The organism is Peptoniphilus harei, assembly GCF_900454685.1.
In the GTDB taxonomy this organism is placed as follows: Bacteria; Bacillota; Clostridia; order Tissierellales; family Peptoniphilaceae; genus Peptoniphilus_A; species Peptoniphilus_A harei.
In genome coordinates this window covers 865071-1326443 of the sequence record NZ_UATM01000032.1, presented here as the reverse complement: position 1 = coordinate 1326443, position 461373 = coordinate 865071, and the positions used below count along the sequence as shown (strand labels likewise).

The 461373-nt window shown below is 33.8% G+C and carries 434 protein-coding genes, 16 tRNA genes, 3 rRNA genes, 1 other RNA gene, 3 pseudogenes, 2 riboswitches and 6 other annotated features (2 of these 465 running past the window's edge); of the genes and pseudogenes, 116 read left to right on the top strand and 341 right to left on the bottom strand.

Going from position 1 to position 461373, the window contains the following annotated elements; all coding sequences use genetic code 11:
- The 27 genes from frr to DRZ96_RS07625 all read left to right on the top strand — a co-directional run.
- On the top strand, positions 1 to 51 hold the 3' end of the coding sequence (frr, locus tag DRZ96_RS07755; RefSeq protein WP_070701221.1) for a ribosome recycling factor. Its footprint begins 507 nt before the window's first position; the window shows 51 of its 558 coding nt (coding positions 508-558); its start codon lies beyond the left edge, outside the window; it ends in the stop codon at positions 49 to 51.
- Positions 52 to 96: 45 nt separating this feature from the next.
- Positions 97 to 822: an isoprenyl transferase gene (locus DRZ96_RS07750; protein ID WP_112890222.1), complete on the top strand. Its 726-nt coding sequence runs from the start codon at positions 97 to 99 to the stop codon at positions 820 to 822.
- Between the two features lie 2 nt (positions 823 to 824).
- The gene (locus DRZ96_RS07745; protein WP_112890221.1) at positions 825 to 1607 is read left to right on the top strand and encodes a phosphatidate cytidylyltransferase; all 783 of its coding nucleotides are present in this window, start codon (positions 825 to 827) and stop codon (positions 1605 to 1607) included.
- Between the two features lie 9 nt (positions 1608 to 1616).
- Positions 1617 to 2627, top strand: a complete 1011-nt coding sequence (rseP, locus tag DRZ96_RS07740; protein ID WP_112890220.1) for an RIP metalloprotease RseP — start codon at positions 1617 to 1619, stop codon at positions 2625 to 2627.
- The gene (gene ispG / locus DRZ96_RS07735; RefSeq protein WP_112890219.1) at positions 2624 to 3679 is read left to right on the top strand and encodes a flavodoxin-dependent (E)-4-hydroxy-3-methylbut-2-enyl-diphosphate synthase; all 1056 of its coding nucleotides are present in this window, start codon (positions 2624 to 2626) and stop codon (positions 3677 to 3679) included. Before rseP ends, ispG begins: the two co-directional genes overlap by 4 nt.
- A 4-nt stretch (positions 3680 to 3683) precedes the next feature.
- Positions 3684 to 7934, top strand: coding sequence for a PolC-type DNA polymerase III (locus DRZ96_RS07730; protein WP_112890218.1), 4251 nt, complete (start codon positions 3684 to 3686; stop codon positions 7932 to 7934).
- 104 nt (positions 7935 to 8038) lie between these two features.
- Positions 8039 to 8500, top strand: coding sequence for a ribosome maturation factor RimP (locus tag DRZ96_RS07725; protein ID WP_070701213.1), 462 nt, complete (start codon positions 8039 to 8041; stop codon positions 8498 to 8500).
- 11 nt (positions 8501 to 8511) lie between these two features.
- Complete coding sequence (gene nusA, locus DRZ96_RS07720) at positions 8512 to 9792, top strand: transcription termination factor NusA (RefSeq protein ID WP_112890217.1); 1281 nt, start codon at positions 8512 to 8514, stop codon at positions 9790 to 9792.
- A gap of 25 nt (positions 9793 to 9817) precedes the next feature.
- Positions 9818 to 10081 (top strand): RNase P modulator RnpM, encoded by a 264-nt coding sequence (gene rnpM, locus DRZ96_RS07715; protein ID WP_070701209.1) that lies wholly within the window; start codon positions 9818 to 9820, stop codon positions 10079 to 10081.
- Between the two features lie 24 nt (positions 10082 to 10105).
- Positions 10106 to 12367, top strand: a complete 2262-nt coding sequence (infB, locus tag DRZ96_RS07710; RefSeq protein ID WP_112890216.1) for a translation initiation factor IF-2 — start codon at positions 10106 to 10108, stop codon at positions 12365 to 12367.
- Complete coding sequence (gene rbfA, locus DRZ96_RS07705) at positions 12367 to 12720, top strand: 30S ribosome-binding factor RbfA (protein ID WP_070701205.1); 354 nt, start codon at positions 12367 to 12369, stop codon at positions 12718 to 12720. The genes infB and rbfA overlap by 1 nt, the downstream gene beginning before the upstream one ends.
- The gene (locus DRZ96_RS07700; protein ID WP_070701203.1) at positions 12713 to 13687 is read left to right on the top strand and encodes a DHH family phosphoesterase; all 975 of its coding nucleotides are present in this window, start codon (positions 12713 to 12715) and stop codon (positions 13685 to 13687) included. Before rbfA ends, DRZ96_RS07700 begins: the two co-directional genes overlap by 8 nt.
- The gene (gene truB / locus DRZ96_RS07695; protein WP_070701201.1) at positions 13684 to 14574 is read left to right on the top strand and encodes a tRNA pseudouridine(55) synthase TruB; all 891 of its coding nucleotides are present in this window, start codon (positions 13684 to 13686) and stop codon (positions 14572 to 14574) included. The genes DRZ96_RS07700 and truB overlap by 4 nt, the downstream gene beginning before the upstream one ends.
- Positions 14571 to 15479 carry a bifunctional riboflavin kinase/FAD synthetase gene (locus tag DRZ96_RS07690; protein WP_070701199.1) on the top strand — a complete coding sequence of 303 codons (909 nt, stop codon included), beginning with the start codon at positions 14571 to 14573 and terminating at the stop codon, positions 15477 to 15479. Before truB ends, DRZ96_RS07690 begins: the two co-directional genes overlap by 4 nt.
- A 115-nt stretch (positions 15480 to 15594) precedes the next feature.
- Complete coding sequence (gene rpsO / locus DRZ96_RS07685) at positions 15595 to 15861, top strand: 30S ribosomal protein S15 (RefSeq protein WP_070701196.1); 267 nt, start codon at positions 15595 to 15597, stop codon at positions 15859 to 15861.
- A 43-nt stretch (positions 15862 to 15904) separates the two neighbouring features.
- Positions 15905 to 18016, top strand: a complete 2112-nt coding sequence (locus DRZ96_RS07680) for a polyribonucleotide nucleotidyltransferase (RefSeq protein WP_112890215.1) — start codon at positions 15905 to 15907, stop codon at positions 18014 to 18016.
- A 55-nt stretch (positions 18017 to 18071) separates the two neighbouring features.
- On the top strand, positions 18072 to 18503 hold the full coding sequence (gene dut, locus DRZ96_RS07675; RefSeq protein ID WP_112890214.1) for a dUTP diphosphatase: 432 nt from the start codon (positions 18072 to 18074) through the stop codon (positions 18501 to 18503).
- 38 nt (positions 18504 to 18541) lie between these two features.
- Entirely contained in the window at positions 18542 to 20908 is a 2367-nt protein-coding gene (locus DRZ96_RS07670; protein ID WP_112890213.1) for an FtsK/SpoIIIE family DNA translocase, read from the top strand.
- On the top strand, positions 20901 to 22217 hold the full coding sequence (gene rimO, locus DRZ96_RS07665; protein WP_112890212.1) for a 30S ribosomal protein S12 methylthiotransferase RimO: 1317 nt from the start codon (positions 20901 to 20903) through the stop codon (positions 22215 to 22217). Before DRZ96_RS07670 ends, rimO begins: the two co-directional genes overlap by 8 nt.
- Complete coding sequence (gene pgsA, locus DRZ96_RS07660; RefSeq protein WP_112890211.1) at positions 22214 to 22747, top strand: CDP-diacylglycerol--glycerol-3-phosphate 3-phosphatidyltransferase; 534 nt, start codon at positions 22214 to 22216, stop codon at positions 22745 to 22747. Before rimO ends, pgsA begins: the two co-directional genes overlap by 4 nt.
- A gap of 8 nt (positions 22748 to 22755) precedes the next feature.
- Positions 22756 to 23991, top strand: coding sequence for a competence/damage-inducible protein A (locus tag DRZ96_RS07655; protein ID WP_112890210.1), 1236 nt, complete (start codon positions 22756 to 22758; stop codon positions 23989 to 23991).
- Positions 23992 to 23993: 2 nt separating this feature from the next.
- Positions 23994 to 25052, top strand: coding sequence for a recombinase RecA (gene recA / locus DRZ96_RS07650; RefSeq protein WP_256584825.1), 1059 nt, complete (start codon positions 23994 to 23996; stop codon positions 25050 to 25052).
- Between the two features lie 4 nt (positions 25053 to 25056).
- Positions 25057 to 26037 (top strand): metallophosphoesterase family protein, encoded by a 981-nt coding sequence (locus DRZ96_RS07645; RefSeq protein WP_112890209.1) that lies wholly within the window; start codon positions 25057 to 25059, stop codon positions 26035 to 26037.
- Positions 26034 to 27485, top strand: a complete 1452-nt coding sequence (locus DRZ96_RS07640) for an AAA family ATPase (RefSeq protein ID WP_112890208.1) — start codon at positions 26034 to 26036, stop codon at positions 27483 to 27485. Before DRZ96_RS07645 ends, DRZ96_RS07640 begins: the two co-directional genes overlap by 4 nt.
- Positions 27486 to 27719, top strand: coding sequence for a hypothetical protein (locus DRZ96_RS07635; protein WP_070701178.1), 234 nt, complete (start codon positions 27486 to 27488; stop codon positions 27717 to 27719).
- Between the two features lie 4 nt (positions 27720 to 27723).
- Positions 27724 to 28374, top strand: coding sequence for an OLD family protein (locus tag DRZ96_RS07630; RefSeq protein ID WP_112890207.1), 651 nt, complete (start codon positions 27724 to 27726; stop codon positions 28372 to 28374).
- 101 nt (positions 28375 to 28475) lie between these two features.
- Entirely contained in the window at positions 28476 to 28793 is a 318-nt protein-coding gene (locus DRZ96_RS07625; RefSeq protein ID WP_112889259.1) for a YerC/YecD family TrpR-related protein, read from the top strand.
- A 19-nt stretch (positions 28794 to 28812) separates the two neighbouring features.
- Here DRZ96_RS07625 and DRZ96_RS07620 read toward each other — a convergent pair whose 3' ends face one another.
- From DRZ96_RS07620 to DRZ96_RS07600, 5 genes are all read right to left on the bottom strand, one after another.
- Positions 28813 to 30534: an Rqc2 family fibronectin-binding protein gene (locus DRZ96_RS07620; protein ID WP_112890206.1), complete on the bottom strand. Its 1722-nt coding sequence runs from the start codon at positions 30532 to 30534 to the stop codon at positions 28813 to 28815.
- Between the two features lie 661 nt (positions 30535 to 31195).
- Positions 31196 to 31849 (bottom strand): copper amine oxidase N-terminal domain-containing protein, encoded by a 654-nt coding sequence (locus DRZ96_RS07615; protein WP_112890205.1) that lies wholly within the window; start codon positions 31847 to 31849, stop codon positions 31196 to 31198.
- A gap of 12 nt (positions 31850 to 31861) precedes the next feature.
- Positions 31862 to 32860 (bottom strand): tyrosine recombinase XerC, encoded by a 999-nt coding sequence (locus DRZ96_RS07610; protein WP_112890204.1) that lies wholly within the window; start codon positions 32858 to 32860, stop codon positions 31862 to 31864.
- A 49-nt stretch (positions 32861 to 32909) separates the two neighbouring features.
- On the bottom strand, positions 32910 to 34445 hold the full coding sequence (rny, locus tag DRZ96_RS07605) for a ribonuclease Y (protein ID WP_112890203.1): 1536 nt from the start codon (positions 34443 to 34445) through the stop codon (positions 32910 to 32912).
- Between the two features lie 128 nt (positions 34446 to 34573).
- Entirely contained in the window at positions 34574 to 34870 is a 297-nt protein-coding gene (locus DRZ96_RS07600; RefSeq protein ID WP_070701164.1) for a LysM peptidoglycan-binding domain-containing protein, read from the bottom strand.
- Positions 34871 to 35063: 193 nt separating this feature from the next.
- On the opposite strand from DRZ96_RS07600, the gene lexA reads away from it, so the two are divergent.
- Entirely contained in the window at positions 35064 to 35684 is a 621-nt protein-coding gene (lexA, locus tag DRZ96_RS07595) for a transcriptional repressor LexA (protein ID WP_070701162.1), read from the top strand.
- 106 nt (positions 35685 to 35790) lie between these two features.
- Here lexA and DRZ96_RS07590 read toward each other — a convergent pair whose 3' ends face one another.
- From DRZ96_RS07590 to der, 16 genes and pseudogenes are all read right to left on the bottom strand, one after another.
- Positions 35791 to 37047 (bottom strand): amidohydrolase family protein, encoded by a 1257-nt coding sequence (locus tag DRZ96_RS07590; RefSeq protein ID WP_112890202.1) that lies wholly within the window; start codon positions 37045 to 37047, stop codon positions 35791 to 35793.
- A 369-nt stretch (positions 37048 to 37416) separates the two neighbouring features.
- The gene (locus tag DRZ96_RS07585) at positions 37417 to 38703 is read right to left on the bottom strand and encodes a methionine gamma-lyase family protein (protein ID WP_112890201.1); all 1287 of its coding nucleotides are present in this window, start codon (positions 38701 to 38703) and stop codon (positions 37417 to 37419) included.
- Between the two features lie 16 nt (positions 38704 to 38719).
- Positions 38720 to 39628, bottom strand: a complete 909-nt coding sequence (gene miaA, locus DRZ96_RS07580) for a tRNA (adenosine(37)-N6)-dimethylallyltransferase MiaA (protein WP_112890200.1) — start codon at positions 39626 to 39628, stop codon at positions 38720 to 38722.
- The gene (gene mutL / locus DRZ96_RS07575; RefSeq protein WP_112890199.1) at positions 39629 to 41500 is read right to left on the bottom strand and encodes a DNA mismatch repair endonuclease MutL; all 1872 of its coding nucleotides are present in this window, start codon (positions 41498 to 41500) and stop codon (positions 39629 to 39631) included.
- Positions 41497 to 44118, bottom strand: coding sequence for a DNA mismatch repair protein MutS (mutS, locus tag DRZ96_RS07570; RefSeq protein WP_456107185.1), 2622 nt, complete (start codon positions 44116 to 44118; stop codon positions 41497 to 41499). Before mutS ends, mutL begins: the two co-directional genes overlap by 4 nt.
- Positions 44099 to 45500, bottom strand: a pseudogene (gene miaB / locus DRZ96_RS07565) (tRNA (N6-isopentenyl adenosine(37)-C2)-methylthiotransferase MiaB). Before miaB ends, mutS begins: the two are co-directional and overlap by 20 nt.
- 80 nt (positions 45501 to 45580) lie before the next feature.
- Entirely contained in the window at positions 45581 to 46957 is a 1377-nt protein-coding gene (locus DRZ96_RS07560) for an NAD(P)/FAD-dependent oxidoreductase (RefSeq protein ID WP_112890197.1), read from the bottom strand.
- 10 nt (positions 46958 to 46967) lie between these two features.
- Positions 46968 to 47861, bottom strand: a complete 894-nt coding sequence (locus DRZ96_RS07555; RefSeq protein WP_112890196.1) for an RluA family pseudouridine synthase — start codon at positions 47859 to 47861, stop codon at positions 46968 to 46970.
- Between the two features lie 3 nt (positions 47862 to 47864).
- Positions 47865 to 48320 carry a signal peptidase II gene (gene lspA, locus DRZ96_RS07550; RefSeq protein WP_112890195.1) on the bottom strand — a complete coding sequence of 152 codons (456 nt, stop codon included), beginning with the start codon at positions 48318 to 48320 and terminating at the stop codon, positions 47865 to 47867.
- Positions 48321 to 48331: 11 nt separating this feature from the next.
- Positions 48332 to 49114, bottom strand: a complete 783-nt coding sequence (locus DRZ96_RS07545; protein WP_112890194.1) for a YlmH family RNA-binding protein — start codon at positions 49112 to 49114, stop codon at positions 48332 to 48334.
- Positions 49108 to 49563: a cell division protein SepF gene (locus DRZ96_RS07540; protein ID WP_070701140.1), complete on the bottom strand. Its 456-nt coding sequence runs from the start codon at positions 49561 to 49563 to the stop codon at positions 49108 to 49110. The genes DRZ96_RS07545 and DRZ96_RS07540 overlap by 7 nt, the downstream gene beginning before the upstream one ends.
- A gap of 9 nt (positions 49564 to 49572) precedes the next feature.
- Positions 49573 to 50283, bottom strand: coding sequence for a YggS family pyridoxal phosphate-dependent enzyme (locus tag DRZ96_RS07535; protein WP_112890193.1), 711 nt, complete (start codon positions 50281 to 50283; stop codon positions 49573 to 49575).
- 9 nt (positions 50284 to 50292) lie between these two features.
- A complete protein-coding gene (locus DRZ96_RS07530; RefSeq protein WP_112890192.1) occupies positions 50293 to 51540 on the bottom strand; it encodes an HlyD family efflux transporter periplasmic adaptor subunit in 1248 nt (415 codons plus the stop codon).
- Positions 51541 to 51591: 51 nt separating this feature from the next.
- On the bottom strand, positions 51592 to 52599 hold the full coding sequence (locus DRZ96_RS07525; RefSeq protein WP_112890191.1) for an NAD(P)H-dependent glycerol-3-phosphate dehydrogenase: 1008 nt from the start codon (positions 52597 to 52599) through the stop codon (positions 51592 to 51594).
- Complete coding sequence (gene plsY / locus DRZ96_RS07520; protein WP_112890190.1) at positions 52596 to 53186, bottom strand: glycerol-3-phosphate 1-O-acyltransferase PlsY; 591 nt, start codon at positions 53184 to 53186, stop codon at positions 52596 to 52598. The genes DRZ96_RS07525 and plsY overlap by 4 nt, the downstream gene beginning before the upstream one ends.
- On the bottom strand, positions 53183 to 54523 hold the full coding sequence (der, locus tag DRZ96_RS07515) for a ribosome biogenesis GTPase Der (RefSeq protein WP_112890189.1): 1341 nt from the start codon (positions 54521 to 54523) through the stop codon (positions 53183 to 53185). The genes plsY and der overlap by 4 nt, the downstream gene beginning before the upstream one ends.
- 107 nt (positions 54524 to 54630) lie before the next feature.
- Here der and DRZ96_RS07510 point away from each other — a divergent pair, with 107 nt between their 5' ends.
- Both DRZ96_RS07510 and DRZ96_RS07505 read left to right on the top strand, forming a co-directional pair.
- Positions 54631 to 55410, top strand: a complete 780-nt coding sequence (locus DRZ96_RS07510) for a threonine/serine exporter family protein (protein WP_112890188.1) — start codon at positions 54631 to 54633, stop codon at positions 55408 to 55410.
- Positions 55407 to 55886 (top strand): threonine/serine exporter family protein, encoded by a 480-nt coding sequence (locus DRZ96_RS07505; protein WP_112890187.1) that lies wholly within the window; start codon positions 55407 to 55409, stop codon positions 55884 to 55886. The genes DRZ96_RS07510 and DRZ96_RS07505 overlap by 4 nt, the downstream gene beginning before the upstream one ends.
- 68 nt (positions 55887 to 55954) lie before the next feature.
- Here the strand turns inward: DRZ96_RS07505 and gatB are convergent, their stop codons facing one another.
- The 8 genes from gatB to DRZ96_RS07465 all read right to left on the bottom strand — a co-directional run bounded on the left by gatB (position 55955) and on the right by DRZ96_RS07465 (position 67336).
- Positions 55955 to 57385, bottom strand: a complete 1431-nt coding sequence (gatB, locus tag DRZ96_RS07500) for an Asp-tRNA(Asn)/Glu-tRNA(Gln) amidotransferase subunit GatB (protein ID WP_112890186.1) — start codon at positions 57383 to 57385, stop codon at positions 55955 to 55957.
- Complete coding sequence (gatA, locus tag DRZ96_RS07495; RefSeq protein WP_112890185.1) at positions 57382 to 58833, bottom strand: Asp-tRNA(Asn)/Glu-tRNA(Gln) amidotransferase subunit GatA; 1452 nt, start codon at positions 58831 to 58833, stop codon at positions 57382 to 57384. The genes gatB and gatA overlap by 4 nt, the downstream gene beginning before the upstream one ends.
- 9 nt (positions 58834 to 58842) lie before the next feature.
- The gene (gene gatC / locus DRZ96_RS07490) at positions 58843 to 59124 is read right to left on the bottom strand and encodes an Asp-tRNA(Asn)/Glu-tRNA(Gln) amidotransferase subunit GatC (RefSeq protein ID WP_070701122.1); all 282 of its coding nucleotides are present in this window, start codon (positions 59122 to 59124) and stop codon (positions 58843 to 58845) included.
- Positions 59117 to 61114 (bottom strand): NAD-dependent DNA ligase LigA, encoded by a 1998-nt coding sequence (ligA, locus tag DRZ96_RS07485; protein ID WP_112890184.1) that lies wholly within the window; start codon positions 61112 to 61114, stop codon positions 59117 to 59119. Before ligA ends, gatC begins: the two co-directional genes overlap by 8 nt.
- 10 nt (positions 61115 to 61124) lie before the next feature.
- Positions 61125 to 63329 (bottom strand): ATP-dependent helicase, encoded by a 2205-nt coding sequence (locus DRZ96_RS07480; RefSeq protein ID WP_112890183.1) that lies wholly within the window; start codon positions 63327 to 63329, stop codon positions 61125 to 61127.
- 46 nt (positions 63330 to 63375) lie between these two features.
- Positions 63376 to 64056: a tRNA threonylcarbamoyladenosine dehydratase gene (locus DRZ96_RS07475; RefSeq protein ID WP_112890182.1), complete on the bottom strand. Its 681-nt coding sequence runs from the start codon at positions 64054 to 64056 to the stop codon at positions 63376 to 63378.
- 46 nt (positions 64057 to 64102) lie between these two features.
- Positions 64103 to 65185 carry an S-layer homology domain-containing protein gene (locus tag DRZ96_RS07470; protein WP_112890181.1) on the bottom strand — a complete coding sequence of 361 codons (1083 nt, stop codon included), beginning with the start codon at positions 65183 to 65185 and terminating at the stop codon, positions 64103 to 64105.
- 108 nt (positions 65186 to 65293) lie between these two features.
- The gene (locus DRZ96_RS07465; protein WP_112890180.1) at positions 65294 to 67336 is read right to left on the bottom strand and encodes an S-layer homology domain-containing protein; all 2043 of its coding nucleotides are present in this window, start codon (positions 67334 to 67336) and stop codon (positions 65294 to 65296) included.
- A 211-nt stretch (positions 67337 to 67547) separates the two neighbouring features.
- Between DRZ96_RS07465 and DRZ96_RS07460 the strand changes: the two genes are divergently transcribed.
- Genes DRZ96_RS07460 through DRZ96_RS07450 form a run of 3 tightly spaced genes read left to right on the top strand, consistent with a single transcriptional unit; the run spans position 67548 to position 68977 of the window.
- Positions 67548 to 68360, top strand: coding sequence for a precorrin-2 dehydrogenase/sirohydrochlorin ferrochelatase family protein (locus DRZ96_RS07460; protein WP_112890179.1), 813 nt, complete (start codon positions 67548 to 67550; stop codon positions 68358 to 68360).
- Positions 68361 to 68385: 25 nt separating this feature from the next.
- The gene (locus DRZ96_RS07455) at positions 68386 to 68673 is read left to right on the top strand and encodes a cupin domain-containing protein (RefSeq protein WP_112890178.1); all 288 of its coding nucleotides are present in this window, start codon (positions 68386 to 68388) and stop codon (positions 68671 to 68673) included.
- Positions 68666 to 68977: a CC/Se motif family (seleno)protein gene (locus DRZ96_RS07450; RefSeq protein ID WP_112890177.1), complete on the top strand. Its 312-nt coding sequence runs from the start codon at positions 68666 to 68668 to the stop codon at positions 68975 to 68977. Before DRZ96_RS07455 ends, DRZ96_RS07450 begins: the two co-directional genes overlap by 8 nt.
- Before the next feature lie 68 nt (positions 68978 to 69045).
- Here DRZ96_RS07450 and ppsA read toward each other — a convergent pair whose 3' ends face one another.
- The 20 genes from ppsA to DRZ96_RS07350 all read right to left on the bottom strand — a co-directional run bounded on the left by ppsA (position 69046) and on the right by DRZ96_RS07350 (position 91176).
- Positions 69046 to 71388, bottom strand: coding sequence for a phosphoenolpyruvate synthase (gene ppsA, locus DRZ96_RS07445; protein WP_112890176.1), 2343 nt, complete (start codon positions 71386 to 71388; stop codon positions 69046 to 69048).
- Positions 71389 to 71597: 209 nt separating this feature from the next.
- Positions 71598 to 71975 carry a CYTH domain-containing protein gene (locus DRZ96_RS07440; protein ID WP_236587179.1) on the bottom strand — a complete coding sequence of 126 codons (378 nt, stop codon included), beginning with the start codon at positions 71973 to 71975 and terminating at the stop codon, positions 71598 to 71600.
- A complete protein-coding gene (locus DRZ96_RS07435; protein WP_070701100.1) occupies positions 71975 to 72658 on the bottom strand; it encodes a metallophosphoesterase in 684 nt (227 codons plus the stop codon). Before DRZ96_RS07435 ends, DRZ96_RS07440 begins: the two co-directional genes overlap by 1 nt.
- A gap of 7 nt (positions 72659 to 72665) precedes the next feature.
- Entirely contained in the window at positions 72666 to 74909 is a 2244-nt protein-coding gene (locus tag DRZ96_RS07430; protein ID WP_112890175.1) for an ATP-binding protein, read from the bottom strand.
- The gene (locus tag DRZ96_RS07425) at positions 74899 to 75918 is read right to left on the bottom strand and encodes a metallophosphoesterase family protein (RefSeq protein WP_070701096.1); all 1020 of its coding nucleotides are present in this window, start codon (positions 75916 to 75918) and stop codon (positions 74899 to 74901) included. Before DRZ96_RS07425 ends, DRZ96_RS07430 begins: the two co-directional genes overlap by 11 nt.
- Positions 75919 to 75992: 74 nt before the next feature.
- Entirely contained in the window at positions 75993 to 76544 is a 552-nt protein-coding gene (locus DRZ96_RS07420) for an isochorismatase family protein (RefSeq protein WP_112890174.1), read from the bottom strand.
- A 13-nt stretch (positions 76545 to 76557) separates the two neighbouring features.
- Positions 76558 to 77469: a 1-phosphofructokinase family hexose kinase gene (locus DRZ96_RS07415; RefSeq protein WP_112890173.1), complete on the bottom strand. Its 912-nt coding sequence runs from the start codon at positions 77467 to 77469 to the stop codon at positions 76558 to 76560.
- A 4-nt stretch (positions 77470 to 77473) separates the two neighbouring features.
- Entirely contained in the window at positions 77474 to 79138 is a 1665-nt protein-coding gene (locus DRZ96_RS07410; protein WP_112890172.1) for a phospho-sugar mutase, read from the bottom strand.
- Between the two features lie 2 nt (positions 79139 to 79140).
- Positions 79141 to 79611 (bottom strand): Cys-tRNA(Pro) deacylase, encoded by a 471-nt coding sequence (ybaK, locus tag DRZ96_RS07405; RefSeq protein WP_070701087.1) that lies wholly within the window; start codon positions 79609 to 79611, stop codon positions 79141 to 79143.
- Positions 79612 to 79744: 133 nt separating this feature from the next.
- Entirely contained in the window at positions 79745 to 80458 is a 714-nt protein-coding gene (locus tag DRZ96_RS07400; protein WP_112890171.1) for an aminotransferase class IV, read from the bottom strand.
- Complete coding sequence (aroF, locus tag DRZ96_RS07395) at positions 80442 to 81230, bottom strand: 3-deoxy-7-phosphoheptulonate synthase (RefSeq protein WP_112890584.1); 789 nt, start codon at positions 81228 to 81230, stop codon at positions 80442 to 80444. The genes DRZ96_RS07400 and aroF overlap by 17 nt, the downstream gene beginning before the upstream one ends.
- 1 nt (position 81231) lies before the next feature.
- Positions 81232 to 83247, bottom strand: coding sequence for an aminodeoxychorismate synthase component I (gene pabB / locus DRZ96_RS07390; RefSeq protein WP_112890170.1), 2016 nt, complete (start codon positions 83245 to 83247; stop codon positions 81232 to 81234).
- On the bottom strand, positions 83244 to 83684 hold the full coding sequence (gene aroQ, locus DRZ96_RS07385; RefSeq protein ID WP_112890169.1) for a type II 3-dehydroquinate dehydratase: 441 nt from the start codon (positions 83682 to 83684) through the stop codon (positions 83244 to 83246). The genes pabB and aroQ overlap by 4 nt, the downstream gene beginning before the upstream one ends.
- A complete protein-coding gene (locus DRZ96_RS07380) occupies positions 83665 to 85176 on the bottom strand; it encodes a shikimate kinase (RefSeq protein WP_112890168.1) in 1512 nt (503 codons plus the stop codon). Before DRZ96_RS07380 ends, aroQ begins: the two co-directional genes overlap by 20 nt.
- Positions 85173 to 86258, bottom strand: coding sequence for a chorismate synthase (gene aroC, locus DRZ96_RS07375; protein WP_112890167.1), 1086 nt, complete (start codon positions 86256 to 86258; stop codon positions 85173 to 85175). Before aroC ends, DRZ96_RS07380 begins: the two co-directional genes overlap by 4 nt.
- A complete protein-coding gene (locus tag DRZ96_RS07370) occupies positions 86248 to 87483 on the bottom strand; it encodes a 3-phosphoshikimate 1-carboxyvinyltransferase (RefSeq protein WP_112890585.1) in 1236 nt (411 codons plus the stop codon). The genes aroC and DRZ96_RS07370 overlap by 11 nt, the downstream gene beginning before the upstream one ends.
- A complete protein-coding gene (aroB, locus tag DRZ96_RS07365) occupies positions 87476 to 88519 on the bottom strand; it encodes a 3-dehydroquinate synthase (RefSeq protein ID WP_112890166.1) in 1044 nt (347 codons plus the stop codon). Before aroB ends, DRZ96_RS07370 begins: the two co-directional genes overlap by 8 nt.
- Before the next feature lie 133 nt (positions 88520 to 88652).
- Positions 88653 to 89444 (bottom strand): metal ABC transporter permease, encoded by a 792-nt coding sequence (locus DRZ96_RS07360; protein ID WP_112890165.1) that lies wholly within the window; start codon positions 89442 to 89444, stop codon positions 88653 to 88655.
- The gene (locus DRZ96_RS07355; RefSeq protein WP_112890164.1) at positions 89444 to 90103 is read right to left on the bottom strand and encodes a metal ABC transporter ATP-binding protein; all 660 of its coding nucleotides are present in this window, start codon (positions 90101 to 90103) and stop codon (positions 89444 to 89446) included. Before DRZ96_RS07355 ends, DRZ96_RS07360 begins: the two co-directional genes overlap by 1 nt.
- Entirely contained in the window at positions 90103 to 91176 is a 1074-nt protein-coding gene (locus DRZ96_RS07350; RefSeq protein ID WP_112890163.1) for a metal ABC transporter substrate-binding protein, read from the bottom strand. The genes DRZ96_RS07355 and DRZ96_RS07350 overlap by 1 nt, the downstream gene beginning before the upstream one ends.
- Before the next feature lie 122 nt (positions 91177 to 91298).
- Between DRZ96_RS07350 and DRZ96_RS07345 the strand changes: the two genes are divergently transcribed.
- Both DRZ96_RS07345 and tnpA (DRZ96_RS07340) read left to right on the top strand, forming a co-directional pair.
- Entirely contained in the window at positions 91299 to 91712 is a 414-nt protein-coding gene (locus tag DRZ96_RS07345; RefSeq protein WP_112890162.1) for a Fur family transcriptional regulator, read from the top strand.
- Between the two features lie 312 nt (positions 91713 to 92024).
- On the top strand, positions 92025 to 92498 hold the full coding sequence (gene tnpA / locus DRZ96_RS07340) for an IS200/IS605 family transposase (RefSeq protein ID WP_005955379.1): 474 nt from the start codon (positions 92025 to 92027) through the stop codon (positions 92496 to 92498).
- A 131-nt stretch (positions 92499 to 92629) separates the two neighbouring features.
- On the opposite strand, the gene DRZ96_RS07335 is transcribed toward tnpA (DRZ96_RS07340), so the two are convergent.
- The 5 genes from DRZ96_RS07335 to dnaX all read right to left on the bottom strand — a co-directional run bounded on the left by DRZ96_RS07335 (position 92630) and on the right by dnaX (position 98728).
- Complete coding sequence (locus DRZ96_RS07335; RefSeq protein WP_112890161.1) at positions 92630 to 93928, bottom strand: Na+/H+ antiporter family protein; 1299 nt, start codon at positions 93926 to 93928, stop codon at positions 92630 to 92632.
- 155 nt (positions 93929 to 94083) lie between these two features.
- Entirely contained in the window at positions 94084 to 95988 is a 1905-nt protein-coding gene (ftsH, locus tag DRZ96_RS07330; RefSeq protein ID WP_112890160.1) for an ATP-dependent zinc metalloprotease FtsH, read from the bottom strand.
- A gap of 55 nt (positions 95989 to 96043) precedes the next feature.
- Positions 96044 to 96646 (bottom strand): recombination mediator RecR, encoded by a 603-nt coding sequence (gene recR / locus DRZ96_RS07325; protein ID WP_070701062.1) that lies wholly within the window; start codon positions 96644 to 96646, stop codon positions 96044 to 96046.
- 1 nt (position 96647) lies between these two features.
- On the bottom strand, positions 96648 to 96989 hold the full coding sequence (locus tag DRZ96_RS07320; protein WP_070701061.1) for a YbaB/EbfC family nucleoid-associated protein: 342 nt from the start codon (positions 96987 to 96989) through the stop codon (positions 96648 to 96650).
- 8 nt (positions 96990 to 96997) lie between these two features.
- Positions 96998 to 98728, bottom strand: coding sequence for a DNA polymerase III subunit gamma/tau (dnaX, locus tag DRZ96_RS07315; RefSeq protein WP_112890159.1), 1731 nt, complete (start codon positions 98726 to 98728; stop codon positions 96998 to 97000).
- A gap of 190 nt (positions 98729 to 98918) precedes the next feature.
- Between dnaX and DRZ96_RS07310 the strand changes: the two genes are divergently transcribed.
- Together DRZ96_RS07310 and DRZ96_RS07305 are read left to right on the top strand one after the other, a co-directional pair.
- On the top strand, positions 98919 to 99200 hold the full coding sequence (locus DRZ96_RS07310) for a hypothetical protein (protein ID WP_112890158.1): 282 nt from the start codon (positions 98919 to 98921) through the stop codon (positions 99198 to 99200).
- A 166-nt stretch (positions 99201 to 99366) separates the two neighbouring features.
- The gene (locus DRZ96_RS07305; RefSeq protein ID WP_112890157.1) at positions 99367 to 101061 is read left to right on the top strand and encodes a zinc-ribbon domain-containing protein; all 1695 of its coding nucleotides are present in this window, start codon (positions 99367 to 99369) and stop codon (positions 101059 to 101061) included.
- Positions 101062 to 101146: 85 nt separating this feature from the next.
- Here the strand turns inward: DRZ96_RS07305 and DRZ96_RS07300 are convergent, their stop codons facing one another.
- From DRZ96_RS07300 to DRZ96_RS07290, 3 genes are all read right to left on the bottom strand, one after another.
- The gene (locus tag DRZ96_RS07300; protein WP_112890156.1) at positions 101147 to 101812 is read right to left on the bottom strand and encodes a GNAT family N-acetyltransferase; all 666 of its coding nucleotides are present in this window, start codon (positions 101810 to 101812) and stop codon (positions 101147 to 101149) included.
- Positions 101813 to 101997: 185 nt separating this feature from the next.
- On the bottom strand, positions 101998 to 102585 hold the full coding sequence (locus tag DRZ96_RS07295) for a DUF3793 family protein (protein WP_112890155.1): 588 nt from the start codon (positions 102583 to 102585) through the stop codon (positions 101998 to 102000).
- Positions 102585 to 103013, bottom strand: coding sequence for a flavodoxin (locus DRZ96_RS07290; protein WP_112890154.1), 429 nt, complete (start codon positions 103011 to 103013; stop codon positions 102585 to 102587). Before DRZ96_RS07290 ends, DRZ96_RS07295 begins: the two co-directional genes overlap by 1 nt.
- A 229-nt stretch (positions 103014 to 103242) precedes the next feature.
- Between DRZ96_RS07290 and gltS the strand changes: the two genes are divergently transcribed.
- Together gltS and DRZ96_RS07280 are read left to right on the top strand one after the other, a co-directional pair.
- Positions 103243 to 104472, top strand: a complete 1230-nt coding sequence (gene gltS, locus DRZ96_RS07285) for a sodium/glutamate symporter (RefSeq protein ID WP_112890153.1) — start codon at positions 103243 to 103245, stop codon at positions 104470 to 104472.
- A 158-nt stretch (positions 104473 to 104630) separates the two neighbouring features.
- Positions 104631 to 106085: an IS1182 family transposase gene (locus tag DRZ96_RS07280; protein ID WP_112890062.1), complete on the top strand. Its 1455-nt coding sequence runs from the start codon at positions 104631 to 104633 to the stop codon at positions 106083 to 106085.
- A gap of 33 nt (positions 106086 to 106118) precedes the next feature.
- Here DRZ96_RS07280 and DRZ96_RS07275 read toward each other — a convergent pair whose 3' ends face one another.
- Positions 106119 to 107351, bottom strand: coding sequence for a dicarboxylate/amino acid:cation symporter (locus DRZ96_RS07275; protein ID WP_236587178.1), 1233 nt, complete (start codon positions 107349 to 107351; stop codon positions 106119 to 106121).
- A 285-nt stretch (positions 107352 to 107636) separates the two neighbouring features.
- Between DRZ96_RS07275 and amaP the strand changes: the two genes are divergently transcribed.
- From amaP to DRZ96_RS07255, 4 genes are all read left to right on the top strand, one after another.
- Positions 107637 to 108182, top strand: coding sequence for an alkaline shock response membrane anchor protein AmaP (gene amaP / locus DRZ96_RS07270; RefSeq protein WP_172605473.1), 546 nt, complete (start codon positions 107637 to 107639; stop codon positions 108180 to 108182).
- A gap of 9 nt (positions 108183 to 108191) precedes the next feature.
- Positions 108192 to 108527, top strand: coding sequence for a DUF2273 domain-containing protein (locus tag DRZ96_RS07265; protein ID WP_083315510.1), 336 nt, complete (start codon positions 108192 to 108194; stop codon positions 108525 to 108527).
- Between the two features lie 31 nt (positions 108528 to 108558).
- Positions 108559 to 109122, top strand: coding sequence for an Asp23/Gls24 family envelope stress response protein (locus tag DRZ96_RS07260; RefSeq protein WP_112890151.1), 564 nt, complete (start codon positions 108559 to 108561; stop codon positions 109120 to 109122).
- Between the two features lie 82 nt (positions 109123 to 109204).
- Positions 109205 to 110095 carry a radical SAM protein gene (locus DRZ96_RS07255; RefSeq protein ID WP_112890150.1) on the top strand — a complete coding sequence of 297 codons (891 nt, stop codon included), beginning with the start codon at positions 109205 to 109207 and terminating at the stop codon, positions 110093 to 110095.
- Between the two features lie 135 nt (positions 110096 to 110230).
- Here the strand turns inward: DRZ96_RS07255 and DRZ96_RS07250 are convergent, their stop codons facing one another.
- The 34 genes from DRZ96_RS07250 to hrcA form a co-directional block, all read right to left on the bottom strand.
- Entirely contained in the window at positions 110231 to 111361 is a 1131-nt protein-coding gene (locus DRZ96_RS07250; RefSeq protein ID WP_112890149.1) for a C40 family peptidase, read from the bottom strand.
- A 169-nt stretch (positions 111362 to 111530) separates the two neighbouring features.
- Positions 111531 to 111856: RNase P RNA component class A (gene rnpB, locus DRZ96_RS07245), an RNA gene on the bottom strand.
- A 25-nt stretch (positions 111857 to 111881) separates the two neighbouring features.
- The gene (locus DRZ96_RS07240; RefSeq protein ID WP_112890148.1) at positions 111882 to 112658 is read right to left on the bottom strand and encodes a Nif3-like dinuclear metal center hexameric protein; all 777 of its coding nucleotides are present in this window, start codon (positions 112656 to 112658) and stop codon (positions 111882 to 111884) included.
- Positions 112642 to 113334, bottom strand: coding sequence for a tRNA (adenine(22)-N(1))-methyltransferase (locus DRZ96_RS07235; protein WP_112890147.1), 693 nt, complete (start codon positions 113332 to 113334; stop codon positions 112642 to 112644). The genes DRZ96_RS07240 and DRZ96_RS07235 overlap by 17 nt, the downstream gene beginning before the upstream one ends.
- Positions 113331 to 114419 carry an RNA polymerase sigma factor RpoD gene (gene rpoD / locus DRZ96_RS07230; protein WP_112890146.1) on the bottom strand — a complete coding sequence of 363 codons (1089 nt, stop codon included), beginning with the start codon at positions 114417 to 114419 and terminating at the stop codon, positions 113331 to 113333. Before rpoD ends, DRZ96_RS07235 begins: the two co-directional genes overlap by 4 nt.
- Positions 114412 to 116202, bottom strand: coding sequence for a DNA primase (gene dnaG, locus DRZ96_RS07225; RefSeq protein WP_112890145.1), 1791 nt, complete (start codon positions 116200 to 116202; stop codon positions 114412 to 114414). Before dnaG ends, rpoD begins: the two co-directional genes overlap by 8 nt.
- Entirely contained in the window at positions 116203 to 117216 is a 1014-nt protein-coding gene (locus DRZ96_RS07220; RefSeq protein WP_112890144.1) for a deoxyguanosinetriphosphate triphosphohydrolase, read from the bottom strand.
- A gap of 4 nt (positions 117217 to 117220) precedes the next feature.
- Positions 117221 to 118042 carry a pyruvate, water dikinase regulatory protein gene (locus tag DRZ96_RS07215; RefSeq protein WP_112890143.1) on the bottom strand — a complete coding sequence of 274 codons (822 nt, stop codon included), beginning with the start codon at positions 118040 to 118042 and terminating at the stop codon, positions 117221 to 117223.
- Between the two features lie 8 nt (positions 118043 to 118050).
- Positions 118051 to 118680: a CBS domain-containing protein gene (locus DRZ96_RS07210; protein WP_070701023.1), complete on the bottom strand. Its 630-nt coding sequence runs from the start codon at positions 118678 to 118680 to the stop codon at positions 118051 to 118053.
- 12 nt (positions 118681 to 118692) lie between these two features.
- Positions 118693 to 120762: a glycine--tRNA ligase subunit beta gene (gene glyS / locus DRZ96_RS07205; protein ID WP_112890142.1), complete on the bottom strand. Its 2070-nt coding sequence runs from the start codon at positions 120760 to 120762 to the stop codon at positions 118693 to 118695.
- On the bottom strand, positions 120755 to 121639 hold the full coding sequence (locus DRZ96_RS07200) for a glycine--tRNA ligase subunit alpha (protein WP_070701019.1): 885 nt from the start codon (positions 121637 to 121639) through the stop codon (positions 120755 to 120757). The genes glyS and DRZ96_RS07200 overlap by 8 nt, the downstream gene beginning before the upstream one ends.
- Before the next feature lie 10 nt (positions 121640 to 121649).
- Positions 121650 to 122354, bottom strand: a complete 705-nt coding sequence (gene recO / locus DRZ96_RS07195; protein ID WP_083315509.1) for a DNA repair protein RecO — start codon at positions 122352 to 122354, stop codon at positions 121650 to 121652.
- Positions 122338 to 123243, bottom strand: coding sequence for a GTPase Era (era, locus tag DRZ96_RS07190; protein ID WP_112890141.1), 906 nt, complete (start codon positions 123241 to 123243; stop codon positions 122338 to 122340). Before era ends, recO begins: the two co-directional genes overlap by 17 nt.
- Complete coding sequence (locus DRZ96_RS07185; RefSeq protein WP_112890140.1) at positions 123230 to 123643, bottom strand: cytidine deaminase; 414 nt, start codon at positions 123641 to 123643, stop codon at positions 123230 to 123232. Before DRZ96_RS07185 ends, era begins: the two co-directional genes overlap by 14 nt.
- Complete coding sequence (locus tag DRZ96_RS07180; RefSeq protein WP_112890139.1) at positions 123644 to 124351, bottom strand: diacylglycerol kinase; 708 nt, start codon at positions 124349 to 124351, stop codon at positions 123644 to 123646.
- Between the two features lie 4 nt (positions 124352 to 124355).
- The gene (ybeY, locus tag DRZ96_RS07175; RefSeq protein ID WP_112890138.1) at positions 124356 to 124802 is read right to left on the bottom strand and encodes an rRNA maturation RNase YbeY; all 447 of its coding nucleotides are present in this window, start codon (positions 124800 to 124802) and stop codon (positions 124356 to 124358) included.
- Complete coding sequence (locus DRZ96_RS07170; protein ID WP_112890137.1) at positions 124802 to 125815, bottom strand: PhoH family protein; 1014 nt, start codon at positions 125813 to 125815, stop codon at positions 124802 to 124804. The genes ybeY and DRZ96_RS07170 overlap by 1 nt, the downstream gene beginning before the upstream one ends.
- An 81-nt stretch (positions 125816 to 125896) precedes the next feature.
- Positions 125897 to 126577 carry a hypothetical protein gene (locus DRZ96_RS07165; RefSeq protein ID WP_112890136.1) on the bottom strand — a complete coding sequence of 227 codons (681 nt, stop codon included), beginning with the start codon at positions 126575 to 126577 and terminating at the stop codon, positions 125897 to 125899.
- On the bottom strand, positions 126577 to 127569 hold the full coding sequence (gene floA / locus DRZ96_RS07160) for a flotillin-like protein FloA (RefSeq protein ID WP_112890135.1): 993 nt from the start codon (positions 127567 to 127569) through the stop codon (positions 126577 to 126579). Before floA ends, DRZ96_RS07165 begins: the two co-directional genes overlap by 1 nt.
- A gap of 8 nt (positions 127570 to 127577) precedes the next feature.
- Positions 127578 to 128300, bottom strand: coding sequence for an NfeD family protein (locus tag DRZ96_RS07155; RefSeq protein WP_112890134.1), 723 nt, complete (start codon positions 128298 to 128300; stop codon positions 127578 to 127580).
- Positions 128301 to 128453: 153 nt separating this feature from the next.
- Positions 128454 to 129365 (bottom strand): HAD family hydrolase, encoded by a 912-nt coding sequence (locus tag DRZ96_RS07150; RefSeq protein ID WP_112890133.1) that lies wholly within the window; start codon positions 129363 to 129365, stop codon positions 128454 to 128456.
- A 104-nt stretch (positions 129366 to 129469) separates the two neighbouring features.
- Positions 129470 to 129913, bottom strand: a complete 444-nt coding sequence (locus DRZ96_RS07145) for a GatB/YqeY domain-containing protein (RefSeq protein ID WP_070701002.1) — start codon at positions 129911 to 129913, stop codon at positions 129470 to 129472.
- Positions 129914 to 129926: 13 nt separating this feature from the next.
- On the bottom strand, positions 129927 to 130106 hold the full coding sequence (gene rpsU, locus DRZ96_RS07140) for a 30S ribosomal protein S21 (protein ID WP_005957648.1): 180 nt from the start codon (positions 130104 to 130106) through the stop codon (positions 129927 to 129929).
- 135 nt (positions 130107 to 130241) lie between these two features.
- Positions 130242 to 131000: a TVP38/TMEM64 family protein gene (locus DRZ96_RS07135; RefSeq protein ID WP_112890132.1), complete on the bottom strand. Its 759-nt coding sequence runs from the start codon at positions 130998 to 131000 to the stop codon at positions 130242 to 130244.
- Between the two features lie 15 nt (positions 131001 to 131015).
- A complete protein-coding gene (locus DRZ96_RS07130; protein WP_112890131.1) occupies positions 131016 to 131855 on the bottom strand; it encodes a patatin-like phospholipase family protein in 840 nt (279 codons plus the stop codon).
- Between the two features lie 194 nt (positions 131856 to 132049).
- Complete coding sequence (locus tag DRZ96_RS07125; RefSeq protein ID WP_112890130.1) at positions 132050 to 132388, bottom strand: histidine triad nucleotide-binding protein; 339 nt, start codon at positions 132386 to 132388, stop codon at positions 132050 to 132052.
- A 2-nt stretch (positions 132389 to 132390) separates the two neighbouring features.
- On the bottom strand, positions 132391 to 132774 hold the full coding sequence (locus DRZ96_RS07120; protein ID WP_070700994.1) for a DUF1284 domain-containing protein: 384 nt from the start codon (positions 132772 to 132774) through the stop codon (positions 132391 to 132393).
- Positions 132775 to 134073 carry a tRNA (N(6)-L-threonylcarbamoyladenosine(37)-C(2))-methylthiotransferase MtaB gene (gene mtaB / locus DRZ96_RS07115; protein WP_112890129.1) on the bottom strand — a complete coding sequence of 433 codons (1299 nt, stop codon included), beginning with the start codon at positions 134071 to 134073 and terminating at the stop codon, positions 132775 to 132777. It lies immediately after the preceding gene.
- Positions 134073 to 134762 (bottom strand): RsmE family RNA methyltransferase, encoded by a 690-nt coding sequence (locus tag DRZ96_RS07110; RefSeq protein WP_112890128.1) that lies wholly within the window; start codon positions 134760 to 134762, stop codon positions 134073 to 134075. Before DRZ96_RS07110 ends, mtaB begins: the two co-directional genes overlap by 1 nt.
- Positions 134755 to 135660: a 50S ribosomal protein L11 methyltransferase gene (gene prmA / locus DRZ96_RS07105; RefSeq protein WP_070700989.1), complete on the bottom strand. Its 906-nt coding sequence runs from the start codon at positions 135658 to 135660 to the stop codon at positions 134755 to 134757. Before prmA ends, DRZ96_RS07110 begins: the two co-directional genes overlap by 8 nt.
- A 73-nt stretch (positions 135661 to 135733) precedes the next feature.
- Positions 135734 to 136864 (bottom strand): molecular chaperone DnaJ, encoded by a 1131-nt coding sequence (gene dnaJ, locus DRZ96_RS07100; RefSeq protein WP_112890127.1) that lies wholly within the window; start codon positions 136862 to 136864, stop codon positions 135734 to 135736.
- Between the two features lie 169 nt (positions 136865 to 137033).
- Complete coding sequence (dnaK, locus tag DRZ96_RS07095) at positions 137034 to 138854, bottom strand: molecular chaperone DnaK (RefSeq protein WP_112890126.1); 1821 nt, start codon at positions 138852 to 138854, stop codon at positions 137034 to 137036.
- A gap of 21 nt (positions 138855 to 138875) precedes the next feature.
- On the bottom strand, positions 138876 to 139403 hold the full coding sequence (grpE, locus tag DRZ96_RS07090) for a nucleotide exchange factor GrpE (protein ID WP_112890125.1): 528 nt from the start codon (positions 139401 to 139403) through the stop codon (positions 138876 to 138878).
- Positions 139404 to 139411: 8 nt separating this feature from the next.
- Positions 139412 to 140434, bottom strand: coding sequence for a heat-inducible transcriptional repressor HrcA (gene hrcA, locus DRZ96_RS07085; protein ID WP_112890124.1), 1023 nt, complete (start codon positions 140432 to 140434; stop codon positions 139412 to 139414).
- 246 nt (positions 140435 to 140680) lie between these two features.
- On the opposite strand from hrcA, the gene lepB (DRZ96_RS07080) reads away from it, so the two are divergent.
- The 3 genes from lepB (DRZ96_RS07080) to hemW are packed head-to-tail and all read left to right on the top strand — an operon-like array spanning position 140681 to position 144175.
- Positions 140681 to 141199, top strand: a complete 519-nt coding sequence (lepB, locus tag DRZ96_RS07080) for a signal peptidase I (RefSeq protein ID WP_236587177.1) — start codon at positions 140681 to 140683, stop codon at positions 141197 to 141199.
- Positions 141200 to 141234: 35 nt separating this feature from the next.
- On the top strand, positions 141235 to 143046 hold the full coding sequence (lepA, locus tag DRZ96_RS07075; protein WP_112890122.1) for a translation elongation factor 4: 1812 nt from the start codon (positions 141235 to 141237) through the stop codon (positions 143044 to 143046).
- Entirely contained in the window at positions 143033 to 144175 is a 1143-nt protein-coding gene (gene hemW / locus DRZ96_RS07070) for a radical SAM family heme chaperone HemW (RefSeq protein WP_112890121.1), read from the top strand. Before lepA ends, hemW begins: the two co-directional genes overlap by 14 nt.
- 117 nt (positions 144176 to 144292) lie before the next feature.
- Here the strand turns inward: hemW and rpsT are convergent, their stop codons facing one another.
- From rpsT to DRZ96_RS07055, 3 genes are all read right to left on the bottom strand, one after another.
- A complete protein-coding gene (gene rpsT, locus DRZ96_RS07065) occupies positions 144293 to 144562 on the bottom strand; it encodes a 30S ribosomal protein S20 (protein ID WP_112890120.1) in 270 nt (89 codons plus the stop codon).
- An 85-nt stretch (positions 144563 to 144647) separates the two neighbouring features.
- Positions 144648 to 145658 (bottom strand): DNA polymerase III subunit delta, encoded by a 1011-nt coding sequence (holA, locus tag DRZ96_RS07060; protein WP_112890119.1) that lies wholly within the window; start codon positions 145656 to 145658, stop codon positions 144648 to 144650.
- Positions 145630 to 147903 carry a DNA internalization-related competence protein ComEC/Rec2 gene (locus DRZ96_RS07055; RefSeq protein WP_112890118.1) on the bottom strand — a complete coding sequence of 758 codons (2274 nt, stop codon included), beginning with the start codon at positions 147901 to 147903 and terminating at the stop codon, positions 145630 to 145632. Before DRZ96_RS07055 ends, holA begins: the two co-directional genes overlap by 29 nt.
- Positions 147904 to 147978: 75 nt before the next feature.
- Here DRZ96_RS07055 and DRZ96_RS07050 point away from each other — a divergent pair, with 75 nt between their 5' ends.
- Positions 147979 to 149787: an alanyl-tRNS synthetase gene (locus DRZ96_RS07050; protein ID WP_112890117.1), complete on the top strand. Its 1809-nt coding sequence runs from the start codon at positions 147979 to 147981 to the stop codon at positions 149785 to 149787.
- A gap of 122 nt (positions 149788 to 149909) precedes the next feature.
- On the opposite strand, the gene DRZ96_RS07045 is transcribed toward DRZ96_RS07050, so the two are convergent.
- From DRZ96_RS07045 to DRZ96_RS07010, 8 genes are all read right to left on the bottom strand, one after another.
- Complete coding sequence (locus tag DRZ96_RS07045; protein ID WP_070700964.1) at positions 149910 to 150464, bottom strand: DUF6648 family protein; 555 nt, start codon at positions 150462 to 150464, stop codon at positions 149910 to 149912.
- Positions 150465 to 150567: 103 nt separating this feature from the next.
- On the bottom strand, positions 150568 to 150993 hold the full coding sequence (locus tag DRZ96_RS07040; protein WP_070700962.1) for a hypothetical protein: 426 nt from the start codon (positions 150991 to 150993) through the stop codon (positions 150568 to 150570).
- Entirely contained in the window at positions 150990 to 151898 is a 909-nt protein-coding gene (locus tag DRZ96_RS07035; RefSeq protein WP_112890116.1) for a TIGR01212 family radical SAM protein, read from the bottom strand. The genes DRZ96_RS07040 and DRZ96_RS07035 overlap by 4 nt, the downstream gene beginning before the upstream one ends.
- Positions 151899 to 151906: 8 nt before the next feature.
- A complete protein-coding gene (locus DRZ96_RS07030) occupies positions 151907 to 152251 on the bottom strand; it encodes a DUF1292 domain-containing protein (protein WP_112890115.1) in 345 nt (114 codons plus the stop codon).
- 13 nt (positions 152252 to 152264) lie between these two features.
- A complete protein-coding gene (locus DRZ96_RS07025) occupies positions 152265 to 153719 on the bottom strand; it encodes an aminoacyl-histidine dipeptidase (RefSeq protein WP_112890114.1) in 1455 nt (484 codons plus the stop codon).
- Positions 153720 to 153767: 48 nt separating this feature from the next.
- Positions 153768 to 155099 carry a GTP pyrophosphokinase gene (locus DRZ96_RS07020; protein WP_112890113.1) on the bottom strand — a complete coding sequence of 444 codons (1332 nt, stop codon included), beginning with the start codon at positions 155097 to 155099 and terminating at the stop codon, positions 153768 to 153770.
- A gap of 7 nt (positions 155100 to 155106) precedes the next feature.
- Positions 155107 to 155856, bottom strand: coding sequence for a peptidylprolyl isomerase (locus DRZ96_RS07015; RefSeq protein WP_112890112.1), 750 nt, complete (start codon positions 155854 to 155856; stop codon positions 155107 to 155109).
- Positions 155857 to 155929: 73 nt separating this feature from the next.
- Complete coding sequence (locus tag DRZ96_RS07010; RefSeq protein WP_112890111.1) at positions 155930 to 156661, bottom strand: acyl-[acyl-carrier-protein] thioesterase; 732 nt, start codon at positions 156659 to 156661, stop codon at positions 155930 to 155932.
- A 280-nt stretch (positions 156662 to 156941) separates the two neighbouring features.
- Between DRZ96_RS07010 and glmS the strand changes: the two genes are divergently transcribed.
- Both glmS and DRZ96_RS07000 read left to right on the top strand, forming a co-directional pair.
- The gene (gene glmS / locus DRZ96_RS07005; protein WP_112890110.1) at positions 156942 to 158768 is read left to right on the top strand and encodes a glutamine--fructose-6-phosphate transaminase (isomerizing); all 1827 of its coding nucleotides are present in this window, start codon (positions 156942 to 156944) and stop codon (positions 158766 to 158768) included.
- Between the two features lie 81 nt (positions 158769 to 158849).
- Positions 158850 to 160106, top strand: a complete 1257-nt coding sequence (locus tag DRZ96_RS07000) for a hemolysin family protein (RefSeq protein WP_112890109.1) — start codon at positions 158850 to 158852, stop codon at positions 160104 to 160106.
- A gap of 57 nt (positions 160107 to 160163) precedes the next feature.
- On the opposite strand, the gene DRZ96_RS06995 is transcribed toward DRZ96_RS07000, so the two are convergent.
- From DRZ96_RS06995 to DRZ96_RS06980, 4 genes are all read right to left on the bottom strand, one after another.
- Positions 160164 to 160514 carry a hypothetical protein gene (locus DRZ96_RS06995; RefSeq protein WP_070700944.1) on the bottom strand — a complete coding sequence of 117 codons (351 nt, stop codon included), beginning with the start codon at positions 160512 to 160514 and terminating at the stop codon, positions 160164 to 160166.
- Between the two features lie 73 nt (positions 160515 to 160587).
- On the bottom strand, positions 160588 to 161454 hold the full coding sequence (locus tag DRZ96_RS06990) for an S-layer homology domain-containing protein (protein ID WP_112890108.1): 867 nt from the start codon (positions 161452 to 161454) through the stop codon (positions 160588 to 160590).
- Between the two features lie 139 nt (positions 161455 to 161593).
- Positions 161594 to 162145, bottom strand: a complete 552-nt coding sequence (locus tag DRZ96_RS06985) for a hemerythrin domain-containing protein (protein ID WP_112890107.1) — start codon at positions 162143 to 162145, stop codon at positions 161594 to 161596.
- 4 nt (positions 162146 to 162149) lie between these two features.
- A complete protein-coding gene (locus DRZ96_RS06980; RefSeq protein ID WP_112890106.1) occupies positions 162150 to 162731 on the bottom strand; it encodes a hypothetical protein in 582 nt (193 codons plus the stop codon).
- 151 nt (positions 162732 to 162882) lie between these two features.
- Between DRZ96_RS06980 and DRZ96_RS11740 the strand changes: the two genes are divergently transcribed.
- Both DRZ96_RS11740 and DRZ96_RS11735 read left to right on the top strand, forming a co-directional pair.
- The gene (locus DRZ96_RS11740) at positions 162883 to 163005 is read left to right on the top strand and encodes a hypothetical protein (RefSeq protein ID WP_256373652.1); all 123 of its coding nucleotides are present in this window, start codon (positions 162883 to 162885) and stop codon (positions 163003 to 163005) included.
- 4 nt (positions 163006 to 163009) lie between these two features.
- Complete coding sequence (locus DRZ96_RS11735; RefSeq protein ID WP_256584819.1) at positions 163010 to 163132, top strand: hypothetical protein; 123 nt, start codon at positions 163010 to 163012, stop codon at positions 163130 to 163132.
- A gap of 100 nt (positions 163133 to 163232) precedes the next feature.
- Here the strand turns inward: DRZ96_RS11735 and rpmF are convergent, their stop codons facing one another.
- The 3 genes from rpmF to DRZ96_RS06965 form a co-directional block, all read right to left on the bottom strand.
- Entirely contained in the window at positions 163233 to 163415 is a 183-nt protein-coding gene (gene rpmF / locus DRZ96_RS06975) for a 50S ribosomal protein L32 (RefSeq protein WP_112890105.1), read from the bottom strand.
- A gap of 2 nt (positions 163416 to 163417) precedes the next feature.
- On the bottom strand, positions 163418 to 163948 hold the full coding sequence (locus DRZ96_RS06970) for a YceD family protein (protein WP_112890104.1): 531 nt from the start codon (positions 163946 to 163948) through the stop codon (positions 163418 to 163420).
- 77 nt (positions 163949 to 164025) lie between these two features.
- A complete protein-coding gene (locus DRZ96_RS06965) occupies positions 164026 to 165216 on the bottom strand; it encodes an acetate/propionate family kinase (RefSeq protein ID WP_070700934.1) in 1191 nt (396 codons plus the stop codon).
- 100 nt (positions 165217 to 165316) lie between these two features.
- On the opposite strand from DRZ96_RS06965, the gene DRZ96_RS06960 reads away from it, so the two are divergent.
- The gene (locus DRZ96_RS06960) at positions 165317 to 166459 is read left to right on the top strand and encodes a nucleotidyltransferase (protein WP_112890103.1); all 1143 of its coding nucleotides are present in this window, start codon (positions 165317 to 165319) and stop codon (positions 166457 to 166459) included.
- Between the two features lie 80 nt (positions 166460 to 166539).
- Here DRZ96_RS06960 and DRZ96_RS06955 read toward each other — a convergent pair whose 3' ends face one another.
- Positions 166540 to 167292 (bottom strand): YfjL-like protein, encoded by a 753-nt coding sequence (locus DRZ96_RS06955; RefSeq protein ID WP_112890102.1) that lies wholly within the window; start codon positions 167290 to 167292, stop codon positions 166540 to 166542.
- 75 nt (positions 167293 to 167367) lie between these two features.
- Entirely contained in the window at positions 167368 to 169923 is a 2556-nt protein-coding gene (locus DRZ96_RS06950) for a DUF4268 domain-containing protein (protein WP_070700926.1), read from the bottom strand.
- A 375-nt stretch (positions 169924 to 170298) separates the two neighbouring features.
- Between DRZ96_RS06950 and DRZ96_RS12320 the strand changes: the two genes are divergently transcribed.
- From DRZ96_RS12320 to DRZ96_RS06935, 3 genes are read left to right on the top strand one after another with little or no spacing between them, the layout of a single operon-like run.
- Entirely contained in the window at positions 170299 to 171711 is a 1413-nt protein-coding gene (locus tag DRZ96_RS12320; protein ID WP_112890101.1) for a Y-family DNA polymerase, read from the top strand.
- Positions 171712 to 171727: 16 nt separating this feature from the next.
- The gene (locus DRZ96_RS06940) at positions 171728 to 172072 is read left to right on the top strand and encodes a hypothetical protein (protein ID WP_112890100.1); all 345 of its coding nucleotides are present in this window, start codon (positions 171728 to 171730) and stop codon (positions 172070 to 172072) included.
- Positions 172069 to 172383: a DUF5960 family protein gene (locus DRZ96_RS06935; RefSeq protein ID WP_112890099.1), complete on the top strand. Its 315-nt coding sequence runs from the start codon at positions 172069 to 172071 to the stop codon at positions 172381 to 172383. The genes DRZ96_RS06940 and DRZ96_RS06935 overlap by 4 nt, the downstream gene beginning before the upstream one ends.
- Before the next feature lie 225 nt (positions 172384 to 172608).
- Here the strand turns inward: DRZ96_RS06935 and DRZ96_RS06930 are convergent, their stop codons facing one another.
- Positions 172609 to 173853 (bottom strand): FprA family A-type flavoprotein, encoded by a 1245-nt coding sequence (locus tag DRZ96_RS06930; protein WP_112890098.1) that lies wholly within the window; start codon positions 173851 to 173853, stop codon positions 172609 to 172611.
- Positions 173854 to 173864: 11 nt separating this feature from the next.
- Complete coding sequence (locus DRZ96_RS06925; protein ID WP_112890097.1) at positions 173865 to 175802, bottom strand: acyl-CoA dehydrogenase family protein; 1938 nt, start codon at positions 175800 to 175802, stop codon at positions 173865 to 173867.
- 308 nt (positions 175803 to 176110) lie between these two features.
- On the opposite strand from DRZ96_RS06925, the gene DRZ96_RS06920 reads away from it, so the two are divergent.
- Both DRZ96_RS06920 and DRZ96_RS06915 read left to right on the top strand, forming a co-directional pair.
- Positions 176111 to 176692, top strand: coding sequence for a nitroreductase family protein (locus DRZ96_RS06920; RefSeq protein ID WP_112890096.1), 582 nt, complete (start codon positions 176111 to 176113; stop codon positions 176690 to 176692).
- Positions 176692 to 177717, top strand: a complete 1026-nt coding sequence (locus DRZ96_RS06915) for a PTS transporter subunit IIC (RefSeq protein ID WP_112890095.1) — start codon at positions 176692 to 176694, stop codon at positions 177715 to 177717. Before DRZ96_RS06920 ends, DRZ96_RS06915 begins: the two co-directional genes overlap by 1 nt.
- Before the next feature lie 62 nt (positions 177718 to 177779).
- Here the strand turns inward: DRZ96_RS06915 and DRZ96_RS06910 are convergent, their stop codons facing one another.
- The 4 genes from DRZ96_RS06910 to DRZ96_RS06895 form a co-directional block, all read right to left on the bottom strand.
- Positions 177780 to 178046, bottom strand: coding sequence for a GNAT family N-acetyltransferase (locus DRZ96_RS06910; protein ID WP_112890094.1), 267 nt, complete (start codon positions 178044 to 178046; stop codon positions 177780 to 177782).
- Between the two features lie 62 nt (positions 178047 to 178108).
- Positions 178109 to 180538 carry a methyl-accepting chemotaxis protein gene (locus DRZ96_RS06905; protein WP_112890093.1) on the bottom strand — a complete coding sequence of 810 codons (2430 nt, stop codon included), beginning with the start codon at positions 180536 to 180538 and terminating at the stop codon, positions 178109 to 178111.
- A gap of 20 nt (positions 180539 to 180558) precedes the next feature.
- Positions 180559 to 182613, bottom strand: a complete 2055-nt coding sequence (locus DRZ96_RS06900; protein ID WP_112890092.1) for an efflux RND transporter permease subunit — start codon at positions 182611 to 182613, stop codon at positions 180559 to 180561.
- Between the two features lie 9 nt (positions 182614 to 182622).
- Positions 182623 to 183207 carry a TetR/AcrR family transcriptional regulator gene (locus DRZ96_RS06895; RefSeq protein ID WP_112890091.1) on the bottom strand — a complete coding sequence of 195 codons (585 nt, stop codon included), beginning with the start codon at positions 183205 to 183207 and terminating at the stop codon, positions 182623 to 182625.
- 236 nt (positions 183208 to 183443) lie between these two features.
- Between DRZ96_RS06895 and DRZ96_RS06890 the strand changes: the two genes are divergently transcribed.
- Positions 183444 to 184319, top strand: coding sequence for a DUF4300 family protein (locus DRZ96_RS06890; RefSeq protein ID WP_112890090.1), 876 nt, complete (start codon positions 183444 to 183446; stop codon positions 184317 to 184319).
- A gap of 286 nt (positions 184320 to 184605) precedes the next feature.
- On the opposite strand, the gene DRZ96_RS06885 is transcribed toward DRZ96_RS06890, so the two are convergent.
- The 19 genes from DRZ96_RS06885 to DRZ96_RS06795 all read right to left on the bottom strand — a co-directional run bounded on the left by DRZ96_RS06885 (position 184606) and on the right by DRZ96_RS06795 (position 205115).
- Positions 184606 to 185748 (bottom strand): ABC transporter permease subunit, encoded by a 1143-nt coding sequence (locus tag DRZ96_RS06885; protein WP_112890089.1) that lies wholly within the window; start codon positions 185746 to 185748, stop codon positions 184606 to 184608.
- Positions 185741 to 186817: an ABC transporter permease subunit gene (locus tag DRZ96_RS06880; RefSeq protein WP_070700902.1), complete on the bottom strand. Its 1077-nt coding sequence runs from the start codon at positions 186815 to 186817 to the stop codon at positions 185741 to 185743. The genes DRZ96_RS06885 and DRZ96_RS06880 overlap by 8 nt, the downstream gene beginning before the upstream one ends.
- Positions 186810 to 188402, bottom strand: a complete 1593-nt coding sequence (locus tag DRZ96_RS06875) for a sugar ABC transporter ATP-binding protein (RefSeq protein WP_112890088.1) — start codon at positions 188400 to 188402, stop codon at positions 186810 to 186812. Before DRZ96_RS06875 ends, DRZ96_RS06880 begins: the two co-directional genes overlap by 8 nt.
- A 109-nt stretch (positions 188403 to 188511) precedes the next feature.
- Positions 188512 to 189849 carry a DUF3798 domain-containing protein gene (locus tag DRZ96_RS06870; RefSeq protein ID WP_112890087.1) on the bottom strand — a complete coding sequence of 446 codons (1338 nt, stop codon included), beginning with the start codon at positions 189847 to 189849 and terminating at the stop codon, positions 188512 to 188514.
- A gap of 390 nt (positions 189850 to 190239) precedes the next feature.
- Entirely contained in the window at positions 190240 to 190458 is a 219-nt protein-coding gene (locus DRZ96_RS12315; protein ID WP_112890086.1) for a gamma-glutamyl-gamma-aminobutyrate hydrolase family protein, read from the bottom strand.
- 112 nt (positions 190459 to 190570) lie between these two features.
- Positions 190571 to 191242 carry a YoaK family protein gene (locus DRZ96_RS06860; protein WP_112890085.1) on the bottom strand — a complete coding sequence of 224 codons (672 nt, stop codon included), beginning with the start codon at positions 191240 to 191242 and terminating at the stop codon, positions 190571 to 190573.
- A gap of 107 nt (positions 191243 to 191349) precedes the next feature.
- Positions 191350 to 192594: a phosphoribosylamine--glycine ligase gene (gene purD / locus DRZ96_RS06855; RefSeq protein WP_112890084.1), complete on the bottom strand. Its 1245-nt coding sequence runs from the start codon at positions 192592 to 192594 to the stop codon at positions 191350 to 191352.
- Between the two features lie 8 nt (positions 192595 to 192602).
- Positions 192603 to 194114, bottom strand: coding sequence for a bifunctional phosphoribosylaminoimidazolecarboxamide formyltransferase/IMP cyclohydrolase (gene purH, locus DRZ96_RS06850; protein WP_112890083.1), 1512 nt, complete (start codon positions 194112 to 194114; stop codon positions 192603 to 192605).
- 1 nt (position 194115) lies between these two features.
- Positions 194116 to 194718: a phosphoribosylglycinamide formyltransferase gene (purN, locus tag DRZ96_RS06845; protein ID WP_197720989.1), complete on the bottom strand. Its 603-nt coding sequence runs from the start codon at positions 194716 to 194718 to the stop codon at positions 194116 to 194118.
- Positions 194702 to 195733, bottom strand: a complete 1032-nt coding sequence (purM, locus tag DRZ96_RS06840) for a phosphoribosylformylglycinamidine cyclo-ligase (protein WP_112890081.1) — start codon at positions 195731 to 195733, stop codon at positions 194702 to 194704. Before purM ends, purN begins: the two co-directional genes overlap by 17 nt.
- 11 nt (positions 195734 to 195744) lie before the next feature.
- On the bottom strand, positions 195745 to 196221 hold the full coding sequence (gene purE / locus DRZ96_RS06835; RefSeq protein WP_070700886.1) for a 5-(carboxyamino)imidazole ribonucleotide mutase: 477 nt from the start codon (positions 196219 to 196221) through the stop codon (positions 195745 to 195747).
- A 10-nt stretch (positions 196222 to 196231) separates the two neighbouring features.
- On the bottom strand, positions 196232 to 196912 hold the full coding sequence (locus DRZ96_RS06830; protein WP_070700884.1) for a phosphoribosylaminoimidazolesuccinocarboxamide synthase: 681 nt from the start codon (positions 196910 to 196912) through the stop codon (positions 196232 to 196234).
- A 300-nt stretch (positions 196913 to 197212) separates the two neighbouring features.
- Positions 197213 to 199357, bottom strand: coding sequence for a polyphosphate kinase 1 (gene ppk1, locus DRZ96_RS06825; RefSeq protein WP_172605472.1), 2145 nt, complete (start codon positions 199355 to 199357; stop codon positions 197213 to 197215).
- A complete protein-coding gene (locus DRZ96_RS06820) occupies positions 199335 to 200264 on the bottom strand; it encodes a Ppx/GppA phosphatase family protein (RefSeq protein WP_236587176.1) in 930 nt (309 codons plus the stop codon). Before DRZ96_RS06820 ends, ppk1 begins: the two co-directional genes overlap by 23 nt.
- A gap of 192 nt (positions 200265 to 200456) precedes the next feature.
- Entirely contained in the window at positions 200457 to 201557 is a 1101-nt protein-coding gene (csaB, locus tag DRZ96_RS06815) for a polysaccharide pyruvyl transferase CsaB (protein WP_112890079.1), read from the bottom strand.
- 24 nt (positions 201558 to 201581) lie between these two features.
- Entirely contained in the window at positions 201582 to 202847 is a 1266-nt protein-coding gene (locus DRZ96_RS06810) for an O-antigen ligase family protein (protein ID WP_256584818.1), read from the bottom strand.
- A gap of 107 nt (positions 202848 to 202954) precedes the next feature.
- Positions 202955 to 203503, bottom strand: coding sequence for a hypothetical protein (locus DRZ96_RS06805; protein WP_112890077.1), 549 nt, complete (start codon positions 203501 to 203503; stop codon positions 202955 to 202957).
- A complete protein-coding gene (locus DRZ96_RS06800) occupies positions 203504 to 203992 on the bottom strand; it encodes a DUF4330 domain-containing protein (RefSeq protein WP_112890076.1) in 489 nt (162 codons plus the stop codon). It lies immediately after the preceding gene.
- Complete coding sequence (locus tag DRZ96_RS06795) at positions 203979 to 205115, bottom strand: glycosyltransferase family 4 protein (protein ID WP_112890075.1); 1137 nt, start codon at positions 205113 to 205115, stop codon at positions 203979 to 203981. Before DRZ96_RS06795 ends, DRZ96_RS06800 begins: the two co-directional genes overlap by 14 nt.
- A 661-nt stretch (positions 205116 to 205776) precedes the next feature.
- Between DRZ96_RS06795 and carB the strand changes: the two genes are divergently transcribed.
- Positions 205777 to 208980, top strand: a complete 3204-nt coding sequence (gene carB / locus DRZ96_RS06790; RefSeq protein WP_112890074.1) for a carbamoyl-phosphate synthase large subunit — start codon at positions 205777 to 205779, stop codon at positions 208978 to 208980.
- 208 nt (positions 208981 to 209188) lie between these two features.
- Here the strand turns inward: carB and DRZ96_RS06785 are convergent, their stop codons facing one another.
- The gene (locus DRZ96_RS06785) at positions 209189 to 209710 is read right to left on the bottom strand and encodes a DUF3783 domain-containing protein (RefSeq protein WP_112890073.1); all 522 of its coding nucleotides are present in this window, start codon (positions 209708 to 209710) and stop codon (positions 209189 to 209191) included.
- Positions 209711 to 209780: 70 nt separating this feature from the next.
- Here DRZ96_RS06785 and DRZ96_RS06780 point away from each other — a divergent pair, with 70 nt between their 5' ends.
- From DRZ96_RS06780 to DRZ96_RS06770, 3 genes are all read left to right on the top strand, one after another.
- A complete protein-coding gene (locus DRZ96_RS06780; protein ID WP_112890072.1) occupies positions 209781 to 210158 on the top strand; it encodes a hypothetical protein in 378 nt (125 codons plus the stop codon).
- Between the two features lie 118 nt (positions 210159 to 210276).
- A complete protein-coding gene (locus tag DRZ96_RS06775) occupies positions 210277 to 210717 on the top strand; it encodes a LytTR family DNA-binding domain-containing protein (protein WP_112890071.1) in 441 nt (146 codons plus the stop codon).
- Between the two features lie 9 nt (positions 210718 to 210726).
- Positions 210727 to 211179 carry a DUF3021 domain-containing protein gene (locus tag DRZ96_RS06770; protein WP_112890070.1) on the top strand — a complete coding sequence of 151 codons (453 nt, stop codon included), beginning with the start codon at positions 210727 to 210729 and terminating at the stop codon, positions 211177 to 211179.
- 49 nt (positions 211180 to 211228) lie between these two features.
- Here DRZ96_RS06770 and gloA read toward each other — a convergent pair whose 3' ends face one another.
- From gloA to DRZ96_RS06705, 13 genes are all read right to left on the bottom strand, one after another.
- Positions 211229 to 211603, bottom strand: a complete 375-nt coding sequence (gene gloA, locus DRZ96_RS06765; protein ID WP_112890069.1) for a lactoylglutathione lyase — start codon at positions 211601 to 211603, stop codon at positions 211229 to 211231.
- A 177-nt stretch (positions 211604 to 211780) separates the two neighbouring features.
- The gene (locus tag DRZ96_RS06760; protein WP_070700849.1) at positions 211781 to 212464 is read right to left on the bottom strand and encodes a V-type ATP synthase subunit D; all 684 of its coding nucleotides are present in this window, start codon (positions 212462 to 212464) and stop codon (positions 211781 to 211783) included.
- Entirely contained in the window at positions 212464 to 213888 is a 1425-nt protein-coding gene (locus tag DRZ96_RS06755; protein ID WP_070700846.1) for a V-type ATP synthase subunit B, read from the bottom strand. The genes DRZ96_RS06760 and DRZ96_RS06755 overlap by 1 nt, the downstream gene beginning before the upstream one ends.
- The gene (locus DRZ96_RS06750) at positions 213881 to 215650 is read right to left on the bottom strand and encodes a V-type ATP synthase subunit A (RefSeq protein WP_112890068.1); all 1770 of its coding nucleotides are present in this window, start codon (positions 215648 to 215650) and stop codon (positions 213881 to 213883) included. Before DRZ96_RS06750 ends, DRZ96_RS06755 begins: the two co-directional genes overlap by 8 nt.
- A 27-nt stretch (positions 215651 to 215677) precedes the next feature.
- The gene (locus DRZ96_RS06745; RefSeq protein ID WP_112890067.1) at positions 215678 to 215992 is read right to left on the bottom strand and encodes a V-type ATP synthase subunit F; all 315 of its coding nucleotides are present in this window, start codon (positions 215990 to 215992) and stop codon (positions 215678 to 215680) included.
- Complete coding sequence (locus DRZ96_RS06740) at positions 215985 to 216977, bottom strand: V-type ATP synthase subunit C (RefSeq protein WP_112890066.1); 993 nt, start codon at positions 216975 to 216977, stop codon at positions 215985 to 215987. The genes DRZ96_RS06745 and DRZ96_RS06740 overlap by 8 nt, the downstream gene beginning before the upstream one ends.
- A gap of 17 nt (positions 216978 to 216994) precedes the next feature.
- The gene (locus tag DRZ96_RS06735) at positions 216995 to 217543 is read right to left on the bottom strand and encodes a V-type ATP synthase subunit E (protein WP_112890065.1); all 549 of its coding nucleotides are present in this window, start codon (positions 217541 to 217543) and stop codon (positions 216995 to 216997) included.
- 8 nt (positions 217544 to 217551) lie between these two features.
- Positions 217552 to 218022, bottom strand: coding sequence for a V-type ATP synthase subunit K (locus DRZ96_RS06730; RefSeq protein WP_112890064.1), 471 nt, complete (start codon positions 218020 to 218022; stop codon positions 217552 to 217554).
- A 10-nt stretch (positions 218023 to 218032) separates the two neighbouring features.
- Complete coding sequence (locus DRZ96_RS06725; protein ID WP_112890063.1) at positions 218033 to 219982, bottom strand: V-type ATP synthase subunit I; 1950 nt, start codon at positions 219980 to 219982, stop codon at positions 218033 to 218035.
- Positions 219969 to 220292: a hypothetical protein gene (locus DRZ96_RS06720; RefSeq protein WP_070700826.1), complete on the bottom strand. Its 324-nt coding sequence runs from the start codon at positions 220290 to 220292 to the stop codon at positions 219969 to 219971. Before DRZ96_RS06720 ends, DRZ96_RS06725 begins: the two co-directional genes overlap by 14 nt.
- Before the next feature lie 252 nt (positions 220293 to 220544).
- Complete coding sequence (locus tag DRZ96_RS06715) at positions 220545 to 221999, bottom strand: IS1182 family transposase (protein ID WP_112890062.1); 1455 nt, start codon at positions 221997 to 221999, stop codon at positions 220545 to 220547.
- A 130-nt stretch (positions 222000 to 222129) separates the two neighbouring features.
- The gene (locus DRZ96_RS06710) at positions 222130 to 222675 is read right to left on the bottom strand and encodes an ECF transporter S component (protein ID WP_112890061.1); all 546 of its coding nucleotides are present in this window, start codon (positions 222673 to 222675) and stop codon (positions 222130 to 222132) included.
- Positions 222672 to 223619: a nucleoside hydrolase gene (locus DRZ96_RS06705; RefSeq protein ID WP_112890060.1), complete on the bottom strand. Its 948-nt coding sequence runs from the start codon at positions 223617 to 223619 to the stop codon at positions 222672 to 222674. Before DRZ96_RS06705 ends, DRZ96_RS06710 begins: the two co-directional genes overlap by 4 nt.
- A gap of 160 nt (positions 223620 to 223779) precedes the next feature.
- Between DRZ96_RS06705 and DRZ96_RS06700 the strand changes: the two genes are divergently transcribed.
- Positions 223780 to 224370: a TlpA family protein disulfide reductase gene (locus tag DRZ96_RS06700; protein WP_112890059.1), complete on the top strand. Its 591-nt coding sequence runs from the start codon at positions 223780 to 223782 to the stop codon at positions 224368 to 224370.
- Between the two features lie 306 nt (positions 224371 to 224676).
- The gene (locus tag DRZ96_RS06695; protein WP_112890058.1) at positions 224677 to 225216 is read left to right on the top strand and encodes a glutathione peroxidase; all 540 of its coding nucleotides are present in this window, start codon (positions 224677 to 224679) and stop codon (positions 225214 to 225216) included.
- Positions 225217 to 225430: 214 nt separating this feature from the next.
- On the opposite strand, the gene tuf is transcribed toward DRZ96_RS06695, so the two are convergent.
- The 18 genes from tuf to DRZ96_RS06605 form a co-directional block, all read right to left on the bottom strand.
- Positions 225431 to 226624 (bottom strand): elongation factor Tu, encoded by a 1194-nt coding sequence (gene tuf, locus DRZ96_RS06690; RefSeq protein WP_112890057.1) that lies wholly within the window; start codon positions 226622 to 226624, stop codon positions 225431 to 225433.
- Positions 226625 to 226642: 18 nt separating this feature from the next.
- Positions 226643 to 228718: an elongation factor G gene (fusA, locus tag DRZ96_RS06685; protein ID WP_112890056.1), complete on the bottom strand. Its 2076-nt coding sequence runs from the start codon at positions 228716 to 228718 to the stop codon at positions 226643 to 226645.
- A 15-nt stretch (positions 228719 to 228733) separates the two neighbouring features.
- The gene (gene rpsG / locus DRZ96_RS06680; protein ID WP_070700164.1) at positions 228734 to 229204 is read right to left on the bottom strand and encodes a 30S ribosomal protein S7; all 471 of its coding nucleotides are present in this window, start codon (positions 229202 to 229204) and stop codon (positions 228734 to 228736) included.
- Between the two features lie 93 nt (positions 229205 to 229297).
- Positions 229298 to 229711 (bottom strand): 30S ribosomal protein S12, encoded by a 414-nt coding sequence (rpsL, locus tag DRZ96_RS06675; protein WP_019124174.1) that lies wholly within the window; start codon positions 229709 to 229711, stop codon positions 229298 to 229300.
- Between the two features lie 194 nt (positions 229712 to 229905).
- On the bottom strand, positions 229906 to 230499 hold the full coding sequence (locus DRZ96_RS06670; protein ID WP_112890055.1) for a hypothetical protein: 594 nt from the start codon (positions 230497 to 230499) through the stop codon (positions 229906 to 229908).
- 33 nt (positions 230500 to 230532) lie between these two features.
- Complete coding sequence (locus tag DRZ96_RS06665; RefSeq protein ID WP_112890054.1) at positions 230533 to 231135, bottom strand: hypothetical protein; 603 nt, start codon at positions 231133 to 231135, stop codon at positions 230533 to 230535.
- The gene (locus DRZ96_RS06660; protein WP_112890053.1) at positions 231123 to 231767 is read right to left on the bottom strand and encodes a hypothetical protein; all 645 of its coding nucleotides are present in this window, start codon (positions 231765 to 231767) and stop codon (positions 231123 to 231125) included. The genes DRZ96_RS06665 and DRZ96_RS06660 overlap by 13 nt, the downstream gene beginning before the upstream one ends.
- Positions 231768 to 231888: 121 nt before the next feature.
- Entirely contained in the window at positions 231889 to 232917 is a 1029-nt protein-coding gene (locus tag DRZ96_RS06655) for a DmpA family aminopeptidase (RefSeq protein WP_112890052.1), read from the bottom strand.
- 100 nt (positions 232918 to 233017) lie between these two features.
- Complete coding sequence (locus DRZ96_RS06650; RefSeq protein WP_112890051.1) at positions 233018 to 233974, bottom strand: ABC transporter permease; 957 nt, start codon at positions 233972 to 233974, stop codon at positions 233018 to 233020.
- Positions 233967 to 235094, bottom strand: a complete 1128-nt coding sequence (locus DRZ96_RS06645) for an ABC transporter permease (protein WP_070700170.1) — start codon at positions 235092 to 235094, stop codon at positions 233967 to 233969. Before DRZ96_RS06645 ends, DRZ96_RS06650 begins: the two co-directional genes overlap by 8 nt.
- Positions 235081 to 236613, bottom strand: a complete 1533-nt coding sequence (locus tag DRZ96_RS06640) for an ABC transporter ATP-binding protein (protein WP_070700171.1) — start codon at positions 236611 to 236613, stop codon at positions 235081 to 235083. Before DRZ96_RS06640 ends, DRZ96_RS06645 begins: the two co-directional genes overlap by 14 nt.
- A 117-nt stretch (positions 236614 to 236730) precedes the next feature.
- Positions 236731 to 237822 carry a BMP family lipoprotein gene (locus tag DRZ96_RS06635; RefSeq protein WP_112890050.1) on the bottom strand — a complete coding sequence of 364 codons (1092 nt, stop codon included), beginning with the start codon at positions 237820 to 237822 and terminating at the stop codon, positions 236731 to 236733.
- Positions 237823 to 238150: 328 nt separating this feature from the next.
- The gene (locus DRZ96_RS06630) at positions 238151 to 239179 is read right to left on the bottom strand and encodes a hypothetical protein (protein ID WP_112890049.1); all 1029 of its coding nucleotides are present in this window, start codon (positions 239177 to 239179) and stop codon (positions 238151 to 238153) included.
- Between the two features lie 83 nt (positions 239180 to 239262).
- Positions 239263 to 240309 carry an ABC transporter substrate-binding protein gene (locus tag DRZ96_RS06625; protein ID WP_112890581.1) on the bottom strand — a complete coding sequence of 349 codons (1047 nt, stop codon included), beginning with the start codon at positions 240307 to 240309 and terminating at the stop codon, positions 239263 to 239265.
- Between the two features lie 5 nt (positions 240310 to 240314).
- Positions 240315 to 241100: an ABC transporter permease gene (locus DRZ96_RS06620; RefSeq protein WP_112890048.1), complete on the bottom strand. Its 786-nt coding sequence runs from the start codon at positions 241098 to 241100 to the stop codon at positions 240315 to 240317.
- Entirely contained in the window at positions 241100 to 241930 is an 831-nt protein-coding gene (locus DRZ96_RS06615; protein WP_112890047.1) for an ABC transporter permease, read from the bottom strand. The genes DRZ96_RS06620 and DRZ96_RS06615 overlap by 1 nt, the downstream gene beginning before the upstream one ends.
- Position 241931: 1 nt before the next feature.
- Positions 241932 to 242966, bottom strand: a complete 1035-nt coding sequence (locus DRZ96_RS06610) for an ABC transporter ATP-binding protein (RefSeq protein WP_112890046.1) — start codon at positions 242964 to 242966, stop codon at positions 241932 to 241934.
- 10 nt (positions 242967 to 242976) lie between these two features.
- Complete coding sequence (locus DRZ96_RS06605) at positions 242977 to 243516, bottom strand: helix-turn-helix domain-containing protein (RefSeq protein ID WP_112890045.1); 540 nt, start codon at positions 243514 to 243516, stop codon at positions 242977 to 242979.
- Between the two features lie 606 nt (positions 243517 to 244122).
- On the opposite strand from DRZ96_RS06605, the gene DRZ96_RS06600 reads away from it, so the two are divergent.
- The gene (locus DRZ96_RS06600) at positions 244123 to 244830 is read left to right on the top strand and encodes a heparan-alpha-glucosaminide N-acetyltransferase domain-containing protein (protein WP_112890044.1); all 708 of its coding nucleotides are present in this window, start codon (positions 244123 to 244125) and stop codon (positions 244828 to 244830) included.
- Here DRZ96_RS06600 and DRZ96_RS06595 read toward each other — a convergent pair whose 3' ends face one another.
- The 4 genes from DRZ96_RS06595 to DRZ96_RS06580 are packed head-to-tail and all read right to left on the bottom strand — an operon-like array spanning position 244831 to position 248592.
- A complete protein-coding gene (locus tag DRZ96_RS06595) occupies positions 244831 to 245685 on the bottom strand; it encodes a TPM domain-containing protein (RefSeq protein ID WP_112890043.1) in 855 nt (284 codons plus the stop codon).
- Between the two features lie 9 nt (positions 245686 to 245694).
- Positions 245695 to 246267, bottom strand: a complete 573-nt coding sequence (locus DRZ96_RS06590; RefSeq protein WP_070700179.1) for a LemA family protein — start codon at positions 246265 to 246267, stop codon at positions 245695 to 245697.
- On the bottom strand, positions 246257 to 247438 hold the full coding sequence (thiI, locus tag DRZ96_RS06585) for a tRNA uracil 4-sulfurtransferase ThiI (protein WP_112890042.1): 1182 nt from the start codon (positions 247436 to 247438) through the stop codon (positions 246257 to 246259). The genes DRZ96_RS06590 and thiI overlap by 11 nt, the downstream gene beginning before the upstream one ends.
- Positions 247439 to 247446: 8 nt before the next feature.
- Positions 247447 to 248592: a cysteine desulfurase family protein gene (locus DRZ96_RS06580; protein ID WP_112890041.1), complete on the bottom strand. Its 1146-nt coding sequence runs from the start codon at positions 248590 to 248592 to the stop codon at positions 247447 to 247449.
- A gap of 144 nt (positions 248593 to 248736) precedes the next feature.
- Between DRZ96_RS06580 and DRZ96_RS06575 the strand changes: the two genes are divergently transcribed.
- Entirely contained in the window at positions 248737 to 249705 is a 969-nt protein-coding gene (locus tag DRZ96_RS06575) for a ribonuclease H-like domain-containing protein (protein WP_112890040.1), read from the top strand.
- A 349-nt stretch (positions 249706 to 250054) separates the two neighbouring features.
- On the opposite strand, the gene DRZ96_RS06570 is transcribed toward DRZ96_RS06575, so the two are convergent.
- The 26 genes from DRZ96_RS06570 to DRZ96_RS06445 form a co-directional block, all read right to left on the bottom strand.
- A tRNA-Leu gene (locus tag DRZ96_RS06570) sits at positions 250055 to 250141 on the bottom strand.
- 41 nt (positions 250142 to 250182) lie between these two features.
- Positions 250183 to 250259, bottom strand: a tRNA-Arg gene (locus tag DRZ96_RS06565).
- Between the two features lie 9 nt (positions 250260 to 250268).
- Positions 250269 to 250343 (bottom strand) — tRNA-Gly (locus DRZ96_RS06560).
- Between the two features lie 24 nt (positions 250344 to 250367).
- Positions 250368 to 250453 (bottom strand) — tRNA-Tyr (locus DRZ96_RS06555).
- Between the two features lie 27 nt (positions 250454 to 250480).
- A tRNA-Thr gene (locus DRZ96_RS06550) sits at positions 250481 to 250556 on the bottom strand.
- A gap of 252 nt (positions 250557 to 250808) precedes the next feature.
- Positions 250809 to 250885 (bottom strand) — tRNA-Asp (locus DRZ96_RS06545).
- A 5-nt stretch (positions 250886 to 250890) separates the two neighbouring features.
- Positions 250891 to 250966, bottom strand: a tRNA-Val gene (locus tag DRZ96_RS06540).
- 3 nt (positions 250967 to 250969) lie between these two features.
- Positions 250970 to 251044, bottom strand: a tRNA-Glu gene (locus DRZ96_RS06535).
- A 10-nt stretch (positions 251045 to 251054) separates the two neighbouring features.
- Positions 251055 to 251131, bottom strand: a tRNA-Met gene (locus tag DRZ96_RS06530).
- A 27-nt stretch (positions 251132 to 251158) separates the two neighbouring features.
- Positions 251159 to 251247, bottom strand: a tRNA-Leu gene (locus tag DRZ96_RS06525).
- Between the two features lie 12 nt (positions 251248 to 251259).
- Positions 251260 to 251334 (bottom strand) — tRNA-Asn (locus tag DRZ96_RS06520).
- A gap of 21 nt (positions 251335 to 251355) precedes the next feature.
- A 5S ribosomal RNA gene (gene rrf, locus DRZ96_RS06515) occupies positions 251356 to 251472 on the bottom strand.
- Between the two features lie 31 nt (positions 251473 to 251503).
- Positions 251504 to 254355, bottom strand: a 23S ribosomal RNA gene (locus DRZ96_RS06510).
- A 124-nt stretch (positions 254356 to 254479) separates the two neighbouring features.
- Positions 254480 to 254555, bottom strand: a tRNA-Ala gene (locus DRZ96_RS06505).
- A gap of 40 nt (positions 254556 to 254595) precedes the next feature.
- A 16S ribosomal RNA gene (locus tag DRZ96_RS06500) occupies positions 254596 to 256120 on the bottom strand.
- The 16S, 23S and 5S rRNA genes sit together here with 12 tRNA genes alongside, the layout of an rRNA operon.
- A gap of 403 nt (positions 256121 to 256523) precedes the next feature.
- Complete coding sequence (locus tag DRZ96_RS06495) at positions 256524 to 257627, bottom strand: tetratricopeptide repeat protein (RefSeq protein ID WP_112890039.1); 1104 nt, start codon at positions 257625 to 257627, stop codon at positions 256524 to 256526.
- Positions 257628 to 257706: 79 nt separating this feature from the next.
- The gene (gene pgeF, locus DRZ96_RS06490; protein ID WP_070700186.1) at positions 257707 to 258429 is read right to left on the bottom strand and encodes a peptidoglycan editing factor PgeF; all 723 of its coding nucleotides are present in this window, start codon (positions 258427 to 258429) and stop codon (positions 257707 to 257709) included.
- Between the two features lie 9 nt (positions 258430 to 258438).
- The gene (locus DRZ96_RS06485; protein WP_112890038.1) at positions 258439 to 259272 is read right to left on the bottom strand and encodes an exodeoxyribonuclease III; all 834 of its coding nucleotides are present in this window, start codon (positions 259270 to 259272) and stop codon (positions 258439 to 258441) included.
- A gap of 246 nt (positions 259273 to 259518) precedes the next feature.
- Positions 259519 to 260292: a hypothetical protein gene (locus DRZ96_RS06480; protein WP_112890037.1), complete on the bottom strand. Its 774-nt coding sequence runs from the start codon at positions 260290 to 260292 to the stop codon at positions 259519 to 259521.
- Positions 260293 to 260296: 4 nt separating this feature from the next.
- Positions 260297 to 262006 carry an arginine--tRNA ligase gene (gene argS, locus DRZ96_RS06475; RefSeq protein WP_112890036.1) on the bottom strand — a complete coding sequence of 570 codons (1710 nt, stop codon included), beginning with the start codon at positions 262004 to 262006 and terminating at the stop codon, positions 260297 to 260299.
- Between the two features lie 9 nt (positions 262007 to 262015).
- Positions 262016 to 264391 carry an endonuclease MutS2 gene (locus tag DRZ96_RS06470; RefSeq protein WP_112890035.1) on the bottom strand — a complete coding sequence of 792 codons (2376 nt, stop codon included), beginning with the start codon at positions 264389 to 264391 and terminating at the stop codon, positions 262016 to 262018.
- Entirely contained in the window at positions 264384 to 266723 is a 2340-nt protein-coding gene (locus DRZ96_RS06465; protein WP_112890034.1) for a U32 family peptidase, read from the bottom strand. The genes DRZ96_RS06470 and DRZ96_RS06465 overlap by 8 nt, the downstream gene beginning before the upstream one ends.
- On the bottom strand, positions 266710 to 267261 hold the full coding sequence (zapA, locus tag DRZ96_RS06460; RefSeq protein ID WP_112890033.1) for a cell division protein ZapA: 552 nt from the start codon (positions 267259 to 267261) through the stop codon (positions 266710 to 266712). Before zapA ends, DRZ96_RS06465 begins: the two co-directional genes overlap by 14 nt.
- Before the next feature lie 10 nt (positions 267262 to 267271).
- Positions 267272 to 269647 carry a phenylalanine--tRNA ligase subunit beta gene (gene pheT, locus DRZ96_RS06455; protein ID WP_112890032.1) on the bottom strand — a complete coding sequence of 792 codons (2376 nt, stop codon included), beginning with the start codon at positions 269645 to 269647 and terminating at the stop codon, positions 267272 to 267274.
- A gap of 10 nt (positions 269648 to 269657) precedes the next feature.
- Positions 269658 to 270680, bottom strand: a complete 1023-nt coding sequence (gene pheS, locus DRZ96_RS06450) for a phenylalanine--tRNA ligase subunit alpha (protein ID WP_070700194.1) — start codon at positions 270678 to 270680, stop codon at positions 269658 to 269660.
- 183 nt (positions 270681 to 270863) lie between these two features.
- Positions 270864 to 272096 (bottom strand): Fic family protein, encoded by a 1233-nt coding sequence (locus tag DRZ96_RS06445; RefSeq protein ID WP_112890031.1) that lies wholly within the window; start codon positions 272094 to 272096, stop codon positions 270864 to 270866.
- A 272-nt stretch (positions 272097 to 272368) separates the two neighbouring features.
- Between DRZ96_RS06445 and DRZ96_RS06440 the strand changes: the two genes are divergently transcribed.
- Positions 272369 to 272444: transfer RNA gene (locus DRZ96_RS06440), tRNA-Trp, on the top strand.
- A gap of 100 nt (positions 272445 to 272544) precedes the next feature.
- On the opposite strand, the gene coaE is transcribed toward DRZ96_RS06440, so the two are convergent.
- The 18 genes from coaE to thrS form a co-directional block, all read right to left on the bottom strand.
- Complete coding sequence (coaE, locus tag DRZ96_RS06435) at positions 272545 to 273138, bottom strand: dephospho-CoA kinase (RefSeq protein ID WP_112890030.1); 594 nt, start codon at positions 273136 to 273138, stop codon at positions 272545 to 272547.
- The gene (polA, locus tag DRZ96_RS06430; RefSeq protein ID WP_112890029.1) at positions 273125 to 275782 is read right to left on the bottom strand and encodes a DNA polymerase I; all 2658 of its coding nucleotides are present in this window, start codon (positions 275780 to 275782) and stop codon (positions 273125 to 273127) included. Before polA ends, coaE begins: the two co-directional genes overlap by 14 nt.
- Before the next feature lie 100 nt (positions 275783 to 275882).
- Positions 275883 to 277523, bottom strand: a complete 1641-nt coding sequence (locus DRZ96_RS06425) for a DEAD/DEAH box helicase (RefSeq protein ID WP_112890028.1) — start codon at positions 277521 to 277523, stop codon at positions 275883 to 275885.
- A gap of 413 nt (positions 277524 to 277936) precedes the next feature.
- Positions 277937 to 278020, bottom strand: coding sequence for a putative holin-like toxin (locus tag DRZ96_RS12310; protein WP_409371952.1), 84 nt, complete (start codon positions 278018 to 278020; stop codon positions 277937 to 277939).
- 350 nt (positions 278021 to 278370) lie between these two features.
- Entirely contained in the window at positions 278371 to 284166 is a 5796-nt protein-coding gene (locus DRZ96_RS06420) for a Rib/alpha-like domain-containing protein (RefSeq protein WP_112890027.1), read from the bottom strand.
- Between the two features lie 243 nt (positions 284167 to 284409).
- Entirely contained in the window at positions 284410 to 284589 is a 180-nt protein-coding gene (locus DRZ96_RS06415; protein ID WP_112890026.1) for a hypothetical protein, read from the bottom strand.
- Between the two features lie 900 nt (positions 284590 to 285489).
- A complete protein-coding gene (locus tag DRZ96_RS06410; RefSeq protein WP_112890025.1) occupies positions 285490 to 285780 on the bottom strand; it encodes a rhodanese-like domain-containing protein in 291 nt (96 codons plus the stop codon).
- 53 nt (positions 285781 to 285833) lie between these two features.
- Positions 285834 to 286211 carry a RidA family protein gene (locus DRZ96_RS06405; RefSeq protein WP_112890024.1) on the bottom strand — a complete coding sequence of 126 codons (378 nt, stop codon included), beginning with the start codon at positions 286209 to 286211 and terminating at the stop codon, positions 285834 to 285836.
- Positions 286212 to 286215: 4 nt separating this feature from the next.
- Positions 286216 to 286560 (bottom strand): ribosome silencing factor, encoded by a 345-nt coding sequence (gene rsfS / locus DRZ96_RS06400; RefSeq protein ID WP_112890023.1) that lies wholly within the window; start codon positions 286558 to 286560, stop codon positions 286216 to 286218.
- Between the two features lie 8 nt (positions 286561 to 286568).
- A complete protein-coding gene (locus DRZ96_RS06395) occupies positions 286569 to 287447 on the bottom strand; it encodes an LCP family protein (protein WP_112890022.1) in 879 nt (292 codons plus the stop codon).
- On the bottom strand, positions 287444 to 288016 hold the full coding sequence (yqeK, locus tag DRZ96_RS06390; RefSeq protein ID WP_112890021.1) for a bis(5'-nucleosyl)-tetraphosphatase (symmetrical) YqeK: 573 nt from the start codon (positions 288014 to 288016) through the stop codon (positions 287444 to 287446). The genes DRZ96_RS06395 and yqeK overlap by 4 nt, the downstream gene beginning before the upstream one ends.
- Complete coding sequence (gene nadD, locus DRZ96_RS06385; protein ID WP_112890020.1) at positions 288006 to 288614, bottom strand: nicotinate-nucleotide adenylyltransferase; 609 nt, start codon at positions 288612 to 288614, stop codon at positions 288006 to 288008. Before nadD ends, yqeK begins: the two co-directional genes overlap by 11 nt.
- Entirely contained in the window at positions 288614 to 288901 is a 288-nt protein-coding gene (yhbY, locus tag DRZ96_RS06380) for a ribosome assembly RNA-binding protein YhbY (protein WP_070702600.1), read from the bottom strand. The genes nadD and yhbY overlap by 1 nt, the downstream gene beginning before the upstream one ends.
- 12 nt (positions 288902 to 288913) lie before the next feature.
- A complete protein-coding gene (gene obgE / locus DRZ96_RS06375) occupies positions 288914 to 290182 on the bottom strand; it encodes a GTPase ObgE (RefSeq protein WP_112890019.1) in 1269 nt (422 codons plus the stop codon).
- Positions 290183 to 290329: 147 nt separating this feature from the next.
- Positions 290330 to 290629, bottom strand: coding sequence for a 50S ribosomal protein L27 (rpmA, locus tag DRZ96_RS06370; protein ID WP_019138550.1), 300 nt, complete (start codon positions 290627 to 290629; stop codon positions 290330 to 290332).
- Complete coding sequence (locus DRZ96_RS06365; protein WP_112890018.1) at positions 290622 to 290960, bottom strand: ribosomal-processing cysteine protease Prp; 339 nt, start codon at positions 290958 to 290960, stop codon at positions 290622 to 290624. The genes rpmA and DRZ96_RS06365 overlap by 8 nt, the downstream gene beginning before the upstream one ends.
- Complete coding sequence (gene rplU, locus DRZ96_RS06360) at positions 290960 to 291265, bottom strand: 50S ribosomal protein L21 (protein ID WP_112890017.1); 306 nt, start codon at positions 291263 to 291265, stop codon at positions 290960 to 290962. The genes DRZ96_RS06365 and rplU overlap by 1 nt, the downstream gene beginning before the upstream one ends.
- A gap of 11 nt (positions 291266 to 291276) precedes the next feature.
- Positions 291277 to 291345: a sequence feature (ribosomal protein L21 leader region), on the bottom strand.
- Positions 291346 to 291808: 463 nt separating this feature from the next.
- Complete coding sequence (gene thrS / locus DRZ96_RS06355) at positions 291809 to 293719, bottom strand: threonine--tRNA ligase (RefSeq protein ID WP_112890016.1); 1911 nt, start codon at positions 293717 to 293719, stop codon at positions 291809 to 291811.
- A gap of 40 nt (positions 293720 to 293759) precedes the next feature.
- Positions 293760 to 293938, bottom strand: a binding site (T-box leader).
- A gap of 168 nt (positions 293939 to 294106) precedes the next feature.
- Here thrS and DRZ96_RS06350 point away from each other — a divergent pair.
- Both DRZ96_RS06350 and DRZ96_RS06340 read left to right on the top strand, forming a co-directional pair.
- Positions 294107 to 294361, top strand: a complete 255-nt coding sequence (locus DRZ96_RS06350) for a hypothetical protein (protein WP_112890015.1) — start codon at positions 294107 to 294109, stop codon at positions 294359 to 294361.
- A gap of 499 nt (positions 294362 to 294860) precedes the next feature.
- On the top strand, positions 294861 to 295364 hold the full coding sequence (locus tag DRZ96_RS06340) for a hypothetical protein (protein ID WP_112890013.1): 504 nt from the start codon (positions 294861 to 294863) through the stop codon (positions 295362 to 295364).
- Between the two features lie 111 nt (positions 295365 to 295475).
- Here the strand turns inward: DRZ96_RS06340 and DRZ96_RS06335 are convergent, their stop codons facing one another.
- The 31 genes from DRZ96_RS06335 to ychF all read right to left on the bottom strand — a co-directional run bounded on the left by DRZ96_RS06335 (position 295476) and on the right by ychF (position 322293).
- On the bottom strand, positions 295476 to 296162 hold the full coding sequence (locus tag DRZ96_RS06335; protein ID WP_112890012.1) for a DUF6873 family GME fold protein: 687 nt from the start codon (positions 296160 to 296162) through the stop codon (positions 295476 to 295478).
- A complete protein-coding gene (locus DRZ96_RS06330) occupies positions 296159 to 296905 on the bottom strand; it encodes a TrmH family RNA methyltransferase (protein ID WP_112890011.1) in 747 nt (248 codons plus the stop codon). The genes DRZ96_RS06335 and DRZ96_RS06330 overlap by 4 nt, the downstream gene beginning before the upstream one ends.
- Before the next feature lie 56 nt (positions 296906 to 296961).
- Positions 296962 to 297462: a DUF4342 domain-containing protein gene (locus DRZ96_RS06325; RefSeq protein ID WP_070702584.1), complete on the bottom strand. Its 501-nt coding sequence runs from the start codon at positions 297460 to 297462 to the stop codon at positions 296962 to 296964.
- Positions 297463 to 297508: 46 nt separating this feature from the next.
- Complete coding sequence (locus tag DRZ96_RS06320; protein WP_112890010.1) at positions 297509 to 298606, bottom strand: DUF3048 domain-containing protein; 1098 nt, start codon at positions 298604 to 298606, stop codon at positions 297509 to 297511.
- Positions 298607 to 298985: 379 nt separating this feature from the next.
- Positions 298986 to 299636, bottom strand: coding sequence for a potassium channel family protein (locus DRZ96_RS06315; protein ID WP_070702580.1), 651 nt, complete (start codon positions 299634 to 299636; stop codon positions 298986 to 298988).
- 3 nt (positions 299637 to 299639) lie between these two features.
- On the bottom strand, positions 299640 to 300968 hold the full coding sequence (locus tag DRZ96_RS06310; RefSeq protein ID WP_112890009.1) for a TrkH family potassium uptake protein: 1329 nt from the start codon (positions 300966 to 300968) through the stop codon (positions 299640 to 299642).
- Between the two features lie 68 nt (positions 300969 to 301036).
- Positions 301037 to 301387, bottom strand: a complete 351-nt coding sequence (gene rplT, locus DRZ96_RS06305; RefSeq protein ID WP_070702576.1) for a 50S ribosomal protein L20 — start codon at positions 301385 to 301387, stop codon at positions 301037 to 301039.
- A gap of 12 nt (positions 301388 to 301399) precedes the next feature.
- Positions 301400 to 301591 carry a 50S ribosomal protein L35 gene (gene rpmI, locus DRZ96_RS06300; RefSeq protein WP_070702574.1) on the bottom strand — a complete coding sequence of 64 codons (192 nt, stop codon included), beginning with the start codon at positions 301589 to 301591 and terminating at the stop codon, positions 301400 to 301402.
- Positions 301592 to 301602: 11 nt separating this feature from the next.
- Positions 301603 to 302223, bottom strand: coding sequence for a translation initiation factor IF-3 (infC, locus tag DRZ96_RS06295; RefSeq protein ID WP_236587174.1), 621 nt, complete (start codon positions 302221 to 302223; stop codon positions 301603 to 301605).
- A gap of 72 nt (positions 302224 to 302295) precedes the next feature.
- Positions 302296 to 302913, bottom strand: coding sequence for a uridine kinase (udk, locus tag DRZ96_RS06290; RefSeq protein WP_112890008.1), 618 nt, complete (start codon positions 302911 to 302913; stop codon positions 302296 to 302298).
- Positions 302903 to 304132, bottom strand: a complete 1230-nt coding sequence (locus tag DRZ96_RS06285) for a peptidase U32 family protein (RefSeq protein WP_112890007.1) — start codon at positions 304130 to 304132, stop codon at positions 302903 to 302905. Before DRZ96_RS06285 ends, udk begins: the two co-directional genes overlap by 11 nt.
- A complete protein-coding gene (locus DRZ96_RS06280) occupies positions 304119 to 304775 on the bottom strand; it encodes an O-methyltransferase (RefSeq protein WP_112890006.1) in 657 nt (218 codons plus the stop codon). The genes DRZ96_RS06285 and DRZ96_RS06280 overlap by 14 nt, the downstream gene beginning before the upstream one ends.
- A gap of 42 nt (positions 304776 to 304817) precedes the next feature.
- Complete coding sequence (locus tag DRZ96_RS06275) at positions 304818 to 306479, bottom strand: ribonuclease J (protein ID WP_112890005.1); 1662 nt, start codon at positions 306477 to 306479, stop codon at positions 304818 to 304820.
- Positions 306479 to 306937, bottom strand: a complete 459-nt coding sequence (locus DRZ96_RS06270; protein ID WP_112890004.1) for a Fur family transcriptional regulator — start codon at positions 306935 to 306937, stop codon at positions 306479 to 306481. The genes DRZ96_RS06275 and DRZ96_RS06270 overlap by 1 nt, the downstream gene beginning before the upstream one ends.
- A complete protein-coding gene (locus DRZ96_RS06265; protein WP_070702563.1) occupies positions 306938 to 307183 on the bottom strand; it encodes a DUF1292 domain-containing protein in 246 nt (81 codons plus the stop codon).
- 8 nt (positions 307184 to 307191) lie between these two features.
- On the bottom strand, positions 307192 to 307608 hold the full coding sequence (ruvX, locus tag DRZ96_RS06260) for a Holliday junction resolvase RuvX (protein ID WP_112890003.1): 417 nt from the start codon (positions 307606 to 307608) through the stop codon (positions 307192 to 307194).
- Positions 307609 to 307673: 65 nt separating this feature from the next.
- On the bottom strand, positions 307674 to 307928 hold the full coding sequence (locus tag DRZ96_RS06255; RefSeq protein WP_070702559.1) for an IreB family regulatory phosphoprotein: 255 nt from the start codon (positions 307926 to 307928) through the stop codon (positions 307674 to 307676).
- Positions 307929 to 307976: 48 nt separating this feature from the next.
- Positions 307977 to 310589 carry an alanine--tRNA ligase gene (gene alaS / locus DRZ96_RS06250; protein ID WP_112890002.1) on the bottom strand — a complete coding sequence of 871 codons (2613 nt, stop codon included), beginning with the start codon at positions 310587 to 310589 and terminating at the stop codon, positions 307977 to 307979.
- 78 nt (positions 310590 to 310667) lie between these two features.
- A complete protein-coding gene (locus DRZ96_RS06245; protein WP_070702555.1) occupies positions 310668 to 311951 on the bottom strand; it encodes an AI-2E family transporter in 1284 nt (427 codons plus the stop codon).
- 4 nt (positions 311952 to 311955) lie between these two features.
- The gene (locus tag DRZ96_RS06240; protein ID WP_172605469.1) at positions 311956 to 313083 is read right to left on the bottom strand and encodes a cysteine desulfurase family protein; all 1128 of its coding nucleotides are present in this window, start codon (positions 313081 to 313083) and stop codon (positions 311956 to 311958) included.
- 7 nt (positions 313084 to 313090) lie between these two features.
- Positions 313091 to 313486 carry an RrF2 family transcriptional regulator gene (locus tag DRZ96_RS06235; RefSeq protein ID WP_112890001.1) on the bottom strand — a complete coding sequence of 132 codons (396 nt, stop codon included), beginning with the start codon at positions 313484 to 313486 and terminating at the stop codon, positions 313091 to 313093.
- An 11-nt stretch (positions 313487 to 313497) separates the two neighbouring features.
- Complete coding sequence (gene sufU / locus DRZ96_RS06230; RefSeq protein WP_112890000.1) at positions 313498 to 313953, bottom strand: Fe-S cluster assembly sulfur transfer protein SufU; 456 nt, start codon at positions 313951 to 313953, stop codon at positions 313498 to 313500.
- Positions 313943 to 315184 (bottom strand): cysteine desulfurase, encoded by a 1242-nt coding sequence (locus DRZ96_RS06225; RefSeq protein WP_112889999.1) that lies wholly within the window; start codon positions 315182 to 315184, stop codon positions 313943 to 313945. The genes sufU and DRZ96_RS06225 overlap by 11 nt, the downstream gene beginning before the upstream one ends.
- Positions 315185 to 316234, bottom strand: a complete 1050-nt coding sequence (locus tag DRZ96_RS06220) for a SufB/SufD family protein (RefSeq protein WP_112889998.1) — start codon at positions 316232 to 316234, stop codon at positions 315185 to 315187.
- Positions 316235 to 316241: 7 nt separating this feature from the next.
- Positions 316242 to 317657, bottom strand: coding sequence for a Fe-S cluster assembly protein SufB (gene sufB / locus DRZ96_RS06215; RefSeq protein WP_201621235.1), 1416 nt, complete (start codon positions 317655 to 317657; stop codon positions 316242 to 316244).
- Position 317658: 1 nt separating this feature from the next.
- Entirely contained in the window at positions 317659 to 318405 is a 747-nt protein-coding gene (gene sufC, locus DRZ96_RS06210; RefSeq protein WP_112889997.1) for a Fe-S cluster assembly ATPase SufC, read from the bottom strand.
- Between the two features lie 128 nt (positions 318406 to 318533).
- Positions 318534 to 318893, bottom strand: a complete 360-nt coding sequence (locus tag DRZ96_RS06205; RefSeq protein ID WP_112889996.1) for a YraN family protein — start codon at positions 318891 to 318893, stop codon at positions 318534 to 318536.
- The gene (locus DRZ96_RS06200; RefSeq protein WP_112889995.1) at positions 318887 to 319504 is read right to left on the bottom strand and encodes a ribonuclease HII; all 618 of its coding nucleotides are present in this window, start codon (positions 319502 to 319504) and stop codon (positions 318887 to 318889) included. Before DRZ96_RS06200 ends, DRZ96_RS06205 begins: the two co-directional genes overlap by 7 nt.
- A complete protein-coding gene (gene ylqF, locus DRZ96_RS06195) occupies positions 319491 to 320342 on the bottom strand; it encodes a ribosome biogenesis GTPase YlqF (RefSeq protein ID WP_112889994.1) in 852 nt (283 codons plus the stop codon). Before ylqF ends, DRZ96_RS06200 begins: the two co-directional genes overlap by 14 nt.
- Positions 320343 to 321179 carry an HAD-IIB family hydrolase gene (locus tag DRZ96_RS06190; RefSeq protein ID WP_070702539.1) on the bottom strand — a complete coding sequence of 279 codons (837 nt, stop codon included), beginning with the start codon at positions 321177 to 321179 and terminating at the stop codon, positions 320343 to 320345.
- A gap of 25 nt (positions 321180 to 321204) precedes the next feature.
- A complete protein-coding gene (ychF, locus tag DRZ96_RS06185) occupies positions 321205 to 322293 on the bottom strand; it encodes a redox-regulated ATPase YchF (RefSeq protein WP_112889993.1) in 1089 nt (362 codons plus the stop codon).
- 399 nt (positions 322294 to 322692) lie between these two features.
- On the opposite strand from ychF, the gene DRZ96_RS06180 reads away from it, so the two are divergent.
- The 6 genes from DRZ96_RS06180 to DRZ96_RS06160 all read left to right on the top strand — a co-directional run bounded on the left by DRZ96_RS06180 (position 322693) and on the right by DRZ96_RS06160 (position 326917).
- Positions 322693 to 323967, top strand: coding sequence for an ATP-binding cassette domain-containing protein (locus DRZ96_RS06180; protein ID WP_112889992.1), 1275 nt, complete (start codon positions 322693 to 322695; stop codon positions 323965 to 323967).
- Positions 323957 to 324787 (top strand): ABC transporter permease subunit, encoded by an 831-nt coding sequence (locus DRZ96_RS06175; RefSeq protein WP_112889991.1) that lies wholly within the window; start codon positions 323957 to 323959, stop codon positions 324785 to 324787. Before DRZ96_RS06180 ends, DRZ96_RS06175 begins: the two co-directional genes overlap by 11 nt.
- Before the next feature lie 128 nt (positions 324788 to 324915).
- Positions 324916 to 325281, top strand: a complete 366-nt coding sequence (locus tag DRZ96_RS06170; protein WP_236587173.1) for a sigma factor — start codon at positions 324916 to 324918, stop codon at positions 325279 to 325281.
- Positions 325205 to 325438: an RNA polymerase sigma factor gene (locus tag DRZ96_RS11730; protein WP_236587172.1), complete on the top strand. Its 234-nt coding sequence runs from the start codon at positions 325205 to 325207 to the stop codon at positions 325436 to 325438. Before DRZ96_RS06170 ends, DRZ96_RS11730 begins: the two co-directional genes overlap by 77 nt.
- Positions 325428 to 326468: a DUF4179 domain-containing protein gene (locus DRZ96_RS06165; RefSeq protein ID WP_112889990.1), complete on the top strand. Its 1041-nt coding sequence runs from the start codon at positions 325428 to 325430 to the stop codon at positions 326466 to 326468. Before DRZ96_RS11730 ends, DRZ96_RS06165 begins: the two co-directional genes overlap by 11 nt.
- A 155-nt stretch (positions 326469 to 326623) precedes the next feature.
- On the top strand, positions 326624 to 326917 hold the full coding sequence (locus tag DRZ96_RS06160; protein ID WP_070702527.1) for a hypothetical protein: 294 nt from the start codon (positions 326624 to 326626) through the stop codon (positions 326915 to 326917).
- Positions 326918 to 327040: 123 nt separating this feature from the next.
- Here the strand turns inward: DRZ96_RS06160 and DRZ96_RS06155 are convergent, their stop codons facing one another.
- The 10 genes from DRZ96_RS06155 to hflX all read right to left on the bottom strand — a co-directional run bounded on the left by DRZ96_RS06155 (position 327041) and on the right by hflX (position 335379).
- A complete protein-coding gene (locus DRZ96_RS06155) occupies positions 327041 to 327853 on the bottom strand; it encodes an ABC transporter ATP-binding protein (protein ID WP_112889989.1) in 813 nt (270 codons plus the stop codon).
- Positions 327840 to 328724, bottom strand: coding sequence for an ABC transporter permease (locus tag DRZ96_RS06150; protein WP_112889988.1), 885 nt, complete (start codon positions 328722 to 328724; stop codon positions 327840 to 327842). Before DRZ96_RS06150 ends, DRZ96_RS06155 begins: the two co-directional genes overlap by 14 nt.
- Before the next feature lie 33 nt (positions 328725 to 328757).
- Positions 328758 to 329747 carry an ABC transporter substrate-binding protein gene (locus DRZ96_RS06145; protein ID WP_112889987.1) on the bottom strand — a complete coding sequence of 330 codons (990 nt, stop codon included), beginning with the start codon at positions 329745 to 329747 and terminating at the stop codon, positions 328758 to 328760.
- 37 nt (positions 329748 to 329784) lie between these two features.
- Positions 329785 to 330017 (bottom strand) — a binding site (T-box leader).
- A gap of 107 nt (positions 330018 to 330124) precedes the next feature.
- Positions 330125 to 331102 carry an ABC transporter substrate-binding protein gene (locus DRZ96_RS06140; protein ID WP_112889986.1) on the bottom strand — a complete coding sequence of 326 codons (978 nt, stop codon included), beginning with the start codon at positions 331100 to 331102 and terminating at the stop codon, positions 330125 to 330127.
- A 50-nt stretch (positions 331103 to 331152) separates the two neighbouring features.
- Positions 331153 to 331381 (bottom strand) — a binding site (T-box leader).
- 77 nt (positions 331382 to 331458) lie between these two features.
- Complete coding sequence (locus DRZ96_RS06135; RefSeq protein ID WP_112889985.1) at positions 331459 to 331896, bottom strand: hypothetical protein; 438 nt, start codon at positions 331894 to 331896, stop codon at positions 331459 to 331461.
- A 108-nt stretch (positions 331897 to 332004) separates the two neighbouring features.
- Positions 332005 to 332436: a hypothetical protein gene (locus DRZ96_RS06130; protein ID WP_070702515.1), complete on the bottom strand. Its 432-nt coding sequence runs from the start codon at positions 332434 to 332436 to the stop codon at positions 332005 to 332007.
- A gap of 102 nt (positions 332437 to 332538) precedes the next feature.
- Positions 332539 to 332721, bottom strand: coding sequence for a hypothetical protein (locus tag DRZ96_RS06125; protein WP_112889984.1), 183 nt, complete (start codon positions 332719 to 332721; stop codon positions 332539 to 332541).
- 12 nt (positions 332722 to 332733) lie between these two features.
- The gene (gene nadE / locus DRZ96_RS06120; protein WP_112889983.1) at positions 332734 to 333450 is read right to left on the bottom strand and encodes an NAD(+) synthase; all 717 of its coding nucleotides are present in this window, start codon (positions 333448 to 333450) and stop codon (positions 332734 to 332736) included.
- Between the two features lie 14 nt (positions 333451 to 333464).
- Positions 333465 to 334097, bottom strand: a complete 633-nt coding sequence (locus tag DRZ96_RS06115) for a YigZ family protein (protein WP_112889982.1) — start codon at positions 334095 to 334097, stop codon at positions 333465 to 333467.
- Positions 334090 to 335379 (bottom strand): GTPase HflX, encoded by a 1290-nt coding sequence (hflX, locus tag DRZ96_RS06110; protein ID WP_112889981.1) that lies wholly within the window; start codon positions 335377 to 335379, stop codon positions 334090 to 334092. The genes DRZ96_RS06115 and hflX overlap by 8 nt, the downstream gene beginning before the upstream one ends.
- A 90-nt stretch (positions 335380 to 335469) precedes the next feature.
- On the opposite strand from hflX, the gene DRZ96_RS06105 reads away from it, so the two are divergent.
- Both DRZ96_RS06105 and DRZ96_RS06100 read left to right on the top strand, forming a co-directional pair.
- Positions 335470 to 338355 (top strand): transglycosylase domain-containing protein, encoded by a 2886-nt coding sequence (locus DRZ96_RS06105; RefSeq protein WP_112889980.1) that lies wholly within the window; start codon positions 335470 to 335472, stop codon positions 338353 to 338355.
- 12 nt (positions 338356 to 338367) lie between these two features.
- On the top strand, positions 338368 to 338559 hold the full coding sequence (locus DRZ96_RS06100) for a hypothetical protein (RefSeq protein WP_112889979.1): 192 nt from the start codon (positions 338368 to 338370) through the stop codon (positions 338557 to 338559).
- Between the two features lie 138 nt (positions 338560 to 338697).
- Here DRZ96_RS06100 and DRZ96_RS06095 read toward each other — a convergent pair whose 3' ends face one another.
- From DRZ96_RS06095 to DRZ96_RS06085, 3 genes are all read right to left on the bottom strand, one after another.
- Positions 338698 to 339210, bottom strand: a complete 513-nt coding sequence (locus DRZ96_RS06095; RefSeq protein WP_112889978.1) for a macro domain-containing protein — start codon at positions 339208 to 339210, stop codon at positions 338698 to 338700.
- Between the two features lie 144 nt (positions 339211 to 339354).
- Positions 339355 to 340863: a Na+/H+ antiporter NhaC family protein gene (locus DRZ96_RS06090; RefSeq protein ID WP_112889977.1), complete on the bottom strand. Its 1509-nt coding sequence runs from the start codon at positions 340861 to 340863 to the stop codon at positions 339355 to 339357.
- A gap of 13 nt (positions 340864 to 340876) precedes the next feature.
- Positions 340877 to 341590: a hydrolase gene (locus DRZ96_RS06085; RefSeq protein WP_070702498.1), complete on the bottom strand. Its 714-nt coding sequence runs from the start codon at positions 341588 to 341590 to the stop codon at positions 340877 to 340879.
- Between the two features lie 135 nt (positions 341591 to 341725).
- Between DRZ96_RS06085 and DRZ96_RS06080 the strand changes: the two genes are divergently transcribed.
- Positions 341726 to 342631 (top strand): restriction endonuclease, encoded by a 906-nt coding sequence (locus DRZ96_RS06080; RefSeq protein ID WP_112889976.1) that lies wholly within the window; start codon positions 341726 to 341728, stop codon positions 342629 to 342631.
- 290 nt (positions 342632 to 342921) lie between these two features.
- Here the strand turns inward: DRZ96_RS06080 and DRZ96_RS06075 are convergent, their stop codons facing one another.
- The 13 genes from DRZ96_RS06075 to DRZ96_RS06015 all read right to left on the bottom strand — a co-directional run bounded on the left by DRZ96_RS06075 (position 342922) and on the right by DRZ96_RS06015 (position 353897).
- Complete coding sequence (locus DRZ96_RS06075; protein ID WP_112889975.1) at positions 342922 to 343167, bottom strand: DUF1294 domain-containing protein; 246 nt, start codon at positions 343165 to 343167, stop codon at positions 342922 to 342924.
- A gap of 81 nt (positions 343168 to 343248) precedes the next feature.
- Positions 343249 to 343731, bottom strand: a complete 483-nt coding sequence (locus DRZ96_RS06070; protein ID WP_112889974.1) for a hypothetical protein — start codon at positions 343729 to 343731, stop codon at positions 343249 to 343251.
- A 130-nt stretch (positions 343732 to 343861) separates the two neighbouring features.
- Positions 343862 to 344659, bottom strand: a complete 798-nt coding sequence (locus DRZ96_RS06065) for a putative hydro-lyase (protein WP_112889973.1) — start codon at positions 344657 to 344659, stop codon at positions 343862 to 343864.
- Positions 344656 to 345600, bottom strand: a complete 945-nt coding sequence (locus tag DRZ96_RS06060) for a 5-oxoprolinase subunit C family protein (RefSeq protein WP_112889972.1) — start codon at positions 345598 to 345600, stop codon at positions 344656 to 344658. The genes DRZ96_RS06065 and DRZ96_RS06060 overlap by 4 nt, the downstream gene beginning before the upstream one ends.
- Positions 345593 to 346339, bottom strand: coding sequence for a 5-oxoprolinase subunit PxpB (gene pxpB, locus DRZ96_RS06055; protein WP_112889971.1), 747 nt, complete (start codon positions 346337 to 346339; stop codon positions 345593 to 345595). Before pxpB ends, DRZ96_RS06060 begins: the two co-directional genes overlap by 8 nt.
- Positions 346340 to 346374: 35 nt before the next feature.
- Positions 346375 to 347580: an NRAMP family divalent metal transporter gene (locus tag DRZ96_RS06050; protein ID WP_112889970.1), complete on the bottom strand. Its 1206-nt coding sequence runs from the start codon at positions 347578 to 347580 to the stop codon at positions 346375 to 346377.
- A 13-nt stretch (positions 347581 to 347593) separates the two neighbouring features.
- Complete coding sequence (locus DRZ96_RS06045) at positions 347594 to 348364, bottom strand: LamB/YcsF family protein (RefSeq protein WP_112889969.1); 771 nt, start codon at positions 348362 to 348364, stop codon at positions 347594 to 347596.
- Positions 348365 to 348510: 146 nt separating this feature from the next.
- Complete coding sequence (locus DRZ96_RS06040; RefSeq protein ID WP_112889968.1) at positions 348511 to 349263, bottom strand: ABC transporter ATP-binding protein; 753 nt, start codon at positions 349261 to 349263, stop codon at positions 348511 to 348513.
- Complete coding sequence (locus DRZ96_RS06035) at positions 349260 to 350279, bottom strand: ABC transporter substrate-binding protein (RefSeq protein WP_112889967.1); 1020 nt, start codon at positions 350277 to 350279, stop codon at positions 349260 to 349262. Before DRZ96_RS06035 ends, DRZ96_RS06040 begins: the two co-directional genes overlap by 4 nt.
- Positions 350276 to 351040 carry an ABC transporter permease gene (locus DRZ96_RS06030; protein WP_112889966.1) on the bottom strand — a complete coding sequence of 255 codons (765 nt, stop codon included), beginning with the start codon at positions 351038 to 351040 and terminating at the stop codon, positions 350276 to 350278. The genes DRZ96_RS06035 and DRZ96_RS06030 overlap by 4 nt, the downstream gene beginning before the upstream one ends.
- Positions 351009 to 351308, bottom strand: a complete 300-nt coding sequence (locus tag DRZ96_RS06025; RefSeq protein WP_112889965.1) for a thiamine-binding protein — start codon at positions 351306 to 351308, stop codon at positions 351009 to 351011. The genes DRZ96_RS06030 and DRZ96_RS06025 overlap by 32 nt, the downstream gene beginning before the upstream one ends.
- Before the next feature lie 210 nt (positions 351309 to 351518).
- Positions 351519 to 352094, bottom strand: a complete 576-nt coding sequence (locus DRZ96_RS06020) for a nitroreductase family protein (protein WP_112889964.1) — start codon at positions 352092 to 352094, stop codon at positions 351519 to 351521.
- Between the two features lie 57 nt (positions 352095 to 352151).
- Positions 352152 to 353897 carry an ABC transporter ATP-binding protein gene (locus tag DRZ96_RS06015; protein WP_112889963.1) on the bottom strand — a complete coding sequence of 582 codons (1746 nt, stop codon included), beginning with the start codon at positions 353895 to 353897 and terminating at the stop codon, positions 352152 to 352154.
- 155 nt (positions 353898 to 354052) lie between these two features.
- Between DRZ96_RS06015 and murJ the strand changes: the two genes are divergently transcribed.
- From murJ to DRZ96_RS05995, 4 genes are all read left to right on the top strand, one after another.
- Complete coding sequence (gene murJ, locus DRZ96_RS06010) at positions 354053 to 355663, top strand: murein biosynthesis integral membrane protein MurJ (RefSeq protein WP_112889962.1); 1611 nt, start codon at positions 354053 to 354055, stop codon at positions 355661 to 355663.
- Between the two features lie 129 nt (positions 355664 to 355792).
- Positions 355793 to 357232, top strand: a complete 1440-nt coding sequence (locus DRZ96_RS06005) for a hypothetical protein (RefSeq protein ID WP_112889961.1) — start codon at positions 355793 to 355795, stop codon at positions 357230 to 357232.
- 139 nt (positions 357233 to 357371) lie between these two features.
- Positions 357372 to 357842 (top strand): HD domain-containing protein, encoded by a 471-nt coding sequence (locus tag DRZ96_RS06000; RefSeq protein WP_112889960.1) that lies wholly within the window; start codon positions 357372 to 357374, stop codon positions 357840 to 357842.
- Entirely contained in the window at positions 357839 to 358540 is a 702-nt protein-coding gene (locus tag DRZ96_RS05995; RefSeq protein WP_112889959.1) for a putative ABC transporter permease, read from the top strand. Before DRZ96_RS06000 ends, DRZ96_RS05995 begins: the two co-directional genes overlap by 4 nt.
- Before the next feature lie 193 nt (positions 358541 to 358733).
- Here the strand turns inward: DRZ96_RS05995 and pyk are convergent, their stop codons facing one another.
- From pyk to glmU, 10 genes are all read right to left on the bottom strand, one after another.
- Entirely contained in the window at positions 358734 to 360467 is a 1734-nt protein-coding gene (gene pyk, locus DRZ96_RS05990) for a pyruvate kinase (RefSeq protein ID WP_112889958.1), read from the bottom strand.
- A gap of 8 nt (positions 360468 to 360475) precedes the next feature.
- On the bottom strand, positions 360476 to 361429 hold the full coding sequence (locus DRZ96_RS05985; protein ID WP_112889957.1) for an ATP-dependent 6-phosphofructokinase: 954 nt from the start codon (positions 361427 to 361429) through the stop codon (positions 360476 to 360478).
- Positions 361430 to 361435: 6 nt separating this feature from the next.
- On the bottom strand, positions 361436 to 364861 hold the full coding sequence (locus DRZ96_RS05980) for a DNA polymerase III subunit alpha (RefSeq protein ID WP_112889956.1): 3426 nt from the start codon (positions 364859 to 364861) through the stop codon (positions 361436 to 361438).
- A 246-nt stretch (positions 364862 to 365107) separates the two neighbouring features.
- Positions 365108 to 365374: an HPr family phosphocarrier protein gene (locus DRZ96_RS05975; protein ID WP_112889955.1), complete on the bottom strand. Its 267-nt coding sequence runs from the start codon at positions 365372 to 365374 to the stop codon at positions 365108 to 365110.
- A gap of 1 nt (position 365375) precedes the next feature.
- A complete protein-coding gene (whiA, locus tag DRZ96_RS05970; protein WP_112889954.1) occupies positions 365376 to 366311 on the bottom strand; it encodes a DNA-binding protein WhiA in 936 nt (311 codons plus the stop codon).
- A gap of 174 nt (positions 366312 to 366485) precedes the next feature.
- Entirely contained in the window at positions 366486 to 367574 is a 1089-nt protein-coding gene (locus DRZ96_RS05965; protein ID WP_112889953.1) for a peptidylprolyl isomerase, read from the bottom strand.
- A gap of 52 nt (positions 367575 to 367626) precedes the next feature.
- Entirely contained in the window at positions 367627 to 371106 is a 3480-nt protein-coding gene (gene mfd, locus DRZ96_RS05960; protein WP_112889952.1) for a transcription-repair coupling factor, read from the bottom strand.
- A gap of 8 nt (positions 371107 to 371114) precedes the next feature.
- Positions 371115 to 371684 carry an aminoacyl-tRNA hydrolase gene (gene pth / locus DRZ96_RS05955; protein WP_112889951.1) on the bottom strand — a complete coding sequence of 190 codons (570 nt, stop codon included), beginning with the start codon at positions 371682 to 371684 and terminating at the stop codon, positions 371115 to 371117.
- A gap of 9 nt (positions 371685 to 371693) precedes the next feature.
- Complete coding sequence (locus DRZ96_RS05950; protein ID WP_112889950.1) at positions 371694 to 372644, bottom strand: ribose-phosphate diphosphokinase; 951 nt, start codon at positions 372642 to 372644, stop codon at positions 371694 to 371696.
- Between the two features lie 12 nt (positions 372645 to 372656).
- Entirely contained in the window at positions 372657 to 374036 is a 1380-nt protein-coding gene (glmU, locus tag DRZ96_RS05945) for a bifunctional UDP-N-acetylglucosamine diphosphorylase/glucosamine-1-phosphate N-acetyltransferase GlmU (protein WP_112889949.1), read from the bottom strand.
- An 835-nt stretch (positions 374037 to 374871) separates the two neighbouring features.
- On the opposite strand from glmU, the gene cysK reads away from it, so the two are divergent.
- The 3 genes from cysK to DRZ96_RS05930 all read left to right on the top strand — a co-directional run bounded on the left by cysK (position 374872) and on the right by DRZ96_RS05930 (position 377208).
- Positions 374872 to 375762, top strand: a complete 891-nt coding sequence (cysK, locus tag DRZ96_RS05940) for a cysteine synthase A (protein ID WP_112889948.1) — start codon at positions 374872 to 374874, stop codon at positions 375760 to 375762.
- Positions 375755 to 376306: a serine O-acetyltransferase EpsC gene (gene epsC, locus DRZ96_RS05935; protein WP_112889947.1), complete on the top strand. Its 552-nt coding sequence runs from the start codon at positions 375755 to 375757 to the stop codon at positions 376304 to 376306. Before cysK ends, epsC begins: the two co-directional genes overlap by 8 nt.
- A 71-nt stretch (positions 376307 to 376377) precedes the next feature.
- Positions 376378 to 377208 carry a deoxyribonuclease IV gene (locus DRZ96_RS05930; RefSeq protein ID WP_112889946.1) on the top strand — a complete coding sequence of 277 codons (831 nt, stop codon included), beginning with the start codon at positions 376378 to 376380 and terminating at the stop codon, positions 377206 to 377208.
- 91 nt (positions 377209 to 377299) lie between these two features.
- Here DRZ96_RS05930 and DRZ96_RS05925 read toward each other — a convergent pair whose 3' ends face one another.
- The 5 genes from DRZ96_RS05925 to rplJ all read right to left on the bottom strand — a co-directional run bounded on the left by DRZ96_RS05925 (position 377300) and on the right by rplJ (position 380705).
- The gene (locus DRZ96_RS05925) at positions 377300 to 378445 is read right to left on the bottom strand and encodes an aminotransferase class I/II-fold pyridoxal phosphate-dependent enzyme (protein ID WP_112889945.1); all 1146 of its coding nucleotides are present in this window, start codon (positions 378443 to 378445) and stop codon (positions 377300 to 377302) included.
- Positions 378438 to 379151 carry a 6-carboxyhexanoate--CoA ligase gene (locus DRZ96_RS05920; protein ID WP_112889944.1) on the bottom strand — a complete coding sequence of 238 codons (714 nt, stop codon included), beginning with the start codon at positions 379149 to 379151 and terminating at the stop codon, positions 378438 to 378440. The genes DRZ96_RS05925 and DRZ96_RS05920 overlap by 8 nt, the downstream gene beginning before the upstream one ends.
- Positions 379148 to 379630, bottom strand: coding sequence for a hypothetical protein (locus DRZ96_RS05915; RefSeq protein ID WP_112889943.1), 483 nt, complete (start codon positions 379628 to 379630; stop codon positions 379148 to 379150). The genes DRZ96_RS05920 and DRZ96_RS05915 overlap by 4 nt, the downstream gene beginning before the upstream one ends.
- A gap of 101 nt (positions 379631 to 379731) precedes the next feature.
- Positions 379732 to 380118, bottom strand: coding sequence for a 50S ribosomal protein L7/L12 (rplL, locus tag DRZ96_RS05910; protein ID WP_070702425.1), 387 nt, complete (start codon positions 380116 to 380118; stop codon positions 379732 to 379734).
- Positions 380119 to 380168: 50 nt separating this feature from the next.
- A complete protein-coding gene (gene rplJ / locus DRZ96_RS05905; protein ID WP_070702423.1) occupies positions 380169 to 380705 on the bottom strand; it encodes a 50S ribosomal protein L10 in 537 nt (178 codons plus the stop codon).
- A gap of 8 nt (positions 380706 to 380713) precedes the next feature.
- Positions 380714 to 380835, bottom strand: a sequence feature (ribosomal protein L10 leader region).
- A gap of 565 nt (positions 380836 to 381400) precedes the next feature.
- Positions 381401 to 381488: riboswitch (TPP riboswitch) on the top strand.
- 29 nt (positions 381489 to 381517) lie between these two features.
- On the opposite strand from rplJ, the gene thiT reads away from it, so the two are divergent.
- Complete coding sequence (thiT, locus tag DRZ96_RS05900; RefSeq protein ID WP_112889942.1) at positions 381518 to 382072, top strand: energy-coupled thiamine transporter ThiT; 555 nt, start codon at positions 381518 to 381520, stop codon at positions 382070 to 382072.
- Between the two features lie 417 nt (positions 382073 to 382489).
- Here the strand turns inward: thiT and DRZ96_RS05895 are convergent, their stop codons facing one another.
- The 10 genes from DRZ96_RS05895 to DRZ96_RS05845 form a co-directional block, all read right to left on the bottom strand.
- Positions 382490 to 383131: a YitT family protein gene (locus tag DRZ96_RS05895; RefSeq protein ID WP_112889941.1), complete on the bottom strand. Its 642-nt coding sequence runs from the start codon at positions 383129 to 383131 to the stop codon at positions 382490 to 382492.
- A gap of 455 nt (positions 383132 to 383586) precedes the next feature.
- Positions 383587 to 384288 (bottom strand): 50S ribosomal protein L1, encoded by a 702-nt coding sequence (gene rplA / locus DRZ96_RS05885; RefSeq protein WP_070702415.1) that lies wholly within the window; start codon positions 384286 to 384288, stop codon positions 383587 to 383589.
- Positions 384289 to 384327: 39 nt separating this feature from the next.
- Complete coding sequence (gene rplK, locus DRZ96_RS05880) at positions 384328 to 384753, bottom strand: 50S ribosomal protein L11 (RefSeq protein WP_070702413.1); 426 nt, start codon at positions 384751 to 384753, stop codon at positions 384328 to 384330.
- A 47-nt stretch (positions 384754 to 384800) separates the two neighbouring features.
- The gene (nusG, locus tag DRZ96_RS05875) at positions 384801 to 385343 is read right to left on the bottom strand and encodes a transcription termination/antitermination protein NusG (RefSeq protein WP_070702411.1); all 543 of its coding nucleotides are present in this window, start codon (positions 385341 to 385343) and stop codon (positions 384801 to 384803) included.
- A gap of 14 nt (positions 385344 to 385357) precedes the next feature.
- A complete protein-coding gene (gene secE / locus DRZ96_RS05870; RefSeq protein WP_005956279.1) occupies positions 385358 to 385573 on the bottom strand; it encodes a preprotein translocase subunit SecE in 216 nt (71 codons plus the stop codon).
- A 9-nt stretch (positions 385574 to 385582) separates the two neighbouring features.
- Positions 385583 to 385732 (bottom strand): 50S ribosomal protein L33, encoded by a 150-nt coding sequence (gene rpmG / locus DRZ96_RS05865; RefSeq protein WP_070702409.1) that lies wholly within the window; start codon positions 385730 to 385732, stop codon positions 385583 to 385585.
- A gap of 184 nt (positions 385733 to 385916) precedes the next feature.
- Positions 385917 to 386804: a CPBP family intramembrane glutamic endopeptidase gene (locus tag DRZ96_RS05860; protein ID WP_112889939.1), complete on the bottom strand. Its 888-nt coding sequence runs from the start codon at positions 386802 to 386804 to the stop codon at positions 385917 to 385919.
- 32 nt (positions 386805 to 386836) lie between these two features.
- The gene (locus DRZ96_RS05855; protein WP_112889938.1) at positions 386837 to 389137 is read right to left on the bottom strand and encodes an ATP-dependent DNA helicase; all 2301 of its coding nucleotides are present in this window, start codon (positions 389135 to 389137) and stop codon (positions 386837 to 386839) included.
- A 27-nt stretch (positions 389138 to 389164) separates the two neighbouring features.
- Positions 389165 to 389629, bottom strand: a complete 465-nt coding sequence (locus DRZ96_RS05850) for a tRNA (cytidine(34)-2'-O)-methyltransferase (protein ID WP_112889937.1) — start codon at positions 389627 to 389629, stop codon at positions 389165 to 389167.
- Positions 389623 to 391179, bottom strand: a complete 1557-nt coding sequence (locus DRZ96_RS05845) for an NAD(P)/FAD-dependent oxidoreductase (protein ID WP_112889936.1) — start codon at positions 391177 to 391179, stop codon at positions 389623 to 389625. The genes DRZ96_RS05850 and DRZ96_RS05845 overlap by 7 nt, the downstream gene beginning before the upstream one ends.
- A gap of 81 nt (positions 391180 to 391260) precedes the next feature.
- On the opposite strand from DRZ96_RS05845, the gene lepB (DRZ96_RS05840) reads away from it, so the two are divergent.
- Positions 391261 to 391779 (top strand): signal peptidase I, encoded by a 519-nt coding sequence (lepB, locus tag DRZ96_RS05840; protein WP_112889935.1) that lies wholly within the window; start codon positions 391261 to 391263, stop codon positions 391777 to 391779.
- A 10-nt stretch (positions 391780 to 391789) separates the two neighbouring features.
- Here lepB (DRZ96_RS05840) and DRZ96_RS05835 read toward each other — a convergent pair whose 3' ends face one another.
- The 3 genes from DRZ96_RS05835 to DRZ96_RS05825 are packed head-to-tail and all read right to left on the bottom strand — an operon-like array spanning position 391790 to position 394078.
- Positions 391790 to 392944, bottom strand: coding sequence for a sensor histidine kinase (locus DRZ96_RS05835; protein WP_112889934.1), 1155 nt, complete (start codon positions 392942 to 392944; stop codon positions 391790 to 391792).
- On the bottom strand, positions 392931 to 393605 hold the full coding sequence (locus tag DRZ96_RS05830) for a response regulator transcription factor (RefSeq protein WP_112889933.1): 675 nt from the start codon (positions 393603 to 393605) through the stop codon (positions 392931 to 392933). The genes DRZ96_RS05835 and DRZ96_RS05830 overlap by 14 nt, the downstream gene beginning before the upstream one ends.
- Positions 393602 to 394078: a dihydrofolate reductase gene (locus DRZ96_RS05825; RefSeq protein WP_112889932.1), complete on the bottom strand. Its 477-nt coding sequence runs from the start codon at positions 394076 to 394078 to the stop codon at positions 393602 to 393604. The genes DRZ96_RS05830 and DRZ96_RS05825 overlap by 4 nt, the downstream gene beginning before the upstream one ends.
- Positions 394079 to 394224: 146 nt before the next feature.
- Between DRZ96_RS05825 and DRZ96_RS05820 the strand changes: the two genes are divergently transcribed.
- A tRNA-Cys gene (locus DRZ96_RS05820) sits at positions 394225 to 394298 on the top strand.
- 122 nt (positions 394299 to 394420) lie between these two features.
- Here the strand turns inward: DRZ96_RS05820 and DRZ96_RS05815 are convergent.
- The 3 genes and pseudogenes from DRZ96_RS05815 to DRZ96_RS05805 all read right to left on the bottom strand — a co-directional run bounded on the left by DRZ96_RS05815 (position 394421) and on the right by DRZ96_RS05805 (position 397337).
- Positions 394421 to 394876, bottom strand: a complete 456-nt coding sequence (locus DRZ96_RS05815) for a VOC family protein (RefSeq protein WP_070702394.1) — start codon at positions 394874 to 394876, stop codon at positions 394421 to 394423.
- Positions 394877 to 395429: 553 nt separating this feature from the next.
- A pseudogene (gene tnpA, locus DRZ96_RS05810) lies at positions 395430 to 395886 on the bottom strand (IS200/IS605 family transposase).
- Positions 395887 to 396071: 185 nt separating this feature from the next.
- Entirely contained in the window at positions 396072 to 397337 is a 1266-nt protein-coding gene (locus DRZ96_RS05805) for a Glu/Leu/Phe/Val family dehydrogenase (RefSeq protein WP_112889931.1), read from the bottom strand.
- Between the two features lie 416 nt (positions 397338 to 397753).
- On the opposite strand from DRZ96_RS05805, the gene DRZ96_RS05800 reads away from it, so the two are divergent.
- Positions 397754 to 398638, top strand: coding sequence for a YitT family protein (locus DRZ96_RS05800; protein WP_112889930.1), 885 nt, complete (start codon positions 397754 to 397756; stop codon positions 398636 to 398638).
- 239 nt (positions 398639 to 398877) lie between these two features.
- On the opposite strand, the gene DRZ96_RS05795 is transcribed toward DRZ96_RS05800, so the two are convergent.
- The 4 genes from DRZ96_RS05795 to DRZ96_RS05780 are packed head-to-tail and all read right to left on the bottom strand — an operon-like array spanning position 398878 to position 403671.
- The gene (locus tag DRZ96_RS05795; protein WP_112890577.1) at positions 398878 to 399573 is read right to left on the bottom strand and encodes a CPBP family intramembrane glutamic endopeptidase; all 696 of its coding nucleotides are present in this window, start codon (positions 399571 to 399573) and stop codon (positions 398878 to 398880) included.
- Positions 399566 to 400105, bottom strand: coding sequence for a 5-formyltetrahydrofolate cyclo-ligase (locus tag DRZ96_RS05790; protein ID WP_112889929.1), 540 nt, complete (start codon positions 400103 to 400105; stop codon positions 399566 to 399568). Before DRZ96_RS05790 ends, DRZ96_RS05795 begins: the two co-directional genes overlap by 8 nt.
- Positions 400098 to 402701: a PD-(D/E)XK nuclease family protein gene (locus tag DRZ96_RS05785; protein WP_112889928.1), complete on the bottom strand. Its 2604-nt coding sequence runs from the start codon at positions 402699 to 402701 to the stop codon at positions 400098 to 400100. Before DRZ96_RS05785 ends, DRZ96_RS05790 begins: the two co-directional genes overlap by 8 nt.
- Positions 402682 to 403671, bottom strand: a complete 990-nt coding sequence (locus tag DRZ96_RS05780) for an RluA family pseudouridine synthase (RefSeq protein ID WP_112889927.1) — start codon at positions 403669 to 403671, stop codon at positions 402682 to 402684. The genes DRZ96_RS05785 and DRZ96_RS05780 overlap by 20 nt, the downstream gene beginning before the upstream one ends.
- 73 nt (positions 403672 to 403744) lie before the next feature.
- On the opposite strand from DRZ96_RS05780, the gene DRZ96_RS05775 reads away from it, so the two are divergent.
- On the top strand, positions 403745 to 404431 hold the full coding sequence (locus DRZ96_RS05775) for an endolytic transglycosylase MltG (protein ID WP_112889926.1): 687 nt from the start codon (positions 403745 to 403747) through the stop codon (positions 404429 to 404431).
- 126 nt (positions 404432 to 404557) lie between these two features.
- Here DRZ96_RS05775 and tnpA (DRZ96_RS05770) read toward each other — a convergent pair whose 3' ends face one another.
- Positions 404558 to 405031, bottom strand: coding sequence for an IS200/IS605 family transposase (tnpA, locus tag DRZ96_RS05770; RefSeq protein WP_112889581.1), 474 nt, complete (start codon positions 405029 to 405031; stop codon positions 404558 to 404560).
- 1446 nt (positions 405032 to 406477) lie between these two features.
- Here tnpA (DRZ96_RS05770) and DRZ96_RS05765 point away from each other — a divergent pair.
- The 4 genes from DRZ96_RS05765 (at position 406478) to DRZ96_RS05750 (ending at position 409491) form a co-directional block, all read left to right on the top strand.
- Positions 406478 to 407563, top strand: coding sequence for a M24 family metallopeptidase (locus tag DRZ96_RS05765; RefSeq protein WP_112890576.1), 1086 nt, complete (start codon positions 406478 to 406480; stop codon positions 407561 to 407563).
- Positions 407564 to 408169: 606 nt separating this feature from the next.
- Positions 408170 to 408421, top strand: coding sequence for a type II toxin-antitoxin system RelB/DinJ family antitoxin (locus DRZ96_RS05760; protein WP_112889925.1), 252 nt, complete (start codon positions 408170 to 408172; stop codon positions 408419 to 408421).
- Positions 408418 to 408795 carry a type II toxin-antitoxin system death-on-curing family toxin gene (locus DRZ96_RS05755; protein ID WP_112889924.1) on the top strand — a complete coding sequence of 126 codons (378 nt, stop codon included), beginning with the start codon at positions 408418 to 408420 and terminating at the stop codon, positions 408793 to 408795. The genes DRZ96_RS05760 and DRZ96_RS05755 overlap by 4 nt, the downstream gene beginning before the upstream one ends.
- A 420-nt stretch (positions 408796 to 409215) precedes the next feature.
- The gene (locus DRZ96_RS05750) at positions 409216 to 409491 is read left to right on the top strand and encodes a hypothetical protein (protein ID WP_112889923.1); all 276 of its coding nucleotides are present in this window, start codon (positions 409216 to 409218) and stop codon (positions 409489 to 409491) included.
- Between the two features lie 143 nt (positions 409492 to 409634).
- Here the strand turns inward: DRZ96_RS05750 and DRZ96_RS05745 are convergent, their stop codons facing one another.
- The 7 genes from DRZ96_RS05745 to DRZ96_RS05710 all read right to left on the bottom strand — a co-directional run bounded on the left by DRZ96_RS05745 (position 409635) and on the right by DRZ96_RS05710 (position 416689).
- Positions 409635 to 409781 carry a YvrJ family protein gene (locus DRZ96_RS05745; protein WP_083315543.1) on the bottom strand — a complete coding sequence of 49 codons (147 nt, stop codon included), beginning with the start codon at positions 409779 to 409781 and terminating at the stop codon, positions 409635 to 409637.
- Positions 409782 to 409792: 11 nt separating this feature from the next.
- The gene (locus tag DRZ96_RS05740) at positions 409793 to 410011 is read right to left on the bottom strand and encodes a DUF2922 domain-containing protein (RefSeq protein ID WP_112889922.1); all 219 of its coding nucleotides are present in this window, start codon (positions 410009 to 410011) and stop codon (positions 409793 to 409795) included.
- A gap of 73 nt (positions 410012 to 410084) precedes the next feature.
- Entirely contained in the window at positions 410085 to 410306 is a 222-nt protein-coding gene (locus DRZ96_RS05735) for a DUF1659 domain-containing protein (RefSeq protein WP_112889921.1), read from the bottom strand.
- An 84-nt stretch (positions 410307 to 410390) separates the two neighbouring features.
- Positions 410391 to 410867 (bottom strand): peptidoglycan recognition protein family protein, encoded by a 477-nt coding sequence (locus DRZ96_RS05730; protein ID WP_112889920.1) that lies wholly within the window; start codon positions 410865 to 410867, stop codon positions 410391 to 410393.
- A gap of 11 nt (positions 410868 to 410878) precedes the next feature.
- Positions 410879 to 411631: a sigma-70 family RNA polymerase sigma factor gene (locus DRZ96_RS05725; RefSeq protein ID WP_112889919.1), complete on the bottom strand. Its 753-nt coding sequence runs from the start codon at positions 411629 to 411631 to the stop codon at positions 410879 to 410881.
- Between the two features lie 1437 nt (positions 411632 to 413068).
- Entirely contained in the window at positions 413069 to 413560 is a 492-nt protein-coding gene (locus DRZ96_RS10410; protein ID WP_146740970.1) for a hypothetical protein, read from the bottom strand.
- Between the two features lie 375 nt (positions 413561 to 413935).
- Entirely contained in the window at positions 413936 to 416689 is a 2754-nt protein-coding gene (locus DRZ96_RS05710) for an S-layer homology domain-containing protein (protein WP_112889916.1), read from the bottom strand.
- Positions 416690 to 418295: 1606 nt separating this feature from the next.
- Between DRZ96_RS05710 and DRZ96_RS05705 the strand changes: the two genes are divergently transcribed.
- Positions 418296 to 418640, top strand: coding sequence for a type II toxin-antitoxin system RelE/ParE family toxin (locus tag DRZ96_RS05705; protein WP_085875734.1), 345 nt, complete (start codon positions 418296 to 418298; stop codon positions 418638 to 418640).
- On the top strand, positions 418637 to 418912 hold the full coding sequence (locus DRZ96_RS05700) for a helix-turn-helix domain-containing protein (protein ID WP_172605468.1): 276 nt from the start codon (positions 418637 to 418639) through the stop codon (positions 418910 to 418912). The genes DRZ96_RS05705 and DRZ96_RS05700 overlap by 4 nt, the downstream gene beginning before the upstream one ends.
- A gap of 49 nt (positions 418913 to 418961) precedes the next feature.
- Here the strand turns inward: DRZ96_RS05700 and DRZ96_RS05695 are convergent, their stop codons facing one another.
- The 7 genes from DRZ96_RS05695 to DRZ96_RS05660 form a co-directional block, all read right to left on the bottom strand.
- Positions 418962 to 419249 carry a hypothetical protein gene (locus DRZ96_RS05695; protein ID WP_070702372.1) on the bottom strand — a complete coding sequence of 96 codons (288 nt, stop codon included), beginning with the start codon at positions 419247 to 419249 and terminating at the stop codon, positions 418962 to 418964.
- Between the two features lie 21 nt (positions 419250 to 419270).
- Entirely contained in the window at positions 419271 to 419474 is a 204-nt protein-coding gene (locus DRZ96_RS05690; RefSeq protein ID WP_070702371.1) for a hypothetical protein, read from the bottom strand.
- A gap of 68 nt (positions 419475 to 419542) precedes the next feature.
- On the bottom strand, positions 419543 to 419749 hold the full coding sequence (locus DRZ96_RS05685; protein WP_070702370.1) for a hypothetical protein: 207 nt from the start codon (positions 419747 to 419749) through the stop codon (positions 419543 to 419545).
- A 500-nt stretch (positions 419750 to 420249) separates the two neighbouring features.
- On the bottom strand, positions 420250 to 421374 hold the full coding sequence (locus DRZ96_RS05680; RefSeq protein WP_112889915.1) for a pyridoxal-phosphate-dependent aminotransferase family protein: 1125 nt from the start codon (positions 421372 to 421374) through the stop codon (positions 420250 to 420252).
- 129 nt (positions 421375 to 421503) lie between these two features.
- Positions 421504 to 422109 (bottom strand): ECF transporter S component, encoded by a 606-nt coding sequence (locus DRZ96_RS05675; protein ID WP_112889914.1) that lies wholly within the window; start codon positions 422107 to 422109, stop codon positions 421504 to 421506.
- A gap of 52 nt (positions 422110 to 422161) precedes the next feature.
- Positions 422162 to 422274, bottom strand: a riboswitch (FMN riboswitch).
- A gap of 605 nt (positions 422275 to 422879) precedes the next feature.
- Complete coding sequence (locus DRZ96_RS05665) at positions 422880 to 424322, bottom strand: L,D-transpeptidase family protein (protein WP_112889912.1); 1443 nt, start codon at positions 424320 to 424322, stop codon at positions 422880 to 422882.
- Between the two features lie 150 nt (positions 424323 to 424472).
- A tRNA-Leu gene (locus tag DRZ96_RS05660) sits at positions 424473 to 424556 on the bottom strand.
- A gap of 295 nt (positions 424557 to 424851) precedes the next feature.
- On the opposite strand from DRZ96_RS05660, the gene DRZ96_RS05655 reads away from it, so the two are divergent.
- Positions 424852 to 425781 carry an L-lactate dehydrogenase gene (locus tag DRZ96_RS05655; RefSeq protein WP_112889911.1) on the top strand — a complete coding sequence of 310 codons (930 nt, stop codon included), beginning with the start codon at positions 424852 to 424854 and terminating at the stop codon, positions 425779 to 425781.
- A 28-nt stretch (positions 425782 to 425809) separates the two neighbouring features.
- Entirely contained in the window at positions 425810 to 426211 is a 402-nt protein-coding gene (locus DRZ96_RS05650) for a zinc ribbon domain-containing protein (RefSeq protein ID WP_112889910.1), read from the top strand.
- Between the two features lie 64 nt (positions 426212 to 426275).
- Here the strand turns inward: DRZ96_RS05650 and DRZ96_RS05645 are convergent, their stop codons facing one another.
- Both DRZ96_RS05645 and DRZ96_RS05640 read right to left on the bottom strand, forming a co-directional pair.
- Positions 426276 to 427439: a M20 family metallopeptidase gene (locus DRZ96_RS05645; RefSeq protein ID WP_112889909.1), complete on the bottom strand. Its 1164-nt coding sequence runs from the start codon at positions 427437 to 427439 to the stop codon at positions 426276 to 426278.
- A gap of 19 nt (positions 427440 to 427458) precedes the next feature.
- On the bottom strand, positions 427459 to 428847 hold the full coding sequence (locus tag DRZ96_RS05640) for a YfcC family protein (protein WP_112889908.1): 1389 nt from the start codon (positions 428845 to 428847) through the stop codon (positions 427459 to 427461).
- Between the two features lie 175 nt (positions 428848 to 429022).
- Here DRZ96_RS05640 and DRZ96_RS05635 point away from each other — a divergent pair, with 175 nt between their 5' ends.
- The 3 genes from DRZ96_RS05635 to DRZ96_RS05625 all read left to right on the top strand — a co-directional run bounded on the left by DRZ96_RS05635 (position 429023) and on the right by DRZ96_RS05625 (position 432174).
- A complete protein-coding gene (locus tag DRZ96_RS05635) occupies positions 429023 to 429910 on the top strand; it encodes a LysR family transcriptional regulator (RefSeq protein WP_112889907.1) in 888 nt (295 codons plus the stop codon).
- 133 nt (positions 429911 to 430043) lie between these two features.
- Entirely contained in the window at positions 430044 to 430937 is an 894-nt protein-coding gene (locus DRZ96_RS05630) for a copper amine oxidase N-terminal domain-containing protein (protein WP_112889906.1), read from the top strand.
- Between the two features lie 115 nt (positions 430938 to 431052).
- Positions 431053 to 432174: a hypothetical protein gene (locus DRZ96_RS05625; RefSeq protein ID WP_112889905.1), complete on the top strand. Its 1122-nt coding sequence runs from the start codon at positions 431053 to 431055 to the stop codon at positions 432172 to 432174.
- Positions 432175 to 432492: 318 nt separating this feature from the next.
- Here DRZ96_RS05625 and DRZ96_RS05620 read toward each other — a convergent pair whose 3' ends face one another.
- The 6 genes from DRZ96_RS05620 to DRZ96_RS05595 form a co-directional block, all read right to left on the bottom strand.
- On the bottom strand, positions 432493 to 433791 hold the full coding sequence (locus DRZ96_RS05620) for a bifunctional folylpolyglutamate synthase/dihydrofolate synthase (RefSeq protein ID WP_112889904.1): 1299 nt from the start codon (positions 433789 to 433791) through the stop codon (positions 432493 to 432495).
- On the bottom strand, positions 433788 to 436439 hold the full coding sequence (locus tag DRZ96_RS05615) for a valine--tRNA ligase (protein WP_112889903.1): 2652 nt from the start codon (positions 436437 to 436439) through the stop codon (positions 433788 to 433790). The genes DRZ96_RS05620 and DRZ96_RS05615 overlap by 4 nt, the downstream gene beginning before the upstream one ends.
- Positions 436440 to 436514: 75 nt before the next feature.
- Positions 436515 to 436717: a binding site (T-box leader), on the bottom strand.
- A complete protein-coding gene (locus tag DRZ96_RS05610; RefSeq protein ID WP_112889902.1) occupies positions 436716 to 437501 on the bottom strand; it encodes a hypothetical protein in 786 nt (261 codons plus the stop codon). (Overlaps the previous feature by 2 nt.)
- Before the next feature lie 63 nt (positions 437502 to 437564).
- Positions 437565 to 438557 (bottom strand): tryptophan--tRNA ligase, encoded by a 993-nt coding sequence (trpS, locus tag DRZ96_RS05605; protein ID WP_112889901.1) that lies wholly within the window; start codon positions 438555 to 438557, stop codon positions 437565 to 437567.
- On the bottom strand, positions 438539 to 439405 hold the full coding sequence (locus tag DRZ96_RS05600; protein WP_112889900.1) for a CPBP family intramembrane glutamic endopeptidase: 867 nt from the start codon (positions 439403 to 439405) through the stop codon (positions 438539 to 438541). The genes trpS and DRZ96_RS05600 overlap by 19 nt, the downstream gene beginning before the upstream one ends.
- Before the next feature lie 11 nt (positions 439406 to 439416).
- Complete coding sequence (locus DRZ96_RS05595) at positions 439417 to 440700, bottom strand: amidohydrolase (RefSeq protein ID WP_112889899.1); 1284 nt, start codon at positions 440698 to 440700, stop codon at positions 439417 to 439419.
- Between the two features lie 103 nt (positions 440701 to 440803).
- Here DRZ96_RS05595 and DRZ96_RS05590 point away from each other — a divergent pair, with 103 nt between their 5' ends.
- The 5 genes from DRZ96_RS05590 to DRZ96_RS05570 all read left to right on the top strand — a co-directional run bounded on the left by DRZ96_RS05590 (position 440804) and on the right by DRZ96_RS05570 (position 444563).
- A complete protein-coding gene (locus tag DRZ96_RS05590) occupies positions 440804 to 441451 on the top strand; it encodes a trimeric intracellular cation channel family protein (RefSeq protein ID WP_112889898.1) in 648 nt (215 codons plus the stop codon).
- 9 nt (positions 441452 to 441460) lie between these two features.
- Positions 441461 to 441772: an MTH1187 family thiamine-binding protein gene (locus tag DRZ96_RS05585; protein ID WP_112889897.1), complete on the top strand. Its 312-nt coding sequence runs from the start codon at positions 441461 to 441463 to the stop codon at positions 441770 to 441772.
- 245 nt (positions 441773 to 442017) lie between these two features.
- Positions 442018 to 442980 carry a P1 family peptidase gene (locus DRZ96_RS05580; RefSeq protein WP_112889896.1) on the top strand — a complete coding sequence of 321 codons (963 nt, stop codon included), beginning with the start codon at positions 442018 to 442020 and terminating at the stop codon, positions 442978 to 442980.
- Between the two features lie 49 nt (positions 442981 to 443029).
- Positions 443030 to 443779: an ECF transporter S component gene (locus DRZ96_RS05575; protein ID WP_112889895.1), complete on the top strand. Its 750-nt coding sequence runs from the start codon at positions 443030 to 443032 to the stop codon at positions 443777 to 443779.
- 1 nt (position 443780) lies between these two features.
- Positions 443781 to 444563, top strand: coding sequence for a type III pantothenate kinase (locus DRZ96_RS05570; protein WP_112889894.1), 783 nt, complete (start codon positions 443781 to 443783; stop codon positions 444561 to 444563).
- A gap of 18 nt (positions 444564 to 444581) precedes the next feature.
- On the opposite strand, the gene murI is transcribed toward DRZ96_RS05570, so the two are convergent.
- The 6 genes from murI to DRZ96_RS05540 all read right to left on the bottom strand — a co-directional run bounded on the left by murI (position 444582) and on the right by DRZ96_RS05540 (position 447668).
- The gene (gene murI / locus DRZ96_RS05565) at positions 444582 to 445412 is read right to left on the bottom strand and encodes a glutamate racemase (RefSeq protein WP_112889893.1); all 831 of its coding nucleotides are present in this window, start codon (positions 445410 to 445412) and stop codon (positions 444582 to 444584) included.
- A gap of 338 nt (positions 445413 to 445750) precedes the next feature.
- Positions 445751 to 446191, bottom strand: a complete 441-nt coding sequence (locus tag DRZ96_RS05560; protein ID WP_112889892.1) for a type II toxin-antitoxin system HicB family antitoxin — start codon at positions 446189 to 446191, stop codon at positions 445751 to 445753.
- A gap of 32 nt (positions 446192 to 446223) precedes the next feature.
- Positions 446224 to 446409 (bottom strand): type II toxin-antitoxin system HicA family toxin, encoded by a 186-nt coding sequence (locus DRZ96_RS05555; RefSeq protein WP_112889891.1) that lies wholly within the window; start codon positions 446407 to 446409, stop codon positions 446224 to 446226.
- Positions 446410 to 446553: 144 nt separating this feature from the next.
- A complete protein-coding gene (locus tag DRZ96_RS05550) occupies positions 446554 to 446730 on the bottom strand; it encodes a serine/threonine protein phosphatase (protein ID WP_232012771.1) in 177 nt (58 codons plus the stop codon).
- 99 nt (positions 446731 to 446829) lie between these two features.
- A tRNA-Lys gene (locus tag DRZ96_RS05545) sits at positions 446830 to 446905 on the bottom strand.
- An 85-nt stretch (positions 446906 to 446990) separates the two neighbouring features.
- A complete protein-coding gene (locus DRZ96_RS05540) occupies positions 446991 to 447668 on the bottom strand; it encodes a GntR family transcriptional regulator (RefSeq protein ID WP_236251343.1) in 678 nt (225 codons plus the stop codon).
- 186 nt (positions 447669 to 447854) lie between these two features.
- Here DRZ96_RS05540 and DRZ96_RS05535 point away from each other — a divergent pair, with 186 nt between their 5' ends.
- Complete coding sequence (locus DRZ96_RS05535) at positions 447855 to 448502, top strand: PepSY domain-containing protein (protein WP_112889890.1); 648 nt, start codon at positions 447855 to 447857, stop codon at positions 448500 to 448502.
- A gap of 144 nt (positions 448503 to 448646) precedes the next feature.
- Positions 448647 to 449936 (top strand): hypothetical protein, encoded by a 1290-nt coding sequence (locus DRZ96_RS05530; RefSeq protein ID WP_112889889.1) that lies wholly within the window; start codon positions 448647 to 448649, stop codon positions 449934 to 449936.
- 42 nt (positions 449937 to 449978) lie between these two features.
- Here the strand turns inward: DRZ96_RS05530 and DRZ96_RS10585 are convergent, their stop codons facing one another.
- Positions 449979 to 450149 carry a hypothetical protein gene (locus DRZ96_RS10585; protein ID WP_172605467.1) on the bottom strand — a complete coding sequence of 57 codons (171 nt, stop codon included), beginning with the start codon at positions 450147 to 450149 and terminating at the stop codon, positions 449979 to 449981.
- Positions 450150 to 450458: 309 nt separating this feature from the next.
- Positions 450459 to 453197, bottom strand: a complete 2739-nt coding sequence (gene secA, locus DRZ96_RS05525) for a preprotein translocase subunit SecA (protein ID WP_112889888.1) — start codon at positions 453195 to 453197, stop codon at positions 450459 to 450461.
- Positions 453198 to 453413: 216 nt separating this feature from the next.
- Here secA and guaA point away from each other — a divergent pair, with 216 nt between their 5' ends.
- The 8 genes from guaA (at position 453414) to DRZ96_RS05495 (ending at position 461142) form a co-directional block, all read left to right on the top strand.
- On the top strand, positions 453414 to 454934 hold the full coding sequence (gene guaA, locus DRZ96_RS05520) for a glutamine-hydrolyzing GMP synthase (RefSeq protein WP_112889887.1): 1521 nt from the start codon (positions 453414 to 453416) through the stop codon (positions 454932 to 454934).
- Between the two features lie 281 nt (positions 454935 to 455215).
- The gene (locus tag DRZ96_RS11725; protein ID WP_236587171.1) at positions 455216 to 455434 is read left to right on the top strand and encodes an AlbA family DNA-binding domain-containing protein; all 219 of its coding nucleotides are present in this window, start codon (positions 455216 to 455218) and stop codon (positions 455432 to 455434) included.
- 144 nt (positions 455435 to 455578) lie between these two features.
- Positions 455579 to 455860, top strand: a complete 282-nt coding sequence (locus tag DRZ96_RS11720) for a hypothetical protein (protein ID WP_236587170.1) — start codon at positions 455579 to 455581, stop codon at positions 455858 to 455860.
- A gap of 57 nt (positions 455861 to 455917) precedes the next feature.
- Entirely contained in the window at positions 455918 to 456535 is a 618-nt protein-coding gene (locus DRZ96_RS11715) for an ATP-binding protein (protein WP_236587169.1), read from the top strand.
- A 144-nt stretch (positions 456536 to 456679) separates the two neighbouring features.
- On the top strand, positions 456680 to 457057 hold the full coding sequence (locus DRZ96_RS05510; protein WP_146740969.1) for a hypothetical protein: 378 nt from the start codon (positions 456680 to 456682) through the stop codon (positions 457055 to 457057).
- 229 nt (positions 457058 to 457286) lie between these two features.
- The gene (locus DRZ96_RS05505) at positions 457287 to 457469 is read left to right on the top strand and encodes a hypothetical protein (protein ID WP_146740968.1); all 183 of its coding nucleotides are present in this window, start codon (positions 457287 to 457289) and stop codon (positions 457467 to 457469) included.
- A 37-nt stretch (positions 457470 to 457506) separates the two neighbouring features.
- Positions 457507 to 458511, top strand: coding sequence for an AAA family ATPase (locus tag DRZ96_RS05500; RefSeq protein ID WP_256584814.1), 1005 nt, complete (start codon positions 457507 to 457509; stop codon positions 458509 to 458511).
- A gap of 714 nt (positions 458512 to 459225) precedes the next feature.
- Positions 459226 to 461142, top strand: a complete 1917-nt coding sequence (locus DRZ96_RS05495; protein ID WP_070700492.1) for a hypothetical protein — start codon at positions 459226 to 459228, stop codon at positions 461140 to 461142.
- A 74-nt stretch (positions 461143 to 461216) separates the two neighbouring features.
- Here DRZ96_RS05495 and dcm read toward each other — a convergent pair.
- Positions 461217 to 461373 (bottom strand): annotated as a pseudogene (gene dcm / locus DRZ96_RS05490) (DNA (cytosine-5-)-methyltransferase) (it continues 1090 nt past the right edge of the window).

Genomic DNA, 461373 nt, shown 5'->3' with positions numbered 1-461373 from the left:
GACATCGATGGTGTAGCAGAAGAAAAAGAAAAAGAACTTATGGAAATTTAATTTTTAGCCTTAGATTATTCTAAGGCTCTTTTTTTAAGGAGTTTTATGAATTATTACGATAAATTAGATTTAGAAAATATTCCCAAACACGTAGGCATAATAATGGATGGAAATGGAAGATGGGCAAAGAAAAGAAAAATGCCAAGAACTTTTGGACATAGAGAAGGAACACAAAGGGTAATCGAAATTGTAGAAGCAGCCTATAAAATCAATATTAAATCTTTAACTCTTTATGCCTTCTCTACTGAAAACTGGAAGAGACCTGATGAAGAGATTTCTAAGTTAATGGATTTACTTGCCTACTATATTAAAAATCAACTTGAAAAAATTAAAAAAAATAATATTAGAATAAATGTCTTAGGAGATTATAAAGCCTTTCCTGATAAGATAGTTAGACTAATCGAGACTGCATTGCAGGAAACTAGATCAAATGATAAAATGATATTAAATATTGGTCTAAATTATGGGGGACAAAGTGAAATAGTTAGAGCTAGCAAAATGATTTGTGAAGATGTTATTGCTGGTAAGCTATCTCTTGAAGATATTGATACAGAATCTTTTAAGGATTATTTATATTCAAGAGATCAAGAAGATCTGGACCTACTTATAAGACCAAGTGGTGAGCTTAGAGTTTCTAATTTTTTATTATATCAACTAGCCTATAGCGAGTTTTATTTTTCTAATATATTGTGGCCAGACTTTCATGAAGAGGAATTCTATAAGGCCATTTATGATTTTCAAAAAAGAAATAGGAGATACGGAGGATTATAATCTTGACTGATTTACAAAAAAGAGTTTCAACAGGAATAGTGGGTATTGGTCTATTAATTTTAATTTTTTACTTAGGATTAAATGCTATAAAGTTTTCAATTTTTATTTTAACTCTTGAGGCAATAAGAGAGCTATACAACGCACTAATAAAAAAAGAAATCAAACTTTATTTGCCAAGTTTACTTTTAGGGGCTCTGGTAACTTTTTTGTGCTCAATTTTTGATAAAAACTTAACCTTTGCCCTTGTTTTTTATTTTATTTTTAATTCTTCTCTGTATGTAATTTTAGAAGACTATAATTTGAGCAATTATTCCTTTACAAATATGGCCTACTTCTATACAGTATTTTTCTTAAATTTACTAGGAAGTCTTGATGATATTTACATAATTATTTCTGCTTTTGTAATTGCCTTTACCACAGATACCTTTGCTTATTTTGTAGGTTCTACTTTTGGCAAGCACAAGTTAATTGAAAGAGTTAGTCCTAATAAATCGATAGAAGGTGCCGTTGGTGGAACTTTTTTTGCTCTTATATTAACAGCTGTGTATTTCACACTTTTAAATAAATATAATTTTATTTACGACCTTAATCTTGTTGTAATCATAATTATTTTCCTTACTTCCATTGCTGGACAGTTTGGAGATTTGTTTGCATCAAAGATTAAGAGATTCACAGGTATAAAAGATTATGCACAGATTTTACCTGGTCACGGTGGAATACTTGACAGGTTTGACAGTCTTATATTTATAAGCCCCTTCGTGTATATTCTGTACCATTTTATTTAAGGAGAATAAATGATTACTTTAATTAGCTCTTTACTTGTTTTTTTACTCGTTGTTATGCTTCATGAATTTGGTCACTTTGCTGTTGCCAAATTATCAGGAATTAAAGTTAATGAGTTTTCCATAGGTATGGGTCCAAAAATTTATCAGAAACAAAAAGGTGAAACCTTTTATAGTTTAAGAGCCCTTCCTGTTGGAGGCTATGTTGCTATGGAAGGCGAGGAAGATAACTCCCATGACCCAAGAGCCTTTAACAATGTTTTCATCGTAAAAAGAATGGCAGTTGTTTTAGCTGGAGCCTTTATGAATTTCGTATTGGCTTTTATTGCTTTTACCCTTATTTTTTCCATAGTAGGATATGGATCAAGTGAAATTGAAAAAGTTATTTCTAACTCACCTGCAGATAAGGCAGGAATACAATCAGGCGATTTAATTATAAAAATTAATGAAAATAAGGTTAAGGACATATACGATATAAATTCAATAATTTCCAAAAATCAAAAAGAAGAAATGGATTTTCAAATTAATAGAGAAGGAAATATATTAAATTTAAAGATAAAACCTGAGTATTCTGTAGAAAATCAGATGTATTTAATTGGTATCACTTCAAAGCTAGATCATTCACTATTAAAATCCATTAGTCTTGGGGCAAATAGAACTTTAGAAATGTCCAAATTGATTCTCAAAAGTATTAAAATGATGTTTTCTGGTTCTTTTAAAATGGAATACTTATCAGGCCCTGTTGGTGTTGTACAATTAATTGGTTCAGAGTCTTCAAAGGGATTTTTAAATTTTCTACAGATTTTAGGACTAATATCAGTCAATCTTGGTGTTTTTAACTTGCTCCCAATTCCTGCACTTGATGGAGGAAAGTTTTTATTTTTATTAATTGAAGCCCTTAGAGGTAAACCCATAGATGAAAAAATTGAGCAAGGACTCTCACTAATAGGTATAAGTCTTTTATTTTCTTTAATGATTTACGTAACTATTTTTAATGATATTGGAAGGTTGTTTAATAAATGATAAATAGAAAAAAAACAAAAAAAGTTTATGTTGGAAATGTCCCAGTTGGCGGAGATTCTTTCATCTCTATTCAATCTATGACTAACACAGATACTAAAGATATAAAGTCAACTGTCTCACAAACAAAAAATCTAGAAGAACTAGGTTGTGACATAATAAGGATGGCTGTTAATGATTTAGAAGATGCAGCCGCACTTAGAGAAATTAAAAAAGAGATTAATATTCCAATAATATCAGACATACAATTTGATTATAAGCTAGCACTTGCTGCTTGTGAAAATGAATCAGATGCAATAAGGCTTAACCCAGGAAATATTGGAGCTCCTTGGAAGATAAAGGAAGTTATTGAAGCTTGTAAGTTTCACAATATTCCAATAAGAGTAGGAGTTAACTCTGGTTCTGTAAAACAAGAATTTTTGGATAAATTTAAAGGAGTTAATGCATCCTCCATTTGTTATAGTGCTATGGAAGAAATCGAATTGTTAGAAAAAAATAATTTTCATGACATAGCAGTATCTCTAAAAGCTTCTAGTGTAAATCTAACAATAGAAAGTTATAGGAAGTTTTCTGAAATGTCAGACTATCCTCTTCACTTAGGAGTAACTGAAGCAGGAAGCCCTAAAAAAGGTATTGTAAAGTCTGCCATAGGTATAGGTACTCTTTTAGCTGAAGGTATTGGCGACACTATTAGGGTGTCTTTAACATCTGATCCTAGTGATGAGATAATTGCTGGAAAAGATATTTTAAAAGCACTTGACCTTAGAAGAGAGGGCATAGATTTAATTTCCTGTCCAACTTGTGCAAGAACTAAGGTAGATTTAATAGAAATAGTAAATCAGGCTGAAGAAAAACTTTATAAGATCGATAAAAATTTAAAGGTGGCAATTATGGGATGTCCTGTTAATGGACCTGGTGAGGCAAGAGAGGCCGATATAGGTATTGCATGTGGACATGGTGAAGGATTAATCTTCCGTAAGGGAGAAATAATAAAAAAAGTTCCAGAAGATAAACTACTAACAGAACTTTTATCTGAAATCGAAAAAATTGGGTGATAATTTGATTTTATTAAAAGATATTTTACAAAAATTAAATTCTTCTTATAATGATGTTCCAGATGACATTTATATAGAGTCAATTAGAAGAAACAAAAATAAAGGAGAAGTTTATTTTGTAATTAATTCAAAAAATGATTTAGAAATAAATTTTAAGAATGAAATTTCTAAAATTTTTTCTACAAGCTTAGAAGAATACAAGACTTATATTGACTTTAAATCATCTTCTCTTTATAAAAGTGAAGATGATTTAATTTATGCTGAAATTTTGAAGTACAATCCTTCATCACAAATATGGATTAAGGATGTTCTAATAAATAAAAATGATAAAATTGGTTTAATAAATATAAAACTACCTAGTGAAGAAGCATTTTATAGCTTAAGTCAAAATGGGTTTGCATCATATCTGGAAAAAGAATTAAAAGTTTTTGGTAACTTCAGTATAAAATTTGATTTTGATAAAAAAGATCTTGTAGAGGATAATATTGAAAACTTTATTTCTCAAATAGAAGAAGCTGAAGAAGTTATTTCTACTAAACATGAAATTGAAGTAAAGACAAAAATAGAAAATAAGTCTAAAGAAAAGAAAATTAAAAAATCTAACTCCTATGGAAAAAAAGATATAGGAATAATAGAAAAGCTAGTTGATGTTAATGTAAATTCACAAAAGGTAAGTGTTGAAGTCGATATATTTAATTTAGAAAGTAGAGAACTTAAAAACGGTAACTTTTTGATTTCCCTTTCTATTACAGACTACACATCATCAACTCTTGCAAAAATATTCTTAAAACCTGACAAGGCAGAAGAGTTCTTAGAAAGCTTCGGTGTAGGTGACCATGTTGTTATTACTGGAAATGTGTCCTATGATAATTTCTCAAAATGTGAAACTATTATGATTAGGTACATTGAAAAAAGAGATAAGGTCCTTAGGATGGATTATTCTGATGAAAAGAGAACAGAGTTAAGAATTCATTCCAAAATGTCTCAGATGTCTGGTGTTACATCTTTTACTGACTTTGCAAATAGAGCTAAACTTTGGGGACATGATGCAATTGGCATTACTGATACTAATGACGTTCAAGGTTTCCCAGAAGCAATGGAGGCCGGAGAAAAAACTGGACTTAAAATTCTTTATGGAACAGACATAAATTTTGTTGATGATAAGGAAAAAATTGTAACTAACTATATAGATGGAAAAACTTACGATACTTACGTAGTCTTTGATATAGAAACTACTGGTCTTTCATCTAGAAATGATAAAATTACAGAAATTGGTGCAGTAAAAATAAAAGACGGTATTATAACAGATAGATTTTCACAACTTATTAACCCTGAAAAAGAAATTCCTCAAGTTGTTGTTAATTTAACAGGGATTAGTAACTCCTTAGTTGAAAATGAACCTACAATAGAAGAGGTTATTCCTAAATTTTATGAATTTGCTAAAGATGCCGTACTAGTTGCCCACAATGCAAAATTTGATATTTCATTTATTAGGAGAGAGTATGCTAACAATGGCTTAGAATTTAACCATCCAATACTTGATACACTTGTAATGGCAAGAGCAACAATGACACATATGAAGAGATTCAATCTTGGAACTCTTTGTAAAAATCTTGGTGTGTCTCTTGTGGGAGCGCATAGAGCAGTTAATGATGCTGAAGCTACAGCAGAGGTTTTTATAAAGTTAATTGACAAAATTAAAAGAGAGGAAGAAGATTTCAATTTTGAAATTTTAAATCAACAAATAAAAAACACAGATTCTAAACGTTTATTCGAATCTTCTTTATTATTGTTAGTTAAAGATGAAGTTGGTTTGAAAAACTTATATATGTTAATTTCTGATTCGCATATGAAATACTTTAATTTTGTTGCAAAAGTTCCTAGAAGTTTATTAGATAAATATCGAGAAGGAATTCTTGTTGGATCTGGTAATGCCAATTCAGAATTGTTTGATGCTATATATAGGATGTGTCCTCATGAAGAATTAGTTAAAATTGCATCTTACTATGATTTTCTAGAAATCCAGCCAGCAAGTGACAACATTATGTCAATTGAAGATGGAAAATATACACTAGAAGATATAAGAGATATAAACAAAAAAATCTTAGAGCTTGGAGAAGAACTAAATATTCCTGTTGTTGCTGATTCAGACACATATTATATAGAGGAGTCCGAGGACCTCCTTAGAAAAATTGTCCTAAACGGCAAACCTGGTAGACCTGATCCAAGATCTAGTAGAAACCAAAAGTTTTATTTTAAGACAACAGAAGAAATGCTAGATGAATTTTCCTACTTAGGTCAAGACAAAGCCTATGAAGTTGTTGTAACTAATACAAATGAATTAAAAGATTTTATTAAGGATATAAAACCAATTCCAGATGGAACTTATCCACCAGTTATTGAAGGTTCTGATGAAAGTTTAAGGGATATGACTTACAAAAAGGCCCATGACATTTATGGAGAAGTTCTTCCTAAGATTGTTGAAGACAGGTTGGAGAAGGAACTAAAATCTATTATTTCAAATGGTTATTCAGTTCTATATATTATTGCACAAAAACTTGTGAAAAAATCAAATGATGATGGATTCCTAGTAGGTTCTAGAGGGTCTGTTGGATCTTCTTTTGTTGCAACAATGGCAGATATAACAGAAGTAAACCCCCTTCCACCACACTACATTTGTCCTAACTGCAAATATTCTGAATTTACTGAAGACTTAACTTATGGATCTGGGGTTGACATGCCAGATAAAGTATGCCCTAAATGTGGAACCCAACTCATAAAAGATGGGCACAATATTCCGTTTGAAGTTTTCTTAGGTTTTTATGGAGATAAGGAACCAGATATAGATTTAAACTTTGCTGGTGAGTATCAACCTAGAGCCCATAAATACACTGAAGAGTTATTTGGAGAAGGGTATGTATTTAGGGCAGGAACTATAGGAAAAATTGCTGAAAAAACTGCTTATGGTTATGTGAAAAAATATTTTGAAAATCAGCGTATCTCACCAATTGAAATTGACAGACTTTCAAGGGCGATCACTGATGGTAAAAGAACTAGTGGACAGCACCCTGGCGGTGTAATGATTGTTCCTAAAACAAATTCAATTTTCGACTTCACACCAATTCAATATCCAGCAGACGATCCAAGTTCAGGAGTTATAACAACTCATTTTGATTATAACTTTATTCATGGAAAAATCTTGAAATTGGATATACTAGGTCACGATGGTCCAACAATTATTAAAATGTTAGAGGACTTCACTGGAATAGACTCTAGTACAATTAGGCTTGATGATCAAAATACACTTTCTATATTTAATAGTGCGGAAGCCTTTCACATGGATGAAGATATTTTCTCTTGCAAGACTGGGACACTAGGAATACCAGAATTTGGAACTTCTTTTGTTATATCTATGTTACTAGAAACAAAACCAAAAAACTTTGCAGATCTTGTGAGAATATCTGGCCTATCCCATGGTACTGACGTTTGGATTTCTAATGCCCAAGAGTTAGTTGATTCTGGTAGAGCTGAATTAAAAGATGTTATCGCTACAAGGGAAGACATCATGGTATATCTAATAAATGCAGGTGCTGAAAATAAAATGGCCTTTGATACTATGGAAAAAGTAAGAAAGGGAAAAGGCCTAACTGAAGAACAAGAAAATATAATGAAAAACTTAGATTTGCCTGAGTGGTATATTGATTCTTGTAAGAAAATCAAGTACATGTTCCCTAAGGCTCACGCAGTTGCTTATGTAATGCTTTCTTTCAGAATTGCTTATTATAAGCTCAATCATCCTTTAGCCTTTTATGCAACTTTCTTTACTATTAAACTAAATGATTTTAATGGAGAGAATATTATTGAAGGTCCAGGCTTTCTCAAAAATAGAATTAAAATTTTAAGAGATATTGAAAAACCAACAGCTAAGGACAAGGGAGAGATAAGAGTATCTGAAGTAGCCCTTGAAATGTATGCGAGAGGATTTGAATTTTTAAGTCCTGATATCTATAAGTCAAAAGCATCTAAATTTACTATTGAAGATGGAAAAATTAGAATGCCACTTAGGGCAATACCTGGTGTAGGCGAAAACTGTGCTAACAAAATAGAAGAAGAATCAAAAAAATCTAATTATTTATCAATAGAAGATTTTTCCAAAAGAACAAAGGCTGGGAATTCTGTTATTACAATTTTACAAAAAAATGGAATATTAAAAGACCTTGATGAAACCAATCAAATTTCATTATTCAATTTTTGAAAAACTTGTATTTATAGCAATTTGTGTTATAATTTAATTAAGTAAGATATTTAGAGTAAAGAGTGGGGAAGCCCACTCTTTGTTTTTTAGTAGTGAGGTGTTAAGTGAATAAAAAAGAATTAAAAAGAGAAATCTACCCACTAGCTGAAGAGGTAGCAGAAGAACTTGGCTACGAAATTGTAGACATAGAATTTCAAAATGGATCAAAGCATGATCTTTTGTCAATTTTTATTTATAAAAAAGAAGGCATTGATTTAGATGACTGCACCGAAATGAGTAGAAGTTTAGAAAAGAAACTTGATAACTTAGAAGCTTTGAAAAATCCATACTATCTTGAGATTTCTTCTCCTGGACTTGATAGGCCTCTTAAAACAAAAGATGACTATAGAAGAAATGTTGGCAATGAAGTTGATGTAAAACTTTATGCTCCAATAGACGGACAGAAAGAATTTAGTTTTGTTTTGGATAAATATGATGACGAGAATATTTATTTTATGAAAGATGAGAAAGAATTGGCAATACCAATTAAATCAATTTCATCAATGAAACAAACTATAAAATTTTAATGGAGGAATAAATGAATCAAGAGTTTATTGACGCTTTAAATGAAATCGAAAAAGAAAAAGGGATTTCTAAAGAAATTGTCTTTGAAGCTTTGGAATCGGCCTTAGTCTCTAGTTATAGAAAAAATTATGGTACATCAGAAAATGTAATCGTAAATATGGATAGAGAAACTGGAGAAATCAAATTATACTCCTCTAAAGAAATTGTAGATGTTGTGGAAGACCCTCAACTACAAATATCTTTAGAAGAGGTAAAGAAATTAGACCCAAGTTATGAAATTGGAGACATATATAATCTAGAAATTCATCCTAAAAATTTTGGTAGAATTGCTGCACAAACAGCTAAACAAGTGGTAATCCAAAGAATAAAGGATGCTGAAAGAGATATTGTTTTCGATGAATACGTTGAAAGAGAAAAAGAAATTATAACTGGTCTTGTCCAAAGAAAAGCTTATAACAATGTTTATGTTGATTTAGGAACTACTGAGGCAATTCTTCCTTATAGTGAACAAATTAATGGTGAGTCCTATAATCACGGGGATAGATATAAGATGTTGATTCTATCAGTAGAAAAATCAACAAAAGGACCTCAAATAGTCCTTTCAAGATCTCATCCAGATTTAGTAAAGAGATTATTTGAATTAGAAATCCCTGAAGTAAGTGAAGGAATAGTTGAAATATACTCTATTTCTAGAGAAGCTGGTTCAAGGACAAAAATCGCTGTATTTTCAAGAGACCCAGAAGTAGATCCTCTAGGAGCTTGTGTTGGATACAAGGGTCAAAGAGTAAATGCAATAGTTGATGAAATTGATAATGAAAAAATAGATATTGTTATATTCGAGAAGGAAATAGACAAGTTTATTGCAAATTCCCTAAGCCCTTCAAAGGTTGAAAAAGTATTTGTTAATGAAGCAGAAAAATCTGCACTTGCAATAGTTCCTGACTACCAACTTTCTCTTGCTATTGGTAAGGAAGGTCAAAATGTTAGGCTTGCTGCAAAATTAACCGGATGGAAGATAGATATAAAATCAAATCTTCAGTTTGAAGAATACCTTGAAGAGAGAAATATAACAGAAGAAGAACTTAAAGAAGAATTTGAAAATGCTAAAAAAGAATTTTCTGATGAAGAAGTTGAGGAAATATCTGAAGACTTTGAAAAATCTGGAGAAAATTTAGAAACAACTGAAATACATCCTGAAGAATCAGATTCTCATATTGATGAAAACTCTGATATGAATATTGAGGATGAAGAAAGCATAGAAACAAATTCTATAGATGAAGATGTTAACATTTAAAATTCTTAATTTAATGGAGTAAGTAATGACTAAAATTAGGAAGGTACCTATGCGTACTTGCATAGGTTGTAGAGAACAAAAAGAAAAGAAAGATTTAATTAGAGTTGTAAAGAACAAAGACGATGAAATCTTTATAGATAAAACTGGAAAGGCAAATGGAAGAGGAGCTTACTTATGCAATGACAAAAGTTGTTTGGAAAAAGCGATAAAGTCAAAAGCTTTAAATAGGGCATTCACGACAGAGATTAGTGAGGAAGTTTATGAGAAACTAATTGAATCTGTAGATTAAGCTTCTTTTTAGGAGGTGTTCAATTTGTCAAAAATTAGAGTACACGCGTTGGCAAAGGAAATTGGTATTACAAGTAAGGAATTAATTGCAAAGTTAAATGAACTTGAAATATCTGTAAAAAATCATATGTCAACATTAGATAGCGCTGAAGAAGATAGAGTAAGAAATTTATATAACAAAAATTCTTCAAAGAATGACTCTCCTGTAGAAAAGAAAAACAATGATAAGCAGGGAGACAACAAGAAAAAAACTCATCCTAATAAGGAAAAACAAAACAATAACAATTCAGATAATAAAGAATTTAAAAAAGATAATAAAAACAAGACTTTTAATAAAGAAAATAAAAAAAATGATGATAAGAGCGAACATTCATCTAATCAAAAAAAGAAAAATAACAAAAAGAATAAGTCTAAAAACAAAGAAAATGATAATGATAAAAACCACTCCTTTAAGAGAGATTTGACTAAGAAAAAACCAAAGAAAAAAGTTAGATCAAAACATAAGGTTGAAGAGGAAGATAAGGGAGATGATTCTATAATAGTTATAGCACCTATAACAGTAAAGGATTTTGCTAACCAATTGGGAGTGTCTGTATCAACAGTTATTACAAAACTAATTGGACTTGGAGTTATGGCAAATCAAAACCAAAGTATTGATGAAGATACTTGTATATTACTAGCTGATGAACTTGGAATTGAAATTGAAATTGAAGCTCCAAATCTTGACCAATCGGTTGAAGAAGAATATGGGCTTCTAAGAGAAGATAGGGAAAGAGATCTTAAACCAAGACCACCTGTTGTAACAGTAATGGGTCACGTTGACCACGGAAAAACTTCTCTATTAGATTCTATTAAGAAAACTCATGTTACTCAATCTGAAGCTGGCGGTATTACTCAACATATAGGGGCTTACACTGTTAATTTATCTGGAAAGAAAATAACTTTCCTCGATACACCAGGTCACGAAGCTTTTACTTCCATGAGACTTAGGGGAGCTCAAACTACAGACATAGCAATACTTGTTGTAGCCGCAGACGATGGTGTAATGCCTCAAACAATTGAAGCAATTTCTCACGCAAGGTCCGCTGATGTTCCAATAATTGTAGCAATTACAAAAATTGATAAACCAGAAGGCAACCCTGAAAGAGTTAAACAAGAATTAATGAACGAAAATCTTGTTCCTGAAGAATGGGGCGGTGACACAATTGTTGTTGGAGTTTCATCAAAATCTGGCGAAGGCATTGATGAACTTCTAGAAATGATTCTATTAGTAGCTGAAATGAAAGAGTTAAAAGCAAATCCTAATAGACGTGCTATTGGTACTATAATCGAAGCCAATCTTGACAAGGCTAAGGGACCTATGGCAACTATTCTTATTAAGAACGGTACTTTAAGATTTGGAGATGCTATTGTATCTGGTACTTGCTCAGGAAGAATAAGAGCTATGGAAGATGATAAAGGCAAAAAAGTTAAAAAAGCTGGACCTTCTATGCCAGTTGTAATTTTAGGACTTAACGATGTTCCTAATGCTGGAGACACAATTTATGCAGTTAATGATGATAAGACTGCAAAAGCAATTGCCGATAAGAATACAGAAATTTCTAGAGAAAAGAGATTGAGTCAAACAACTAAGATTAGTCTTGACAACCTATTCGAAAAAATTTCTGAAGAAGATGTAAAAGAACTCAATGTTGTTGTAAAAGGTGATGTAAAAGGTTCTGTTGAAGCGCTTAACCAATCTTTACTAAAACTTTCCACTGAAGAAGTTAAGATTTCTGTAATTCACTCAGGCGTTGGTGGAATCAATGAATCTGACGTTACTCTAGCTTCTGCATCTAATGCAATTGTTATTGGATTTAATGTTAGACCTAATATTAATGCTATAGAACTTGCAAAAACTGAAGATGTTGAAATTAGGACATACAGAGTTATCTATGAAATTATTAACGATATAGAACAAGCAGCTAAGGGTATGCTAGATCCAGATATTGTAGAAGAAATCCTTGGAAGATGTGAAATAAGACAAACATTTAAACTTCCAAACAACCAAATGGTTGCTGGGGTTTATGTCCTAAACGGTAAAATCCTAAGAAACTCTAAGGTTAAAGTGCTAAGAAATGACGTTGTTATTCACGAAGGAGACATTGCTTCTCTAAAGAGATTTAAAGATGATGCTAGAGAGCTTGCAACAGGTTTTGAAGGCGGACTTGTTATTGATGGTTTTAATGATATTAAAGAAGGCGATCTTCTTGAATCTTACATCATGAAGGAAGTTGAAAGATCATAATGAACAATAAAAGAATTAACAGAATATCAGAAGAAGTAAGACGAACAATATCTAATATAGTTCAAAATGAGTTAAAAGATCCAAGGATACCTTCTATTACTAGTATTTCTCATGTTGAAGTTACAAATGATTTATCCTTCGCAAAAGTTTATGTTTCTGTCTTAGGAGATGACTATGATAGGGATGAAGCAGTTGAAGGACTTAATTCAGCTAAGGGATTTATAAAAAAAGAATTGGCTAATAGGGTTAAACTAAGGGCGATGCCAGAACTCATTTTTATTAAGGATGACTCTATTGAACGAGCTATGGAATTAGATAAACTTATAGATGAGGTAAATCACAAAAATGATTAATCTAAAGGAATTATCCTCTGAATTAAAAAATTTAATAGATAATAGCAATAGTATTGCAGTTGCATCTCACTTAAATCCTGATGGAGATAACTTAGGATCTGCTACTGCAATGCTTGGCATGCTTAATAAGCTTGGTAAAAATCCAGTCTTTATACTAGATGACAGTGTTCCATCCCATTTTAAATTTTTACCAAATCTTTCTTATTCAAAAAGTCCAGAAAATATTGATGAGGATTTCGATTTATTTATTGCTCTTGACTCTTCAGATGAAGATAGAATGGGAGATAGGGTGAAAGAAATATTTAACAAGTCTAAAAAAACTGTTAATATTGACCATCACTTTAGTAATAAGAATTATGCTGATTTGAATATTGTTGATGAAAATTCACCAGCAACTTGTGAAGTCCTTGCAAGAATTTTCAAATATCTTAATTTACAATTAGATAAAGAAATAGCGACTTCCTTATTTACAGGACTTTCAACAGATACAGGTTCTTTTAAATATAGTTCAGTTAGCTCAAAAACTTTTGAAATTGCATCAGACTTATTTAAGTATGACATCGATATAAATGAAGTTACGCAAAATGTTTACCAAAGTAGGTCTAGACAAAAGACTGATTTGTTAATTAGGGCCATGAACTCTATTGAGTATTTTGATAAAGATAAGATTGCTGTAGTTATAGTAACTAAAGAAGATATAGAAAAGACTAAAGCAGCAAAGTCAGATGCTGACGGAATAGTAGAATTTGTTAGAGATATTGATACTGTTGAACTTGCAGTTCTCCTTAAAGAAAAAGACGATTGTATTAGGCTATCTCTTAGGTCTAAATCTTATGTTGATTGTACGAAAATTGCGTCTAAGTTTAATGGCGGAGGACATATTAGGGCTTCAGGCGGTACAATAAACCACACCGATATCAAAAAGGCAAAAAAAGATTTAGTTGAAGTGGCGGAAGAAGAATTATGATTGATGGTCTCTTAGTATTTGACAAGGATAAAGGAATAACATCCCATGATTTAGTTTATAAGGTTAGGCGCAAATTAGGGATAAAAAAAGTAGGTCATACTGGTACTCTTGATCCTATGGCTACAGGAGTGCTAGTTATATCTATTGGAAAAGCAACTAAAACAAGCGAATATATTCTTTCAAGTGACAAGGAATACGAAGCTAAAATCAAACTAGGTATCTTGACCGATTCATATGATATTGCTGGTAATATTTTAAAAGAAGAAAAAGTTATCTTCAATGAAGAAGACATAAAAAAAGCTCTTCAAAATTTTACTGGTAAGTTGTCACAAAAGCCTCCTATTTACTCTGCTTTAAAAGTGGGTGGTAAGAAACTTTACGAGTATGCAAGAGAAGGTAAAGAGGTAGAAATAAAAGAAAGAAATATTGAGATTTATAAAAATGAACTTTTAGATTTTAACGGAAGTGATGAATTCCTAATAAGAGTTAAGGTATCTAAGGGAACTTATATAAGGTCTCTTGCAAATGATATTGGGAACTTTTTAGGCACTTATGGTACACTAACAGAGCTTAGAAGAATAAGAACTGGAAATTTTAAAATAGAGGATTCTATTAATAGCTCTGATTTTGAAAATATGTCTATTGATGAAATAAAGGAAAAAATTCTACCAATGGATTTAGCCTTAACTAATCTTAAAAAAATTGATTTAGACAAAAGATTTCTTAATAAATTTCTTAATGGACAATTTTACAGGCTTAATCACAAGCCAGAAGTTGATAATTACAGAGTGTATTGCGAAAATCTTTTTTTAGGAATTGGAGAAATTAGATTTATTGATGAAAAACCTTATCTTAAGATGAAGAAGAGATTAATAGGTGATTTATGAAAATAATTGAAATTGACTTAAATTATATAGCAGACGAAGATTCAGTTATTGCCCTAGGAAACTTTGATGGTGTTCATAAGGGCCATATGGAATTAATTAATAAAGCAGTTGCAAGAGCTGATGATTTAAATATTAAGTCTAGCATATTGTTATTTAATGAACACACTGACAACCTTATTAAGGTCGGTAAAAAGGACATTATAACAACAAATCAAACTAAATTTGAAATTCTAGAAAATCTAGGAGTTGATATAATTTATCTTATAAACTTTACAAGAGAATTTATGGCTTACACTCCTAAGATGTTCTTAAAAGATTTTCTAGCAGATAATCTTAAAATTAGAGGAGTTGTTGTAGGTTATGATTACACTTATGGATTTAAAAAATCTGGCGATGTGGATTTTTTATTAGAAAATAAAGATTTATTTGATACTATTGATGTTATTAATCAAATTTCATCTCATGGAGAGAAAATTTCATCGACCCTAATAAGAAACTTAATTGAAGAAGGTAGGATAAAAGAGGCTAATGATCTTTTATCAAGACCCTATAAGCTAATTGGGGAAATTATACATGCAAAAGGTCTTGGAAAAAAAATGGGATATCCAACTGCCAACTTAAAATTAGTAGATAATTTTGTAATTCCGAGATATGGAGTTTATGACACAGATATTATTATAAATGGAGAGAGGTTTAAAGCTTCAACTAACATTGGTACAAACCCAACTGTTGAGCATGATGGGATAAAAATTGAAGCTCATATACTTGATTTTGATAGAGATATTTATGGGGAAATTGTTGAGCTTGAACTTTTAGATTTTGTAAGACCTGAATTGAAATTTGATTCCATAGAAGAATTATTCGATCAGATTGCTAAAGATGTTTTAGTTACAAGGAATAGATGACTTTACAAGCCAGCCTTTATATGGTAAGATATTTAAGGTTAAATAGCTATTCACAGTTGGTCGCTCCTCGACGCCTACTTTGATTAGCTTTATCTAAAAAATTTAGGAGGAAAATATGTTAGAAACAAATATCAAACAAATTATTATTGACGAATTTAAAACACACGAAGGTGACACAGGATCACCAGAAGTTCAAATTGCAATTCTTACTAGAAGAATTAACGATTTAAACGAACATTTAAGAGTTCACAAAAAAGACCACCACTCAAGAAGAGGACTTCTTAAAATGGTAGGTAAAAGAAGAAACTTATTAAGATATTTAAAGAATAAGGATATAGAAAGATATCGTACACTTATTAAAAAACTACAAATCAGAGGATAATAGGAGCGGTAATTCCGCTCTTTCTTATTAGAAGGAGGAAATAATGGAAAAAACTTATACTATGGATCTTGCAGGTTCTCAGTTAAAAGTAACAATTGGAAAAGTTGCTGAGCAAGCAAATGGTGCTTGTTTAGTACAATATGGAGATACTGTTGTACTTGTTACAGCTACATCTTCTTCTAAGCCAAGAGAGGGAATCGACTTTTTTCCTCTAAGTGTAGACTATGAAGAAAAAATGTATGCAGTTGGTAAAATCCCTGGAGGATTTATCAAGAGAGAGGGAAGACCTAGCGAAAAGGCTACCCTATCCGCTAGACTAATTGATAGACCACTTAGACCTCTTTTCCCAGAAGGTTATAGAAATGATGTACACATAGTAGCAACTGTTTTAAGTGTTGATCAAGATCATTCACCTGAAATTGTTGCAATGATAGGTTCTTCTATTGCTCTTTCTATTTCTGATATTCCTTTTGATGGACCTACAGGTTCAGTTGAAGTTGGATATATTGACGGAAAATATATCATAAATCCTAACGAAGAAGAGAGAAACAATTCTAAAATAAACTTATCTCTTGCTGGAACAAAGACTGCAATTATGATGGTAGAGGCTGGTGCGCAAGAAGTAAGTGAATCTGAAATGCTTGAAGCTATTCTAGAAGGTCACGAAGTTATAAAAGATATTTGTGAGTTTGTAGAAGAAATTTCTAGTGAAGTTGGAAAAGAAAAAGCTGAATACGAAGTATTTAAAGCTGACGAAGAAATTGTAGCTAAGGTAAAAGATTTTGGTAAAGATTTACTAGTTAATGCTATTAGAGAAAAAGATAAGGTTGTAAGAGAAGAAAACACTGAAAAAGCTAAAGAAGCTATTAGAGAACACTTCGTGGACCTTATGGAAGAACACTCAAAAGATATTTCAGCTGCAATTGAAGAAATTGAAGTTACTGAAATTAGACGTGGCATTCTTGAAGAAGAAAGAAGGCCTGATGATAGAAAACTAGATGAAATTAGACATCTATCATCTGAAGTTAGTGTTCTACCAAGAACTCATGGTTCAGGCTTATTTACAAGAGGACAAACTCAAGTGCTTTCAATTGCCACTCTAGGTGCAATCTCTGAAGAGCAAGTTATTGATGGACTTGGAGATGACAAACCAAAGAGATATATTCACCACTATAATTTCCCAGGATTCTGTGTTGGAGATACAAAACCATCTAGGTCTCCTGGTAGACGTGAAATTGGTCACGGTGCTCTTGCAGAGAGAGCTCTACTTCCAGTAATTCCAGATTCAGAAGTCTTCCCATATACAATAAGGGTTGTTTCAGAAGTATTATCTTCTAATGGATCTTCTTCTCAAGCATCTATCTGTGGATCAACTCTTGCCCTAATGGATGCAGGTGTACCTATCAAGGCACCTGTTGCAGGTATAGCTATGGGTCTTATTGAAGAAGATGGAGTTATAAAAATACTGACTGATATCCAAGGTTTGGAAGACCACTTTGGAGATATGGACTTTAAGGTAGCAGGTACAAGAAAGGGTATCACAGCTATCCAAATGGATATTAAGGTTGAAGGTATTAAAAAAGAAATTCTTGAAACTGCTCTTGATAGAGCAAAAGATGCTAGATTTGAGATTTTAGATCATCTTGCTACAACAATTGAAAAACCAAGAGAAGAGCTTTCCAAGTATGCTCCAATAATCCACATGATTTCTATTGATCCAGAAAGAATTGGAGAAGTTATTGGTGCTGGTGGAAAGATAATAAATAAAATTATTGAACAAACTGGTGTAAAAATCGATATTGATGATGACGGAAAAATTTCTATCTTATCTGATAGTGATGAAAAAGCTAAAGAAGCTATTGCAATCATTGAAGATATAGTAAAAGAAATTGAAGTTGGAGAAGTTTATCTAGGAAAGGTTAAGAAAATTGTTAAGTTTGGAGCTTTCGTAGAAATTAAAAAAGGAACAGAAGGTCTCCTTCACATTTCTGAAATTGCTCATGAAAGAACTAACAATGTAGAAGATGTATTAAAAGTTGGCGATTCAGTTGAAGTTAAAGTAATTGACATAGCCAAAGATACAGGTAAGATTTCTCTATCAAGAAAAGCTCTTATTAAAAGAGAAGATAATTCCAAGAAAGAAGAAAATAAATAAGTAAAGTTAAGTCGCATTAGAATTTATTTTAATGCGATTTTTTAAAGGAGAATTTATGAAATTAAAAGTTATTAATAAAAGTAAGCATCCTCTGCCTAAGTATGAAACAGATGGCTCTTCAGGAATGGACTTAAGAGCTAATCTAGATGAAGATTTAGTTTTAAAACCTCTAGATAGAGTGCTAGTTCCAACAGGTCTTTATTTCGAATTCGAAAAAGGTTATGAAGCTCAAGTTAGAGCTAGATCAGGCTTAGCATTAAAAAAAGGCCTAGGACTTCCAAATGGTATTGGAACTATTGATTCTGATTATAGGGGAGAATTGAAGGTGATTCTAATTAATATGAGTATAGATGATGTTGTCATAGAAGATGGCGATAGGATTGCCCAAGTTGTTTTTATGAAAATTGAAATTCCCGATATAGTTGAAGTAGAGGAGATTAGTGATACCGAAAGAAGTGATGGAGGCTTCGGTCATACTGGTCTTTAAGGGCACAAATTGTTATAATATTAATGAGGTGCTAGCTCTTGAAAAGAAATATAAAAACAAATAAAAAAACTAAAAAGAAAAATAATAATAAAAAAATTAATAGGAGAAAAATATCTTCTGAAATAGATAATGGACGAGAAATTAAGGGACTATTTCTAATAGTTATTGGAATAGTCTTCTTTATATGCTTATATAGTCAAAGAATGGGAATCGTTGGGGCATTAGTATATAAACTATTTTCTGTTTTAGCAGGTTCTGCAAACTTTGCTATCCCCTTACTTTTTATTTTTTGGGGAATACTCTTTAACCTTCAAGCTACTAAAAATCGAATGTCTTCCTATATAGTTTATACTTTAATTATACTTCTTTGCACTTTAGTTTTCTTAGATGGATCTAAAGAAATGGACATGACTCTAATTGAAAGAATAGTAAAATCAACGGAGTACATGGATATAACTAGAAGTGGAGGTATAATTGGAGCAATCTTCGGATTCTTCTCTTATAAACTTTTGGGTTCACTTGGAACTTATATTATTCTCAGCCTAATTATAATTGCTTCAATTTACTTAATGTTAAGGCCTAATATGGAACAAATAATAATGGCTTTTGAAGACCTTGGAGAATACTTTAATGATAAAAAAATTGCTCGTGAAGAGAAAATAAAAGAGAAAAAATTAAAGGCTGAAGAGAAAGATAAGAAAAAAGCTCTAAAAGAAAATAAAAAAGTTGAAAAACAAAAACTTAAAGAAGAAACAAAATCTGAAAATTATGATAACTTTACTGAAGACTTAATTGTTAAAGACTATTCAGAGGATTCTTTAACTGAAAATAATGATTTTGAAGAAATTGATGAAAACATAAATTTAAAGGAAGATGAAGTAACTCCTCAAAAAGCTCAAGAAAAAATTGAAGACGAGGTAGTGGATACAATAAAGGATGATATTGAGCACAAAAAAGAAGAAGAATTTGTATATACTTATCCAGATACAGCACTTCTAGAGAGAATTCCTTCAAAAGGTAATTTTTCTAAAGATGAAGTACTTGAAAAAGGAAAAATAATTGAAAATACTATGAAAAACTTTGGTATTGATTCAAAGGTAGTGGCTATAAATCGTGGACCGGTTATTACATCCTATGAATTAAAGCCTGCACCAGGAATAAAACTATCTAGGATTGTTGGTTTAAGTGACAATATAGCTATGGCTCTGGCAAGTTCTGACTTGCGTATTGAAGCACCCATACCTGGTAAAACAGTGGTTGGCATTGAAGTTCCTAATAAGGAGAAAGATTCTGTTAGCCTCAAGGAACTAATTGAGTCCAAAGAATTTAAAAATAGTAAGTCTGATATTCCACTTGCCCTAGGTAAAGACGTTGAAGGCAACGTACTAATCTCTGGCATGGAAGACATGCCTCATCTTTTAATTGCTGGTGCTACTGGTTCAGGTAAATCAGTATGTATTAATTCAATAATTACAAGTGTTATTTATAAGTCATCTCCTAAAGATGTGAAGTTAATGCTTATAGACCCCAAAGTTGTTGAGCTTAGTGTATATAATGGCATACCTCATCTTTTAATAGATGTAGTGACTAACCCTAAGAAAGCAGCCTTTGCTCTTAACTGGGCTGTTGATGAAATGGAGAAAAGATATCAAGCTTTTGCTGAAAATCACGTAAGGGATTTAAAGGGATTTAATAAAAAGATGGTTGCTGAGGGAAGGGAAGATGAAAAACTTCCTAAGATATTAATAATTGTAGATGAGTTAGCAGATCTTATGATGGTTGCTTCAAAAGAGATTGAAGAATATATCGCAAGACTTGCTCAAAAGGCAAGAGCTGCAGGAATGCATTTAATACTTGCAACTCAAAGACCCTCTGTTGATGTAATCACAGGAACAATAAAGGCAAACGTACCATCTCGTATAGCCTTTGCCGTAGCATCTTCTGTAGACTCAAGAACTATTCTTGACATGGGTGGTGCTGAAAAACTACTTGGAAAAGGAGATATGTTATTCTATCCAAGTAAATATCCAAAAGCAAAAAGAATTCAAGGAGCTTTCATTAGTGATAGCGAAGTTGAAAGACTTGTTGATTTTGTAAAAAATAATAATGAAATTAAAAATACTGTTGAATCAAAGATAGAACAAGCAATTGAGGACAAAAAGGTAAAGATTGATAATGAAAAAGATCCACTTTTCAAAGAGGCCGTAGAGCTCGTTGTAAATGATGAGCAAGCCTCAATATCCTATATACAGAGAAAGCTAAAGGTCGGCTATTCAAGGGCTGGTAGGATCGTTGATCAAATGGAAGAACTGGGTATAATAGGACCTCACGAAGGTTCTAAACCTCGTAAGCTTTTAAAAACAAAGGAAGAATTAGAAATGATTTTAGGTGATGAAGATGAATAATGTCCACATAGTTACATTGGGTTGCTCAAAAAATGATGTAGACTCTTCTATGATGTACTCACTTTTAGATAAAGATAAATATAAAATGGTAGAGAATCCAAACGAAGCCGACATTTTAATCGTAAATACTTGCGGGTTTATTGATGCGGCTAAAGAAGAATCTATTGACACAATACTTGAGTCAGTAGAATATAAAAATGAGGGACGATGTAAAAAGGTTCTTCTATCAGGTTGTCTAGCTCAAAGATATCCTGAAGAGCTAATAAAAGAAATTCCTGAAATAGACGGTATACTTGGAACAGGTAATATTGAATATATAAATGAGCTATTAGATAGAAGTCTATCAGGTGATTTATTTGTAAAGACTGACAATTTAAACTCTGCTTATCTAGAAGGCATTAGAAAAGAAAAAGTTAATACAACAGAATATGTGAAAATCTCTGAAGGATGTAATAATAACTGTTCTTATTGCATTATTCCTTCATTACGTGGCAAAAATAGGTCTAGAAAAATAGAAGATGTATATAAGGAAGTTGAATATCTTGTAAGTAAAGGAGCAAGAGAAATAATTCTCATAGCTCAAAATACAACTGATTATGGAATAGACCTCTACTCAAAATATTCACTTGCCAATTTAATAAGAGAAATATCAAAAATAGAAGAATTAAAATGGATTAGAGTTTTATATCTTTATCCTGATCACTTTACAGATGATTTGATAGAGGAATTTAAAAACAACGATAAGCTTGTAAATTACGTAGATATGCCTCTTCAACACATATCTGATGATGTCTTAAAAAATATGAACAGGAAGACAAGTAAGGACCATATAATAAAAACTCTTAAGAACTTGAGAAAATCTGTAGCAGACATTGTTATTAGAACGACTTTTATTGTTGGTTTCCCAGGAGAAAATCAGGAAGATTTCGATCAACTAGTTGATTTTATTGAAGATATAAAATTTGATAAGCTAGGTGTTTTTGAATACTCTAGGGAAGAGGGGACTAGAGCTGCAAGCTTAGATGAACAAATCCCAGATAATATTAAAGAAGAAAGAAAGAACGAAATAATGGCTATCCAAAGTGACATTTCAGGTGAAATTCTATCCAAGAATTTAGGAAAAACTTTTGAAGTTTTAATTGAAGAAAAGATTGATGACAATAATTATGTGGGAAGAACATATATGGATTCTCCAGAAATAGATGGAGTAACTTATGTTCAATCAGATAAAGAGCTTGAGATAGGAGACTTTGTCCAAGTTGAAATAATTGATAGTCTTGATTATGACTTAGTAGGTGAATTAATATGAATACTCCAAATAAACTAACTTTAATGAGGACACTTCTAGTTCCCGTTTTTGTACTTTGCATGTACTTTAATTTTAATAATTCTAGACTAATAGCTACTGCAATATTTGCTATAGCTTCTTTTACTGATTTTTTAGATGGTCATATTGCAAGACGTGACAACTTAGTTACTAACTTCGGTAAATTTGCAGATCCTCTAGCTGATAAAATTTTAGTTTGTTCGGCTATGATTATGCTAGTTAGTACTGGTGAGATGCCAGCTTGGGGCGTAATCATTATTATAGCAAGAGAATTTACAATTACTGGTTTTAGAATTATTGCGGCATCAGAAAATATCACTATAGCTGCCAGTCCTTTAGGAAAATTTAAAACTGTTACACAGCTTATTTCAAATATTTTACTCTTAACAGGATTAGAAGATTTTAAAACTCCTGGAATGATAGTTTTTTACTTAGCTGTAATCTTTACTGTTATTTCTGGAGCGGATTATTTAATTAAAAATAAAAAAGTTTTAGACCTAGAAAACATTTAAGGAGATTTATGAAAGCAAGTATTCTTACAGTTGGTACAGAGATCTTAATTGGATCCATTACCAATACTAACTCAAAATACATATCAGAAAAACTAACTGATATGGGAATAGACGTTATTAGACAAGTATCTGTAGATGATGGATTAGATGACATTGTAGAAGAATTAAAATATCTTTCTAAAAAATCTGACCTAATTGTTATATGTGGTGGTCTAGGACCAACAGAAGATGATTTAACAAGAGATGCTGTTGCCAAGTTTTTAAATAGAAGAGTCTACATTGATGAAGATGAGAAACAAAAAATGGAAGATAGATTTAATAGACTTGGTAGAAATATGACACCTAATAACCTAAAGCAGGTTATGCTTATTGAAGGATCAGAAAAAATAGAAAACATGTGGGGAGTAGCCCTAGGTGAATACATTGAATTTGACAATAAAAAAATAATCTTACTTCCAGGACCTCCCAACGAAATGGAACCAATGCTAGACTATTATTTTTCAAACAAATCCTTTACAAAGGACAATATAATGGTTAAATCTATTGATATTATTGGACTTGGAGAATCCATAATCGAAGATAGAATAAGGAAGATGAATTTTCTTGACAAGAGTATTTCTATAAATACTTTTGCCCATGGAACACATACTGAAGTCAAGATTATTGGTAAAAGTCAAGAAAAATATATGTTACAATCTTCTATAGAACAGACTATAAATTCTCTATATAAGGAGTTTACAACTCATATATATTCTGAAAATAATGAGGATGTTTCAAAACAGATTGTGGATATTTTAAAGAAAAATAACTTAAAAATCTCTTTTGCCGAATCAATAACTGGTGGTATGATGGCATCTGCAATTACTGATGTAAGTGGTGCATCAAATGTTTTAGAGTCCTCTTTTGTAACTTATTCAAATAGTTCCAAAAATAAAAACTTAAATGTATCTAAAGAAACTTTAGATAAGTTTGGAGCAATAAGTGAAAATACTGCATATGAAATGGCTAAGGGTGTAAAAGAAAGAACTCAAGCTAATATTGGAGTTTCAACTACTGGTGAAGCAGGACCAAATTCATCTGAAACTGAAGTAGGAAATGTCTTCACATGTATATATTTTGGTGAAGATAATTATAATACTAAACATTATTTCTTCTCAGGAGATAGAAATAAAATTCGCAGAAGCACAGTAAATAGGACTTTATCACAAATTCTTTATTTACTAAGGAAAAATTTTAAGGAGTAATTATGAAAGAAAGCAATTTAAGTAAAGAAAAACAAGAAGCTCTTCACAATGTTTTATCAAAAATAGAAAAACAATATGGTGAAGGATCCGTAATGATTCTTGGAGACGATGTAAAGCTTGACATTGATGCTATTCCAACAGGATCACTTGCCCTGGATATTGCCCTTGGAATTGGCGGTATACCAAAGGGAAGAATTATTGAAGTTTATGGTCCTGAATCTTCAGGTAAAACTACTTTGGCGCTTCATATGTTAGCTGAAGCTCAAAAAATGGACGGTACAGGAGCTTTTATAGATGCAGAACACGCTCTTGACCCTGGATATGCAAAAAACCTTGGTGTCGACGTTGAAAATCTAATTATTTCTCAACCTGATACTGGTGAACAAGCCTTAGAAATAACAGAAGCCCTTGTAAGATCTAATGCAGTTGATTTAATAATAATAGATTCTGTTGCAGCTCTTGTTCCAAAAGCAGAAATAGATGGAGATATGGGAGCAGCACAAATAGGACTTCAAGCAAGACTTATGTCTCAAGCTCTAAGAAAATTAACAGGAGCAATTAATAAATCAAAGTGTACAGTTGTTTTTATTAACCAACTTAGAGAAAAGGTTGGAATAATGTTTGGTAACCCTGAAACTACTACTGGTGGTAGGGCCCTTAAATTTTACTCATCTGTAAGACTTGATATTAGAAAGTCTGAAAACATCAAAAAAGGTGATGAAATTATTGGTAATAGAGTAAGGGTTAAGGTTGTTAAAAATAAGATTGCTCCACCATTTAGGCAAGCAGAATTTGATATTATGTATGGTAAGGGAATTTCTAGTGTAGGAAATATTCTTGACGTTGCTGCCGAAGCTGATATTGTTAAAAAAGCTGGAGCTTGGTATTCTTATGGAGAGGAAAGACTAGGTCAAGGTAGAGAAAATGCTAAGGATTTCTTAGAAGAAAATCCAGATATATTAAAAGAAATCGATCATAAAGTAAGAGTTTACTATAACTACTTCCTGATGATGAAAAAAATGAAGAAGATACATCAACTACTAATGAAGAATAAGGCGTGATTTATTGAAATTACTTTATTTAACAGATACTCACATTAGGGGAACTAGTCCAAAGAACAGACTAGATGATTACTGTGAAACTTTAAAAGAAAAATTAAAAGAAATTTCAAGTATTATTCAAGAAGAAAAAATTGATTTTGTATTACATGGAGGCGATTTATTTGACAGACCTGATGTTTCTGTCTCCATCGTCTCCGATTTTGCAAAAATTTTTCAATCCTACGGTGTTCCTATATACATAATAAGTGGAAACCATGACATTTTCGGTCACAACCCTGACACCTTAGATAGAACCATGTTAGGGCTTCTATGCAATTTAGGAATTATGAATCTTGTAAATTACAAAAAGATTATCCTAGAAAAGGATAATCTACGAGTTCAATTAACTGGGTCTCCTTATATATATTCTATGGATGAAGTCTCCAATAGAAACAACTATATAGTCGACGAAGTTGATGACTCATGTAAGTATGCAATACATATGACACATGGTTTTTTAATTGACAAACCTTTTATTAAGGAGGTTTCTCATACACTTATAGATGATATTAGAGACACAAAAGCAGATATAACCTTAGGGGGACATTACCATTTTGGATTTAAAACTCAGGAGCTTGATGACAAATTTTTTGTAAATCCAGGTGCCTTAATTAGAATTTCAAACTCCAAAATAGAAATTAAAAGAAAGCCTAAGGTGGATATTATTACCTTAGACGACAAAATTGAAATAAAAGAAAGATATCTTAAATCTGCCAAGCCCGGTGAAGAAGTTCTTGATAGGTCAGAAATGGAAAGACATCAATTTAAGGGAATAAAAATGGCAGAATTTAAAGAAAGTATCGAAGCTTCCACAAATTATAAGAGTCTTGATATTTTCGAATTGCTTTTAAGGATTTCTAAAAGTGATAATATAAGTGAAGAAATAAAAAAAGAAGCCCTTAAAAGGGTAGAGGAAGCTCAAATTAATGAGGGTAGATACTCATGATTTATATAAAAAAAATTGAACTTATAAATTTTCAGTCTCACAGTCATACAGAGATTGAATTTGACAGAGGCCTAAACGTTATCTTGGGAAATTCTGATGCTGGAAAAACTGCTATCTTAAGGGCAATGAAATGGGCCCTTTATAATGAGCCCAGAGGAGACTATTTTATTAGACAAGGAGAGAAGGATGTCTCCGTTAAAATTGTTTTCTCCAATGGAGTAGTTGTAGAAAGATCTAGAACTCCTTCAAAAAATTCATATTATCTACTTGATGCTCAAGGTGAAGAAATGCGATTTGAGGGCTTTGGATTAGATGTACCAAAAGAAATAACAGATGCAACTCAGATGTACAAGGTCTCACTTGATAATTCCAATAACAAAAGCATTTTAAATATAGCTGAACAATTAGATGGGCCTTTTCTACTTAATGAACAAGCTTCATTGAGGGCTTCTGCAATAGGAAGGCTTATTGGAGTTAACTATGTCGATGATGCTCTTAGAACTGTTGTAAGAGATAATAAAAGAATTAATCAAGAAGTAGAAGATCTAAGATCCAATAGAGACAATATAAAAGACCAATTAAAAGAATATGACTATATAAAAAACTATAAAGAAAAATTCGAAAAGATCTCCGAAATTAGAGAAAAGATTGCAGTTCTAAATGACAAACTAAATTTAGCATCTAGCTTGAAAGAAAGATACGATATAAATAGTTTTGAGATAGAAAAAGTTAATGGCTTTATTGAAAAATTTAGCAATGTAGAAACTATTGAAAATACACTCCCAAAAATTGAAGCCAATTTAATTAAGTGTAATGCCTATGAATCTTATTTATCAAAGCTTAATAAAACTGATTCGGAAGCAAAAATTTTATCACAAAACTTAGAGAAGTTAAATGATATTGATATTTTATATAAAAAATCTAAAGAGATTGAATACAAGCAAGCTAAATTAAACTCATATACAAGCCTTTATAAGCAATATAAGTCTAACACTGATTTAATTAATAAAACTAAAAATAATCTAGATTTATTTAAGAATGAAGTAAGACTTACTGATATCGTTAGTTTTTTAGAAGATAAAATAAGCTTATATTTTAAACTTTATTCAGAAAAGGAAATCCTATCAAAAGTTACTGACAAATTAAATTATGGATATAATTACATTAAAGCTTTTGATAATAATACAAATATTGAAGAAATATCTAATGAGTTAAATGAAAAGATAAGGTCTTTCATGTTGTTAAAAGACTTTTCTAGTAATTTGGAAAGAATAAAAAATAATTATAAATTAGAAAATAATAATCTTAAAGATATTGAGAGTAGTATAAAAAATTATACTGAATCTTATGAAAATACTATTCTAGAGATTGGGGTTTGTCCTTTCTGCTATAGTGAAATAAATGATGAATCCATTGAGCATATAAAATACCACTTGAGGAATGATTAAATGAATTATGAAGAAAATTTAAAAAATTTAAAAGAAGAATTAGACAGACTAAAAAATATGAAGTATAAGTCTGAGGCGAGACTTGAACAATTAAATTCTCAAAAAAAAGATATTTTACTTGAAATTGAAAAACTAGGTATTAAACCAGAAGATCTAGAAAAGGAAATATCTAATTTAAAAAATGAAATTGATAAGCTTTTTAACGAAGCCAATGACTTAATGCCAAGGTTGTGATTTTTTGGACCTAAAGGAATTGGATTTAAATTTAAATAAATTAAATAATAAGATATTAAATGATGAGGGGAAAATTGAAATTTTAGAGGATCAATTAGAAAAAATCGAAAAAAGTCTTGAAGAAAAAGAGAAATATAGTGAAGTTTTAAGTCAAGTATCTCTATTATTTCAAAAAACCTCTGAATTTGCTCGAGAACAATCTAAAAGACAAATTGAAGATACTGTTACAAAATGTCTTCAATTTATTTTTGAAACAGATATTGAGTTTTTAATAGAACTATCTGAAGCAAGATCTGTACCCATAGCCGAATTCTTTGTGCAATCTAACTATTCTGAAGGTTATAGTATAAAAACCAAACCTGAGATAGCCCGAGGTGGTGGAGTTGTAGACATTATTTCACTTGCTCTTAGAATTGCTTTCTTACAACAAAATCAACCTAACTTATCAGGACCTTTAATATTAGACGAGCCTGGGAAGCACGTAAGTAATGATTATATTTTCAATCTTGGTGAATTTTTGAAACAGTCGTCAAATGTTTTTAACCGACAAATTATAATGGTAACACATAATCCTCATTTGTCACAAATTTCAGACAAATCATTTTATGTAAAGAATAAGGGCGGAATCAGTGAAGTTAGCCCTTATCAAGAGTAATATTTTCTTGACTTTAGCAAGTAAAATTGTTAATATATTAATGAACATAAAGGGTGTTTATGTATTAAATGCTAGAAAACTAAAAGTCAGGAGGAGATACAATGATTTACGACTCAAAGTTAAAAAATAAAGATGTAGATGGATTGTTTGAAGCTATTCTTTTACTTGAAAACTTAGAAGAATGTTATAGATTCTTTGAAGATATTTGTACAGTTAAAGAATTACAAGCAATTGCACAAAGACTTCAGGTTGTTAAACTATTAGTTAAAAATAAAACTTATCATGAAATTGAAACTGAAACTGGAGCTTCAACTGCTACTATATCTAGAATTAATAGATCTTTAAACTATGGATCTGATGGATATAAATTAGTTTTACAAAGACTAAACTTTATAGATGAAGATGAAGAAAAAGAATAAGGTATTCCTTATTCTTTTTTTATATATTTATATTTATTGTTTTGTAATTTGTATAAGATACTAAACCCGGTTTTTTTGCAGGATGTCTTTTTACATTTATCTTGAAGGTATAGTCTACCGGTATATTTTGAGATTTGGATAATGAGCTATACTTAGCAGCAAATTTTGCTGCAGTCATCATTGCACTATTTGAGAAATCCCTATTATCATTTTTTAAAATTACATGTGATCCTGGAGCATCTTTTACGTGGAACCATAGATCATTTTTTCTAGCTTTTTTTAGAGTCAAATAATCATTTTGTTTATTATTTTTCCCAATGTAAATATCAAATCCATCTTCTGTTTTAATTACAAGATAATTTTCTTGAGAGTCTTTTCTTTTCTTCTTTTTATTATTTTTTTTCTTCTTTAGATAACCTTCTTTTTCTAACTCTTCGTATAATTCATCAATCTCATCAGGAGTCTCTGCGAAGTCGATATTTAATAATATAGATTCTAAATATTCCACTTCAGACTTTCCAATTTCAATTTGTTCACTTAGAAAAACAGCTGCATTTTTCAGCTTTGAATATTTCTTATAATATTTAGAGGCATTAGAAGGCCCATCCAATTTAGGATCAAGAGGAATTTTCATTTCTTCCATTTCATTATAAAAATTTTCTACTGTGACAGAACTTGCACCTTTTTCAATTCTATGAAAATTTGAAGATAAAAGGTCAGCATAAACTTTAAACTTGTCTCTATTTAGGGCAGCATTGAGTTCATTTACTTGGTTTGATATCTTCCTATTAGTTTTTTCTATATGCTTCTTAACAGCCTTTCTAAGCTCTTTGCTCTTGGATCCTAAAGAATCCCTTAAAAATTTTGAATTATAAAACTCTTCTAGAAGGGGAGAGACCATTTCAACTTTTATTTTCTCATAATCACTTAATGATTCTAGATCAATTGAATAGAAGTCTTTAAAGACATCATCTCTAATGATTTTTATTGGAGAGAATTTATTGTCTCTAATATCCTTAAAGATACTAAGGAAATTCTTATTTAAGTTTTCCATCTCTTCTTCATTAAGTGAAGAAATATTTCTCTTAAAATCAATATCTGATCTATACTCCAGCTCGCTACACATTTGTGGACTTATACCTGTAAAATTCTTTAAAAAGAAAGATTTTAGATTAAGGTTCTCTTGAGAAATCTTAATCAAATCAATTATTGAGTCTGTATCACAGGGATTAAGTCCACTTGATATATCTTCTTCATTATAAGTTAGACCAGGTAGAACTTCTCTAACGCTTGAAAGATTAAAATTAACTCTTTTTAGGGAGTCTATAATTTTTTTGCTTTCATTATCAATAAGAATAACATTGGAGTGTTTACCCATAAGTTCAATTATAAGAGACTTTTCACTGTACATCCCTAGTTCATCACGAGATTTTACATGAATTTCAACTATCCTATCCATCTTATATTGATTAACAGCGAGTATTTGATTATTCTCAAGATGTTTTCTAAGAAGCATGCAAAATGCCGGTGGATTCTGCGGACTATCAAAGATTTCTTCACTAAAATACATTCTAGGGCTACCAGAAATGGAAATAAAGAGCCTTTCTCTTTTACCATTAGCTCTTATATTAATTAATAAATCGTTATTGTCATTTTGGTAAATTTTATCTATTCTACCACCATTAACACGATTATTTATTTCATATACTAAACTTTTTACTACTGTACCATCTAAGGACATAATTATCACCTGAGAGTAATTATAACATATTATAGCTAGTGAATAAAAAGAACGAATAATCTAAACATATGTATAGAAAAGGGTTTTATAGGTGGAGAAGTAAAATTGAAAGAAGATTATAAAAATAATGATAAAAGTATAAATTAGAAATTATTATCATTTAGTATTTAATAGGGTATCATTATTTACTTGATAAAATATAACGACTGGAAATGATATAATAAAGGAAGTTTATGTATAACTATAATATATTAAATAATCTTAATATTAAATGATTTCACAAGCTATAAAGCCTAATTTAATGAAAGATATAGTGCAAGTTTAAAAAGATATAGTATAAGACTAAAATAGATGCGAATATAATGAAAATAAATTTAAGTTAAGACTTTAGAATGCAAAATTAAAATGAATAATAACTTAAACAATAAAAACAAAATATAATTAAGAAGGATAAAAAATTATAGAAAGTAAGTAGTAAAATGGTGAAAATCAAAAAATAGTAAATTTAAGATTTTTCTAAAAAAAGAGGGCTAAAAGATAAAAATCTAAAAAAACATAAAAATTAGTCACAAAATTATTATTTTGTGACTAATTTCTATGTTTTTTTATATAAGATTTTTTAGCTTTTAATAGGTTCCCCTCTCACTCAATGGAATATATATTAAAAATCAAATAGTGATTTCTCATTATTAGACTTATTTAACCCAGCTTTTGTATTCTTTAGATCTTTTAAATCCTTAGGATCTTCCTTAGATAATTCTTTTAATTCATTATCTTTCTTATCTAGATCCTTATTATCCTCTTCATAATTATATCTCTTTCCCTTAGTTTTAAAATTTCCAGAAATATAAACTGAATCATTCTTCCAATCTACATTAAGGCCTAAAGTTTCAGAAATAAATCTTATAGGAACATAAGTCCTTCCATCATAAAGTATTGCAGGAGAATCTAAATTAACTATACTTTCATTTCCTCCATTATTTACCTTTGCCTTAGTTGAATTAATATCTAGTTCAACTAAAACATCTATGGCTCCTATTAATATACCACTAGTTTTAGTTTCCTTTCTTTGATAAAAGTTTATATTAGCGCCAAGGTTTTCTGTTATATATCTAACAGGCACCATTACCCTATCGTTAGTCTTGTCAAGATATGCACTACCCATATCTCCAGGTATATTTTGTATACTATCATTAATATAAATATTTATATCCTTATCAGCTGCTTCCTTGGGTAATTTACCAGCTGCAAAAACAGATGTACTTAAAACTGCGGACATAATTCCAATTCCTAATAATTTTTTAATATTTTTCATAAAATCTCCTTTTTATTGATTCTTCTCTTCATTGTCTTTTGAAGCATTAGTTTTTAAATCTAAATTTGAAAGAGGGTTTGATGCCACCATTTTTCGCAAAGCTTCTTTGTTAACATGGGTGTATATCTCAGTAGTGTTTACAGACTCATGTCCCAAAATTTCTTGAAGTGATCTAATATCAGCATTTCCATATTCATATAAAAGCGTAGCTGCAGTATGTCTAAGCTTATGGACAGAATACTTTTTAGTGTCCAGTCCAGAATTTCTCATATGCTTTTCTATCATATGTTGAATAGACCTATTACTCATTCTTTGTTGTCTCATTGACAAGAATAAAGCATCATCCTTAATTTGAGGACGTACTTTCAAATATTCTTCAATAGCATAAATAGATGCTTCATTTAAATAGATGACTCTTTCTTTATTACCCTTTCCAATAACTTTTAGAGTATTATCTTCTTGTAAATGAGAAATATTTATACCTGCTAGTTCCGAAAGTCTCATTCCACAGTTTAAAAACAAGGTAACTATAGCATAATCTCTTTTTTTATAGAGAGGCTTACTCTTAGATTTTTCAATTGTTCTTAATAAATTTAAACTTTGATCTAAGGTTAAATAAACTGGAAGAGTCTTCTCCACCTTGGGCATATCTATATCTATAACAGGATTAATTTTTATTATATCAATCTTTGCATGGAGATAGTTATAAAAACTCCTAATTGAAGAGATTTTTCTAAACTTGGACCTATTAGATATCTTCCTTTCTTTTTCCAAGAAAGCATTATAAGCATAGACATCTTGTTTTGTTACACTTTCCAAAAGTTCAGGACTAATGTCTTCAATAGTTATGTCGTCAAAATCAACCTTTGAGTCTACAAGACCCTTTCTTCTCTTTATAAACCTTACAAACATCCTAAGATCATAATAGTACTCTTTCACTGTATTATCAGAAGCTCCCTTAGTTGATTTCATGTAATCTAAAAAATCATCAATTAAGTTCGAATTTATCAAGCTATCACCTCCTATAAAATAAAAAACCTGACAAAAGTCAGGTTCTTAATTATTTAGCGTATTCAACAGCCCTAGTTTCTCTTATGACATTTACTTTAATTTGTCCTGGGAAATCTAGTTCTGCTTCTATTCTCTTAACAATCTCTCTAGCAGTGATAGTAATCTCTGCTTCAGATATTTTTTCAGGTTTTACAATTATACGAATTTCACGTCCAGCTTGAACAGCATAGGATTTTTCAATTCCATCAAATTCATTTGCAATTTCTTCAAGTTTTTCCAATCTTTGGATATAGGATTCTACTGTTTCACGTCTAGCACCTGGTCTTGCTGCAGATATTGCATCTGCTGCTTGAACTAATACTGATTCAACACAGTTAGGTTCAACATCACCATGGTGAGACTGAATTGCATTTATAACAAATTCTGACTCGTGATACTTTCTTGCAATTTCAACCCCAACATCAACATGTGGAGCATCGAGATTCCTATCAACAGACTTACCTAAGTCGTGAAGCAATCCTCCTCTTTTAGCAAGCTTAACGTCAGCGCCAATTTCACCTGCAAGAATACCAGCAATCTCAGAAACTTCAACTGAATGCTTAAGGTTATTTTGTCCATAACTAGTTCTATATTTAAGTCTACCTAAATATTTAATAATTTCTGGATGAAGACCATGAACCCCAGCATCATAAGCTGCCTGTTCACCAGATTCTTTGATGATAGTTTCTACTTCATTCTTAGCTTTTTCAACAGTTTCTTCAATCTTAGTTGGATGAATCCTACCATCGTTAACTAGCTTTTCAAGAGCTACTCTTGCAATCTCTCTTCTTATTGGATCAAAACAAGATAAAACTACGGCTTCTGGAGTATCGTCAATAATTAAATCAACTCCAGTTATTGATTCAATAGCTCTGATGTTTCTACCTTCACGTCCTATTATTCTTCCCTTCATTTCATCATTTGGAAGATTAACAACTGCTACAGTAGACTCTGCAACTTGATCAGCTGCACATCTTTGTATTGCTTGCGCAATAACATTTCTAGCGTATTTTCCTGATTCTTCTTTGATCCTATTTTCATTTTCTTTAATAATAAGTGCAGATTCATTAGTTATTTCTTTTTTAAGTTCATTTAAAAGAATTTCTTTACCCTCGTCCTTTGTAAGACCAGCAACCTTTTGAAGTTCCTCTTCTCTTTGCTTTACAGGTTCATCAGCTTGGTCTTCTTTTTCTCTTAGACCTTCTAATTTCTTGCTAAGTTTTTCATCTTTTCTTTCAACTTGAGAAGATTTCTTATCTAATTGGCGTTCTTTGGATAAAACTCTATCTTCTAATTCCTTAATTTCAGCTCTTCTTAATTTAGCTTCATTTTCTTGTTCAGATCTTAACTTTTGAATCTCTTCTTTAGCTTCAACAAGTAACATTTTCTTTTGTGTTTGTGCTTGATTTTCAGCATCGTATATTATCTTTTTAGATAATTCTTCAGCATTTTTAAGTTTACCTTCAGAAATATATTTTCTAATAGCATAGCCAACAGCTAAGCCAATAATACCGATTATAATAGATATTAAAGTACTAAAACCCATTCTACACACCTCCTATTTAGTTTTCATGTTTCAAGTTTTAAAATCATAATTAAGGCAGAAAGCCTTAAAATAATTGTATATCTTTTAAAAGCATAAGTCAAACAGAAAAGCGTGTCCAATGGCTCAATCTATTTACTTTTATAAATAGGAATTGCTAGCTTGTATCCTGGCTTTATATCATATGATGAAATACTATTTGCTTTCTCTATGTCCATTACAAATCTCATTTTATTTTTATATTCATAATTTTCGGATATAGTCCAAATAGTATCTCCCCTCTTTACTGTGTATACATCATAGACAATTTCTTTGTCTTTAAATTCCAATTCTGATTCGTTCTTTACTACTAATCCAGAATTAAAAATAAAAATTAGTAAAAGAAAGAAAAGAACTTTTTGTTTTTTAATTACTATAGTACGTCTCATATAATCACCTCATAAAATATTAACGATAGTTTAAACCTTTGTATCAAACACTTGTATTAAATATAAGTTCTAAACAAATGTTATATCATTCGTTCTTTTTTGTCAATATAAAAGAACAAAGTTTTTAAACCAAAGTTTGAAATGCTTGTTCAAATGTGATATTATATATTTATAAAAATTAGGAGGTAAATCCATGTACGATGATTTAAACCAAAGAGAACTTGAAATTTTATTTTTTATTAAAAGATTTATCGAATCAAAATCCTACCCACCTACTGTTCGTGAAATTTGTGCTGGCTGTAATATAAAATCAACTTCAACTGTTTACTACGCCCTTGAAAAATTAGAATCTACTAACTATATAAGAAAGGATGCATCAAAAACTAGAGCAATTGAAATTGTTCCACAAGACGATGATATCTTGATGCTAAAAAAGAAAACTGTTGATGTACCTGTAGTTGGCAAGGTTACTGCCGGTGCTCCAATACTTGCTGTTCAAAACATCGAAGATACTATGCCTTTACCTGTTGACTTTGTTTCTGATAAGGAACTTTTTATATTAAAGGTTTCTGGAGAAAGTATGATCAATGCAGGAATATTCGACGGCGATTATGTAATTATTGAAAAAACAAATTGTGCTTCTAATGGAGAAAAAGTTTTAGCTTTAATCGAAGATGAAGCAACAATAAAAACTTATTACAAAGAAGAAAATAGATTTAGACTACAACCTGAAAATGATACAATGGAACCTCTATACTTCGAAAATATTGATATACTAGGCAAAATAGTTGGACTTTATAGAAGATTTAATTAAATATACATCTAAAAATAACCCCTTCTTTCCAAATTAGGATAGAGGGGGTTTATTATGTTCTTATTAAAGTATGAAATTAAAATTAGTTAATAAGTCAAAAAATTTATTATAAATTTAGTGGAACTTCAAATTCTCTTTTAGCTTTTTTAAATAAGAATTCACCATTACGCACTGATGATAGGCATTCTGCCCTATTTCTTATGGCTTCAAACTCATTTGGTGCATCAAGAACAATAAAGTTTGCAGGTTTTCCTTCATCAAATCCATACTCATCTTGAATGCAAAGAGCCTTTGCTCCATTATAAGTTATTAAGTCTAGATTCTTTCCAAAATCTTTTTCTTCCATAAGTTGTGCAAGGTGGATCCCATTATCAAGAATATTCATAAGATTACCATTACCTGCTGGATACCAAAGATCAACAATGGAGTCTTGCCCAAAGCAAACATTAATATCATTATCCACGAATTCACGAACTCTAGTTAAGCCACGACGTTTTGGATAAGTATCTTGACGTCCTTGTAGAAAGGCATTTTCTGTTGGTAGGGATACAAAGTTTAGTTTAGATTTCCTAAAGAGTCCCATCATTCTAAATGCATAAGAATCATCAGAAGATCCAAAGGAACAAGTGTGACTTGCAGTAGTTTTTTTTGATATTCCCTTTATCATTGCTTCAGCATTGAGAACTTCTAAAAATCTTGCCATCACATCATCAGTTTCGTCACAGTGAACATCAATTAATTTATTGTGTTTTACTGCTAGGTCAACTATTTCTTTTATAGATTTTTCACCAATTTCACGGCTCCACTCATTGTGAGGAATTCCTCCAACAACTTCACAACCCAATTCAAGTGCTTCCTCAACAAGGTCTCTTCCGGTTTTACCTTCTTCCTTGTAAGAGTACATTCCATTTTGTGGGAAAGCAACAACTTGAATTGTAACCTTATCTTTTAATTCATCGCGAACTTCTAGAGCAGCCTTAATACCTGTTAGATTTGGATCAGTACAGTCAGTTTGTGCTCTGATATATTGAGTTCCATAAGAAACGCAATCTTCTACAGCCTGACGAATTCTCTTCTTCATTTCTTTCTTAGTTGATCCTTTTTTAAAATCATTCCAAAGGTCTATTGCTTCAAATAGTGTGCCTGATTCATTCTTAACTTCATCTGTCTTTCCTATCATGTAATAGTCTAGGTGAAGATGGGCATCGACATAAGGTGGGATAACAAGGTTTCCGTCTAGATTTATCACTTCATCTGCTTCTCCTAAGTCCTTTCCAAATTTTACAAACTTACCATCTTCAACTAAGATTTCTGTAGCATCTTTATAACCATAAATTTTTCCATTAATAAATTTCTTTTTCATTAAATCCTCCTAGTATTTTATGATAGTTTTTTTGTTGCTTCATCTTCGATTAAATATATTAGAAAATTATTTATCTTCTTTCACAAATAAAACTATTGTATATAAATTATACACACTTATATTATATTACTTAGCTGAAATAAAACAATTTGTAATAAATAAAACTAATTTTTCTCAATACAATTAAATCAGATTAATTACTCATAATAGGTTTATCTATTTAATTTCTAAAAAACTATTATTACTTCAACAAAGTCAGAATTATAAGTAATAAAAAAGAATAGGTAACTTACCTACTCTCTTTGAATCCTTTATTTTTTTTTATAAGCTATCAAGACCGATCTGTAAATTTTATAAACTTTAAGCTTATTAAATCTCTATTAAGCCTTCCTTGTATAGGGCATTTAATAAGTTTATAAGTGAAAATTTAATGTGATAGTAAGAGAGGCCTCCTTGGAAATATACATAATAAGGTTCTCTCATAGGTCCATCTGCCGATAATTCAATAGATGAGCCTTCTATAAAGTCGCCTGCTGCCATTATTACCTGATCATCATAGCCTGGCATATCCCAAGGGATTGGTGTGAACTCTGAGTCTACTGGAGAAGAAAATTGAATGTACTTGCAGAAAATTTCAAGAATTTCTGGTTTTTGTAATTCAATTGCCGTAACAATATCACTTCTTGGGTCTGTGCTAGAAGGTATTGTTTTAAAACCTAATTCTTCAAAAGATCTTGAAAACAATGTTGCACCCCTTATTGCATCTTCAACAATTTTTGGTGACATAAAAAGTCCCTGAAGTATTTGCCTTGTCATACCAAAAGTTAGCCCACAGTCTTTACCTATTCCAGGAGCTGTTAAAAAATTTGCTGCCCTTTCAATAAGTTCTTCCTTGCCGGCTACATATCCCCCTGTATAACAAATTCCTCCACCAGGATTTTTTATTAGAGATCCTGCCATAATATCAATCCCAATTTCACTTGGTTCAATTAATTCTGTAAATTCTCCATAACAATTATCTACGAATATTTTTATATCTTTGTTAATTTTTTTAACTTCATCTACGGCCTCTTTAAGTTCAGAAACTGTAAAAGCTCTTCTATTAGAATAACCAGTTGATCTTTGCATTATAACAAGGCTTGTGTTGTCCTGAATATAATCTTTTATACTATCAACATCTATCATATTATTAACTAGAGGCACTTCAGAGTATTGATATCCAGAATTGATTAAGGAGTCTGGACTATCACCTCGAAGTCCTATTACCTTTTGTAGAGTATCATAGGGTGTTGAAGTTACTGATAATAAGTGATCGCCTGGTTTTAATACAGATTTAATTGCAAGAGTAATGGCATGGGTTCCTGAGACTATATTTGACCTAACAAGACTGTCTTCAACATTAAAAATCCTAGTGTATATAGACTCCACTTTGTCTCTTCCAATGTCCCCGTATCCATATCCTGTAGTCCAATTGAAATCAGTTGCTTTTAATCCTTCTTCCTGCATAGCCTTCAGGATTTTTACTTGATTGTATTGAGCTATGTCACTAAACTCTTTAAATCTATCTTGAAGTTTTTCTTCTATATTATTTACAAATTCAATTATTTTTGAATCTATATTATATTTTTCTTTAAATAAGTTATCGTATACTGTCATCTTTTCTCCTAAATCATCAGTCTAATTTACTATCAATATAGCTTTCTATTTCTTCTAATAAATTATCTGATTCCCTATCAAACCATTTTATTCTTCCGTCTCTTCTAAACCAAGTTAATTGTCTCTTGGCATAGTGTCTGGAATTCTTTTTTATAAGATCAATCATCTCTGAATATTCAATTTCACCTTCAAGATATGAAATTACTTCTTTATATCCAATAGCCTTTAGTGATTGAGAGTTTTTGTCCAAGCCTTTGTCTAAGAGGGATCTAACCTCATCTACGAGGCCAAGCTCAATCATTTTATCAACCCTACTATTAATTATCTCATAAAGTCTTTCTCTATCCATGTTAAGGCCAATAAATATTAAATTATAATCTTCATTTTCTTGACGAAAATTATTTTCCTTTTCATTTCCACTTTTTAAAATTTCTAAAGCTCTTATTATCCTTTGACCATTGTTGGGATGAATCTTTGCAGCCATATCTTTGTTAAGATTAAAAAGTTTATTATAAAGAAATTCACTACCTTTTTCTTCTAATATTTTTCTTAACTCCTCTCTATACTCATAATCTGCCTTTGTTTCTGTAAAATCAAGATTATAAACTATGGAGTTAATATAAAGGCCAGTTCCTCCAACAAGAATTGGAAGACCTCCCCTCCTATTTATATCGCTAATTATTTCTTTAGCTTTAAATTTAAAGTCAGCTACAGAAAAATTTTCATGAGCTTCTAAGATATCAACCATATGATGGGGAATATCTGTCTTATCTAAGTCTACCTTTGCCGTTCCAATATCTAGTTTTTTATAAATCTGCATGGAGTCACTAGAAATAATTTCTCCCTTATACTTATTTGCAAGTTTAAGAGAAATTTCTGTCTTTCCTATTCCAGTTGGCCCAGTAATTATTAACAAATTTTCCATTTATTCCCTCAAAAATAATTTTGAAATAGTGTGCTTTGATACTTCTACTATTGTAGGTCTTCCATGAGGACAAGTATAAGGATTTTCACAATTTTTCAAATCTCTAATTAGAGCCTCTATCTCAATGTCTGATAGGTCATCTCCTGCTTTAACAGAAGCCTTACAAGCTTTTCTCATTATCTTATACATATCTGCTTCGTAATTTGATGATATATCTTTGTCTAAAGAGTCAATTATATCTCTAATAAAGTCCACATAGGTAGGAAGACCAAAGATCATTGGCACTTCTCTTAAAACAATAGACCTATCTCCAAAATCTTCAATTTTAAATCCAAGTTCATTAAATAAATCAAAGTAAGTTAAGATTTTATCGTACTCTATTTGATTTAATTCAATAATTTCAGGCTTAATTAAAATTTGTGAAGATATTTCGCTATTAAGATACATTTTTAAGAATTTTTCATAGTTTACTCTTTCGTGAGCAGCATGCTGATCAACAACAAAAACTTTTCCATCTCTTTGATTTTCTAAAAGAATATAAGTCTTGAAAAGAACTCCACTAATTCTAGTATTTAAAAGGTCTTCATCAATGCGGCTAGCCCCATCATCAAATAAGAAGTTCTTTTCTTCACCCTCTATCTTACTATCTGATGCATTATCTTTCGTTACATCTTCACTATATAATAGAGCTTCTTCATTAAAAGAATTATTATCTTGTGATTTTATATCTTCATCTTTTTCTATTTCCCATAGACTTTTAAGATTATTATTTCTAGAATCTTCTTTTTCAATTAAATCAGAAGTTTCTTCTGTATCATCTTCATCATCAAAAATATCAAATACATTTACGTTTTCTTTCTTATCTTCTAATTCAATTTCTCTTATAGACCTATTTGGATAAATTACTTCTTCAACAACTTCGGATAAAAGAGCTGTTAAAATATTTTCATTGGAAATTTTTATTTCATTTTTCTTTGGATGAATGTTCACATCAATTAATTTAGGGTCAATATCTATATAGAGAACAAAAACAGGATACCTATTAAGTGGTATTAAAGAATTGTAATTTTTTTCAATGGCTCTAGAAATATTTATGTCTCTTATAAATCTGCCATTTACAAAAATATACTGACTATCTCTGTTAGACCTGAAAAGTTTATTGTTGGAGAAAAATCCTCTTATTTTATAGTTTTCTGATTCAAATTTTCCTTCATTTAAGGATGAAGCTATTTCTGAACCAAGAATTGAAAATATCCTATTAATTGGATCCTTGTCACTTCCAGTATTCAAAATAGTCTTACCATCTCTAATTAAAGTGAACTTTATATTATTATTTGATAGGGCAATTTTTTGAACAATATCAATGATGTTATTAATCTCTGTAGAATCTTTCCTTAGGAATTTCTTCCTAACAGGAGTGTTGTAAAAGACATCATTAATTATAAAAGTCGTTCCCTTTGGCATTCCCACCTTATTCTTTTTAAGAATTTTGCCATTTTCTATAATTAGAGAATTTCCTGCCAAATCTTCTTCTCTTTTTGTCATTAGTTTTATCTTTGAAATGTTTGAGATACTTGCTAGGGCTTCTCCACGAAAACCTAGAGTCCTAATTTTTTCCAAATCTTCTATTACTTGAAGCTTGGAAGTAGAATGACGAAGGAAAGCAAGCTCAAGGTCGTCCTCAGAAAAACCTGAACCGTTATCTGATACCTTGATATAATTAGTGCTTTCGCCTCTCAACTCAATAAGAATATCATCAGTTCCTGCATCAATGGAATTTTCCACCAATTCTTTTACTATAGATGCAGAATTTTCAATTATTTCACCGGCTGCAATTTTTGATATTGTTTGTTCATCTAAAAGTTTTATCATTTTAACTCCTTAGATTGTTTAACTATTTCATCTAATAAATTAAAGGCTTCCATTGGACTTAGCTCAAGGATGTTTATTTCTCTCAATTTATTAATAAAATTTTCCAATTCTGGATTGGATTTCTCTTCTCTAATAAATTCTTTATTAAGGTCTATACTTATGCCTTCATTTTCTTTTTCAATAATAGCTAAAATATCTTTTGCCCTATTAATAATTCTATCATCAATACCTGCAAGCTTCGCTACATCAATTCCGTAAGAATTATTTGTAAATCCCTTTATTATTTTTCTCAAAAAGATAATATCATCTTCTTGTCTATCTACTGCTATAGTTAAGTTTTCTATAGAGTCATATTTCTCCTCGAGGTGGACTAATTCATGGTAGTGGGTAGCAAAAAGAGTTTTAGCCTTAATATTTTCTGCAATATATTCTATTATTGCATTGGCTATAGCAAGTCCATCAAAGGTACTTGTTCCCCTTCCAACTTCATCTAGTATCAAAAGTGAATTTGATGTCGCGTTTTGAATTATATCTGCAACCTCTTTCATCTCAACCATAAATGTCGATTGACCCATGGCCAAGTTATCACTAGCTCCAATTCTTGTAAAAATTCTATCTACTAAAGAAATATTACAAGAGTCGCAGGGTACGAAGCATCCAATGTGAGCCATTATAGTGATAAGAGCAACTTGTCTCATATAGGTTGACTTACCTGCCATATTAGGTCCTGTAATTATATGAATCATATTGTTTTTTGTATCAATATAGGTATCATTTGGAACAAAAAACTCATCTTTTATATATGATTCAACTATTGGATGTCTCCCTGCTTTTATTTCAATAAACCCTTCATTGTTAAAGCTTGGTCTTACGTAATTGTTTAAATTTGAAACTTTTGCTAAAGATAATAGAGAATCGAGATTCGAAAGTTTGTCTGCAAGTATTTGAATCCTATAAATTTCTTTACCAATAAAATCCTTTAAACCATTGTAAATTTCTGCCTGCATACTCAAGGCTCTTTCCTTAGATCCAAGCAACTTGCCTTCCATGTCCTTTAATTCCACGGAAAAGAATCTTTCGGATCCAACTAAAGTTTGTTTTCTAATATAATCTTCAGGTACTCGGTCTAAAAAAGATTTCGTAACTTCAATAAAATATCCTAAAATTTTATTGTGTTTAACTTTAAGTTTCTTAATTCCAGTTCTATTTCTTTCTCTTTCTTCAAATTCTAGTAACCAGTTTTTGCCTTCTGTCGCAATCTTGAAAAGTTCATCTAAATCCTTTGAATATCCTTCTTTAATAATCCTATTTTCCTCTATTACAACTGGTGGATTGTCAATTAGAACCCTATCTATTTCACTATATATATCAGACAAATCTATAAATTCTTTGGATAATAAATTCAAACATTCATTGTCTTGATCTTCTAAAATTTCTTTTATTTTCTTAGAATTTTCAATTGTTGACTTAAGCGAATAAAGCTCACGTGGATTTATACTTCCATTAGATATTTTTACTACAAGTCTTTCGATATCGTAGACTTCTTTCAAAATTTTTTCAATCTTATCTTGTAATAAGAGGTCCCTCGTAAAGGATTCAATAATGTCTTGTCTCTCTTGAATTTTATTTAAATCAACTAGTGGACTTTCCACCCATTTTTTTAATTTTCTAGATCCCATAGAAGTGCTACACTTGTCTAAAACATCTAAGAGAGATCCTTTTTTTGAGAAGGTATTTAGTCCCTTAACAACTTCAAGAGTTCTCTTGGAACTTTCATCTAAAAGTAAGAAATCATAGTTGTTGTAATAAGATATACTGTTGATATGTTTTAAATTAATTTTTTGTGTTACAACTATATACTGTAAAATTTTTTTAAGTGAAGTATAATCAGCAATTTTATTGTCAGATATAAAAGATTTTAAATTGTTTTTAAAGTTATCACTGAAATACTTTCCAAAATCTTTAAATATATTGCTGTCTTTGAGATTGCCAACTATATAAGGGTTAATAAAAATATTATCTTTTTTAATTTTATTTTTAAAGCTTTCTAATTCATCCTCATTTATTAAAATTTCGTTTGGACTAATCCTATCAATTTGATCTTGGAGAAATCTAAATAGCTCCTTCTTAGATAAAAAAGTCTTTTCAGTAAAATAAATTTCTCCTGTTGAATAGTCTGAATAAGTTAAATTTAGAGAATATCCTTGAATAAAAATTGATAAAAAATAGTTATTAGAATCACTTTTCAAATATTCTGTGTCTGTGAAGGTTCCTGGTGTAATAATTTGTGTAACTTCTCTCTTTACAATTCCTTTAGCGAGTTTGGGATCTTCGACTTGATCATAAATTGCAACCTTGTAACCCTTATCTATTAACTTTGAAATATAAGAAGAAGCTACGTGATATGGAACACCACACATAGGGGCCTTTTCTTCTAAACCAGCCTCTCTTCTTGTTAGAGTTATCTCAAGTTCTCTTGATGCCAAAAGTGCATCATCAAAAAACATTTCAAAAAAGTCACCAAGTCTAAAAAATAATATAGCATCTGGATTTTCATCCTTTACAGCAAGATATTGCTGCATCATTGGAGTTAATTTTTCACGATTCAACCTTCTCACCTACTAGAGAAAAACTATTAGCATCTTTAATCTTTACTTTAACAATATTTCCAACATCATTTGCATTTCCATCAAAATTAACTAATTTAAATTCGTCAGTTCTTCCACTAACTTTACTTTCATTCTTTTTAGAAATGTCTTCTACAAGAACATCTACTTCCCTACCAATAAAAGCCTTATTCTTCTTTTCTTGAATTGGATACAGTACATCAAGAAGCCTTTCAAATCTTTCATGCTTTATCTTGTCAGGAACCTGATCTGTCCTATTTGCAGCAGGGGTATTCTCCCTAACTGAATAAATAAAAGTAAAGGCTGTATCATACTCAACTTTTTTAATCAAATCGAGGGTATCCATAAAGTCTTCTTCCTCTTCTCCTGGAAAACCTACCATAATATCTGTTGAAAGTGCAATATTTGGATTTACATTTTTAACCTTATCAATTGTTCTTAGATAATCTTCCTTTGTGTACTTCCTATTCATCATCTTAAGAACTCTTGATGAACCTGCTTGGACTGGAAGGTGTAAAAAGTTAGATAATTTATCAAGATTCTTAAAAGAATAGATTAATTCATCAGAAATATCCTTAGGATGGGAAGTCATAAATCTTATCCTTTCAATGCCCTTGATATCATTTATTTCTTCTAAGAGATTAGAAAAAGTAAATTTTTCATCAAGAGTCTTTCCATAAGAATTGACATTTTGACCAAGAAGGGTAACTTCTTTGGTGCCATGTCTCGCTAAATCTTCAATTTCCCTAATAATTTCCCCAGGTCTTCTACTAGTTTCTCTTCCCCTAGTATAAGGAACTATACAGTAAGAACAGAAATTGTTACAACCATACATAATATTTACATAGGACTTAAAATTATAAAGTCTATTGGCTCCAAGCTTATCATCAATACTTAGGGCATTTTCTTCAATATCCATTGCAAGTTTTGTCCCATTATATGATTCTGTTAAAAGTTCAGGTAGTTTCCAAATATTGTTTGTTCCAAAAATTATATCTACATTAGGAAACTTTTCTATTACATAGTTCCTAGACTCATCCCTTTGCATCATACAACCACAAACTGCTATTTTTATATTTTTCTTTTTTTGATTTTAAGTTTTTTAAATTCCCCAATTGTCCGTAAACTTTATCTTCTGCAGAATGTCTTACTGAGCAAGTATTTACAATAATAAAGTCTGCTTCATCAATCTCATTTACAAAGCTATATCCCATTTTTTCAAGAAGCCAAGTTATCTTTTCTGAGTCATGTTCATTCATTTGGCAACCATGAGTTATAACTAAAGCTTTTTTCTCATCAATGTTTTCTTTTATGTTTCTTATATATTCATTTACATTATTATTTAAATCGTTAATTAATTCTTTATTTTCCATATACATCCTCATTTCATATCTTTATATTATAACTGAAAAATAGCCACTTTATCAAGAAAAGAGTATGCATATGCATACTCTTAAGATAGTATATTATTTAAATATCTAGCGACATAAACACCACATGCCGATGCTTGTGAAAGTGAGTGAGTGGCACCTCCGCCATCTCCTACAACAAACAATCCTTCAACTGAAGTCTCAAAATTATTATCTGTTTCAACTCTTGAATTATAGAACTTAACTTCAACACCATATAATAGAGTGTCGTCGTTGGCAGTTCCTGGTGCAATTTTATCAAGAGCATAAATCATCTCAATTATTGAGTCCAATTGTCTCTTAGGAATTACAAGAGATAAATCACCTGGAGTTGCCTTTAGAGTTGGCTCTGTGAAACACTTCTGCATCCTTCTTTCATCAGACCTTCTGCCTTTGACTAAATCTCCAAATCTTTGAAGGAGAACCCCTCCCCCTAACATATTAGATAATTTAGCTATGGATTCTCCATACTCATTGGAATCTTTAAAAGGTTCAGTGAATTTATTACTAACAAGAAGTGCAAAATTTGTGTTTTCTGATTGTAATTTAGGATCTGCGTAGGAATGACCATTAACAGTTATAATTCCATTGGTATTCTCAGCAACTACTTGACCATAAGGGTTCATGCAAAAGGTCCTAACAAGGTCATTATACATTTTTGTTTGATAAACTATTTTAGACTCATAAACTGCATCTGTTATATGTTTAAAAACTTCTGCAGGTAGTTCAACCCTTACACCAATATCAACTTGGTTGGAAAACAAATTAATGTCAAATTTTTTACAAATTTCTGAAATCCATTTAGATCCACTTCTTCCTGAAGCAAGTACTAATTTTTCACAGGAATAAGTTTCTCCCTTATCACTTGTTAGGATAAATTTATCTTTCTTTTCAACATCAACAATTGTCGTGTTAAATAACATTTCAACTTTATCCTTAGTCCATTCATAAACTTTTTCCAGGATTTTTATATTTCTATCAGTCCCAAAATGTCTCACCTTGGCGTCTAGAAGATGAAGATCATGCTTTAGAGCAAGTGTCTTTAAATTTGATGACTTTGTCTCGTATAATTTTGAATTCCCACCATCAAAGTCACAAAGAACTTTATCAACATATTCCATTAGCTCAATTGAGTCTTCCTTTCCAAGAAAATCATGCATTTGACCACCAAAATTAGTTGTAATGTTATATTTTCCATCAGAAAGGGTCCCTGCTCCACCATAACCATTCATAATATTGCAAGGATTACAAGAGATACAATTATCAACTTTTCCAGTTTTTATTGGACACTGTCTTTTGTATATTTCATTTCCCTTATCTATTACTAAAACCCTTAAGTCCGAATTCATCTTTTTAAATTCATAAGAAGCAAATACACCTGAAGCACCTGCTCCTACAATTATTACATCATAATCTTTCAATTTGTATCTCCTAATTAAATTTTTCCATAAAATTTTTAAATCTTTGAGGAAACTTATCTTCTATTTCTAATTCTTTCCCACTAATGGGGTGTTTAAATTTAAGTTTATAGGCATGTAAAAGCTGTTTATCAATTTTAAATTTATTTTTCACACCATATACATAATCTCCAACTATTGGATGGTTTACATAGGCCAAGTGAACCCTAATTTGATGAGTCCTACCCGTATGTAAATGAACATCTAGAAGAGTAAACTTGCTAAAATTTTTTAAAACCTTGAAACTAGTTGAAGCTTCTTTAGAATTTTCATAAATAACTTTCATTTTAATTCTATTGTTAGGATCTCTTCCAATGGGTTCGTTTAGATCAAAATCTTCATAGATATTTCCTTGGCATATAGCAAGATAGTGTTTATCTATTTGTCGATTTTTAAACATATCCACCAACTTATAATAGGCCTCATCTTTTTTTGCTATAATCATAAGACCTGAAGTATCCTTATCAAGTCTATGAACTATTCCAGGCCTATCTTTGTCAATTGGGTTTGAGAGTTCTTTAAAAGAATATAAAAGTCCATTTACTAAAGTTCCACTTTTATTTCCTGCTCCTGGATGAACAACAAGGTCTTGAGGTTTAGAAATGACTGCTAAATAGTCATCTTCATATAAAATATCAAAGTTAATTTTTTCTGGATAAAGTCTAAAGTCATCCTCATATTCAACGGAAATTTTATCACATTCTTTTAAACTATATCCAGCCTTTTCTATTTTGTTATTTACTAAAATATTACCTTCTTTTATATTTTTTTTAATTTGAGATCTGTTGATTTCAATTTTTCCATCTAAAAATTTATCTAGTCTTAATCCAACAGACTCCTTATCAACGATAAAATTGTTCTTATACATAGCTCACCTTTTGTTATCATGGAGAAGTATACCTATTGATATCAAAATTGTTCCAACTACTATAAAAACATCAGCAAAGTTAAAAATTGCAAAGTCGTATCCAAGAAATTTCATACTAATAAAATCAATTACATAATGAAGCCTGATTCTATCAATAAAGTTTCCAATAGTACCTCCAATTAATAAGCTAAAACTAAGAAGATAAATAAAAGGAACTTTGTTGTAGTTCTTGAATAAGAATATAATAAGTATTAATAAGACTGCTACTGTGATAACTGCAAATAGTGACCTAAAACCTTGGAGTATTCCAAAAGCTGCTCCTCGATTTTCTATATAATAGAGTCTTAAAAAATTATCTATTAAGACAATAGAATTCTCATTAGCTAAATTAGTTGCAGCAAGGTATTTTGTGAATTGATCTACAATAATTAAAATAATACTAAATATAGCAACAAACATATTTTCTCCCCTTATTTATTTAATCTCACGATTAATACAGAATTTCCTTTTTTAGTATTTCCTTCAAGGTCATATAATCTAAATCGACCGTAATGGCTTACAGATACTAAATCTCCTAGCTCTAATTCTAAATGTGATCTTGTTTCTTTGGCAAAATTTACCTTTACAAGTTCAGCTTGTATCATATCTTTCACTTTTGACCTAGAAAGATTGAAAACTTTTGAAATTAAGTTATCTAGTCTAAAAGAGGAAACAATTACCTTTTTATAGTCATATTCCTTCTTCGGAAGACCACTTATATCATCTTCTCTTGAAAGCAATATATTGTATTTCGAAACTTTAGTGAGATTAATTTCTATAAAATTTGAAATTTCTCTTTTAACAAAAAAATAAGTGAATTTTTCTCCAATTAAAATATCACCTATTTTTCCTCTGTCTATACTTAAACCTAAAATAGATCCAAGTACATCACCATGTTTAATTTTATTATTAGTTTCAAATTTGAATAGAACAAGATCATTGTCTTCATTTTCATACCTATAGGCAGGGTATATGTAGATAATACTAGATTCACTATCTTCATATCCCCCGTCTATTTCATATGACACTTGGTCTTTAAATCTATTCAATATGGAAATAGATAAATTAATCTCATGAGGATTTAGAAAATCTGTTGAAGTTGAAATATGATTATTCATAACAGATTCCATTTTGTCGATTACTTTTCTAATAGAAATCTTTTCTTCGGGTCTATTTATATGATTAATTAAATCTATTCTATTTAAATTTACCAAGGGAACATTCCGTTATTTTTAAGTTGTTCCTTTAATCCGTCAATTTCTACATTGTTTGGTGCAAGTATAAAAATATCCTTGTTTACCTTTTGCATCTTGCCATCAAGAGCATAAAGAGCTCCACTAACAAAATCAAAAATTTGTCTCTTAACATCAACATCTAATTGTTCAAAATTAAGAACTACTGCTTTAAAATCTCTCAAATCATCAACTATAAGGGGAGATTCATCATAAGATAGTGGTTCATGAACTGTAATTATCATGTTGCTTGCTGATACTCTAGACTTTGTTGCTGGTTTGTGGCTAACTGGTTTAGAAGGAGTATAAGCTGGTTCGATTGCTTCACTTTCACTCACTTCATCTTCAAATTCTTCATCAAAATCTTCATATTCATATTCGTCTGCAAAACCAAAGATTTTCTTTAGTTTATCCATAGTTTTTTCTGCCATAATATCCTCCTAATTATAATTTCTATTTCCAAAAAGTTTAGAGCCAACTCTAATCATGTTGGATCCTTCTTCTATAGCTAATTTAAAATCATGACTCATTCCCATTGATAGGTACTTCATTTCTACATTTTCATAATCCTTTGAAGCAATTTCTTCAAACTTATTATTCATTTTTTCAAATAATTTTCTAAGTAAGACCTCGTCTTCAGTATTTGGTGCTATAGCCATGAGTCCTTTAATATTAATATTTTTAAATTCAAGAAGTTCATAAATAAAATCCTCAGTATCTTCGTACTTTATTCCAAACTTGCTGTCCTCATTTCCAATATTAATTTGAACTAGACAATCAACTTTTATGTCATCTTTTTTTGCTCTCTTGTTAATTTCTTTTGCTAGTTTTATTCTATCAAGAGATTGAATTAATTTAACTTTATTATAAATATATTTTACTTTATTAGTCTGTAAATTGCCAATTAAATGGAAATTTAATTCATTATTTTTTAATTTTTCTTTGATTTTTTCATCTTCAATTTTAGATACAAGTTCTTGTACCTTATTTTCACCAAAATCATGAACACCAAGACCGTTAAATTCTTCTATCATTTCAACAGGGTGAGTTTTAGAAACTGCTATTAGTTTAACATCTCTTTTAAAATTAGATTTATCCTTAGCTATTTCAATATCTTCATAAAGTTGTTTTAAATTATCTTTTAAATCCAATTTATCACCTCAGTTTAATATTCTTGATTCATCAACAGTTTTTGGATTTATAACTATTGCATCATTTACAGTTAATGTCTTGTATGATTTTTCTCCGATACTAAAAACAGATTGTTTGTTACCTCTATTAATAAATACAGTATCACTTGATTCACTGACAATATCAACTGGCACAAATTTAACAAGACCTCTGATTTCCTGTACATAAACTCCTGTAAGATTATTTCTTTCAATTAAAGTTGATTTAGGTATCTCAAAACCCTTGGTCTTATTTACAATAATTTTACCTTCATGAATTCTATTTGAATACATATTTTCAAAATATCGATCTAAACTGATAATTATAACCGCATGATTTTCATCTTTGTTAATTTTCTCAACGACTCCATAAATATCTTCTATATCTGGAATTTGTATTTTTACGGAATCTCCAATATTATAGTTTGCTATGTTTGATACATTTGAAATAGTACAAGCCACTTTCCAGTTTAAATTATTCATAATTTTAAAAAGTGGATCGCCATTCTTTACCCTAGTTTCCATCTCAAGATTCTTAAAGTTGTAGTTTTTATTTAAGTACTTATATGTAAACTTATCAAGGTCTTTTATATCAAAATATTCTTCATTTCCATCAATTTTGTATGATACAATTCCACTAAATTCTGTCAAATAAGAAAAATTATATTTTGAAATTTTTTCTTCTAATTCTTCTTTTTTAACATTTAATGCAGCATCAGAAAGTTCAAGGTATTCTTTTAATTCTGCTGTATTAATGTTTTCATTTATACCATTATCTGTTGAGTTTATATCGTAATAAACTTCTGTAAAATCTTTATTTTTTATCTGTTCCTGTAAATTTTTAGTGAAAGTTTTTGAGCTCTCTTTCTCAGGAGGTTCTATGCCTTGTTTTATTTTTATAGCTGCTTTTATTTTAGCTAACTCATCTTTTAGAGATGATACATCACCCATAAGGTTTAAATTTGCAACTTCATACCCAGAAGGTACCTTTTGACCTTCACTAGCGTGAAAGACTACAACTCCATCTCCTTCTGCATAGTAAGCTTTTTCTTCAAAGATATTGTATACTCTTGTGTCAATGTCTTTTTCAAAAGTAGTCAAAGTTGGAAAAATCGTCTTATAATCATTAACTCTATTTCCTCTTATTAACTTTCCAAAAATCATTAGCAAAAATAAAATAAAAATAAGAGCAAAAACCCTTCTTTTTATATATTTATTTTTATTTTTAAAACTACTCAAAAAACCACCTATTTACCAAGTAATTATAACATAAACTCTTATGATAAGATATTATTCAAAGAAGATTTGCTCTATTTCATCCTTGTTTTTTCTAGTCATAAGCTCATAAACTGCCTTGTTAGGATCGTATCCCTCGTAAAGAACCCTATAAAGAGCATCTGTTATTGGCATTTCTATATTTTTAACTGAAGCAAGTTTATATGCTGACTTAACAGTTTTCACACCCTCAACGACTTGACCAACTTCTTTACATGCTTCTTCCATAGACTTGCCTTGTCCAATTAAGATGCCTGCTCTTCTATTTCTTGAGTGCATACTAGTGCAGGTAACTATTAAATCACCAATTCCTGATAAACCGTTAATAGTATGTGGGTTTGCTCCTAATGAGATACCAAGCTTATTCATTTCATATATGCCACGAGTCATTAATGCTGCCTTAGAGTTATCTCCATAACCTAGTCCATCATTCATACCAGCCGCCAAAGCAATAATATTTTTTAGCGCACCACCCATTTCTACACCTACAAGATCAGGATTTGTATAAATTCTAAAAATTGGAGTAGAAAACTCATGTTGAATAATCTGAGCTACTTCAAGATTCTCAGAAGATGCAACGACTGTTGTTGGTATATCCTTTCCAACTTCTTCTGCATGGGAAGGCCCTGATAATGCCACAAAGGGATTGTCTTTTAATATTTCGGATGAGATTTCTGAAATTCTATCTAAAGTCTCTACTTCTATTCCCTTTGAAAGGTTAACAATTATAGTTTCCTTCGAAATCTTACCTTCAATTTGTTTTAGAATATCTCTTATACTTGATGTTGGCACAGCAATTACAAAGACATCTATGTCACTTAGAACACTTTCCAAATCATTGGTTAAATTAATATCCCTTTCAAATTTTGCTCCAGGAAGATATTTTGTATTTTCTCTATTTTTTCTAATGTCTTCAATTACTTCCTTGTTCCTAATATAGAAGTTTAAGTCATGACCTTTATTTGCTAGTAATCTTGCTATTGCAGTACCCCAGCTTCCGCCACCACAAAGAGTTATCTTCATTTCCTTCCTCCTATTTTATTCTCATTTCCTGCAATTATTCTTTTAATATTGTCCTTATGTCTAATAATTCCTATTAATGCAATAATGTCTATAATTAAAATATTAGACATCGCAAGGTTTGACATAAAAGAGTAGACAATAATAATTGAGACGAAAAATAATATTGAACCAACTGAAACCATTTTTGTTAAAACAGTTCCCAAAACCCAAACAACATAACAGATTAGGGTTAATGGAAAGTTAAATAGGGCCAAGGCTCCTAAAGTTGTCGCAACACCTTTACCTCCCTTAAACTTCATATAAAAAGGAAAATCATGACCTATTACTGCTCCTAAAATAGCTAAAGGAACAAATTCATCTCCAAAAATTCTTCTTATTATTAGAGTAACCAAGGCTCCCTTTAAAAAATCTATTAAAAAAGTTAGGACCCCTGCTTTTTTCCCTAAGACTCTCATGGCATTTGTTGTGCCAGCATTTCCTGATCCGTACTTTCTTATATCTTTATTAAGAAATAAATTGCCAATTATATAAGAACCTGAAATGGTTCCTACAAAATAAGAAATTAATAAAGTTAGGATATAATTCATCTTCTAGGTCCCTTATCTGATCTTGAGTTTGTCCTATTCTTAAGTTCTAAAATTATTGGTGTGCCATCAAAAGAATAAGTATCTCTAATTTGGTTTTCAATATATCTAAGGTATGAGAAGTGGAAAAGCTCCTTGTCATTAACTGATAATAAAAACTTTGGTGGTCTAACACTAACTTGAGATCCATAATACAGCTTTCCTCTCTTACCCTTGTCGGAAGGTGGTTGATTCATTAAAACTGCCTTATTTAAAATATCGTTTAACACACCAGTTTGGATTCTGTGATTGTAATTGTTATTTACAAGTTCAATCATATCTAAAAACTCGTCAACTCTTTGTCCAGTCTTTGCGGAAATGAAAACTATGGGAGCGTATAGGACAAAAGGTAATTCTTCTCTAATTTTTTTCTCAAAATTTCTCATTGTCTTTGTTTCTTTTTCAAGGGCATCCCACTTGTTTACAGCGATTATGATTGCCTTATTATTATCATGTGCATATCCAACAATTTTCGAATCTTGTTCAGTTACGCCTTCAAGAGCATCAATCATAAGTACACATACATTAGACCTTTCGATGGCTGTTAATGTTCTTATTACTGAGTATCTCTCTACACCTGGAGCAATTTTCTTTTTCTTCCTAAGTCCAGCTGTATCAACAAATATATATTCATTATCCTTATATTTTATAAGAGAGTCTATAGAATCTCTTGTTGTCCCTGGAATATCTGTTACTATAGACCTGTTTTCTCCTGTTAAATAATTTAATAAAGATGATTTACCAACATTTGGTTTTCCAATTAATGTAACCCTTATGTTATCATCTTCTTCAAGCTCATCAAGTGGAGCTAATCCATTACATGCTTCGTCTAAAAGATCTCCGACTCCTGTACCTTGTTCAGCACTTATTCCAATTGGATCACCTAGACCTAATTCATAAAAATCATATATATTTTCTTTTGTTATTTTTGAATCGTACTTATTTACTGCTAATACAACTTTGGTTTTTGTCTTCCTTAAAAAATTAGAGATTTCTCTATCTGTAGGATTAACTCCCTCAGCACCGTCAACAACAAAGATTACAACGTCAGATGTTTCTAAAGCTATATCAATTTGTGCTTTAATATTTGACATAAACACATCTTCATCTTTGAGGTCAAGTCCTCCTGTATCAACTAGCAAAAATTTATAGTTAAGCCAAGTTGCAGGCTGATAAATTCTATCTCTAGTAACACCTGGAGTATCTTCAGTTATTGATACCTTCCTTCCAACTATCTTATTAAATAGTGTAGATTTGCCTACATTTGGTCTGCCAATTATTGAAATTATGGGCATTTCCATATAATCACCCCTATCTTAATTATTATATCAAAGGAGAATATTTTATTCAATTTACTAATTTCATTGAGAATAAAAAAACTCCATAGTATAATTAGCTTGGTGATGAAATGGCTAAGGTTTTAAATAATATAAAGGACGCTAAGGATTTAATGAACTTGTCACTGTATACTGGAGCTCTTTTAATTCAAAACGGCGCCGAATCTTATAGGGCCGAAGATACAATTGAAAGAATTTGTAAGTCAGTGTCAAACATTTCTAATGTATCAGCCTACGCCCTTCCCTCCGCAATTTTTATTTCTATGGAGTTCGAAGGGGAAACACTTAGTAACTTTAGAAAAATAACAATTTCCGATACAAATTTATATAAAATTGACAGAGTGAATTCTTTCTCAAGGGAATTTGTTTCTCGTGATTTGTCTATAAAGGAAGCCTATGATAGACTCTTCGAAATTGATGGGACAGAAGAAAATCCTAAAAAAATTTATTTAGGTGGTGGCATTGCTGCGTCTTTTTTCTCAGTTTTATTTGGAGGAGATGTTAAAGACTTTGCTGCCAGCTTCTTTATCGGGATACTTATTCCAATAGTTTTAGATAAACTATCTTATTTAAAACTTTCTTTCTTTATAAACAATATTATTTGTGCCTTTGTAACATCAATACTTGCAATTATATGCGTACACTTTGGACTTGGCTCAAATATAGATATGATAATCATTGGTGTTATAATGCTTTTAGTGCCAGGTGTTGCTATAACAAACTCTGTTAGGGATATTATGAGTGGAGAATTTATTACAGGCGCAATAACAATGATAAAGGCCTTCTTTATCGCTCTTGCAATTGCTTTTGGAGTTGGTGTTGGTCTTAAGATAATGAGGTATATATTATGATAAAAAAAAGTATTGTACAATTCTTCTTATCAACACTTGCAACATATGGCTTTACAATTTATTTTAAGCTCCCGAAGAGAGTTAGAATAATAACCTCAGCCCTATCAGGGTTTATTTGGGTGGTTTATGAACTTTTATTTGATTTTAGCAATAATTACATGGTTTCCTATTTATTATCTTCTTTTTTAATAGGAGTTTGTTCCGAATCTTTTGCAGTTTACTTTAAAAAACCTGCAACAGTATTTACCCTTCCTTGCCTTGTACCCTTAGTACCAGGAGCCGGCATGTACTACATTATGTATTATTTCATAGAATCAAACTATGTAGTTATGAGAGAACAGGTTATAAAGACTACTTTAACAACCTCTGCCCTCGCGCTTGGAATTGTCTTGTCTCAGGGTATTGTGAGAATAATTAGAGAATTATTTAGAAATTATAAAAATAATAGAGTAAATAATAATTTAAGTCATGAGTAAATTATATTAAAAGACCCTAGGCTATTAACCTAGGGTCTAATTTTTTATATTTATCTAAAAAGTCTTTTTTATCTTTCATTTAACTTTTTAACTAACATTTCATTTGCAATTTTTGGATTAGCTTTTCCTCTTGATTTCTTCATAACTTGTCCAACTAAGAATCCAAGAGCCCTATCCTTACCTTCTTTAAAGTCAATAATCGATTGTTCATTTTCATCTAGGACTTCATCTACAATTTTTTCTATAGCAGAATAATCTGACATTTGTACAAGACCTAGTCTTTCAATTATTTCCTTTGCTCCATCTCCAGTTTCAAACATTTCTCTTAAAACTTTTTTACCTGCATTATTACTAATTTTTTCACTTTTTATAGAATTTAGAAGCTCAATAAATTCTTTGTTTTCAAATGGTAGTTTAAATTCTTCATTATCTGAGATTTCAACTCTTCTTAAAATTTCAGTTTGAATCCAATTTGATAGAAGAGTATAGTCTTTAAAATCTTTTGCGAGTTCTTCAAAGAATTTGGCAAGTTCTCTTGAAGAAGTTAGTACTTGTGCATCTTCAACTGTAATACCATAAACTTCAACAAACCTTTCAACCATTTGCTCTGGTAGTTCTGGCATATTGTCAACTACTTCTTTTATTTCTTCATCTGTAATATGAACTATCGGAAGGTCTCCTTCTGGAGCAAACCTATAATCATTGGCAGTATACTTAACTCTCATTAGGACAGTTTCATTTTTCGCGTCGTCCCATCTTCTTGTTGTCTTGATTTCATCTTCATGATTTTCAAGAAGCTTAATGTGTCTTTCTACTTCAAAATCAATGGCCTTTTCAACACCTCTAAAGGAGTTAAGATTTTTAACTTCTGTAATAGCAGTTTTTTCTCCTGTTTCCATGTCCTTTACATTTACGTTAACGTCACATCTTAGTGATCCTTCTTCCATCTTACAGTCAGAAATATCTAAGAACCTAAGTGTTGATTTTAATTTTTCAAGAAACTCACGTGCTTCCTTACCACTAGAAATATCCGGTTTACTTACTATTTCAATTAGAGGTACTCCACACCTATTGTAGTCCATAAGTGTTTCATTATCTTCTGTATGAAGGCTTTTTGCTGTATCTTCTTCCATTTGAATTTGGAAAAGTCCAATTTTTTTCTTTCCTTCATCTGTATCAATTTCAAGATAACCATCAGTACAAATAGGTTTATCATTTTGTGTGATTTGGAAACCCTTTGTTAAGTCAGGATAAAAATAATTCTTCCTGTCAAATTTAGATTTATTATTAATAGTACAATTAAAAGCAGTTCCAGCCATAATAGTATAGTTAACAACATTTCTATTTAAAACTGGCATTCCACCAGGAAGTGCCAAACATACTGGACACACATTGGTGTTCGGTTCATCCCCAAAGGAGTTTTTACATGAACAAAAAGCTTTTGTCTCAGTGGAAAGTTCAACGTGAATTTCCAATCCTACAATTGTTTTATATCTCATTTGTTTAAACTCCTTTCAAATGCTAATGATGCTTGAATAAGGTCCTTATCCTTAAATCTTTTACCTGTAAATTCTATTCCTACAGAAAGTCCATCTAGGCCTGCTGGCATTGGTAGTGAAATTGAAGGAGAACCTACCATGTTAGCTGGTATAGTGAATAAATCTGCTTGATAAGCTTCAACTGGACTCATATTGTCATCAATTTTAAAAGGCAGTGTTGGGAAAGTTGGACATACCATAAAGTCATAATCCTTAAACATTCTGTCCATATCTCTTTTAATTAATCCTCTTACTTTTAGAGCCTTATAATAATACTCATCTGCATTATCCATTGATAAAATATGTGTACCAATCATAATTCTTCTCTTAACTTCATCACCGAAACCTTCACTTCTTGAAGCACGGTACATTTCTTCTATATTTTCAAAATTCTTATCTGTTCTATGTCCATATCTTATGGAATCAAAGCGGGCCATATTTGACGCAATTTCACCATTAACTAAGATGTTATAAGTTTCAATTGTATGGTTTAACGAGTCGATATCATATTCATCAACTTCAGCACCATTGTCTCTTAAAATTTTTATTGCCTTTTCAAATTCACTTCCAACTCTTTCATTTAAATCCATATCTAAACAAATCTTTGGAATAGCAAATTTTTTGCCCTCTAAGTTTTTAATTGCATCATCAGAAAAATCAAATTCAAAATTTAAGCCAGGGTTTCCAACAGAAGTTGCATCTCTTTCGTCTTTACCTTCTATTAAGTTAAACATCATTGCAAGGTCTCTAACATCATTTGCAATTACACCTGGTTGATCAAAAGTGTTTGCCATTGATGACATACCAAACCTAGAAATAGAACCGTAAGTAGGTTTCATTCCCACTGTCTTACAGAAACTAGACGGTTGTCTAACTGAACCTCCTGTATCTGATCCAATAGAAATAGCAGCCATATTTGCACTTACAGATGCAGCTGAACCACCTGAAGAACCACCAGATACTCTTGTAGTATCAAGTGGGTTTTTTGTCACTCCAAAATAGGAAGTTCTTGTTGATGCTCCCATGGCAAATTCATCTAAGTTAACCTTACCTAGAATTACACCATCATTATCTTTAATTTTTTTAACTAATGTTGCATCATAAGGAGCGATATAATTTTCAAGCATCCTTGATCCACAAGTCATTTTTATATTTTTTACAGAAATATTGTCCTTAATTGAAATTGGAACACCTGCAAGTTGAGACATTTCTTCTCTGTTGTGGAATTTTTCATCTACTTCTCTTGCCTTCTTTAGAGCCTCTTCTTCTGTCACTGTGATGTAGGCATTTATTTCTTTATTTTTTTCCTTAATGCTCTCTAAAAATTCTTTTGTAACTTCTTCACAGGAAAAATCCCTATTTCTATATCCTTGGGCTATCTCCCAGGCCTTTAACTTACTAAAAGTCATGAGTCCCTCCTATTCTACAAACTTTATTAGTTTAAAATAACCGTATTTTTTAGTAGCGGCATTTTCTAGTGCCTCTTCTTGAGAAAGAGACTCTCCAGTTTTATCTTCACGAATATTGTTTTCTGTTCCATTGACTTGGAATACTTCTTCAACACCCTCAGTATCAACTTCTTTTATCTTATTTACTAGTTCAATAATTTCATCAAAATTTGGTGCAAATTTTTCTAGTTCTTCGTCAGAAAAATCGATTTGAGCAATATTTGCTATATGCCTTATGTCTTCCTTATTCATTTAAACCTCCTACTAAATTATCAAGTTCTTCTAAACTTAAAATTTCTATTTTTAAATCTCTCGCCTTATCATACTTAGAGCCTGGATTTTCTCCAACTACAAGGTAGTCAGTATTTTTACTTACAGAACCTGTCACTTTAGCTCCAAGGGATATTAGTTTTTCTTCAAGGTCTTTTCTCGGAATTTCAAGAGTACCTGTTAAGACGAAAGTTTTTTTATCAAGGGGCTTAGGCCCACTACTATCATCTTCATAAAGTGGATTAATCCCCAAATCAAATAATTCATTAACTGAGTTAACAATTCTTTCATCGTGGAAAAACTCCACTATTTCTTTAGCCGTTATACTTCCAATATCTCCAATAGAAATAAGCTCATCTTCCTTAGAATTTCTTAATTTGTCAAAGGACTTAAAGTAATCAGCTAAGTCTCTGGCAGTTTTTATCCCAACATTAGGTATACCAAGAGCATAAATGAAGTTTGACAATTGAGGATTCTTTGAATTTTCAATTGCAGTTAAAAGATTATTTGTCCTCTTTTCTTTAAAACCTTCTATTTTAATTATATCTTCATATCTTAGCTTGTAAACATCGGGAATCTCTTTTAAACCTACAGTTCCCATTAACTTTTCTATTGTCTTTTCACTAAAGCCTTCTATATCCATTGCATCTCTAGATGCAAAATGAGTGAACCTTGATACCAGTTGGGGAACACATGATAGTGTATTAGGACAAAATATATGGACACCATCTTGATATAAGTGTGAACCGCAATATGGACAAGTTTTAGGTTTTTCTATTTCATGAGTTTCATTATCACTTGGAAGGGTACCAAGAATTTCTGGAATAACATCGTTAGACCTTCTAATTAAAACTCTTGAACCAATCCTAACTTTTTTCCTAAGTATATCGTCATAATTATTTAGAGTAGCCCTTTGTACTGTGACGCCACCAATACCTACTGGCTCAAGTATAGCAGAAGGTGTTACCTTTGCAGTACGTCCAACATTCCAGACTACATCAAGTAGAGTTGTCGATATTTCCTCTGCCTCAAACTTATATGCAATTGCCCAACGAGGAAACTTATTTGTATACCCTAAAGCTCTTCTAGTTTCTATATCATTAACTTTTATCGTTACACCATCGATTAAGATATCTAATTTATTCCTATTTTCACCTATTTCCTGAATCTTTTTTATTATTTCAGAAAATTTCTTGAGTTTATAATTGTATTTTGAGACATTAAAATTGTTTTCTTTTAAGAATTTTTTCATCTCATCATCTGATTTAAAGATATCTTCTTCAATATAACCAACATTATAAAAATAAGCTGTTAAGTTTCTTTTCTTAGTAACTTTAGGGTCAAGATTTCTCAATGCTCCAGCAGCTGCATTTCTTGCGTTTTTTAATTTTTCTTCATTTTCTTGGTTATACTTTTCAAGTTCAGATAGGGGCATTAATCCCTCTCCTTGAACTTCAATTTTACCTGGATAAGAAATCCTCAAAGGAACTGAATAGATAGTCTTAACTTGCTCCAAAATCTCTTCTCCAACTATTCCATTCCCCCTAGTTGAAGCCATTATAAGGTTTTGATTCTCATAAGTTAAGTTAATAGTAAGTCCATCAAATTTAAGTTCAACTATAAATTCTGGTTCTGGTAATTTATTAATATTGTTTTCATTATAATTATTTACAAATTTTTCTATCCTACTATACCAAGCAAGAAGGGCATCATCTCCCTGGGCCTTATCCATTGAATAAAGTTTTCCAAGATGAGTGTGCTTTTCAAACTTACTTAGGACAGCTCCTCCTACTCTTGTTGTGGGAGAATATGACAAGACTGTACCACTTTCATTTTCAAGATTAACTAACCTATCATATAGTTTGTCGTACTCAGCATCGGATAAAAGTGGATCATCAAGAGTATAGTAATGGTAGTTTAATTTATCAATTTCTTTTATTAAATCTTCCATTTCTTTTATTTTATTATTCATTGGTCACCAACTAATCTATTAATTTAATAGGAGCAACTGAAAGCATAAGCCTCTTTAAACCCTTTTTGTCAAAGGAAATAACAACTTCGTAGTCTCCATTTTTTTCTTTCTTTTGCACTACCATGCCCTTGCCAAATAATTTGTGCTTTACCTTATCTCCAACATTGATATTTTTATCCATGGACTTAGGAACAGCCTTCTTTGTTTCAGTTTTCTTTTCCATTCCAAAGAATTTATTTTTTCTATTAACTGAAGACTTATTTCCTTCATTATAATCACGAACTTCTAGTAATTCTCTAGACTTATCTTCAATAATTTCTATCTTGTCGCCCATTTCACCGATAAATCTACTTCTTTTTGCTGGAGTCAACTTTCCATACATAGACCTAGTTCGAGAAGATGAGATAAATAGATTGTTGCAAGCTCTTGTAACTCCTACATAACAAAGTCTTCTTTCTTCCTCAACTTCCTCTTCACTTTCCATAGACCTGCTACTTGGGAAAAGACCTTCCTCTAGGCCGACTAAGAATACCGTAGAAAATTCAAGCCCTTTAGCTGCATGCATAGTCATAAGATTTACTCCACTATCTTCAGATGTTTTATCAACATCTGAAAGTAGAGATAGGGTATTTAAGTATTCGGCAAGTTCAACGCCTTCCCTGTCATATTCCATTATATTGGAATGTAGTTCTTCAATATTTTCGAGCCTAGTCTTAGCTTCAATTGTATTTTGATTTTTTAAATCTTCTACATAACCACTTTCATAGAGAACTTCTTCAAATAGCTTACCTATTGAAAGTTTATCTGCCCTATCCTTTAAAATCTTTAAGATATTGCCAAATTCCCTTACATTTTTTCTTGATCTAATATTTAAATCTTCAAACTTATCAATATTAGTAACCACATTGTAAAGGGACAGACCATTGTTATCAGCATAGTCTAACAAATCAGATAGAGTTGTATCTCCTATCCCTCTCTTCGGCCTATTTATAATTCTAGCTAAGCTTACATTGTCATCAGTGTTATTTAAAATTCTTAGGTAAGCTAAAACATCCTTGACTTCCATTCTATCGTAGAATTTTAAGCCACCGACAATCTTATAAGGTATCCTTTCTCTGACTAGGGCCTCTTCAAATCCTCTTGACTGAGCGTTGGTTCTATATAAAATAGCCATGTCTTTAAACTCTTCACCCTTGTAGTGAAGTCCAATTATCTTATTTATTACACCATATTCTTCTTCATTTGAATGAGGAAATTCTCTATATACAACATCTTTACCTTCATTCCTTGAAGTCCAAAGGTTTTTATCAATCCTAGATGAGTTGTTTTCTATTACCTTATTAGCTACTTCAAGAATTTTTTGAGTTGATCGATAATTTTGCTCTAGTTTTACAATTTTTGCACCAGGAAAATCTTTGTGGAAATTTAAAATATTATTTATATCAGCTCCACGCCACTTATAAATAGATTGGTCGTTATCCCCAACAACTGTTAAGTTTGGATCCTTTCCCGCAACTAATTTTATAAACTCATATTGAATTTTATTTGTATCTTGATACTCATCCACAAATATATACTGGAATTTATCTATATAAAACTCTCTAACTTCTTCATAATCTCTTAAGATATCAACTGTTTTTATTAAAAGGTCATCAAAGTCTAAAGCATTATTATTTATTAGTTTTTTTTCATAAATCTCATAAACTTTCCCAAGATTTTCTTTAAAAAAGTTACTTTTATTTAAATCCATATAATCTTTAGGACTAAGGCCTTCACTCTTTATATTAGAAATATCATTTACAAGAGACCTCGGTTTATAAATATCCCTATCAAGTCCAAGTTCAGCAACAGCTTCTTTTACAACAGTAATTTGGTCGTCCCTGTCGTAAATAGTAAAGCTTGAGCTGTAACCTATCTTATCAATGTTTTTTCTAAGTATCCTAACGCAAATTGAGTGAAAAGTTCCAATCCACATTGAGGAGATGTCTTCATCAATTAAATTTGCAACTCTCTCTCTCATCTCATTGGCAGCCTTATTTGTAAAGGTAATAGCCAAAATCCTCCATGATGGAACTTGTAATTCTTCAATTAAATATGCAATTTTAGAAGTAACTACTTTGGTTTTGCCACTTCCAGCTCCTGCTAAAATAAGTAGAGGACCTTCTGTTGCTAAAAGAGCTTCTTTCTGTTTATCATTTAGTGTATTTATATCCATGACTTCTCCTTACTGCTAATTATTATATGTTTTTTTACCCATGTTTTCAACTTTTTAGGATATCTCTAATGACATGAGAGGCCAATACCATTCCACAAACTGGAGGAACAAAAGAGATTGATCCAGGTGTTCTGTCACCAGTTTTAATTGGGAGTTCAGTAGAACAAACAACTTTTAATTTTTTTATTCTCATTTCCTTTAGCTTCTTCCTCATAATTTTTGCAACAGGATCATTTTGAGTCTTTTCAATATTCATCACTTGAAACTTAGTTGGGTCAAGTCTATTCCCCGCGCCCATAGCAGAAATTATTTTTATATTTTTGTCGTAAGCTTCCTTAATAATTAAGAGTTTAGAAGTAATAGTGTCAATGGCATCAACTATATAGTCATAATTTTCAAAATCTATTTCATTAATATTTTCATCGTTAATAAATAAATCATATTTTTTTATCTTTAAGTCTGGATTAATATCAAGAAGCCTTTCTTCACATGCATCGACCTTTCTCATGCCAAGAGTCTTCACTGTTGCAAAAATCTGTCTATTTACATTTGTAATTTCATACTCATCTCCATCGACAAGGCCAACTTTTCCAATTCCAGCTCTTACTAGAGATTCGACACAAGCTCCGCCAACTCCGCCAAGCCCAAATACTAAAATAGATTTATTTTTTAATTTATCAAGATCCTCTTTGGGAATCATTCTTTCAGTTCTACTTAAAAATTCCACTTTTCCTCCAATTTGAAAGGGCCGTCATATGAACAGCCCTTTAATATTATTTTAATTTTATGTTTGTTAGACTATTTTCGCCAAGAATTCCACTACCCTCGACAATGTCATTTATATTATGTTTTCTAAAAGTGTTTACAGTTACAACTTGACCAGGACCAAAGCTTCCTGAATCAGATTCAGTAATTTTTATTCTGATAAAGCTAACATTTTTACTGTCTATGATTTCAATAACTTGACCTTTAAAATTAATAGGAGTATTGGCTTCTGCCATTCCTAAATCAAGATCACTATCTTTAGATTCATTATTAGATTCATGGTTTACTAGGATAGATTCACTGTTATCATAAAGGTCATTGTTAGAAGAATTGTTCTCTTTATCAATCTTATTATCTAAGTTGATTTCTTCATGATTGACTAATAAATCTTCAGCCTTAACATCTTTTTCTTTTGTTATTTTATCCATATTATTGTTAACATATTCAAGAGATTTTGAAGTTAATACTGCAATTTCACTTCTTCTAATGGCAAAACTACCATTAAATTTACCTTCAGATCCTGTACTTGTAAAAATATTAGAATTAACAAGACTTGGAAGATATTCAAGTGTAAGAGGATGAATTTTCTTCATGTCCTTATACTTTAAGTTACTTGTATCAGAAGACTTATCAACGTTTAAAGCCCTAGCAAAATAAACAGCAATTGTATTCCTGTTAGGGTAAACTTTGTTTTCTAAAAATCCTCTTTCACGAGCACTTGTTAAAGTTTTTTCTGTAATAGTGCCATGGTATAAGTTAAAACAAATTGCATCTCTCGCCCAGTCAATTACACCATTTGCATTTACAGTTTCCATATAAGTTTCTCTTGCTAAATTCATGTCTTCTTCACTAGGATTTAGAAGAGTTTTTAAAATTTGCATGGTTTCTAAGAAACTCACAGGATTATTCGGCCTAAAGCTTCCATCTTCATATCCATTTATAATATTTTGGTTAGATAGTTCTTCAACATATTTATATGCCCATTCCGTCTTTCCACTATTTTTTACATCTGTAAAAGATTTAGCGAAAATATTTCCTGGTGCTAATAATACACAAAGGACTAAATTTATAGCTATAATTTTCTTTTTCATATTATCACTCCGTCATAAATTATAGCATAAAGCAAGAAATTTAAAAAATAATTAAGTATAAAATTCAACAAAAAAAGAAGCCTCAAAAGGCTCCTTCTAATTCAAAATTTACTTGTAAGTGAAAACATCACTATTTCTAGATGAACTATCAGTATTTCTAGAAGAGTTTCTTTCTAATTGCTTGAATGTATAGAAATTTCTTCTTTCTCGTATACTATTGACTTGATCTAACTCATAGTAACCTGTGTTTCCTACAACTTCCTCTATATTTAGTTGTTGTATATTAGATCTTTCGTCAAGATATCCATTAGCTAGAAATACATCGTTTAAAAGAACATTACCCTCCAATGAAAGGTTAATTGTTTCACCTGGTTTAATCCTATTGTTATCTGATTGAATAACTTTTAAAGTAACAGCATAAGTGTTAAATTGATTTGATGTTTTATTAGCTCTTAGAACTTGGAACATTGTATTAAACTGTAAATCTTTATTTACAATGTTAATTTCTTCAACTTTTCCATTGTCGTTAAGTTTTAAGTTAACAGTCTTACCTCTTAAGAAATCTTCTGTTACAGAGTTGACTCTAATACCGCCTTCTCTAATTATTGGATCTTTTACTAATGAATAAGTTTTATATCCACCACTGTTAAGTTCCAATTCAATATAAGGGTCAGATGATTTTCTATAATAATCAAAAGTAGTTTCATATAACGAAACATTTCTTACTCTTCCCATTGCTAATCCATTATTTTGATTGTCAGATTTTCCAATTAGAACTTTATACTTAACATAGAAAGTAACATTATCGTTTAAAGATACATCATTTAATCTATTTGTTTCATTTGTAATATAGAACTCATATGTTTTTCCATCGCTTAATTTTAATTTAATTGATGCTTTATCCTTGTTAGTGTTTTCCATAGAAACTATTTGACCTTTTACATAAGCTTCCTTAGGGAAAACTGTGATTTCAGTTATCTTATTATCGGCATTAGTCTTAAATTCAACTAAGTCATCTACAGCGATATCTTCAAGTTTTAAATCTTTGCCATAAGCTTTGATTTTAACATTTTTGTCTAAATCAAAAGTCTTTGTATCAGATGTTGAAATTTTTGAAGTTGTTCTAAAGTTAAGTGAATCTGAGTTGTCTCTATATCTAAGTGTTATTTGATTATTTCCCTTAGAATTTACATAACCAACCATGTCAAGCATTGCATTTGTAACTGTAATAGTTTTTGCTGTACCTTCTCTTTCACCAGTTTTTGCCTTAGTATACTCTATTTCAACTTCTTGACCAGCTTTTATGTCTTCAAGTTTGATATCTTTATCTTTTAGCTTGTATTTTGTGTTGTTATCGAGGTCAAAGGAGTACTTAGTGCCCTTGTTTTCAATGATAACTACATTTACTTTATTTAGTTTAGATGAAAGCACAACTGTACCCTTCATCTTTTCTGTTTTTGCTTCAATTTTATTTTTTTCTGCATAGTCAAAAGATGCTTTTGTTATTATCGCAGTTTCAGCACGAGTAATTGGTCTGTCACCTTCAAAGTTTCCATCAGAACCTGTTGCAGTAAAAATCTTTGCTTCTACAAGAGAAGATAAGTAACCCTTAAGAGTGTCGCTTAATTTGTCCTTGTCGTTATGTTTTAAAAGATTTGTGTTTCCATTTGGACTTAATTGTAAAGCTCTTGCAAAGAAGATTGCAATATCTCCCCTGCTTGGGTATTCTCTTTGGCTAATCTTAAAGAAACCTCTTTCATTTGCTTTCTTTAAAGAGTTTTCGTCAAGATAACCTCTGTCAAGAGCAAGGCATACAGCTTCTTCTGCCCATTTATTTACTCCATTATCTTTAGCCATCTTAGAATATTTTGTTGTGGCATTTTTAATCTCTTCATCACTTGGTCTTAACACTTGTTTTATAAGTTGTAAAAGTTCTTCAAGTGAAACTGATTCTCCTGGTTTAAATTCACCATCAGGGTGTCCACTAATTACATTTTTATCACTTAATATATCGATCGCATCGTAAGCCCAAGAGTATTTATTATTTTTCTTCTTTACATCCTTGAACTCTTTAGCAAAAGTTGCACTTGGTGCTAGCATTAAAGCAGCAAGTCCAAGAGCAGCTGCTCTTTTTAAATTATTGGATTTCATAATAAAACCTCCATTTATTTCTTTAATTACATCTTTTTAATATTATAACACATTTTAACTTTTATAAAGTTCTCTTTTTATTAAAAATTTATTAAATCATCATTCAAAAGTTATAAATAGACTATTCAATGAATAATTTAAAGCATTATTTGGTATAATTAATTTAAGTGATACATACAATAATGTAAAAAAATTTTAAAGGAGTGATACCATGCGTTACTTGCCAGTGAGTCTTGATACTCTTGACAAAAAAATCCTAATTTTAGGAGGAGGTTATCTCGCTTACTCTGCTCTAAAATCTGTTATTGATTCTGAAGCAGAAATTTATATGATTGGAGATTCTTTCATAAAAAATATTGTAAATATTGCCGAAAATTCCAATGAAAAAATCAAATTAAAGGAACACCAAGTTGATAAGGACTTTATGTTCATGGGTTACGACTATGTTTTAATAGCTACTGAAGACTTTGAAATAAATGAAGCCTTGGAAAAAAGAGCTCTCTCAAGAAAAATGATATATCAAAGATTTGATATTCTTTCTAAGTCTTTAATCTCTATTAATAAATCTATTGAAAGGGGACCGTTGACCTTCTCCTTAAATAGTTCTAGGATTAACCCGACTGTTACTGATATAATTTTTGAAGATTTAGAAAGTTTTACTGAAAAATATAGTTTAGAAAAAATTAATATTCTGAATGAAATTAGATCAGAATTAGTTCGTAAAAATTCACAAAATATTGATGAAATAATTAGAAGACTTTATGAAAGTGAAACAATTAATCTTTCAACTTTCTTAGAAGAAATGCCTGATTACAAGATTGAAGATTTAAAATCTTCTGAAAATCTTATTAATTCTATAGAAAATGGTGAAAAAATCACGACAGAAAAAGAATCTACTATGGAAGATGATCAAATCATTAAAAAAAATCTAGATGATGCAAAAAATATATCTAGAGACAAGGATCTTAATAAGACTAAATTAAATTTAGATTCTTTTCATGATTTAGATAAGTTCAATAAGTAATAATTATTAAGAAAGGAAGTATAATATGATTGGTTATGTTGGAAGTATGCCTGGTAAAGTTTTTAAAGAAAAGGAATTTACTCTTGTAAAAAAAGTTTTAGCTTCTGGAGAAATTATAGAAAATCACAATCATCCTGGTTTTACTGTTTTAGTAACTATTGTTAAAGGTGAAATAAAAGTGCTTTTAAATGATGAAGAAGATAGAGATTTTGAACCAGGTAAAGTTCTAAAGTTCGATGGTGAAAATTTTATTTCTATTGAAGCTATTAAGGATAGCGAATTTTTTGTTACTCTAATAAAAAAGAATGAGTGATTTGAAAATTAATATATCAAAGGAAGCCTTGGCTTATCTTAAAGAAAAAAAAGAAAGAATAATTACTATCGATAAAATTACAAGTAAATCTTGTTGTGGCAGTGGACTACCCTCTTCTGATGTATATATAGGTCCTTCTAAGAGACGCAATATAAATTATTCTATTTTAAAAGAAAATAATATTGAAGTATTTATTGATAAAGAGCTTATTTTCGTTGATGATATTTGTAATATAGATATTGTTAAGTTTCCCTTTACTAAGGATCTTGTAGCAAATTTTTTGGACTATAAAAGACTAATTTAATAAGCATTAATGCAAAAAAACCTCATGAAATTAAATCATGAGGTTTTCTTTTATAAGAAATATTTTATTTACATTTGTCTAAGTTTTTTAAGAATTATTTTTTGTTCAACACTTGCAACAAGTCTTCTTGTGTAATCAACTGTGTCTGGGTTAACTGACATAGATGTAATTCCACATTCAACAAGGAACTCTGCAAGTTCTGGGTATTGGCTTGGGCCTTGACCACAAATTGAACAAGTGATTCCCTTCTTGTTTGCTGCATCGATTATTGTCTTAAGGGCAATTTTAACTGCATCGTTTCTTTCGTCAAAGTATCCCATGTTATTAAGGATTCCTGAGTCCCTATCAGCTCCCATAACAAGTTGAGTCAAGTCGTTAGATCCAATTGAGAATCCATCAACTAGTTCTGCAAATTCTTCTGCTTGAAGAACAACTGCTGGAACTTCTGCCATAATCCAAATCTTAAAGTTTTTAGATTGAACTAGGCCTTCTTCAGCCATTATTCCCTTAACAACCTTAAGTTCTTCTGGCGTTCTAACAAATGGAAGCATCACTATTACGTTAGTAAGTCCATATTCTTCTCTAACTTTTTTGATTGCTTGACATTCTAGTCTAAAGCCCTTTTCATATTCAGGAGAAATATATCTTGAAACACCTCTCCAACCAATCATTGGGTTAGCTTCAATTGGTTCTACTTCATCTCCACCCTTTAGACCTCTGAATTCATTTGTTCTAAAGTCACTTGTTCTAACAACAAGGTTCTTTGGATAAATTGCTTGAGCAACCTTTGAAATACCTTCAGCGAGTTTATCTACCATAAGGTCTCCTTGACCAGTTTTAACAAGATACATTGGGTGAGCACCAATCATATTAGTGAAGATAAATTCTGTTCTCATAAGACCAATACCATCCATTGGTAAGTTCTTATATTTTTCAATTAGTTCTGGTTCGCCAAGATTCATATAAATCTTAGTAGCAGTTGTTGGTGCAAACATATTTCTAAGTTCATCAATATTTCCAAGGCTAGTTCCAGAAGATTGAGTTTCAGTTTTCTTTTCTTCTTTTTCTTTTAAAACTTCGCCTTCATAAACAATTCCTCTTACTGCGTCTACTGTAACAGTATCTCCAGTCTTTAGAGATTTTGTAGCATTTTTAGCTCCAACTATACATGGGATTTGTAATTCTCTTGATACTATAGCTGCGTGACAAGTTCTTCCACCTTCGTCAGTTACAACACCAGCACACTTTCTCATAGCAGGTACCATGTCAGGGTTTGTCATAGCAGTTACAAGAACGTCTCCCTCTTCAACAAGGTTAATTTCAGAAATATCTTTAATAAGTTTTACCTTACCTCTTCCAATTCCTGGAGAAGCTGGTAGACCCTTACAAAGAGTTACTAATTTTTCTTCTTTTTCTTCTGCAAGAGTTGTAATTGGTCTTGATTGTAAGAAGTAAAATTCTTTTGTGTCTGTATCAAAGCCCCATTCAGTATCTTGCACTGAACCATAAAGTTTTTCTACCTTAAGTCCTCTTTCAATAAGAGTGTCAAGTTCTTCTGGTGAAAGAGCTTCTGCCTTTATAGCATCTTCTCCTAGAACATCTTTTACATTTACAGTTCTAGTTCCAACACCATTTTCATTTTTTATAACCATGTATTCTTTTTCAGAAATACTTTTTTCAATAGCTTTTTTAGTTTTTTTGTCAATTATATATTCATCTGGAGTAACAATACCAGATACAACAGCTTCACCAAGTCCGTAAGATGCGTTAATCATCATTTCATCTTTAGAGTTATTAATAGGGTTTGCTGTAAACATAACTCCTGATTTTTCAGAGTTAACCATTTTTTGAATTACAACAGAAAGAGCTACGTCGAAGTGATCATAATTTTGTTTTTCTCTGTAATAGATTGCTCTAGAAGTCCAAAGTGATGCAAAACAATCTCTAATGTGGTTAAGTAGTTCTTCTTCACCACTAATGTGTAAGTAAGTATCTTGTTGTCCTGCAAAGGATGCATCTGGAAGGTCTTCTGCAGTAGCAGATGATCTAACTGCAACTTCTGGATTTTTTACTCCAATGTCTTCAGAAAATTCTCTGTAAGCTCTTAAGATTTCTTCTTCAAGTTCTGGATCAAAGTCTTTTTCCTTAATTTTATTTTGGATTTCCTTTGATGCATTTGTAAGATCGTCAACATTCTCAACGTCAACAGCTTCCATTAAAAGTTTAACAACTTCATCAAGTTCTGCATATTTAATAAACTTAGTGTATGCTTCTGCTGTTACACAAAATCCTGGAGGCACTGGTAGACCAAAGCTAGTTAATTCGCCAAGGTTAGCTCCCTTTCCTCCAACAAGTCCTACATCATCTTTACCAATTTCATTAAACCATTTAATATAATTATACTTAGACATAATTCCTCCTTGTTATTTCAAAAATATTATAACACATTTATTATATATGTCACACTATTTTTTTTAAGATTTTCTAAGTTCATCAATGGACATAGTTGATACATTTTCTCTAGGTATTTCTAATTTATCTACTAAGTGATAAATATCCTCCATACTAGGAGCTTCTATCTCAACATAGGGCTTTGGATAAGTTTCTTTATCCCAAGTATCTATATCAATGACAAATTTTTTATAGGAATATTTTTTCTATTTTTATAACCTGTGTGATAAATGTCATATCCCAGGCACTTCAAAATATTTATTAAATCATCCACACTTGTGATTTCTGTTGTGTGTTCTATATTATCCCTAACTTTGAAGTCAGAAATATTTTCCTTAAAGGTAAAATATTTTTTCTCGCCATCTGAAGTTTTAGCAACTCTAATTCTCAGATAGCCCTTCTTTTTATAAATTTTATGAGCGGTGGAATTAATTGTAATATTAGTTTGGTCCTCTTCTTTTACAAATTTACCACCTACTTTTTTAATCTTTTCTTCAAATTCTTCTACATTAATATCAAGAAGCTTTACTTCAATCTCTCTTTCCATTAGTCCTCCTCAATTATTTTTAAATTAAAATCTAAATAATCACTTGCAACAAAATTATAGTCAACGCCTTCCATTTCTCCTTCGTAGGAGAACTTGTGACCCTTTCCATGAAGGTGACCATAAACACATTTTTCCACCTTATAATCAGCTAGCATCTGTGAGAATTCATTGAGACTTAAATCTTGATTAAAAGGAGGATAATGAATCATGGCAATTATTTTTTTATTTACGCAGGAATCCAAAGAGTTTTTTAATCTCTGGACTTCTCTAAGATAAATTTTTTCATCATTTTCTGAAAACTCAAAAGAATCTCTAGCAGCCCATCCTCTTGTTCCACAAATAGAATAATTCTTGTATTCAAAAGAGTTGTTGTGGATGAAATGGATAGTCTTATAACCAAGATTATTCATCTTGTTTAAAGAAGACCACCAATAGTCGTGGTTCCCTTTGGAAATTATCTTGATACCAGGAAGCTCATCAATTCTTTTAAGGTCTAAACTTGCAGTATCGAGTTTAAGTGCCCAAGAAATATCACCTGGCAATAAGACTAAGTCATCATCTTTGACCATCTTCTTCCAATTTTCAATTATTTTTTCTTCATGATTTTCCCAATTATCTCCAAAAATATTCATGGGTTTTTCTTTTGTGTAGTCGAAGTGAAGATCTCCAATTGCGAATATCATATACACCTCAAATTTTTATTAAATTATATGCCATATTATTTTTATCTAAAATTTCTTTTTCCCTATTTGTACTTGTAAAAATCAGAACTTGTTGCTGACTTTCCAACATTTTAAGAGATTCCTTTAACCTCTTATCATCATAGGCATCAAAATGACTATCAAGTACTAGTGGAATTTCTTTGTCACTTATTATTTTTGATATAGAAAGACGAAAGGCCAGATAAATCTGATCAATTGTCCCCAGACTTAAAGAATCCAAATCAACGAAATCCTCTATATCCTTATCATAAACCCTTATGCCAAAAGTGTCATCAATTAAAATTTCTTCATATTTTCCATGAGTCATGCAACTTAGGTATTGTGAAATTTCTTTTTTCAAAAGAGGAAAAGTATTCTTTCGCTTAGACTTAACAAAGTCCTCCATTTTTTCAATAGATAATTCAAGTAATTCTTTTTTATATTCTAATTTTTCTAGCTTTTCAGTGATCTCACAAGATCTTTCATCTAAAACTCTTAACTTTTCTAGAGATTCATCAAGAGTTTTTAAGCTACCTTCTAAGTTTAAAATATTGTTTTTTTCCTTGTCTATTTTTTCTTGGATTTCTTCAATATTTTCTTCTTTGTACAGATCTCCACTTAAATTTTCTTTTTCCAGCTTCTCAATCCTATACTTATATTCACTAATCCTATTGTCATCTTTTTTATAATGAAATAGAGTTTTCAAACCTTTAATATTTTGAACTCCATATTTATTAAAAATATTTTCTAGGTTTTCTTCGTGTTCAAGAATTTTTTTCTTTGTATCCTCAATTTCTAAAGAATTTTTTTCCATCAATTCCCTAGTATATTCATTTCTTGAAATATTCTTAAAATTCTCTTGGAGCTTTGAATCAAAAAGTTCACTTAATTCTTTTTTATCTCTTGCACCATACTTGTTTAAAATTTCTGAGATTTCTTTATCAAATTCCTTTTTTATAAGAGTTTTTTCTTGGGACTTAATCCTATAATCTTGATATTTGTTTTTTAGTCTATTTAATAAGTCTTTGTTTTCCCTAAATTTTACTATCCTAAAGTAAGAATAAGTAAAAAATAAAATAGATCCAATTGAAATTAAATATTTTTTGAAATAAAGTGAAATAAATATTACAGCTCCACCAATTATCATAGAGGACATAAATTTTAAAATATATTTAAAGATTTCTCTTTCAAGATTTTTTATGTCCCATGATATAATTTCCATTTCTTTAGAATAATTATTTTCATTTAAGACTTGTATCTCTCTATTTATTTCCTTATACCTCTTATAGTCTTCTTCTAAATCTAGGTCCACTTCAAAGTTTTTTTGCTCAGTGGATAAGAGATCATCAAGTCTACTAGAGTAGATTCCAAGTTCTTTATTTATCTCAATTGCTCTTTCAAGTTCAGATAATTTATAATCATTTTCTCCATTTGATTCATTAGTTTGGCATTCTTTTAACTTCGCCTTTAAGGTCTCAAGTTCAAAAAGCTTTCTACCCTTTAATTTATATTCAAGATTTTTTAATTTGTCCTTAGAAAGCTTATAGTCTTCAATAGAATTTTTATAAGTCTCCTTAAAACTTATAAAGTTTGCCTTATCTTTTGAAATTTTTTCCAATTCATCGTAGAATCTTCCGATTTCCGATGATTTTCTTCTTTTTGTCCCTAAATTGTAAAGATCTTCCTCCATTTTTTCTATTACTTTAGTTAAATCAAGGTTTTCATCTTCAGAAATAGAAAAATTATTAATCCTAGTTTTTAGTTCATCACTAGCATCATCTTCCAATTGACTGAGCCTTTGTCCAAGGTAAAAACTTGATTTATAAATTTTTCTATTTAATTCAAAAAATATTACACCTGGTTGAGGAATCCTTGAATATAAAAAATTTCTTTCATCATTTGAAAGGTCCTCACCTGTATTTAGATTTAAGATTGAAACTTCATCCTTGTCAAAGTCTCTGCTTATTCTATAGTCTTCTTCACCATCATTTAAAATAATATAACCCCTATATAAATTAGAAGACCAAGGCCTTGATTTTTCAAAAAGTTCGTCACGAACCTTTCTAGCTAAGGAGTCACGACTAAAACCATAAAAAATTCCATCTATAAAATTTGTTATAGTGGACTTTCCACCCTCATTTACTCCATAAATTAAGTTTATTCCATCTTGAAGCTCAATCTTTTTATCTTCAAATTTTCCGAAATTTAAAAGTCCTAATTCTTTAAATATCATAATATTGCTCCAAAATATATTTTTTAGAAAGTTCCTTCGCATCCATTTGAGTCTTACTAGAACCGAAGCTATTTAAGAATTCCAAGATATATTTATCTTCAATCTCAAAGTCTTCTTCTATATCGTATAGTTCATTTAATATTTCAAAATAAAAAGCATTTAAATTTTCTCGCAGAAAGTTTTCTAAATCTTCAGGATGTTTTGTCTCTCCCCTTAGTCTAATCCTATAAAGATTATCTTGGTAGATATTCTCTTGGATAGACCCTAAAATATCACTAAAGGTCATTTCCTTATTCAAATTTATTTCAAGATTTATAAACTCTCTCTTGGAAAAATTTTTAAATTCAAATGATTTTTTCTCATCATCCAGGTAAATTATCCCCCTCTTGCCTTCATCTTTAAAAGAAAGGGGAATTAAAGATCCAGAGTAGTAAGTGTTATCATACACCTTTGCCCTCTTGTGGATATGTCCGAGAGCGACATAGTTAAATTTTTGTAAAAAATCTTTACTAAGTGGTAAATATCTTTCATCTTTTAAGTCTGAATGAAAGAGACCAATATTTATAAATTCTTCGTCTAAATCTAAATCTCCAAAATTTCTATTAAAAGCATAAGAATCATAGGAAATTCCATAAATCCTAGTTTTTAATTCACTTAATTCAAAATAATCAAGATTGTTTTTAAATATATACAAATTCTCTGGTAGGTCTACTTTTAAAAATAAGTTGTCTTCTGAGAGATAATCATGGTTGCCAAAGGCAATAAATATTTTAGCCTTAACATTTCTTACTAAATCTAAAAATCTATTTAAATCTCTTAGGTTAAAATATTCTTTCTCGAATAAATCGCCAGCTATTAAAATAATATCTGCTTCAACTTCATTTGAAAATTCAAAAACTTCAAAGAGGGCACGCCAAGCATCCTCAAGAAGTTTATTTGAAACCTCGAGAGGTAGCTTTCCCTTATAAAGTTTTTTTAAATGTAAATCACCAGTGTGAATTATTTTCATTTTATCACCAAAATAATTATATCACAGATTATAAAAAAAGAGCCTCCACCTGGAAGCTCTAGTCTCTAAGTTTATTAAATTATTAATTTTTGTAAACTTTTAAATTCATCTGTGCCTGCAATACCTGCAAGGTCAAATAAAATTGTTTCTGTATTTGAAATCACTGCTCCCATTTCGCGAAGAAGTTCCATTCCGTTTTTAGAATTTTTTTCAGTCCTTGATCCCATTGCATCTTCTGCCACAAAAACTTCGTAACCTGCTTCTAGTAGGGCTCTAACAGTTTGGAATACACATATATGAGTTTCCATACCACATAGAACAACTTGTTTCTTGCCAAGTCTATCAAATTCTTTTTTTATTTCTTCGTCACCATAGGAGTTAAAAGTTAATTTATCAAATTCTTTTTTATCTTTAAGAGGAGCTTTTACCTCTTCATTAGTAAAGCCAAGTCCCTTAGGATACTGAACTGTGTAAATAGCTTCTGCTCCAATAGTGCTTGCTACTTTTGCCAAAACTGTTGAATTTTTTACTATCTCATCTCTGTTGTACATTGCCTTTAAGAGTTTATCTTGAATATCTATAAATGTAAAAACAACATCATCTCTATTTAATTTGAAATTTTTCATTATTCCTCCTGACTTATGAAATTTCTTCTACTTCCACACTATTCATAATTTTTTTAATAGCGCTCATCTCTATCTTATCCTTGTCTACAAAATTTTCCCACACTCCACAAGAGATTGCAAGTTTTATTGAAGTTATAAAATCATATTCTCTGTCAATTGCAATTGCAAGTCCAGACAGTGATAGACCAGTATCAAATTTTTCAGTTAAAATTTTATTTTCTAACTTATCCTTATTTATATAGGCCCTATAATTTTTCTCTTCTGTGGAAATAATTGTTGCCCTTTTGCTATTTACAAAGACAATTTTAGTTCCTGACTCTATAAATTTTTTATTGTATTCAATTACTTCCCCAGTATAATTAATTTTTTTATCCTTCTCTATGTCTTTTTTATCAAACATTAAAATATAAGGATTTATTTTTTCCATTTCATCATGATTTCTTGGGTTGACAGCAACTTTTACCTTGTTTTGATAACAAATTTTTACAAGTTTTTCATAAATATTATCATTTAAACCCTTTAAATCTATCTTTGGAATTACAACTATTTTTTTATTATATAGAGATCTTTCAAAAGAATTTAAAATGTCTGACCTATCTTCCATGGTTATTCTTGGATCTTCAGTTCTATAAACTTTCTTAGAATCTTTTGATTTTATCAAAACTTCTTCAACATTTTCGTCTTTAAGACCTGTAAAGTTAACATCTATACCTAGCTGACTTAGGGACATGGCAATTTCTCTACCTCTTTTGTTGCCCTTCAGCATAAATACTTCTGAGTCAATACCAAGTTTCTTTGCAAAAAGGGACATGTAAATCCCATGACCGCTGGGATAAATTTTTGAAGTTTCAATTAAATTCCCAGCTTCATCTTTTAAATTAAATTCTCTAACAATTTTTGGGTTAAAGTCGCAATAAAGAATCATTTTTTCACCTACTTGTTTGGATTTTATCCATTATCTCTTCTTTCATAATATTAATTTTATCTTTTGCGTCTTTCTCATTATCAGACACTGCGTAAGCATAGATTTTTAATTTTGGTTCAGTGCCAGAAGGTCTTAAGGCAAACCAAGTTTCATCACCGAAATAAAATTTCAAAAGATCTTGTGGATTTTCTTTATCATCAATAAAGTCTTCTTTTTTCTTTAAATCACCTATTTTTTCAAAGGACTCAATATCCCTAAAACTATCCATGATTTTTTTCATTGTACTGCTTCCATCTTTACCTTCAAAGTAAACTGAATCAAGATACTCTTCAAAATATCCATATTTTTTATAGATCTCTTCGATATAATCTTTTATTTTAAGATTTCTTTTCTTTAGGTATCCTGCCATTTCAGCAATTATCATTGAAGTTCCAACTGCATCTTTATCTCTAATATGGTTCCCAATTACATATCCAATTGATTCTTCGTAACCATAGATAAAGTCATGTTCATGGCTTTCATCCCAAATGTTTGGTAAGTTACAAATATTTTTAAAACCTGTTAGAGTTTCAAAAACTTCAACTTCGTAGTTTTTTCCAATTTTTTTGATTAAATCAGCACTTACAACTGTTTTGACAAAAGAAGGATTTTCTGAATTTTTATGCGCATCCATTTCAAGTAAGAAGTTACCTAGGATAAATCCCATTTGATTTCCAGTAATTCTTAAAATTTCTTCTCCCATTTCAAGAACAGCTACCCTATCAGAGTCTGGGTCAGTTGCAATAATTATATCTGCACCTTCTTTCTTTGCTAGGTCAGTTGCCTTATCAAAGGCCCTAATATCTTCAGGATTTGGATTAGATACATTTGTAAAATCTCCATCAGGATTTTCTTGTTCAGGAACTACATAAACATTTTTAAATCCTCTTCTTGATAAAACCTTTCTTACAAATTTATTCCCACAACCACTTAAAGGGGTGTAAACAATTTTAATGTCCTTATCAATATCATCTGTTAAAGAAAGACTTAAAGTATCCTTATAGAAGGAATTTGTTATATTTTCTCCTAAAAATTTAATTTCTTTATAGTCTCCTAACTGTTTAAGTGAATTAAAGTCATAATCTAAGATATCTATTTCTTTTGATCTTGCCTCAATCTCTTCAGCAATATCATTTAGAATTTGTGATCCCTTTTCCCAGTAAAGTTTAAATCCATTGTAGTTCTTTGGATTGTGGGAAGCGGTAATCATTATTCCAGAGATTGTCTTTAAATATCTTATTGAATATGCTAGAAGTGGTGTTGGTGTAATTCCTGGAAATAAGTAAACTTTGATTCCTTTTTCTGCCAAAATTTTTGCTGTTAAAATAGAAAATTCATAAGACTGGTGTCTTATGTCACGTCCAATAACTACTCCCCTATTTTTTACATCTTCTCCAAGGCTGTCTATTAATTCAGCAAGGGCAAGAGCAGTCTTACCAACCGTTAAATAATTCATCCTGTTTGTTCCAGGTCCAAGAATTCCACGAAGACCAGCTGTACCAAACTCTAGATCTTTGTAAAAACTATCTTCAATTTCTTCTTCATTTGCTTGTATTTTTAATAATTGATTTTTTAATTTTGGGCTAACGCTTTTACTTGCAAGCCACTTTTCATAAATATCTCTATACATACTTACTCCTTTTTTATATCAGCAAATTCTCCATCGATTAGGTTTACTAATTCCTTAGGATTTAATTTTATTTGCATACCAACTTTTCCACCGCTTACATAAAAGAAGTCCAAGTTTTCTGCTGATGAATCTATAAAAGTTTTAAATTCTTTTTTCATTCCCACAGGTGAACATCCACCATGCACGTAACCAGTTAGTGGAAGAAGTTTCTTTTGAGGTATCATCTCAACTTTTTTTGATCCTGAAGCCTTTGCTGCTTTTTTTAAATCAAGTTCTGATGATACAGGAACAACAAAAACGAAATTTTCTCCTTCTTTTGATTCTGTTACTAGAGTCTTAAAAACCCTATCCTTATCTTCTCCTAATTTTTCTGCAACATCTACTCCACCTATTCCATCCTTAGTAGAATATTCTATTATTTCAAAATCTATATTTTCACTTTCAAGAATTCTCATTGCATTTGTTTTTTTCATTTAATCACCTTTTCATCTACATTAATTTTACAACAAAATAATATTTTCTTCATCTTTTTGAATGTTTTTGCTTTATAAGTGTATAAATTATGCCAATAAAAAAACTGGCTCTTAGCCAGCTTCTTAAAAAATATTAAAAACCATATTTTTTTAAATCAACTTGAATTAAATTAGTCTTATCTTCTTCGTTAAAAATAATATCATTTATAAGCGAAACATTTCTAACTCCCATTAAGGAGTTGGAAATAAAAGCCTCATCAAAATTTTTTAAATCATCTAAATAAATAATCTCTTCCTTAACTTGATAATTTTCTATAATAAAATCTCTCATGGTACCCTGTAGAAGGCCAGAAGAAATTACTGGTGTAAATATTTCTCCATCTCTTACAAAAAATATATTTGCAAAAGAAGTTTCACATACTTCTCCCCTCTCATTTATAAAAAGAGCAGAGTCATATCCCTTATCTGATGCCAATCTGTGTTCCATAATATTTTCATAATAAGAAAGGCTCTTGTGATAAATCATTTTTGAAGAAGAGTTTCTCCTAACTTCAGCAACAATAAGTTTAAATCTCTTATTATCTCCCCTGTAATTATCAGCTCTACTTGTTAGTATAAAATTTTTGTCAGATACAATAAGCTTTAGGGCGAAATTTTTATCATCAGATGATTTTATATATTCTAAAATCTTTTCTTCTTCAATTTTTCTTGAGATGCCGAAAAATTCTAAGGACTTTTTAAGCCTTTCTAAATGTCTTTCTAGAAAAAGGGGCCTTCCATCCACTACCTTAATAGTTTCAAAGGCTCCCTTTCCAAAGGAATAACCGTCATCAAATTCTATTTTCATTGAATTCCTCAAAATATTTTACAATTCTCTCGTAGGAGTCATAACCAATAGTTTGCGCTGCATCACTTTTTGCCTCATCAGGGTTCGGATGAACTTCAACCATTACACCATCAAGACCAAGAGCAAGTATAGCCCTCACCATTGGTTCAATAAGTTCTCTCTTACCAGTTCCGTGACTTGGATCAACTATTACAGGATAGCCAGTTTTTTCTTTTATCATGTAGGCCCCTGCAAGGTCAAGTGTGTTTCTCATTTCAGTTTCAAAGGTTCTTATTCCTCTTTCGCAGAAAATTATATTTTCATTGCCTTCAACTTCAATATATTTTGCGGCCATTTCCCATTCTTTAAGAGTAGCAGAAAATCCTCTCTTTAAAATTACTGGTTTATTTGTCCTCCCAACTTTCTTAAGAAGAGCATAGTTGTACATATTTCTAGACCCAATTTGAAGTACATCCACATGATCTTTTATAAGTTCAACATGGTCTTCACTTAAAACTTCTGTGACAACAGGCACACCAGCTTCCTTTGATGCTTCATTTAAAAATTTTACAGCTTCAAATCCCATTCCTTGAAAATCAAAGGGTGATGTTCTAGGTTTAAAAGCTCCACCCCTTACTATGTCAACACCAATTCTCCTTAAGTCTTTAGCCTCTTCTATTATGTGGTCACGTGATTCAATGGAGCATGGTCCAGCTATTAAAATTGGCTTGCCATCTCCTAAATTTATATCTTTAATTTTTACAATTTTATCTTTACTTAAATTTTCTCTCATTTTAATTTTTGCTTCCCTCAATATCTATTTCATCTAAATTATTGTAATAAGATTGGAGTGCAAGAAGTGAGCCCTTAGCCTTTAAAACTATTTCATCAAATTCTTCTTCCTCATCAGATAATAGAATAATGGCACCACCAACTCCTATTGTAGCCTTATCTTCTTCGATAAGTGCCGTTCTTATGACAATATTAAAATCCATTGTTGAATTGTTTGATATATATCCAATCGTTCCTGAATAAACACCTCGAGGATAAGTTTCAAGTTCGTCAATTATCTCAAGTGTTCTCTTTTTAGGAGCTCCTGTCATAGAACCACCAGGAAAAGTTTTTTCAAGAACTTCTATTATATCAACATTGTCCTTAATTTTTCCAGAGACTGTGGTCACAAGTTGGTGTAGAGTTTTATAAGTTTCTACATCCATAAGTTTTGGGACTTCTACTGAGCCAATCTCACAAAATTTACCCAAGTCATTGCGAAGAAGGTCGACGATCATTAAATTTTCTGACTTAGTCTTTTCTTCACTCCTAAGCTCTTCAATTAATCTCTCGTCCTCCTCTTTTGACTCTCCTCTTTTTATAGTACCCTTAATTGGCTTAGTTGATACAATTTTATTTTTATCAACCCTTAAAAATCTTTCCATTGATGAAGATGCAATTTTTAATTCATCAAGAGGTAAAAAGGCACTATATTGTCCAGGACTTTTATCTCTGAGTTCCATATAATAATTCTTTCCATCAATTTTGTCAAAGATATCAAGTCTATTTGTAAGACATACTTCATAAGTTTCCCCAGCACGAATTAAATCTTTTATTTTTAAAATATCTTCTGTGTAGGTTTTCTTATCTTTTACAAACTTTAATTTTGGAAAATCTCTTCTTGTTGGTACTTCTTTTTTTATTTCTATTTCCTTATTCAAAAGATTTTTTATATCTTCCTTCCATTCCACGTCATCCTTGTAAGAAAGAAGATATAATTTACCCTCCATGTGATCATATACAAGTGCCCTGTCACAATATTTTAAATAAGCATCAGGGTATGAATAAGAATATTTATTTACAACATTTTCTGTATCCTTCTTTAATTCATATCCAAAGTAGCCAATATATCCTAATTGGAAGTCAAAAGGTAGGTTTTCATCGTATTCCCACCTAGGTCTATTGGCCTTTAGGTAATCAAAGATATTTTCTTCAAAAACTTCTTTTTTATCTGAATTCACAAAAGTTTTTTTCACTATTTTCTTGTCAACATCATATTTTATTGTGTGACCTCTTTTTTCTCCTTGGAGGCCAAAAATAGAAAACCTTGAAAGGCCTTCTTCTACCTTACTGCTATCAAGCCATAGAGTATTCTCGTCATATTCATAAAGCATTTCATATAGGCCTTCTGTATCAAAATCTTTTTCAATTATTTCATAAGCAAGTTGATTTTTATTATAAAAGTCTCTAGTAATATTTATAAAGTTTTTTATTAGTTCTTCTCCACAATCACTTGCAACTGACTCTGGATGAAATTGCAGGCCATAAATCGGCTTAGTTTTGTGAGAAATTCCCATAACAATCCCATCAGGTGTTCTTGCATCAATTTTAATATCATCAAGCTCTTCATCTTTACAAGTAAGTGAATGATATCTAGTGACAATAAAGTTATTTTTTATTCCCTTAAATATGCCCTTACCATTGTGGATAACAGGACTCTGTCTTCCATGCATTGGTTCCTTTGCTCTTACAACTTCTCCATCATGATAGTAATATATTCCTTGGTGACCAAGACAAATCCCAAGAATTGGCTTATCTAATTTCTCAATTATTTCCCTGCAAACTCCAAAGTCTTTTTCTTTGTCTGGACTACCAGGGCCAGGAGAAATAATTACATTGTCGAATTCTAAATTTAAAATCTCATCATAAGTCATTTCATCATTTTTAATTACTAATGGTTCAACTCCTGAAACTTTTCCAATTAGTTGGAATAAATTATAGGTATATGAATCATAATTATCTATTATTAATGATTTCATTTTTCCTCCTCTAAATAATTTTTTAGATAAAGTATTGCTTTTTCATATCCAGCAATTCCTAAACCTTCAAAAGATTTTATAGCGTAATCTCTTATAAAGTTAACCTGTCTAAAGTCTTCCCTCTCTGAAACTTTTGAAATATGAACTTCAACCGTAGGAAGGCTCACCGCCTTTAGAGCATCAAGGATTGCAACACTTGTATGAGTATAGGCAGCTGGATTTATTACTATACCATCAAAATTTTCATAAGCTTCTTGAATTTTATCTACGATGGCTCCTTCGTGATTTGATTGGAAGTGTTCAAGTTCAATATTTTCTTCAAGAGCAATATTATTAAGTCTTTCTAAAAGAGTTTTATAGTTTTCACTTCCATAAATATTTACTTCTCTTATTCCCAGCATATTTATATTTGGTCCATTAATCACCAATAATTTCATAATTTTCAACTTCCTTTAAGATTAAGTTTAAATTTTCTTTCTTATCTTCTATTACATCAATCTTTATTTGGGCCAAGTCCTCATAAATTCCTTTTCTTTCACTATAAAGCTTTTTAAGGTTTTCCAAATTTTTTGATAGTGGTCTTCCAGATGTTTCTAGATTTTCTAAATCCCTCTTTAGATAAATTACAAGGGAATTTTGCAATATATAATCTCTATTTTCTTTTCTTAATGGAGTTCCACCTCCAGAGGCAATCACAAGTCCATTTTTTTTGCTAAGGTCTTTTAGGACTCCAGTCTCTAAGTTTCTAAAATAATCTTCGCCTTTTTCTTCAAAGACTTCTGGAATTGTTTTGTCTTCCTTATCTTCTATTAATTTATCAATATCGAAGAATTCCCTATTTAGTTCCTCTGCTAAACTCTTTCCCATTGTAGTCTTGCCTGATGAAGGCATGCCAATTAAAATAATATTTTCCATATCAGATTTTAATTTTTTGTAAATTTGAATAATTAAAGATTCATCTAATTTTTTGTCCAAGAAAAGCTCACATGCAAAAAAGGCTTGAGCAACTAGCATCATAAGGCCTGACATTGTTTTTATATTTAATTTTTCTCCGTCAAGTAAGAGTTTCGTCTTTAGTGGATTGTAAATTAAATCTATAACCGCTTCTAGATTGTTAAATTTATTTAAATCTACCTTTGATTCCATGTTATTTGGATACATACCTACAGGTGTTGCATTAATTATAACTTCAAATTCACTAAATTTTTCTAGTGAATCATAGTTATTTTCACTGGACCTGCTAATTACTACAAATTCTTCAGCACCCTTATCTATAACGAGTTTTTGTAGCATCTTACTTGCTCCACCTGATCCTAGTATTAATACTTTTTTCCCTTTTAAATCAATCTCATAAAAATTTAAACTGTAATCAAATCCTAGATAGTCAGTGTTATAACCTATTAGTCTTCCGTCCCTATTTACTATAGTATTTACTGCTCTAATTTCTTTCGCAAGATTATCTATGTCATCAAGATATTTCATAGAAGCTTCCTTGTAGGGAATTGTCACATTTATACCCTTGAACCTTTTAGATTCAAAAAACTCATCAAGTTCTTCTCTTTTTATATCTCTTAAATTATAAGTATAATCTGCTAATAGTTCGTGAATTTCTTTGGATTTACTGTGAGATAAGCTCTCACCAATTAAACCATATTTAAAGTTTTCATTTTTTATTTTCGATGTAATCTTTTTGCTTTCACTAAAAATTTCTTTATAAATAGGCTTTACAATATTTTTGAATTCTAAGTTAATTTCACTTTCTAATTTTTCGATTATTTCTTTTTCTCTATTTTTATCTTCTGTATTTAAATTATTATTTAATTTATAAAGACCAACTTCTTTTATAATTTTCATTCTCTCTTCAAGTAGAGCGATTATTTTCTTATCTATACCATCTAAAATTTCCCTATCTTCTTTTAGATTTCTCATTTTTCACCTTCCATAATTAGGTCAAGGATAGCTATTGCAGTAATCATCTCGATTGCAACAAGTGCTCTTGGCACAATTGATGGGTCATGTCTCCCCTCAATTTTTAATTTTTCATTGCTTTTATTCTTTAAAGATATTGTATCCTGAATCCTGGCAATAGAACTTGTTGGTTTAACAGCTGTCCTAAATACTATGGGCATACCTGTTGAAAGTCCACCAATTATTCCCCCGTGATTATTCGTTCTAGTCTTAACTTTATCACCTTCATAATAATAGGAATCATTGTGGGTGCTTCCTAACATATTTGCGGCTTCGAAACCACTTCCAAATTCAATTCCCTTAATCCCTGGTACAGAAAATACTGCATGAGAAATTACAGATTCTATGGAATCGAAAAAAGGTTCACCAATTCCCACAGGCATATTTAAAATAAAAGTTTCAACTACACCACCTATGGAGTCTCCACTTTTTTTAGCTTTTAAGATTTCTTCCTTCATTCTTTCTCTTGAAGAAGAATTTATTACAGGAAAAACTTGATCTTTAAAATCAGAAAAATTTTCTTCTTTAATATCTTCCAGTATGATGTCGTCATCCTTAGCTTGACCAATGCTTTTTATTCTAGAATAAATCTTTATTCCCCTTTGATTTAAAAGGTCTTCTGCAATTGAACCCCCAATAACTATGGGAGCTGTCATCCTTCCAGAGAATTGCCCTCCACCTCTAATGTCATTGTGTGAGCAAAATTTTACAAAGGCTGGATAATCGGCATGTGATGGTCTTGGCTTATCCTTTAAGTTCTCATAATCCCTTGACCTTTGGTCCTTGTTTTTAATTATTGCACAAAGAGGAGCCCCACAAGTTAGTCCATCTACTTCACCACTTACTAGTTGGTATAAGTCTTTTTCTTTTCTTGTAGTTGAAAATTCATTTTTCCCTGGTCTTCTTCTTTCAAGATTTTTTGCAATTAAGTCCTCGTTTATCTTATATCCTGCCTTAATTCCATCAATAACCAGCCCAATTTCTTTTGAGTGTGACTGACCAAATAAAGTTACTTTATAATTTTTACCAAAACTATAGGACATGATTTTCACCTCCCAGTGACTCTAAATCCTTATAAAAATCTTTATAGGACTTTTCCACACATTCGCTATCAAGAATTTTAATAGGTCCCTTGGCAAATCCTGCCGCAATTGCTGCCGTCATAGCTATCCTGTGATCATTATAGGAATCTATTTCACAAGAATTAAATTCACCTATGCCATTAAAGGAAAATGATTCTTCTTTTAAAGATACTCTTATACCTAATCTTTCCAGCATTTCTACTGTTGACTTTATCCTATCACTTTCTTTTAATTTCAGTCTTTCAATATTTACAACTTCTATTTCATTTCCATAAATTCCACATAAAACCGACAGAATAGGAATTGTGTCAGGTATATTTTTTGCATCTATTATAATTTTAACTTTGGATTCATTTTTCTTTATAAATTTATAAGAATTATTTGAAATATTTTCTAAGCCAAGTTCATTAAAATACTTTATTGCTTCTCTATCTCCCTGAATTGAATCCTTATCCAGTCCCTTAACCTCAACTCCTGAAGCTAGAAAAAATATGGCATTGGACCAGTCTTTTTCAACAAGATAATCTTGTCCTATAAAGCTTCCACTACAAGAATAGGCGTTGTTACTTTCTTCTAGCTTAACTCCAAATTTCTCCATGACCTCTATTGTCATATCAATGTAAGGTTTAGACTCCCTTTCAGTTGTTAGCTTAATCTCGCAAACTTCTCCAACTCCTCCTGAAGCCAACATAAGACCAGAAATAAATTGAGAAGAAATATTTCCTGGAAGTTCAAAATTATAATTTTTTAATTTTCCACTTATGAAAATTTTTTCCTTATCTTCTCTTATAGAAACACCGTGTTTTGGAAGTAAATCAAAATAAACAGAGTTAGTTCTCCCCACAAGGCTTCCTCTTCTTATAACTTCAGCTTCAATTCCAAGAGCTCCAAGAATAGGCAAGATAAACCTCAATGTAGTTCCGCTTTCTCCTACATCAATTCTTGCTCTTTTATTAAATTCTTCAGGTGGAGAAATAAGAAACTTATTTCCATCTCTCTCAAGCTTAACTCCCAAAGCCTCCATAGAATTTAGAGAAGCTTCTATGTCCTTAGATAAGTTATCAATTTCTAAAATAGAATTACCTTTAGCGAGACCTGCACAAAATATAGCCCTATGAGCATAGGATTTTGAAGTAATCCCTGGAATTTCTCCCTTTAATTTCTTGTTTTCAACTAATCTAATCATCGTCTTTGCCCAATTCAATAAATTCTCTTAAGTCATCAAAGTTCATTTTCTTGCTTATAACTTGGCCAATTTCAGTAGGAATTATAAGGTTAATTATATTATTTTTTATCTTTTTATCGTGCTTTAGTACTTCTAAAATTTTATCTGTATCAAAATCATAAGATATTGGCAAGTTGTGCTTCTTGTATGCTTCAATTAAGTCCTTATAAAATTCATCTTTTGCAAGTCCCAATTTATAAGCCGCCCTTGCCATATATATAGTTCCTATTCCAATGCTTTCCCCATGGTTAAGTTTATAATTTGATAGAGACTCAATCCCATGACCTATTGTGTGACCAAGGTTTAGTTTTTGTCTCTTCCCCTTATCTCTTTCATCGTCTCTCACAAAATCTAGCTTTATATTAAGAGACTTGTAAATAATCTCTTCATAATCTATTTTATCTGCTGATTTTAAATAATCAAAAAGTTCCCTATCCTTTAGTACAGAATATTTGAAAATTTCTGCCAGCCCATTATTTATATTTCTCTCGTCAAGAGTTTCTAAAAAACTGTAATCAATATGGACGTAGCTAGGAAAATAAAAAGACCCAACTTGATTTTTTAAATCCATAAAATTTATACCATTTTTTCCTCCAACAGAAGAGTCTATCATTGATAATAAAGTTGTAGGTACAGCAATAAAATCAATCCCTCTTAGGTAAGTTGAAGCGACGAAGCCTCCAAGGTCTCCAACTACACCTCCACCAAAGGAAATAATGGCGTCGCCCCTGTTAAAATTATTTTCTACAAGAAATTTATTAATCTTAATATAATTTTCAATAGACTTTGATCTTTCGCCTGGGACAATTTTAAAAACATAATAAGAAAGATCCTTCATTATATTTTTTATCCTATCTTCGTATAGAGAAAAGACATTATCATCAGTAATTAGCAAAAACTTTGATTCACTTCTACCTCTTAAAAAATCTCTTAACTTGTCGTCACTTTTATATTCAATATTTATTTTATAATTATTTTCTTTTACTAGTATTTCCATAAAACACCCCTAAGTATTCGCTCTCTCTATCATAAATCATAGGCAGTCATAAATAAAGAAGTCACTAATATTTTTATCAGATTAAATAAAAAACTGGAGAAAAAAGTTATCTCCAGTTAAAATTTTTATTAAATTATTTTCTCTTTATAATCAGTAAAATTGTTAAAAATAAGACTCCAATTAATACAATTGCACCACCTGGTTTTAAGCCCAGGTAAAAGGAAGATACTAAGCCAAGCATAGTAAAAATAAATCCGAAAATTGATGCCAAGATAGTTGTCTTTAGATATCCAACTTTAAACTGCATGGCACAAGCTACTGGCACAACCATTAGGGATGAAATTATTAAAATACCAACAGTCCTTGCTGAAACAGAAATAGTAACAGCTATTAGAATCATGAAAATTAAATTTATCCTATCCACGTTAACTCCAGAAAGTCTTGCAGAGGACTCATCAAAGGAAATATACATTAAGTCAACAAATAAATATGAGAACAAGAAAAATACTATAATTGAAACTCCAAGTATTAAATAAAAATCTAACTTTGGAATCGCTATAATAGATCCAAATAAGTATTCTTCAAAATTTGCACTGGTCTTAACAAATCCTGAAAAAAGTGATGCAAGACCAATTCCTGTGCTCATTAATATTGCAGAAGAAATTTCTTGGTATCCAGGGAACTTTGTCCTAACATATTCAAGGAATATAGAACCCACTACACAAAGTACTAGAGCTCCTATAACTGGAGAAGTTGATGTCATAAGTCCCAGCATAACACCAGCAAGGGAAACGTGGGATAGGGCATCCCCAATTACAGATATTTTTTTGTTTACAACTACAACACCCATGCAAGGGATTATAATCGATAAAAAAGCTCCAACAATTAAAGCCTTTATCATATATGAATACTGAAAAATTTCCATTATTTCACTTCCCTTATCTTCTTATCTTTTATCTCATAGACCTTGTTTACATTGTCTTCTATTTCTTCAAGGTTGTGAGTTATCATAAGAATTGTAATATTGTGCTGTTGATTTATGTGACTTAAAAGATGGAATAAGGCTTCCTTAGACTCCTTATCTACACCAGTCATAGGTTCATCAAGAATCAAAAACTCAGGAGTTGCAACTAGGGTCTTTGCAATTAAAATTCTCTGTCTTTGTCCACCAGACAGCTCTGTATAAAGCCTGTCACTATAATCGTTCATGCCAACAAGATTTAAAGCATTGGTTATTTTCTCTTTATGGTAGTTTTTTAATTTTCTAAATCCCTTATTCCTTGGATAAAGAGTTAGGGACAAGAGTTCCGAAACTGTGATTGGAAACTCAAGACTTGATGGTACAGAAAGTTGTGGTACGTAACCAATGTTTTTTATTCCATTTTCTGTATAAAAAGAAACAGTGCCATCTAGCGGCTTAAGTTGGTTTAAAATAAGTTTAACTAAAGTCGACTTTCCAGCACCATTAGATCCTATAAGGGCGATATAGTCGCCCCTATAGACATCAAAGTTTATATCATCTAAAACTAAATCATCATTATATTTAAATTTCAGATTTTTAATTTCTAACAATTTTTCCTTCACTATTTTAAAGCACCTACTAAATTTTCTAGATTTTCTTCCATGATGCTAAAATAATCTGCCTTATTGTCTACTTGCTCTTGGCTCAATCCTTCGATTGGAGAAAGTACCTTAACTTGGCAACCTGTTTCACTAGCAATAATATTTGAAACCTTAGGATCAATTAATTCCTCTGTAAAAATAGTTGTAATATTATTTTCTTTGATGTAAGAAATTATTTCTGCCATTTTCTTAGCATCTGGTTCTGTTTCTGCATTTACACCCTTAACTCCAATTTGAGTTAGGCCATAGTCTTTGCAAAGATAACCATAAGCTTCGTGACTTACAACAATTTCTTTATTTGGAAGACTTCCTAAGCTTTCACTGTATTTAGCATCAAGTTCATCTAACATTTTAGCATATTTTTCATAATTTGACTCATAATAATCTGCATTGTCTTTATCAAATTCCACTAAAGCATTCTTGATGTTTTCCATTTCTATTTTTGCATTTTTAGGTGAGATCCAAACATGTGGGTCCATTGGTCCATGGTGATGTCCTTCATGGTCGTGGTCTTCATGATTATGGTTATTTTCTGTAGCTTCATGATTGTGGTTTTCTTCAGCTTCATGATTGTGATTATGATTTGCTTCATGTTCATGATCTTCATGTTCATGTTCATGGTCTTCATCTTCATGGTCATGAGTATGAGTTGATTTAATTAGGTCTACACCTTCAGATGCTTCTACAACCTTTAAATCCTTATTTGAAAGTGAACTAAGAACTTTGTCTGTCCATGATTCAAGACCTGCTCCATTATAAATAAACATATCTGCATTTTCTAGATTTTTAATTGCATTAGAATCCGGTTCCCATCCATGAGGTTCAGTTCCTTGTGGCATAATCATTTCCACATCTACTTTATCACCAGCAATTTTTTTAGTGAAATCATACATAGGATATACTGAAGCGTAAACTTTTAACTTATTTTCTCCCTTACTCTCTTCAGTGGCATTTTCTTTCATTCCCGCCTTAGAACATCCTGATAATAAAATAATTCCTGCTAATAAAAATACAATCTTTTTAATATTTTTCATTTTTTCCTCCTAAACAATAATGATTTGCATTAGTAATTATAACAGAATTTTTTATTAATAAAAGGACTTTTTTAAAAATACTTAAATTTTGTTATAATTAACATATTAAAGGCGGTGGAATAGTGAAAAACTTTGAAGACATTTTACGAAAAAATAATATGAAAATCACTAAAGGACGACTTGCTCTTTTAGAAGAATTAAATAAATCACAAGTACCCATGAACACAGAAGAAATATTTGAGACTGCAGATAAAGATGCTATACCTAGCTTTACTTCCCTCTACAGAATGCTCAATGAATTGTCTGACAAGGGAATAATAAGAAAAAATTTATACTCTAATGGACTTTTTTACTATGAGTTTGCTGGATCTGAGCACAGACACTATATTGTTTGTTCAAAGTGTGGCAAAGTATCACCAATAAAAGAGTGTCCTATATCAGATTTTGAAAAAATTGCTGAAGAAGAGACTGGATTTAAGGTTATTGGCCATATTGTTGAGTTAAAGGGATTATGCCCAGAATGTCAAAAAGCTTAATTCCGTATAGTGGAACATTCTTCGTATAGCAAGATTTTTCTTTACTTTTTTAATTTTTATAGTTATAATTGATTTAGTGAAATAATGAAAAAGTTATTTTACTATCCTTTACTTATATTTCGAAAATAAAAGAGACTTACTGTACACCCCGCAGTAAGTCTCTTTTATTTTTTATTGTACGCTTTAGCATGAATAAACCACCAGCTATGCTGGTGGTAGGAAAATAAGCTTTAGCTTCAAGCAAAAAACCTCCCGTGATAAACTATTAATGTTACTGGCAGTAGCATAAATAGAAAAGGGAGGTATCCTAAAATGGATAAAAATAGTTTATCACATACATCATGGAATTGTAAGTATCACGTAGTATTTGCTCCAAAATACAGAAGGCAAGTAATATATGGAAGATTAAAACAAGATATAGGAAAAATATTAAGAGATTTATGTGATAGAAAAGGAATAAATATAATAGAAGCGGAATGCTGTCCAGACCATATCCATATGTTGTTGGAAATTCCACCAAAATACAGTATATCTCAAACGATGGGATATTTAAAAGGAAAAAGCAGTCTAATAATATTTGATAGGCATGCAAACTTAAAATATAAATATGGAAATAGACATTTTTGGTGCAGAGGATACTATGTAGACACAGCAGGTAAGAATGCGAAAAAGATACAAGAATATATAAAAAATCAATTAAAAGAAGATTACATGGCAGATCAAATAAGCATTAAAGAATTTGTTGACCCGTTTACGGGTGAGCAAGTAAACAAAAGCAAAAAATAAGGTGCTTTAGCACCAGCTGTGAAAATTGGTGCACGAGAAAGAAAGCTCGAAGCATGGAATGCTGCCGGTAACAGCCCCTTATAGGGGCAAAACAAACCACCGGCTTAGCCGGTGGTTATGATTTCATATTTTTATAGCAATGTTGTTACAAATCCACCTAGAATAATTAATGGTAAACCAAAACATAACATTTGTGGTATACATGTATCCTTTATATGCTCGTGTTGACCGTCAACAGATAGGCCAGATGTTGGTCCTAGTGTTGTATCTGATGCTGGAGATCCTGCATCACCACAAGCAGCTGCAATTGTAACAAGTAGAATAGTTGCTCGCACTGAGTAACCTAAACTCATGGCAATTGGAACATAGATTGCAGAAATAATTGGAACTGTACCAAAAGAAGTTCCTATTCCAAGAGTTATCATTAGTCCAAGTAAAATCATTACATAAGAAGCTACAAGTCTTGAACCACCTAGTAGGTTTTGAGCAACTTGTACTAAGTCATCAATAGCTCCAGATTTAATAACTACATTTGCATAACCTGCTGCAATTAACATTACAAAGGCAATAAAGCCCATCATGTTAATACCACCGTCAAGCATCTTTTGCATATCAGACCATTTGATTACCCTTGTGGCTACAACAAAGATAAGTCCAACTAAGGCTCCAAGAGGAAGTGATTCTGTTAATAATTGAACTACAACAGTAATGACTCCTGAAAGAAGGACTAAAATGTGCTTCTTTTCAAGTTTATCTGGAACTTCAACTATTTCTCCCTCTACATCCTTTGTTTCATATTCCTTGTCTTTCATAAAGAAAATTAATCCTGCACAAAGACCTAAGAACATAATTGCTGCAACAATCCAGTTAGTTCCTGTTACATCCTTATCTGTAATATTAAGTCCAGACCTTCCAAAAGAATCAATAATTAATCCATGGAAAATCGCACCATATCCAAGTGGTAAGGCAATGTAAGGTGCCTTCAAGCCAAATCCAAAGGAAACAGAAAGCATTTTTCTGTTCATTTTCATCTTATTTGTAACTGCAAGAAGTGGTGGTATTAATATTGGAATAAAAGCAATGTGGATTGGTATAACAGTTTCAGCCATTATAGCTATTACTATTATTATTCCACAAAGTAAGATTTTGTTTCCCTTAACTAGAGATCCAATCTTCTTAGCCATTATTCCTGCTGCACCAGTTTCTTCCATACAGTAAGCTAAAGAACCTAATAGTATATAACTTAAGGCTGTTTCAGCGTTACCTCCCATTCCACCTATTAAGGTGTTCATAGTTTCAGCAATTCCCATACCTGAAATAAGTCCTGCAGATATTGCTGAAATCATTAAAGCAAAAAATACTGGAATTTTTGCTAAACATAAGGCTGCCAAAATAATTACTGACAGCACAACTGCATTTGTAAATATCATATTTTCTCCCTTCTAGTTTTTTATTACCTCGCTTAAGTTTATTTTAATCTAAATTGACATCAAAAAAAAGACTTTTCTAAAAATAGAAAAATCTTTTTCCCATAAATATTATTTATTTTTTTATAAATATATATCTTAAACTTGTAATTTGAGCCTTAATTTAGAGAAGAGTCACTAATATTTTTTTCGCTTTCATCCTCAATATTTTTTTGTGAAAGTGTTTCCTCTTTTTCATATCTTTTCAAAATATCCATAAACTCTTCACCAGATATTGTTTCTTGACGAAGTAAATATTCTGAAATTGCATGAAGGGCCTTAATGTTATCTCTTAAAATTTTTCTAGCTTCATCATGTGCATCATCAATAATTTTTTGAACTGCTGCATCAATTTCATATTGAGTTTGTGGAGAACATTGAAGAGAAGTATCTCCTCCAAGATAGGCATTTGACATAGACTCAAGGGCAACAAAACCAAATTCATCTGTCATTCCAAATCTTGTTACCATTGCCTTAGCTATTTTTGTTGCCTTCTCAATATCATTAGAAGCACCACTTGTCCTAATATTAAAAATTAATTCTTCAGCAGATCTTCCTCCAGTTAGAGTTACAATGTTATTAATTGCATCTTCCTTAGTCATTAGGAATTTTTCCTCTTCATCAACTTGCATTGTATAACCTAGAGCCCCTGAAGTTCTAGGAATAATTGTAATCTTGTGAACTGGTGCTGAGTCCTTTTGCTTAGCTGCAACTAGAGCGTGTCCTACTTCATGATAGGCAATAATTCTTTTTTCACGTGGGGATATAACGGCGTTTTTCTTTTCATATCCAGCTAGAACAACTTCCACTGATTCTTCTAAATCTCTTTCGCTCATCTTATCTCTACCTTCACGCACTGCACGAAGAGCTCCTTCATTTACCATGTTGGCAAGATCAGCCCCACTTGCCCCAGCAGTTGCCCTTCCAATTTTTTCATAGTCAATGTTATCTTCTTTCTTAATGTCTTTTACGTGAACTTTTAAGATTTCCACCCTTCCTTTTAGGTCTGGCAATTCAACAGGTATCCTCCTATCGAATCTACCTGGCCTCAAAAGAGCAGGATCTAGAGAATCTGGTCTATTAGTTGCCGCTAAAATTACAACTCCGGCCTTTGCATCAAAGCCATCCATTTCGGAAAGAAGTTGATTTAAAGTTTGTTCTCTTTCATCATTTCCAGAGAAGCCAGAACCATCTCTCTTCTTGCCAATAGTGTCAATCTCATCTATGAAAATTATACATGGTGCCTTTTCCACTGCTTGTTTAAATAAATCTCTTACCTTAGCAGCTCCAAGACCAACAAACATTTCCACAAAGGCTGATCCAGATATTGAGAAGAAAGGAACTTCAGCTTCGCTGGCAACTGCCTTGGCCAAAAGTGTCTTACCAGTTCCCGGAGGACCTACAAGTAGAGCTCCCTTTGGAAGTTTTGCACCAATTTCTGTATATTTTTTTGGATTGTGTAAAAAGTCAACAAGCTCTGATAAAGCTTCTTTGGCCTCATCTTGGCCTGCAACATTGTCAAATTTTATACCATCAGTTGATTCAACATAAATTTTTGCTCCACTCTTTCCAAAATTCATTGGGCCAACATCGCCCATTTTCTTAAATATAAATTTTGAAAGGAAAAGCCAAAAGGCAATAAATATTGCAAAAGTTGCTACAGTTGAAATTATGAAGGACACAACTGGATTCATTTCAGGCTTGTATACTTGGGCAGACTTAACATTTTTATTTACTAGCCTATCAACTAGATTGGGATCATACATCCTGTTAGTTTCATATTTAATTTTCTTCCCATCTTTTTCAACTTCAAAGGCAATTGTCCTATCTCTTACCTCTGCTTTCTTTACTTGATTCCCATTTACCATATTTACAAAGGACACATAATCTGTTTCTTTTATTTCTGAATCCTTATTTAACCTTGGCAAAAGTACAATGGCTACTGTATAAAAAATTAAAATAGCCAAAATTACATAAATTATTGTGGGAATATATTTTTTAAAATCATTATTCTTATTTGACAAAATTTTCCCCCTCTTAAAGGTGAATAAAGAAAAAATTTGGGACCAAGTCCCAAAATTAATCTAGTCTTCTTCTATTTTCCATTGCTGTCTGAATTGTAATCTCATCATAATACTCAAGATCTCCACCAACTGGTAGACCATATCCAATTCTTGAAACAATTATATCGTAATCTTCTAAGATATTTTTAATATACCTAGCTGTGGCATCCCCATCTACAGTTGGGTTTGTAGCAACGATTACTTCTTTTATTTCCCCTTCTTCTATCCTATTAATTAGTTCCTTAATTGTAACATCTTCAGGAGTTTTTCCCTTTAAAGGCGAAATCACTCCATGAAGAACATGGTATTTGCCACGGAAACTAAGAGACCTCTCCATTGCATCAACATCTTTTGGACTTTCAACAACACAAATTATTGAATCGTCCCTACTTTTGTTGGAACAGATTTCACAAGGGTCACTGTCTGCATAGTTCATGCAAATGGAACACTCAACAGTGTTATTTTTTGCAGAGACTAGAGCTTCTGCTAGGTCCCTAACTTCTCTTTCTTCAAGACCAATTATATAATAGGCTAATCTTTGAGCAGTCTTTGACCCAATTCCTGGTAGACGATTTAATCTCTTTATTAAATCTTCAATAGGTCCTATTTCCTTAGCCATATTATAGCCCCGGAATGTTTAGTCCGCCTGTGAATTTACCCATTTGAGAACTCATCTTGCTTTCAGCATTTCTAAGTGCCTCATTAACTGCAGCAACAATTAAATCTTCAAGCATTTCAACATCATCAGGATCAACTGCATCCTTATCTAGGTCAATAGAAATAAGTTCTTTGTTGCCATTTACAGTAGCACGAACTGCACCGCCACCAGCTGTAGCAGAAATTTCTTCGTTTGCTAAGTTTTCTTGCATTTCTTCCATTTGCTTTTGAAGCTTTTCGATTTGCTTCATCATATTATTTCTTCCGCCTCCACCAGGGAAGCCATTAAATCCACCTCTAGCCATATTTCCTCCTAAATTTCTTCTATATTATCTTTTCCAAAAATCTCTTCTAGCTTATCTACTCCACCTTTTTTTAACTTCATCCTAACGTCAATATTTGTATTATAAACATTATTTAGTAGGTCAGGCAAAACCTTCTTATTTTCCTGCATCATGCAGTATTCGTAAAATAAGCTATCCTTTTCTTCAAATACTATTTCCAATGTATTACCATTTAAACTAACTGGTCTTGCATGTCCTACAAAACCTGCAAAGCCCTTAAAACCTCTTGAGATAAGTTCATTTATTATCTTATCCCAATCTGATTTTATCCTATCAATTGTAATATTATTGGTCTTATCCTTTTTTTCCTCAAGATTTTTAGTATTATCATTTTCAATTATAGCAGATTGCTTTGATTTTTCAATTCTAGAGCTTTCATCACCATTGATGTTTTCTCTATTATTTTCCACAAAAGACTTGCTGGTTTTTTCTTTATTAGGAGCCACATCTGCCTTATAAAAATCTCCTGGATTATAATCATAATAATTATCTTCATAGTTATTGAAATTGTCTTCAATATTATTTGATGAAATATTGGAATTAGAATTAGATGGAATATCCCTTCCCAAATTATTAATCTTGTCCTCTAAGGATTTAATTCTTCCTTCTAAATCATCTTTATTAGACCTTTTGCAAATCTTAATTGCATTCATCTCGAAGACAACTCTCTTGTTGTCAGCATACTTAATTTCAAAAGAAAGCTCTTTTAATATTTCTATTATATTTAGAAGGTCTTCTAGCTCAACACTTCCTGCCAGATTTTGAAATTCCTTTAAGTAAGTAGTGTAAACAATTTTTCTTGGATCCTTTAAGGTTTTTACCAATAATATATCTCTAAAATGATTTAAGATTTGTGAAGAAAGTGTATTGAAGTCAATACCTTCTCTATAGATTTCATCAATAGCATGGAGTGACCCGTTTATATTTTTTTCAATCATTGCTTTCGATAGAGAAAATAATAATTCTGAAGATGATATCCCAAGAACCTCCATGGCATCTTCAAGTTTAATGTGGTCTTCATTTTTTGTGAGAAGCTGATCCAAAACTGATAGAGCATCTCTCATTGCTCCGTCAGCTGTTTTTGCAATTAGGGTAAAGACTTCTTCATCACAAGATTTCCCTTCAAGCTCAGTTATTCTCTTTAAATTACTTTCAATATCCTCAACAGATATTCTCTTAAAATTAAATTTTTGAGACCTTGATAAAATAGTTGCAGGAATTTTTTCTATTTCTGTTGTTGCTAAAATAAAAATAAGATGTCTTGGTGGCTCTTCTAAAATTTTAAGTAAGGCATTAAAGGCCCCCTTTGATAGCATGTGAACCTCGTCAATAATATAGACCTTATATTTAAGAGCTTGAGGAGGGTAAATTACCTTGTCCTTTAAGTCTCTAATATCATCTACACCATTATTGCTGGCAGCATCCATCTCAACAACATCTAAGACAGATTCATTTAAAATTCTCTTGCAATTCTCACATTCATTACAAGGGTTCCCATCGACAGGGTGAAGGCAATTAACTGCTCTTGATAAAATTTTGGCAGCAGATGTCTTTCCTGTTCCCCTAGTACCTTGAAATATATAGGCATGACTTATTTCATTGTTTTTTACTTGATTTTTTAATGAAGCTACTACAGCCTCTTGGCCGTAAAGCTCATCAAAGGTCTTTGACCTGTATTTTCTATATAAAGCTTTATACATTCTCTCACCTGCTAATAATTATACATGAAAAATCTTTATATTAAATTGTTTTCTAATCTATTTGTGAATAATTTCTTTGAAATCTCTTCCAAAAGATTTAACATCATCTTCACATAATTTTCACATGGCGAGTATAAGATATAGACAAATCAAAGAAACAATATGTTTCAATTTAGGAGGATTTATTAAAATGAAAAATTTAAAGAAATTAGCAAGCGTTGGAATGATCTCAGTATTAATGCTAGGTATGGTAGCATGCCAAGGCGCTGACAAAAAAGCTAACGAAGCTGCAAACGCTAAAAACAACGCAGTAGAAGAACAAGCTGAAGCTAACAAAGCAAAAGTTGAAGCTAACGCTAAAGAAGCAGAAGCTAACGTAAAAGCTGAAGAAGAACAAGCTAAAGAAGAAATCAACGCTCAAGCAGAAGAAGCTACTACTAACGAAGCAGCTACTCAAGAACAAGCAAAATAATTTAGCTTATCTTATAAAGAAGCCTTTAGGGGCTTCTTTTTTTACATAAAATTAATAAATTTCTTTTTGGTAAATATTATTCAAACTTTAATATACAAAAAATTAATCTAGGTAAAAAAATGTGTTATAATTACATTTATAGAATTTAATGAAAGAAGGTGTTACATTGTTTTGTCCAAAATGCGGAAATCCAGTTTCTAAAGATGACAACTTTTGTAATTCATGTGGTCATAAATTAAAAAACGTCAAAATAAATATTACAAGTGACAATGATGTTAAAAAAAGCTTTGAAGACACAAATAGAGTGGAAAAAATTAGTCAAAATACAAGAGTTTTTGATCCCAGATCTTTAGATGCAATTGACACTACTGATGAACTAAAAAATATTATTGCTGAAGTTGATAGGAAGATTTCTAAAAATATAAAAGATTATGAAAATAATAATATTAAAACTAAAACACCTAAAAAGGAAAAGAAATCTACTGATAAATCCAAAAAAACTTCAGATAAAAATTTAATTAATACCCTTGAAAATATAGAAATAGAAAAACCAGCTAAGTCAAAAAATCTTGATAAAGAAAACTTTGATGAAAATATCTTGGATGACTTCAAAGATTCTGACTCAGCTAATAAAATGAGTCAGAAAGAATTAATTCGTAGAGTTCAAGAAGAATTAAAAAAATCAAACTTCGATGAAGAAAAAAATAAATCTTCACATAAGACTTCTTCCTCTATGCCTGACCAATCTAATTTTTCTTTAGATAAGTCTGATAAAGATATTAAAGAAAAATCTTCCAAAAAGTTTTCTCTAAAAGAAAAGTGGAATAATTTTATCACAGAAGACGATGATGAATATTCTATTTTTGGTGACTTAAAAGATGATACCAAGAAAAAAGAAGATACTAGAAACTTAGAAATAAGTCAATCTGTTCAAGATACTGATAAATCTTTTGAAAATACACTTAGCACACCTAAGATTGACATTGAAAATGCTCTTGAAGAATCTAATAATAAAAAAGCTAAGTCTACTAAAGAAAATACAAAAACTACTTCAGGCACAAAGCAGGAAGAAAGTATAAAAAAAGATAAGACTGATAATAAAGTTTCTAAGGTAAAAGATGAAGATAAAAAGAAAGTAAATTTCAAAGAACTCTTTACTTTTAAGGACAAGGGTGAAAAACCTGTTAAAGATGTTGAAAAAGTTTCTTCTGATTTCGAAAAATCCTTAGAAAATAATTTATCAAATAAGGTTAACAAGGTTGAATCAAAAATTTCAAAAACTTCTAATAAGGGAATTGACAAAGTCTTACTCTCTTTAGATAAGGTAACTAATAAATTATCTGATTATATAGGCTCCTTTGGTTCAAAAGAAAGTAAGATAGTTATTGGTATAGGAGTATTATTAAATGCAATAATGCTAATTCTTGGGAGTGGATCTTTTAGATTTGTCTTGCTCCTATTTCTTGTTCTTAAAATAGCCTTTGACTACTTGGAATTTTATCTTCCTTTAAGTATTGCAACAGAACGGGATGACATTGACACATCTTATCCAGAAGTTAAAAAATTTGCTCTAATTAACTGGATAATTTGTAAAGTTGTATTGTTTGTTGGATTTATTATTTCACCCTTTGGTGGATTCTTTAAATATAATATCTTACAAGCCTTGACTCCTATGCCTCTTGCAACTTTTATATTAATTGGACTTTCACTTTTAATAGTACTAAATCTTTATAAAGAGAACTTCATTGCCAGATCCAAGATAAATTTCATTGGATGGTATGCAATATCCTTCACTTTACTTGAATTATTATTCAAAATGGTTTGGTTCATTATTAATTTTATATTTGTAACACTTTTTTAAAAAAAACCGAGTTTAGCTCGGTTTTTTATTTTGCAAATTTTTATAAGAAAAAAACCAGATTTTAATCTGGCTTAACTTCTAATATTTATAAAATTTCTACTTCCTTAAATTGAATATAACCTTCTTCATCAACAGAAAGGCCAAAATAATTTTCTTCAAAGGCTTTTCTAAGTTTATCAGTCTCACTTGAGTGAATTGTCCTTTCCTTTCCAGTCATGTTTATTTCTAAATCATCAGATTTCAATAAAATAAATCTGTCATAGCCTTCTTCTGAAAACTCATCAGGATATTTTTTCTTTAAAGATACAAGCATATAACCAGAATCTAGAGTATTCTTGTAAGACCTGTAATTCTTTGGAGAAATTGTAGACATCTTATTTGTAAATTTTGAGTCCTTATATCTTTCTTCAAGTTTTTCTCTAGTTAAATTTTGAAGATTTCTTCCCCTATAATCTTTTAGGACAACAACTGTGTCATTAACTATTACTGACTCTGGATTTATATAAAAGTCAACATCATGAGCAAGATTATCTTCCTCACTTGGCACCTTGATACTCCTATAAGCCACAAGCTTATCCCCATCAAAAACTCCAACAAAGGATCCTCCCCCATCTATTAGGGCCTCTAAATCTTCCTTGGAGTCATGAGAGAAAATTTCTTTATTTTCAATACCTTCATAAACTTCACTTGTCAATTCATAAATGTCATCAATATATTTTTTATCTAAAAATTTAAAAACTAATTCTTCCATAATATACCTCATTAATTAAAAATTTTAATGCAAATTTGCTTAATAAATCTCCTTAAATTTTATAATAAATTTTAAAAAATTTCTATATAGATAAAATAAAAGATTATTTTTCATCAAACTTTTATAAATAAAGGACCTAGTTTTAATTTCCTAGGTCCTTTAAATAAAGTATAGTTAATTTTTAATTAGTAATTATAGGCTTTCAAAATATTTTTCATCTCAAGAAGCTTTACCTCATCAAATCTTTTAAAGGCTTCAAGGGATGACTTTTCGTTATTAAAACATTTCCAATATCCCGTGCACTTACAGGCCTTTTTATCCCTATATTTAAAGTCTATTACGTCCTTTAATGGATAACCCAAAAATATTCCAATTTCATCAGGACATGTTTCTATAAATTTTTGACTCAGTAAACTTAGATAGTCGCCTGTAGAGACACAAGATATGTATCCATATGAATTTAAAAAATCTTTAATCTTTATCTGTGAAAGTTTCTTTTCAAGTCTTTCATTTTTAAAAAAATAAACTAAGACAAAGTCTTTCCCTTCCTTCAGTTCATAAAAATCCAGGCCTAAGGAATCCCTTAATATAAATTTATTTTGCATCCAATAATCTTTTAATGGTCTCTTGGCATTTCTAAGGTTCATCATTGTTCCCAGTTTAAGATCATTAAAGGTTGGTGCTACGGTAGATTTTATTAGGGCAAGAATATAATCATAATCTTTAAAATTATTAATATGATTTAAAAAATCTATTAAAACTCTATCATACATTAGGACCTCGCAAGATCTCTTCCCAAGGATTCACATTCTTCTAAGGCATCTTGATCTGGATCATCATAGGCTGCAAAGCCATCAGCAAGAAGTTTCGCTCCAGTGTCTTCAACCTCTTCTTGCCATAATCTCATCCATTCACCATCTGCCCATTCGTAAGAACCAAATAAAACTACATTTTTCCCTGCAAGAAGTGGATTTACCTTATCCATAAAAGGTCTCATTTCCATCTCTTCTAACTCTTCAGCTCCCATGGCAGGACATCCAAAGGCAATTCTTTCTACATCTTTAACATCATCTTCACTTGCTGATCCAACTTGAATTAATTTTACTTCAGCACCTTCGGCTTCAGCTCCTCTAACTAAAGCTTCAGCCATTCTTTCTGTATTACCAGTACCGGACCAATATATAACATTTACTTTTTTCATTTTATACCCTCCATTTATTTTTTTGATATCACTTATCATTTAGTCTTATTTTAATATATTTTTTGAGGTGATTTTTATATTTATTATTATAATTTTTTAAAATTTTATTATTTTTTGATTAAGTATTTTTAATTTTCTAAATGACCACAAGTTTATTGTCACATAATTATAATCATGTTAAAATGTTAATAAGATAAAATGTTGATAAATATTAATAAAGGAGGAATTTATGGAATTTATTAGAGAAAATGGAGTTTTAACAATAAATTTAGACTCAATATTAACTCTTGCCCTTGCTGTAATTGTATTACTAGTAGGATATGGTCTTAAAAACAGATCAGCATTTTTAAGAAAATATTGTATACCTGCTCCTGTTGTTGGTGGATTTTTATTTATGTTTATAACTTTTATAGGTTATAAAACAAATAGCTTTAATTTTACTTATGAAAATATTTTTCAATCAACTTTCATGCTTGCATTTTTTACCACTGTAGGACTCGGTGCTAATTTAAGAATATTAAAATCTGGTGGAGTTCTATTAATTGTGTATTGGTTATTATGTGGAATTTTATCTTTAGTCCAAAATACAATAGGTGTAGGTGTTTCTAAGCTCGTAAATCTTGAGCCGGCCTATGGTATGCTTGCATCATCTATTTCTATGATCGGAGGCCATGGAGCTGCTATGAGTTATGGATCAACATTTGCTAAGATGGGATACGAGCAAGCACCTGTTGTTGGAGCAGCTGCAGCTACTTTTGGGCTTATATTTGGAGTTTTAATTGGTGGTCCCTTGGGAAGAAGATTAATTGTTAAAAATGAGCTTTCTCCAGATAATGATGACTTTGATTCATCAAAATTAGATGCCTTATTTACTGAAGAGAAAACTGAGCTAACAAACTTAGATATTATAAAGAATGTTGCTGCAATTATTATCTCCATGGCTCTTGGTACTTTAGTATCAAAGTTCATTGGATCCTTAATAAATATGGATTTCCCAGATTATGTTGGTGCCATGTTTATAGCAGTTATCTTAAGAAATTTAAACGAAAAAATAAATATTTACAAATTTGATGGAAACTTAGTTGATGGAATTGGAGACGTTATGCTTAACCTCTACCTTGCTCTCGCACTTATGACTCTAAAGCTTTGGGAGCTTCAAGATTTAATGGGTGGTGTGCTAATTGTTCTAATCTGCCAAGTTATCTTCATGTTAATTTACGCTTACTTTATAGTATTTAGAGTTCTTGGTAAATCTTATGATGCAGCAGTTATGTGTGCTGGACTATGTGGACACGGACTAGGTGCAACTCCATCAGCAATTGTAAATATGACAGCAATAAATGACGAGTACGGCTTAAGTAGAAGGGCCATGATGATTGTTCCAATTGTTGGAGCCTTCCTTGTGGATATTATTTATCAACCAATTGTGCTCACATTTATTAAGACTTTTGTAAAATAAGAATCAAAAATTAATCATTTTATCTATAAAAAAACCAGGCTATCTTAAGCCTGGACAGACTGATGACAAAGCAGGCAAAAAAAGCCTGCTTTTTTTTAATAAAATCATCTGAATTACAGAAAAAAAGGGTAAAAATAAACTAAGGAAGTAGGTGTGACATGCTATCAAAAAATAACAATAGAAAAACAAATCAAGTACAACTAATTTCAGTAGAACAACTTGTACCTAAAAATCACATATTAAGAAAAATAGACAAATACATAGACTTTAGCTTCATCTATGAATTAGTAGAAGATAAATACTCACTAGACAACGGAAGACCAAGCATAGATCCAGTAGTATTAATAAAAATACTATTCATAGAGTATCTATTCAACATAAAAAGTATGAGACAAACAATAAAAGAAATAGAAGTAAACATAGCATATAGATGGTTTTTAGGACTGGACTTTTATGATAAAGTTCCTCACTTCACAACATTTAGCCAAAACTACAGAAGAAGATTTAAAGATACAAACATATTTGAAGAAATATTTCAAAACATCTTAAGCCAAGCAATGAACAAAGGATTCGTAGATGAGAAAATACAATTCGTAGACTCAACACATGTAAAAGCCCATGCAAATAGACATAAAAACAAAAAAGAAGAAATCAAAAAAGCAGCAAAAGCATACCAAGAAGAATTAGACAAAGAAATAGAAGAAGATAGAAAAGAACATGGGAAAAAACCACTAAAAGAAAAAAATAAAAAAGAAGAAACAAAAGAAATAACAGTCTCAACAACAGACCCAGAAAGTGGACTCTTTCATAAAGGAGAGCACAAAGAAGTCTTTGCCTATTGTGTAGAAACATCAGTAGACAAAAATGGTTGGATCTTAGGACATAAAACATTCCCAGGAAATCTCCATGACAGCACAACCCTAATACCCTTTTATGAAGAAAAACTAAAAAAATACAAACCAGAAAAAATAGTAATGGATGCAGGATATAAAACACCAGCCATAGCAAAAAAACTACTAGAAGACGAAATACAACCAGTATTTCCCTACACAGCACCAAAAAGAAAACCAAAAATAGAAAACCCCTACTACAAAAGAGAATTCATATATGATGAGTACTATGACTGTTACCTATGCCCAGAAAATCAAATACTAGAATACACGACAACAAATAGAGAGGGATATAGAGAGTACAAAAGCAATAAAGAACAATGTAAAAAATGCCCTAACCTCAAAAGATGCACACAGAGTAAAAACAATCAAAAAGTAATCACAAGACACATTTGGCAAAAATACATAGATGAAACAGAAGAATATAGATACACAGAAAAAGGAAAAGAAGAATACAAAAGAAGAAAAGAAACAGTAGAAAGACAATTTGGAAGTGCAAAAGAATTCCATGGATTTAGATACACAAACATGATTGGACTAGCAAAGATGGAAATGAAAGCTGCACTTACATTTGAGTGCATAAATATGAAAAAATTAGCAATACTACTATATAAATTGGATCCTAATAAGGATTTAACTTTGGATAAATTAAAGATTTTTTTAGTAAATATATTAAGAATGCAACAAACCCAGAAATTATTTCTGGGTTTGTCTACAATCTGACCAGGCTATCTTAAGCCTGGATTTTTTATATTATTAATTTTTAACTTTTTCTTTATTCCTTCCAGGCACCTTATCGAAAATACCTGTCACCATTAATACTACTGCCCCATCTGTTGTAACGTTACAAGCTGTACCGAAGCTATCTTGTAAGGCAAATATTGAAAGCATAAGAGCTGTTCCTGTATCGTTAAATCCTAACACTGATGTAATTAGTCCTAGAGATGCAACTACTGTTCCACCTGGCACTCCTGGTGCTGCTATGGCAAATATTCCAAGTAAAAGAATAAATACAATCATATTTGCTGTCTCAGGAAGCTGACCTGTTAAAATTTGAGAAACTGTCATTACGAAAAATACTTCTGTCAAAACTGATCCACAAAGATGGGTGTTGGAACATAATGGAATTCCAAAGTCCCTAATCTTAGGATCAAGAGTTGTGGATTTTCTCGCACATTCAATAGCAACTGGAAGTGTTGCTGCAGAGGACATTGTTCCTACTGCTGTTAAGTAAGCTGGCACATAGTGTTTAAAAACTTCTTTAGGGTTTGTTTTTGAAATTAGTCCTGCAAGAGAGTACATAACTGTCATCCAAATAAAGTGTCCAACTATTACAATTAAGATAATCTTTAAAAAGATTGGTAATTCTGAAATAATTACACCCTCATAGGATAATACTGCAAAAGTAGTAGCAATATATAGTGGAAGAATTTTTATTACCACATTATTTACAATAGATAAGACAATCTTATTTAATTCAATAAGCATTTTCTCCCAAGTTTCAGAATTAGTCACTATAACTGCTATACCAAATAAGATTGACGTAACTAGAGCTGTCATAACAGGCATAATCGGATCAATTGATAATTTAAATATGGACTCCGGTACTACATTACCTCCCCCCACATTTGGAGCTATGTTAAGCTTAGGTATAATTGCTTTTCCTGCCAAGAATGACATTGTAGCAGCTCCAACTGTTGATGCGTAACAAATAATAAGTGTCACGCTTAAAATTTTACCTGCACTTTCTTTTAATGAAACAATGGCAGGTGTTATAAATCCTAAAATAATTAAGGGAACTATGTAGCCTATTAAGTCGCCTATAATTCTTTTTATAGAATCAATTGCAACAATTGCACTCTCATTAGAAAAGCTGCCAACAAGAATACCAATAATTATTCCAAGTATTAGCTTAAAAACTAATGAATTAAAAAAATTATTTTTTTCATTTTGCCTCCTCTTAAATTTTATTTTGAAGTTTAACCTCAATACTTTATATATTATTGTACCATTCTATTGTAGTAATTCTACTAATTTTTTTGTTAATATAATAAATTTTAAAGTATATAATATTATTAGTTTTAAATAATTCATCATATTTTTTGTAGACTATAAACTCCCTTATCTATGGACTTTTTTAATTGCTTATTTTTAAGTTCATATCTTTTTCCTTATATTTTTTTAAAAATAAGATTAAATTTAATTTATTTGGTTATAAATAGATTAAAGAGAGATTCACTAGTTGATGTTTTTCTTGTTAAAGGAGGAATTAGGTTGAAGAGATGGCGTAAATGGATTGATGCAATTTTTTCTATCGCCTTATTCTTATCCTTATTTTGCACGTATTTTTTATTATACGATTATGGCAAAATAACGGCACAGTTAGGAGAATTTTATAGACAAGAATGGTTTTTCTATTTCCTAACTACTGTATCAGCAATAGCCGGATTATTTGCCCTATTTACTTTAATTAGGGTTATAGTCCTTCCTTCCCTCAACTCCTATGTTGTAGACAAGGATGAAAACGGCGAAATGCTTATCACTTCTAAGGCAGTCGAAAATAACATTTTAACAACTGTTGATAATTATAATGAAGTGAAAAAGTCAGATGTTGATGTAAGAGTAAATAATGGTAGTAAACATGAAATCAGCGCAAAAGTAACTTGCGGAGTAAGAGAAGGCATTGATTTAAGTCTCTTAGGCAAACAAATCAAAAGAGATGTGTCTTCTAACTTAGAAGATCTTACTGGTTATTCAGTAACAAAGGTAGATGTAGAATTCTACAATATCAAAGAAGATTCTGGTAAAAGAGTTGTTTAGGGGGCTCATATGAGAAATAATTATGGAAATTTTCCGGATTATCAAAATAATTATGAGAACTCTAGAAAAGACCAAGATGATCAAAGAATTATTTTTGTTGAAAAGAAAAAGGACAGAGATATTTCTATATTAAAAGAAAAATTTAGAAATTATACAAGTCTTCATTGGAATGAATTCAAGTATACCCTACTTGGCTTAATCATTGCAGTATTATTTTTAACAATAGGTTTTTTCAGAACACTTTTGATTATGATTCTATTTTTCATAGGAAATTCCTATGGTAAATTTAAAGATGGTGATCCTAGAATTTTATTTTGGTTAGAGAAAATGTTTAGAAAGTATTAAATAAGTATTAATTTAAAAGGAGAGATTTATAATGGCATCAGAAGCAAAATATAACGAATTAGCAGGCGTAAACAAGAAAGAACAAGAAAAGAGAGAAAAAGCTCAAAAAAGAGAAGAATTTAAAGAAAACCTTCAAGAAGATTTCAGAGAAGCTCAAGATAATGTAAAAGATGCAGCTGAAAAAGAAGAAAAACACGAATCTAAACTAACTTTTGAAGATTCAGTTATCGAAAAAATTGCTGCAATTGCATGTCACGAAGTTCCAGGAGTTCTTGATATGAAGGGTGGTTTCTTCTCAGGTATCTCTGAACAATTTGGTGGATACAACCTAACAAAAGGTATTTCTGCTGATGTTGGAGAAGAAGAAGCTGCAATTGACGCATCAATTATATTAGAATACGGACATTCAGCACCAAAGGTATTTGAAGAACTTAAGAGAAATATTTCTCAATCAGTTGGACAAATGACTGGTTTAAAGGTTGTTGAAGTTAACGTTCGTGTTGATGACGTTATGACAAGAAAAGAATTTCAACTTAAAAACAGAGACGAAAGAAACGATGGACAAGGTTACAACCAAGGACCATCTCTAAGATAATAGTTTAAAGTTTTTAAGAAGCTCGATTTTGTCGGGCTTCTTTTTATTTGTAAGTATTTAATAAGAATATGAAAGGAGAACTATGCACTATACAGGAGAAGTTTATAGACCACCCCTAGAGGCTTACACACCTCTTTTAGAGGTAACATATGGATGTTCCCATAATGATTGTGTTTTCTGTACCATGTATAACAACACACCCTTTGGTATATCTCCCCTAAAAGATATAGAAGAGGACATTATTGAACTTGCAAGCTCGCCATCAAGGGCCTATAGGCCTATGGAAAGGATTTATCTTTTAAATGGTGATCCCTTTGTTTTAAAGACGGAAAGACTTTTGGAAATTTCTGACTTAATAAAAAGATATATACCAGAAGTAAAAACTATTACAGCTTACTGCTCTTTTTATAATTTAGAAAATAAATCAGCTGAGGATATGAAAAAATTAAAAGAAGCAGGCTATAAGGAGCTTTGGTTTGGTGTAGAGACAGGAAATCCTGAAATACTAAAATTTTTAAACAAGGGAACAGACATTGAGGGATATTATAGGGGACTAGATAAGATGAAGGCTACTGATATGGATTACCATGCAATAATAATGCAAGGTGTTGGTGGAAAAGGCAAATCTAGAGAAAATGCAATTGAGACTGCAAAAATTCTAAATTACTATCCACCAAAGGGCGTATATGTAATGAGCACGTCAGTTATAGAACCCTCCCCTCTTTATTATATGAGAGAAAAGGGAGAATTTGTGGAAACTACAAATAGAGAAAATCTAGGAGAACAAATTTGTCTTTTAGAAAATCTAGATTTACCAAATAAGACCCTATATTCCTCTGGACATATGGTTAACATGATAAATGTCACAGGCTATATGGAAGATAAAGAAGAAATGACAAATAAAATAAAACACGCTCTTGAAACTATTGATCCAAAAATTTTAGATATGACAAATCAAAAAATTGCAAGATAACTCCTATTTATTGGGAGTTATTTTTTTGTCCTTAAAAACCTGCTAAGAAAAATAGTGTAAGATATAAATTACTTCTTTTCTTACACTATTTTTTCTACTAAAAAAGAGCCCTGAGGCTCTCAATTTAAAATTTAATTATAATACACGTGTTGCATTTACATATCTATCTTGGTAGTATTCTTCACTTAAAGAAGAAGTCATAACCTTTCCTTGTCCTGATGAAGCGTGGATAAATTTGCCATCTCCTACGTAAATACCAACGTGACTAACTCCGTTACCTGTTGTATTAAAGAAGACTAAATCCCCTTCTTGTAAGTCAGATTTTGAAACTTGTTGTCCAAAAGTAGATTGAGTTCTAGAAGATCTTGGGATTGAGATACCAAGCTCATCATTGTAAATTGAATAAACAAGACCTGAACAGTCAAATCCAGCTTTACCAGTATCTCCATAAACATATGTAGATCCAAGTTTATCTTCTGCAGAAGAGATTACTTTTGCAGCTATTGAGACATTTGGTCCTGGTGCTTTTTTTGCTTCAAAATTAACTTTTATAACATTTTTATTTTTTATTGCTTCTTGAATTTCTTTTTCATCATTAGAAATTACTGAATCAGAATTATTTTCTTCTTCTTTTTCTATCTTGATTCCAGAAACTATGTCTAAATCTTTAGCTGGAACATTGTAGTTTGTACCCTTGTCTTCGATAACAAAAAGTCCATCAGCAAAGTCAACAACATTAACAACTTGTTTTTTGTTTAAGTTTAATTTCTTGCCATTGTCACTTGTTGCAACAGTTTTATTTTTAACTTCAACATTTGTTACATTGTTTCTCTTGTCAGCAACCTTTTTAAGTGCTTTAATATCAACATTACCAACAGTTCCATCGTTGCATTTAATCTTAGCTTTGTCATTATTAGTAGAAACACCTATTGCATATTCATCAACAAATAAACTTCTAATAATTTTTCCATTATCATCTAAGATTGGACTAGCCTTAACAACCTTATATGTAGGAACATTTACTTCTGTGAGTAAAATTTTATCTTGTGGGATTGTAACCTTAGCTTTGCCCTTTTGAACAAAGTAGTCATTACCCTTTCTTTCTAAGACTTCAACTTTTTCTCCTATAGAAAAGTCGATTTCATTACCACTATATGCTTTTTGTACATGTTCGTTAATAAATACTCCCGTATCTTTCATGCCCACTATGGAAACTGCGCATAGTGCAAATAGGCCTAGTGGCAATTTATTTTTAAAGGAAAACAATACTAACAACTCCTATACCTTGTATTTTAAAATTAATTATATGCGTACTCTTTTCATTACTCATTAAGTATAGCAAAATAATTACAAAAAAACAACAAAAAGTTACAAAATTGTTAAAAATAATTTAACTTTTTTGTAACTTTTTGCATAGTCTTATATTTAAGCGTATGTAGTAAGCAAATCTATAAGCCGCGTTCTGTTTTGTCAACTATCAATCTTGGATTATAGTTGCCTATAATCTCTAGCAACCTACCTACCGGCAGATGCGAGCAGCATCTGTTATTCCTATTTGGTTTTGCTCCGAATGGGGTTTACATAGCATCATTATCACTAATGACCTGGTGAGCTCTTACCTCGCCTTTCCAACCTTACCCAGATGGGCGGTATATTTCTGTTGCACTAGCCTTGGGGTCACCCCCACTGGCCGTTAGCCAGCATCCTTGCTCTGTGGAGCGCGGACTTTCCTCACATATGTGCAGTTGACCAATTTACTTACCAGATAATTTTACCACTGAATCACTCAAATATCAAGCTCAAAGCTTGATTCCTCTTGAATATAAAAGTCTAAATCTTTAAAATTTTCTTGGAGTCTGTTTTTAATTTTAGGAAGAATAATTCTTTCAGAATAAAAGTGTCCAACATCAACTAGAATCAAGTCTTCCTCATAGGCTCTTTGACCATCGTGATACTTTATATCTGATGTGATGTAGGCCTCTGCTCCTGCCTCTTTAGCTTCTTTAATGAAATCCGATCCACTTCCACCAAGTATGGTAACTTTTTTTATTTTATTCTTTTCTTGCCCATAATATTTTATTTTATTAACTTGTAATTTATTTTTTAAAAATTTATCTAAGTCTTCAAGGGATAGTTCTCTTTCAAACTCTCCTATAAGTCCCATGGGCTTTTCTTCTTCATAAGTTAATACTTCCTTATTTTTTAAATTTAATTTTTCAAATAAAGTATCATTAACTCCATCTTCTGCAATATCCATCGAAGTATGATAAGAAAAAACTGAAATATTGTTTTTTATTAATTTTATTATGTTATCTCCTAGATAGGTCCCTTCAATTATATTTTTTGAACCAGAAAAAAACATAGGATGGTGACTTATAATGAGTTTTGCGTCCATTTCTATGGCCTTATCTATAACTTTATCAGTTACATCCATAGCAAGGACTACAGAGCCTGTATCCCCTTTAAATTCAACTTGACTCCCAGAGTTATCCCAGGAAAGTTGGTATTCATCTTTTGCCCATCTTTCCATAAAATTTTTAATTTCTTCAATTTGATATTTCATCTATTGCCTCCTCAACCAAGCTTAACAAGTTGTTTAACTCCTCACTTCTTTTCTTGGACCTTGTGCTATTGGGGTCAAAACTAGAAACAATAGACTTGAGATAAGTTTTCTTTTCCTCAAGATATGAAAGATATGTTTTATCTTTCTTCTCAATTAATTTTTTAGAAAAATAAAAGTCTTCTTCTTTTAAACCCTTATCAATTTTATTTGAAAATTTAGCAAGAATAATTTCAAAGTATCTTTCATCTTCATAAATTATTTCTTCATCAAATATCTCAAATCCCATATTATTTAACTCACGACGAAGGATATTTGTCTTTTGCATTGGCTGTAAGATTAATTTTTTTGACGACTTTGCTATTTCAATAGAGTTAGCAATTATTTCTGCAATTTGAATTCCTCCAAGACCTGCAATAATAATATTGTCACGGTTTTCATCTACAATACCATTTGCCAAAATATTCCTAACAAATTTTTCATTTCCCAATTCTCTTGTTAATTCTATAGATTTTTCAAGAGAATTTTTTGAAATGTCTGTTGCTATAATGTCACTTGAGATTTTATTTTCGCACAAAAAATTGGGCACATATCCATGATCTGTGCCCACATCAATTACCGAAGCCCCAAAATCTACAAGTTCTGCAATTTTATTAAGCCTCTTTGATAATTTTATCATTCTAAATAATCCTTTAACTTCTTTGATCTAGATGGATGACGAAGCTTTCTAAGTGCCTTCGCCTCAATTTGTCTAATTCTTTCACGAGTAACATCAAATTCTTTTCCTACTTCTTCTAGAGTTCTAGCCCTTCCATCATCAAGTCCAAATCTAAGAGTTAGAACTTTCTTTTCTCTTTCAGTTAGGGTTTCAAGAACTGTGTTAAGTTGTTCCTTTAATAGTGTAAAGGTAGCTGCATCTTGTGGAGAAAGAATTTCATCATCAGGTATAAAGTCTCCTAGATGTGAGTCTTCTTCTTCACCTATTGGAGTTTCAAGTGACACTGGTTCTTGAGCAATTTTTTGAATTTCACGAACTCTTTCTACATCTAAATTCATTTCTTGTGCAATTTCTTCTGGAAGTGGATCACGTCCTAAGTCTTGAACAAGTTGTCTTTGAACTCTAACGAGCTTATTAATGGTCTCAACCATATGAACTGGAATTCTAATTGTTCTTGCTTGGTCTGCAATAGCCCTTGTTATAGCTTGTCTGATCCACCAAGTTGCATAAGTAGAAAACTTAAATCCCTTAGTATAGTCGAACTTATCTACCGCCTTCATAAGTCCAAGATTACCTTCTTGAATTAAGTCCAGGAAGCTCATTCCCCTACCCACATATCTTTTTGCAATAGATACAACAAGTCTTAGATTGGCTTCAGCAAGTTCTTTTTTTGCAAACTCGTCTCCTGCTTCCATTCTCTTTGCAATCTCTACTTCTTCTTCAGCAGTTAATAGAGAAATTTTACCAATTTCCTTTAGATACATCCTAACAGGGTCATCAACTGTGACTCCCTTTGGAACTGATAAGTCCTCTTTAGTAACATCTACTTCGTCTTCATCATCTTTTGAATCTTTTTTATCAACTAGATTTATTCCTTCTTTTTCAAAGACTTTGTATAGATCATCTATATCGTCAGAATCAATTTCAAATTTTTCGAAGGCATCACCTATTTCTTCATAGGTAAGTTTTCCATCTTTTTTCCCTTCTTTTATAAGTTTACTTTTAATCTCTTCAATTGATTCTTTATTTTTTATATTTTCACTCATAATTGCCCTCCTCTTTCAACTCGTTAAGCTTTAAATTAATTTCTTGTAATTCTTTTAAAGATTCGAGTAGAAGATTTTTATTTTCTTCCCCTTGAAGCTTTTCGATATTTTCGAGGATTTTGTGTTTTCTATCTTGGATATAATTTCGTTCTATGGTCTTTATTAATTCATCAACAATCTTGTCATCAACATGAATGTCACTAATAAGACTCATAATATTTTCTACAAATTCCTTATTTACAAGTTTATTGGACTCTAAAATTGATAGAAAATCTCTGATTTCCATCTCTTCTTCAAAGAGCCTAGGTATCTCTTCAAAAACAGCCCTTGTCATTGCATTTGTAAAATAAAAAACCTCAATTTTATTTTTTATATATTTGTAAATATCATTGTCTAGTAAAGAATAGGCTAATAATTCCTCTTGTGCTCTTGTCTTATTAGATTTCACAACATTTATATTTTTCTTTACCTTGACTTTTTCCCTCTTCGCTTCCTTAAGCTTATTTCTATTTAAATAATTTATATAATTTTCTATTGCTGTGTAGGAAATATTATATTTTGTCGAAAAGTCCTTTACAAAAATATCTCTCTCTATGGGATTTTTAATACTAGATAAGATTTTAGCTGATTCAATAGTAAAATTACTAAGTCCTTCGCTATCTTCTAGATTAAAATTTTCCTTGAGCTTTTTTATTTTAAATTCAATATAAGATATAGCTGATTTAATTTTCTTTTCAAAAGCTTCTAAGCCATACTTTTTAATAAAGTCGTCGGGATCAAGACCTCCCTCAAGTTCTATTATTTTTGGTTTAACTGAAGCTTGTAAAAATATATCTATAGCTCTTGAAGTTGCATTAATACCTGCATTGTCACTGTCATAGCAAATATATATATCTTTTGCCATTCTCTTAATAATATTAGCCTGGTCTATAGTTAGTGAAGTACCAAGGCTTGCTACACTATAATTTATACCACTATTGTATAAAGAAATAACATCCATATAGCCTTCTACTAGGATAATTCTTTCACGAGTGGACTCTCTTGATATAATATTTATGTTAAATACATTACTTCCCTTGTGAAAAATCGGAGTTTCCCTAGAGTTTAAGTATTTTGGTTTAGCGTCTCCAAAGGCTCTTGCTCCAAAACCTATTATTCTGTTATTTCTATTTATAATTGGAAACATGACCCTGTCGCGAAATCTATCTATATAGTTGCCGTTTTTGCTTTTTGAAATTAGATTTAGTTCTAAAAGTTCTTCTTCCTTGTAACCCATTTTTGTCAAATGATCATAAAGATCTGTCCAAGAATCTTTTGAATAACCTATACCATATGACCTTATAGTCTTATCACTTAGCATCCTATTCTTTAAATATAATTGCGCTTTTTGTGATGCCTGATAATTTTTTAAAAAATGAAGACCAGCTTCTCTATTAATTTCATAAAGCCTATTTCTCTTCTCACGAGCTTCTTTGTTTTCATCCTTATAAACTTCTAACCTAACGTTGTATTTGTCTGCTAAAAATTCTACGGCTTCAGGAAAGCTTAGATTCTCCCTTTTCATTATAAAGGTAATTACATCTCCCCCTACTCCACAACCAAAGCATTTGAAAATAGACTTTGATGGTGAAACAGAAAAAGAAGGAGTTTTTTCAGAATGAAAAGGGCAGAGTCCCATATAATTGGATCCTGACCTCTTAAGGTCCACATACTCTCCAATTAAATCAACAATATCTGCCCTATCTCTAATTTCGTCAAGAACATTATCATTTATTACGTACAATTAAATGCTCCATCCCTTCGGTATAAAAATATTTTTTAGTTGTTTCTTTGCATAGGTATCTGTCATACCTGCAATATAATCCGAAACTATATCTTCGTCACTATGACTTCTATCATTATATAGATTTAAGTGGTTTTCAGGAATTCTACTTAAGTCTTCCATATAAAATTTATAAAGTTCTGTTAAAAGTCTCTTGATTTTTACTTCTTCAGACTTAACCACTGAATCCATGTAGACATTTTTAAACATATATTGTCTTAGTTCCATTGTGGCCTCATAGACTTCATCTTCCATCTCGATAATTGGTTTACCATAAGACTTATCTATTAATCCATTTATCATTGTATTGATTCTTTGTGACGAAGAATTACCTAAAACTTTTGTCAACTCTTTAGGTAATGAGTCAGAGGAAATTATCCCTGCCCTAATGGCATCATCAATATCGTGATTTATATAAGCAATCCTATCAGCAAATTTTATTATTTTTCCCTCAAGAGTCTTGGCATTTCCACTCCCTGAGTGATTTAAAATTCCATTTCGAACTTCTTCAGTTAAATTTAAACCAATCCTAGTATCAGATCTTTCTAAAAAGTCCACAACTTTTAAAGACTGTTCACCATGAATAAAGCCAGTGGATTTTAATTCATTCAAAACAGCCTCTCCAGAATGACCAAAAGGAGTGTGCCCTAAGTCATGACCTAGGGCTATTGCTTCAACCAAATCTTCATTTAATCTAAGGGCTCTTGCTATAGTTCTGCCAATTTGACTGACTTCAAGTGTGTGAGTGAGTCTTGTCCTAAAATGATCTCCTTCAGGAGAAATAAAGACCTGGGTCTTGTGTTTTAATCTTCTAAAACTTTTTGAGTGGATAATCCTATCTCTATCCCTTTGAAAATCAGTCCTGAGATTACATTTTTCTTCTTCTTTATTCCTACCCAAACTAGAATCTGCAAAAGTTGCATATTCAAATAACATTATGTGCTCAAGTTTCTCTCTCTCAACTCGAAGGTTCATTTAATCACTTCCTAGATTCCATGTGGTTAATAATGATTTCAGCAGTTTCTTCTATTGCCTTATCTGAAACATCAATAACAAAACAGCCTAATTCTTCCATAACCTGTTTTGAATAGTTTAATTCTTCTCTGATCCTGTCATAATTAGCATACTTTGCTCCTGAAGTAAGTCCAAGAGACTTTAATCTTTGTTCTCTTACAGAGATAATTTTTTCTGGATTTGCAGTAAGCCCTATTATTTTGTCTACATCTTTTTCATAAACTTCTCTAGGGACAGGAACCTCTGGCACTAGTGGAATATTTGCAACCTTATAAAGTTTATTTGCAAGATACATAGAAAGGGGTGTCTTAGAAGTTCTTGAAATGCCAACTAGACATATATCAGCTTTCTTTGCACCACGAGGGTCCTTACCATCATCATACTTAACTGCGAACTCAACACATTCAACTTTTTTGAAATAATTTTCATCAAGTCTTCTAATTAGGCCTGGTTCTCTTAAAGGTTCATAACCTAGAATATCTTGAATTTGAAGAAGAGGCTCACCCATTACATCAACTGTGTGAAGATTTAATTCATGAGTTTTTTCTTCAATGAAGTCCCTTGTTTCCTTTACAACATTTGTATAAACTACAAGGCTGTTTTTAATTTCAGATGCCTTCTCAAGAACTGGTTTTATTTGCTCAATACTATTGTGATAAGGATACCTGATGATTTCATAATTTTCTTTTTCAAACTGTCTTGCAGATGACTTTGCAATTAATTCTCCAGTTTCTCCAATAGAATCTGAGATTACAAAAATAGTGAGTTGATTATCGTCTTTATTCATTTCTCCTCCTATATTATCTCTTGGTCGCAAACATCTACAAAAAGTCTAGTTACATTGGTTTTTGTAAATCTGCCCACAACTTCAAGATCCTTTTCATTTTTTCTTTTAACAACAGGAAGGGCATCAATTCCCTTTGTCACAATTAAGTTGGCAGCCTTATAAACACTGTCTTCTATATCTACATAAAAAATATTAGGCATCCTAGTCATAATTACGCTAATAGGAGTCTCCTTTATATCAGCATCCCCTATCATAAACCTAATTAGGTCCTTTCTCGACACAATCCCTGCAAGATACCCACCTTCTGTTACAAACATAGAAGACAAATCTTCCATAAAAAGATCTACAACTACATCATAAACAGAAGTCTTTTGATCACATGAAAAAGGAAGAGACATGTAATCTTTTAATCGTAAATTCTTGAGGTCATTAGAAATTTGAGAAAAAATAGATTTACCTGTATAAAAATAACCAAACTTTGGTCTTGCTCCTAATATATTTATCATAGTAAGAACAGAAAGGTCAGACCTAATTGTAGCCCTAGATAGTCCGAGAATTTCTGCAATGTCGTCGCCAGTAATAGGTCCCTTTTCTTTTACAATATCAATTATTTCAGTCTGCCTATCGCTGAATTTCATTTACTCACCGACCTATTCCACAATATTTTCGATTTTTAATATTTTTTGAATATTTTCCTCTATCCTATTGATTAGTCCAAGTCTATTTTCTCTTACTTTTTCGTCTTCATCCATTACCATTACATTGTCAAAGAATACATCTATTGCAGGAATTAGTTCATTTAACAAGTCCATAGCTTCTTTGTAATTTTCAGATGATATGGCTTCATTAAACTTATTATCAACTTCTACAAACTTATTGTATAAGTCTTTTTCCGCATCTTCTTTAAATAATTCTTCATTAATTTCTAATAGGTCAACATTCTTAGTTAAGTTGTTTATTCTATTGTATGCATCAACAAATTTGCTTCTATCTTCATTAAACCAGTCATTTAATTCATTTGCTTTGTCAAATATATTGTGGATTTCACTCTCAGGAATTAGGATAGAGTCAATTATATCGTATCTTATTCCTTCTTCTTGAAGCATTGTTTTTATTCTTCCAAAGAAAAAGTCTCTTACATTTTCAATAACTTCTTCGTGGTTAAATGTTAATCCAAGGTCATTAATGTATTCGTATAAACTTGCTTCTACAGCTTCATTTAAGTCAAATTTCCAAGAATTATTTCTAATAATATTTATTACACCTATTGCAGACCTTCTTAATGCAAAGGGGTCTGTAGAACCAGTAGGAATTTCTCCAATTGCAAATAGACCTGCAATTGTATCAATTTTATCTGCAAGAGAAAAGATTGATCCTACACTAGATTTTGGAAGAGCGTCCCCTGCAAATTTAGGAAGATATTGTTCTCTAATTGCAGTAGCAACAATATCCTTTTCGCATGATTTTAGGGCGTAAATTTCTCCAATAACACCTTGAAGCTCTGTAAATTCAATTACCATTTTTGTAGTTAAATCAGCCTTAGATAAGTGTGCCACTCTTTCTATTGCGTCAATTGCTTCATCTGCAAAAGATAGAGATTCTGCAATTTTCTTTGCAACAACTCCATCCCTTTTTTCTTTTTCAAGCATTGTTCCAAGCTTATCATGGAATAAAACTCCGCCTAGATTTTCTACATAATCTTCAAGTGGCTTAGAGATGTCATCATCATAGAAGAATTTAGCATCTTCAAGTCTTGCTCCAAGTACTTTTTCATTTCCTGCAATTACTATATCTTCGTAATCTCTTGTACCATTTCTTACTGTAATAAAATATGGCAAAAGTTCTCCATCTTGAGAGTAAATAGGAGTAAATCTCAAGTGGTCAATCATTGTTGTAGTTACAACTTCCTTTGGAAGACTTAGGTACTTTTCTTTAATACTTCCTTTGATTGGACTTGGGTATTCAACAATGTAGGTAAGTTCTTCTAATAAATCTTCATTTTCGTGAATTTCCCCACCAAGAGATTTTGCAATTTTTGTAGATTCATACTTTATGATTTCTCGTCTCTTGTTTTGATCTAAAATTACATAGTTGTCTTCTAGAAGTTTTTCATAATTTTCTACATTATCAATTTTAATTTCTGATGAACCTAAAAATCTATGTCCCTTAGTTGTATTTCCAACATGGATTCCTTCAAATTCAAATTCAACAACCTTGTCATTTAAAAGTGAAACAACCCATCTTATTGGTCTGGCAAATCTAATATTTTTACCACCCCAACGCATATTTTTAGGGAAGTTAATATCTTTAATAAGGTCTGGTATTATATCCTTTAATATTTCTGCAGATTCTTTTCCAATTGAAGAAATGTGGGCAAATACATAATCTGTACCCTTTACTTCTTTAATTACAATATCATCTTCAGTGATTTTTTGAGATTTCATAAATCCTAAAAGAGGTTTAGTAGGATTTTTCTCATCGTCATAGGCAATTTTTACAGCAGGTCCCTTTACTTCTTTTGTAATGTCCTTTTGTTTTTCATCTAAGCCTTCGATAATTAGACTAAGTCTTCTTGGAGTTGCATAAACTTTCACATCTTCAAATCCAAGTTCATTTTCAACTAATAGTTTTTGAGATTTTTCTTCAAGTTGTTCTATTGCCATGTTGACAAATCTTGATGGCAACTCTTCAACTCCAATTTCAAGTAAGTATTTATTCATCTATTTCACCTCTGTTTATAAGGGGATAGTTCATTTCTTCTCTGTGCTTTAAGTGTGTCTTTGCTACAATTCTTGCAAGATTTCTAACTCTTTGAATATAGCTTGTTCTTTCAGAAACAGAAAGAGCTCCTCTAGCGTCTAATAAGTTAAATGCGTGAGAACACTTAAGAGTGTAGTCATAAGCATCTATAACAATGTCTTCTTCAATAGTTCTTTGAGCTTCAGCTTCATACATATCAAAAAGTTTTCTAAGCATATCAACATCAGCTGTTTCGAAGGCATACTTGGAGTGTTCAAATTCGTTTTTCTTAAATACTTCTCCATAAGTAATGTTTTCGTTATATTGGATGTCATAAACTGACTCAACATTTTGAAGATACATAGCAATTCTTTCAAGTCCATAAGTTAATTCAGCACTTTCAAGATCAAGGTTGACTCCACCTACTTGTTGGAAATAAGTAAACTGAGTTACTTCCATGCCATCAAGCCAAACTTCCCAACCAAGACCCCATGCACCAAGTGTAGGAGATTCCCAGTTATCTTCAACAAATCTAATGTCGTGTTTTTTTGGGTCAATTCCAATTGCAAAAAGAGAATCTAGGTAAAGTTGTTGGACATCCTCTGGAGATGGTTTTAAGATAACTTGCAGTTGGTGATGTTGGTATAGTCTATTTGGATTTTCCCCATATCTACCATCAGCAGGTCTTCTTGAAGGTTCAACGTAAACTACCTTCCATTCCTCAGGTCCAAGAGACCTTAAGAAAGTGTTTGGATTCATTGTTCCAGCACCTTTTTCAATATCGTAGGGTTGCATTATAATAGCTCCCTTTTCCTTCCAATAATTTTCCAATGTCATTATTAAATCTTGGAAATACATTTTTTCCTCCTTAATTAAACAGCTTGTCAGACTTAAAACTGCTTATATCTAAATTGTATTTTATATATTTTATTATAATATTATGCAGGTATTTTTTTCTGCTATTTTCGAAATCTTCTATATTTTCTAAATCTTCTAACTTTCCATATAAAATTGAATTTAAAAAGATCAAATCCCTTCTTGTCAGTGAATAAGAGTAAGGATCCTGAAAATCAATAATTCCTTCTCTTATGGAAAAGTAAGATTTTTCTTTTATATCAAGTTTAGGCCTGTAACCTATAAAGCTAAGATACTTAAGTTCAAAGGCCAAGGCAAGACCAATGGGATCTTTGGTGAAATTGAAAAATTTTAAGGTTTTTCTCAAAAGGTCAAAAGCCTTTTTATTGGCCTCACCATTTATTGAAGATTTATCTATAATTTCTAGTAATAAGGATGCATAAATTAAATTATCATAGTTTTCTCTTATTTTAAAATTTGATTCTAAAATTTTTGAATCACTAATATAAAAAAAACTTTGTCCCTTTTTTAATAGGTATTCATTTAGACCAAAAACTTGAGAAACACTTAAGTTTCTTGATCTTGGACTCATAGCTCCCTTGACCATAATGGAAATTTTTCCATACTCTTTGGTAAAAACCCTAATTATTTTAGAAGACTCACCGAATTCCATTTCGTTTAAGACAATTCCCAGGGTATAATTATTTGTCGTAACCAAATCTTTTTACCAAATTGTCTCTATCTCTCCAATTTTTCTCAACCTTAACCCAAATTTGAAGATTCACCTTGGCATCGAGAAGTCTTTCAGCTTCCTCTCTGGCTTCAGTCCCAATTCTTTTTAACATGGATCCACCTTTACCAATTAAAATCCCCTTGTGAGAATCTCTTTCAACGTAGATGTTTGCATCAATGTCATAGATGTTTTTGTCTTCTCTTTTTTTGAATTTTTCAATAGAGATTGCAAGACCATGAGGGACTTCTTCATTAAGGTACATTAAGCCCTTTTCCCTTATAATTTCTGCCACGATGAATCTCTCATTTTTGTCAGTAATCATATCTTCGGGATAATACATTGGTCCAGGCTTTAAATACTTTTTAAGGCTTTCTAGATAAATATCTACACCATCATTTTTCATTGCAGAAATAGGAATTATATCATCGAATATATCTTCTTCAGCATACATAGAAATTATTTCTAAGAGCTCTTCTTTTTTTATCGTGTCGACTTTATTTATTAAAAGAATAATAGGTAGTTTTCCCTTATATTCTTTTAGTAAATCTATAATTGACCTTTCTGCCTTACCTATTCTCTTAGAAGTGTCAACTATATAAGTGATAACATCTGAATCTTCAATTCCCTCTTTTGATTCAGTTAACATAAATTCGCCTAACTTATTTTTAGGCTTTTGAATGCCAGGCGTATCTAAAAATATTATTTGTGCTTCATCATCTGTGTGAATAAAGGTAATATTTTGTCTAGTAGTTTGCGGTTTTGAAGAAATAGCTGAAATCTTTTCTCCGATTATAGCATTTAATAATGTTGACTTACCAACATTTGGCCTACCAATTACTGATACATATCCTGATTTAAAATTATTTTCTGTCATTTTCATCTCCATCTAGATCTTCTGGACCAAAGGAATGTGGTAGTATATCCTCCATTCCAAAAATTTTATAGTCATCTGTAGAGTTAGCTATTATAATTTCAGGATTTCTAGAAAATTCACGAATAACTTGTCTACATACTCCACAAGGAAAAGTGTAGTCACTGTCCCCAACTATTGCTATCTTTTTTATCTCTCTTTTGCCTTCAGATACCGCTTTAAATATAGCAGTTCTTTCTGCACAATTAGTTGGAGAATAAGAAACTATTTCTATATTTCCACCAGAGTAAACTGATCCATCTTCCATCTCAACAGCACAACCCACATTAAAATGTGAGTAAGGCGTATATGTCATTTTATCTCTTGCATCAAGCGCAAGTTCAATTAATTCATTATATTCCATTTATCCTACCACCTTGAAAACAAATATTGCAACACAAACCCCAAGTATAGCTCCAACTACAACTTCAGATACCTTGTGTATCTTCCCTTCAACCCTACTTTCTGCAACTAGAAAGGCAAGCCCAAAGGAACAAAGTGTGATAAGTGAATTTTCCGCAATCATAGTTATTATTGTTGCTGCACAAAAAGAAATTGCAGAGTGACCACTTAGTCCGCCACCTTGAAAGTAAGTGCCACCACTTTTTTTCGCCATTAAAAGTTTAGCACCAACTGTCGCTATTATAATTATAAGTAGAGACACGAAGGCCAAGTGATTTGGCATATTTTTTATTTTAAATAAGAGCAGGTCGCCAAAGGATGCAAATTTGTCATAAAAAACTAGATAAGCAACAACAATAGCATTAAGAGCCGTAATTAAAACAGCGCCTGCCGAAACGTCCTTTACATACTTTGCAATAGGGTTGTATTCTTGAACTACTAAGTCAATAGTCCTCTCTATTGCTGTGTTGATCATTTCTGCAAATACTACTAGGGTTATGGCAAAGAGCATAAGTAGAAATTCTGTAGACGATATATCAAAAAAAAGTGACAGGATGATAATTCCAAGAGCAGCAAGGTAATGGAATTTCATATTCCTCTCTGTTCTTAAAACAGAGATAATACCCTGAACAGCATAGTTAAAAGATGAAATAAAACGTCCCTTTTTCATAAAATCACCTATAAATTTCAAGTTCCTTCATGGATAACTTTTCTCTTTCTCTCATTTTCTTTTTGTCTTCATCATCTATATGGTCATAGCCTAAAAGATGAAGGATACTGTGGACTGTCAAATATGATAATTCTCTCTCATGAGAATGACCAAGCTCTTCTGCTTGTTCCATAACTCTTCTTGTATTTATTATAACATCTCCAAGAATCCTCTTGTCTATAATAAATTCATCATCCATAGGAAACGACAATACATCAGTGGACCTATCAACTCCTCTGTAGTCCCTGTTGAGGTCTCTTATTTCTTCATCACCAACAAAGGAAACTGAAACTTCAACCTCATCATCAATTTCTTCAACTTTTAATACAGAAGCTATGGATTTTTCAACTAGAGATTTTATTTTTTCTGTTATTTCAATATCATCTTGCCTGTCGTCATAGTAAACTTCCATTATTTACTCCAATTCTTTGACTTTTTAGCTTCAATTACCTTTTTGCTCTTATCATTTGTCTTTTCATATTTTTCATAAGCATCAATAATTCTTTGAACTAGAGCATGACGAACTATATCATTTTTATTTAGATAAGTTATTCCTATACCCTTAACTCCAGCAAGAATTTTTAGTACGGTTTTTAATCCAGATTGCTTGCCACTTGGCAAATCAATTTGTGTAACGTCACCAGTTACAATTGCCTTAGACCCGTATCCAAGCCTTGTTAAGAACATCTTCATCTGCTCATTTGTAGTGTTTTGTGCCTCATCTAGGATTACAAAAGCTGAATCCAGGGTCCTACCCCTCATATAAGCAAGGGGTGCAACTTCAATTAATCCTTTTTCAAATAAATTGTTATATGTGTCGTGTCCAAGTATTTCAAAGAGGGCATCATAAAGTGGTCTCAAGTAAGGATCAACCTTATTTTGCAAATCTCCTGGCAAGAAGCCTAGGTTCTCTCCAGCTTCAACAGCAGGTCTTGTAAGTATTATTCTATTGACTTCCTTTGCTTTAAAAGCACGAACTGCTGCAGCCATAGCAAGATAAGTCTTACCTGTACCAGCAGGCCCAATTCCAAAAACAATGTCGTTGTTATTTATATTGTCAATATATCTCTTTTGCCCTAGAGTCTTTGCCCTTATTGGCTTGCCCATAGATGTATATACAAGAGTGTCTTTTAAAAGTTCAGAGACAGGTCTCTTTTCATTGTTTTTTATAAGTGAAATAGCATATCTTACATCAGATAGGCTCAAGCTATTTTGTTTCCTAGCAGTCTCAACTAAGTTTGTTAATAGTATTACTCCATCTTCAACTGCATCTTCTTCACCACTTACAAAAATTTTATCTGCCCTAGATTTTATATTAAGAGCAAGTTCTTTCTCTATAAGATTAATATTTTCATCTAACTTTCCAAATACAATTGACATTAAATTTATATCATTAATTTCAATGGATTTTTCCATTTTTGCCAAAAATATACCCCCTTAAACATGACTTTAATAATATCATAAAAAGGCCTACTTTTCCATATATTATGGAAAGCAAGCCTTGATTTATCTTAGACTTAAAGGTTTATCAAAAATTTCTTTATATATTTGAATTTTAGGTAAATCATCTTCATCAAAGTTTAGAAAATCCCCAGTTGAAACTTGATCCTCTTCATCTTCATAAATCACCCTGTCAGATTCACATTCTTTTATGAATTCACTGTCAAAAATTTTATCAGGCATCTTTTCAAGATTCATAGAACCCTCCAAGATTTCCTTATCAGGTTTAATTTTTGATTTCCTGGAATCTTCATCAAGGGAAGACTTTTTTTCTAAAATCTTTTCTTTTAATTCTCTTTGAGCATAAATAGGATCTTTATTGATTAATTTCTTATCCTTTTTTTCCTTAACTTTATTTTTAGATTTATCTTTTTCTTCATTGAAAATTTCTTTAAAACTTTTACCTAAGCTTTCTTTCTTGTCTTTACTTTTTTCTTTTTCTCTCTCTTTTTCCTTTTCTTCTTTGATTATTCTTTTTATTTCATCTATTAAACTTTCTGAATCTGATGATGTGTTTCCTCGAGAACCTTTAGAATTATTATTTCTTCTCTCATCCTCATAAAAATCTTCTGTAACCTTTTTCTTGCCCCTATTTAAAATAGTGATTAGGACTTTAAAGATTACAATAAAGATTATAGCTGGCATGAGAGAAATAATACCAATCAAAAGGCTAAAAACAGGTCCCATTATTTATTTTCCTTCTTGTGGTTTCTTTCAGGAATTTTAGAAATTGACTTTCTCATATCAGTATCAGAGTTTAAATTTTGCATTTTATAATAATCAAAGACTCCAAGTTTTCCGCTTTTTAGAGCTTCTGCCATGGCAATAGGAACTTGAGATTCTGCTTCAACTACCTTTGCCCTCATAGCTTCTACTTCAGCCTTCATTTCTTGTTCACGAGCAAGGGCCATAGCACGTCTTTCAGATGCCTTGGCTTCAGATATTCTCTTATCAGCTTCAGCTTGGTCAGTTTGTAATCTTGCACCAATATTTCTTGCTACGTCAACATCAGCAATATCAATCGATAAAATTTCATAAGCTGTACCTGAGTCAAGTCCCTTATCTAATACTACTCTTGAAATTGAATCAGGGTTTTCTAAAACTGACTTATAGCTTTGTGAGGAACCTACAGTTGTTACAATACCTTCACCAACTCTAGCAATAATAGTTTGTTCACCTGCACCACCAACTAGTCTTTCTATGTTGGCCCTAACAGTAACTTTAGCCTTAACTATAACTTCGATTCCATCTTGTGCAACAGCAGAAATATTTGGTGTTTCAATAACTTTTGGATTAACAGAAACTTGAACTGCTTCCAGAACATCTCTACCTGCAAGGTCAATTGCTGCTGCTCTTTCAAATTGAAGAGGTATATTGGCCCTTTGAGCAGCTATAAGAGCATCCACAAGGGTATTTACATTACCACCTGCAAGATAGTGAGCTTCAAGACTTGAAATTTCTAGATTAAGTCCAGCCTTAGTCGCCTTTATAGCTGGTCTAACAATTCTTGATGGCTTAACTCTTCTAAGTTTCATTCCTATAAGCTCTGATATCTTAATTTTAACACCAGAGAAAAATGCAGTTACCCAAAGCCCAACTGGTACAAAGGACAAGAACATAGAAACTACTATGATTATTACTGCAATTATAAATATACTTCCAATTGGATAATTAGACATAAATCCTCCTAATTCTTTTCGACGTAAACTATTGCGCCGCTAATTCTAACAACAACTACAGATTCATCTTTACCAATAAATCCAGCGTCTGACACTACTTCTATCTTCCTATCTCCAATTAGGGCAAATCCTGTTGGCCTAAGAGGAGTCTTAGTTATTAAAACATCACCTGGCGAAACTTCTTCAGTTTCTACGCTTAAATAACCTTCCTCACTAGAACTTTCTTTAAAAAGTCTGAGTTTATTTATTGCATCAGACTTAATACCTCTTTTAAAAAGTGCATAACCAAGGATTAAGGCTATGACTAGGGCTAATGCTAAAGAGAATAGGGCAAAATACAAGTCGCTCATAGATAGAACTAGTCCAGTAGAGACTGCGATAATTCCACTTACTCCAGCTACACCAAATCCAGGTATCATAATTTCAAAGGCTAATAAAAGTAGACCTACCACAAAAAGAGATATTTCAAAAAAGTTTGTATTGCCCATCTTAATTGAGCCCCAGAAAAAGGTAATGAAAGCAGCTATTGATAAGATCCCAGATATTCCAAAGCCTGGAGTCATTATTTCAAAGACAGCTGTGACAATTGCAATAATTAATAAGGCTGTAAAAACATAATCATTTGAAAAAATACTTTCTATAGATCTTCCACTTCCATCTTGTGCATAAACAAAATTTATTAATATCATTAAAATTGGGAGACTATAAAATATTTTATTTAGTTTTTTCAATTTAACCTCCTTCTCTATTTTTTATAATTTTACCCCAAATTTCTAACTTTTAAAATCTACTAGTTCTTTTATAAATTCATTTTATATTTTCTTTATTAATAAAAAACATTTTGTTTGTAAAAAATATATAAATTTTATTTTTATTTTTTATTATTAATCTATTGGGCTTTTCTTCTCATCTTCATATGCTTCTCTAATACAAGTATAATGTGTAGATTCTAATTTTTCATTAAAAACTGTTCTTTCTATTATGTTTTTTATTATCAAATCTAACTTTCCATCTTCCCTGTAGTCCGCTGGAGCAAAATATTTTATTCTCTTATCCTTAATCATTTTATAAACTTTATCCTTTGAATGTTTATGCTTAGGATCAAAAACTCCAATAGAATATCCTCCATAAGTATTAACAAGCTTCATACATGGAATATCAGTATCACTGTCTCCAATATATACAATATTTCTAAAGGGGACTCTTATTTCATCAGGAGGAAAAAAGTCATTAATGCCAGGATCATTAATATCCAAAGTGCCCTTTTGAATCCTAAATAAAAACTGAGTTTTATTGGTATAATTCACAACTTGTGCTGGCCACTCTGCCACACCCTCTTCATTGTAATAAAAGGAACTGGCATATATTTTTTCAAATTCACCCTTCTTGGCAATATCTGTTCCCTCTATCATTTCTTTAATTCCTGAAGAAATTATATAGTGCTCTACAATAACGCCTCTCTCAGCGCCGTATTCTCGTATGCGTTTAAACCAATCCTCAACACCTGGAAATAAATTAACCTCAGAACCATATTCTTCTAAAGTCTTCCTATCTAACTTATGATGGTCTATTGATTCTTTTACCATCATATACATGTAGGCTAGGTTTTCGTCCATATCATTATCTTCTGCCATACCATTAGACTTATTCCAAAATTCACTAACTTTATATTCCAAAGATTGAATGTATCCTTGAGCCTGCATCTCATTAGGTGTTAGTGTTTTATCAAAGTCATAGCATATAGCTATAACAGGTTTTTTTCCCTTATTTCTTCTTGAATAATTATCATTAAACATAAATACTCCTCTTGAAATTTTCAATTTCTTTAAAATATTATTTAATTTCAATATGTTAAATATAAAAATCTGTAAAAAAAAAACCCAGGGAAATTCCCCGAGTTTTAATTTAATAATTCTCTGGCAATAGCATTGACTTGCTTGCCATCTGCCTTGCCCTTAATTAATGGCATGACATTTTTCATTAATTTTCCAATATCCTTCATTGATGTTATTTCATTTTCGTCAATTACTTTTTGTATAATTCCTTTTAATTCTTCATCTGATAATTGCTCAGGTAAGTAATCAAGTAATATTTCAATTTCTTGGTTAGTATGTTCAACCAAGTCTTCTCTATTACCTTTTTTAAATTCTTCAATTGACGATTTCTTTTCTTTTAGCTGTTTTCCAATAATGTTTTCAACATCACTGTCAGTAAGCTCAACTCGTTCATCTACTTCTTTTTGTTTAATAGCTGCACGAACCATGGTGATAACATCTTTTCGAAGTTTATCTTTATTTTTCATAGCATCCTTTAGATCTGCCATGAGTCTCTCTTTTAGAGACATAAGAACACCCTCTTTAGTATCTGTGTTTTTTTCTGCGTGCCTCTTCGGATTTTTTCTTCCTTCTAACACTTGGTTTTTCGTAATGTTCTCTTTTTCTTACTTCTTTGAGAACTCCACTTGTGGCACATTGTCTTTTGAATCTTTTTAGAGCATTGTCTAAAGATTCGTTTTCACCAACCCTGATTTCGGACATTTTTTAACCTCCTCTCGTAGAAAAGAGTATGGCCTTTCGGCCAATTTAGGTTTATTATACTCTATAAATCCCAAAACTTCAATAATATTTTTCTTATTTAAAATTTAATTTTTTCAAATATTTTTTTTATTTTATCTATCTAAGTTCGCGATTTTTTCTTTCATTCTTCTTGTTAACAAGATAAGTTATTCCAATGACAGAAGCCGAAATTAAAATCTTTATTAGCATTAGCCCCATAAACTGCCAAGAAAGTGGATTTAAGATAACATCTCCAAGAAGGGTGTTTGTTATAACTCCAATAGACGCACCTAATAATGATGAAGTTATGTATTTTATATAATTGGTCTTACAGGCTCCAAAATAAAAACTTAAAATATCACAGGGAAACCAACCTATTAGCCTGATTATAAAACTTGCAAGAAATTCATTTTTCTTTTGCATCTCAACAAGTTTATCAATTTTGGGATATTTCTTCTTTAGATAATCCATTTCTTCTGTACCGGACCATCTTCCCAATACAAAAGGAATTGTGAGTGTAATGGCTAAACCAAGATAGCTGACAAAAATAGCTTTTGCTGGTTTAAATAAAATTCCACTTGCTAGGTAAAGAGATGGCAGAGGAATTATAATTGTAAGGCTCTTAACTGCAAATAGACTTAAAAGAGAAATAATGGACTTCCTTGGGTTACCACTTGCGTTTTCAATTATAGAATCAATACTCATATTTCCACTTCGAGTTAAGATTAAAAGTATTATTATTAACGAAAAAGAAACTAAGGCAACAATTTGGATTTTTTTGAACCTGTTTTTTATATTTTTATCGCTCTCACTTAAGTTATTGCTTTTTTCTCCCCTATCTTCTATTTGTTTTAACTTTTCTTTTATATTTTTCATATAATCATCTCATTTTTATAATTTTAAATTTAGTGCTTCCTTTGCATCCCTTCTACCCATTTCATATAAGTTTTCTAATTGTTCATGATTTTGACTTAGTGTTTTTAGGTTTCCAATGTCACTTGGAGCTATAATTATTATTTTATTTTCCTTTTCAAGTTCGATTGCTTCCCTTAGACTTTGATTGTAAACTTCATATCTCTTTGCAAAAGCTTTTGAAACTCTTGGATAATTTCTTCTAAGTAATCTTACAAACTTTTTGTCCTTTCTCTTTTCCCTAAAAAAATCTTTGGGTCTTGTTAGAACAAGAATAACCTTATCGCAACCTGCTTCAAAGGCTCTCTTATAAGGAATTGGGTCAGACAGCCCGCCATCAAAGTAAGGGACTCCCTTAACCTCATAAGGATTACAAAGGACTGGAACGCAACATGATGCTTTAATTGGATCATACTCATCTATAATAAGATCTTTCTTATTAAAATATTTTGGCCTGCCTGTCCTTGCATCTGTTGCAACTATTTCAAATTCCATGGGATTTTCCATCATAGTTTTATAGTCAAGAGGATATTCCCCATTTGATGCACTTAGGTCTGAATAGATATAATCTAAATCAATATATGAACCCGTTTTTAAATAATTTTTAAGACTCATATACTCTTTTCTAAAGGCATAATTATTATAAAAGACAAAATTTCTTCTTGGTTGCTTGGCAAGAAAAGACGCACCATTAGCAGCTCCAGCAGAAACTCCAATAAAGTAGTCTCCGCTTATGCCCTCTTCCATTAAATAATCAAAAACTCCTGCTCCATAAATTCCACGTGTTCCTCCACCAACATCAACAAATCCTAATTTCATAAATCATCTTCCTTCTTTAGAGTCTGTTTTCCCATAATGTATTCTTAAATTTATTATATTAAATATTTTCAATTATTGATATAACCAAAAGTCTAAAAGTGTTACAAATTTTTAATTAAAAATTTTTTTATCATAAGTTATTAGACAAATAAAAAAATGCCAGGACATAATCCCGGCATTAGTAAAGTTTTTTATCAACCTGGTGGCCAATTTAAACTTCTTCCTCCAAGTACATGAAAGTGAAGATGATCTACAGTTTGACCTCCGTCTTCTTTGCAATTATTTACAATCCTGTATCCCTTTGTAAGCCCTTCTTCTGCACAAAGCTTTTTCGCAACTAAGAAGATGTGACCTATTAGTTCTTTATGGTCTTCATCAAGATCATCAGCTGATCCAATGTGCTCTTTAGGAACAATCAAAAAATGAGTAGGAGCTTGTGGGTCTATATCTCTAAAAGCATACACAAGTTCATCTTCATAAAGTTTTGTTGAAGGAATCTCTCCCTTAATTATTTTACAAAATAAACAGTCCATACTTACCTCCTTTTGGCTTCAACTTCTTTGCAGAGTTCATTCCACTGACATTCTCCGCAAATCTCTTCTCGCCTATTCTTTGCAAATATTATATCACAGGCAAGCTTTCTTATGTCGGCCCATGAATAAATTTCACCTTCTGATAAGTTTAAAACTTCTAAAACTTTTTTATCATAAGATTTTACCAAGTCATCATTCTCGCACCTAGTCCCGAGATTTTCTGGGCAAGGACCACAAATATCGTCAAGGTCTGCAAGTAATTTAACTTTCGGATTCTCTTTTAGCTGTCCAATGACTTTTGCCATATTTTTTGAAAAGTCATCACTGTAACCCTCACCAACAAAGTTTTCTGTGCACAAGAGGTGGTGTGCTCTAATCTTTAACATTTAATCACCAATAACTTCACAATTTGCAATTTCACCTGTGTCCAAAATTTTTACTTTCTTAATTTTATTCGTAAGGTCCTCCTCAGATTTTGCCTTAACTCTGATGTAGTTTGTTGTGTAGCCATAATATACTCCATCATGTTCTTCTTCAAATAAAACTGATTGAGGGGTTTTCATGTTTTCTCTTTCAAATATTTCTTGGTATTCTTCCCCAAGTGCAATTAATTTTTCAGACCTTTCTTTTTTAATATTGCCATCAATTTGATTTTTCATTTCAGCAGCTTTTGTATTTTTCCTCTTGGAATATTTAAAGACATGAATCCTTGAAAATCCAACTTCTCTTACAATATTCATTGAATCCTCAAAATCTTCATCACTTTCTCCAGGGAAGCCAACTATTATATCAGTTGTTAGTCCTGCATGAGGCATATATTTTCTAATTATTTTTGCCTTTTCAATATATTCTTCACGAGTGTACCTTCTATTCATTGCCTTTAAGATATTGTTAGATCCACTTTGAAGGGAAAGATGGAAGTGATCGCATAATTTTCCTGTCTTTACTGCTCTTTCCATAAATTCATCTGTAATAATAAGCGGTTCAACTGAAGAAAGTCTAATTCTTTCGATTCCATCAACTTCAGCAATAGCTTCGATTAGGTCAATTAATCTCATATCGCCAATGTCCTTGCCAAAAGACCCAATGTGAATTCCTGTTAAGACAATTTCTTTAAAGCCCCTATCTGCAAGTGTTCTTGCCTCTCTTACTGAGTCTTCAATTGTTCTAGACCTAATGGGTCCTCTTGCAAAGGGAATTATGCAGTAGGTGCAAAATCTGTTGCAACCATCTTGGACCTTCATATAAGCACGAGTCCTGTTGTTACTGTCAAAGTTTGTCGTATTTGCAAACTCACGTACATTTTTTAAGTTCTTAACAATATTTATTTTTTCATCATTTTCTTTAGACTCTTCAATTAAGTCAACAATCCTATCTCTTTCAGTTGTTCCAACAACAACATCAACTCCCTCAATACTTTTTACTTCATCGGGAGAAACTTGTGAATAGCAACCTACTACTGCCACAACTGAATCTGGGTTGTTTTTCTTTGATTTTCTAATAAACTGTCTTGATTTTCTATCTGATAAATTTGTAACTGTGCAAGTATTAACAATATAAACGTCACTAAAGTCATCATTTTCAACTTGTCTATATCCCCTACTTTCAAAAAGTTCACTCATGGCTTCTGATTCGTACTGGTTAACCTTACAGCCAAGAGTTAAAATTGAAAAAGTTTTTTCCATTACTCACACTCCTTTGCGTGTATTATATAAAATGAAGCACTTATAGCTGCAGTCTCTGCGCGAAGTATTCTCCTGCCAAGTCCAACTTTTTTAGCTTCACTCAAAATTTCAAGTTCTCTTTCTGATATGCCACCCTCTGGACCAATGACAAGTCCAATATTGTTGCTAAGAGATCTTGTTATTTCCCCTAATTGGGTCTTATTTTCATCTTCATAACATAAAACTAAATCTCCAGAAAACTTTAAAATATCTTCTGTCTTTATTATGTCGTGAACAAGAGGTATGACATCTCTTTTTGATTGCTTTGCAGCAGATTCTACGATTTTTTGAAATCTTTCCATTTTCTTTTCTTTTTTCTTAGAAATATCTGGTATTGTCCTATCCATTATGACTGGATAAAAATCGCTAACCCCAATTTCTGTTGCATGCCTTAGGACATCTTCAGACTTGTTGTTTTTGAGGACACTAAAAAATAAGGAAAGTCTCACCTTAGATTCATTGGATTCTTGAACTTCCCCAAGATTTTTTATTTTTCCACCTTCATAAGCGAAAGAAAAAATCCCATCTTCAAAAACAACTTGAAAGACTTCCTCATCATTTATCCTAATTACATTTCTAAGGTGGTGGAGGGTTTCTTCTTTAAGATTTGTATTACCTTCAAACCTTCTATCTTCAAAAAATCTATACATTTAATCTTCCTACAATGGCAACCCAATTATTTTTTTCTAACTCGTCAATGATTTCAAAACCATTTTCTTCTAGGGCATGAATTACCATTTGCCTTCTCTCTTTTATAATTCCAGAAGTTATAAAAATTCCACCCTTTTCCATGTGGTTCTTGAGATTTTTGATCTCATCTACAATTATTTCTGCAATAATATTGGAAACTATTAGGTCTGCTCTTCCCTTAACAACATCAAGAAGATTTCCCTTCTTAATTTCCACCTTGTCTTCAAGATTATTTAGACCTGCATTTTCATGAGAAGCATCAATGCACTTATCATCTATATCAACTGCAAGAGCTTTCTTTGCCCCAAGTTTTAGACCTGCTATAGCAAGTATGCCTGAACCACAACCTATGTCAAAAATATCATCGTCTTTATTTACATATCTCTCTAAGAGTTCAAGGCACATATAAGTTGACTCGTGAGTTCCTGTACCAAAGGCCATACCTGGATTAATTTTTATAACGACTCTATTATCATTGTCATAATCTTCCCACTCAGGAACTATGGCAAGCTTTTCGCCAATTTCTAGTGGTTTATAATATTTTTTCCAATTATTCGCCCAGTCTTCATCGTCCTTTTCTTCAACAAGACATTGACCAAGTTTCTTTTCACTTAACTCAGCCTTTAAATTATTTGCATCTTCCATATTTTCTGGATAAACCCTAAGAGCAAAGATATCTTCATTTGAATTTAAAAGAGGATAGTCAATAAAGTCCCAATCCTTCTCATCTTGGTCAAGCTCATCCACTATGTCGCTAGAAATTTCTTCTGTTGTATAAATTCCATAATCAAATAGAATTCCTTCAATGATATCTTTTTTATCCTTTGAAGTATTTATTGTCATTTCAATGTATTTCATCTAATCACCTTGTTTCATTATATTATAGATAATTTTTTTATACAATTTAAAAAATGCGAATCAGTGATCCGCATTAATCAAATAAATTTTTCAACTTATCTAAAAATGATTTTTTATTTTCTGCAACTTCTGGTTCAGTCTCTCTTAACTCTTCAAGGAGTTTTCTTTGTTCATTGCTAACCTTCTTAGGAATTATAATGTCAACTTTGAAGAAGAGGTCTCCCCTTTGTTTGTCCCTGTTGACATAAGGAACTCCTTCTCCCTTTAGTCTAAAGACAGTTCCACCTGTAGTTCCCTTTGGAATATCATAATCAACAATTTTTTCAAGTGTTGGAACTTTTATCTTTGCACCAAGGACTGCGTCTGAATAAGAAATTGGAATATTTAGGTAAATATCATTGCCCTCTCTCTTGAAGACTGCGTCTGACCTAACTCTAATGTAGACAAAAATGTCTCCATTTTCTCCACCATTTTCTCCAACAGATCCTTGGTTCCTAAGTGAAATAATGTTTCCAGTGTCAACTCCCTTAGGAATGTTTACTTTTAACTTCTTAGTTCGTGCCTTAGATCCTCTTCCGCCACATTCCTTACAAGGCTTTTCTATAACTTCGCCTGTTCCATTACAATCTTCACATGCAGAAGTCCTTACAAACCTACCAAAAGGTGTGTTTTGTTCTGAGGTAACCTGACCTGAGCCGTTACAAGTCTCACAAGTGTGTTTTTCACTTCCCGGTTCCATCTTGCTGCCGTGACAGTGGGAACACTCTTCCCTAACCTTTACAGAAATTTCTTTTTCTACACCAAAAATTGCTTCAAAGAAATCTAAAGTTATGTCTACTCTTGCATCAGGTCCCTTCTTTGGCATGTCTTTTCTGTTTGCATATTCATATCTATTTGATCTTGAGCCGCCAAAAACATCAAAGATGTCATCAAAGATATCAGAGAAACCTCCGAAGCCACCGCCTCCAGATCCACCCATGTTGCCCTTAAGTCCTTCTTCGCCATAGACATCGTAGATTTGTCTTTTTTCATCATCGGCTAAGACTTCATAGGCATAGGAGATTTCTTTAAATTTTGCCTCAGCAACTTCATCTCCTGGATTTAAGTCGGGGTGATACTTTTTAGCAAGCTTCTTATAAGATCTCTTCAATTCTTCTTTAGTTACATTTTTTTCAACTTCAAGAATTTCATAAAAATTTCTCATCTTCCACCTCAATAGTTCTATATTCTAATATAAAAACTACAAAAAAGAAAGTTTAATTCTACTTTTATGTTTTTATACTAGATTTAAAAAGAAAATTTATAAAAATTCAGAATATAATTTTCTACATAAAAAAAGTTGCAGCCGAAACTGCAACATTTTTATTTAATTATTATTCTTCGTCTTCGTCTACAACTTCATAGTCAGCGTCAACTACATCGTCATCAGCTTGTTGTTGTCCACCATCAGCTTGACCTTCTTGTTGTTTATAAATTTCTTCTGAAATTGCGTAGAAGGCTTGAGTTAATTCTTCAGTCTTAGATTTAATAGCTTCAAGATCTTCGCCATCTTTTACATCCTTAAGTCCCTTGATTGCTTCTTCAATCTTAGTCTTGTCTGCATCAGAAATCTTTCCTTCAACATCCTTAAGTGTGTTTTCAGATTGGTAAATCATTGAATCAGCGTTGTTTCTTGCTTCGATTAAATCTTTCTTCTTAGCATCTTCTTGAGCATACATTTCTGCTTCCTTAACTTTCTTTTCGATTTCTTCTTCATTTAAGTTAGTTGAAGATGTAATAGTGATGTGTTGTTCTTTACCAGTACCCTTGTCCTTAGCACTTACATTTACAATACCATTTGCATCAATATCAAATGTTACTTCAATTTGTGGCACTCCTCTTCTTGCTGGTGCAATACCATCAAGTGTAAATCTACCAAGAGTTACGTTGTCTTTTGCCATTTGTCTTTCACCTTGAAGTACGTGAATTTCTACAGAAGTTTGATTATCTGCTGCAGTTGTAAATACTTGTGACTTCTTAGTTGGGATTGTTGTATTTCTTTCAATAAGTCTTGTTGTAATGTTACCCATTGTTTCAATTCCTAGAGAAAGTGGTGTTACGTCAAGAAGAAGTAAGTCCTTAACATCTCCAGAAAGAACTCCACCTTGGATAGCTGCACCAAGAGCTACACATTCGTCTGGGTTAATATCCTTTTGAGGTTGCTTTCCAGTTAACTTTTTAATACATTCTTGAACTGCTGGAATTCTTGTAGAACCACCAACTAAAAGAACCTTGTCTATTTCATTTGCATTAAGTCCTGCATCCTTTAAAGCATCCTTAACAGGTCCTTCAGTCTTCTTAACAAGATCTGCTGTAAGTTCATCGAACTTAGCACGAGATACGTCCATATTTAAGTGAAGTGGACCAGATTGTGAAGCTGTGATAAATGGAAGGTTGATATTTGTTGACATTGTAGAAGATAGTTCCTTCTTAGCCTTTTCAGCTGCTTCCTTAAGTCTTTGAAGACTCATGTTGTCAGCCTTAAGATCAATTCCATTTTCCTTTTTGAATTCTTCAGCAATATAGTCGATTAATCTATTGTCGAAGTCATCTCCACCAAGTTTGTTGTTACCACGAGTTGCGTGTACTTCGAATACACCGTCAGAAAGTTCAAGGATAGATACGTCAAATGTACCACCACCAAGGTCATAAACCATAACAGTTTGTGCTTCAGTGTCCTTGTCTTCTCCATAAGCAAGTGCAGCTGCAGTTGGTTCGTTTACAATTCTCTTTACATCAAGTCCTGCAATTCTTCCTGCGTCTTTAGTTGCTTGTCTTTGAGCATCTGTGAAGTAAGCTGGAACTGTAATAACAGCTTCTGTAATCTTTTCTCCAAGATAAGATTCTGCGTCAGCCTTTAATTTTTGTAGAATCATAGCTGAAATATCTTGTGGAGAGTAAGTTTTGTCGTCAATTTTTACGTTAAAATCAGAACCCATGTGTCTCTTAATAGAAGAGATTGTTCTATCAGGGTTTGTGATTGCTTGTCTCTTAGCAGTTTCACCTACTAATCTTTCGCCATCTTTTGTAAAAGCTACTACTGATGGAGTAGTTCTGTTACCTTCAATGTTAGGAATAATTACAGATTCTCCACCTTCCATTACTGCTACTGCAGAGTTAGTTGTACCTAAGTCAATACCAATTATTTTTCCCATATATATTTCCTCCTAAAATTCTTATTGTGAAACTTTGACCATTGCAGGTCTTAGTGTTTTCTCGTTAATTAAATAACCTTTTTGCAATACTTCTATAACATAACCACTGTCGTATTCATCAGAATCTTCAGTGAGTACTGCGTGATGATACATTGGATCAAACTCTTGTCCCAATGCTTCCATCTCAACTATACCGTCTTTTGCAAGAACGTCAGTAAGTTGATTTTTTATCATTAATATTCCTTCATAAGTTGAGTCCTTGTCCTTTATGGAATCCAAGGCTCTTTCAAAATTATCTATGACAGGAAGTAAGTCATTTGCAATTTTTTTAACTCCAAGTTCAACATATTCAGACTTTTGTGCCTCAGTCCTTCTCTTATAGTTAGAGAAGTCTGCTTGAAGTCTCATAAATTTATCTGTTAAGTCTTGATATTTTTCATCATCAGAAGCTTCTACTTCAGCTTCTTCATTTATATCAAGTTCTTCTTCTTTCATATCTATATCTTCATCATTTTGTAAATCATCTTTTTTTATATCTTCATTCGTCATGTACTCCCTCACATTTCTTTCAATCCACTTTTCACAGCGTCGCTAAATACTTTAACGACTTTAACCAATCTCATGTAGTCAATCCTAACTGGTCCAATAAGTCCAATACTTCCATAGATTCCATTTTCTCTAGAGAAAGGAGCTCTAATAATAGTATTTTCCTTCATGAGACTTGCGCTATTTTCTGCTCCAATGATAACCTCAACATCGCTGGTAAAATTATCATTTTTTAGAATTTGAAATAGGCTGTCCCTATCTTCTACTAGACTCATGAAATCTCTTGCCTTGTCTAGGTCCTTATATTCATCAAAGTTTAAAATATTTGTAAGACCATCATAGTAGATGTCAATAGAAGAGACTTTTTTGTTAAATTGACTAGCAATTTTTACAATATCAGAAATAAATTTTCCATGCCTTATATAGTCATCTGAAAGTGAAATCTTAAGAGATTCAATTTCATTAAAATCAATTCCCGATATCTTTTCATTTAAGACCTTCTCTATTAGATAAAAATCTTCGTCAGAAATATTTTCTATTTCTAAAAAGTATTTCTCAATAACTCCCTTGTCTCCTATTAAAACTAAAAGAGCTGTGTATTCATCTAACTTAACTAGAGTAAGTCTTTTTATTTTTGTATCGGCCTTCTGTGGTGTTATGAGATAAGCCGTACAAGAACTTATATTGGCTAGGAGATTGACTGCATTCTTGTAAAATTCTTCGTGATTTCTCGAAGAGAATAAGAGTCTCTCCATGATTTTTTGTGAGGCATCTAGGTCGTGAAAGCTATTAAAGTTTTTAAAAAGTTCATCGACATAGAAGCGGTAAGCCTTGTCAGAAGGAATTCTTCCTGCTGATTGATGGGGCTTATTTAAAAAACCAAGATCTTCAAGATCTGCCATTTCATTTCTTATAGTCGCAGAGCTAACTCCAAGATTGTAATCTTTGGAGAGAGTTCTCGATCCAACGGGAGTAGGCATATCGATATATGCCTCAATTATGGCATTTAAAATATTAATTTTTCTAGTATCCATAACCCCTCCTTTTGTTAGCACTCATTAACCTCGAGTGCTAATCTATGTATATAATACTTCACACCTAGGACTTTGTCAAGGATTTTTAAAAATTATTTTGACTAATTTTGACTTTCTTTGAATAATTTATCTTTTTATTATTTAAAAACTTGTAAACTAACTTCCAAATCTTATTTACATATACCTTATAACGTATAAATAGTTATCCAATATTAGACTTATTTATGATAAAATTAGAAATTGGAGATGATTACATTGAAAAAGAATGAAACCCTATCTTTTGTTGTTACAATTGTAGCTGCAGTTTTAATTGCACTTTTTGTGAGAACTTTTATTTTTAATATAGCTGTAGTTAATGGAGAGTCTATGCACCCTACTTTAAATGAAAGGGATAAATTAATCTGCCTTTCCTACAAGAGATACACCGACCTACCTCGCGGAGAAATTGTGGTCATAGATGCACCTAACGACAATAGAAACTATATTAAGAGATTAATAGGAAAGCCTGGGGACACAATAGCATTTAAAGATGGTCAGGTTATATTAAACGGAAAAGTTTTAGAAGAAGCTTACACTTCTACTGATTACACTGAGTCCGATGTAGAAAGTTTTACACTAAAAGATGATGAGTACTTCGTAATGGGAGACAACAGACTTCCTGGTATGAGCATTGACTCAAGATACTTTGGACCAATTGAAAAGAAAAGAATAAAGTCAGCCGCAGTTTATAGGATTTTACCTCTTAATAATAGAGGAAAAATTTAAAATATAAAATCCCCAAGAAATCGGAGGTAAAAAATTTGAGAAATCAAAAAAATATAAGAAATTTTTCAATAATCGCACACATTGACCATGGAAAATCAACTCTTGCCGACAGACTAATTGAATCAACAGGCATGCTTACAAAGAGAGAAATGGAACAGCAAGTTCTTGACTCCATGGATCTTGAGCGTGAAAGAGGAATTACAATTAAATTAAAGGCAGTTAGACTAATCTATAAGGACGACAGAGATGGACAAGAATACATCCTAAACCTTATTGATACTCCAGGACACGTAGACTTTAACTATGAAGTTTCACGTTCCCTCGCAGCTTATGAAGGTGCCATAGTCGTTGTTGATGCTGCACAAGGTGTTGAAGCACAAACTCTTGCCAATGTTTATCTTGCCATTGACCAAGACCTTGAACTTGTGCCAGTGATAAATAAGATTGACCTACCAAGTGCTAGGCCAGATGAAATAAAAGAAGAAATTGAGGATATTATAGGAATAGACACTGAAGGTATTCCACTTATCTCTGCAAAAGAAGGAATTGGCATTGACGATGTCCTCCATGCTATTATAGATAAGGTTCCGGCACCAAGTGGGGATCACAATGCACCACTTAAAGCTCTTATATTTGACTCCTTCTACGATTCTTACAAGGGAGTAATCTGTCACGTAAGAGTTATTGATGGATCAGTTAAGCCTGGAGATGAAATAACTATGATGGCAACAGGCAAGTCTTTTGAAGTTGTTGAAGTTGGTGTTACTTCTAACGGACACATCCCTCTTGATACTTTAAGTGCTGGAGAAGTTGGTTACATAACTGCTTCCATTAAAAACGTTAAGGATGCAAGGGTTGGGGACACAATTACCCTTAAGAACAATAGGACCCCAGAACCAATGCCTGGCTACAAAAAAGTTGTACCAATGGTCTTCTGTGGTGTCTACCCTGGCGAAGGCGAAGAATACAACAACGTTCGTGAAGCCCTTGAAAAGCTTCAAGTAAATGATGCAGCCCTAGACTTTGAGGCTGAAACATCTGTAGCCCTTGGCTTTGGTTTTAGGTGCGGCTTCTTGGGTCTTCTTCACATGGAAATTATTCAAGAAAGACTTGAGAGAGAGTTTGACTTAAATATTGTCACTACTGCTCCATCTGTTATCTACAATGTAATGAAAAAAGATGGAGAAATGATTTCTATTCAAAACCCATCAAACCTTCCAGATCCAACTGAAATTGAGTACATGGAAGAACCAATTGTTAAGGCAGAGATTATGACTCCAACTGATTATGTTGGACAAGTTATGGAACTTTGCCAAAACAGGCGTGGTGTCTTTAAGGATATGCAATACCTAGAAGAAACTAGGGCCCTTATCACCTACCACATGCCACTCAACGAAGTAATTTATGACTTCTTTGATGCCCTTAAGTCAAAGACACGTGGTTATGCATCCTATGACTACGAACTTATTGGCTACGAAGTATCTGATCTTGTTAAGCTTGATATTTTAATAAATGAAGAACTTGTTGACGCCTTCTCCCTAATTGTTCACGAATCTTCTGCCTACACTCGTGCAAGAAATGTTTGTGAAAAATTAAAGGATGTAATACCTAGACACCAATTTGCAGTTCCTATCCAGGCAGCAATTGGAAACAAAATTATTGCAAGAGAGACAATTCGCGCCCTTAGAAAGGACGTACTTGCAAAATGTTATGGTGGAGACATTTCAAGAAAGAGAAAGCTTCTTGAAAAACAAAAGGAAGGAAAGAAGAGAATGCGTACTGTGGGTAGCGTAGAAATTCCGCAAGATGCCTTCTTATCTGTATTAAAATACGATGAAGACAAATAAAATTTCAATTTATATTCATATACCCTTTTGTGAGAGTAGATGTCACTATTGTGACTTCTGCTCTTCTCTTTTAGCTGAATCTTCTAATGTAGAGAAATATTTTAAATACTTGCGCAAGGAGATAAAGTTACAAGAAGACTTTTTAAGAGACAAGGTAATTGATACTGTCTTTATTGGAGGAGGAACTCCCTCTTCTGTAGACCCTAAATTTATAAAAGAAATTATGGAAGACTTGTCTGCCTTTGAATTTTCAAAAGACAGCGAAGTTACAATTGAGTCAAACCCAAATTCTCTCACAAGAGAGAAGGCCCAATCCTATTTTTCTTCTGGTATAAATAGGATCTCAATAGGCGCCCAGTCCTTTAATGAAGAAATCCTAAAAAGAATTGGAAGAATTCACAAAAAAGATGATATTTATAGGGCCATAGAAAATGCAAGGTCAGCAGGCTTCGAAAATATAAATTTGGATTTAATGCTTGCCCTACCTGGTCAAAAGTTTTCTGACATAGAAGAGTCTATAAGAGAAGTAGAAAAATTAAAACTTCCACACATTTCATATTATTCACTTATTTTAGAAGAAGGGACTAAACTTTATAGGGACCATGAGAAGTCTCCTCTTGCCTTCCCCAATGAAGTTGAAGACAGGAAGATGTATCACTATGTAGTTGATGAACTCGAAAAAATAGGCCTGAATCAGTATGAGATATCTAATTTTGCAAAAGAAGGCTATGAGTGTCGCCACAACATGGCTTATTGGAAATTAAGAGACTATATTTCCTTTGGATTTTCTGCTTCATCAAATATTGGAAACTTGAGATACACAAATTTTTATGACTTCAAAGATTACTATGAGGCCCTTGATAAAAATAAAAATCCTATAGTCTTTTCTGAAAATTTAAGTAAAACTGATAGGATGAATGAATTTATAATGATGGGTCTAAGACTCAACTCGGGTGTGGACTTAGATGAATTCAATGTAAAATTTAATAAAAAATTTTTAGAAACTTATGAAAGAGAAGTAGAAAAGAACTTGAAATCAAATTTAATTATATTAGATGAAAATAATCTAAAACTAACAGAAAAGGGGCGCGACCTTTCAAATCAAGTGGAGTTAGACTTTTTTAAATAAATTTGCACACAAAAAGAGGTAGACTATTTAATCTACCTCTTCTTTTATTCTCTTTTTTATTCACTTTTATTTGTCAAACTTAAATAAAAAAGAGAAACTTTCCCGGGAAAATTTCTCTTAGCCAGCGATCTTGCTGTTAAGTTCCTTAGCTAGTCGACTTAGCTTTCTGGAAGCTTGTTTTTTGTGAATTATATTTTTGTTAGCAGCTCTCTTTAGTTTTCTGTCTGCAACGATAAGAAGTTCCTTTGCATCGTCAATTCTGTCTTCGTCAAGAGCTGTTCTAAAGTTTTTAACTGCAGTTTTCATTTCTGTTCTAATTGGTTTATTGTGTTCAGAGTTTCTTTTTGCAATATCAATTCTTTTGATAGCTGATTTAATATTTGCCATTATTTCACCTCCAATATTTAACGCTTTTGCTATTTTACCATGAATTTTATTTCATTGCAAGGTTTTTTAATTAAGTCCTATAAAATTAAAATTTATTGCAATATTTAATTATTAATGTCTCCATAATTAGTTTTTCATCAATTGACGATGTCTTGAAGAGCTCATCAGACTTTATAAGTTCTTCATAAAAATCAATTAAAAATTCTTTTGTAAAGTTCTTTTCAAAGGATCTTATTTTTCCAAATTCATATTTTTTTACTTCCATCTTATTCATAATATCAGCCTGACTGATGTTTTTAGTGGATAAAATTTTATAGGACAAAAAGTTTTTTACCTGTCTAATTATCATTGTGAAAATTCTAAGAGAAGGCTCTCCCAGTTTATAGAGGTTGTGAAGTTCCTTTAAGGCCTCCTCACTTCTTCTTCCCATCATGGCGTCTAAGAATTTAAAAATATTTGTATCAATATTTTCTGTTATTGAGCTTGATATGTCTTCTCGCAAAATTTTTTTGTCTTTGGCATGGGCTGCAATTTTATCCATTTCTGTCTTTAAATCTAATAAACTCACATCTTCATTTTTAGAATTATAGCCACTTTCTGAGATAAAAAGTGCAAGTTCACTAGGCCCAATCTCCTTGCCCTTCCTTATAAAGTATCCCTTTATAAAGTTATTTAAGTCTGCTGGGCTTAATTTTGCAAAGTCCATGTCCCTATCTTTTTTCTTAAAAAATTTATAAAACTTTGTAGTCTTTTTTAAACTTCCAGTGTCCCAAAAAATTAGAATTACAAAGTCAGATAGGTCATCTAAAAAATCATAAAAAGAATCTTTTAAGTCATTTTCACCTAGAAAGTCTACCACATCTCGAACAAGGACTAATTTCTTGTCATTCATAACAGGATAAGTCTCGCAGGCAGAAATAATATCTTCTGGCTTGACCTCACTTCCCTTAAACTTAGTGTAGTTAAAGGCCTCAGTCCCCTTTACATATTTATTTATTAAATAGCCAACGGCATTCTCTATTAAATATTTTTCTTTTCCATAAAATAAATAGGCCCCTGAATGATCTTTATCTCTGTAAATTTTCTTGTAGTTCATAATTTTTCCTCGCAAAAATATATAATAAACCTGTCTTTAAAATAATTAAAAGTAAATAAGTTTTATAATCCTCTTCCTTGTTATGAATATCAATTTGAAGCTTATCTCCAAAAATTTTAAAATCAGTTTCACCATCTTTTGAAGTGACATAATATATGATACCATGTTTTTCCAAATTCTTCAGAACCTCCTTGTGAGGATGTCCATAAGAATTTTCATAACCTGCTGAAATCATGGCAAATACGGGTTTTGTTTTTTCTAAAAATTCTTCACTTGTTGAAGTCTTAGATCCATGGTGGGCAACTTTTAATAGATTAATCTCTCTATCAACTTGACTTTCAACTTCTGCTGAAATATCTCCAGTAAATAAAGTCTTGAAGCCCTTGTGGTTTAGGAATAGGACCATGGACTTGTCATTCTCATCTGACCTGTCTTTATTGTCCAATAAAACTTCCATGCTTGTGTCTTTAAAAAGTTTAACCCTGTCTCTCTTAGATAATTGAATAATATTTGAATACTTCTCGGCATTTTCTAAAATACTTTTATCTTTTGGGAGATGATTTACAAAAACATTCTTAACCCTATAGTTTTTTAAGGTTTTATTTAAATTACCAGCATGGTCCTCATCAAAATGAGAAATAAAGATTCCATCAATAGTAGAAACTCCCCTTAGTTTCAGGTTAGGAAATAAATATTTCTCTGCGATCTTATTCTCAAACCTTGCTCCGCCTGTGTCAATTAAATAAGTCTTTCCCCTATAAGAAATTAGTGTACAGTCCCCTTGATCAACGTAAAGCTGACTTATCTCAAAAGTCATAAGGTCTTTATAAATCCCAATACCCATCACTATAAAAGAAATCGTCATGTAAATTTTTATTAATTTTAAATTTGGCCTAATGATTTCATTGAGTCTACGCCTATTCATTATAAAAATAAGTAAGATATAATATACAAAAATATATTCAAACTTAAAGGCTTTTAATATTAAAAATATTGATCCCTTTGAGATTAATAAACTTTCAAGTCCGTAAGTAGCATTCATTAGTATATCTAGGAAGTTTCCTATTAAGCTTGGAAAAATTCCTAGACCCATAATAAATCCAAGGGAAATAATAATAGAATAAATTGGAACAATAAATAAGTTGGCAGCAAAAACTAAAAGTGAAAAACCTGAAAAATAATAATTCACTAAAGGAAAAACAGAAATTAATACTGACAAGGCCCCTATGATAGACTTGTTGACAAGGCTCTTACTAGAAACTCTTTCAATTAAGTGCGGATAGATAAATATCAAACCAAAGATTGCTCCATAAGACAATAGAAGTGAAATAGAATAAATCGCCATGGGATTTATAAAAAGTATTATAGAAAGACTTAAGAAGAAAATATCCCTATTGTCTATGTCCTTTTCGAGATAGGTGTTTCCCTTGTATAAAATATAAAACAAGAAGGCACGAACTGCAGAAATCGGAAAACCAATTGCCATTATGTATAAGAATAGAATTATTACCAGGGCTAAGTCTGTAAACTTTTTATTTTTACTTATCTTTTTTATTATAAATTCCAAAAATAGTGCCAAGACTCCAATGTGAAGTCCAGACACAGCCAAGATGTGATTCATGCCAAGAGAATCAAACCTGTCCCTATCCATTGAATCAACAAGGGACTTATCAGCTAAAATTAAAGAAGCGAGCAAGCCTGCATTCCTTTCATTTAAGTTTTTGTTGAAAAAATATTTTGCCCTATCAATAAATAGATTTGAGATTTTATAAATTCCCATTGGTTCGGAAATTTTTTCATATCCACTAATTTTCCCAAGTAGATAAATTCCTTGGGCCTTGTTGTTCATCTCGTAGTTAAAAGTTCCCTTATTCATGTCAGAAAGGGGTGGATAAAACTTGCCACGAATTTTATAGGATCCACCCCTATCTAATTTTTTATAAACTAGTAACTTAGTCTTAAATTTTTTTCCTTTAATAAAATCTGTTTTAATGACAGACTTATTTTCATTTGAGAGAACCACCTTACCCACTATGTCTCCATCAAAAGAATTGAGTTTATAATCTCTTGCGTTAAAATTTATAAATACTAAGAGGGCCACAAGAGGCAGGTATAAAAAATTATATCTATTTTTTATAGGCAAAATATAGACAGTGCATATTAATAAAATTATTCCTACAAGAATATAGGATTTTATGTAAATGGAAAGTATAATCCCAGCCATAGCTCCAACGAATAAATACATAGGCACCCCTTTTCATTATATATCTTTTTTATCTTATGGACCATGAAATATGATAATATATTAGAGGAGGTAATTATGAATTCAATTTACAAAAACCCTTACAAAACAAAATATAAATTAGAAATAATTAATAAAATAAATCGAGACGGCATTACTTATGGAAAGCTTGAAAACCCTCCTTTCTTTGTGGGAAATGAGAGAGTTGTAGCTGACCAAATAATAATAAATGGAGAAGAAGCAGAATTTCTATCAGGCAACAAGTCCTATTTTAGGATTGATGAGGATACTAAAAATGTTGAAGTTGAAATTGGCTGGAAAAACAGGCTCCTTCTTATGCAGGAAAATCTTGGCAACGCCCTAGTTAGACATTTTCTTGTTACAAACACTAACATAGAAATTATTAACTACAAGGTTGAAAACTCTTCATCCTACATCGACGTATCCGCAAAAGACTTTAAGTTCATGACAGCAAAAAATATTGAGTCTCTTGCAAACTATGCAGTCTTTTCTAATCTTGCCATCGAAAATTTTGATGACCACATATCCATTGAAAGACTTGCGGACATTCCCTATGAAGGACCAGCTTTAACTAGGACCGGGGAAATTGGAATGATTTTAATTTCTTCTGTTGAAAAGTTAAATTCAGTGATTAGACTTACAATTACATCAGGAGAAAATGCCTATAAGCTGGCTCGTAATTCTTTAAACATCCTAGATAATATGAAGATGTATCTCAATAGCGACAGCATTAACTCAGTCTTCTCTGATGTTAAAAAATTAAGATCTAATATTTCTTCATCAAGAAGCCTTAATAAGGATTTCGAAATAGACAAAGAAGAAGAGAAGAACGAAAAATCTTCAAATCTTTCTGAAGATTCCAAGATAAAATCAAATGACCAAAAAAATTCTTCACCTATGGAAGTTAAAGATTCTAAAGATAAGAATCAAGAGATAGGATTTGAAAATAAAAATAAAGTCACAAATAATGAAGAAATTTTACAAAATAAAGAATCAAAAATTCTAAACAAAAAAGAAAAATATGATGCAAAATTTTTCCATGAAAAATATAAGCTTGAAGCCTTTAAGGACTTAAACAAGTTTAATAAGTCTAACAAAGAACAATCTTCAAGTGACAAGGATAAAGAAGAAAACAAATCGAATTCTCAAAATAAAAATGAAGAAAAGTATGATGCAAAATTTTTCCACGATAAATATAAGCTTGAAGCCTTTAAGGACTTAAACAAGTTTAATAAGTCTAACAAAGAACAATCCGCAAGTGACAAGGATAAAGAAGAGAACAAATCGAATTCTCAAAATAAAAATGAAGAAAAGTATGATGCAAAGTTTTTCCACGATAAATATAAGCTTGAAGCCTTTAAGGACTTAAATAAGTTTAAGACTTCTAATAAAGAAAAAACTTCAATTGACAAGGATAAAGAAGAAAATAAGTCAATTTCCCAAAATAAAAAAGAACATTCTCTACTTGAATTAAAGAAAAAAGATGAAGAAGAAAAATCTATACTTTTCTATCAAGCAGTAGAAAGTTTTAAAAACTTCTCTACAGAATTTTCTGGCTTAAATTATATTTATAAACTACTTCAAGATGTAAACCTAAAGGAATTACGTGAGATTTCAAACTACATCCTAAAAGAAGATAACTTTATACAAATTTATGGCTTAAAGAATGGACCAAAATCAAAAATCTTAATACTTAGGTCACAAAACCTAAACTTTGACCTCAAGAAAGTCTTTGAAAAATTAAAAGATCATTTTGATTACACTGGAACAGGCAATATGTATACCCTTGATATCCAGTGTAAAGAAGAAGATTTAACAAGAATTATGGAATCTTTCTTAATTGAAATAAGACGAGAAGCAAAATAAAATTTATCTTATATGCCAACTATTTTTAGTTGGCATTTTTTTAATAAATCAAATAATTAAATTTTAAAATTTTAGACAAACAAAAAAGACTGAAAGAGAAAATTCTTTTTCAGTCTTTTGATTTAATAATATTTTTCATTTATATAGTGATCTATAATGGATGTCTTCATCTTGTCGTCAAAAATATTTTCTTCTTGAAGAACCTTTAGAAGCCAATCGGCCTTTGAGTGAAAGATCGCTTCTTTTTTGTCTTCCAATACTATTTCGTATAGCTCATTTCTAAGAGCCTTGGATTGACACTTAATATAATAGGCCTTAGTGTTCCTAAAGTCTTGTATCTTTAAAATATTTAAGACAGACTTATCCTTAAGTTCGTAGTATTTATTTGTTAAGTTTAAATAATAATTGTAGTATTTTGAATGTTTTTTTGTATTTCTAACTTCCTTAGAAAGAGACCTGTAGTACTTGGCCATTACATTGTAGTATTGGTAATTAAACATTCCCTTTTCATAAGAGTCCACCTTTATATAAGGTCTTGCATTTCTTAAGGCAAAATAATCAAAGTTTTTTTGCAAAAATTCTTTTTTTGTAAGATCTCCATTAGTATATTGGCCTATGAGATAAGACCTGTGTTCCAAAAAATCTTCAAATACTCCTCTTTTTTTCCTAAACTCCACGGAGCACCATTAAATCACACTAAGAACTATTGGGATTACCATAGCAATAACTAGGAGAATCGCAATAATTCTAACCATTGTTTTTCTATCCACTTATAACACCTTATTTACCAGTAACTTCTAGACATTTATCCTTTAAAGATTCAGGCATGTCTTCTTTTAAATAATCAACGTTAATAAAAATTTCTTTATTTGCAGCATCAGGAATTTTAGCAACCTTGTTGTAAAGGTGTTCTAAGTCTTCAACATTAAGTTTAAGAACCTTATAAATTCCATCAACATAAATCTTGTGTAAGTCATAATCCATTGCAAGAAGTCCACAGATAAAACCGTAGAAGCTGTCAATTGAATTTAATCTGTATTCAGTAGCATTGATAAGTCTTACATTATAATCAAGACTAAAAATGTGGTCGTCATCAACTTCTACAAAAGCTATATTTCCATCGCCTTGTTTCATATCTTCATTGGCGTTGTCAATTAACCATCTTGTTTTTCCAGAGCCTTTGCTTCCTAAAATATACTTTATCATAGTAATTCTCCTTTCACTAGATCACCTTGGGTGTATCCGTTTTCTTGCATCTCATTAACAATGTCGTCTCTAATTTTCCACCAGGAAGTATTCCAATTGCAGAAGAGAGAATCTTCATAAGGTGCTCTTCCAATTATTCTTTCAACTATTATATCATCTTTAAGATTTCTTAAAAAGAGTATAACTTTTTTCTTGTAGTCTTCTAAAGGAATAGGAGTTATTTCTCCCTCTTCATACATCTTGCCAAGAGCTGTGCCTTTTAAGATATAAAGAGCGTGAAGCTTCACTTCATCAACTCCAAGGGCATTTAATATCTTTGCACCTTCCACAATATCTAAATCGTCATCCCAAGGGAGACCAATAATCATGTGGGTACAAATATTTAAATTTCTACTTTTAAGTTTAATGGCTGCATCAATAAATTCAGCAAGACCATGTCCCCTATTTAAAATCTCCAAGCTATGATAGTTTGCAGTTTGAAGACCAATTTCAAGAGTTACAAAGTAATTCTTATTAAGTTCTTCTAAATAGTCAAGGTGCCTCGTAGGAAGATAGTCGGGCCTAGTAGATATACTAACCCCAACAACATCTTCAATAAGTGACTCCTCAATTACTCTCTTAAAGTCTTCAAAGGGCATGTAGGTGTTGGTGAAATTTTGAAAATAAGCTATAAATTTTTTAGCCTTGTATTTCTTTCTTATGTGGTCCATATTTTTTAGAAGTTGTTCTTGGACACTTCCTTCACTATTTTCGAAAGATCCACCTTCTTCACCACAAAAAATACATCCACCTCTACCACAAGTCCCGTCCCTATTGGGACAAGTTAAATCAAGTTTGACTGGAAGCTTATATACTTTTTCACCAAACTTGTCTTTTAAAAAGTCTGAGTATTTTCTATATGCCATATAGAAAATTATTCTTCCTCTTCGTCAGCAAAAATTTCTTCGAAAGTCTTTGAAACTTTTTCAAACTCTTCTTCAGTTTCAATAGTATCAAGTTCAACTTCTTCTTCGTTGATTTCCTTGTACTTGTAGATAAATACATCTTCTCCATCTTCTTCATTTTCAGGAAGAAGAGCAATGTATTCTTGATCTTCACATTCAAAGATTCCAATAACTATACATACCATTTCACTATCGTCTTCTAATGTAAGAGTGATAGTTTGATAGCCTTCTTCATAATCGTGATCATGTTCACAACCACAGTCGCATCCACAGTCTTCGTCGTGTTGGTGTAGGTTTTTTTCTTCGTTATTCATATTTCCTCCAAATTTATTTTAATTTTTCTAATATCTTTATTAAGAAATCAAATACTCTTTCAGTTGATGAAATAGAAAGGTGTTCGCCTGGTGCGTGAACTCCCTTCATATTTGGTCCAATAGAAAGCATATCGATGTCTCCAATTGTTTCAACAAAAATTCCACATTCAAGTCCAGCGTGAATTGCTTCAAGCTTAAATTCCTTTCCACTTACTTCTTTGTAAGCTTCTTTAGCTACTTCTCTAAGTGGTGAATGTTCTTTATATTCCCATGCAGGATATTTTGTTATAATTTCTACTTCTGCTCCAAAAGTTTTTGCAGCAATTTTATTTACACTTCCAATATATTCCTTAGCAGAAGATACAGAAGATCTTATATTTGAAATAATATGAACTTCATCTTCATGATTTTCAATTACCCCAACGTTTACAGATGTTTCTACTAAGCCTTCGATATTCTTGATCATTGCAATAACACCATTTGGTAAAAGGTTTAGAAGATTAACAATTCTGTCTTTTAAATCATCTGTAAAGGCCTTGTCACATGTTTCCTTTGACTTTTCAAAGTTAAGTCTAACATCAGGATCAACTTTTCCAAGTTCACCCACAAATTGGGCATTGAGTTCAACTATTAGGTCTTGAATTTCTTTTATGTCTTCATTATTTACTGCCACAAGAGCTCTTGCATACCTAGGAATAGCATTAGGCTTTGCTCCACCTTCTATTTCAATTAGGTCTGCATCAACTTTTTTGAAGAGACTGTAAAGGCTCCTACCTAAAAGTTTAACTGCATTTCCAAGTCCAACTTGGATTTCTTGTCCAGAGTGTCCGCCTTTTAATCCATTGACTATAACTTCATAGAAAGTTTTATCTTTATCTACATCTTTAAAATCTTTTTTAAGTTTTATAAGATCTCTTTCTGCTCCTGCACAAGAGATACATCCAACTCCCTCAGTTTCAGAGTCAATGTTTAAAAGTCTCTTAGATGTAACCATTCCCTTTTCAAGATTTCCTGCACCAGTCATTCCACTTTCTTCATTGACAGTGAAAAGTGCTTCAATCTTTGGATGCTTATATTCATCTGACTCTAATACAGCAAGTGTCATTGCAACAGCAATACCATTGTCAGCACCAAGTGTTGTCTCACGAGCAATAATTAAGTCTCCATCTATCTCGTATTTTATTGGATCTTTTGAAAAATCAATTGTACATTCTGGAGTTTTTTCACAAACCATGTCCATGTGGCCTTGTAAGATTATGCTGTCCACATCTTCATAGCCCTTTGTTGCTTCCTTAATTATTACAACGTTTCCAATAGTATCAGTTCTATATTCCAAACCATGATCTTTTGCAAAAGAAATTAAATAATCTCTTATTTTTTCTTCTTCAAAGGAACATCTTGGAATTTTTGTCAATTTATCAAAATAATAAAATGTTCTGTTCTCTAATAAGGTATCTTTGTCTTTCATTTAAACCTCCTAGGTCTATTATACATAAGAAACATTTAGATTTACAGTTTAAAAAGTATAATTATCTTTAAATATTTTAAGCATTCTGCTCCTTGATTTAGTTTCGGACTTTTCCATTTCACAAAGTACATTCCTATACTTATTTAGAGATTTATCCATTAAAAATTCAAGAGAAGGCGTCTTTTTAAACTCCTCTAAAACCATAGATAAAACTTCCTTTTCAAATTCTTGAGACTTCTCTTTTGAAAGTTCCTTGTCTTCGCAAAGTTTTCTTAGTTCACAAGTGTACTCATATCTAACAAAAATAATAAATTCAGTTAATATATCGCTGTAGGATTCTTGTAACAATCTCTGTAAAATTTTAAAGAAAATATTCCAATCAAGATCACTGTTCAACACCTTGCTAAAAACTTCTATTAGTCCCTTAGAAAAGTTGTCATAATATCTTGGCTTATTCTTAAATACAATGTATTCTTCAAAGTCCATTTCATTTCCAGAGACAGAGTTCACCTTGTTAATTAAATTTATGAAATTTTCTCCATAACTTAGGTCTTTATTCCTAGAGGACTTCATAAATAGAAAATCTACAACTACATCTGTTATAATTTTTATGTTTAAATATATTCCCAACTCTTCATGAATTTTTGTAGTGAAAACATCATGAAGAATCTTTGACAAAAGTTTCTTTAGTTGAGACTCTGCAGAAATTGTCTCTGAAGCGTCCTGTTTCTTTACATGGTCGTAAAGTATCATAAGCTGCTTGTCAATCATCTTTAGGTTATCATTAATGGAATTCATAATTTCCCTAAAGAATCCTTCTGTGATTATATAGTTATAATTTTTGTAAAGTAGCTTGTGGTCAATTTCTCCCCAAAATACATTTACAAAAGACTTTATCTGAAGTTCAAAACGGTAGATGTAAGACCCTGTGTCATACTCCCCATCTAACTTAAACATTGTGAAACCATTTGCAAGAGTTTGAGGTTGGGGGTCATCTAACTTAAGTCTAATCTTCCTGTTTTTATTAGACCTATAATAACCCCTGTCTGATTTTATAGTGAAGTCCTTAATAATTTTTTTATAAAGGTCCTCCTCGTCCTTGATAAAACGACACTCAATTCTAATGCCAACTAAATCTTGAATGTAATTAAATCCACTAACAGGATCAGGAAACCTCATGAAAAAATTTCTCCTAATGAGTTTTTCACGTAAGGATTCCTGAGTTTTCATCCTTGTTGTGATATTGGTAAGTCTATCATCATCTATTAATAGTTCAGTAAAATACTTTTTAAGCTCTTTATTAACTCCAGCAAGTTCAATTTTATGGTAATCAAAAAGATCCATTACATCATCGATGTAATTAAAAAGCTCAAGTTTCATAATTCACCTAGATGTTCATTTTCACTTCGTATTTATCTTTTAATTCTGTGATCTTTTCGTTGTAAAGTTCTTGTTCTTTTTGTCTTCTAACTTGTTCCACAATTTTGTCTTTTACTTCGTCAAAAGCAAGTTCCTTTGCATCGTTCTTTTCGTTGATTTTAATAATGTGATAACCAAATTGAGTCTTAACAGGTTCTGTAATAGTTCCAACTTCGTTTTCAAAAACTGCATCTTCAAATTCTTTTACCATTTGTCCCTTAGTGAAAGTTCCAAGGTTTCCACCCTTTTCCTTTGATGGGCAAGTTGAAAATTCTTTAGCTAGTTCTTCAAAGTCTTCGCCTTTTTGGATTTTTTCATAAATTTCTCTTGCCTTGTCTTCTTCTTCCACTAGGATGTGAGAAGCATCAGCTGATTCAGGTTGTTTGAAGGCATCCTTGTTTTCTTCGTAGAATTTTTTTACGTCTTCGTCCTTAACTTCAGCAGTAGCAAGAAGCTTACCTAGGGCATAAGTCTTTAGCATGCTTTCCTTAGTTTTTTCTACAACTTGAAGGAATTCATCTTCCTTGTCCATGCCTTTTTCCATTGCATCTTCATATAAAAGAGCTTGGTAAACTAATTCATTTACAACATCCTTATTTAATTCATCTCCACCAAAATATTGTTTTAGTTGTGGGTTAAGTGAATCAATAAAAAGATTGTAGTCCACTCCTGTAATTTTTTTACCATTTACTTCTGCTAATATTTTATCTTTATCCATTATTTCCTCCGTAATTTCTTTCTAGTGTTGTCTTTTCTATTGTTATGTTAACATTTGAAAATATATTTTTCAACTAATTGGAGCTTTGTGAGAGGGCACAAATCCTTGCATAAATTTGACCTTGATCTTTGCTTTTGAAGAAGAAATAAAACCTATCCTCTTCCTTGTAAGAATCAATTATTATCTCATCACCTAATTTTAATTCATTAATATAATTCACACTTATTTCCTTAAATTTTATGTGTGACAAGTCTTTGTCCATAGCTTCATAAATCAATTCAAGATATACAGAATTATTTACATGGTCGTTAAAGTCCAAGTCACGATTTAAAATTTTATAAGAAAATCTATCTAATCTCTCAAAATCCTCTGGCTCGTTAATCCTCTTTATCCTTTTGAAAATCCTATTGTCATTAGACCCATATACTTCTGCAATTTCTTCAGGAATCTTAATGGGCTTCCTATTTTCAAGATCAATTAACAAAAATATTGCTGAAGCTTCAAGAATTTTTTCTCCTCCACAATAAATTTCAAACTCACGAAAGGCATTTATATTTCTAAAACCACTTGCCCAAGTTTTAATTTTTATTTTCTCGTGACTTCTTGGGTATCTTTTTACTTTTATCTTCCACTTATAAATCATCCAAGTGTAACCCATGTCCAATAACTTTTCATTTTCTAAGCCAAGATCAATTGACTGGTAATTTGAAGTTTCTATTAAGTAACTCACGAGGTGATTAAGTTTTAATTCACTTTGACTTGATAAGAAATCCATGACTTCATATTCTTTACAAAAAATTTTCATTCTTACCTCCAAATTTATTTTAACATAATTCTTAGCTCAACCTTGGTCTTATAAGCGTCACAAGCTTAATAAGTTTACTTTAAATAACCCTTATGGTAAAATTTACTGAAAGAGACAAAAATTTTTGAAGCGCCTGAGCCCTAGTGGCTGACGAGGTATGAGGTTATCGATTATCGGCGGATGCCTCAAAGGTTTCACAGCCTAAACATTTTACAAAAAATAAAAGTAATTTTATAACAAAATAAATGTAGTGAGTCTCTAAAAAATTGGAGGTAGAAATATGTGCGGAATAGTTGGATATATTGGAAAAAATAATGCAACGAAACTAGTACTGGAAGGTCTTAAAAAATTAGAATACAGGGGTTACGACTCTGCAGGACTTTCTTTTTTAAATAATGATAAATTAGTAACTTTTAAGAAGAAGGGTCGCATTAAGGCTCTTGAAGAATCCTTTGACCTTGATAAGTACCCATCAAATGTTTGTATTGGTCACACAAGATGGGCAACTCACGGTGAGCCAAATGAAATTAACGCCCACCCCCACTTAAGTAGTGACAAAAAGGTATCTGTTGTTCACAACGGAATTGTTGAAAACTATCTAGAACTTAGAAAGATGTTAATAGAAAAGGGACATGAATTTCTTTCACAAACTGATACAGAAGTTATTCCTAACCTAATCTCAGAAGAGTATGATGGAGACATCTTAGAAGCTGTTTTTAAATCAACTGATATCTTAAAGGGAGCTTACAGTCTTGGAATCATTGATGAAAATGAACCTAATAGACTTGTTGCTGTTAGAAATTCTTCTCCTCTTCTCTTCGCTATCTGTGAAGATGGTTACTTCATAGCAAGTGATATTACATCTGTAATCGAACATACTAATAAGATAATTTATCTTGAAGACGGTGATGTAGTTGACATGAGAGAAGATTCTTACACAATCTATGACAAAAACCACAAAAAAGTTGAAAGAGAAATTACAGAAGTTGAAATTTCTGCATCAGATGCATCAAAAGAAGGCTACGACCACTTCCTTATTAAGGAAATTCACGAACAACCTTCTATCCTTAAAGAAGTTATTTCAATTAAACACAAGGATTATAAAATAAATCTTCCCGCTGAAGGAAGTCTATCCCTTGATGAATTAAAAAATATTGACAAAATTTATGTAACTGCTTGTGGAACTGCCTTCCACGCAGGTGAAGCTGGCAAGTATGCAATTGAAAATCTTGCAGGTATTCCTGTAATTTCAGAAATTGCTTCAGAATTTAGATACAAGAATATGTTTTTAGATGACAGATCTCTTGTTATCTTTGTATCTCAATCAGGAGAAACTGCTGATACCCTAGCTGCTCTTAGAGAAGCTAAAAAGATCGGTGCAAAAACTCTAGCTGTAACAAATGTTGTTGGCTCTTCAATCTCTAGAGAAGCAGACAAGGTTATCTACTGCTATGCAGGACCAGAAATTTCTGTTGCCTCAACTAAGGCTTACACAACACAAGTTATTTCACTTTACTTCTTGGCAATGGATATTGCCCTTAAGTTAAATAAAATTTCTCAAGCTGAAGTTAAAGAAATAATAGAAAATATGGAAAAACTTCCATCACAAATTGAAGAAATCTTAAAACACAAGGAAGAATTTAAAGAAATTGCAGACTCAATTAAGGGTGCTAAATCAATTTTCTACACTGGTAGATCTCTTGATTACATTACAGCAAAAGAAGGTGCCCTAAAATTAAAGGAAATTTCTTATATCCATACAGAAGCCTTCCCTTCTGGCGAGCTTAAACACGGTTCTATTGCCCTAATAGAAGAAGGTACACCTGTTATATCAGTTGCCCTTTATAGTAAGATTCTCGACAAGACTGTGTCTAACAACCAAGAACTTATTGCACGTGGAGCAAAAGTTATCTCCATTGCAGAAGAAGGCAATGAGTTTGTAAAAGATTCTTCAGATGAAATGATAGAAATTCCAAAAACTATTGATTTATTGACACCACTTCTTGCAGTCATACCAGAACAATTAATTGCTTATTACACTTCAGTATTACTTGGCAATGATGTAGACAAACCTAGAAATTTAGCAAAATCAGTAACTGTAGAATAAAATCAAAAGGCTGCCGATGGGCAGCTTTTTTATTTAAATTTTATTTATTTGGGTATAAAATTTAAAATGGAGTTGAATTTTATGGATTATTACATATACCTAATCTTAGCCCTTGTGGCAATATATTTTTCCTATTTGTTTACCCTAATAGAAAATGCCTACCTGGCCCTTGGGTCAGTAAAATTATCAAGACTTGAAGACCTAGAAGTAAAAAATATTTCTGTGATTAAAAAACTTGTGAAAAAAGAAAATATTTATTCCACAACCTTGATCCTGGACTATTTTTCCAATTCACTATCAATTATCTTTACTTCTTTATTCTTTTACAAACTTTTTGGAATTTGGGGTCTTGTCTTGGGAATAATAATTTCTACAATAGCCATAATTATCTTTGGAGAAAGCCTGCCTCGAAACTTGGGCAAGAAAAATTACGAAATAATTGTTCCAAAGTATGCAAAGTTTTTAAATTTTTTAATTATATTCTTGAGGCCTCTTTCAATGCTAATAAACTTCTTGTCCCAATCTATAATAAAAATTGCAATAAAAGACAAGGACTATAAGGCACCAATAATTACAGAAGAAGACCTTATCGATGCCATGGACCTTGGCATGGAAGAAGGGATTATAAATAAGAACGAGTCTAGGATGATTCAAAATGTAATTGACTTTAAGGACAACTACGCAAAAGACATTATGACTCCAAGAACAGACATAGTGGCCATAGACATTGAAGAAAGCTTTGAGGAGATTATAGAAAAAATTTCTGAATATTCTTATTCAAGAATGCCAGTCTACGAAGACAATCTGGACAACATTGTGGGTATCTTAAATGTAAAGGACATCTTCCACATGGACAAGACAAAGTCCCTGGCAGAAAATAAATCCTTCTTTAAGAAGCCCTTCTTCACCTTTGAGTACAAGCCTACAGGAACACTTTTCTCTGAAATGAGGCAAAATAAATTATCTGTCGCCATAGTTACAGATGAATATGGTGGTACTGAAGGCATGATTACCTTTGAAGATATCTTCGAGAAAATCGTGGGACAAATTTCTGACGAGTATGACACAGAAGAAGACGAAGAGATCCTTCAAGTTGGTCCCAATAAATATATTATTGAAGCATCGATAAATATCGATGAGGTAAATCAAATCTTTGGAACAGAACTTGAGTGCCAAGAGTTTGATTCCCTTGGTGGATATATAATTGAAAAGCTTGACCGTTTCCCAAAGTTTAATGAAGTCATTGAAATTGACGACTTAAAGTTTACAATTGTTAAAAAGACAAAAAATAGAATTGAAAAAATTCTTGTGGAATTCCCAGAAAATTTTAAAAAATAAAAATTTGTAAAAAAATAAGAGATTCTTAATTGAATCTCTTTTTCTCTGCAATTAATTTTAAACTTCAACAACTCTTATGTTAGAGTTTTTCCAGCTTGCTCCCTCTCCCAATCTCTCAACAATGCTAATTAGGATTTCATCTTCTTCCAACTCTTCATCTAGAGGCAAGACTCTTGTGTCTAGGTCGTGAGGAATCATTTCAACAACAGGACCTAGGTCTCTGTGGACTATAACCCTATTCTTTAAATTCCTTAACTCTTCACTATCCTCTACTTTAAAATATTTTCCATCTTTTCTAGTGTAGAAAAAAATATCTTGTCCATATTTTTCCCTGTAATAAATTATGTAAGTCTCACAAGAAAATTGAAAACTTCCAAGCGGACTAATGTCAAAAATTACTTTTTTCATTATCTCACCTGGAAGTATTATAACATAAATTATTTGATTTTATAATTAAAATAAACTTTTTGTAAAATTTTCATTAAATATGACGTACTATAGAAGAAATTACTTCTTCCCTTGTCATCTCTTTCTTTGGATTAAAGTTTTTCTTTTCATCTAAGTTTAAATATTTTGCATTAAGTGCCTTGTTCACAGACTCTTTAGCATAGTTTGAAACTTTTTTGCTGTCCTTCATGCTGACATTTTTATTGTTCTTTAATTCAAAAATATTTGCAATAACTACAGCATAGTCTTCCCTAGTCATGTGAGCCTTAGGAGAAAAAGTTCCGTCGCCCTTACCATTCATAATTCCAAGGTCATAGGCCATGTTTACATACTTGTTATCTGTGTCCTTAAAGTGCTTAACTGATCCTTGAGAAGATCTCTTGTACTTAATCTTGTAAGCCTTAACTGCAACTTCTGCAAATTCTTCCCTAGTTACCTTTGCCCTAGTGTTGGCTGCAACTCCTTGAGAGAAAAGTTTTAAATTCTCAGCCCTTGCTAGGTCATTGTAAGCCCAGTTGCTGTAATTTCTAAAAACAGGAGCCTTGCCTAGGTGAAGTTCATTTGAAAATCCTGAAGACTTGTCCTTGTTTACAAATCTTAGCTTAAAGGCATAACCACTTGATGGTCCAACTATTGAGTCTAGTTCCTTTTGGCTAATAGTAACGAAGTTTTTCTTATTTTTTGAGATTACATTTTTCTTTACTAATCCCTTGGATTCATTTCCCTCGCTCTTAACTTCAATTTCTATTAAGTCGTTAGCCTTGGCATTTTTAATTTCAAAATTATAAACTTCCTTATCCTTAATTGCAGAAACATTCAAAGGCATTGCTACTTCCTTTCCTGCAAAAACAGAAAAAGGTGCTGCAATTAAGATTATCATTAATATAAATATTTTTTTCATTTTTTCACCTCGAGGATTTATAATAACAAAAAACCTGGCAAAAGTCTTGTAGCCAGGTTCATTGTAATCAATTTGTAATCTTTTTGATAATAGATGAAAGTGAATTTTTTTTGATTAATGATAAATCCAAAGTTTAAAATTAAATACCTAAGGACTTCATTAAATTCCTTTTATCTTCCAGATTTTTTTCTTCTTCCTTAACTCTTTTTTCCATTTCCCTTGCCACTTCTTCTTTTACATCTTCTGAGAGATTTTTATCCGCAAAGGGATAAACAGTTTTGTTTTCCTTTTCTGCGTGACTTCTTAAGAGCTCAACGTAAGCCATGGCATTGGTTAAGATGTGGAGCTTAGCAAGATTATCAGAAGACTCTTCAAATAAATTCAAATTATTTTCAAGCTCCATTACATATCCCCTTGCCATTTGATGTTCCACAAGCATACCACCACGGACTACTTTTTCTGCAAGAGGTCCAAGATTATCCAGCATTGCCTTAAATAAAATATCTTCTTCTTTTTTGTGATGAAGTCCATCGGCATAAAGTCTTATAAAGCTTATAGCCTTCCTAAAAAAATCTATATCTAGCTTTCCATTGAGGATTTCCAAGCACTTTTCTTCCATCTTATTACAGAAGACAAGAATTTCTTCGTGCTCATCTTCCAAATAATTAATTGTATACTTTAAAGTTTCCATGAAATCACTTCCTAATTACATAAGTTTCATCTATCTTTTCATATTTTAATCCAGAATTTTCCAAACTTCCAGAGATAAAAGCATCTCTTAGGCCCCAATAATAATCTGGATTTACATAATTTTCCCAAATATCTTTGTGAAGGTCTCTAGCAATTTTAAAAACAAATTCATCTTCTTCATTTTTAATTATCATTAGAGAATGGTCGCAAGGCATACCGTCTAAAAATTTTGAAGTTATAAAATTAAAGGCTTCTTCAGGACTTTCTCCTACTTCGTAAGTCTTACCAAGTTCATTAAATTTATTTTTTAATTCTTCTATGTCGAAGTCCCTTAGTAAAAATGCTACAGTCTTTGCAAGCCTATTCTCACTTCTTCTTACCCTTTCATCGAGCCAGCCATGAATATTACTTTCGTCAATAATATCCTTTAAGTCTCCTCGTTCTATTGGAAAGTCTCTATTAAGTTCTTCAATTAATTTTATTTTTTTATCATCATCTAATAGTTCCAACAAACTTTCTAGTAATTCTTCTTGAAATAAAACTTTATCGTACATCAAGTAATGGATGTATCCTAAAAATAAACTCATCTTTTATCCCTCTTTTCTAATTATTATTTTAACATCTTCACCCAAAAAATAATGTGACTTTTATCACACTTATTTTATGTAAATTTTTATTTTTTTGATAGAAGGGTAAAGAATAAATAAAGATAACTTTAGAAGACTAAAGGAGGAACTTATGAGTCCACAAACAATAAAATTTTTAACCTTTTTACAACCAAACTACATAACAAGCATTGTAGAAATAATTTTTCTTATTTTGATTTATAAGAAGCTAAAAGAAATAAGTAATAAGAGGTGAGCTTATGGAAAAATATACAGAAGTCACAAGAATTGGAACCCATCTAATATTAAATCTAGGCCTGGAATTTATAAAACTTTACTTACTTGGAAGGATTCTAGGTTTGTTAAAAAAATTTGATAATTAAAAGAAAAGAGAGGTCATGAGGCCTCTCTAAATTTTTATATAATTATATAATTCCATAAAATAAAAACCAATAAAAAAAGTGAGACCTAAGTCTCACTCTATTATTCTGCTTCTGCAACAATTTCTTTGCCTGCATAGTGTCCACAAGAAGGACAAACTCTATGAGGTAATTTCATTTCATGGCAGTTAGGACATTCAACTACTGTTGCTTTATTTAATCTGTAAGAAGATGCTCTTCTCGTGTTTTTTCTTTGTTTTGAAGTTTTTCTCTTAGGTACGGCCATTTCTACACCTCCTCATCTTTAAATAAATCTAATAACTTCCCAAATCTTGGGTCCACAATATCTTCTTCAACTTCTTCCACACAATCACAAGGGCCATCATTTAAGTTCTTGCCACAATGTGGGCACAATCCCTTGCAATCTTCGCTACATAAATTCTTTCCATTGATGGAAGTAATTATCTGTGAAAAAATTATTTCTGAAAGATCTATGGAATCATTTTTAATTTTAAAGTACTCATCTACAGAATCTTCATCATATAGACTTGGATCTTTAAAATTATAAGCAAGGTAACTAGTCTCTTTTTCTTTTACAAATTCTTTGAGACATCTGTCACACTTAGCCTTAAATTTGTAGGAAATATCTAGACAAAGTTCTAACTCCCCTGTCAAATCATGAATATATCCATTGTACTCTACGGGATAGATGAGATTGAGATCCTCTAAATTCAAATCTGTGTCATTTTCCTCTAGAATACCCTCAAAGTCTAATCTGATTTCATCAGACGACAAAAAAGTACTAAGATCTAATTTCATTTACTCACCTCAAAAATACATACAAATCATTATAACTTTTAATATTTAGTCTGTCAATACTATATTGAAAATTAAACTTAAACAAGTTCCTTTGTATCTCTTGCAATCATTAGCTCTTCGTTAGTTGGAATAACGAAAACTTTGATAGCAGAATCGTCAGAAGAAATAAGTTTATCTTCTCCTCTTACATTGTTTCTTTCAGGATCAAGTTTGATACCTAGTGATTTTAGTCCAGCACAAATTGATTCTCTCATTTCAATAGAGTTTTCACCAACACCTGCTGTAAATACAATAGCATCAACGTGATCAAGTTCTGTCATGTAAGAACCAACGTAGCCACGAACTCTCTTTTCAAAGATATCAAGTGCAAGTTTTGCTCTCTTGTTTCCTTGGTCTCTTGCTTCTTCAATGTCTCTGAAGTCACTTGATACACCAGAAATTCCTAGTACACCTGATTTTTTGTTAATTAGAGTGTTGATTTCTTCTGTAGAAAGATTTTCTTTATCCATGATAAATGGAAGAATAGCTGGGTCTAAGTCACCACATCTTGTACCCATTGCAAGTCCTTCAAGTGGTGTGAAGCCCATTGATGTATCAATAGATTTACCATTTTCAACTGCACAGATACTTGAACCATTACCAAGATGACAAGTAATCAGGTTAACTTCATTTACATCCTTGCCAAGCATTTCTGCTGCCTTGTTAGTGATGTATTTGTGAGAAGTTCCGTGGAAGCCAAATCTTCTAATTTTATATTTTTCGTAATATTCATATGGAAGTGCATAGATGTAGCTTTCTTCTGGCATAGTTTGGTGGAAAGCTGTATCAAATACTGCAACTTGTTTAACATCAGGAAGAAGTCTTTGACAAGCCTTGATTCCCATAATGTTAGGTGGGTTGTGAAGAGGAGCTATTTCAACATTATCTTCAATTCCCTTTAATACTTTTTCGTCGATAACAACAGACTTAGCGAAATCTTCGCCACCGTGTACAACTCTGTGACCTACAGCATCAATTTCATCAAGTGACTTGATTGCACCGTATTCTTCATTTGTTAGGGATTCCATTACAAGTTCAAGAGCTCTCTTGTGGTCTTGCATTGGAGTTTCAATAGTTTTCTTTTCCTTGCCAATTGTTTCGTGTTTAATTCTTGAACCTTCGATTCCGATTCTTTCAACTAAACCCTTTGCCATCACATCTTCAGTTTCCATGTTAATAAGTTGATATTTAAGGGAAGATGATCCGCAATTAATAACTAATATCTTCATATTTCCTCCTCAGTTTTTTAAATTTATTAAATATAGTATAATAACTAATAATTAGTTTATAACAGTTGTAGCCATTAGTCAATAATTGGAGATTTAAAATATGAAAATTGCTTCTATAATAGCCGAGTACAATCCCTTTCACAAGGGGCACGCCTATCAAATAAATAAAATAAAAGAAGATTACACAGACTTCATTGTGGTCATAATGTCAGGAAGCTTTGTCCAAAGGGGCGAGCCTGCAATTATTAATAAATATGAAAGAGCAAGAGTCGCTATTGATAATGGAGTAAGTCTTGTCTTGGAGCTCCCCCTCCCCTATGCAACATCTAATGCAGAGATTTTCTCACTAGGTGCAGTGAATATATTAAACTCCATGGATATAGTTGATAGACTTTACTTTGGCAGCGAAGATGAGCTTGAAGTCTTAAGAAGTATCCAAGAAAAAATTGACAAGAACTTTGATGAAGAGAAGATGAAAAAATACTTGTCAGAAGGCAAGTCCTTTATAAAATCTCGTGAACTTGCCATGGACTTCTTGAGTGATAAAGAAAAAGAAATTTTAAAAAGACCTAACAACATCTTAGGCCTTGAATACCTAAAGAGTATTACAAAATTAAATTCATCTATAGAGCCTCACTCAATAAAGAGAAAAAATGTAAATCATGACGATGACTTTTCCCTTGATGGCTTTGCATCGGCATCACACATAAGAAGGCTAGCCTATGAAGGAGAAGATGTCTCAGGCTTCTTGCCAGCCTATGACTTAGTGGTAGAAAATAAATTAGAAAATTACTTTGACATCTTCAAGTATAAAATGATAACAGAAGAAATAAATTTTAAAGACTACTTTGATTATGAAGAAGGACTTGAAAATAGGATCCTAGAAAATCTTGATGCAGAAAATTTTCACGACCTCATAGAAAAAGTCCACTCCAAAAGACACAGCAGGTCTAGGATAAAGAGATTAATTATAGAAATCCTCTTAGACATAAAAAAAGACTTGATAAAAAATTCTTTAAAAGATCCTTACACAAGAGTCCTTGCTTGCGACGAAAGAGGCATTGAAATTTTTAAAAAATCAAAAAATAAAAATAAAATTTATTCCTTTAAATCCTTTTACGACAAATCAACTGGAATCACAAAAGAGATGCTAGATAAAGAAATTTTGGCAAGTGACTTGTATAATATAAAATCTGGAAAAATAAAAACAGACTTCACAAGAGAAGTCTATAAAAAAATATAAAATTATTTTCTTATAAAGGCAAAAAAGAAACTCTCATCCTAGAAAATCCTAAAATGGAAATCCTAGAATGAGAGTTTTTCTTAATCCTTAGTTTCACTTATTGACTTTTCATAAATATTTTTAAATTCTTTTATATCCTTATTTCTCACGACTTCTTGAGGAACATCACTGACGCTAATAGAGCCTGCCCAGGACTCAGCTTCTCCATCAGGCTTTTTATTTTCCTCTGGAATTAAAATAAGAGAGTATTTAGTAACCTTCAAAGAAGTCTCGTCCATAATTTTTTGCAAATCATAAAGAATATCTAATCCCTCTTCAAGGTTTGGATTTTTAGAATATCCAAAAGCCTGCGCAAGGACATCTTCTTTAAAATTATTAAAATCAAATTCTTGGTCTAAAATGAGTTTTTCTTCAATATTATCATTAACTGTAGTCAAAGAAATTTCGTAAGGGAAATTATATTTTTTCTCAAGACTTTTTCCATAAGCATTTAATTCATCAGAAAGTCTTATAGCTGTGTTGAATAAAATAGAGTCGTAAGTATCTGCCTTTATCTTTCCAAAAGAATCAAAGCCAAAATAAAACTTAGTGTCTTCACTATTTTTATCACGGAGTCTGACAATATAGTAGCCGTCCTTAAAATTATAATGAGCCCTGTCACGAATTAAGTCCAAATCCTTATAATGGGTCTCAATATATTTATCAGCAGCCCTATCTGCAAGAAGCCTAGAAATAGGATTACCAAAAAAAGCAATATAGAAAAATAATAAAAATATAGCACAAACAATGCCAAGACCTGTAAAAAATTTTTTAAAATTAAATTGCCTTTTCATGTAAGCAACCTCCAGCTTTTATTTTAGTAGATTATAACACAAAAAACTCGAGCCACGCCCGAGTTTCTTTATCCTTTATTTGTCATATTCATTTTTAAAATCTCTAAGTCTTGGAACAAACTCCTTATAAAAAGCATCACTCATTTCAGCGTGGAATTTTGCAATTTTCTCCCAGTTAGACTTATCCCTTGAGTTTATATTTTCTATTGCCACATCAATAGTTGACATCTTGTTATCATCTAACCTATTCCAATAAAGTTTTAAACCTAAATTGTTTTCAATGTTTTCTTTATTTTTATATAGATAATCGAAAGCTGCCTTATTTACTTCCTTGTCAGGCTTATTTAATGTCATCAAAACTTTAGCAGATTTCATATAATAATAACAAGAAATATAAAATCCACTAATCCCAGTAGTTCCTGCGATCCATGAACTCTTTGATCTAGTGACATTCACAAAAGTACCATTATCAATATTCGCTTCTTTAATTATAGGAATAGCATAATACCAATATTCTTCCTTAATATTTTCTGGAGTCCTATCAAAATTATCTGAGTCTTCAAAATAAAAAATTAAATTATCAGGATCTTCATCATATAATTCAAATAGTTTACTTAATATCCTAATTTTTGTATTTGTATCATTATTTGTAGAAACAAAAATATCCTCATCTATTTTTTCAAAACTTCGCAAGTCATTAGAACTTGTAAAGAAATTAAGCCCTAATACATCCCTTGGTTCTTCTCTAACTAAATTAATTAATTGAGACTTATCTTCCTCATGTAGAGTTTTTATTATAAAAGTAAAGGCATCAACCCAATTCTTAAAAGATGACTCTTCTCCCCTAAAATTAATCTTTAGAATCTTCTTTCCCTTAAGGTCGTAATCATCATCAGCTAAAGAAATATATTCCACATCTTCTCTTTGTAATTCAAAGTCTGTGCTAGGATACTTCCAGATTTCATAAACAGAAAGATCAAGAAGGTCTCTGTGCCTCTTTTCTATTTCATCTTCACCCCAAGAGTCTAATAGGGCCAAGTCTTGATTCATCCTAATTCCACTCTTTTTGAAGCCACGTTTTTCATCTCGCTTTTTCTTAAAAGAAGAGTTTCCCATATCGGAGTTGTAGCCCGTAATAGTTAAATTGCCCAGCTTGTGAATCCATCTTTCGTGAATTTCTTCAGCATTGTCACCCAACTCTTCAAACCAATCATCATTTAATTTTTGCGGCATAATGTGTTCAATGCTGTAAGTCCCATCATCTAGGTGATTATAAATATCCTTAGTCTCAATAGTATTATAGTTTTCAATCTTATTAAATAAATAGTTTTTAAACCTGCCACGCATCAAGTAGATTTCTTTATTGTTTAAGTTCTCATAAAATTCTTCATCCTTAGGGAACCTTCCAGAATCTCTCTTATTAATTAAGTTATATTTTAATTTGTCTACATAATTATCTGTAGACCCATCATACCTTATAATATCCTTGTTTAAATTCAAGAAAATTTTATTTAAAGCATTAGTTCCAACACTACAAATATTTCTCCTAAATAAATAAGCTTCAATTGTTTTATAGATTCCAATTAAATCATCAAGACTTAATTTTTCATCGTCATATAAGCTAAAAACTTCCATTAGGAAGGGTTCTGTTACAGTAATTTCCATTTTCTTTAAATTAAACATGGATGCATCTAAGTCTTTGTTATTAAAACCACTTTCTCCATCAAGTAGCTTCTTATAAAACTTAGAGTACCTTAACATATCTTCAAGTAATTCTTCCAAAGAATCATTGTGCCTATTAACATATTCTTTAAACTCGAAATAAACTTTAGCCATAGTTGGGGCAGAAGAAGTCTTTATACTTAAATAATTTCTAACAAAATTATCGATTTTTTTGTTAGTCAAGTCCTCAATCTTTATCCAATATTTTTCAAAGTATTTATTTTGCTCATCTAGAGGTAAATTCATCAGAATAAAGTTTCTTATCTTGTCACCTTCACTAAGAGCGAGACCAGTAGAGTTTAAACTTTCAAAAATAAGTTGAGCGTCATCACCCTTTTCCAAAGTAATAGAGATAACTTGAAGTCTTAAAATCGCAGAATAAATTTCATCTATGTGATGAGCGTCCTTCTTTAACCTTTCATAAAAATACTTATAATTAATAGTTAAGTTAGAGTTTTCAATATACTCATCCTCTTCATCAAAAATTAAAGAATGGAGTGCTTTCCTGTCTCTCTTTACAGGAATAAGTTTTATCCTGTCACCTTCCTTGGCCCACTTGGAAATAATGAACCTTTCCATTATTTGATCATTTAAGTCCGTTTCTTTCGATTCAACTTCACCCTTTTCCACTAGCTTGGCAATAGCCAGGAGAAGAAGAGTAACAGTTGTTAGTCTCTGTTGACCATCAATAATGTGATATTCAGTAGTAGAACCAGCGCCTACAACATCAGATACAATACTTCCAAAAAAGTGGTTGCCTTCTTTCGTCCTACTTAGTCTTAATAAATCATTATAAAGTTGTTTGCAGTTTTCAATCTTCCAATCGTATCTTCTTTGATAAACAGGAATAATATACCTATGACTAGGTCCTTCCAGATAAGAAAATAATTGGATACCATCGCCCTTCATTAGCTCCTCCAGTTTTTATATTTGTTAATAATTCTAGTTTAACACATGAATGTTAATAAAATTATAATTTCTATTCCTAATCAAAATAAATTTTTATTTGTTTCCTATCACAAATCTATTTTGATTTGTATTTTTTTAATTATTAGCTTTTACAAGTTCATAAATTTTTATGACTTTATGATTTCTTATAACTTCATTAATTTCTACTACTTCATTAACTTTTATAGTCTTATAAATTTCTAGGACTTTATAATTTTTATGAACTTGTGTTTTTAGGTCAAATGTTCTAAAATGTACTTAATTGGAACTACTGTTTAAATATGTATTTATTTTAAAATTCATTTTTATTTACTTTGATTTTTCTCGAGGTGGCTTATGACTTTTATTGATTATTCTTTGGAACCTAAATCTGATATTGCTTTTGTGGACATCAAGTCTTTTTATGCCAGTGTTGAGTGTGTCAAGAGGAACTTGGACCCTCTCACTACTTGCCTTTGTGTTATGAGTAGGTCTAGCAATTCTAAGGGCCTCATTCTTGCAAGTTCTCCTACCTTTAAACGTGTCTATGGCAATAGTAATGTTGGAAGGTCAAGTGAGCTTCCCTTTGACGTGGAAACTAGGAAGTTTAGTTTTGAAAAGGCCAGGAGACAAAATATTGAGATCACTAAGTCTTATGTTGATTTTATTGAAAAGTGGGCAAAAAATACTCTTATTGTCCCGCCAAGGATGGCTCTTTATATTGAAGAAAATTTAAAAATCCAAAAAATTTTCCAAAATTATGCTCCCAGAGAGGACATCCTTCCCTATTCTATTGATGAGGGTTTTATTGATCTTACTAATTCTTTAAATTATTTTGTGCCTAACAAAAGTATTTCAAGGCATGACAAGTTGGACCTTGTTTCTTCTATGATTCAAAGGGATATTTGGGAAAGAGCTGGTCTTTATTCTACTGTAGGCATGAGCAATGCCAACCCCCTTCTTGCCAAGCTTGCTCTTGATAATGAGGCCAAGAAGACTAGGACCATGCGCGCCAACTGGTCCTATGAAGATGTGGAGTCCAAGGTCTGGGCCATTGATGATTTAAGCGACTTTTGGGGGATTGGGTCTAGGCTCAAGAGAAGGCTCAATACTATGTCAATTTACACTGTTCGAGATCTTGCAAATTATGATTCTGATGTCTTAAAAAAGGTCTTTGGAGTTATTGGTCTTCAACTTTGGTTTCATGCCAATGGTGTTGATGAGTCAAAGGTCACAAGGCCCTACAAGTCTAAGTCCAAAGGCCTTGGCAACTCCCAGGTCCTCCCTCGTGATTACAAGTCCCAAGATGAAATTGAGATTGTCTTGTCAGAGATTGCTGAGCAAGTGGCTGTTAGGATAAGACGTACTAGGAAGAAGGCTTCTGTGGTTGCCATTTATGTTGGCTTCTCTCACTCAGAGAATAAAAAGTCCATCCACGCAAGAAGGACTATTAGACCCAGCCAATCCACCAGGGTCTTACAAGATGAGGTTATTAAACTTTTTAGGGAAAAGTATGATGGCGGTGACGTGAGAAATCTCGGAGTGTCTTATGATAATTTGGTGGACCAGTCTTCTACTGTTTTTGATTTTTTTGATGATGTTAAGGCCATTGAGAGGGAAGAAAGTCTTGACAGGACAATTGATGAAATCAGGGACAGGTTTGGCTTCACTTCTCTTCAAAGGGCCACTTCTCTTATGGAAGGTTCTAGGGTAATTGAAAGGAGTAATCTAATTGGCGGCCACTGTGGTGGCATGGATGGTTTGAAATAATTTTGGAGGTGTTTGTATGGTTGATAGGTCTTATTTGCCCTTTAAGTCTGCTAGAGAATATATGGACAGGGGGATGGCAAAGTGGATGGGATTTTTTATCTCTGAGCACACTTCTGCCCTATCTCACATGGGAGATACCATAGATTTTTCTTCTCAAATGTCTAATGAGGAGATTGTACTTTTGATTAGTCAGGTTTATGTAAATAATCTTGAGGTTTTGGTTTTTACTAGGTTGAGACAAGACCCTTATCTTGGCAGGATTAAGGATATTTATGAGGGGAGTATTTATTTAAGTGGAGATAATCCTCTAAATATTAATTTTGAGGATATTATTAAAATTGTTCTTGCAGAGGAATTATGAAAGATTTAGAAAAGAATTCTCTTCAATTTGATTATTTTTCTATTAACTACAAAAATTTTGAGGAGACTTTTTATAAGTTTTCAAATATTAGTGTTCCCTTAATTTTTTTGACTGATGACCTTCTTCTCCACATGATTTCCACAGGTCATCCTTATTTTCTTCTAAATTCTAAAAATTCTGCCGATGATAGGGACCATTATTTTGTTTTTAAAAAACTTACAAGTTCAGAAAATAATTTTATCAGCCAGTTTGAATACTTGGGCCAAATTTCTCCTCTTTATTTTGAGGATAAATTTTATGGGAAGAAGTGAGTATTCAGCCTTGGCTGATTTTTTTATTTTCTTTTTTCTTAACTTTTTGTTTTTAACTTTTAAAGTTCTTTATTTATCTCTTATTTTACTTATTTAATTTTTCTTTCTTAATTTCTACATTTTCCCCAATTTTTATTTAAGACTTTAAAAATTTTCACAAAAAAAGAAGCTATATCTAGTGATATAGCCTCTTTTTATATTTTTAAAACAAATCTTTTCGCAAGCTTATTCTTGACTAGCTGATTTTGCCTTAACTTCTCTAATCTTAGCCATTGATTCGATAATAGAATCTGCAAGAGCTTCCATGTCGTTTTCGTTAGCCTTGTTAAGAGATGAGTTAAGTGTAACTCTTTCTGGAAGTACGTCGAACATCTTAAGATTTTCGTCAATGTATTCTTCAATCTTATCGCCAACTGTACAAGCCCAAGTACCATTTTCGATGATACCAACAGTTCTATTTTGAACGTTAAGAGCTTCTAGGTCCATTAAGAAGTTTTTCATTACAGGATAAATACCTAGGTTGTAAGTTACTGATGCAATTACAATGTGAGAGTATTTAAATGTGTCTGCAATTAGGTAAGACATGTGAGTGTTACTTACGTCGTGAACTACTACATTTGTCATTCCCTTGTCACAAAGTCTTGATGCAAGAGCTTGTGCAGCACGTTCTGTGTTGCCATACATTGATGCGTAAACAATCATTACGCCCTCTTCTTCTGGTTCGTATCTTGACCATTTGTCGTATTTGTCGATGAACCATCCAAGGTTTTCTCTCCAAACTGGTCCGTGAAGTGGACAGATATATTTAATATCTACAGTTGCTGCTTTTTTAAGAACGTCTTGTACAAATGGACCGTATTTACCAACGATATTTGTTAAATATCTTCTTGCTGGGTCAAGGTAATCTCTTTCGAAGTTAACTTCGTCAGCAAATAGTTTTCCGTCTAGTGTACCGAAAGTACCGAAAGCGTCAGCTGCAAATAGTACTCCGTCAGTTGTATCAAAAGATACAAGTACTTCTGGCCAGTGAACCATTGGTGCTTCTAAGAATACGAATTCGTGTTTACCAAAGGAAATTGTGTCTCCTTCAGCAACAATGATTGATTGTTCGTCAGGTACGTGGAATCCGTATTGACGCATGAATTCAAATCCTTGTTCACTTGCTATAACTTTTACATCTGGATATCTTAAGATGATTTCGTCAATAGCTGCAGCGTGGTCTGGTTCTAAGTGATGAATTACTAGGTAATCTAGGTCTTCTCCATCAAGAACTTCAGTTATATTTTCTAAATAATCTTTTACAATTGACCAGTCAACTGTATCAAATAGTACATTTTTTTCGTCTTTTAGTAAATATGAATTATATGTTACTCCTTCTGGTATAGGGAATATATTTTCAAATAATTCTAGTCTATGATCATTTCCACCAACATAGTAAAGATCATCTGTGACTTTTCTAACTGTATACATTATATCCTCCTTTATTTTCTATCTGCTGGGAAATCAGCTTCAATAAAGTTTTGCTTTTCTTCTTGACATTCTGGACATGTCCAATCGTCTGGTAGCTTATCAAAATCTGTACCTGGATCGATTTCGCCTTCTGGATCTCCGTAGTTTGGATCGTATTCGTATCCACAGCCTGGACATACCATAACTTTGTAGTTAGGAGCTAATTTTCTAGGTTTAGATCTTCTAACTTTTTTCATTGGAGGTGCTGGTTCTTTTTCGCCAGTTCCTAATGCTTCAGCAAGAAGTGGCATAATTTCGAACATATCTCCAACTATACCGTAGTCACAGTTCTTAAAGATTGGAGCACCTGCATTTTTGTTGATTGCAACAATTGTTGATGCATTTTTAATACCCTTTAAGTGTTGGCTGGCTCCTGAAATACCACATGCGATATATAGGTTACCATTGAATTTTTGTCCTGACATACCAACGTATCTTTCAAGTGGAACAAGTTTTAGAGTTTCTGCAACTGGTCTTGAAGAACCAAGTGCTGCACCTGCTGCGTGAGCAAGCTCTCTAGCCATATCCATGTTTTCTTCTCCACCGATTCCCTTACCTACTGAAACAACTCTTTCAGCGTCGTAAACAGGAGTATCAATATCAATACCTACAGAGAAGTCATATCCATCTTTCTTAAGGTTTTTAACTAGTATATCAACAGCTTCCTCAGCTGTGTCTGCTTTTATAATTTCTCTTTTTCTATCTCCAGTGATAGGGCCAGCTTTTTTATCTAATGCAGCAGCTCTACCTTTTTTCTTTGGAGCTTTACCAATAAGGTGACTTGCAACTACAACTCTTTGGATTTCAGAAGTACCTTCATAGATTGTTGTGATCTTAGCATCTCTGAAGAATCTTTCTACGTCCATGCCCTTTAGGTATCCATTACCACCGTGGATTTGAAGAGCTTCGTTAACAACCCACATAGCAACTTCAGATGCAACTGTTTTTGCCATTGCAGCTTCCATTGAGTAGTTTTCGTGATTTTGTTTCATTTCAGCAGCTGAATAAACCATAAGTCTTGCAGCTCTGATTTTAGTAGCCATATCTGCAATCTTGAATGCAACTGCTTGTTGTTGAGCAATTGGTCTACCAAATTGAACTCTTTCTTTTGCATAAGCAAGTGCAGCTTCATAAGCACCTTGTGCAATACCTAGTGCTTGTGATGCGATACCAATTCTACCACCGTCAAGTGTTTGCATTGCAATTCTAAATCCTTGACCTTCTTTACCAAGTAAGTTTTCCTTTGGAACCTTAACATTGTTAAATTGAAGCTCAGCAGTAGTTGAAGATCTAATACCTAATTTGTCATAGTGATCTCCAAAAGTGAATCCTTCCCATCCTTTTTCTACTATGAAAGCAGAAATTCCGTGAGTACCGATTCCTGGTGTAGTAACTGCATAAACTACATAAGTGTCAGCAGCTGGAGCATTAGTGATGAAAATCTTGTTACCATTTAAGATGTAGTAATCTCCATCAAGAACAGCAGTAGTTTCTGTACCACCTGCATCAGAACCAGCGTTAGGTTCAGTAAGTCCAAAAGCACCAAGTTTTTTACCTTGAGCAAGAGGTTTTAAATATTTTTCCTTTTGTTCTTTAGTACCAAAAGCTTGGATTGGATAAGATCCTAGTGAAGTGTGAGCTGATAATACAACACCAACACCAGCGTCTACTCTTGAAAGTTCTTCTACAGCGATAGCATAAGAAATAACATCCTTACCTGCTCCACCTTCTTCTTCAGGGTATGGAAGTCCCATCCAACCGTTTTCGCCAATCTTCTTAATGATTTCTTCTGGGAATTCATTGTTTTGATCAAGTCCAAAAGATAATGGCTTGATTTCTGCTTCTGCAAATTCTCTGATAGCCTTACGTAGGGCTTCATGTTCAGCAGTTGTCTTGTACATATTTGACATATTTTCCTCCTTTTAAGATTAAAGATAATTAAAGTATTAGATACTTTATTAGTTAAAAACAAAAGATACACCAAGATGGTATACAATAATTAAAGTATACAACAACTTTACTAAAGTGTCAAAACATTTTCACAATATTTTTAATAAAATTTAAAAATGTTTTTTAGAAAATCCTTCGTTTTCCTACTGAATTATTTATACCCTATTTTAAATTTTTTATCATCTATTTAATCCTTTAATTGATAAATTCTTTTTTTGTTGTAAAATATAAAGTTAACAAGAAGATGTTTATTGCAAATGGAGGAATTATGAATTTAGAAAAATTATTAGAGTGGAGAAGATCTTACAGAAAGTTTGATGAAGAAAGAGAACTTGCTAAGGAAGATATTGATGGAATTTTATCTTCTATTAAGTTTGCTTCTTGTGCAAACAACAGACAATTCTTAAGATTTATCTCTGTTGAAAGCAAAGAAAAAGTCTTAGAGATTTTTGATAACACAAGATGGGCTGCTTCCCTTCCCAATGATGCTGGTAGGCCTAAGGAAGGTGAAAGACCTGTATATTTTATTGCCATCTTAAGTGACAAGGAAAAGAAATTAAAATTCGATGGAGTTGACCAAGGACTTGTGATTTCTAATTTAACTCTTGCTGCTGCAGAAAGAGGTATTGGATCTTGCATCATTGGAAGTGTTGTTGATGAGAAGATGCGTGAAATTTTATCCTATGATGAGAGATATACTTGTAGTCTTGTTGTGGCTTTTGGCTATCCAAAGCTTGAGTCTTCAATAAAAGAAATTGATATAGAAGAGGACCAATCATATTACCTAGATGATAAGGGAAACTATGTTGTTCCAAAGTACAAGCTTGATGATATTGTAAGGAGAATATGATGAGTAATAAGGAAAAATCTTTCTCTAGCTTTATAAATAGAAAGGCAAAATTATATTTTATTGATGCCCTCGGTGCCATGGCCTTTGGTCTTTTTGCAACTCTCTTAGTTGGTACAATATTAAATACTATTGGCAAGTCTTTTAATATTTTATTTTTGACTGATGTCCTTTGGCCTCTTGCTCAAAAGGCAACGGGACCTGCTATTGCAGTTGCTATTGCCACAGCTATGGGTGCACCAAGTCTTGTTGTCTATGCGGCAACTGTTGTTGGGATTGCTGGCAACGATCTTGGAGGTCCCATGGGTGTTTATATTGCAACTATAGTGGCTGTTGAGTTTGGTAAACTTGTCAGCAGGAAGACAAAAATTGATATTATAGTCACTCCTGCCATTACAGTTTTAACTGGAGTTTTTGTTGCCAACTTTGTTGGTCCTTATATTGGCAACTTCATGAATCTCTTGGGAGCAATTATTATTAACGCAACAAATAAAGCACCCTTCTTTATGGGAATAATTGTATCAGTTGTTGTTGGTATTGTATTGACCCTTCCAATTTCATCTGCTGCCCTATCAATGATGCTATCACTTTCATCGCTTGCTGGTGGGGCTGCAACTATTGGTTGCTGTTGTCAAATGGTTGGCTTTGCAGTTATGTCTTATCGTGACAACAAGGTGGAAGGCCTTGTGGCCCAAGGTCTTGGAACTTCAATGTTACAAATGCCAAATATTGTGAGAAAACCTCTTATAATCATCCCGCCAATCCTTTCATCAGCAATCCTAGGACCAGTGTCTACAATGGTATTTAAACTAGAAAACACTCCCCTTGGTTCAGGTATGGGAACTAGTGGACTTGTTGGACAAATTTCAACCTTTACTGCCATGCCAGATGTTCCTTTTATGAAACTTTTGGGAATAATTTTACTTATGCATATAATCTTGCCTGGTCTTGTTACTTTTGTAATCTACGAAGTCCTCTACAGGAAAGGCCTAATTCAAGATGGTGATATGAAGTTATATTTTAAATAAAATTTTATTAAAAGATAATAATTTTTTGCATTAAAAAAGATGGGTCACCCCATCTTCTTTTTTTATGCTCTTACATCATCATAGTCACTTGACTCAAGTTTCTTTTCTACGTAAGAACAAGTTCCTAAAATCTTTTTATTTTCTTTTCTTGCATCTTCCACAAGTTGTTTTACAAGTTCACCTGCTAGTCCTTGTCCACCAAATTCTGGTTTCACAATAGTGTGTTGGGCATCAATTACATCGCCCTTATCTTCGTAAGTCAAGATTCCCTTGTAATTATTTTCGTCTTCGCCTATATAATAACAGTTTCTACCTTTTTTAACTTCCATAATAACCTCCTATTTTAAACGTTCTTGTAAATTACTTACCCATTTAAAATAAAAGTTCACTCTTATTTTATTTTTTCAATGATTCTGTATTTTGTATCAAAACCTTCATTAGTTCCTGTGAAGGAGTTGTCGCCTTTTGAAAGTTCTAACATGGCGTCTACAGTTTCTTTAAATTCTGGAAGTTCTTCTGTCTTTCTGTCAAGCTCGTCAATTCCCTTTTGTTTAAATTCTTGAAGCTTTTCTGCGAAGATTCTCATGTTATCGTCAATTAGGTTGCTTCCATCTTTTAGTTTAAAGGCCCCAGCACTTAAATCAATGATACCATCGTCAAGTTTTTTTATTCCATCCCTCATTGGCACAATTCCCTCTGTCTTAAGTCTTGGGAATTCTTTGAAGTCCTTAGATTTATCTCTAAATTCTAAAAGACCACTTGTTAAATCACTTGCACCGTCATTTAACTTGCCTGAGTTGGAGTCAAGTTCTGTTATTGCATCTGTAAATTTATTTACAGCTTCTTCACTTTCTCCTGTTCCCTCTCTTAGTTTTGATGAGCCATCTTTTAATTTTGTAGTTGCATCATCAAGTTTTACAAGTGAGTCAGAAAGCTTCATAAGTTGTGATGTGTCAAGTTTTGATGCTGCTTCAGTCATTGCCTTTCCAAGTTCTCCATCAATTTGTCTTGCACCACTTGCAAGTTCTGATGTTCCTGCTTGGAGTTGTTCAAGTCCTCCAGGAAGCTGACTTGTACCTGCATTTAATTTTTCAGATGCAGCAGCTAGTTGATTCATGCCCCCCTTTAGCTCATCAAGGCCTTGTAGTTGCCCTGCCATTCCACTTAAACCCTTTAAAGCTTGAAGTTGTGCTCCAGCGTTTTGTGCTGATCCACCAATTGTTTGTGCGTTTTTACCAATATTTCTTGCTGCTCCACCAAGTTTAGTAATTGCTTGGAAAGCTATAGCTTGTGATTCTGGATCTTGAATTTGACTAAGCATTCCTATTACTTGTTCAATCTCTTGGGCTGAACCTCCAATACTTTGGGCAGATGCGCCAATCTTTTGAAGGTCTCCTTCAACATTTATATTTTCAAGACCAGAAAGATCTGGGGCCTTCATTCCTTGAACCTTATCATTTAATTGTTGGAAGTTGCTATTAAACTTATCTTGACCTGCTGCAAGCTCCTTTGAGCTTTCAAGTGCCTTACTTGCACCAGCATCAACCTTGTCTGCACCAGCTGATAGTTTTTCTATCCCAGCTTTTAATTCAGATAGTTTCTTTAAGGCTTCTTCCTTCATCTCATCAATCTTGCTAAGCTTGCTTGAACCTTCTCTAAGTTGTGTTGTTGCGTCTTTTAATTTTCCAATTCCATTGTCAAGTTCCACTGAACCATCGTGAAGCTTTCTTGCCCCATCTTTCATTTCTCCAGTTTTTTCATTCATCTTGCCAACTGCAGAAGTGTAGTCAGTGATACCAGAAGTTAATTTGCTTCCACCTTCATACATTTCTTGTGCTGCACCTGGAATCGGTTCAACCTTATCAATAACTTCATCAATTTTGTCTTCAAACTCTCCAGACTTTTCATAAAGTTCCTTGGAACCGTCCTTTAATTTAACAGATCCATCTCCCATTTCTGAGATACCGTCATTTAATTCGCCTTGGGCATCAGATAATTTTGAAGAAGCATCTACCAATTTTTTTGAATTATCTTCTAGTTCCTTAATTCCATCTCTTAACTTGTCAATAGTATCTAGGTCAGCTTCGTTTTGGAATAGTTCATTGGAAATAACAATATATGCTTCAACAGGTTTGTAGTCCTTAACGTCCATTTCTATTGTTGCCTGGCTCTTGAAGTCTTCCATTTGCCTTTCTTCTAGAATAGTTTCAAAGTTTTCTCTTAGGCCTGGTGTTAAAATTGTTGTCACCATTTCATTTTTTCCATCTTTTGCCACTTTTGCATCATCTGTTTCAATATTAGAAGCTACTTCTTGTGGAAAGGCCATAGCTGCCATTAGGGTATAGGGTGCATATACTCTTTGCTTTTTGCCAGCAATTCTCTTTATAGCATAGTTTTTATTTTCTGCTGATAGGACAACTTTTAAGTGACCAGACTTACCCTTTAAATCAGAGTTTTCGATTTTTTCTCCGTCAAGATAGTAATCGATCTTTACATCTATTGGAAGGTCTTTTTCACTCTTACCTTGGTAGTAGATGTCCTTAACATCTTCGTCCCAATAAATATATCCTGAATCATTTTTTATCATTTCATCTGTCTTTAAGTTCTTTACATTTTTTAAGTTTGACTTGTCCTTTCCCTTAATATTATCTTCAGAGTTTAGCCAAACTGAAACAGTCTTATCTGTAATTTTATCATCCTTCTTTAGGACATAAACTGTTTCACTTTTATTTATAATTTCTGATGCTGCAAAGGCAGTATTAGTTAATATCATAGAAGATAGGACAAGGGAAATAACTCCCTTTTGAAAATTTTTATTCATTTTTCTCTCCTTTTAATAATTTAATCTAAGTTTTTTGTAGTCTTCTTAATGAAAGGAAAACTAATTGAAATAATAGCAGGTAGTAAAAGTATGATTACAAGCATACTTATAATGGCACCCCTTGCTAAAAAAGTACAAATTGTTGATACAATTTCCATCTTAGAATAGATACCTACACCAATTGTTGCCGCCATAAAAGATAGGGCTGAAGTTACAATTGATTTTGAAGTTTCTTTAACAGCAATTTTTAAAGATCCGTCTACGTCCTTGGACTTTTTGTATTCTGCTAAAAACCTATCTGTCAAAAGTATTGAATAATCTATAGTTGATCCAAGCTGAATAACCCCAATTATTATAGATGTAATAAATGGTATTGTGTGGTTGAAGTAAAAAGGAATTCCCATGTTTATTTGTATGGCAAGTTCAATTGCTCCAATTAAAACTATTGGAAAGCCAATAGACTTTAATACAAGGGCAATAATTAAAAATACTACTGAAATAGAAATAATATTTACTATTTTAAAGTCCCTGTCAGATATTACTGTTAAGTCATCCGTTAAAACCGCTTCACCAGTTAGGTAACCTTCCTCGTCATGTTCATTTATTACTTCTTTCATTTGTGCAACTTGTCTTTTCACTTCAGGTGATGCTGTTTGAAACTCAGAGTTTGCCATGATCATTTGGTAACCATTCTTGCTAAAGTTATCTTGAAGTTTGTCTGGCAAGAATTCGCTAGGAACAGTGACCCCCGTTACTGAACTTACACTTAAAACAGAGTTTATACCTTCAATTCCCTTTAGGTCACTGATTAAACCTTCTAGATTAGAATTTGATAAATCATCTTTTACTACTATAAAGTGGGTACTTGCCATGTTGTAGTCCTTCTTCATCTTGTTGAGGGCCACTATGGAATCTAGGTCTTGAGGCAAGGACCTGTCTAAGTTGTAGTAGAGCTTTGTGTTCAATGATCCATAAATTGCTGGAATAAATAATCCTATAGCAACAAGGAAAAGGGTCTTCTTGTGCCTAATGTTAAAGTCTGATAATTTATCAAAACTTGGCAGCATAACCTTGTGGTTGTATTTGTTTACTAAATTTTCAACCATGAGAAGCATTGCTGGAAGGACTGTTACAGTTGAGATTAGGCCAATTAGGACCCCTTTACTCATAACAAGACCAATATCCTTACCTAAGCCCAATCTCATTGCTATTAGGACAATAAATCCTGCAAAAGTAGTAAGTGATGATGCAAAAAGAGATGAAATTGTCTCTTGGATTGCAACATCCATAGCGTCATATTTTGTATCGTAATATTTTTTTTCTTCAACATACCTGTGGTAAAGAAAGATTGAATAGTCCATGGTAACAGCAAGCTGCAAAACAGCTGCTATGGCCTTGGTAATGTAAGAAATCTCTCCCAGGAATATATTTGTCCCAAAGTTATACAAGACTGCATAACCTATTGTGAGCATGAATACAAAGGGAACTATAGTCGATTCATTTGTTAAGGACAAAATTATTAGTCCAAGAACAACTGCAAGTCCAACATATATTGGTGTTTCCTTGTCAATTAAATCCTTGGTATCCTTAACAAGTGAAGAAATCCCACTTAGGTATTTTTGATTTGACTCAATCTTTCTAATTTCATCTATAGCTGACATTGTGGTCAAGGAAGATGATGATTCACTAAACTTTACTATCATAAGAGTGGATCCATCAGCATAAAAAATATCTTTTACCTCATCTGGTAAAAATCCGCTGGGAATCATATCTCCTACAGTAGAAGATTTTGAAATTACATCTTCAACCCCGTCTATCTCAAGTATTTTCTCTCGCAAGACCTCTGCATCATGGTCGCTTCCCTCTAAAATTAACATACCTGTGGCCGCATTTTTAAAGTCTTCATCCAAGATTTTTTGACCTTGGGTTGACTTTAAGTCTTGAGGCAAGTAGGACAAGATGTCATAGTTTACTCCAGTCAGCTTGTAACCTATAAATGAGGGAATCAAAAGTAAGGTCATGACTAAGAGTATAAATTTAGGTCTGTGTGAAATAAATTTTGTAAATTTTTTCATTCTACTCCTTTATCTAAATATTCTGTCTACGATTTTGTACAAAGCAGGCTTCATTTCTTCAATATCAAGAACTGAGTCTGGCATTAAGGCTGATTCACAAGTTGAAAGAACTATCTGAATAGTTAATGACAAGATAAATAATCTTTCAGACTCTGATAACTCATCATTAAATAAACTTGAATATTTATTTAAAATAAATTGAAGGTTATTGTCCGTTTCTTTATACCTATCATCATTTTCTATCTTTGCATAAAGAGCCCAGTTTAAGTTGTTTGAAAAAAGTTGCAACTCAAGAGGATCCTCAACTAAGTGATCAATTATATAATTTATAAATGAAATATATCTCTTCTTGGGATCACTATCCACACAAGTGGACTCAGCTTCATAAAAGAGCTCCGTCATTATATCTAGGACTATTCTTTGCTCCAGATCTTTTTTATCTCTAAAGTAAAGATAAAAAGTTCCCAGGCCTAAGTCAGTCCTGCTCATAATATCTCTAATAGAAGTAACTTCTATCCCCTTTTCTCTAAAGGAAGACATAGCAGCTTCTGAGATTTTATTTTCTTTCTCTTTTCTTTTATCTTGAGACGTCATTTTTACCTCCTTCTAAACTTTTATTAATAACTGAACGTTGTTCATCTTTGCAAAAGATATAATAATACTTTTCTGAACAAAGTTCAAGTTTTTTTTATTTTTATTTTTAAAAATGACCCTGGGATAAGGGCCTGATATTTATATTATATTTTCAATTTTAAATTATTTTTTATTTTTAAATTTCAATTTTAAATTTCTATTGTATAATAGCAGAGAAAATATTTTTTGGAGGAAAAATGAAAGTAAAATCACTAATAATTCTCACATGTCTGACTCTTATAGCTTCAGGATGTGGAAATAAAAATAAAGATAATAAAATTGAAGATAATAAGACTAAGATTGAAGTAAGTGAACTTGATAAAAATGAACAGAAAGATTATCTCATATCAAATATGAATAATGACACTTCACTTGATCTTGTTAGGTCTACTATAGAAAAGAATTTAGATAAAAATGTTGCAGAATCTTTCGCTAATCTTGTTAAGGACTACAACAAAGAAATCTCAAAAAATTTGCTTAGTGGTGACTTTGAAAGGGCTTCTAAGATAGATAAGACTGGAGAAATTATAGACAAGAGATCTTCCATAAGCCACAAGTATCCTGACACAAATTGCAGGATAAATTCTTTTTTACTATTAAAAGATGACTTGTCCATAAAATATGATATGGATATTGATGATGAGATGCTTTTCATGGATAAGGAAGCCTTAAAAAATTTAAATTTATTTAATAATGAGGACTTAGAAAATTTTTATAAATTATTTTCAAGAGTAAAGACTTCATCTTCTAAAGACCCAAAAATTCATGCCAAGGTAATGGAAGAATTTTTGTCAAAAGTTGACTTTCCAAGGACTGCCAGCATGGTCTCAGTAGTACTTCACGACAACTTAGATGGCGACTACCTATTTATTGGTCACGTTGGAGTCCTCCTTCCTTTAGATGATGGCTATTTATTTTTAGAAAAGATTTCTTTTGAAGAGCCCTACCAAGCAATAAAGTTCTCTAAGAAGGAAGATGCCTATATGTATTTGAAAGAAAAGTACAGGGACTATCTTGATCCAGAGGTTGCTCCTCCCTTTATTATGGAAAATAATAAATATGTAGAAATATAATTTATTACAAGTATTTTTAAAAATATATTTTTTAAATTAATAATTTTTATTTAATCTGTAAAATTAAAAAACATGTTTTTATCAATCTATAATTTTTAACTGCTTTTGTTTTATAAACTAATTTATAAATTTTACTTGTTTATAATTTTGAAATCACTTTATAATTTAAAATTAACTTAAGACTTTTCTTTGAGTTTAATTTAAATTCAAATTCATAGTTTTAAAAATTTACACAAAAAATTGCCCCACTATTATGTGGAGCAATTTTCTTTTGCATAATTTATTTTTATTCTGCTACTTTATTTCCATCTTTTATCTTGTCTTCTCTTAACTTTAACCTATTTGCATCAAGCTCTCTCTTTCTTTCGAAAGCGTGAAGGATAAGTGCAAGAGTTACAACTCCGTAAGAGATAAATGTTCTGAAGTATTCACCCATCATAGCATCTCCTGTTAAAACTCTTCCCGCTTGTGGAAGAACTATAAACATTAAGTGGAAAAGGGCTGTACCTAAGATAACATTTGGTATTGAAGCCTTTGATACAGATGCACCACCAACAAGGATTGATGCTGCTGCATAAAGTGCTGCTTGGTCTTGACCTGCATAAGTTGCAAGAGTACCAATGTTTTGTAAATATATAATTTGTCCGTAGCAAGCAAGAACTGTTGACATAACAATTGATGCAATTCTTATCTTATCTGAATTCATTCCCGCGTTTTGTGCAACAAATTGATCTTGTCCAACTGCCTTCATATCGTGGCCAAGTTTTGTATTTCTAAACCAAACGATAAATAGGCAAAGTAGACCGATTATTGCAAGAGTAACTACTGGAACATCAAAAAGAATTTGGTGCTTAGCAGTTATAGGAATGTTGATCCTGAACTTTAGAATGTTGTCAAAACCTTGAGCAGATGCTAGGGTAATAGAGTTTTTAATACCGTAACCTGCTGAAAGGACCATGGACTTAGTTCTCATTGGAATTATAGTTCCGCAGAAGTAAAGTAAGAATAACATGTACCAACCAAGGATAAAGAAAGCAAGCATCATTGATGTGATCATTTCTCTACCTCTGGCCCTATTAAGAACTCTACCTGAGAATTGTCCAAGTAGGATTGCAATTGGAGTACCGATTAGAGCTGCTATAAGAAGTCCTGTCGCTCCAGTGAATCCCCAGTCTTGGGCAAAGATAATTCCTATTTGTCCTGCCATAGCTCCTAGAGGGATACCAAAGTTGATTCCCATACCAGCTATAATTGGAATGATAAGAGAAAGTACTAAGAAGGTATTTCTTACCATTCTCTTTGAAAGCTCATTTGTTATATAAGAAAGTGGTGGTTTGGCAATTATAAGTCCAGCCACAACAATAATTATAAACAAAATTGGAACCATAAATCTGTATAAAAATTCTTTAGAATTAAATTTTTTATTCATCTTTACTCCTCCTTGTAAGTGCGTAAATTATCATTCCATTTGTGATTATCATTCTTAGTATTTCTGAAATATCTATATTTAGTGCACCATTTATAACAGTAGGAGTAAGTGTAATTACACCTTGGAATAAAAATGTACCAATTATAACATTTGGAATAGATGCCTTGTTAATACTTGCACCACCAATTAGTAGGGCTGCTACTGTTTGGAAGGTAAAGGCAAGTGGCGCTTGATAAAGTTGGATAAAACCATAGGATTGTTGGTAGATAATAATTCCAACTGCAGCAAGTACTGTAGAGAATATTACAGAAACTAACCTCACCCTGTTAATATTAATTCCAGATGCTCTTGCATATTCTGGGTTAGAACCAACAGCTGTCATTGCTGTACCAGTCTTTGTCTTAAAGAAGGCCCAAACAATAAAGGCCATAAGAGCAAAAATTAAAAACATTCCCACTGGAATCCTAACTCCAAGTATGCTGATAGATAAGAAGTTGTTTAAAAGACCTTCTGTTATTCTTGTTCCATTTTCTAATACCTTGGACTTCATCCAATAGTCTGCAACTGGAACTTGTTGTGAAAGTCCCCTACCAGAATAACTTAGTACAGAAACAGGATTCTTATATGGAAGAATCAAATAAGCTATACACATAAAGGCTGTGAAAGAATAACCTACATAAGTAGCAATAAGCATCTCATCGCCCTTAATCCTATTTAATAAAATTCCGTAGAAAAATCCAAATACTATAGCAATAAGAGCAGCGAATATCATTGCAATAAAGATTCCTGCAAAACCTTTGAAACCAAATTCAATAGATGTTACTCCTCCTAAGATTCCTGCAACAACTCCAATTGGGATACCAAAGTTAAGTCCACATCCAGATTGCACCATAGGCACTAGAGATAAGACTAAAACTGAGAACATTCCAAATCTTGAAAGAACGTTTTGTGCTGAGTCTCTAAGAGAAACACCAGCAAAGGGAGCAGCAATGAATAATATTAACAAGAAAACTGCAATAATAAGCCTTGGTATTCCAATTTGTTGTATTAAACTTTTCTTTTTAGTCATTTCCAAGCTCTCCTTCCCCACTCATTAGAAGTCCAAAGTTTGTAGGATCTGCACTTGCTGGTAAGATGCCAGCGATTTTACCTTCACATATAACAGCTATCCTGTCACAAATACTTCTAAGTTCTTCAAGTTCTGATGAAACCATAACAATTGTTGTATCGTCTTTTTCATTAGATTCCTTTAAGGCATCAAGAACAAGTTCTTTAGCACCTATATCAATACCCCTAGTAGGCTCTGATACAAATAGAAGGTCTGGTTCCATGGCAAAGGCCTTGGCTAGACAAACTTTTTGTTGGTTACCACCAGATAGGTTACCTGCCTTTTGGTGAGATCCCGTAGTCTTTATGGCAAGAGATTTTATATATTCATCAGATAATTCTCTCATCTTTGCTTCATCCCTAAATTTGAAACCTAAAATCTTTTTAATGAATTTCTCTTGAACCTGCATTGCATTAAAGGCTATATTCCAAAATATTGGTTCTTCTAGCAGAAGTCCAACTCCCCTTCTATCTTCTGATACAAAGGCAATCTTATTTCTTAAAATATCTAGGGTATCTCCAAGTTTTAATTCTTTTCCATTGTATGTGATTTTACCACCTACAGGATAAGTTCCAAGGATCCCATTAGGTATACCAAGCTTTCCTTGACCAGCAAGACCAGCAATACCTAGGATTTCACCCCTAACAACTGAAAGATTAACATCATATACAGCTTCACCTGGCATATCCACCCATAGATGTTCAATTTCCATAATATGGTCATTGGAATCTAGGTTCTTAGCAAGTCTTTCTTTAGCTAGCTTCTTTTCTCCATCTCTTCCAACCATCCATTCGGCTATTTCTTCAATAGATAGGTTTTCATTTTTTCTATCTTCTATTATTTCACCATCTCTTAGGACAACAACTTGATTACAAACACTAGTGATTTCACGAAGTCTATGAGTGATGAAAATTATAGAAATTCCAAGATTTGCCAATGTCCTCAAAGAGTCTGTTAAGTTATTAGCTTCAGTCTCAGTAAGAACTGCTGTCGGCTCATCCATAATAATTAATTTAACATCTTTTCTTGTCATTTCCCTTGCAATTTCAATGAATTGCTTGTGGCCTACAGGCATTTCAGACACAAGAGCATTAGTATCAATTTTAACCTCTAAAGTATCCAATGACTTACCTGCAATTTTTAAATTTTCCTTTGCATCAATACTTTCTAATTTTTTACCAAAAACTTTTGATATTACAGAAGAGTTGGTTTCTTCCATATCTAGAGTAATATTTTCTGCAACAGTGAATCCAGGGATCAAACTAAATTCTTGATGTACCATTCCTATACCTGCATTTAAGGCGTCAATTGGGTTTTTAAAGTCAATTAATTTTCCGTCAAAATAAATTTCACCGTTATAACCGCCTGTCTCTCTTATAACTTCCATTCCAAAAATTATATTCATTAGAGTTGACTTGCCGGCACCATTTTCTCCAACAAGTCCCAAGATTTCTCCCCTATTGAGAGAGAAGTTAACATCCTTTAAGACGGTATTTTCGCCAAAACTCTTGCTGACATTCTTGACTTCAAGTAAACTGTTTGTCAACAAAATCCCTCCATCTTCATAATATAAAATTAAAATCAACGGTAGCCCGTTGACTTTAATTTGTTCAATAAGATATTTACTTATTAATTAATAATATATAAATATTATTTTATTCAGCTTGTCCTTCTGCTGATTCTTGTGCTTCCTTAATAGCGTCTAAGTCAACATTTAGGTTTAGATATTTTTCAGGAACGTCAACCTTATCCATACCTAGGTAACCTCTACCATATACATAAGTGTCTTGAGCTAGTAAGAAGTGGTTTTCTTTAGTTTCTCCAGTAGCTCTGTCTATATAGTTTTCAGCCATCCAGTTTGCACCTTCAGTGTAGTTTTGAATAGCAGCAAGAATTTGTTCTTGGTTAAGAAGTTCGCCTTCACCCTTAAGAACTTCCATTACGTGGTCAACAGCACCAAGAGTTAGTGAATAACCTAGAGAGTATGCCCAAGTACCCATTCTCTTGTCGCCACCTTTTTCGATAACTGCCTTTTCAACAGCTTCGTTAATTGCCTTCCAGTCTCCAGCCATATCTTGGATGTCTACTGAGAATGCCTTAGGATAACCCATAATTGGAGATGGTAAGTCTTGTTCTACAAAGATTGCTCCACCAGCTGCAACACCTCTAAGAAGTGGTTCAGTGTGGGCGTCATTTGTACAGAAGAAAGCAGTGTCTTTACCGTATTTGTCAATCCAAGGTTGGATATTTTCTGCTATATATTGTTGTGCTCCTGGAACACCAATATCAGTTGTAGGATCTGGTGCGTTTAATGAAATAAATTCAAGTCCTAGGTCCTTACAAGCTTCTTCCATGATTGCACGTCTAAGAGCTAGAAGTTCAATAGACATGTGTCTTGGGAATGTGATGTGAGCAAATTTAGTAGCTCCCATTTCCTTAGCAGCCGCTATAATTCTGTATCCTCTTGATACGTTGTCGGCATCCATTACAAGGTCAGATGCATTTTCTACCATTACTGTATCTTCTTGAGCAACTAAGTTTACAAGAAGGATATCAGGTCTTTTTTCTCTAATTTGGTTAAAAGCAGCAACAGTTCCTGGAACTGATTGGTTAACAATAACTGCTCTCATTAGAGGATCGTCTGCCATAGCTACAATTTTAGAAATTGTAGTTTCTTGTTCAGCTTCAAATCTGTCTGGATAAGTATCGTGTTTAATAACTCCACCTTCATCAGCAGAACCATAAAGTTCAATTGCCTTTTCAGCAGCACGGAACTCATCTTCAGCTTGAGATACTGTACCAGTAACAATTCCTATGTGATATTCTTCGCCTTCTTTTAGAGTTTCAAACTTTGCTTTTTGACCTGCATCTGCAGTTGTGGAAGCTTCTCCTTCATCCTTTGCAGCTCCGTTGTCAACTTTTTGACAACCAGTGAATGCCAATGCCATAAGCATTACAAGCATGATACCCATAAACCCTTTAAATTTTTTCATTTTTTACACCTCTTCTAATTTATTTAATATTGGTTTATAAATTAAAGAGATTTTATCACATTAAATGGCAAAATACAATGTAAATATGAATTAATTTTCATGTTTTGTAAATTAAAAATACAATATTTTTACAATTAGATTATCTCTTCTAAAATTTTAATGTTTTATAAAAGTCTCATAAGCCTTTGCATTACTATATTATAGTTTTAAAAACTTTCATGTTTGTAGTAAAATTTTATAAAATAATTTTTAGAATTTTTTAAAAGTATAATCCTTTGTTCATTTTAACCCCTATCAGTCTAAAGTGTTCTCAATTCAAAAAAAGCCTGAGTTTAAAAACTCAGACTTAAAATTAATTTTCACTTCTTCTTATAAAATTTATAAACAAGTTTATACTAGCTTCATCACATAAAATAAAGTTTCAATATTCCATTGGACTCCAATAATATTATGTTCGTCATTTATCATCTCAAATGTTTCAAAAATATTGTCTTGAGACTTCGCTGCTAGCTTAAGGCCTCTTCTCAATCTGTCAATGGCTTTATAGTTAATAGAGTTAACAAAAAGTCTCTTATCTCTTAAGGCCTCTCTTGGTTTTAATCCTCTAATATATCATATTTGTGAAATAGTATATAACTTAGAATCTTTTTTTGATTATAAACAATTTTTGAATAAATATTAATAGATCTTTAATAAACTTAGTTTTATAAATTTCATAAACTTAAGACTTTAAACCTTCTTCTAGAAATAGAATAAAAAAGGAAATTGTCAAAAGTCCAGCTGCAATTAATATTGATTTAATTCCCAAGCCTTTAGAAGTCAAGTAGCCAAGTGCTGCTCCCAATCCAAAGATAAGGATAACTGTGTAATATTTTTTTGCATTTTCAAGATAAACATCTTGCTTAGTTATATGATACTTAGAAAGATTTTCTGTTGCTGATCTTAGGTTCCCTATGCACATAGTTGTGGCAAAGTTAAGTCCATAAATTTTTTTAAAGGAATAAACTTGCATGGCACAAGAAAAGGATAAAAGGGCATTAGCCAAATTATTTAAACTTTCTGGAATCATGGCCACTAGAATCATAATTATTATTTCAAATCCAATTATATATTGACGCCAGTGGAGGACTCTTTTTTCAATTGCATCTTCAAACCTGACTGCAACATAGACTCCAAGAGCAAAGGATAGGACTGGGATTAAGTATGCCAAGGATTCTTTAAAATTCAAGTCTACTATGTTTTTGAATAAGAGAACTATATTTCCCGTTTGTGCATTGGCGAAAACTTTCCCCCTCATTAGATAGGAGTAGGCATCTTGAAAGCCACCTGCCAAGGTAATAAAAACTATAACCAAAAATGTTTCGTGTAAATTTTCATAAGATTTTAATTTCATTTTAACCACCAATATATAGTCTAATACAAAAATAATTTTCTGCAATGAAAAACAGGTGATTGATTTCAACCACCTGTAAATTTAATTATAAATATTTATGAAAAAATTTATTTTGTCCCAATGTCTTTTCTGTAGTAAGCTCCTTGGAATGAAATTTTTTCTACATTGTCGTAGGCTTTCTTGCGAGCTTCTTCTAAATCTTTACCTAAGGCTGTAATTGATAGGACTCTTCCACCATTTGTGTAAAGTCCATCAGTTTTTTTAGTTCCATTGTGAAAGACTATTAAGTCCTCATCAACCTTATCAAGTCCTTCGATGAGTTTTCCCTTTTCGTAGGATCCTGGATAACCACCTGAACACATGATGACTGTTAGGCAAGTCTCATCCTTCCACTTAATGTCATCTGCTTCTAATTTTCCATCTATTGTCTTATTTAAAAGTTCATATAGGTCGACATCAAGTCTCGGCATCAATACTTCTGTCTCAGGGTCTCCAAATCTTACGTTGAATTCAAGAACCTTAGGCATGTCATCTTCTATCATGAATCCAACAAAGAGGATTCCTGAGTAGTGAAGATCTTCATCGTTAAGTCCTTTTTCAATTTTTCTATAAATTTTTTCAAGATTTTCTTCTAGTTTAGGGCTTGCTGATACTGGAGAATAAGTTCCCACTCCGCCAGTGTTTGGTCCCTTGTCTCCATCAAAAATTTGCTTGTGGTCCTTAGCCCTTTCAAGAGGGAATAGCTTGTTATCTGAAACTAGGCAAAGAACTGAAGCTTCTTCTCCTGTCAAGAATTCTTCAATAACAACTGTGTTTCCTTGGTCGCCAAAAATCTTGTCCTTAAATATTTTTTCAATGGCATCTATAGCCTCATCCCTATCTTGGCAAATTATAACTCCCTTTCCAAGGCAAAGTCCATCTGCCTTGACAACTAGAGGATAAGAAAATTCTTCAAGACTCTTTTCTGCATCATCATAGGATTCAAAGCTCTTATATTTTGCAGTTGGAATAGAATATTTTTCTAGAAATATTTTGGTAAATTCTTTTGACTTTTCAAATCTGGCACAAGACTTATTTGGTCCAAAAACCCTAAGTTCCTTTTCATTAAAGGCATCAACTATTCCTGCACATAGTGGGTCTTCTGGTCCCACAACTGTTAGGTCAATCTTATTTTCCACTGCAAAGGCAAGAAGTTTTTCAATATCTGTTGGGTCAATGTCTAAATTTTCGCAAAAATCCCCTGTGCCACCATTGCCCCTTGCCATGTAAATTTTATCAACAGATTTACTTTCTTTAAGCTTCCATGCAAGTGCGTGCTCTCTTCCACCATTTCCAATTACAAGTACTTTCATTTGGCCTCCTAGTGTCTAAAATGTCTCATATTAGTAAAGACAAGACAAATATTATTTTCATTTGCATAATCTATAACTTCTTGGTCCTTAACAGATCCACCTGGTTGAACTATTACATCAATTCCTGCCTTATCAAGAAGTTCAATTGTGTCCCTAAAGAAGAATCCATCAGATGCAAGGACTGCACCCTTTATTTTTTCTCCAGCTCTTTCAATTGCTTCTTCTACTGCCCAAGACCTCTTTGTTTCTCCTTGACCAAGGGCAAGAGTTCCACCATCTTTTGCAATTACAACTGAGTTTGAGAAACTTGTCTTACAGCAAGTGAAGGCAAATTTTAATTCTTCAAGTTCTTTTTCTGTTGGCTCCCTATTTGAAACAAAGTCTAGTTTGTCTTCGTCCCAAATTTTGTCGTCAAAGTTTTGGATAATAATTCCATTTAGAACTTGCTTAAATCTAAACCCTGGCTCGTAAAGTTTTTCAAAGTCAGGAATTTCTATAAGCCTAATATTTTTCTTTTGAGCTAAAAGGTCATAGGCTTCTTTAGAAAAACTTGGAGCTGCAACAATTTCCAAGAAAATCTTTGAAAGATTTTCTGCAGTTTTTATATCAACTTCCCTATTAAGTGCAATTATTCCACCAAAAATTGATTCATCATCACATTCATAGGCCTTTACAAAGGCTTCTTCAAGACTATCCCCTATTCCAATTCCACAAGGATTTGTATGCTTAACAGCAACAGCTGCTGGCTTATCAAAATTAATCACTGCATTAAGAGCAGAGTACATGTCGTTTAAGTTGTTGTAAGAAACTTGCTTACCATGAAGAACCTTGTATTCAATTTTGTCTGGAGTATAAGAATCTTCATAGAAGGCTGCCCTTTGATGAGGATTTTCACCATATCTCAACTCTTCAACAAGCTTATAAGACTTGTTTATATATCTTGGGAATCTATCCCCTTCTCTTTTTGCAAAATAATTTGAAATTACAGCATCATAGTGTGCAGTGTAGCTAAAGGCCTTGTTGGCAAGATATTCATTAAACTTCGGATCCTTCTTATCTATGTAGTTAAGTACACTGTCATAGTCAGCTGGATCAGTTACAATGTAGACGTCCTTATAATTTTTGGCAGCTGCCCTAATCATTGATGGCCCACCAATGTCTATATTTTCAATCATAGTGTCGTGGTCTGCCTTTTCAAGCAACTTTTCTTCAAAGGGATAGAGGTTATTTACAACCATATCAATTGTTCCTATTTCTTCTTCCTTTAAAGTTTCCATATGTTCATTTAAATCACGTCTTGCAAGTATGCCTGCGTGGATTTTTGGGTTAAGAGTCTTCACTCTTCCATCTAAAATTTCTGGAAAACCAGTTACCTTGTCTACAGATATTACATCTATTCCTGCATCCTTTAGCTTCTTATAAGTACCACCAGTAGAAATGATTTCCCAACCTCTATTGACAAGTTCTTTGGCAAACTCAACAATTCCTTCTTTGTCATAAACTGAAATAAGTGCCCTCATCCTAACCTCCAATTACAACTTTTCCATTAACAACTTTTAACTTATCCTCGCAAAAATATTTTACAGAAAGAGGCAAAATTTCGTGCTCAATCTTTAAAACCTTTTGTTGAAGTTCTTCTGGACTCTCGTCTTCAACTTCAACAATTCTTTGCATGATAATAGGACCCTCATCTGCCCCCTCATTTACAAAATGAGTTGTGGCACCAGTGTATTTAACACCCCTTGATATGACGGCCTCATGTACTTTTAATCCATAGTAACCCCTGCCACAAAAGGCAGGAATTAGTGATGGATGTATATTTATTATTTTATTTTCATAAATCTTGGTAATTTTTTCTGGCAAGATCTTTAGATATCCTGCCAGAATAATTAAATCAATTTTATATTCTTTTAACTTGTTTATGAGCTCTTCATCATCTTTTATAAAGAAGCCAGGTATTCCCGCCTTCTCTGCTCTGACTAAGCCATAAGCATCTTCTCTATTTGAAATGACAATTTTTATTTTTCCGTTAATATAATTATTTTCTGTATTGTCAATGATGGCTTGTAGATTTGTGCCACCACCTGAAATTAAAACTGCAATATTTTTAGAGGCTAAGGTCAATTTTATCTTCTCCAGCCACAACTTTTCCAAGTTCATAAAGTTTTAAGTCAGTATCCTTAAAGAAGTCAACAACCTTGTCTTTGTCTTCTTCTGATACAACAAGGGTAAATCCAACGCCCATATTGAAGGTAGCATACATGTCTTCATCCTTTAGATCTGCCCACTTCTTTAAAAGTTTAAAGATTTCAGGAGTTTCGATTACAGATGCATCAACCTTTGCACAAAGTCCATCAGGAATCATTCTTGGAATGTTTTCGTAGAATCCTCCACCTGTTATGTGACTCATTCCCTTAATATCAACAATTTTCAAAAGCTCAAGAATTTCCTTAACATAAATTCTTGTTGGCTTTAAAAGTTCTTCCCCTAGAGTAGAATTTAATTCATCAATTTCTTCATTTAAATCAAGTTTGCAGTGGTCAAATACAATTTTTCTAACAAGTGAATAACCATTAGAGTGGATACCATTGGAAGAAAGACCAAAAACTATGTCCCCTTCCTTGATGCTAGATCCGTCGATAATTTTGTCCTTATCAACAACTCCAACAGCAAAACCTGCTAGGTCATATTGGTCTTCTTGGTAAACTCCAGGCATTTCTGCAGTTTCTCCACCAATAAGTGATGCTGAAGATTGGATACAACCTTCGGCAACTCCCTTTACAATTTCTTCCATTTTTTCAGGAACTAGCTTGCCAGTTGCAATATAGTCCAAGAAGAAAAGTGGTTTAGCGCCTTGGCATAAAATATCATTTACGCACATTGCCACACAGTCAATACCAATAGTATCGTGTTTATCAAGCATGTGAGCCAAGATAACTTTAGTACCAACACCATCTGTACCACTACAAAGTACAGGATTTTTAATTCCATCAAGGTCTAAATTAAATAAACCAGAAAATCCACCAAGAGATGATAAAACATCCTTGGATTGGGTTTTTTTAACAATACTCTTAATTAATTCAACTTCTCTTTGACCGGCATCAACATCTACGCCTGCATTCTTATAATTAATTGCCATCTCCGCTCCTTTTATCCTTCGTAAATATATTCGGTGTTTGCAATTTTTTCTGACATATCAGACCTAAATTGTCTTAGCTTTTCCTTTAAATTGTCATCAGATACAGCCAAAATTTCTGCAGCAAGGATTGCAGCATTTTCTCCACCATTAATAGCAACTGTAGCAACAGGTACTCCACTTGGCATTTGAACAGTGGAAAGAAGTGCATCTAGTCCATCAAGAGTTGAACTCTTAACAGGCACTCCAATAACAGGTCTTGTAGTAAGAGCTGCTATAACTCCACCAAGGTGGGCAGCCTTTCCTGCTATTGAAATGAAAACTTGGCTTTCATCTTCAGCATTTTTTACATATTCTTGTAACTCTTTTAAGGCTCTGTGAGCAGAAATTACTTTGGCTTCATATTCAATCCCAAATTCCATTAATTTTGCAACGATCTTGTCTGCAATTTCTCTGTCAGAAATTGAACCCATTATAATTGATACTCTCATTTTTAACTCCTTAAATTTCTAGATATTTTGAAACATTAAGAGGTTCTACATATTCTCCATTATGGTAAGCTCTCATGTTTCCACCACTAACTTCGTCGATTAGGACGATTTCGTCTGATCCTTCAAGTCTACCGTATTCAAATTTAATATCGTAAAGATCTAGTCCCTTTTCTTTTAAAAGGTCTTTTACAATATTTGCAATTTTCTTATTCATTTCTACGATTGTGTCGTATTCTTCAGCTTTTAAGATACCTAGGGCAACAAGTCCTTCTTTAGTAATAAGTGGATCGTCTCTTCCATCATCTTTTAAAGTGATTTCAGTATATTCTGGAAGGTCAGCACCTTCTTCTACATAAAGGCCATATCTCCTGTAGAAAGATCCAACGGCCTTAAATCTTGTAATAACTTCAAGACCCTTACCAAATACACTTGCTCTTTTTACTTCCATTAAATTATTGTCAAGGTCAGAAGAAATGTAATGAGTGTTAATTCCTGCTTCATTGATTTTTTCAAAGAAGTATTTAGTAACTTTTAGACATTCTTTACCTGCACCTTCAATACTACCAGCTACTTGGTTTCCACCAGTATCAAAAACTCCGTCAGTTCCTGTCATGTCATCCTTAAATTGTAGGTAACATCTTCCGTCTTCTTCTAAAACATTCTTAGTTTTTCCTTGGTAAATAGTTTTCATAATTTCCTCCAGTAAATTAAATAAAGCCCAAAGAGGCAGATTTCGTAAAACCTACCCCTCTGGGCTTTTTTCCCTAAGGTGTGATACTTTATAAAAAAAGTACCAGTACCGCTCGGTCCTTGGCAAAGCCCGGATCCCTAGGCACACTTTCACTCATGATATGAGCTCTCATACAATTAGATATTATCAATTTAGATTTTAATTGTCAATAGTTTTTGTAAACTTGAGCCTGAATTTAAATTCCTTATATATCAATAATTTTTAAGGAATTCCAAAAGTAAAAGTGTATTTTTTTAAATTTTATTTTTTGAAAATTTTTAAGATCTTGCCAAAGAAAGAGTTCTTTTTGTTAATTTTTTCATCTTCAACTTTTTCTTTATCAATAGTTGTTTTTTCGACTTTACTTCTCGCAGCAAAGTTCTTTTCTTCACACTTTTTTATAAAGTAATTTTGACATGAAATTCTTTCTCCTTGAATTTCAATTTTTTCATACTCTCCATCACTATTCATAGTCCTAGCGCCAGCATTATCTTGCATTTGTATTTCAAGATAATTTAGTATCCTAATTCTAATCTCTTCATCTAAGACTGGTGTTGCAATCTCCACTCTCTTTTCAGTGTTTCTTGTCATAAGATCGGCAGAAGAAATGTACATGTCTTTCTTGTCCTTTCCAAAGACATAAACCCTTGGGTGTTCTAAAAATCTTCCAACAATAGACCTAATACTTATATTTTCACTTTTGCCTTCTATACCAGGGAGAAGGCAAGAGATTCCTCTAATAATTAAATCAACTTTTACGCCCTTTTGAGACGCCTCAACAAATTTTTCTATAAAGTCCTTGTCTGTTAGAGAATTGAATTTACAAAGGATGTAGCCATTTTCTCCCTTTTCAATTTCTCTTTCTACAAGATGCATAAGTCCTGACTTTAAGCTTGTTGGTGACTGTAGAAGATGTTTGTACTTCCCATCTAAATTGCCAATGGACATATTTTTAAAGAAGTCTGTTGCATCAAGTCCTATGTCTTTATTGGCAGTCATTAGGGCAAAATCAGTGTATTGTTTTGCAGTGGATTCATTGTAATTTCCCGTCCCAATTTGTGTGATGTAATTTAAGTTGCCACTTTCACTGTCCTTGTAAGTTATTAGGCAAATTTTAGAGTGCATTTTGTACTTGTTAAAGCCGTAGATAATGTTGCAGCCTTCTTCATATAGGATATTTGCATAATTTATATTTGATTCTTCGTCAAACCTCGCCTTTATCTCAACAAAAACTGTGACTTCTTTTCCATTTTGTGCTGCCTCAGTTAAGTATCGAACAACTTTAGAATTTTTTGCCAGCCTATAAATTGTTATCTTTATGGACTTACACTCAGGGTCATTAGCTGCTTCTTTAAGAAGAGATATAAAGGTATCCATGCTATCATAGGGATAAGATAAAATCCTGTCTTTCAATCTAATATCTTCTGTCACGCTGGAAGAAAAATCGCTAGGATTGTATTGTCTTAATTCCTTATAGAGGAGACCACTTTTTATAGCCTTTGGCACTTCATCAATTAAATCAAAGACATATTTCATATTTAGGGGTGTGTCTGAAGGAAAATATGCAGCCTCATCCAAGTCCAACTTTTTCAAAATAAATTTAAGACTTGGCTTTTGAAGACTTCCTTCTGATTCCAACCTCACAACATTTAATCTCTTTCTCTTCTTTAAGATGGTCTTCATGTATTCAGTGTAGTCGTCAAACTCTTCCCAGGTATCCCTGTCATCAACAAAGTCGGTGTTCCTTGTTACCTTAATTATATTTTTTGATAAGACCTCATAATCCTTAAAAATTTCATCAATTTTATTTAGAATTATATTTTCCATTAAAATATATTCAAAGTTTTCTCCTGGCAAGATTAAATATTTTGGATAAGTTCTTCTAACTGGAACTATACCAAATACTTTTTCTCCATTTTTCTCTAGATGTGCAATGGCATATAATTTCGTATTTTCTAAAAATGGAAATGGATGATTTATATCAACTATTTGAGGAGACACAAGTTGATCAATCCTATTAATATAAAAGTCATCTACAAAATCTTTTTGACTTTTATCCAAATTTTCATAGGATAAGTTTCTTATATTTACCTTATCTAAGCTCTCACTTACTTCTTTAAAAATCTCGTCCTTCTCTTCATATATTTTTGGAAGAGTTTCTAAAATTGCCTGGATTTGCTCTTCTGCATTCATCCCAGTCTTGTTATCTTTTACTTCTTTTTTCAAGGAAGATAAGTCATGAAGAGAGCCAACCCTAACCATAAAAAATTCATCTAAATTTGAAATAAAAATACTAATAAATTTTAATTTCTCCAGGTCAGGGACTTCTTTTTCAGTTGCTTCAAGGAGTACTCTTTCGTTAAATCTTAGCCAGGATAATTCTCTATTTTGAAAGTACGATTTCATCATTACCACCCAATACTTTATAAATTAAATAACCTTCTCTCAGTCCATTTCCAGAAACTTGTATCTCATTTATATTAAACTTTTTCATAAAAGTTCTTAAAATTATTATTCCAGGTACAGTTGTATGGATTCTGGCTGGGTTTATGCTCAAGATTGACCTAATAATATCTGTGTCCTTGTCCTCAATAAGTTCCATTAATTTATCAAGGTCATCTAAGCTAAAGGATTTGTCATCTCCTCCCCAAAGGTCTTCAATGATTTTTCCTGTAGTTCTAATTGATCCACCAATTCCAACTAATTTGTCTGTCTTAGTAGAAAATTTAAAAGAATTAATTTCACGAAGAACAATCTTTTTAATAGCACGCATTTCTTTTTTCTTTGGCAAAATTCTCGATACATTTGCAGTAAAAAGTAAGAGTGAACCAATATTTAAGTTTAGAAATTCCTTAGGTCCTTCTTCATCGAAATAAACAACTTCTGTACTGGCACCACCAATATCTATTGAAAGTCCACTTTCAATTTCTACTTCACTTCTTATTCCAACATTTCCAAGAAAGGCTTCCTCAACTTGGTCTAGGACGTCAATATCAATATCAAGTTCTTCCTTGACTCTTGCCAAGACTTCCTCAGTGTTGTCTAAATTTCTCAAGGATGCTGTAGCAAAGGGTGAGAAAGTGTCAACCTTTAGTTCTTCTACAATATTTTTTATACTTGCAAGGGTCTTTATAAGTTTTTTTATTCCCTTTCCAGAAAGTTCGCCATCGTGCACATAAGTTATTAGTCCAGCAGTATATTTTTTATTTATAACTTTTTTTAATTCTTCAGTCTCTTCGTGAGCGTCAAAGACGATTAACCTAATTGTGTTGGATCCTATATCTACTATTGCGTGTCTCATAAATAATCTCATCCTTCCTCATAATCATTCACAATCATCTTAAACTTCAATTGTAAAATTCTTGTAAATTTTTCTTTTAAAGTATGTAATTTTTTGTCTAGTCTTTTGAAAAATAAAATTTTAAACAAAAAAGGAGCCAGTTATCTGACCCCTTTGTGATAATTAATTTTTTAATAAATTCTTTTATATTTAAGTTAAAACTATTTAAAATTTTTCTTCTAATAAGTCCAAAGTTATTTCTACATTTCTCTTAGACTCTCGTCTCATTTCTTCTGCTCTGTCAGCTAAAACTTGTCTTCTTTCTTCCAAATTTTCAAGGGCTAATTTTATTTTAGTAAAGAGTTCTTCTGGAGTAAAGTTCTCCACATCAATAGCTTCTTCTATCCCCAGTTCCTTTACCATGGCTTCAACCTTTGGGTCATAAATTATTCCCACCATTGGAAGATTGACACTTGCTGCATAGACAAGTGAGTGAAGTCTCATAGCCGCAAGGAGTTTTAATTTTTTAAAAATTCCCATTAACTCTCCTGCAGAGTAGGTGTTTTCTATTAGCATTACCTTGTCCTTGTGACGGCATCTCTCTGCAACTTCGCTTGAATAAATATTGTCCCTAGGATTATGGAAGGGAACAAGGAGAATATCATAACCATCTTCGATTAACTTGTCGATAGTCGCTGCAAATTTATTCTTTATCTCTCCAATATTTTTTTGATCTCTTATGCAAAATCCTATAGTCTTATCTGTAATCTTAATATTTTCATTCTTTAAGATTTCATCAACCCTATCTTCACTTGCAGCTTCAAGGGTAAAGACTGGGTCAGCAGTTACTTCTATATTTTTATTGGTAACTCCTAGATCCCTTACAAACTTATAGGAGAGATCGTCCCTTAAACTTATATAGTCCACCCTGTTTAGGACCCATCTTGTCAAAATCCTGTTGAATTTTTTATCTATTGGTCCAATTCCATTGGCATAGACGTAAACTTTTTTTCTCAAAAACTTTGCCAAGATAATTACAGAAAGATAATAAATAATAGACCTTGTGGAAGTAATATCTTGGAGAATAGATCCTCCACCAGACAAGAGGAGATCTGATTCTTTTAGGGCTCCACGGACCTCACTAAAGGAAAATCTATTTACTGCCCCTATTTCATAAACCTCTTTTGTTTTTTCAGGATTATTTGAGAGTGCTGTCATCTCTAAATCAATATTTAATTTTTTAAAATCATCTACCATGGCTTTTAAGATGGCATCGTCGCCAGAATTGTCAAAACCAAAGTATCCAGATATTACAATTTTTTTCATAAGATCACTCTGTTTAATCACTCTCTAAATAGTTTCTGCCTCTATTATGTTTTCTTCTTTTAAATTATCTTTATTTTCTATTTCTTCTAAACTTTCTTCTCTCTCAAGTTTTTCCACTTTTATAGCAGTGAAAATTATTCCAAGCACAATCCAGAAGGTAAATATAATTCTTGGAATATATAAGAAGTGTTCCACAAGTCCATGACCCATGATGCCAATTATACTTGCAAAAAGTCCTGCTCCAAGATATTTATAATATTTGTCTTGAGATTTTACTAGGTTTACATAAGTGTATTTCAAACTTGAGAATAGTAAAAGGATGAAAAATATAAATCCAATTAGGCCAATTTCTGCTGCAACTTCAAGATAAGTATTGTGGGCGTGATATATTGGCATTGTCCTTATATATCTCTCAAAGGTTTCCTTAAAAGGCACGTAGCCAAAACCAACTCCTGCAACCATGTTGTCCCTAATTACATCTCTTGTTATTTGCCAAATTTTTATCCTATACATATTTGAACTATCTACTGTGGAACCTATGGAAGTAATCCTATCTACAACTTTTTGTGGAAGAAAGGCAAGTCCGCCTAAGACCATTGGCACTCCAAGAAGAAGTAACCTCTTGTCAACTAATAATACAAAGGCAAGGGCTGCTAGGGCTATTCCTACCCAACCTCCTCTTGATAGGGTCATGACAATACAGATTAAAAGTATTCCAGTTGATCCTGCAAAGAGAAATTTTTTTCTCATGCTCTTTGTATACCAAGTCATTCCCACGGCAATTGGTGTGATAAGTACTAGGTACTCTGCCAAAATATTTGGGTTGAAAAATACTGAGTAAACCCTCACTGCAATGTCTGTGTTGTTTTCTGTGTCAAGCCACTCTGGTCTCATCTCTACTCCAGTAAAATATTGGAGAACTCCAAGTAGTGCAACTACAAGAGCAGATAAGAGTAGGGTTGATATAAAGGCATTAAGCTGGCCCTTTGTCTTTATGGAATTTGTCATTGCAAATAAAAAGGAAATACCTGCTGCATTTAAGGCCAAGTCACGAGCTGAACCCGATGGATCAATTGATGTTATAGTCGAGAAAACTATAATAAATACAAAAATTGCAAGAGGAACTGTCCTCTCCCCAACCTTAAATTCTTCTTTGTATAAGAAAGTCCTAAGTAAAACAAAAAATCCCATGGACAAGAGCATAATTAGGCCTAAAGCATCGGGCACAAAGGGGTAAAGAAAGGCTGATGCAAATAGACCGATTTTTATATCGTAAATAACTAAAAGCAATCCACTTATCCCAAGAAAGGCTGCCAAAAATAACTTAAGTCCCAAAAAATAATATATGATACTTAGGAAAACTGCAGACAATAAAATAAAATTAATTTTTCTTGATTTTACCACCAGTTTTCACCGCCTTCATCTAATTTAAAGAAGCTTGTGAAAAATTCCAAAAACTTTGAACCCATAATTATATCCATATACCTTCCCTTAAATAGTGAGAGAATTATTCCTAAAATTATAAATAAAATAGAAAAAATAATTTTTGCCCCTACAATTAGAGAAATAATTAGGGTTAGAACTCCAGAATAAAAGATTATATTGGAAATAATACCTGCAATCTCATCAAAGTCATTAAGAGACCAAAAGACTCCCCCTAAGAAAAAGGAATTTTTTATTAAGGGCTCAAAAATCCTTCCAAGAAAATTCATAAACCTTTCTATTAGCCTAAATAAGCCCCTATAAACTTTATAGATAAAGGAATTTGCAAATAAAACTTTCTCTCCTCCCAGGACAAGTTTAGTTTTTGAATTTGCAAAATTTTTCTCTATTGGTTTAGCTATAAAATCATGGGCTCTTTTAGTAAAGGAGTCTTCATAGAATTCACTAAAGGCCCTATAGATTTTATTTAAAAACCTTATAGTTAATGAGTTAATAGTAATCACCTAGTTCTTTACTTCTACACCAAGTATTGTCATAAATGTTGTGATGCTTTTGTTCTTAATTCTCATCTCTGCACCAATTCTCACTTGTTCAGTGCCAACTTGATAAAAATCTTGCGTGTCTTTTACATCTGCGTCAATAGTCATAAGGACCCTGTATTTGTCAGGAACTTCTGAATTGTAAAATTTGCCTTGGTACTCAGTCTTGTCCTTGTAAGGTTCAACTTCAGCAGTAACAATTTTACCAAGGTAAGTTCCCTTATCGTAATCGTAGATTGGGTCTCCAACTTTAATGTTGTTTGCAGTTACATCTCTAACATCCTTAACTTCTGCAGTAATAACTCCTTTTTTAGTTGTTACTTCACCAACAGGTCCCTTATTTCCAAATCTCTTTGCTCCTACAGCAACAAGTGCAATCAGTAATACAATTACTAATAAGTCAATTATATTAATTAAGCCAAAAAGTCTGCCCTTTTTGTCAATTATCTTCATTTTTTCCTCCCCTTAATATTTCTTCGTAAATTTCTGTTTGTCTATTTCCCATAGATTCATGAGAATAATTTTCTATAACTTCTTTCCTTATGTTTTCTCCCAATTCCTTTAGCTTGTCCCTCTTGTTATAAAGGTCTAGGATATATCTTGAAAGAGACTTATAATTGCCCACTGGGAATAAGTATCCAGTGTAATCGTCTTTTATTATCTCAGGTATACCACCAGTCTTTGTGGAAACTGTAGGCACATTTAAGAGAGCTGCCTCAAGTATCACATAAGGGAAAGACTCTGATAAACTAGTCAAGACATTTATATCAATAGCATTGAAGAAAGAATACTTGTCCCTTACAAAGCCTAAGAAATAAATATTTTTTTCTATTCCATAGGACCTTGCCATCTCTTGTAAATTTTTCTTTTCCTCTCCCTCTCCTGCTATTAAGAAAATTATATCTGGATTTACCTTTAGGGTTTCATTGCAAGCCTTTATAAAGGTTTCGTGGTCCTTGACCTTATCTAACCTTGCAGCAATACCAACTAAGAGTTCACCGTTGTAATTAACCTTGTGCTTTTCCAAGAAAGCAGTCTTGGGATCATGGTCAATTTTTTCCTCTGTGTCTATGCCATTGTAAAGAACGTGAATTTTTTCCCTATCAAAGCCCCTATCTACTAGCATTTTTTTAAAATTGTCACTTACACAAATATAATGGTCAAATTTCTTTAGAGACATCTTATTTAAAGTCGTGTAAATCAAATTTTTGTAAAAAGAATCCTTAAAGTCAAGCTTGTAGTCTGAGTGAACTGTTGTGACCATGGGGATACTTATTTTCTTTTTTAAAAACATGCAAATAAAATTAGCTCGCGCTCCATGAGCGTGGACTAAATCATACTTGCCCTTATTTATTTCGTCACTTAATTTAGAAACGACTGAAAGGTCTGACCTCTTTTCCTGTGGATAGACTTCTATGTTTATGCCTCTTTCCTTAGCTTCCTCGTAAAAGGTGTCTTTAATAAAGCAGATAATTTTTGTATCTACCTTTCCACTAAGGCCCTTCATCAGGGTGAAGATGTGAGTCTTTGCACCACCTGTGTCGCCGCCACTAATTAAATGGAGAACTTTTCTCATAACTTCTCCTCCTTATCTAATTCATTATACAATAAATTTGAAATAATTTTAACAGTTTTGTTTATGTCACTTACCAAGACCTTCACCCATAATATTTTCCTTCGACTTAACAAATTTCTACCACGTTTATAATTTTCTATAAGTCTATAAAATTCTATGACTTGATAAATTTTTATGACTTCATATTTTTTTGTGACTTTATGTTTTTTTGTGACTTAGAATATTTTTCCGTCTTTATAATTTATTATATTTTATCTACTTTTACTGTTTTAAATTTTTTATGTTTCTATATGCATTTACGGGTAACTTATTAATTAAGAGTAATAAATTATTGATATTATATTAATAATAAAAGAGACATTATTTCAAAATAATTAGCTGATATATCATTGAGTAAGATTCCAAGCAAGAAGACTTGTAGAAGTTTCTAACAAGTTTAATAAGTAAGTTCAATATAAATTTTAAAATTTCAAAAAAAGTTCTTGCAATTGTTTCCAAAAAGTGATTTAATAATAAAGATAAAAAAATAGAAAATCAGTCCAAGGACTGAGTAAAATCATGTCCTTGTGCATGATTTTTTTTTGAGCAAATTTAATGACCTAAATTTTTTTTGCCCATTTTTAAGAATGTTTGATCTTTTATTTGGAAAAAGGAGAAAAAAATGCCAAGAGATAATTCAATTAAGAAGACACTAGTAATAGGTTCTGGTCCCATTGTCATAGGCCAGGCTGCAGAGTTTGACTACTCAGGTACACAAGCTTGTGAAACCCTAAAGAAAAACGGAGTTGAAACTGTTCTTGTAAATTCAAATCCTGCTACTATTATGACAGACAAGGGTGTTGCCGATAAAATTTACATCGAACCAATTACAATTTCTTTTATAGAAAAAATTATAGAAAAAGAAAGACCTGACTCATTAATTGCCGGTATGGGTGGACAAACTGGTCTCAACATGACACTTGAACTAGACAAACGTGGAATCCTAAAAAAATATGGAATAAAAATTATTGGTACTGACATAGAAGCCATCAAAAAGGGCGAAGACAGGGATATTTTTAGGAATACAATGAAGGAAATTGGCGAACCAATTATTGATTCTGAAATTGCAACAAGCCTTGAAGAAGGAAAGGAACTTGCAAAGAAAATTGGCTATCCCCTAGTTGTTAGACCTGCCTACACTCTTGGAGGAACTGGCGGTGGCTTTGCTTATGATGAAGAAGAACTCGAAGAAGTTTTATCTCATGGACTTAGTCTTAGCCCAGTAAACGAATGTCTTCTTGAAAAATCTATTCGTGGTTGGATGGAAATTGAATTTGAAGTAATTAGAGATTCTGCTGGCGAAAAGATAATTGTATGTGACATGGAAAATGTAGACCCAGTTGGGGTTCACACAGGCGACTCCATAGTTGTTGCTCCTTGCCAAAGTCTTGATAAAGATGTTCTAGCTAAGTTAAAAAAATCTGCCCTTAATATAGTAGAAAGTGTAAATGTTGTTGGTGCTTGTAACGTACAACTTGCCCTAAATCCAGAAACACTTGACTATGCAATTATTGAAATTAACCCAAGAGTTTCTCGTTCATCAGCTCTTGCATCAAAGGCAACAGGCTATCCAATAGCAAGGATTGCAACAAAGATTGCCCTTGGCCTAAACCTAAATGAAATCCAAAACGAAACTACTGGCGAAACTATTGAAAACTACGAACCAAAATGTAACTATGTAGTTGTTAAAATCCCTAAATGGCCTTTTGACAAGTTCAAGTTTGCCAACAGAAAACTTGGTACAAAGATGATGGCAACTGGTGAAATTATGTCCATTGGTTCATCCTTTGAAGAAGCTCTACTAAAGGGTATAAGATCTCTTGAAATTTCCAAATTCTCTCTTGAATCAAAGTTCTCTGAAGAAAGAACTACCGAAGAATTAAAGAAGAGAATAAAATTCCCTGACGATGAAAGACTATTCGACGTTGCAGAAATAATTAGACGTGGACTTTCTATAGAAATGATTCACGACATAACTGGCATTGACCTTTACTTCTTAGAAAAAATCGAAAGAATTGTTCGTGAAGAAGAAAAGCTTAAAAACTTAAGTCTAGATACAATAACTCCAGAAGAATTGACTAAGTTAAAGAAATTAGGTTTTTCTGACAAGACTATTGCATCAGCACTTGGCGTTGATATAGATGAAGTTGTTGACCTTCGTCAAGAGAACAATATTCTTCCAAACTACAGAAGAGTAGATACTTCTCCATTTAGAAAAAATGGTGCTTACTACTACTCAACTTATGAAAAGACAGACGAAAATATTATCTCTGACAAGAAAAAAATAATTGTAATTGGATCTGGTCCAATAAGAATTGGTCAAGGAATTGAGTTTGACTACTGCAGTGTTCATGCAATCAAAGCTCTTATTAAGATGGGAATCGAAACAATTACTATAAATAACAACCCAGAAACTGTTTCAACTGACTTTGATACATCAGACAAACTTTACTTTGAACCACTTACTGAAGAAGAAGTAAAATCAATTATTGACACAGAAAAACCAATGGGAGTTATCCTTGCCTTTGGTGGCCAAACTGCAATTAAACTTGCAAAATACCTTCACGATCAAAAGGTAAATATCTTTGGAACTGACTTCGAAGACATTGACAGGGCTGAAGATAGAGAAAAATTTGACGAAATGCTCGAAGAATTAAAAATCAATAGACCTAAGGGACACGGAGTCTTCAATATCAAGGAAGGTCTTGAAGTTGCAAAAGAACTTGGTTATCCACTACTTGTTAGACCATCCTATGTACTAGGTGGCCAAGGTATGCAAATAACTTACGACGAAGAAAGTCTTGTAACTTACCTAAAGGGTGCCTTTGAAAGAGATGCAATTAATCCTGTCCTAATTGACAAATACCTAGTGGGTCGTGAAATTGAAGTTGATGCTATATCAGATGGCGAAGATGTATTGATACCAGGAATTATGGAACACCTTGAAAGAGCTGGAGTTCACTCTGGTGACTCAATCACAATTTATCCAAGCATTAACATCTCAAATGAAATCAAAGATAAAATTTTAGATTACACAAAGAAAATTGCCAAGGCACTACACGTTAAGGGCATGATCAACATCCAATTCATTGAATACAAAAATGAACTTTATATCATAGAAGTAAACCCTCGTGCATCAAGAACAGTTCCTTATATCTCAAAGGTTTCTGGAGTTCCTATAGTGGACCTTGCAACAAAGACAATGCTCGGCGAAAAATTAGCTGACCTTTCTTATGGCACAGGCATTTACAAAGAACCAAAATTAATGGCTGTTAAAGTTCCAGTTTTCTCCATGTCAAAACTTAACAGGGTAGAAATTTCTCTTGGACCTGAAATGAAATCTACTGGAGAAGTCCTTGGAGTTGGAAAAGACATTGACGAAGCACTTTTCAAAGGCTTCCTAGCAGGAGGATCTGCAATAGAAGACAATGCATCACGTGTGCTTGCAACAATTAATGACAATGACAAGGAAGAATTTTTAGGAATTGCAAAGACAATGCAAGATATGGGTTACAAGATTGTAGCAACTAAGGGAACTTGTAAATTCTTAAAAGAAGCTGGAATCGAAGCCAAGGAAGTTGGCAAAATCAATGACCCAAGACCAAATATCCTTGATGTAATAAGAAACGGTGAAATCGACCTTGTAGTTAACACTCCAACAAAGGGTGGCGATTCAACAAGAGATGGCTTTAAAATTAGAAGAATGGCTACAGAATATGGCATCGACATAGTGACATCACTTGACACATTAGCAGCAAGAGTAGCAGTTAAGAATAAAAAATTCCATGAAGAAAACATGGATATCTATGACATAACAGAATTTTAATTTTAAAAATTTATAAAGCTTAAAAAACCTCGGTGTAATTAATACATCGAGGTTTTATTTTTTTATGTTTTATGAAATATCTGTTAGGGATTTTCTTCCTAGATATCTTATAAAAATTTAAAGTTATTGCTTTAAGCTATAACTTATTTAATTTTTAGCTCTTAATTAAATTCATAAAAATAACCCAGAAAAGCTTCTGGGTTTAAATTTATTTTATATTTAATCTATCTTTTAAATCTCTTATGTCCTTGTCAATTCTTTCTTCGTCAAGTTCTCTGTCTCTATTTTCCATTGCCCTATCCACAAGTTTTTTCAAGTCTTGGTCAGCTTCTTTTTCAAGTTTATCAAGGGCAATCTTTACAAGTCCACCAAGTTCTCTAAATTTTGTAACCACCCTGTGTTCATCAGCAATGTGTCCCATTAAAAATCCAAAGGTCCATTCTGCATTAGTCTTTGTAAGGACGCACTTGTGGTCTACCATGACTCCCTTGCCCTTAAGACCTAATAGGAAGTCACGCAGCTCTTCCCTATCCATGTCTGATAAAACCATAAGCTTTTCTTCAGCTTCTAGTACTTCATTCTTGCTTAAATCTTCTTCAAAAAGTTTTCCAACTTTTTCTTCTAAATTTTCCTCATTTATTTTATTTAATTCAATTCCAAATTCACTTGCAACTTCTTCAGTGATTTTTGTTTTTTCACTGTCAAGTCCGTATAATAAAATTTTCTTCATTTTAACACCTCAATTATAATATACCCAAATTTAATTTAATTATTGGGTATATTATAATTGAGGTGTTATTATGAGATTAAATAAAGGCGATGAAGTTATTTACGAAAGAGTTTTTACTGAGAAGGACCTGAAGGACTATGCAGAAAATGCTAACTTTTGGGGCAAGCACCACGAAAGTCCCAACGACAAGGGCGAATATCTTTTGCAAGGTCTTCTGACAGCAAGTCTTACCAATAAAATTGGTGGCGATTACGATATTTTGATGTATAGGATGGAATTTGATTTTTTGAAAAAAGCATATACAGGAAGAAAAATCAAAAGTATTAATGTAGTTGACAATATCGAAAATAAAAATGGCAAAAATTTTATTGATATAACTTCCGATGTCTATGACGAAAATGGCGACCATCTTCTTCATGGAATTTTAAAAGGAATTTTATTAGATTAAGTGTAGGAACATTCCTACACTTTTTCTTTTACCACTTATATAAAAATTTTGACCACTTAGCTGAGATTTATTTACTTTTTCTTCTCATGGTTTATATTATAAGTAAAGGAGGTCACATATGGATTTTGAAATTAAAATAGATGAAGCTTATAAGCTTCCCAAAACTTTTGTTTACACAGATAAGATTACGGAAGAAGTTCTAAGTATCAAGTCCTTTGTACTAGAAAATTCAGAGAGTCTTTTAATTGGTTTTCTTGATGAGAAGATAAAAATTCTAAATCCTGCAAAAATTTATAGAATTTACACAGAGAATTCAAAGGTCTTTGCTGAGTCTATAGATGAAAAATATTTAGTAAAGAAAAGAATTTATCAGCTTGAAGATATTTTAAAGTCTAAGAAGTTTGTTAGAATTTCAAATTCTGAACTTATCAACCTAAATTTAGTTGATAGCTTTGACTTATCCTACTCTGGAACTATTTCTGTAAAAATGAAAAATAATTCCAAGACCTTTGTCTCTCGAAGATATGTAAAAAAAATTAAAGAAACTCTTGGTATATGAGGTGATTTTATGAAAAAAATTATTAGTCGAATGGTAAATGGTCTTTTGATTTGTGAATTTGTTTTGCTTGTAATTTCTCTTGTCATGTCCTACTTCTTCACTGATGGAGATTTTTCTATTGCCAATCCAATGTTAATTGAGAACTCTAAGTCAGTCTTTTCAGCAAGCTTTTTGTCAATTTACCTCGTTGGACTTCTTGGTCTGGTATTTGGCTTTGCCTCTGTAGTTTGGGAAGAAGAAAAACTTTCAATACTTGTAAGGACCATTCTTCACTTTCTATTGACTGCTTCAACTATGATTTTTGTAGGCTACAAACTCTACTGGTTCCAAAAGTCCTTTTTATCTCTTGCCATATTTCTTGCTATTTACTTTTTAATCTATCTTGGAATATGGTTTATAGAATACGCAATTTACAAAAGGGACATTTCGAGATTAAATGCTAAAATAAAAAATAATATGTAAAAGCAAACCACCTTATGAATTCACTTCACAAGGTGGTTTTATTTATAATTTATTTTTCACCAATAACTTCAATCTTGTATCCATCTGGATCTTTTACAAAGAAATAAGAATCTGAATTGTCTGAAAGGGCTTTAAGTTCTGTTACATCACAACCCTTTTCTTTTAATTCTTCCCTAAAGGCTTTGATGTCTGGGTGAGAGATTGCAATGTGACCGTAACCGTCGCCCAATGTGTAATCTCTTCCGTCATAATTATAAGTTAATTCTAATTCATAGGGTGAATCCTCTAATTTTAAATAGACTAGTGTAAATTCATCTTCTGGAAAGTCCTTGCGTCTTGATTCTACAAAACCCAAATTTTCTTTATAAAACTTTTCAGATTTTTCTAGATCTTTTACCCTAATCATTGTGTGTAAAAATTTCATTTTATTCCTCCCTCTAATGATTTCTTCTTATAATTTATTTATAACCAATGAAATACATGGCCACACACAAAGTTTGAAAGTTCTATCATAATCTTTAATTAATAAAACTCAATTAAACTTTAATTTAAATTTTCTAAAAATAAAAAAGCCAGAGATTTTTCTCTAGCTTTATTATTCTCATGCAAGTTCTGCATTTACTTTTTCTGATTTTTCTTCCTTCATCTCTTCTTTTGAGATGATGTCCTTGACCTTCATTAGTCTTGTTATATTTGCCCTTTCACTTTCATCAAGTTTTGAACGAATATATTTTATAGTCTCTTCTAAGTCTGGAATTGTTTTGTACTCAAGTGCATTTACTCTTCTTCTCGTCTTTTCGATTTCGTTAGCAAGAAGTTGTGACGCCTTTTCTTTCTGAGTTAGGGTCAAAAGCTCTTCCATTACTTCTGTAAGATTATCTATAGCTGAGTCAAGGTCTGAAGTTGTCTGTGCATATCCGTAGGGATATCTTGATGCATCTTCTGATGTCTTCTTTGTTATAAATTCCATTTCAGGTACGTTAACAGACATAATATTTTTCTTTTTTATATCAACTAAAGTCCTTGTTGTTGGAAGGGCAATTGCTTCTTCTAACATTTCAGGACTCATGGCAGCTGATGCCATCAAGAAGGCCTTGAAAGAATCTTGAAGTTTGTCTTCCACTTCAAGTCTTAACTTTTTATTTTCCTTGATAAGTGTGATGAACTGTCTCATAAGTTCATCTTGCTTGTCCTTTAAAAGTTTGTGGCCTCTTTTTGATGTTTCAAGTTTTGTTTTTAGAATGGATAGGTTCATCCTTGTGGGGTTTATATTTAGTCTTGCCATTATAATCCCTCATTTTCTAAATTTTCAGGATCCTTAGAATCCTCCTCTTTATTCTCCTTATCGCCCAAATATTTTTCAATTAATTTGTCGTCAATTCTCTTAAGTTCTGTCTTAGGAATTATAGATAAAAGTTCCCAACCTAAGTTTAGGGTTTCAAGTATAGACCTATTTGTTTCAAAACCTTGAGATACATATTGTTTTTCAAACATATCTGCAAATTGAGCAAAGGCCTTGTCTGTTTCTGTTAAGGCAGTTTCCCCTAAGATTGCTGATAATTCTTTTGCTTCTTTACCTGCTGTGTAAGCAGCGTAAATTTGGTTCATTGTATCTGCGTGGTCTTCACGAGTCTTGCCCTTACCAATACCCTTGTCCTTAAGTCTTGATAAGGATGGGATGGCGTTAATAGGTGGCTCTAGACCTTGTTTAAATAATTCTGTTGAAAGGATTATTTGTCCCTCTGTGATATATCCAGTCAAGTCAGGGATTGGGTGAGTGATGTCACCTTCTGGCATTGTTAGGATAGGGATTTGAGTGATAGATCCATCTCTTCCCTTTATTCTTCCAGCTCTTTCATAGATACCTGCAAGGTCAGTATATAGATAACCTGGGTAACCACGTCTACCTGGAACTTCCTTTCTTGCTGCAGAAACTTCTCTTAGGGCTTCTGCATAGTTTGTCATATCTGTTAATATAACAAGAACGTGCTTGCCTTCTTCAAAAGCCAAGTATTCTGCTGCCGTAAGAGCCATCTTTGGTGTTGCAAGTCTTTCAATTGCCGGGTCATCTGCAAGGTTCATAAATAGAACTGCCCTGTCAATGGCACCTGTCTTTGTGAAGTCATCAATAAAGTATTGAGCTTCTTCAAAAGTAATACCCATAGCTGCAAATACAACGGCGAAGTCTCCACCAGAAAGTACTGTAGCTTGTCTTGCAATTTGAGCCGCAAGTTCGTTGTGAGGAAGTCCTGCTGCAGAGAAAATAGGAAGTTTTTGTCCCCTAACAAGAGTGTTAAGTCCGTCAATTACAGACACACCAGTTTGAATAAATTCTGATGGGTAGTCTCTTGATACTGGGTTAATTGCAGTACCATTTATATCAATTTTTTCTTCTGGAATAATCTTTGGACCATCATCAATTGGTTCTCCAAGTCCATCAAAGACTCTACCAATCATGTCAGGTGAAACTCCAAGTTCGAGAGGCTTACCTAAGAACCTAACACTTGTATCCTTAAGGTTGATTCCACTAGAACCTTCGAAGATTTGCACCATGGCCTTATCACCGTCAATTTCGATTACACGACCACGTCTTTTTTCTCCATTTTGCAGCTCGATGTCAACTAGTTCTTCATAGGCTGCACCTTCTACACCTTCTACAGTCATAAGAGGTCCAACAACTTCTGTTACTGATTTATATTCTTTAAGCATCTGTATCACCGACCTCTACTAATTTATTAAGCTGACTAACAATTTTGTCCTTTATTTCATCAATTTTTTCCAATTCTTCATTTGGAACATACTTCATTCTTGCAATACTTTCTTTAACATCAAGTTCTTCAATTTCGCTAAAGTAGGCTCCATTTTCTAGGGCTTCTTGTCCCCTGTCATAGAAGTAAAGAATTGTGTCTAACATCTTAAATTGTTTTTCCAATGGACAGAAGGTATCAACATCGTGGAAGGCATTTTGTTGTAAAAAGTCTTCACGAATTGACTTACTTGTGTGTAATTTCATTTGGTCTTCATCAGAAAGCGAATCACGACCAACTAGTCTTACTACTTCAAGTAAAGAAGTTTCTTCTTGTAGAAGGGCCATTGATCTCTTTCTAAGTTTAGAAAATCTTCTGTCTATATTTTCATCTAGATAAGCATCTATCTTTGGTTGATACAAAGAGTAAGAGTCTATCCAGTTAATTGCCGGGAAGTGTCTTTGATATGATAAATCATAGTCAAGCTTCCAGAATATTTTTACAATTCTAAGTGTATTTTGTGTTACTGGCTCAGAAATATCTCCACCTGGAGGAGAAACTGCACCTATAACTGATAGGGCTCCTTCTCTTTCTTCCTTACCATTTACAAGAACACGTCCTGCTCTTTCATAAAATTCTGCAATTCTTGATGCAAGATAAGCTGGGTAACCTTCGTCACCAGGCATCTCTTCAAGACGACCAGACATTTCACGAAGAGCCTCTGCCCAACGAGATGTTGAGTCCGCCATCATGGCAACAGAATATCCCATGTCTCTAAAGTATTCAGAAATTGTGATTCCTGTATATATTGAGGCTTCACGAGCAGCAACTGGCATGTTAGATGTGTTGGCAATAAGAACTGTCCTCTTCATAATAGATTCGCCAGTATTTGGATCTATTAGTTCTGGAAATTCCATAAGTACGTCTGTCATTTCGTTTCCACGTTCGCCACAACCAACATAAACAACTATTTGTGCATCTGCCCACTTAGCAAGTTGGTGTTGTACAACTGTCTTACCTGAACCGAAAGGTCCTGGTATAGCTGCAGTACCACCCTTAGTTATTGGGAAGAAAGTATCAATTACCCTTTGACCTGTAATAAGTGGTTCCTTAGGATCAACCTTTTTCTTGTAAGGTCTTCCCTTTCTAACTGGCCATCTTTGGATCATGTTAAGTTCCTTGTCGCCATCTTCAGTTTCAATAACTGCAACAGTATCAACAACGGTAAAGGAACCTTCTTTAATGTCCTTAATCTTTCCATTTATACCATTGGGAACCATAATCTTGTGGGTTACTACTGGAGTTTCTTCAACTGTACCAAGAACATCTCCCGGCTCAACTTCATCTCCAACATTAGCAACTTTTTTAAATTCCCATTTTTTATCTCTATTTAAAGGATTTACTGTAACTCCTCTTTCTAGAAAGTCTCCGGCTTCGTCTCTAAGTCCAACTAATGGTCTTTGAATTCCGTCAAACATTTGCTCAATCATTCCAGGTCCTAGCTCAACTGATAGGGGTGCTCCTGTTGTATAAACTTCATCTCCAGGTCCTATGCCTGTAGTTTCTTCATATACTTGAATAGAGGCTTGGTCTCCTCTCATTTCAATAACTTCACCAATTAATTTGTCTTTAGAAACTTCTACCACATCATAGACATTGGCATCTTCCATGCCAGAAGCTACGACTAGTGGTCCGGATACTTTAATTATCTTTCCTGATTTCAATAAAGCTCCTCCTTTATAAAAAGGTGACTAATCACCTAATATATTCGCTCCAACTGCCTTTTCCACGTTTTTATTTAAGTTTTTCATACCAATTCCAAGAGTTCCCTTGTTTGAAGGGATGACAATTATGGCTGGTATTAATTCATCATTATATCTTTCAATTGTTTTTGGTATTTTTGCTGCAAGATCTTCTGTAATATAAATTACACCATAATCTTTTTTTGCAAGACTGTCTACCTGGTATCTCGCGTCCTTACCTTCATAGGCAACAAAGACATCAATGCCTATTGCCTTAAAAGATAAAACAGAGTCCTTGTCTCCAACAACTGCAATTTTATACATAACTATCACGCAACTTTTCTCTTATAAATTCACCATCAAGTCCATTTAATTTTGAAACTAAAATAATTCTTAGATTTTTAATTTCCATTTCCTTTGCCAATACATTGGCAAAAACAACTTCTGGACCATAGGTAATATATTTTACATCCTTAATAAGGTCTATAAAGTAGTTGTCCATCTCCCTCTCAAAGTTTGATAGGGTTCCCTTCTCTTTAAAGTCGTCAAGACCTTCCTTTATATACTTATAAATATCAAGTCTCTTGAAAGCTTCAGTGTCTGAACTTATATCCCTATTTAATAAATCAAAATAAGTTTCTTCTCTTAGTTTGCCTCCAGGAACAATTATGTTTTTTAAAAATTCTACATCTTTTTCCTGTTTTTTGGCCCTAAGTAGAGTCCTTATATTTGTAAAATCAATGAGATTTTTCGCATAATCTATAAATAGGTCAACTTTAGATTCTTCTGCAAGCTCAAGTAGGTCCTTAAAGTAGGCATTATCAAGATATATATCAATAATTTGAGGATCCTTCTTTTCTTCGTAAGCTTCCTCAATTTTTCCTATAAGTTCAAAATATTTATTTCTCTTGCTGCCCTTTAAGATGCCATCCCTGTATTCCTTAATATCAAATCCACCTAGGGTCATAAATAGGTCTTTTAAATCTTCTTCCCCAATCTTTTCCTTAATTAAGACCTTTAGATTGTGGTAGAAGTATTTTAATGCAACTAAGTCAACAGGTATTCTCGATGGAGAGATTTCATAAACTTCGTCATAAAATCTCGTGAGCTCCTCTTTCAGTATGACTTCATATTCTGTGGGAGAAGATATTTTATTTATAAATTTGTTGTAAACTGTATCAGATAGAGATCTAAGTGCGTCTTCCAAAGTATCTTGTTCAGAAATCCTTATAAAGTTTTCACTTTTTAAAAGCTCCTTTTCCAAAACTCTTAATCTTGTGGAACTTTGGATAAATTTATTTCTATCCATTAAATCACCTTTTCCTCTTAACTGAATAGTTCTTCAGCTAGATATTTTTCTAAATCTTCTCTCTCAGAATTTACAAGGGACCTAAAGTCTCCATTGTAAACTAGATTGTCCTTGTTAAGGACAAAACCACTTTCAATATCCTTATCAGATATTTTAAAACCAAGATCAGCCTTTTCTACAGCATTCCTATATTTTTTTGGAATATCAATAGTGCCACCCTTAAGTTTTTCATCTCCTAAATTATTTTTTAGGAATCTGACAAAATCATCTTCAGAAAGATTTTCAAGTTCCTCAACAACTTTTTCAAGGACTTCATCGATTATCCTGTTTTTCTCAGACAAGATTTTGTCTCTTGCCTTAAGCTCTTCTGATGACTTGCTTCTCTTGAAGATGTCTTCTCTTTCTCTTTCGGCAATCCTACCAATTTTATTAGCAAGAAATTCTCCGTCTTCTTTTCTATCTTCTATAATAGTATTTTCTTTTTCTTCAGCTTCTTTTATTATAAGCTTTGCTTTTTCCTCTGCATCCTTAATTATTTTATTTAAAATATTTTCAAGTCCTGCCATAGTATCACCTAGGCTCTGAATAGGATAAAGAATGAAATTGCAAAAGCAAGAATAGCGTAAAGCTCAACCATTACTGCAAAGATAATACCCTTTGCTTGTTGTTCTTCGTTTTTAGCAAGGATGTTGATACCTGCAACAGCTACCTTTCCTTGTGCAACAGCAGATATAAGTCCTGCAAGACCAATAACTGCACCACTTGCTAGGTACATGAAACCTGTATTAACTGGTGTGTCAGCTGCAAGTCTAAATAAGATAAATAGTCCAATTACGAAACCGTAAAGACCTTGTGTACCTGGAAGCAGTTGAAGTACAAGTGACTTACCAAACTTTTCTGGTTCATCAATTACAACTCCAGCAGCAGCTTCCCCTGCTAAACCTACTCCCTTAGCAGAACCTGCACCTGCAAGTGCAACTGCTAAAAAGATTCCAATTGATCCTAAAATCAATCCGCCATATTCTCCCATTAGTCCATTTAACATATTAATCCTCCTAGTCTATATTAAAGTAATCTGAATTTTCTATCATTTTCTTGAAAGGTATGCCTCCACCTTCATAGAATTTATTAAACATTTCTACATAAGTTAGCCTTGCTGTGTGAACATAAGCTGACAAATAAGAAAGAAAGGCATTAAATAATTGGAAGGCCACAAAAATTACTATGGCAAATAACTTGCCAATTATATTTGATTCAAAAAGCATTCCTGCAATCATATTTATAGCAAGTCCCAAGAAGGAACCTGATAAAACTAGTGCCATAAGTCTTAGGTAAGATACAAAGTCCCCAAGATAAGATGTGATTCCATAGAGAGAATAAACTCCCCAACCAATCTTTGCTCCAGTTGACTTTTCATCCCTACCACCTGTTGCAACAATTCCAACCATACCTACGATCATAATAATCATAAGTAACTTGCTGTAAGGTGCAAATTGTGGAAGGAACTTTCCAAGTATAAAACCTATTGCTCCCAAGACTGCCATGTACCAAAATCCTACATCATATAGGGCATCCTTTGGTTTTCCATCACGAATATCCATATAAGCCTTAATACCAAGACCAAAGAATATGTGAATTCCACCTAGGATGACTGATAATATTACCAAAAGTGTAGAATCCTCTGCTGGATCTATTAAGCTTGGAAGTTCAATTATTCCTCCAAAGAAGGAACCAAATACTAGTCCAAATATAATTGTTGAAATAGATAGGTAGTTGAAAAACTTGAAAAACCTTCTCTTCTTATCTGTTAGTTTGAATTTCTTCAAGGCAAAAAGTGTTGCCAAGAATACCAAAAGACCATAACCAAAGTCTCCAACCATTATCCCTGCAAATACAAAATAAAAAGGTGCAAAGAATGGTGTTGGGTCAATTTCATTGTATTTTGGCATGGCATACATTTCTGTCATAAGCTCAAAAGGACTTACAAAAGCGTTGTTCTTTAGTAATATTGGAACCTCTTTTGAATCCCTATCTGGATCCTCTGCCCTTAGATAGTAGTTATCCTTGCAAACTTTTTGGATTTCTCTTTCCAAATCTTGTAGTTTGTCTTCTGGGACAAAACCTTCAATTAGATTTAATTCAGTAGTCTTTAAAAATTTTCTCTCAGACATTATTTTTACTTTTTCATTCCTATAATGTTCATAAGAGTACTTAAAATCTTCTAGGTATTTTAAGTAAGTTTTTAATTCCTCTTCAATTTTTTTATTTTTTTCAAAAAGTACTTCTTTATCTTTTTCGTAGGATCCTATAGTATCCTTAACTTTTCCATCTGATTTGACCTTTATAGGGGTGAACCCATAATTTGTCATGAGATTTTTAATCTCTTCATCTACAGAGTTCTCAACTATCATGAGATAATAGTTAAAATTCTTGTCCCTTGAAACCCTTTCAATATAGGCTAAGTCATTTTTTATTACCTCGCCTTCAAAGTCCTCTGCATAATTTGATGAGGCCGTTCCTGTGTAAATGTTTACAGTACCAAACTTATTAAGATCTTTTAATGAAGAAGAAAGGTCCTCCCAAGGTTTTAATTCAGCTATTTTAGAATCAATATTCTGAATCTTACTCTTGTTCTTATCCTTTCGATCAACTAAGTCCCTAATCTCACCGTCAATTTTTTCAAAGGGAAAGGTCATTGCCCTAGCCGTAAGTTCTTCAAGACTTATGTCACTAACCCCATCTTTCATAGCTTTAATTGGGTTTTCCTTGTCCTTAAACTTAAGTAAAAGATCAATATCTTCCTTAGATCTCTTGATTTTGTCATCAATTTCAATTAAATCTTCTGATGACCTAGGTCTTGTGAAATCATCTTCTGAAAAGTTATCTTCATCAAAATCAGATTCATTAATGTGAACATAGTTAAATTTTTGAAATTTGTTAATCAAATTTTCCCTGTTCTCATCAAAGATAAAGAGTTTGAATTTTTTCATCTTAACTATTGCCATTATTCACAATCCTCTCTACCACTGACTTTACAACTTCAGCTTCTTTGCTCTTGGAATTTTTTGAAATTTCAGCAATTTTTTTGTCTGCTTCAGCTCCGATTGGTTTTACAGCTTCACCAGCTTCAATCCTTGCCTTTTCAACATAGGCGTCTTTCTTATCCCTAGCTTCATCAACTATTTTTCGATAAGCTTCCTCGCCCTTGGCACTTGCCTCTTCAATAATTTCCTTGGCTTTAACCTCAGCATCGCCAATTATTTTTTTTGCCTCAGCTTCAGTGTCTTTAACTTTTTTTACTGCATCATCTGACACTAAATCACCTCCAGTGTAAAATCTTCTCACAAATAAATTATATCACTTGTTAAAATATTATTTAACTACAATGTTCTAATCTTTATTTGTATACAATTTACTTTTACCCTTATAAGTCATTTTTATTTAAAATTTATCAAAAAAGTAAATTTTAAATTTGTTTACAAGAATAAAAGTAACAAGTATTCTATTAATATTTTAACAAATTAAACTGAAATTTCCAAAATAAAAAACCACTTCTTATAGAAGTGGTCAGATTGTAGACAAACCCAGAAATAATTTCTGGGTTTGTTGCATTCTTAATATATTTACTAAAAAAATCTTTAATTTATCCAAAGTTAAATCCTTATTAGGATCCAATTTATATAGTAGTATTGCTAATTTTTTCATATTTATGCACTCAAATGTAAGTGCAGCTTTCATTTCCATCTTTGCTAGTCCAATCATGTTTGTGTATCTAAATCCATGGAATTCTTTTGCACTTCCAAATTGTCTTTCTACTGTTTCTTTTCTTCTTTTGTATTCTTCTTTTCCTTTTTCTGTGTATCTATATTCTTCTGTTTCATCTATGTATTTTTGCCAAATGTGTCTTGTGATTACTTTTTGATTGTTTTTACTCTGTGTGCATCTTTTGAGGTTAGGGCATTTTTTACATTGTTCTTTATTGCTTTTGTACTCTCTATATCCCTCTCTATTTGTTGTCGTGTATTCTAGTATTTGATTTTCTGGGCATAGGTAACAGTCATAGTACTCATCATATATGAATTCTCTTTTGTAGTAGGGGTTTTCTATTTTTGGTTTTCTTTTTGGTGCTGTGTAGGGAAATACTGGTTGTATTTCGTCTTCTAGTAGTTTTTTTGCTATGGCTGGTGTTTTATATCCTGCATCCATTACTATTTTTTCTGGTTTGTATTTTTTTAGTTTTTCTTCATAAAAGGGTATTAGGGTTGTGCTGTCATGGAGATTTCCTGGGAATGTTTTATGTCCTAAGATCCAACCATTTTTGTCTACTGATGTTTCTACACAATAGGCAAAGACTTCTTTGTGCTCTCCTTTATGAAAGAGTCCACTTTCTGGGTCTGTTGTTGAGACTGTTATTTCTTTTGTTTCTTCTTTTTTATTTTTTTCTTTTAGTGGTTTTTTCCCATGTTCTTTTCTATCTTCTTCTATTTCTTTGTCTAATTCTTCTTGGTATGCTTTTGCTGCTTTTTTGATTTCTTCTTTTTTGTTTTTATGTCTATTTGCATGGGCTTTTACATGTGTTGAGTCTACGAATTGTATTTTCTCATCTACGAATCCTTTGTTCATTGCTTGGCTTAAGATGTTTTGAAATATTTCTTCAAATATGTTTGTATCTTTAAATCTTCTTCTGTAGTTTTGGCTAAATGTTGTGAAGTGAGGAACTTTATCATAAAAGTCCAGTCCTAAAAACCATCTATATGCTATGTTTACTTCTATTTCTTTTATTGTTTGTCTCATACTTTTTATGTTGAATAGATACTCTATGAATAGTATTTTTATTAATACTACTGGATCTATGCTTGGTCTTCCGTTGTCTAGTGAGTATTTATCTTCTACTAATTCATAGATGAAGCTAAAGTCTATGTATTTGTCTATTTTTCTTAATATGTGATTTTTAGGTACAAGTTGTTCTACTGAAATTAGTTGTACTTGATTTGTTTTTCTATTGTTATTTTTTGATAGCATGTCACACCTACTTCCTTAGTTTATTTTTACCCTTTTTTTCTGTAATTCAGATGATTTTATTAAAAAAAGCAGGCTTTTTTTGCCTGCTTTGTCATCAGTCTGACCACTTCTTATAGAAGTGGTCGTGATACTATTTCTTTAAAATATTTTGAAAAGCACCCATATTGTATACCTTTGAAACCAATAAGATTGAAATTAATTTGTCAGCATAGTCAGTTATAATTTGAATTACAAATACAATTACAAAATCTGGCAAATCCATTACTGCACGCAAGCCTTGGACAATATAAGATGATCCTGCTGTTGTCACAGTTCCAAAAAGATAAGTTGCGATAAGAGCAGAAGATATAGCAGCAGGTATTGACATAAAAGGAGTTAAATAAAACTTAGAAATATAATCATTTCTTTTTAGAAATTTAAAATATCCCGCAGTAAAACCTACTATAAGTTGAGTTGGCATAAAGTAAAGGGCAATAGGGTCCCCTATAGTGTTTACAAAGGCAGTAATCATTCCTGTCAAAAGACCAAATATTGGGCCAAAGGTAAAACCTGCCATTATAGTTCCTATTGAGTCTAGGTAAACTGGTAATTTTATCAAAACACCAATCCAGGACCCAACCATATTTATTGCTATGCAAAGAGCTAAAATAGTAATTTTTTTTGTTGAAATCTTCATAGCAAATCACCTAGGACATTTATATCAACTTCCCTTTCTGTAATAACTTCTATAAAGTCTCTCCATACTTCAAAAACTTCTATCTCTTCATAAATAATTAAGTTTTTTTCTTTCTTCATGAAGTCCATGGCATCAACCATGAGCATTCCTCTAGCTGGGCCATCTGTTATGCACTCAGCATTATAAGTTTTGCCCTGAAATAAGTCTGGATTTCTTTCTAAAAGAATTGTAAGTGGATCATTTATAACAGACCCAATAATTTTTTCATATTCCCAGTGAAAGTCCATATAGAAATTAGTAATCTTTTCTATAAAATTTCCCATCTCTAGATTTAGTCTCTTGATATAAGAAAGAATACTTGGAGTTAAAACAAATTCTCTAGTTACATCTAGTGGGACAATTTCTATCATTCTTGGTGCATTTTTAATCACATAATCTGCTGCCTCTGGGTCAACATAAAAATTAAATTCTGCTACTGGGCTCATGTTGCCGTGGCTCCTAAAGTTTCCACCCATTACAATAATTCTTGTGTCCTTAAAAGCATCCCTATCCCTTTCAATAGCTCTTGCTATATTAGTTAGGGGTCCTAGGGCAAAAATTGTCAAGTCGCCCTTTTTAGCTTCATCAATTAAGAAATCTATGGCATCACCAGAATTTTCTTTTTCGTCATAGTCCAAATAAGTTTCACCAAGTCCATCTTCACCGTGGGTATCCTCAGCATTAATAAATTCTTTGCAAAGAGGGTCTCCTGAACCCATATAGATTTTGAAATCTTCCTGCAAGAACTTCATAAGTCTAAGGACATTTTTTCTTCCCTTTTCAACATGAACATTTCCTGAAACCAAAGAGATCCCGAGGATTTCATATTCTTTAAGCTTTGCTGCTAGCATAATAGCTATAGAATCATCAATCCCGGGATCTGCGTCAATAATAATTTTCTTCATAATAACCTCCATTTCTTTGGAGAACAATTAGTTTTTTATACTTGGAGTTCCCGAACAAGTGAGATAAATTATACCCTATTTTTTAAAAATAGACAAGTTTTTGTCCATGAAGTATAATTGACTTAGGCAAAATTAAAAAATTTTACACTGGAGCGATTATATGAAAAAATTATTTAAAATTTTGATTGTATGTGCAGTGGCTTTAAGTCTCTTCGCATGCAATAAGAAAACTAATGATGTATCAAAAGAAAATAATACTAAGGAAGTTCAGGAGACAAAAGCATCTGCAATAGACTTAGAGTCAATGCCAATTGAAAGATTTGACTTCCAAACTCTTGAAATTGAAGATGGAAATATTGTAAAGTCTGAAGATTTTTACAAGGAAAAACCTCTTACTCTTGTTAATGTTTGGGGAACTTTCTGTGGACCTTGCAAAGAAGAAATGCCAGACCTTGCTGACCTAGGCGAAGAATATAAGGACAAAATTAATTTCTTAGGAGTAGTTGTTGATACTAATGCAAGTATGGACACTAACGTAGAAGAAGCTACAGAAATAATTAAAAATGCTGGAGTGACTTACACAAATATTATGCCTAACCCAACAACTGAAGATAGTCTTGTGCATATTACTGTAATTCCTACAACTTTCTTTGTCAACTCTGAAGGCCAAGTTCTAGGTGGATTTGTTGGTAAAAAAGATAAAGCTTCAATTACAGCAACAATTGACAAACTATTGGAAGAAAATAAGTAAGCTTTAGGTCATAAAAATTTATAAACTCATAAGAAAATGCTGAGTCATATAAATTTGTAAACTCATAATAAAATGCTAAGTCATAAAAATTTACCAAGTCCTAAGTGATTAAGATTTTGTATAAGATTTATAAGTAACAAAAATTACTAACTTTTTATAAGACAAGTTCATAAAATTTTTTAAGAGATGGGAAACCATCTCTTTTTTTAAAGACTCTTAATCAGTGACTTATTAATTTTATTAAAGTCTCTTTCTGTTGTTAATTTTTTAAAAATGGGTAATTAAAAATAAATAGGAGGAATAAAAATGATTTATGATTATAAAGTTGAAAGACAAGACGGATCTTTCTTAGATTTAAAAGATTTAAAGGGGAAAGTTATCTTAATAGTTAATACTGCAACAAGGTGTGGATTTACACCCCAATATAATGACTTGCAAGACCTTTATGACAAATACCACGACAAGGGACTTGAAATAATTGATATCCCTTGCAATCAATTCAAGGAACAAGCTCCAGAAAGTGATGAAGAAATTACAAAATTCTGCCAATTGAATTTCGATATTGAATTCCCTCAAATGAAAAAGGCTGAGGTAAATGGCGATAATGAACTTGAACTTTACAAGTTTTTAAAATCTCAAAAGGGATTTGAAGGCTTTGGACATGGTCCCAAGGCACTTGCCATGGCTACCCTTCTAAAATCTAGGGACAAGGACTACAAGAATAACCCAGATATCAAATGGAACTTCACAAAATTCTTAATTGATAGGGATGGAAAGGTAGTTGAAAGATTTGAGCCAACTGCAAAAATGAATGAGGTTGATGAAAAAATTGCAGAGTTAATTTAAACTTCTAAGTTAAAAATTTATAAAATAAAAAGACTTCTGTATTAAATTTTACAGAAGTCTTTTTCTTTATTTACCTTATTTTAAATTTCAAATAAATAGTTGTAATTAAAAATAATTTTACTTATTTTTAATAAATATAAGTTTGCAACAAAAAAGAGGGAGCATAAACTCCCTCTAACTTTATTTATTAAGATTTTTTGTTAATCCCAAAGGATTAGTCAAGAATCTTTGATACTACTCCTGATGCTACAGTTCTTCCACCTTCACGAATAGCGAATCTTAGTCCTTCGTCCATTGCGATTGGTGTGATTAGTGTTACTGTAAATGTTGAGTTATCTCCAGGCATTACCATTTCTACGCCTTCTGCTAATTGAATATCTCCTGTTACGTCTGTTGTTCTGAAGTAGAATTGTGGTCTGTATCCGTTAAAGAATGGTGTATGTCTTCCACCTTCTTCTTTTGTTAGTACATATACTTCTGCTTCAAATTTTGTGTGTGGGTGAATTGTTCCTGGTGCTGCTAGTACTTGTCCTCTTTGGATTTCTTCTCTTTGTACACCTCTTAGTAGGGCTCCAATGTTGTCTCCTGCTTCTGCTTGGTCTAGTTGTTTTCTAAACATTTCAACACCTGTTACTACTACTTGTCTACTTTCGTCTGTTAATCCAACTAGTTCTACTGTGTCTCCTACTTTTACTACACCTTGTTCTACTCTTCCTGTTGCTACTGTACCTCTACCTGTGATTGAGAAGATGTCTTCGATAGGCATTAGGAATGGGTGTTCTGTGTCTCTTACTGGAGTTGGGATGTATTCGTCAACTTCATCCATAAGTTTTGCTACTTTGTCTCCCCATTCTCCATCTGGTTCTTCGATTGCTTTAAGTGCTGATCCTACTACGATTGGAGTGTTGTCTCCGTCAAAGTCGTATTCTGAAAGTAGGTCTCTTACTTCCATTTCTACTAATTCAATTAGTTCTGGATCGTCTACTTGGTCTTCTTTGTTTAGGAATACTACAATCTTTGGTACACCAACTTGTCTTGCAAGTAGGATGTGTTCTCTTGTTTGTGGCATTGGACCGTCTGCAGCTGATACTACTAGGATTGCTCCGTCCATTTGTGCTGCTCCTGTGATCATGTTCTTAACATAGTCAGCGTGTCCTGGGCAGTCTACGTGTGCGTAGTGTCTGTTTGCTGTTTCGTATTCTACGTGAGAAGTTGAAATTGTGATTCCTCTTTCTCTTTCTTCTGGAGCCTTGTCAATGTGTGCGTAGTCAACAAATTCTCCGCCGCCATATCTCTTGTTCATTACAAGTGTGATTGCAGCTGTAAGTGTTGTCTTACCGTGGTCAACGTGACCAATTGTTCCAATGTTTACGTGTGGTTTATTTCTTTCAAATTTTGCCTTTCCCATTATTAATCCTCCTATTTATTAGTTATTTTTTTTATCTCCAACTACTTCTTCAGCTATTGATGCAGGTACTTCCTCGTAGTGATCAAATTGCATTGAGTAGTTTGCTCTTCCTTGTGTATTTGAACGAAGGGTTGTTGCGTAACCAAACATTTCTGCTAGTGGTACATAAGCTGTAACGATTTGTGCTCCAGCTACAAGTTCCATACCTTCCATTCTTCCACGTCTTGAATTAATATCACCAATTACATCTCCCATGTATTCTTCTGGAGTTGTAACTTCAACCTTCATCATAGGTTCAAGAAGTACTGGATCAGCCTTAGCAAGAGCATCTCTTACTGCCATAGATCCGGCAATCTTAAATGCCATTTCAGAAGAGTCGACTTCGTGGTAAGAACCATCGTAAAGTGTTACTTTAACATCAAGAACTTCGTATCCACCAACAATACCTGATTGAAGTGCTTCTTCAATACCTTGTTGAGTTGGTCCAATAAATTCCTTAGGAATTGCACCACCAACGATGGCATTTTCGAATACAAAACCTTCGCCTGGTTCTAATGGTTCGATTCTAATCTTAGCGTGACCATATTGTCCACGACCACCTGATTGACGAGCGTATTTAGCTTCGCCTTCAGCAGCTTTTCTAATACCTTCTCTATAAGATACTTGTGGGTTACCAATATTAGCTTCCACCTTAAATTCTCTTAGTAGTCTATCAACGATGATATCAAGGTGAAGTTCACCCATACCAGAGATAATAGTTTGACCAGTTTCTTCATCTGTGTGAGTTTTGAAAGTTGGGTCTTCTTCTGCAAGTTTTGCAAGAGCAAGAGCCATCTTATCTTGAGATGCCTTAGTCTTTGGTTCAATTGCTACAGAGATAACTGGATCTGGGAATTCCATGTTTTCAAGAATAACGTGTGATTTTTCATCACAAAGAGTATCACCAGTACCTGTGTCTTTTAGACCAACAGCTGCTGCGATTTCTCCTGCATGGATTTCTTCGATTTCTTCTCTCTTGTTAGCGTGCATTTGAAGAATTCTTCCGATTCTTTCTCTCTTGCCTTTTGCTGTGTTCATAACATAAGAACCTGCCTTAAGAACCCCAGAGTAAACTCTAAAGTAAGCAAGCTTACCAACATATGGGTCAGTTACGATCTTAAATGCAAGAGCTGAGAATGGTTCATCATCAGATGCATGTCTTTGAACTTCGTTTCCATCTTCATCAACACCTGTAATTGCAGGTACATCAATAGGAGATGGTAGGTAGTCAATAATTGCATCTAGAAGAAGTTGTACACCCTTGTTCTTGTAAGAAGAACCACAAGATACTGGAGTAATCTTAACAGCAAGAGTACCCTTTCTTATAGCTTTCTTAAGAAGTTCATTATCGATTTCTTCACCTTCAAGGTAGGCCATCATTAAATCTTCATCAAATTCAGATGCAACTTCGATTAAGTTTTCTCTATATTTATTTGCAACTTCCATGTACTCTTCAGGAACATCTGTAATTTCGATTTCCTTACCAAGTTCATCCTTGTAAATTTCTGCTTTCATTTCAACAAGGTCAATCATTCCTATGAAAGTATCTTCTGCTCCCATTGGAACTTGAATTGGAACAGGATTACCCTTTAGTTTCTTGTCGATAGTATCAACAGATCTAAAGAAGTCTGCACCTGTAACGTCCATCTTGTTGATGTGTGCAATTCTTGGAACGTGATATTTATCTGCTTGTCTCCAAACAGTTTCAGATTGAGGTTCTACACCACTTTTTGCGTCAAAAAGTGCAACAGCACCGTCAAGTACTCTTAGAGATCTTTCAACTTCTACTGTAAAGTCAACGTGTCCCGGAGTATCGATGATATTAAGTCTGTAGCCTTTCCAGTGAGCTGTAGTAGCTGCAGAAGTAATTGTAATACCTCTTTCTTGTTCTTGTTCCATCCAGTCCATTTGTGCTCCACCGTCGTGAGTTTCACCGATTTTGTGAATCTTACCAGCGTAGAAAAGAATACGTTCTGTAGTAGTAGTCTTTCCAGCATCAATATGGGCCATAATACCTATATTTCTATATTTTTCTAATGGTATTTCGCGAGCCATAAATTCCTCCCCTTATTACCATCTATAGTGAGCAAATGCCTTGTTAGCTTCTGCTGTTCTATGCATTTCATCTTTTCTCTTAACACTTCCGCCTAAACCGTTAGATGCGTCTAGTATTTCTTTTGCAAGTCTTTCGTGCATTGTCTTTTCGCCTCTTGCTCTTGCATATTTAACTATCCATCTAAGGCCTAGAGTTTGGCGTCTTTCCGGTCTAACTTCCATTGGTACTTGGTAAGTAGCACCGCCTATTCTTCTTCCCTTTACTTCAAGTACAGGCATTACATTGTTAAGTGCCTTGTAGAATACTTCAAGTGCGTCCTCTCCAGTTTGTTCTGCAACAGTTTCAAGTGCTCCGTAAACAATTCTTTGAGCAGTACCTTTTTTACCGTCAAGCATAACATTGTTTATAAGCTTAGTGATAACCACGTCTGCGTATACTGGATCAGCCATAACTTCACGTTTTTGGATATGTCCTTTTCTTGGCATAACTTCCCTCCTTAACTATTTTTCAGTCGATTCATTGGTACTCAGGTTGAGCCCGTAAGCCAAAAATCTATAAAATCTCATGTAAAAATTCTATCAATTTTTAGGTTTCTTAGTACCATATTTAGATCTAGATTGCTTTCTGTCTGTAACTCCAGCTGTATCAAGAGTACCTCTTACAATATGGTATCTAACACCTGGTAAATCCTTAACTCTTCCACCACGGATTAAAACAACACTGTGTTCTTGTAGGTTGTGTCCGATTCCTGGAATGTAAGCCATAACTTCATATCCGTTTGTTAAACGAACTCTGGCTACTTTTCTAAGAGCTGAATTCGGTTTTTTAGGTGTTACTGTTCTTACTGCAACACAAACTCCTCTTTTTTGTGGAGAATTAACTTCTGTTTCAACTTTTTTAAGTGTGTCATAGTTTACATCAAGAGCTGGTGATTTAGATTTACTGTGAATTTTCTTTCTACCATTTCTTACTAATTGGTTAATTGTAGGCATTAATTGCACCTCCTGTTTTATTAATAGTATTGGACATTTCAAAGACTACCTGCATTTAGGTAGTCTTTCCGTCTCAAATACTCATCAATTTTATCATTAGATAATCATTAAGTCAATAAAAATTATGAGAAATTGGCGAAATTTCCATATTTTTTGAGAATTAATGATTTTATTTTAAATTTACATAAATTTATCTAGTAAAAAACAAACTTATCTGCCTTTACAAGATTATAAATTATAAAGAAGTCTTGGGATAGGATAAAAATTACATCTATAACAGTAAAAACTTTTCTATAAATGTCCTCCTTTGTAAAAATTGTCCTAAGATTCTTTATTAGAAAATATATATTAACTATAAAAAATCCTATTAACAAATAAATCATAGTGCTAAAATAAGCTGACCTGTCAAAATTTTCTATTACAGTCCCATCCTTTAAAGTTAGAAAAAATACAAACTGATAAATTGTAAAAATTGTGCAAATTGAAGTAGTAATAACTTTTAAATACTTTTCCTTTTCATGAGTTTCAAAGTCAGACTTAAATAATTTAAGAAAAATATTTATAAAGATGTAGGCTCCTATACAGTATAGAATCAATTCTTTTCTAGAAAAAATGGAATTTACCCAAAAAAGAAGCAGTGTTGTGCTGGCATTATAGTAATCTAGAAGTTTTTCTCCCCCGCTAAGTTTTTTATTAAAAAATTTTTTATTTGATAGTTTTTCAAAAATTTTAAAAAATATTAAGGCTAGAAAAGTTCCAATAAGAGCATTCCTCATTCCTTCTGTCATTTCTTTCTCCTTTAAACCTTAAACCTTAAACCTTTACATCCTATCGAGATAAAAATCAAACCTATTAATATTTATGTAGTTATAAATAGTAAAGGCTATAAAAATAATGATAAATACAATTTGTAAAGTTATAAAAATCTTCCTATAAATATCCTTATCTTCAAAAATCCTAATTAGCAATTTATTCGACAAGTAATAGCTAAGCCACAAAATCACAACCACATACCAAATCATAGCAATTTGAAATTCCCTCTTATAAAGAGAATCAATAAAATGACCATCTTCTAAAGTAACAAAGAATATTAACTGGTAAATAATTAAGATAGCTTGAACTGATATGGTACTTATCTTATAAAGTCTTGGGTCATCTGCATATTTATTCTTCAAAAAATCTTCTGTGAATGCGTTGTAAAAAAAAGAAGCAATAAGTAAAAAGCAGAAAAAATAAAAATTTAGCTTGCTTCTACAAAAAACCATTGAGAGCCACAATTCAATTGTTGTAAAAGAAAAAATATAGGATTGAAAATCTATGGACTTGTCAATCTCTCCCCCAGCTTTTTCCCTTAATTTATCCCCAATAGGCCTTATTAAGGCAAGGATTGTTGTAGCGATAATATTAAAAATTAAATTTCCCATAATTCCTCTCCTGATGTTTCTTGATAATCTTCACTTTCTACATAAAAATCAAGACGGTTTACATTTTTTATATTATAGGCACTTCCTAAACCTAATACCAAAATCAAAATAATTTCTGAAATAATAAAAGCTCTTCTCCAAATATCTTTTTCAAATAAAATTCTTTTTAAAACTCTCAAGTCTAAAATAATTCTAATGTAGCTAACAAAAAAAATTGAAATTATTAAAATTTTTCGAAAGTCACTTTTGTTGTATGAATAAATAGTAGCTCCATCTTCTAATTCTAAAAAACTAAGACTTGCTAATAATATAAAAGATATTGAAATAAATAAAACCCTCCACTTAGGCTCATTTTTATTTTCCAATAACTTGCTTCCCCTTTTGCTATCTGTGTAAAGTTTATAAATAGCCCAAATTACAAAATAAACAAATATGCTAACCATAATTGCAAACCCAATATTTTGATAAATTCTAAAGTAAAATTGTAAGATTAAAAAATTACTCATTAGGAAGGAATATATTATATCATTCTTAGAATCTTTTTCTTCTTTCTTATCTTCTCTTATGTAAATAAAAGTGACTAAGGCTGATATAAAAACTGTTACTAAGAAATATATAGTTAAATCACTCATTAAATCACCTCTAAAATCTTTTATTTATAAAACTAATTTAAGAGTATTTTATAAATAAAATTTTTCCTCTTTAATTTATTGTAACACTCACACCCATAAATTTTAAAGAAGTTAATAAATATCAAAAATCTATTCTCAGATTTTTTAAATTTTCTTCAAGAGAAAATATTTTTTTGCCATCCTTTGTTACATCTGACTCGGAATAAATTAAGGATTTAATTACAGATTCTTCTACTGATTCTGCACAAGCCCTAAAGGCATCATCTAGCAAATCTTCTTTTAGAACTTTAACTTCTTCAAAACTAGAATCCTTTATCTCATTCGCAGTAGAAAAGGCAATGACAATATCTCCTGAACCGTGGCCCAAGTAAGAGCCCACATTTCCTAGTCCAATTGTGGCCCTCTTTGCAAGTCTCTTTAGTTGTCTCGAGCTAAGGGGCAAGTCTGTTGCAAGGACTATTATAATTGAACCCTTGTCTTTGTCTTCTCTTTTTCCCTTGGACTTTAAGTACATTTCACGGCCTAGAGGTCTGCCTTCTATCTTTAAATCTTTTATCCTTCCAAAGTTTGATAGAACAAGACTTCCTAAGGTGTAGTCCTTTTCATCTATTTCAATAATTCTTGATGAAGATCCAATGCCACTCTTGAGGTTAAAGGAAATCATACCTGTTCCTGCTCCAACTGAGCCCTCTTCAAAATCTTCTTTTATATTTTCAATAGACTCCAAGACATTTTTTTCTTTTACATGAAGGCCCCTCATGTCATTTATAACTCCGTCGTTGCATTCAGTGACAATTATATTTGGAGCTCCTGACTTGTCGCCCAGCTTGGGGTACTTATCAATCATCCACTTCATTGATGAGTCAAGAACTCTTCCAAGGCTCATGGTGTTAGTCATAAAGATTGGCGACTCAAGAGTCCCCAACTCTTCTAGTTGAACTAGACCAAGGCTTTTTCCGTAGCCATTAATTATGTAAGAGTTGGCCACAAGTTTTTCATTAAAAACATCTCCATCATGGGGCATGATACATGTCACTCCAGTTTTTATTTTACCATCTTTAATTGTTGAGTGACCAACCCTCACTCCCTTGACGTCAGATATTTTATTAAGTCTTCCCCTTCTAGAATTTTTAAAAATTTCAAAAGTCATAAACATCCCCCTTTTAAGAAAATTATATCAGATAAATTTTATAATTTATTTAAAAAAGCAAGGCATAAAAAAGTCCCAGCCGAAGCTGAGACGAATTTTATTAATTGTTTCTTTCGTAAGGAAGGCCATCTGCTGACGGTGCCCTTGATCCCTTAACAAAAACTATTAAGACAATAAGAGTTATTGCATAAGGAATCATTGAAAGTAGGTTTGTATCGATTTTTATTCCAATTGAACCAAGAAAAACTGAAAGTCCTTGGGCAAAACCAAAGAGCAGGCAAGCGAGCATTGCTCCTTGTGGTTTCCATCCACCAAAGATTACTGCAGCAAGGGCAATAAAGCCTTGACCAGAGATAAGTGTTTCTCTGTAGTTGGATACAACTGCAAGTGACATTGATGCTCCACCAAGTCCTGCTAAGAACCCAGACGCTAATACGCAAATGTATTTGATCTTGTAGGCGTCAACTCCAAGAGTTTCTGCAGCCTTGGGATACTCACCAACAGCCCTAATTCTTAGGCCTAGCCTAGTCTTATAGAGTATAAAGTAAACTATAAAAACAAGGACAAAAGCAAGGTAAACTGATGCATATTGTGAGAAGACAATGTCAAAGAATCTCATTATTCCATTTCCACCACCAGATTTAAAAACTTTTCCAAATAAAACTGGAAGTTTGTTTTCATAATCAATGGACTTTGATATGGCTGCTCCATCAAAGAAAAGTCTGCAAAGGAAAAGTGCAAGTCCCGGTCCAATTAAGTTAATGGCGATACCACTTACAACGTGGTCTGCTGCAAAATTAATTGTAGCTATAGCGTGAAGAAGGGCAATTAACATTCCGCCAAGTCCTCCACACAAGAAGGCCAACCAAGGGTTACCTACATAATAGCCAACAATGGATCCAACAACTGCTCCTATGGCCATCATTCCTTCAAGTCCAATATTTACAACTCCGGCATTTTCAGATAAAACTCCACCAAGAGCTGTATAAATAAGGGGAGCTGAATATAAAAGTGTAATTGATAAAATACTTGCTAAGCTTAAAAGTGAACTATTCATTTGCTCCTCCTTTTTCTAAATTTTTTCCATCCTTCTTTGACCACTTAGTGAAGAAGAACTTAATCATATCCAAAAGTTTTGGCATTGCAATAAATAGGATCATAATACCAATAATAATATTTACAACTTCTGAATAAGTTCCTATTGTAGTAAGCTTTCCTCCTCCATAAGTTAAACCTGCATAGAGAAGAGCTGCTGGAATTGTGCCCAATGGATTGTTGCCAGCTATAAGGGCAACTGCCATTCCATCAAAGCCGTAGCCTTCTTGGGCCGCCATGATTCCAATATCACCAGAAACACCAAGAACAGTTATTGCACCAGCAAGTCCTGCCAAGATTCCTGCAATACCCATGGATTTTACAATAGATTTATTAATGTCAATTCCACCGTATTCTGCAGCCTTTTCATTGAAACCAACAGCGCGAAGTTCGTATCCAAGAGTAGTTTTCTTTAGGATGTACCAAACTACTATGGCTGCTAAAATAGCGATAATAATACCAAAATTTAGAGGTGGATTTAAAATATCCTTTAAAAACTTGTGTTGGGCGAGATAGGCCCTACCAGATTCACTCATCTTCCAAGCTCCAGCAATTTTTATGCTAGCAGTTTCTTTAATGGGATAGGAGTTATCTGATTCAATAGACCTTAAAATTGGAAAACTCAATAGATAGTTGCTTAGATAAAAGGCAATCCAGTTCATCATAATTGATGAAATAACCTCGTTAACTTCAAATTTTGCCTTTAATAGTCCAACTAAGGCTCCCCAAATGTAACCACAAAGAGCTCCCACTAAAAGAGCAACAAGTCCGTGGATTACTGGAGGAAGGTCTAGTAATAGTCCAACAACTAAAGCTCCAATGGATCCAACAATGTATTGCCCTTCGGCACCAATGTTAAATAGGCCTGTATTAAAGGCAAAGGCAACTGAAAGTCCTGTTAAAATTAATGGAACTGCCTTTACAATTGTCCAAGAAATATACTTAGGCTTGCCAAAGGCTCCCAAGAAAATTACCTTGTAGGCCTCAACAGGGTTTGTCCCACTTAGTAAAAGTATAATTGACCCAATTAAGATACCAAGTACAATGGCAAGAATTGTGTATAAAAACCTATTTCTCTTCATTTTTACCTCCTGCCATATAAAGTCCTAGTTCTCTCTCATTAGTTTCTTTTGCATCAAAAGTCTTTAGGATCTTTCCATTATAAATAACAGAAATCCTATCTGAAAGAGCCATGATTTCATCTAATTCAAAGGAAATAAGAAGAACTGCCTTCCCCTTGTCCCTTTGTTTTATCAAGAAGTTCCTAATATACTCAATGGCACCAACATCTAGCCCCCTTGTTGGTTGGGCTGCAATGAGAAGGTCTGGATCACCAGATATTTCCCTTGCAATAATAACCTTTTGTTGGTTACCACCAGATAGGGCGCCTGCAAATTGGTTTATATTTCTCGGTCTAATGTCATAGTCCTCTGAAAGGTCCTCAGCATTCTTTTCTATCTTAGGGAAGTCCAAAATTCCCTTTTTAGAAAACTTGTCCTTGTAGTATTCCTTTAAGATAATATTTTCTGCCACAGAAAAATCTAGGACGAGACCACGTAACTGTCTATCTTCTGGAATAGAATTTAAACCTCTTTCAATAATATCCCTTGGATTATGGTTTAAAATCTCTTCTCCTTTGAAGATTACAGATCCAGCTTCAGCCTTTTTAAGGCCAGTTAAAGTTTCAATAAGTTCAGATTGACCATTTCCATCTACACCAGCAATACCATGGATTTCTCCAGCTTTAATATCTAGGTTTAAGTCATCTAACTTTTTGACATTCCTTATGTCTCTGGCAGTTAGGCCCTTGATATCTAGTATTGTGTCGCCAGCCTTACAATCAGCCTTATTAACATCTAGGTGAACAGCTCTTCCCACCATCATATCTGCAAGTTCAGATTCATTGACATCAGAGACATTTACTGTGTCAATCTTTTTCCCACGCCTAATGATAGTACACCTGTTGGCCATTTGCTTAATTTCCTTTAGCTTGTGGGTGATTATAATTATAGATTTTCCTTCTCTTGCAAGGTTTTTTATTATGTCAATTAATTCTGTGATTTCTTGAGGGGTTAAAACTGCTGTTGGCTCATCAAAAATTAATATGTCAGCACCCCTGTATAAAACCTTAAGTATTTCAACTTTTTGTTGAGTACCCACACTTATGTCTTGGATCTTGGCATCGGGATCAATTTTGAAACCGTACTTTTCAGAAAGGGCAATTACATCTTCCTTAGCCTTTTTTATATCCACCTTGATTCCATTCATAGGCTCCATGCCAAGAACAATATTCTCAACAACAGTGAAGGGTTCAATAAGCATAAAGTGTTGGTGAACCATTCCCAGCCCTGCCTTTATAGCATCGTTGGGATCCTTAAATTCTTTTTTTTCATTATTTATATAAATTTCACCTGATGTAGGAGAACTCATGCCATAGAGCATATTCATAAGAGTAGTCTTGCCAGCACCATTTTCTCCAAGCAGAGAATGGATTTCTCCCCTCCTAATATCAAGATTAATTCCGTCGTTTGCAGTGAAATCACCAAATTTTTTGGTGATATTCTCCATCCTTACGACTAAGTCTCTATTATTAGTTTCCAATACAAACGCTCCTTTGTTATGTTAAATAAATTATACCAAAGAATTGGCTATTTTTAAAATAAATTGCAATAAAAAAAGCCATCCCTAAGATGACTCCTAAGAGATGACTTTATAAGCTTATTTGTATTCGTTATAAGTTTCTTCGTTGTAAGGAACTTTGATTTCACCAGAAATAATTTTTTCAGAGATTTCATCAACTGATTTTAAAATTTCAGGTTTAACATTCTTGTCAGAAGTTGGCGCAATACCTACTGCTCCACCGTCTGAAAGACCAAACTCAATAGTTCTTCCACCTTCGAACTTACCTTCTTGCATATCTTTTACAACTTGGTAAACAGCAACATCGCCATTTTTCATTGCAGAAGTTAATACATTTTCAGGAGCCCTGTCGCTTTGGTCTCTATCAACACCAATTACCCACTTGTCAGCTTCTTTAGCAGCTTCGATAACGCCTTCGCCTGCTCCACCAGCTGCGTGGAATACTACGTCAGCACCGTTTTGGTACATTGTAGCAGTGATTGATTTACCCTTTTGTGCGTCAGAGAAGTCTCCAACATATTGGCTAAGAACTTCGATGTCAGTTCCCTTTTCCTTAGCTGCGTAATCAACACCAGCCTTGTAACCATATTCGAATCCCCAAATAATGTTACCTTCTTGGCCACCAACGAAACCAACCTTGTTGGTTTCTGATGTCATACCAGCAATATAACCAACTAGGAAGGAAGGTTCTTGTGCTCTAAACATAATTCCAAGTAGGTTTGAAGGAGCTTCAATTTTGTTACCATCTTTGTCAACTGTAACGTCAACGTCAACTATTGCATAGTTGATTTCAGGATACATTGTAGCAGCTTCAGCTACGTTACCACCCATTTTGAAACCAGCACCAACGATAAGATTCTTATCTTGGTCAGCAAAAGTTTCTAGGTTAGGAGTGTAGTCCTTAGTGTCCTTAGATTCAATGTAGTCAGCCTTGATTCCAAGTTCATCAATTGCCTTTTGAAGTCCTTCCCAAACACCTTGGTTAAAGGATTGGTCATTAACTCCACCTTCGTCAGTTACAAAACCAACGTTAATGTCTGATTTAGCTTCAGTTGTTTCTTTAGTAGCGTTTGCAGCATTTCCATCTGCTTCTTTTTTGTTGCCGCCACCACAAGCAACTAGTGTCATTGCAATCAATAACACTGAAAGTAGTGTAAATTTCTTCTTCATTTAAAAATCCTCCTATAGATATTTAATTAAATTATATATTAAATTTACTATTATTTCAATTTCAATAAAAAGTTTTCCTTGTCTTTACAATTTTTATCTAATTTATATTTTTTATCTAAGTGAGAAAAAAGTATGAACTTATATATTTTTGTGACCTTATAAATTTTTATAACTTTACAAAAAATTAATAGCTTGTAAATATCTAGGAGCTGATAAAAAATTATAAACTTTCAAAAATTTATTTTTACATTTTCAAAAGCTTACAAAATTCAATAAATTTTTTCAACAAAAAAAGCCCAATATAATATTGAGCTTTTTAAAAATTTACTTATCCAATAAATACTCTTGGTATAACAAAGAATACAAGTGAGAAAACAAAGTACATTAATAAAAATGCCACTGATTGTTTCATTTCCTTGTTGCCAAAAGTAAAGTCGCCGTCTGATGCAAGGAATCTTGCCGCTATTGAGGCAATAAGTCCCAAGATTGGATAGGCTATAAGGACACCAAGATTACTTGTTCCCTTGTCAATGAACCTATAAAAGGCAGGAATCATTAAGAATAGGGCTCCAAGATAGATTTGGAAATTTCCCCTATCAAACCAGATTAAAGCAATAACTCCTAGTGTTAGCACTAAGAAGATCACTGTAGAAGCTGTGTTAATTAGAGAAATTTTATTTATTAGTCCTTGGTTTATTAATTCAATCTTATTTACATAGTATCCAGAGTTTGTGTAGGCTTCTTTTACACTGTTGCTAGACTTAATTGATTCTGTCCAGTTTTCTACCTTTGCATTTGTAACAAAAATTGAAGCATCTTCAACCTTTTGTCCACCTGAAAAGTAAAGTGGGTTTGGCTTGTAGTAAACTGTAAATTCATATTCTCCAACTTTTTCCTTTAGGGCAAGTTTAACTTCACTCACTGCCTTAAAGTCCTTGTTATCTGTCTTGTTGTAAAAGTCCTTTACCTTTAATTTTAATTTTTCTTCGAAAAGAGATTTATTAATTTTGTCAAAGTCTCCCTTTAAGTTTACCTTTGACTTGCTAAAGCCAACTCCTTCGTCAAAGAAAATTTGTCTATTTGGTGTTCCCAAAATTCTTGCAGTTGAGTCTTCGCCTGTGTAATTAAATTTTATGTCGTATTTTATTAAATTTTCATTAGCTTCTTTTTCTAATGATCTAGAAACTTGTAAATTTTCTACTCCGTCAGCATTATTGAAAAGAATTCCGTCGAATTCCCTATTTACTTCTGCATTTGGCCACATAAGAGACTTACTGAAAAAAGCAGTTAGAGAAGCTAACATAAGTACTAGAATGAAAATTGCAAAAACCACAAGCTTTTTTATTCTCTCGTTCATTTTAAACCTCCATTATGAAAACATTTCGCTTAACTTACATGATATCACAAGGAGGCCTTAAAATAAACAAGTTTATTAGCATATTAAAGATTAGAAGCATTTATTTCTGTCCAGATTCTATCGTATACTTTAATAAAATCTCCTAGGTCTCTAAAGGATTCTAGTGATGGAAGTTTATCAAGATCTGGATAGGCAACCTTTGAGTTTTTAATTTCATCTGGTAAAAGGTCCTTTACTCCCTTAACTGGTGAAGTGTAACCTACGCAGTGTTCAACATTTTTTGCTTGAACTTCTTTTTCTAGCATATAATTTATAAATTTTTCTGCTCCCTCTACATTTTTTGCATTTTTTGGAATGACCATGGAGTCGTACCAAATGTTTGAGCCTTCTTTTGGAACAACATAGTCAAGGTCTTCATTTTGTTGCATCATAAGAAGGGCGTCACCTGAATACATTACAGATAGGTTGGCATCTCCTTGGACAACAACATCACGTCCATCATCATCTAGGTAAGCATAAACTAGTGGTTTTTGTTCTATTAGAGACTTTTTAGCTTCTTGAAGTTCCTTTTCACTTGTTGAATTTAGTGAATAACCAAGTCTCTTTAGGGCAACTCCTAGAGTATCTCTTTGAGAGTTATACATTATTATTTGGTCCTTATATTTTTCATTCCAAAGAATGTCCCATGAGTCAACCTTGTCTTTTACTTCTGCCTTGTTGTAGACAATACCAACTGTTCCCCAGAAGTAAGGTACTGAGTATTTGTTTTCTGGATCAAAAGTAGGATTTTTTAATATATCTTCTACATTTGCAAAGTTTGGAATATTTTCAAAGTTAATTTCTCTTACAAGACCTTCTTTTATAAGTCTTTCAATCATGTAGTCACTAGGAACAACTACATCATACTTATCTTGTGATTGAGTCATCTTGATATAAAGGTCTTCATTTGATGCATAAGTGTCGTAGTTAACCTTTATGCCTGTTTCCTTTTGAAAGTCCTTTAGGATTTGTGGGTCAATATATTCTCCCCAGTTGTAAACATAAATTTCTTCCTTTGCTGTTTCTTCTTTGCCACATCCTGTTAGGGAAAATACCATTAGGATTGCAAGTGATAAAATTATTTTTTTCATGTGTTTCATAGGTTTACCTCGATTTTTTTCATTTTTTCACTTCTCTTGTTTATTATTACAAGAAGAATTAAGAGTGCTACTAACATTAATGTTGATACTGCATTAATTGATGGGTTAATTCCCTTCCTCGCCATAGAGTAAATTGTTATTGAAAGGTTTGAAACTCCTTGGCCTGTGTTAAAGAAGGAAATTACAAAGTCATCTATGGAAAGTGTAAAGGACATTAGGGCTCCAGTTAAGATTGCAGGTTTTATTTGTGGAATCACCACATTTAATATTGCATAAGTTGGAGTTGCGCCTAGGTCTAGGGCTGCCTCCACTGTATTCTTTTGCAACTGGTTTAACTTTGGCAGTATGGAGAGAATAACATAAGGAATACAAAAGACAATATGTGAAATTATCATTGTTGTGTATCCCATTCTTATGTTAAAAAGTCCAAAGAGTCCCATAAGGGCAACTGCTGTCACAATGTCAGGGTTAATTACTGGTAGGTAATTTATATTTAGGATGGCATCCTTTTTAAAACCCCTAAGTTCATTTATGGAAATGGCTGAAATTGTCCCAACAATTGTAGAGATAACTGTTGCTACTACTGCTACTATAAGTGTAGTCCAAAGGGAAGATAAAATTGCTGGGTCAGAAAATAAATTTTTGTACCACTTTAGGGTAAAGCCTGCCCAAGATCCCCTTAGCTTGGAGTTGTTAAAACTAAAGACAACAAGAATTATAATTGGAGCATATAGGAATAAAAATATTAAAAATAAGTAAATTCTATCTATTATTTTTTTCATTATAAGCCACCTCCTATTTCATTAGTTTTAATTTTTCCATTAAATAATTTTGGAAGTAAAAGAATTAAAAGCATGATTACAATTAGGATCATGGAAATTGCAGAACCAAAGCCCCAGTCTCCTGTGAAGGTAAATTGTTTTTCAATTAGGTTTCCTATTAGGTAGAAGTTGTTTCCTCCCAAGAGGTTTGGCACAACAAAAGTTGAAATTGCTGGTATAAAAACCATAGTTATTCCTGTGTAAATTCCTGGTAGAGAAAGTGGGAGAATAACTTTAATAAAAACTTCAAAGTCGTTGGCTCCCAGGTCCTTTGCTGCTTCAATTAATTTTTTATCCATCTTTAATAATACTGTATAAATTGGCAGAACCATAAAGGGCAAGAAATTGTAAACCATACCTATCATTATGGCCTTGGAGTTGTACATAAGGTCCCAGGGACCCCATCCAAAAAGTCCTATAAATTTATTTATCAATCCCTTGTTGCCAAGAAGTGTAAGCCAGGCATAAGTCCTTAGTAAGAAGTTCATCCACATTGGGATTATAAAAATCAAAATCATGTTGTTTCTTACTTTTTCCCCCATTTGTGAAATTATATAGGCTACTGGGTAGCCAATAAGGAGGCAAAATATAGTGGAAACTCCTGCCAATACAAGAGATGTAATTAAAATCTTTACATAAAGTGGTTCAAAAAACCTTGAGAAATTGTCTAGGGTAAAGGCAAAGTCTGCCAGGTCTGTGTTGGCACTAAAAGCGTGGGCAAGTATTAAAAATAGTGGGAAAACAATAAATACTAGGCCCCAAAATAAATATATTAGTGAAAATTTTTTCATTTTAGCTCAACCTCATAACGTGGATAAGGTCTGGTTTGATTACTATGCCTGTTTTTTCTCCCACTTCTCTTTTTTCTGTTGATTGAACAAGCATGGAGTAACCATCAATATCTACAGTCATTTCATAGTGAACTCCCTTGAAGACAAGACTTGTCACAGTCCCTTCAATTTGGTAGTTCTCATCAACCAAAAGCACATCTTCAGGTCTTACTACAACTTCAACATCTTCGTTGGCTCTAAATCCCTTGTCAACGCAAGGAAAATCGTAATCTAAAAATCTTACCTTGAAGTCTTCAAGCATCCTTCCCTTAATAATATTAGACTCACCAATAAAATCTGCTACAAAGGCATTCTTTGGTTCGTTATAAATATTTATTGGGCTATCCATTTGTTGGATTTCACCATTATTTAGGACAACAACAGTATCACTCATGGAAAGAGCCTCTTCTTGATCATGAGTAACGTAGATAAAAGTTATACCAACGCTTTTTTGAATTCTCTTAAGCTCAATTTGCATGGCTTGTCTAAGTTTTAAGTCAAGGGCACCAAGAGGTTCGTCAAGCAAGAGTACATCTGGTTCATTGACAAGGGCCCTTGCAATGGCAATCCTCTGTTGTTGACCTCCTGATAAGGATTCAATTTCCCTGTTTTCAAAACCAGAAAGATTAACAAGTTTTAAAACCTCACTTACCTTTTCCTTGATGACTTTCTTGTCCATTTTTTTTATTTTTAAACCAAAGGCAATGTTTTCAAAGACATTCATATGGGGAAAGAGGGCGTATTTTTGAAAAACTGTGTTAATCCTTCTTTCATAGGCTTCCTTATTTGTTATGTCTTCTCCATTAAAAAGAATTTGTCCCTCATCTGGCTCTTCAAAACCACCGATTAACCTCAAAATTGTAGTTTTACCACAGCCTGATGGTCCTAAAATCGTAAGGAACTCGTCTTTTTTTACCTTAAAATCAAAGTTTTCTAAAATTACATTGTCACCAAAGGACTTACTAATATTTTTTAATTCAATTACATAATTTTCCATAATTCACCGCCTAAAAATTTGGTGGAGATGATATCCACAAAATCTCAGTTTCACACTTTCCTTCATTTTTTAAGTAATGGGACTTGTTGGCTTTAAAATAAAAGCACTCTCCCTTTTTCACCTTGTATTCTTCTTTTCCATAAAAAAGTTTCACCGAACCCCTTAGGACATAGCCAAACTCTTCGCCCTCATAGGGCTGGACTTCTTTTGAAGTCCCTCCTGCTTTAAGCAAGACCCTCATGGGCTCCATTTGGTTTTTCTGTGCATTGGGCACAACCCAATCAAGGACATAACCAAGCTCTTCATTATCACTTTCAAAGAAGTCCTCTTCCTTAAAAATTATTTTTTCATTCTCTTCCCTCTTAAAGAAAAGGCTGGGATCAGTCCCAAGGGCCTCCAAGATATCTAAAAGAGAGTCAACAGATGGTGATGTCAAATCTCTTTCAATTTGAGAAATAAAACCCTTAGTGAGTTCAGACCTGTCAGCCAGCTCTTCTTGTGTAAGTCCCTTTTCAATTCTCATTTCTTTTATTTTATTTCCAATCTTCATTGCATCACCTATAATATTAAACAAATTACTTAAATTATTAAACTCATTAGAGTATAAATCTTAAGATATTTAAAGTCAATAGATTATATAATTTATTTTATTAAATTTTTTGTAAAATATAATTTACTAAATAATTTTATTTTATAATCATTTTCTTCTTGCTTCCACTTTGTGTCTAATATATTTTATTTATTAAGGAGGGACTTATGAAAAATTTTTTAATTTTTATTTTTGGAATTCTAACAGGGTTTCTTTTAAAGGGATTTTACATCTATCTTATGACTAAATAATATTAAATAAAAAACTGGACGAGAATAAATATTTCTCATCCAAGATATTTCTATTACTTGATAAGTTTCATGAATTAATGAATTTTTAGGACTTAGTATATTTTTATGGTTAAAGTTTTTTTGATTCTTAATAAGATTTTATGACTCCATAATCTTTTATGACTTCATAATATTTTATTAAATTACAATTTTTTACTACTTCATAACTTTTTACTACTTCATAATTTTTTACTACTTTATAATTTTTTACCAAGTCAAAAACTTCATCTTACTTTCCTCTTCCTTATTTGTGTTATAATTTTTCTGAGGTGTAAGAATGGATACTATTAAGAAAAGATACAATGCCATAGATTTTTTGCGTGGCTTCACTATTATAAGCATGATAATTTATCATGGTCTATTTGACCTTGAAAATTTTTATGGATTTGATTTCAATCACAATTTTTATTACTTTCAGCAGTATATATGTATTTCCTTTATTTTGATTTCTGGTTACTCAACCCACTTTTCTAATAATTTCAAGAAGAAGTTTCTAATCTTATGTGGCCTTTCTCTCTTGATTACTCTTGGGTCCTACGTATTTTCTAAAGAAGATGCAATTTATTTTGGGATCATTCATTTCTTTGCTGGTGCCACCTTAATTCACATACTTATAAAAAAATACATAAAAAAAATAAATCCAAAGCTTGGACTTATTATAAATACTATTTTATTTGTAAGTCTAAAGAGAATTTATTATGGAAGTATCTTTTTTGGAAAGCTTATTCCACCAAAGGCACTTTATGATCTAAACCTATTTATCCTTGGTCTTCCTAGCGAAAACTTTTCATCAGGTGACTACTTCCCTATAATTCCCTGGATATTTTTATTTTACATGGGCTACTTTCTCTTTGACTTCATAAAATTTACAAAAAAAGAAGCCTCCCACAATATTATAAATATCATGGGTAGGCATTCTCTTTTAATTTATTTCCTCCATCAAATTATTTTGATTGGAATTTTCTCTCTTATCTTTGGCTTTTGATTAAATTCTTCCGCTGGCGCCACCGCCACCAGAAGAACCTCCTCCGCCGAAGCCTCCAAAGCCTCCGCCGCCAAAACCACCAGATGATCCACCGAAACCACCTGATCCTCCGAAGCCACCATAGCCTCCAAAGGAACCTGGTCCCCAGAAAATCACTGGTCTTTGTCTTCTTCTCCTGCTTCCTGGTCCACTTCCGCCGCCAGGTCCTCCTCCATTTTTATTTCTAAAAATCAAGGAAATTATAAAAATAATTATGATTAATCTTATAATGGGAACCAATGATAGAAATAAATTATCATCATAATCGTCCTCAGAATAATCAATGGCTTCTTGTGGCTCTCTTGCCACAATGTCAACTCCATATTCTCCCTCATATAATTTTATAATTTGTGCATATCCTTCAAGCACTGCCTTTTCAAAGGGCCTGTCATTTTCATTTTCAGCAACAACTTTTCCCATTGCCCTAATAATTCGCGATGCATAGGCATCGGGAACAAATCCCTCTGCTCCATAACCTGGTTCAATTTTTACCAGCCTATCATTATCATCGAGTAGGGCAAGGAGGATTAGGACTCCATTGTCCTTATCCTTGTCGCCAATTTTTATATCATTAAAAATCTTTGTGGCGTATTCTTCAAGGGAGTAGCCTTCTAAGCTATTGACTATGACAACCCCTATCTCCCCACCTGTCTTCTTTTTAAGATCATAAGTGGTTTTGTTGAGATAGTCTATGGTCTCTTGACTAAGGGTATTTGTCTCATCATAAACATTGTAGGACATTTGGTCCTTATCAAAGGCATAGACGTTAAAGACCAGGGTGAAGACAAATAAAATTGTAGCTAACAATTTTTTCATAGCTATCACCTAAAACTTAACTTCTGGTACTTGATTGTCCTTTTCTGAAACTTCAAAATAATCTCTTGGTCCAAAACCTAAAATTTTTGCAATAATATTTGTTGGGAACCTTCTAACCTTTTGATTGTAAAGCTTAACTGTGTCGTTATATCTCATTCTTTCTGTGGCAATCCTATTTTCAGTTCCTTCAAGTTGGGCTTGTAGGTCTAGGAAGTTTTGGTTTGCCTTTAATTCTGGATAATTTTCCACAACAACATTAAGTCTTCCAATAGCTTCTGTCAAATTATCATTAGCTTCAGCAAGTTCCTTAGGTGTAGATGCTTCAGAAACTCCTGCACGAGCCTTAGTAATTTCTGTGAAAGTTTCCTTTTCGTGACCTGCGTATCCCTTAACAGTTTCTACTATATTTGGAATTAAGTCAGCACGTCTTTTTACTTGGTTTTGGACTTGTGCCCAAGCACCATTTACATCTTCATCTAGCTTAACTAGATTGTTCCATTGGCCACCGAAGAAAATTGCAATTACAACAACTATGGCTATAATGGCAACTATTCCTACAGCGCCCTTATTTTTATTCTTCATCGCTTCCTCCTATTTTTTCAATTTTCATTTTGCCTATGGCTTCTTCAACAAGCTTGTCACAGTCAAGTGGCTCTTCAGACTTTTCTATTCCCTCAATGCTTGGTGTCAAAAGTGGATGTTTTGGCAGGAATACTGTACAGCAATCTTCATAAGGAAGGATTGATGTTTCATAAGTATCAATATCCTTGGCAATATCAATTATATTTACCTTGTCCATGCCAATAAGGGGTCTAAAGACAATCTTGTCTGTTATAGCGTCAGTTACCTTGAGTCCGTCAATAGTTTGTGATGCAACTTGTCCCAGATTTTCACCTGTTATAATACAATCATAACCATTGTCTCTTGCAATCTTATCTGCAACCCTCATCATAAATCTTCTAGATATAATAGTCATTTCGTCTTCAGGACAATTAATATTTATTTCCTTTTGTATATCCAAGATGTTTACTGAATAGAAAGTCAAGTCTCCTGAGAAGTTTGAAATGTCTTCTGCAAGTTTTTTTACCTTTTCCTCTGCTCTTTCAGATGTGAAAGGATAAGAATGGAAGTGGAGGCAATCCACAAGAACTCCTCTTTTTGCCATTAAAAATCCTGCAACTGGAGAGTCTATTCCTCCTGATAGGAGAAGAAGTCCCCTACCATTTGTTCCTGTTGGAAGTCCACCATGGGCCTTAATCTTATCTACATAGATATAGGTATCCTTTTTCAAATCGCAGTAAACATAAAAGTCTGGATTGTGGACGTCAACCTTGATGTCGAAGTTCTTTAAGACCATGCCACCAATTTTTGCAGAAATTTCCATGGAATTAAGTGGAAACTTCTTGTCTCCCCTATTTGTCTTAACCTTAAAAGTCTTGTATTCTGGATGGTCTTTTAAAGTTTCATCTACAATCTTTACAACTGCTTCTTCTATTGTCTCCCAATCTCTTTCCACTTGGTAAGTTGGGGCAATGTAGACAATACCAAAGACGTGTTTTAGCCTGTTTATTAATTTTTCTTCATTGTCACTTGTAACTTCAACATAAATTTTTCCCATGTTGTGGTAAATTTTTCCATGGTCAAGATTTCTTAGGTTTCTCTTAACAGATTTTATTAACTTTTCTATAAACCTATGTCTATTTTTCCCCTTGAGGATTACTTCCCCAAGAGAAAGTGCCATAACTTTTTTCATTCAATCACCTATCTCATTATTTTTCTTATTTCATCAACGTATTTTACTAATTTTTCTACAAAAATATCTATATCTTCTTCTGTCGTATCCTTGGAAGTACAAATCCTTATAGTTCCCTCAGCATACTTATCTGAAAGTCCAATTTGTTCAAGAGTTGTGGACTTATGAGTTCCATTAGAAGTGCAGGCAGAGGCTGTTGAAATATAAATTTCATCTCCTTCTAGGTAGTGAAGAAGAACTTCTGCCCTAATATCCAATATAGAGAGAGATACAATAAAATCTGTAGAATCTTCTGGAGTGTTTATCTTATAATCCTTAAGATTTTCTTCTAACTTTTTAAGTAAATATTCTTTAATTTCCTTTGCATGGGCAAGTCTCTTGTCTAGATCCCTCTTTGTAAGTTCACAAGCCTTGCCAAAGCCAAGGATACCTGGCACATTTTCTGTTCCAGACCTAAGGCCCTTTTCTTGACCTCCACCAATTACAAGACTATTTATATTTACATCCTTTCTCTTGTAAAGGGCGCCCATTCCCTTAGGGCCATAAATCTTGTGAGATGAAAAAGAAAAAGTATGGCAGCCAAGGTCCTTAACATTGACAGGAATCTTTCCAACAGCTTGAACTCCATCAACGTGACAAAAGACATCTTTATTAATAGACTTGGCTATTTCAAAAATTTTCTTGACCTTGTTAACAGTTCCAAGTTCATTGTGAACATATATAAGGGATACTAAAATTGTGTCTTCGTCCATGACTTCTTTAAATTTTTCTAGGTCCACAGCACCAGTTTCATCTACATCAAGATATACTACATCATAACCCTTTTCCCTGTAGTGTTTAAATTGGTCGTCAATAGATGCATGTTCAATGGCAGAGGTAATTATCTTCTTGCCCCTTCTCTTGTTTTTTTCTATGGCACCATGAATGGCAATGTTGTTACTTTCAGTTCCGCCTGATGTGAAATAAATTTCATCAGCCTGAGTCTCAATAAGGCTTGCTGCATTTTTTCTAGCTACTTCTATTTCCTTTTCAACCTTGTGACCAAAGATGTGAAGTGATGATGGATTTGCAAAGTCATCAGTTAACGCCTTCATCATTACTTCAACAACTTCCTTGTCTGGTTTTGTTGTTGCACAATTATCTAAATATATCATATAACTTCCTTCTATCTAATTATAAGTTTCTACTAATTCTATATTATAACACGACTTCATAGGTGATTTCTAACCTCTGGACCATTTATCCGAAATTTTATAATAATAAAAATTTTTTAATGTTATACTTAAATTGGTGATAATGTGAAAGTTATAGAAAGAAAAATTTCTCCACCAAAGAGAAATTATATAAAAATAGAAACATCAGGACTCTCGAGAGACTTGGATTCAATTATATCTATTGGTCTCGCTCTAAAGTCCTCTGAAAAGATAAAATTTTATTATGTGGAAAGTTTTAAGGACGAGAGAACACTCTTGGGAGAAGTCCTTCCTATTATTGAAGACAAAGAATTTACAACTTATTCTGGCAAGGCCTTTGACCTTAAATTTTTAAAAACAAAGTGTCAAATGTACTTCTCAAAAGATATTGACTTTAATTTTATAGATCTTCAAGAAGTGACAAAGACTTACAACTTTATATTCAAACTCTCATCACATTCTAATAAGGACTTGTTGAAAAACTTCGTAGATTCTTTTGATTCATCAAGTGAGTGGACCTACCAGGGAATAAAAATAAAATCTCTTTTTAAGAAATTTATAGAAGGTGATGAAGCTTCTATGGATAGGATCTTAGACTACTCCTTTGAAAGCCTTAAGAACTTAATATTATTAGACGATAATATAAGAAATAGCTTGAAATCTAAGTTGAGTTTTAAAATTTTAAATTATAAATTTATTTTAGAAAGCTTTGAACTCTTAGGCAATACCATAGAGTTAAGAGGAAAGACAAATTATTCAGAAGAATACTTTGCATCGAGAGGACTTTATTCACTAGAAATTTTTAATTTAATAGAAAATAAAGAAGACTATTTAGAACTTACAGGATATCCGAAAAGTTTCATTTTAAAAATCAATACTGAAGATGGCTTATATGATGAAGACAATAAATGTTTCTTCATTCTTAAGAAAGACCTTAATCTAAAATTAGAAAACAAAAGTAATATAAAAAGTCCAGCTAAAATTTTAATTTTATATTACAAGGAACATATATTTGAAAATCAAAAAGACTTGTGTGAGAAAATATTGAATTTAGAATTAAATAAAAAAGTCTAAGAGTAGATAATGATTCATGATTTTTTATAAAGTAATTATTAGTCATTTAAGTATAATTTTTTAAGTTTATAATTAAGTAAATTAAATATCTAAAAGATTTATAATTAACTGTAACAAAAAGGCTTGGAATAATCCAAGCCTTTTACACTTTATATTAATTTTTTTACTTTCTAGCTAATTTCTAACTTATAAAAAAATCAAAATCCACTAATCTTAAATGAAACTATCTATTATAATTATTTTGAAATTAATAATTTTACTTCATCTAAAAGATTTTTTTTACTTTTACAATTTTTAAATAATTAAAAATCCAATGAAAAAAGACTACTTAATCAATAAGTAGTCTTCCTGGTGCAGAAAGAGGGACTTGAACCCTCACGCGATTTCTCGCACATGCCCCTCAAACATGCCTGTCTGCCGATTCCAGCACTCCTGCATGAGCAAAAAAAAGCTTGTAATAAAAATTACAAGTTTTTGTGGCGTATCCTAGAGGATTCGAACCCCCGACCTTCTGGTCCGTAGCCAGACGCTCTATCCAGCTGAGCTAAGGATACATAAAAAAATGGAGCGGATGACGAGATTCGAACTCGCGACCCTCGCCTTGGCAAGGCGATGCTCTACCACTGAGCCACATCCGCATAAATAATTTTTTATAGAATTTTTGGTGGAGGAGAGTGGATTTGAACCACTGAAAGTTAAACTAACGGATTTACAGTCCGTCCCCTTTGGCCAACTCGGGAACTCCTCCATGTAAGTCCCTAATAATAAGATTTTTTGGAGCTGGTGGGAGGACTTGAACCCCTAACCTACTGATTACAAGTCAGTTGCTCTACCAATTGAGCTACACCAGCTTAATTAGTTTTTTAATTAATAAACTCTCTAATTTTATTAGTTCTTATTGTTTTTTACAACCAATCAACCTTCGCTTTCGCTCGGTTTCTTGGGAAGCTCAATGGCAAAACCTTTAGCAAATCAAAGATTTGGTCGGTTTTGCATAAGTTCGAGTGAACAAAATCAAAGATTTTGACTCTCACTTAACCTACACCAGCATTTCACTTATTAATGATAACATATTTGAAGTAAATTTGCTACATAAATTTAATTGGCGACCTGGATCGGGTTCGAACCGACGACCTCCAGCGTGACAGGCTGGCATTCTAACCAACTGAACTACCAGGCCCAATTTGGTGGACACAATAGGGCTCGAACCTATGACCCCCTGCTTGTAAGGCAGATGCTCTCCCAACTGAGCTATGCGTCCATCTGGTGACCCTGCCGGGAATCGAACCCGGGATACCACCGTGAAAGGGTGGTGTCTTAACCGCTTGACCACAGGGCCTTATTTAATTTGGTAGCGGGAGAAGGATTTGAACCTCCGACCTTCGGGTTATGAGCCCGACGAGCTACCATGCTGCTCCATCCCGCGTCATTTGTACCCGGCTACTATTTCTTTTGGTGCCGAGAATCGGAATCGAACCGATACGGTGTTTAACCACCGCAGGATTTTAAGTCCTGTGCGTCTGCCAGTTCCGCCACCCCGGCTTGTTTTTTAAATGGCTCTCAGGGTGGGACTCGAACCCACAGCCTACCGGTTAACAGCCGGTTGCTCCACCATTGAGCTACCTAAGACTATTGGGGACTTTTGTCCCTTACTGGCGATAACTTACTCTCCCAGGTCGTTGCCAACCAAGTACCATCAGCGGACTAATGCTTAACTTCTGTGTTCGGTATGGGTACAGGTGTGTCCATTGTCCTATTCTCACCAGATTAACTTAAAAACTAATCTTACCTTAAATCTTTGGTCAAGTCTTCGACCTATTAGTACTCGCTAGCTGAATGTATTGCTACACTTACACCTTGAGCCTATCTACCTCATTTTCTTCAAGGGGTCTTATCTTTCGAGGGAAATCTCATCTCGAGGGGGGCTTCGGGCTTAGATGCCTTCAGCTCTTATCCCTTCCAAACTTAGCTTCCCAGCTATGCACTTGGCAGTACAACTGGTGCACCAGAGGTTTGTCCATCCCGGTCCTCTCGTACTAAGGACAGCTCCTCTCAAATTTCCTACGCCCACGACGGATAGGGACCGAACTGTCTCGCGACGTTCTGAACCCAGCTCGCGTGCCTCTTTAATGGGCGAACAGCCCAACCCTTGGGACCTACTTCAGCCCCAGGATGAGACGAGCCGACATCGAGGTGCCAAACCTCCCCGTCGATGTGGACTCTTGGGGGAGATAAGCCTGTTATCCCCGGGGTAGCTTTTATCCGTTGAGCGATGGCCCTTCCACTCGGTACCACCGGATCACTAAGTCCTGCTTTCGCATCTGCTCGACTTGTTGGTCTCGCAGTTAAGCTCCCTTCTGCCTTTATACTCTGCGCACGATTTCCATCCGTGCTGAGGGAACCTTTGAACGCCTCCGTTACTCTTTCGGAGGCGACCGCCCCAGTCAAACTGTCCAACTGAGAGTGTCCCTTCCCCAGATTCATGGGGTTAGGTTAGAATTCTAGCATTAAAAGAGTGGTATCCCAACGGTGACTCCCAAGATACTGGCGTACCTTGTTCTTAGTCTCCCACCTATTCTGTACATTTAATCCCAAAATTCAATCTCAGCCTACAGTAAAGCTCCACGGGGTCTTTCCGTCCTGTCGTGGGTAAGCGGCATCTTTACCGCTACTACAATTTCACCGGATCCTTTGTTGAGACAGTGCCCAAATCGTTACACCTTTCGTGCGGGTCGGAACTTACCCGACAAGGAATTTCGCTACCTTAGGACCGTTATAGTTACGGCCGCCGTTTACTGGGGCTTCAGTTCTAAGCTTCGCTTACGCTAACTTTTTCCCTTAACCTTCCAGCACCGGGCAGGTGTCAGCTCCTATACTTCGTCTTTCGACTTAGCAGAAACTTGTGTTTTTGGTAAACAGTCGCTTGGGCCTTTTCACTGCGGCCCCCTTTTACAGGGGCTCCCCTTCTCCCGAAGTTACGGGGTCATTTTGCCGAGTTCCTTAACAAAGGTTTTTCCGCTCGTCTTAGGATTCTCTCCTCACCTACCTGTGTCGGTTTACGGTACGGGCGATACTTCTCTAGTAGTGGCTTTTCTTGGCAGTGTGGAGTCATAAGCTTCTCTACTTGTTTTCGATCCGCATTACGCTTCAGACTTCTCGGAAAGCGGATTTGCCTACTTTCCATCCTTTGCGCTTGCACGCCTCACCAACTGGGCGCTCTTATTATCCTTCTGCGTCCCCACTTCCTTTAACGATTGTATCGGTACAGGAATTTCCACCTGTTGTCCATCGACTACGCTTTTCAGCCTCGCCTTAGGTCCCGACTTACCCTGAGTGGACGAGCCTTGCTCAGGAATCCTTGGGTTTTCGACGGGTGAGATTCTCACTCACCTCTCGCTACTCATGCCAGCATTCTCTCTTGTATGATGTCCACAGTGCCTTACGACTTCTGCTTCATCCTTCATACATTGCTCCTCTACCAACGTTATACGTTCCATAGCTTCGGTATATAGTTTAGCCCCGGTTATCTTCGGCGCAGAGTCACTTGACTAGTGAGCTATTACGCACTCTTTAAATGAGTGGCTGCTTCTAAGCCAACATCCTAGTTGTCTCAGTAACTCCACATCCTTTCCCACTTAACTATAATTTTGGGACCTTAGCTGATGGTCTGGGCTCTTTCCCTTTCGACTATGAAGCTCATCCCACATAGTCTGACTCCCTAGTGCATGATATGGTATTCGGAGTTTGATAGGTCTTGGTAACATATGCATGCCCCTTGACCAATCAGTGCTCTACCCCCTTTTCATGTCTTACTAGAGGCTAGCCCTAAAGCTATTTCGAGGAGAACCAGCTATCTCCGTGTTCGTTTGGCTTTTCACCCCTATCCACAAGTCATCCGATAACTTTTAAACGTTACCCGGTTCGAGCCTCCATTGAATTTTACTTCAACTTCACTCTGCTCATGGATAGATCACACGGTTTCGGGTCTACAACCACTAACTTCCGCCCTATTTAGACTCGCTTTCGCTTCGGCTCCGCATCTTTAATGCTTAACCTCGCTAGTAATCGTAACTCGCTGGCCCGTTCTACAAAAAGTACACGATCGTGGTGCAAAACCACTTTCGCTGCTTGTAAACACTAGGTTTCAGATTCTATTTCACTCCCCTCACGGGGTTCTTTTCACCTTTCCCTCACGGTACTTGTTCGCTATCGGTCACCAAGTAGTATTTAGCCTTAGGGGGTGGTCCCCCCATATTCCCACTGAATTTCTCGTGTTCCGTGGTACTCTTTTGTGTCGGATATCTTCGCTTTCGTCTACAGGACTCTTACCTTCTTTGGTTAATCTTCCCAGATTATTTGGCTGGCTATTGTCTCTTTATACACATCGGGCTCTTCCCCGTTCGCTCGCCGCTACTTAGGGAATCGAGTTTTCTTTCTTTTCCTCAGGTTACTTAGATGTTTCAGTTCACCTGGTTCGCTTCCTATAGTTATGAATTGGCTATAGGATACCTCTTATGAGGTGGGTTTCCCCATTCGGATATCTACGGGTCATAAGATATTTGCTCCTCTCCGTAGCTTTTCACAGCTTGTCGCGTCCTTCTTCGCCTCTTGGTGCCTAGGCATTCACCTAGTGCTCTTTTTAACTTGACCTTTGTTAATAAACATTTCTGTTTATTTCCAGTTTAATTGTTTTGTTTAAGAAATTTTGATTAGTTTTTAAGTTGTTATGGTTCTCTTCTTTTTTCAAAGAAGCTTTCGACCACTTATGTGATCATGGTGGAGATAAGGAGATTCGAACTCCTGACCTCCTGCTTGCAAGGCAGGCGCTCTCCCAACTGAGCTATACCCCCATATATATAATTAAAATAGTGTGAAGATTTTTTTCCTTAGAAAGGAGGTGATCCAGCCGCACCTTCCGATACGGCTACCTTGTTACGACTTCACCCCAGTCACCTATCCTACCTTCGACTGCTGCTTCCCTAAGGTTCGCTCGCAGGCTTCGGGTATTACAAGCTTCCATGGTGTGACGGGCGGTGTGTACAAGACCCGGGAACGCATTCACCGCAGCATGCTGATCTGCGATTACTAGCAACTCCATCTTCATGTACTCGAGTTGCAGAGTACAATCCGAACTGGGAAAGACTTTTTGAGGTTGGCTTAATATCACTATCTCGCTTCCCTTTGTATCTTCCATTGTAGCACGTGTGTAGCCCAGGGCATATAGGGCATGATGATTTGACGTCATCCCCACCTTCCTCCGATTTATCATCGGCAGTCTCTTTAGAGTCCCCATCCGAAATGCTGGTAACTAAAGATAGGGGTTGCGCTCGTTGCCAGACTTAACTGAACATCTCACGACACGAGCTGACGACAACCATGCACCACCTGTATTGAGGCTTCCGAAGAAGAGGGTATATCTCTATACCGGTCCTCAGTATGTCAAGCCCTGGTAAGGTTCTTCGCGTTGCTTCGAATTAAACCACATGCTCCGCTGCTTGTGCGGGTCCCCGTCAATTCCTTTGAGTTTCATGCTTGCGCACGTACTCCCCAGGCGGAGTGCTTAATGTGTTAACTGCGGCACCGAATTATTCCGATACCTAGCACTCATCGTTTACAGCGTGGACTACCAGGGTATCTAATCCTGTTTGCTACCCACGCTTTCGTTCCTCAGCGTCAGAATGAGCCCAGTAAGTCGCCTTCGCCACCGGTATTCTTTTTAATATCTACGCATTTCACCGCTACACTAAAAATTCCACTTACCTCTACTCTTCTCAAGATATGCAGTTTCAAATGCTTACAGTAGTTAAGCTACTGCCTTTTACATCTGACTTGCATTTCCGCCTGCGAACCCTTTACGCCCAGTGATTCCGGACAACGCTAGCCCCCTACGTATTACCGCGGCTGCTGGCACGTAGTTAGCCGGGGCTTTTTCTTATGGTACCGTCATTATCTTCCCATATAAAAGAACTTTACGACTCGAAAGCCTTCATCGTTCACGCGGCGTCGCTGCATCAGAGTTCCCTCCATTGTGCAATATTCCCCACTGCTGCCTCCCGTAGGAGTTTGGACCGTTTCTCAGTTCCAATGTGGCCGTTCACCCTCTCAGGCCGGCTACCCATCGTCGCCTTGGTGGGCCGTTACCTCACCAACTAGCTAATGGGACGCGAGTCCATCTTAGACCACCGGAGTTTTGATCATTAGTGCATGGGCACCTATGATTTCATTTGGTATTAATCCCGGTTTCCCGAGGCTATCCCAATGTCTAAGGCAGGTTACTCACGTGTTACTCACCCGTCCGCCGCTAATCCATCTTATCTTCACCCCGAAGGGATCTGTCAAGATTTCATCGCTCGACTTGCATGTGTTAAGCGCGCCGCCAGCGTTCGTCCTGAGCCAGGATCAAACTCTCAATTAAAAAATTTGTATGACTCATTAGTTTTCTCAAAACTAAACGAATATCTGGTTTGCTTGTGATTCTTTAAAAGAATCTGTGATTAAATCACGAATTGTTTATCTATCTTCACACTATTTAATTATCATGTTTCATGCGCTACTTTTTGAAGTAGCTTGTTTATTATACTACCGTGTTTTTTCTTTGTCAAGTATTTTTTACAATTTATTTAAATTGTTTTTACTTGAAACTCGGTAATATTTTTTGCTGTCTTAAGTGACAACTTCTATATATTATCATCTGAGAAGTTATCTGTCAACTGTTTTTTTTATTTTTTTAAATCTTTTTTTGTCTTTAAAAAAAATATAACAGCTATCTTTTTCGACAACTGTTATATAATACTCTTTTATTTTTATCCTGTCAATAATTATTTTAAATTTTTAATAAAGTTTTCTAACTCTTCATTTGGACTAAGCTTATTAGCCTTCTCTAGATATTCTAATCCCTTTTCTCTTTCATTCATATTTAGGTAAATTATACCTATGTTATATGTCAAGGGATAAGAATCTTCTAATTCTTCTAAACCCAAATTTAATATATCAATTGCTTTTGTAAATTCTTGTCTTCCTGCATATATTGTTGTAAGGAGATTTATATTCTCTTCTGTAGTTTTCTTCTCAACAGAAAGTTTTGCATATTCTTCCGACTTATCAAAGTCTCCCATATTGTAATAGGAAATTGCATAAGTATAATAGAAGGATTCATCCATATTAAAGTCTTCGCTTACACTATCTAACAGATTAATAGCCTTATCGTATTCTCCATATGATAAATAGGTCTTAGCTGAATCGAAGTTTACCTTATCTCTTATTACTTCAATTTCTTTTCTAACTTGATCCTTTAACTCTTCATCTTTAGATATATTTATGAACTTTTCGAAGTACATGTTGGCCTTTATAAATTTGCCAAGGGCTAGGTTAATGTAAGCCAGCCTATAATAGGCCAAGGCATATCCCTCATCTAAGTTTAAGACTTGGTTGTATTTTTTAATTATTATATTTAATAATTTTTCACTCTTTTCATATTCTTCTTCATGAATTTTATTGTATAAGGCCTCTAAGATATTTGCTTCCTTAAAAATTATATCTGGATCTTCTCCCCCTACCTCTTCATATCCCTTTAAAAATATATAAGAATCAAGAGGATCTTCTTCTTGATTTAGAAAGGCCTTGTGCATGGCATAGTTCTTTAAATCTATATCTAATTTTTTTAAGATTTCTTTATATTTCTCGGAATATTTAAAGTCACTGTCAATTCCAAGTAAATAAATCATGGCCTCTACAATTTTTTCTAGGTTTATCTCTTCTTCTAATTCCTTTTCTTTGATTCCTTCTATAAGATAGTCCAACTTTATGGGCATGGAAAGACCCACTTGTAGGTTCACTTCTCCCAGATGGTAGTCTTCTTTTAAATCTATAAAAGCTAGATTTTTTAATTTTTTATTTATATCTTCTTTAAAAAGATTTTCCATTAAATCTCCCCTACTTATAATTTTATTTATGCTTCAATAATATTTAAAATACTAACAGATTAAAATTAGATTTTCAATTTTATCTCATCATGACTATCATGGAGTTTAAGCCGTAGGCTTTTCCTTCTCTCCTTGCAGAGTGCAAGTCTAGATTCTTGTAAGTTGACTCTTTACAAATATCTATGTTACATTCATTTATTCCTGACTCTAGTAATATTTCTTTATTAACTTCTGTCATAGAAAGGTGCCAAGTACCCTTAATTTTCTCGAAGAAATTGTCTCTATTTTTGAAATCCTTAAATTCTTCATAGACTTCTTCTCCAACTTCATAGTTTTCTATATCAATACTAGGGCCAATGTAGGCAATAATATCTTTTAGGTCTGACCCAAAGTCACTTTTCATTTTATCTAGGGCCTTGGCTGGGATTTTCTTTTTTGCTCCCCTCCAACCTGAATGTACTATAGAAAGAATTTCCTTCTTTTTGTCATAAAGAACTATTGGTGTGCAGTCGGCAAACTTTAGCAAGAGGGCAAGATTTTTCTTATCTGTCACAAGGCCATCTGTGTTGGGAAAGTTTCTTCCGTAGACAAAGTCCTTTCCATTTCCCCCATCACAATAGGCAATTTTATCAGTGTGGGTTTGGATGCAAGAATAAATCTCATCAGGTTCGATTTCCATCCTCTCTAGCATATCCTCTACATAATCTCTTACCTTGTCACCTTCCTTGGCATAAGAAAGAGAGTATTCCATTCCACTTATTAGGTTTATGATTCCATTTTCTTCTAAAAACTTTGATTTCATTTTATTTTCTCATTTTTCAAAATTAATTTCCAATAGAATTGGTGTGTGGTCTTGTCTTTCTCCTGAGTCAACCATATTTGATTCAGTGACATTGTCTTTTATCCTGTCACTAACTATAAAGTAGTCAATCCTCCAGCCAGAGTTGTTTATCTTAGAAGTCCTAACTCTTTGTGCCCACCAAGTGTAAACTCCTTCAACATCTCCGTGGATATGTCTAAAAGTATCAGTAAAGCCCATGGATAACAAATTTGTGAAACCTTGTCTTTCTTCATCAGTAAAGCCTGCTGACATCCTATTGCTCTCTGGGTTTGCAAGGTCGATTTCTTTGTGAGCCACGTTGAAGTCGCCTGTTGCAATGACAGGTTTTATTTCATCAAGACTTGATAAGTATTCGCCATACTTTTCATCCCAAATTTGTCTCAATGGAAGTCTTTTTAATTCACCACCTGCATTTGGTGTGTAAACTTGTGTAAGAAAGAAATCTTCAAATTCTAAAGTTATAATTCTTCCTTCAAAGTCCATTGTGTCTGGTGCATCAATTTTCGGGAAAATCACCTTAGGTTCAAGCCCCTTTTTATAAAAGGCCATATTGCCAGCATATCCCTTACGAGCTGGTTCCTCTGATGAAACAAAAACATAGTCATAATCACAGAACATATCTGCCATAATTTCCTTGTGTTTTTTGCTTGGACCATTCTTAGGAAGTTTTGTCTCTTGAATGGCAATTATATCTGGGTCTTCTTTTAAAATTGTTGCGAGCACTTCTCTCGACATCTTTGCCCTGTTTGAGTCACTCGTTAAGGCAGCGTTAATTGAATCTATATTCCACGAAATTATTTTCATTTTATTCCTCCAATTTTATTTTATACTTCATATCCTATCAAATAGAAATTTCTCATTCAATCTTAATTTGATTTTATTTATCAAGATTTGAATTTAACTTGATAATTTTTTATAACTTCATAGTTTTTTATTATTTCACAAAAATTTATTACTTCATAATTATTTATTACTTCACAAAAATTTATTAAATCGCAAAAATTTTCCGATAAAAAAAGACCTGACCTAAGTCAAGTCTTGATTTAAATTTTATAACTCGCCCATGTAGGCCCTCTTCCTTCTTGTTGATCCAACTAAAATCCTGTAGAGGTTACCCCTAAAGATTGCATAGACAGCAGTGATGATGCTGGCAAGCAAAATTTTAATGTTTTGTGGGTCAAGAGGATTCGTATATGATAAACCTGTCATAATTTCTTGACCAAGTGGAAGGTCCACAATTGAATTCGATACAATCATGAAAGCAAAATCGAATCCCAAGAGATGGAGTATGCCAAGATAAATCAAAAATGGTATAGTCCAAAGTAAGAAATTTTCCTTCATAAACTCCAGTGAGTGAGTGTAGGCTGAAGTGTAATACTCTCCCCTAATATAAATTGACTCAGCAATTGGGTTGAGGGCAAGGGTAATCACTGCCCCAACAAGAGTAGTAGCTCCCATCATGACACCTATACCTGGCATGAAAAACGAAATTATCATTAGGATAAAAAACACCGAATAAATTGATGCAAAGTAGGCCATAAAAGTCTTTGAAAAATTCCTAAAGCTAATTCTATTGTAATAAATCAAATCACTTAAAACAGAAAAATAACTCGAAAGGATCAAAGATGTCAAAAGTGGAATGATAAAACCAATTATAGGGGCGTAGCTTCTTGCAAGTAACCTTCCAATTAAAAGCATCCCCAGCATATAAACTACCCCATAAACGAAAGGAAAGATTAAAAAGTGTGGGGCCTTCTTTATTTTTAAAAGGGTATCCTTGCCTGCCTTCTTATAAACTAATTGTAAATCTTCAAAAAAGTTCATTAGATCACATCTTTTCAGGTGCTTTTATACCAAGCAAGTTAAGTCCACTTGCAATTACATTCTTAACTGCATAGCAAAGCATAAGTCTTGTGTTCTTTAATTTTTCATCTTCAACTAAGATTTGAGTTTGGTTGTAGAATTTGTTGAAGTTCTTTGCAAGTTCAACTGTGTATCTTGTGATGAAGTATGGTTCATATTTTTCACAAGCATCAACAACTACGTCAGTGAAGTTGTAAAGACTTCTAATAATATTTATTTCACTTTCTTCTGTAAGAAGGCTTGGGTCGATTTCATTGTTTATGTCAAAGTCACCCTTCTTTAATAAAGAGCAAATTCTTGCGTGAACATATTGTACGTAAGGTCCAGTTTCTCCTTCAAAGGAAAGAGTCTTGTCCCAATTAAAAGTGTAGTCCTTAATTCTTCCATTGAAAAGTTCTTGGAACTTAATTGCACCAATACCTACAGTTTGTGCAAGTTCTTCCTTGTTTTCAATTTTTTGACCTTGTTCTTCCTCTCTTGCATCTAAGATTTCACGAACCTTGTCTGTCGCCTTGTTAAGCACATCTTCAAGGTAAACTACCTTACCTCTTCTCGTTGAAAGAGTTCCATCTTCAAGAGAAACCATGCCGAAAGGAACGTGAACAATTTCATCGTACCAGTCATAGCCAGCCTTCTTTAAGGCAGACTTAAGTTGATTGAAGTGAAGACTTTGTTGACTTCCTACAACGTAAATATTTTTGTAAGGTTTGTAAGTTTCGTGTCTATATTTTGCAGCAGCTAAGTCTCTTGTTAGATAAATTGTTGTACCATCAGATTTTACAACAATTGCTGGTGGAAGGTCATACTCTTCAAGGTTAATAACTTCTGCACCTTGAGACTCTTCAAGTACATTTCTCTCTCTTAATTCTTCAATTAAGCCTGGCATCTTGTCAGAATAGAAAGATTCTCCATTGTAAGAATCGAAGTGGATGTCAAGCATATCGTAAACCCTGTTAAATTCCTTTAACGAAACTTCTTTAAACCATTGCCAGATTTCTACAGCTTCTGGATTTCCATTTTCAAGTTCCTTGAACCAATAACGACACTCATCCTTAACACTTTCGTCTTCTTCACAAACACCATTAACTTTTACATAAAGTTTTAGAAGTTCATTGATTGGATTCTTTTCAATTGCTTCCTTGCTGCCCCAAGTCTTGTAGGCATAGATAAGCATACCAAATTGAGTTCCATAGTCCCCAAGGTGGTTGATGGCAATTGTGTTAAAGCCCAAGAAATCGTAAATTCTCTTTAAAGAATCTCCAATTACAGTTGATCTAATGTGACCAATGTGGAAGGGCTTTGCAATATTTGTTGAAGAGTATTCCACAATTACATTTTTGTTATCTCCATAATTTGTCTTGCCAAAGTTTTCTTTTCTATCAGCAGCATCTCTTAAAATTTCTTCTACTAAGATAGACTTGTTAATGTAAAAGTTAAGGTAGGCATTTTTGTTTTCAACTTTTTCAAAATATTTTGAATCAATTTGTCCTGCCAGTTCTTCTGCAATCATAGCTGGATTTTTTCTGTAAATCTTTGCTAGACTAAAAACTGGGAAGGCAAAGTCACCAAGTTCATAGTTTGGTGGCACTTCTATCATCTTGTCAATCTCTTTGGCATCAAGGCCATCGATTTTTTCATCAAGTATTTTTATTATTTCTTCTCTAAAATTAATCATCTTGACTCCTTACTTTAGGATAACAACAGTTACACCGTCGCCACCCTCATTATATTCTGCATCTTTATAGGACTTTATAGTCTTAACACTTCTAAAATGTTCTCTTAATTTTTTTCTAAGGACACCTGTGCCCTTTCCATGAATTATTCTAACGGATTTTAGGCCAGAAAGATAGGCATCATCTAAATATTTATCAACAATATCTTTAGCATCTTCAAAATTCTTGCCCCTGATGTCAATTTCACTTTTAACATTTGTTGCCTTGTTCTGCAAAATGCTCCTAGTATTGTGCTTAGTTGTGTCTTCTTGGACATCAATCCTCGTTAGAGAATCCTTTGGCATATTCATCTTCATTATGCCCGATTGTACTAGAACATTTCCTTTTTTGTCTGGAAGCTCCAAGACTGTTGCAATATTTCCAAGAGATGTCCTCACCTTGTCGCCAATTTTTATTTCTCTTATTGGGTTTTTTGCCTTAGCTATTTCAAGTTCTGATTTATCTCTGGCATTTTTTATACTTTCACGCAAGAGGTCTTGGGCCTCTTGGATTTTTTTAGAATTTTCAGAACTTATATTGTCCCTAGCTTCATTTATTTCAGATAAAATTATATCAACATTTTCTTTTGTATTTAATAAAAGTCTCTTAGCTTCCTCACGAGATTTTTCTAGGATTTTTTCCTTTTGATCTTCTAATTTTTTAATTTTTGATTGAAGCCTCTTGTTTTCTTTTTCTAAATCAATCTTTTCTCTCTCAAGTTCTTCTTTATACTCGCGAATTTTTGTCCTGTCCTCGTCAATTGATTGGAGGACGTCTTCGAATTCAATATTTTCTGAACTCAAGAGTTTCTTTGCTTCTCCAATTATCTCATCAGGCAGTCCCAACCTCCTAGAAATTTCAAAGGCGTTGGACTTACCTGGGACCCCAATTAATAGTCTATAAGTTGGAGAAAGGCTATCCACATCAAATTCCATGCTGGCATTGGCAACTCCATCAGTTGTCAGTGCATAAACTTTTAATTGATTGTAGTGGGATGTGGAAATACACCTTATCTTTCTCTCAAGCATAAAGTCCATAATAGACCTTGCAAGGGCAGCACCCTCTGTTGGGTCTGTTCCTGCTCCAAGTTCGTCAAAAAGAACAAGAGAATTTGGACTTACATTTTTTAAGATGTAGACAATGTTAACCATGTGGGATGAAAAAGTTGAAAGAGACTGCTCAATAGATTGCTCATCTCCAATATCTGCAAAAACTTTTTCAAAAACTGCAATTTCTGATGCCTCATCAGCTGGTATCAAGAGACCAAATTGTGTCATAAGGGTCAATAGTCCCACAGTTTTTATACTTACAGTCTTACCACCAGTGTTGGGTCCTGTGACAATAAGTGAGGTGAAGTCTATTCCAAGATTTATGTCAATTGGAACTGCAATTTTCCTGTCTAAGAAAGGATGGTAGGCCTTGATTAAGTTTATCCTGCCTTCACGATTTAGTTTCGGCATGTTGGCATGATAATTTAAAGCCAATCTTGCCTTGGCAAAAATAAAATCAAGCTCAATTAACTTTTCTTGGTTTGATTTAATCTCTTCGCTAGTTTCCCCAACTAATTCTGAAAGTTCCCTAAGTATTTTTTCTATTTCTAAATTTTCTTTTATATATAATTCCTTTAAGTCGTTGTTGGCTTCCACAACTGCCATAGGTTCAATGTATGCTGTCTGTCCAGAACCAGAAATGTCATGAACAAGACCCTTAACCTTAGACTTGTTTTCAATTTTTACAGGAACAACATACCTTCCGTCACGCAAAGTGACAATGGCATCTTGCAAGAAATCAGCATGAGAAGATAAAATTCCATTTAACCTATTTTTTATGGAATCCTTCTTTGCAACAATTCCCCTCCTGATTCTTAAAAGTTCACGAGAAGCGTCGTCGGCAATTTCTTCTTCAGAAATAATTTTTGAATTTATCTCATCTTCTAATCTCTTGTCTGTGTAAAGATCTTCAATTAATTTGTCAATGTATTCTAATTTTACTTCTTCGTCTTTATTGTAAGAATCTTTTTTGAGATAAGTCTTTAGGCCACGAGAAACTCTTAAAAAATCAGAAACTTGTAAGAGGCTTCCTGCAGTTAGAGACCCACCAATTTCTGTTCGCTTAATAATTGATCTGATGTCAACAATTCCAAATAATTGTGGTTCTCCCTTGGCAATAATTAATTTTAAGGCTTCGTTAGTCTCATTAAGCCTATTTTTTACGACCTCATATTGGGTAGAAATTTCAACCTGGTCAATATATTCACTTGTGATACTTGCACTGGCAAGTTTTTTAAGTTCAACTAAGACGTTGTCAAATTCCAAGATCTTTGATGCTCTTTTCAAAGAATTATCCACTGACAATCCCCCTATTTATGTGTCCCTTAGTAACTTCTTTGTACTTATCTTCTAGTTTTTCTTTTAGTTTATAAAAATCTTCTTCCTTGTAGTCCTTGTATAGGTCAATGACTTGATTAGTAAATTCATCTGCCAATAAAAGAAGACTAATTTTATTTTCTTTTAATTTATTCACGTAACCGTCTAATAAAATTGGATATGAATTAAAAATTTCTGTAAAGGTATTTTGTCTTAGGACTTCAAAGTCCACTGACTTTTCATCTCTAAGAAGGTAATTTTTGAACTTACAGGTTGGGCAATTTCTCTCGTCCAGGCAATTTTTCTCAATGGAATAAGGACAGTGCTTCATAGTCATAACTGGGACTCTTCCATAGGAAATCACGTTGACCTCCATGTCTTCTCCCTTGATTATATTTTGAATTTGTCCACTGTTCATCTCTGGAGAAAGAGTAGCTGACTTAAAGCCCAGTTTCTTAAAGAAGTCCAGTGCATTCCAATTAAAAATATTAAGTCCAAGGTCTGCGTTAAGTTCAAGTCCATCGTCCTTAAAGATATAATATTCTGAAAGGTTATTTATCCAAAGGCCTTTAATGTTTTTATTTTTAAGAATGTAGGTCCTAAGCCTTTCAAGCTCATCATAAGAATAAAACTTGTCAAGATAAATTGAAACTTCCCTATTTCCATAAGATTTTTTGAACTTTTCCAAATCCTTGGCCCTGATAATAATTTCATCTATTTTATTTAAGTCTGTCCTTTTAAGATCTTCAAACTTATTGAAAAACACCTTAACAAGTGATTTCTCTCTTTTTAAATTATTTTTATGACCTTCTAATTTATTATCAACTTTGACTCTTTCAATGGATCCACTTAGAATTTTATCTTCTAATATCTTTAGGCCTTCTCTTCTAAGTTCATTAATAGCAGAAATTGGAAGAAAAGCATTGTCATCTAAGTCCAAGTTTATACCATCTAGCTCAAAAATACTGTCTCCAGTTTTTGAAATATTTTCAATAACTCTTTCCCTCTCAAGTCCGGTCTTCTTTGCTGGCTCAACTAATCTATCTAGGGTGTAAGTTCCCTCCAGGTCATCTGACTTGATATAAATTACTGGTTTTTCTCCAATTTTAATTTTTAAATCCACATGGACTTTTCTCTTGTAGTCATAGGAATCTATTTTTTCATCGATCTTTTCATAAAGTTTCTTTGAGTAAGTCCTATTAATTGTTGAATTTTCAAGAGGTCTCTTAAATAATTCAACTTGGTAAGTTTGTCCAGCCTTATAAAATTCTCTAGACTTCATGCCAAATCTTCCCTTGGAAGAATTAAATTCTAGTCCATCGCCTGGGTAAACATCTTGGTCAAAAATTATTTTCGCTGAGTTTCTTCCAACTTCAATTACCCTTCCTATTTCAATTCCCCTGTTATCAGGTCTATCGTAGGAAATAAAGTCTCGACCAAAGTCTCCGTTGAAGAGTCCCTTAGTAAAGCCCCTATTAAAAACTTGCAGAGTATCTTCTCTGTCCTCTTCTCTTAACTTTCCTTCAAGAGACTTTTTATAAGATGAAACCACGGTGTAGACATATTCCGGATTTTTCATCCTGCCTTCGATTTTAAGAGAATAGCCACCGGCTCTTATAATCTTTGCCACATCATCAAGGGTGTTTAGGTCCTTGGGAGAAAGATAGTAAAGTCTATTGGCTAGTTTTTTTCCATCAAAGTCAATAATTTCATAAGACCTCCTGCAGGCCTGGGCACATTCGCCACGATTACCTGACTTGCCACCAATCATTGATGACATAAGGCATTCTCCTGAATAAGAAACGCAAAGAGCCCCATGAATAAAGGTCTCAACATCTAAATCTAGTTCTTTAATCTTTTCTATTTCAAAAATAGGAGTTTCACGAGCAAGAACTACTCTAGAAAAACCCATCTCTTTTAAAAATTTTGCTCCGTAATAATTATTTACTGCCATTTGGGTAGATGCGTGAAGTTCAAAGTCTGGGAAGTCCTCCCTTATTTTTGCCGCAATCCCAATATCTTGTAATATTAGGGCGTCAACTCCAATATCGTAAAGCATCTTCACACTTTTCATTGCCCTCTTGACTTCGAAGTCTGCAATTAAAATGTTAAAGGTTACATAAATATCCACATCTCTTAGGTGAGCATAGTCTATTGCTTCTTCAAGTTCTTCCCTGTTAAAGTTCTTGGCCTTGGCCCTAGCAGAGAATTCATCATATCCCAAATAAATGGCATTAGCACCTGCTGACACAGCAGCCTTTAATGCTGCCATATCACCTGCAGGTGCTAACAATTCATATTTATTTCTCTTCATAAATATTTTCCAATTCTCTTGATAGGTCGATTATCCTTCTAGATGCGGAGTTGTTTTTTTCTTCAAGATTAGAGATACTTCCCTCAAGCTTTTTAATTTCTTCCTTAGATTCCATTAGGGCTTGATTTTTATCCATAAGTTCCCTATTCAGTTTTCTGTTTCTATCTTCTAAATCATTAGTCTTCTCTTGAAGGTCCCTAAAAGACTTATTGGCCTTCTTGTTTTCTTCCTCAAAAATAGAAAGCTGCTTTTTCAAATCTTTTATTTCTTCAATTTTTTCCATTATTTCCCTTTTATCATCGCTGGCACTTGCCAGATTATCCTTATCAGACTTCATCTTTTCAAAGTCATCTAGGACATTAAGGGCACAAAGGACAAGAGTTTGCACTTGATTTAACCTGTAATTAGTTCTCGCAGTTTCCTGAATCTTTTCATTGAGGTCAGCTGCAAGGTCCTTGATATACTTTTCGTTGTCATTACCCATGACATAAAATTTCATGCCATCGATAGTGACTTCGATTCTTTTCGCATAGGACATAATAGCCTCCTTAGGATCTTAGTTTAGCTTTAAATTCACTTTCAATTTCAGCAACTACTTTTTCACAAATTTCTGTAACTTCTCCTTCTTCAAGAGTCCTGTCTGCAGCCCTAAATACTAGGGAGAAGGCAACAGATTTCTTTCCTTCTTCTATATTTTCACCTTCGTAAATGTCGAATACCTTAAAGGATTCAAGAAGGTCTTTTCCATGTTTTTTCGCAACTTTTTCAAGGTCAACTGAGTCTACTTCCCTATCCATGATGAAGGCAAAGTCCCTCTTCATTGTTGGATATTTAGGAAGGTCCTTGTAAGTGTAGTTGTCAATTGTATTTTCTACGATTTTGTCAAAGTCTAGCTCTGCAACATAGGCCTTTTTCTTAAGTCCATAATTTTCTAAGACCCTTGGATGTACTTCTCCAAATACTCCAAGACTTTCACCATTTAATAGGAATTCTGCAGACCTACCTGGGTGCAAGAAGCTTGCTTCCTTTCTCCTAACTTCTAAGTTATTAATTCCCAAGAACCAAAGAATTTTTTCTATTGACTCTTTAAGATAGTAGAAGTCACCTAAGTCATAGAAGCCCATAGTCAATTTTAACCTTTCACTTGGCAGTTCATCTTCTGTTGGGAAGAAGGTATTTCCAATTTCAAATCCACCAACATTTTCGTTGCCCCTAACATAGTTTTTGGCAAGGGCATCAATCATTGAAGGAACAAGAGTTGTCCTCATAACTGAGTAATCTTCTCCCAGTGGATTTAGAATTTTTATAATATTTTTCTCATCTTCAGTGTAGTTTGCCTTTTCATAAGAAGACGGACTCACAAAGGAGTAAGTCATAAATTCAGAATATCCAAGACCCGTTAATAGATTTTTAATCCTGTCTTCAACATTTCTAAATCTTGGTTTTTTGCCAACCGTTAAAGTTCCCACAAGTTTTTTAGGCTCAATATTGTCGTAGCCATAAACTCTTGCAACTTCTTCAATTAGGTCTTCTTCTATGTCAAGGTCAAGCCTTACACTTGGGATTTTTGCTATAAGATAGACGTCTTTAATTTCAGTTTCAATTTCTAGTCTATTTAAAATATTAGCAACTTCTTCAATTGTGAAGTCAACTCCAATTAGGTCAACAACTTTTTGGTGTCTAAGTTTAATTTCCTTTTCTTCCTTGGAGAAGTTTCCAACGTCCTTAGAACCATCTACTACTTCAGCAATTCCCATTTCAGAAGCAAGTTGACAAACCCTATCTACAGCAGTCTTTGCAAGGTTAGGGTCAAGTCCCTTTTCAAATCTTGATGAAGCCTCACTTCTTAGGTTAAGTCTCCTTGAAGTCTTCCTAATATTTTCCTTGTTGAAGTTGGCTCCTTCTAATAAAACATTTACAGTTTTGTCAGTAACTTCAGAATCAAGTCCTCCCATAACTCCTGCAAGACCAATAATTTCTTGGCCATCAGTAATTAAAATATCAGAGGACTCTAACTTTCTTGTCTCGCCATCAAGAGTAACAGTTTCTTCCCCATCTTCTGCCATCCTAACCACAATCTTCTTTGAATGGAGACTGTTTAGGTCAAAGGCGTGAAGAGGTTGACCGTATTCAAGCATTACAAAGTTTGTTAAATCAACAATATTAGAAATTGGTCTAACTCCAGCTTGCATTAGATAGGCTTGTAGCCAAAGTGGAGAAGGTCCCATTTTTATATTTTTAAGTATTTTTGAATAATATCTTGTGCAGTTTTCTGTTTCTATTTCAATATCATCAAAGTAATCAGAAAAATCATCAACTTGATTTTCAATTTTTATTTCATTGTGCTTAGCCTTTAAATCAAAGGATGCAGCAGTTTCCACAGCCATTCCCATCATGCTTAGGCAATCAGGTCTATTTGGTGTAATCTCAAGTTCAAGAATTTCATTGTCCATGAAAAGAGCTTCCATGGCAGAGCCGCCAATTTCAGTTCCTTCAGGGAAGATAAAAATTCCGTTACGAGCTTCCTTAGGAATTACTGAATTTTCGTAACCCAATTCTTCTAGAGAGCAAAGCATACCATTGGATTCAACACCACGAAGCTTGCCCTTTTTAATTTTTTGTCCGCCAGCCACAGTAGAACCGTGAAGGGCAACAGGAACAATAGCTCCCTCAAAAACATTTTTAGCACCAGTAACTATTTGAAGGACCTCGTCACCAACATTTACAGAACAAATAACAAGCTTGTCTGCATCTGGGTGGTTTTCAATTTTTTCAATCCTTCCAACTACAATTTTATCTAAACCTTCAGATGGAATAATAATAGATTCAACGTGAGAACCAGAATTAGAAAGTCCATCTGCAAGTTTTTTTACATCAAAATCGAAATCAACATAATCTTTAAGCCATTTAATCGGTAATAACATCTATATCTCCTTAAAATTGTTCCAAGAACTTCTTGTTGTTTTCAAACATCATTCTAATATCTGTAATCTTGTACCTAACCATTGCAATCCTGTCAATACCCATACCAAAGGCAAAGCCAGAATACTTTTCAGGGTCAATGCCACAGTTTCTTAAAACATTTGGGTGAACCATGCCGCATCCCAAAAGTTCCATAGACCAGCCAGTGTAGTTACAAGCCTTACATCCCTTGCCGCCACAAGAAGTACAAGTAGTATCAACTTCAAGACTTGGCTCAGTAAATGGGAAGTAGTGAGGTCTAAATCTTGTCTTCACTTCTTCACCAAAGAAGGCTTTAACAAAGTAGTTTAAAGTGTCAATTAAGTTGGCAACAGAAATCTTCTCATCAACAACGAGTCCCTCAAGTTGGTGGAACATTGGTGAATGAGTTGCATCAACTTCATCAGACCTAAAAACTCTACCAGAACATATCATGCGAATTGGAGCGCCATGTTCCTTCATTGCCCTAACTTGGACAGGAGATGTTTGTGATCTAAGAATTGTGTTTTTATCAAAATAAAAAGTATCAGACATATCCCTAGATGGGTGGTCCTTAGGTGCATTAAGAAGATCAAAGTTGTTTTCAACAGTTTCAATCTCTGGACCATCGTAAACAGTAAAGCCCATGTGAGTAAATAAGTCTTCAAGATCCTCAAGAGTCTTCTTTAGGGGATGTCTGTGTCCTAAAAAGATTTCATCAGTCTTTAAAGTAACGTCAATTCTCTCGTCGTGAAGTTTTTGTTCCAAAATCTTTTCATTTAACTCAGTCCTCTTGTCTTCAAGAGCCTTTTCAATTTCTTCACGGACTTCATTGACAAGGGCACCCATAACAGGTCTCTCTTCCTTGGAAAGATCCTTCATTCCCTTTAAGATTTGAGTTATTTCACCCTTCTTGCCTAAGTACTTAACTTTCAGTTCATCTATATCTCTAATTGTCTTAACTTCATTTAAAAGTTTCATGGATTCATCTTTGATTCCAATTAATTTTTCTTTCATGTTGACCTCCAATTCATAATATACAATTATATCATAGTTGCAAAAGATTTTTAAATAAATTCAAGTAAATGCCTTTTTAGCAAGTATTAAATCAATTTTCTAACACTAGAATATAATTTTCATTAAATAAAAAAATCCAAACTATCAAGGAGTTTCTTTCTCAATAGATTGGAATTTTTATAATTATAATTTTTCTATAAAATTTTTATTTAAGACATAAATCAAAGGACGTTCTTTAATGACTTTTATAAAACCATCATCTTGTAAATCTCTCAAGTCTTTTATCTTCATACTCTTGTTATTTATTTCACTTGTAAGACTGTAGATTTCATCTCTGCTCAGACCTCTGTTTTTATCAAAAAAGTAATTTTGAGCCAATAAGAAAATTATTTTTTTCTTAAGCTCACTATTAATAATTTCTTTTTCCTCATCTATACATTCCTTGACCCTATCTAGTTTTTCAATCTTATCTGTCAAATTATAAATAATATCCTCCTGACCAGAGATTAAAATTTTTAAAAAGTCATCAATAAAATAATTTAATTCACCTTTGTTTATTTTTGAATTAGTCCTGTCAAAAATCCTATAGTAAGAGCTTTTTTCAATCCAAGACCCTCTCGATAAAGCCATTGAAGTCAAATGATTATACTTAGTCCTAATTAACAAACTGCTAAGAAACCTATTTACACGCCCGTTTCCATCATAAAAGGGATGAATGTATCCAAAATAGTAATGACAAATTGCAACCCTTATTAATAAATCAATATCAGACTCTCCCATAAAATCCAATAGATTTATAAGAGCTTCTTCTATCTTCTCTTCCCCCTTTATACCTTCGTGGATGATCTCTCCACTAACAGAGTTTTTCTTTTGAACATAAACAGCTTGAGTTCTAAAATATTTTCCATCTGGTTTATCACTCTCTTCAATTTCTCCACGAGTGATTTCGTCGTAAATTTTTCTAATATCTTTTAAATCAAGAGGCAAACTCAAACTTTTACCTTCAATTAAAAGTAAATAGGACTTAATCATGCTGATTAATCTTTTTTTATTAGGCTTCTTCTCATTAATAATGTTTTTAGTAGTTTCAATAATTTCATCTTTATCAGATTCAATACCTTCAAGGTCATTAGTACTTTTTAATTCACTTGAAATTAAATCTAAGATGAAGGCTCTCTCTGCAAGACCTGGTAGGCTTTCATTTAACTTCTCAAGTTTATAATCATTTTGCATAACCCTATCTATTAGCTTAGAGGTTTTCATATTATAAACAAAATAAAGTTGATTTTCTTCTTGTTCTTTCAAAGATTTTATAAATAAACCTGTCCTCAAACTCTCTTCAAAATTAATCCTATTTTTATAAGTTTCCTCGTAAAAATTTTTATCCTTATAATAAATCTTGTATAAATATTCCATAGAGATCACACCTTTAAGTTAAAATTATCAAATAATTCAATTAATTAATCATATTATAGCAAAATAAAATCAAATTTCTCCATTTTTTTGATTTTATATTTAAAAATTATCAAATAAAATCAAATATTTGCTATTTTTTAACTTTATATCTTCGATTTATAAATATTGAACTCATTTTTTACTAAATTTTAATTTAATATATTAATTGTTCTAATAAAATATATTATTTACTTTACAAGTCATTAAAAATTTGGTATTATGTAATCTGTTGTAGGGGTATAGTTCAGTTGGTAGAACATTGGTCTCCAAAACCAAGTGCCGTGGGTTCGAGTCCTGCTACCCCTGCCAAAATACTGATTGCATGAGCAGTCAGTTTTTTTATGCCCATAATAATTTAATTAATTTTAAAAGATGTGTTAGGTCATCCCAACACATCTTTTTTAATGTTTTATAATCTTTTTAGATTTTCTTCTACTTGTTTATAGGTGTCTTCCAAATTACCTGAATTATCTATTATGACGTCGGCCATAATTTTTTTATCCTCAACAGACATTTGAGAATTTATTTTTTCTAGGGCATATCCTTTAGATATCCTATCTCTTTTTATTAGTCTCTTCACTTGAGTTTCCCTATTTACATAAACCAGCCAAACTTCATCAAAGTCCAGGCCATATTTTTCATTCAAATGCTGGGACTCAAAGAGAAGTGGTATATCCACAAAGACTCTCCCCTTGGAATTTTTTATCTCTTCCAAGATTATCCTATAAATTTCTGGATGCTCAATTTCATTTAAGACCTGTCTCTTCTCCTTGTCCCTAAAGACAATTTCTCCCAGTGCCTTCCTATCGAGTTCATCATCCTTATAGATATCATTACCAAAGGCTTCTTTTATTTTTTCCTTAACTGACCCAAAATCCACAACCTCTCTTGCAATTAAGTCGGCATCAATTACTTTTTCTCCCCTATCTCTTAGATAGTTTGACACCTGGGTCTTGCCCGTTGAGATGGATCCAGTTAGGCCAATAATTTTATTTTGACTCATAAAGATTTTTCCCTGTATTCATATCCACAGACAATTTTACATTTAGGTCCACAGAATTTTCCATTAGGTCCTTCATAAGTTCCTTCACTTCTTCAAGTTCATCTTCTGCTGTATCAACAACAAGTTCGTCATGGATTTGAATTATTAATTTTGATTTCAAATTTCTCTTCTTAAGTTCATTGTAAACTTTCACCATGGCAATTTTTATAATGTCAGCAGCTGAACCCTGGATAGGAGTGTTAAGGGCAATCCTCTCTCCAAAAGACCTGATGTTGAAGTTCTTAGCATTGAGTTCTGGGATGTATCTCCTTCTTTTAAAGATGGTTTCCACATAACCCTTGTCCTTGCCATTTTTAATTTCTTCTGACATATAATCTTTTATTCCCACAAAGTGACCAAGATAGTTGTCAATATATTCCTTGGCAGCCTTTCTTGGGATGTTCAAGTTTTGTGAAAGTCCGTAGTCAGAAATTCCATAGACAATTCCAAAGTTTACTGCCTTGGCTTCTGACCTTTGAAGATCATTTACATCATCATAGTCGACGTGGAAAACTTCTGAAGCAGTCTTCCTGTGGATGTCTAGACCATGCTTAAAGGCATCAAGCATCTCCTTATCATCTGATAGAGCAGCTAAGACCCTAAGTTCGATTTGTGAATAATCGGCGTCAACTAGGACTCCACCCTCTGATGCAAGGAAGGCCTTTCTTATTAGTCGTCCCTCTTCAGTTTTTATTGGAATATTTTGTAGGTTTGGATCAGTGGAAGAAATTCTACCCGTAGCAGTCACTGTCTGCATAAATCTTGAGTGAATCCTCTTAGTCTTCTTGTTTATAACAGACTTTAGGCCGTCAATATAAGTTGACTTAAGCTTGGAAAACTTCCTGTAGTCCAAAATCTTGTCGATTATTTCGCCCTTGCCACGAAGTTTTTCCAAGACATCAGCAGAAGTTGAGTAACCAGTTTTTGTCTTCTTAATAACAGGGAAGTCCATCTTCTCGAATAAGATAATTCCCAATTGTTTTGGCGAATTTATATTAAATTCTTCCCCAGCTTCTCCATAAATTTCTTCTTCCAAGTTCTTTAGTTTTTCAATTATTTGCTCGTCAATTTCATCAAGGACAGACTCGTCTGTGTTGATTCCCACATATTCCATAGATGCAAGGACCTCAACAAGAGGAAGCTCCATATCTTGGTAGAGAGAAGTCATCTCTTCTTCCTCGATTTTTTCCTTTTGAATATTTTCCAGCCTGTAGATTGTATTAAGGACAAAGGCAAAATACTTAAATAGGCCATCCTTATCTAAATCAGCATAAGTCTTCTTCTTTGCACCCTTGCCAAGAAGGTCTTCAAGGTCCAAGTAACCATTCTTGAAGTATTCCATGGAAATTTTGTTGATGTCGTAATCAGACTTAGTTGAATTTAATAAATATTCTGCAATCTCAACGTCATGAGAATAATTTTTGATGTCAATTCCCAAATCCATTAAGATAATAATGTCTTCTTTTAGGGAATATCCAAGTTTTTCTACATCCTCATCTTCCATAAGGTCCTTCAAGAAGTCAAAATCTATATCATCATAAGAAATTATCTTAACTTCAGAATCCTTGACCTTGATTGCAAGATAAATCGGCTTCACATCTTCATAAATTTTTCCATCTGTAATAAATTTAAAGGCAAAAGATTTTTTATCCTTAATTTCTTTTTCAATATCTCTTAGGTCTTTTATTTCAACAAATTCAAAATTGTCTTGGGAGATTTCCTCCACTTCTTCCTTGCGGTATTCTTCTGGAAGCCTGTCTAACATTGAGTTAAACTCAAATTCACGGTAAAGTTCTGAAAGCTTTTCATAGTCGTAGTCAAGTTTTTTTAAGTCATCAAGACTTTCTTCAATAGGAACGTCCCTCACAATTGTTCCCAGCTTCTTGCTCATAAAGGCAGCAGTTTTGCCATCAACTAATTTTTCCTTTAACTTCTTGCCAGAAACATCATCAATATTATCATAAAGATTCTCAAGAGTATGGAACTGGCGAACAAGTTTTAAGCCAGTCTTTTCTCCAATCCCATAAATTCCTGGAATGTTATCAGATGAGTCACCCATGAGGGCCTTTAACTCAATAAATTCAAGGGGCTCAATCCCATAATCTTCCTCTATCTTATCAACAGTTACAATATCCATGTCAGTGATTCCCTTGCGAGTGAAGAGGACTTTTGTATTTTCATTTACAAGTTGAAAATAATCCTTATCCCCTGTCAAAAGATAATTTTCGAAACCTTCCTCAGACCCAAGCTTAGCAAGAGTTCCAGCAATATCATCGGCTTCATAAACTGGCGACTCAAGAATCTTTATATTCATGTGGCCCAAAATCTCACGCACAAGAGGCCATTGTTGCTCCAATTCATTGGGAGTCTTTTGCCTAGTTCCCTTGTAGTCCTTGTAGATATCTGACCTAAAAGTCTTTCCCTTCATGTCAAAGCAAACTGCCACATGACTAGGATTGATCTTTTCGATTGCATTTTCCACCATCATGACAAAACCGTAAATGGCATTGGTGTAAAGTCCCCTCTTAGTTTTAAGAAGTGGAAGGGCATAAAAGGCCCTGAAGAAAAGCGAACTTCCATCTATAATTAAAAATTTATTATCCATAAAAACCTCCTAACTACATTATAACAAAGATTGAGATAAATAAAATTTGCAAATAAAATCCCCAAGTGGAATCACCTGGGGCAATTTTTAAATTATAAATTTATTTTTCAGAATACTCTGCCTTTATAGACTTGCCCTTGATCTTTTTGCCATCAAGGTCTCTTATGGCATCCTTAATCATATTTTTTGGGACTTCAACAAAAGAAAAGTTTGGCATGATGTTGATCCTTCCAATGTCACTTGGATTGATATCAGTGTGCCTGCCAAGTAGCCTAATAACTTCACGAGAGTCAAGACCGTCTCTCTTGCCCTTGTTGATAAAAATCTTTGGACCCTTGATCTTCTTCATCTCCTTGCCCCTCTTGTCCCTGGACCTATCAGAGGATTTAGACTTTTTGGACATTTCAAACTTCTTTCCATAATCAACCCTGTCAAGTTCCTTGATCTTAGTCTTGTTAGTGGACTCATTTACTAATTTTAAAAGAGAAGCAGAGATGTCATATAGACTGTGGCCCTCTGCCAAAAGTTTGTTTAAGACTTCTGTGTAGTTAGCTTGATCTTCTGCCTTTAGGATATTCTTGTTTACCTTGTCAAAGAGATTGTCAAGACTTTCCCTCTCAACATCAGCCTTAGTAGGAAGCTTCATCTTTTCCATCTTAATATTTGCATACTTTTCAATCTCCTTAAACTTAGGATAGTCCCTGCTAGTTACAAAAGTAAAAGATGCACCCTTCTTGCCAGCCCTTGCCGTACGGCCAATCCTGTGAACATAATACTCAGCTTGTTGTGGCAAGTCGTAGTTAAAGACAAGGTCAATATCAGACACATCAAGGCCACGAGCAGCAACATCAGTGGCAATCAAGACATCAATAGTCCCCTTCCTAAACTTCTTCATAACATTGTCCCTTGATGACTGACGCATATCACCGTGAAGGGAGTCAACCTTGTAACCCCTTTGGGCAATCTCAACCTCAAGGGCCTCAACCATCCTCTTGGTATTGCAGAAGATAATAGACTTCTTAGGCTTGTGGATGAGGATAAGCCTATTCAAGATTTCTGTCTTCATATTCCTGTTGAGTTCAAGGTAGAATTGCTCAATCTTCTCAGCAGTAAGTTCCTTCTTTTCAATAATAACTTTGGCAGGATCCCTTTGATAAAGTCTAGAAAACTCCCTTATGTCATTGTCAAAAGTTGCCGAGAAAAATAAGGTTTGTCTATTGGGATTGGTCCTCTCGATAATAGTCTTCATATCATCCCTAAAGCCCATGTCAAACATCTCGTCAGCCTCATCAAAGGTCAAAAACTTTAGGCCATCAAGCCTAATAGTCTTTCTCTTCATGTGGTCCATGACCCTGCCAGGAGTCCCAACCACAATACTGGCTCCCCTCTTTAAGTCACGCAGCTGCTTGCCCATATCAGCCCCACCATAAATTGGAACTATATTAATGAATTTTTTATATTTTGCAAGCTTCTTTAATTCTTCTGATACCTGTCTAGCAAGTTCTCTTGTAGGAACAAGGACAAGAGCCTGCAAGTCCTTAGCATTTTCTTCCATTCCTTCAATTATTGGAATCCCAAAAGAAGCAGTCTTGCCAGTACCAGTTTGTGCCTGAGCAAGGACGTCACGACCTTCCAAAATTATTGGTATACTTGCCTCTTGAACCTCAGATGGACTTTCAAAACCCAAATCATCAATGGCATGCAAAAGTTCACTAGATAAATTTAAATCACTAAATCTCAATATATTCTCCTAATCTATTATAAAAATAAAAAAAGACCGAGATTCCCTCGGCCCTTCAAGTTCTTTCTTTTGACATTATAACACAAAAAAATATAAAAAGCTTGTAAGATTGTAATTAACATAAAATATTGTGTTTTATAAAATATTATGAGGTCTCAAAAAATTGTTAAGTCATAGAAATTTATAAAGTTGTGAATAATTATAAGATTATGAAAATTTGTGAGTTAAGAAAAAAATATGAAGTAACAGAAATTCGTAAAGTCATAATAAATTGATTTTAAATAAACTTTATGATATTATATACATAAATGAGGACACCGTTAATACCCATTCGGGTACAAGTAGCGGTCGCCTTAGGGTTAATTTAATATAAAAACCACCTAAGTCGATACAGGTGGTTTTTTACATTTTAACTACTTTTTATCTTTAAGTGTTAAGATGATGACTATTAATGTAGCAAACTCTACCATTAAAGATAGAATTTCATAATCACTCATAGTCATTCCTCCTAATATGAATATTAGGCAACCACCTTCTAGTGTCCTCAACTACATTATAACATTTTTAAAACAAAAACTCTTTATGATTGCTTTTATTTTATAGCACATAAAGAGTTTTTTATTATTATTTTTAATTGTACTTATTAAAAACAAACATAAAATTTTACGTCTGCTTTTGCGTTTGAAATAAAACGTAAATTATGTTTTGCGTTTGTTTTTACGTCTGACATAAAGCGTAAATTATATTTATCATGCAATGAATATAAATTTTAAATCCCTTAGAAGTAAAATGATAAAAATGTGTAAAAAAGAAGAACCCCTAAGGGTTCCTCTTAATTCTCAACAAATTATCTTCTAATATAAATTGTTGCACTCTTATCTGCTTGTTCCCATTCAATATCTTGATCTGCATTGTCTTTAGTATTTCCGTTAGTTAAACCAAATACATTGGCTACGTTAGTTACAGAAACTAAGATTCTATCGTTGATATTAAGTGGTTTAGAGTCCATCTTAACAATCTTGCCGTTAGAAAGAACTATTTCATCACTATCGATTTGGATTGATGCTGTCAAGCCATCTTTAGTGAATGTTGCAGTTCTTGTCTTAGCATCCCAAGTAACGTCAGCTTGAAGAGCTTCAGCTACATATCTAAGTGGAAGCATTGTTCTACCATTTTGAATAACTGGAGTTACGTCCATTAATCTCTTAGTAACAACACCATTTCTAACAACTTCGTATTGGAACTCGTTAATGTGGAATACATACCATAGAGTATCACGAACTGGAGTAGCAGCTTCAGTCTTTTCAGGAACTACAGTCTTAACTGGGTAAGTTGGAGTGTAGTCATGTCTTCTGAATAGACGATCAAATACATCACTTCCACCGTGTCCAGGTCTGTATCCATCATTTCCACCAGCGTTGTCATTGTCAGATGGTTTACCTGGAGTAACATTTCCACCAGTGTTGTCAGATGGTTTTCCATTTAATGCTTTTTCTGCTTCTTCTAAAGCTTTCTTAGCTTTATTAACTTCTTCTTGAGTAGCATTTGGATCTTCAAGGACTTTCTTAGCATTTTCTAATGCTTTGTCGTATGCATCCTTTTTGTCTTTGTCTGCATTCTTGTACTTGTCAGTAGCTTGAGTTGCATCTTTTTTGTCTACTTCTGCTTTAAGTGCAGCTTTGTCTACCGCTGCGCTTATGTCTAATGCGTCTTCTGCATCTTTTAATGCTTTCTTAGCCGCATTTACTTCTTCTTGAGTAGCTTTGTCATTAGCTAAAACTTCTTTTGCTTTTGCTAAAGCATCGTCGTAAGCTTTCTTCTTGTCAGTATCTGCATTCTTATATTTGTCAGATTCTTTTGTTGAAGTTTCCTTGTCTGCTTCTTTTTGAAGACCTGTCTTATCTACAGTAGCTTCTCCATTAAAAGCTTCTTCTGCAGCTTTTAATGCATCTTTAGCTTTGTTAACTTCTTCTTGTGTTGCATCTTTGTTGTCTAGTACTTTTTGTGCTTCTTCTAATGCTTTGTCGTATGCATCCTTCTTATCTTGGTCTGCATTCTTGTACTTGTCAGAGCCTGTTATTGCAGCGTCTTTGTTTTTGTCTACTTCTGTTTGAAGTGCTGATTTGTCAACTTCTTGAGTTGCTGTACCATTCAAAGCTTCTTCTGCAGCTTTTAATGCATCTTTTGCTTTGTCTACTTCTTCTTGAGTAGCGTCTTTGTTTTCAAGTACTTTCTTAGCATCTGCTAATGCTTTATCGTATGCATCCTTCTTGTCTTGATCTGCATTCTTGTACTTGTCAGTAGCTTGAGTTGCATCTTTTTTGCCTACTTCATCTTGAAGTGGTTTATTGTCTACTGATTCTTTTCCGTTTAACGCTGCTTCTGCTGCTGTTAATGCATCTTTAGCTTTGTTAACTTCTTCTTGTGTTGCATCTTTGTTGTCTAGTACTTTTTGTGCTTCTTCTAATGCTTTGTCGTATGCAGCCTTTTTGTCTTGATCTGCATTCTTGTACTTGTCTGCATCCTTTGTAGATTTTTCTTTATCTACTTCATCTTGAAGTGCTTTTTTATCTACTTCTGTTTTAGCTCTTTCACTTACTGTTTTATCAGGAGTTAAAGTGTTTGTTGTTCCGTCTGCGTAAGTTAATGTTGCATTACCCTTATCATCAACTGTTACGTCTTTAGCTTCTGGGTTTGCTTTCTTAACTGCTTCTACTACTTTTGCTTTTTCTTCATCAGTTAACTTATCTTTGTTTGCAACTTCTGTCTTAGCTGGATCAACTACTGGATTCTTTTCAGCATCTGTTTTTGCTTTTTCAGTTACTGTCTTGTCTGCTGGAATTTCATTTGTTGTTCCGTCTGCGTAAGTTAATGTTGCATTACCCTTATCATCAACTGTTACGTCTTTAGCTTCTGGGTTTGCTTTCTTAACTGCTTCTACTACTTTTGCTTTTTCTTCATCAGTTAACTTATCTTTGTTTGCAACTTCTGTCTTAGCTGGATCAACTACTGGATTCTTTTCAGCATCTGTTTTTGCTTTTTCAGTTACTTTTGCTTCTACTGGATTGGACACAGATTTGCCATCTTCTTTTTGTGTAGCTAAAACTGTGTCATTTTCTTTTAAGAGTATTCCAGCTGGAACGTCGGCTGTCCAAGTTCCATCATCTTTAACTGCTACGTCATTAGCAATTGGTATGTCTTCAACTCTTTTTAACGCTAGATTTACTCTTGCGCCTGGAGTTCCTGTTCCTGAGATTGTTTGGTCTCCCGCTGTAGGTGCTGTGATTCCAGGTTTTTCACTTTTTTCCGCTACTGGAACTTCAATGTCTCTCTTACCTTCCGGTAGATCACTATCTGTTACGGTTACAGTGATTGGACCAGTTGCGTCTGTTCCAGGAGTAACTTCGATTTCGCCGGTTACTTTATTGATTACTGGTGTTACATCTTTATGATTTGCATCTTTGGCAGAAACTGTTGTTTTTTCGTCAGGATTTGTAACGATAATACCAGTACCTTGTTTTTGATCTGTCGGGTCTACTGGTTTTTTGTTTGTATCGTCAACAGTTGTTTTCTTAGAAGCACTTGCTTTTACAGTTACCGTGACTTCGACAAAGTCTTCAGTTCCGTCTGGGTAAGTTACCTTTACTATGCCTGTTGTCTCACCAGGTGTATTTACCTTTGGTACTGCTTCCCAAGTATAGGTTGTTCCTGCTGGAGGATTATTAGGAATATTAACTCCATCTTCTGCCCTTGGAACTGTCCCTTGTTCAGTTGTTAATGGTACAGCTTTTGGATCGTAGAAGTTCGCATCAGATGGAACGTCGATTTTTGCAGTAATTTTTTCAGACGAACCATCTGCGTAAGTTACTATTACCGGTACTTCAATTACAGTGTTCTTGTCGGCATCTACGGCTGTATAGGTAATTACACCTGTTTGATCGTTGATTGTTAAAGTGCCATTGGTTGTAAAGCCATCTTCTATGGCAAATTTCATACCCTCTGGTTGTGGATTTGCTATAGGCTTTATTGTTTCTTCACTCTTTTGGTCTAGGAATTTTGGAGCTTCCACTGTTACAGGGTATTTAACTTGAGCCACTACTGACTTGTAATCTGGTTCGTAGTTTAAGTTATCTCCTTGTGCAACCTTAATAGGCGCTTTCACTTCGTCTGTTGAGCCGTCCTTGTAAGTTACTGTTACAGGAATATTTACTGTCTGACCAGCTTGGTCGATTGATGGTGTGTATTTAACTTCACCAGTTGTTTTATCAACTGTTGCACCTGTTGGAGCATCTTTACCTATAGTAAATTCAACACCTTCTGGTTTTGTTGTTTCTTGGCCTTTTGCGTCTTTGAAGTTTGGAGCAGTTACTGTTGCTTCTGTTCCTGCTTTTCCTTCAGCTTCAGTATATTCTGGTTGGTAAGAATCAGCTTGTGCTTGTCCAACCTTGATTTTAGCAAGAGTTTCATCAATAGTTCCGTCAGAATAAGTTACCTTAACTGGAATATTTACAGTAGTGTTGGCATCTCTTGCAGTTGATGTGTAAGTTACCGCACCTGTATTTGCATCAATAGTAGCACCTTCAGGAGCACCATCGCCTAAAGCAAATTTGACATTGCTTGGTTTTGTAACTTCTGGTTTTGGATCAGCTTCACTCTTTTGGTCTAGGAATTTCGGAGCTGCAACTATTGCTTCTGCTCCCGGTGTTCCTTCCACATCAGTATATGCTGGTTCATATTTTGGTGCTTGAGAAGCTGCCTTGGTGATTTCTAAAGGTACTAAATCCTTGTGACCTTCTTTTATAAGGACTGCATCGCCCTTAGAATTTAGCTTGTAGATATCATAGGTTACCTCTACATTTGGACCTTCTTGAGTAGCTGCAACTTCTGCTTTTGGAGTTCCTGAAATTTTATCTCCCGTAATTGTTAGGCCTTCAATAACTTTTCCATCAATAAACTTAGCTGAAACCTCTTTGAATACATAACCTTCGACTTCTGCTGGTTTTACAGTTTTATTATATTCAAGGCCAACTTCTCCATGTTCTAATGGCGAGTCTGTAACAAGGGCTGTGTAGTTAGATGTTCCTTCCATTATTTCTCCAGAATCTTCATCAAGAATAGAGGTTGTAACAGTTACAGTGTATTTTCCAGGAACTTTTGCCTTTCCTGATACTGTACCTGTGTTTTTATCTATTGTAAGTCCTTCTGGAAGGCCTTCAGCCTTGTAAGTTGCTCCTTCGTTTTCTTTAGCACCAGGGTTTGCAATATTTACATCATCATAGGCAGACACTACAATCTTACCTACCTTAACAGTAAAGGCATCTTGGGCTAAAACTGGTCCTAGACCTCCACCTGGTTTAACATAGTGAAGTTTTGCTATAAATGTTTTTGTTTCTTTTACATCTTTAGTGTCAAAAGTTGATTCTGCTAATGCACCTGTTGATGTAGGTTTTTCTGCTTCTTTTTGTTCTTTTACTATTTTTCCATCTTGGTCATACCATACAATTTTGAAGGAATCATTTGTATTCTTGTAAGGAAGACCTGCAGTCTTAGTTGTTGCTACATCACCTGGTATTGCAGTATTTGCTTGGGTATCAAAGTTTGTGATGTTGAACTTAATTTCTGCTGGTGCGAAGTTAAAGTCAGCCCTTGTAGAGTTAGCAGCTTGGACAGTAGATACACCAAAGGCTGCTTGAGCCCAACCACCATGGATACCCCAGCCATTGTCAGAGCCTGTGTACCAGTTGTAGTTCCATGGTGTTCTCTTTACAACATCATCTGTATCCTTAGTTGAGATAAATAACCAGTCAGAGTTAACGTGTTTTTCATTCCAGTCAAGTGCACCTGTTAAGAATGATCCATCTGTAGCATTTTCTGCAACTTTACCAAGTCGATTTGCTTCTACTTCTGTCCATCTGTGGGCATCGCCTGCATAGTACTTACCTGCTACTCTTTCGTATTCAGCTACGGAGTAGTCATTTCTATTTGGACCCCAAGTTCCCTTAAATTGGATTAGGTAATCGCCTTCAGCATTTGTTTCAGCACTTACAGTTTCTGCTATCCACTTATCCTTTTCTTTAGCTACTTGTTCAGCAATCCATTCTTGTAATTGAGTTTCAAGTTTAAATGTCCAACCTGATCCACGAATATCACTAGGTTTGGATAGACCTAACATCTTTGCTGTGTTAGCACTGTAAATTTGTTTCAATGCATAGTCAGATAGGTAGGATGCAGTTACTGTTACTCCTCCAGCTGGTGATGTAGGAGTTGATACGATACCCCATTGAACACCGCCTGCAGATTCATAGTCCCAAGAAACTTTTCCCCATACAGCTCCTTGACCTGCTTTAGAAATTTGTGGAGTTGTTGGAGTCGCTTCCTTGTGCATCTTTGCTTCATCTTGTTTTTCCATCAAAAGAACTCTGTAATTAACGAGTCTGTTTGGTCCAAGTTGGTAATCGCCACCTGCTACTTTTCTATCTGTAAATTCAACACCTTCTCCTGTTGAGTATTGAAGTTGGTAACCTTCTGGAATAGTAGATTCATCTACCCACATCTTATAGGATTCATCACCTGCAGATACAGTTGTATCGGCATCAAATTTTACTAATTTTCCATCTCGGCCGATATATGGTTTGATCCCCATATGGAATTGACCATCAGCTCCTGATTCTGCTGAATAGGTTGGAGAGGTTCTATTGCCTTTCTTTTCATACCATTGAAAGTAGACTCTTACCCCTTCTATTGGCTTAAATCTTTGGCCTGTTTCAGCTGCTAGGTCAGCATTGATGTCGCCACCAACTAGGACACCTACAAAGCCGTGAACAGCATTTTTTGCATCGGCACTAGTAGATGTGTCTTCTGGTGCTGCAGCATCTCTTACAGCTACTTAATCTTTTTCTGGTGCAATTCCTAAGTCTGATCCACTTGCAGCTGCAACATGGTTTATTGCATTTTGTGTTTTTTCTACATCCGCAAAGACGTTATATGGGATAACGCTTGCTAGCATTACACCTGAAAGGGCATAGGCTGCCACCCTATTGGTGTTGAATTTCTTCTTTTTATCCATTTTTTCTCCTTTCATTATAGATTGGTTACTTCTTTTAATTTTTTAGTTTATATTTTGATTATATATTTCTACTTATCTATCTCGCTCCAAAGAGTTTTTTCATAATTAATAGTTTTAATTAACTATTAATTGAATAGACGAAATACTTTTATGATCTTCTATTCTTAATTAATAATTATAGCACACCTTAATATATTCAACTAGTCGTTTATCTTTAAAATTTACTGTTTTCTTGTTTTAAACTTCTTTTTAAAATAGTTTTTTCTATGGTGAAAACTGTTTTTATTTTATACAATTTTTTATTTCTCTATATAAGTTTTATCTATTTAAATTTAAGTTTAAAAATTTTTTTCTTACTATTCTTATTTAATTTCTCATGTATTACTTGTCATCAATTTTTGCAAATTTTTATTAGTTATAATTGTCCTGTGATTTTTAGCTTTGTTATGATCTTAAAAAAAATTTCTTCTATGTTAGATTTACCTTCAATACTTATCTTTATTTGAGTTAGTAAGAATTAGTTTTTTATTTCCTGAGTTTTTAAGTATCAATGACTTAATCTTTATAAATTTTTATTTTTAATTTATTTCTTGTCTCTAAGTCATAAAAAGATTTTAATTATTAAGAAATAAATAATTTTTTCTCAAGATTTATCTTTAAGTTATTAATAAATCTTTAAAAGTTTTTTCTTTGACTTTAATAAGTTCTAAGATCGAGCCTAATTAAATTTTAAGCAAAAAAATTCCCACAAGATTTGTCTTGTGGGATTTGTTTTTTCTATTAAATTTTCGTAAACTTTTTCTCTTCTTTTTCAAACTTATTACTGACTTCATGATATCTTATAAAGTCGAAAGTAATCTTTGAGCAAAAAATTTTTATGACTTTATAATTTTCTAGGACTTACTTAAAAAGCTCGCCCTTATAGTCTATTATGCCGCCGTCAAGGTTTATAGCCTCATATCCCAACTCGTTTAGATATTTTGCCACGTTGTAGGATCTAACTCCTGACCTGCAAAGGATATAGATTTCTCTTTCTTTTGTGATTTCGTTAAGTCTATTTGGGACCTCATTCATAGGGATGTGGATGGCGCCCTTTATGGTTCCTGTTTCTTCTAGCTCGTAGTCTTCACGCACGTCTATCACTATTGGGTCCACAATCCTATCTATTTCATTTACATTTATTTCTTTCATCTTGTCTACCTCTTTTTTATAAAAAAAGAACCCTCTCGGGTCCTCTTTAGAAATTATTTTACTGCTATTGCTTCGATTTCTAGAAGGCCACCCTTTGGTAGCTTTGCTACTTCTACGCAAGATCTTGCTGGTTTGTGGTTTGTGAAATATTCTGCATAGACTTCGTTTACTGCTGCAAAGTCATTTACATCGTCTAGGAAGATGTTAACTTTTACAACTTTTTCCATGCTTGAACCTGCTTCTTCTAGGATTGCCTTAATGTTGTCAAGACTTCTTGCTGTTGCTTTTTTGATGTCGTCTGAGATTAGTTCTCCTGTTTCTGGAACTAGTGGAAGTTGACCTGATGTGAAGATAAATCCGTTAACTTCTGTGGCTTGTGAGTAAGGTCCCACTGCTTCTGGTGCCTTGTCTGTGTGTAATGTTTTTACCATAATTTTATTCCTCCTCTTGTGGGTCTTGGTTTTCTTCCCACAATCTTTCTAGGTTGTAGTATTCTCTCTCGTCCTTGTGGAATACGTGGACTATTATATCGCCAAAGTCCAAGATGATCCATCTTGATGAGTTCTTGCCTTCTAGGTTTTGTGGTCCTTCTCCCTTTTCAGATAATTTTTCGTCAATTTCTCTTGCTAGGGCATCTACTTGTGTTGATGAGTTACCACTTACTATTACAAAGTAGTCTGCAATTGATGTCATACCTTGGATGTCTAGGACCTTGATGTCGATTCCCTTTTTGTCTTCACATGATTTCACTATGATATCTAATTTCTCTTGAGTTGTCATAAAACCTCCTATTTAAAATTATTTTCTAATAGCATTACTTGTATTTTATTTTCATTTGGCACGAAGTAGGACACTCCTCCCATGTATTTTGGTGTTCCTGGTAGGGTGTTGGTCACTATGTCTTCGCTTGTAATGTTACGCATTTTTGCTGCCATCTTTATGAGTTTCTTCACAGGTATATTGTTTTCTGTGTAGGATACATAGGATGATAGCAAGAGAGGTGACCTAACTAGAGTTTTTGGGTCTTTCATCTTGGATAGGATGGCTGACATAAATTGTTGCTGTGCCTTTACTCTTCCAAGGTCTGCATCCTTGTAGCCCTTCCTAAATCTCAAAAATCCTATGGCATCGTAGCCCTTTAGGTTTTGTCTGCCTGCCTTGATGTCTATTGTAAGTGGTGGGTCTGCTGTTGGGTCCTCGTACTTCATATCTATTGGGACGTCAACTTCTACTCCACCAATTTTGTCTACCACGTCTTCTACAAACCTGTAGTCTACTGTGACGTAATATTTTATGTCTGTCCCAAGGAGTTTGTTCACTGTGTCAAGGGTAAGTTCACTTCCTCCGTATTTGAAGGAGTGGTTGATTTTTGTCTTTTTGTAACCCTCGATCTTTGTGTAAGTGTCTCTTGGAATTGAAATTATATTTACTTTTCCTGTCTTCCCATCTAGGTTTACAACCATTATAGTGTCGGATCTTGCATTGTCTGCCTTCTTTGAGTCAAGGGAGTCCACTCCCAGCATCAAGAATTGTAGGTTTTCGCCGCCCTCATCAATTTTATCTGCATCTTCTCCTTCAAAGAAGTAGTAGTAGGCTGCAAACCCTCCTAGGGCAAGGATTATTATTAGTATTATTGTTGTAAAAAAAGCTTTAAAAAAAGTTTTCAAGGATTCAACTCCTTATAAAAATTTCTAGCTGTAACTGTTGCCGGCACAATATAGGTGTCGTGGTCAACTAAAAATTTTAATGTATTATTTAAGGCGAAATACATGGCTGCATCAAGGTCAACTCTAGCAAGTTCTCTTGCCCTTTCCACTCCGTCAAAGTTTCTCATGGGCTCAATGTAGTCTGCCAAGAAAATTATTTTTTCTAGGTCCGACATATTTGCCCTGCCTGTTGTGTGGTAAGTAATGGCATTTAGTATTTCTTCATCTTCTATTCCATAGAGGTCTCTGGCATAGATGGCCCCAAGATAGGAATGGATGATTTGGGGTGCCTTTAGCATCTCCTTTGTGAGGAGAAGGCCAGATTTTTTGGCAGCCTTTATAAGTTGTTCTTCATCTCTTATCTTGGCACAGTCGTGCAAAAACCCTGCCACTTCTGCCTTTTCTTGGTCTACTCCGTGGATCTTTGCTAGTTCAAGGGCAGTGTCTCTCACCCTAAGGGTGTGGAGAAATCTCTTTTCGCCAATCCTTTCACGTATTTCTTTTTCATATTTTTTAAGTTTATAGGTCACCTTTGTAAAACCCACTTTCTTCTATATAATCTAGAACTTTTTTTGGAATTAGATATCTGAGAGACTTGCCTTCATGAATTCGGTCTCTAAGGTCTGTGGAAGAGATTTCATAGAGTGGGGTCTTAATAAGATTTATCTTTGTCCCAAAGTTCTCTCTCAAAAAGTCTATCTCATTATTTATTTCTTCTTTGTCGATGTATCCTGGTCGTAAGGCAACTACAAATTCTATTTCTTGTGATAGGTCCCCTATCTTCTTCCAAGTCTTTAGTTGGAAGAGGGAGTCTAGGCCTATTAAGAAATATAATTTTTCTTCCTTGTAGATTTTTTTTAATTCCCTAATTGTGTCCACTGTGTAGGATAAGTTTACCCTAGTAGTCTCTATGTCAGATATTTCAAAGTCTGGGTTTGGGGAAATGGCAAGCCTTACCATCTCGTACCTGTCTTCTGCTGAAACCCCAAGGTCCTTGTGGGGTGGGTTGCCTGTTGGGATAAAGATCACCTTGTCCAGGCCCATCTCCTCCTTGATGTACTCACATATCATTAGGTGACCATAGTGGATGGGGTCAAAGCTGCCTCCAAAAATTCCGTACTTTTTCATTATAATTCTATTTGTTTGTTTTCTTTAGATTCCCTATAAATTGTAAGTTTCTTGCCAATTTTTTGGACAAATTCTGCCCCTGTTGCATCAAGAATATCATCGACAATTTCGTCAACTTCAACTGGTGCATTTTGTAGGACATTAATCTTTACAATTTCGTGGTCTTCTAAAAGTTTATCTATTTGATTTAAAAAACCTTGGTTGATCCCGTCTTTTCCTAGTTGGATAAGTGGATCCATGTTGTGGGCAAGGCTCTTTAAATAAGATCTTTCTTTTCCTGTTAACATTCTATCACCTGCTTATTCAAAAAATTCAAATTCGTATTCGCCAATAAATACTGAACAGCCATCGTGGGCCCCAAGTTCTTCTAGTTTTTCTACAACCTTATTCTTTCTAAGGTTTTCTTGGAAGTATTTAAGTGAATCGTAGTCGTCGAAGTTTGTGGAACGAAGGAGTTTGTCAATGTATGGTCCTTCAACAAAATATTCGCCATGTTCCTTGAAGACACTGATGCCTTCTTCTCTCTTAACTTCTTCTACGTGTACTATGTCGTAAGTTTCGTGGTCTTCGTAGTCCACTTCTTGAAGGAGCCTATAAGTTTCCTTCATTAACTTGTCTACATTTTCTGTTGTGGCACAAGAGCCAGCTATTATCTCGTACTTGTCCCCAAGTTCTTCTCTTAATTTTTCTAGGTTTTCTTCTGCTCCTGGGACATCTGTCTTGTTGGCAAAAATAATTTGCTTCTTTTCTCCCAGTTTTTCATTGTATCTCACAAGTTCTTCATTGATCTTGTGGAAATCTTCCACTGGATCCCTGTATTCTGAACCAGAAACATCTAGGACGTGGATTAAAATTCCTGTCCTCTCAACGTGTTTTAGAAATTCGTCTCCAAGACCAATCCCTTCTGATGCTCCTTCGATTAGTCCAGGTATGTCTGCTATAACAAAGGATTCGCCTTCATCAATTTTTACAACACCTAGGTTTGGAGAAAGGGTTGTAAAGTGATAGTTGGCAATCTTTGGCCTAGCAGATGTAACTATGGAAAGAAGGGTTGACTTACCTACGTTAGGAAAACCTACTAGTCCCACATCGGCAAGGAGTTTAAGTTCCAAGATTATTTCTCTTTCTTCTCCCATGTTGCCTGCTTGGGCAAAGGCTGGTGCCTGTCTAGTGGAAGTCTTGAACCTGGCATTTCCCATGCCGCCACGTCCACCCTTGCAGACAGTGACAGACATATTATTTTCCTTTAGGTCGTAGATAACTCCATTAGTGTTGGCGTCCCTAATTAGGGTTCCAACTGGTACCTTTAGGATAATATCTTCTCCATCTTTTCCAAATTTTAACTTGCTCATACCATTTTGACCATTTTCGGCTTTGTATTCTCTTTTGTATCTAAAGTCCATCAAAGTGTGAAGTCCAGAGTCTGTCATTACAATTACATTGCCACCTCTGCCTCCGTCGCCACCAGCTGGTCCTCCTGCTGGTTCGAATTTTTCTCTTCTCCAAGCGACAGCGCCATCTCCACCTTTTCCGGCCTTTAATTTTATTTTAGCTATATCTATAAACATTTTTACCTCGCATTTTCTAAAATTATATCACAGAATTAGCACAGAATTGTAGTGAAAACTTGAACCTTATGTCAAATATGTAAAATCTTTGTGAAAATTAGACTTTACTCTTAAAAAAATAAAAGCAAGGTTTCCCTTGCTTTATCTTTATGCTAATTCAACTTTTTCTTCTTGGTAAACATTAGCGAATTTCTTTCCGCCTTTGCCCTTAGTTGTGAATCTTAAAATTCCATCAGCTGTTGCAAATAAAGTGTCATCTGACCCTTTCATTACATTTTCACCTGGATGGATTTTTGTTCCTCTTTGTCTAACGATGATGTTACCTGCTAGAACAAATTGTCCGTCGCCTCTCTTAACTCCAAGTCTCTTTGAGTTTGAGTCACGACCGTTCTTAGAAGAACCTGCTCCTTTTTTAGAAGAAAAAAGCAATAAATCAAATTTAATCATTTTGCACCTCCACCTTCTTTAGTGTCAAATATCCTGGATAGGCCTCGTCAATGAGTTCTATCCCCTTAATCATAAATTCAAAACAAGTTTGAATATCATTTCTTTTAAAAATTTCACTTTTTAAAATTTCTATTTTTAACAGTCCGTCGCCCTGTGTGTCACTTATGTCACTTTCGCTTATCCCCAACTTTTCAATCAAGGTAAAGTATAGGGTTTGAGTGAGAGTGGATATGCTGGAGCAGACAAGTGTGTCAAAATCTCCTTCTGCGTGGCCACAAGACTTAAATCCATAGTAATAATCGCCCTTTTTGTAAAGGTCAATCCTAGTCATTAGTTAATACCTGTGATTTCAACTAAAGTGTATGGTTGACGGTGACCCTTTTTCTTTCTTTCATTTTTCTTAGCTTTGTATTTATATACAACAACTTTTTTAGCTTTATCTTGAGCTAGTACCTTAGCTTCAACCTTAGCACCCTCTACATATGGAGTACCAACTTTTGGTTCGTCACCTGATACAAAAACAACCTTGTCAAAAGTTACAACGTCGCCTTCTTTTGCATCTAGTTTTTCAACTCTAATTTTGTTACCAGCTTCAACAGTATATTGCTTTCCGCCTGTTTCAATAATTGCGTACATTTGTAGCACCTCCTCATTACAAGACTCGCCATCCTAGGCACCGAAGTTTTAAAACCTATTCTGTGCGGTTACATCAATGTATTTTATCACATGAATATGGGTTTGTAAAGAAATTTTATAAATATTTATGGCCTTAGTTTTTTTATTTTATAAAAATTTATGAGCTTGTAATTGCTTCTTACTTTATAAAAATTTATGAGCTTACACATATTTATTAGTTAATAAATTTTTAACAAATCACAATAAACTCAAGCTTTATAAATTTTTGTCAAGTCATAAAAAATTAATACCCTATAATTATTTATCAGTCCATAAAAACTTGTGACTTTGTAATTATTTGTGATTTTAGCATAAAAAATAATTTGCTTAGACTATTGCAAATTAAAAACCTCTTGCCAAGAATATCCTAATGGAAAACTTCAATTTTTGTAATGAGATATTCGGGCATGAGGGTTTTTCTTAAATCTAAAAGTCCACAAAAATAGCAGGCCCTTTAGACCTGCTGTGATTTTATCTTTTATTTATAAGTTTTTCAAGTATAACTTATTCAGTTATTGTCTTGTTTTTAATTTCTTCTTTAAGTGATGCTATAAATTCATCTACATCAACATCTTGAACTTCTTCGCCGCTTCTCTTTCTAACAGAAAGCTTGCCAGAAGTTTCTTCTTTTTCACCAATTACTAGCATGTAGTTGATCTTCTTAACTTGTGCTTCTCTAATCTTGTAACCAACTTTTTCAGTACGTCCATCTAGGTGAACCCTAAGTCCTTCTGCGTGAAGTTTATCTGCAAGATTTTGTGCATAATCCTTGAACTTGTCAGATACAGGGATAACTTCAACTTGAACTGGAGATAACCATAGTGGGAATTTACCAGCAAAGTGTTCGATTAGGATACCCATAAATCTTTCAACTGATCCAAGTAGGGCCCTGTGAAGCATAACTGGTCTTTGTCTTTCTCCATTTTCATCAACGTAAGTTAAGTCAAAGTTTTCTGGAAGTTGGAAGTCAAGTTGGATTGTACCACATTGCCAAGTTCTACCAATGGCATCTTCTAGGTGGAAGTCAATCTTAGGACCATAGAAAGCTCCGTCGCCTTCGTTAATTGTGTATGGAAGATTTTTTTCTTCTAGGGCTTCTTTTAGGTTCTTTTCTGCAAGGTTCCAAGCGTCAAGGTCTCCCATGTAGTCATCTGGTCTTGTAGAAAGTTCAATTGAATATTTAAATCCAAATGTTGAGTATAGGTAATCTGCAAGGTCAATCATCTTGAATACTTCGTCTTTAACTTGTGAGAACAAGCAGTAAACGTGAGCATCATCTTGAGTAAATGTTCTTACTCTAAATAGGCCGTGTAGGGCTCCAGAAAGTTCGTGTCTGTGAACAACACCATATTCTGCAAGTCTAATAGGAAGGTCCCTATAAGAGTGGTTGTTGGAATTGTAAACAAGGATTGAGCCTGGGCAGTTCATTGGTTTAACTGCGTAGTCGCCGTCATCAATCTTTGTGAAGTACATATTGTCCTTGTAATGGTCCCAGTGGCCTGATCTATGCCATAGGGCTTCATTAAGGATAATTGGAGTTAAGATTTCTCCGTATCCATTTTCATTTAGAACTCCCCTCCACCAATCAAGTAGAGTGTTTCTTAAAATCATTCCATTTGGATGGAAGAATGGGAAGCCAGGTCCTTCTTCGTGCATGCTAAAAAGGTCAAGTTCCTTACCAAGTTTTCTGTGGTCTCTCTTTTCAGCTTCTTCACGTCTTTCAATGTATTCGTCTAATTGTTTTTGTTTTTCAAAGGCAATACCATAAATTCTTTGTAGCATCTTATTGTCAGAGTCCCCTCTCCAATAAGCACCTGCTATTGAAAGAAGTTTAATAGCCTTGATTTTTTTAGTTGAAAGAAGGTGAGGTCCCTTGCAAAGGTCAGTGAAGTCACCAATCTTATACATTGTGATTTTTTCATCTTCTGGAAGGTCATTTATTAGTTCAACCTTGTAGTCTTGATTTTTTTCTTTGAAGTAAGCTAGGGCTTCTTCTCTTGAAATTTCAATTCTTTCTACTGGAAGGTCCTTCTTAGCAATTTCCTTCATCTTGTCTTCAATTGCCTTGAAGTCTTCTTCTACAAATCTGTGTTCAAGGTCAAGGTCGTAATAGAAGCCTGTTTCAGTTGAAGGTCCAATGGCAAATTTTGTATCTGGGTAAAGTTCTTGGATTGCATAAGCCATAATGTGGGATGCAGTGTGCCAGAAAATTTGCTTTCCTTCCTTGTCTTCAAATTTTACAACTTTGAAGTCGCTATCTTCATAAACCTTGTCGTCAAGGCCAAGGATTTCACCGTTAACTACTGCTCCAAGAGATTGTCTTAAAAGACCTTGGGATATGTCTCCAGTAATTTCAGATACCTTTACTCCGCTTTCATATTCTTTTTGTGATCCGTCTGGGTACTTTATAATCATTTTATCCTCCTAAAAATTAATAATAAAAAAAGCCACCATCCCAAAGGACGATGACCGTGGTTCCACCTTAATTAAACTCTAGGGACTTAACGCGTCCTGACGCCATAGTTTGCTATGGGACTCCAAGTTAGTTTTCAAAAATATAAAATTGGAAACTTTCACCAGCCATTTCCTCTCTTAGAATTTTATAGATCCTACTCTTCTTATCAAAGTCTCTTTTAAAATTGTTTCTATAATAACACAAAGTTTTTATATCTTCAAGAATAATTATAAGAGAAATTATCATTTCTCTCGCTCCTATATATTACCCAGGAGAATTTATTTAAAACAAGATTTTTATTATTTTTTTGATATAATTTAAGAAGAAATAAATATTTGGAGGTAATTATGAAAATAAAAACTAAAAAGAGAATTGTATTAACCTTATTATTTCTTATTCCAATCCTATTTAGACTTTATACAGCCTTAAGTGAATTTTATGGTTTTTATCGTAGCTCAGACAGTAAATTTAGTTTTATATTTTATTTTCTTGACTATTTAGGAAATAGTGTAAGTTCAGCTTTTTATTGGTATCCACTAATTGCCTTATCACTTATTTACCTAGATTTAATGATTAAAGACCATTTTGATAAGAAAGAATAAAAATTATACAAAAGATAATTTATCTAAATTTCAATATAAGGTAAAACTACATTTTAAAAAAAGATTTTTGATATAATTTAATAAATTTTATTTATGGAGGGGCTTATGAAGGACAAGTTAAAATATTTTATCATTACTCTTATTGTTATGGGATCTGTTCCCATTCTACCTGTCTTAGAAGATAATTTTTATGGATTCTTTGCATTTATAAATTTTTATGGGCTCAGCTCCTTTGTCTTGCCACTTCTGATTTCTTTGCCCTTAATTTATAAAAATAAAAGTTTTTATTTTTTCTATGTCTTCCTTATACCAGTCCTCTACAATAACTTTTTTATTATTTATTTTTTCAAAGTCGTGGACTACTCCTTCACTTCAATTATATTTTTTGTACTTGGCCTGGTCTTGTCTCTTTACTTATTAAAGGTCAATAAAAAAAAACTCCCTAAGAGGAGTTAAAATTATTTTATATAATAATCCTTTGAGGAGATGTAAAAGTAAAATGGACTACAAAACTCAAATTAAAATGTTCAAACACCTAATTCCTATTGGCGAGAGAGATTCAAAAGACCTTATATCTTATCTCAAAAATAAATTTGATCTTGTTGAAATTGATTTTTCAGAATTACCTTCCTATAAGAGGAATATGCTTAGTGAAAATGCAAAGCATTTCGTGGGAAATGTTAAGTTAAATGTTGAGATAAAGGACATGTCCTTTCGTCTCTTTAAAATTATAGAAAATGAAAAAAGTATAGAATATGTAGATCCACGAGAGGCTGAGTATGGTGATTTTCTTTTTCTTATACTTGAAGAAAAGACTAAATATATGTCTTCAAATAGTGGTAGACTTCTAACAGAGATGATTTACATTTCTGGCATTTCTGAGGAATCTTACCTTGAAGAAGATTATGTATTTAAAGATTTGCTTTCTAAGTTAATGTTTGATTACCTTGATGACAATAAATTTTTATATGAAAAAATTATTAACAAAAAAATAAATAGATAGTATATGTTTATAAATATCCTAATAATTATATTATAAATAAAAGATGGTATTAAAGAAGGGAATTAACCCTTCTACATACCATCTTTTATATTTTCCATTTTTACAAAAGTTTTAAATAATATAAATAGAACCGTAATCTTCTATTGGGTCTTTGGACAAAATTTCAATTTCATAATCATACTTATTAATAATTTTTAAAATTTCTTCATGGGATGAATGATGAGAAAAGTCTCCTGTGAAGAATATTTTTTTGCCCAAGACTCCAGTAGCACCTCCAATAAAACCATAGTTGAAGTTTTGGAGTTTAATTTGTCCATGGTCTATCTTATAAATGGGAATCAAGTCCTTTAGGGTCCCGTAGATTCCTCCGTCGCTTGTGATGACAAAGTCCTCGGTTACAAGACAGGAGCATTTTGCATAACCCTGCTTTATATTTACCAGGTCGTAGCCACGATTTTTATAGTAATCTAGGATGACTTGGTCTGTGTGCCTTAAGTTGTGGATGAAAAAATTTTTAAAGACAAAGGCATTTAAGTGAATGTCCCCTGGGTATTTTGCCGATAAAGATGAATGAGATGGAAGAACTTTTTTGTCCTTAAAAATCTCTTTATAATAGTCAAAATTATCTCTGTCAACAACAAAATCGCCATTAGGAAGTGGATGGACCAAAATGTCTGGGTGGGTATCAAGTCCTCTTAATACTCTTGTGTTTGCCTTGGTCCTCACCACTTGTCCATAGGCTTTTAATTTCTCTGCAGCTTTTTCTGGAAAGTTCTCTGCCACTAATACGTAGGTCATTTCATCATCTCGTAAATTATAATTGATGCTGCAACATTGGCATTTAAAGAATCTACCTTAGGAGAAATTGGAATATTTAAAAATCCCTTTGCATGGGACATTAAAAAGTCTGAAACCCCCTTGGCTTCATTTCCAATTACAACTATGTCTTTGTCCTTGAAGTCGTAGTCTCTTGTGGAAGTAGAATTTTCTAATGAAGTTGCAATAATATTGAAGTCTAAATCAACCAAGTCTTCCCTACTCATAAAGTAAATTGACAGCCTAAAGATAGAAGACATAGAGGACCTCACAGTCTTTGGATTGTAAAGGTCGCAGGATTCAGGAGAGATTATCAGGCCGTCAAGTCCCAGGGCATCGGCTGATCGTATTATTCCCCCAAGGTTTCCCGGCTCCCTTATGTCGTCAAGGTAGAGAAATTTGCCTGAAGTCCTGTCAAAGTCCCTGTGAAGATAGGAATAATAGGCTATGATGCCAGGAGATGTTACTGCATCGCAAAGATTTTTGAAAATATTGTCGGAAAAGACAAAAATCTTGTCTTGGTCCAGGTTTTTTATAATATTTTCAAATTTATTTGAACTGTAGGCAGACTCACTTAGGGCAAGATACTTAATTTCAAAGCCCTCGGCCTCTTCAATAACCACAGGCTTCTCCACCATAAAGAGTTTATTCTCTTGCCTGTGCTTTTTCTCTAAAAGTCCCTTTAAAAATTTGTATGTATTGTTGTTTTTACTAGTAATTATCATTTTTTCCTCATTTCTTAAAGAAAAAAGCCCCGAGGGGCTCTTAACTTTAATAAATTTTATAAAAATTTGCTCTTATCTTTTAGGTATTCTTTGACGTCGATAACTTCTCCATTGTCCATGATGATCTTGAAGGAGTAGTCATAAACATAGGCTGCAGAAAGTCCAAGTAGGGATGCTGGTAAAGCTAGAAGCATACCAATTGCAGAAGTTGTAAGTGAAAGTGATAGGACAGTTTCACCCTTATTTTCCACCAATAGTCTGCTGGCATTTCCCTTTCTCCAGATTTCCTTTATGGCTTCAAGAATTTCGTCAAGATAGTTGATAACATCATCAACATATTCCCTTCCAGTTTTTCTTTCACCCTTAGGGTCAGATTCTTTTTCTTCCTCATTTTCATAAACCTTTGATGGGTCAATGTTTACATCGTACTTGCCTTCTCTAATATAAGAGATTGCTACATCAACGTCTCCGTCGCTGTCTAAAAGTGCCTTTCTCACAATGTCGTAAGACGCGCCAGTTATATTTATTACATAGTCGATTTTTGTCATATTAATCATAAAATCACCTCTATGTCTTTCTTACCCAAAATAAGATTTTTTAATTTTATTTTTGATTTTCAGGATTCGCTGGGGTTTGGTTTTCTGTATTATTTCCTTCCCCTTCTTGACCTTCTTGTCCTTCAGTTTCTGGAACTTGGTAGACTGCATCCTTTTCTTCATCAACTATGGAGAAGAAAGTTCTGCCTGGGCAGAATTTTACTTCAGTTTCGTCAGGATATTTTAAGATTGTCCTTGCATCTTCATTTTCCTTTTCCCAAGTTATTGGGGCAAGTTTTCCCTTTTGAAGAAGAAGTCCTGTGCCTGTGCCAATATTTGCCATTTTTAAAGTTCCCTTAGGTCCAGCAACTACTCCCTTTTGGAAGAGGACTACAAGGTTATCTGTAGAAAATTCTTGGCCTGTTGCCTCGTCAATAACTGGTTGTCCTTGACGAATGTATTTGTATTTTCCTGTAGCTTCATCATAGATAAAGTTTGTCTTGTAGTTTTTGTTAAAGTTTAGTGTTATTTCCCCCACATCAAGACCTTGGATATTTGCTTCCTTGTCGTAAAAGTTTAGGGATGCAGTGTTGTCATTTACGTCAACTCCCTTTTCCACTAGGTAATTTTCAAGTTCTGGAAGGGAAATATAACCATTGTGGGGTGCACGCTTGCCAACGTCCTTGTTTCTGTGGAAGACAATCCCTTCAAGTGCAATCCCATCAAGGTCAACAACATTCCTACTTCTTACTTCAGCAAGTCCTGCTTCTGATCCACCCCAGTGGGCATAAATTGCATTGTATTCCTTGGCAGTTTGGACAAAGTAAGGTCTTGCAGAGCGAACTGGTCCCACATTTTCTGGGAAGTTGCTTTGGAAGAGGGCCATGTATCTTGTAAACTCACCCTCAACCCTGTACTCATAGATTATGTCGGCCTTGGAAATTTGTGCTTGAGGCCTTGCATCGTCGTGGTTATCAAGCATAACTGCAAATATTTTTTTATTTTTTTGTTCCTCGTTATCTCTCTCTTCATGAGTTAGTGGTGTGTAATAAACTATTTTTTCTGGTTCTTTTACTTCTGGAGTCTTATTTTCTGTTGTCTTGCCACAGGCAACTAAAGTTGTAGCTGCTAGGCCCACAAGTAAAAGTTTTTTTAATTTTTTCATAAGATTACCTCTTTCATTTCTTTTATGTATTAATTTAATTGTAGTTTATAAATGTAGATATGTAAATAAGAGGATTTTATAAATTTTTATTGGTTAATAGCTTTTTCGTGATAAAATTAAATAAGGCGGTGGTTTTATGTTTTATCTTACAATAGTTCCCCTTTATTTTATTTGCTTGGCAGGATATTTTTTAACTGAGTACACAAAAATTATTAAGAATGAAAAAATAAGAAAGAGAGTCAACATTACTTGTCACGTCATAGCTTGGCTAATACTTTTCTTTTATTTCGTAATAAGAAAATTTATATAAAAATTTGCAAAAAAAATAAGGACTAGGTCTCAAAGGCCTTAGTCCTTATTTTTTGTTTTTTCATAATTTTTAGTTTTCTTCTATAAAATTTTTGATGTCCTTGTCTGAACCTAAAACTGTCAAAGTGTCATCTTCCTTAATCTTAAAATCAGAGCCTGGATTTACAAAGTTTTCACCATTCCTCTTTACCATCAAGATGTTAAAGTTGTAGTCTTCTCTAAGTCCAAGTTCAGTCAAATCTTTTCCACTCATTTTTACAGGTGCATTGAAATCATAAAAACTGTATCCCTTGGATATTTCATCGGAGTCAAGCAAGTTGTTGTTGGATAAATTATTCGCAACTCTATAACCCATATCTCTTTCTGGAAAAATAATTTTATCTGCTCCACATTTTAACAAAATTTTTCCAAACCTATAGGATGTTGCCTTGGCGATAACTTTTCCAATCCCCGCTTCCTTAGACGCAAGGACTGCCATAATTGCTGGTTCAAGGCTTTCACCAATGGCGACTATTGCCACGTCATAATTGTTTAAAGCTAATTCTCCTACTGCCTTTTCATCTTCAAGGTCACATACAATTGCCTCTGTTACATTGTCGTTAATTAAATCAATTTTTTCATGGTCTGAATCTACGACCACAACGTCATTTTTCAAATCATATAATCTAGTGGCCACAGTGGAACCAAATCTACCACAGCCAAATACAATAAATGTCTTCATTTTTTACCCCACTATAATTTTCCCATATGAATATCTTGTGTGCTTCTTATTTTTCCTATTTAAAAGACCTATTCCAAGAGTAGCTGCCCCAACCCTTCCAAGATACATTAAAACAATTATAATCAACTTTGAAAGAGAACTTAAGTTGGCAGTTAATCCTCTACTAACTCCTACTGTACCAATGGCTGATACAATTTCATATAAAATATCTAGATACAAAAATTTTCCACCTTCGATTATTGTTATACAAAGGGAAGAAAAAATTACCAAGGCAGATCCCAGTGAAAAAATGCAAAGACTCTTTAAGAGGGCGTCACGTGGAATTGTCTTGTGGAAAATTTCTGTTTCGTCATTTCCCCTTAAAACAGATAGGGTTGAAAATAACAAGACACCAAAAGTTGTTGTCTTGATACCACCACCAGTTGATGCCGGTGATGCACCAATGAACATTAACATAATTGTAACTATAACCGAACCTTTTTGCATCTTGCCAATGTCTATGGAGTTAAAACCAGCTGTCCTTGCTGAAGATGACATAAAGAAGGATGCCAAAATTTTCCCCTTTAGGGTCAAGCCTTCCATAGATGCACTCTTGTGTTCCAAGATAAAGTAGGCTATGGTTCCCAGTAAGAGCAATATTCCTGTAATTGAAATAACAACCTTGGAGTGTAGGCTCAAGTTCCTAAATCTCCTCTTCTTATAGATATCAATATAAACTGTAAAGCCTAGTCCACCAAAAATTATTAGAAAGGCAATAACAAGGTTTACCGTTATGTTGTCTACATAGTCCACAAGGGAGTTGCCAAGAATATCAAAACCTGCGTTACAAAAGGCTGAGATGGAATGGAAAAGGGAAAATAAAATTCCCTTTTGAAGGCCAAAGTCTGGTATAAATCTTGTGGCAAGTAAGACTGCCCCAATAAGTTCCACACTTAAAGAAAACTTGATGATGTATATAACAAGCCTTATAATTCCCTTGCTTGTGTCAGCATTAGTCTGTTCCTTTATAATTCTTCTTTCATTGATCCCAATTTTTTTATTAAAGGCAAGAGCAATTAGGGACAGGAAGACCATTGTTCCCAGCCCACCAATTTGTATCAAAGTTATAATTATAAGTTTGCCAAAGACTGTCCATTGAGTGGCAGTGTTGGCCACAATAAGTCCCGTTACACAAGAAGCTGATGTTGATGTGAAGAGGGCATTTAAAAATCCAATGGACTTTCCATCAGCTGATGCTTGTGGAAGGTTTAATAAGATTGCCCCAAATAGTATCAAGCCAAAGAAGGAAAGGCAAACCATAAGTGGTGAATTCTTTTTTAATTTTCTAATCATAATTTCCTCTTTAAATAAATTTATTCAAACTTATTATACAAAAAAAGCTCCCAAAAGGGAGCAATTATTTATTGTTCTTTTGCAATTTCAACTAGTTTTGCAAAAGCAGCTGGATCATTGATTGCCATTTCAGAAAGCATCTTTCTGTTAATAGTGATGTTTGCTTTCTTAAGGCCGCTAATGAATTTTGAATAGCTCATGCCATTAATTCTTGCAGCTGCATTAATTCTTGTAATCCAAAGTTTTCTAAAATCTCTTTTTCTTTGTTTTCTACCAATGTAAGCATAGTTAAGAGATTTCATAACAGCTTGGTTAGCAGTTCTAAATAATTTTGATTTAGCACCAAAATATCCCTTGGATTGCTTTAGTATATTCTTATGTCTTTTTTTAGCGTTAACGCCTCTTTTTACTCTAGCCATTTTTACCTCCTATTAAGGGATCATGTGATCAATTCTTCTTTGATCACCTTTAGAAACCGTACTGCTCTTTCTTAATTTTCTTATTCTCTTAGCAGATTTTTTACCTGTTAAATGTCCTTTAAAAGCGTAAAATCTCTTAAGCTTTCCAGAACCAGTTCTCTTAAACCTCTTTGCGGAAGCTCTGTGAGTTTTCATCTTTGCCATAAAAATCCTCCTTAATTATCAGACTTGTCGCTGTCTTTTCTTTCTGAAAGGAACATAACTAAACTTCTTCCTTCCATTTTAGGTTTTTTGTCCACAACTCCATACTCAGAAATTAAATCATAGAACTTGTCGAGAACTTCTCTTCCAAGATCAGTATGACCCATCTCTCTACCTCTAAATCTAACTGAAACCTTAACTCTATCACCGTTTTTTAAGAAATCAATAGCTCTATTGGCTTTAGTATTCAAGTCATGATCTTCAATGTTTGGACTAAATCTAAGTTCCTTAACATTGATTACCTTTTGCTTTTTTCTAGCTTCTTTTTCTTTTTTCTCTTGCTCGTATCTGTATTTACCATAGTCCATTATACGGCACACTGGTGGTTTTGCATTTGGAGCAACTTTTACTAGGTCCAGTTTTTTAGATATAGCCATGTCGATGGCTTGATTCTTGGACACAACACCAAGTTGATTGCCCTCATCATCTACTAATCTGACTTCCTTTTCTCTTATCTCTTCATTGATTTGAAGTTCTTTAATTTCTAAGCACCTCCGTAAATTAAAAAAGCAGGCACCTAAAAAGATGCCCGCAAATTCATCGTAATTTTCAAATAACCTAAATGACTGTGCCATTAGGTGAGAAGCGGACTTCTTCTTTAATAACAAAAACAATGATAGCACAGATGTCTGTCATTGTCAAACATTTTATACCAAAGATTTTATTTTTTGGTACAAAATATCAATGGCAACTTCATTTTCGCCGCCTTCTGGGATGATTAAGTCCGCATACCTCTTTGAAGGCTCAACAAATTGAAGATGTGATGGTCTAACTGTTGCAAGATACTGTTCAATAACTGAGTCAAGGGACCTTCCCCTCTCAAGCATGTCCCTCTTGATCCTTCTTATTATCCTAACATCAGCATCAGTGTCCACAAAAACTTTTATGTCCATGATGTCAATTAAGTTAATCTCGTTAAAAATTAAAATTCCTTCGAGAATAATAATTGGCTTTGGCTCAACAACTTCCTTTTCCTTACTCCTGTTGTGGAGGGCGAAGTTATAAATTGGTTTCTCAATAGACTTCCCTTCCTTTAACATTTGTAGGTGTTGAAATAAGAGGTCGTTGTCAAAGGCAAGAGGATGGTCATAGTTTGTCTTGACCCTCTCTTCAAAATCCAAATTAGACTGGTCCTTGTAGTAGGAGTCTTGTTCAATTACTGACACATTTTCTCTTCCAATTAGTTCAATTAGTTTCTTGGTAACAGTACTCTTGCCGCTACCACTTCCACCACATATTCCAATAATGCAGGCCTTATTCTTCATTTTCTCTCCTTAAAATAAATCCCTTTTTAATAGGTTCTTCGATTTTAATTTTAAAAATTTGTTTTGCCTTGTTTGCAACATCAATTTCCCTATCCTTATCATCTAACATCTTTTCTATCTTGTAGTCAAAGTGCTTGATACCAGGTCCAAAGATTTCAATTTCTTCTCCAACAAAGACCCTATTTCTCTGTTCAATAGTTGCAATCTTTGTTTCCTCATCATAGTCTAGGACAATTCCCACGAAGTCGTAACCTCTGATATAAGAGTTGTCCTCATAAACTTGTGAGTCTTCGTTTGCTTGTCCATAGAAGAAACCTGTTGTGAAGTCCCTGTGACTTACTTTTTTAATTTCTTCTAATAGGGATGGGTCATACTTATAATTTTCTGGATCAGCATAGTAGGCATCGATTGCCATCCTGTAAGACCTAATTACTGTTGCAAGATAGTATTCACTTTTTACACGACCTTCGATTTTAAGACTGGCAATACCAGCTTCAATCATTTCGTCTATATGTTCAATCATACAAAGGTCTTTGGAGTTCATGATAAAAGTTCCCTCTTCGTGTTCTTCTATTGGGAAGTATTCTCCAGGTCTCTTTTCTTCAACTAGGTTGTACTTGTACCTGCAAGGTTGAGCGCAGTCACCCATGTTGGCATCTCTTCCTGTCATGTAGTTTGAAAGAAGACATCTGCCTGAGTAGGACATGCACATGGCACCGTGAGCAAAAGTTTCAACTTCTATTGTGTCGCCAACTTCTTTTATAATGTCGGCAACTTCTTTTAGGCTAAGCTCTCTTGCCATTACAACTCTTTCTGCTCCCAGTTTTTGCCAGAATTTTACAGTTTCAACATTAGTAACTGATCCTTGTGTGGAAATATGGATCGGGAAGTCTGGTGCAACTTCCTTTACCTTCATAAACATTCCTGGGTCAGCAACTATAAGGGCGTCAACTCCAATTTCATAGAGTTCCTTGATGTATTCTTCTACACCTTCCATGTCATCGTTGTGGGGAATAATATTTAGGGTAACGTGAATCTTCTTTCCCCTCTCGTGTAGATAGTCTGTTGCCCATTTAATATCTTCCATGGAAAAATTTTTGGAAGCTTTTCTAAGTCCAAAACTTTCTCCTCCAAGATAAACTGCATCGGCACCATATTCCACTGCAGTTTTTAATTTATTTATATCACCTGCTGGTGCTAAAAGTTCAATCTTCTTCATCTTTTCTCCTCACTAAAAGTATTCCGTCCCCAATGGGAATTACTGATGAGTCAAATCTCTCATCACCAGAAATATCTTTTAAAAATTTTCTAAGTCTTTTTACAATTGTTATTTTCCTTCTCTTAACTAGGGAGTCTTCTGCTATCATTCCCTTAAAGAGGACATTGTCGCAGAGAATTATTCCCCCATTATTTAAATTTTTTAGGGACTCATCAAAATATTTTTCGTACTGACCCTTAGCTGCATCTATAAATATAAAGTCGTATTTTTCTTCCAAGTCAAGAAGAAAGTCATAGGCATCACTGTGGTGAACTTTAATTATATTATCAAGTCCCACATCAGAAATATTTTTCCTTGCGATTTCTACCATTTCTTCTCTTAACTCTACGCTGTCAATTTTTTCTATGCACTTATTCCTCTTGGCAAAGGAAATAGAAGAATAGCCTATGGCAGTTCCAAGCTCAAGAATCTTCTTTGGCTTGTGGATGGCAAGGAGAAAGTTAATAAATTCTTCACTTTCCCTCTCCACTATTGGAACGTGATTTTCTTCTGCGTAATCCATCATCTCGCGAAGCTTTTCATCTTTTAATTCTTTTAAATCTCTTAAATAGTTTTCTATATAATCGTAATTTATATTTGGCATAATTCCTCTAAAAAAGGGAACCTCTAAGATTCCCTAAATATCCTAAACCTCCATAATAATTGGTAAAATCATAGGATTTCTCTTTGTGTTTTTGAAAATATATGATCTCAAGTTATCTCGTATATCAGACTTAAGTCCATTCCAATCCTTTAAGTTGTCGCGTGAATCGTCATTTAAGATTTTTCTAACAACATTTTTTGCATCTTCAATAAGGTCTTCTGATTCTCTTACGTAAACGAAGCCTCTTGAAATAATGTCAGGACCTGAAACAACCTTGCCTTCTTTTGTCAAGGAGATAACAACAATTATTAGTCCGTCTTCTGATAAGTGTCTTCTGTCTCTTAGGACGATGTTACCAACATCACCTACTCCAAGTCCGTCAACAAGGATATTTCCTGATGGAACATCTCCCACAAGTTTTGCAGACTTTTGTGAAATCTCAAGACAATTACCATTTTCCATAATGAAAATATTTCTTTCATCCATGCCCATTTGCTGTGCAATCTTTGCGTGCTTCATAAGGTGTCTTACTTCTCCGTGGGCAGGTATAAAGTATTTTGGTTTTACTAGACTTAATATTAGCTTTAACTCTTCTTGACAAGCGTGACCAGAAACGTGAATTTCTGATAAAGTTTCATAAATTACCTTTGCCCCTCTTTCAAGAAGTCTATTTATTACCTTTGTAACAGCATTTTCATTTCCTGGTATTGGAGTTGCTGAAAGTATAACTGCATCATTTGGTGTAAGTTGAATTTTTCTATGTTCTCCATAGGCAATTCTTGTAAGAGCTGACATTGGCTCTCCTTGTGAACCAGTTGTGATTAATACAATTTCACTGTCGTCATACTTGTCCATATCCTTGATGTCAACAAAGGTATCTTTTTTGACCCTAAATTGTCCAAGCTTTCTCGCTGTTTCTGTTACATTTACCATGGACCTACCAGATAAGACAACTTTTCTGCCATATTTTTCAGCAGAGTTGATAATTTGTTGAACCCTGTGAACGTTGGAAGCAAAAGTTGCAATTATAATTCTGTTGTCTGATAAACTTTGGAAAAGTCTATTAAAGGTTTCTCCAACCTTAGACTCACTCATTGTGTAGCCTTCTCTTAGGACGTTAGTAGACTCACCAATCATGGCAAGTACACCCTTTTGTCCAATTTCTGCAATCCTTGTTAGGTTAATTGGTTCTCCACTAATTGGAGTGAAATCCACCTTAAAGTCACCTGAGTGGTAAACATATCCCAATGGTGTCTTTATTGCAAGGGCACAAGCATCTGGAATAGAGTGGTTTACATTAATCCATTCTACTTCCATCTTGCCAAGTTTAACAACATCTCCAGCACTTACTACGTGGAGTTTGTCTCTTGAAAGTCTATGTTCTTTTAATTTGTTTTCTAGTAGCCCAATTGTTAGACCAGTTCCATAAATATCTAGGTCTAGCTTTCTCAGTACATATGGGATAGCACCAATATGGTCTTCGTGACCGTGAGTTAGGACAAGTCCTCTTATTTTGTGCTTATTGTTCTCTAGGTAAGTTACATCTGGTATTACAACATCAATACCAAGCATTTCGTCTTCTGGGAAAGTCATACCACAGTCTATGATGATAATATCATCTCTATATTCAACTAGTGTAAGATTCTTTCCTATTTCGTGAAGTCCTCCCAGTGGGATTATCTTCACCTTATTTGTGTTTCTCATTAATTTGCCTTCTCCTCAATTTTGTGTTGGCAGTCTTCGCAATAACCCATAAATTTTAGAGTGTGGTCAACAATTTTAAAATTCTTATCTTTCTCTATCTTTGCTTCTAGCTCATTTAAGTTGTCAATATCAACTTCTTCTACTTTGCCGCAATTTATGCAAACTAGATGGTGATGCCTATGGCCTTCATTGGGTACTCTTAGTTCATATCTTAAAATATTGTCATCAAATGCAATTTGATCTAAGACTCCAAGTTTGTGGAATAATTGCACGGTCCTATATATAGTTGCAATTCCCATTTCTGGGTCCTTCTTTGCAACTAAGTTATAAACTTCTTCTGTAGTCAAGTGTTTATCCTTATTGTCCAGAAAAATTTCATAGACCTTTGCTCTCTGTTTAGTGTATTTATATCCACTGCTCTTTAAGATCTTTTTGACAGGTTCAATGTTTCTTTCCATTTATTCACCGTCTAATTCATCTAAAAGTTCTTCATAAGCCTTGCTTGCAACTTCTAACTCGTCATCATCGATGCCAGCAAGAAGTTCGTCACCATTTTCGTCTTCAATTACCTTTAATATATAAATTTCTGGATTTTCTTCGTCTGTATAGAGTGCGACATAATCAGTGTCCTCAACAGAAAATTTTGCATCAACAAAAAATTCAACTTCTTTATCATTTTCGTCATATAATTTTATTTTTTCCATTTTATCACCTATAATTTTAATCTATCCAGATAGGATTGCAGGATATAAGTCGCTGCAATTTTATCTATATATTTTTTTCTATTCTCTCTTCGAACAGAACCCTCTATTAAAACTTGTTCGGCCATTAAAGTGGTCATTCTCTCGTCTACATACTCAATCTCTACCTTAAATTTATTTTTAAGCTTTTCTGCAAACTTGATTACTTTTTCACTTTGCGGCCCAATAGTGTTGTTCATGTTCTTTGGAAGACCTACCACTACTTTTTCTACATTGTTTTCTAAAATAATTTCATGAATTTTCTCATAGGCTATCTTATTTGATTCTCTTTTTATTGTCATAAGAGGTTGTGCTGTAAGCAAAAGGGCATCTGATATAGCTACCCCAATCCACACATCTCCTACGTCTAAGCCTAAAATTTTATTCATTTAACCACAACCTTTACAGGTACATATATAATATGTAAAAGAGATGGACAAGCCATCTCAATCTTTTAAATCTTTTCTAAATAAACTTTTAACATTTCTTGTAAAAGCTCGTCACGCTCTACTTCTTGTATCATGGATCTTGCATTATCATGGCTTGTGATATATGTTGGATCACCTGATAATATATATCCTATAATTTGGTCACTTGGGTTGTATCCCTTTTCTTCTAGAGCATTATATACTGTTTTTAAAATGCTTTTTATTCTCTCTTGTTCCAAACTACTTTTTTCAAAAATTTGTGTATTATTATTTTGACCCATAATTACCTCCAAATAGATTATACCATAAAAGTATCTATTTTGATATTTTTATAAGAGCTCATCAAGCTTGTTTAGAGCTTCTTCAACCTTATCTAAGTCCTTTGCACCAGCAGTTGCCATATCAGGTCTACCACCGCCGCCACCGCCAGCTACTTTGGCGATCTCTTTGATTAGTTTGCCTGCAGCAATTTTCTTTTCTACAAGATCCTTTGAAACTGCACATACAAAGTTTAATTTATCATCATTTACAGTTGCAAATAGAACTACAACTGAACCAAGCTTGCTCCTAACCTCATCAGCTAGGTCACGAAGAGTATTTACATCTACTCCATCGAACTTTTTAATGACATACTTGATTCCATTTTTTTCTCTAACATCCTCTATTAAGTCAGAAATTTGATCCTTAGCAAGGTCATGTTCTAGCTTTTCAATAGATTTATTTGCTTCTTTTAGGTTTTTAATATTTAATTTTATCTTTTGAATAATTTCATCCTTGTTGGATTTTAATTCACTAGCTATTTTTTCTTCTTTTTCACTTAAGTTGTTTAGGTATTCATAAACAGCTGGTCCTGTAATAGATTCAATTCTCCTAACTCCATTACTTATACCACTTTCTGATAGGATCTTAAACATTGAAATCTCAGAAGTGTTGGATACGTGAGTACCTCCACAAAGTTCACGAGAATAATCTCCCATGGATAGGACTCTTACTTGGTCTTGGTATTTGCCTTCGAATAAACCAATTGCACCCATTTCCTTAGCTTCTTCAAGACCTGTTACCTTTGTTTCAACTGGAAGTCCTTCAAAGATTTTTTCATTTACTTTTCTTTCAACTTCAGCAATTTCTTCTTTTGTCATTGCATCAAAGTGGGAAAAGTCAAATCTCATCCTATCAGGCATAACTAGGGATCCTGCTTGGTTTACATGGCTTCCTAAAACGTCTTTAAGGGCCCTGTGAAGTAAGTGAGTTACAGAGTGGTTTCTCCTAATGTTATTTCTTCTCTTAGAATCTATAATAGCCTTAACTGGAGCTTTTTCCAGTCTACCTTCTTCAATCTTTACAAGGTGAAGGTGAAGTCCATCCTTAGTTTTCTTTGTGTCAGTAACTTTTAGCTTAAAGTTGTCAGAAATAATTTGGCCAGTGTCTCCAACTTGACCACCACTTTCTCCGTAGAAAGTTGTCTTGTCAAGGACTACAAGGCCTTCTTCTCCTTCATTAAGAGAGTCAACTATTTCATCATTGGCAATTATTCTAACAATATTTGCCTGGCATTCATCTTCTTCATAACCTAGGAATTCATCACTAAGTCCTTCAAATAGATGCTTGTTGTCTTGGTTGGCCCAACCAATGTTGGAGTCGTTTCTAGCTTCTCTAGCCCTTCTCTTTTGGTCATCCATTTCCTTCTTAAAGCCATCCATATCAACGTCATAGCCGTCTTCTCTTAGGATTTCTTCTGTTAAGTCAATCGGGAAACCATAAGTGTCATATAGTTTAAAGGCTTTTTCTCCATCTAGGAGTCTTTCCTTATTTTCCTTCATTTCATCCATGTGGGCCCTTAGTCTAACAAGTCCACCATCAATTGTTTCTAAGAATTTTTCTTCTTCTCTTCTAATAATTTCCTTGATGGATTCTCTGTTTTCCTTGAGTTCTTCATATTGTTCGCCCCAAGAGTCAATTACCATGTCAGCAATTTCATATAGAAAGGCTCTTTTAATGCCTAGCTTTCTTCCATGTCTTGCAGCTCTTCTTATAAGTCTTCTAAGTACATAGCCTCTTCCCTCATTTGAAGGGACAATTGTATCAGAAATCATGAAAGTCATCGCCCTAATGTGGTCTGTTATAACCCTAAAGGAAATATCTAAGTTTTTATCCTTGCCATATTCTTCCCCAGAAACTTTTGCAATTTCTTGGATTATATCTTTTATGGCATCAATTTCAAATATATTGTCAGTTTCTTGTAGGACTGTAGCAATCCTTTCAAGTCCCATACCTGTATCAATGTTTGGATGAGCTAGAGGATTGTAGTTTCCTTCTTCGTCCTTGTCGAATTGTGTGAATACAAGGTTCCAAATTTCAATAAATCTGTCTCCTTCTCCACCAGGTCTTTCTTCTTCTGATCCGTGTTCTAGTCCTCTGTCAACGTAAATTTCTGAACATGGACCTGATGGACCAACTTCTAGCTCCCAGAAGTTATCTTCTTTACCTAGTCTTATGATTTTTTCTTCATCAATTCCCACTACATCCTTCCAAATGTTGTAGGCTTCATCGTCTTCATAATAAACTGTAACCCATAAATCTTCTTTTGGAATTTCGAGATTAACTGTCAAAAATTCCCAAGCCCATGGAATTACTTCGTGCTTAAAGTAGTCTCCAAAGGAAAAGTTACCTAACATTTCAAAAAATGTTGCGTGTCTATCAGTTAAACCTACGTTATCTATGTCGCCAGTCCTAATACATTTTTGGCAAGTAGTAACTCTCTTTGCAGGTGGAACTTCTTCGCCAGTGAAAAATTTCTTCATTGGTGCCATTCCAGCTCCAATTAAGAGAAGTGATTTATCATTCTTTGGAATTAGTGAAAAACTTGGTAGTACAAAGTGTCCCTTTGATTCAAAAAATTTTAAAAATTCAGTTCTTATATCGTGTAAACCTAAATGTTTCATATTACAACTCCTATTAAAAATCCTCCCATACCCTGGGAGGATGTGCTATAAATATTATAATTATAAAGAATATGAATGTCAATTAGAGCTGTATCTGTCGTTGTATTTTATTTTGATAAAATCAACAAGTATAAAGATAATTGACATCAATGGAACAGAAATTACCATTCCCCATACACCAAAGATTCCACCACCAATAATTATTGAAATTAAAATTACAAGTGGGTTTAGTCCAGTTGAATCTCCAATGAGTTTTGGTGCGAGAATATTGTTCTCTACCCATTGAACTATTACGAATAAAATCAAAACCCATAGGGCCTTCATAGGCGAGTCCATAAAGGCAAATAAAACTGCCGGCGCACAACCAAGGAAAGGACCAATATAAGGGATTATATCTGCCACACAAGTTATAAGACCAATGATAATGGCAAAGTCTACTCTTAAGACTAAGAGGTAGGCCATAGTTATTAATCCTACGAAGATTGCCATTAGCATCCTTCCCCTAATGAATTGTTGGAGGGCTGTGTCAATATTGCTTGTGAGATATGAGATGTCGTCTCTGTATTTATTTGGTATGGCCTTTTTCACTCTATGCATAAATCTATCCTTGTCCACTGAAAAGTAGAAGGAAAAGATTATAATTAAGACAAGTCTAAAGGCCGAAGTTAAAAATCCATAAAGTTTAGAAAGTACATTGGAAAGAGATCCCATTAGTGATCCTTGGGCCTTGACTATTAGGTCGTTAATAGTCGCCTTAATAGAATTTAAAATATCAGAAACTATTTGTGGTGTCTCAACATCCCCATTTACCTTTGGATTTGTCTCCTTGTAGACATTTATAAAGTTTTCTGGAAGCTCAATATTAAACTTGGCAAATACATTTGACGCGAAATTATTAACTTCTCTTATTAGGGTATCCACCATGGCAGGCAGACTTGTAAGCAAGTTGGAAATTTCATTAATAGTTTTTGGTATTACTGAAACTATTAAGATTCCAAAAATAAGTATAGCTGAGATGTAAACTATTATTACACCAAACTGTCTCTTGACTCCCTTCCTCTCCAAGTAGTTAACTATTGGGTCGATAATATAGGCAAATATTATTGCTATTATTACCGATGAAAGTGTGTAGCCAAGGATTGGGAACTTATTAAAGATTATATTTATTAAGTAAAAAATAAGTATCCCCAAAAATATTTTTGTGATAAGCCTTAGGTCTATATTTATCCTCTTCTTGCCATCAATGTATCTGTTCCCAATATTTATTAGATAGTAAATTGCTAAAAATATTAAGAGAATAGAAAGAATGGCAAGGGCATAAATCATAAATCTAGCAGCATTACCAGATATTTGCTCTAACATAATATCACCTGTTCTTGAACTTTTTCATCCCCTGGTTTATTTTTTCCACTACATAATCACACTCTTCTTTTGTGTTTTCGTGATTAAGTGAGAGCCTTAGCATAGAAAGTGAGTCTTCTTCACTCCTACCTATTGCCCTTAAAACATGGGATGGGTTAATGCTTCCTGCTGCACATGCTGATCCAGAAGAAACACATATATCAAACATGTCAAGATACTGAACCATGGTTTGTGGTTTAGTATTTTTTAAAGTGATATTTATATTTCCAGGAAGTCTTTTTTCTTTGGGACCATTTAAGATTACTCCATCTATATTCAAGAGTTTTTCTATTGTGTAATCTCTTAGTTCTCTTGTAATAGATGTCCTCTCTTCAATATTATTGTAAGCATCTTCTAAGGCTCTTGCAAGTCCGACTATTGATGCAAGATTTTCTGTTGAGGCCCTTTGTCCTCTTTCCTGTTCACCACCATCTAAAAAGCTATCAAGTTCAATTCCCTCTTTGACATAAAGAAGACCAACTCCCTTTGGAGCTCCAAGCTTGTGACCTGAAAGGGAGAGCATGTCCACTCCTATGTCTTCTATCTTAAATTTAATATTTCCCATAGCTTGAACTGCGTCTGTGTGAAATAAAATATTTTTTGCCTTAGCTATTTTTGCAATTTCAGCAAGAGGCTCAATAGTTCCTATTTCATTGTTGGCAAACATAATTGAAATAAGTCTTGTGGAGTCCTTGATAGAGCTTTCAATTTCATCTAAGTCCACAAAACCTTCATTGTCAACTGAAATGAGGCTAGTTTCTCCTCCCCACTTTTCTATTTTCTTTAAAGAATTTAAAATAGCTGGGTGCTCAATCTTTGATGAGATAATATGGTTCTCTTGATTAGGTAAAAGTGAGCCCTTTAAGGCCCAGTTATCTGATTCAGATCCAGAGGAAGTAAAGTAAATTTCACTTGCCTTTACTCCCAGGATCTCTGCAATTTTTATTCTTGAATTTTCTATGGCTGCCCTAGATCTTTGACCAAGAGAGTATATTGCCGATGGATTCCCGTAATTTTTTTTCAAATAAGGAAGCATAGCTTGAAATACACTATCTGTGATCCTAGTAGTGGCAGCATTATCCATGTAAATCATAGTGACCTCACATGTCTGCTAGAGTCATGGATTCCATGACACCTTCAATTTGACCTTGAAGCTTGGATAAGATGTCCCTTGTGGCACATTCCTCTTGCTTGTTGCAGTCAGACTTTTTACCAAGATCACAACAAGAAAGTGAAAGGTCACCTTCAAGGGCATTTATTATTTCTCCAATCGCTATATTTTTTGGATCTCTTGCAAGGACGTAACCGCCACCTGCACCCCTAATTGATTTAACTAGGTCAGCCCTCCTAAGAAGGGTAAAGAGTTGTTCCAAATAGGATTCTGAAAGATTTTCATCTCTCGCAATATCCTTTAAGGCTATAGGGCCCTTGCCCATATTTTCTTTTAAGTTGTACATAGCCATTAGGCCGTAACGACCCTTTGTAGATAATTTCATCTAATCACCTCTTATGATAGATTAAAGGATCCCTTATCTTCATTATTTTCTAACATATTCTTTAGAGTGTACCAAGAAAGAACTGCACACTTTACCCTTGCAGGTAAAGTTGAAATGGATTCAAAAGCAATGGCATCGTCAAGATCTTCCAACTTATCTGGGTCGTCAATCTCTCCCTTAACCATTCCTATAAACTTGTCTGCCCTTTCAATAGCTTCTTCAACTTTTATGCCCTTGACATTGTCGCACATAATTGATGTTGAAGCTTGAGAAATGGCACATCCGTGACCTGTGTAGGATATATCCTCTATAGTGTCATCTTGGATTTTTACTTCAAGAGTTATTTCATCTCCACAGCTTGGATTGTGACCAAGTTCTTTTTTTGTGTAGTCTTCTAGTTCTCTTCTGTTGTGTTTGTTCCTAGAGTGTTCCAAGATTAGTTCTGTGTAAATATTATCAAGATTCAATTCCTAAAATCCTCCTTACATCTTCAAGATGTTCTACGAAATAATCAATTTCTTCCACTGTGTTATAGATTGCAAAACTTGCCCTGCATGAGAAGTTTGAACCCAAGTACCTGTGAAGAGGTTGAGCACAGTGGTGGCCTGATCTTATGGCAATTCCATAAGTGTCAAGTATTGATGCAACATCGTGAGGATGGGCTTCTTTAAAGTTGAAAGAAATTACTGGTGCCCTGTTATTGTCACTAGTTGTATAAACTTCAAGATAGTCTAAATTTTTAAGCTTGTCGTAACAGTAGTCAGTTAAATATCTTTCATATTCATCGATTTTTTCCATGCCATATTTGTTTATAAAGTCAATGGCTGCTGCTAGGTTTACTGCTCCTTCAACGTTGGCAGTTCCTGCTTCAAACCTTTGTGGTGCATCTAGAAAAGTTGTGTGGTCTTCATAGACATATTCAATCATGTCGCCACCTGATAGGAAGATATCCATCTTGTTTAGAAGTTCTTCCTTTCCATAAAGTACACCAATACCTAGTGCCGAATACATCTTATGACCAGAAAAAGCCATGAAGTCAACGTCAAGTTCACTTACATTGACCTTCCTGTGGGGAACTAATTGTGCTCCATCAAGAATTATTTTTGCATCTGAATTTTCTCTAGCATACTTAACAATTTTTTCTATGTTAGGATTTGTTCCAACAACGTTAGATGCTCCTGTGATGGAAATAATTTTTGTATTCTTAGTAACTTTTTCTTCGATTTCAGAAAAAGGAATTTGCATATCATCGTCTACATATAAAAACTTTAGCTTTGCTCCAGTTTTCTTGCAAACTTCTTGCCATGGAACAAGGTTTGAATGGTGCTCCATTATAGAAATTACAATTTCGTCGCCTTCCTTTAAGTTGTTTAGTCCATAGGAATAAGCAAGAAGATTTAAGGCTTCAGTTGCATTTCTTAAAAAGACAACTTCCGAAGCCTTTTTTGCCCCAATAAAGTCTGCAACTTTTTGTCTTGCACCTTCGTAAACTTCAGTTGACTTCATTGCAAGATAGTGGGCCCCCCTGTGAGGGTTTCCATTTTCACTTTCATAAAAGTTTTTTATATTGTCAATAATTTCTCTTGGCTTTTGTGTTGTTGCACCATTATCAAAATAAACTATTTGCTTCCCATTAGGTTTTAGATTTAAAAAAGGAAACTCTTTTCTGATTTCTTCTATTTCATTTTTAGCAAACATTTAATTTCCTCTCTTTATAATTTCTCTAACTGCTTCCCAAACTTCGTCCTTTAGTTTTTCATCTCCTAGGGCATCAATTGCACCTGAGAATTTGGACTCAACTATTAGGGCTTCTGCTTCATCAAAACTTATTCCCCTAGACATTAGATAAAAGATTTGGTCATTATCAAGCTTACCAGCACTAGATGCGTGGTTACCAACAACGTCATCTTCATGAGCAAGCATTAGAGGAACTGAAATTGAGTGAACTGTGTCATCTAGTAAGATTGAGTATTCTTCTTCTGACCCAACAGCACCCTTAGCCCCTTCTATAAATTGAAGGTTTGACTTAAAGTTCTTTGATGATTTATCCTTTAGGGCTCCGTTAACCAAGATATCTGACTCAGTCTTCTTGCCCCTGTGAATCATGTCGTAGTTCATGTTTAGGTACTCGTCCTTTTGACCAAAGTAAATTGAATCAACATGACCTTCAGAATATTCTCCAATTAGTTCACACTTGTAATTTGTGTAAAGTCTAGCTGCTCCCAGTTCATATTGGTGGACGCTAACTTTTGCATGAGCCTCTGTATAAACTCCAATAGATTCAAGAACTAGGGACTTGTCATCATCTCTTGCAATAACAAAAACTTCTACTTCAGAATTTTCCTTTGCAAGAACTTTAATAACAGAGTTCCTAAATTTTTCGTCCTTGCCAGTAGAAGTGTAGTCAAGGACAACTTTTAATTTTGAGTCCTTTTCTGCAACGATGTGGTGGAGGTCAAAAAGTTCAGAATATTCATCATCAAGTTCAAATAACTTGAAATCTTCTTCTGTCTTGCCCTCTTCACTTGTGTAGGACTTGTAATAATTTAAATGCTTCCTATTTTGATCCAAGACTTCATTTGAAATGCCATACTTAATATTTTCAAATTCAGAAATTTCTCCTGGATTGTCTTCTCCTACTTCCCTATATGACTTCCCTTGAATTTGGGGAATTTCTATTTCTGTTTCATTTACCCTTAAAAAGTTAAAAGTCTTAAAGGCAATTTCGTTTCCAATTATTTTATTCATGTTTCACCTACCCAATTGATCCAACAAGTTCAAGATTGATTAAGTTATTCATCTCAACTGCGTATTCCATAGGAAGTTCCTTAGCTATTGGCTCAGCGAAACCTCTTACTACCATTTCCTTGGCCTCTTGTTCAGAGATACCCCTAGACATTAAGTAGAAGATAACTGAGTCGCTAATCCTTCCAATTTTTGCTTCGTGTCCAATATCAATATCATTGTTTTCAATTTTTATTGTAGGAATTGTGTCTGACCTTGACTTGTTGTCAAGCATCAAAGATTCACAAGATGTTGAGTTCTTTGCACCAACTGCGTTTTCTTTTATTTCAACTAGTCCCCTGTAAATTGCCACTCCACCAGATTTTGAAATAGATTTTGTGTTTACAGTTGAAGTAGTGTGTGGTGCTGCGTGAACAACTTGGGCACCTGTGTCAAGATTTTGTCCTTCACCTGCAAAGGAAATACCAGTGAACTCACTAGATGCATTTTCTCCCACAAGAATTGATGCAGGGTAAAGCATGGAAACTTTTGAACCAAAGGATCCTGAAACCCATTCAATCTTTCCATCTTTTTCTACAATTGCCCTCTTAGTGTTAAGGTTGTACATATTTCTTGACCAGTTTTCTATTGTTGAATACCTAAGAGTTGCACCTTCTCCAACGAATAATTCAACTGCACCTGCGTGTAGGTTTATAACATTGTATTTTGGAGCAGAGCAACCTTCTATAAAGTGACAGTAGGCTCCGTCTTCTATGATAATAAGTGTGTGTTCAAATTGTCCTGCACCTGGAGCATTAAGTCTAAAGTAAGATTGTAGAGGAATATCTACATTTACTCCCTTTGGCACATATACAAAGGATCCACCAGACCAAACTGCATAGTGAAGAGCAGCATACTTGTGAAGGCTAGGTGTAATACACTTGCTAAAATATTTTTTTACGATTTCAGGATATTCTTTAAGTCCTGTTTCAAAGTCTGTATAAATTACTCCTTGGTCTGAAAGATATTTTTGGATGGAGTGGTAAACAACTTCTGAGTCGTATTGGGCTCCAACTCCAGAAAGCATGGATTCTTTTTCTGCTTCAGGTATTCCAAGTTTGTCAAAGGTATCTCTAATTTCATCAGGAACATTCATCCAGTCATCAGACATATCTGCATCAGGTCTTATATAAGTTGTGATTTCATCCATGTCTACTTCAGAGATGTCTGGCCCCCAGCTTGGATTTTCTTTTTCGTTAAAGATTTTAAGGGCCTTTAATCTACTTTCAAGCATCCATTCTGGTTCATTCTTTTCAGCAGAAATTTGTCTTACAATTTCTTCTGTAAGTCCCTTTTCAGTCTTCGACCTAAATGTAAATTTATTTTTAATATCATAGACACCACGGTCCATGTCTTCTACATAAGTTTTTTCTACTTTTTTAGTCAAATTATTTCACCTCTTCTCTTATCCAGTTAAATCCTTCTTTTTCGATTTTATCTATTAGAGAAGCGTCTCCTTCTTTTACAATTTCACCATCTAATACTACGTGCACATAATCAGGTTTAATGTTGTCAATTAATTCTTTGTGGTGGGTGATAATTAAAACAGCATTGTCCTTGCTTAAATATTTTTCGATTCCAGATGATACAATTCTTGTTGCATCAACATCAAGTCCTGAGTCTGTTTCATCAAGAATAGCAAGCTTAGGATTTAACATTAACATTTGAAGAATTTCGTTTTTCTTTTTTTCTCCACCAGAGAAGCCTACGTTTAAGTATCTTTCTGCATAGGAAGAATCCATTTTTAATTCTTCCATTTCCTTCTTAATTTCTTTTTTAAATTTTAAAATTGAAATTGGCTTATCGTCCTTTAAAGACTTTGCAGTCCTAATAAAGTTTTCTACAGAAATCCCAGGAACTTCTTCTGGAGTTTGGAAGGACATAAATAGTCCCTTGTTTGCCCTCTTATCTGTAGTAAGGTCTGTTATGTCTTCTCCGTCTAAGAAGATTTTTCCACTTGTAACATTGTAAACAGGATTGTCCATGATTACATTAGCAAGAGTAGATTTACCAGAACCATTTGGTCCCATAATTACGTGTACTTCTCCGTAATTAATTTTTAAATTTATATTTTTTAAAATTTCCTTGTCTTCTACGCCTGCACTTAAATTTTCTATTCTTAATAACTCTGTCATACTTCCTCCATTTATTAAAAAATAATTCATACAAAATTACTATGTTTTTTACTATTAACTATAATAACACAAGTTTTTTAATAAGCAAATATTTATTGCAAATAAAAAAAACTAGGCTTAACCTAGTTTTATGAAAGCATAAATGCAGATTCTATGTGATTGATTTCTTTTTCATTAAAATAAACTTCAATTATGTCAAAGCGAACCATAATGTCAAAGAGCCCCTTGGCCATTATGTAGGCTGTAGCAGTTTGAATAATGTTTTGCATCTTGTATTCTGTGACAGCCTCGTAGGCGTCTCCATATTTTCTAGAGTTACGTGACTTCACTTCCACAAAGACAAGCTCGTCCTTGTCACGTGCAATAATATCTATTTCAGTCCCAAGGGCACGATAATTTCTATCTAATACAATATAACCCTTGTCCTCTAAAAATTTTGTGGCAATATCTTCGCCACGATTGCCGAAAAATAAATTGTGTCCTACCATGATTCTATATTTTTTAAAAAAGTTTTTCTGTGCATGTCACTTGGGCCATAAGCTTTTAGGGCTTCCCTGTGATATTTTGTGGCATAGCCCTTGTGCTTTTCCAGTCCATATTGTGGATACTCTTCTGCCCATTTTTTGCAGAGATTGTCCCTATAGACCTTTGCAACAATAGATGCACAAGCAATAGAATAACAAGACTCGTCACCCTTGATTATTGCCTTTTGGAAGATTCCCGTTTCAATAGTTTCTGCATCAATTAATACACAGTCAGCTTCAATTTTTTTATTCTCGCTATCTCTCAAGTTTTCAAGGGCATTGATCATGGAGATGTGAGTTGCCATCCTTATGTTTACCTTGTCAATTATATCGGCACTTGCCCTTCCAATCCCAACAGCAAGGGCTGACTCTAAAATTTTTAGGTAAAGTTCCTCTCTCTTTTTAGGAGATAATTTTTTGGAGTCATTAACTCCTTCAATGAATTCGCCCCTTGGCATAATTACTGCTGCAGAAACCACGTCTCCAAAGAGACAGCCCCTGCCAACCTCATCTATGCCACAAATATTTTTGTAGCCCTTTTCATAATATTCTTCTTCAAAACTATAAAAACTCATCAGGAACCTCCAATGTAATCCTGCCAAGGATTCCCTTCCTAAACTCATCTAGGACAATGCCTGAGACTTTCTCATAATCAATGTAGCCGCCACGCATTAGGGCCCCCCTCTTACTTCCAATTTCATCCATGATTTCAATTCCAGTCTTGTCATGAATATCACTTAGTTTATATCTTTCTTCTAAGGAAGAAGGGGCAATTTCCTTTAACTTCTCTATTAGTCTTAGGGCAAGAGTCTCCCTGTCCATGATTTCATCTTTTATAGCGCCAGTAAAAGCAAGGTTAAGTCCAACCTTATCTTCAAACTTTGGCCAAAGAACTCCTGGTGTGTCAAGAAGGTGAAGCTTTGGATGAATCTTTATCCACTGGTTGACCTTGGTTACTCCTGGCCTGTTGCCAGTCTTGGCTGACCTTGTGCCTGATATTGAATTTATAAAAGTTGATTTGCCTGAGTTTGGGATACCAACAATCATGGCACGAAGGGGTCCCTTATTAAGTCCCTTGTCCTCAAATTTTTTTATTTCATCTGCCATAAGTTCTTCAGACTTATTTACAACAAGCCCCACATTGGGTTTCATTGCATTGTAAGAGATGGCAAAGTTATTCTCATCAGTTAGCCTTTCCATCCAAAGGTCATTTAACTTAGGATCTGATAAGTCTGACTTGTTAAAAATTAGAAGTCTTTTTTTATTTTTTAAGAGGTCATCAAAGAGAGGATTTCTACTTGAGAAGGGAATCCTAGAATCTATAATTTCTATTACAAAGTCAACGAGCTTTAACTTCTTCTCAATATCCTCTAGGGTCTTCTTCATGTGACCAGGGTACCAGTTAATATTCATTTAATCACCAAATAAAACCTTATCTAAAATCTTTATTGCACCGTCATTGTTGTTATCATAATCAGAAACCACATCGGCAACTTCCTTTAAGACATCAACAGCATTTATCATGGCAAAGCCAAGTCCAACATTCTCAACAAGCATCTTGTCGTTGGAGTCGTCACCAATGGCAGCAACTTCTTCTAGTTTTATATTCCTGTTTTCTGCATATTTCTTAATACCGAAAAACTTATCTCCATTCTTTTGAAGGATTTCAAGCATCCACTTTGGCTCTCTCTTAATTTTCATTAGGTGGAAGTTAAACTTGTCCTTGTCTTCTCCTATTCCATCTTTTATTGTCCTACGAAGTTCCACTAAGTCGTCGTGAGTCCCTGCAAAGACAATGGAAAGGGGATGACCTTCATAGTCATCAAAATTATCAAGTCCGAGATTTCTCCCCCTGAAGGCATCTACATAAACTCCTTCAAAGGATTTAAAATTCTTTTTCTTGTATAAGAGGTCAATCCCATCTTCTCTTGCAACGTGAATTGTGGAGTAGACCTTGTCATTCTTGTCGAAGGACATAATTAAGTCCACGTCTTCCTTTGACATGGGATTTACAAATTCAAGTTTTCCAGTTTTATTATTTTTAATAATATTTCCATTGTTGCAAATTAAATCTATTTCTAGGTCTTCACCCACGAACCTGTGAGCAGTGTAAAATTCTCTTCCAGTTGCAACAACAGGAATAATATTGTTTGCTCTTAATTTTTCCACAAAGGGCCTAAAAGATTCTGTCATCACCTTATCAGTAGATAAAAGAGTTTCATCTAGGTCCATTGAAAGCATCTTAATCATAAATCACCCTTTTTCTTCAGCTTTATTAAACGTTAAACTTAAAGACCATTACGTCGCCATCTTCAACGACATAGTCCTTACCTTCACTCCTAATAAGTCCCTTGTCCCTTGCGTTGGCCATAGAGCCAGAGTCCACAAGGTCTTGGTAAGAAATTGTGTCTGCCTTGATAAATCCTCTTTCCATATCTGTGTGGATTTTACCTGCAGCAGTTGGAGCCTTAGAACCTTTCTTAACAGTCCAAGCCCTTGTCTCAATTTCTCCAGTTGTAATAAAGGAAATTAGACCAAGAAGTCTGTAACTTGATTTAATTAGCTTGTCAAGTCCTGATGAATCAAGGCCAAGTTCTTCTAAGAAGAGTTCCTTTTCATCTTCATCAAGGGCAGCTATTTCTGATTCAATCTCTGCAGAAATAACTACAACTTCGTCGCCAGTTTTTTCTGCATATTCCCTAACTGCCTTTACATATTCATTGTCTTCCTTTGTAAGTTCTTCTTCTGCAACGTTACAAACATAAATAACAGGCTTTGCACTTAGAAGAGAGTAGTTCTTAATAATTTTCTTTTCTTCATCATCAAGTTCAACTTCTCTTGCAGAACTTCCTTCCTCTAGGGCTGTCTTAATTTTTTCTAAAAGGTCTCTTTCCTTGGCAAGATTTTTTTCAGCTCTTGCTTTTTTTGCAACCTTTGAATACCTATTTTCAACTTGTTCTAGGTCAGAAAAAATTAATTCTAGGTTTATATTTTCAATATCACGCAAAGGGTCAACAGATCCATCAACGTGAATTATATTTTCGTCTTCAAAACACCTTACAACGTGGACAATGGCATCAACTTCACGGATATTTGATAAAAATTGGTTGCCAAGTCCTTCGCCCTTGCTGGCTCCCTTAACAAGTCCTGCAATGTCGTAAAATTCTATATTAGTGTAGACAATTCTTTGTGAGTTGGCCATCTTTGAAAGAACTTCTAATCTTTCATCAGGCACATTTACAACCCCAACGTTTGGTTCGATTGTTGCAAAGGGATAGTTTGCAGCTTCTGCACCAGCACTTGTTAGGGCATTAAATAAAGTAGACTTACCAACATTAGGTAGTCCCACGATTCCAAGTTTCATTTAAAAACCTCCATTCAGATTAAAATTATATCACAAGGCACTTTTTTAGTCATTTTATTTTGCCTATAAGCTACCAGTTTATTATTAAGTCCTAGATTTTTTCACTTCGTATTCTAATCCCAAGTCATAATTTTTTATAAAGTTATAGTTTTTTATGACCTCCTATTTTTTATAAAGTCATAGTTTTTTATAAAGTCATAAATTTTTGTAAAGTCATAATTTTTTATTAAGTCATAAATTTTATTGACTTATAAGTTTAAAATTATAATAAAAATTAAAATTTATCTCCAATCTTTTCTATTATTTAGTTAATATTTAGCTAAGATAGGCTCTTCAATCTTTTAATTAAATATTTTTTATTGTATAATGAGTTTATTAATTATTAAAGAGGTGAATAGTATGAGTGCCATCGTCATAAATGACCTGACAAAGGGCAAGGGTAAAGATAAAGTTTTACGAAATTTAAATCTTGAAATCTTGGACGGAGAGTTCTTCTCCCTACTTGGAACTGAAAAATCTGGAAAAACTACTCTTGCAAGAATTATAATGGGATTTTTAAAACCTAATAGTGGATCTATTAAGGTTTATGATATGGATTCATTTAAAGAATCAAAGGAAATAAAAGAAAGTGTGTCTCTTGTGCCAGAAGATATGATTTTCGATTCAAAAATCAAGTCTTTTGCCTTATTAAAGAAGACACTTAACGCACACAATCTTGCTAACACAGAAGACATTGACCTTCTATGTGACTATTTTGAATTTAATTCAAATTTAAGAGTTTGTGATTTGAGAGACAGAGAAAGAAAACTCTTAGCTATTATTAACGCCCTAGTTATTAAGCCAAGACTTTTAATCTTAGACAATCCTTGCAAGTTCTTGGAAGAAAAGGATATAGACAGACTCTTCTCTCATGTTAAGAAGTTAAATGAACAAGAAAACTTAACAGTTTTACTTCTATCTGAGTCCCTAAGAGAAGCAAAAAAATATTCTGCCCGTATTGCCTACCTATCTGACGGTAAGGTCCAAGACATTGAGTACAACAATGTCAAGGCAGCTGGAGATAAAGTTTTAAAGATCGACTCCTTCAGAGGTAATTTAAATTACTTTACTTCTATTGGATCAAGAATAATCAAAGACGAAGAAGATGAAACTATTCTTTACTTTGATGGCCCACTTCCAGAACTTTCTAAGGTTATCTACGAAGAAGGCCTAGAAAATTATGTCCTTGAAGATGCTCAGTTAAGCGACAAGGTTGAAGCTTATTACAAGGGAGAAAATGCAAAACTTCCAAGAAGAAAGACTGAAGCTTCTAAAGAGTCAAAGGACATTAAATTAGAAGAAACTTCTACTGTGGAAGCAGAAACTATTAATGGAGTAAGTGAGTCTACTGTTAAGATAGACCAAGCTGAAAATAACTTTGACACTGTTGAAGGCCTAAGCACTGCTGAAATGGAAAAGGATACTGTCCACAACACAAAGACAAATCTTTTTATGGATGAAGAGTATTCTGAAAAAGTTCTTGGAGAAGAAAGTCCTCAAGTGACTCCAGAAGAATCTGAGGCTCCAAAAGAAGAAAAAACTTCTCCTGACACAATAGTTATTGAAACCTCTAATGATGGCATCTTCAATGCAAGTGAAGAAACAAAGCTAAAGGAGGACAAAGATGATATTTAATATGGAATTTAAATCAAACTTTGCAAAGATGATTTCTTGGGCCATTGTCCTAATAATTTTACTGGGACTTATGCTTGCCTTTTATCCTTTCCTTGCAGAGTCACAAATGAATTCGCTCTTTAATTCAGTTTTAGAAAGTTTTAACGAGCCAACAAGAAATATCTTGGGCTTTTATGAAGGCATGGATATAGTAAACATTGGCGACTATCTTGCCCTAGTTTACCACTATCTTGCAATATTAATTTTTGTATTTGCAATGCAACTTGGAGCCAACTCCCTTGCAAAGGAACAATCTTCAGGTAACATTGAATATATTTATTCAAACCCAATTTCTAAATCAGAAATTGTAACTGGAAAGTTCACAGCAAATATTTTAATTTATATTTTATTTTTAATTATAATGGCACTTGCAAGTTTTGGACTTGTCCTAGGTATCTCTTCTCTTGGAAGCGACACTCCACAAGTTACAAGCTTTGAAATCATTGAAGGAATAGTAAAAGTTTTCGTTGGACTACTTGGCTCTGGCCTTGTCTTTATGTCCATAGGATTTTTCTTCTCTGCAATTTCAAAGTCTTCATTACACCAAGATGCAGTAGCTGCACTTTTTGTATTCCTAATTGTTTTACTTACAATTGTAGGAAAAGTTATTGGCGATGTCTTCGCTATGGTAGTTTCTTACTTCCCTAACGAAGCCTTTAGACCTTATAGTTTCGTTAGCGCAAACTTAAACCTATTTGGCCTAATAGCAAATGCAGTGATATTTATCTTGATGATAGTATTGACTTACTCAATATATTCTAATAAAGAACTTAAATATTAATTTTAAAAAACTATCTTGGGTAACCAGGGTAGTTTTTTTATGTTCAAAATTATTTTTCATAAATTTTAATTTTAAAAATTTGTCAGAATTATTATCTCTATCACGAATATATTAGTGAAGGAGGAAATATGGATAATCAAGACTTGATAGAAAGGCTAAAAAATAAAGATGAAGATGCCCTCTATATATTTATAGAAGATTACGGAAAAATATTAAAGGGAGTTATTTCAAAAACACTTTGGAAATATCCAAACCTTTGGGACGAAGCCATGAATGACGCACTTTTAAGTATATGGCAGAATATTCAATACTTCGACCCAAGTAGGTCTACTTTTAAAAATTGGTGTGCCCTTGTTGCTAAGTATAGAGCCATAGATATCCTTAGAAAAGAAATTAAATTTGAAAGCCTTAGACTAGATGAAGATTCAAAAAATCATCGATTCAGATTTATCTTCAAATTTAGAAATAGAAGAAGTCCTTTCGCTTTTAAATGAGGAAGACAAAAAACTTTTTGAAAATATTTTTATCCATGGTCTTTCCTATAAAGAGGCAGCATCTAAACAAAATATTTCTACCGCTAATGCCTACAAAAAAGTTAGCAGAGGAAGAAATTTTTTAAAAAAATGGAGGGAAAATTTTTATGAAAAATAATATTTATGATGAGTTAAACGACATGAAAATTGAATACGAAGAAGTTCCTCTTAATGATTTTGAAAGAGAAAATCTGAAAAGAACTGTGAGATCATTAAAAATAAAAAACAAGAAAAATAAGTTTAATAAAAAAATAGTTACTATTGCAGCATCTCTTATATTAGTTTTGGGGATTACAAATTACACATCCGGTGGCTATGTCTTTGCCAAGACAAGAGAATTAGCAAGTAATTTTAAAATTACTTTATCTGATGCCATGGGATTGTCAAGGGAAGTTGATGAGTACAGCGTAAATTTAAACGAAGTTTTTGAAATAAATGGCAAAAAATATATTTTTGATAAATTTATTATTGAAGATAATAATTTATACACTGTAATTTTGAGTCTAAATGACTCAGAAAAAATGCTCTCCGGAGAAGTTAACTTAACTGAACTTAAGGTTAATGGCAAGAAAATTAAAATTTTCGGCTCCAGTGGCTCTGGATATACTTTACCTGAAGATGAAAAAGTAAATGTTTATACTCTTAAATATGTTTTGGAAGACTCCTTGCCAAAAGAAGGCGAAGTTAATTTGGAATTTTTCTTTGATGAATTTTTAGGCAACAAGAAAAAAATTAATCTTTCAACAAATATAGATATGTCACAAATGCAAATGAATAAAAAACTTATAGCAAAGGACTTTACTATTCCAAATACAAATAACATTGTAATTGAAAGCTTTACTACAAGCCCAGCCTCACAAAAAATCCTATTGACCTATCCTGACATCGAAGATGGATATCTTTATTCAATAAAAGCCAGAGATTCTAAGGATAGATTTGTATATTTTGAAACTGGCGAAGCAGAAAAAAACAAATCCAACCTTTACTTCTCTCCAGTCACTAGCAAGGTCACTGCCGATGAACTTTTAAATGAAATAAAAACACTAAAATGCCAATTATACAGAGTGACAGTTCACAGCTATGACAACAGAGAAATACCTACTGGAGAACAAGCAATTGGTGACGAATTTACCCTCACTTTAAAATAAAATTTTATATTAATAAAAAAATCCTACTCTTTCTTGAGTAGGACTTTTTTATTATTTTTAAGTCTTAATTTTTTTAACTCATCATTTTTTTATCCCATTAATGATGCTTACTATTATTTTTTATTTTTCTATGTTATTATTTTTTTTGTGATATTATGAAAGATTTACTTATAGGATTACTCGCAATATATATTATTTATAATGAAATTAGATTAAATAAATTTATAAAAAATATAAATTATAAAGTATCGAGGACTTTATGGCTAAGTTATAAGTTAGATGACTTTAGCTACTTAAGAGAAAAATTTAATAACTTAAGTCATGATGACATTCTACACATATACTCATTAATTTTAAAAAATAGAAGATTAGATGCAGTTAAATATCTTTCTAAAAAAGAATGTGTAAGTATGCCTGAAGCCTTTGATTGTATCAATAAATATTTTTAAACTAATAAAAAGTAAAGTAATTTTTAAAGTTATTTTGAAATTAAATAGTAAATAAAAAGGAGCCTTCCTAAATAGACTTATCTATTGGGTAAGGTTCCTTTTTCATGCAATTATTTATGAAATTTATGCGAAGCTTTCAACTTGATTTACTCTATCAAGCTTTTCTACTTCTAGATTATTTTCTTCTTCAATCTTTTCGTTGTAGATCCTATTTAGTTCTTCTTCTGTAACCTCACTTGGAAGAATATCTAAGACAACTTTGCCCTTGTTGAGCATTATAATTCTGTCTGAGTAGTCAATGGCATTTTTTAAGTTGTGAGTAATCATTAGGGTTGTGATTTTTTCTTTCTTGATAAGGTCATTGGTCTTATCCATTATTATCTTTGAAGTCTTTGGGTCAAGGGCTGCTGTGTGTTCATCAAGTAAAAGGATTTTTGGTCTTTTAACAGTTGCCATAAGAAGTGACAGTGATTGTCTTTGTCCACCTGATAAAAACTTTACTTGAGTCTTTAATTTGTTTTCAAGTCCCAGGTCAATGGACTTTAGCTTTTCTATTATCTCGTCGTTGTTCTTCTTGTCGATCAATCTCTTGAAGGTAAACTTGTGTCCCTTCTTAAAGGCCATAGACATATTTTCTAAAATATTTAGGCTCTGGCAAACTCCCTTTGATGGGTCTTGGTTTACCTTTCCAATGTCTATTGCCCTCTTGTCTTCAGATAATTTTGCAATGTCCACATCTCCCAGAAGGATCTCTCCTGAGTCAGGGTTAAGTGAACCTGAAATCATATTAAATAGTGTAGACTTGCCACAACCGTTAGGTCCCAAAATTGCAACACACTTATTTTCTTCTATATCAAGGGAGAAATTATCAAAAATTTGATTTTCTTCTTCCATTCCCTTGTAAAAAGTTTTTGATAAATTTTTAATTCTTAGCATTTTCTTCCCTCTTTCCTTTTAAAATTGATAGTCCCTTTGAAGAAACATCATTGTAAACTATGAAGAATACTACGATTATTGCAGTTATTCCCTTTAAATCACTTGGAGCAAGTCCTAGGTAAAGGGCGATTCCGTAAATAATCCTATAAATTATTGCACCAATTATGGCCCTCGTTGTCCTGTTTAAAAAGCTTGCGTTCTTTAAGAAGGCATCACCAATAATTACTGATGCAAGTGCAGATACGATTATAGCTTGCCCCATTGTTATGTCTGCGTAACCATTGGACTGTGCCATTAGGGCTCCAGCAAGGGCTGCAAGTCCATTTGATATTACAAGGCCTATTGCAATGTACTTGTCTGGATTTTTGCCAAGGGACTTAACAAGAGTTTCGTTATCTCCTGTTGCCAAAAGAAGGTAGCCCTTTTCAGTTTTTAAAAACCAATCAAGAATTAATTTTATTACAAGTGTTATTATTGCAAGAATCAACATCTTAGGAAGGCTTTCAAAAAGTTGAAATACAGTCTTGTAATCAAAGAAGGTAACATTTGGAGTACCAGTAATTCTTAAATTCACTGAATATAAAAATGTCATTGTTAGGATTCCTGATAAGATTGCTTGAATCTTAAACTTCCTAAACAAAATATATGTGATATAGCCTCCAAGTCCTCCTGCTATAAGTGAAACTAACATAGCAAGTATTGGGTTCATGCCAAGTGTGAGCATCTTTGCAAAGGCAAAGGCACCTAGTGGGAATGTTCCTTCCACTGACATGTCAGGGAAATCTAAAATTTTAAAGGTTATTACAACTCCTATTGTCAATATGGAAAATATAAGTCCCATGACAATGGATTCCATTATTACTGAATTCAACTTTTTCCTCCTAATTCTTTACTTGTTTTTCATCTATTCAACTACTTTTGCATTTTCCATTAAGTTCTTGTCATCTTCTAGACCAAGGGCTTCAGCAGTTTTCTTGTTTACAACCTTACTTGTCTCAGTTGAGAATAAAACTGGAACATCTTTAACTTCCTTGCCACCAAGGATTTCACTTGCCATGCCTGCAGCTTTCATACCAAGTTCAACATAGTCGACTCCTGCACTTACAAGAATTCCATTTTCAACTGGACCTTCTTCTGATGCAAAGGAAGGAATCTTAGCAGCCTTTAGTGACTCTGCAATTATTGTTGATGCAGATGAAACTGTGTTGTCTGTAATCGCCATGAAGATGTCTATCTTTCCTTCAATTGTCTTTATTGCTGTTGATACGTCATTGATGTTATTTACTCCAACTTCCACTACATTAAGTCCAAAACCATCTGCAGCCTTCTTTAGTTCTTCAACTTGGAATTTTGAATTGGCTTCATTTGTTGAGAACATAACTCCAATGTTTTTAATGTCTGGGAAGATGCTAATCATTTCTTCTAGTTGAGCTTCTATTGAGAAGTAATCAGAAACTCCTGTTATATTTCCTTCTGGTTCTTCCAAGTTTTTAACAAGGTCTGCAGATGCTGGATCTGTAACTGCGTTAAATATAATTGGAATTTCCTTTTCACCATTTTTTGCTCCTTGGGCAGCTGGTGTTGCTATTGCGTAAATTAAATCAACCTTCTTGTCTTGGAAAGATTTTATAATTGATGGTACAACTGTTAAGTCTCCATTTGCATTCTTAGAAATAATTTCTACATCTGGGTTTATCTTTTTAAGTTCATCTTCAAAACCCTTTCTCGCTCTTTCAAGAGCAATGTGGTCTGCAATTTGAATTACGCCAACTTTTTTTCCGCCACTAGTTTCTGCAGCATTTACTTCTTCTTCATTTACACTATTTTCACTTTTGCCACAAGCCACAAGAAGAAGGGACATCATAAGTAAAATAAACAACTTTCTAAATTTCATAAAAAACCTCCATAAAATAAAAAAAGCCTTTCATCCACATTGGGACGAAAGACTGACTTCGCGGTACCACCCGATTTTATAATCAAAAAGATTACCTCACTTTAAGGTCAAACAACCTCTAGCCTCAGATAACGGTGGCTTCCGTACTTGCCTACTAACTTCAACAAATAAGCTTTAGAGTGTATGTTAAATTTCCGTGTATTGCCTCTCACCAACCGGCAACTCTCTTAAAATCACTAAAAATTCTTTTTTCTCTTTCAACGCTTTATTTAAATTACATTTAGTATATTCTGCTAGCAGACCAAAGTCAAGTCTTTTTTTATAATTTCGTCCAAATTTTTTATTAAATTTTTATTTTACTTATCTCAGTGAGATTTTTATTTTAAAATTTCTGCATCCTTTAAATTTTCATTTGTAAGATCAAGTCCAAGAGCTTCAGCAGTTTTGTTGTTGATCTTTTTCTTTGAAGTCTTGTTGTCTTCTGCCTGAAGATTTTTTATGTCTTCACCCTTTAAAAGTTTTATTGCCATTTCTCCTGCTTGTCTTCCATGTTCATAGTAGTCAACGCCTTCACTCATAAGGAGTCCTTTGGAAACTTGTCCTTCTTCAGCTGAGAGTGATGGAATTTTATTTTTTAAAAGATTTTCTGCAAGAATTGGGCCAGCAGATGCAACTGTGTTGTCAGTAAGAGCATAATAAGCATCTATCTTTTCTGTTAAAGTTGAAAGAGCTTGACCAATGTCGTTTATGTTGTTGATCCCCACACTTTCAAGTTTAAGTCCAAGTTCATCACAAGCTTTTTCTAAAGATTCAACTTGGACCTTTGAGTTGACTTCGTTAGTTGAGAAAATTGTTCCAATAGTTTTTACATCTGGATAAATTTTTAAGAAGGATTCTAATTGGTCTCTTGCAGAAACTGCATCATTAACTCCTGTGATGTTTGTGATTTTATCTGGCGATTCAATTAAACCTGCTTCCACAGGATCTGTCACTGCTGAATATATAATATTTTTATTTGGAAGAGCAGTCTTTGCTCCTTGGGCAGCTGGTGTTGAGATTGCATAAACTAATTTATAATCATCTGATTGGAACTTTTTAGGACCAGTGGTAGCTAGGGCTTGGTCACCTTGTAGGTTTTCCACATCAACTTCTACATCAAGTCCCTCTTCCTTTAGTCTGTCTTGGAAACCCCTTAGGGCATTGTCAAGGGACACGTGTTCAATATATTGGATTGCTCCAATTTTTATTTTTTCTCCACTTTCTTTTTCTGCTTTCTTATCACCTGCACATCCAACAAGGGAAAGCGCAAGGGCACCAATACTTATAACTTTTACCATTTTCTTTAAATTTTTCATTTTTGTCCTCCAAAAAAATTATTTAAAATAATAAAAAAATCCTCCACCCCATATAGGGCGAAGGATTCGCGGTACCACCTAAATTCGAAATAAAAATATTTCCTCTTTAAAGATCTAACAATCTCTAGTCTATGGTAACGGAGACTTCCGTGAAGATCTACTATTATTCAATCCTCATGCTTTAGAGTGAATATATGACATCAACTTATCTGCGGGCTCTCACCATCCCCACTCTCTTTAAGACTCATTAAATATCTTTTTCTCTTTCTTCGCATTTATTATTTTATTAGAAAGTATTATAGACACAGGAAAATTATTTGTCAAGAAAAATTTTAATTTTCTTTTTTATTTTTTATTTAATTACTTTGAACAATTTTAAAATCTATGTCGATATCTCCACCTTCAGTGGAACTTGCTGAAAACTTATAATCAACTTTGTCTTTTTTTATTGGAGCAGAAGTCTCTCCATCTTTTCCTGCTTCAACAATTACAGGATAATCTCCATCAATTTTAATTTCTACTGGATATTCACCCTTGTTTTTTATCCAAAAATTCACTTCACTTCCATTGGACTTTTCTAAAGAGCGTTCTTGTTGGAAAGCAGAACCTTTTTGACTTCCATTTTCAACAATATATTCTTCATTAGATTTTTTGTCATCTTCTTTTTTTTGATTGATATTTTCTGCAGTTTCTTTTTTATTTTCTTCTTCTACACCGTTAGTCTTTTTTGCACATGCTGATAAACTTATCAAAGCTAAAAAAACAGCAATAACAGTTAAAAATTTTTTCTTCATTTTAAACCTCCAAATCTTAATTTACAAAAAATGCCACAAAAAATACTTCGTGGCATTAAAAAACAGATATAGCAATTTTAAATTATAAGATTCTTGGAACTATTAAAATTAATCTCTTTGAACAATTCTATAATCTATATTTATGTCTCCACCTTGAGGACAACTAGCTGTAAACTTATAATCTTTACTAAATCTTCCGACTGAAGTTGATGTATAGCCTTGTCCTCCTGCTTTTACAGTAACAGCATTTCCACCATTAATTTTTATAACAACAGGGTACCTGCCATCATTTCTTATCCAAAAGTTTACTTTACTTCCATTCCCTTTCGTCAATTGACAATATTTTTCATACTCAATTCCTCTGTAAGAGCCTGTAGTAATAACCATGCTATAAGGAATGATTTCTTTATCTTCCTTATCAGTATACTCTATGATTTGTTCTCTATATTGATTATTAACTGTATCAGAATTTTTTGCAAATGAAGGAACTGTAAGTAAAACACAACCTAATACAATTGTTGGAACTATAGATTTCTTCATTTTATCCTCCTAAAAATATATCTGTTTTTAAACAAATTATATAAATAATTTATTTATTACCTGTAAAAATATTGTGATGTTTTTGTAAATTTTAAATTTATTTTATTCATTTCTTCTAGAAATTACATAAACTATAAAGCAAGTTATCAAGAAGACGCCGATTACAAAAATATACTTGTAAATTAAATCTGAAATTACTATGCCAGTTGTAAAATACCTGTAGACATCAAAGGCTCCCATAATAACTAGTAAGATAAATAAATTTCTAAGTTGATGATTTCCCATTTTTATCTCCTCTTAGAATTTAAAACTTGGAGCCATAGATCTTTTGTGAGCAGAATTCTTGTGCATCCTGTCGATTTTTTCTTTGATTTCTTTTTCTGGAACTTTTTCTCCCCTGATATAGGAATCGAGAACGTCATAAGTGAAGCCCATTTCATCTTCATCAGTTTGTCCCACCCAAAGGCCTGCTGATGGCTTTTTATTTATTATAAAATCGGGAAGTCCAAGTTCCTTTGCCACTTCAAAGATATCTGTCTTTAAAATATTTACTATTGGCATAAGGTCTGCACCAGAGTCCCCATACTTTGTTGAGTAACCTAGATACCACTCGCTGGCATTTGATGGACCAAGCACTAAGTAACCAAGATCTTGGGCATAATAATAAAGTGTGGTCATCCTAAGTCTAGGCTTGATGTTTGACCTTGCCATCCTATTGTCTGATGTGAAGGAGGCATCCATTAATTCTTCAAAAGTTTTTGTCAAATCAATTGTCTTTGTCTCAAGACCAAGAGCCTCAGCAACTTTTAGGGCATCTTCCCTGTCCTTGTCGATGCTGTCGCAAGGCATAATTAATCCAAGAGAATTGTCTGGAAAAACTCTTTTGGCAATAGCAGCAACCACTGCTGAGTCAATTCCACCTGACAAACCAAAGATAAAGCCCTTGACTCCAACTTCTTTTGCATAATCTTCTACCCACTTAACTAAGTCTTCTGTTAATTTTTTATAATCCATAATTTCTCCTAAATTTAATAAATAATTTTTCCATCAATAGTTGGAAGTTCAATCTCTTCCAAGTCTTCTTTTTCAAAATTTGCAGATGTAATATCCCTGATCTTATCAAGAATAGACTTGTCCTCACCAATATCAATTGTCACTTCAACCTTATCTGTGTAATTTTCCTCTATGATTTTATAATTTTCATTTGCTAACAAGTTCACGATAGCACCGTGGAAGGTGTAGTCGTAAATAATTTTTGTCCTGGTAAAATTTTTTCTCTCACACCTCTTGGCCTCATCTAGGGCTTTTACGACTCCTTCTGTGTAGGCACGAACAAGGCCACCTGCTCCCAGCTTAGTCCCACCAAAGTAGCGGGTTACAATGACAAGGACATTTCTCATTTCTTCTTTTTTTAAAACTTCAAGCATAGGGATACCTGCTGTTCCTGATGGCTCTCCATCATCAGAATACCTCTGTGTCAGTCCATCTTCGCCAATTATATAGGCGTGGCAGTTGTGGGTTGCCGACCTGTGTTCTTCCTTGATTCTACCTAAAATTTCTAAGGCCTCTTCTTCACTTTTTACAAAATATGCGTGACCAATAAAAATTGATTTTTTTATTTCAATTTCTGCCTTCCCATCTTTTAAAATTGTCTTATACATTTACAACATAATCCTTTACTTTTTCGTATTCTCTTTCTTCAAGCTTGAGGTCTAAATAAATTCCATCATCTTCATAGATAGGTTTTGCATCAAACTTTTCTACTAGTTTGTAGAGGAGGTCTGTGTCGTCGTAGGCAAATTTTAATTTCACATCAAAATATTTTTCATCAAGATTGTCCTCAATTATTTTTAAGAGGGAGTCCATATTTTCATCCTTAAGAGCAGAAATATAAACCTTCTTGTCTGGCATAACTCTAAGAGGTAAGTTGATGTCATAGAGGTCAACCCTGTCCACCTTGTTAAATACAGTGATTATATTTTTGTCTAGGACCTCAATATCCTTTAAGATTGTCATAGTTGTATTGTATTGAATCTCTAGGTCTTCACTTGATGCGTCAATTACGTGGAGGATTAGGTCCGAATACTTAATTTCTTCAAGGGTAGACTTAAAGGCCTCGACAATTTTTGTTGGAAGCTTAGAAACAAAACCAACTGTATCAGAAATTATAAACTCACGACCAGAAAGAAGTCTAGCCTTTCTTGAAGATGGGTCAAGGGTTTCGAAAAGCATATTTTTTACAGAAACTTCTCCCGACTCTTCTTCCTTGAGCCTGTTTAAAATCGTAGACTTACCTGCGTTTGTATAACCAACTAAGGACACAATAGGGATATTAGAGTCAATCCTTCTCTCCCTTGTGGTGTCTCTAGTCTTCTTGGCTTTTTCAAGCTTCTCCTTAATCTTATCGATTTCTCTTTTTAACCTTCTCCTATCGGTCTCAATTATTTGCTCACCTGGTCCCCTGGTACCAATTCCACCACCAGTTCTTGACCAACCATCAATTCCCAAAAGTCTTGGAAGTTGATACTCAAGTCTTGCCAGTTCAACTTGGAGCTTGGCCTCATAAGTAGTGGCACGAAGGCCAAAAATATCTAAGATCAAGTTTGTCCTATCGATTACCTTCTTCTTGATTCTCTTCTCCAAGTTCCTTACCTGGATACCAGAAAGCTCATCGTTAAAGACAACGGCATCAACTTCTAGGAGCTCAATCATTTCTTTGATCTCGTCGACCTTACCAGATCCAATTAGATACTTGGGGTTAAATTTATAAATATTTTGAGTTACCTCGCCCACAACTTCAGCCCCGTCTGCATAGACAAGCTCACTAAGCTCCTGCATAGAAGTTTCAAGACTGTGAGGATAGGCCCCAAGATTTGTTCCAACAGTTATAACTCTCTCTAATTTTTTATTTGAATTTAAATTCTCTAAATAAACATTATCCATAGCTACATTATACTACATCCCTCACAGTTTCAAAAACCATCTAATAGTATTTAGCTTGTTAAAATGTTATAATTGTACAAAGGAGAAAGTATGGAAAACTTAAGAGAATTAAAAAATAATTTTAAAAATTTAAATAAAAATCAAAAAATAAAAATTGGACTCTTGGTCTTGCTTTTGATTTTTGTTTTACTTATTTCATTTTTTTCTGCTCTCATAGTTTCAATAATTTCAAAAACTCCTGCCACAGACTTAAATAATTTGAGCTCATCTTTTAACCAGAGCTCCTATATTTATTCCAAGGAAGGAAATTTAATTGAAAAAATTGAATCTCTTGAGTACAGAAGTCTTATTGACATTACAGATATTCCTGAAGACATAAAAAATTCCTTTGTTGCCATAGAGGACCACAGGTTCTACAAGCACAAGGGCCTTGACCCCATTGGGATTGCATCATCTATTGCTGCAAATATAAAATCAAGGTCTCTCTTGCGTGGTGGATCAACAATAACTCAGCAATTAGTTCGCTCAGTTTATCTCACAAACCAAAAAACTCTTGGGAGAAAAATTCAAGAGGCCTACCTTTCACTTCGAGTTGAAGATGCCTTGACTAAGGATGAGATCCTTGAAGCCTATCTTAATAGAATTAATCTTGGCCAAGGTGCCTATGGGATTGAAGCTGCAGCCCAAACTTATTTTTCAAAGTCTGCTGTTGATTTAAACATTGCAGAAGCTGCTCTTCTTGCATCAATACCAAAGTCACCAACAAATTATTCACCCTTTAAGTCAGTCCCTCCTGAGTACTTGGAAGATGACTTCAGGGTCATCGGGACTCGTGAGATTGACGGCAAGGACCTCTACATGGTTTTAAACGACGATGCCTTCAAGAGGCAAAAAACTGTCTTAATGAGGATGCACGAGCTTGGTTATATTGACGACACTGAGTATGAAAAGGCAAAAAATTTTGACATTGTGTCTGACCTAAACCCAAAAAATTTTAAAAACCACACCATGTCCACTTACTCCACAGACTACATAAAAAAAGAAGCTTCAAGATACCTATCTGACTTCTACAAGATAAGTCTAGAGGAAGGAGAACACAAACTCTTCACAGGTGGTTACAAGGTTTACTCCACAATTGATGAAGAAATCCAAAAGGACTTGGAAGACAAGTATGAGGGCTTCCAAAAGCTCCTCTTAAATTATTCGTCAGCTGGTGGAGCAAGGATGCTAAACTTAAACTTCGATGAGTGGAAAAATATTATTTTTGGCGACGAAGTATTATACTTTGCAAGGGAAAATATCCTAGACGACAAGCTAAACCTTATTATTCCAAAGTCCCTTTACAGTATCTCATCTCATGGCGACTTGAAGATAAAGAGTCTCTACTTCAAGGACACTGGTCAAAAAATTGACATCATAGATGCCTATGAACTTGGCGACGATAAAATTTTAAGGACCTATGAACTTGGAGGCCTAAAAATCGAAGAAGGGGCTGGAGAATTAAAGAATAATTATTTGATTATTGACGGAGATTATTTAAAGGATTTTCCAGATTTTTATAAAATCGAAAATGAAAACTTAATTATTTCAAATAAGTACTTTGATTACAAGGAAGACCCAGTAGTCCAACCACAATCTGCCATGATTGCAGTTAACAATGAAACTGGTTTTGTAGAAGGGATTATTGGTGGCCTTGATGTCAGGACAAAGAACGCAAAGATTTTAAATCGTGCAACAGATTCCTTTAGACAGCCTGGCTCTGCTCTTACACCCTTTAGTGTTTATCTTCCGGCCCTTGAATCTGGTAAAACTCTTGGAGATGTCTACGACGACGTGCCAATGACTGTTGATGGAAACTTTTGGCCAGCAAATTATTATAACTCCTTCAAGGGACTAATGACCCTTCGCAAGTCTATGGAAGCATCATCAAATGTAATACCTGCAAAAATATTACAAGAGCTTGGCAAGGACAAGGCCATGGATGTCTTAAAGAAGTTCGATGTAATTGATGAAGAAAATAAGGACTACTTCATCTCACATGTCGACAACAAAAATAAAAATGACGAAAATCTTGAATCCCTAGCTCTTGGCAATATGCAGGTAGGCCTTCGCTTATCTGACTTATCAAAGATGTACCAAACTATTGCCAACCAAGGAGTCTACAAAGAAGAAACTGGTATATTAAAAATTGAAGACCCAAGTGGCAACATAATTATTGACAACTCCAATAAAAATAAGAGGCTCTTCGACGAGAAATCGTCCTACCTCTTGAGAGATATCTTTATTGGAAATGCTAAAAATGGAAATGCCAAGGGAGCAAAAATAAATTCTTCAGAAACTGGAGCCTACTTGGGACAAAATAAGACTAATTCAGATTATTTTGTAAATGCCTTTAATGAGTCCCACACAGTTTCCTTTTGGCTAGGAGCAGACACACCAAAGATTTCTCTTGCAGCCAATAGTCAAGATGCCCTAAATCTCTTTAACAGGATGTCAAAAAATATTGGCCAGGAAGAAAAGTTTGAAGAAGACCCTTCCTACATTGTATCGAGAAAAATTTCATCAAAGAGTGGAAAACTTGCAACTAAGCTTTCTAATTATGCTGGCGCTTCATACACAGAAAAATTTATTTCTGGAACTGAGCCAAAGGAAAATGACGACTTATTTAAAAAATATTTAATATGTAAGGACTCAGGCAAGCTTGCCAACCAATTCTGTCCAAGTGAGTCAGTCCTCTACACAGTTCTCTTTGAGAGAAAGGAAGGCTACGATGCCAAAGACCACTATGGAATCTACCCTGAGGACTACATGACTATTCCTAAGTCTTATTGCAATATCCACACCAGGGAATGGTATAATGAAAATATGGATGAGGATGAATCTAATGACAACGAGACTTCAAAGAAAAAAGATAAGGATTCAAAAAAATCTTTAAATAAAACAAAATCTTCTGGCAAGAAGAAAAAAATAAATTAATTAGGAGGAAGTATGAAAAAATTATCTAGTTTAATAAAATTTATTGCCTTTATAAAGATGATTAAACCAAAAAGAAAATTGAGAAGAAGGAAGAGGAGACTCAAGAGATTCCTTGCCCTCTTAAATCCAAAAAGAGCTGGCAAGGTTGCCTACCACGCTGGCAAGATAAGAATGAGAAACGAAGTAAAGAGATTATTTTATTGATAAGTTAAAAAATTTTGATTTTCAAAAGTTTTTTCAAGAAACTAAAGAACTTGTAATTTAAATTTTCAAAGAATACTTTTACAAGCAAGTAAAAAGATAGCCTGTCTTTTGTGACAAGCTATCTTTTTTTGTCTTATTTTATTTTTCCATCCAGTCTTTATTTTTTTCTTTTAAAACATTTAGAAACTTGTCATTTAAAACTGAAATGGTCACATCAAGATCGTGATCTTCTAAAAAGTCTCTAATAGTATAAACAGCAACTTCTGCCGCTTCTTCAAGTGGATAACCATAAATCCCTGAAGATAGAAGTGGGAAGACAAGAGATTTAAAATCATTTTCAACTGCCAAGTCAAGTGCAGACTTGTAGGCTTTTTGTAAAACTTCTTTCTCTCCTTGTTTTCCATCAAAATAAATTGGTCCCACAGCGTGGATAATATTTTTTGCCCTTAGCTTATATCCCTTTGTCACAACAGCTTGGCCAGGCTCTATTGGGGCAAGTCTTTTACATTCTTCTTCTAATTCTTTGTCATCTGCACGAGAAAAGATTTGTCCGCAAACTCCTCCGCCAGGTCTAAGCTCTTTATTTGCAGCATTAACTATTGCATCAACGTCGTAGTCTAAAATATCTTTCTTTTCAATTTGAAAAGTCATAGCAGCCCCCTTTCTTTATCTTACCTAAACTATATACCACATTAAAAGATTTTTAAAGTAGTTAAAAAAACTTTTTCATCTTTCTAAAATTTTTCATTTAAAACATTCCAATAAAAAAAGGCCAGCAGAGCCAGCCTAAAAAATTTAATTATTTACATTTTTTAAATATTTATTTATTGTTAGTCTTCTCATTACAAAAACAATTACTGCCAAGAAGACTATGCCTATTGGAAGTGTGAGGTTTGGCTTGTCAAGTATACCTGATACTAGAAAGGCCAAGAAGGATGCAACACCAACGCTAATTGCATAGGGCAACTGACTTGACACGTGGGCTATGTGGTCGCAACCTGCTCCTGCTGATGACAAAATTGTTGTATCAGAAATTGGTGAACAGTGGTCTCCAAATACTGAGCCTGAGAAGATTGCAGCAAGAATAATTGACAAGAAGTGCATGTGGTCTGTGTGCATTAGGATTGGCACCATAATTGGAATTAAAATACCAAAAGTTCCCCAAGCAGTTCCTGTTGAGAAGGACAAGAAGGCACCTACTACAAAGATTATTGCAGGCAGCATCCACATTGGCATAGTTGAATTAGCTATAAGTGATGCAATATAAGATCCTGTATTTAGGAATTCATCACTTGTGATTCCACCAATTGTCCATGCAAGAGATAGGATAACAATAGCAGAAACCATTGTCTTCATACCTTCCACTATCCCCTTCATAAAGTCATCAAACTTTAAAAGTTTTCTTGGAATATAAAGGATAAAAGAAACAACAATTGCAAAGAAGGCTCCAATTACAAGAGACAAGTTTACATTTGCATCTCCAAAGGCTGCTCCAGCTCCAACTCCTTCAGAGAAGAAACCTCCAGTCTTTAACATCATCATTATTGTTACAAAAATTAAGACTACAATTGGAAGGACAAGGTCGAAAACTCTTCCGTTTTTTGAATATTCATAACCCACATCTTCTTTTTCAACTATTTTTGACGTGTCATTTAATTCATACTTCTCCATAACTCCCATTTCTATGTCAGTTGTTGAAAAATATAAAATCATAAGAAGGGTCATAAGAGGATAAACATTCATAGGGATTGTTGATAGGAAGACGCTCATTGGGTTTGCAACCCCTGTATCTCCAATAACGGCAACAACTGATGCCGCCCAAGATGAAACTGGTGCCAGGATACAAACTGGAGCTGCACAAGAGTCTATAATGTGGGCAAGCTTGGCCCTAGATACCTTGTTCTCATCAGTTATTGGTTTCATAACTGCTCCAACTGTAAGACAGTTAAAGTAGTCGTCAATAAAAATTATAATTCCCAAGAAGGCTGTGGCAAGTTTTGCCATCTTCTTGCTCTTAATCTTCTTACTTGCCCACTTACCATAGGCAAAAGATCCACCTGCCATGTTCATTACCATGACCAAGGATCCAAGCATAGCCAAGAAAACCAGCATAAGGGCATTGTCCCCAAGCTTGGTCCCCATTAGTGTAAAAACTGTTTCTAAGGCGGCAATAATATTTCCACCTGTAAAGATAAGTCCTCCAGCTATAATTCCAATTAACAGAGAAGTTATTACTTCCTTTGTTATAAGTGCCAGGGCAATGGCAACAATTGGAGGAACTATCGATAAAAATCCAAATTCCATTTTTTCTCCTTTTCTATTTACTCTCTTCCTCTCTCTTATTTTCCCTATAAGTATCCATTACTTCAGAAAAAATATCAGAGCTTGATACTGGTGTGTAGGTGATAGCGTTAGCTCCTGCTTCGATTGTCTCAATAATATGCTCATCGGTGTGACCGCCTGTAGCTATTATTGGAAACTCATCTCCAAGTAGCTTTCTTGTATATCTTACTAGTTCTGCAGTGTTTTTTCCACCTGCAATATTTAAAACTCTGGCACCAGCTGCAACCTTACCCTCTATATCGTCATACCTTGAAATAACAGTAGCTATAACTGCAATGTCAAGAGCCTTGGATATCATACTAATATTTTCATTAGTCATAGGGGCATTTACGACAACTCCAGTTGCTCCCATTAGCTCAGCTTGAAGACCAATGTTAACTGACCTAAGTCCTGAAGTTGTACCTCCACCAATTCCTACAAAGACTGGCATTGACGCAACTTCCATTATAGCAGATACAATTTTAAGTTGAGGTGTAAAGGGATAGACAGACATAACTGCCTGGGCGTTATTGTTTACGATAATAGGTATATCATTAGTAAATATAAGAGACTTTATCCTCTTTCCCATAAAGTTTATCCCACTTGCTCTGTAAATTACTTCAGGTACAGAAACTTGTCTCCTCCTGAGTTCTGTTTCAATTGATGGAACAAACTTCTTTTTCTTTTCTGAGTTATTAAAGTTTTCCATTTTTACCTCCAAGTATTAAATATTCGTTAATATTCATTTAATAAAATTTTCCTCCACTTGTCAATAATATTAAGAAGAATAAATATTAAAAACTGTGTTATACTTTCCTTAAGGAATGATGAAAGAGGTGGAAAAATGCCTGTCAACTTAAAAAGATTTGGATTTGAATTTGAAAATTGTAATAAGAAGGTCCCCTATACAATCGAACACGAAAAAAAGCCCCTGGACCTGACAAGAGAAATGACAAAAAATTTGGAATACCTTCTTTGGTATGTTCCCAATATAAATTCAGCCCAGTCACAAGAAAATGAGCTCACATCTTCTCTTAATTTTGAAAATTTTGTCTTTGGAATAATAAAAAATTATATGAATTTAGAGAACAAGGACGTGGCCTTCCTAGAATATATAGACCATGACATAGTAAAGTTTTACGACAAAAAGATTTGTCCCCACTCTCAAAAAATTATTTTGACAAAGTCAGAAGGCGAATCGAAAACAGATTGTCTCTTGAGACACATAAGAAACTCCTTGGCCCATGGCAACTTCAACATTGTTGAAGACATGTTAGTTGGTTTCGACTACAAGTATGGGCCTGGCGGAGAAGAAATCTGTACGGGAATCTTTAAAATCTTTCCCAAAAACCTTTTGAGAGGCCTATCAAGCCTAGACGAAGAAGTAACAGCAGAAGGCTTGGCACAAATTGCCCTCCAAAGGACTGGATACCAGCTAGAACGCTTTAAGAATGAAGACAAGGACACTTCCTTCGACTTTTATGTAAAGAAGGGTTCTAAGAGGTATGCGCTGGAAATTAAAAAGTACAGGAACACAGAAGTCTTGTCAGAAAAAGAAGTGCAGAAACTCTTGGACAAGTTCTCAGGCTTGTATGACAAGATAATTCCCGTTCTTTTTATCAACACATCCTTCTTGAAAAAAGAAACTAAGGAGAAGTTAAAGAAGGAAAGAGTGATTATCTTGGACATCAAAAATATTTTAAAAATGTTAGATGGAAGAGACATCTTGGGCGAGATCGAAGCCTATTGATTGTTTTAAATTTTTTAGATTTTTATAGCTTATAAATAAATTTTTACAATAAAAAAAGGATGCCATGTATGCATCCTCAGTATTAAAATATAAAACCCTCTTGCTAAGAATATCCTAGGTCAAAAATTGTGTAGATTTCAAATTGAAAAACTTCGTCTAAAATCGCATTGTTTGAGCGAAGCGAGTTTGCGATTTTAGAAGTTTGAGATTTAGAAATCACCAATTTTTGTAATGAGATATTCTGGCATGAGGGGTTTTTTATTGAGAATAGTCACTTCAACTAGGCATCCTTATTTTAATGTCACATAAATTGTCACAAGTATTCCTATAAAATTTGCAATATAAAACTTTCTCTCGCGAGTCTTGTGATGAAAAAATTCCATTCCAGCAAGTCCACCAAGACCTGCAACAAGTGAAAATGTAATAAGGGTCTTCTCACTTATCCTCCACATCTTGTGCTTGGCTTTGAACTTGTCCAGGCCATAGAGAATAAAATTTATTAAGTTCAAAATTATAAGTATATAAATATTTTCCAAATTAAATCATCCTCAATTTATAAACTACAAATTATAATATCACAAATTGATGATGAAATTTAAAAATTATTAAAATAGTCTTCACTCCATCATTTCAAATTTAGCAGCACCAGTTTCAAATTTTTCATTTTTTAGTCTTTCAATTAAGTTGTCAAAGTCTTCTTGGCTCTTCTTATAATCATCTACTTCTTTCCCATACTTGATTTTCAAAGCTTCATTGGCAAGGTCCTTATCAATGGAACCAAAGTATAGGTCTTCTCCTGTATACCTAACTTCTTCTGCATCAGTTAAGATAAGGAGGATTACCCCATATATAAATCCTGCCTTTGCAGCCTCGTCTTGACTTATGTCAGACTCTCCACTTAGTTTTATTTCTAAAATTTGGTTTTTTACTTTATAAGCTTCAAGCTTATAGGGTCTCCAGTCAATCTTTCCAACTAACATCTCCAGACCTCTTTCATTTGACAAATCTGTCTTCATAGAATAGAGAGATTTGTTCCCGCATCCAGTGAGTAAAAGCATAAGACCTGCAAAAGCTAATAAAATTTTAAAATATTTTTTCATAATCCACCTCTCCCATCTCTTTATTGCTTTACTTAATTATACTCCTTATTTACTTAATCTACAAAAACTAAAATATAAATTTAAGCATAAAAAATCTGCCAAGTTTCCCTGGCAGATAAGAATTTTTATTTTAAAATACTGAAACGTAAGAATCTTTTTTATCTAGTATAAGCATATGACCTGGTGCGTGAGTGATCATGATTTCAGGTTTAGATGCCATAGCTACTGCTTGAGGTGTTACACCGCAAGCCCAGAATACTGGCACTTCTCCTTCTTTAATTTCACTTCTTTCACCAAAGTCTGGCTTGTCAACATCTTTAATTCCAATAACAGATGGATCGCCAATGTGGATTGGAGCTCCGTGAGTTGCTGGGAATCTTGCAGTTACAGTTGTGGCCTTAACAATATCCTTGTAAGGAATTGGCCTCATAGATACAACTGTGTTTCCATGGAAAACTCCTGCTGGTTCTGTTGCTATGTTAGTAATATACATTGGAACGTTGTGTTCGTCTTCAATGTGTCTTACAGGCACGTCTGCTTCTAGCATGGCTTTTTCAAAAGAGAAGGAACATCCAATAACAAATGTAACAAAGTCATCTTGCCACACGTCTTTTAGGTCCTTAACTTCTTCAACAAATTCGCCATTTTTATAAATCCTATATCTTGGCACGTCTGTCCTTATGTCTGCTCCGTCAGCCATTATTTTTGTAAGAGGGCTTCCTTCGTCTAGAACTTCAAGGATTGGACAAGGTTTTGGGTTTCTTTGAGCAAATAGTAGAAAGTCATAGGCATATTTCTTTGGAAGGATTGCAAGGTTTGCTTGTAGGTAGCCTTCACTCATGCCAGAAGTTGGAAGGTCAACTTCTCCCTTTCTAATAAGTTCTCTTACATCTCTTGGGTGTAATTTACCTAGTTCACTTAATTTCATATTACAGACTCCTTCTTAATTGTTTCGAAGTTTTTCTTGTAATCAACTGTTGCCTTTTGTGCTTCTTCGATAGTAACTTTTTGGAATAAAATTTTATCTAGGAAGGACATGTTAGCAAGCTTGTGAAGGTCTGGTGTAATTACGTTAGCAATCTTTGTGTAACCACCAGTAGTTTGCCTATCTGCTACAAGAATAATTGGTTGACCATTAGCAGGCACTTGGATTGAACCAAAGTTAGTTCCGTCAGAAATAATATCTGCAGTTTCCTTGTGTTCAATAGCAGTTCCTTTTAATCTAATTCCCATCCTGTCAAAGTCCTTAGTCACTTGGTAGCCACCTGATTTAAATAAGTCGTGGATTCCCTTTTCTGTGAAGTAGTCATCTTGAGGTCCAAGAACAACTCTTAGAACATTACAGTGGTTAAACTTAGGAAGATACTTTTCAGGTATTCTTCTCATTGTCTTGTCTTTAGATTTTTTAATCTTTAATGTATCCTTAGGTTTTAAAGCTCTTCCGTCAATACCACCCATTTTTGTCTTCATGTGAGTTGACTTAGAACCATTAACTACAGGCACATCTATAGATCCACCAAAGGCAAGATAGCCCCTGACACCTTCATTGGCCTTTCCAAATTGTAAAGTATCGCCAGCCTTAACCTTTATAGTTTCAAACATAGGTGCAGGCTCACCATTTATTTTTGGGTTCATATCAGAACCTGTGATTGCAAGTGTAAGCTCTTCGTTAAACTTAAGAGTTGGTCCAAAATATGTCATTTCAAGGACAGCTTCATCAAGTTTATTTCCAACTAAGATATTGGCAAGTCTGTAGTTGTAATCATCCATGACACCGGATGTAGGAATACCTAATTCTTGGTAGCCATATCTACCAGCATCTTGAATTGTTGTTAGAATTCCACCGTTAATTACATCGATACTACTCATGAAGATCACCCCTCTTTACCTTCTTAATTGAAACCTTGTAGGTATCTTTTTCCACTTCTTCTTTAATTCTGTCATATTCTTTTTGATCAATTGGGACATATCTAATGTAGTCACCAGCTTGGATGAATACAGGTGGTTCCTTAGTATCATCAAAAAGTTTAAGTGGAGTTCTTCCTATTAATTGCCATCCTCCTGGAGATTCAAGTGGGTACATACCAGTTTGATTTGCTGCAATACCAACTGAACCAGCTTCTATCTTTAATCTTGGGCTCTTTAGTCTTGGAGTTGCAATTCTCTCATCAAGTCCACCAAGATAAGTAAAACCTGGGATAAATCCCATCATATAAACTAAATAATCTGTGCCAGAGTGAATCTTTATGACGTCGTCTTTAGATAAATTTGCGTGCTCAGCTACAAAGTCAATATCTGGACCATATTCGCCACCATAAATTGTTGGGATTTCAATAAGTCTAACTTCGTCACTTTGCTCACCTGAGTCAGCTTTGCTAAGTCCCTTTAAGGTATCAACCATTTCGCCATAGGAAATCTTTACTGGGTCATAATTAATTAATATAGACCTGTAAGTTGGCAAAATGTCTAAGATCCCGTCAATATTTTTCTTTTTTAAACTTTCTACAACTGCGGCAATTCTGGCGTTTATTTCTTTTTCAATAGTGTCGCCAAATTCCATTACTATGGCAGAGTCGCCAGCAGTTAGAAATTTTATTTTATCATACATTTTTTACTCCTATACTTATGTGAAATTATCTTTAATTAACCAAATAGTTTTCCAACGTTTGCTATTATAGTTTGAATACCCATAAAAGCAGTTACTGCTACTACAATCCAACCTAAGATGAAAAGCACATTAGAGTGAACATAGTCACCAACAATTGACTTTTTCTTAGATGCAAGTAGGATTACTGCAAGTGTAACTGGAAGGATTAGTCCGTTAAGTGTACCAACTACTACAAGTAGAGTTTGTGGTTGTCCAATAAAGATAAACATAATTGTAGAGATTACGATAAAGGCAATTGTAACCATGTTTTCGTGATCAGCTACGAATTTAAATAAAGTTTTTAGGAAAGATACTGAAGTATATGCTGCACCTACTACAGAAGTAAAGGCTGCTGCTGCAAATACAAAACCAAATATCTTATAACCAACAACACCTGAAGCTGCTAAGAAAGAAGAAGCTGCAATGTTGTCAGGATCAATTTGTGCATTAGCCATCTTAGTAACACCTAAGATTGCAAGGAATAATAAAACCCTTACTACAAAAGCTACACCAATACCTAGTGATGCAGATTTATTTACTTGGTCAAGATTTTCTTCTCCAGTGATACCAGCATCAATAAGTCTGTGTCCACCTGAGAATATAATGTAACCACCAACAGTACCACCAATAAGTGTAAGTGTTGGAGAAACAATGCTGTTAAATCCACCAACTGGGTTTACCGATGCTTTAAGAGCTTCACCAACAGGTGGTTGTGTCTTAATTGCTACAAAAGCAATTAGGATAATCATAAGGGCACCTAATACTTGAGTTACCCTATCCATAATTGAAGATGCTGATTTTGATGAGAATAAAATAATACCAATTACGCCACCAATAGCTGCACCAATTTTTACATCTATTCCAAAGATAACATTAAGTCCAAGTCCAGCTCCACCAACATTACCTATGTTAAATGCCAAGCCACCTAGTGCAACTAGAAAAGCTATAAAGTATCCAAGTCCAGGTAATACATTGTTGGCAATGTCTTGTCCTCTCATCTTAGAAACTGCTATTACTCTCCACACGTTAAGTTGTGCAATATAAGAAAATATAATCGAAATTAAAATTACTGCTGCAAAGTCTGCTCCAATATTTGTAGTGAATGTTGCAGTTTGCGTCATAAATCCTGGTCCTACGGCAGATGTTGCCATTAGGAAGGCTGCCCCTAAAAGAACAGACCAATTACCTTTGTTTTTACTCATTTTATCCTCCTTATTATAAGAAACTAATTAAAGGTTTTATTTCTATACCTTCAGCCTTAAGTCCTTCACGAATATTTTTTACGAATTCAAGAGCTTCTGGATTGTCGCCATGAACACAAATTGAATCTGCTACTATATCGATTTCTTTACCATTTGCAGTTACAACTTTATTTTCTTTGATCATCTTTACAACTCTTGGTATTGCTTCCTTTGGATCCTTAACAAAAGCTCCTGGTAGAGATCTGTTAACTAAAGTTCCGTCTTCGTTGTATCCCCTATCAGCGAAAACTTCTTGTGCAACTCTAAGTCCTCTTCTCTTACCTTCTTTAGCTATGTATGAGCCACTAAGAACCATTAGGATTAGGTCTTTGTCAAATTCTTCAACTGCGTCTAAAACTGCATTTGCAAGAGCTTCATCGTTACAAGCTGTGTTGTAGAATGCTCCATGAAGCTTCATGTGTTGAAGTTTTTTGCCGTGAGCCTTAGCAAAAGCTGAAAGAGCTCCAACTTGATAAAGCATATAAGCTCTAGCTTCTTCAGGTTTTACAGCCATTTTTCTTCTACCAAATCCCATTAAGTCTGGATAACCTGGGTGAGCGCCAATTTCTACGCCATTATCAGCCGCTGCCTTACAAGTAGCATCCATGATAAGTGGATCGCCTGCGTGATAACCACAAGCACAGTTAATACTAGTAACGTATTTTACTATCTCTTCGTCCATTCCCATTTTGTAGGCACCGAAGGATTCTCCAATGTCACTATTTAAATCTACAAAGTATTGCATCTATTTCCTCCTTTTGTCAAATAAATCATTGCAATAACGTATTTAAATTATAATCTAAATTTCATTAATATGCAAACATTGTCTTTTGAAAAAAACTTAATATATTAAAAAATATTTGTAAACAAAAAAGGGGCCCAAGCCCCTTATTATATGAGTTTATCAAGTTTTTCAATAATATGTTTTTTGTATTCTATAAATTTTTTATCCTCGAAAAAGTTTTCATGAAAATCTTCTCTGATTTGTATTTCTTCAATTATTGTTCCAGGATTTTTCCCCATAATATAAATTCTATCAGAAAGTTTTACTGCTTCTTCTATGTCGTGAGTTATAAAAATTGTAGAAATTCCAATTTCATTAATAATATTTTTATACCACTTGTGAATAGAAGCCTTAGTTATTGCATCAAGGGCAGAAAAGGGTTCATCAAGAAGGGCCACTTCATTGGAAAAGACATAGGTCCTTAGAAGGGCTGCACGTTGTGCCATTCCACCAGAAAGTTGTGATGGAAATTTTTCTTGCCAGCCTCCTAGGCCAAAGTCTTTAAAGAGTCCATAAACTTCTTCTCTTGCTTCTTTCTTCTTTTTGCCACGAAGAATTAAAGGAAGTGAAACATTGTCTATAATCGTCATATAGGGTAGGAGCATGTCCTTTTGAAGCATGTAAGATATATTACCTGCCTTGCCTGTGACATCTTCTCCCTTTAGATAGACCTTGCCCCTATCTGGTTCCAAGAGTCCAGCAATAATATTGAAGAGGGTTGTCTTTCCGCTGCCTGATACTCCCACAAGAGAAACTAATTCTCCCTTATTTAATTTTATGTCGATGTCCTTTAAGACCAAGTTGTCGTTAAAGGACTTGTCAACATTTTCTACTCTTAAAATTTCTAATTTTTCACTCATTTTAATTTTTCTGGATTTACAAAATCGTCAGTGAATCCAAAATCCTTTGGAATTTCCTTGTCGATTAGTTTGTTTTCCCATAGCCATTGGTAGAAATTGTTCCATCTATCTGGATCAATTTGTCCAAAGTACTTAGCGTCGTCTTGGTACTTGTCAGCAAGATATTCCATTCCCTTTTCCACAAAGTCCTTGTCAAGTTCTGGATTTATCTTAACTAAAATTTCTGCCGCTTCCTTAGGATTTTCTGCTGCATATTCATAACCCTTTACAAAGGCACGCATAAATCTCTTTGCCACATCTTCTTTATTTTCTAAGAAGTCGTTGTTTGCAATAAGGATTGGTGTGTAGTAGTCAAACACTGGACTGATATCTCTAAAGGCAAAGTAGTTAATTGGCACATTTTCCTTTGCTGCAAGAACCCCATCAACTTGGAAGAAAACCCAAACTGAATCGATTTTGCCACTAATAGCTTGGACTGCATTTACAACATTTTCTGGAAGAAGCTCAACCTTAGAGAAGTCTCCTCCATCATCTGTTATTACTTGTCTTAATATTGCTTGCTCAATTGGAAGTCCCCAAGTTGCATAATTGTGTCCTTCCATGTCCTTTGGTCTTTCTATTCCAGTTTCCTTCATAGAAATAATTCCTGAAGTATTGTGGTTTATTATTGCTGCAAGAGCTGTTACTGGAAGTGGTTCGTCACTGGCAAAAGCTGGTGCAATTGTATCTTGATAAGATACACCAAAGTCAGCCTTACCTGATGCAACTAATGATTCAGCACCATTTGCTGGTGGTTGATTTACTTCTACTTCTATGCCTTCTTCTTCAAAGAAGCCCTTGTCCATAGCAACATAAAGACCTGCGTGGTTTACATTTGGTTCCCAGTCAAGTAAAAAGCTTACCTTTTCTTTTGGAAGATCCTTGCCCTCTCCTGCCTTTGCATCATCTTTCTTGCCACATCCTGTTAGGAAAAGTCCAACAAGGATTAAAATTAATAGTTTTCTTAAATTTTTCATTTTGCCTCCGTCCACGGCATTGTCTTTCTTTGGATAAAGCTAACTAACTTCATTAAGATTAGAGAAATTGCCGAAATTAAAAATATAACTGCAAACATTTTGTCAAAGGAGTAGTTCTTTTGAACTCTTATCATATATACTCCCAGTCCTTTGTAGCCACCTAGCCACTCGGCAATAACTGCGCCTACTACTGAATAGGAAACAGCTATCTTAAAGGCAGCAAAAAAGTTTGTAAGACTTTCTGGAAATTTAATATACTTATAAATTTCATACTTGCCTGCCCCCATAGCCTTAAGAAGCTTTGTCTTGTCTGGATCTACTTGCTTAAAGGCTTCTAAGAGTGAAACTGCAATTGGGAAAAAAGTTCCAATTACAATTAATGTAATTTTAGGCATTACACCATAACCCATCCAAAGGACAAGTAGGGGTGCAATTGCAACTGTGGGAACAGTTTGGCTAATTACTAAAATTGGATAAAAAGCAGAATAAAGTGTGTCTGATAAATCCATTAATAGTGCCACAATAAAACCCAGGGTCACACCAACAGATAAACCTAAAAAGGCTTCTGTCAAGGTTGTCCACATGTGGGATGAAATTGTTGGAAAGTCATTTACAAAGGCCTTGACAACATCAAGGGGCTTGGGCAGCATAAAGGCCGATACCCCTCCATAAGTTGTCGCCAAGTGCCAAAGGACTAAAATAATTACTATCAAAGAAGCTGCTGAGATATTATCCTTGATACTTGCCTGTTTTTTCTTCAATTGTCAATATTCCTTTCTCAGAATAAAAAGTCTTGGAATAACAAGCCACTTGTTCTGAAATTTCTCCTGCTAACTTCACACAGTTTTTTAAGATTTCAAAGGCCTTGTCAAAGTCGTCTAACTCTATAACTGTTTCAAAGGGAGTGACTACATAATCAACTTCTTCGCTTTGAATATATTCTATTACCTTGTCAACTACTTGGACCACAGATTCTGTAGTTCCTTCAGCAGTAGTTGGTAGGATTTGTATTGCTACTGATATTTTCATCTTAACCTCCTTATAAAATTTTCCAATAAAAAAAGCCTCTACAAATAGAGGCAGCCTTCCCTAGACAGCATTACCTGTCCCGGTTCAAAGGGTTTAAGGATAAACCTAATCTCAGCATGCGCTCCCCTGATAATTTAATTATAAGCATAAGTTTTTTTTATTACAAGAAGTATAGAAAAATAAAAAAACTAGGTCACTTGGACCTAGCTCTTATTCAATAACTTTTAATTTTTCTTCTATTGGTTTTTTATCCTTTGGGTCTGGTTCTTCTTCGATTTTTCCAAAGGGCATTTGTGCCACAAGCTCCCAATGGTCTGGAAGGTCATAATCTTCTTTAACCCACTCATCAATTACTGGATTGTAGTGTTGGTTGCTTGCTCCAATTCCTTCATCCCTTAGGGCTTGCCAAAGATTAAGTTGAAGCATAGCAGCTGAATGGTGACCCCAAGTTTCAAAATAATCTTTATATGAAGGAATATTTATCTCTTGATCCCAAATTTCATTCATGTCTATAAAAATTAGGGCTGTTCCCTTGGCATGATAAAAGCCATGGAACTTTTCTTCATTTATAGAATTGTCAAAAGTTTCATTGACTCTTGTCCAAAAGTCTTTAGACTTGTCATCGAAGAGCAAGACAATCCTAGTTGTCTCTGCATTCATGTGTGATGGAGTTATGTTCATGACGTCTTCCACAAGATATTTTATTTCTTCATTTGTAAGGTCCACATCTTCTGACAAGTTGTAGTAGGACCTTCTCTTTTTAATTATTTCTATATAATCTTTCATAGTTCACCTCACAAGATTTTTTCCTTTCATCTTAGTAAGATATTACCCCAAAAAATTTTATTCTAACCTACCACCCTTGGTGTAGAGGTTGTAGTAGTAGGACTTTTCTTCCATTAATTCCTTGTGGGTACCTCTTTCGATTATTCCATCTTTAGTCATTACGAGAATTAGGTCTGCGTTTTGAACTGTTGTAAGTCTGTGGGCAATCGTCAAAGTTGTCCTTCCCTTTGATAATTTTTCAATAGAATCTTGAACAACAACTTCAGACTTGTTGTCTAGGGCAGAAGTTGCTTCGTCTAGGATTAAAATTGGTGGATTCTTTAAGAAAACTCTGGCAATAGAAATTCTTTGCTTTTGTCCTCCAGAAAGTTTCACTCCACGTTCTCCCACATAGGTGTCAAAACCATCTGGTAGGTTTTTTATAAAGTCGTAGGCTCCTGCAAGTTTGGCAGCTTTTATGACTTCATGATCACTTGCTCCCTCCTTGCCATAGGCAATGTTGTCTCTAACTGAACCAGAGAATAAATATACATCTTGTTGGACTATTCCAATGTTTTCTCTAAGCGATTTAAGCTGAACATCTCTTACATCAAGACCATCCACCTTAACTGATCCCTTGTCAACGTCGTAAAATCTTGGTATCAAGTTACAAATTGTGGTTTTACCTGCACCACTTGGTCCAACGATGGCAAGCTTTTGTCCAGGAGAAATGTTAACAGAAAAATCTTCCAAGACTTTTTCTTCGCCCTGACCATAAGAGAAGTCTACATGGTCAAAGGTAATTTCTCCCCTAAGACTTTTTATCTCTATGGCATCTTTCTTGTCCTTGATGTCAGCTTCTATTGCCATAATTTCTGAAAATCTTTCAATACCTGTCATTCCCTTTTGGAATTGCTCCGTAAATTCAATAATTCTTCTAACAGTTGCAAGAAGGGATTGAACGTACATTACATAGACAATTAAATCTTCTGGTCCAATTTCACCCTTCATTAGGAAGTAACCACCAGAAATTATTAAGATAAGATACATCAAACCATCAAAAATCCTATTGACTGTGTTAAAGCCAGCCATGGACCTGTAGTAGGTCTTCTTTATTCCCAAGAACTTGTTGTTCTCATGGGTAAACTTTTCCTTCTCAAGGTCTTCTTTTGCAAAGGACTTTACAACTCTTATTCCAAGAAGGGAATCTTCAATAGCAGAGTTTAAATTACCAACGTGGACTCTTTGGTCCTTTTGGGCCTTACGCATCTTGTTCCTAAAGTGACCTGAGAAGTAAATCATAAGTGGAATCATGATATAAATTAAAAGAGTCATCTTTACGTTGAAGTTTAAAAGAATAATTAGGGAAATAATTATCTTTATGGTCCCAATAAAATATTCCTCCGGGCAGTGGTGGGCAAATTCTGTTATGTCAAAGAGGTCATTGGTAATCCTCGACATAATGACCCCAACCTTAGTTTCATTGTAAAAAGTATCCGAAAGAGTTTGAAGATGGGCATAGAGGTCCCTCCTCATGTCTGTTTCTATCTTTGCCCCCATGATGTGGCCAATGGATGTCATAAAGTATTGGGCCACAACTTCTATTGCCTTGATTCCTACATATATAAGGGCCAACTTCATAACAAAGTCAAAGCTCATAGAAGCTAAATCATTAACTCCCTTATTTGTTAAGGCCCTAAGAATAAGTGGCAGGATCATTTCACTTGCAGTTGTTAGACCTGCACAAAATAAATCTAGAAAAAGTGTGAACCTATACTTATAAAAATATGGAGCAACTTTTTTTATTAAATTTTTATTTTTCATTTTTCCTCCTTTATATAAAATTCATTATTTTAATAATGTATCTTATATATAATAACACAAAAATAAAATCCTTTAAAAGTCTAGAAAATAACCTTACTTGACATAAAAATTCAAACAAATTATAATTTGATAAGACTTATAAAGGAGATTTTAAATTGGAAAATAAAAGTAACGAGACCAACACAGGCTCAAGAATTGCAAAGTCCACACTAGCCATAACAGCCTTTCTTTTATTGGGTAAGGTTTTTGGATTTTTTAGAGAATCACTGACTGCCTATGTCTTTGGTGCCGGCAAAGAAATGGATGCCTTTTCTCTTGCTCAAGCAGCTACAGCAATGATAGCAAGCTTTGTCACTCAGGCAATAGCAACAACATATATACCATCTGCCCAAAAGGCAGAAAGCGACCATGGACCAAGTAGGAAAAATTATTTCACTAATAACCTTTTAATGGTTACATCTCTTGTGTCCTTTGTCCTAATTATTCTTGGAATCTTATTTCCAAATCAAATTGCACTTTTATCTGCATCACAAGCTGATCCAGAAACCTATGCAATTGTTGTTAAGTTAATACAAGTTGGAATGCCCGTAGTTTTATTTTCATCTTGGGTTGGTGTCATGGAAGGTTACCTCCAACATGGTGGCAAGTTCGCAGCAACTGGTGCCATTGCAATTCCACTTAACTTAACCTATATAGTTTATCTACTACTTTTTTCCCATCACGTTGGGATCATTGGGCTTACAATTGCATCAGTCCTAGGTATCTTGGCACAATTCTTGTTCCTCTTACCTAATGCAATGAAAATTGGTTACAGGCCAAGACTTGTGGCAGATTTCCAAGATAAGTATGTTAGGGAAGCAATTGTCCTCGCCCTCCCAGTTTTCATTTCTGTATCAGTAAATGACATTAACACAATTGTTAATAGGAACCTTGCCTCAGGCATGGGCCAGGGTGCAGCATCAATTTTATATTATTCAAACAAGATGAACACCATGATAATTGGTATTTTTATCACAGCCATCACTGCCATAGTCTTCCCTATCCTAACAAGGACCTTGGGGGCAGGCGACATGAAGCGTGGCAAAAAAGTTATGAATGCTTCAGTTAAGACTGTTTTATTTATAACTGTCCCTGCAACTGTGGGGCTAATTATCTTGGCAAGACCTATAATAGAAATTGCCTTTGTTCGAGGTTCCTTTACTCCGGACAATGGTATTGCAGCAACATCAACACTTAGGTGTTATTCTCTATCATTAATTTCAATTTCTGTTATAAACGTCTTAAATAGGATTTACTATTCTATTGGAGACACAAAGACGCCTTTCTATGTTGGTGTAACTAATGTGGCTATTAACGTTGGACTCAACCTCTTGGTGGCAAGACACTTTGGTACAAATGGACTGGCAGCTTCCGTTTCCATTGCAACAACAATTGCAGTTTTCATTTCCTTCATACTTTTGAAGAGAAAAATAGGAAATCTTGGAACAAAGTCCTACATCAAGGCACTTGTTAAAACAATAATGGCATCTCTTGTAATGGGAGTAATAACTTTATCCTATTTCCCTTATGAGAAACTCATTATGGCACTAACATCAGGTGGAGTCCAAACTCTTCTAAGATTACTTTTCCTAATGCTAGTAGTCCTTATTGCAGCATCAGTTTATGTCTTCTGCCTCTACAAGTTGGGCGTGCGTGAAGTTATAGATGTTGTTGGAATAGTGAGAGAGAAAATTGAAAATAGACAAAAGAAATCTATAGAAAATTAAATGATAAAGTTTAGAACTAAGACTCGAGCCTTTGGGTCTTGTTTTTTTGTAAACTTTTAAAATTTTATACAGTTTAAGTAGTCTTTTCCTAATAAAGTGATATAATGTTAATTAATTGGAGGTGTTTATATGAAAGACAAAGTATACATAATTGCCGTTGTTGTAATCGTTTGCTTGATTTTCTGGAGAAAGTCCATTGTCAATAAGAGAGGCAAGGATCAAAAATCTATTGACACATCAAGTAAAGCTAAGAATTATTCTAAAAAAGAAGATCTACATAAGATGAGTGAGACAAGGACTAATGAAGAAACTTTTTTTAAGAATGCTCCTGAAGTAAAGGAAAAAGAAGCCTACGATGGTTCAAGGAAAAAAGACAGAGGCAAGAAGAGAAGAGAAAAGAAAAAGTCAAATCAAAAAGTAGATGACTTAAAGAAAAAGACTGAAGACATAAAGGAAAAAAAAGTAGATGACTTAAAGAAAAAGACTGAAGACATAAAGGAAAAAACTGAAGTCCAAGCTAAAAAACTTGAAAGAGATGCCAAGCTAAAGGCTGAAGAGGCAAAAAAAGAAGCCAAGGACTTAAAGGACAAGGCTGAAGTAGAAAGTAAAAAGCTTAAAGAAGAAGCCAAGGATAAGTCTCAAGAGCTTAAAAAAGATATTTCCAAGGATGCTAAAAAAGTAGAAACAAAGGCCACAGAAGCTAAGGCTGAAACTAAGGCCAAGGCTCAAGAAGTAAAAAAAGAAGCTGAAGTAAAAGCCGAGGAGCTTAAGGAAGAAGCCAAGGACTTAAAGGCTAAGACAGAAGTAAAGGCTGAGGAAAAAAAGACTGAAGCACAAGCTAAGACTCAAGAAGTAAAAGAGGACATCTCTAAAGATGCCAAAAATTTAGAAAAAAAGGCTGAAAAAGCTAAGGTTGAGACTAAGGCCAAGGCTCAAGAAATAAAAAAAGAAGCTGAAGTAAAAGCCGAAGATCTTAAGGAAGAATCCAAGGACCTAAAGGACGAAGCCGAAGCAAAAACTGAAAAAGCAAAAGAAGATGTGAAAGAAAAAACTCAAGAAGCTAAGGCCCAAGCAAAGGAAAATCCTGTGGAAGTTAAAGAAGAAATCAAGGAAGAAAATCCAAAACTTGAAAATAATCTTACAAGCACTGGCAAGTACCCTGACCTTATCACTTCCCTAAAAAATAATTCTTGGACATCTAAGGATTTAAACACTAGGGTTAAGTTTGAAGACACAAGAAGACAAAAAACTTTAAATGAAGAAGAAATCACAGACCTTCCTCTTGAAAAAATCAAGACTTCTCTAAGACCAGATTCTATTGCAGACTTCTTAAACAAAACTGGAACAAAACCAACAGTCTTAAAGAGAAAAGACGACATATCCTACGAATTCACAAGTAGGGATAAGGGAGAAATCGACCTAATCAAAAATAGGTACGGACTCATTGACAGGGACATCGACAAGATTACATCAGTCCTAATTTTTGACAAGGAAGGACAAAAATTAAAAGAAGTTAAAGATATATTGGCTGAAGGAAAAAATAGAATTTACATGGAAACAAAATTTTAGTAGAATATAAAAGTCATAGAAATATGACTTTTATTTTTTTGGAAAAATATAAAATTATTCACAAAAAATTAATAAAATTTTAAGCAAAATTTAAAAGTATTTTTACATTTTTACTTTAAAATAAGTCCAGGAGATGAAAATGGAAAATATAAAAAAATTAGAAGAAATTGTCAAATTTTTAAATGACAACACAAGATTTTTAGAAACAAAAAACTTCATCCAACATGGAGACACCTCAGTCTACTCTCACGTAATTTCTGTTGCCAAAAAATCTATTGAAGTGGCAGAAAAATATGACCTTGACGTGGACATGGACTCCATGATTAGGGGCGCCCTCTTACACGATTACTTCCTCTATGACTGGCACGACGGCAAGAAAGAAAGATGGAATCACGGCTTCACTCACCCCATGAAGGCCTATCTCAATGCCAAGTCCGAGCTAAGACTAAATAAGGTTGAGAGGGACATCATCGTCAAGCACATGTTTCCCTTGACTCCCCTTCCACCAAAATACTTGGAGTCCTGGATTGTAACATACTCCGACAAGTATGTGTCTCTTGCTGAGACCCTTAGGGGAATCCCTGTAAAAGTTGGGCTGGTGAGACCATGAGATATCAAGAATTTTACTTAATATTTTTTATCTACTCCTTCCTTGGCTGGTGCTGGGAGACCTTCCCCTGCTCTGCCATAGAGCTAGATAAAATTCACAACAGAGGCTTTCTTTTGGGACCCATTTGCCCCATCTATGGACTAGGAGCCAGCCTCTCCTTTGGCCTTTTAAAGAACTTTGAGTCCAGCCTATGGATTTTTATTTACTCGGCCTTTTTGTCCTGCCTAATTGAGTACATCATTGGCTATCTCTTGGAAAGATTTTTCCACAAGCGCTGGTGGGATTATTCCAACTACCCCTTCCAAATCAAGAGGAGGGTTTGCCTATATGGACTTTTAATCTTTGGCTTGGCAAATATTTTAATCGTGAAGAAAATTACTCCAATTTTATTTTTCTTCCTCTCCCTGTCAAGTGACAAGCTAATAAATATTATTCTCTTCTTATTTGTCACTTGCTTTACATTGGATTTAATCTTAACAGTGAACCACTTAGTTAATGGTTCTGAAAGGCTCGATAAAATTTATGAATTAATTGATAGAAACTTAAATGCTTACTTTAAGGATCTCAACGAATCTGAAAGGCTTGCAAATTTAAAAGTGCTTGAAGAATCAAAAAAGTTTAAGTCAAAACTATTAGATATAAATTCCAACCTCAAGGAAAGAGAAGAAAGTATAAAAAAATTAATAAGGCAAAAATAAAGACCCCTTTGATAAACATCAAAAAGAGGTCTTTTTATTTTTATATAAAATTTATTACTTCAAATTTTTTCAATAAGCCATGGTCAATTATGATTTCACATTTTTACTAAGTCAGCTTAATTTATGACCTAACATTATTTCACAAATTCATAAATTTTTATGACCTTATAATTTATTAAAAAGTCACAAAAAATTATCTCCTAACTGTACCATCAGTTCCATCAATTGTTATAATGTCCCCAGTTTTTATTAGCTTGGTGATGTCCCTTACACCAACAATGGCAGTCTTGTTAAGAGAAATTGCAGAAACTGCTCCATTGGAAGTAAAGCCAGCTTCTTCTGTTACAAAGCCAGAAGATTTTTCCATATAAGGAATCATCCTGCCATCAGTTCCATTGCAGATGATTATATCCTTAGGCTCGAAGTTTGCTTCAAGCTCTTTAAAAGTATTTACAACAATAGCCCTGGCCTTTTTCTTTTTCTTTCCTATAGCTGTTCCCCTGCCGAGAATTTCTGAAACATTTTCTATCTTTAAGAGGTTAGTTGATCCAGCAATTCCTGTAGGAACTCCTGCAGTTAAAACTACTAAATCTCCAGATTTTAAAAATCCCTTCTTAACTGCAACTTCCATAGAGGCATCAATTAGGTTGTCTGTGTCCTTAAAGTTTAAAACTTTTACAGGCCTAACTCCCCAGACAAGGCTAAGTTGGTTTTTAATTTTTTCAAAGGGAGTTGATGCAATAATTGATGTTTCTGGCCTAAATTTTGCAATTGCCTTTGAAGTGTTACCTGATGTTGTTGCAGTAATTATGGCATTGGCGTGAAGGTCTCTTGCAATTACGCAGGCAGACCTACCTATGGAGTTTGTCATGGAATTTTCCACGTCCTTAATCCTATTTTCCAAGATTTCGTCATGGTCAATAGTTGTTTCAGTGTATTCTATAATTTTTCTCATAGTTTCCACTGCCTCAACAGGATACTTGCCGCTGGCAGTTTCTCCTGAAAGCATTACTGCACTTGTCCCATCTAAGACTGCATTGGCAACGTCGTTTGTTTCAGCACGAGTTGGCCTTGGGTTTCTTATCATAGAGTCAAGCATTTGTGTCGCAGTGATTACTGTCTTGCCTGCAACGTTACATTTTTTTATAATTTCTTTTTGAACTATAGGGACAGCTTCTGTTTCTATTTCAACTCCAAGGTCTCCCCTTGCAACCATAATTCCATCAGAAACTTCTATGATTTCATCAATTAATTCCACAGCCTTTTGGGATTCAATCTTTGAAATAATTTTTGTCGTATAGTCACTCTCTTCTTCAAGAACTTTCCTTATGGCAAGGACGTCTTCTCTCGACCTTATAAAGGACGCTGCAATAAAGTCTATGTCTTCTCTTACTCCAAACCTTATGTCCTCAATGTCCCTCTCAGTTAAGGCAGGAAGTTTGATGTCAACTCCTGGCACGTTAACTCCCTTGTGGGATGAAATCACTCCAGAGTTTTCCACTTCTGTAATAATTTTTTCTCCCTCAATATTTTTTACAAGGAGCTCAACAAGTCCATCATCTATTAGGATCCTGTCCCCAACCTTCACATCCTTGTAAAGGTCCTTGTAGGAAATGCTGGCAATAGTTTTGTCCCCAAGAAGGTCTTCTGTGGTTAGGATGAATTTATCTCCAATTTCAAGAGAAACTTCTCCATTGACTTCTCCCAGCCTAATTTCTGGTCCCTTGGTGTCAAGCATTATTCCAATAGGAAGGTCCATTTCCTTCCTCAGTTTTTTTATCCTGTCAATTTTTATCTTGTGCTCTTCATGGGACCCGTGAGAAAAGTTAAGTCTCGCAACGTTTACTCCCTCAGTGAAGAGGATTTTTAAAATATCTTCACTCTCACTTGCTGGTCCAATAGTGGCAACAATTTTTGTCTTTTTCATTTTCCACCTCATATAGAAACAGTCTTTAGGATGTCTAATAGGTCTTCCCTAAAAACTTTTTTCGCTTCAAACATTTCTTCAAAGGTCAAGGTCATGGACCTTCCATCTTTAAATCCAAGAACTCTAGAATTTCCTTCCTTTGCTTCCTTAACTGCAAGATATCCAAATTGTGATGCAAGAATCCTGTCAAAGATAGAAGGAGCTCCTCCCCTTTGGATATAACCAAGGACTGTCACCCTCGTTTCAATCCCAGTTAAGTCTTGGAAGTCTTTGGCAAAATCAAAGGCAGACCCACAACCTTCGGCCATAATAATTATGTGGTGTCTCTTGCCACGATTTTTCCCCATAAGAGCCTTCTCAGCAATTTCATTTATATTTGTTTCAATTTCTGGAACAATAATTGATTCAGCTCCAGAAGATACTCCAGAAAAGAGAGCAATGTCTCCACACTCTCGACCCATGACTTCAACTACATTGGCACGGCAGTGAGCATCAGTTGTGTCCCTAATGTGACTTATGGCTTCTGTGACAGTTTCAACTGCCGTCATAAAACCTATTGTGAAGTCTGTGTAGGCAAGGTCATTGTCAATGGAACAAGGAATTCCAATTACAGTTATCCCCCTGTCCCTTAATTTTTTTGCTCCTTTTAAACTTCCGTCGCCTCCAAGGACAATTAGGGCGTCAATTTCAAAAATTTTCAAAGAATTTATTGCCTTTTCAAGTCCTTCCTCTGTCATAAATCTTTCAGAACGTGAGGTAGAAAGAATTGTTCCCCCTCTTTGGATTATGTCTGCAACAGAAGAGACTACTAGTTTTTCAAACTTGGCATCAATTAGGCCCTCATAGCCTCCACTTATTCCATAGACCTCTATCCCCTCGAAGATACAGGTCCTCGTTACTGCTCTTATTGTGGCATTCATGCCTGGAGCATCTCCGCCACTTGTTAAAATTGCAAGTCTCATAGTCACCTACTTTAAAATAATTTTTTCTCTAGTCTTAGTATATGCTATCAATTTATTTTGAATTTCGTCAAAGGACTTGTCGTCAACCCATAGGCTTGAATCAGTCCCAAAGGCCCTCCTCGTTTCTTCTTCAAAGAAGACAACAGGAGTAGATCCTTCATATTCTTTTAAAATTTTTCTTATTTCATTTATACTTTCATTTTTCATAGAGTCAACAGAAATATATAATTTGTTTTTTGTTGGCATCTTAAGTTTTGATATTGAATCTACCAAAATCTTTGGTTCTTCCACTTCAGATTCTTGGAAGTGACCCTCAACTACGACCACATTCTCATCTTCAATTAGATCCTTGTAACGTGAATAGACATTGGGGAAAATTACAAGTTCAATTGTCCCATATATGTCTTCTAGGGCTGCAAAGGCCATCATCTTGTTGGTCTTTGTAATCATAGTCTTCTTGGATTTTAAAATTCCACCGACCTTAACCCTAGACCTTCTCAAGAGATTTTCCCTGTACTTTTCAAAAATTTGATTTGTGTTTATTGTAGAATTTTTCTCGATTAATTCCCTATAAGGGTCTAAGGGATGGCCAGAGATATACATACCTATAACTTCCTTTTCCATGTCAAGCTTGTCCTTTTGTGGGAAGTCTCGAAGTCTTGGAAGGTCTTCTTGGAAGTTGGCCTCTTCAAAGAGTGAAAATTGACCCATTACATTATTCTTTGCAGTATTTGATGAAGAAGACAATACTCCCTCATAAATTGCAAGATACTGGGCCCTATTTCCCTCAAAGTCATCCATGGCTCCACACCTTATTAGGGATTCAACTGCCCTCTTATTAAGGGCAGACTTGTCAAGGGCATTGATCCTATCAACAAAGTCTTTTAGAGACTTGTAAGGTCCCCTTTCCCTAGCCTTTACAATTACTTCTATTAAGTTGTCACCAACATTTTTAACAGCCTTTAGGCCAAAGCGAATCTTCTTGTCTTCAACAGTGAACTTCCTAAAGGAATAATTTATATTTGGTGGTAGGATTTCTATGCCCAGTCTCTTGATTTCTTCTATATAAAGGCTTACTTGCTTAATGTCGTTTGTGTAGGTAGAAATTTGTGCCGCCATAAATTCTCTTGGATAATAATATTTTAGCCAAGCAGTCCTGTAGGCAACTACTGAATAGGCCACAGAGTGGGACTTGTTAAAGGCGTAGTCGGCAAAGTCTATTATCAAGTCATAAATTTCATTGGCAGACTTTTCGTCAACTCCATTGGCAATGGCACCACAAACTCCCTCTTCCTTGTTGCCGTAGATGAAGTTCTTCCTCTCTTCTTCCATTACCTTCATCTTTTTCTTGGAAATGGCACGCCTAACAATATCGGCCCTGCCAAGAGAGTAACCACCAATTTGTTGAACAATTTGCATTACCTGTTCTTGGTAAACTATACAACCATAAGTTGACTTAAGTATTGGCTCAAGCTTTGGATGGATATAGGAAATTGTGGACTTGTCGTGCTTAGACCCAACAAATTTTGGAATTTGCTTCATTGGTCCAGGCCTAAAGAGGGCGTTAGCAGCAACTAAATCAGAAAATTCGTCTGGCTTTAGCTCCTTTAAGAAGGCCCTCATGCCAGAGGATTCAAATTGAAAGACACCAAGAGTTTCTGATCTTGCAAACATCTTTAAGACATCTGGGTCGTTGTAGTCAAAGTTGTCAAAATTTATAGTCTTCCCTTGGTTTTCTTTAATTAAATTAATTGCGTCCCTAATGACAGTAAGAGTCCTTAGGCCCAAGAAGTCCATCTTCAGAAGCCCCAACTCTTCAAGCTCAATCATGTTAAACTGAGTTGCTATAATCTTGTCGTTTCTAGTCAAGGGAACATATTCTGTCAGTTCATCTTTAGAAATTACAACACCAGCTGCGTGAGTTGAAGTGTGTCTTGGGAGGCCTTCAAGTTTTAAGGCCATGTCAATTAAAAGTTTGGAGTCCTCTTCTCCATCGTAGATTCCCTTAAAAGTTTCTGAAACATCAAGGGCCTTTTCTATTGTCATGTTAAGGGCTTGAGGAACTTGCTTGGCAATATAGTCCACCTTGGCATAGGACATATCAAGGGCACGACCCACATCCCTTATGGCATTACGAGCAGCCATAGTTCCAAAGGTAACTATTTGGGCAACGTGAGAGTCTCCGTACTTCCTGTTTACATATTCAATAACCTCTTCACGTCTTTCATAGCAAAAGTCTATATCAATATCGGGCATGGAGACCCTCTCTGGATTTAAAAATCTTTCAAAAAGAAGGTCAAACTTCAAGGGATCAACATCAGTTATGCCAAGACAATAAGATATCATGGACCCAGCAGCCGAACCCCTTCCAGGTCCAACTTGGATTTCATGCTTTCTCGCATATCTTATAAAGTCCCAAACAATTAAGAAGTAGTCAACATAACCCATGTTCTTAATAGTGTTGAACTCAAACTCAAACCTGTCTTTTATCTCGTTACTTACATTCTCATAACGGTCCATCATTCCCTCAAGGGCCAGTTTCTTTAAATACTCTTCGTGAGTGTAGTCTTCTGGAACAATAAACTCTGGCAAGTGTAGGTCGTGGAATTTTATTTCAACATTGCATCTTTCTGCAATCTTTACAGTGTTCTCTAGGGCATCAAGATTTTCTGGGAAGAGGGCTGCCATTTCATCAGGAGACTTTAGATAAAATTCATCTGATGGAAACTTCATCCTGTCTGTGTCGTTGACTGTCTTTCCAGTTTGAATGCAAAGAAGGACGTCATGACTCTTTGAGTCTTCCTTCTTTAAGTAGTGGACATCATTTGATGCAGTTAGGGGAATCCCTAGCTCTTCTGATAGAAGAACAAGTTCACGATTTACTCTTGCTTGTTCAGGTATGCCGTGGTCTTGGAGTTCTAAGAAGAAGTTATTTTCTCCAAAGATTTCCCTGTATTCAAGGGCAGCTTTTTTTGCAGCATCTCTGTCCCTATTTAAAAGTTGTTTTTGAACTTCGCCACCAAGGCAGGCTGAAGTTGCAATAACTCCCTTGGAATATTTTCTTAAGACTTCCTTGTCAACACGGGGCTTGTAATAATATCCATCGACGTAGCCAATGGAAACTATCTTCATAATATTTTTGAAGCCCTCATTGTTTTCTGCCAAGAGAATCAAGTGGTACCTCTTGTTGGTCCTGTCCTTAAGGGTCATGTCCTTCTCTGATATGTAGACCTCGCAACCTAGGATGGGTTTTACTCCAGCATCCTTGCAGGCCTTATAGAAGGCAATGGCTCCGTACATATTGCCGTGGTCAGTTAGGGCAACTGCATCCATGCCAAGGTCCTTGACTCTTTGTGGCAAAAGATTTATCCTCGTAGAACCATCTAAGAGGGAGTATTCACTATGGAGATGTAGGTGGACAAAATTATTCATAGGATCATCCTTAATCTATAAATCACAAATTTTATTTTTTTAATCATTCTAATTTTTAAATTTTATTTAGCCTAAAAAAATTTAAGACTTCCTAATAAGTTTCAAAAATTTCTCATTCACAAATTAAAAAATAAAAAATTTCATTACTAATCTTTAATATATTTTATCAAAGGCCAAAGACAAATAAAAGGACATGAAAAAAGAGTTTTGACCAAGCAAAACTCCAAATAAAATATTTTTATTAAATTAAAGATTTATAAATTCTTTTTCAACTAAGTAGGCTAATCTTTGAGCAGCTTCTTCTTCGTCTACTCCATCAGCTTCAATTTCAATCTCTTCGCCAGTGAAGGCACCAAGAGACATGATTCCAATAATGGACTTGCCATTTACCTTGTCACCATGAGCTTCAAGATTTATTTCAGAAGCAAATTTATTGGCCTCTCTTACAAATAGTGCAGCTGCCCTAGCGTGGAGTCCGTCACTATTATTAAGTACAACTTTTTTACTTATCATTTCATACACCCCTCAACTTATTCGCAATTTTCCTAAGTTTTTTAAATCTATAATTAACCGTGGACTTTGAAAGCTTTGGCTCAAGAGAGTTTGCAATATCGTTTAAACTCATAGACCTATTCTCAAGTCTAATCTTGGCTATAACTTTCAAATCCTCATCTAAATTTTCTATCCCAATTTCTTTGTCAATGAGCCTTATGTCTTCTACCTGGTCGTAAGATGACTTAACTGTTTTATTTAAGTTGGCCGTCTCACAATTAACAATCCTATTTACATTGTTTCTCATTTCCTTTATAACTCTTACGTTTTCGTATTTTAAAACAGAATTATAGGCACCAATAAGAGATAAGAAGTCAGAAATTTGTTCTGAGTCCTTAATGTAAATTATGTATTTTTCCTTCCTCATAATTACCTTTGAAGTAAATCCAAAAGCATTAATTGTTTCAGATAAAAAATAAGCGTTGGATTCGTTTTCCGATACAAATTCCAAATGATATCCTTTTTTGGGATCTGTTATGGACCCTGAACCCATAAAGGCACCACGGATGTAAGCCTTTTTCTCATTACTAGTTTTTATGAGGTCAGTGGGCGCATAATTTATCATAAATACGCTTGCACCCTTTATATATTTTAACTCATCAAGAAGTAACCTGCAAGACTCATCTTGAGATATATAGATAATAAATACATTTTTTTTAAGTTGAGTTGACCTTACATTTTTTACTTCAACGTCAAAACCAAAGGACCTTCTCAAAAATGTAAAAAGTCTTCTTGCCACAGGAGCGTTTTCTGTAATGTACTCCATAGAAATTTTATTATTTTTAAAATTTAAAATTCCACACTTGGGAGTCACCCCAGCAAGCTCCGATAAAATTAACTTGTAGTCATCAACTTTTATCTTTGCAACTTCATCCTTGACTTCTGATGAAAAACTCATTGCTTCACCCCTTTAACAATGTTTTTATTCATTATACCAGAATTTTGTTTTATTTGTTGATAAATAGATTTTTAACTTAAACAAAACTTTAACTGTTAATAAAAATAAAAGGCCTGTGACCTAAGAGAGGACTAAAATCCTTTTGCTCTTTACTCACAGGCTTTGATTTAAATCTTATTTTGTTTCTTTTTTGTTTTCAGCCTTAGCATTTTCTTTTCCTGCATTAGCCTTTGCATTCTTGTTTGCTGCTTCAGTCCTTGCATTAGTTTCTTTAGCTTGGCCTTCTTTTTCTACCTTTCCAAAGTTCTTGTATTCATCTGGAAGTTCAACTTCTTTAGAAGTATTAACGTAAGTTTTTATTTTAGCATCTTTCTTAACTTTGTCAATATAGTCTTTGAATTTTTCTTGTTGTAACTCAGCCTTGATTTGGTCCTTAACTGCATCAAATTCTAGAGGAGTTTTTTCTTCAAGCTTGATGATGTGGTAACCAAATTGTGTAGTTATAGGTTCAGAAATGTCGCCAGCCTTCATCTTAGCAATTTCTTGGTCAAAGGCTTCAACCATTTGTCCACTTGTGAATTCGCCAAGTGATCCACCATTTTGTGCACTTCCTGTATCCTTAGAATTTTCCTTTGCAAGCTTAGCAAAGTCTTCTCCCTTTAGAATCTTTTTTCTTAAAACATTAGCTTCTTTTAGGTCGTCTACTAGGATGTGAGATGCCTTTGCCTTGTAGTAAGAATCCTTGTTGTCTTCATAGTGCTTCTTAACTTCTTCTTCAGTCGGTTCAAGTTCTTTTAATTTTTCTTGAGTATATTTGCCAACTAACATTTGATTTTTCATGTTTTCTGCAACATATTCTTTTGGAAGTCCATTTTCTTTTAAGAAATTGTTGAAGGCTTCTTCTCCACCAAGTTGTGTCTTGATTTCGTCAAGCTTTTTATTTACTTCTTCATCAGAAACTGTAATCTTTGATTTTTCTGCATCTTGTTTAATAGCTTCAGTTGTTGTTAGGTCTGTGATTGCTTGTTCTCTTAAAAGTTCGTCAGTAGATTTCTTTCCATCTTCCTTGTTCTTAAGAACATCTTCGCCGTACATTGAAGTAAGTTGATTTACCCTTGCTGCATAAGATTTGTAATAATCTTCCATTGGGATTTCAACTCCACCAACCTTTGCTGCTGCATCCTTATTTGCACCGCTACAAGCCACAAGTGAACCTGCAAGTGCAATAGTCACTGCTATCTTACCAAATTTCTTTAAAAACATATTTCTCTCCTTATTCTATTTAATTATTATCATTTAATGTTTCCATTATACACTACTTTTTAGAAGTTTTTGTGTCCTTTTTGTGTAAATACAAAATTGTAACCAACTTTTTAAGCTCATCAAGAGGGTATTTTAACTTAGTCAAGATGATTTCATTGTCATTTCCCATGGAGTAGGAAATATTTTCAAACTCGTTATTTATTTCCATTATGGCAGGAAGTGGAACCTCGCCTTCTACTCTTACCCTATATTCTCCTCTTCTCTCAAGAATTGATGAAACTTTTGCCCTTTGCGCCTTGTTCTTTAAGAGGGCAATGTCCATTAGGTTGGAAACTTCATCAGGGAAGTCGGAGAACCTGTCTATTAATTCGTCAACAAGGTCTGAATATTCTTCTTCTGTTGTGAGAACAGAAATCTTCTTGTAAATCTCAAGCCTTGTCTTGTCATCGGCAATGTAGTCCTTTGGTATAAAAGAATCAAGCTTTAAGTCAATTGTGGTTTCAATTTCTTCTTCGACGTCAAGTCCCTTTAACTTCATGACAGCATCCTTGAGGTACTTCATGTAGAGGTCGTAACCAATTTTTTCTATGTGGCCTGACTGTCTTGATCCAAGTATAGAGCCTGAACCTCTTATCTCAAGGTCCCTCTCCGCAATCTTGTGACCTGAACCAAACTCAGTAAATTCTTTTATAGCTTGGAGCCTCTTTTGTGCTACTTCAGAGATTGATGTTGACCTGTCGTAGGTGAAGTAGGCGTAGGCAATCCTTGATGACCTGCCTATCCTTCCACGGAGTTGATAAAGTTGTGAAAGTCCAAGCCTATTTGAGTCTGTTATTATCATTGTATTTGCATTGGGAACGTCCATGCCTGTTTCTATTATTGTTGAGCAAACTAGGACGTCAACATTCCCTTCTATAAAGTCAATCATTGTGTCTTCAAGAGCTTTCTCAGTCATCTGACCATTGGCCATGGAGAAGGTCGCTTCTGGAACAAGCTTCCTAAGTTCTAGGAGTTTATTTTCCATATTTGAGACCTTGTTGTAGAGGAAGTAAACCTGACCTCCCCTTTCAATTTCCTTTAGGATGGCTTCACGAACCATTAGGTTGTTGTACTCCAAGACATAAGTTTCTACTGGAAATCTCTCTTCAGGTGGATCCTCAATAACTGACATGTCTCTAATCCCTATCATGGACATTTGTAGGGTCCTTGGGATTGGGGTTGCAGTAAGAGTTAGGGTGTCCACATTCTCCTTTAGCATCCTGAGTTTTTCCTTGTGACGGACACCAAATCTTTGCTCTTCATCTATAATTAAAAGTCCCAGATCCTTGAACTTGACGTCCTTGGAAAGGAGCCTGTGAGTTCCTACGATTATATCAATGTTTCCATCCTTTAGGCCTTCAAGATCCATCTTTTGGTCTTTCTTTGACCTAAATCTTGAAAGGAGTCCAACTCCCACAGGGAAGTTTTTAAACCTCTCTTTTATTGTGTTGTAATGTTGTTGGGCCAAAATAGTTGTTGGCACAAGAATGGCAACTTGCTTGCCATCTAGTATTGCCTTAAAGGCTGCACGAAGGGCAACCTCTGTCTTTCCATAACCAACGTCGGCACAGAGGAGCCTGTCCATTGGCGATGGCTTCTCCATATCTTCTTTTATCTCTTCAGTAGACTTCAACTGGCCAGAAGTTTCTTCGTAGATAAAGGCATCTTCAAACTTCCTTTGGTATTGGGAGTCTTCACTAAAGGCAAAGCCCTTGGTGTTTTCGCGAGTGGCATAAAGTTTTATCAACTCGTCTGCCATGTCGTCAATGGATTTTTTTGCGCGAGCCTTTTTCTTCTTCCAGTCAAGAGAGTTTAACTTGTTGACCTTTGGCGGTCTTTTGCCCTCTTGTACGTACTTGTAAATAGAATCTAAGGCTTCAATTGGGAGGAAGAGCTTGTCCTCTCCACCATATTCAATTAAAATATAGTCCTTTTGGATTCCTGAGACTTCAAGTCTTGTTGTCCCAACATATTTTCCAACACCGTGGGCCTCGTGAACTACATAGTCTCCAATCTTCAAGTCCTCAAAATTTAGGGCCTTCTTCTTAGGAACTTTTTTCTTTTTCTTCTTTGAAAAGGACCCATAAATTTCTGAATAATTTATAAAAACTGTTTTTGAGTCAGAAAATTCTATTCCATCATTTAAGGCACCAGTAGTGACAACAATGTTGGAAGTAATTTTTTCATTTTTTGTGTTTTTTGCAAGATGAGGAGAATATCCTAAGTCCACTAGGTGGTCAAAAAGTCTCTTGGCCCTTTTTTCCGTTGCTCCAAGAAGTATTACCTTAAAATTATTATTTCCATAATAGTCCAAGTCTTCTTTAAAAAGCTTGATCTTTGACATATAGTTTGTCACGCTCTTGACCTTGATGTTTACAATGTCCTGAGGCTTAAACATTTTTGGTGGCTTTAAGAGGGCGTTAAAAGTTATTAAAGTCTTCTCATTTAACTTGTCAATTATATCCTTATAATTGTAAAAAGTTTTTTCGTGAGCCTTTGTGACTTCACCATTCTCGATTAAGATGGCAAACTTATCTCCATTGGCAAGCTCAAGTTCTTCTTCTCTTTCCACAATCCTCGATGGCTCTTCAATTAAAAATATAAAATCATCTAAGTAGTCTAAAAAAGATCCCACTTGGTCTTGGTCTACATAGGGAAGGATCAAGTCCTTGTTGATAATTGTCTCTTGGTTTTCAAGCCTGTCTACATATCTCAAAAACTTTTCACTTAGCCTGTCCTTTTCTTTTCCCTCAAGTTTTGTTTTTGAAATATCTTTTTTTATTCTCTCAGCAATTTTTTCTTTCTCATCTTCTCTTAGGATCAAATCTTCTATGGGATAGATTGTAATTTCTTCTAACTTATCAAGAGACCTTTGACTTTCAATTTCAAAGGACCTAATGGAATCAACTTCATCGTCAAAAAGTTCTATCCTGTAGTTGGCATCTTGAGTCCCAATGTCAATTATTGAACCTCTTATAGAGAACTGGCCAAGACCTTCAACGCTTGGAAATCTTTCGTAACCCATTTCAACAAGCTTATTGGGAAGGTCATCAAGATTCACCACTTGGCCAACTTCTATGAGAATTTTATAAGAGGCAAAAATTTCTGGTCTTGATATTTTTGCAGTCAAGGCATTTAGGGTTGTGACAACAATATTTGCCCTCCCACTTGCAATTTCTGCCATGGCTTCTAGTCTTTTCTTGGTGTTCTCCTTGGACTTTGAGTCCCTGTCGTAGAAAAATACATCCTTCTCTGGATAGTAAACGCAGTTTTCATCTGATATGGACTCAATGTCTTCATAGGCCTTTCTTGCCCTGGCCCTGTCTTGTGAAATTAGGCAGACTTTCTTTCCCCCAGCACAAAAAGTGGGCGCAAAAAGAGAGAGCACTGCCTCCTCTGAACCAAAGACTGCAGTGTTCTTTGAAATTTTTATTGAATTATCTAATTCTTTAAAAGATTCTAAGTTCTTTACACTATTGATTAAAAAAATCAATTTTCACCTCAATAAATGTTGTTGTTATAAGAATTCATGGACTTGTCTATGCCAGAGTCCACTGCTTCAATTATGGCATCTGAACAAGCATCTATGGCATCTTCAATATGTTTTTTATCCTTTGATGGAAAATTAGACAGAACAAAACTTGCCAAATCTTCATTGGGATGTTTTTTACCAACACCAATTTTAAACCTGGCAAAATTTTTGCTTCCTGTTAAATTTACAATAGACTTAAGCCCATTGTGGGTTCCAGCCGATCCATTCTTCTTTATCTTTAGCTGGGCAAATTCAATGTCAATGTCGTCCACAACAACCATTAAGTCTTCTGGTTTTAATTTATAAAAATTTAAAATTTCTACAATTGATTCTCCGGAATTGTTCATAAAAGTATGGGGCTTTAGGAGAATGACCTTTTCTGATCCAATTCTCCCTTCACCTACAAGCCCCTTAAATTTAATCTTATTAACTTTTATATTAAGCTTATCCGCAAGGACATCAATTGTCGAGAAACCCACGTTGTGCCTAGTAGCTTCGTACTTCTTGCCGGGATTTCCCAGTCCTGCAATTATATACACTTAATCACCTTATTCAAACATTTCACTAACTGATTGTGATGTGTTGATCCTCTTAATTGCTGATGCAAAAATTGGAGCAACAGACACAATATCAATCTTATCTATTTTCTTTTCTTCTGGAAGTTCAATAGTATCTGTGATTACAAATTTTTCTAGAGATGAGTTTTCTAGTCTTTCAATAGCTGGGCCTGATAGCACTCCGTGAGTTGCAGCTCCATAAACTTTCTTTGCACCTCTAGATTTTAGTGCGTCAGCTGCCTTAGTAATAGTTCCAGCAGTATCAGCAATGTCGTCAACAAGTATAACTGACTTACCTTCAACATCACCAATAATATTCATAACTTCAGACACATTTGCCTTTGGTCTTCTCTTTTCAATAATGGCAATTGGAAGATTTAATTCATTGGCAAACTTCCTAGTTCTTGTAACTCCACCTAGGTCTGGAGAAACAACTACAAAGTCATCTTCATTAACAATATCCTTGAAGTATCTTGCAAGGTAAGGTACAGCAGTTAGGTGGTCAACTGGAATATCAAAGTAACCTTGGATTTGACCAGCGTGAAGGTCCATGGCAACAACCCTGTCAGCTCCTGCCTTAGTAATTAGGTTTGCAACAAGCTTTGAAGTGATAGGTTCTCTTGCCTTAGTCTTCCTGTCTTGTCTTGCATATCCGTAATAAGGGATAACTGCGTTGATCCTGCCTGCTGATGCCCTCTTTAGACCATCAATTAAAATTAAAAGTTCCATTAGGTTGTCATTAACTGGTGAAGAAGTTGATTGGATAACAAAAACATCCTTACCTCTTACAGAAATTCCAATATCAATTGAAATTTCTCCATCAGAAAATGTGGACACAGTACAAGCGCCCTTTTCAATTCCCATATTTTCACAAATTTTATCTACAAGACTAAGATTAGAATTTCCTGTAAATACTACAATATCTCCATTAACTGTGCTCATTTCCATGTCCTCCTATTTGATAAATCCTTTTCTCTCAACCCAACCATCTATATTTTTTTGAGGTGCTCTCTCAAGAGAAAGTTGACCCTTCAAAACATTTTTTGTAATCGTAGATCCAGCAGCAACATAGCCGTTGTCCTCTACTTCAATTGGTGCCACTAAATTTGCATTAGAACCAATAAAGGCATTGTCCCCAACCTTGGCTCTAAACTTGTCTCTTCCATCATAATTAACAAAGACTACTCCGCAGCCAATGTTAACTCCACTACCCACATCGGCATCGCCTATATAAGCAAGGTGACTCATCTTTGACCCGTCTCCAACATTGGAATTTTTAACCTCAACAAAATTTCCAATCTTACAATTTTCTCCAACATGAGAATTTGGTCTCAAGTGGGCGTAAGGTCCCACTGTAGTTCCTCTTCCTATAGAAGAATCTTCTATTTCAGAAGACCTAATAAGGACATCTTCTCCAATTGTTGAATTTTTTATTGTAGAAGAATAAATTTCTGCCCCTTCTTTTATAACAGACTTCTTGTCAATGCGAGTGCCTGGGTAAATCATGACATCTCTTTCAATTGTAGCCCCGTATTCAATATATGTGGACTTAGGATCAATTATCCCAACACCATTTATCATGTATTCCTTGTTAATCTTTTTTTGTAGGATTTCTGCTGCAATAGATAACTCGTATCTTGAATTAACTCCAAGGATTTCTCTTGTGTCCCTTAACTTAAAGGAGTCAACCCTCTTGCCTTCTTCAACAAGAATTCCAAGAGTATCAGTAATATACATCTCATTAGCTGCATTGTCAGTATCAATCTTTGAAAGAGCTGACTTTAGAGAAGAACCCTTAAAGGCAAAAATACCTGAATTAATTTCACGGATTAACTTTTGCTTTTCACTTGCGTCTTTTTCTTCTACTATTGCAACAACATTTGCATTTTCATCCCTGACAATCCTGCCGTAGTTTGTAGGATCCTTCATATCAGCAGACAAAACTGTTATATCATTATTTCTCTCTTCGTGATATTTCAAAAAGCATGAAATAGTTGAATTAGAAATAATAGGAGTATCTCCATTTAAAATAATAACTGTGTCATCATCATCTATCTTATCAAGAGCATTCATAACGGCATAGCCAGTGCCATAGGGCACGTCATCACCAATAGGTTGCTCAATAAATTCCACATCTTTTTCATCTTCAAAGGCCTCACAGACTTTTTCCTTGTTGTGTCCCACTACCACAAGATTCTTTTCAACTTGAGAGTGCTTGCAAGAATTTAGGACATAAAAAAGCATGGGTCTTCCAAGAATTTCATGAAGTACCTTTGGTTTTTTGGACTTCATTCTCGTTCCCTCTCCTGCTGCCAGGATAACTGAAACTTTCATAAAACACCTCTTTTTATTTACTGCTTACATTATAACTAAGATTGACTCTTATATTCAAGAAAATTTCACAATTAATTTATATTTCAGACTCTTGGAGAATATTTCCCTTATTTTTGTAAAAATAATTTAAAATTTTAAAATAATTGACTTGTTTTTAATAGACTAGAATTTTTTATTATCAAGTTTTATTTTAAGAATTAAATGAATCTTATGCACAATCGGACATTAGTTGTTTTTCAAACCGCCTTTAATTTTGCCTCATTGATATTTCCTTCAGGCCTATCTTAACAAGTTAACGACATGGCAAGAGTCTTCCCTTTACTTCTCATAATCAGACGTCAGCCTTAAATTAAAAACTTGTGGGAGTGCATAAAATGAACAAAAAAATCGGTTGTGCGTTAAAAATTTTCAACTGTTTGAGCTCGCGAAGCGAGTGAGTTTTGAAAATTTAGCATAACCGATTTTTTTGGACTTCCAGCGCGTGGGGTTCAAAGGGGTGGTTTAAGGAGGGGGAAAGGGGCCTCGCAACGCCCCTTAACCCCCTCCTTATATATGGATAAGACCGTAGGTATTAAATAATTTTCATTTTACACTTGACAAATAAAAATTATAATAGTATAGTCGAACCATATTGAAGAGGCGATAAAAATGAAAAACTTAAATAACTTTAAAAATTTCACAAGCCAAGCATTCTGTTGTTGTTCTATAAAAAATTTTATAGGACTTATTTGAATGTGAATCAATATTTTAAACTTTTTATTAGATATTAAGAAAGATTTTAAGAGTATATGATTTCATATACTCTTTTTTTTATGGATTTATTGGAGGAAAGAAAATGACAAAATTATTAGAGACAGTTGGACAATCAAAATTAGTACAATTAGAAAACATTGGTGGAGGAAAGATTTTTGTAAAGGTAGAAAAATCTAACCCAGCAGGATCAGTTAAGGACAGGGCTGCTCTTTACATGATCAAGGGTGCCATCGAAGACGGATCATTAAAGGAAGGCATGGAAATAGTTGAACCAACAAGTGGCAACACAGGCATCGCCATTGCCATGATTGGTCGTGCACTTGGTTACAAGGTAAATATTGTAATGCCAGAGTCTATGTCAATTGAAAGAAGAAGACTCATTGAAGCCTTTGGAGCTAAGCTAATCCTTACAGGAGAAGGTGGAATGCAAGCAGCTGTTGATAAGGCAAAAGAACTTGTAGCTACAGGTAACTACTTCATGCCAAACCAATTTGAAAATAAATACAATGCTGTGGCTCACGAAGAAACAACTGGCCCAGAAATTTATGAAGACCTAAAGGACATCTCAGGCTTTATAGCAGGAATTGGAACTGGCGGAACTGTAACAGGAGTTGGAAGATATTTAAAATCAAAGGATGAAAACATAAAAGTTTGGGGACTTGAACCAGATGAATCTCCACTTCTTACAAGAGGTCAAGCTGGCGGCCACAAGATTCAAGGGATTGGAGCAAACTTTGTGCCAGGAGTCCTAGATACAAAATTATTAGACAAGACAATCACAGTTAAGTCAGAAGAAGCAATAGAAATGGCAAGAAGACTTTCTCGTGAAGAGGGACTACTTGTTGGCATATCAGCTGGTGCCAATGTTGTAGGTGCACTAAAAATGCAAGAGGAGCTTGGTGGAAATATTGTCACAGTAGCACCTGATACAGCTGAAAGATATATGTCCACCGACCTTTTTAAGAATGACTAATTATTTCAAAAGGATTAAAGAATATGGGGAATTTATTTTATTAAAGGACCCAGCCTGTAAAAGTTTATTCGAAGCAATCTTTATGTATCCCATAGTTTCTTGCATGGTTAGGCACAGAATTGCCCACTACTTTTACCAAAAAGATCACACTACACTTGCAAGATGGATTTCACAAAGGGCCAGGAAGAAAACTGGGATTGAAATTCATCCTGGTGCCAAAATTGGCAAAAACCTCTTCATTGATCACGGCATGGCTGTGGTCATTGGAGAGACTGCCGAGATTGGGGACAACTGTCACATGTACCACAACATAACCCTTGGTGGAACAGGCAATGAAAAGGAAAAGAAAAGACACCCCACAGTAGGAAACAACGTCATAATTGGAACAGGAGCAACAGTCCTTGGTCCAGTAGTCATTGGCGAAGGAGCAAAAATTGGGGCAGGCGCCCTGGTACTTAAGGACATCCCTGCCAACTCAACTGCAGTGGGAGTTCCTGCTGAAGTAGTTAAATTTCACGACCCAAGTGAGAATAAGTTCCACTAAACTTTTTATAAAAAGTTTTTAAAAACTAAGAAAATTTTTTATATTATTAAATTTTATTTTATGGAGGTAATATGTTTAAAATAGGTCCCCATCTTTCTACATCAAGGGGCTACACCAATATGGGAAGAGATGCCCTAAAAATTTCTGCCACAACTTTTCAATTTTTCTCAAGAAACCCAAGAGGTTCCAAGATGAAGAAATTAGACGAAGAAGACATAAAAGGACTAATGGACCTTGCAAGAGAAAACAATTTTGGTCCCCTACTTGCCCATGCTCCCTACACCCTAAATCCCTGTTCATCAACAGAAAGTGTAAGAGAGTTTGCCAACCTAGTCTTGGCAGAAGACTTGGAAAGGCTCAGATACTTTGAAAACACCTACTACAACCTTCACCCAGGTTCCCACACAGGTCTTGGCATTGATGGGGCAATAGAAATAATTTCAGCCCAATTAAATTTAGTCTTAAGAGAAGACCAAGAGACCCTAGTCCTCCTTGAAACCATGTCAGGCAAGGGTACAGAAGTTGGATCAAAGTTTGAAGAAATTGGAAGAATAATAGAAGGAGTGAACTTAAAAGAAAAAGTTGGAGTCTGTCTGGATACCTGCCACGTCCACGAGGCCGGCTACGACATAATAGATGACCTAGATGGAGTCTTAGAAGAATTTGATAAATATATAGGTCTCGATAAACTCTACGCCATCCACCTAAACGACTCCAAAAACGAAAGAGGAGCCCACAAGGACAGACACGAAGTCATAGGCAAGGGAAAAATTGGCCTGGAAGCAATCGAGAGAATAATAAACCACGAAAAATTAAGAGACCTTCCCTTTTATCTTGAAACCCCCCAAGACCTAGAAGGCCACAAAAAAGAAATCGAACTCTTAAGAATCCTTCGCAAATAATATTTCAAAAATTAGTTATTAGTAAAACCATCCACAAATTAAAAATCAAAAAAGAAAAGAGAACTCACAGTCAAAAATGAGTTCTCTTTTTTTATTTAACAAATTCTTTTAATTTTTTCAAGAGAAAATCTAAATCTTCTTTACTGTGATTAGCCATAGGTGTTACTCTTAGAATTGCTTCATTTTTTGGAACTGCTGGAAATCTTATTATTGATAAAAATATTCCAGAATCCATTAGTTTCTTGAATATTTCCTGAGCTCTTTTTTCATTTCCCACTTTTATAGGAATTATATGAGAGTTTCCACCAATATCAAAATTATTTTCTTCCAGCTTTTTCTTTAAATATGAAACATTATCCTTCAACTTATTTATATTTTTCTTATTAGACTTAATATAATTTAAAGATTCTAAAATAATTAGGGTGTCAACAGGGCTTATAGAAGTCGAAAAAATAAATTCACGACTGGTGTTATAGAGGTACTTCCTCATTAAATTTGATGTCAAAAGAGCCGCACCACTTGCGCCCAAGGCTTTAGAAAATGTTACAAGCATTACATCAGGATAAGTTTTATATATTTCTGTTATTCCTTTTCCATTTTCTCCTAAAATACCAAATCCATGTGCATCGTCAACATATGTCAAAGCTTTATACTTTTCTCCTAATCTACAAAACTCATCAAGAGGCAGAATATCTCCATCCATGCTAAAAACACCATCAGAAACTAAAACTTTATTTCTATTAGGATATTTTTTTAATTTTTCTTCTAAATCTTTAAAGTCCAAATGCTTATAAACTTCTACTTTAGATTTGCTTAATCTAATCCCATCTATTATAGATGCATGATTTTTTTCATCAGAAAATACAATAGTTTCATCATCACATACTGAAGTTAAAAATCCAAGGTTAGCCATGAAACCACTTGAGTATACAAGGCTATTTTCATATCCAATAAACTCAGCAAGATTTCTTTCCAAATCTTTGTGAACTTTGTGGCTTCCAGTTGTTAGTCTAGAGCCTCCACTGCCAAGACCAATACTGTCCATTCTTTTCTTTACTTTTTCTAAAATTTCTTTATTTTCTCCAAGTGAAAGATAATTGCTTGAGGAAAATAAAAGATATTCCTTTGAATCAATCATACTTTGTGCCAGTTGGGGACTTTCAAAAATTCTTTCTTCTCTTATAAGATGTTCTTTTTCAAGTTTTTGTAGTTTTTCTTTTATATAAATACTATTCATGTACTATCACCAACTGATTTTTCAAATAATCTATAGTATTCTCAATTGTGTCAAGGCGAGGATCATAGAGAAAAACTCTTCCACCATTTAAATCTCCTCTCTCCTTTAACTTTGTAATTCTAATATACTCCTTTTTATTGGCTAGGTATCCAGTGACATAATCAGGATCATCTGAAATGCAAACCTCTCCGATTATTGCCTTTGCATTTAAGGTTTTTGTTGCAAGACAAAGAGCTTCTTTAAAATGGTTTTTATTGGAGATATCTCTCCTGCTAGCAAAATCCATATTTGTTACTCTGACTCCCTTGTCTAAGTCGCCTTCCATTCTTTCTAGGCTTAAAATATTTAAAATTATAGCTCCCCTCATATTTTTCGTATTAATTAACAAGTCTATAACTATTTGAGGATTCTCTATCCCCATAGAATTCAAAAGTTTTTCCATTACTACAAGTCCCTCTTCTTTTGTATCCACTTCTATAGTCTTAGTCTTTAAAGCCCTTATGTTTATTATGTCCTCTTCTCTAACTTTATTTATTTTTATATTCACAAAATCTGCTTGGCCTCTTGAATGATTTAATCCTCTTGATGCAAGACTGTTTATTATATTTAAAAGATCCTCTTCATCAACTATACTTTCAGCCCCACCAATATGTAAGTTCTCTTTATTATTATTTTTAGATGCTCTCATCTTAACACTATACTTCAAATTCTTTCCTCCAAAATATTATATGTTAACAATCTTTCATAAATTTTTTCATAAAATAACTTTGCTAATACACCACTGATTATCATACCTGGAAGGACAGGTATCAAAAGGCTTATAAGTGGTAGTCCTAATAATTTTGATAAAACTATTCTCGATAGACTTGTCCCAAAAGAAGATGCAAATAATAGGCAAAAGTTTTTATTCTTTATTAGCAGTATAAAGACAAGTACACCTATCCTAAAAACCAAGGCCACAATAATTCCATAAATATTTGATATACCCGTAAAAAAAGATAAAAAGGATCCTATTAAGCCAGCTAAAATATAAATTTTGGGATCAAATGTCATTGAAATTAGTACTGAAATTGGTGCAGACATTTGAAATTCTGCACCTTGAAAAATACTTGGAATTTTTATAAGACTTGTTAAAAAAATTATAGTCCCAAGAATTGGTATAAGAGTTAGTTCTTTAATTTTCATTTGTTATCCTTGTATTGTTTTAAGTTGACTATGTATCTATAAAAAAACTGCCCCGTCTGGGACAGTTCTTTTAAATTCTTATAAAATTTAACTAAGTTAAATTATTTTACTTCTACAGTTGCTCCAACTTCTTCAAGTTTAGCTTTGATTTCTTCAGCTTCTTCTTTTGAAGCGCCTTCTTTAACTGCCTTAGGAGCTCCGTCTACAACTGCTTTTGCATCTTTAAGTCCAAGTCCAGTAATGTCTTTTACAACTTTGATTACTTTAACTTTTTCTTGTCCTGCTTCAGCAAGGATTACATCGAAGTCAGTTTTTTCTTCAGCTGCTGCTGCAGGAGCTGCGCCACCTGCTGCTGGAGCTGCTGCAACTGCTGCTGGAGCTGCTGCTGATACTCCGAATTCTTCTTCTAGAGCTTTAACTACTTCTGAAAGTTCTAATACTGTAAGTTCTTTAACTTGTTCAATTAATTGTTCTACTTTTTCTGACATTTTATTCCTCCGTAAATTTAAATAATAATTTTTCTTAATTTTCTAGCAAATTAAGCTGCTTCGTTTTCTTTCTTGTCTGCGATTTGTGCAATAACTCTTGCAAAACCTGATAATGTACCATTTAGTACATTTGCGAATCCTTGGATTGGAGCGTTTAAGCCGCCAAGTACTTGTGCAACAAGAACTTCCTTGGATGGTAATTTAGCAAGTGCGTCGATTTCTGGAAGTGATAATACTTTTCCATCAACATATCCTGCTTTAATTTCTAATGCTTCATGATCTTCTGCAAACTCTGATGAAATTTTTGCAGCTGATGCTGGGTCTTCCATACCAAATGCAACGGCACTTGGTCCCTTTAGAAAGTCTTCTAAACCTTCAACACCTAACTCTTCAAAAGCACGTCTCATCATTGTGTTTTTGTAAACCTTGTAATCAACATTTGCTTCTCTATACTTAGCTCTAAGTTCAGTTACTTCTTCAACTGTTAGACCTCTGTAGTTTACAAGAACGATAGATTGTGCTCCTTGAATTTTCTCTTTAATTTCATCTACTAGGGCTTGTTTTGATTGTAGTTTTTCTTCTTTCAATTTGTCACCCCCAAAATAAAAAAATCTCACGCCGCCGTGAGATGTGAAAATCAAATAAATCCGAATTTCAAACCTCGGTAGGATTTATGGCAGGGCCACCTACTGTCTGCGGCTTAGTAACATAAGTATTATATATAGTCTTTAGTTTTTTGTCAATGCTTATTTACATTTATTTTAAATTTCTTTCTTTATTTTTATTTTATTCTTATGTCCTAGTTATTATATAGGATTGGATTAGATTTTTAAAGTTTTCATCTATCTTCATAGCCTATAAAGTTTTATTTAAGACCCTTGTATAAAATTTTCTCTTATTTATAATGTACTTTAATCTTTAAAAAATATTCTTAAGGCATAATTTTTCATTAAATTATAAAAATTTATGAACTCATAAAATATTGCAAGTTAATAATTTTTTATTAAGTCATAATTAATTGTGAAGTCACAATTATTTCTTAAGTCATAGTTTTTTATTAAGTCACCATTAAGTTTTTAGTCCCAATTAATTCTTAAGTAACAATTACTTGTGAAGTCATATTTAATTCTTAGGTCTTAAAAATTTTACAAATCATTTATATTTTACATCTCACTAATTTTAAATTTTTACCCTTATCTCAAAACTTGTATTAAAAAGAAACCAAAACTTTATTAACCTTATCTCTTTTCCTTTACAATATATTTTCCTTATCTTATAATGTTATTTGCACTAGGGGTGCCAGAAGGCTGAGATTATACCCTTTAACCAATCAAGGTAATGCTTGCGGAGGGAAGTGTCTAAACCTCTTTAAGTATTTGTGCAAAGGAGGTATTTTTTTATGCAAAAAACAAATAAAAATTGGACAACAAAAATGTTAGTTGAGGGAGCCGTTTGTATAGCTCTTGCTCTTATTCTTCGTACTGTTAAACTCTATCAGCTGCCTAATGGTGGATCTATTACTCCTGGCAAGATGATTCCACTAATTATTTTTGCCCTAAGGTATGGACCAGTAAAAGGCTTTGTTGTAGGTGCAGTTTACGGTGTCATGTCTATTATTCTTGGCGGCAGTGTTTATCACCCAGTCCAAGCTATATTAGACTATCCTTTGGCCTACGGTCTTCTTGGACTTGCAGGACTCTATAAGGATGAGTTTGAGAAAACTAACTCTATTAAGACAATCCTACTTGGATCTCTTGTAGGAATCCTAGGCAGATTTGTTTGTCACGTCCTATCAGGTGTCATTTTCTTCAAGGAATTCACACCTGCTGGTATGAACTCTTGGGTTTATTCAATAACTTACAACGCATCATTCTTATCAGTTGATTTTGCCGTTACAGTTTTTGTAATATTCCTACTAAGAAAGTTCTTAACTCGTGACTTACAAAAGCTATAAAATTTTATATTAAAAAAGGACCTAAGTTTATAAACTTAAATCCTAAAAAAACCCCTCGCTTCATAAGAAGTTAAGGGGTTTATTTATATTTACTGTTTTATTTTTAATAATATTTTAAAATATTTTCTCAACTTTTGACTTTATTATTCCTACATAATAGATTTTAAGAATTTTTTAGAGCTGCGAATTTGAAAAATTCTTTTTTTATAATCTTATCTACACTCTCACAGACATTTCAACTTTTAAGACTTAATTTTTCATAGATTCTAAACCCAAAAGAAATTCGGCGTCTTAATTCTTTACAATAAAAAATAGTGCAAGATAGAAATTACTTCCAATCATGCACTATTTATGTTATTAAAAGTAGTCAAGCCACTTTTTTATATAAACTTGGAAAACTCTCATTTAAAATAAATTTTAAATGGAAAGATTTGTTTTTTCCACCGGGCTACTAGGATTAATCTCAAATTGACCTACTAAAACAGATGATACTGTTGTGGTAATTAGTGAGTAAATTAATCTAGTGAATGGAATATAAGTTAAGGACATTACTAAGACTATTACGTCCATTAGTAAGTAGGCGTAAGAAATATTCATCTTAGTCTTGTTTGACACTACAAGGGCCAGGGCATCGTCTCCACCTGTGGCTCCTCCTTGAGATACTACAAGTCCACAACCTAGTCCAATTCCAATACCTCCAACTATAGCTGCCAAAAGTGGATAGCTGTAAAGATTAGGGAGTATTGGTCCCATAATGGAAAATATTTTATAAAAAACGGCAAATAATATAGAAGCTAATAAAGTCTTTCTTAAAAATGCCTTTCCAAAAATATTTATTCCAATAATTATACAAATCGCATCCATTATTAAACTTAGGATCGATGGGTTTATACCAAGGGTCCTATAAAATAATATTGCCAGTCCTAGGATTCCACCTTCTGTAATTTGAGATGGGATATGAATGTTTACAACTGTAAAAGCCTCAATCATAGATCCTAAAATAATACTAATTAATCCTGCTCTTGTTAATTTTAACCAAGTCAGCTTTTGATTTAGCATTTTAACACCTCCTTAATATTTTGCAATATTAGAAGGGTATCCAACCAACAAAAAAAGACTGCTGTCGGTCGTAAGGATAACCTTCGTACTTTTGCAATCTCGTGGTGTTGATGCTTTTTATTTGCTGATTTTTTCTTGTAAAAACTCTGAGCATAATAGTTACTTTTTCGCTTTTTATCTGCCACATCAGGCATATAAAAGGCTCTTAGTCGTAAACTTTAGCATCAGATAAAAACTACCTGAAAATTTCGGTAACCACCGTAAAATACTTAAATCAACTTCAATATTATAAGTTTTTATTCTACAAATTGCAAGTATTTTTAGAAAATAAAACCCCTTAATTTTTTACTATTTTTTTATTTCTCATAAAAAAAGACCTAAGTTTACAAACTTAAGTCCTAAAAAAACCCCTCGCTTCATGAGAAGTTGAGGGGTTTTATTTATCTTAGGTGTTTTTATTTTTCCATTAATTTTGAACCATTTACTTTGATTCCAGGTCCCATTGTTGATGAAACTGTTACTGATTTTAAATAACGACCCTTAGCAGCTGCTGGTCTTGCTTTAATAATAGCATCTGCAATTGTCTTGAAGTTTTCAGCAAGTTTGTCAGCTCCGAAAGAAACTTTTCCGATTGGAACGTTGATAATAGCAGCCTTGTCAACTCTATATTCAACCTTACCAGCCTTGATTTCTTTTACAGCTTGTTCTACATCAAATGTAACTGTACCTGATTTAGGGTTTGGCATAAGTCCCTTTGGTCCAAGAACTCTACCGATTTTACCAACTACGCCCATCATATCTGGAGTTGCAATAATTACGTCAAATCCAAACCAGTTTTCGTTTTGGATTTTTTCAACTAATTCTTCTCCGCCAGCGAAGTCAGCACCAGCTGCTTCAGCTTCCTTAATCTTGTCTCCCTTAGCAAGAACAAGTACCTTAACTTCTTTACCTGTTCCGTTAGGAAGTACTACAGTACCTCTAACTTGTTGGTCAGCGTGTCTTGGATCTACACCAAGTCTCACTGCAAGTTCTACTGTTTCGTCAAAGTTTGCCTTAGCAGTTTTTGTAACTAAGTCAAGAGCTTCATTAACATCATATAAATTCGATCTATCTACAAGCTTAGCGCTTTCTTGATATTTTTTACCTCTTTTTGGCATATTTACCTCCTTCGTGGTACCTACGGCTCAGCCTCCCACTTATCTTTCTACTTCTATACCCATACTTCTAGCTGTACCAGCGATCAATTCAACAGCTGCTTCTAAGTTTGCTGCGTTAAGATCTGGCATCTTAGTTTTAGCTATATCTTCAACTTGTGCCTTTGTTAGCTTTCCAACTTTTTTCTTGTTAGGTTCACCACTAGCTTTTGGCAAATTAAGAGCTTTCTTAATAAGCACTGCTGCTGGTGGAGTCTTAGTGATAAAAGTGAAAGAACGATCTTGATAAACTGTAAGAACAACAGGGATAATCATACCTGCTTGATCTTGAGTCTTTGCGTTAAATTCCTTTGTGAACTGCATGATGTTTACACCATGAGGTCCTAGTGCTGTACCAACTGGTGGAGCTGGTGTAGCTTTTCCTGCAGGAATTTGTAATTTTACTAATGCTATGACTTTTTTTGCCATTTTATTTCCTCCTTGTGGTAATGCGGGTTTACCCTCCCACACATCTCTTACTCTTTAATAATTTGATTGAAATCCAATTCAACTATTGTATCCCTTCCAAACATGGAGATACAAACTTTAACTTTTTCCTTGTCGTAATTGAAGTCGTCAATTTTACCCACCAAGTCTTTGAAGGGTCCATTTATAACCTTGACTAACTCCCCTATCTCGTAATTATCGAATAACTCTTTGTTATCAGTAACTCCAAGTAGTAACACTTCTTCATCAGTTAGGGGTACAGGCTTAGATGCAGGTCCAACGAAACCAGTTACACCTCTTGTATTTCTTACAAGATACCAAGTTTCGTCATTCATAATCATGTTTACAAGGACATAAGATGGGAACATCTTTCTTTCCTTTGCCTTGGACACGCCATCTTTTGTTTCCACATAGTCTTCCATAGGAATCCTAATGTCGAAGATGACATCTTCCATGCCACGATTGTGAACCATAGCTTCCATATTTGCCTTTACCTTTTTTTCATAACCTGAATAAGTGTGTATTACATACCATTTTGAAGCTTCATTGTTGTTAAGCTCTTGTGTATCCAACTATAACACTCCAATCAATAAATAAAACCAAATAAAAACATTATGATCTTATCATATGCTAGTAATAGTAGTGATGACAAAATAACTGCCACGATTACTATAATAGAATATTTGATTACAGTATCCTTAGTAGGCCATACAACTTTTTTGAATTCAGATTTCACACCTCTAAAATATCTACCTAGACCGCCTTTTTTCTCTTCAGTCTTAGGTGTAGTTTTAGTAGCCATAAATCCTCCTTACTTAGTTTCCTTATGTGTTGTATGTTCTTTACAGAATTTACAATACTTTTTAAGTTCCAATCTTTCAGTAGTATTCTTTTTGTTCTTATATGTCACATAATTTCTGTTTTTACATTCTGTGCACTCAAGTACTACTCTATCTGCCATAAAAACACCTCCAGTGCTAAAAAAAAGAGCCGCCTTTGGCTCCTCCTAATTTACTCAACAATATTATCACATAAGACTTCTTTTGTAAAGATATTTATTGTAAATTTTCTCTATTTTTTAAGCTTTTGTCCCATTAAAGTTTCCTAACAAAAAAATGATTTTTTATACTCAAAAAATTAAATTCTTAGATATATTTTTGTAGAAAAATAAAGAATCTAAAAAGAAGCCCTATATTAAGTGGGAATATCTTTATAAGTTCAGGTAAATATCTAATCTCCTGCAATACTTTTTTAATAGTTTCCTTTTCCCTTTGACTAAAAGTAGCTACATATTTTTTATTTAACAAAAATTGTCCAAAAATTAAAATAATCCCCAAAAGTAGACTTATAAATCCTGTCATCTTATTTATTTGTGCCAATTCAATATTCTTTTCCATAAAAAGATTTTGACAAAATACCGCAATCCTCATGGATATTGTTGAATTTAAAAAATAGTGAATTATTACAGTACAAGTGATGTTTTCTGTTATTGCATAAATAATTCCTAATGCAATACCAAATAAAAAACCTGATTTATATTTTCCGTAATGAAATAGTCCAAAAACTATTGCCATAACTAGGATTCCATAATCTCTTGAGACGTTCATTAACTTCCTTTGTACTATATATCTAAAGATATACTCTTCAAATAATACAAATAATATCATTGTAATGCTTACATATAAATCAATAGAACTAGTGGAATCATTGCTCATTTCTTGTAAAGCATCCAAATTTGTTGTTAAAATAATAATTCCCTGATAAATAAAAACATATTTTAAAAATAAAATTAACTCTTGTACTTTTATTTCTTTTATTCCCTTGATTAAATCTTTAAAAAAATCCCTAATATGGATACCAAATAAACAACTAAATCCAATAAAAATTGAAATAGGATTTAAAAGAGACCTAAATACAAAAAAAGAGTATGAAGTTCCTTTAAATTTAACTGATGCCAAAAAAACAAAAATAATAAAAGAAACTATTACTGCATATCCAATTTTTTCTAAAATTTTTTTCCTATCTAAATTCATTGTATAATCTCCTTTTTTATTTTTTTGTGATTTTAATTACCTTTCTCTTTCGTAAAGTTTTCTAAAATCAAATTCATTTGATCTAGCTTTTCATAATCAAAAATTTGCCAGTGGTGAGGAAGTAATAAATTATATGGTGGGAGTGAAAATCTCTTGTCTATTAAGAGAATCTTCCCCCTATCATCTTCTGTCCTTATGACCCTGCCTGCTGATTGGATGACCTTGATCATGCCTGGATAGATGTAGGCGTACTCGTAGCCCCTTGAGTATTTTTTTTGGAAGTGGGACTTTAAAATATTTCTCTCGTAAGAAAGTCCAGGCAGGCCAACACTTATTATGGCAACTCCCCTTAGTCTTTCCCCAATTAAGTCTATGCCTTCAGAGAAAACTCCTCCCATAACTGCAAAGGCCCTAGTTGATGATGAGAAGGTAAAGTTGTTTAAAAATTCTTCCCTCTCTCCTTCTGTCATTTCTCTTTCTTGCTTGATGACATCTCCATAAATTTCTACATATCTCTCATAGACTGCTTCCATGTAGGAATAGGATGGGAAGAAGAAAATATAATTGCCATCATCTTGGGAAAATTCTCTGAGGTTATCAATTATTTCGTCAATTGATTCTTCCCTGTCCCTATAAACTGTAGAAATTTTATTGTTGCGAAGGACTAAAAGATTTTTTGGGTCAAAGGGAGATTCAATCTTATAGTAGGAAGTTTCTTCGTCTGCCCCCAGAAGTTTTCCATAATACTTAATTGGGTTTAGGGTTGCAGAAAAAAATATGGAAGACCTTGGTGCCTTCAAAATATTTTTAAAGATTGGAGCAATGTCAAGGGACTTTATCCTTATCTTGTCCTCGTCCTTTATGGAAACAAAATCCTTGTTATAGTACTCCAAAATTTTGATGTAGTTAAAGAGGGCAAAATAAATATCCAAGGCTTCTTCATAATCTTCTTGGTCCTTGTCCTTGGTCAAAAAGTCGTTCATGGAAAAAACTGTCTTCTCCACTTCCCCATTAAATCCGATAAAAGACTCATAAGAATAAAAAGTCTTGCGTGAGTCCAACTTTTGAAATTCTTCAAGGGCTTGAGTCAAGTGTCTTCTCGCTGCCTTCCTCTTTTTTGGCAAGATCTCCCTTAATCTTTCAAGGTCAGGAATAGAAACTTCTGCCGAATACATATCCCGCCCCCTTTCAAGGAGGTTGTGGCTCTCGTCAACTAGGAGGGTGAACCTCAGCATGGAATTTTCAAAAAATCTCTTTAGATATACTGTTGGGTCAAATATGTAATTGTAGTCGCAGACAATAAAGTCAGAAAAGTCTAGTAGGTCAAGCTGGTATTCAAAGGGACAAACCATGTGGAGCCTTGCAAACTTTTCAATATTTTCTCTTGTAAAGTTGTCGCAGGCATCAAAGATGTCGATTATAGCATCATTGACCCTGTCAAAGTGACCTTTGGCATAGGGACAGTCCTTGGGATTGCAGGCGACCTTGTCGTTGATGCAGATCTTGTCCTTGGCTGTGACAATTGTAAGCTTTAACCTGAGTTTTTTATTTAAAAGTCTTTCAAGTCCGTCCTTGGCTGCGTTTTTACCAGTAGACCTTGCCACAAGGTAAAAGGCCTTGTCAATCTTGTCCTCTCCCATGGCCTTAATTGTTGGAAATATTGTGGAGATTGACTTGCCAATCCCCGTTGGGGCTTCAACAAACAGTTTATTTTCATCATCAATGGTGTTATAGACTGCAACAGAAAGTTCTCTCTGCCCCTTCCTAAAGGACTTAAAGGGGAATTTTAATTTTTTTATAGACTGGTCCCTTGTGTCCTTCCACTCAACTATCCTTTTTGAAAACTCAAGATATTCCACAAGAGTTCCCATGAAAAAATCACGAAGTTCTCCAAAAGTGAAAGTCTTTTTTATGTTTAAAATTTCTTCTGACTCCAACTGATAGTAAGTCAGCATGACATTTATCTCATCAAGTTCATGGTCCTTGGCATAGATGTAGGCATAGCACTTGGCTTGGGCCCAGTGCATTATGTTTTCTTCTTTCTCAAGGTCCTCTAGCTCCCTTGTAGTTGATTTAATTTCATCAACTGTCACTTGGTCTGTGACCTCAATCCCATCGGCACGGCCCTCAACAGTAAAATTTATTCCCTCAATTTCTTCTGTGGTCCTCAAAAAAACTTCTGTCAAGAAGTCCTTGGAGTATTCTCTTTGGACCTTTTGATGTGCCTTGATCCCTTCCACAGCCCTCTTGTTGGAAAAGAATCTCCTGTCTATGTCGCCAGACCTCTTGACGAATTCTATTAAATTTCTTACAGAGATTCTTACTTCCTTCACAATAAATCCTTTCTATTATTTATAAGCTTATTCTAAATCTAAAAAATCAAGTTGCCTTAGGGCTTCAAACAAAATTATATTTGCAGAGTTTGATAGGTTCAAACTCCTGCCAAAGTCTTTTAACATAGGAATCCTTATGGCATTTTCATAATTTGCAAAAATTAAATCTTCTGGCAGACCACGAGTTTCTGGACCGAAAACGATAAAGTCCCCATCCTTGTATTCAACATCTGTGTACTTTTTCTTTGCCTTAGTCGAAGCAAGGTAGAAGTTGTTATCAGGATACTTTTCCACAAGTTCTTCATAGGAATCGTAATAAGAAATATCCACAAGATGCCAGTAGTCAAGGCCTGCCCTCTTTAGATGCGTGTCATCAACAGAAAAACCCAGGGGCCTTATGAGGTGGAGCCTTGACTGTGTAAGTCCACAAGTCCTAGCTATGGCACCTGTGTTAAAGGGAATTTCTGGTTCATAAAATACTATATTTAACATGATTTATCTCCTTCTAAAATTTCTATGGCACACTTTATCCCGTCAAGGGCAGAAGAAATTATTCCACCAGAATAACCTGCTCCCTCCCCAATGGGATAGAGGTTTTTATATTTTTCGGTCCTGTAATTTTCTCTCACAATTCTCACTGGGGAAGAAGTCCTAGTTTCAACACCAGTTAAGATTGCATCGTCACTTGCAAAGCCCTTTACCCTCTTGTCCATAACCTTTAGGGCATTTTTTATAGCCTTGTTAATAGATTCTGGATAAATTTCATTTAGGTCGGCAAAGACATATCCTGGTATAAAAGTCGGCTTGACCTTACCAAGCTTTTCTGTAACTTTACCTTCCATAAAGTCCCCTAGCCTTTGGACTGGGGCCTTGCCTCCTCCCATTTCATAGGCATTTTTTTCAATCTCATTTTGAAAGTTCATGCCAGCAAGATTTCCCTGACCATAAATTTTTTCGTCTATTGTTGCAACTACAGCCGAGTTAGAATTGTCCCCATCCCTGTCGTGGTAGGACATTCCATTTACGCAAACTTGTCCCTCAATGGAAGAGGAGTTGACAACATAGCCACCTGGGCACATGCAAAAAGTATAAACTGAATGATCAAAGTCCTTATCAGTTACATTTAATTGATAAGTTGCTCCTGGCAGTTTATCTGAATTCATCCCAAATTGAGCAAGCTCAATATCCTTTCTCAGGTGTTCAATCCTAAAGCCAACTGCAAAAGGCTTAGACTCAATAAGTCCATGGCCATCTAGGGTCCTAAAAGTGTCACGTGCAGAATTTCCAAGGGCCAAGATGTAGGCATCGGCTTTATAGTCACCCTTGTCGGTTATAATTTTACTAACCTTTCCTTCTTCAAGCTCAAAGTCCAAAAACTTCTCGCTAAAGTGGTAGGTCCCACCTAAGTCTTCAATTTCTTTTCTCATGTTTTTTATGACGTCACGCAAGATATCTGTCCCAATGTGAGGCTTTTGCTCATAGAGAATTTCTTCTGGAGCACCATGGTCAACGAAGATATCGAAAATCTTACCCATCCTCTTGTCCTTGGAACGTGAAGTCAACTTTCCATCAGAAAAAGTTCCTGCTCCACCTTCCCCAAATTGGACGTTGGACTCCTCATTTAAGACTCCTTTTTTGTGGAGTTCTTCAATGTCTTTGACCCTTTCGTCAACTGGCTTCCCCCTCTCAATTAGGGTCACTTTGACACCCTTCTTTGCAAGGAGGTAGGCTGCAAAAAGTCCTGCAGGTCCAGTTCCAACAATTACTGCTGACTTGACTCCATTTTTGTTTTCAACTTGAAGCTTCTCTTCCTTAAAGACTGCCAGATTATTCTTAAGTCTCTTTTGGACTTTCTTGTCTATTTCATCAAGATCTAAGCCAATGACAACTTGGTAGACAAAATTCAATCCCTTCCTTGCATCGAGAGATTTTTTGTAAATCTTAAAGTCAAAATCCTTCTTATTTATTTCTTTTTCTATTTTCTCCCTCAAAAACCCTTGGTCCTTGTCATAGGGAATTTTTATATTTCTTAAAATTATCATTTTTTCACCAAGGACATTATAACACGAAAAAAGTCTCTTTTATCAATTCTCACAAATGCTATAATGAAAGAGGAGGTAAATATGCAAAAAGATTATTCATACATAAAAGTTATAATTATTGCTGTCCTTCTCGCCCTTTTTGTAAGAAGCTTTCTTTTTAACGTGGTGAGAGTCCAGCAAACATCAATGTATCCAACAGTGAAGCCCAATGACATAATCCTCTCTTCTTCCCTCTACAGGTTCAAAAAAGATTACAAAAGAGGGGACATAATTGTCTTCAAGTCTCCTTCAGAGAAGAAGATGTTAATCAAAAGAATTGTTGGACTTCCTGGAGAGAAAGTCGAAATTTACGACGGATCAATTTACATTGATGGAAAAATTTTAGAAGAAAAATATTTTGAGGAAAAACCCTACACCCTGTCTCCCACAAGAGTCTTTAATGTAAAAGAAGATGAGCTCTTTGTCCTTGGCGACAACAGAAGCCCCAGAGGGTCTGTTGACTCAAGAGAATTTGGACCAATTAAGATAAAAAGTATAAGGTCCCATCCCTTCTACAGGATTTTTCCACTAAATTCAAAAAAATTTATAAATAATTATTAAAAAAGAGACCTCACTGGGTCTCTTCTTTTATTTTAGGAAGTCTCACATCAAAGACTGTCCCCCTTATTTCTCCATCTTCATTTACATTGTCACTAATCAGGACTTTGCCGCCTAACTTTTCTACAATATTTTTCACAAGATTTAGGCCAATTCCATAGCCACCAGTCTTTTTATTTCTCGATTCATCTATCCTATAAAATAAATCAAAAACTTTTTCCCTATCTTCTTCATCAATCCCAGGGCCTGTGTCTTTGACATACATAAAATAATTTTCATCATCTTCAGAGAAATCAAAGACCACATCTCCTCCATCTCTATTGTAAGAGATGGCATTCTTCCCAAGATTGTAAAGAACCCTCTCCAAGAGGATATCGCTGGTGTAAATTTCTTTACTCGCCACTTTAGAAATTATTCTTATACTTTTATCTTCAGCTAGTTCTTCCAAGTCAAAGGCAATTTCTTCCACCAAGTCTCTTATGTTAAAATTTCTTAAAACTGCATTTTCCCTTCGATTTAAAAATAAAAGTGACTCAATAATTTTTGAAATCCTGTCGATATTCTCATCAAAATTTTCCAGAAGTTCCTTTAATTCTTGGTCTTCAATTTTATTTTTCATTAGATAAATCTCAAGAGAAGACTTCATAACAGCCACTGGGGTGTTTAGCTCATGGGCAATAGATGATGACAGGGCCTTCTCCCTTGCATAGGACCCATAAATCTTATCCATAGACTTTTGAAAGGCAAGAGACAGGTCACTAATCTCCTGTGACTGACCAGGCATGTAGATATTTTCTTGGTTCCTTACATTGTCAATGTCAATTTCTTGGACCCTCTCCTTTAATTCCTTTAAGGGCTTAAGGCTTCTAGAAACTAAAAAATAATAAACCAAGGACCCAAGGGCAATGGTAGACCCCATAACTATTAGGGAAAAGTTTTTAATCTCCCTTGTGGACTTTAACTTTGAGTCTTCAAGGACAATAAAATAATCTTCATTTCCCCTCTTTGTCTCTTCCACTATAAGTTTTTCCCCTATGTCTTGGATTCTCTTTTCCTGATACCTTCCAATAATATAATTGGAAGTCGCCGTCATTATAATAAAAATTAAAATAATTGAAAGGATAAGTTTGAAGATAAGAGTATTCTTCACATTTTTAATTTTCTTCATCAATAATGTAGCCCTTTCCAATTTCATTTCTTATAATATTTTTGCCAAGCCTGTCCTTTAGCTTTCTCCTAAGAGCAGACATGTGAACCCTCACAACATTGGAGAAGAGGTCCACCTCATCATTCCAAACATGGTCCATTAACTCTTCAGCAGTTACATACCTTCCCAAATTAAAAAATAAATATTCCAAGATCCCAGCTTCCTTGGCAGTTAACTTTAGAGGCTCTTTATTTATTGTGAAGGTCCTCTTTATTGTGTCAAACTCAACTCCATGGGCCCTTATAAGAGAGTCACTAATTGAGGTCTTACGTCTCAAAAGGGACCTAATCCTCGCCTTTAATTCCTCAAAATGGAAGGGTTTTAAGATATAATCGTTGGCTCCCAGATCAAGTCCCCTAACCCTGTCGTCAACATCTGATAGGGCAGTTAACATTATGACATTGACCTCCTTGTCACGGTCTCTTATCTCTTCCAAGATTTCAAAACCATTCTTTCCAGGCAAGTTTATATCCAAGATTATAAGGTCATAAGAATTTGTAAAGGCCATAAAGGACCCCTCATCTCCGTCTAGGGCAGTATCAACTGCGTAGCCTGAGTGAACTAGACCTTCCTTGATGGACTTTAAAAGTTTTTCCTCATCTTCAACAATTAAAATTTTCATTTTTCCCTAACCCATTTTTCATGGTAGACCTTGTAATTTGGATCTTTTATTTCTGTCTTATCAACTAATTTGAAATCGTCAAAATCTGGTATAAAGGTATCAGCACCTTCCACTACTGTGTCCACTCTTGTCACAATAAGTTCGTCAATCCTATCCCAAAGGAGTTTGACAATTTCTGCCCCACCAATGACAAAGACTTCCTTGTTTGGATATTTTTTTATAATTTCATCAAGCTTTTCCTCTGAGTCTACGTAGAACAAGTCTTCCTTATCTTCTTTCTCTGACCTAGTGAAGACTACAGATATCCTATTGGGAAGTTGCCTTCCAATATCGTCAAAAGTCTTACGTCCCATTACAATAATATTATTTGTAGTGTAGTTCTTGAACATCTCAAGGTCATCATCAACAAACATAATTTGCTCGCCATCTTTGGCAATGGCATTATTATTATCAACTAAAATTAGTAGTTTCATTTCGTCCTCCTTTAATTGTCCTTAAAAATATAATATCCTAGAAGTCTCACTATGCCTAGGATTTTTTATCTTCTCTTCCTATTTAAATTTTAAATCAAATTTTCACTTGTAATTTTTTTCATTGTCTGCTATACTAATGTTGTTATGGCGACATAGCCAAGTGGTAAGGCACGGGTCTGCAACACCCTTATCACCGGTTCAAATCCGGTTGTCGCCTCCATAATAAAAAGTCTACTGAATTTTTCAGTAGATTTTTTTTTGCATTTTTTTATTTTTTATAAGTCATGAATTCTTTAGTCCCAATAATTTCTTATTAGCTCAATCTCCCTTATAAATTTAACTTTAGTCAAGAGACTCAATAGCTTCGAGGATATTCCCATCGGGATCATAAAAGTAAAGGGCCTTGCTCTTGCCAAAGCCATATTCTGTGGAGTCAAAAACTTGTGGCGAAGACATGACTCCTACTCCCTTATCAAGTAAGTCCTTATAAAATCCTTCTATATCTTCCACCCCAAAACAAAGTTCTGATATTGAAGTCTTAAAAAGTGAAGGCTCATCATCTTTAACTTCTCCTCTTTCAAACTCAATAAGTTCAACATCAGGACAGCCTTCTCCTGTCATGGGACTTAGGTAGGCAACCTTGGCCCTTATGTCTTTGCCATTGAAGAGCCTGTCTGTTGACTCACCCTCCATATACATGTATCCCTTGTAGTCAAGTCCAAGGACATCCCTATAAAATTCAATTGATCTGTCAAGGTCCCTAACCGTTAGTCCAATGTGGGCTATATTTTTTATCATTAAATTACCTCCTTAAAGGTCTTCTTCCTTAATGATAACAAGTTGCTAGGTCCTAGTCAAAATTGGACCTGGTTTTATTGAGATTATTACCATAAAAATTAATATCTTATAGAAATTTATAATTTCAAAAATATAAGTTGATGGAAACTTGGGAAGTCACAAAAAATTGTTAATCCATAAAAATTTACTAAATCACAAAAAATTACGAAACTACGAAAAATTATTAGGTCATAAATTTTTATAAACTAGTAAAAAATTATTAAGTCATGGAAATTTATTAACTAATAAGAGTTTTCTAAATCATAGTTACTTATAAGCCTACAAAAAATATGACCTGAGAAAAAATTCCCAGGTCACAAGTATTTATAAAGTTACAAAGATTTAATTAACAATAACTTATAATTAATAATTAAAAAATCCCTTCCCAATAAAAATAAACACAATAAAAAATCCACCGGCGTAGCCGGTGGTTTTGCTTTTGCGGTCCAAAGGACCTTTTTTACTAGCTGCGCCTCAAGGACGCTTGTGGTTTACCACTTGCAATCTCTACTTGCTAACCCCTAAAGTGGTCTGTATTGTCCATGGTTATCTGACCACTTAATTCATCTTCTTTAAGTTGGTTGTGAATATACTCTTTTATTGCTTTTGTATTTTTGCCTGCTGTATCTACATAGTATCCTCTGCACCAAAATTGCCTTCCCCTATATTTGTATTTTAAGCTACCCCATTTGTCATATATCATTATGCTGCTTTTCCCTTTTTAAAAATCCCATAAAACTAGACACACTCAATTTTGGTGGTATCTCTAGCAACATGTGTACATGATCTGGACAAACTTCTGCTTCTATTATGTTAACACCCTTCCAGTTGCAAAGCTCTCTTAATATTGCACCTATTTCCAATCTTTTACTTCCGTAAAATACTTTCCTTCTATATTTTGGAGCGAACACTACATGGTATTTACAATTCCATTTTGTGTGTGATAAACTATGTGTATGATTTAAATTCATAAAAAACCTCCTGTTATTTTTGTGTTCTGGTAAACCACAAATTTATTTTAACACGGAGGTCTTTTTATTTTTTGTTATTCATCGCTAAAGCTAAATTGAACCCCCGGTCCAACCGGGGGTATTCTAATTACAAAAAAACCGCAAGATAACTTGCGGCTTTTTTAGCATTTATTTAACTGTAGGGATTAATACCATCCTCTAAGTTTCATAGCTTTGTCAATTGATTGGATAGCGTACATGTAAACTCCTTCTCTAGGAACTACATCAAATTCGTCACAAACGCCGAATACGCCTTCGATAGCTTTCATCATGTCAGCTTCTTGTTTTTCTTCTACTTCAGCTTCTGTCCAGTACATTCCGTATTGGTTTTGAACCCATTCGTAGTAAGAAACTAGAACTCCACCAGAGTTAGTTAAGATGTCTGGAGTAAGTTTGATTCCTCTTTCAGTAAGAACCTTGTCTCCTTCTGGAGTTGTAGGACCGTTAGCTGCTTCACAAACTAATTTAACATTAAGTTTTTGAGCAACGTCACCAGTAATTACGTTTTCTAGAGCTGCTGGAATTAAGATATCCCATTCGCCTGTCCAGAAATCATCAGCTGAGATTTGTTTTGCATCTGGGTAGCCGATTAGTGTGTGGTGTTCGTTCTTGTAATCAAGAAGTTTTTTGAAGTCTAGTCCATTTTCATTGTATAGAGCGTAGTTTCCTTCTTTTTTGTCCCATTCAGCTAGAGCGTAAACTTTTCCGCCTTGTCTTTCAATGTTTTTAACTGTGAAAGATCCAACGTTACCGAAACCTTGAACTGCAATCTTAGCGTGTTTGAAGTCAATTCCTTCACGTTTAGCAGCTTCTCTAGTTACTACTGCAACACCAAATCCTGTTGCTTCGTTTCTTCCTTCAGATCCACCAAGTCCAACTGGTTTACCTGTGAAAGTTCCTATATCTTGTCTGTCTCCGCTTAGTTTGATGTATTCATCAATGAACCAAGACATAATTTGTCCGTTAGTGTTAACGTCTGGAGCTGGAATATCAATTCTTTCTCCAAGGTATTTGTGAAGTCCTCTTACCCAACCTCTTGAAAGTTGTTCTAATTCTCTATCAGAAAGTTCTGATGGGTCAACACAAATTCCACCTTTTCCTCCACCGTATGGAAGGCCAAGTGCGCCACCTTTGAAAGTCATCCAAAGTGAAAGAGCCTTAACTTCGTCAAGGTTTACATTTGGATGGAATCTACATCCACCTTTAGCAGGACCAACTGCTGTTGAGTGAGCTGATCTCCAACCTTTGAAAACTTTAACTGAACCATCATCCATCTTTACTGGAATAGAAATTTCAATTACTCTTTCAGGTTCTTTTAGAATTTCATAAACAGCTGGGTCACAACCTAGCTTGTCACATGCAGCCTTAACTTTTTGTTGAGCTGCTACTAACGGATTTAAAGTATCTGTCATTTTTAACACTCTCCTTTATGTATAATCATGATAACCATTTCTTACAGTCTTAATTATAGCAAATAGAAATATTAAGTTCAAGCAAGGCCACTAAGTTTAACTAATTGTTTGAAATTATAATTTTAGTTTAATCATTTTATTTTTTTTTGCCCTTATTAATTCAATTCGTAAACAATGGCCCTTTTTTTATTATTTTTAGTCTATATTTTTATTCTTAAGAAATTTATCTTTATACTTAAAAAATCTTAGATTTTTCAGTCCTGTAATCATTTTCATTAACTTGCTAAAGCCTTAAGGCTCCAAGCTTTCTCATTACATTTTACCAATTTTTTCTCCATATAAGATCCTTCTATTTAATAAATTTATAGCTTATAATTTCCTTTAATATAGTGTATCATAACAACTGAGGTGATAGTGTGAACTTACAAAAAGTTAGTCTAAAGGACTGGTTTTTTTCTAAAACATTTGGCAGGAAATTGCTTTCTGTAATCTTTTGTAGCATAATAACTGCCTTTTCAATTACATATATTATTAAACCCAACCTACTTATATCGGGAGGACTCACAGGTCTATCAATTTTGACTTCCAATGTCACAGGCCTTAGCCTTCCCCTACTAGTCTTCTTGTTGAACCTTCCAACATCAATTTTAAGTCTCATATTTTTAGATAAGGACTTTACATTTTTTTCAACCCTTGTAATTTTTCTTCTATCTATGTTCATTTCCTTTTTCGAAAAACTTGCCCCAGGATTTTATCTCACTCAGGAGCCCATCCTTGCCTGTATCTTTGGTGGCCTCTTAAATGGAATTGGCGCAGGCTTTGCCTTTAGGAATGGAACATCAACTGGTGGTCTCGACATAATAGCCGCTATATTAAAGAAGAAATTTAACATAACTATTGGCAACGTCCTAATGGCCATTAACCTCATAATAGTTTCTTGCCTTGGTTACCTTTACTCCATTGACAAGGTTCTATTCACACTTATCCTAATGTTTATTAACTACACTGTTATTGATAGGATCCAATTGGGAGTTGGCAAGCAAAAGCAAGTCCTAATTATTTCTGATTATAATGAAGAGATTGCAAAGGAAATTTATGCAGAAGTCCACAGGGGAGCAACTTATATTAAGGGAGTGACTTCCTACAAGAAGAAGGACGTCTACATCCTCTACGTTGTCTGCTCTTCAAGACAACTTGTCAAGCTTAGGCAAATAGTAAAACACACTGACAAGGATGCCTTTGTCACAGTTTCTGACACATCAGAAATCCTTGGCAATGGCTTCAAGGAAATTTCAATTTAATTTTACGAAATAAAAAAACCACGATTATCAAGTCGTGGTTTTTGTTATTTTTACAAGCTTATTTAGTTTTTTAATTTTCTAGTTTTTCATGGCTCCATAATAATCTACAAAGTCACATTTTTCTATAAATTTATTAAGATTTACAAAGTCACATTTTTTTCACGACTTTATAATAATTTACTAACTCATAATTTTTCATAACTTCATAATAATTTATAAAGTCACAAACATTTATAAATTCAAGCCATTTGTCCTGCTGCCAAGTAAATCCAAATCAAGACCCAGTCGTAAATCATGTGGACTAGGTAAGTCACTGTCAAGTTCTTTGACAAGACATAGGACATGGAAAGTCCAGTTCTAATTATGGAAATCACAAGGACTGCCTGGACAATGTTGAAGTTGTAAGTTGAAAGGTGCATGGCCCCAAAAATCACTGATGACACAAGTATTGCCACAAAGGTCTTTAACTTATCATTCTTTGTCCTCATCTTGTTAATAACAAACAAGAAGGGGATGATAAAGATAATTTCCTCGGCAATAAACTGAACCATAGTGGAAACAATAAACCTCTTTATATTTTCATCAGTCAAAATATCAAAAATTGGATTAGCTGAACCTTGGACTCCCATTTGAGCCATTACAATTGATGCAAAAATTACTGCCACAAAAGAAAATCCAAGTCCTATTAATATATATAAGAGGTCTTTCATCTTGAGGGGCAAGAAAATTTTTAAAATAAATCTCCTGTCCACCACCCAAAGGGACATTAGGGACAAGACACTTATCAAAAGGGCCATGAGGATTTCATTTTCAATCCCAAAAAGAGCAAAGACCAAGCTAACTAAGAAGAAGGACCCTATGGCAAGGAAGAGGGACAGGACCCACTTCCAAGTCTTGGCTTCTATTCTTGGATAAGTCCTTTTATACTTATTCAAATTCAATCAGCCCTTCTTCAGTCAAAAGATATTCCAAGGCTTTATCATAATCTTCGTGAACAAGGCTTTCCACATATTGGTCAGAATATCCAATCCCCATCCTCACTGTGTCTACCTTGGCGAAGAACTTGTCATAGTAGCCTCCACCGTAGCCAAGCCTGTATCCTTCCTTGTCAAAGGCAAGTCCCGGTGTAATAGTTAAGTCCACATCTGTCACTTCATCTCCAGATTTTGGTTCCAAGATTCCCATCTTGTTTGGCTCAAGGTCATCAATCCCCTTTACTTCAACAGCAATCATCTCACTGCCCTTTACAAGGGGAACTAAAAGTTTCTTCCCATCAGCCAAGATGTCTTCAATTATTCCTCTTGTATCAACTTCAGACTTATAAGAGATAAAAACAAAAACAGATTTTGCCTTCTTGTAGATATCAAGTTGTCGCAAGTTATCTCTTATTAGCCTATCCTTACCTTCCTTGTCCTCAACATCTGCTCTTACTTTTGTATATTTCTTTCTCAATTCTTTTTTATCCATTAAAATTCTCCTTGTTCTCACAAATCTCTAGGTAATCACAATTCTTGCAGTCACTTGAAGACTCATAGTCCCCAGACCTTATAGAAGAAGCCAGTCTCCCTATCTCATCTTCAAATTTATTTAGGAGTTCATTTAAGTCTTCCTCTGTGAAATAATATTGTCCCCTATCGTCCTTTGGCAGGATGTCGGAATTTTTTATCACAGTGGAAACTTCTCCCCTCTTGACTGACCCGTAGGCCGCCATCGATATATTCTTACCCAGTTTTTTTCTACCTATAGCATAAAGAGGCATTTGGAAGGACTTTAGCTCTTCAATTTCTTTTTTCTTTTTCACCGAAGACCTCTTGTAGTCCATGAGGATTTCATTGTCACCAAGGGCATCAATCCTGTCAATCCTTCCCCTTATCTTTAGACCAGCAATTTCAGTTTCAAAGCCCTCTTCAAAATAAGCTGGCTTGTAACCATACTTGGCCTGGCCCTCCAAGTCCTTCTTTATATAATCTCCAAGGATCCTTTGAGAATTTAGGACAGAAACTTTATCCAAGAAGGAAAGATCATCAAAGTCTCCAAGATTTTCAACTTCCAAAATAATTTTTAACAAACTGTCTTCATTAAAGTCATCTTCTTTTTTGAAATACTTTTCCAAAACCCTGTGGTATTTTTCTCCCAGGTCAAGATAAAACCTGTCTTCATAATCTTTTTCCAACTTGCCTATCCTGTAGACCCTCTCAAAGAGAAAGCGTCTCGGGCAGTCCTTTAGGATGTCAAAGTCCGTTACAGAGTAAGGCCTTTCAGAAATCTTCTTGTTAATTTCCCCAAGCTCTCTATCATCAATTATATAATTGTGGTCCTTGACCTCCCTTGTCCTGTAAAGCCTTCCCGTCTCATAAATTTTCTCAACTTCAAGGACTTCTAGGTCCAAGTCAAAAATTAAAGAGTTTAAGACTTTTGAAAAACCTCTTTCCCTATCGCCAGTTAGGATCAAGACCTTTTCTGCCACAAGTAAATCATAAATCAAATAAAAATAGTCTCTCTTAAAATTATCCCTTACAAGTCCAAGGTCTTCCATGGCCCCTTGAGTCTCCTTCTTGTAGATGAAATTTGCCTTCTTGTCCTCTTGGTAGGAGTGGTCAAAGCCTATTAATATTAAATTTTTAAAGCCCCTATAATAATTGGAAGCCTGACTTGAGATTTCTAGACCTTCAAGGTTTTGGACCTCATCAAGCCTAATCTTTTCCATATATTTTTTTAATATCAAGACAAAGTCATCAAGGTCTATGGACTCATAAAAATCTCCCAAGCCCTCCATTTTTATAAGGACCTCATCAAGTTCTTCCAAAAATCTCCCGTCACGTCTTCTTGGACTTTCAGGATTTCTCTTTAAGTCATTTTCAATTTTTCCCCTGGCAGTCTCCAGATAGTTTTTGAAAAATTCCAGATAATAAGTCACATCTTCCTTTTGAAGAATATTCTCATCCTGAAGAAGTTGGACTCCACTTAAAAAATCATCCAGTTCTCCCTCATTTAGCCTAAGGTCCTTGATCCTAGAAAAATCTATGTCTCCTAAATTTTTAAAATTATAGGCCATAAGACTTGCTTCTAGATTTGTGACATCAAGTGGCAAAGGGAAATAGGAAAGACGAACTCTTTTCAAGGTATTTTCCTTGGACTTGTCGAGAAAATAATCTAAAAGCGTGATAAATTCCCTTTCAAGTAGGGACCTTTCCTTCCTTGGAAGGTTAAATTCTAGACCTTCAAAGCCTTCCCTTTGGCGAACTTTTTCTGAAAGACTAGGAGAACCACTTAAAATTGTCAGGTCACTAACTTTTTCTTCCTTTAAAAGTAACTTCAAGTTAGAAAAAAATAAGTTATAAAAATTATCTTTTGAAGACAATATTTTTATCTTTTCTCTATCAATTTCCTTTTTGTAATCAAGACCTTCTCTTTCCTCAAGTTCAAAGCCAAGGCCTTGCAAATTTTTTATAAGTCCATCCACAAGGTCTGACTCCATAAAATTAAAGGGGATGTCTATAAAAATATTTTTCCCATCAAGTCCCGACAAAATTTTTATTATCTCTTCTTCGGACTTGCCAAACTCCAAAAATCCAGAAATAATTATGGTGTCAAACCTAGTCCCCCTAATGGCCTCTTCCTTGACTCTCCCGTAAATGTCAAAGGACCTGGCTGCAAAATATTCCCTATAAATATCAAAGACTCTCCCCAAATCTTTGAAAATTTTCCCGGGAATCTTCTCAATATCACTTGATCCCAAATAATTTTCTGCAATGTCATCAAAAAAATCCAAAATTATATCCACAGTTTCTGGAAAAATTTTAAGATCACTTAAGTTTTCCTTGAGAATCTTTGAAAGGACAAGGTATTTTAAAACAGAATCAGGCCTCTTTGCCCTATTTCTTCTTCCAATTCCATCAAAGGTCTCGAACTCAGTCTTATTTATGTCCATGCCCCTGCCCAGCATGTCCCTTATGTAAAAATTTATGGCAGATTGAGAGGGCAAGATAAATAAAGTCCTCTCGCCCTTTAATTTTTCAAATCCTAAGTCTTCCCTGGGAGACCTAAAAATTATTTTCTTCATTTAATAAATCACCTAAATTTATCTTAAAAATATCCTCGGCTATGGTCTTCATCTTTCCATCAGGTAGGTAGACAAAGGACTTGTCTTTTAGATTTTTAAAATCATCTGACTCAAAAACTATGGCATAATTGTGGAGGAACTGCGAGTCCAGTCCCCTCTCCCTAAAGACCTTGTTGGTCCTAGGGTCCCCATACTTCCTGTCCCCAACAATGGCGAGGCCCTCTTCCTTCAAGGATGCCCTAATTTGGTGGGTCCTGCCAGTAATTAGGTTGACAGAAAGAAATGAGTAGTCTTTGTTAGACTTAAGGACCCTAAACTTTGTAAGAGACCTCTTGCCCTCATCTCTTGAGGCCTTTTTCATGACATTGTTCCCAGTCTTTTTAAGGTTGATGTCAACATCAAAATCTTTTTTGACTTCTCCAGCCACAAGAGTGACATAGAGTTTTTTTATCTCCCTATTTTTTATGGCCTTATTCAAGTCCTGCAAGGATTTCAAATTCTTTGCCCCAATTAAAATGCCAGAAGTGTTCCTGTCAAGCCTGTTGACAAAGGCAGGCCTAAAGGATTTCTCCAGCCTTGGATTATAATCTCCCTTGGCAATGAGATAGTCCACCATCCTGTCAAGGGCATTGTCCTGGTATCCCTTAGAATCATTGTGAGTGAGCATGTTGATGGGCTTCTTCACAAGTATTATGTCATCATCCTCATACAAAATATCTGGCAGTTTAGAATTTTTTGACTTCCTTATATCTTTTTTGAACTTCTCAATAGTTTCCTCTGCCAAAAATAATTTTATCTCGTCCCCATCACTTAAGATGTCCTCGGGCTTGGCCTTCTTCCCATTGACTTTAATGTTTTTCTTTCTCAAATTTTTATAAATAAAGGAAAGAGGAGCCTTTTCAAAATAGATTTTCAAAAACCTATCCAGCCTTCTTCCCTCGTCATTTTTATTAATAATAATTTTTCTCATAAAATCTCCAAACTTTTCATTTTAAGCCTTTGCTGATATAATTATATCAAAACATGATGAAAAGAGGTTTATTTTGAATAATTTTAACAAAGGCAAGCTCTTTTTTATTAAACTCTGCCAAGTTTTATTATCAATACTTTTCTTCTTATTCCTAATTTTTGTAATCAAGTGGAGGATGGATTCCCTTTACCTAAATTCAATTTCCACAAAAGATATAAAAATTGGAATAGTTGACGAAGTTAAAAAAACTTATGGAGAGATCCTTGTAGCAACAGGCCTAAGAGAAGAAAAAGCTGTTAAGCCCGTTGTCCTATTGGATGAAGATAAAAAAGACGAAGAAGATGAAAATGTAAATACCTTTACAGTTCCTGAAGGAACAAATCTAGATAGCCTTGGAGAACTTTTAATTTCCAAGGGTCTAATCGCAGACATGGCAACTTATAAGGACCTTGCAGAAGATATGCAAATTGGGGACAAGATTGTCCCAGGAGCCTATGAGTTTGACAAGGACATGAAGGTAAAAGAAATCCTTGCAGAAATTGCAGGCATTGAACTCAAGACTTACAAGCTAAACATAGCTGAAGGCGAAGGACCTGCCCAAGTAGGCAAAAAGCTACTTGACCTAGGAGCCATAGAATCAGACAAGGCCTTCGTGGAAGAATGCAATAGATTGGGAGTCGCTAGCTTCCAACCAGGCGACCACGAATTTACCATGCCATCAAAAGTAGAAAATGTAATAAGAGAACTTACACAAAATTAAAAAAATCATAACCACCGGCTGAGCCGGTGGTTTGTTTTGCCCCTATAAGGGGCTGTTACCGGCAGCATTCCATGCTTCGAACTTTCTTTCTCGTGCACCAATTTTCACAGCTGGTGCTAAAGCACCTTATTTTTTGCTTTTGTTTACTTGCTCACCCGTAAACGGGTCAACAAATTCTTTAATGCTTATTTGATCTGCCATGTAATCTTCTTTTAATTGATTTTTTATATATTCTTGTATCTTTTTCACATTCTTTCCTGCTGTGTCTACATAGTATCCTCTGCACCAAAAATGTCTATTTCCATATTTATATTTTAAGTTTGCATGCCTATCAAATATTATTAGACTGCTTTTTCCTTTTAAATATCCCATCGTTTGAGATATGCTGTATTTTGGTGGAATTTCCAACAACATATGGATATGGTCTGGACAGCATTCCGCTTCTATTATATTTATTCCTTTTCTATCACATAAATCTCTTAATATTTTTCCTATATCTTGTTTTAATCTTCCATATATTAATTGCCTTCTGTATTTTGGAGCAAATACTACGTGATACTTACAATTCCATGATGTATGTGATAAACTATTTTTATCCATTTTAGGATACCTCCCTTTTCTATTTATGCTACTGCCAGTAACATTAATAGTTTATCACGGGAGGTTTTTTGCTTGAAGCTAAAGCTTATTTTCCTACCACCAGCATAGCTGGTGGTTTATTCATACTAAAGCGTACAATGAGAAAAATCTGTAGGAAACTACAGATTTTTTTATTTTTATAAAATTGTAAAATCTTAAAAAAAAGTTTTTAAAAGCTGACGCTTTTATATGTCTTATTGGAGGGGCTTAGGGGCATCGTGAAGCTTATAAGTAGAGACTTCGTCTTTAAAAACTAAAGCTTTAGATTGCTTTATAAAGATTTCATCTTTTAAAAAAACTTTTGTAAAGCAGAGCTTTACGGTTTCATATTGGAGGGGATTTATACCCATTCGGGCACGAGTGGCTTATTAGATCGCCCTTACCTGTGCCTGCGTGGCATCCCCTCCAAACCTCCCCTGAACACCCCCAACGACCTGGCAGGGGCCTTTGCCTACAACCCCGATCGGCAGCCATCCTAAAAATTCAAAACTTGCTCGCTTCAAATTGTTTCAAGCAAAAAACTAATAATCAATAGAGTCGAAACCACCTGACTCTTTTTTTATTTGCGAGCTTCGCGTGAACCTAATCAACTCAAAGTTCGCTACGCTCCTTTTCCTTGTAAGGTTCATCGACTGAGCAATAAATTGCTCAAGCACATTGAATTTTTTGACGGCTGTCTTGCCTTTCGGGGTTCTTCTCCTTATGTTTACGGTTTTACCTCTACATGGTTTTAAACTTATGTAAAGTTACTTAACAAAACATAACAATCTTAATAAATCTTTCATTAAAAAAACTTAAACAATAAAATGTTAAGCTTTATCTTTTTATAAATTTCTATTTAATTGTGACCTTGTATTTTTTTATAACTTCGTGACAAACTATGACTTAAGGATTAAATGTGAGCTTGTATTTTTTTATGACTTCTTAAGAAATTATGACTTGATAATTAGTTGTAGGGTGATAACTTTTCACAACTTCACTACAAAATTTAACTTTTGGTTTAAGCCGTGAGCTGATCGAGTGCCCCAGCTTGTTAAAGTCTAATAGGGTTGTAAATTTTGCCAATAAGCTAAATAGTTATAAGTTAGTAAGCAAAAAGTTCGGAGACGTTAAAAAAATTTCACTGTTTGAGCGAAGCGAGTTTGAAATTTTTAGTCGGAGGACTTTTTGCGTATTAATGGTTTAGGCCCCTGCCAGGACGAGGGGATAGGGGGGAGGTTTAAGGAGGGGGAAAGGGGCCTCGCCCGCCCCTTGCACCCCCTCCTTATAGAAACTTAAAACCTTAGGTTTTAGAAAAAGATTCTAAAGATTAAATCTTTTATTAGATTCTTAAAGACTAATTCTTTTCCCCATAGTCATATGGAGAAATTTGTGATATATTTTAAAAAAAAGAAAAAGGAGTACACTATGCACAAGAATAGAATTTATAGACTTATAAATAAAATGGAAGAAGAAAATCTTCACCACATGATAATCTCAGATCCCTACGCAATTTTTTATCTCCTAGACAAGATGATTGAGCCAGGCGAAAGAGCCCTTGCCCTCTACATCCACAGGGATGGGGACGTAAAACTCCTTATCAACGAGCTCTTCCCTCAAGAAGAAGAGGCTGGCGTGGACTTTATTTGTTACAACGACATAGAAGACGGAATCGAAAAACTTTCCAAGTTTATAAAAGATGACGAACTTATAGGAATCGACAAATTTTGGTCTGCAAAGTTCCTACTAAGATTACAAGAGATCTTCCCAGACAAAAAATATGTAAATGGATCAACAATAGTTGACCATGTGAGGAGAATTAAGGACGAGGAAGAAAAACAATTGATGCGTGAATCCTCTGCCATCAACGACAAGGTCATGGAAGAACTTATCCCTTGGGTGGTGAAGGGCCTAAGCGAAAAGGAACTTTCCCAAAAGTTAAAGGAAATCTACAAGGCTAACGGAGTAGAAGAAGTTTCCTTTGAACCAATCACAGCCTACGGAAGATCAGCAGCAGACCCCCACCACTCCACAGACAAGACTAAGGGAAAAGTCGGTGATTGTGTAGTCCTTGACATTGGAGGAATCTATAAAAATTACGCATCAGACATGACGCGTACAGTTTTCATTGGAGAGGTAAGTGACCGTGCCAGAGAAATATATGAAATAGTAAAAGAAGCCAACCTTAGAGGAATTGCAGCAGCAAAGCCTGGCAACAAGATGTCAGACGTGGACAAGGCCGCAAGATCTTATATAGAAGAAAAAGGCTATGGCAAATACTTTACTCACAGGACAGGCCACTCCATAGGACTAGAATGCCATGAAGAAGGCGACGTCTCATCAGTAAACGATAGCCTCATAGAAGTAGGACAAATCTTCTCCATAGAACCAGGGATTTATCTATTAGAAGAAGGAATTGGAGTTAGGATAGAAGATTTAGTCTTGATAACAGAAGATGGGTGCGAGGTGCTTAATAAAGTCTCTAAAGAGTTAAAAGTAGTACCAATGAACTAAAGAAAATTTCTTTAAGAATTTTTTGATAAAAGGATTTATTTAATAAGGTTTTTGTAAAGCCAAGCTTTACTATTCTTTATCCGGAGGGGGTTTAGGAAATCAATATAAAAGTTTTTAAAAGCTGACGCTTTTATATTCTTTATAAGGAGGGGGAGCCAGGGGCAGGCGAGGCCCCTGATCCTTAAACCTCCCCCCTATCCCATCGTCCTGGCAGGGGCCCGACCCACTAATACGCAAAAAGCCCTCCGACTATTAAATATAGGAACACAAATTGTCGCAAGCTCCAATTTGCGAACTGACCTACCAGCAATTTGCTTCACAAATTGGGTTAGGTCATGTCAACTCACTCGCGACCTTTGTCCGAACAGTGAAATTTTTTTAACTTCTCCGAACTTATTGCTTACTAACTTATAACTATTTCGCTTATTGGCAAACATTAAGACCGTATAACATTTCAACAAGCTGGGGCACAATTGCCAAGCTCATAACTAAATAGAAAATTATAAAAAGAAGAAGCTTGATAAAATTTATTAAGTTTCTTTTTTTATTATATTACATTGAAAAATATGTGTAATATAAGTATAATTACCTTAAGGAGCTGATGTTATGTCTAAAGTAAATTTAACTATTAGTATTGATAATAAGGATAAGGATTCTTTTAACGATTTGGTTTCCCAATTGGGTTTAAATGTTTCTTCAGCAATTAATATGTTTATTAAACAATCTGTGAGAGACCAAGCCTTACCTTTAAATCTAACTTTGAATCAAACCGATTTAGGAGCTTCAAAAAGTTTAGATGAAATTGCGGATAGCATTATGACTAAATATGATGAAGCTTTTAAGGAATTGGCAAAATGATTTATATTAATGTAGATGAAGTTATAAAACTTCAAGAAAAAAGTATATTTCTCTATGGTGGATCTTATGGAATAAGGGAAATGAACTTACTTAAATCTTCTGTCGAGAGTGTGTTCCAAACTTATGATGAAGTGGAGCTTTATCCGTCTACATTAGATAAGATAATTCAGGTTTCATATTCACTTATAGAAAATCATTGTTTTATCGATGGGAATAAAAGAATTGGAGTTATGGTGCTTTTGTACTTATTAGAAATCAATGAAATTCAACATAGTTTGAGCAATAAGGATGTTATTGAAATCGGACTTAAGGTAGCTAGTGGAGATATGGGAAAAGAAGAGTTTAAAAAGTTTGTAAAAGAAAGGTTATTGTAAAGATTTATTTTAAGAAGTCTTTCTAAAGCCTAAAGTTTTAAATTTCTATAAGTGGAATCACAGTTGCAAAGCTCACAATTGAATAAAAACTTATAAAAATATTAAGCTTAATTCTTTACTGATTAAGCTTTTTTTAATTCGGAAGTTAAATTAGATTATTACGTTTTGTTAAGTAACTCAACATAAGTTTGAAGTCATGTAAGGGTAAAACCGTGAACTAAGGTTGAAAAACCCCATAAGGCAAGACAGCCGTTAAGAAAATTCAATGTGCTTGAGCAATTTATTGCTCAACCGATGAACCTTACAGCGAAAAGGAGCGAAGCGAACTTTGAGTTGATTAGGTTCACGCGAAGCTCGCAAATAAAAAATAGAGTCAGGACTTTCTAACTCTATTGATTATTAGTTTTTGTTTGAAACAACTTGAAGCGAGCAAGTTTTGAATTTTTAGGATGGCTGCCGCTCGGGGTTGTTGGCAAAGGCCCCTGCCAGGTCGTTGAAGGTGTTGGGGGTGGCCCGGAGGGGGTACCATCCGGCACAAGCAGGACCAATCGAAAGGTCCTAACCCCCTCCGGAAAAGGGATAGTAAAGCTTGGCTTTACAAAAACCTTATTAAAGAAAAAACTTTTCTCCCTTTTTATAAAAAAGGACAAAAAAATAACCAAGCCAAAGCTTGATCTAAATTCCTACATAAAATAAAAATAAAATTTTAAATTATTTTTTCAAAATAAAACAAAAATACAAAAGAACCCATAAAAGAATTCTTTCCAGAGTTTTAAATTATTTTTCCAAAATAAACCAAAAACCTCTTTCCTCGAGTTTCTTAAACTCGAATCCCTTCCCTACTTCCCAATATCCTCAAGGGCCTTGGAAAGGTCCACAATAACTTCCTTTAGCTCCTCCATCTTTTTCTCCAACCTCACCAAGAGGTAACATGAGATGGCAATGGGAAAGCCAATGTTTGAAATGTTAGCTATTAAATCTTCCATCATAACAAACCTTATTGAAGAGCTTCTTCTTTTCTAGTGACTATCACTGACCCATTATAAGTCTTGATAAGACCTAGCTTACCTGAGACTAACTTGTTGTTTATGATATTATCAGTTACCCTCTTTACATCAGTCTCAACAATACCCTCTTGAGGATTTGAGATAGTTAAAGTCCAAGGCTTTCCGCCTTCATCAGTAAAACTTATCCTAAGTGATTTAGTTTCCTTCATAAAATTCTCCTTTCATACCAGTGAAACGCTCCAGCATCTCACAAAACAATAACTACAAGAACAAGACCAAGTCTTATTCAACCTTTCCTAAAATCTCTTCTGTAATTAGAGAAGAAGTAGCAAAGTCACCTTCAACAATAGGGTTGAGGTCTTCAGAAAGCTTATATAAATTATCCTTAGAAGCCTCAGAGTTAATACCACTGATTGTTACAGTTCTCTTCTTCGCCTTGCCAGAAGACTCATCAGTAAAAACTGACTTTAGCATTAGCTTAGATTCCTTAACTTGAACAGCCATTATTTTCACCTCCTACTATCTATATAGAATAAAATAAGAAAAGTTGCTAGGGTAAAATGAAATTATTTTAAAAAATTTTAAAAATTATAGAGAAGCCTTAAATTCCCACCACTTCTTCCAATTGTTATCAGACATAGAGCGGGGACAAATCTTGTGAGAAGCATCAAAGTGCCTTACCACCCTGTCAAGGGGAATATTATAAAAATCCATTAGAAACCTAACAATCTTTCTAGCATTCTCAAGAGCAGACTCATAATTGCCGTCCCTGTTGATGCAGATCTCCACCCCAATAGAATTAGAATTAGTGATCCCATACCTGCCATGACCATCGCCACAATGCCAAGAAGCATTAGCAGTCTCAACAGTCTCCACAATCCTCTTGTCATCCACAAAATAATGAGCAGAAGCCTGCCTGTTGCCACCATTAAAGTACCTGTAGTGAGCGATAGCATCAGCACCTACATTAGGATTGCCAGTGTCGTGGACCACAATATACCTTGGCCTTGCCTGACCCTGTCTCTTCATATAGTTGTAACGAATGAGTTTCTTTTCAATCAACATAAAATCACCTCCTATTTATAAGAATTTAAAATAAATTTACGCATATTCTCAAGACCAGTTCGCTTGAGGTTTACCACAGTCCACTTAGAAATGCCAAGAAAATCTGCAATCTCACTAAGACCTAGCCTTTCATAATAAAAGAGCCTTACAACAGTCTCCTGCCTTGGAGTGAGAGACTTCATGGCAGCCCTCACCAGGGCTGACTCCTCAGACTCCAAAAAGTCCCCCTCGATATCCACACCAGCATCGAGAGAATCCAAAATAGATTGGCCTTCCTCATCAGAATCATCATCGTGAATATCCATCTCCACATTAGTCAGGTACTTATAATTATTAAGATAAGTGTATCTCAAAAACTCCTTGACGTACTTCAAGAAGGACCTCTTCCCGTCAAAATCATCGAGACAAACAAGGACCATGACCCTGCCATCAGAATAAAGATCCTCAAACTCTGAATAAACTGGGCAATACTTCCTAATAGAAGACCTAATGAGGGGGTCTAGCATATGGAGAATCTTAGCCCTGGCTCTTTCTTCGCCGACAAGGGCGGACCTAAGGACCCTGTTAAAATCATCATAAGAAGTTTTTTCAAAAGGCCCAGGCCTTTTGGAATCTCCATTCTCCTTAAACTTATCAAAAGAATTAGAGTCCTTGGATCTAGTCACAAATCTTTCATTAATTAAACTTTCACTTTCAATATTCTTTTCATTATTAAAATTATCTTCTCTAATAACTTTCACATCTTCCTTTTCAAAAAATTCCATTTACCACTCCTCCTTTTTTTTATTCTTGAAAATATTATAGAACTTTTGTTTTGGCTTGTCAATCATTTGTTTAAACTTATTTTCTTTATAGAAAAATAGGAAAAGAATCTTTTGAAAATTATGGTAAAAGCTTCGCTTTTAAAGAGGTGTTTTATAAAGCCTAAGGCTTCTATTTATCTTTTTTATGTAAGAGATTTTGTCTTTAAAAAATTTCATAAAACCTAAGGTTTTGATTCTTCTTATTGAGGGGACTTAAAGAAGTTTTCTTTAAGAAATTTTTGTAAAGCTGGGCTTTACTATTTATCTTATGGAGGGGATTTAGGGCGTTTCGATTCGCCCTTATCCCCTCCATACCTCCCCTTAACACCCCCAACGACCTAGCAGGGGCTCGGCCCATTAATACGCAAAAAGCCCTCCGACTAAAAATTTCAAACTACTCGCTACGTTTCACTTCGCTCGCTCGAACAGTGAAATTTTTTTAACGTCTCCGAACTTTTTGCTTACAATCTTATAACTGTTTAGCTTATTGGCAAAGTTTATGACCTTATAAGACTTCAACAAGCTGGGGCGCTCCATTAGGTCATTTTTTGAGTATAAAGTTGTAATTCGTTGTGAAGTCACAAAAAAATTACAAGCTCACATTTAATTATTAGGTCATAGCTAGTTGTGAGTTCATAAAAAATTCCAAGCTCACACTTTTTTATTGGGTCATATTTTGTTATAACGTCAGAGTTTTTTATTAAGTCATAGAAAAATAGAACTTCACAAATAATTATGAAGTAATAAAAAAAAGAAGCCTAATCGATACAGACTAAGCTTCTATTGGTTTTAAACTTTATTCAATTTATTAAGCATTGGTAAGTAACTCAACATAAGTTTGAATTCGTGTAATGGTAAAACCGTAAACTTAAGGAGAAAAACCCCGTAAGGCAAGACAGCCGTAAAAAAATTCAATGTGCTTGAGCAATTTATTGCTCAGCCGATGAACCTTACAACGAAAAGGAGCGTAGCGAACTTTGAGTTGATTAGGTTCACGCGAAGCTCGCAAATAAAAAAGAGAGCCAGGTAGTTCTGACTCTATTGGTAAATTATTTTAAGTTTATAAAAGTTTTTAGCGAGCAAGTTTGACATGACCTTACCCAATTTGCAAAGCAAATTGATGGTAGGTCAGTTCGCAAATTGGAGCTTGCGACAATTTGTGTTCTTCTATTTAATAGTCGGAGGGCTTTTTGCGTATTAATGGGCCGAGCCCCTGCTAGGTCGTTGGGGGGTGGTCAGGGGAGGTTTGGATGGGATGCCACGCAGGCACAGGTAAGGGCCATCGAATAAGCCACTCGTGCCCGAATGGGTATAAATCCCCTCCAAGAGCAATTATAAAAGCGTAGCTTTTAAAAAAACCTCTTTCCAACTTTCTTTAAAGAAAAAATAAAGCAGACCTCAATCTGCTTCGTTTTTTATCCTATTCCATGTTTTGTTGAATATTTCTGTGTACTTGCTTATTATTTCTTTTCTTAACTCATCAATACTTTTTGTGTCATTAGAATCTTTATTCTCTTCACTATCTTCATCTTTAACAAAGTTCAATTCAACATTTAGTCCCTTTAAGTTTGCGTAATTATACAAGAGCTCTACAGCATCACGTTCATTTTTATTCTCATTCTTTTTCTTCTTTTCTTTATCTTCTTTCACATTTAAGTTGCTAATGATTAGGTAATAGAGTTCCCTTGCCCTATCTTTTTTATCCTTAAACCTATTAGTTACCTTAGGATTGCTAGTGATAGCCAAGAACTCTGCTAGGGCTTTTTGCATCTTATGTAACCACTCTATCCTCTCCCTAGTCACTATCTCCTTGTAAGTTTGTTTCTTGTTAAAGTAAAAGCCGACAAAGACACCAGTCACTGTAATAAGAGCTGACATTATTAAGCCCAAAGACTCTCCTATCTTGTTGTCTGGTATTAATTTTAAAATATTTGAATTATAGTAAAGAAAAATAAACAAGATCAAAATTGAAATAATGAGAGTGAATATGTAGATACAATAGGATTCTATAAAGTCACAGATAGGTTTACTTTTACATTTTTCTTCTGAGTCTTTCTTTTTACTTTTACAAAATATGAAAATAATTAATGAAACAATTATAAGAAAACAAAATCCATGTAGCTTTAAAAAATAAAAAATATTTTCACACATTTTCATATCAACTCCCTCTGCCCTAATTCTACCAAAAAAATATATATGTACAAAAAGAAAAACCCGAGAGTTTCCTCTCAGGTTTTATCTTTAAAGCTTAATCAGTTAGACTAATTATTTTGCAGTTACAGTTTCTGTAACATCAGCAGCTAAAGTAACAACTGATTCAGTTGAATTAACTTTAACAGTTACTTGTTCTGTTGCTGCATTAACTTCTTTGATTTCATAAGAAGCTCCTGCTGGTGCAGTTACTTTATCAAGGTCAGCTTTAACAGCTTTCTTAATATTTTCAGCATTTACATTTGCATTTTCTACTTTGTCATATTTAACATTTCCTAATGCAGTAGTAATTGCAGCTACATATTTGTCATATGCATCTTGTTTTTCAGTCTTAGCTAATGCTTTTTCAGCTGCTTCGATTTTCTTGTTAAGATTATCAATTCTAGCTTGAAGATTTACTTTATTTTTTGAAGCAATTAGTTCATCAACTAATTTTTGAGCTTTTGCTACTTCTTCTTTAGCTGCTTTTACTTCATCTTCAGTAGTTACTGTTTTGCTATAGAAATCTTTAGTTGCTTCTGTAGCAGGAACTACTTTTTCGTTAAAGTATTTTTTAAGTTCTTCTTTTGCTGCTTGTTTTTCAGCGAAAGTTGCATTTTCTACAGCATCAATAACTGTATCAATATTTTTTGTAGAAGTTTGTTCTTCCTTATACTTAAGAACAGCTTTTTCAAGTTCAGTTAAGTTCTTGTTAGCTTTTGGAGCGATTAGAACATTTTTGCCATCATTTAACATGAAGTCATAAGCTCTAACGTCATTTTCAAAGTTTTTGTTTTCAGCTTTGAATTTAACATCTTTACCAACATATGCTTTTAGAGCATCTGCAAGTTCTCTGTCAACTTTGTAAGTCTTAGTTGTGTTGTTAAGACCTGCATCCCAGTTGTCAGATTCGATCTTAATTTCAACTTGTTTTTCTCCAACCCATTTGATTGTACCAACAACAGTGTGATCTTCAATTCCTTGTACTACGTTTAGTACAGAACCAGATTTATCAAATAAATCTCTTGTGTCTTTTGAATCATCAAGAATTGATACAATTTCGATGTCTCTAGCATCTTTGTTGTTAGCTGTGAATTGTAGATAGTCACCCTTAGCTAAATCTTTGTATTGTTTAGCGTTAAAGATGTCTGCATCGCCAACATAAAGAAGAGTTTCGTTTCCGAATCTGTCTTCAACTTGGATTTCATCGTTGTCAAAGATTTGTGCAACTTTAACTACAGGGAATGCTTTTTCATCGCTGTGGTCAAGAAGTCTGTCGATAACGTCTCCACGAGTTTCGATAACGTCAAGTAGGTCACCGTAGTTTAGTGGGAAGTTAGCTTTGTTAAGAACGTTGTCTCTGTCGTAAAGTTTTCCATCAGTATCTTCTAGAGTAGAAGAGAACTTAGAAGAAGAAGAGTTAATTACTCTGTATCTGTCTCCATCGTTGTCTTTAGATACTACGTTAAATACGATAACTTTAGCAGTGCTTCTTTCAGAATCGAAAGATTTTACAGCTGATTTGTGATTATCTGTGTCGAATCCTGCATAAACGTTAGGAATCTTGTAGTCTTTTCCATAGTTGTGGAAACCGATTAATGAAAGTGCTTCATTAATGTCTTTAACTTCTCTCATAATGTTGTTGTATGGGTTAGCAACATAGATTTCAGTTTTGTCGTTAACTTTTAGGTTAGCTAGTTCGTTTCCATTAGCTTTGTGGAATTTGATATAGTCTGCTTTAGTCTTTGAACCGTTAAGAGTTACAGTAGCATATGCTCCGTCAACTTTCTTTTGGTCAAGATCTTTTAGAGATTCAATGTTCTTGTAGTAGTTTGTTTCTACTGTAGCGTCAGCAACGCCTTCCCAAATGTGGTTGTCAGTGTCAAGAAGTTCTCCTTCTTTGTCTGTTCTTGCAAGCACTTCTGGGTTACCAAGTTCGATAATGTGAGTTACTTCGTTCTTGTCGTTAGTAAGGATTCTTACTAGAGATCCTTTGTAAAGATCAAGGTTGTTAAGGCTGTTAACTTTAACGATTTGTTTTCTAACGTTAATACCATCAACGATTACTGTATCACCAGTGATAGTGTATTCTTTTTCGCTATCTTGGTTAAGAGTAAGTTTAGAGTTTGTTAGGTTAGAAACAATACCTCTTGTTTCGTTAGCTGGAACTCTCTTGAATTCTTTCATTGCATATAGAGCATTGTAAACCATAGTGAATGCGTCTGCTCTGTTAGCTGCTTTGTTAGAATCAACAACGTTTACGTCGTCAAGAATTCCTAGTTGAGCTGCCCATGTCATCCATGAAGTTGCCCATTTAGCGTTTTTAACCATGTCTGCTGTTAGGTCTTCTTTAACAAGAACTACTAGCATTTTAGCTAATTCAGCGTAAGTTACGTCGTTTTCTGGCTTGAATGATCCATCAGGATATCCTGCTAGCATAGCAATTCCGTTAGCATCAGATGGAACTGTAGTTCCTACTGAGATAACTCCGTTTGCCCAGTGCTTAGCATCTACGTCAGAGTAGATTTTCATTGATCCTTGTAGTTGTTTTGCTAATTCTTCATTACCGTTAGCAAGTACAAGTAATCTTGTGATTTCGGATCTCTTGATGTTTTTATCAAGTCCGTAGTTTCCGTCTTCGTAGCCTTCAACAAGTTTTTTGTCGATTACGTATTGGATTTTGTTATCTTTTCCAACTACTTTTTCAACTTTTTCTCCAGCTTCAGCTTTTTTAGCTTCTGCTTTCTTTGTTGTTTCGGCGAAGACACTTGAGAATGTTCCTAGTACCATAACTAGTGCTAGTACTAGAGAAATAATTTTCTTGTTCATTTGTCTTTCGACCTCCTTAAAAATTTTGTAGATTCTACAAAAGTCTCAAACTTTTGTCGCCGAGACTGAACTATCTCGACTATATAGAGGTCGACAAATAAATATCGCCTTTTGGTTTTATTTAGTTGTCATGTTCCTCTTGTGTCTCTATTATACACTAGAAATTTGCTTTGTAAAATTACAATTACATTACATAAAGTTTATAGATTGTCATGTTTAACAATATCTTCTTAACTATGTTGTGATTGTGTTTTACTTAGCGCTTTTCTGCGCTAATAGAGGCGGTCTTTTTTGACCGTATGTAGAATTATAACAAAAGGGTTACAGGATTGCAATTTTTATTTTCTTTTCTTTGGGAAAGAAAGGAAAGGGGAAAAAGAAAGTTTTGGTTAAAGAATTTTTCTTTAAGAATCTTTTTGCAAATTTTTTGTAAAGCCTAAGGGTTTTTGATTTATTTTTTGATTTCTTTCTATAGTAAGAAAGAAGAAGAAAGACTTCGTCTTTATGAATCTAATAAAAGATTTCATCTTTAAGATCCTTTTTTAAAACCTAAGGTTTAAATTCTTCTCTTGGAGGGGACTTATACCCATTCGGGTACGAGTGGCTTATTCGATCCGCCCTTACCTGTGCCTGCGTGGCATCCCCTCCAAACCTCACCTGAACACCCCCAACGACCTAGCAGGGGCCTTTGCCTACAACCCCGAGCGCCAGACAGCCTAAGTAATGTGAGAAAAGTTTACAACTTTAAAATCTAATAAAATAATGCCCTATCTTTAAAAGTTTTATTAAAAGCTGACGCTTTTATGATTGCTCTTGGAGGGGCTTAGGGGCATCGTGAGGCCCCTTTCCCCTCCAAACCACCCCCTTCACCCCACGTACGTTGAGTCCAAAAAAATCTGCCATGCTAAATTTTCAAAACTCATTCGCTTCGCGAATTCAAACAATTGAAAATTTTTAACGCATAACCAATTTTTTTGCTCATTAGATACACTCGATCAGATCACTGCTTAAGTATAAAGTTATAGCTCTTTATGAAGTCATGGAAGCTTATAGCCTCACTGCTCATTATTAAGATGTAGTTCCTTATGAAGCCATAGAAGTTTATAAACTCATAGATAATTATTAAGCTGTAAAAAAGAAGAAGCTTAATCAATACTGACTAAGCTTCTTTTGATTTGCAAGTTTTTAATCGTTTTTAGGTTTTGTTAAATAACTTTACATAAATTTGAAGCAGTGCATAGGTAAAACCACGAACTGAGGGAGAAAAACCCCGTAAGGCAAGACAGACGTTAAAAAATTCAACTGTTTGAGTTAAGCTATTGACTTTATGAGTAATTGAAATCAAATCTTAATTGATTGTTAGTTTTTAAATTTCAAAAGTGTAATCTTAACGAGTTTTGAATTTTAGGCTGTCTGCCGCTCGGGGTTGTTGGCAGAGGCCCCTGACAGGTCGTTGGGGGTGGTAAGGGGAGGTTTGGAGGGGACAAGGGCGAATCGAAACGCCCTAAGTCCCCTCCAAGAGTAGAATTAAAGCCTTAGGCTTTAGATTTCCCCTTGACAATATGTCTTATACACCATATTATATTTGTATAAGAGGTAAACTGGTATGTATGAAATTATATTTTATGATAAGGAAGATGGCAAAGTTCCTGTTGAAGAATTTTTAGATTCTTTAAGCCCTAAATTATTGGCGAAAACTTTAAAAGATATCGATCTATTGGAAAAGTTTGGCAATAATCTTAGAGAACCTTTTTCAAAGAAGTTAAGTGATGGTATTTTTGAATTAAGAACAAAACAATCTAGTGACATAACTAGGATCTTTTATTTTTTTATTTTTGATAAAAGAATAGTTTTAACCAATGGTTTTGTTAAAAAGAGTAATAAAACTCCAAGATCTGAAATTGAACTTGCTATTAAATATAAAAAAGATTTTGAAAGGAGATTTTTATGAGAGCTTACAATGATTACAAAAAGGAAATTTTAAAAAATGATGAAATTAAGTCAGAATATGATGCACTTGCTCCGGAATACGACATTATAGAAGCCATGATTATAGCTCGTAATAATCTTAATCTAACACAAAAGGACTTGTCCGAAAAAACTGGGATTAATCAAGCAGACATCAGTAGAATTGAAAATGGTACAAGAAATCCAAGTCTAAAAATGTTAAAAAAACTAGCAAGTGGACTTGGAATGCAATTGAAACTTGAATTTAAAGGTTAATTTTTATTTTAAATTTTTATATTATATCAAAAAAGCTACGCTTTTGTTTTCATTTGCGAAAACAGCGTAGCTTTTTTGATTTGGCAAGTTCTTTAAAGGCTTTGTCATACTTATCCATAAGCTCACCTTTTACATTGTCTAAGTTTTTATAAGCTTCTTGGGATTTTTCCATATTTGTGTCAGGTCCATCAGCCAATTCTTTAAAAGCATCAATGTGTTCTTCAACAAATTTTTTAGCTTCTTCAAAGACTTTATCTTCTTCTTTATTAATTTTTAATTTTTTTATCCATGTTACACCTCGATATTTATGAAGATGGACTTGGCATTTAAAAGGCAATTTTATTTTAGAAAAATAAATTTATTCTATTTCCTCATCTTTAAGAGGAGCAACTGCATCTAATTTTACGCCGAATAATTTTTCAAAGTCCTCTTGTGAGACAAATTCTTCATTTTTTGCTGATTTTAGTCGTGAAATTGCAAGCTTTATGTCCATTTCATCTTCAAGTGAGTCAATTTCCCTATTTTTAAATGAATTCTCTTCAATTTTTCTAGTTTTTTTCAAAAAATCACCTAATTTTTTCTTTAAAAGCTCTCAAATTCGAGAGGGTTTTAAGTCTAACTTTGAAACTCTTATTCCTTGTCTGTTTTGGAAGAGATGCTTGCCAGTAGGTCTTTGACTTCTTGGAAGGATAGGCTGCTGCCTTCAATTTTTAGGGACTCGTAAGTAAATCTAAGTGCAAAATCTTCCTCTATTTTCTCAAGGATAGATGGTGAAATATTTTTTATATCTATTCTTAACTTATCAAGTGCTTGATCAATTTCCTTAAAACTTTCCAAGATTATCCCCCCTTCACTTTTTCTTTATTATATTCTATTTGCCGAGATTTTGACAATAATGTCATAAATACTAAAAAAAGCCCAATCAATAAACGATCAAGCTTAATATTTTTATAACTTTGTCTTCAACTGTCAACTTGGCAATGATGCCCCAGCTCGTTGAGATGTTATAAGGTCGTAAAGTTTGCCAATAAACCACAAGTTAATAAGGCAGTAAGCAAAAAGTTCGGAGACGTTAAAAAAATTTCACTGTTTGAGCGAAGCGAGTTTGAAATTTTTAGTCGGAGGACTTTTTGCGTATTAATGGGCCGAGCCCCTGCTAGGTCGTTGGGGGTGTTAAGGGGAGGTTTGGAGGGGATAAGGGCGGATCGAAACGCCCTAAATCCCCTCCAAGAGAAGAATTAAAACCTTAGGTTTTATGAAATTCTTTAAGCCCCAACTTCTTAGCAAGAAGTGAAAAAGATTCTTTTCCATATTTTCTATAAAGAAAAATAAAAATCTTATTTTTCCATTAATTTTTGAAATTCTTCTTTTAAAGACACCTTTATCTTGATCCCAAGTTCCCCAAAGACTTCATCCAACTTCTCATATAGTTCTAAGAAGTTTTCGTAGGATATGTTGTTCCCCATGTGGCCTATCCTAAATACTTTTTCGAAGATGTCACCTGCTCCCTTTGATATTAGTATTCCCTTGTCTCTCAAGGCTCCGATGATGTCTTCTGCTATATAACCTTCTGGCACCATAACTGCTGTCAATGTATTGGACCTTGAGTCTTTGGCGTAGAGTTCGAAGCCTGCTTTTTCAAATATTTCTCTTGTGACTTCTGCGTACTCTTTGTGGAGGGCCAGAGAGTCTTTCTCGAATAGCAAGTCTAATGCCAAGTCTAGGGCATAAGTTAAATTTTCGTTCATTGTGTATGGGAAGGCAAATCCATCGGAGTAGGCGTAGTAGTTTTCAAAGCTCATATAATATGAAGGAACTTGTTTTTTTCTATCTCTTATGGCCTTCTTTGCCCTCTCTGATATTGTGACAAGTGTTAGGCCTGTTGGGGCTGAGATGCATTTTTGGCTTCCTCCTAGGGCGATGTCCACCTTGTAGTCGTCAAAGTCAAATTCTTCTCCCCCCATGCCTGACACTGTGTCTACTACTGTCAGGATTCCGTAGGAATTTAGGAGCCTGCAAATTGTCCTGACGTCGTTTGTGATGCCTGATGGGGTTTCGCAATGGACCATGGTTGCCACTTTGAAGTCGTGGTCTTTTTCTAGGAATTTTTTTAATTTTTCTATGTCAAATCCTCTTCTAAAGTCGTCTTCATATATGTAAGACTCTCCTCCGTAGAATTTTACGAAGTCGGCAAAGCCTGCTCCAAAAACTCCGTTGTTAAGGACAAGGACCCTGTCGCCTTCTTCTACTAGGTTACATATTGCTCCTTCTAGTCCTATCATTCCTTCGCCAAGCATGATAAAGGATGTGGCTTCTGTCTTTAGGAGTTTAGAGATTTTCTTTTCTACTTGTCTGTGTTTTTTCTCATATTCTGGGTCTATGTCGGGGTTGGTAAGGGACTTCCCCATTACTTCCATTACTCTTTTATCTATTGATGTTGGGCCTGCGCAAAGTATTTTCATTTTTTACCTCTCTTTTTTGCAATTTTTGTAAAAGTTTTCTTGTGTAAATTATATTATAAGGGACAAAAAAAACAAGCTGCCCTTTGACAGCTTGCTCTTTTCTTTTATTTTTCTTTAATCTTTTAATCTTTAATTCTTAAAGATTGGTGAGACTTTTTTATAAACCAACATCATTATTGCTGATGTTGTGAAGCCTTTTATTAGGTTAAAAGGTAAGACTGAATAGATCATCATTGAGAAAAGGCCTGTAATCCTTGGTGTGATCGCTGCGCCCATTCCTATGATTGCGTCCATTGGCATTACCTTGCCATAGAGTGGAAAGACTATGAAGTAGTTGGAGATCATTGCAAGGGCAGTCATAGCAAGGACTCCTAGAGTCAAGGACACTACTGCTCCCTTGTATGTCTTGTGCTTCCTATAGAAGTGGGCTGACACAAAGGCAAAGCTGCTGGAGATGATGAAGTTTGATAGTTCGCCAACTCCTGCTGTCATTGTTCCCTTAAAGATGATGTGCATTATGTTTTTTATAGCTGCGATTATGATGCCATAGGCTGGTCCCATTGTGAAGGCCCCCAATAGTACTGGTAGGTCTGAGATGTCTAGCTTCATAAAGGGTGGTGCTACAAAGGTAAGTGGTAGTTGAAAATACATTAGTATAAATCCTATCACTGATAGCATTCCAATTTTCGTCATGTCTTTTGTTCTTAACATAGAACTTGAATTTACTTTGTTCATTTTACCTCCTGTTGGGGCATAAAAAAACCCCGAACCTTCGGGGCATGAAAGTTTAAATCATTCTCTCATCCAGACTTTACTGTCGGTATTGGAATTGCACCAATTCAGCTTTCGCTCGCGGACTTTACCGCCGGTTGGGACTTGCACCCTTCCCTGAAGATTTAAAATATTTTTTATTTATTTCTTAATTTAATTATAACATTTGTGAATTTTTTTGCAAGGTTTAAGTGGACTTAATTTATATTAAATTGATGAAAGTTTTCTTTAAAAATATATAAAAAAGTTTTTTGTAAAGCAGGGCTTTACGAATCAGTCTTGGAAGGGGTTATACCCATTTGGGCACACAGGGGGCATCGTGAAGTTTGTAAAGAAATACTTCGTCTTTGTAAATCTTTTTGTAAAGCAGAGCTTTACTATTCTTTATCCGGAGGGGGTTAGGACCTTTCGATTGGTCCTTCCCCCTCCGGGCCACCCCCAACACCTTCAACGACCTGGCAGGGGCCCGGCCCATTACTACGCAAAAAGTACTCCGACTAAAAATTTCAAACTACTCACTTCGTTCGCTCGAACAGTGAAATTTTTTTAACGTCTCCGAACTTTTTGCTTACGACCTTATTAGCTTGTGGTTTATTGGCTAAGATTATTTCCTTATTAGATTTCAACGAGCTGGGGCATCATTGCCAAGATAACAATTGAAGATAAAGCTATAAAAAAATAAAGCTTAATCAATGAAAGATTAAGCTTATTTATCAAGAGTTTTCTTATTTTTATTATTGTCCTTGGACTTGTGGTTGTGCTTGGACTTGTCTGCCAACTACTACTTGGCCCCCAGCGTCATTTATCCTCTGAGTTGCTGAGTTATAAACTATAACTGGCATGCCAGTAAAGGTTTGTGGATATAAGTTCTTCATAACTCCTGGTGGAATGTTGATACAGCCGTGTGATCCTCCAGACTTATAAATATTTCCTCCAAAGGATGATCTCCAACTTGCGTCATGAAGTCCTATGCCTGACCAGTTTATTGGCGCCCAGTAGGAAACTTTTGAACGATAGGTTTCGCCTGTTAGGTACCTATCCCTTTCACGAGACCAAATCCTGTCTGTCCCTGTTGGTGTTCCGTTCCCCCTATTTGGGTTACCTGTAACTACATTTGTCTCAAGTTGCAAAGCTCCGTCCTTGTAGTACCAAAGTTTTTGTCTTGCAAGATCTACTTCTATGTAGGTCTTGCCAATATCATCAACTTTTCTTGAAACTGCGTCTTGCCTGTAGGCAGGTTTTACTGTGACAGGTTCTTCCTTGGCGAGGGCTTCTTTTACAATTTCCCTTGTGCCTGGCCTATCTGTAAGCCAACCGTAGATACCTCCGTCCACCTTCATGAGGCCAAGGCCTGTGGAGTTAAAAATCCTATTTGTCCTATAAGTGTCATACTTGGCAGCAAGTTTTTCCACGAAATGTTTTAGTTTTTCTTCGTCAAGGGCAAGGGTCCCGTCATCAGTCTTGGAGTACATGGCAATTATCCCCTGGCCTGTCACTTCTTCTTTCCTGTCGTCAAAGTCAAAAGTTATTTTTTTCTTGTAGACCTCTTTATAGGAAGCAAGTTGATTTTTTATATATTCTGAGTCCTTAGTTATATTTGGCTCTTGGTAAAGATTTTCCTCTTCAAGGTCAAGTTCTTCTTTTTTATCTCCAAAGTGACCTAGGACGGCATTTTTAAATTCATCCATTTTTATAAAGTTGCCGTGAACTTCATCTTGGATTTTAAATTCTCCATCTTGGTAGACGACTTTTGCATCTTGTGACTGGTCCTTTTGGCCCAAGACTGGCTTTAAATTTTTTATTTTTTCATCAAGGGCAACTTTGTTGTACTGCAAGTCACGGTCTACTTGGTAGTGCTTAGGCACAAGGGAAGCCACTGGCCAATAAAAGGCTGTCTGATCTATGGATTCACTTCCTATGGAGTCTATGTATCCAAAGTCCTTGGCAGCGATCTTGTCGTTTAAGTTCTTGTCCTTTGAAATTATTTCTAGTTCAAAATTTCTTGAAAGGTCTTCGTAGTTCTTTTTAAGTTCAGATTTTTTTACAAGTCCAAAGTCTCTTCCATTGATGTAGGTCCTTGGCATGTATCTGTCGCTGAAGAAGAAAAGTCCCACCATGTATATAGAAATTATTAAAATTAAGATTAATGCAAAAATTATTTTAAAAGTTTTTTTCATAATTCCTCCCTTCCCTATTATACTCGATAAATTTTTCTTTTTATGTAGGTTTTTATAAATGTAAAGTATTTGTAAATATTCTTTTGCTTTGATTTTATATCTAAAAAATGAGCATAAAAAAACTCACAAGCTAACTTGTGAGTTTAATGTTGGTGCGGGAAAGAGGACTTGAACCCCCACTCCGTTGGAACTAGATCCTAAGTCTAGCGCGTCTGCCAATTCCGCCATTCCCGCATGAAGTTTAACAACAAAACTTATTATACGCACTTTTTAATATCTTGTCAAGACTTTTTTTAAAGTTTTTAAAATATTTTTTGAGGAACTTTTCTTCCTCTCTCAAGTGCTTCTTTATTATAACAGGTGGATTTAAAAAAATCTACAATATTTTTAAAATTTTTTTATTTTATTTTTACATTGGTGAGTTTTAACTTTGTATTCCTTTTTGTACTACACTGTACTATAATAAGTTCTTAATAAGAAAATTCAATTTCTTATTGACTCAAATGAAATGACAAAAGGAGGAATAAAGATGAAATTAGGTATTATTGGAGCTGGAGCTGTTGGCGAGATCGTAGCCTACACTTCTGCCATGAGGGGAATTGCAAGTGACGTTATTATAAATGATGTCATAAAAGAAAAAGCAAGGTCCCAAGCCATTGACTTAAATGATGGAAGACTTTTCTATCCAAAGGATGTTAAGTTCAGGGCTGGCGAATATGAAGACATGGCAGACCGTGACGTCATAGTAGTTTGCTCTGGCAAGATTCCTGAAGAAGATAGACTTCACGAGCTTGAACTAAACAAAAAAGAAGTTGGAAATTACATTAAGAGAATTGTTGATGCAGGCTTCAAAGGAATCTTTGTCGTTGTGACAAATCCTGTAGACATTATCACATATGAAGTTTATAAGGTTTCTGGATTTGATGACTCAAGAGTTATTGGATCAGGTACATTTTTAGACTCAGCAAGACTTCAAGTTGTAATTGCCAATAAACTTGGCATCTCTCCAAAGTCTGTCAACGCAACTGTCCTTGGCGAGCATGGCGAAAGTCAATTTGTCCCATGGTCACAAGTTATGATAGATTCCATGCCTTTTGAAAAATATAAAGATCTTCACCCAGAACTTTTTGAAGACTTTGACAAGGACCAAGTTGAAGATGACACTCGCCGTCGTGGTTGGGATATCTTTAAGGGCAAGGGATCCACTCAATATGGTATTGGCAATACAGTAAATAACATCTTGCAAGCAATTGCCAATGACGAAAAAATTATTTTAAAGGGATCTGCACTAATGGAAGGTCACTATGGCCTTGAGGACCTATACATCTCAACTCCTATTAGGATTGGCAAAAATGGTATTGAAGAAAAGTATGAACTTGACTTAACAGAAGAAGAATTGGGTAGACTTAAAAAGACAGCTGGTGTGATCAAAGACCACATTGCCAAGTTAGACCTATGAGATTATAAAATTAGAAAGAGTTGATTTTGTGAAGTTCAATGAAAAGTTTAGACAATTTATGATTGGAAGGTATGGCCAAGACCAATTGGGCAGGTTCATCACCTTCCTGGCCCTTGTGCTTTTAATAGTAAACCTCTTTGTGAAGAAGGCAAGCCTACCTACTATTGCCCTAGTCCTTATAATTTATTCCTATTATAGGGTCCTCTCACGAGACATCAATGCAAGATACAAGGAAAATCAAAAATTCTTAGACACTATTGAGCCACTGAGAAGTAAGTTCTTCACTTCAAAGAAGAGATATGACAATAGAAAGACTCACAAGTACATCAAGTGCCCTTCATGCAAATTCAAGATGAAGGTCCCAAGAGGCAAGGGCAAGATAAGAGTCACTTGCAAATCTTGTGGCAACAAGTTCATAGTCAAATCTTAAAAGTTCCCTTAGGGGGACTTTTTTGCATTAAAAAATCCCCTAACTTTAGAGGGGATTTATTTATTTACATCTTAGACTTATATTCCTTAAAATCTTCTATGGATTTTTCAATTAAGCTAGGATCTTCAATTAAATCATAAACTGTTGTAGCAATTATTTTTGCACCGTACTCCACACAGTCGTGTGCTTCTTTTTCTTTACCTAAGTCCACAAATTCTTGTGAGTGAGAAGCTGTTCCCTCTGGAACAAAAGCAATTCTAGCACAGGATCCTGGCATTAAATAAGTCACATTTCCAAAATCTGTTGACCCAGTTTTTTCTCTTGCTCCTTTTATTCTTGGAGCACCAAGATTTTCAGCATTATTCATTATTAAGTCATTTAAAATATATGCTGGTATCTTTGATTCAAGTCTTCTATCTTCTCTTATTTCATAAGTTGTTCCTGTCATAAGAGCAGCACCTTTCACAATATTGTCAAATCTTTCCACAACTTCATCTAAATATTTTGAGTTGTAAGATCTCAATGAGAAATGACCTTCAGCTTCATTTGGTACAACATTTGCTGGCCCAGGAAGGGTTTGAACTGTATAGTGCATTCTTGTATCTTCTTTAACATGTTCTCTTAAAAATTCTAGACCTTGGAAAGTTAAAAGAAGTGCATCAAAGGCTGACCTTCCTGCTTCTGGCTTAAGGGCTGCGTGAGAAGATTTGCCAAAGAACTTCACAAATCTTGATGATAATGCCATTGATTTAACATCAACTTGTGTTGCTGGCCCACCATGCATCATAAGAGCTAAGTCTATATCTTTTAGATAACCCTCATCAAGCATAATCATTTTTCCTCCGCCGCCTTCTTCAGCAGGTGTTCCATAAACTATCAAGTTAAAGGGAAGATCTTTCACCGCATTTTTTACAGCTACTGCTGCTCCAATTATTGAGGGACCTTGCATTTGGTGTCCGCAACCATGTCCCATGGGAAGTGCATCATATTCACACAGGAGTCCTATGTTATATTTGGCATCTCCATTAGAATATTTTGCTCTAAAAGCAGTGTCCAGACTACCCAAACCTCTTTCAACTTCAAATCCATTTTCTTCAAGATAGTCTTCTAGAAGTTTACTTGCAAAATGTTCTTCAAAGCAAAGTTCTGGACGATCAAAAATCTCATCTGACATTTCAAACAATTTATCTTTTATTTTATCGATTTCTTTTATAATTAAATCTTTCATTTTTCTCCTTTACTCTTACTTAAAGGTTAATAGCTTGTGCACCTATCATCATAACAGAACCAACTAAAATCCAAATTCCAAATAGCTTACCCATAAATACCATCCATTTGTCATAAGGTATGTCTGTTGCTCCTAATATACCCATTAGTGCTGTAGAAGTAGGAAGTACATAGTTACAGAATCCATCCCCAAAGTTAAATGCTAAAACTGCAGTTTGTCTTGTAAGTCCAATAGTGTCTGCTAAAGGCGCAAATATTGGCATAATTGCAGCAGCTTGTCCACTTCCAGAAGTTATAAACATATTAACTAATAAGTTTACGATGAACATCATTGGTCCCTTTAAAAATTGAGGGAAGAAGTTGAGCCAGTTTGACATAGCATGGATACTAGTATCCATTATATTACCAGCATCGAGTACTCCTGATACAGTTCTTGCAAGTCCAATAATAAGAGCTGCACCAATCATCTTTTTAGCACCTTCAACAAAGTACTTTGCAATTTGTGATGGTTTGAATCCAGCAGCAAAACCTGCTACTATTGATAACCAAACAAACACAACTGCTGTCTCTTCCAATTTCCATTTTAATTTTACTCCACCGTAAACTATAAGTCCTAATGCAGCAAATAATGAAATGATAACAGCCCACTTTCTTGCGTTCATTGGAGAGTTAAATTCATCGTGAGAGTCCACGTCCTTAACTCTAAGCTTATCTAATTCATACATTGGACTTAGTTCAGGATTTTTCTTAATCTTTAGAGCATACTTAACCAAGTATAAGTTTGTAACAATATAAAAGACTATAAAGCACACAACTCTATAAGATAAGCCTGAATATGGTGGTAGACCTGCAATTTCTTGTGCAACTATTGTTGTATTAACGTTTAAAGTTCCTGTTGAGAATCCTACTGCTCCACCAAGTAAGATTATTGAAGCACCTACTATGGAGTCGAATCCCATTGCTAATGCAATCATAACCATGATTGGAGCAAATCCTATAAAGGTGTTAACACCTTGAGTAGTACAAATAAGTCCAAAGATGAGAGTTAGTATTGGAATGAAAAGATATTCTTTACTCTCTGTCTTTTTAGAAACTGCTCCTATTAAGGATTGTAAAGCCCCACTCATTGTTATTATATTGAAGGAAGCTCCTGAAAATAAAATTACAAATATTAAAGTTGCTGCCTTATTAAATCCTTCCAAACTAATATTAAATATTTTTAAAGGATTTACAGGGCTCTTTTCAATATAGTGAAAGCTTTCTGGATCAATTACTTTCACTCCTTGAGCATTTTCAATTCTTTCATAGGCTCCAGCTGGAATAATCCAAGTTAAAGCAACTGCACATAAAATAATAATCATAAGAATTACTAAAGTATGTGGAACCTTTTTCTTTTTTACTTTTTCCATAAAACACCTCTTTTTTAAAATTACACAATCTTCTAACATTTTTTGATAGAAAATTTTACTAAGTAAACATTTTCACATCATTAACTAAATTTTATCAGCCTCGCTTTATCACTACAAATACTTAAATTGTTATATACATTATATAATATATGATATAATATCTTCGGTGATATAAGTGCTGGATAATAAAAAAATAGAAATTTTAAAAACCATTAGAGAATGTAAAAGTATTAGTATGGCATCAAAAAAACTTTTTACAGCTCAACCTAACCTAAGTAGATCTTTGAAAAATATTGAAAATGAAATAGGCTTTATTATTTTTGATAGGTCAAAATCTCCTCTCATCCTAACTAAAGAAGGAAAATTACTTTTTGACTACATAGATAAATTTGAAACTTTAGAAAAAGAAATGTATAAAAAAATAAATGAATCTAAGAGTTCAAACAATTCTTACATTAGAATTGGTTCTTTAGCTTTTATGTCTCAATATATAATTCCAAACATAGTTCCAAAATTAATAGAACTTTATCCTAACTTAGAATTAAGTTTGACAAAATATGACTCATCATCTTTTGAAGAAGCCTTGCTTAATGATGAGATTGATTTATTTATTACTAACAGGAATATAAACAATAAAAATTTACATTCTGTTTATGCTTTAAATGACAATATTTATTTTATGGTTCCAAAATCTATTTATAAATCAGGCAAAAATTCTTTATTCGATTATTCAAAAGAAACTTTTTTCTTACTCAATACTGAAAAGAATCTAAGGAAATCTGTAGATGATATTTTCAAAAGCTATGATTTTTACCCTTCCAAGATTAAAATTACTTCTAGCATTATGAATTCTGTCAGCCTAGTTAGAGCAAATAAGGGAGTAACTTTTATATATGAATCAGCTCTTAAAATGATTAACTCCACTTCCTATTGTGATTTTGTAAAAATCGAAGGAGATTTTTCTGCAATTACTATTGTCTACAAAAATCCTGAGATGGAAGAATTTGCTCACAAGTTATCTACAATAATAAAAGATTATGTTTCAAAAAAAGTTATTGTTTAAAATCAAAATAACAAGTTCATAGTAAAATCTTAAAAGTTCCCTTAGGGGGGCTTTTTTATTTTCCCTAATTCTTAAGCTTTTTGTAAGTTTTTAAAATTTATTTAATGATATAATTGTATAAAGGAGTGATAACATGAAGAAGAAGCTTTTGTTTTTATTATCTTTTCTTTTACTCTTCACTAGTGTCTATGCTAATGGAAAGAAAAAGATGACTCTTAACATCAATCACATTGTCTTCGAGAAGGACTTTGTTGTTAAGAATGACAGGATCCATATTCCCCTAAGACTTGTGTCTGAAAACTTAGGTGCTGACGTCAACTGGAAGGGCGACACAAAAGAAGTGGAGATTTTAAATCAAGGCAAGAAGATTGTTTTTTACATTGACTCCAAGGAGTACAGGATTGATGATATGGTCTTTACTATTGACTCTCCAACTTTTATCCTTGATGACACTGCTTATGTGCCTGCAAGGGCTCTTGCCAACGCCATGGATGCTAAGCTTGAGTGGAATGAAAAGGAATTTTACTGTGCCATAAATAATGGCCATGAAATTGATCCTACTCGTGATATTGATTTATCTAAAGATGCCAAGGACCTTGCTATTATTAATAAGATAAGAAGGGTCACTGACCTTGAAGGCTACTTAAAGGATGGTGTCATGAGGGTAGAAGAAGTTGATGATGGCAAGGTTTATGAATTATTTTTAAAGGATTATGAAAAGAAGAATTTATCCATGAGATTTATCTTTGATAAAAATAATAATTTAGAATTTTACAAGTTTTACTACTTCCCTAATGAAAAATATCCTTTCTTGGAAAAGCACTTAAGTGAAAATGAGTCGAGGAAAGTTGCCCGTGACTTTATGGACCTTGTGGGAAATAAAAAGAGGTTTTTAAAAGAGAGCGAACTCAATAAATACCAAAAAGCTTATCTTCCTGATGCTGGTACCTATGTTTTCTACACTAATTCAGGCGATGTAAATGTAGATGCAAGTGGCGGTTTCGTTTACGCTTATTCCAACAGCTAATGTTACAGAATTATTAAAATTTATAAAATGAATCGCTAATTTGCCTACTTTAATTGATTTATTGGGTGAATTCTGTATAATAAGGTTAACTTATATTTTAGGAGGAAAAATTAAAATGAATAAGAAATTAACATCACTATCACTAGCAGGAGTAATGCTATTATCTACTGCAAGCCCAGTATTCGCTGAAGTTACTGAAGCTGTTAAAGACGTTAAAGAACCAACTAAGATGGAAAAGGTTCTTGAAGAAGGAAAAGAAAAAGTAGCTAAGGCTGAAGAAGCTGGCAAAAAAACTGAAGAAAAAGCTTCAGAAAAAATGACTGAAGCTAAAGATGAAGCTAAAGAAAAAGCTGAAACTGCAAAAAAAGAAGCTAAAGAAGTAAAAGAAGAAGCTAAAAAAGACGCTAAAAAAGTAGAAGAAAAGGCTGAAGAAAAAGCTAAAGAAGTTAAAAAAGAAGTAAAGACTATTGACGTTAAGGCTACTAACCAAAAAGTTAAACTTGACGGAAAAGACGTTGTTATCTCTGGATACAACATTGACGGTTACAACTACTTCAAACTTAGAGACCTAGCTGCAGTTCTTAAGGACTCTCAAGCTAAATTCGGCGTTGACTACAAGGACGGAGTTGTTTCTCTTACTAAGGCTGCTGACTACAAGGTTGTAGAATCTGACCAAAAACCAGTTAAGGCTGAATCTAAGGGTATGCTTACTAACGACAAGGTTCTAGTTGGAGATAAAACTCTTACTGCTACTGCTTACAAGATTGATGACCTTAACTACTACAAGTTAAGAGATCTTGGAAAAGAACTTGGATTTGGCGTTGGTTATGACGAAGCTACTAAATCTGTTCTTCTAACTTCTGTTGTAAATGAAAAAGAAGAAGTTAAGGAAGAAAAAGTTGCTCCAAAACTTGAAGAAGTTAAAGAAGCTATCAACAAAGAATTAGCTAAAGAAAAAGAAGTTCGTGCTTCTGAAGAATACAAAAAAGCTACTGACGAAGTTAAAACTAACTACGAAAACGCTGTTGCAGCTGGTAAAAACATTGTAGCAGACAAAGATGCAACTCTTGAACAAGCTAACAACGAACTTAAGGCTCTAGTTGAAGCTGTAGAAAAAATTGGCCTAAAGGCTGAAGCTAAGATCGAAGAAAAAACTGAAGAAGCTAAAAAAGAAATCAAAAAAGACGTTAAAGAAGGAAAAGAAGAAGTTAAAGAAACTGCTAAAGATGCAAAATAATTTAACTCTTATATAAGGCCGTGGAAGAATCCACGGTCTTTTTCTTTTGCTTTCTTTATAAATTAATTTTTGTAAGTTTATAAATATTTATGACTTCATAATTTTTTTTAAGTTTAATAATATTTGAAAGATTAAAAAAATTTATAAGCTTATAGGTGTTAGGATGCTTATGAATACTTATAACTTTATAAGTATTTGTGGCTTCCTAGTTTCTAACAACTTGCTTAATTATAGATACTTTATAAAACTTTATAAGTTAAAATAAATTTTCCATCAAAAAAGATTAGGTCTCAAAACCTAATCTTTTTTTATTTTTATTTATATGCTGTAATCGTAGTTTAAAATCTTGGACCTGGCTTCACTTACAAAGTAAAGAGAGCCTGTAATTAAAATCAAGTCGCCATCCTCATAAGTTTTTTTATAATAATCCAAGGCTTCATCAATGGTCATGACCTGACCCTTAAGTCCATATTCACTTGCCTCACGACTTAGTTCTTCTGGGCTTGTCCCCCTCTTGTAGTCCAAGTTTACGAAGACAACTTCATCGGTGTAAGAGGAAATTTCTTCTAGCATCTTCTTGTGTTCCTTATCAGCCAAGATTGACATAATGAGGTGGAGCTTTTTGAATTTAAAATTGTCTAAGGATTCAACTAATCTCTTGATTCCATCAAAGTTGTGGGCACCGTCTAAGATTATAAGTGGGTCTCTTGAGACAATCTCCATCCTTCCCTTCCAAGTTGAAGTTTTTATTCTCTTTTTAATGTCATCAAGAGAAATTTTTAAAATCCCCCTCTTGTTTAAGAGGTAAAGGGAATAAATTGCTCCTATGGCATTCTCCACTTGGTAGTCACCAATTTGTGTGAGCTGTAAGTCCTCTTCTTCCCCATCTAGTTTTAATTTAAAGTCAATTCCCCTTAAATCAGATTTTAAAATTTCACTTTCAAGGTCCTTGGTGTAGAAGAGTTCGGCAGACTTTTCTTTGGCTTCTTTTTCTATTACTCCAAGAATTTTTGGATCTCTGTTTGTGGTTACTACAAGTCCATCTTCTTGGATGATACCAGCCTTGGCATCGGCAATTTCTTCTATGGTATCGCCAAGGTATTCCATGTGGTCCATGGAAATTGACGTGATAATAGAAATTAATTTTTCACGACTTGTGAAGATATTTGTAGAGTCTGCACGACCACCCATGCCAACTTCAAGTATAGCAAGGTCTACCCCTTCTCTTTCAAAGTAAATTATTGCCATAATTGTCAAAAATTCAAAGAGGTTGAGGTCGCCGTATTCTTCTACAATGTCTTTTTCTTTTTCAATTATAAAGTCTCCAAGTTCTGCAAAGTCCTCTTGGGAAATTTCTGTGTCCCCAATTTTTATCCTGTCGCAGTAGGTTATGAGGTGGGGAGAAACAAAGGACCCCACCTTGTAATCTTCCTTTAAGATGTCCTTGATAAAGCTAACTGTAGACCCCTTGCCGTTGGTCCCAGCAATGTGGATGACCTTTAAGTTCTTGTGGGGTGATCCAATATTTTCTAAGAAGGCCTTGATCCTCACATTGCCCTTGGACTTGAACTTGCCAATCCTGGACTCTATGTTTTTTACAACTTCTTGATATGTCATAGGTTCTTTTCTACCTTTGCAATTTGTCCTTCAACTGTCTTTAGGATCTCTTCGTACTTAATTACTTTTGCCTTTTCTTCTTCGATGAGTTTTGCTGGTGCCTTTGAAACAAAACCTTCGTTGGCAAGCTTGCCCTTGGCTCTTTTTAGTTCGCCCTCAGCTTCCTTCTTGTCCTTTTGAAGTCTCTTTAGTTCCTTTTCAAAGTCCACAAGTTCCTTAAGTGGAAGTTGGATTTCTGCCTTGTCGAGAACTATGGCAATATTTTCTGAATTTTTCTTGCCTTCGTCATCTGTAATTTCTACAGAGTTTGAGTAGCCAAGATTTAGAAGAAGTCCCTTCATTTCTTCAAAGATTTCTCTCACTTCATCGTCCTTAGTGTAGACAAGAGTGTTTGACTTCTTTGAATTTTCTATATTCATTTCGCTTCTTGCATTTCTGATTTCACGAATGGCATTTTCAATATATTCTGTTGCCTTCTCTTCTTTTTCAAATACAAGGTCTTCATTATATTCTGGCCAAGAAGCAAGAATCAAAGCTTCCTTCCTGTTAGGTAGGGCTTGCCAAACTTCTTCTGTGATGTATGGCATAAATGGATGGAGAAGCTTCAAGATGTTTTCTAATACATATAATAAAACTTTTACTGTGTTTGTTTTTTCTTCCACATCGTCAGAATATAAGACTGGTTTTACAATTTCAATGTACCAGTCGCAGAAGTCAGACCAGATGAAGTCGTAGATGTCGTCTGCTGCAAGTCCAATTTCGTACTTGTCAATTTTTTCTGTAATTGATTTTATAACTTTTTGTAGTTTTGAAATTATCCACTTGTCTTGGTAGTGAAGCTTAGCTACATCAAAGTTGGAATCTTCGATTTCATCAGACATGTTCATCATTAAGAATCTTGTTGCATTCCAAAGTTTGTTGGCAAAGTTCCTGTTTGCTTCAACCCTCTTAGTGTAAAACCTCATGTCGTTGCCTGGTGTGTTGCCTGTTACAAGGGTAAATCTAAGAGCATCGGCACCGTAGTCTCTAATGATGTCAAGCGGGTCGATTCCGTTGCCAAGAGATTTTGACATCTTTCTTCCTTGGTCATCTCTTACAAGTCCATTTAGGAATACATCTTTAAATGGAAGCTTGCCAGTTTGTTCTAGGGCAGAAAATACCATCCTGATTACCCAGAAGAAGATGATGTCGTAGCCTGTTACAAGTACATTTGTTGGATAGAAGTATTCATACTCTGGAGTCTTTTCTGGCCAACCAAGAGTTGAGAAAGGCCAAAGGGCTGATGAGAACCAAGTGTCAAGTGTGTCTTGGTCTTGGGTATAAGTCTTGCCTTCGTATCCCTTAGTGTTTGATGGGTCTTCTCTTGAGATTACAATTTCATCGTCAGTATCAGAATACCAAACTGGAAGCCTGTGTCCCCACCATAATTGTCTTGAGATGTTCCAGTCACGAATATTTTCTAGCCAGTTTTCATAAACTTTTCCAAACCTTTCTGGAACAATGTTTAGGTTGCCCTTCCTGTATTCTTCAAGGGCTGGCTTAGCAAGTGGTGCCATCTTAACGAACCATTGCTTAGAAATCAGTGGTTCAATAACTGTGTGACATCTTTCACAGTGACCAACAGCGTTGTGGTGGTGCTTCTTGCCAATGTAGAAGCCAAGTTTTTCAAAGTCTTCTATGATTTTTTCTCTTGCTTCATATCTTTCTAGGCCTGCGTAGGCTCCAGCATTTTCATTTAAATATCCCTTGCCGTCCATAATTATATTTTGGCCAAGGTCATGACGAGCTCCAACTTCGAAGTCGTTAGGGTCGTGGGATGGAGTGATCTTTACTGCACCAGAACCAAAGTCCATTTCAACATAATCATCAGCAATAATTGGAATTTTTTTGTTGTCCATCACTGGGATCATTACGTACTCACCAATAAGGTCAGTGTATCTTTCATCTTCAGGGTTTACTGCAATGGCAAGGTCTCCTGGGATAGTTTCAGGTCTTGTTGTTGCAATTTCAATTCCACCTTCCCTGTCTGCAAAAGGATACTTGAAGTACCAAATATTTCCATCACTTTCTTCGTGTTCAACTTCTGCATCAGAGATTGAAGTTTCGCAAGATGGACACCAGTTGATGATCCTGTTGCCACGATAGATAAGTCCCTTGTCATAAAGTTCTATAAAAACTTCTTCAACAGCGTTGGAAAGATTGTCGTCAAGTGTAAAGCTTTGTCTTGACCAGTCGCAAGAAATTCCCAGCTTCTTAAGTTGGTTTACAATGTTGCCACCGTATTCGTGAGTCCAATCCCAAGCGTGTTCTAAGAACTTTTCTCTTCCAATGTCTTCCTTGTCTATGCCTTCATTCCTAAGCTTTTCTACAACCTTAGCTTCTGTGGAAATTGATGCGTGGTCAGTTCCCGGTAACCAAAGTGCAGAGTAGCCCTGCATCCTTTTTGTCCTAATGAGGACGTCTTGGATTGTATTGTTAAGGGCGTGACCCATGTGAAGGTTGCCTGTTACGTTTGGAGGTGGCATTACTATTGAGTAAGGTTTTTTGTTTTCATCAACCTCTGCCCTAAAGTAATTATTTTCCATCCAATAGTCATAGATTTTTTCTTCAAAATCTTTTGGATCATAGGTTTTGTTTAATTCTTTCATTTTTCCTCCTAATTTATAATTTTTTCATTATTTACAATTTTATAAAATTAAAAAAATAAAAAAGCGTCCTCCATCCCTAAGGACGAAAGACGCGGTACCACCTTAATTTTTATTTTTCAATAAACACTCTATAATCTTTAACGAGATAAGTCGTCTCTGGCTACTAATTTCACCAAAGAAGCAAAAAAAGCTACAATTGTAAAGTTTATAAGGACTTCTCAGCAACCAGTCCCTCTCTATCTATAAATTTTTACAATCCTCTTTTTTATTGCTAATTTATTTTTCTATTGTCAAATTTTGTATAGGAGTGAGGTAACTTGTATAATCATTGTTTTCTACAACTTCTACTTGCTTTAAATATATGATTACCTTATCGTACTTATCAATCCCACCAATTTCTTCTCTTACATTTTGATGATCTTCTGGCTCTGAAGAATTTACTCTTACCTTTAGTTCTTTTATTTCATTTCCATTTTCATCTTCAAATCCTAAGATGTAAGTAGATTTCATTAAATTTTTAACATTGGAATAGGTGTTAATATCTAATACCAACTTGTCACCACTAAACCCCTTTGAGTTTATGACTGCTCCAATAATTGTCACATCTTCTATCTTGTCATCCTTTTCTGGCTCTTTAGCTTCACTTCCAAAGCCAAAAGCTCTTGCTGCATTGTCATAATCTTTCTCAAGGTCACTTTTTACTGATGAAGATTCAAAAATAAAATTCTTGGCACTTAAAATATCAGAAGCTTGGAAGGTAAATTCAGAATCTGGCTCCACCTTTGGATATAAGACCCCGGAATCATCAGACCCACCAATTATTCCTATAGCACCTGCATAGTCTGCTTCTTGATTATTATTTTTTTCTCCATCTCTATCTTTATCAGTATTTTTATTATTTGTGGTAAAAATAGCTGTCGGTCCATCTGCCTTACCGATAATCTCTGCATTAGGATTTTCTCTCTTAAGTCTTGCCTCGTTCATCTTGCCTTGAATGCCTGGATAAGCAAAATATCCTCCAAGAAGAATCACAGCAAGAACAAGAATTATTTTCTTTGCCATAAGGCACCCCCTAATTAATATAAAAGATACCACAAAAAATCTTTGAAATCAATAAATACTTGATTATCTAGGGATAAATCCAACTTTTTTATAAACCTTTCTTAGGGTTTTGTTTGCAAGGTAAGATGCCTTTTCTGCACCTTCTTTGTAAACTGATTCAAGATAGGCCTTGTCGCTCCTTATTTCTTTAAATCTTTCACGAAGTGGTCTTAGACCTTCAACAACAACTTCTCCAAGGTCTTCCTTGAAGTCTCCGTAGCCAAGGTTTTCGTATTTCTTGACAATTTCTTCTGGGCTCATGCCAGAGAAGGAAGCGTGAATGTTAATAAGATTCTTTAAGCCTGGTTGGTCATCAGAATATCTAAACTCGCCAGATGAATCTGTGACAGCTCTCTTGATTTTCTTTCTTGTGTCGTCTTCTGAATCAAGAATTAAAATAAATCCATCCTTATTTGAATCAGACTTAGACATCTTTGAAGAAGGATCCTTAAGTGACATTATTCTTGCCCCAACTTTTGGTGTCAAAATTTCTGGAATTGTAAAAGTTTCAGAATATCTTGAATTAAATCTTTGGGCCAAGTCTCTTGTAATTTCTATGTGTTGCTTTTGGTCTTCGCCTACAGGAACGTAAGATGTGTTGTAAAGCAAGATGTCAGCTGCCATTAGGACTGGATAATTTAAAAGTCCTGCTTGAACATCAGTGTACTTGCTTGACTTGTCCTTGAATTGTGTCATCCTTTGAAGTTGTCCAAGGCCTGTCATTGTATTTAGGACCCAACCAAGTTCAGCGTGAGCCGGCACATGGGATTGGATGTAAATAATTGACTTCTTTGGGTCAAGTCCTGCTGCAAGGTAAAGGGCAAGGACATCAAGTGTGTTCTTCCTAAGGTCCTTTGGCTCTTGTGCCACAGTGATTGCGTGCATGTCAACGATACAGTATAGGCAGTTGTATTCATCTTGAAGGCCAATAAAGTTCTTTAGGGCCCCAATATAATTTCCAATAGTGAGGGAACCAGAAGGTTGGATCCCAGAGTAAACTATTTTTTTATCTTCCATTTTTTATCTCTCTTTCTTTTTTCCAAATAAAATATAATTAAAATACTAATAATTTCAATAAAGGTCACGAGGATGCTTCCCTCTGGCCCATAAGTTTTGTCGTACAAGTTGTAATTTAAAATTTTAAAATTAAGTAAGCTGTCAAAGCCGCTAAAGCCACTAACATTTAGTCCGTAAATCATTGCCATGGAAAAGTTCCAGCCGGCGTGGACTCCAGAAGTCAACATAATATTTTCTGAATAAAATAACAACTTTGCAAAAAATATTCCCACCAAGATTGTGTTTAAGGTAGATAAAATTGTCACTCCTTCATTGCCCAGGTGCAAGAGTCCAAAGAAAATTGATGGAAGTAGGATTGCGAGCCTTCTTCCATAATTGTTATAGAGAACTCTTGTTAGGATTCCCCTTACCAAAACTTCTTCAGATGTTGACTGGATAAAGAAGGCCATGAAGTAGGCAAGGAAAATTAAATTTAAATTGCCTAAGTTAATCCCCTGGTATCCAAGGGCTCCCCTTCCCATGTCTAGCAAAACATAGATAGAAATTTGTAAGAATCCAAGGAAGAGTCCAAGTCCAATGTTCTTGGCAAGACCTTCTCTCTTGAAGAAGATGAAGTCCATCTTCTTTTTCAAAACATATTTTACAAATATTATGGCAGCCAGTAGTTGACCTGTAGTCCCCATTAACATTATTAGGTTTGCATTTTTATAATCATCATTAAAATAAGTTTGCCCGTAAAAAATTAGGGACAGGGCCAGCATAACCCCACTAGTGAAGATGGCAATTGCAAAGAGCAAGACAAAAAGCTTTAAGATAATTTTTAAAAAATTCTTTATTTTATTTTCCATAGTCTTATGTCTTATCTCCTCTTAATGTCTTCCCATCTTTCATTAACCACTTGTCTTACTTCATCTTCATCTAGCTTTACTATTTCCCTATCTTTCATGATAAAGTTGCCGTCGCAGATAACTGCTTCCACATCAGATGAATTTGCTGAATAAACTAGGGCTGAGATCAAATTGTTTCTCGGTGTGAAAGAATTTGAATCTAAATCAAAAATTGTTAGGTCTGCAAGGTAGTCTTCCTTAATCAAACCAAGATTTTCAAAGCCAAGGGCCCTTGCTCCATTTACTGTTGCCATTTTTAAAATTTCTATAGCTGGCACAGCCTTTTCATTCATGGTAACAGCCTTATTTACAATGCCACCTATGTGCATTTCTTCTACAAAGTCTTGGTTGTTGTTTGATGAGTCGCCGTCAGTTCCCAGTGCCAAGGTGATATTGTTTTTTAATAATTTATCAACTGGTGTGAAACCACTGGCAAGTTTTAAGTTTGATGAGGGATTGTAAACTGGGAAGAATTTTTTATCCTTAACAAGTTCAATTTCTTCATCAGTGATGTGAACGCAGTGGGCTGCAATAATTTGGCTATCAAGCATGCCTAAGGAGTTCACATATTCAATTGGTGTCATTCCATATTCTTTTTTAGAATTTTCAACTTCTGTAAGAGTTTCAGAAAGGTGGATGTGAATTATCTTGTCATATCTTTCCCTTGCCCTTTTTGAAATTTCCTTTAAGAATTCTGTTGAACAAGTATAAATTGCGTGTGGTGCAGGGACAACCCTAATTCTCCCATTAGCTTTCTCCTGGTAGTTCTTGTAAAGGTCGTCAAATTCTTTAAGCTTTGCTTCTCCTTCTCCGTCAACATCTGTCATGCCACGAGTTAAGACTCCACGAATTCCAGCTTCAATAGCAGCATCCCCAACCTTATCCATTTCGTAATACATATCACAGAAGGAAGTGACACCCGACTTTATGTTTTCAATAATAGAAAGCTTAGAAGACCAATAGATGTCTTCTGGGTTTAGCTTTGCTTCTATGGGCCAAATTTCATTTTCAAGCCAGTCCATAAGTGCCAAGTCGTCGGCATAATTTCTAAAATAAGACATGCCAAGGTGGGTGTGGGCATTTACAAAGCCTGGAGTTAAGAGTTTGTTCTCTCCATCAAAGACCTCATCTGCATCAAGCTTTAAATCTTTTCCAATTTTTTTTATTTTATTTTCTTCTATAAAAATATCTGCCTTATCGACAATTTTTTCATTCTCTATATCCAAATAAGAAATATTCTTTATAAGTAAGCTCATAATTCCTCCAATACTATTAATATTATAACAAAGTTTAAAATTTTTTTTCTAATTTATTGCAATTTACCACTTCCACAAATTTAAACTTTGGTATAATGACTTTATGATTGGAAATTATTTAGAGTTCAATGTATTTTTTGACATCATCGGGACAATTGCCTTTGCAATTTCCGGTGCCATACTTGGTTGCAAGAAAAAGATGGACATACTTGGCGTCATAGTTCTTGGTCTTGTCACTGCCCTTGGGGGAGGCTTTGTTCGTGACTTGGTCCTTGGCATCAATCCACCAAATATGTTTCAAAATTCAACTAACGCAATCATCTCCACTGTCTTTTCAGTTCTAGTTTTTATGTTTTTCTATTTTAGGAAAAACTTCACATCAAGACAGGTCCTAATCTTTATGAATGAGTTCATGATCCTTAGCGACACAATTGGTCTTGCGTCTTTTACTATCACTGGAATGACAACTGCCCTTTCCCTAGGTCTTGATAAGAAGTTTTTGCTCATCTTTGTTGGTTCCATAACAGGAGTTGGCGGCGGAATGATTCGTGACGTCTTGGCAGGCACTATCCCCTTTATCTTCAAGGAACAAATTTATGCCGGCGCCTGCATCTTGGGCTCTATAGTTTTTCTTCTCACGAGAAATTTTTTAGGCGACCAGGTTTCCATGATAATTTGTTTTTTTACAGTTTTAATATTTAGACTCTTGGCAGTGAAAAAGAATTGGAACCTGCCAAGGATTAGTGACTAGGAGGAAGAAATGGCAGTAGCAGAATTAACACTTATACCTATAGGAACAAAGACAACATCTGTGAGCAAGTACATTGCAGGTGCCCTTGACTCTATTGGAGAAGTTGATGGACTAAGATATGAACTAAATCCAATGGGAACGACAATTGCCCATGACGATTTAAAAGTTTTATACGATGTAATAAGAAGAATGCAAGAGTCAGTTTTTGATGCAGGTGCAGACAGGGTCTACACTGTTGTAAAAATTGACGACAGACGTGACAAGGACTATTCCTTTGAAGACAAGGTTACGTCTGTAAATGAAAAGAGAAAAAATAAATAATTTTTTAAACCTCATCGACTTTGATGGGGTTTTTTGATATTTTGTTAGTGATTAGATTTTACTTGTGACTTCATAAATTTTTATGACTTGGGAATTTTTTGTCACTTTATAAATTTTTTGTAACTTCATAAATTTTTATGACTTCACAAGTTTTTGTCACTTTATAAGTTTTTATAAGATTATAATTTTTGATAACTTAGGAAGTTTTTATAAGCTAAAAATCTTTTTATAAATAAGGAGGAAATATGTACGAAGGTTTTTTGACAGATGTTAAAGGGATAAAACTTGGTCACGCAGAAGATGAACTTGCCCTTACTGGGACAAGTGTTATCTTGTGCGAAGATGGTTTTACTGCAGGAGTTGATGTTCGTGGAGCAGGACCTGGCACTCGTGAAACTGATCTTCTAAGAGCAGAGAACTTGGTCCAAAAGGTCCACGGAGTTTTCTTAACTGGCGGGTCTGCCTATGGTCTTGATGTTGGCGGCGGCATCATGAAGTTTTTGGAAGAAAAGGGCGCAGGCTTCGACGTGGGAGTTGGAATAGTTCCCATAGTTCCTGGCGCAGTCCTATTTGACCTTGCAGTGGGCGACTCAAAGGTCAGACCCGATTTTAAAATGGGATATGAGGCTGCGAAGTCTGCCAAGGAAAAGGATGAAACTCAGGGAAACTTTGGGGCAGGTTGTGGCGCCAGCGTTGGAAAAATCTTGGGAAATGACTTTGCCATGAAGTCAGGCATAGGCCAGTCCTCTGTAAAGGTTGGCGACCTTGTTGTCTCTTCTATTGTTGCCCTTAATGCCATGGGAGATATTTTTGATTATGAAGAAGGTAAGAGAATTGCTGGAGTTTATGACAGGAAAAATAAAAAATTTTTAGACACTTGTGCCCTTTACGAAAAGCAGCTTAAAGATTATAATCAATTTAGCCCTGCCAACACTACAATTTCTCTTGTTGCAACAAACGCAAGGCTTACTAAGGCAAACTGTAATAAGATCTCACAAATGGCTCATGATGGATATGGAAGATCAATTAACCCAGTCCACACCATGAACGATGGAGATACAATATTTACACTTGCAAGCGGCCAAGTTGAAGCAGATATAAATTTAGTTGGAATTCTCGCTGCAAAGACTATTTCTAGGTCTATTGCCAATGCAATTTATTCAGCAGAGGATTCAGGTGGGCTTGTAAGCTATAGGACTATCAAATAAAATTGATGGAAAAATGAAGGGTATCTACACGAACCCTATCGGAGGTAAAATGAATCGAAACACTGAACGTAACAGAAGGCTAGTGATAGCTGCCATGCTTGGTGCCATCACAGTTGTTCTTAGTCTAACTCCCCTTGGACTTATTCCACTGGGAGTTATCAATGCAACTACTATGCACATACCAGTAATTATTGGAGCCATAGCAGAGGGACCTGTGGTGGGAGCCATGGTTGGACTTATCTTTGGAGTGTCATCACTCTTAAATGCAATTTTAAGAAATGCAAGTCCCGTTGCCTTTGTCTTTTACAATCCACTAATTTCTGTCTTGCCAAGAGTTTTAATTGGGATAACTTCCTATTACTCTTATGCTGCAATGAAGAAGATGGAAGACAAGAACTTGAGAAACTTAACTAAGGGACTTTGGGGACTAATTTCAATTTTCTTAGTTTACTTACTTTATAAGAATATTAAGACTGGTGGATCAACACTAAATATTACTTTTGTAGTAATCCTACTTGCCCTTTGCCTTGGATTTTTAGTTTACTCTTTCAAATCAAATGAGAAGGACTTCCCTATTGCCATAGGTGCCTTTGTGGGATCAATGACTAACACAGTCTTAGTACTTGGTGGAATTTATCTAATTTATGCCAAGAGATATGTTGAGGCTCTAGACATTCCACTAGAAAATGCAAAATCAGCAATCCTTGGTGTGTCAGTTACATCTGGAATACCTGAAGCTATCCTATCTGTTATAATTACTACAGCAGTTATAAAAGCTTTGAAATCAAGAAGGGGTTAATATGTTACTTGCAATTGATATAGACAATAGGACAACGGACTTCGCTGTCTTCAGTCAAGATGACTTAATCGATAAGTTTTCAATTACAACTGACAAAAATAGGTCTGTGGTTGAAATTAAACTCACGATTAAACTCATACTAATGGATAAAAATATAGAACTCTCTGACATCAATGAAATAATTATTTCAAACGTGGTGCCAGAACTCTCTTCTTCTTATGAAATAATCTCAAGAGAACTCATTGGCAAGAAGCCAATTTTTATCTCTGCTGGAGTCAAGACTGGTTTAAACATAAAATGTGAAAGTCCAAGAGAAGTAGGCTCAGACAGGATCATAAAGGCAGTTGCTGCCACAAGAATCTACACAGAAAATATAATAATAGTTTCTGCATCATCAATTACAACAATTGACTATATCAATGCAAAAAAAGAATTCCTGGGAGGACTAATCCTGCCAGGAATCAACTTGCTTCAAGATTCACTTGTGAGAGGTAGTGCAAAGCTCCCTCATGTTGAATTAAAAAGGCCTGATGATGTAATTGGTAAAAATACTGAAAAAGCAATCCAAAGGGGCCTTTACTACGGCTACAAGAAGGCTGTCCTTGGGATAATTGATGAAATAGTAGAATCTTATTCTCTTGCAAAAGAAAATACAAATATTTTAATCACTGGACCCTATGGCCATCTCTTAAAGCTATGTAAGTACGACTTAATAAGAGACGACGACCTAGGCATCTACGGACTTAAAATTATTTACGACCTAAACAAAAATAAGGCTTCATGATTTATGAAGCCTTTTTTCTTACCTATATTTTTCTAAATCTTTAATGTCCACTTTATGGAAGTTTACCTCAAAACCTGAAAGGTCTACGATCTTTTCCATAGTAGAACGGAACATATCAATGTCACCAGTTATATAAAAGTCAATGGACCTATTGGGAACTTCCTCATGGTCCTTTTCTATTTTCAAAATGTTCATGGCATCAAGGACAGTCTTGTAGGCTGGGTCAACCATTAAAACTTTTTTGCCTTGTTTTTTTAAGACCCTCTTAAAGGAATCTTCCACTAGGGGATAGTGAGTACAACCGAGAATCATTGTGTCGAAGTCGTAGTCACCAAAGTAGTCTAAGTACTTCTTAACAATCCCGTCCATGTATTCTTCTTCAAACTCGCCTCTCTCAATGGCAAGAGTTAGGTCAGGACAGTAGACTGATTTAAGTTCAATAGATGGATCCATAGACTTTAAGACCTTGTCATAAACGCCACTCTCCACACAAGACTTTGTTGCAACAAGGGCAACCTTCTTAGTCTTAGTCCTCTCAAGAGTGTTCTCACTACCTGGTTCAACAACCCCAATAATCGGATACTTGTATTTTTCATTGGACTCCTTGAGGCCGTGGCTTGTTGCAGTATTACAAGCAATTATAGAAAGGTCCACGTCAAGATCTTTGAAAAAACCCATAACCTCCATTGTATAATTTTTAATCTCTTCGTCAGTCCTGGCACCGTAGGGCATCCTAAGAGTATCCCCAAAGAAGACGAAGTTTTTATTTTTTATTTTATTTAAAGCGACTTTTAAAACAGAAAGTCCACCTACTCCGCTGTCATAAAAGCCAATCACATTATTTCCCATTCAATCACCAACTCTTTTATATAATACTATAAAATAAGAAAAACAAAAAGAAGAATCTAAATTTCTTCCCTTGTTATAGTTTTCCGTTTTAGACCATGTGATTAATTATATAAAATATACCATTCTCTATCAAGTTAGGTATAACGCAATTTTAGATTAATTTATTTTGTTTTAAATTTTAATAAATTGTTCACAAAAAGTTTCTTCCGAAGATTGATCATTGTAAGTAATTTTTATTTTATTTTTTTAATTTTCCTATTATATCATAATCTATGTTTAAGCTTCGCACATTAAAAAACACTCTTAAAAAAAGAGTGTTTAATCTTAATTTCAAAATTTTAATTCTTGGCGATATTTACAATAGCTTCAGTTAATAGCTTAGAAAAATTTAAATTCAATTTATTACCTAGGTCATTACTCCACTTAGGTATAGATAAGGTCTTTTTAACAAGCTCTTGGCTTCCCAAATAATCCTTTAAATCAACATAGACAAGAGAAATAAAGGACTTTGAATAGTCATAAAACCCATCAAATTCAGGATCATCTTTAAAGGGAAAATTATCTTCAATAGACAGATCACTTATGGCTGATTGTTTTGGCAAAGTATCTCCGCCTTCAATTATAGAGCCCGCCATTATTCCCAAGTAATCGCTAGCCATCAATAAAGCTTCTTCTATTGAATCACCTTGAGTGCCTGCTCCTTCAATATCTGGCATATAAACATAATAACCTTTCTCTTCTGGACTATAATAAAAAATAGCTGGATAAGAAACTAACATAATTACCACCTCTCTTGTTATAAGAAGTAGGGCTATTTCAGCCCCGCCTCTTTTAGTATTCCACGCTCAGTTCCCTTTTGAAGTTCCCCATGTGGAATAATGATTGGTCTTTTTAGGCCAGGCTTTGTCATTTTTACATGACTACCCTTGCCACCTTTTACTACTTCAAAACCATTCTTTTTAAGTATCTTGACCATTTCATCTTGTGTCATCGGCATGTATACCTACCTCCTGACAGTTTTATTTTACCACGTAGTCATACGTAGTGTCAATTTTAAGCTTAAATTCTACACTACTTACAGTCATGTTTATATAATTATTTGTAACAAAAAAAGCACCCTAACATTATCGTCAGTGTGCTCTTAATAATATTTTTCTAAATCAAAATATCCTAACTCGTAAGCATCCTTGCCTTTATCTAAACAAGTTAATATTATCTCTTTTTCATATTCTCTTGATATTCCCATGTTTGGGAATAAATCTCCAAACCTAGCGATATACTCATTTTCTAATTTTTCCATAATACTTTCACTTATCATCTTTACTCCTTTTATCCTTTAGATTTTATGAACTTTCTTTTTTCAAATTTAAAATATAAAGCAAAAAGCCTGCGAACATTGCATTCACAGGCTTTTAAATGGTGCACCTTTACGGACTCGAACCGTAGGCCCACTGATTAAGAGTCAGTTGCTCTACCAACTGAGCTAAAGGTGCAAAACTTATTAACTTGTCTGTACCATCAGTACAACAAAGATAATTATAAATAAAAAAAACACTCCTGTCAAGTGTTTTTTTTATTTTATTTTCTAAACATTCTATAGTCTGCTTGCTCTTCAAACATTTCATAGATAGCTTCAATGGTTCTTTCACTTGCTTCTCTAGCTTCCTCAGGTTTTTTCTCTTCGATTAAATTATAAATTTTTTGCAAATTTTCATAGTGTCTTTGATAATTTTCTTTATTTCTAAAAATAAAATTACCAAACCTATAAAGCCTTTTGTTGACCATTGTCATAACTTCAATTAATATTTCATTATTTAATGACTTAACAAGAGCCATGTTCCATTCAATGATTAAGTTTTGGGCAAGTTCTTCCTCATCATTTTCAATGGCAAGCCTAAGATCTTCGTTGACCTTTTCGAAATATTTTGTCTTTTCTGTTAAGCCCTTTTCTGCCAAGAGTTCAACACAAAGAGGCTCCAGCGACTTTCTAACTATATAAAGATTTTTGGCTTCTTTGACAGAAATTTTTGAAACAATATAAGATTTTCTTGGAAAACTTGTAACAAGTCCTTCCTTTTCAAGTTTTTTTAGGGCCTCTCTAACTGGTGTTCTAGATACATCGAGTTTAGAAGCGATTTCCATCTCAATAAGTTTGTCTCCTGGCAGTAATTTATTTTTTAAGATTTTATCTTTTAAATCTCTATAGACCATATTGCTAAGAGACTTCTTATTAGATTTCGTGTCCAAAAATCTCACCTCCTATTTACTAAAATATTTTCCTCAGTCTGGGATTTTTCTTTTTTTCATTATACCATAAACTCAGTAGTTTCATATATTAAATTTTTGAATATTTATAATTTGACAAATGTTTATCACTCTCATTTTCGGGTAACATAAGTATAGGCAAAATTAAAAGAACTTTAAATTGGAGGAAAATTTATAATGAATAAGAAAATTTTAATGACAACACTTGGACTAGGACTTGCACTAACACTTACTGCTTGTGGACCAAAAAACCAAGCAATGGATCTAGCAAATTCTAATGCTAAGAACACTAAGGTTGAAGAAAGTGCTAATGCAAATAAAACAAATGCTAACAAAAATGCAACTGACAATAAGGCTGATGCACAAACAAAAGAAGAAACAGCTGTAAATAAGGGAGCTGTTGCTAACCTAGACCCTGGTATTGCTTTTGACGGATTCAAAAAACTTCATGCAGATGCTAAGATTGAATCCTTCCAACTTGATATTGAAAATGGAAAAGCTTACTACAAGGTTAATGGTTATGATGCTGAAAACGAATATGAAGTTACAGTTGACGCAGTGACTGGCGACATTGTAAAGGACGAGTTTGAAGCAGAAAACACATCAGCTAAGACAGCTGACCTACAATTAGAAATGATCGAAGCAGTTGACAAATACATGGCAGAAGCTTTAAAGGACGCAGGTCAAGGCTATGAAGCTGGAGAATACGAAGTTGAATTTGACAACGGAAAATATGAAGTAAGTGTTGAAGTTGTTAATGGAAACAAAGACATCACTTACACTTACGACTATGAAACAGGTAAGTTAATAGAAAAAGATATGTAATATTTTTAAGAGAGGGCTTGGCCCTCTTTTTTTTATGATTTTTTATTTCTTTCAAATAATTTCTTCCTGTTATTAAAATAATTTTTGTATATAATTATTGTTAAGAAGGCAGTTTTTTGCAAAATTTTATTAGGAGTATAAAAAATGTTAGAAAGAAAATTTGTTATTTTTTATAAAAGATTAAAGAAGTACCTGACAAATCTCATAAGCCAAGATATTTTTATTAGGCTCAGCTTAAACATAATAGTTCTTTTCTTTGCCATAAAAATTTACAAGACCTTTGATCTCGATGAATACTTAGATATAACAGTCTTTACTGCTGCCATAGCTATCCTCTTGATTGACTTTTTTATTGTTACAATTATAAATTTTGTTTCTGTGAAGAAAGAAGACTCCTTAAAAACTACTGATGATTACAAGTCTCTGATAAAAAAGTATCCCCTTGATAAAAAGTACGGTTACTTTTATGAATTTAAAAACACCAAGCTAGATAAAATTCCTTCAAAAGTTAGAAGAAAGTTTTATGAAGATGATGATGATTTTAATTTTAATGAAGATCAAGTCTTCCCCATAAGAAAGTTGGCTGACTGCAAGGGCAAGGAAATAAGTTTGAGAGATAGGGAAGAAATCTTTCAAATGGAAGAAAGCTTAAAAGAAAATTTAAATATTTTAAAGGATGTTCATAAGAATTCAAATATTTACAACAACAAGTGTATCAGGCTTGATGATCTTACGGAGCTTGAGGACAAGGTCGTATTAAAAACTTCAAGGACAAATTACTTTGACTTTTGTGCATCAAACAGGATGATTGATTACGTCCACAAGAACAAGAGGACTATAAGAGATGACTTACTCTATGGTCCCCTCTTTCCAAGTCTTTCTGAATCTCCTTTATCCAATCTCTTGGGCTTTAACTGCTCAGTTGTTACTAGCGATGGTTACTTGATCTTCATCAAGAGAGGTTCCAATGTTTCCATTGAAAAGGACAAGCTTGGCCTTGGAGTCCAAGCTTCTGTTAAATACATGTACACCCACGCTGAAGAGGGCAAAAAAATTATCGACATAGAAGATATTTATAGGTCTGTTGAAATGGAATTTGTTGATGAGCTGGGAGTGAGTCTCCATAGTCCAGAAAAAATCGGCAAAAACCTAGTTGATGTTTACTACGATTATGTGGAGGGCAAGCCTCAACTTTATTTTGAATTCTTCTTAGATAATGAGGACAAAAATTCTAGCCTAAAAGAAATTTCTGCTTATCTAGCAAAAAAAGATAAGTCCATGATTAAAGACGGAAATTCTATCCTTGCAATTCCACTTAAGAAGGCAGAAAATATTTATATCTCATCCTTTGCCCTTGCCTATGAAGACCAATATTATTCAATGGTTCCTTCTGCCTCCTATTGTGTGGCGAGATTTTTAGAAAATATAAGATAAAAAAACCTGGGTTATTGCCCAGGTTCTTTTTTTACTCTCAAATTATAAATTATAGATTTCTTCAGCAGGAAATATTTCGATTTCTTTAAGTGAATTAATGCGACTAAAAAACTCTTCTTCTGTCATAGTCTCTGCATGGTCATCATCAATACAAGTATATTTGGATAGACCATCAATTTCGTCTATAATCTTTTTCATATCATACTTTGTCAAAGGAAGTTCACCGTCTACTTACAGTCCAAGACCTGGCGACACATCAAAAAGTCTTGGGTAACTAGCAACAATTAGGTGGGCATCTGGACCAACCTTCTTAAAGTATTCGTCGCTCTTCCCTTCATTTTATATCTCCTTTTCAAATAGTATTTTTGTCTTAATTGTATCATATAAAAATTTTAAGTTTGTAAAGACTTATAGGCTTAGCAAGCTAACACTCAATAAAAAATTTATGTCTTCAAAAAATTCTAAGCAAAAAATATACACAAAAAAACTCTGGCATCTCTACCAGAGTTTCTCTATTATATCTTATTCATATTTTCCGTGACAGTTTTTATATTTTTTTCCACTTCCGCAAGGACATGGATCATTTCTTCCTACTTTTTCTTTTTTTCTAACGTAAGGTTTTTTCTTTCCGTCATCTGGATTTACAGTTTCAACTTCCTTTGCTACCCTAACCCTTTGTACTCTTTCAGGGTTAACTACGTGGTAAAGCATTTTAACTGTGTCTTCTTTAATTGATTCGTTCATTGCTTCGAACATATCGAAGCCTTCTTCTGCGTAGGCTCTTACTGGGTCAGTTTGACCAACTGCACGAAGTCCAATTCCCTTTCTTAGTTGATCCATTGCATCGATGTGGTCCATCCACTTTTGGTCAACATTTTGAAGAAGGGCAACTCTTTCAATTTCTCTGAATTTTTCTTCGCCGAAGTCTTCTTCTTTTTCTTGATATTTTGCATCAGCAAGTTCTTTTATATAAGCCTTTAGTGAATCCACTGTAGGATTTTCAAGTTTCTTTAAGAAGTCTTCTTCAAAATCAAAAGTAGCCACACCAAAGTTTCTTATTGATTCAAAGTCAAGATAGTTTTTGTTGTTATCATCTAGCTTGTTGTAGAAGTCAATAGTCTTATCTATTACATCATTTCTCATTGCAATGATGTCGTCTCTTAGGTTTTCACCTTCAAGAACTCTTCTTCTTTCTGCATAGATAACTTCTCTTTGCTTGTTCATAACGTCATCATATTTTAGGACGTTCTTACGAATACTAAAGTTGTTACCTTCTACTTTTCTTTGAGCTGACTCTATTAGTCTTGTAAGGATTTTGTGTTCGATTGGTTCGTCTTCTTCTGGATCAAGCTTAACCATTGTGTCTTTAAATCTGTCTCCAGCAAATAGTCTAATTAAATCGTCATCTGCTGAGATGTAGAATCTTGAAGAACCTGGGTCTCCTTGACGTCCTGAACGACCACGCAATTGGTTATCAATACGTCTTGACTCGTGTCTTTCTGTACCAATAATTCTAAGTCCGCCAACCTTCTTAACTTCTTCAGCTTCCTTGTCTGTTTCAACCTTGAATTTTTTAACAAGAGCTTGATAATCTTCTCTTGCCTTAATGATTTCTGGGTCATCAGTCTTGAAGTATGAGTCTGCATATTCTAGCATTTCATCTTCCATGCCTTGCTTCTTAAGTTCCTTCTTTGCAAGATATTCTGGGTTACCACCAAGTACAATGTCGGTACCACGACCAGCCATGTTTGTGGCAATAGTAACTTGACCGAAACGACCTGCTTGGGCAACTATTTCAGACTCTTGTTCGTGATTTTTGGCGTTTAAGACATTGTGCTTAATGCCAGCACGTTTTAAATATTTAGAAAGAGCTTCAGACTTGTCAATTGACACAGTACCAACTAGGACTGGTTGACCTTTCTTATTTGCCTCAGCAATTTCTCTTGTAACTGCCTTGAATTTTGCATCTTCATTAATATAGATGTGGTCATTGTCGTCATCTCTTTGCACAGGTTTATTTGTTGGGATTTCAACAACGTCAATGTTATAAATATCTCTAAACTCGCCTTCTTCTGTCATAGCAGTACCTGTCATACCAGCAAGCTTATCATACATTCTAAAGTAGTTTTGGAAGGTAATTGTTGCAAGAGTCTTTGATTCAGCTCTTACTTCTAGACCTTCTTTTGCTTCGATAGCTTGGTGAAGACCTTCGGAGTATCTTCTACCATACATTAGACGGCCAGTGAATTCGTCAACAATTATTACTTCGCCATCTTTTACAACATAGTCAATATCTCTGTGCATTGTACCTGCTGCCTTAAGGGCTTGGTTGATGTGGTGAGATAATTCCATGTTTTCTGCATCAGATAAGTTTTCAATGCCAAAATATTTTTCGGCCTTAGCAATACCCTTGTCAGTAAGAGTTGCAGTCTTATCTTTTTCATCTATTACATAGTCTACAGTTTCTTCTTCGAATTCCCTGTTAAATCTTTCAAGATCAATTTCATCTTGAGACTTGATTCTGTGGCTAAGAGTGTTTACAAAATCTCTTGCCCTAACATATAAGTCAACAGATTCATCACCTTGACCAGAAATAATAAGAGGTGTTCTCGCTTCGTCAATTAAAATTGAGTCAACTTCGTCGACGATACAATAGTGAAGTCCTCTTTGAACCATTTCTTCCTTATATATAACCATGTTATCTCTTAGGTAGTCGAAACCAAATTCGTTGTTAGTACCATAAGTGATATCAGAATTGTAAGCAGCCTTCCTGTCCTCTTGGTCCATGTCGTGGATAATACATCCAACGCTAAGACCTAGGAATTCATAAACCTTACCCATCCAGTCCCTATCACGGCTAGCCAAGTAGTCGTTGACAGTAACAACGTGAGTTCCCTTGCCTTCAAGGGCATTTAAGTAAGCTGGAAGTGTAGCAACAAGTGTCTTACCTTCACCAGTTCTCATTTCTGCAATTCTACCTTGGTGAAGAACAATACCACCAATAACTTGGACCCTAAAGTGCTTCATGCCAAGAACTCTCCAAGCAGCTTCTCTTACAACAGCAAAAGCTTCTGGAAGTAGGTCATCAGTTGTTTCACCATTCTTAATTCTATTTTTAAATTCTTCAGTTTTATTTTTAAGCTCGTTGTCTGAAAGCTTTTCCATCTCACCTTCGAGACTCATAACTTTATTTACAAGGGGCTCGATTTTTTTAAGTTCCCTATCGCTGTAGGTACCAAAAATCTTTTCCATTAAACCCATTTTACCACTCCTTTTACCTGACGTATTATTCTATCATTAAATGGCATATTTTACAATAAAAATCCCGTTCAACACATCTCTATAAATTATATTGTTACTAATATTTAATGTCAATATAAATAGGCTAATTACTTAATTTAAATAAGTTACTCTCATGTGAAACTATACAAAATTAAAATTTTATTATAAAATGTACTAAATGATGAGGAGGTTAATATGATACTAGTAGTTGACTTTGGTGGCCAATACAATCAGTTAATAGCAAGACGAATAAGAGATCTTAACATTTACTGCGAAGTTGTACCATACAACAAGGCCTTAAAAGAATTAGAAAATAGAGACAACGTTGAAGGAATAATTTTTACAGGTGGACCTAACTCAGTTTATGAAGAAGGAGCACCACAAATAGAAAAAGAAATCTTCGACAAAGGCATACCAGTACTTGGACTTTGCTACGGAATGCAAATCATGGCCCACACACTTGGTGGAGAAGTTATAAAAGCACCAAAAGAAAGAGAATTTGGAAAAACAGAAATCGAAACAAAAGAATCACCAATCTTTAAAGACCTAGCAAAAGAAGAAACAGTTTGGATGAGCCACGTGGATAGAGTTAATAAAGTTCCAGAAGGCTTTGAAATAATAGCAAAGAGCGAAAACTGTCCAGTAGCTGGCATGGTAAATGGTGAGAAAAAACTTTATGCACTACAATTCCATCCAGAAGTAAACCATTCAGTTCACGGCAAAAAAATGTTAGAAAACTTTGCAGTAGAAATCTGTGGAGCAAAAAAAGATTGGACAATGGAAAACTATGCAAAAAAATCCATCCAAGAAATAAAAGAAAAAGTTGGCGACGGAAAAGTCCTCCTTGCCCTATCAGGTGGAGTTGACTCATCAGTAACAGCAGCCCTACTATCAAAAGCAGTTGGCGAAAATCTAACATGCATCTTCGTTGACCACGGACTAATGAGAAAAGACGAAGGCGACGAAGTAGAAGAAGCCTTTAAAGACTCAGGCATGCACTTCATAAGAGTAGACGCAGAAAAAAGATTTTTAGATAAACTATCTGGTGTAACAGACCCCGAAAGAAAAAGAAAAATCATTGGTGAAGAATTCATAAGAGTTTTTGAAGAAGAAGGACAAAAAATAAAAGCAGTAGACTACCTAGCACAAGGAACAATTTACCCAGACGTAATTGAATCAGGACTAGGCGACTCAGCAGTAATAAAGTCCCACCACAACGTAGGCGGACTACCAGACTTCGTAGACTTCAAAGAAATCATCGAGCCACTCCGCATGCTATTTAAAGACGAAGTACGTGACCTTGGAAGAGAACTAGGACTTGCAGACTACCTAGTAGACAGACAACCCTTCCCTGGACCAGGACTTGCCATAAGAGTAATGGGCGAAATCACAAAAGAAAAATTAGACATACTTCGTGATGCAGACAAAATCTTTAGAGACGAATTAGAAAAAGCAAAACTAGAAGACATCAACCAATATTTCGCGGTCCTAACAAACAACAGGACAGTAGGAGTAATGGGCGACTTTAGAACTTACGACTATACACTTGCCCTTCGTGCAGTGTCAACAACAGACTTTATGACAGCCGACTTCACAAGAATACCTTGGGAAATATTGGATAAGGTGTCAAATAGAATAGTAAATGAAGTAGACCACATAAATAGGATAGTATATGATATAACATCAAAACCCCCAGCAACAATTGAATGGGAATAATTGCAAAATTTTCTAAAATGGCTTAATTACAAGCTATAAAGAGAATGAAAAATGGCTACTGGTACTCAAATGGTACTGGAAGCTAAAAAGAATAAACTAAATAATAGTTCCAAATGGTTTACATTTGGACAAAATATTAGACCGTAGCTTCAAACTGCGGTCTTTTTGAGTGTATATATTGTACATAATTTAGCAAATAAATTATGCGACAATAAAATGTCGGTTTGAATTCTCGTACTGTCGCCAATATGATATGATAATTATGTTAGAGGAGGACTGCAATGAACCTATATATAGAGTCAGAAACAATGGAATTAAAAGAAAAATACACAGATACAATTACAAAGGAAATAGTATCTTTCCTTAATAGTGTAGGAGGATCAATTATTATCGGAGTAAAAGATAATGGTGTTGTTGTCGGTGTAGAAAAAGTTGATGAAGTTCTTAGAAAAATATCTGATATTATAACAACTCAACTAGAACTGAACCCACAAGATTAAATCAGTTCAGAGCTTAAATTTGATGAAGGGAAAACTTTAATAGTAATTCATTTAAATAAAGGACATTATCATATTTATTGTCAAAAGAAATATGGATTTTCTTCCACAGGATGCACAATACGAATCGGAACAACCTGTAAAGAGATGACACCAGAGCAGATAAAAATTCGATATGAGAAAAAATTTATAGATAATGAATACATGCTTAAGAAAAAATCAAATTCATCTGATTTATCGTTTAGGGAACTTAAGATATATTATTCGGAAAAAAATTATCATTTGGACGATAAATCTTTTGAAACTAATTTGAATTTAAGAAATGAAGCCGGAGAATATAATTTACTGGCAGAACTATTATTTGATAAAAATAATATTCCCTTTATTTTTGTGAAATTCCAAGGACAGAATAAAGCTTCTATATCTTAAAGAAGCGATTATGGGTATGGATGCATATTAACGACTTGTGGAAAAATAGAAAACAGATTGCAGGCTGAGAATATATGTATTTCTGATACGACAGTAAGACCCAGAGAAGATACATATTTATTTGATTCTAAATGTGTTAATGAGGCAATTTTAAATGCTTTAGTTCATAACGATTGGACAATCACTGAGCCACAGATTTCAATGTTTAATCATAGACTTGACATATTATCGCATGGTGGTCTTCCTGATGGAATGACAAAAGAGCAATTTTTTGATGGAATAAGTAAGCGTAGAAACGCAATATTGATGAGGATATTTCTAAATATGGGACTAACTAAACACACCGGACTTGGGATTCCTACGATTATAGAAAAATATTGTAAAGATGTTTTTGAAATTGAAAGCAAATATATTAGATGTACTATTCCTTTTAATCAAGAAGTAGTTGATCAGATAGACAATAAAAATGTCGGTTTGAATGTCGGTTTGAATAAGACTGAAAAGAAAGTGATTGAACTTTTGATAGAAAATCCAAGCTTAACATCAATTGAACTTTCAGAAAAAATAGGTGTAACAAAGAGGACTATCGAAAGGACATTCAAATCTTTACAAGAAAAGAAAATGATAGAAAGAATTGAATCAAAGCGTGATGGCATTTGGATTGTTATTGGATAAATAAATTATATTTATAAAATAAAATTTATAAGAGCGATTTGTTCAAATAATTTCCAAAATTCTAAGTAGAAGCAATATGAATTGACACTAAATTGATATTGCTTTTTAATGTATTATTGAGGTATTAAAATGGATATAAAAATAATGAATTGCAACAATGTAGATGAAGGAAATATAAAACTAATTGAAGGAAGACTTAATATTAAATATGCCATTAATGGTACAGGTAAGTCAACTATTGCAAAAGCTATAGAAGCAACTATAACAGACGATGAATCAAAAATGAAAGAATTACTTCCATTTAAGTATTATGATATAGACAGCAAGCATGAACCAAAAATTACCTGTAATGAAACACTTAATAGCGTTGCGATTTTTAATGAAAAATATGTTTCAGATTATATTTTTCAACCAAATGAGTTAATAAAAAATAGTTTTGAAATTTTTATAAAAACTAGTCAATATGAAAATCATACAAAAGAGATAAAAGAACTTTTAAAAAAAAATAAATCTAACTTTTAAAGAACATCCAGAATTAGATGATTTAATAAATTCATTTCAGAACTTTATTTCTGGTTTTGGTAAAGCTAAATCAGGATATTCTGCAGCTGGCTCAATTGCTAAAGGTATAGGAAAGGGAAATAAAATAGAAAATATCCCCAAAGGTTTAGAAGTATATTCTAGCTATTTAAAACATGAGAACAATGTTAAATGGCTTAAATGGCAAATGGATGGTAAAAGTTATTTAGATATGGATAATATATGCCCTTATTGTGCGAATGAAGTAGAAGAAGTTAGGAAAAAAACAATTTTAAAAGTTAGTGAAGAATACGATACAAAATCTGTTGAACATTTAAATAAGATGTTGGAAGTCTTTGAGCTTTTAAATCCATATTTTAGTATAGAAACAGAAAAAAATAAAAGAAATCACTAAAAATGCTACAAACATATCTGAAGAACAAATAAACTATTTGACAGAAATTAAAAAACAGATTGAAGTATTATTGACTCGATTGAATGGATTAAAAAACATAGGCTTCCACTCGTTAAAATATTCAGAGAAAATTGCTGATGAATTGAATAAATATAAGATTGATTTATCCTATTACTCACACCTAAACTCTGAGTTGACTATGGAAAAAGTTAGAGTGATAAATTCTAGTTTAGATGAAGTTTTACTAAAAGCAGGACAGTTACAAGGTGAAATAAATAAACAAAAGAAGCATATCAAAGAGACAATTGAAGAATATAGTTCTGAAATAAATGATTTTTTATATTATGCAGGATATAAGTATAGAGTTTCAATTGAATATGATGATGTCAACAACTATCACTTAGTTTTAAAGCATATAGATAACACGAGTAATGTTAATTCAGTGAATAATCATTTAAGTTATGGCGAAAAAAATGCATTCGCTTTAGTTTTATTTATGTATGATATATTGAGGACAAATCCTGATTTGGTAATATTAGATGATCCGATATCATCATTCGATGGGAATAAAAAATTTGCTATTATTAATATGCTATTTATGGGCAAAAAATGTTTAAAGGATAGGACTGTTCTTTTATTGACACATGAATTTAATACTGTTATTGATTCAATTAAAAATATGAGTCATCTATTTAATCCAGCACCTAAAGCTGCATTTCTATCCACAAATAATGGTGTGTTATCAGAAAAAAATATTAGTAAAAATGATATTAAATCTTTTGTTGATATTGCTAAATCAAGCATATCATCTGAAATAGATATTTTAAATAAACTTGTATATATGAGAAGATTAGAAGAGATTCAAGACAAAAATTCATTCTCTTATCAATTGATATCAAATCTCTTCCATAAAAGAGAGGAACCTATATTTAAATATTTCGATGCATCTTCGGGAAAAGAACAGTGTAGGAAAATGAAAAATGAAGAGATTTGCAAAGCAAGTGATGAAATAAAAAAAATTAATACCAGATTTCGATTATGAAGTTGAGTTAAAGAAAACACAAAATAAGACTATATTAAAGAATTTATATGCAGACAGTGAAAGTAATTATGAAAAATTGCAGTTGTATAGAATTGCATTTAATGACAACCATGATAATGATGTTATAAGAAAATTTATAAATGAAACTTTTCACGTAGAAAATGACTATTTATTTCAATTAGATCCAAGAGAATATAACACCATACCTCAATATATAATTGATGAGTGTAATAAAGAAATGCTTTAGATATAAGAGAAAATGAATTAAATAATTATTTGATATACTAATGCTGATATTAATGAATTAAAAATTAGTAAATTTTAAATATTTATGTAATGATGAATTTAAAGTTGTAAAATCACAACTATATTCTCAAAAAGAGTTTCTCCGGTACTGGGACTGGGACGGGACTAAAAATCTAAAAATGCCCTATAATTAGGTGGATTTATGGATATTGTAAAAAATAGAATATAGTATTTTGAATGGTTTGGGATATATCGGACGTTTAGAAAAGAAGAGTGGGAATAAAAGTTAATAGAAACTTACAAGACCTTAGTTACGACTAGGGTCTTTTTTGTACTAAAACTTTTTTAGTTGAATAATAATTCTTTATTTCTGTAGTAGATTTAAAAAATAAGTTATAATTAATTCAAATTGAAGTTTTAATATTATAAGTTTTTATTTGTTTTTGAAATATTTTTGAGGTGAGTTTTTTGAAATCAAATTACGATGGTGTGAAATACTATGGAATTAATGACCTATCTTTAGGATTTTATTTAGATAAATCAGAGAAAATTATAAGAAATAATCCAACCAGCTCAAAGATTGATGATATTAACGTTATTTTAGAACTTTACAATATTTATTTAATTTTTAAGAGTGGTTCAAAACTTCAAAGTTGGAGTGAAGCTACTTATGATGAATTAAAACGTTCTACTTTAAAATTTATGCCTTTCATAAGTTCCTATTTTTCTAAAATTAAACCTGAGAATTTAAGATTGATATATTCAAAAATCAGCAATCAATACATTGATGATTTTTGGTCTCTCTTTGATAAATATAATATTTTTGAAAACATAACAAACGAGACGTTTGAAAATTTTTTAAACTATGAAAAAGTTCACTTATCCTATCTTTTAGAGCACAAAAATCTTGTGAATTACTTTGATAAAGAGATTGCAAATTATATGCGACTCTCGAATTCAACTGCTGAAATACTTATAGAATACAGACTTGTTGAAAGAGAAGACAAACCTATAAAATATTTCTTACCAAAGTCTTTAACAATAGAACAACAAATAGATATTGTAAATGGCTATATAAACTCTCAATCATATAATCCAAATTATCTAAAAATAATATTTAATTCGGGTTCAAATAAAGATTTTCCAATAAACGATTTAATGAGATTAAATGCTAAGAAAAAATATGAGGAGAATATAGATAAAGTATTTAATTCAAAATCAGGTTTTAAATTTGGTGCAGAGGTAGAATTTAGCAACACTACTGATATTGTTGAAGTTCGTTCTTATAATCCTTTAGTACCTAGGTTTATTTATAGTAGTGATTGGATTAAGGATAATTTAGATAATCCAACTTTATTAAATAATTTCATTTATCTATTCAACTATACAGATATGTTTTTTAGGTCCAACTTTCCATCTAAAGAATGTGAGTTTTCACCTCTAGAAAAATTTACGGGTTTAAAAGGTATTAAGTATTATGAAAAAGGAATTGCTTTCTCACAAAAAGAAATTCTTCATTCCGTACAAATTATTGCTTATGAGAATGAGTTAAAGAAATACAATGTAGAAATAGAATTTTTGTTTAAATGGTTTTTTGAAGATTACCTAAAAGATGAATTTGAAGTGTATGGATTTAAATTTTCTCCATGTTCGGAAAATTCCACATACCTAGAAAAAGTTAGAAATTTATGTTCTGAGATGGACTCTTTATTAAAACAATACAATTTATATGTTAATTACAATTCAATAGATAGAGAACTTATCGAAATTTCGCGAAACTCTGTTTCCTTGGATAATCTACCCAGTTTCTCGTCAAGTAAATATGGATATATTTTAGATTCAGAGCTTATTGGTATATCTAATTTGCTGTACTCTGATCAATCAATTATTAATCATACTTCAGTTGAAAAAATGCAAGATAATTTTGAACAATTATTAAAACACAAAAAATTAAAGATATTAGACTTTAGTAATTATCAGATAGAAACTTTAAAGTACCTAAAATCCAAGAATATAATATATGAAGATTTTTATGGATATTTAAACTTAAATAATGATTTATGTAAAATATTGAAAGATTTTTACTATAATGAAGTTTTATGTTTAAATTATTATAAAAATAAAAAAGTTCTAAACTCTTTAATTAATGATAAAAAAATTATTATAGAAAATAAGCTTTTTTCTAAACCAGAACAAAATTATTTGAACTATGTCCTTAATAATCGCAAATATGACAATGGTTTATCGATAAGAAATCGATATTTACATGGTAGTAATACCAACGATGTTTCTGATCATAAACAAGATTACTATACAATACTAAAAGTTTTCGTTTTGATAATTATAAAAATCAATGAAGAGTTTTGTTTAAGAGAAAATTTCTAATCAGAGTTTAATTATCTATTTATATGAATTTAAAAAGCAGAGTCTATCCAAAATTTAGACTCTGCTTTTTTTATTTATTTCTCATTACTAATTATTTCTTTTAACCTTGGCTCAAGTCTGGATATTATTCCAGTAACTAAGGCATTTCCCATCATAAAATATCTATTTCTTCTTGGCATTGTATCTGTCCAGTTAGGTGGAAACATTTGAATTAATTCGCACTCAACTGGA

Coding starts and splice junctions, on each gene's coding strand:
- DRZ96_RS07210 (WP_070701023.1), bottom strand. CDS start 118,680: ATGAAATTCAGCGATAGGCAGACTGAAATAATTGATATTGTAAAAGAA.
- DRZ96_RS05735 (WP_112889921.1), bottom strand. CDS start 410,306: ATGGCTGTTCAAGTTAAGGAATCTAAGCTAATGCTAAAGTCAGTTTTT.
- DRZ96_RS06005 (WP_112889961.1), top strand. CDS start 355,793: ATGAAAGACAAAGTATACATAATTGCCGTTGTTGTAATCGTTTGCTTG.
- rplU (WP_112890017.1), bottom strand. CDS start 291,265: ATGTACGCAATTATTGAAACAGGCGGAAAGCAATATACTGTTGAAGCT.
- DRZ96_RS05530 (WP_112889889.1), top strand. CDS start 448,647: ATGTTAGAAAGAAAATTTGTTATTTTTTATAAAAGATTAAAGAAGTAC.
- DRZ96_RS06285 (WP_112890007.1), bottom strand. CDS start 304,132: ATGAAGAAGATTGAACTTTTAGCACCAGCAGGTGATATAAATAAATTA.
- DRZ96_RS07040 (WP_070700962.1), bottom strand. CDS start 150,993: ATGATAAAGTATATTTTAGGAAGCAAAGGCTCTGGAAAAACAAGATGG.
- aroF (WP_112890584.1), bottom strand. CDS start 81,230: ATGAGAGAAAATTTAAGTAAAGATAAAATTGTAAAAATTAAAGATATA.
- DRZ96_RS05730 (WP_112889920.1), bottom strand. CDS start 410,867: ATGTTGATTGAAAAGAAACTCATTCGTTACAACTATATGAAGAGACAG.
- DRZ96_RS05895 (WP_112889941.1), bottom strand. CDS start 383,131: ATGCTAAATCAAAAGCTGACTTGGTTAAAATTAACAAGAGCAGGATTA.
- DRZ96_RS07525 (WP_112890191.1), bottom strand. CDS start 52,599: ATGAAGATAACTCTTTGTGGTGGCGGAAGCTGGGGTACTGCAATAGCA.
- DRZ96_RS06420 (WP_112890027.1), bottom strand. CDS start 284,166: ATGGGGATCAAACCATATATCGGCCGAGATGGAAAATTAGTAAAATTT.
- DRZ96_RS05815 (WP_070702394.1), bottom strand. CDS start 394,876: ATGATAAAAAATATAGCCCACATTGGACTAACGGTTAGGGACCTTGAC.
- DRZ96_RS06655 (WP_112890052.1), bottom strand. CDS start 232,917: ATGACTTTTGAAATTTTTAAAAATTCTAGAAGGGGAAGACTTAATAAA.
- lspA (WP_112890195.1), bottom strand. CDS start 48,320: ATGTTTGTTGCTATATTTAGTATTATTTTAATTATTGTAGATCAATTC.
- DRZ96_RS07505 (WP_112890187.1), top strand. CDS start 55,407: ATGATAAAAAAAAGTATTGTACAATTCTTCTTATCAACACTTGCAACA.
- gltS (WP_112890153.1), top strand. CDS start 103,243: ATGGAATTTATTAGAGAAAATGGAGTTTTAACAATAAATTTAGACTCA.
- DRZ96_RS06135 (WP_112889985.1), bottom strand. CDS start 331,896: ATGAAGAAAAAATTTTTAACTGTTATTGCTGTTTTTTTAGCTTTGATA.
- DRZ96_RS07440 (WP_236587179.1), bottom strand. CDS start 71,975: ATGGAAAGAGAGATTGAAGTAAAGCTTCTTGATATTAATGTAGAAGAA.
- DRZ96_RS06705 (WP_112890060.1), bottom strand. CDS start 223,619: ATGAAGAAAATTATTATTGACGCAGATCCCGGGATTGATGATTCTATA.
- DRZ96_RS06340 (WP_112890013.1), top strand. CDS start 294,861: ATGGACTACAAAACTCAAATTAAAATGTTCAAACACCTAATTCCTATT.
- DRZ96_RS06775 (WP_112890071.1), top strand. CDS start 210,277: ATGGATTTTGAAATTAAAATAGATGAAGCTTATAAGCTTCCCAAAACT.
- DRZ96_RS07130 (WP_112890131.1), bottom strand. CDS start 131,855: ATGAAATTAGGATTTGTTGATGTTGGTGGAGGAACACGTGGAATTTAT.
- DRZ96_RS06465 (WP_112890034.1), bottom strand. CDS start 266,723: ATGAAGAGAAATAAATATGAATTGTTAGCACCTGCAGGTGATATGGCA.
- DRZ96_RS06950 (WP_070700926.1), bottom strand. CDS start 169,923: ATGAAGGGCGATGGTATCCAATTATTTTCTTATCTGGAAGGACCTAGT.
- DRZ96_RS06445 (WP_112890031.1), bottom strand. CDS start 272,096: ATGGAATATTTATACAAGATTTATTATAAGGATAAAAATTTTTACGAG.
- DRZ96_RS05930 (WP_112889946.1), top strand. CDS start 376,378: ATGTTTAAAATAGGTCCCCATCTTTCTACATCAAGGGGCTACACCAAT.
- DRZ96_RS07320 (WP_070701061.1), bottom strand. CDS start 96,989: ATGGCTAGAGGTGGATTTAATGGCTTCCCTGGTGGAGGCGGAAGAAAT.
- DRZ96_RS05645 (WP_112889909.1), bottom strand. CDS start 427,439: ATGAAAGATTTAATTATAAAAGAAATCGATAAAATAAAAGATAAATTG.
- DRZ96_RS06605 (WP_112890045.1), bottom strand. CDS start 243,516: ATGAAGATTGGAAATAAAATAAAAGAAATGAGAATTGAAAAGGGACTT.
- DRZ96_RS11720 (WP_236587170.1), top strand. CDS start 455,579: ATGACACCAGAGCAGATAAAAATTCGATATGAGAAAAAATTTATAGAT.
- thrS (WP_112890016.1), bottom strand. CDS start 293,719: ATGATTATAAAGTACCCAGACGGATCACAAAAAGAATATGAAAGCGGA.
- DRZ96_RS06090 (WP_112889977.1), bottom strand. CDS start 340,863: ATGGAATTTGGATTTTTATCGATAGTTCCTCCAATTGTTGCCATTGCC.
- DRZ96_RS07255 (WP_112890150.1), top strand. CDS start 109,205: ATGCACTATACAGGAGAAGTTTATAGACCACCCCTAGAGGCTTACACA.
- DRZ96_RS06580 (WP_112890041.1), bottom strand. CDS start 248,592: ATGATATATTTAGATAATTGTGCAACAACAAAACCAGACAAGGAAGTT.
- gloA (WP_112890069.1), bottom strand. CDS start 211,603: ATGAAATTTTTACACACAATGATTAGGGTAAAAGATCTAGAAAAATCT.
- DRZ96_RS06780 (WP_112890072.1), top strand. CDS start 209,781: ATGAGATTAAATAAAGGCGATGAAGTTATTTACGAAAGAGTTTTTACT.
- DRZ96_RS07620 (WP_112890206.1), bottom strand. CDS start 30,534: ATGTCCTTAGATGGTACAGTAGTAAAAAGTTTAGTATATGAAATAAAT.
- rpsO (WP_070701196.1), top strand. CDS start 15,595: ATGTTAGAAACAAATATCAAACAAATTATTATTGACGAATTTAAAACA.
- DRZ96_RS07360 (WP_112890165.1), bottom strand. CDS start 89,444: ATGGAAATTTTTCAGTATTCATATATGATAAAGGCTTTAATTGTTGGA.
- miaA (WP_112890200.1), bottom strand. CDS start 39,628: ATGGAAAATTTGTTAATAATTACTGGGCCAACTGGAATAGGAAAGACA.
- pyk (WP_112889958.1), bottom strand. CDS start 360,467: ATGAAAAAGACAAAAATTGTTGCCACTATTGGACCAGCAAGTGAGAGT.
- DRZ96_RS05655 (WP_112889911.1), top strand. CDS start 424,852: ATGAAATTAGGTATTATTGGAGCTGGAGCTGTTGGCGAGATCGTAGCC.
- DRZ96_RS07260 (WP_112890151.1), top strand. CDS start 108,559: ATGGCATCAGAAGCAAAATATAACGAATTAGCAGGCGTAAACAAGAAA.
- pgsA (WP_112890211.1), top strand. CDS start 22,214: ATGAATACTCCAAATAAACTAACTTTAATGAGGACACTTCTAGTTCCC.
- gatB (WP_112890186.1), bottom strand. CDS start 57,385: ATGAGATATAAAACAATTGTAGGATTGGAAATTCACGTTGAACTTTCC.
- DRZ96_RS06830 (WP_070700884.1), bottom strand. CDS start 196,912: ATGAAAACTATTTACCAAGGAAAAACTAAGAATGTTTTAGAAGAAGAC.
- hflX (WP_112889981.1), bottom strand. CDS start 335,379: ATGGATAATGTTTATTTAGAGAATTTAAATTCAAATAAAAAATTAGAG.
- DRZ96_RS05925 (WP_112889945.1), bottom strand. CDS start 378,445: ATGAATAGTATTTATATAAAAGAAAAACTACAAAAACTTGAAAAAGAA.
- DRZ96_RS05510 (WP_146740969.1), top strand. CDS start 456,680: ATGAATTGCAACAATGTAGATGAAGGAAATATAAAACTAATTGAAGGA.
- lepB (WP_236587177.1), top strand. CDS start 140,681: ATGATTACATTGAAAAAGAATGAAACCCTATCTTTTGTTGTTACAATT.
- DRZ96_RS11740 (WP_256373652.1), top strand. CDS start 162,883: ATGAGTCCACAAACAATAAAATTTTTAACCTTTTTACAACCAAACTAC.
- der (WP_112890189.1), bottom strand. CDS start 54,523: ATGGAAATGCCCATAATTTCAATAATTGGCAGACCAAATGTAGGCAAA.
- rpmF (WP_112890105.1), bottom strand. CDS start 163,415: ATGGCCGTACCTAAGAGAAAAACTTCAAAACAAAGAAAAAACACGAGA.
- hemW (WP_112890121.1), top strand. CDS start 143,033: ATGAAGACAAATAAAATTTCAATTTATATTCATATACCCTTTTGTGAG.
- DRZ96_RS06190 (WP_070702539.1), bottom strand. CDS start 321,179: ATGATTAAGATGCTTTCAATGGACCTAGATGAAACTCTTTTATCTACT.
- DRZ96_RS06715 (WP_112890062.1), bottom strand. CDS start 221,999: ATGCTATCAAAAAATAACAATAGAAAAACAAATCAAGTACAACTAATT.
- DRZ96_RS06315 (WP_070702580.1), bottom strand. CDS start 299,636: ATGAAGACATTTATTGTATTTGGCTGTGGTAGATTTGGTTCCACTGTG.
- ligA (WP_112890184.1), bottom strand. CDS start 61,114: ATGAATAATAAAATAAAAGAAATGGAAGATTTAATAAAAGAAATTGAT.
- pheS (WP_070700194.1), bottom strand. CDS start 270,680: ATGAAAGAAAAATTAATTGGAATCAAAGATGAATCCATGAAACTTTTA.
- DRZ96_RS07220 (WP_112890144.1), bottom strand. CDS start 117,216: ATGAACCTTCGAGTTGAGAGAGAGAAACTTGAGCACATAATGTTATTT.
- DRZ96_RS07370 (WP_112890585.1), bottom strand. CDS start 87,483: ATGATTAGATTAGTTGAAAACAAGAAATTAAAGGGAGAAATTCCAGGG.
- DRZ96_RS05535 (WP_112889890.1), top strand. CDS start 447,855: ATGAATAAGAAAATTTTAATGACAACACTTGGACTAGGACTTGCACTA.
- ruvX (WP_112890003.1), bottom strand. CDS start 307,608: ATGAATAAAATTTTAGGCTTAGACGTAGGAGATGTGTGGATTGGGGTA.
- DRZ96_RS05985 (WP_112889957.1), bottom strand. CDS start 361,429: ATGAGACTTGCAATTTTAACAAGTGGCGGAGATGCTCCAGGCATGAAT.
- lexA (WP_070701162.1), top strand. CDS start 35,064: ATGTACGATGATTTAAACCAAAGAGAACTTGAAATTTTATTTTTTATT.
- DRZ96_RS05625 (WP_112889905.1), top strand. CDS start 431,053: ATGAATAAGAAATTAACATCACTATCACTAGCAGGAGTAATGCTATTA.
- DRZ96_RS06595 (WP_112890043.1), bottom strand. CDS start 245,685: ATGAAAAAATTGTTAGCTACAATTTTATTTGTCTTCACCCTGGTCTTT.
- DRZ96_RS06860 (WP_112890085.1), bottom strand. CDS start 191,242: ATGAAATTAAAATCTTATGAAAATTTACACGAAACATTTTTGGTTATA.
- DRZ96_RS06495 (WP_112890039.1), bottom strand. CDS start 257,627: ATGGAAAATCTTTTTAAAGAAGATATAAATAAAAAATTAAAAAATCTA.
- DRZ96_RS06220 (WP_112889998.1), bottom strand. CDS start 316,234: ATGAATAAAATAATTGGAAACGAAATTGCCTTTAAGACTTTTAACTTT.
- glmU (WP_112889949.1), bottom strand. CDS start 374,036: ATGAAAGTTTCAGTTATCCTGGCAGCAGGAGAGGGAACGAGAATGAAG.
- DRZ96_RS06985 (WP_112890107.1), bottom strand. CDS start 162,145: ATGGAAACTTTAAAGTATACAATTAATTATTTGGAAGATGAGCACGAA.
- DRZ96_RS05700 (WP_172605468.1), top strand. CDS start 418,637: ATGAGAGCTTACAATGATTACAAAAAGGAAATTTTAAAAAATGATGAA.
- DRZ96_RS07145 (WP_070701002.1), bottom strand. CDS start 129,913: ATGTCTCTAAAAGAGAGACTCATGGCAGATCTAAAGGATGCTATGAAA.
- DRZ96_RS06105 (WP_112889980.1), top strand. CDS start 335,470: ATGGAAAACTTAAGAGAATTAAAAAATAATTTTAAAAATTTAAATAAA.
- hrcA (WP_112890124.1), bottom strand. CDS start 140,434: ATGGATACTAGAAAAATTAATATTTTAAATGCCATAATTGAGGCATAT.
- DRZ96_RS06700 (WP_112890059.1), top strand. CDS start 223,780: ATGAAAAAATTATTTAAAATTTTGATTGTATGTGCAGTGGCTTTAAGT.
- DRZ96_RS06885 (WP_112890089.1), bottom strand. CDS start 185,748: ATGAATAAAAAATTTAATTCTAAAGAATTTTTATACAGATTTATGGTT.
- DRZ96_RS07135 (WP_112890132.1), bottom strand. CDS start 131,000: ATGAAAAATATAAAAGAAAAGTTAAAACAAATAGAAGATAGGGGAGAA.
- DRZ96_RS05640 (WP_112889908.1), bottom strand. CDS start 428,847: ATGGAAAAAGTAAAAAAGAAAAAGGTTCCACATACTTTAGTAATTCTT.
- DRZ96_RS06125 (WP_112889984.1), bottom strand. CDS start 332,721: ATGGGAAATCATCAACTTAGAAATTTATTTATCTTACTAGTTATTATG.
- DRZ96_RS11725 (WP_236587171.1), top strand. CDS start 455,216: ATGAACCTATATATAGAGTCAGAAACAATGGAATTAAAAGAAAAATAC.
- DRZ96_RS06045 (WP_112889969.1), bottom strand. CDS start 348,364: ATGCAATACTTTGTAGATTTAAATAGTGACATTGGAGAATCCTTCGGT.
- aroC (WP_112890167.1), bottom strand. CDS start 86,258: ATGTCCTATAGTTTTGGTAAAAATTATAAAGTAACTTTATTTGGTCAG.
- DRZ96_RS06410 (WP_112890025.1), bottom strand. CDS start 285,780: ATGAAAGAAATAAATGTAAATGAAATAGATAGGATTGTGGACCCAATA.
- DRZ96_RS06915 (WP_112890095.1), top strand. CDS start 176,692: ATGAGTAATAAGGAAAAATCTTTCTCTAGCTTTATAAATAGAAAGGCA.
- DRZ96_RS07430 (WP_112890175.1), bottom strand. CDS start 74,909: ATGATATTTAAAGAATTAGGACTTTTAAATTTCGGAAAATTTGAAGAT.
- DRZ96_RS06040 (WP_112889968.1), bottom strand. CDS start 349,263: ATGAGTGAAAAATTAGAAATTTTAAGAGTAGAAAATGTTGACAAGTCC.
- DRZ96_RS06770 (WP_112890070.1), top strand. CDS start 210,727: ATGAAAAAAATTATTAGTCGAATGGTAAATGGTCTTTTGATTTGTGAA.
- trpS (WP_112889901.1), bottom strand. CDS start 438,557: ATGGAAGATAAAAAAATAGTTTACTCTGGGATCCAACCTTCTGGTTCC.
- DRZ96_RS06620 (WP_112890048.1), bottom strand. CDS start 241,100: ATGAAAAAAATAATAGATAGAATTTACTTATTTTTAATATTTTTATTC.
- DRZ96_RS07460 (WP_112890179.1), top strand. CDS start 67,548: ATGCGTTACTTGCCAGTGAGTCTTGATACTCTTGACAAAAAAATCCTA.
- obgE (WP_112890019.1), bottom strand. CDS start 290,182: ATGTTTATAGATATAGCTAAAATAAAATTAAAGGCCGGAAAAGGTGGA.
- DRZ96_RS07470 (WP_112890181.1), bottom strand. CDS start 65,185: ATGAAAAAGAAAATTATAGCTATAAATTTAGTCCTTTGTGTATTATTA.
- thiT (WP_112889942.1), top strand. CDS start 381,518: ATGCAAAAAACAAATAAAAATTGGACAACAAAAATGTTAGTTGAGGGA.
- DRZ96_RS06665 (WP_112890054.1), bottom strand. CDS start 231,135: ATGGGAAATTTAATTTTTAATATTATCGCTACAACAATCCTTGCCTTA.
- DRZ96_RS05620 (WP_112889904.1), bottom strand. CDS start 433,791: ATGACATATCAAGAAGTTGTAAAAAACATAGAGTCCAGGATTGGCAAG.
- DRZ96_RS06070 (WP_112889974.1), bottom strand. CDS start 343,731: ATGAAAAAATATTTTAAAATTTTATTAGCTTTTGCAGGTCTTATGCTT.
- DRZ96_RS07030 (WP_112890115.1), bottom strand. CDS start 152,251: ATGAATAACGAAGAAAAAAACCTACACCAACACGACGAAGACTGTGGA.
- coaE (WP_112890030.1), bottom strand. CDS start 273,138: ATGAGTCAAAATAAAATTATTGGCCTAACTGGATCCATCTCAACGGGC.
- DRZ96_RS07400 (WP_112890171.1), bottom strand. CDS start 80,458: ATGAAAATAGAATTTGATGACGGTTATTCCTTTGGAAAGGGAGCCTTT.
- DRZ96_RS11735 (WP_256584819.1), top strand. CDS start 163,010: ATGGAAAAATATACAGAAGTCACAAGAATTGGAACCCATCTAATATTA.
- pxpB (WP_112889971.1), bottom strand. CDS start 346,339: ATGTATGATAAAATAAAATTTCTAACTGCTGGCGACTCTGCCATAGTA.
- pgeF (WP_070700186.1), bottom strand. CDS start 258,429: ATGAAATCAAAGTTTTTAGAAGAAAATGGAATCATAAACCTAATAAGT.
- DRZ96_RS06980 (WP_112890106.1), bottom strand. CDS start 162,731: ATGAGTTTATTTTTAGGATACATCCATTACTTGATGTACGATAAAGTT.
- DRZ96_RS06000 (WP_112889960.1), top strand. CDS start 357,372: ATGGAAAATATAAAAAAATTAGAAGAAATTGTCAAATTTTTAAATGAC.
- tnpA (WP_112889581.1), bottom strand. CDS start 405,031: ATGGATAAAAATAGTTTATCACATACATCATGGAATTGTAAGTATCAC.
- DRZ96_RS05705 (WP_085875734.1), top strand. CDS start 418,296: ATGTATGAAATTATATTTTATGATAAGGAAGATGGCAAAGTTCCTGTT.
- ybeY (WP_112890138.1), bottom strand. CDS start 124,802: ATGGAAGTTTACTATGACGACAGGCAAGATGATATTGAAATAACAGAA.
- zapA (WP_112890033.1), bottom strand. CDS start 267,261: ATGTCCTATGCGAAAAGAATCGAAGTCACTATCGATGGCATGAAATTT.
- DRZ96_RS07120 (WP_070700994.1), bottom strand. CDS start 132,774: ATGTTAAAGATTAGAGCACACCACCTCTTGTGCACAGAAAACTTTGTT.
- DRZ96_RS06710 (WP_112890061.1), bottom strand. CDS start 222,675: ATGAAGATTTCAACAAAAAAAATTACTATTTTAGCTCTTTGCATAGCA.
- DRZ96_RS06100 (WP_112889979.1), top strand. CDS start 338,368: ATGAAAAAATTATCTAGTTTAATAAAATTTATTGCCTTTATAAAGATG.
- purD (WP_112890084.1), bottom strand. CDS start 192,594: ATGAAAGTACTTGTAATTGGAAATGGTGGAAGAGAGCACGCACTTGCA.
- DRZ96_RS07585 (WP_112890201.1), bottom strand. CDS start 38,703: ATGACAGTATACGATAACTTATTTAAAGAAAAATATAATATAGATTCA.
- DRZ96_RS05600 (WP_112889900.1), bottom strand. CDS start 439,405: ATGGAAAATAAAATAAAGAATTTTTTAAAAATTATCTTAAAGCTTTTT.
- DRZ96_RS06335 (WP_112890012.1), bottom strand. CDS start 296,162: ATGACCTACGTATTAGTGGCAGAGAACTTTCCAGAAAAAGCTGCAGAG.
- DRZ96_RS06480 (WP_112890037.1), bottom strand. CDS start 260,292: ATGAACTTTTTTGAAGATTTACAATTAGTTTATAAGAAGGCAGGCAAG.
- DRZ96_RS07185 (WP_112890140.1), bottom strand. CDS start 123,643: ATGGAATATAATGAATTAATTGAACTTGCGCTTGATGCAAGAGATAAA.
- DRZ96_RS07010 (WP_112890111.1), bottom strand. CDS start 156,661: ATGAAAATTTTTTGTAAAGAATATGAAGTCATGGATTTCTTATCAAGT.
- rseP (WP_112890220.1), top strand. CDS start 1,617: ATGATTACTTTAATTAGCTCTTTACTTGTTTTTTTACTCGTTGTTATG.
- DRZ96_RS05550 (WP_232012771.1), bottom strand. CDS start 446,730: ATGATAAGTGAAAGTATTATGGAAAAATTAGAAAATGAGTATATCGCT.
- purH (WP_112890083.1), bottom strand. CDS start 194,114: ATGAGGGCACTTATTTCAGTTTATGACAAAGAAGGAATTGTTGAGTTT.
- cysK (WP_112889948.1), top strand. CDS start 374,872: ATGACAAAATTATTAGAGACAGTTGGACAATCAAAATTAGTACAATTA.
- DRZ96_RS07025 (WP_112890114.1), bottom strand. CDS start 153,719: ATGAAAGACAAAGATACCTTATTAGAGAACAGAACATTTTATTATTTT.
- era (WP_112890141.1), bottom strand. CDS start 123,243: ATGACAGAAAATAATTTTAAATCAGGATATGTATCAGTAATTGGTAGG.
- holA (WP_112890119.1), bottom strand. CDS start 145,658: ATGAACTACAAGAAAATTTACAGAGATAAAGATCATTCAGGGGCCTAT.
- DRZ96_RS06160 (WP_070702527.1), top strand. CDS start 326,624: ATGAAAGATTTACTTATAGGATTACTCGCAATATATATTATTTATAAT.
- DRZ96_RS07000 (WP_112890109.1), top strand. CDS start 158,850: ATGGATTATTACATATACCTAATCTTAGCCCTTGTGGCAATATATTTT.
- DRZ96_RS07450 (WP_112890177.1), top strand. CDS start 68,666: ATGAGTGATTTGAAAATTAATATATCAAAGGAAGCCTTGGCTTATCTT.
- DRZ96_RS06895 (WP_112890091.1), bottom strand. CDS start 183,207: ATGACGTCTCAAGATAAAAGAAAAGAGAAAGAAAATAAAATCTCAGAA.
- DRZ96_RS06145 (WP_112889987.1), bottom strand. CDS start 329,747: ATGAAATTTAGAAAGTTGTTTATTTTACTTATGATGTCCCTTCTTCTT.
- rpmI (WP_070702574.1), bottom strand. CDS start 301,591: ATGGCAAAGATGAAAACTCACAGAGCTTCCGCAAAGAGGTTTAAGAGA.
- nusA (WP_112890217.1), top strand. CDS start 8,512: ATGAATCAAGAGTTTATTGACGCTTTAAATGAAATCGAAAAAGAAAAA.
- tnpA (WP_005955379.1), top strand. CDS start 92,025: ATGGATAAAAATAGTTTATCACATACATCATGGAATTGTAAGTATCAC.
- rpsG (WP_070700164.1), bottom strand. CDS start 229,204: ATGCCAAGAAAAGGACATATCCAAAAACGTGAAGTTATGGCTGATCCA.
- DRZ96_RS06725 (WP_112890063.1), bottom strand. CDS start 219,982: ATGGCAATAGTTAAGATGAAAAAATTCAAACTCTTTATCTTTGATGAG.
- rplA (WP_070702415.1), bottom strand. CDS start 384,288: ATGCCAAAAAGAGGTAAAAAATATCAAGAAAGCGCTAAGCTTGTAGAT.
- recR (WP_070701062.1), bottom strand. CDS start 96,646: ATGGCTAAGGAAATAGGACCTATTGAAGATTTAATAAAGAGATTAAAT.
- DRZ96_RS05560 (WP_112889892.1), bottom strand. CDS start 446,191: ATGTTAGTTTCTTATCCAGCTATTTTTTATTATAGTCCAGAAGAGAAA.
- DRZ96_RS06035 (WP_112889967.1), bottom strand. CDS start 350,279: ATGAAAAATTTAAGAAAACTATTAATTTTAATCCTTGTTGGACTTTTC.
- tuf (WP_112890057.1), bottom strand. CDS start 226,624: ATGGGAAAGGCAAAATTTGAAAGAAATAAACCACACGTAAACATTGGA.
- DRZ96_RS06900 (WP_112890092.1), bottom strand. CDS start 182,613: ATGAAAAAATTTACAAAATTTATTTCACACAGACCTAAATTTATACTC.
- DRZ96_RS05575 (WP_112889895.1), top strand. CDS start 443,030: ATGAATCGAAACACTGAACGTAACAGAAGGCTAGTGATAGCTGCCATG.
- DRZ96_RS06970 (WP_112890104.1), bottom strand. CDS start 163,948: ATGAAATTAGATCTTAGTACTTTTTTGTCGTCTGATGAAATCAGATTA.
- DRZ96_RS07290 (WP_112890154.1), bottom strand. CDS start 103,013: ATGAAAAAAGTAAATGTTATATATTGGTCCGGTACTGGTAATACAGAA.
- DRZ96_RS07150 (WP_112890133.1), bottom strand. CDS start 129,365: ATGTTTAATGATAATTATTCAAGAAGAAATAAGGGAAAAAAACCTGTT.
- DRZ96_RS07415 (WP_112890173.1), bottom strand. CDS start 77,469: ATGATTCTTTATTGCGACTTTAACCCAAAAATTGTTAGAGAATTTAAT.
- DRZ96_RS05590 (WP_112889898.1), top strand. CDS start 440,804: ATGATTGGAAATTATTTAGAGTTCAATGTATTTTTTGACATCATCGGG.
- ppk1 (WP_172605472.1), bottom strand. CDS start 199,357: ATGAAATCGTACTTTCAAAATAGAGAATTATCCTGGCTAAGATTTAAC.
- carB (WP_112890074.1), top strand. CDS start 205,777: ATGCCAAGAGATAATTCAATTAAGAAGACACTAGTAATAGGTTCTGGT.
- rplL (WP_070702425.1), bottom strand. CDS start 380,118: ATGTCAGAAAAAGTAGAACAATTAATTGAACAAGTTAAAGAACTTACA.
- glmS (WP_112890110.1), top strand. CDS start 156,942: ATGTGCGGAATAGTTGGATATATTGGAAAAAATAATGCAACGAAACTA.
- nadE (WP_112889983.1), bottom strand. CDS start 333,450: ATGGATTATAAAAAATTAACAGAAGACTTAGTTAAGTGGGTAGAAGAT.
- DRZ96_RS11730 (WP_236587172.1), top strand. CDS start 325,205: ATGAAGATTCAAAAAATCATCGATTCAGATTTATCTTCAAATTTAGAA.
- DRZ96_RS05580 (WP_112889896.1), top strand. CDS start 442,018: ATGTACGAAGGTTTTTTGACAGATGTTAAAGGGATAAAACTTGGTCAC.
- rnpM (WP_070701209.1), top strand. CDS start 9,818: ATGACTAAAATTAGGAAGGTACCTATGCGTACTTGCATAGGTTGTAGA.
- DRZ96_RS05630 (WP_112889906.1), top strand. CDS start 430,044: ATGAAGAAGAAGCTTTTGTTTTTATTATCTTTTCTTTTACTCTTCACT.
- DRZ96_RS05850 (WP_112889937.1), bottom strand. CDS start 389,629: ATGTTAAATATAGTATTTTATGAACCAGAAATTCCCTTTAACACAGGT.
- DRZ96_RS06485 (WP_112890038.1), bottom strand. CDS start 259,272: ATGAAAATAATTTCGTGGAATATAGATTCAATTAACGCTGCCTTAACG.
- ybaK (WP_070701087.1), bottom strand. CDS start 79,611: ATGAAAAAAACAAATGCAATGAGAATTCTTGAAAGTGAAAATATAGAT.
- ispG (WP_112890219.1), top strand. CDS start 2,624: ATGATAAATAGAAAAAAAACAAAAAAAGTTTATGTTGGAAATGTCCCA.
- DRZ96_RS06200 (WP_112889995.1), bottom strand. CDS start 319,504: ATGAGTTTTTATAGTTTTGAAGAAGAATATTATGAAAAGGGCTACAAA.
- DRZ96_RS05595 (WP_112889899.1), bottom strand. CDS start 440,700: ATGAGCTTACTTATAAAGAATATTTCTTATTTGGATATAGAGAATGAA.
- DRZ96_RS07690 (WP_070701199.1), top strand. CDS start 14,571: ATGAAAATAATTGAAATTGACTTAAATTATATAGCAGACGAAGATTCA.
- DRZ96_RS05785 (WP_112889928.1), bottom strand. CDS start 402,701: ATGAAGAAAATAATTTTTAGGTCTCCCAGGGAAGACTTAGGATTTGAA.
- epsC (WP_112889947.1), top strand. CDS start 375,755: ATGACTAATTATTTCAAAAGGATTAAAGAATATGGGGAATTTATTTTA.
- DRZ96_RS06245 (WP_070702555.1), bottom strand. CDS start 311,951: ATGTTAGAGCAAATATCTGGTAATGCTGCTAGATTTATGATTTATGCC.
- DRZ96_RS07555 (WP_112890196.1), bottom strand. CDS start 47,861: ATGTATAAGAACAATTTTATCGTTGATAAGGAGTCTGTTGGATTAAGA.
- ppsA (WP_112890176.1), bottom strand. CDS start 71,388: ATGTCTAAGTATAATTATATTAAATGGTTTAATGAAATTGGTAAAGAT.
- DRZ96_RS07295 (WP_112890155.1), bottom strand. CDS start 102,585: ATGTATGATAGAGTTTTAATAGATTTTTTAAATCATATTAATAATTTT.
- DRZ96_RS05680 (WP_112889915.1), bottom strand. CDS start 421,374: ATGAAAATACTTTGCGCAGGCCCAACATCAATAGATAAAAGAGTAATG.
- DRZ96_RS05760 (WP_112889925.1), top strand. CDS start 408,170: ATGTCTAAAGTAAATTTAACTATTAGTATTGATAATAAGGATAAGGAT.
- DRZ96_RS05965 (WP_112889953.1), bottom strand. CDS start 367,574: ATGTTTTTAAAGAAATTTGGTAAGATAGCAGTGACTATTGCACTTGCA.
- DRZ96_RS07700 (WP_070701203.1), top strand. CDS start 12,713: ATGATTAATCTAAAGGAATTATCCTCTGAATTAAAAAATTTAATAGAT.
- DRZ96_RS06905 (WP_112890093.1), bottom strand. CDS start 180,538: ATGAATAAAAATTTTCAAAAGGGAGTTATTTCCCTTGTCCTATCTTCT.
- rpsL (WP_019124174.1), bottom strand. CDS start 229,711: ATGCCTACAATTAACCAATTAGTAAGAAATGGTAGAAAGAAAATTCAC.
- DRZ96_RS06955 (WP_112890102.1), bottom strand. CDS start 167,292: ATGAAAAGGCAATTTAATTTTAAAAAATTTTTTACAGGTCTTGGCATT.
- DRZ96_RS05505 (WP_146740968.1), top strand. CDS start 457,287: ATGGATAATATATGCCCTTATTGTGCGAATGAAGTAGAAGAAGTTAGG.
- DRZ96_RS06365 (WP_112890018.1), bottom strand. CDS start 290,960: ATGACTAGGATTGACCTTTACAAAAAGGGCGATTATTACTATGGATTT.
- aroQ (WP_112890169.1), bottom strand. CDS start 83,684: ATGAAATTATTGGTGATTAATGGACCAAATATAAATATGCTGGGAATA.
- DRZ96_RS05615 (WP_112889903.1), bottom strand. CDS start 436,439: ATGAAAGAATTAAACAAAACCTATGATCCAAAAGATTTTGAAGAAAAA.
- DRZ96_RS07635 (WP_070701178.1), top strand. CDS start 27,486: ATGAATTATGAAGAAAATTTAAAAAATTTAAAAGAAGAATTAGACAGA.
- DRZ96_RS07750 (WP_112890222.1), top strand. CDS start 97: ATGAATTATTACGATAAATTAGATTTAGAAAATATTCCCAAACACGTA.
- secE (WP_005956279.1), bottom strand. CDS start 385,573: ATGGCTACTAAAACTACACCTAAGACTGAAGAGAAAAAAGGCGGTCTA.
- DRZ96_RS05745 (WP_083315543.1), bottom strand. CDS start 409,781: ATGGAAGATTTAATAGCTAACATTTCAAACATTGGCTTTCCCATTGCC.
- DRZ96_RS06995 (WP_070700944.1), bottom strand. CDS start 160,514: ATGAAAAAAGTAATTTTTGACATTAGTCCGCTTGGAAGTTTTCAATTT.
- DRZ96_RS06735 (WP_112890065.1), bottom strand. CDS start 217,543: ATGGCAGGACTTGAAAATATTTTAAATAAAATAATTAAGGATGCAGAG.
- DRZ96_RS06205 (WP_112889996.1), bottom strand. CDS start 318,893: ATGGTAGGACACAATTTATTTTTCGGCAATCGTGGCGAAGATATTGCC.
- recA (WP_256584825.1), top strand. CDS start 23,994: ATGAAAGAAAGCAATTTAAGTAAAGAAAAACAAGAAGCTCTTCACAAT.
- dnaK (WP_112890126.1), bottom strand. CDS start 138,854: ATGGGAAAAATAATTGGTATTGACTTAGGTACAACTAACTCTGCAGTA.
- DRZ96_RS06880 (WP_070700902.1), bottom strand. CDS start 186,817: ATGACTAAAAAGAAAAGTTTAATACAACAAATTGGAATACCAAGGCTT.
- nadD (WP_112890020.1), bottom strand. CDS start 288,614: ATGAAAAAGTACGGAATTTTTGGAGGCAGCTTTGACCCCATCCACTAT.
- DRZ96_RS06925 (WP_112890097.1), bottom strand. CDS start 175,802: ATGTCAAATATGTACAAGACAACTGCTGAACATGAAGCCCTACGTAAG.
- DRZ96_RS05790 (WP_112889929.1), bottom strand. CDS start 400,105: ATGGATAAAAAAGAATTGAGAAAGAAATATACAAAAGTAAGAGCAGAT.
- mtaB (WP_112890129.1), bottom strand. CDS start 134,073: ATGGAAAAAACTTTTTCAATTTTAACTCTTGGCTGTAAGGTTAACCAG.
- DRZ96_RS07480 (WP_112890183.1), bottom strand. CDS start 63,329: ATGGATATAAATACACTAAATGATAAACAGAAAGAAGCTCTTTTAGCA.
- DRZ96_RS05950 (WP_112889950.1), bottom strand. CDS start 372,644: ATGAGCACAGTTAATGGAGATATTGTAGTATTTACAGGAAATTCTAAT.
- DRZ96_RS06795 (WP_112890075.1), bottom strand. CDS start 205,115: ATGAGAAAAGTTCTCCATTTAATTAGTGGCGGCGACACAGGTGGTGCA.
- DRZ96_RS07590 (WP_112890202.1), bottom strand. CDS start 37,047: ATGAAAAAGAAATTTATTAATGGAAAAATTTATGGTTATAAAGATGCT.
- DRZ96_RS07200 (WP_070701019.1), bottom strand. CDS start 121,639: ATGTATTTCCAAGATTTAATAATGACATTGGAAAATTATTGGAAGGAA.
- DRZ96_RS06920 (WP_112890096.1), top strand. CDS start 176,111: ATGAATTTAGAAAAATTATTAGAGTGGAGAAGATCTTACAGAAAGTTT.
- DRZ96_RS06965 (WP_070700934.1), bottom strand. CDS start 165,216: ATGAAGATATTAGTTATTAATTGCGGATCATCTTCCCTTAAATATCAA.
- DRZ96_RS06695 (WP_112890058.1), top strand. CDS start 224,677: ATGATTTATGATTATAAAGTTGAAAGACAAGACGGATCTTTCTTAGAT.
- DRZ96_RS05765 (WP_112890576.1), top strand. CDS start 406,478: ATGCACAAGAATAGAATTTATAGACTTATAAATAAAATGGAAGAAGAA.
- purM (WP_112890081.1), bottom strand. CDS start 195,733: ATGGCAATTAATTATAAGAATGCAGGCGTAGATGTTGATGCCGGTCAA.
- dnaJ (WP_112890127.1), bottom strand. CDS start 136,864: ATGAGAAATTTTTATGAAATTCTTGAAGTTGAAAAAAATGTAACTAAA.
- DRZ96_RS06080 (WP_112889976.1), top strand. CDS start 341,726: ATGCCTGTCAACTTAAAAAGATTTGGATTTGAATTTGAAAATTGTAAT.
- grpE (WP_112890125.1), bottom strand. CDS start 139,403: ATGACGAATGAAGATATAAAAAAAGATGATTTACAAAATGATGAAGAT.
- DRZ96_RS06590 (WP_070700179.1), bottom strand. CDS start 246,267: ATGAAGAATAAAAATAAGGGCGCTGTAGGAATAGTTGCCATTATAGCC.
- DRZ96_RS06940 (WP_112890100.1), top strand. CDS start 171,728: ATGGTTGATAGGTCTTATTTGCCCTTTAAGTCTGCTAGAGAATATATG.
- DRZ96_RS06180 (WP_112889992.1), top strand. CDS start 322,693: ATGAGTGCCATCGTCATAAATGACCTGACAAAGGGCAAGGGTAAAGAT.
- DRZ96_RS07310 (WP_112890158.1), top strand. CDS start 98,919: ATGAAAAATTTAAAGAAATTAGCAAGCGTTGGAATGATCTCAGTATTA.
- DRZ96_RS05835 (WP_112889934.1), bottom strand. CDS start 392,944: ATGAAGAAAATTAAAAATGTGAAGAATACTCTTATCTTCAAACTTATC.
- gatC (WP_070701122.1), bottom strand. CDS start 59,124: ATGAATAAGGAAGACATAAGGCATATAGCAAATATTGCTCAAATCGAT.
- csaB (WP_112890079.1), bottom strand. CDS start 201,557: ATGAAAAAAATTGTAATATCTGGATACTTTGGTTTTGACAATTCTGGC.
- DRZ96_RS06600 (WP_112890044.1), top strand. CDS start 244,123: ATGGATACTATTAAGAAAAGATACAATGCCATAGATTTTTTGCGTGGC.
- murI (WP_112889893.1), bottom strand. CDS start 445,412: ATGGGAAATAATGTGATTGGCTTTTATGACAGCGGAGTAGGTGGACTT.
- DRZ96_RS06650 (WP_112890051.1), bottom strand. CDS start 233,974: ATGAATAGTTCACTTTTAAGCTTAGCAAGTATTTTATCAATTACACTT.
- DRZ96_RS06635 (WP_112890050.1), bottom strand. CDS start 237,822: ATGAAGAAGAAATTTACACTACTTTCAGTGTTATTGATTGCAATGACA.
- DRZ96_RS06225 (WP_112889999.1), bottom strand. CDS start 315,184: ATGTTTGCTAAAAATGAAATAGAAGAAATCAGAAAAGAGTTTCCTTTT.
- DRZ96_RS05585 (WP_112889897.1), top strand. CDS start 441,461: ATGGCAGTAGCAGAATTAACACTTATACCTATAGGAACAAAGACAACA.
- DRZ96_RS06255 (WP_070702559.1), bottom strand. CDS start 307,928: ATGGGTCAAAATAATAATACACAAATTTTTGAAAAAAGTAGTTTGGAA.
- DRZ96_RS06415 (WP_112890026.1), bottom strand. CDS start 284,589: ATGGATAAAAAGAAGAAATTCAACACCAATAGGGTGGCAGCCTATGCC.
- DRZ96_RS06645 (WP_070700170.1), bottom strand. CDS start 235,094: ATGAAGAGAAATAGGTTTTTATACACAATTCTTGCCATTGTACTTGGT.
- DRZ96_RS06730 (WP_112890064.1), bottom strand. CDS start 218,022: ATGTTAAATGGACTAATGGGAGAATATGGCGGATTGATTTTAGGATCA.
- DRZ96_RS06910 (WP_112890094.1), bottom strand. CDS start 178,046: ATGGAAGTTAAAAAAGGTAGAAACTGTTATTATATAGGCGAAGACGAA.
- DRZ96_RS06890 (WP_112890090.1), top strand. CDS start 183,444: ATGAAAGTAAAATCACTAATAATTCTCACATGTCTGACTCTTATAGCT.
- DRZ96_RS06240 (WP_172605469.1), bottom strand. CDS start 313,083: ATGATTTACATGGATAATGCTGCCACTACTAGGATCACAGATAGTGTA.
- DRZ96_RS06615 (WP_112890047.1), bottom strand. CDS start 241,930: ATGAAAAAATTTTCACTAATATATTTATTTTGGGGCCTAGTATTTATT.
- rimO (WP_112890212.1), top strand. CDS start 20,901: ATGAATAATGTCCACATAGTTACATTGGGTTGCTCAAAAAATGATGTA.
- DRZ96_RS06235 (WP_112890001.1), bottom strand. CDS start 313,486: ATGAAATTATCTACAAAGGGTCGTTACGGCCTAATGGCTATGTACAAC.
- rpsT (WP_112890120.1), bottom strand. CDS start 144,562: ATGGCAAATATTAAATCAGCTATCAAAAGAATTGATATTGCAAAAAGA.
- DRZ96_RS05805 (WP_112889931.1), bottom strand. CDS start 397,337: ATGACAGATACTTTAAATCCGTTAGTAGCAGCTCAACAAAAAGTTAAG.
- DRZ96_RS06760 (WP_070700849.1), bottom strand. CDS start 212,464: ATGGCAAGACTAAATATAAACCCCACAAGGATGAACCTATCCATTCTA.
- DRZ96_RS05710 (WP_112889916.1), bottom strand. CDS start 416,689: ATGAACAAGAAAATTATTTCTCTAGTACTAGCACTAGTTATGGTACTA.
- secA (WP_112889888.1), bottom strand. CDS start 453,197: ATGGGTTTAATGGAAAAGATTTTTGGTACCTACAGCGATAGGGAACTT.
- DRZ96_RS06625 (WP_112890581.1), bottom strand. CDS start 240,309: ATGAAAAAAATAATTTTATCACTTGCAATCCTAATGGTATTTTCCCTA.
- rpmA (WP_019138550.1), bottom strand. CDS start 290,629: ATGATTAAATTTGATTTATTGCTTTTTTCTTCTAAAAAAGGAGCAGGT.
- DRZ96_RS07280 (WP_112890062.1), top strand. CDS start 104,631: ATGCTATCAAAAAATAACAATAGAAAAACAAATCAAGTACAACTAATT.
- DRZ96_RS05780 (WP_112889927.1), bottom strand. CDS start 403,671: ATGAGAAAAATTATTATTAATAAAAATGACGAGGGAAGAAGGCTGGAT.
- DRZ96_RS07020 (WP_112890113.1), bottom strand. CDS start 155,099: ATGAAACTTGAGCTTTTTAATTACATCGATGATGTAATGGATCTTTTT.
- DRZ96_RS07265 (WP_083315510.1), top strand. CDS start 108,192: ATGAGAAATAATTATGGAAATTTTCCGGATTATCAAAATAATTATGAG.
- DRZ96_RS06350 (WP_112890015.1), top strand. CDS start 294,107: ATGAAAATAAAAACTAAAAAGAGAATTGTATTAACCTTATTATTTCTT.
- DRZ96_RS05830 (WP_112889933.1), bottom strand. CDS start 393,605: ATGAAAATTTTAATTGTTGAAGATGAGGAAAAACTTTTAAAGTCCATC.
- DRZ96_RS06060 (WP_112889972.1), bottom strand. CDS start 345,600: ATGAGTAGTATCGATGTAATTAACGGTGGAATTCTAACAACAATTCAA.
- infC (WP_236587174.1), bottom strand. CDS start 302,223: ATGGCACAGTCATTTAGGTTATTTGAAAATTACGATGAATTTGCGGGC.
- rpoD (WP_112890146.1), bottom strand. CDS start 114,419: ATGAGTGAAAATATAAAAAATAAAGAATCAATTGAAGAGATTAAAAGT.
- aroB (WP_112890166.1), bottom strand. CDS start 88,519: ATGGAAATACTAGTAAAAGAAAATAATTATAAAATAAATATTGAATAT.
- DRZ96_RS06175 (WP_112889991.1), top strand. CDS start 323,957: ATGATATTTAATATGGAATTTAAATCAAACTTTGCAAAGATGATTTCT.
- whiA (WP_112889954.1), bottom strand. CDS start 366,311: ATGAGTTTTTCATCAGAAGTCAAGGATGAAGTTGCAAAGATAAAAGTT.
- pheT (WP_112890032.1), bottom strand. CDS start 269,647: ATGTTATTACCGATTAAATGGCTTAAAGATTATGTTGATTTCGATTTT.
- DRZ96_RS06065 (WP_112889973.1), bottom strand. CDS start 344,659: ATGAAATTAAGTGAACTAGGTAAATTACACCCAAGAGATGTAAGAGAA.
- DRZ96_RS06265 (WP_070702563.1), bottom strand. CDS start 307,183: ATGGAAAAAATAAAATTATATGACGAAAATGATAAAGAAGTTGAATTT.
- DRZ96_RS05740 (WP_112889922.1), bottom strand. CDS start 410,011: ATGAAGGAAACTAAATCACTTAGGATAAGTTTTACTGATGAAGGCGGA.
- dut (WP_112890214.1), top strand. CDS start 18,072: ATGAAATTAAAAGTTATTAATAAAAGTAAGCATCCTCTGCCTAAGTAT.
- DRZ96_RS06140 (WP_112889986.1), bottom strand. CDS start 331,102: ATGAAAAATTTAAAGAAAATGGTAAAAGTTATAAGTATTGGTGCCCTT.
- DRZ96_RS05555 (WP_112889891.1), bottom strand. CDS start 446,409: ATGCCGATGACACAAGATGAAATGGTCAAGATACTTAAAAAGAATGGT.
- rpsU (WP_005957648.1), bottom strand. CDS start 130,106: ATGTCCGAAATCAGGGTTGGTGAAAACGAATCTTTAGACAATGCTCTA.
- DRZ96_RS06670 (WP_112890055.1), bottom strand. CDS start 230,499: ATGACAGAAGGAATGAGGAATGCTCTTATTGGAACTTTTCTAGCCTTA.
- DRZ96_RS06935 (WP_112890099.1), top strand. CDS start 172,069: ATGAAAGATTTAGAAAAGAATTCTCTTCAATTTGATTATTTTTCTATT.
- guaA (WP_112889887.1), top strand. CDS start 453,414: ATGATACTAGTAGTTGACTTTGGTGGCCAATACAATCAGTTAATAGCA.
- DRZ96_RS06870 (WP_112890087.1), bottom strand. CDS start 189,849: ATGAAAAAATTTAAAGGGTTTATGGGTATCATGCTTGTAATGCTTATG.
- DRZ96_RS06280 (WP_112890006.1), bottom strand. CDS start 304,775: ATGCCAAATATAAATTACGATTATATAGAAAACTATTTAAGAGATTTA.
- DRZ96_RS06660 (WP_112890053.1), bottom strand. CDS start 231,767: ATGAGTGATTTAACTATATATTTCTTAGTAACAGTTTTTATATCAGCC.
- mutL (WP_112890199.1), bottom strand. CDS start 41,500: ATGATAAAACTTTTAGATGAACAAACAATATCAAAAATTGCAGCCGGT.
- DRZ96_RS06050 (WP_112889970.1), bottom strand. CDS start 347,580: ATGAGTAAAAACAAAGGTAATTGGTCTGTTCTTTTAGGGGCAGCCTTC.
- ychF (WP_112889993.1), bottom strand. CDS start 322,293: ATGAAACTTGGAATCGTGGGACTACCTAATGTTGGTAAGTCTACTTTA.
- rplK (WP_070702413.1), bottom strand. CDS start 384,753: ATGGCAAAAAAAGTCATAGCATTAGTAAAATTACAAATTCCTGCAGGA.
- purE (WP_070700886.1), bottom strand. CDS start 196,221: ATGAGAGTATCAATTATAATGGGTTCAATTTCTGACAGAGAAATTGCA.
- DRZ96_RS06130 (WP_070702515.1), bottom strand. CDS start 332,436: ATGAAGAAATCTATAGTTCCAACAATTGTATTAGGTTGTGTTTTACTT.
- fusA (WP_112890056.1), bottom strand. CDS start 228,718: ATGGCTCGCGAAATACCATTAGAAAAATATAGAAATATAGGTATTATG.
- DRZ96_RS06990 (WP_112890108.1), bottom strand. CDS start 161,454: ATGAAAAAAATATTTATATTAATGATAATCTTAATTGCAGCACCTTTT.
- DRZ96_RS06170 (WP_236587173.1), top strand. CDS start 324,916: ATGGATAATCAAGACTTGATAGAAAGGCTAAAAAATAAAGATGAAGAT.
- DRZ96_RS07110 (WP_112890128.1), bottom strand. CDS start 134,762: ATGTATAGATTTTTTGAAGATAGAAGGTTTGAAGGTAATACAAATCTT.
- DRZ96_RS06095 (WP_112889978.1), bottom strand. CDS start 339,210: ATGACTTTTCAAATTGAAAAGAAAGATATTTTAGACTACGACGTTGAT.
- DRZ96_RS07625 (WP_112889259.1), top strand. CDS start 28,476: ATGATTTACGACTCAAAGTTAAAAAATAAAGATGTAGATGGATTGTTT.
- DRZ96_RS06610 (WP_112890046.1), bottom strand. CDS start 242,966: ATGGAAAATTATGTAATTGAATTAAAAAATATTAGTAAGTCCTTTGGT.
- DRZ96_RS06155 (WP_112889989.1), bottom strand. CDS start 327,853: ATGCTAAGAATTAAAAATTTATCAAAAACTTTTTACAAGGGAATGGAA.
- glyS (WP_112890142.1), bottom strand. CDS start 120,762: ATGAATAAATACTTACTTGAAATTGGAGTTGAAGAGTTGCCATCAAGA.
- DRZ96_RS07240 (WP_112890148.1), bottom strand. CDS start 112,658: ATGAAATATCAAATTGAAGAAATTAAAAATTTTATGGAAAGATGGGCA.
- plsY (WP_112890190.1), bottom strand. CDS start 53,186: ATGAATTATATCCTAACTTTATTAATTTCTTATTTTGTAGGAACCATT.
- DRZ96_RS05675 (WP_112889914.1), bottom strand. CDS start 422,109: ATGAACAAAGTAAATTCAAGTTCTATGTTAAGAACAAAAGACATGACG.
- DRZ96_RS07350 (WP_112890163.1), bottom strand. CDS start 91,176: ATGAAAAATATTAAAAAGATTGTATTTTTATTAGCAGGAATTATTTTA.
- DRZ96_RS07435 (WP_070701100.1), bottom strand. CDS start 72,658: ATGATATTCGCAATTGGAGATCTTCACTTCGACTACACAAAAGAAAAA.
- sufC (WP_112889997.1), bottom strand. CDS start 318,405: ATGACAGAGTTATTAAGAATAGAAAATTTAAGTGCAGGCGTAGAAGAC.
- DRZ96_RS06325 (WP_070702584.1), bottom strand. CDS start 297,462: ATGATTAATATGACAAAAATCGACTATGTAATAAATATAACTGGCGCG.
- DRZ96_RS07540 (WP_070701140.1), bottom strand. CDS start 49,563: ATGGCAGAAAAAACTATGGATAAACTAAAGAAAATCTTTGGTTTTGCA.
- rpmG (WP_070702409.1), bottom strand. CDS start 385,732: ATGGCAGATAGAGTAGTACTTGAGTGCACAGAATGTAAAAACAGAAAT.
- DRZ96_RS05995 (WP_112889959.1), top strand. CDS start 357,839: ATGAGATATCAAGAATTTTACTTAATATTTTTTATCTACTCCTTCCTT.
- DRZ96_RS07035 (WP_112890116.1), bottom strand. CDS start 151,898: ATGGCATATAGAAAATACTCAGACTTTTTAAAAGACAAGTTTGGTGAA.
- floA (WP_112890135.1), bottom strand. CDS start 127,569: ATGTCTAATTATCCAATTGGAAGTATATTTATAATTGCAGTAATAATC.
- DRZ96_RS06820 (WP_236587176.1), bottom strand. CDS start 200,264: ATGAGATTATTTATGAGACACGCAATAGTAGATATAGGATCCAACACA.
- DRZ96_RS05825 (WP_112889932.1), bottom strand. CDS start 394,078: ATGAAACTACTAATTTTAGTTGATAATAATAATGCCATTGCCAAAGAT.
- DRZ96_RS07380 (WP_112890168.1), bottom strand. CDS start 85,176: ATGAGAAATCTAAAAGAAGATAGGGAAATTTTAGATGGTATAGATAAG.
- DRZ96_RS07420 (WP_112890174.1), bottom strand. CDS start 76,544: ATGAAAAATTTCAAATTAAATAGAGATGATGTTGTTTTTACATTTATA.
- alaS (WP_112890002.1), bottom strand. CDS start 310,589: ATGAAACATTTAGGTTTACACGATATAAGAACTGAATTTTTAAAATTT.
- DRZ96_RS05915 (WP_112889943.1), bottom strand. CDS start 379,630: ATGAAAATTAAAGAACTAACTCTTATACCAATTCTTGGGACTATAATT.
- DRZ96_RS07180 (WP_112890139.1), bottom strand. CDS start 124,351: ATGAAAAAGGGACGTTTTATTTCATCTTTTAACTATGCTGTTCAGGGT.
- DRZ96_RS07215 (WP_112890143.1), bottom strand. CDS start 118,042: ATGAATAAAGACGATAATCAACTCACTATTTTTGTAATCTCAGATTCT.
- DRZ96_RS06025 (WP_112889965.1), bottom strand. CDS start 351,308: ATGAAAATATCAGTAGCAATACAAATCCTACCAACTACTGCTGAAGGA.
- DRZ96_RS07235 (WP_112890147.1), bottom strand. CDS start 113,334: ATGATAAAATTATCAAAGAGGCTTAATAAAATTGCAGAACTTGTAGAT.
- rny (WP_112890203.1), bottom strand. CDS start 34,445: ATGGGTTTTAGTACTTTAATATCTATTATAATCGGTATTATTGGCTTA.
- DRZ96_RS06275 (WP_112890005.1), bottom strand. CDS start 306,479: ATGAGAAACACAAATAAGGTGAAGATAATCCCACTGGGAGGACTTCAC.
- DRZ96_RS07425 (WP_070701096.1), bottom strand. CDS start 75,918: ATGAAAATAATTCACACTGGTGATTTACATTTAAAAAAACTTTATAAG.
- DRZ96_RS07680 (WP_112890215.1), top strand. CDS start 15,905: ATGGAAAAAACTTATACTATGGATCTTGCAGGTTCTCAGTTAAAAGTA.
- DRZ96_RS06960 (WP_112890103.1), top strand. CDS start 165,317: ATGAAAATTGCTTCTATAATAGCCGAGTACAATCCCTTTCACAAGGGG.
- DRZ96_RS06310 (WP_112890009.1), bottom strand. CDS start 300,968: ATGATTAGAAAATTAAAAAAGAATTCACCACTTATGGTTTGCCTTTCC.
- DRZ96_RS12310 (WP_409371952.1), bottom strand. CDS start 278,020: ATGAGTGATTATGAAATTCTATCTTTAATGGTAGAGTTTGCTACATTA.
- DRZ96_RS07055 (WP_112890118.1), bottom strand. CDS start 147,903: ATGTATTTATTCGTTGGAGCTATGGCTGGGATTATACTTTCCATTTAC.
- DRZ96_RS07410 (WP_112890172.1), bottom strand. CDS start 79,138: ATGTATAGAGATATTTATGAAAAGTGGCTTGCAAGTAAAAGCGTTAGC.
- DRZ96_RS06320 (WP_112890010.1), bottom strand. CDS start 298,606: ATGAAAAAATTAAAAAAACTTTTACTTGTGGGCCTAGCAGCTACAACT.
- DRZ96_RS07600 (WP_070701164.1), bottom strand. CDS start 34,870: ATGAGACGTACTATAGTAATTAAAAAACAAAAAGTTCTTTTCTTTCTT.
- DRZ96_RS05860 (WP_112889939.1), bottom strand. CDS start 386,804: ATGAATTTAGATAGGAAAAAAATTTTAGAAAAAATTGGATATGCAGTA.
- yhbY (WP_070702600.1), bottom strand. CDS start 288,901: ATGTTAACAGGAAAAGAAAGATCTTATTTAAAGAGCCTTGCCCACAAC.
- DRZ96_RS07615 (WP_112890205.1), bottom strand. CDS start 31,849: ATGAAAAATATTAAAAAATTATTAGGAATTGGAATTATGTCCGCAGTT.
- gatA (WP_112890185.1), bottom strand. CDS start 58,833: ATGACTTTTAGTAAGTTAAAGGCCTGGGAGATAGCCCAAGGATATAGA.
- DRZ96_RS07335 (WP_112890161.1), bottom strand. CDS start 93,928: ATGATATTTACAAATGCAGTTGTGCTGTCAGTAATTATTTTGGCAGCC.
- truB (WP_070701201.1), top strand. CDS start 13,684: ATGATTGATGGTCTCTTAGTATTTGACAAGGATAAAGGAATAACATCC.
- DRZ96_RS07300 (WP_112890156.1), bottom strand. CDS start 101,812: ATGGAAGAATTAGTTTTTAAATTTTTAGATAAAAAATATATTGATGAC.
- DRZ96_RS06085 (WP_070702498.1), bottom strand. CDS start 341,590: ATGGAAAACTTTAATAACTCAGAAAAGAAAAAGAAGTTTGTTCCATCA.
- polA (WP_112890029.1), bottom strand. CDS start 275,782: ATGGATAATAAATTTTTAATTATAGATGGAAGTTCGCTTTTCTTCAGG.
- rsfS (WP_112890023.1), bottom strand. CDS start 286,560: ATGACAACTCAAGAGAAATTAGATATCATAGTGAAATCATGTGAAGAC.
- DRZ96_RS05980 (WP_112889956.1), bottom strand. CDS start 364,861: ATGAATAATTTTGTCCACCTACATCTCCATAGTGAATACTCCCTCTTA.
- DRZ96_RS06755 (WP_070700846.1), bottom strand. CDS start 213,888: ATGCTTAAAGAATATAAATCAGTAACAGAAGTTGTTGGACCTCTTATG.
- DRZ96_RS06015 (WP_112889963.1), bottom strand. CDS start 353,897: ATGAAAAATAAAAATTTAATAAAAAAAGTTGCTCCATATTTTTATAAG.
- DRZ96_RS07165 (WP_112890136.1), bottom strand. CDS start 126,577: ATGGGACCTGTTTTTAGCCTTTTGATTGGTATTATTTCTCTCATGCCA.
- DRZ96_RS07050 (WP_112890117.1), top strand. CDS start 147,979: ATGAATTCAATTTACAAAAACCCTTACAAAACAAAATATAAATTAGAA.
- thiI (WP_112890042.1), bottom strand. CDS start 247,438: ATGAAAAAAGTTATGGCACTTTCTCTTGGGGAAGTAATCCTCAAGGGG.
- DRZ96_RS05755 (WP_112889924.1), top strand. CDS start 408,418: ATGATTTATATTAATGTAGATGAAGTTATAAAACTTCAAGAAAAAAGT.
- argS (WP_112890036.1), bottom strand. CDS start 262,006: ATGATTAATTTTAGAGAAGAAATAATAAAAATACTTGATGAAAAAATC.
- DRZ96_RS06630 (WP_112890049.1), bottom strand. CDS start 239,179: ATGAACGAGAGAATAAAAAAGCTTGTGGTTTTTGCAATTTTCATTCTA.
- lepB (WP_112889935.1), top strand. CDS start 391,261: ATGCAAAAAGATTATTCATACATAAAAGTTATAATTATTGCTGTCCTT.
- DRZ96_RS05665 (WP_112889912.1), bottom strand. CDS start 424,322: ATGAAAAAAACTTTTAAAATAATTTTTGCATTAATCTTAATTTTAATA.
- DRZ96_RS07455 (WP_112890178.1), top strand. CDS start 68,386: ATGATTGGTTATGTTGGAAGTATGCCTGGTAAAGTTTTTAAAGAAAAG.
- DRZ96_RS05725 (WP_112889919.1), bottom strand. CDS start 411,631: ATGGAATTTTTTGAAAAGGAAGATGTGAAAGTTATTAGAGAAGATAAT.
- DRZ96_RS05570 (WP_112889894.1), top strand. CDS start 443,781: ATGTTACTTGCAATTGATATAGACAATAGGACAACGGACTTCGCTGTC.
- DRZ96_RS07640 (WP_112890208.1), top strand. CDS start 26,034: ATGATTTATATAAAAAAAATTGAACTTATAAATTTTCAGTCTCACAGT.
- DRZ96_RS05975 (WP_112889955.1), bottom strand. CDS start 365,374: ATGATAAGTAAAAAAGTTGTACTTAATAATAGTGACGGACTCCACGCT.
- DRZ96_RS07125 (WP_112890130.1), bottom strand. CDS start 132,388: ATGGACTGTTTATTTTGTAAAATAATTAAGGGAGAGATTCCTTCAACA.
- DRZ96_RS06270 (WP_112890004.1), bottom strand. CDS start 306,937: ATGGAAAGAAACATTGAACCTGTCAAAAAGATCTTAAAGAGCAGTGGA.
- ylqF (WP_112889994.1), bottom strand. CDS start 320,342: ATGAATATTAACTGGTACCCTGGTCACATGAAGAAGACCCTAGAGGAT.
- pabB (WP_112890170.1), bottom strand. CDS start 83,247: ATGAAATCATTAATAATAGATAATTATGATTCATATACCTATAATTTA.
- DRZ96_RS06020 (WP_112889964.1), bottom strand. CDS start 352,094: ATGAAAGATTATATAGAAATAATTAAAAAGAGAAGGTCCTACTACAAC.
- DRZ96_RS07465 (WP_112890180.1), bottom strand. CDS start 67,336: ATGAAATCCAATAATTTAAAAAGAGCAGCTGCTCTTGGACTTGCTGCT.
- DRZ96_RS07510 (WP_112890188.1), top strand. CDS start 54,631: ATGGCTAAGGTTTTAAATAATATAAAGGACGCTAAGGATTTAATGAAC.
- DRZ96_RS06800 (WP_112890076.1), bottom strand. CDS start 203,992: ATGAAGATAATTGACAAAAAGGGCAGACTTTTTGGCTTAATTAATATA.
- prmA (WP_070700989.1), bottom strand. CDS start 135,660: ATGAAATACATTGAAATGACAATAAATACTTCAAAGGATAAAAAAGAT.
- DRZ96_RS06930 (WP_112890098.1), bottom strand. CDS start 173,853: ATGTATACAGTTAGAAAAGTCACAGATGATCTTTACTATGTTGGTGGA.
- DRZ96_RS06330 (WP_112890011.1), bottom strand. CDS start 296,905: ATGATAATTACTAGTAAAAACAACAATACATACAAATTTTTAAAGGGA.
- DRZ96_RS07655 (WP_112890210.1), top strand. CDS start 22,756: ATGAAAGCAAGTATTCTTACAGTTGGTACAGAGATCTTAATTGGATCC.
- DRZ96_RS07015 (WP_112890112.1), bottom strand. CDS start 155,856: ATGGATAAAGATAAAATATTAGCAGAAGTAAATGGTAAAAAAATTACA.
- rbfA (WP_070701205.1), top strand. CDS start 12,367: ATGAACAATAAAAGAATTAACAGAATATCAGAAGAAGTAAGACGAACA.
- DRZ96_RS06115 (WP_112889982.1), bottom strand. CDS start 334,097: ATGTATAAGACAATTTTAAAAGATGGGAAGGCAGAAATTGAAATAAAA.
- rplT (WP_070702576.1), bottom strand. CDS start 301,387: ATGGCTAGAGTAAAAAGAGGCGTTAACGCTAAAAAAAGACATAAGAAT.
- DRZ96_RS06165 (WP_112889990.1), top strand. CDS start 325,428: ATGAAAAATAATATTTATGATGAGTTAAACGACATGAAAATTGAATAC.
- udk (WP_112890008.1), bottom strand. CDS start 302,913: ATGAAGAATAAGGCCTGCATTATTGGAATATGTGGTGGAAGTGGTAGC.
- DRZ96_RS05845 (WP_112889936.1), bottom strand. CDS start 391,179: ATGATAATTTTAAGAAATATAAAAATTCCCTATGACAAGGACCAAGGG.
- DRZ96_RS06405 (WP_112890024.1), bottom strand. CDS start 286,211: ATGGTAAAAACATTACACACAGACAAGGCACCAGAAGCAGTGGGACCT.
- DRZ96_RS06745 (WP_112890067.1), bottom strand. CDS start 215,992: ATGTATAAAATTGCAGTTGTTGGAGACAAGGACTCTGTTTTATCTTTT.
- DRZ96_RS06740 (WP_112890066.1), bottom strand. CDS start 216,977: ATGGATAGAAATAAATTTATCCAAAGTTCCACAAGATTAAGAGTTTTG.
- DRZ96_RS12320 (WP_112890101.1), top strand. CDS start 170,299: ATGACTTTTATTGATTATTCTTTGGAACCTAAATCTGATATTGCTTTT.
- DRZ96_RS05610 (WP_112889902.1), bottom strand. CDS start 437,501: ATGGCAAAGAAAATAATTCTTGTTCTTGCTGTGATTCTTCTTGGAGGA.
- DRZ96_RS06785 (WP_112890073.1), bottom strand. CDS start 209,710: ATGAAGAAAATTTTATTATACGGACTTGACAGTGAAAAAACAAAAATC.
- dnaX (WP_112890159.1), bottom strand. CDS start 98,728: ATGTATAAAGCTTTATATAGAAAATACAGGTCAAAGACCTTTGATGAG.